The organism is Paenibacillus faecis, assembly GCF_008084145.1.
In the GTDB taxonomy this organism is placed as follows: Bacteria; Bacillota; Bacilli; order Paenibacillales; family Paenibacillaceae; genus Fontibacillus; species Fontibacillus faecis.
Map to the genome: position 1 here is coordinate 1 of NZ_VSDO01000003.1, position 461,373 is coordinate 461,373.

At 53.3% G+C, this 461,373-nt stretch carries 381 protein-coding genes, 1 rRNA gene, 1 pseudogene and 1 riboswitch (1 of these 384 only partly in view); of the genes and pseudogenes, 77 read left to right on the forward strand and 306 right to left on the reverse strand.

Annotation, left to right across the window (positions count from 1 at the left end; genetic code table 11):
* The 7 genes from FRY98_RS13625 to pcrB all read right to left on the reverse strand — a co-directional run.
* Window positions 1–93 (reverse strand): 16S ribosomal RNA (locus FRY98_RS13625); the annotation flags it as partial.
* Window positions 94–491: 398 nt separating this feature from the next.
* Complete coding sequence (locus FRY98_RS13630) at window positions 492–1,913, reverse strand: ABC transporter substrate-binding protein (protein ID WP_225039272.1); 1,422 nt, start codon at window positions 1,911–1,913, stop codon at window positions 492–494.
* A gap of 25 nt (window positions 1,914–1,938) precedes the next feature.
* Window positions 1,939–3,330, reverse strand: a complete 1,392-nt coding sequence (locus tag FRY98_RS13635) for an ABC transporter substrate-binding protein (protein WP_170287091.1) — start codon at window positions 3,328–3,330, stop codon at window positions 1,939–1,941.
* A gap of 297 nt (window positions 3,331–3,627) precedes the next feature.
* Complete coding sequence (locus FRY98_RS13640) at window positions 3,628–4,980, reverse strand: radical SAM/SPASM domain-containing protein (RefSeq protein WP_148454445.1); 1,353 nt, start codon at window positions 4,978–4,980, stop codon at window positions 3,628–3,630.
* Window positions 4,981–5,185: 205 nt separating this feature from the next.
* Complete coding sequence (gene ligA / locus FRY98_RS13645; protein WP_148452759.1) at window positions 5,186–7,204, reverse strand: NAD-dependent DNA ligase LigA; 2,019 nt, start codon at window positions 7,202–7,204, stop codon at window positions 5,186–5,188.
* Between the two features lie 86 nt (window positions 7,205–7,290).
* Window positions 7,291–9,633: a DNA helicase PcrA gene (pcrA, locus tag FRY98_RS13650; protein ID WP_148452761.1), complete on the reverse strand. Its 2,343-nt coding sequence runs from the start codon at window positions 9,631–9,633 to the stop codon at window positions 7,291–7,293.
* A gap of 474 nt (window positions 9,634–10,107) precedes the next feature.
* Window positions 10,108–10,824, reverse strand: a complete 717-nt coding sequence (pcrB, locus tag FRY98_RS13655; RefSeq protein WP_148452764.1) for a heptaprenylglyceryl phosphate synthase — start codon at window positions 10,822–10,824, stop codon at window positions 10,108–10,110.
* Window positions 10,825–11,109: 285 nt separating this feature from the next.
* On the opposite strand from pcrB, the gene FRY98_RS13660 reads away from it, so the two are divergent.
* Window positions 11,110–12,234 carry an acyltransferase gene (locus FRY98_RS13660; protein ID WP_148452765.1) on the forward strand — a complete coding sequence of 375 codons (1,125 nt, stop codon included), beginning with the start codon at window positions 11,110–11,112 and terminating at the stop codon, window positions 12,232–12,234.
* 70 nt (window positions 12,235–12,304) lie between these two features.
* Here FRY98_RS13660 and FRY98_RS13665 read toward each other — a convergent pair whose 3' ends face one another.
* From FRY98_RS13665 to FRY98_RS13685, 5 genes are all read right to left on the reverse strand, one after another.
* Complete coding sequence (locus FRY98_RS13665) at window positions 12,305–13,189, reverse strand: phosphatidylinositol-specific phospholipase C/glycerophosphodiester phosphodiesterase family protein (protein ID WP_148452768.1); 885 nt, start codon at window positions 13,187–13,189, stop codon at window positions 12,305–12,307.
* A gap of 130 nt (window positions 13,190–13,319) precedes the next feature.
* Complete coding sequence (locus tag FRY98_RS13670) at window positions 13,320–14,831, reverse strand: sugar transferase (protein ID WP_148452769.1); 1,512 nt, start codon at window positions 14,829–14,831, stop codon at window positions 13,320–13,322.
* 24 nt (window positions 14,832–14,855) lie between these two features.
* On the reverse strand, window positions 14,856–15,788 hold the full coding sequence (locus FRY98_RS13675) for a glycosyltransferase family 2 protein (RefSeq protein ID WP_148452771.1): 933 nt from the start codon (window positions 15,786–15,788) through the stop codon (window positions 14,856–14,858).
* A gap of 155 nt (window positions 15,789–15,943) precedes the next feature.
* Window positions 15,944–16,897 (reverse strand): glycosyltransferase family 2 protein, encoded by a 954-nt coding sequence (locus FRY98_RS13680; protein WP_148452773.1) that lies wholly within the window; start codon window positions 16,895–16,897, stop codon window positions 15,944–15,946.
* Window positions 16,898–17,315: 418 nt separating this feature from the next.
* The gene (locus FRY98_RS13685; protein ID WP_148452775.1) at window positions 17,316–17,642 is read right to left on the reverse strand and encodes a hypothetical protein; all 327 of its coding nucleotides are present in this window, start codon (window positions 17,640–17,642) and stop codon (window positions 17,316–17,318) included.
* Between the two features lie 500 nt (window positions 17,643–18,142).
* On the opposite strand from FRY98_RS13685, the gene FRY98_RS29440 reads away from it, so the two are divergent.
* Complete coding sequence (locus FRY98_RS29440; RefSeq protein ID WP_420819702.1) at window positions 18,143–19,165, forward strand: acyltransferase family protein; 1,023 nt, start codon at window positions 18,143–18,145, stop codon at window positions 19,163–19,165.
* Window positions 19,166–19,196: 31 nt separating this feature from the next.
* On the opposite strand, the gene rfbD is transcribed toward FRY98_RS29440, so the two are convergent.
* The 14 genes from rfbD to FRY98_RS13760 all read right to left on the reverse strand — a co-directional run bounded on the left by rfbD (window position 19,197) and on the right by FRY98_RS13760 (window position 38,065).
* Window positions 19,197–20,081 carry a dTDP-4-dehydrorhamnose reductase gene (gene rfbD, locus FRY98_RS13695; protein ID WP_148452779.1) on the reverse strand — a complete coding sequence of 295 codons (885 nt, stop codon included), beginning with the start codon at window positions 20,079–20,081 and terminating at the stop codon, window positions 19,197–19,199.
* Window positions 20,078–21,100: a dTDP-glucose 4,6-dehydratase gene (gene rfbB, locus FRY98_RS13700; protein ID WP_148452781.1), complete on the reverse strand. Its 1,023-nt coding sequence runs from the start codon at window positions 21,098–21,100 to the stop codon at window positions 20,078–20,080. The genes rfbD and rfbB overlap by 4 nt, the downstream gene beginning before the upstream one ends.
* 13 nt (window positions 21,101–21,113) lie before the next feature.
* A complete protein-coding gene (gene rfbC / locus FRY98_RS13705; protein ID WP_148452783.1) occupies window positions 21,114–21,662 on the reverse strand; it encodes a dTDP-4-dehydrorhamnose 3,5-epimerase in 549 nt (182 codons plus the stop codon).
* Between the two features lie 23 nt (window positions 21,663–21,685).
* The gene (locus FRY98_RS13710) at window positions 21,686–22,429 is read right to left on the reverse strand and encodes a sugar phosphate nucleotidyltransferase (protein WP_148452785.1); all 744 of its coding nucleotides are present in this window, start codon (window positions 22,427–22,429) and stop codon (window positions 21,686–21,688) included.
* Window positions 22,426–23,256, reverse strand: coding sequence for a glycosyltransferase family 2 protein (locus FRY98_RS13715; RefSeq protein ID WP_148452788.1), 831 nt, complete (start codon window positions 23,254–23,256; stop codon window positions 22,426–22,428). Before FRY98_RS13715 ends, FRY98_RS13710 begins: the two co-directional genes overlap by 4 nt.
* 16 nt (window positions 23,257–23,272) lie before the next feature.
* Window positions 23,273–24,088, reverse strand: coding sequence for a sugar phosphate isomerase/epimerase family protein (locus FRY98_RS13720; protein ID WP_148452790.1), 816 nt, complete (start codon window positions 24,086–24,088; stop codon window positions 23,273–23,275).
* A complete protein-coding gene (locus FRY98_RS13725) occupies window positions 24,085–24,864 on the reverse strand; it encodes an NAD-dependent epimerase/dehydratase family protein (protein ID WP_249043414.1) in 780 nt (259 codons plus the stop codon). The genes FRY98_RS13720 and FRY98_RS13725 overlap by 4 nt, the downstream gene beginning before the upstream one ends.
* 13 nt (window positions 24,865–24,877) lie before the next feature.
* Complete coding sequence (locus tag FRY98_RS13730) at window positions 24,878–25,852, reverse strand: glycosyltransferase (protein WP_148452794.1); 975 nt, start codon at window positions 25,850–25,852, stop codon at window positions 24,878–24,880.
* On the reverse strand, window positions 25,849–26,961 hold the full coding sequence (locus tag FRY98_RS13735) for an FAD-dependent oxidoreductase (RefSeq protein WP_148452796.1): 1,113 nt from the start codon (window positions 26,959–26,961) through the stop codon (window positions 25,849–25,851). Before FRY98_RS13735 ends, FRY98_RS13730 begins: the two co-directional genes overlap by 4 nt.
* A gap of 36 nt (window positions 26,962–26,997) precedes the next feature.
* Window positions 26,998–27,348: an EamA family transporter gene (locus tag FRY98_RS13740; protein WP_148452798.1), complete on the reverse strand. Its 351-nt coding sequence runs from the start codon at window positions 27,346–27,348 to the stop codon at window positions 26,998–27,000.
* A gap of 40 nt (window positions 27,349–27,388) precedes the next feature.
* Window positions 27,389–30,763: a hypothetical protein gene (locus FRY98_RS13745; RefSeq protein ID WP_148452800.1), complete on the reverse strand. Its 3,375-nt coding sequence runs from the start codon at window positions 30,761–30,763 to the stop codon at window positions 27,389–27,391.
* Between the two features lie 108 nt (window positions 30,764–30,871).
* On the reverse strand, window positions 30,872–35,881 hold the full coding sequence (locus tag FRY98_RS13750; RefSeq protein WP_148452802.1) for a glycosyltransferase: 5,010 nt from the start codon (window positions 35,879–35,881) through the stop codon (window positions 30,872–30,874).
* 15 nt (window positions 35,882–35,896) lie between these two features.
* A complete protein-coding gene (locus FRY98_RS13755; RefSeq protein ID WP_148452804.1) occupies window positions 35,897–36,613 on the reverse strand; it encodes an ABC transporter ATP-binding protein in 717 nt (238 codons plus the stop codon).
* 9 nt (window positions 36,614–36,622) lie between these two features.
* Window positions 36,623–38,065 (reverse strand): ABC transporter permease, encoded by a 1,443-nt coding sequence (locus FRY98_RS13760; RefSeq protein ID WP_249043415.1) that lies wholly within the window; start codon window positions 38,063–38,065, stop codon window positions 36,623–36,625.
* Window positions 38,066–38,176: 111 nt separating this feature from the next.
* Between FRY98_RS13760 and FRY98_RS13765 the strand changes: the two genes are divergently transcribed.
* Entirely contained in the window at window positions 38,177–40,633 is a 2,457-nt protein-coding gene (locus tag FRY98_RS13765; protein ID WP_148452806.1) for an O-antigen ligase family protein, read from the forward strand.
* 21 nt (window positions 40,634–40,654) lie between these two features.
* Here FRY98_RS13765 and galU read toward each other — a convergent pair whose 3' ends face one another.
* The 6 genes from galU to uvrB all read right to left on the reverse strand — a co-directional run bounded on the left by galU (window position 40,655) and on the right by uvrB (window position 50,584).
* A complete protein-coding gene (galU, locus tag FRY98_RS13770) occupies window positions 40,655–41,539 on the reverse strand; it encodes a UTP--glucose-1-phosphate uridylyltransferase GalU (protein WP_148452808.1) in 885 nt (294 codons plus the stop codon).
* Window positions 41,540–41,716: 177 nt separating this feature from the next.
* Window positions 41,717–41,914, reverse strand: coding sequence for a hypothetical protein (locus FRY98_RS13775; RefSeq protein ID WP_249043416.1), 198 nt, complete (start codon window positions 41,912–41,914; stop codon window positions 41,717–41,719).
* A gap of 412 nt (window positions 41,915–42,326) precedes the next feature.
* The gene (locus tag FRY98_RS13780) at window positions 42,327–44,843 is read right to left on the reverse strand and encodes a U32 family peptidase (protein ID WP_148452812.1); all 2,517 of its coding nucleotides are present in this window, start codon (window positions 44,841–44,843) and stop codon (window positions 42,327–42,329) included.
* Between the two features lie 262 nt (window positions 44,844–45,105).
* Window positions 45,106–45,315 (reverse strand): hypothetical protein, encoded by a 210-nt coding sequence (locus FRY98_RS13785; RefSeq protein ID WP_148452814.1) that lies wholly within the window; start codon window positions 45,313–45,315, stop codon window positions 45,106–45,108.
* A gap of 397 nt (window positions 45,316–45,712) precedes the next feature.
* The gene (gene uvrA, locus FRY98_RS13790) at window positions 45,713–48,571 is read right to left on the reverse strand and encodes an excinuclease ABC subunit UvrA (RefSeq protein ID WP_148452816.1); all 2,859 of its coding nucleotides are present in this window, start codon (window positions 48,569–48,571) and stop codon (window positions 45,713–45,715) included.
* An 18-nt stretch (window positions 48,572–48,589) separates the two neighbouring features.
* Window positions 48,590–50,584, reverse strand: a complete 1,995-nt coding sequence (uvrB, locus tag FRY98_RS13795; RefSeq protein WP_148452818.1) for an excinuclease ABC subunit UvrB — start codon at window positions 50,582–50,584, stop codon at window positions 48,590–48,592.
* A 237-nt stretch (window positions 50,585–50,821) separates the two neighbouring features.
* On the opposite strand from uvrB, the gene FRY98_RS13800 reads away from it, so the two are divergent.
* Both FRY98_RS13800 and FRY98_RS13805 read left to right on the forward strand, forming a co-directional pair.
* Window positions 50,822–51,607 (forward strand): flagellar motor protein, encoded by a 786-nt coding sequence (locus tag FRY98_RS13800; protein WP_148452820.1) that lies wholly within the window; start codon window positions 50,822–50,824, stop codon window positions 51,605–51,607.
* Window positions 51,604–52,482: a flagellar motor protein MotB gene (locus FRY98_RS13805; protein WP_148452822.1), complete on the forward strand. Its 879-nt coding sequence runs from the start codon at window positions 51,604–51,606 to the stop codon at window positions 52,480–52,482. Before FRY98_RS13800 ends, FRY98_RS13805 begins: the two co-directional genes overlap by 4 nt.
* A gap of 751 nt (window positions 52,483–53,233) precedes the next feature.
* Here FRY98_RS13805 and FRY98_RS13810 read toward each other — a convergent pair.
* From FRY98_RS13810 to ftsE, 5 genes are all read right to left on the reverse strand, one after another.
* Complete coding sequence (locus FRY98_RS13810; protein WP_148452824.1) at window positions 53,234–54,553, reverse strand: PDZ domain-containing protein; 1,320 nt, start codon at window positions 54,551–54,553, stop codon at window positions 53,234–53,236.
* Window positions 54,554–54,649: 96 nt separating this feature from the next.
* Window positions 54,650–56,116 (reverse strand): S41 family peptidase, encoded by a 1,467-nt coding sequence (locus FRY98_RS13815; RefSeq protein ID WP_148452826.1) that lies wholly within the window; start codon window positions 56,114–56,116, stop codon window positions 54,650–54,652.
* A gap of 171 nt (window positions 56,117–56,287) precedes the next feature.
* The gene (locus FRY98_RS13820) at window positions 56,288–57,532 is read right to left on the reverse strand and encodes a murein hydrolase activator EnvC family protein (RefSeq protein WP_148452828.1); all 1,245 of its coding nucleotides are present in this window, start codon (window positions 57,530–57,532) and stop codon (window positions 56,288–56,290) included.
* 101 nt (window positions 57,533–57,633) lie between these two features.
* Window positions 57,634–58,548, reverse strand: coding sequence for a permease-like cell division protein FtsX (gene ftsX, locus FRY98_RS13825; RefSeq protein ID WP_148452830.1), 915 nt, complete (start codon window positions 58,546–58,548; stop codon window positions 57,634–57,636).
* Complete coding sequence (gene ftsE / locus FRY98_RS13830; RefSeq protein ID WP_148452832.1) at window positions 58,538–59,224, reverse strand: cell division ATP-binding protein FtsE; 687 nt, start codon at window positions 59,222–59,224, stop codon at window positions 58,538–58,540. The genes ftsX and ftsE overlap by 11 nt, the downstream gene beginning before the upstream one ends.
* A 257-nt stretch (window positions 59,225–59,481) precedes the next feature.
* On the opposite strand from ftsE, the gene FRY98_RS13835 reads away from it, so the two are divergent.
* Window positions 59,482–61,179: a VanW family protein gene (locus FRY98_RS13835; protein WP_148452835.1), complete on the forward strand. Its 1,698-nt coding sequence runs from the start codon at window positions 59,482–59,484 to the stop codon at window positions 61,177–61,179.
* Here the strand turns inward: FRY98_RS13835 and FRY98_RS13840 are convergent.
* Both FRY98_RS13840 and FRY98_RS13845 read right to left on the reverse strand, forming a co-directional pair.
* Complete coding sequence (locus tag FRY98_RS13840) at window positions 61,176–61,649, reverse strand: hypothetical protein (protein ID WP_148452837.1); 474 nt, start codon at window positions 61,647–61,649, stop codon at window positions 61,176–61,178. The two genes, FRY98_RS13835 and FRY98_RS13840, sit on opposite strands and share 4 nt — an antisense overlap.
* Window positions 61,650–61,760: 111 nt before the next feature.
* Entirely contained in the window at window positions 61,761–62,426 is a 666-nt protein-coding gene (locus FRY98_RS13845; RefSeq protein ID WP_148452839.1) for a PDDEXK family nuclease, read from the reverse strand.
* A gap of 679 nt (window positions 62,427–63,105) precedes the next feature.
* On the opposite strand from FRY98_RS13845, the gene FRY98_RS13850 reads away from it, so the two are divergent.
* Window positions 63,106–64,272: a CynX/NimT family MFS transporter gene (locus tag FRY98_RS13850; RefSeq protein ID WP_420819703.1), complete on the forward strand. Its 1,167-nt coding sequence runs from the start codon at window positions 63,106–63,108 to the stop codon at window positions 64,270–64,272.
* 95 nt (window positions 64,273–64,367) lie between these two features.
* Here FRY98_RS13850 and FRY98_RS13855 read toward each other — a convergent pair whose 3' ends face one another.
* The 11 genes from FRY98_RS13855 to argC form a co-directional block, all read right to left on the reverse strand.
* On the reverse strand, window positions 64,368–65,060 hold the full coding sequence (locus tag FRY98_RS13855; protein ID WP_148452843.1) for a DUF342 domain-containing protein: 693 nt from the start codon (window positions 65,058–65,060) through the stop codon (window positions 64,368–64,370).
* Window positions 65,061–65,093: 33 nt separating this feature from the next.
* Window positions 65,094–65,819: a hypothetical protein gene (locus FRY98_RS13860; RefSeq protein ID WP_148452845.1), complete on the reverse strand. Its 726-nt coding sequence runs from the start codon at window positions 65,817–65,819 to the stop codon at window positions 65,094–65,096.
* Window positions 65,816–66,460: a YhbD family protein gene (locus tag FRY98_RS13865; protein WP_148452847.1), complete on the reverse strand. Its 645-nt coding sequence runs from the start codon at window positions 66,458–66,460 to the stop codon at window positions 65,816–65,818. The genes FRY98_RS13860 and FRY98_RS13865 overlap by 4 nt, the downstream gene beginning before the upstream one ends.
* 589 nt (window positions 66,461–67,049) lie before the next feature.
* A complete protein-coding gene (locus FRY98_RS13870; RefSeq protein WP_148452849.1) occupies window positions 67,050–69,050 on the reverse strand; it encodes a methyl-accepting chemotaxis protein in 2,001 nt (666 codons plus the stop codon).
* 306 nt (window positions 69,051–69,356) lie between these two features.
* Window positions 69,357–70,772, reverse strand: a complete 1,416-nt coding sequence (gene argH / locus FRY98_RS13875; RefSeq protein WP_148452851.1) for an argininosuccinate lyase — start codon at window positions 70,770–70,772, stop codon at window positions 69,357–69,359.
* Between the two features lie 355 nt (window positions 70,773–71,127).
* The gene (locus FRY98_RS13880; protein ID WP_148452853.1) at window positions 71,128–72,363 is read right to left on the reverse strand and encodes an argininosuccinate synthase; all 1,236 of its coding nucleotides are present in this window, start codon (window positions 72,361–72,363) and stop codon (window positions 71,128–71,130) included.
* Window positions 72,364–72,381: 18 nt separating this feature from the next.
* Entirely contained in the window at window positions 72,382–73,335 is a 954-nt protein-coding gene (gene argF / locus FRY98_RS13885) for an ornithine carbamoyltransferase (protein ID WP_148452855.1), read from the reverse strand.
* The gene (locus FRY98_RS13890; protein WP_148452857.1) at window positions 73,332–74,534 is read right to left on the reverse strand and encodes an acetylornithine transaminase; all 1,203 of its coding nucleotides are present in this window, start codon (window positions 74,532–74,534) and stop codon (window positions 73,332–73,334) included. Before FRY98_RS13890 ends, argF begins: the two co-directional genes overlap by 4 nt.
* A 32-nt stretch (window positions 74,535–74,566) precedes the next feature.
* Window positions 74,567–75,340: an acetylglutamate kinase gene (gene argB, locus FRY98_RS13895; RefSeq protein ID WP_225039365.1), complete on the reverse strand. Its 774-nt coding sequence runs from the start codon at window positions 75,338–75,340 to the stop codon at window positions 74,567–74,569.
* Between the two features lie 399 nt (window positions 75,341–75,739).
* Window positions 75,740–76,975, reverse strand: coding sequence for a bifunctional glutamate N-acetyltransferase/amino-acid acetyltransferase ArgJ (gene argJ / locus FRY98_RS13900; protein ID WP_148452859.1), 1,236 nt, complete (start codon window positions 76,973–76,975; stop codon window positions 75,740–75,742).
* Between the two features lie 61 nt (window positions 76,976–77,036).
* On the reverse strand, window positions 77,037–78,083 hold the full coding sequence (argC, locus tag FRY98_RS13905) for an N-acetyl-gamma-glutamyl-phosphate reductase (RefSeq protein WP_148452861.1): 1,047 nt from the start codon (window positions 78,081–78,083) through the stop codon (window positions 77,037–77,039).
* A 285-nt stretch (window positions 78,084–78,368) separates the two neighbouring features.
* Between argC and FRY98_RS13910 the strand changes: the two genes are divergently transcribed.
* On the forward strand, window positions 78,369–79,319 hold the full coding sequence (locus FRY98_RS13910) for a hypothetical protein (protein WP_148452863.1): 951 nt from the start codon (window positions 78,369–78,371) through the stop codon (window positions 79,317–79,319).
* A gap of 24 nt (window positions 79,320–79,343) precedes the next feature.
* Window positions 79,344–80,834: a zinc ribbon domain-containing protein gene (locus FRY98_RS13915; protein WP_148452865.1), complete on the forward strand. Its 1,491-nt coding sequence runs from the start codon at window positions 79,344–79,346 to the stop codon at window positions 80,832–80,834.
* 217 nt (window positions 80,835–81,051) lie between these two features.
* On the opposite strand, the gene FRY98_RS13920 is transcribed toward FRY98_RS13915, so the two are convergent.
* From FRY98_RS13920 to rfbH, 13 genes are all read right to left on the reverse strand, one after another.
* Complete coding sequence (locus tag FRY98_RS13920) at window positions 81,052–81,456, reverse strand: hypothetical protein (RefSeq protein WP_148452867.1); 405 nt, start codon at window positions 81,454–81,456, stop codon at window positions 81,052–81,054.
* 157 nt (window positions 81,457–81,613) lie between these two features.
* On the reverse strand, window positions 81,614–82,507 hold the full coding sequence (locus FRY98_RS13925) for a YitT family protein (protein WP_211373303.1): 894 nt from the start codon (window positions 82,505–82,507) through the stop codon (window positions 81,614–81,616).
* Window positions 82,508–82,654: 147 nt separating this feature from the next.
* A protein-coding gene (gene prfB, locus FRY98_RS13930) for a peptide chain release factor 2 (protein WP_148452869.1) occupies window positions 82,655–83,768 on the reverse strand; the annotation gives its coding sequence in 2 pieces (ribosomal slippage) (window positions 82,655–83,695 and window positions 83,697–83,768; 1,113 coding nt in all).
* A 109-nt stretch (window positions 83,769–83,877) separates the two neighbouring features.
* Window positions 83,878–86,385: a preprotein translocase subunit SecA gene (gene secA, locus FRY98_RS13935; RefSeq protein ID WP_148452871.1), complete on the reverse strand. Its 2,508-nt coding sequence runs from the start codon at window positions 86,383–86,385 to the stop codon at window positions 83,878–83,880.
* 281 nt (window positions 86,386–86,666) lie between these two features.
* Window positions 86,667–87,218 carry a ribosome hibernation-promoting factor, HPF/YfiA family gene (gene hpf, locus FRY98_RS13940; protein WP_148452872.1) on the reverse strand — a complete coding sequence of 184 codons (552 nt, stop codon included), beginning with the start codon at window positions 87,216–87,218 and terminating at the stop codon, window positions 86,667–86,669.
* A 131-nt stretch (window positions 87,219–87,349) separates the two neighbouring features.
* Window positions 87,350–87,913 carry a VanZ family protein gene (locus tag FRY98_RS13945; protein ID WP_148452874.1) on the reverse strand — a complete coding sequence of 188 codons (564 nt, stop codon included), beginning with the start codon at window positions 87,911–87,913 and terminating at the stop codon, window positions 87,350–87,352.
* Between the two features lie 136 nt (window positions 87,914–88,049).
* The gene (locus FRY98_RS13950; protein ID WP_148452876.1) at window positions 88,050–89,144 is read right to left on the reverse strand and encodes a glycosyltransferase family 4 protein; all 1,095 of its coding nucleotides are present in this window, start codon (window positions 89,142–89,144) and stop codon (window positions 88,050–88,052) included.
* Between the two features lie 438 nt (window positions 89,145–89,582).
* Window positions 89,583–89,780 (reverse strand): cold-shock protein, encoded by a 198-nt coding sequence (locus FRY98_RS13955; RefSeq protein ID WP_007132290.1) that lies wholly within the window; start codon window positions 89,778–89,780, stop codon window positions 89,583–89,585.
* 518 nt (window positions 89,781–90,298) lie between these two features.
* Entirely contained in the window at window positions 90,299–91,405 is a 1,107-nt protein-coding gene (locus FRY98_RS13960) for a hypothetical protein (protein WP_148452878.1), read from the reverse strand.
* Between the two features lie 356 nt (window positions 91,406–91,761).
* The gene (locus tag FRY98_RS13965) at window positions 91,762–92,649 is read right to left on the reverse strand and encodes an NAD-dependent epimerase/dehydratase family protein (protein WP_148452880.1); all 888 of its coding nucleotides are present in this window, start codon (window positions 92,647–92,649) and stop codon (window positions 91,762–91,764) included.
* A gap of 17 nt (window positions 92,650–92,666) precedes the next feature.
* On the reverse strand, window positions 92,667–93,746 hold the full coding sequence (gene rfbG / locus FRY98_RS13970) for a CDP-glucose 4,6-dehydratase (protein WP_148452882.1): 1,080 nt from the start codon (window positions 93,744–93,746) through the stop codon (window positions 92,667–92,669).
* Entirely contained in the window at window positions 93,736–94,539 is an 804-nt protein-coding gene (gene rfbF, locus FRY98_RS13975; RefSeq protein WP_148452884.1) for a glucose-1-phosphate cytidylyltransferase, read from the reverse strand. The genes rfbG and rfbF overlap by 11 nt, the downstream gene beginning before the upstream one ends.
* Before the next feature lie 12 nt (window positions 94,540–94,551).
* A complete protein-coding gene (gene rfbH, locus FRY98_RS13980) occupies window positions 94,552–96,108 on the reverse strand; it encodes a lipopolysaccharide biosynthesis protein RfbH (protein WP_225039313.1) in 1,557 nt (518 codons plus the stop codon).
* Window positions 96,109–96,395: 287 nt separating this feature from the next.
* Between rfbH and FRY98_RS13985 the strand changes: the two genes are divergently transcribed.
* Complete coding sequence (locus tag FRY98_RS13985; protein WP_148452886.1) at window positions 96,396–98,264, forward strand: glycosyltransferase; 1,869 nt, start codon at window positions 96,396–96,398, stop codon at window positions 98,262–98,264.
* 200 nt (window positions 98,265–98,464) lie between these two features.
* Here FRY98_RS13985 and pseC read toward each other — a convergent pair whose 3' ends face one another.
* The 79 genes from pseC to FRY98_RS14380 form a co-directional block, all read right to left on the reverse strand.
* Entirely contained in the window at window positions 98,465–99,634 is a 1,170-nt protein-coding gene (gene pseC / locus FRY98_RS13990) for a UDP-4-amino-4,6-dideoxy-N-acetyl-beta-L-altrosamine transaminase (protein ID WP_148452888.1), read from the reverse strand.
* A 31-nt stretch (window positions 99,635–99,665) separates the two neighbouring features.
* Complete coding sequence (locus FRY98_RS13995) at window positions 99,666–100,619, reverse strand: dTDP-glucose 4,6-dehydratase (RefSeq protein ID WP_225039315.1); 954 nt, start codon at window positions 100,617–100,619, stop codon at window positions 99,666–99,668.
* A 1-nt stretch (window position 100,620) separates the two neighbouring features.
* Entirely contained in the window at window positions 100,621–101,667 is a 1,047-nt protein-coding gene (pseI, locus tag FRY98_RS14000; protein WP_211373304.1) for a pseudaminic acid synthase, read from the reverse strand.
* On the reverse strand, window positions 101,667–102,728 hold the full coding sequence (gene pseG / locus FRY98_RS14005) for a UDP-2,4-diacetamido-2,4,6-trideoxy-beta-L-altropyranose hydrolase (RefSeq protein WP_148452890.1): 1,062 nt from the start codon (window positions 102,726–102,728) through the stop codon (window positions 101,667–101,669). Before pseG ends, pseI begins: the two co-directional genes overlap by 1 nt.
* Entirely contained in the window at window positions 102,725–103,408 is a 684-nt protein-coding gene (locus tag FRY98_RS14010; RefSeq protein WP_148452892.1) for an HAD family hydrolase, read from the reverse strand. Before FRY98_RS14010 ends, pseG begins: the two co-directional genes overlap by 4 nt.
* On the reverse strand, window positions 103,405–104,343 hold the full coding sequence (locus FRY98_RS14015; RefSeq protein ID WP_148452894.1) for an ATP-grasp domain-containing protein: 939 nt from the start codon (window positions 104,341–104,343) through the stop codon (window positions 103,405–103,407). Before FRY98_RS14015 ends, FRY98_RS14010 begins: the two co-directional genes overlap by 4 nt.
* Before the next feature lie 29 nt (window positions 104,344–104,372).
* Complete coding sequence (locus FRY98_RS14020) at window positions 104,373–105,101, reverse strand: cytidylyltransferase domain-containing protein (RefSeq protein WP_148452896.1); 729 nt, start codon at window positions 105,099–105,101, stop codon at window positions 104,373–104,375.
* 12 nt (window positions 105,102–105,113) lie between these two features.
* Window positions 105,114–105,854 carry a crotonobetainyl-CoA--carnitine CoA-transferase gene (locus FRY98_RS14025; RefSeq protein WP_148452898.1) on the reverse strand — a complete coding sequence of 247 codons (741 nt, stop codon included), beginning with the start codon at window positions 105,852–105,854 and terminating at the stop codon, window positions 105,114–105,116.
* Between the two features lies 1 nt (window position 105,855).
* Window positions 105,856–106,752, reverse strand: a complete 897-nt coding sequence (locus FRY98_RS14030) for a class I SAM-dependent methyltransferase (protein WP_148452900.1) — start codon at window positions 106,750–106,752, stop codon at window positions 105,856–105,858.
* 32 nt (window positions 106,753–106,784) lie between these two features.
* On the reverse strand, window positions 106,785–107,798 hold the full coding sequence (locus tag FRY98_RS14035) for a UDP-N-acetylglucosamine 4,6-dehydratase family protein (RefSeq protein WP_148452902.1): 1,014 nt from the start codon (window positions 107,796–107,798) through the stop codon (window positions 106,785–106,787).
* Complete coding sequence (locus FRY98_RS14040; RefSeq protein WP_148452905.1) at window positions 107,782–109,662, reverse strand: motility associated factor glycosyltransferase family protein; 1,881 nt, start codon at window positions 109,660–109,662, stop codon at window positions 107,782–107,784. The genes FRY98_RS14035 and FRY98_RS14040 overlap by 17 nt, the downstream gene beginning before the upstream one ends.
* Complete coding sequence (locus FRY98_RS14045; protein ID WP_148452907.1) at window positions 109,659–110,249, reverse strand: hypothetical protein; 591 nt, start codon at window positions 110,247–110,249, stop codon at window positions 109,659–109,661. The genes FRY98_RS14040 and FRY98_RS14045 overlap by 4 nt, the downstream gene beginning before the upstream one ends.
* A gap of 115 nt (window positions 110,250–110,364) precedes the next feature.
* Window positions 110,365–111,183 carry a flagellin N-terminal helical domain-containing protein gene (locus FRY98_RS14050; protein WP_148452909.1) on the reverse strand — a complete coding sequence of 273 codons (819 nt, stop codon included), beginning with the start codon at window positions 111,181–111,183 and terminating at the stop codon, window positions 110,365–110,367.
* Window positions 111,184–111,285: 102 nt separating this feature from the next.
* On the reverse strand, window positions 111,286–111,705 hold the full coding sequence (locus tag FRY98_RS14055; RefSeq protein WP_148452911.1) for a hypothetical protein: 420 nt from the start codon (window positions 111,703–111,705) through the stop codon (window positions 111,286–111,288).
* Entirely contained in the window at window positions 111,692–112,084 is a 393-nt protein-coding gene (gene fliS / locus FRY98_RS14060) for a flagellar export chaperone FliS (protein ID WP_148452913.1), read from the reverse strand. The genes FRY98_RS14055 and fliS overlap by 14 nt, the downstream gene beginning before the upstream one ends.
* A 15-nt stretch (window positions 112,085–112,099) precedes the next feature.
* Complete coding sequence (gene fliD, locus FRY98_RS14065; protein ID WP_170287092.1) at window positions 112,100–113,605, reverse strand: flagellar filament capping protein FliD; 1,506 nt, start codon at window positions 113,603–113,605, stop codon at window positions 112,100–112,102.
* Between the two features lie 21 nt (window positions 113,606–113,626).
* Entirely contained in the window at window positions 113,627–113,995 is a 369-nt protein-coding gene (locus FRY98_RS14070) for a flagellar protein FlaG (protein WP_148452917.1), read from the reverse strand.
* A gap of 27 nt (window positions 113,996–114,022) precedes the next feature.
* Window positions 114,023–114,262: a carbon storage regulator CsrA gene (gene csrA / locus FRY98_RS14075; protein WP_148452919.1), complete on the reverse strand. Its 240-nt coding sequence runs from the start codon at window positions 114,260–114,262 to the stop codon at window positions 114,023–114,025.
* A complete protein-coding gene (fliW, locus tag FRY98_RS14080) occupies window positions 114,263–114,658 on the reverse strand; it encodes a flagellar assembly protein FliW (protein ID WP_225039316.1) in 396 nt (131 codons plus the stop codon).
* 26 nt (window positions 114,659–114,684) lie between these two features.
* Complete coding sequence (locus FRY98_RS14085; protein ID WP_148452923.1) at window positions 114,685–115,083, reverse strand: DUF6470 family protein; 399 nt, start codon at window positions 115,081–115,083, stop codon at window positions 114,685–114,687.
* Window positions 115,084–115,113: 30 nt separating this feature from the next.
* Window positions 115,114–116,001 (reverse strand): flagellar hook-associated protein FlgL, encoded by an 888-nt coding sequence (gene flgL, locus FRY98_RS14090; protein WP_148452925.1) that lies wholly within the window; start codon window positions 115,999–116,001, stop codon window positions 115,114–115,116.
* 41 nt (window positions 116,002–116,042) lie between these two features.
* Window positions 116,043–117,614: a flagellar hook-associated protein FlgK gene (gene flgK / locus FRY98_RS14095; RefSeq protein WP_148452927.1), complete on the reverse strand. Its 1,572-nt coding sequence runs from the start codon at window positions 117,612–117,614 to the stop codon at window positions 116,043–116,045.
* A 30-nt stretch (window positions 117,615–117,644) separates the two neighbouring features.
* On the reverse strand, window positions 117,645–118,145 hold the full coding sequence (locus FRY98_RS14100) for a flagellar protein FlgN (RefSeq protein WP_148452929.1): 501 nt from the start codon (window positions 118,143–118,145) through the stop codon (window positions 117,645–117,647).
* A gap of 12 nt (window positions 118,146–118,157) precedes the next feature.
* Entirely contained in the window at window positions 118,158–118,442 is a 285-nt protein-coding gene (gene flgM / locus FRY98_RS14105) for a flagellar biosynthesis anti-sigma factor FlgM (RefSeq protein ID WP_148452931.1), read from the reverse strand.
* Window positions 118,443–118,570: 128 nt separating this feature from the next.
* Window positions 118,571–118,993: a TIGR03826 family flagellar region protein gene (locus FRY98_RS14110; RefSeq protein WP_148452933.1), complete on the reverse strand. Its 423-nt coding sequence runs from the start codon at window positions 118,991–118,993 to the stop codon at window positions 118,571–118,573.
* Between the two features lie 406 nt (window positions 118,994–119,399).
* A complete protein-coding gene (locus FRY98_RS14115) occupies window positions 119,400–120,458 on the reverse strand; it encodes a ComF family protein (protein ID WP_225039317.1) in 1,059 nt (352 codons plus the stop codon).
* Window positions 120,459–120,460: 2 nt separating this feature from the next.
* Window positions 120,461–122,536, reverse strand: coding sequence for a helicase-related protein (locus tag FRY98_RS14120; RefSeq protein ID WP_148452935.1), 2,076 nt, complete (start codon window positions 122,534–122,536; stop codon window positions 120,461–120,463).
* A gap of 195 nt (window positions 122,537–122,731) precedes the next feature.
* Window positions 122,732–123,154 (reverse strand): hypothetical protein, encoded by a 423-nt coding sequence (locus tag FRY98_RS14125; RefSeq protein ID WP_148452937.1) that lies wholly within the window; start codon window positions 123,152–123,154, stop codon window positions 122,732–122,734.
* 288 nt (window positions 123,155–123,442) lie between these two features.
* Window positions 123,443–124,171, reverse strand: a complete 729-nt coding sequence (locus FRY98_RS14130) for a response regulator (protein ID WP_148452939.1) — start codon at window positions 124,169–124,171, stop codon at window positions 123,443–123,445.
* Window positions 124,164–125,339 (reverse strand): sensor histidine kinase, encoded by a 1,176-nt coding sequence (locus FRY98_RS14135; protein WP_225039318.1) that lies wholly within the window; start codon window positions 125,337–125,339, stop codon window positions 124,164–124,166. The genes FRY98_RS14130 and FRY98_RS14135 overlap by 8 nt, the downstream gene beginning before the upstream one ends.
* 47 nt (window positions 125,340–125,386) lie before the next feature.
* Window positions 125,387–128,122 (reverse strand): stalk domain-containing protein, encoded by a 2,736-nt coding sequence (locus FRY98_RS14140; protein ID WP_148452944.1) that lies wholly within the window; start codon window positions 128,120–128,122, stop codon window positions 125,387–125,389.
* Window positions 128,123–128,335: 213 nt separating this feature from the next.
* On the reverse strand, window positions 128,336–131,638 hold the full coding sequence (locus FRY98_RS14145) for a SwmB domain-containing protein (RefSeq protein ID WP_148452946.1): 3,303 nt from the start codon (window positions 131,636–131,638) through the stop codon (window positions 128,336–128,338).
* A gap of 192 nt (window positions 131,639–131,830) precedes the next feature.
* A complete protein-coding gene (gene metK / locus FRY98_RS14150) occupies window positions 131,831–133,033 on the reverse strand; it encodes a methionine adenosyltransferase (RefSeq protein WP_148452948.1) in 1,203 nt (400 codons plus the stop codon).
* A gap of 221 nt (window positions 133,034–133,254) precedes the next feature.
* Window positions 133,255–133,527 carry an alpha/beta-type small acid-soluble spore protein gene (locus tag FRY98_RS14155; RefSeq protein ID WP_148452950.1) on the reverse strand — a complete coding sequence of 91 codons (273 nt, stop codon included), beginning with the start codon at window positions 133,525–133,527 and terminating at the stop codon, window positions 133,255–133,257.
* A 128-nt stretch (window positions 133,528–133,655) separates the two neighbouring features.
* Complete coding sequence (locus FRY98_RS14160; protein WP_148452952.1) at window positions 133,656–134,192, reverse strand: hypothetical protein; 537 nt, start codon at window positions 134,190–134,192, stop codon at window positions 133,656–133,658.
* A 106-nt stretch (window positions 134,193–134,298) separates the two neighbouring features.
* On the reverse strand, window positions 134,299–136,821 hold the full coding sequence (locus FRY98_RS14165; protein ID WP_148452954.1) for a hypothetical protein: 2,523 nt from the start codon (window positions 136,819–136,821) through the stop codon (window positions 134,299–134,301).
* Between the two features lie 160 nt (window positions 136,822–136,981).
* On the reverse strand, window positions 136,982–139,993 hold the full coding sequence (locus FRY98_RS14170) for an S-layer homology domain-containing protein (RefSeq protein ID WP_148452956.1): 3,012 nt from the start codon (window positions 139,991–139,993) through the stop codon (window positions 136,982–136,984).
* 511 nt (window positions 139,994–140,504) lie between these two features.
* A complete protein-coding gene (locus FRY98_RS14175) occupies window positions 140,505–140,846 on the reverse strand; it encodes a hypothetical protein (protein WP_148452958.1) in 342 nt (113 codons plus the stop codon).
* Between the two features lie 142 nt (window positions 140,847–140,988).
* On the reverse strand, window positions 140,989–144,951 hold the full coding sequence (locus FRY98_RS14180) for an S-layer homology domain-containing protein (RefSeq protein ID WP_148452961.1): 3,963 nt from the start codon (window positions 144,949–144,951) through the stop codon (window positions 140,989–140,991).
* A 205-nt stretch (window positions 144,952–145,156) separates the two neighbouring features.
* Window positions 145,157–145,513 (reverse strand): hypothetical protein, encoded by a 357-nt coding sequence (locus tag FRY98_RS14185; RefSeq protein WP_249043417.1) that lies wholly within the window; start codon window positions 145,511–145,513, stop codon window positions 145,157–145,159.
* A gap of 197 nt (window positions 145,514–145,710) precedes the next feature.
* A complete protein-coding gene (locus FRY98_RS14190) occupies window positions 145,711–146,832 on the reverse strand; it encodes a glycosyltransferase family 4 protein (protein WP_148452963.1) in 1,122 nt (373 codons plus the stop codon).
* A gap of 111 nt (window positions 146,833–146,943) precedes the next feature.
* A complete protein-coding gene (locus FRY98_RS14195) occupies window positions 146,944–147,714 on the reverse strand; it encodes a WecB/TagA/CpsF family glycosyltransferase (protein WP_249043418.1) in 771 nt (256 codons plus the stop codon).
* 6 nt (window positions 147,715–147,720) lie between these two features.
* On the reverse strand, window positions 147,721–148,896 hold the full coding sequence (gene csaB / locus FRY98_RS14200) for a polysaccharide pyruvyl transferase CsaB (RefSeq protein WP_148452965.1): 1,176 nt from the start codon (window positions 148,894–148,896) through the stop codon (window positions 147,721–147,723).
* On the reverse strand, window positions 148,869–150,794 hold the full coding sequence (locus tag FRY98_RS14205; RefSeq protein ID WP_420819704.1) for a DUF5693 family protein: 1,926 nt from the start codon (window positions 150,792–150,794) through the stop codon (window positions 148,869–148,871). The genes csaB and FRY98_RS14205 overlap by 28 nt, the downstream gene beginning before the upstream one ends.
* 203 nt (window positions 150,795–150,997) lie before the next feature.
* Complete coding sequence (locus tag FRY98_RS14210; RefSeq protein WP_148452967.1) at window positions 150,998–152,716, reverse strand: phospho-sugar mutase; 1,719 nt, start codon at window positions 152,714–152,716, stop codon at window positions 150,998–151,000.
* A gap of 54 nt (window positions 152,717–152,770) precedes the next feature.
* Complete coding sequence (fabZ, locus tag FRY98_RS14215; protein ID WP_148452968.1) at window positions 152,771–153,193, reverse strand: 3-hydroxyacyl-ACP dehydratase FabZ; 423 nt, start codon at window positions 153,191–153,193, stop codon at window positions 152,771–152,773.
* Window positions 153,194–153,541: 348 nt separating this feature from the next.
* Window positions 153,542–153,745, reverse strand: a complete 204-nt coding sequence (locus tag FRY98_RS14220) for a DNA-directed RNA polymerase subunit beta (RefSeq protein WP_148452969.1) — start codon at window positions 153,743–153,745, stop codon at window positions 153,542–153,544.
* A gap of 10 nt (window positions 153,746–153,755) precedes the next feature.
* On the reverse strand, window positions 153,756–154,559 hold the full coding sequence (locus FRY98_RS14225) for a flagellar hook-basal body protein (protein ID WP_148452970.1): 804 nt from the start codon (window positions 154,557–154,559) through the stop codon (window positions 153,756–153,758).
* Between the two features lie 27 nt (window positions 154,560–154,586).
* Window positions 154,587–155,489, reverse strand: a complete 903-nt coding sequence (locus tag FRY98_RS14230; RefSeq protein ID WP_148452971.1) for a flagellar hook-basal body protein — start codon at window positions 155,487–155,489, stop codon at window positions 154,587–154,589.
* Window positions 155,490–155,599: 110 nt separating this feature from the next.
* The gene (gene mreB, locus FRY98_RS14235; protein WP_148454466.1) at window positions 155,600–156,598 is read right to left on the reverse strand and encodes a rod shape-determining protein; all 999 of its coding nucleotides are present in this window, start codon (window positions 156,596–156,598) and stop codon (window positions 155,600–155,602) included.
* A 218-nt stretch (window positions 156,599–156,816) separates the two neighbouring features.
* On the reverse strand, window positions 156,817–157,101 hold the full coding sequence (spoIIID, locus tag FRY98_RS14240; RefSeq protein WP_114497259.1) for a sporulation transcriptional regulator SpoIIID: 285 nt from the start codon (window positions 157,099–157,101) through the stop codon (window positions 156,817–156,819).
* Between the two features lie 210 nt (window positions 157,102–157,311).
* Window positions 157,312–158,082: a M23 family metallopeptidase gene (locus FRY98_RS14245; protein WP_148452972.1), complete on the reverse strand. Its 771-nt coding sequence runs from the start codon at window positions 158,080–158,082 to the stop codon at window positions 157,312–157,314.
* Window positions 158,083–158,180: 98 nt separating this feature from the next.
* Window positions 158,181–159,518 carry a stage II sporulation protein D gene (gene spoIID / locus FRY98_RS14250; protein WP_148452973.1) on the reverse strand — a complete coding sequence of 446 codons (1,338 nt, stop codon included), beginning with the start codon at window positions 159,516–159,518 and terminating at the stop codon, window positions 158,181–158,183.
* A 664-nt stretch (window positions 159,519–160,182) separates the two neighbouring features.
* The gene (locus FRY98_RS14255) at window positions 160,183–161,373 is read right to left on the reverse strand and encodes an IS4 family transposase (protein ID WP_170287093.1); all 1,191 of its coding nucleotides are present in this window, start codon (window positions 161,371–161,373) and stop codon (window positions 160,183–160,185) included.
* A gap of 522 nt (window positions 161,374–161,895) precedes the next feature.
* On the reverse strand, window positions 161,896–163,236 hold the full coding sequence (gene murA, locus FRY98_RS14260; protein ID WP_148452976.1) for a UDP-N-acetylglucosamine 1-carboxyvinyltransferase: 1,341 nt from the start codon (window positions 163,234–163,236) through the stop codon (window positions 161,896–161,898).
* A 252-nt stretch (window positions 163,237–163,488) separates the two neighbouring features.
* Complete coding sequence (locus FRY98_RS14265) at window positions 163,489–163,740, reverse strand: DUF1146 family protein (RefSeq protein ID WP_148452978.1); 252 nt, start codon at window positions 163,738–163,740, stop codon at window positions 163,489–163,491.
* Window positions 163,741–164,090: 350 nt separating this feature from the next.
* Window positions 164,091–164,501 (reverse strand): F0F1 ATP synthase subunit epsilon, encoded by a 411-nt coding sequence (locus FRY98_RS14270; protein WP_148452980.1) that lies wholly within the window; start codon window positions 164,499–164,501, stop codon window positions 164,091–164,093.
* A gap of 60 nt (window positions 164,502–164,561) precedes the next feature.
* A complete protein-coding gene (atpD, locus tag FRY98_RS14275; protein ID WP_148452982.1) occupies window positions 164,562–165,962 on the reverse strand; it encodes a F0F1 ATP synthase subunit beta in 1,401 nt (466 codons plus the stop codon).
* A gap of 209 nt (window positions 165,963–166,171) precedes the next feature.
* A complete protein-coding gene (gene atpG / locus FRY98_RS14280) occupies window positions 166,172–167,035 on the reverse strand; it encodes an ATP synthase F1 subunit gamma (RefSeq protein WP_148452984.1) in 864 nt (287 codons plus the stop codon).
* A 132-nt stretch (window positions 167,036–167,167) separates the two neighbouring features.
* The gene (gene atpA, locus FRY98_RS14285; protein WP_148452986.1) at window positions 167,168–168,682 is read right to left on the reverse strand and encodes a F0F1 ATP synthase subunit alpha; all 1,515 of its coding nucleotides are present in this window, start codon (window positions 168,680–168,682) and stop codon (window positions 167,168–167,170) included.
* A gap of 15 nt (window positions 168,683–168,697) precedes the next feature.
* Window positions 168,698–169,246: a F0F1 ATP synthase subunit delta gene (locus FRY98_RS14290; protein ID WP_148452988.1), complete on the reverse strand. Its 549-nt coding sequence runs from the start codon at window positions 169,244–169,246 to the stop codon at window positions 168,698–168,700.
* Entirely contained in the window at window positions 169,243–169,731 is a 489-nt protein-coding gene (atpF, locus tag FRY98_RS14295) for a F0F1 ATP synthase subunit B (protein WP_148452990.1), read from the reverse strand. The genes FRY98_RS14290 and atpF overlap by 4 nt, the downstream gene beginning before the upstream one ends.
* A gap of 110 nt (window positions 169,732–169,841) precedes the next feature.
* Window positions 169,842–170,066, reverse strand: a complete 225-nt coding sequence (atpE, locus tag FRY98_RS14300) for a F0F1 ATP synthase subunit C (protein WP_148452992.1) — start codon at window positions 170,064–170,066, stop codon at window positions 169,842–169,844.
* Window positions 170,067–170,145: 79 nt separating this feature from the next.
* The gene (atpB, locus tag FRY98_RS14305; RefSeq protein WP_148452994.1) at window positions 170,146–170,964 is read right to left on the reverse strand and encodes a F0F1 ATP synthase subunit A; all 819 of its coding nucleotides are present in this window, start codon (window positions 170,962–170,964) and stop codon (window positions 170,146–170,148) included.
* Window positions 170,965–170,996: 32 nt separating this feature from the next.
* On the reverse strand, window positions 170,997–171,377 hold the full coding sequence (locus FRY98_RS14310) for an ATP synthase subunit I (RefSeq protein ID WP_225039328.1): 381 nt from the start codon (window positions 171,375–171,377) through the stop codon (window positions 170,997–170,999).
* The gene (locus FRY98_RS14315; RefSeq protein WP_148452996.1) at window positions 171,367–171,609 is read right to left on the reverse strand and encodes an AtpZ/AtpI family protein; all 243 of its coding nucleotides are present in this window, start codon (window positions 171,607–171,609) and stop codon (window positions 171,367–171,369) included. Before FRY98_RS14315 ends, FRY98_RS14310 begins: the two co-directional genes overlap by 11 nt.
* 180 nt (window positions 171,610–171,789) lie before the next feature.
* Window positions 171,790–172,944: a non-hydrolyzing UDP-N-acetylglucosamine 2-epimerase gene (gene wecB / locus FRY98_RS14320; protein WP_148452998.1), complete on the reverse strand. Its 1,155-nt coding sequence runs from the start codon at window positions 172,942–172,944 to the stop codon at window positions 171,790–171,792.
* A 29-nt stretch (window positions 172,945–172,973) separates the two neighbouring features.
* Entirely contained in the window at window positions 172,974–173,603 is a 630-nt protein-coding gene (gene upp, locus FRY98_RS14325) for a uracil phosphoribosyltransferase (protein ID WP_148453000.1), read from the reverse strand.
* Between the two features lie 280 nt (window positions 173,604–173,883).
* Complete coding sequence (locus tag FRY98_RS14330) at window positions 173,884–174,765, reverse strand: ROK family protein (protein ID WP_148453002.1); 882 nt, start codon at window positions 174,763–174,765, stop codon at window positions 173,884–173,886.
* A gap of 135 nt (window positions 174,766–174,900) precedes the next feature.
* On the reverse strand, window positions 174,901–176,094 hold the full coding sequence (locus FRY98_RS14335; RefSeq protein WP_170287094.1) for a cysteine desulfurase family protein: 1,194 nt from the start codon (window positions 176,092–176,094) through the stop codon (window positions 174,901–174,903).
* A 15-nt stretch (window positions 176,095–176,109) separates the two neighbouring features.
* Complete coding sequence (locus tag FRY98_RS14340; RefSeq protein WP_148453006.1) at window positions 176,110–177,126, reverse strand: hypothetical protein; 1,017 nt, start codon at window positions 177,124–177,126, stop codon at window positions 176,110–176,112.
* Entirely contained in the window at window positions 177,123–178,916 is a 1,794-nt protein-coding gene (locus FRY98_RS14345) for an ABC transporter ATP-binding protein (protein ID WP_170287095.1), read from the reverse strand. Before FRY98_RS14345 ends, FRY98_RS14340 begins: the two co-directional genes overlap by 4 nt.
* A gap of 427 nt (window positions 178,917–179,343) precedes the next feature.
* The gene (locus tag FRY98_RS14350; RefSeq protein WP_148453010.1) at window positions 179,344–179,883 is read right to left on the reverse strand and encodes a thioredoxin domain-containing protein; all 540 of its coding nucleotides are present in this window, start codon (window positions 179,881–179,883) and stop codon (window positions 179,344–179,346) included.
* Between the two features lie 30 nt (window positions 179,884–179,913).
* On the reverse strand, window positions 179,914–180,426 hold the full coding sequence (locus tag FRY98_RS14355) for a MauE/DoxX family redox-associated membrane protein (RefSeq protein WP_170287096.1): 513 nt from the start codon (window positions 180,424–180,426) through the stop codon (window positions 179,914–179,916).
* Between the two features lie 377 nt (window positions 180,427–180,803).
* Window positions 180,804–181,439, reverse strand: coding sequence for an SGNH/GDSL hydrolase family protein (locus FRY98_RS14360; RefSeq protein WP_148453014.1), 636 nt, complete (start codon window positions 181,437–181,439; stop codon window positions 180,804–180,806).
* A 171-nt stretch (window positions 181,440–181,610) separates the two neighbouring features.
* Window positions 181,611–182,630: an ABC transporter substrate-binding protein gene (locus FRY98_RS14365; protein ID WP_148453017.1), complete on the reverse strand. Its 1,020-nt coding sequence runs from the start codon at window positions 182,628–182,630 to the stop codon at window positions 181,611–181,613.
* 49 nt (window positions 182,631–182,679) lie between these two features.
* Window positions 182,680–183,741, reverse strand: a complete 1,062-nt coding sequence (locus FRY98_RS14370; protein WP_148453019.1) for an ABC transporter ATP-binding protein — start codon at window positions 183,739–183,741, stop codon at window positions 182,680–182,682.
* Between the two features lie 31 nt (window positions 183,742–183,772).
* A complete protein-coding gene (locus FRY98_RS14375) occupies window positions 183,773–185,428 on the reverse strand; it encodes an ABC transporter permease (RefSeq protein ID WP_148453021.1) in 1,656 nt (551 codons plus the stop codon).
* 50 nt (window positions 185,429–185,478) lie between these two features.
* Window positions 185,479–186,555, reverse strand: a complete 1,077-nt coding sequence (locus tag FRY98_RS14380) for an ABC transporter substrate-binding protein (protein ID WP_148453023.1) — start codon at window positions 186,553–186,555, stop codon at window positions 185,479–185,481.
* Window positions 186,556–186,960: 405 nt separating this feature from the next.
* Here FRY98_RS14380 and FRY98_RS14385 point away from each other — a divergent pair, with 405 nt between their 5' ends.
* A complete protein-coding gene (locus FRY98_RS14385) occupies window positions 186,961–187,341 on the forward strand; it encodes a hypothetical protein (protein WP_148453025.1) in 381 nt (126 codons plus the stop codon).
* A gap of 399 nt (window positions 187,342–187,740) precedes the next feature.
* On the opposite strand, the gene FRY98_RS14390 is transcribed toward FRY98_RS14385, so the two are convergent.
* The 19 genes from FRY98_RS14390 to mobA all read right to left on the reverse strand — a co-directional run bounded on the left by FRY98_RS14390 (window position 187,741) and on the right by mobA (window position 208,257).
* A complete protein-coding gene (locus FRY98_RS14390) occupies window positions 187,741–189,009 on the reverse strand; it encodes a PTS ascorbate transporter subunit IIC (RefSeq protein WP_148453027.1) in 1,269 nt (422 codons plus the stop codon).
* Window positions 189,010–189,059: 50 nt separating this feature from the next.
* Window positions 189,060–189,350 (reverse strand): PTS sugar transporter subunit IIB, encoded by a 291-nt coding sequence (locus tag FRY98_RS14395; RefSeq protein WP_148453029.1) that lies wholly within the window; start codon window positions 189,348–189,350, stop codon window positions 189,060–189,062.
* Entirely contained in the window at window positions 189,347–191,431 is a 2,085-nt protein-coding gene (locus tag FRY98_RS14400) for a BglG family transcription antiterminator (RefSeq protein WP_170287097.1), read from the reverse strand. The genes FRY98_RS14395 and FRY98_RS14400 overlap by 4 nt, the downstream gene beginning before the upstream one ends.
* 163 nt (window positions 191,432–191,594) lie before the next feature.
* A complete protein-coding gene (glyA, locus tag FRY98_RS14405) occupies window positions 191,595–192,845 on the reverse strand; it encodes a serine hydroxymethyltransferase (RefSeq protein WP_148453034.1) in 1,251 nt (416 codons plus the stop codon).
* Window positions 192,846–192,880: 35 nt separating this feature from the next.
* Entirely contained in the window at window positions 192,881–193,465 is a 585-nt protein-coding gene (locus tag FRY98_RS14410; protein WP_148453036.1) for a TIGR01440 family protein, read from the reverse strand.
* Between the two features lie 134 nt (window positions 193,466–193,599).
* A riboswitch (ZMP/ZTP riboswitch) is annotated at window positions 193,600–193,682 on the reverse strand.
* 50 nt (window positions 193,683–193,732) lie between these two features.
* On the reverse strand, window positions 193,733–194,338 hold the full coding sequence (locus FRY98_RS14415) for a low molecular weight protein arginine phosphatase (protein WP_148453038.1): 606 nt from the start codon (window positions 194,336–194,338) through the stop codon (window positions 193,733–193,735).
* A 68-nt stretch (window positions 194,339–194,406) separates the two neighbouring features.
* Window positions 194,407–194,967: a manganese efflux pump MntP gene (locus tag FRY98_RS14420; protein WP_148453040.1), complete on the reverse strand. Its 561-nt coding sequence runs from the start codon at window positions 194,965–194,967 to the stop codon at window positions 194,407–194,409.
* Between the two features lie 68 nt (window positions 194,968–195,035).
* Window positions 195,036–195,896, reverse strand: coding sequence for a DUF72 domain-containing protein (locus tag FRY98_RS14425; RefSeq protein ID WP_148453042.1), 861 nt, complete (start codon window positions 195,894–195,896; stop codon window positions 195,036–195,038).
* A gap of 42 nt (window positions 195,897–195,938) precedes the next feature.
* Window positions 195,939–197,096, reverse strand: a complete 1,158-nt coding sequence (locus FRY98_RS14430; RefSeq protein ID WP_148453044.1) for an L-threonylcarbamoyladenylate synthase — start codon at window positions 197,094–197,096, stop codon at window positions 195,939–195,941.
* Window positions 197,097–197,204: 108 nt separating this feature from the next.
* Window positions 197,205–197,861, reverse strand: coding sequence for a stage II sporulation protein R (gene spoIIR / locus FRY98_RS14435; protein WP_148453046.1), 657 nt, complete (start codon window positions 197,859–197,861; stop codon window positions 197,205–197,207).
* Between the two features lie 383 nt (window positions 197,862–198,244).
* Window positions 198,245–199,435, reverse strand: coding sequence for an FtsW/RodA/SpoVE family cell cycle protein (locus tag FRY98_RS14440; protein WP_148453048.1), 1,191 nt, complete (start codon window positions 199,433–199,435; stop codon window positions 198,245–198,247).
* 164 nt (window positions 199,436–199,599) lie between these two features.
* Window positions 199,600–200,484, reverse strand: a complete 885-nt coding sequence (prmC, locus tag FRY98_RS14445; protein WP_148453050.1) for a peptide chain release factor N(5)-glutamine methyltransferase — start codon at window positions 200,482–200,484, stop codon at window positions 199,600–199,602.
* Window positions 200,484–201,551, reverse strand: coding sequence for a peptide chain release factor 1 (gene prfA, locus FRY98_RS14450; protein ID WP_148453052.1), 1,068 nt, complete (start codon window positions 201,549–201,551; stop codon window positions 200,484–200,486). Before prfA ends, prmC begins: the two co-directional genes overlap by 1 nt.
* A gap of 258 nt (window positions 201,552–201,809) precedes the next feature.
* Window positions 201,810–202,910: a redox-regulated ATPase YchF gene (gene ychF / locus FRY98_RS14455; RefSeq protein WP_148453054.1), complete on the reverse strand. Its 1,101-nt coding sequence runs from the start codon at window positions 202,908–202,910 to the stop codon at window positions 201,810–201,812.
* Window positions 202,911–203,457: 547 nt separating this feature from the next.
* Window positions 203,458–204,003, reverse strand: coding sequence for an ECF-type riboflavin transporter substrate-binding protein (locus tag FRY98_RS14460; RefSeq protein WP_225039349.1), 546 nt, complete (start codon window positions 204,001–204,003; stop codon window positions 203,458–203,460).
* Between the two features lie 12 nt (window positions 204,004–204,015).
* Window positions 204,016–205,044, reverse strand: a complete 1,029-nt coding sequence (fni, locus tag FRY98_RS14465; protein WP_148453056.1) for a type 2 isopentenyl-diphosphate Delta-isomerase — start codon at window positions 205,042–205,044, stop codon at window positions 204,016–204,018.
* A gap of 54 nt (window positions 205,045–205,098) precedes the next feature.
* Window positions 205,099–206,607 carry a cardiolipin synthase gene (gene cls, locus FRY98_RS14470; RefSeq protein ID WP_148453058.1) on the reverse strand — a complete coding sequence of 503 codons (1,509 nt, stop codon included), beginning with the start codon at window positions 206,605–206,607 and terminating at the stop codon, window positions 205,099–205,101.
* 130 nt (window positions 206,608–206,737) lie between these two features.
* Entirely contained in the window at window positions 206,738–207,427 is a 690-nt protein-coding gene (locus FRY98_RS14475; RefSeq protein WP_148453060.1) for a TorD/DmsD family molecular chaperone, read from the reverse strand.
* Window positions 207,428–207,630: 203 nt separating this feature from the next.
* A complete protein-coding gene (gene mobA / locus FRY98_RS14480; RefSeq protein ID WP_148453062.1) occupies window positions 207,631–208,257 on the reverse strand; it encodes a molybdenum cofactor guanylyltransferase in 627 nt (208 codons plus the stop codon).
* A 133-nt stretch (window positions 208,258–208,390) separates the two neighbouring features.
* Between mobA and FRY98_RS14485 the strand changes: the two genes are divergently transcribed.
* The gene (locus FRY98_RS14485; RefSeq protein WP_148453064.1) at window positions 208,391–209,611 is read left to right on the forward strand and encodes an MFS transporter; all 1,221 of its coding nucleotides are present in this window, start codon (window positions 208,391–208,393) and stop codon (window positions 209,609–209,611) included.
* A 178-nt stretch (window positions 209,612–209,789) separates the two neighbouring features.
* Window positions 209,790–210,767 (forward strand): LacI family DNA-binding transcriptional regulator, encoded by a 978-nt coding sequence (locus FRY98_RS14490; RefSeq protein WP_148453066.1) that lies wholly within the window; start codon window positions 209,790–209,792, stop codon window positions 210,765–210,767.
* A gap of 39 nt (window positions 210,768–210,806) precedes the next feature.
* Here FRY98_RS14490 and FRY98_RS14495 read toward each other — a convergent pair whose 3' ends face one another.
* The 6 genes from FRY98_RS14495 to FRY98_RS14520 all read right to left on the reverse strand — a co-directional run bounded on the left by FRY98_RS14495 (window position 210,807) and on the right by FRY98_RS14520 (window position 219,909).
* A complete protein-coding gene (locus tag FRY98_RS14495) occupies window positions 210,807–211,958 on the reverse strand; it encodes a cation:proton antiporter (RefSeq protein WP_148453068.1) in 1,152 nt (383 codons plus the stop codon).
* A gap of 128 nt (window positions 211,959–212,086) precedes the next feature.
* Window positions 212,087–213,778 carry a glutamine--tRNA ligase/YqeY domain fusion protein gene (locus FRY98_RS14500; protein WP_148453071.1) on the reverse strand — a complete coding sequence of 564 codons (1,692 nt, stop codon included), beginning with the start codon at window positions 213,776–213,778 and terminating at the stop codon, window positions 212,087–212,089.
* A 69-nt stretch (window positions 213,779–213,847) separates the two neighbouring features.
* Window positions 213,848–214,342, reverse strand: coding sequence for a GNAT family N-acetyltransferase (locus tag FRY98_RS14505; RefSeq protein WP_148453073.1), 495 nt, complete (start codon window positions 214,340–214,342; stop codon window positions 213,848–213,850).
* Between the two features lie 37 nt (window positions 214,343–214,379).
* Complete coding sequence (locus FRY98_RS14510; RefSeq protein WP_148453074.1) at window positions 214,380–215,600, reverse strand: MFS transporter; 1,221 nt, start codon at window positions 215,598–215,600, stop codon at window positions 214,380–214,382.
* A 173-nt stretch (window positions 215,601–215,773) separates the two neighbouring features.
* On the reverse strand, window positions 215,774–217,840 hold the full coding sequence (locus FRY98_RS14515; RefSeq protein ID WP_148453076.1) for a molybdopterin-containing oxidoreductase family protein: 2,067 nt from the start codon (window positions 217,838–217,840) through the stop codon (window positions 215,774–215,776).
* A gap of 1,241 nt (window positions 217,841–219,081) precedes the next feature.
* Window positions 219,082–219,909, reverse strand: coding sequence for a formate/nitrite transporter family protein (locus tag FRY98_RS14520; RefSeq protein WP_148453078.1), 828 nt, complete (start codon window positions 219,907–219,909; stop codon window positions 219,082–219,084).
* Window positions 219,910–220,128: 219 nt separating this feature from the next.
* On the opposite strand from FRY98_RS14520, the gene FRY98_RS14525 reads away from it, so the two are divergent.
* Window positions 220,129–221,280 (forward strand): HD domain-containing phosphohydrolase, encoded by a 1,152-nt coding sequence (locus FRY98_RS14525; RefSeq protein ID WP_148453080.1) that lies wholly within the window; start codon window positions 220,129–220,131, stop codon window positions 221,278–221,280.
* Window positions 221,281–221,348: 68 nt separating this feature from the next.
* On the opposite strand, the gene FRY98_RS14530 is transcribed toward FRY98_RS14525, so the two are convergent.
* The 13 genes from FRY98_RS14530 to FRY98_RS14590 form a co-directional block, all read right to left on the reverse strand.
* Window positions 221,349–222,707 (reverse strand): FAD-dependent oxidoreductase, encoded by a 1,359-nt coding sequence (locus FRY98_RS14530; RefSeq protein ID WP_148453082.1) that lies wholly within the window; start codon window positions 222,705–222,707, stop codon window positions 221,349–221,351.
* Window positions 222,708–223,056: 349 nt separating this feature from the next.
* Window positions 223,057–225,066 carry an iron ABC transporter permease gene (locus FRY98_RS14535; RefSeq protein ID WP_148453084.1) on the reverse strand — a complete coding sequence of 670 codons (2,010 nt, stop codon included), beginning with the start codon at window positions 225,064–225,066 and terminating at the stop codon, window positions 223,057–223,059.
* Between the two features lie 80 nt (window positions 225,067–225,146).
* Window positions 225,147–226,208: an ABC transporter substrate-binding protein gene (locus tag FRY98_RS14540; protein ID WP_249043419.1), complete on the reverse strand. Its 1,062-nt coding sequence runs from the start codon at window positions 226,206–226,208 to the stop codon at window positions 225,147–225,149.
* A gap of 43 nt (window positions 226,209–226,251) precedes the next feature.
* Window positions 226,252–227,052, reverse strand: coding sequence for a (2Fe-2S)-binding protein (locus FRY98_RS14545; protein ID WP_148453086.1), 801 nt, complete (start codon window positions 227,050–227,052; stop codon window positions 226,252–226,254).
* A 34-nt stretch (window positions 227,053–227,086) separates the two neighbouring features.
* Window positions 227,087–227,941: an ABC transporter ATP-binding protein gene (locus tag FRY98_RS14550; RefSeq protein WP_148454475.1), complete on the reverse strand. Its 855-nt coding sequence runs from the start codon at window positions 227,939–227,941 to the stop codon at window positions 227,087–227,089.
* Window positions 227,942–228,208: 267 nt separating this feature from the next.
* Window positions 228,209–228,553 (reverse strand): DUF3243 domain-containing protein, encoded by a 345-nt coding sequence (locus tag FRY98_RS14555; RefSeq protein ID WP_148453089.1) that lies wholly within the window; start codon window positions 228,551–228,553, stop codon window positions 228,209–228,211.
* 99 nt (window positions 228,554–228,652) lie between these two features.
* Window positions 228,653–229,603 carry a M15 family metallopeptidase gene (locus FRY98_RS14560; RefSeq protein WP_249043420.1) on the reverse strand — a complete coding sequence of 317 codons (951 nt, stop codon included), beginning with the start codon at window positions 229,601–229,603 and terminating at the stop codon, window positions 228,653–228,655.
* Window positions 229,604–230,187: 584 nt separating this feature from the next.
* On the reverse strand, window positions 230,188–231,600 hold the full coding sequence (locus FRY98_RS14565) for a DEAD/DEAH box helicase (protein ID WP_148453095.1): 1,413 nt from the start codon (window positions 231,598–231,600) through the stop codon (window positions 230,188–230,190).
* A gap of 243 nt (window positions 231,601–231,843) precedes the next feature.
* A complete protein-coding gene (locus tag FRY98_RS14570) occupies window positions 231,844–233,514 on the reverse strand; it encodes an ABC1 kinase family protein (RefSeq protein ID WP_148453098.1) in 1,671 nt (556 codons plus the stop codon).
* 2 nt (window positions 233,515–233,516) lie between these two features.
* Entirely contained in the window at window positions 233,517–233,825 is a 309-nt protein-coding gene (locus tag FRY98_RS14575) for a phasin family protein (RefSeq protein ID WP_148453101.1), read from the reverse strand.
* Window positions 233,826–233,937: 112 nt separating this feature from the next.
* Window positions 233,938–234,777 carry a uroporphyrinogen-III synthase gene (locus tag FRY98_RS14580; RefSeq protein ID WP_148453103.1) on the reverse strand — a complete coding sequence of 280 codons (840 nt, stop codon included), beginning with the start codon at window positions 234,775–234,777 and terminating at the stop codon, window positions 233,938–233,940.
* A gap of 1,315 nt (window positions 234,778–236,092) precedes the next feature.
* Window positions 236,093–236,911, reverse strand: coding sequence for a winged helix-turn-helix transcriptional regulator (locus FRY98_RS14585; protein ID WP_148453106.1), 819 nt, complete (start codon window positions 236,909–236,911; stop codon window positions 236,093–236,095).
* Entirely contained in the window at window positions 236,893–237,282 is a 390-nt protein-coding gene (locus FRY98_RS14590; RefSeq protein WP_148453109.1) for a Fur family transcriptional regulator, read from the reverse strand. Before FRY98_RS14590 ends, FRY98_RS14585 begins: the two co-directional genes overlap by 19 nt.
* A gap of 198 nt (window positions 237,283–237,480) precedes the next feature.
* On the opposite strand from FRY98_RS14590, the gene FRY98_RS14595 reads away from it, so the two are divergent.
* The 4 genes from FRY98_RS14595 (at window position 237,481) to FRY98_RS14610 (ending at window position 241,105) form a co-directional block, all read left to right on the forward strand.
* Complete coding sequence (locus FRY98_RS14595; RefSeq protein WP_148453111.1) at window positions 237,481–239,031, forward strand: FAD-dependent oxidoreductase; 1,551 nt, start codon at window positions 237,481–237,483, stop codon at window positions 239,029–239,031.
* Between the two features lie 195 nt (window positions 239,032–239,226).
* Window positions 239,227–239,553 carry a PadR family transcriptional regulator gene (locus FRY98_RS14600; RefSeq protein ID WP_148453114.1) on the forward strand — a complete coding sequence of 109 codons (327 nt, stop codon included), beginning with the start codon at window positions 239,227–239,229 and terminating at the stop codon, window positions 239,551–239,553.
* The gene (locus tag FRY98_RS14605) at window positions 239,550–240,158 is read left to right on the forward strand and encodes a DUF1700 domain-containing protein (protein WP_148453117.1); all 609 of its coding nucleotides are present in this window, start codon (window positions 239,550–239,552) and stop codon (window positions 240,156–240,158) included. The genes FRY98_RS14600 and FRY98_RS14605 overlap by 4 nt, the downstream gene beginning before the upstream one ends.
* On the forward strand, window positions 240,155–241,105 hold the full coding sequence (locus FRY98_RS14610; protein WP_148453119.1) for a DUF4097 family beta strand repeat-containing protein: 951 nt from the start codon (window positions 240,155–240,157) through the stop codon (window positions 241,103–241,105). The genes FRY98_RS14605 and FRY98_RS14610 overlap by 4 nt, the downstream gene beginning before the upstream one ends.
* A 56-nt stretch (window positions 241,106–241,161) precedes the next feature.
* Here the strand turns inward: FRY98_RS14610 and FRY98_RS14615 are convergent, their stop codons facing one another.
* Window positions 241,162–241,626 (reverse strand): hypothetical protein, encoded by a 465-nt coding sequence (locus tag FRY98_RS14615; protein ID WP_211373305.1) that lies wholly within the window; start codon window positions 241,624–241,626, stop codon window positions 241,162–241,164.
* A 293-nt stretch (window positions 241,627–241,919) separates the two neighbouring features.
* Between FRY98_RS14615 and FRY98_RS29300 the strand changes: the two genes are divergently transcribed.
* From FRY98_RS29300 to FRY98_RS14640, 6 genes are all read left to right on the forward strand, one after another.
* The gene (locus FRY98_RS29300) at window positions 241,920–242,021 is read left to right on the forward strand and encodes an RAxF-45 family protein (protein ID WP_306433503.1); all 102 of its coding nucleotides are present in this window, start codon (window positions 241,920–241,922) and stop codon (window positions 242,019–242,021) included.
* Window positions 242,022–242,126: 105 nt separating this feature from the next.
* Complete coding sequence (abc-f, locus tag FRY98_RS14620) at window positions 242,127–244,115, forward strand: ribosomal protection-like ABC-F family protein (RefSeq protein WP_148453122.1); 1,989 nt, start codon at window positions 242,127–242,129, stop codon at window positions 244,113–244,115.
* Between the two features lie 188 nt (window positions 244,116–244,303).
* Window positions 244,304–245,596, forward strand: coding sequence for an ArnT family glycosyltransferase (locus FRY98_RS14625; RefSeq protein WP_225039363.1), 1,293 nt, complete (start codon window positions 244,304–244,306; stop codon window positions 245,594–245,596).
* Window positions 245,593–246,303 carry a glycosyltransferase family 2 protein gene (locus FRY98_RS14630; protein ID WP_148453125.1) on the forward strand — a complete coding sequence of 237 codons (711 nt, stop codon included), beginning with the start codon at window positions 245,593–245,595 and terminating at the stop codon, window positions 246,301–246,303. Before FRY98_RS14625 ends, FRY98_RS14630 begins: the two co-directional genes overlap by 4 nt.
* A complete protein-coding gene (locus FRY98_RS14635; protein WP_148453128.1) occupies window positions 246,300–246,647 on the forward strand; it encodes a DUF2304 domain-containing protein in 348 nt (115 codons plus the stop codon). Before FRY98_RS14630 ends, FRY98_RS14635 begins: the two co-directional genes overlap by 4 nt.
* Window positions 246,631–246,978: an EamA family transporter gene (locus tag FRY98_RS14640; protein ID WP_148453132.1), complete on the forward strand. Its 348-nt coding sequence runs from the start codon at window positions 246,631–246,633 to the stop codon at window positions 246,976–246,978. The genes FRY98_RS14635 and FRY98_RS14640 overlap by 17 nt, the downstream gene beginning before the upstream one ends.
* 951 nt (window positions 246,979–247,929) lie before the next feature.
* On the opposite strand, the gene FRY98_RS14645 is transcribed toward FRY98_RS14640, so the two are convergent.
* The 3 genes from FRY98_RS14645 to FRY98_RS14655 form a co-directional block, all read right to left on the reverse strand.
* On the reverse strand, window positions 247,930–248,832 hold the full coding sequence (locus FRY98_RS14645) for an IS3 family transposase (RefSeq protein ID WP_249043421.1): 903 nt from the start codon (window positions 248,830–248,832) through the stop codon (window positions 247,930–247,932).
* Between the two features lie 38 nt (window positions 248,833–248,870).
* Window positions 248,871–249,191 carry a helix-turn-helix domain-containing protein gene (locus FRY98_RS14650; RefSeq protein WP_170287029.1) on the reverse strand — a complete coding sequence of 107 codons (321 nt, stop codon included), beginning with the start codon at window positions 249,189–249,191 and terminating at the stop codon, window positions 248,871–248,873.
* 285 nt (window positions 249,192–249,476) lie between these two features.
* The gene (locus tag FRY98_RS14655) at window positions 249,477–249,926 is read right to left on the reverse strand and encodes a V4R domain-containing protein (protein ID WP_148453138.1); all 450 of its coding nucleotides are present in this window, start codon (window positions 249,924–249,926) and stop codon (window positions 249,477–249,479) included.
* A 319-nt stretch (window positions 249,927–250,245) separates the two neighbouring features.
* Between FRY98_RS14655 and FRY98_RS14660 the strand changes: the two genes are divergently transcribed.
* Window positions 250,246–251,028: a Crp/Fnr family transcriptional regulator gene (locus tag FRY98_RS14660; RefSeq protein WP_225039074.1), complete on the forward strand. Its 783-nt coding sequence runs from the start codon at window positions 250,246–250,248 to the stop codon at window positions 251,026–251,028.
* Window positions 251,029–251,089: 61 nt separating this feature from the next.
* On the opposite strand, the gene abc-f (FRY98_RS14665) is transcribed toward FRY98_RS14660, so the two are convergent.
* From abc-f (FRY98_RS14665) to cidR, 7 genes are all read right to left on the reverse strand, one after another.
* Window positions 251,090–252,976 carry a ribosomal protection-like ABC-F family protein gene (abc-f, locus tag FRY98_RS14665; RefSeq protein WP_148453141.1) on the reverse strand — a complete coding sequence of 629 codons (1,887 nt, stop codon included), beginning with the start codon at window positions 252,974–252,976 and terminating at the stop codon, window positions 251,090–251,092.
* Window positions 252,977–253,383: 407 nt separating this feature from the next.
* Complete coding sequence (locus FRY98_RS14670) at window positions 253,384–255,276, reverse strand: ABC transporter ATP-binding protein (protein WP_148453145.1); 1,893 nt, start codon at window positions 255,274–255,276, stop codon at window positions 253,384–253,386.
* Window positions 255,273–257,000, reverse strand: a complete 1,728-nt coding sequence (locus FRY98_RS14675) for an ABC transporter ATP-binding protein (RefSeq protein WP_148453148.1) — start codon at window positions 256,998–257,000, stop codon at window positions 255,273–255,275. Before FRY98_RS14675 ends, FRY98_RS14670 begins: the two co-directional genes overlap by 4 nt.
* Window positions 257,001–257,024: 24 nt before the next feature.
* Window positions 257,025–257,492 carry a MarR family winged helix-turn-helix transcriptional regulator gene (locus FRY98_RS14680; RefSeq protein WP_225039169.1) on the reverse strand — a complete coding sequence of 156 codons (468 nt, stop codon included), beginning with the start codon at window positions 257,490–257,492 and terminating at the stop codon, window positions 257,025–257,027.
* 177 nt (window positions 257,493–257,669) lie between these two features.
* Window positions 257,670–258,434, reverse strand: a complete 765-nt coding sequence (gene pdaA, locus FRY98_RS14685; RefSeq protein ID WP_148454483.1) for a delta-lactam-biosynthetic de-N-acetylase — start codon at window positions 258,432–258,434, stop codon at window positions 257,670–257,672.
* A gap of 196 nt (window positions 258,435–258,630) precedes the next feature.
* On the reverse strand, window positions 258,631–260,034 hold the full coding sequence (locus tag FRY98_RS14690) for a branched-chain amino acid transporter BcaP (protein ID WP_148453154.1): 1,404 nt from the start codon (window positions 260,032–260,034) through the stop codon (window positions 258,631–258,633).
* Between the two features lie 115 nt (window positions 260,035–260,149).
* Window positions 260,150–261,076: a cidABC operon transcriptional activator CidR gene (cidR, locus tag FRY98_RS14695; RefSeq protein ID WP_211373306.1), complete on the reverse strand. Its 927-nt coding sequence runs from the start codon at window positions 261,074–261,076 to the stop codon at window positions 260,150–260,152.
* 151 nt (window positions 261,077–261,227) lie between these two features.
* On the opposite strand from cidR, the gene FRY98_RS14700 reads away from it, so the two are divergent.
* Both FRY98_RS14700 and FRY98_RS14705 read left to right on the forward strand, forming a co-directional pair.
* Window positions 261,228–261,593: a CidA/LrgA family protein gene (locus FRY98_RS14700; RefSeq protein WP_148454488.1), complete on the forward strand. Its 366-nt coding sequence runs from the start codon at window positions 261,228–261,230 to the stop codon at window positions 261,591–261,593.
* Window positions 261,590–262,273: a CidB/LrgB family autolysis modulator gene (locus FRY98_RS14705; RefSeq protein WP_148453157.1), complete on the forward strand. Its 684-nt coding sequence runs from the start codon at window positions 261,590–261,592 to the stop codon at window positions 262,271–262,273. Before FRY98_RS14700 ends, FRY98_RS14705 begins: the two co-directional genes overlap by 4 nt.
* A gap of 1,064 nt (window positions 262,274–263,337) precedes the next feature.
* Here FRY98_RS14705 and FRY98_RS14710 read toward each other — a convergent pair.
* Window positions 263,338–263,748, reverse strand: coding sequence for an exosporium protein C (locus FRY98_RS14710; protein ID WP_148453160.1), 411 nt, complete (start codon window positions 263,746–263,748; stop codon window positions 263,338–263,340).
* 324 nt (window positions 263,749–264,072) lie between these two features.
* Between FRY98_RS14710 and FRY98_RS14715 the strand changes: the two genes are divergently transcribed.
* Window positions 264,073–265,455, forward strand: coding sequence for an MBOAT family O-acyltransferase (locus tag FRY98_RS14715; protein ID WP_148453163.1), 1,383 nt, complete (start codon window positions 264,073–264,075; stop codon window positions 265,453–265,455).
* Window positions 265,456–265,505: 50 nt separating this feature from the next.
* A complete protein-coding gene (locus FRY98_RS14720) occupies window positions 265,506–266,918 on the forward strand; it encodes a stalk domain-containing protein (RefSeq protein WP_148453166.1) in 1,413 nt (470 codons plus the stop codon).
* A 57-nt stretch (window positions 266,919–266,975) separates the two neighbouring features.
* On the opposite strand, the gene FRY98_RS14725 is transcribed toward FRY98_RS14720, so the two are convergent.
* Window positions 266,976–267,953 carry a Gfo/Idh/MocA family protein gene (locus tag FRY98_RS14725; protein ID WP_148453169.1) on the reverse strand — a complete coding sequence of 326 codons (978 nt, stop codon included), beginning with the start codon at window positions 267,951–267,953 and terminating at the stop codon, window positions 266,976–266,978.
* A gap of 191 nt (window positions 267,954–268,144) precedes the next feature.
* Between FRY98_RS14725 and FRY98_RS14730 the strand changes: the two genes are divergently transcribed.
* Together FRY98_RS14730 and gdhA are read left to right on the forward strand one after the other, a co-directional pair.
* Window positions 268,145–268,789 carry a nitroreductase family protein gene (locus tag FRY98_RS14730; protein WP_148453172.1) on the forward strand — a complete coding sequence of 215 codons (645 nt, stop codon included), beginning with the start codon at window positions 268,145–268,147 and terminating at the stop codon, window positions 268,787–268,789.
* A 356-nt stretch (window positions 268,790–269,145) separates the two neighbouring features.
* A complete protein-coding gene (gene gdhA / locus FRY98_RS14735) occupies window positions 269,146–270,525 on the forward strand; it encodes an NADP-specific glutamate dehydrogenase (protein ID WP_148453175.1) in 1,380 nt (459 codons plus the stop codon).
* Window positions 270,526–270,636: 111 nt separating this feature from the next.
* On the opposite strand, the gene FRY98_RS14740 is transcribed toward gdhA, so the two are convergent.
* From FRY98_RS14740 to gltC, 3 genes are all read right to left on the reverse strand, one after another.
* Entirely contained in the window at window positions 270,637–271,815 is a 1,179-nt protein-coding gene (locus FRY98_RS14740; RefSeq protein ID WP_148453178.1) for an NAD(P)/FAD-dependent oxidoreductase, read from the reverse strand.
* 60 nt (window positions 271,816–271,875) lie between these two features.
* Window positions 271,876–272,325 carry a DUF1641 domain-containing protein gene (locus tag FRY98_RS14745; protein WP_148453181.1) on the reverse strand — a complete coding sequence of 150 codons (450 nt, stop codon included), beginning with the start codon at window positions 272,323–272,325 and terminating at the stop codon, window positions 271,876–271,878.
* Window positions 272,326–272,557: 232 nt separating this feature from the next.
* A complete protein-coding gene (gene gltC / locus FRY98_RS14750) occupies window positions 272,558–273,460 on the reverse strand; it encodes a glutamate biosynthesis transcriptional regulator GltC (RefSeq protein ID WP_148453183.1) in 903 nt (300 codons plus the stop codon).
* A gap of 198 nt (window positions 273,461–273,658) precedes the next feature.
* On the opposite strand from gltC, the gene FRY98_RS14755 reads away from it, so the two are divergent.
* On the forward strand, window positions 273,659–273,880 hold the full coding sequence (locus tag FRY98_RS14755) for a hypothetical protein (RefSeq protein ID WP_148453186.1): 222 nt from the start codon (window positions 273,659–273,661) through the stop codon (window positions 273,878–273,880).
* Between the two features lie 292 nt (window positions 273,881–274,172).
* On the opposite strand, the gene cydC is transcribed toward FRY98_RS14755, so the two are convergent.
* The 8 genes from cydC to FRY98_RS14795 form a co-directional block, all read right to left on the reverse strand.
* A complete protein-coding gene (gene cydC, locus FRY98_RS14760; protein ID WP_148453188.1) occupies window positions 274,173–275,963 on the reverse strand; it encodes a thiol reductant ABC exporter subunit CydC in 1,791 nt (596 codons plus the stop codon).
* Window positions 275,960–277,699 carry a thiol reductant ABC exporter subunit CydD gene (gene cydD, locus FRY98_RS14765; RefSeq protein WP_148453192.1) on the reverse strand — a complete coding sequence of 580 codons (1,740 nt, stop codon included), beginning with the start codon at window positions 277,697–277,699 and terminating at the stop codon, window positions 275,960–275,962. The genes cydC and cydD overlap by 4 nt, the downstream gene beginning before the upstream one ends.
* Complete coding sequence (cydB, locus tag FRY98_RS14770; RefSeq protein ID WP_148453195.1) at window positions 277,699–278,715, reverse strand: cytochrome d ubiquinol oxidase subunit II; 1,017 nt, start codon at window positions 278,713–278,715, stop codon at window positions 277,699–277,701. The genes cydD and cydB overlap by 1 nt, the downstream gene beginning before the upstream one ends.
* Window positions 278,702–280,105: a cytochrome ubiquinol oxidase subunit I gene (locus tag FRY98_RS14775; RefSeq protein WP_148453199.1), complete on the reverse strand. Its 1,404-nt coding sequence runs from the start codon at window positions 280,103–280,105 to the stop codon at window positions 278,702–278,704. The genes cydB and FRY98_RS14775 overlap by 14 nt, the downstream gene beginning before the upstream one ends.
* 223 nt (window positions 280,106–280,328) lie before the next feature.
* Window positions 280,329–280,883, reverse strand: coding sequence for a nitrous oxide-stimulated promoter family protein (locus FRY98_RS14780; RefSeq protein WP_148453202.1), 555 nt, complete (start codon window positions 280,881–280,883; stop codon window positions 280,329–280,331).
* A gap of 458 nt (window positions 280,884–281,341) precedes the next feature.
* Window positions 281,342–283,009, reverse strand: coding sequence for a hypothetical protein (locus FRY98_RS14785; RefSeq protein ID WP_148453205.1), 1,668 nt, complete (start codon window positions 283,007–283,009; stop codon window positions 281,342–281,344).
* A gap of 3 nt (window positions 283,010–283,012) precedes the next feature.
* Window positions 283,013–283,801 (reverse strand): ABC transporter ATP-binding protein, encoded by a 789-nt coding sequence (locus FRY98_RS14790; protein ID WP_148453208.1) that lies wholly within the window; start codon window positions 283,799–283,801, stop codon window positions 283,013–283,015.
* Between the two features lie 176 nt (window positions 283,802–283,977).
* Window positions 283,978–285,444: a catalase gene (locus FRY98_RS14795; RefSeq protein ID WP_276508698.1), complete on the reverse strand. Its 1,467-nt coding sequence runs from the start codon at window positions 285,442–285,444 to the stop codon at window positions 283,978–283,980.
* A gap of 182 nt (window positions 285,445–285,626) precedes the next feature.
* On the opposite strand from FRY98_RS14795, the gene FRY98_RS14800 reads away from it, so the two are divergent.
* Entirely contained in the window at window positions 285,627–286,724 is a 1,098-nt protein-coding gene (locus tag FRY98_RS14800; protein WP_170287098.1) for a serine hydrolase, read from the forward strand.
* Window positions 286,725–286,833: 109 nt separating this feature from the next.
* Here the strand turns inward: FRY98_RS14800 and FRY98_RS14805 are convergent, their stop codons facing one another.
* Genes FRY98_RS14805 through FRY98_RS14820 form a run of 4 tightly spaced genes read right to left on the reverse strand, consistent with a single transcriptional unit; the run spans window position 286,834 to window position 290,530 of the window.
* Window positions 286,834–287,856 (reverse strand): siderophore ABC transporter substrate-binding protein, encoded by a 1,023-nt coding sequence (locus FRY98_RS14805; protein WP_148453214.1) that lies wholly within the window; start codon window positions 287,854–287,856, stop codon window positions 286,834–286,836.
* 31 nt (window positions 287,857–287,887) lie between these two features.
* Complete coding sequence (locus tag FRY98_RS14810; RefSeq protein WP_148453217.1) at window positions 287,888–288,646, reverse strand: iron ABC transporter ATP-binding protein; 759 nt, start codon at window positions 288,644–288,646, stop codon at window positions 287,888–287,890.
* Window positions 288,640–289,590: an iron chelate uptake ABC transporter family permease subunit gene (locus FRY98_RS14815; RefSeq protein WP_148453220.1), complete on the reverse strand. Its 951-nt coding sequence runs from the start codon at window positions 289,588–289,590 to the stop codon at window positions 288,640–288,642. The genes FRY98_RS14810 and FRY98_RS14815 overlap by 7 nt, the downstream gene beginning before the upstream one ends.
* On the reverse strand, window positions 289,580–290,530 hold the full coding sequence (locus FRY98_RS14820) for an ABC transporter permease (protein ID WP_148453223.1): 951 nt from the start codon (window positions 290,528–290,530) through the stop codon (window positions 289,580–289,582). The genes FRY98_RS14815 and FRY98_RS14820 overlap by 11 nt, the downstream gene beginning before the upstream one ends.
* Window positions 290,531–290,918: 388 nt before the next feature.
* Between FRY98_RS14820 and FRY98_RS14825 the strand changes: the two genes are divergently transcribed.
* The 3 genes from FRY98_RS14825 to FRY98_RS14835 all read left to right on the forward strand — a co-directional run bounded on the left by FRY98_RS14825 (window position 290,919) and on the right by FRY98_RS14835 (window position 294,732).
* A complete protein-coding gene (locus FRY98_RS14825) occupies window positions 290,919–292,637 on the forward strand; it encodes an ABC transporter ATP-binding protein (RefSeq protein ID WP_148454492.1) in 1,719 nt (572 codons plus the stop codon).
* Window positions 292,634–294,484, forward strand: coding sequence for an ABC transporter ATP-binding protein (locus FRY98_RS14830; protein ID WP_148453226.1), 1,851 nt, complete (start codon window positions 292,634–292,636; stop codon window positions 294,482–294,484). The genes FRY98_RS14825 and FRY98_RS14830 overlap by 4 nt, the downstream gene beginning before the upstream one ends.
* Before the next feature lie 119 nt (window positions 294,485–294,603).
* Window positions 294,604–294,732, forward strand: coding sequence for a DUF4023 family protein (locus tag FRY98_RS14835; protein WP_148453229.1), 129 nt, complete (start codon window positions 294,604–294,606; stop codon window positions 294,730–294,732).
* A 69-nt stretch (window positions 294,733–294,801) separates the two neighbouring features.
* Here the strand turns inward: FRY98_RS14835 and FRY98_RS14840 are convergent, their stop codons facing one another.
* The 3 genes from FRY98_RS14840 to FRY98_RS14850 form a co-directional block, all read right to left on the reverse strand.
* Window positions 294,802–294,990 (reverse strand): hypothetical protein, encoded by a 189-nt coding sequence (locus FRY98_RS14840; RefSeq protein WP_148453233.1) that lies wholly within the window; start codon window positions 294,988–294,990, stop codon window positions 294,802–294,804.
* Window positions 294,991–295,456: 466 nt separating this feature from the next.
* Window positions 295,457–296,185: a DUF6081 family protein gene (locus tag FRY98_RS14845; protein WP_148453236.1), complete on the reverse strand. Its 729-nt coding sequence runs from the start codon at window positions 296,183–296,185 to the stop codon at window positions 295,457–295,459.
* A 66-nt stretch (window positions 296,186–296,251) separates the two neighbouring features.
* Window positions 296,252–297,178, reverse strand: a complete 927-nt coding sequence (locus FRY98_RS14850) for a prenyltransferase (protein WP_148453239.1) — start codon at window positions 297,176–297,178, stop codon at window positions 296,252–296,254.
* Window positions 297,179–297,377: 199 nt separating this feature from the next.
* Between FRY98_RS14850 and FRY98_RS14855 the strand changes: the two genes are divergently transcribed.
* From FRY98_RS14855 to FRY98_RS14870, 4 genes are all read left to right on the forward strand, one after another.
* The gene (locus FRY98_RS14855; protein WP_148453242.1) at window positions 297,378–297,887 is read left to right on the forward strand and encodes a hypothetical protein; all 510 of its coding nucleotides are present in this window, start codon (window positions 297,378–297,380) and stop codon (window positions 297,885–297,887) included.
* Window positions 297,888–298,397: 510 nt separating this feature from the next.
* Window positions 298,398–298,928, forward strand: a complete 531-nt coding sequence (locus tag FRY98_RS14860) for a PadR family transcriptional regulator (RefSeq protein ID WP_148453245.1) — start codon at window positions 298,398–298,400, stop codon at window positions 298,926–298,928.
* A 98-nt stretch (window positions 298,929–299,026) separates the two neighbouring features.
* The gene (locus tag FRY98_RS14865; RefSeq protein WP_148453247.1) at window positions 299,027–299,725 is read left to right on the forward strand and encodes an ABC transporter ATP-binding protein; all 699 of its coding nucleotides are present in this window, start codon (window positions 299,027–299,029) and stop codon (window positions 299,723–299,725) included.
* A 14-nt stretch (window positions 299,726–299,739) separates the two neighbouring features.
* Window positions 299,740–300,516 (forward strand): ABC transporter permease, encoded by a 777-nt coding sequence (locus FRY98_RS14870; RefSeq protein ID WP_148453250.1) that lies wholly within the window; start codon window positions 299,740–299,742, stop codon window positions 300,514–300,516.
* Here FRY98_RS14870 and FRY98_RS14875 read toward each other — a convergent pair.
* Complete coding sequence (locus FRY98_RS14875) at window positions 300,509–301,678, reverse strand: Gfo/Idh/MocA family protein (RefSeq protein WP_148453253.1); 1,170 nt, start codon at window positions 301,676–301,678, stop codon at window positions 300,509–300,511. The genes FRY98_RS14870 and FRY98_RS14875 overlap by 8 nt on opposite strands.
* A 173-nt stretch (window positions 301,679–301,851) precedes the next feature.
* On the reverse strand, window positions 301,852–302,802 hold the full coding sequence (locus tag FRY98_RS14880) for a 1,4-dihydroxy-2-naphthoate polyprenyltransferase (RefSeq protein WP_148454494.1): 951 nt from the start codon (window positions 302,800–302,802) through the stop codon (window positions 301,852–301,854).
* Between the two features lie 531 nt (window positions 302,803–303,333).
* Here FRY98_RS14880 and FRY98_RS14885 point away from each other — a divergent pair.
* From FRY98_RS14885 to FRY98_RS14895, 3 genes are all read left to right on the forward strand, one after another.
* Window positions 303,334–303,627, forward strand: a complete 294-nt coding sequence (locus FRY98_RS14885; RefSeq protein WP_148453256.1) for a hypothetical protein — start codon at window positions 303,334–303,336, stop codon at window positions 303,625–303,627.
* 19 nt (window positions 303,628–303,646) lie between these two features.
* Window positions 303,647–304,834, forward strand: a complete 1,188-nt coding sequence (locus FRY98_RS14890) for an LCP family protein (RefSeq protein ID WP_148453259.1) — start codon at window positions 303,647–303,649, stop codon at window positions 304,832–304,834.
* A gap of 205 nt (window positions 304,835–305,039) precedes the next feature.
* On the forward strand, window positions 305,040–305,714 hold the full coding sequence (locus FRY98_RS14895; protein WP_148453261.1) for a PDDEXK family nuclease: 675 nt from the start codon (window positions 305,040–305,042) through the stop codon (window positions 305,712–305,714).
* 287 nt (window positions 305,715–306,001) lie between these two features.
* Here the strand turns inward: FRY98_RS14895 and FRY98_RS14900 are convergent, their stop codons facing one another.
* The 13 genes from FRY98_RS14900 to FRY98_RS14960 form a co-directional block, all read right to left on the reverse strand.
* A complete protein-coding gene (locus tag FRY98_RS14900) occupies window positions 306,002–308,827 on the reverse strand; it encodes a glycosyltransferase (RefSeq protein ID WP_148453264.1) in 2,826 nt (941 codons plus the stop codon).
* On the reverse strand, window positions 308,824–309,927 hold the full coding sequence (locus FRY98_RS14905; protein ID WP_148453267.1) for a glycosyltransferase: 1,104 nt from the start codon (window positions 309,925–309,927) through the stop codon (window positions 308,824–308,826). Before FRY98_RS14905 ends, FRY98_RS14900 begins: the two co-directional genes overlap by 4 nt.
* 222 nt (window positions 309,928–310,149) lie before the next feature.
* Entirely contained in the window at window positions 310,150–310,374 is a 225-nt protein-coding gene (locus tag FRY98_RS28440) for a hypothetical protein (protein ID WP_170287099.1), read from the reverse strand.
* 27 nt (window positions 310,375–310,401) lie between these two features.
* A complete protein-coding gene (locus tag FRY98_RS14915; RefSeq protein WP_148453270.1) occupies window positions 310,402–311,877 on the reverse strand; it encodes a polysaccharide deacetylase family protein in 1,476 nt (491 codons plus the stop codon).
* A 2-nt stretch (window positions 311,878–311,879) separates the two neighbouring features.
* Window positions 311,880–313,223 (reverse strand): lipopolysaccharide biosynthesis protein, encoded by a 1,344-nt coding sequence (locus FRY98_RS14920; protein WP_148453272.1) that lies wholly within the window; start codon window positions 313,221–313,223, stop codon window positions 311,880–311,882.
* Between the two features lie 20 nt (window positions 313,224–313,243).
* Window positions 313,244–314,380 carry a DegT/DnrJ/EryC1/StrS family aminotransferase gene (locus tag FRY98_RS14925; RefSeq protein ID WP_225039081.1) on the reverse strand — a complete coding sequence of 379 codons (1,137 nt, stop codon included), beginning with the start codon at window positions 314,378–314,380 and terminating at the stop codon, window positions 313,244–313,246.
* Window positions 314,381–314,387: 7 nt separating this feature from the next.
* Window positions 314,388–314,972 (reverse strand): acyltransferase, encoded by a 585-nt coding sequence (locus tag FRY98_RS14930; RefSeq protein ID WP_148453275.1) that lies wholly within the window; start codon window positions 314,970–314,972, stop codon window positions 314,388–314,390.
* A 58-nt stretch (window positions 314,973–315,030) separates the two neighbouring features.
* Window positions 315,031–316,368: a nucleotide sugar dehydrogenase gene (locus FRY98_RS14935; protein WP_148453278.1), complete on the reverse strand. Its 1,338-nt coding sequence runs from the start codon at window positions 316,366–316,368 to the stop codon at window positions 315,031–315,033.
* 334 nt (window positions 316,369–316,702) lie between these two features.
* Window positions 316,703–316,987: a hypothetical protein gene (locus tag FRY98_RS14940; protein ID WP_148453281.1), complete on the reverse strand. Its 285-nt coding sequence runs from the start codon at window positions 316,985–316,987 to the stop codon at window positions 316,703–316,705.
* Window positions 316,988–317,132: 145 nt separating this feature from the next.
* Complete coding sequence (locus FRY98_RS14945) at window positions 317,133–318,179, reverse strand: Gfo/Idh/MocA family protein (RefSeq protein ID WP_148453284.1); 1,047 nt, start codon at window positions 318,177–318,179, stop codon at window positions 317,133–317,135.
* Entirely contained in the window at window positions 318,176–318,871 is a 696-nt protein-coding gene (locus FRY98_RS14950; RefSeq protein ID WP_148453287.1) for a YveK family protein, read from the reverse strand. Before FRY98_RS14950 ends, FRY98_RS14945 begins: the two co-directional genes overlap by 4 nt.
* A gap of 83 nt (window positions 318,872–318,954) precedes the next feature.
* Window positions 318,955–320,028, reverse strand: coding sequence for a non-hydrolyzing UDP-N-acetylglucosamine 2-epimerase (wecB, locus tag FRY98_RS14955; RefSeq protein WP_148453290.1), 1,074 nt, complete (start codon window positions 320,026–320,028; stop codon window positions 318,955–318,957).
* Window positions 320,025–321,206, reverse strand: a complete 1,182-nt coding sequence (locus FRY98_RS14960; protein WP_148453294.1) for a glycosyltransferase family 4 protein — start codon at window positions 321,204–321,206, stop codon at window positions 320,025–320,027. The genes wecB (FRY98_RS14955) and FRY98_RS14960 overlap by 4 nt, the downstream gene beginning before the upstream one ends.
* 158 nt (window positions 321,207–321,364) lie before the next feature.
* On the opposite strand from FRY98_RS14960, the gene FRY98_RS14965 reads away from it, so the two are divergent.
* Entirely contained in the window at window positions 321,365–322,336 is a 972-nt protein-coding gene (locus FRY98_RS14965) for a GNAT family N-acetyltransferase (RefSeq protein ID WP_148453296.1), read from the forward strand.
* Window positions 322,333–323,253 (forward strand): GNAT family N-acetyltransferase, encoded by a 921-nt coding sequence (locus tag FRY98_RS14970; protein WP_148453299.1) that lies wholly within the window; start codon window positions 322,333–322,335, stop codon window positions 323,251–323,253. Before FRY98_RS14965 ends, FRY98_RS14970 begins: the two co-directional genes overlap by 4 nt.
* Here FRY98_RS14970 and FRY98_RS14975 read toward each other — a convergent pair.
* The 4 genes from FRY98_RS14975 to FRY98_RS14990 form a co-directional block, all read right to left on the reverse strand.
* Window positions 323,243–324,637 carry a sensor domain-containing diguanylate cyclase gene (locus FRY98_RS14975; RefSeq protein WP_148453302.1) on the reverse strand — a complete coding sequence of 465 codons (1,395 nt, stop codon included), beginning with the start codon at window positions 324,635–324,637 and terminating at the stop codon, window positions 323,243–323,245. The two genes, FRY98_RS14970 and FRY98_RS14975, sit on opposite strands and share 11 nt — an antisense overlap.
* A gap of 145 nt (window positions 324,638–324,782) precedes the next feature.
* On the reverse strand, window positions 324,783–325,313 hold the full coding sequence (locus tag FRY98_RS14980; RefSeq protein ID WP_148453305.1) for a hypothetical protein: 531 nt from the start codon (window positions 325,311–325,313) through the stop codon (window positions 324,783–324,785).
* Between the two features lie 169 nt (window positions 325,314–325,482).
* Window positions 325,483–326,772, reverse strand: a complete 1,290-nt coding sequence (locus tag FRY98_RS14985; protein WP_148453308.1) for an NCS2 family permease — start codon at window positions 326,770–326,772, stop codon at window positions 325,483–325,485.
* 204 nt (window positions 326,773–326,976) lie between these two features.
* The gene (locus FRY98_RS14990; RefSeq protein ID WP_148453311.1) at window positions 326,977–328,008 is read right to left on the reverse strand and encodes a hypothetical protein; all 1,032 of its coding nucleotides are present in this window, start codon (window positions 328,006–328,008) and stop codon (window positions 326,977–326,979) included.
* A gap of 242 nt (window positions 328,009–328,250) precedes the next feature.
* Between FRY98_RS14990 and FRY98_RS14995 the strand changes: the two genes are divergently transcribed.
* Together FRY98_RS14995 and FRY98_RS15000 are read left to right on the forward strand one after the other, a co-directional pair.
* On the forward strand, window positions 328,251–328,790 hold the full coding sequence (locus tag FRY98_RS14995; protein ID WP_148453313.1) for an RNA polymerase sigma factor: 540 nt from the start codon (window positions 328,251–328,253) through the stop codon (window positions 328,788–328,790).
* Window positions 328,791–328,842: 52 nt separating this feature from the next.
* Window positions 328,843–329,880: a DUF4179 domain-containing protein gene (locus tag FRY98_RS15000; RefSeq protein WP_170287100.1), complete on the forward strand. Its 1,038-nt coding sequence runs from the start codon at window positions 328,843–328,845 to the stop codon at window positions 329,878–329,880.
* A 58-nt stretch (window positions 329,881–329,938) separates the two neighbouring features.
* Here the strand turns inward: FRY98_RS15000 and FRY98_RS15005 are convergent, their stop codons facing one another.
* The 4 genes from FRY98_RS15005 to ant(6) all read right to left on the reverse strand — a co-directional run bounded on the left by FRY98_RS15005 (window position 329,939) and on the right by ant(6) (window position 334,316).
* Window positions 329,939–331,432, reverse strand: coding sequence for an MDR family MFS transporter (locus FRY98_RS15005; protein ID WP_148453319.1), 1,494 nt, complete (start codon window positions 331,430–331,432; stop codon window positions 329,939–329,941).
* A 164-nt stretch (window positions 331,433–331,596) separates the two neighbouring features.
* Complete coding sequence (locus tag FRY98_RS15010; protein ID WP_148453322.1) at window positions 331,597–332,163, reverse strand: TetR/AcrR family transcriptional regulator; 567 nt, start codon at window positions 332,161–332,163, stop codon at window positions 331,597–331,599.
* Window positions 332,164–332,395: 232 nt separating this feature from the next.
* On the reverse strand, window positions 332,396–333,373 hold the full coding sequence (locus tag FRY98_RS15015; protein ID WP_148453325.1) for an aldo/keto reductase: 978 nt from the start codon (window positions 333,371–333,373) through the stop codon (window positions 332,396–332,398).
* An 85-nt stretch (window positions 333,374–333,458) separates the two neighbouring features.
* On the reverse strand, window positions 333,459–334,316 hold the full coding sequence (gene ant(6), locus FRY98_RS15020) for an aminoglycoside 6-adenylyltransferase (RefSeq protein WP_148453328.1): 858 nt from the start codon (window positions 334,314–334,316) through the stop codon (window positions 333,459–333,461).
* Window positions 334,317–334,994: 678 nt separating this feature from the next.
* Here ant(6) and FRY98_RS15025 point away from each other — a divergent pair.
* On the forward strand, window positions 334,995–335,204 hold the full coding sequence (locus tag FRY98_RS15025; protein ID WP_148453331.1) for a hypothetical protein: 210 nt from the start codon (window positions 334,995–334,997) through the stop codon (window positions 335,202–335,204).
* A 3-nt stretch (window positions 335,205–335,207) separates the two neighbouring features.
* Here FRY98_RS15025 and alr read toward each other — a convergent pair whose 3' ends face one another.
* From alr to FRY98_RS15075, 10 genes are all read right to left on the reverse strand, one after another.
* Entirely contained in the window at window positions 335,208–336,419 is a 1,212-nt protein-coding gene (alr, locus tag FRY98_RS15030) for an alanine racemase (protein ID WP_249043422.1), read from the reverse strand.
* Complete coding sequence (locus tag FRY98_RS15035) at window positions 336,416–337,606, reverse strand: pyridoxal phosphate-dependent aminotransferase (RefSeq protein ID WP_148453334.1); 1,191 nt, start codon at window positions 337,604–337,606, stop codon at window positions 336,416–336,418. The genes alr and FRY98_RS15035 overlap by 4 nt, the downstream gene beginning before the upstream one ends.
* Entirely contained in the window at window positions 337,590–338,519 is a 930-nt protein-coding gene (locus tag FRY98_RS15040) for a D-alanine--D-alanine ligase (RefSeq protein ID WP_148453337.1), read from the reverse strand. Before FRY98_RS15040 ends, FRY98_RS15035 begins: the two co-directional genes overlap by 17 nt.
* Before the next feature lie 49 nt (window positions 338,520–338,568).
* On the reverse strand, window positions 338,569–340,035 hold the full coding sequence (pdxR, locus tag FRY98_RS15045) for a MocR-like pyridoxine biosynthesis transcription factor PdxR (protein ID WP_148453340.1): 1,467 nt from the start codon (window positions 340,033–340,035) through the stop codon (window positions 338,569–338,571).
* A 472-nt stretch (window positions 340,036–340,507) separates the two neighbouring features.
* Window positions 340,508–340,942, reverse strand: coding sequence for an ArsR/SmtB family transcription factor (locus FRY98_RS15050; protein ID WP_148453343.1), 435 nt, complete (start codon window positions 340,940–340,942; stop codon window positions 340,508–340,510).
* A 2-nt stretch (window positions 340,943–340,944) separates the two neighbouring features.
* Window positions 340,945–341,370, reverse strand: coding sequence for an SRPBCC family protein (locus tag FRY98_RS15055; RefSeq protein WP_148454501.1), 426 nt, complete (start codon window positions 341,368–341,370; stop codon window positions 340,945–340,947).
* Window positions 341,371–341,554: 184 nt separating this feature from the next.
* Window positions 341,555–343,681: an alpha-galactosidase gene (locus FRY98_RS15060; protein WP_148453346.1), complete on the reverse strand. Its 2,127-nt coding sequence runs from the start codon at window positions 343,679–343,681 to the stop codon at window positions 341,555–341,557.
* Between the two features lie 131 nt (window positions 343,682–343,812).
* The gene (locus tag FRY98_RS15065; protein ID WP_148453349.1) at window positions 343,813–345,135 is read right to left on the reverse strand and encodes an extracellular solute-binding protein; all 1,323 of its coding nucleotides are present in this window, start codon (window positions 345,133–345,135) and stop codon (window positions 343,813–343,815) included.
* Window positions 345,136–345,271: 136 nt separating this feature from the next.
* Entirely contained in the window at window positions 345,272–346,921 is a 1,650-nt protein-coding gene (locus FRY98_RS15070; RefSeq protein ID WP_148453352.1) for a response regulator, read from the reverse strand.
* Window positions 346,914–348,740 (reverse strand): cache domain-containing sensor histidine kinase, encoded by a 1,827-nt coding sequence (locus FRY98_RS15075; protein WP_148453355.1) that lies wholly within the window; start codon window positions 348,738–348,740, stop codon window positions 346,914–346,916. Before FRY98_RS15075 ends, FRY98_RS15070 begins: the two co-directional genes overlap by 8 nt.
* Before the next feature lie 157 nt (window positions 348,741–348,897).
* Between FRY98_RS15075 and FRY98_RS15080 the strand changes: the two genes are divergently transcribed.
* From FRY98_RS15080 to FRY98_RS15090, 4 genes are all read left to right on the forward strand, one after another.
* Window positions 348,898–349,785, forward strand: a complete 888-nt coding sequence (locus FRY98_RS15080; protein WP_148453358.1) for a carbohydrate ABC transporter permease — start codon at window positions 348,898–348,900, stop codon at window positions 349,783–349,785.
* Window positions 349,785–350,615, forward strand: coding sequence for a carbohydrate ABC transporter permease (locus tag FRY98_RS15085; RefSeq protein WP_148453361.1), 831 nt, complete (start codon window positions 349,785–349,787; stop codon window positions 350,613–350,615). The genes FRY98_RS15080 and FRY98_RS15085 overlap by 1 nt, the downstream gene beginning before the upstream one ends.
* A gap of 284 nt (window positions 350,616–350,899) precedes the next feature.
* Window positions 350,900–351,067, forward strand: a complete 168-nt coding sequence (locus tag FRY98_RS28445) for a hypothetical protein (protein ID WP_170287101.1) — start codon at window positions 350,900–350,902, stop codon at window positions 351,065–351,067.
* Between the two features lie 958 nt (window positions 351,068–352,025).
* A complete protein-coding gene (locus FRY98_RS15090; RefSeq protein WP_148453364.1) occupies window positions 352,026–353,075 on the forward strand; it encodes an LLM class flavin-dependent oxidoreductase in 1,050 nt (349 codons plus the stop codon).
* 211 nt (window positions 353,076–353,286) lie between these two features.
* On the opposite strand, the gene cobA is transcribed toward FRY98_RS15090, so the two are convergent.
* The 4 genes from cobA to nirB are packed head-to-tail and all read right to left on the reverse strand — an operon-like array spanning window position 353,287 to window position 357,801.
* Window positions 353,287–354,096: a uroporphyrinogen-III C-methyltransferase gene (gene cobA / locus FRY98_RS15095; protein ID WP_148454503.1), complete on the reverse strand. Its 810-nt coding sequence runs from the start codon at window positions 354,094–354,096 to the stop codon at window positions 353,287–353,289.
* A complete protein-coding gene (locus FRY98_RS15100) occupies window positions 354,096–354,971 on the reverse strand; it encodes a formate/nitrite transporter family protein (protein ID WP_148453367.1) in 876 nt (291 codons plus the stop codon). The genes cobA and FRY98_RS15100 overlap by 1 nt, the downstream gene beginning before the upstream one ends.
* 23 nt (window positions 354,972–354,994) lie before the next feature.
* Window positions 354,995–355,312, reverse strand: coding sequence for a nitrite reductase small subunit NirD (gene nirD / locus FRY98_RS15105; RefSeq protein ID WP_211373307.1), 318 nt, complete (start codon window positions 355,310–355,312; stop codon window positions 354,995–354,997).
* A gap of 53 nt (window positions 355,313–355,365) precedes the next feature.
* On the reverse strand, window positions 355,366–357,801 hold the full coding sequence (gene nirB / locus FRY98_RS15110; RefSeq protein ID WP_148453370.1) for a nitrite reductase large subunit NirB: 2,436 nt from the start codon (window positions 357,799–357,801) through the stop codon (window positions 355,366–355,368).
* Between the two features lie 492 nt (window positions 357,802–358,293).
* On the opposite strand from nirB, the gene FRY98_RS15115 reads away from it, so the two are divergent.
* Together FRY98_RS15115 and FRY98_RS15120 are read left to right on the forward strand one after the other, a co-directional pair.
* Window positions 358,294–358,899 (forward strand): ANTAR domain-containing response regulator, encoded by a 606-nt coding sequence (locus FRY98_RS15115; protein WP_148453374.1) that lies wholly within the window; start codon window positions 358,294–358,296, stop codon window positions 358,897–358,899.
* A 33-nt stretch (window positions 358,900–358,932) separates the two neighbouring features.
* Window positions 358,933–360,003: an anthranilate phosphoribosyltransferase gene (locus FRY98_RS15120; protein WP_148453376.1), complete on the forward strand. Its 1,071-nt coding sequence runs from the start codon at window positions 358,933–358,935 to the stop codon at window positions 360,001–360,003.
* A 1,817-nt stretch (window positions 360,004–361,820) separates the two neighbouring features.
* On the opposite strand, the gene FRY98_RS15125 is transcribed toward FRY98_RS15120, so the two are convergent.
* On the reverse strand, window positions 361,821–362,963 hold the full coding sequence (locus FRY98_RS15125) for a family 8 glycosyl hydrolase (RefSeq protein ID WP_148453379.1): 1,143 nt from the start codon (window positions 362,961–362,963) through the stop codon (window positions 361,821–361,823).
* Between the two features lie 195 nt (window positions 362,964–363,158).
* On the opposite strand from FRY98_RS15125, the gene FRY98_RS15130 reads away from it, so the two are divergent.
* From FRY98_RS15130 to FRY98_RS15140, 3 genes are read left to right on the forward strand one after another with little or no spacing between them, the layout of a single operon-like run.
* The gene (locus tag FRY98_RS15130) at window positions 363,159–363,848 is read left to right on the forward strand and encodes a GntR family transcriptional regulator (protein WP_249043423.1); all 690 of its coding nucleotides are present in this window, start codon (window positions 363,159–363,161) and stop codon (window positions 363,846–363,848) included.
* Between the two features lie 28 nt (window positions 363,849–363,876).
* Entirely contained in the window at window positions 363,877–364,986 is a 1,110-nt protein-coding gene (gene uxuA / locus FRY98_RS15135) for a mannonate dehydratase (RefSeq protein WP_148453385.1), read from the forward strand.
* Complete coding sequence (locus FRY98_RS15140) at window positions 364,970–365,824, forward strand: SDR family oxidoreductase (protein ID WP_148454507.1); 855 nt, start codon at window positions 364,970–364,972, stop codon at window positions 365,822–365,824. Before uxuA ends, FRY98_RS15140 begins: the two co-directional genes overlap by 17 nt.
* 518 nt (window positions 365,825–366,342) lie before the next feature.
* On the opposite strand, the gene FRY98_RS15145 is transcribed toward FRY98_RS15140, so the two are convergent.
* From FRY98_RS15145 to FRY98_RS15240, 20 genes and pseudogenes are all read right to left on the reverse strand, one after another.
* Window positions 366,343–367,533 (reverse strand): IS256 family transposase, encoded by a 1,191-nt coding sequence (locus tag FRY98_RS15145; protein WP_148453388.1) that lies wholly within the window; start codon window positions 367,531–367,533, stop codon window positions 366,343–366,345.
* Window positions 367,534–368,257: 724 nt separating this feature from the next.
* Window positions 368,258–370,342: an alpha-glucuronidase family glycosyl hydrolase gene (locus FRY98_RS15150; protein ID WP_148453391.1), complete on the reverse strand. Its 2,085-nt coding sequence runs from the start codon at window positions 370,340–370,342 to the stop codon at window positions 368,258–368,260.
* 164 nt (window positions 370,343–370,506) lie between these two features.
* Window positions 370,507–371,511 (reverse strand): endo-1,4-beta-xylanase, encoded by a 1,005-nt coding sequence (locus FRY98_RS15155; RefSeq protein WP_148453397.1) that lies wholly within the window; start codon window positions 371,509–371,511, stop codon window positions 370,507–370,509.
* A gap of 48 nt (window positions 371,512–371,559) precedes the next feature.
* Window positions 371,560–373,111: pseudogene (locus tag FRY98_RS15160) on the reverse strand (glycoside hydrolase family 43 protein).
* The gene (locus FRY98_RS15165) at window positions 373,112–374,071 is read right to left on the reverse strand and encodes a carbohydrate ABC transporter permease (RefSeq protein WP_148453400.1); all 960 of its coding nucleotides are present in this window, start codon (window positions 374,069–374,071) and stop codon (window positions 373,112–373,114) included.
* A gap of 2 nt (window positions 374,072–374,073) precedes the next feature.
* Window positions 374,074–375,039, reverse strand: a complete 966-nt coding sequence (locus FRY98_RS15170; protein ID WP_148453403.1) for an ABC transporter permease — start codon at window positions 375,037–375,039, stop codon at window positions 374,074–374,076.
* 76 nt (window positions 375,040–375,115) lie between these two features.
* The gene (locus tag FRY98_RS15175) at window positions 375,116–376,786 is read right to left on the reverse strand and encodes an ABC transporter substrate-binding protein (RefSeq protein WP_148453406.1); all 1,671 of its coding nucleotides are present in this window, start codon (window positions 376,784–376,786) and stop codon (window positions 375,116–375,118) included.
* 127 nt (window positions 376,787–376,913) lie between these two features.
* Window positions 376,914–378,473, reverse strand: a complete 1,560-nt coding sequence (locus FRY98_RS15180; protein ID WP_148453409.1) for a response regulator transcription factor — start codon at window positions 378,471–378,473, stop codon at window positions 376,914–376,916.
* On the reverse strand, window positions 378,463–380,298 hold the full coding sequence (locus FRY98_RS15185) for a sensor histidine kinase (RefSeq protein ID WP_148453412.1): 1,836 nt from the start codon (window positions 380,296–380,298) through the stop codon (window positions 378,463–378,465). Before FRY98_RS15185 ends, FRY98_RS15180 begins: the two co-directional genes overlap by 11 nt.
* A 20-nt stretch (window positions 380,299–380,318) precedes the next feature.
* The gene (locus tag FRY98_RS15190) at window positions 380,319–381,875 is read right to left on the reverse strand and encodes a helix-turn-helix domain-containing protein (RefSeq protein WP_148453415.1); all 1,557 of its coding nucleotides are present in this window, start codon (window positions 381,873–381,875) and stop codon (window positions 380,319–380,321) included.
* 177 nt (window positions 381,876–382,052) lie between these two features.
* Window positions 382,053–382,529, reverse strand: coding sequence for a small multi-drug export protein (locus tag FRY98_RS15195; protein ID WP_148454509.1), 477 nt, complete (start codon window positions 382,527–382,529; stop codon window positions 382,053–382,055).
* A 157-nt stretch (window positions 382,530–382,686) separates the two neighbouring features.
* The gene (locus FRY98_RS15200) at window positions 382,687–383,298 is read right to left on the reverse strand and encodes a flavin reductase family protein (RefSeq protein ID WP_148454511.1); all 612 of its coding nucleotides are present in this window, start codon (window positions 383,296–383,298) and stop codon (window positions 382,687–382,689) included.
* Between the two features lie 45 nt (window positions 383,299–383,343).
* Window positions 383,344–383,952 carry an alpha/beta hydrolase gene (locus FRY98_RS15205; protein WP_148453416.1) on the reverse strand — a complete coding sequence of 203 codons (609 nt, stop codon included), beginning with the start codon at window positions 383,950–383,952 and terminating at the stop codon, window positions 383,344–383,346.
* Entirely contained in the window at window positions 383,949–384,899 is a 951-nt protein-coding gene (locus tag FRY98_RS15210; protein ID WP_148453419.1) for a ring-cleaving dioxygenase, read from the reverse strand. The genes FRY98_RS15205 and FRY98_RS15210 overlap by 4 nt, the downstream gene beginning before the upstream one ends.
* 14 nt (window positions 384,900–384,913) lie before the next feature.
* A complete protein-coding gene (locus tag FRY98_RS15215; protein ID WP_148453422.1) occupies window positions 384,914–385,534 on the reverse strand; it encodes a nitroreductase family protein in 621 nt (206 codons plus the stop codon).
* 63 nt (window positions 385,535–385,597) lie between these two features.
* Window positions 385,598–385,999, reverse strand: a complete 402-nt coding sequence (locus tag FRY98_RS15220) for a DoxX family protein (protein ID WP_148454513.1) — start codon at window positions 385,997–385,999, stop codon at window positions 385,598–385,600.
* Between the two features lie 141 nt (window positions 386,000–386,140).
* On the reverse strand, window positions 386,141–386,584 hold the full coding sequence (locus tag FRY98_RS15225) for a MarR family winged helix-turn-helix transcriptional regulator (protein ID WP_148453425.1): 444 nt from the start codon (window positions 386,582–386,584) through the stop codon (window positions 386,141–386,143).
* Between the two features lie 144 nt (window positions 386,585–386,728).
* Complete coding sequence (locus tag FRY98_RS15230) at window positions 386,729–387,493, reverse strand: GNAT family N-acetyltransferase (protein WP_148453428.1); 765 nt, start codon at window positions 387,491–387,493, stop codon at window positions 386,729–386,731.
* A gap of 18 nt (window positions 387,494–387,511) precedes the next feature.
* On the reverse strand, window positions 387,512–388,021 hold the full coding sequence (locus FRY98_RS15235; RefSeq protein ID WP_148453431.1) for a GyrI-like domain-containing protein: 510 nt from the start codon (window positions 388,019–388,021) through the stop codon (window positions 387,512–387,514).
* 82 nt (window positions 388,022–388,103) lie between these two features.
* Entirely contained in the window at window positions 388,104–389,057 is a 954-nt protein-coding gene (locus FRY98_RS15240; protein WP_148453433.1) for a helix-turn-helix transcriptional regulator, read from the reverse strand.
* Between the two features lie 128 nt (window positions 389,058–389,185).
* On the opposite strand from FRY98_RS15240, the gene FRY98_RS15245 reads away from it, so the two are divergent.
* Window positions 389,186–389,905, forward strand: a complete 720-nt coding sequence (locus FRY98_RS15245; protein ID WP_148453436.1) for a 3-ketoacyl-ACP reductase — start codon at window positions 389,186–389,188, stop codon at window positions 389,903–389,905.
* An 81-nt stretch (window positions 389,906–389,986) separates the two neighbouring features.
* Here the strand turns inward: FRY98_RS15245 and FRY98_RS15250 are convergent, their stop codons facing one another.
* The 4 genes from FRY98_RS15250 to FRY98_RS15265 form a co-directional block, all read right to left on the reverse strand.
* Complete coding sequence (locus FRY98_RS15250) at window positions 389,987–390,226, reverse strand: hypothetical protein (protein WP_148453441.1); 240 nt, start codon at window positions 390,224–390,226, stop codon at window positions 389,987–389,989.
* Between the two features lie 114 nt (window positions 390,227–390,340).
* Complete coding sequence (locus FRY98_RS15255) at window positions 390,341–390,733, reverse strand: heme-copper oxidase family protein (RefSeq protein WP_148453443.1); 393 nt, start codon at window positions 390,731–390,733, stop codon at window positions 390,341–390,343.
* Window positions 390,734–390,809: 76 nt separating this feature from the next.
* On the reverse strand, window positions 390,810–393,128 hold the full coding sequence (locus tag FRY98_RS15260) for an ATP-dependent DNA helicase (RefSeq protein WP_148453445.1): 2,319 nt from the start codon (window positions 393,126–393,128) through the stop codon (window positions 390,810–390,812).
* Between the two features lie 324 nt (window positions 393,129–393,452).
* On the reverse strand, window positions 393,453–394,001 hold the full coding sequence (locus FRY98_RS15265) for a GNAT family N-acetyltransferase (protein ID WP_148453448.1): 549 nt from the start codon (window positions 393,999–394,001) through the stop codon (window positions 393,453–393,455).
* 102 nt (window positions 394,002–394,103) lie between these two features.
* On the opposite strand from FRY98_RS15265, the gene pdxR (FRY98_RS15270) reads away from it, so the two are divergent.
* Window positions 394,104–395,609, forward strand: coding sequence for a MocR-like pyridoxine biosynthesis transcription factor PdxR (pdxR, locus tag FRY98_RS15270; protein WP_148453451.1), 1,506 nt, complete (start codon window positions 394,104–394,106; stop codon window positions 395,607–395,609).
* Here pdxR (FRY98_RS15270) and FRY98_RS15275 read toward each other — a convergent pair.
* Window positions 395,588–397,057 (reverse strand): FAD-dependent oxidoreductase, encoded by a 1,470-nt coding sequence (locus FRY98_RS15275; protein WP_148453455.1) that lies wholly within the window; start codon window positions 397,055–397,057, stop codon window positions 395,588–395,590. The two genes, pdxR (FRY98_RS15270) and FRY98_RS15275, sit on opposite strands and share 22 nt — an antisense overlap.
* A 264-nt stretch (window positions 397,058–397,321) precedes the next feature.
* Between FRY98_RS15275 and FRY98_RS15280 the strand changes: the two genes are divergently transcribed.
* Together FRY98_RS15280 and FRY98_RS15285 are read left to right on the forward strand one after the other, a co-directional pair.
* Complete coding sequence (locus FRY98_RS15280) at window positions 397,322–398,674, forward strand: GH1 family beta-glucosidase (protein WP_148453458.1); 1,353 nt, start codon at window positions 397,322–397,324, stop codon at window positions 398,672–398,674.
* 1,081 nt (window positions 398,675–399,755) lie between these two features.
* Window positions 399,756–400,973 carry an MFS transporter gene (locus FRY98_RS15285; RefSeq protein ID WP_148453460.1) on the forward strand — a complete coding sequence of 406 codons (1,218 nt, stop codon included), beginning with the start codon at window positions 399,756–399,758 and terminating at the stop codon, window positions 400,971–400,973.
* A 175-nt stretch (window positions 400,974–401,148) separates the two neighbouring features.
* Here FRY98_RS15285 and FRY98_RS15290 read toward each other — a convergent pair whose 3' ends face one another.
* From FRY98_RS15290 to FRY98_RS15340, 11 genes are all read right to left on the reverse strand, one after another.
* Window positions 401,149–401,679, reverse strand: a complete 531-nt coding sequence (locus tag FRY98_RS15290) for a phosphatase PAP2 family protein (RefSeq protein ID WP_148453463.1) — start codon at window positions 401,677–401,679, stop codon at window positions 401,149–401,151.
* A 45-nt stretch (window positions 401,680–401,724) separates the two neighbouring features.
* The gene (locus FRY98_RS15295; RefSeq protein ID WP_148453466.1) at window positions 401,725–402,936 is read right to left on the reverse strand and encodes an MFS transporter; all 1,212 of its coding nucleotides are present in this window, start codon (window positions 402,934–402,936) and stop codon (window positions 401,725–401,727) included.
* A 17-nt stretch (window positions 402,937–402,953) separates the two neighbouring features.
* The gene (locus FRY98_RS15300; RefSeq protein WP_148453469.1) at window positions 402,954–404,150 is read right to left on the reverse strand and encodes an MGDG synthase family glycosyltransferase; all 1,197 of its coding nucleotides are present in this window, start codon (window positions 404,148–404,150) and stop codon (window positions 402,954–402,956) included.
* 143 nt (window positions 404,151–404,293) lie between these two features.
* Window positions 404,294–405,169: an MBL fold metallo-hydrolase gene (locus tag FRY98_RS15305; RefSeq protein ID WP_148453472.1), complete on the reverse strand. Its 876-nt coding sequence runs from the start codon at window positions 405,167–405,169 to the stop codon at window positions 404,294–404,296.
* Between the two features lie 69 nt (window positions 405,170–405,238).
* Window positions 405,239–407,764 carry an ABC transporter permease gene (locus FRY98_RS15310; RefSeq protein WP_148453475.1) on the reverse strand — a complete coding sequence of 842 codons (2,526 nt, stop codon included), beginning with the start codon at window positions 407,762–407,764 and terminating at the stop codon, window positions 405,239–405,241.
* 3 nt (window positions 407,765–407,767) lie between these two features.
* Complete coding sequence (locus FRY98_RS15315; protein ID WP_148453478.1) at window positions 407,768–408,463, reverse strand: ABC transporter ATP-binding protein; 696 nt, start codon at window positions 408,461–408,463, stop codon at window positions 407,768–407,770.
* A gap of 102 nt (window positions 408,464–408,565) precedes the next feature.
* A complete protein-coding gene (locus FRY98_RS15320) occupies window positions 408,566–409,546 on the reverse strand; it encodes a sensor histidine kinase (RefSeq protein ID WP_225039128.1) in 981 nt (326 codons plus the stop codon).
* Window positions 409,547–409,611: 65 nt separating this feature from the next.
* Complete coding sequence (locus FRY98_RS15325) at window positions 409,612–410,298, reverse strand: response regulator transcription factor (protein WP_148453484.1); 687 nt, start codon at window positions 410,296–410,298, stop codon at window positions 409,612–409,614.
* A 142-nt stretch (window positions 410,299–410,440) separates the two neighbouring features.
* Window positions 410,441–414,913: a tail fiber protein gene (locus FRY98_RS15330; RefSeq protein WP_148453486.1), complete on the reverse strand. Its 4,473-nt coding sequence runs from the start codon at window positions 414,911–414,913 to the stop codon at window positions 410,441–410,443.
* A 193-nt stretch (window positions 414,914–415,106) separates the two neighbouring features.
* A complete protein-coding gene (locus FRY98_RS15335; RefSeq protein ID WP_148453488.1) occupies window positions 415,107–416,276 on the reverse strand; it encodes a hypothetical protein in 1,170 nt (389 codons plus the stop codon).
* Window positions 416,269–418,884 (reverse strand): DUF2339 domain-containing protein, encoded by a 2,616-nt coding sequence (locus tag FRY98_RS15340; protein ID WP_148453490.1) that lies wholly within the window; start codon window positions 418,882–418,884, stop codon window positions 416,269–416,271. The genes FRY98_RS15335 and FRY98_RS15340 overlap by 8 nt, the downstream gene beginning before the upstream one ends.
* Window positions 418,885–419,166: 282 nt before the next feature.
* On the opposite strand from FRY98_RS15340, the gene FRY98_RS15345 reads away from it, so the two are divergent.
* On the forward strand, window positions 419,167–419,766 hold the full coding sequence (locus tag FRY98_RS15345) for a YkoP family protein (RefSeq protein WP_148453492.1): 600 nt from the start codon (window positions 419,167–419,169) through the stop codon (window positions 419,764–419,766).
* A 45-nt stretch (window positions 419,767–419,811) separates the two neighbouring features.
* On the opposite strand, the gene FRY98_RS15350 is transcribed toward FRY98_RS15345, so the two are convergent.
* The 6 genes from FRY98_RS15350 to FRY98_RS15375 all read right to left on the reverse strand — a co-directional run bounded on the left by FRY98_RS15350 (window position 419,812) and on the right by FRY98_RS15375 (window position 426,106).
* Window positions 419,812–421,020: a sn-glycerol-1-phosphate dehydrogenase gene (locus tag FRY98_RS15350; protein WP_148453494.1), complete on the reverse strand. Its 1,209-nt coding sequence runs from the start codon at window positions 421,018–421,020 to the stop codon at window positions 419,812–419,814.
* 53 nt (window positions 421,021–421,073) lie between these two features.
* Window positions 421,074–421,859 (reverse strand): glycerophosphodiester phosphodiesterase family protein, encoded by a 786-nt coding sequence (locus FRY98_RS15355; protein WP_225039129.1) that lies wholly within the window; start codon window positions 421,857–421,859, stop codon window positions 421,074–421,076.
* A gap of 36 nt (window positions 421,860–421,895) precedes the next feature.
* Window positions 421,896–423,233, reverse strand: a complete 1,338-nt coding sequence (locus tag FRY98_RS15360; RefSeq protein WP_148453496.1) for an ABC transporter substrate-binding protein — start codon at window positions 423,231–423,233, stop codon at window positions 421,896–421,898.
* A 54-nt stretch (window positions 423,234–423,287) separates the two neighbouring features.
* Window positions 423,288–424,028 carry a carbohydrate ABC transporter permease gene (locus FRY98_RS15365; RefSeq protein WP_148454517.1) on the reverse strand — a complete coding sequence of 247 codons (741 nt, stop codon included), beginning with the start codon at window positions 424,026–424,028 and terminating at the stop codon, window positions 423,288–423,290.
* Window positions 424,029–424,175: 147 nt separating this feature from the next.
* Window positions 424,176–425,054 (reverse strand): carbohydrate ABC transporter permease, encoded by an 879-nt coding sequence (locus FRY98_RS15370; RefSeq protein ID WP_148453498.1) that lies wholly within the window; start codon window positions 425,052–425,054, stop codon window positions 424,176–424,178.
* Window positions 425,051–426,106, reverse strand: a complete 1,056-nt coding sequence (locus FRY98_RS15375; protein WP_148453500.1) for an ABC transporter ATP-binding protein — start codon at window positions 426,104–426,106, stop codon at window positions 425,051–425,053. The genes FRY98_RS15370 and FRY98_RS15375 overlap by 4 nt, the downstream gene beginning before the upstream one ends.
* A 352-nt stretch (window positions 426,107–426,458) precedes the next feature.
* Between FRY98_RS15375 and FRY98_RS15380 the strand changes: the two genes are divergently transcribed.
* Entirely contained in the window at window positions 426,459–427,220 is a 762-nt protein-coding gene (locus tag FRY98_RS15380) for a DeoR/GlpR family DNA-binding transcription regulator (RefSeq protein ID WP_148453502.1), read from the forward strand.
* Window positions 427,221–427,626: 406 nt separating this feature from the next.
* Here FRY98_RS15380 and FRY98_RS15385 read toward each other — a convergent pair whose 3' ends face one another.
* Together FRY98_RS15385 and FRY98_RS15390 are read right to left on the reverse strand one after the other, a co-directional pair.
* Window positions 427,627–428,190 (reverse strand): class I SAM-dependent methyltransferase, encoded by a 564-nt coding sequence (locus FRY98_RS15385; RefSeq protein ID WP_225039130.1) that lies wholly within the window; start codon window positions 428,188–428,190, stop codon window positions 427,627–427,629.
* A 1,033-nt stretch (window positions 428,191–429,223) separates the two neighbouring features.
* Window positions 429,224–430,834, reverse strand: coding sequence for a bifunctional metallophosphatase/5'-nucleotidase (locus FRY98_RS15390; protein WP_249043424.1), 1,611 nt, complete (start codon window positions 430,832–430,834; stop codon window positions 429,224–429,226).
* 192 nt (window positions 430,835–431,026) lie between these two features.
* Between FRY98_RS15390 and FRY98_RS15395 the strand changes: the two genes are divergently transcribed.
* The 4 genes from FRY98_RS15395 to phnE (FRY98_RS15410) all read left to right on the forward strand — a co-directional run bounded on the left by FRY98_RS15395 (window position 431,027) and on the right by phnE (FRY98_RS15410) (window position 434,578).
* Window positions 431,027–432,028, forward strand: coding sequence for a phosphate/phosphite/phosphonate ABC transporter substrate-binding protein (locus FRY98_RS15395; protein WP_148453504.1), 1,002 nt, complete (start codon window positions 431,027–431,029; stop codon window positions 432,026–432,028).
* A gap of 131 nt (window positions 432,029–432,159) precedes the next feature.
* A complete protein-coding gene (gene phnC, locus FRY98_RS15400) occupies window positions 432,160–432,963 on the forward strand; it encodes a phosphonate ABC transporter ATP-binding protein (RefSeq protein WP_148453506.1) in 804 nt (267 codons plus the stop codon).
* Window positions 432,960–433,772, forward strand: coding sequence for a phosphonate ABC transporter, permease protein PhnE (gene phnE / locus FRY98_RS15405; RefSeq protein ID WP_148453508.1), 813 nt, complete (start codon window positions 432,960–432,962; stop codon window positions 433,770–433,772). Before phnC ends, phnE (FRY98_RS15405) begins: the two co-directional genes overlap by 4 nt.
* A 2-nt stretch (window positions 433,773–433,774) precedes the next feature.
* Window positions 433,775–434,578 (forward strand): phosphonate ABC transporter, permease protein PhnE, encoded by an 804-nt coding sequence (phnE, locus tag FRY98_RS15410; RefSeq protein WP_148454523.1) that lies wholly within the window; start codon window positions 433,775–433,777, stop codon window positions 434,576–434,578.
* A gap of 127 nt (window positions 434,579–434,705) precedes the next feature.
* Here phnE (FRY98_RS15410) and FRY98_RS15415 read toward each other — a convergent pair whose 3' ends face one another.
* Complete coding sequence (locus tag FRY98_RS15415; RefSeq protein WP_148453510.1) at window positions 434,706–435,182, reverse strand: glutathione peroxidase; 477 nt, start codon at window positions 435,180–435,182, stop codon at window positions 434,706–434,708.
* A gap of 183 nt (window positions 435,183–435,365) precedes the next feature.
* Between FRY98_RS15415 and FRY98_RS15420 the strand changes: the two genes are divergently transcribed.
* The 8 genes from FRY98_RS15420 (at window position 435,366) to FRY98_RS15455 (ending at window position 444,821) form a co-directional block, all read left to right on the forward strand.
* On the forward strand, window positions 435,366–435,800 hold the full coding sequence (locus FRY98_RS15420) for a MarR family winged helix-turn-helix transcriptional regulator (protein WP_148453512.1): 435 nt from the start codon (window positions 435,366–435,368) through the stop codon (window positions 435,798–435,800).
* A gap of 63 nt (window positions 435,801–435,863) precedes the next feature.
* On the forward strand, window positions 435,864–436,046 hold the full coding sequence (locus FRY98_RS15425) for a DUF2524 domain-containing protein (protein ID WP_148453514.1): 183 nt from the start codon (window positions 435,864–435,866) through the stop codon (window positions 436,044–436,046).
* Between the two features lie 128 nt (window positions 436,047–436,174).
* A complete protein-coding gene (locus FRY98_RS15430) occupies window positions 436,175–436,645 on the forward strand; it encodes a hypothetical protein (RefSeq protein ID WP_148453515.1) in 471 nt (156 codons plus the stop codon).
* A complete protein-coding gene (locus tag FRY98_RS29205; RefSeq protein WP_148453517.1) occupies window positions 436,623–437,024 on the forward strand; it encodes a helix-turn-helix domain-containing protein in 402 nt (133 codons plus the stop codon). The genes FRY98_RS15430 and FRY98_RS29205 overlap by 23 nt, the downstream gene beginning before the upstream one ends.
* Before the next feature lie 89 nt (window positions 437,025–437,113).
* Window positions 437,114–438,121, forward strand: coding sequence for an ABC transporter substrate-binding protein (locus tag FRY98_RS15440; protein WP_225039134.1), 1,008 nt, complete (start codon window positions 437,114–437,116; stop codon window positions 438,119–438,121).
* A gap of 211 nt (window positions 438,122–438,332) precedes the next feature.
* The gene (locus FRY98_RS15445; RefSeq protein WP_211373323.1) at window positions 438,333–439,532 is read left to right on the forward strand and encodes an MFS transporter; all 1,200 of its coding nucleotides are present in this window, start codon (window positions 438,333–438,335) and stop codon (window positions 439,530–439,532) included.
* A 671-nt stretch (window positions 439,533–440,203) separates the two neighbouring features.
* Entirely contained in the window at window positions 440,204–444,325 is a 4,122-nt protein-coding gene (locus FRY98_RS15450; protein WP_148453521.1) for an AAA family ATPase, read from the forward strand.
* 118 nt (window positions 444,326–444,443) lie between these two features.
* Window positions 444,444–444,821, forward strand: coding sequence for a DUF5684 domain-containing protein (locus FRY98_RS15455; protein WP_148453523.1), 378 nt, complete (start codon window positions 444,444–444,446; stop codon window positions 444,819–444,821).
* Between the two features lie 67 nt (window positions 444,822–444,888).
* Here the strand turns inward: FRY98_RS15455 and FRY98_RS15460 are convergent, their stop codons facing one another.
* The 11 genes from FRY98_RS15460 to FRY98_RS15510 all read right to left on the reverse strand — a co-directional run bounded on the left by FRY98_RS15460 (window position 444,889) and on the right by FRY98_RS15510 (window position 459,169).
* Window positions 444,889–445,365, reverse strand: a complete 477-nt coding sequence (locus FRY98_RS15460) for a DUF2798 domain-containing protein (protein WP_148453525.1) — start codon at window positions 445,363–445,365, stop codon at window positions 444,889–444,891.
* Window positions 445,366–445,523: 158 nt separating this feature from the next.
* Window positions 445,524–447,848, reverse strand: a complete 2,325-nt coding sequence (gene yicI / locus FRY98_RS15465) for an alpha-xylosidase (protein ID WP_148453527.1) — start codon at window positions 447,846–447,848, stop codon at window positions 445,524–445,526.
* Between the two features lie 52 nt (window positions 447,849–447,900).
* Window positions 447,901–448,890, reverse strand: a complete 990-nt coding sequence (locus tag FRY98_RS15470; RefSeq protein ID WP_148453530.1) for a 2-hydroxyacid dehydrogenase — start codon at window positions 448,888–448,890, stop codon at window positions 447,901–447,903.
* 46 nt (window positions 448,891–448,936) lie between these two features.
* Window positions 448,937–449,770 (reverse strand): carbohydrate ABC transporter permease, encoded by an 834-nt coding sequence (locus FRY98_RS15475; protein ID WP_148453532.1) that lies wholly within the window; start codon window positions 449,768–449,770, stop codon window positions 448,937–448,939.
* Complete coding sequence (locus FRY98_RS15480) at window positions 449,770–450,699, reverse strand: carbohydrate ABC transporter permease (protein ID WP_148453534.1); 930 nt, start codon at window positions 450,697–450,699, stop codon at window positions 449,770–449,772. Before FRY98_RS15480 ends, FRY98_RS15475 begins: the two co-directional genes overlap by 1 nt.
* A gap of 82 nt (window positions 450,700–450,781) precedes the next feature.
* Window positions 450,782–452,038, reverse strand: coding sequence for a sugar ABC transporter substrate-binding protein (locus FRY98_RS15485; RefSeq protein WP_170287102.1), 1,257 nt, complete (start codon window positions 452,036–452,038; stop codon window positions 450,782–450,784).
* Between the two features lie 215 nt (window positions 452,039–452,253).
* The gene (locus FRY98_RS15490; protein ID WP_148453538.1) at window positions 452,254–453,288 is read right to left on the reverse strand and encodes a LacI family DNA-binding transcriptional regulator; all 1,035 of its coding nucleotides are present in this window, start codon (window positions 453,286–453,288) and stop codon (window positions 452,254–452,256) included.
* A 522-nt stretch (window positions 453,289–453,810) separates the two neighbouring features.
* Window positions 453,811–455,001 carry an IS4 family transposase gene (locus FRY98_RS15495; RefSeq protein WP_170286984.1) on the reverse strand — a complete coding sequence of 397 codons (1,191 nt, stop codon included), beginning with the start codon at window positions 454,999–455,001 and terminating at the stop codon, window positions 453,811–453,813.
* Between the two features lie 782 nt (window positions 455,002–455,783).
* A complete protein-coding gene (gene rlmN / locus FRY98_RS15500; RefSeq protein ID WP_148453540.1) occupies window positions 455,784–456,851 on the reverse strand; it encodes a dual-specificity RNA methyltransferase RlmN in 1,068 nt (355 codons plus the stop codon).
* 156 nt (window positions 456,852–457,007) lie between these two features.
* Complete coding sequence (locus tag FRY98_RS15505) at window positions 457,008–458,489, reverse strand: sensor histidine kinase (protein WP_148453542.1); 1,482 nt, start codon at window positions 458,487–458,489, stop codon at window positions 457,008–457,010.
* Window positions 458,480–459,169 carry a response regulator transcription factor gene (locus FRY98_RS15510; RefSeq protein WP_148453545.1) on the reverse strand — a complete coding sequence of 230 codons (690 nt, stop codon included), beginning with the start codon at window positions 459,167–459,169 and terminating at the stop codon, window positions 458,480–458,482. Before FRY98_RS15510 ends, FRY98_RS15505 begins: the two co-directional genes overlap by 10 nt.
* A gap of 150 nt (window positions 459,170–459,319) precedes the next feature.
* On the opposite strand from FRY98_RS15510, the gene FRY98_RS15515 reads away from it, so the two are divergent.
* Window positions 459,320–459,670 (forward strand): heme oxygenase, encoded by a 351-nt coding sequence (locus tag FRY98_RS15515; RefSeq protein WP_148453547.1) that lies wholly within the window; start codon window positions 459,320–459,322, stop codon window positions 459,668–459,670.
* A gap of 71 nt (window positions 459,671–459,741) precedes the next feature.
* Here the strand turns inward: FRY98_RS15515 and FRY98_RS15520 are convergent, their stop codons facing one another.
* Entirely contained in the window at window positions 459,742–460,488 is a 747-nt protein-coding gene (locus FRY98_RS15520) for a Bax inhibitor-1/YccA family protein (protein ID WP_148453549.1), read from the reverse strand.
* Between the two features lie 540 nt (window positions 460,489–461,028).
* On the opposite strand from FRY98_RS15520, the gene FRY98_RS15525 reads away from it, so the two are divergent.
* Window positions 461,029–461,373, forward strand: partial view of a DUF559 domain-containing protein gene (locus FRY98_RS15525; RefSeq protein ID WP_148453551.1) — the 5' portion only. The gene runs 327 nt beyond the window's last position; 345 of the gene's 672 nt are visible here — the first part of the coding sequence; its start codon is at window positions 461,029–461,031; its stop codon lies beyond the right edge, outside the window.

Here is a 461,373-nt window from a genome sequence, read left to right on the forward strand (position 1 = left end):
CCAGGAGCAAGCTCCCGATTAACTCCGCTCGACTTGCATGTATTAGGCACGCCGCCAGCGTTCGTCCTGAGCCAGGATCAAACTCTCCAATAAGGGATGGAAGGATCTACTCACCCAAAAGGGAGTGGCTTTCCATCCGAGTTAAAGCTTATTGAATAAGCTGATAGCTCATTTTGAATCTGACGATTTATAAAAATCATCTAAATTGACGTGTTTCATTTGTTCAGTTTTCAAAGAACTTGATTTGTTCGCTAAAAGCAATCTAACAATCAACTTTTGTCGAACAGTATCTTATTATAGCGAAAATCAATTTCGCTGTCAACTTCTTTTTTTAAAAACGCTAGCTGCTAAACAAGCATTCGTTCGAAGCGACAAATAATAATTTATCACGCCCTTGCTTGGTTGGCAACAGGTATATTTTCCCATCACAAAAAAAGAAGGTCGATCCCGTTTCTACGGAACCAACCTTCTCATGTTGCTTTTCGGATTATTTATTTTGCCGCATCGCTTCCGGCAGCCGAACCTTCTTTGGCTTTCTTCGCCTCTTGGTCCTTGACCGCCTTGTCGAGGGTAACCTGAGCCTCTTGTTCTATGACTTTAAGCGCGTCCTCGATGGACTTCTTCTTATTCTCAACCAGGCCAAGTTCCCGATCCATGATCGTTTGATATTGTTGGTAGAACTCCATCGGAATTTTATCGGAGCTGGAATACTGATCCTCCGAAACATTCGGTTTCAACTTATAAAACACATCGAGACTATGACCGTCGTACTCCTTGCTGTAGCCCATGCGGGAGAGCAGACCGTTATTCATGGATCTCGATTTGACTTTGGCGTAATCTTCCCCATTGATGAATTTGATGAAATCCCATGCCGCATCCGCGTTAGGAGAACCGGCACGGATCCCGAAGATTTCGCTAAAGTAGATGTTTCGGCTCGTTTCGGGGTTGGTCGGATCAACCGGTCCAGAGACCATCCCAAGTTCAAACGGCTTGTAATCCTTCATGGCGCTTCTGACTTCCTTCAAGCTCTGAAGCATATAAGGATCGCCTGTAGTAAGCGCAATCCGTCCCATCAAGAACATCTGGCTCTTATAATACTCTTCCATGGATCCGCCTTGGAATCCGCCGTCTTTCGGGTTGTAAACCGCTCCCGCACTGATGGCGTCCAAAGCCATTTGATAGGCTTTTTTCCAAGAATCCGTGTTCAATGTCACCTTTAAGGTGTCCGGATTAATGGCGTTCAAACCTTCCGCAGAGGCGATCTGCTGGGCCAATTGACTAAACGTCGTGGAGTAATTCGTTCCATATCCGTATATCCGGCTTTTCTCATCCCCCTCCGTAGGGAAACGCCGGGCAAGATCGAGAATCTCCTGCCAGGTCATTCCGTCGTGGGGTGGCTCGACACCGTATTTATTGAATAGATCGGCATTATAGAAAATGGCGTTTGCGTTAAAAGTCGGGCTCAGACCGTACAGCTTGCCGTTGCCCTTTTGCTTCAACATCTCGATCAATGCGGGATAAATCGTTTCGGTATTGTATTTGTCCCGGTCGATCAGCGTGTCCAGTTCCATTAATTTGCCGTCATTGGCCATCTTGCTGTAAGTTTCGGGATTCAGCATGACAACGTCCGGCTGCTCTTTATCGATAAAGTCCATCATCGCCTTGTTATAATCCTCGACCTGCCCGCCGCTATAGATAGATTGCGTATTGACCACTTCAATCTCAACATTAGGATACTGCATCGCAAACATGTCACCATACTGTTGAAAGAAGTAGCTCTCATCAAAAAACATCACTTTCATCATGCGCTGCGTCTCCGCCTGCTTGCCCTGTCCCGGGTTACAGCCCGCAATCAGCACCATTATAGCGCTGAGCGCCAGCAATAGGAGCTTGTTCAACTTGTTACCTTTCAAGGTATACCCTCCTCATATTCTTCGATTAATTAGTTTCCGCGTCCTTCTTGTCCTTCTTATCCTTCAGCGCCTTATCCAACTGAGCCTGTGCTTCCTGCTCAATGGTTTTCAAGGCTTCATCCACGGATTTGCTCTTCTTCTCAAGCAGTCCGGTCTCCCGCGAGAGAATAGAATAGTATTGCTCGTAGAACGCCGAAGGGATCTCGTCTTCCGACGATAAAAGGTTGCTCTCTGAACTCGGCTTCAGCTTATAAAAAGCATCCAGGTTGACACCCTCGAATTCTTTCACACTGCCCATCCGGGTGAGCATCCCTTCATTCAACGTTCTGGACTTAATTTTGGCGTATTCCTCGCCGTGTACAAATTTCATGAAGTCCCATGCCGCTTCAACATTCGGCGTATTCGCCCGGATCGATAAAACGCGGCCAAAATAGATTTCCCGCGATTCATCCGGTTTGGCCGGATCCACCGGGCCCGCAACGATGCCCAGTTGGAACGGTTTGTAATCCTTTAACCGGGTTTTGACGTCCCTCAGGTTCTGAAGAAAATAAGACCCGTCCGTAGTCATCGCCATGCGTCCCATCAGAAAAGGTTGGCTATTATAATACTCTTCCATCGATCCACCTTGAAAGCCCCCGTCCTGCGGGTTGTATATCGCTTTGGATTCGATGGCATCCAGTGCGAGTTGATAAGCTTGTTTCCAACCTTCCGTATTTATAGTAACTTTCCGGGTTTTCGGGTCCACTTCTTTAATTCCATGGGTACTTGCGATCATGGACGCCAGGTCCTGAAGCTGATAACCGAAATTCGAGCCGAAACCATAGACCCGGCTTTTCTCGTCCCCATCGGTCGGGAAACGGCGGGCGGTATCGATAATCTCCTGCCAGGTCATCCCGTCATGCGGCGGCTCGACCCCGTATTTCGCAAACAGATCCGCATTATAGTAAATCACGTTCGCATAAAAGTAAGGGGACAGTCCATAGAGCTTGCCGCCGCCTCGTTCCTTTAACATCTCCAGCATCCCTGGAAGGAACGAGGACGTGTCAAATTTGTCACGGTCGATCAACGTCTGCAAATCCATCAAAAGCCCCTCGGAAGCCAGGATACTGTAGCTGTCTTTATCCAGCATCAAAACATCGGGCTGCTCCTTGTCCAGAAGCTCCTTCAGCGCTTTTTTCGTATCCTTCTCTTCCGCGTCATAGACGCTTTGCATGCTTACGACTTCAATGTTCACATTCGGATATCTCATGGCAAACAAATCGCCGTAGGTTTGATAGAAATACCCCTCATCTCCAAACAAAACCTTGAGCGTACGCTGCTCATTTTCCGCTTTGGTTCCCGTCTTCGCGCAGCCTGCAGCGAGCAAGCAAACGATGAACAGGATCAGCGGCTTATGTAGCTTTCGAAAAATCATCATTACCCCCTGTATAATAGATTCGAAATAATAACATTCCATCCTTATAACGTTTGAAAGGAAATGAAAGTTACACTTTTCGTATAATTTTTCCATTAGTATTAAAATGGCATTAAAAAATCCCCCGCCACGGAAGCAGGGGACAAGGAACATCCGAAATGGAATATTAGCTTAAATTGCCGGGCACCGACTTCGAAACCCGGCCCGTTTTGACCAACGCAGGCGCGGCTGCAGGGCGGATAATTTTCACGGCTCTCACCTCCTTTACAAGCTTCCCGGTATATCCGCTTCGCATCGCGGTTACTTCATGAAGCTGGCCTGCTTGCTTTCGTTCTGCAGCCAGACGGTGCGCAGCGTCTGTTTGATCTGCCTCTTCTCATAAGAGCAGGGCCGCTGACCGGTCCGCATCCGATAGAGCGGACAGTGATTGCCCTGGCAAGCCGGGCGAAAGAAGCAGGCGCGGCAGTTTTCGTCGTGTTCCTCCCCCGAGGTCGTCCACAGCGCCAGCTTATCGTTATCCAGCTCCAGCGTGCCGTCCCGATATATCCGCCCGAGCCGGTTGTTATCCTGCTCCAGCGCGACGGAGCATTTATACAGCACACCGTCGGAACCGACGACGAATGAATTCGGCTTGGCCGCGTAGCATATGGCCCCGGTCGGCAGCAAAATATCGGAGATGAACGAACTGATGTGCAGCCCTTCGGCGATGGCCATTTCGTTGAACTCCCATATTTTATGGTCCTTGGTGTGCTCGTCGCACACCGGAAGATTCAGATCGTTCTCTCCCCCCATACAGCCGACGGGACGAAAGTAAACTTTAAACCGCGGATCGTCCGCAAACAAATCGCGCAGCACCGGAATAAAGCCGGCAACGGCCTCAAGATTGCTGTTGTCAAAATTAACGCGAAGATTGATCTCAAAGGGGCGGTCGACGTCTTTCAACGAAAGCAGGTTGTTCACGATCGTACGATACGTTCCGCCTCCGCCATGCAGCCCTCTGCGCTTGTTATGAACCTCTTCCTCCCCGTCCAGCGTGACCATAAATCGCCCGACATGCAAATCCAGCAGTTGATTTAACCGTTCGCGCGTCAAAAAATACCCGTTGGTGGACATCTCGGCCTCATAAACCACATCATTCGCTTCGCAAGACGCGATAAAGGAACGCGACAGCCTTTCGATGAGATGCGGCACCAACAGCGGCTCACCGCCATGCCAGCTGATCGTAAGCCGGTTCAGCGTTTTGCTCCGGGATGCGATATAAGCCTCCAGGCCCTCCATCACTTCCTGGCGCATCGCCCCTCTCGGAAAAGACTCATAACAATAGGTACAGCGGAAGTTACAGGCTTCGGTTGCCAAAAGAACCAGGTGCATCGTATCGGCCGCATGCAGGGATTGATGCAGAAACAAGGCTCTGCGCAGCTCATCCGTGTCCTCCCTGACCAGAAATCCCTGCTCTACGAGCAGCGGATGCAGATCCGCAGCAGCGCCGGATGGGGGTTCGCCCGGCCGGAGGCATAGCATCAACGCCGCTCTCTCCTCCGCGGAAAAGGAGGCTACCGCCCCGGTATAACTGTTGTAAAGCACCACTCCTCCGTCATCGCTTTCACTTTGCGCATTAAACCGCGAAGGCTTCCATCCGAGTCCGTTTCCCATCAAGAACATCCCCATCCTTTTCATCTTCATTTCAAAGGAAGACTCGCCGGCTCCCCTGATCTACTCATCATGAAAGGAAATAGGCCGATGGTTCAATGACCCGCATCACTTCGCGGCAATAAACTTTGACGGCGCAAAAAAATCCCGGGCCATCGGCGCACTTGAATGCACCGTTTCCCGGGATTACCTCACTCTTTAACAAGAGTTACTCGTTTTGTCCGTTCAAAAGCTTGATCAATTCATCCTCGTCTTCGATTACCGGAATGCCGAGTTCCTGAGCCTTGGCCAGCTTGCTGCCGGCCTTCTCTCCGGCGATGACCAGATCCGTCTTCTTCGAAACGCTGCCGGTCACCTTGGCGCCGAGCGCTTCAAGCCGCGCCGTAGCCTCGTCCCGGCCGAGCTGATGCAGCGTACCGGTCAGCACGACGGTTTTGCCGGAGAAGAAGGAGTCCGTCACCGGAGCCGCCTGCTGCGGTGGCTTTGCCTCCACGCCCAGGGACAGCATCTTATGGATACCGGCCTGCATGAACGGGTCGGCAAAAAAGGACACGATGCTCTCGGCCACAATCCCGCCGATATCCGGAAGCTCCGTCAGTTCCTCTACCGTGGCGTTCATGATTTTGTCCAAATCCCGGAAATGGTCGGCCAATACTTTGGTCGTCGATTTTCCGGTGTTCGGGATGCCCAGCGCATACAAGAACGAAGCCAGGTCCCGTCCCTTGCTCTCCTCAATCGCCTTCAGCAGGTTGTTCGCTTTCTTCTCACCGAACCGCTCCAGCTTGATCAATTGCTCAAACGTGAGCGTATACAGTTCGGCCGGCTCGCGAACGTTCAGTTCATCGTGCAACTGTTCGGCGGTCTTCTCGCTGAACGTTTCGATGTCCATCGCGTCCCGGGACGCGAAGTGCGTGATCCGGCTGACGATCTGCGGCTTGCAGTCCAGCCGGTTGTTGCAGAAGAGATGAGCGCCGCGCTGTTCCAGCGGGAAGCCGCAGGCCGGGCAGTTTACCGGGTAGACGATCTCTCCGCCGTCCTGTTCCTCGGTCACTTTGCCGAGAATTTCGGGGATGACATCGTTCGAGCGGCGGATGAACACCCGGGTGCCCAGGGCGAACTTCAGGTTTTTGCGCTCGATATCGCCGACGTTGTTGAGCGTGCAGTTTTGCACGGTGACCCCGGCGAGCTCGACCGGTTCGACTCTGGCGAGCGGCGTGATTTTGCCGGTGCGGCCCACGTTCCAGGTCACGGACTCCAGCACCGTGGTCGTCTCCTCCGCTTCAAACTTAAAGGCGACCGCCCAGCGCGGGAACTTGTCCGTATAGCCCAGCACCTCGCGGGTGCGCATGTCGGTGATTTTGATGACGGCCCCGTCGATCAGGTAATCCAGCGAGGAACGTTTGTCCACGATGGTATGGAGGACATCGATCACTTCCTGGAAACTGTCGTGATACGTTACATGCGGATTGACTTTGAAGCGGTTCTCTTTGAGAAAAGCCACCATTTCCTGATGACTGGAAAACCGGATTCCGTCGGAATAACCGACATTATAGAAGTAAGCGTTCAACTTCCGTTCCGCCGTCGTCCGCGGATTCAAATTGCGCAGTGCGCCGGCGGCGGCGTTCCGCGCGTTCTTCAAGGGCTCGGCGGCCGTCTCGTTGTATTTGGCGAGCACGGACAAATTCATAATGCCTTCGCCCTGAACTTCGATCGTCCCCGCGGTGAATGGAATAGTCAACGGCACCGATTTGATCGTTTTGACCTGAGCCAGAATGCCTTCCCCGATCACCCCGTTGCCCCGGGTCGAGGCTTGAACCAGCTTGCCGTCCGTGTACGTCAAATTCAACGTCAGGCCGTCGAATTTGAGCTCCACCACATAGGTAGGGTCCGGCAGCGGCGTATCGGGATTTTTGCTGTTGTAGTCGGCAATCAATCGCAGCACCCGATTGTTCCAGTTGATCAGTTGCTCCTCGTTCTGCGCTTTATCCAGACTCCACAGCGGAGCCAGATGGCGATGGGGCTTAAAGCCCTGAAGCAACTCGCCGCCGACCCGTCCCGTAGGCGAATCGGGGAGCGTTATCCCGGTCTCCGCCTCCAGCGCGGTCAATTCGTCGTACAACAGATCGTACTCCTTGTCGCTGACGAGCGGCTGGTCCAGGGTGTAGTAGTGGTAGTTATACTGGTTTAACTGCTCTACAAGCTGTTCCATTCTTTGCATTTTATCCATGCGGGGACAACCCTCCTTATTATGTAGGACGGAGGGACCGCCTGACCCGTTCGTTCAGGGGCCCTCCGCGTATTGATGACGGCTCCTTAGCCCTCGGTCACCTTCGTGATCGGGGCAAAGCTGGCGAGCAGGCGCTTCAAACCGATCGGTGCCGGAAAAGCGATCGTCAGCTCCGTATTATTGCCGGAGCCGGTGATCGACACGATGGTGCCGACGCCCCATTTGCCGTGCGACACTTTGTCGCCGGCCTGGAATTCGCCGGGGTCGGTCGACCCCGGCGGCTTGGCCATGGCGGACGACCCGGAGGCGCCCACCGTCATGGTCACGCCGCTGCGGCCGCCCGCAGCCGGCCGCGAGCCGGGGACTTCGGCCGCGCCGCGGTGGCCGAAGTTGCTTCCGCCGCCGCCGAAGCCGCGGCCGCTGTACGCGCCGCCGATTCCCGCCCCCCGGCGGTACCGATCGCGCGCGATGCCCGTATCTTCCTTGAGTTCCTCCGGAATCTCATCCAGAAACCGCGAAGGCGGGTTGGCGGTGGTCCGGCCGAACAAGGTGCGCATCTGGGCGCAGGACAGGAACAGCTTCTCTTCGGCACGGGTAATGCCGACATAAGCCAGCCTGCGCTCCTCCTCCAGCTCCTCGTTGTCGAGGAAAGCCCGGCTGTGCGGGAACACGCCTTCTTCCATCCCGACGATGAACACGACCGGAAACTCCAGGCCTTTGGCGCTGTGCATCGTCATCAGCACGACCGCGTCGTCGTTCTGTTTCTCGGCGTCACTGTTATCGTTCATGCTGTCGATATCGGCGATCAGCGCGAGGTCGGTCAGGAAAGAAACGAGCGACTTGTCTTCATTATTATTCTCAAATTCCATCGTTACCGACAGGAATTCATCAATATTTTCGAGGCGGGACCGCGATTCGATCGTATTCTCGTTCTGCAGCTCCAGCCGATACTGCGTCATTTCCAGCAATTTCTCGGTCAGCTCGGTGACGGAGAGATACTCGACCATTTGATGCAGCGCCGCAATCATATCGTAAAACTCGACCAGCGCGTTGCGGGTCCGCCCCGCGATGCCGAGATCGTCGACCGTCTCCAGCACGCGGAAGATGGATACTCCCCGCTGTGCCGCCGCGTCGGCCAGTTTGCCGACCGTCGTATCGCCGATGCCTCTTTTGGGCACATTAATGATCCGGGTTAAGCTGATATCATCGTCAGGGTTGGACAGCAGCCGCAGGTAAGCGAGCAGGTCCTTGATTTCTTTGCGGTCGTAGAACTTGATGCCCCCGACAATCTGGTAAGGGATATCCGATTTGATGAGAATTTCCTCGATGACCCGGGATTGCGCGTTGGTCCGGTAGAGGATGGCGTGGTCGCGGTATTTTTTGCCGGCCTTGATGTTGTTGGATATCTCCGACGTGACAAAATACCCTTCATCATGCTCCGAATCCGCCCGGTAGACCTTGATCTTGTCGCCCTCGCCCTTGTCGGTCCACAGCTTCTTCGGCTTCCGTCCCGTGTTCCGCCCGATCACCCCGTTGGCCGCGTTCAGAATCGTCGCGGTGGAACGGTAGTTCTGTTCGAGCATGATCGTCGTCGCTTCCGGATAATCCTGCTCGAAATTGAGGATATTGGTGATATCCGCCCCGCGCCAGCGGTAAATCGACTGGTCGCTGTCCCCGACGACGCAGATGCGGTGATGTTTGTCGGCCAGCATCCGGCACAGCATATATTGCGCCCGGTTGGTATCCTGGTATTCGTCGACGTGGATGTACTGAAATTTTTTCTGATAAAAATCCAGCACCTCCGGCGTTTCCTTAAACAGCTCGATCGTCTTCATGATCAAATCGTCGAAGTCGAGGGAGTTGTTGCTGCGGAGCCGCTTTTGATACATCGTGTAGACTTTGGCGACGATTCCTTCGAAAAAGTCCCCGATCTTCTGTTCATACTGCTGCGGTGTGATAAGTTCGTTCTTCGCGGTGCTGATCATCGATTGAACGGCCTTCGGCTCGAACTTCTTCGTGTCGATGTTCAGTTCTTTCATAATGTTGCGGATAACGGAGAGCTGGTCGGTCGAGTCCAGAATGGAAAAATTCGACGTAAACCCGATGCGCTCGATATCGCGCCGCAAGATGCGCACGCACATGGAGTGGAAGGTGGACACCCAGATGTCCCGGCCCTCCGCGCCGCCGACGAGGCGGGATACGCGGTCCTGCATCTCGCGCGCGGCCTTGTTGGTAAAGGTGATCGCCAGAATGGCCCAAGGCGGCGCCTTGCGGGTGGCGATCAGGTAGGCGATGCGGTGCGTCAGCACGCGCGTCTTGCCGCTGCCCGCGCCGGCCATGATCAGCAGCGGCCCTTCCGTCGTGACGACGGCTTCCCGCTGCTGCGGGTTCAGACGGGCGACCGCCTCTTGTATGTTAACAGGTTGCATAGAAATCATGCTCCTTTCTTAATATCGCTTCAACTGTCCAACCCAAGGTAAGGTCAGGGATCGGAGAAGGGATCCGATCTCAGGCGCTTGAGCCTTTTGCAGACATTTAACGGCCTTTTGGGCCGTTATTGCGGCCGAACCTGGGATGATACCCCCACCGCGGAATAACAGTCTTTTAGGCCGTTATTTGGGCCAGATTCGGCTCCAAGGGCAAAATAGAGGTCAAAAAGGGCCTTATTTACTTTGGGCGGACCCCAAATCAGGGTTTGGAGCGCTTTTTTCCAAAAATAAGAGCCTAAACAGCCGCTATTCGGTTCCGATGAGCCAAATTCGACAAAATAGCGCCTTAAAAGTCCCTTATTCACCTACCCTATCTCAAACGGAGTTGGCCGCTATCCAATTTGCTCGTGTAATGCAACGCTAGCGCCCTAATTTCTCCTATTTTCCCACCTCGGGCCCCAGAACAAGGTTCTGTCAAACTTCTTCGTTTATCATTCGCCGCTCTTGCACCGCCTTCACCGTTTCAAGCGCCCGGTCGAGATCGGTGTACACCGCGTTGCCGACGACGATGGTGTCGCTGACCGCGGCCGCCCGCCGGGCCGACTCCGCGTCCGCGATGCCGCCGCCGTAAAACAGGCGGGCTTCCCCGAGCGAGCGGCGGACGTCCGCCACCAGCTCGAGATCCCCGAACGTGCCGCTGTACTCCACGTACACGATCGGCAGGCGGAGCAGTTTATCCGCGACCTCCGCGTAGGCGGCGGCCTGAGCGGCCTCCAGCCGCGTATCCGCGGACGTGATCCGGGCTACGGTCGAATCGGGGTTCAGCACGATGTAGCCTTCGGGCACAAGCATGTCCCACGGGATCATGTAGCCGAACCGCTCCACCGCCCGGGCATGCTGCCCGATCAGCCAGTCGCTCTGCCCCGTGTTCAGCACCATCGGAATCAGGTACAGGTCGAACCCCGGCACGACGGCCTCCAGGGCGGAAACCTCGAGCACGCAGGGGAGCTCATATTGACGAATCCGGGACAGAAGGTCCACGGTATTGTCATAGGTCACTCCGCTGGACCCCCCTACCATGATCGCGTCGCTCCCGGACAAGCAGACCGCCTCCAACGCTTCGTCCGTCAATATCCGATCCGGGTCCAATTTAAAAACATGCCGCCAGTTTTGCCAATTTTGCCGCTGCATGAACACCCCATCCACCAAGCCTTTCCAACCGATTCAGCTCCCTATATGGTCGCGAAAAACGGGGCCTCTTTCCCGCCCCGCATCCAGTTTATGCCGCTTTTTTCACAGTACTGTATATCATAACATTTCTAGTCTAAGTTACCCCGGGGGGACTGTCAATGTTCGCATCGGAGGCGAACAAAAAAAGTTGGCCTCTTCCGGGTGATTCGATTCTATGGTCGGTTGACGGGCCAATTCCCCTTTTAATAAACTGGTCATAGTTCACAAAGATAAGAGGGGGATTATTTGAGAAAAGCCAAATTAGAAGAGATTGAAATATTGCGCGGACTGGCCTTTTTAGCCGTTGTTTTGCAACACGTCATCGCCGGTCTCTTTTACCAGCCTGGGTTGAGTCCCGGGGTACTTACGGTCGGAACGACCGCACTCGGACTGAGCCGGTATGCGGTGCCTATGTTCGTCTTCATTACCGGGGTGGTTCTTTTCTATAATTACGACGGAGAATTGAAGTTCGGAGCCTTTCTGCGAAAAAGATTTCAGCAAGTCGTTGTTCCCTATCTGGCCTGGACCCTTTTCTACTATGTTTGGGTCGGCTTCCTGAGCGGAGTTTCCGCCAAAAGCACCTGGCTGCAGCTTTACGACATCCTTGAGTTGTCTTTGACCGGCAAAGCTTCTTATCATCTATGGTTTATGGTCATGATTATTCCTTTTTACCTGCTTTACCCTCTATTTCGGCTTCTGTTGTCCAGGCAAAGATCATGGCAGGTGAATCTTGCCGTTGCGGGCGCCATCTTGATGATCAACCTGCTGCTCGTTTACGCCCTTTCCCAAGGGAAAATTTACAGCGACAATCCTAACCTGGGCTTTATTTTTCAATATCTGGACCGAAATTTCGTCTTCTGGATCTTTTACTTTATGCTGGGCGGGTTGGTAGGCATATATTATGAACAGTGGAAAACCTTTGTGCGGAAAACCTGGCTGATCAGCGCCTCGCTTCTGGTCCTCTGCATGGTTCGGATCTACTTTAAAGTCGCTGAGATCAATGAAGGCGTGACGGACAATCCGTATCTGTTCAGCTCGAATGTCACTGCCCCGTTAAATCCTTTTATGATGGCGACGATTATCTTCCAGATTCTACTGATCTTCCTTCTGGCCGAAAAAATAGCCGCTTCCTCCGGACGGGGCGCCAAAATGCTAAGAACGTTCGGAAAATACTCTTTCGGAGCTTACCTGGCCCACGCCTTCGTTCTGAATGTCGTCAGCAATTCGGTTATCGCCTATCTGGGTGTCCTGGGCGTCTACGCTCAAACGCTCGTGTCCTTTATCCTTTGTGCGGTTCTTAGTCTGGGGCTCTGTGTAGGTCTCAGCCGAATGAAGACTTCGGTTGGCGAAACGTTGGTAGGTAGAGTTTAAGGGTTTGGTGGGGAGGCTCCCGCCCCCCATCATCTCCCCCCACGGCATGGAAACGAAGCAACGGAGAGCGTTAAAATCCGAGATAAGCGGTCCAGCCTGCCCGGGCGGCATCCTGCTCGCTCAAAAAATCGGTGTAGAATCCGTAAACTCCCATCCGCTTGAACTTCGCGATGCTTCTGGGCTCATTCACGGTATGAACATAGGACGGGACCCCGATGCTATTCAGGGCGGTCACGAGTTTTTCCGTGGCCCGGGTTTCCGACATGGTGACGGCGGCGAGCCGCTTTTCCTTGGCAAATTCGATGACCTGCTCATCCGAATCCTCGGATTGATAGAGCGTATAAATCACCTGCTCGAAAGAATGCAGCCTCTCCACGTCTCCCCACATCTCCCGATTGTAAATCTGCGGCACAACGCGATCCAACAGGGCAGCGTCCCGCTTTTTGGCGCTTTGCACGATCTTGGTGTAAATGCGATTAAACTCTTCCGTCTTAATCTGCTTGGTATCGGTAACCACATAGATGTCGGGATAGCGTTCCATCAAGTCCAGAATATCCTCCCAGCCCAAAGGTTCATACCGGCCGAGGATTTTGGCCTCCTTGAATTCCCGGTAGCTCCACACCGTCCCGCGCTCGTCAGGCTTCACCATCGCCTCCTGACCCAGCATCTCGGTGAACTTCTCGCCCCATTCATGCCGGGCGATCAGCCGGTCATCTTTGCTTAAAAGGAGGTCCGCCTCGAAAACGCGGGTCCCTTTTTCATAGTTGGCAATGAAAGCTTCATAGCTGTTCGTATACGTCAGCCCCTCGATCCCGCCCATGGCATGGGCCACCACCCGGTGCGCCTGGAACCCCGGAGCCGATGGCACCGATGCCTGCGGTTTGGAAAGGGTGAAGAACATAAGAACGGTAACGCCCGCAAACAACAGCAAGTAATGCAGGGGTTTTGGATTCATGCTGTGCCGCCCCCTTTTTAGGATGATTTCGCCCGGAATCGGGCTCGCGATTTCTTATTAACTAATAAACGTAAAAAAGCCTGCAGACTCAGGGGAGTCTTGCAGGCTTTCACGATGCTATTTTATGAAATTAATAGGCCCCCGTACCTTTTATGACGATCGGCAGGGTCTTAAAGAGGATTTTCATCTCCAGGCCGAAGCTCCAATGCTCGATATAATATAAGTCCAACTTTACCCATTCTTCAAAAGGCAGGTCGCTTCTGCCGTTAATTTGCCAAAGCCCCGTAATGCCCGGACGAATATCCAGCCGCCGCCATTCGTAGTCCGTATATTGCTCCACTTCCTTCGGAAGCGGAGGGCGCGGACCGACCAGACTCATATGGCCGAGTACGACATTCAAGAGCTGCGGCAGCTCATCAATGGAATATTTGCGGATAAACCGCCCCACTCTTGTCACGCGAGGATCGTTCTTTATTTTAAATACCGGGCCGTCCGCCTCGTTTTGCGTAGTCAATTCCACTTGCAGCTGCTCCGCGTTCTCCACCATGGATCTGAACTTATACATGTTGAACGGAGCCCCGTTTTTGCCGATCCGCCGCTGTTTGATCATCACGGGTCCTTTGCTGTCCAGCTTGATGCTTACGGCTACGATGAGCAGTAAGGGAGAGATTAGGATCAGGCCCACTATGGAGAGCACCAGATCCGAGGCTCTTTTCAAGATTAGGTTAAGCCCGCGCAACGGCGTCTTGACGATCTCGATACAAGGATATTCATAGGCCTGGTCAAACACGACGCCCGACGTCACCATTTCGAACATCTCCGGAATGATCTTAATACGGACATCATATTTGCGGATACGAGTGATCATGTTATTAATTACGTTCCGTTCCGAGGGAATCGTAATGTAAATCTCATGGATTTCGTACTGCTGTAGCAGCCTTTCCACCTGATCAATCGAACCGATCACCTGCTCCGTATCCTTTTTATAATCATCCAAAAAGCCTACGAACCGGTATCCGTTTGTTTTCCCGCTAAACAGGTTATCCCGGATTTCCTCGCCTACCCGCCCGGCGCCGATTATAAGGACATTCTTGCTGTATATGTTTTTGCGGGTTAAAAGAACCATGACCCCCTGGCGCAGCAGACGGGAGATAAAGGCGCTAACCACGATCAAGACCGCAAAAGAGAAAATGACCAAGCGGGAATAGACTACCCCGGTTTTCAAGAAAAAGATAAGGCCGAGAGCGATGAGGAAAGAAAAGAACACGGCTTTTCCCGCTTTTAGGGTGTCATCGATAACTCTAATATCCCGGTCCCATTTGTAAAGTCCGTGATGGGTCGTATAAATCGCGTAGATGGTAAAAATCACACCCAATAAGAGCAGATAATCTCTTCCCACCGGCAGCGTTTCCCAGTGATTGAACAGGTCGGTGACGCTGTCGATTTTATAGTCGGGGAGTACCCGGATAAAAAACAGCAGCATAAAACTGCAGATGTAAAAGACATATTCCAGCGCGATCAAAACAATGTTAAGAAACCTCTCCAAACGAAGCGTCCGTTTCTTGTACATGGAGATATTCTCCGCGATTAATAGATTGGTTGCATTCAATGATTTATTGTTCATGGATACCGACGAGCTCATTTCCACACTCCCCAAAAAGCATTGCTAGTTCATGCCTATACCGGAACCCGTATCCGAACTTTTCGGGAGCGATTCCGGTTTCCTGTTTCCTTTAAGCGGGAATGAGAGAGCGGATTTGGCCACCGCCATCATAAATTGAACACCGATTCCCGCGTAAATCACGGCACTTACCAAAAGATTATATTTCTTCCTATAGTGTTTATTATAGAACAACACCATGGAACGATGAAATTCGTAAATGATTTTTAAAGGCCTGCGAGGCGCACTGCCTCCTTTATAATGGACAATCGTGGTACGCGGATAATAATAATTGACCCATCCGGCCTCTTTGATCCGGTAACACCAATCCGTATCTTCCGCATACATGAAGAAATCCTCGTCCAACATGCCTACCTGCTCGATCGTCTCCCGGCGGACCATCATAAAGGCCCCGACCAGGCAGTCGATGGGGTATTCTTGGTCCGGGTCCAAATAACCCAATTGATACTGGTTGAATTTGGGGTTATCCGGGAACCAATTCGAAAACCCAAAGGCATAATAGAACGAAGCGGATGGCGTAGGAAAACCACGCTTACACGCCTTATCCAGCGAACCGTCGGGCAAAATCACCTTGCAGCCCGAGGCCCCCACTTCCGGGTGGCCGTCCATAAACTCCAGCATGATTTGCAGCGTGTCTTTTTGAATAATCGTATCGGAGTTGAGCAGCAAAATATAACGTCCACCGGAGACTTTCATCGCTTGATTGTTTGCATACGAAAAACCCGTATTCTTCTCATTAACGATAAGAGTGACTTGAGGAAATTGTTCGCGGATTCGCTCCACCGAATCGTCGTGCGAGTGGTTATCCACCACAATGACCTCAAACCGATATCCCGTCTCCGAGGCATATACGGACTGCAAACAGTCCAACGTCAGTCGGCACGTGTTGTAATTGACAATAACTATGGATAAATCCACCGGCAACGCTCCTGACAAAAATAGTAATCTATCGACATTATAGCATAATGTGATAGGTGGAGGGGAAATATGGGGTGGGAAATGGTGGAGAGAGCCGGATAAATGACAAAAGGAACCGGTAAGAACCGGTCCCTTACTTCGAAGCTTCATAAGCCTTATTTTTGATTCTTGTTGAGGACCTTCTCCTTAAGTTCCCTCCGCTTTGCCCTCAGATTTGGCCGTTGCCGCCAAAAGTCTACCCAGGCACCAAGCACTTTTGGCTCTCGCAACAGCATGTAACCGTGTACTGCAATTTCATAAGCAAGTAATTGGGGGAGGTTTCTAACCCAACCGGCACCGGACAGGTTTTTATAGATCATCTTATACCGGTTGATGAACGAACGCTGGCGAATAAACAAGGGTCTTGCGCCTCTCTGGCCTTTCTTCCATCCCCGCTTATGAATGCCGAGCGCCTCGGCGCAATAATACGCCTTCCAACCCAATAGTCCGGCTCGCCAGGCCACGTCTACATCTTCTTTATAGGCAAAAAAGTCTTCATCAAAAAATTGTCCCTGTATCGAAATGTCATCGATCATGATTCGCGAATAGATCGCCGCTGCCCCGGAGACGCCGAACACTTCTCCCGACGCGCTCCATTGCTGTCTCGGTTCCCCCGCCCCTCGATCAAACGCCCTCCAAATCCGGTTCATCACAAGGCCGGTACTATCCACTATCTCGGGAGCATCTTGGAAAAGAAGCAGCCCCGTTGAGCTTCCAATTCCCGGTTGCCGCTCCATCTCCCCGACAAGCCTTTCCACGTAACTAGCCTCAAGCTCTACATCCGGATTGAGAACAAGCACGTAATCGCTCTCCGTCATGCGAATGGCTTGGTTGTGCGCAGAAGCGAAGCCGATATTTGAGGGATTGGGGACGAGTTGAATGATCTGGCTCTCCGTTCGTTCAATATATTTAAGCACACGGCCCACTGTACCGTCTACCGAGGCATTATCGATAACGATAATTTTCTGAAGTTCATAAGTCTGCCGCAAAACCGCATTCAGACAAGCTTCGATGTCTTCAGCGCTGTTATAAGTTACGATATGGATGGTTACCGTAGGGGTTGATGGCATTATATTGCATCCTTTTCTTATAGAGGTAGTGAAAAAAGCGGTCTTGTAAACATTAAATTAGTTTAATCAAGTTACGCGTATTCATTATACCGAATCCTGGACGACGCGCACACTTCGGGTGACGGAGTAGCACATTTTCATCATAGAAATTTTATTACAAAACAACTTTTTTAGGAATTTCCTTTGGGTAAGGCGAAATTTGGAAGATACGAAATCTTGTGAGAGATTGTATTTTTGGCGTTTTCTATGAAACAAGTTATTGCAGTGGTTTTCAACCGGTAGTAAGTACATCATCGATGGGAGGCAGGAAGATGTTCCTGATTATTATCCGATTTGCGATTCCGATGTCCATTATATCACCGACGTGAATGTTATAATTATAACGATTAATCAAAATTTCGGCCAAAATCATTCTTCCTTACTTGACCTGTCTTTTTACTTTGTATGGATTCGAACGGCGGGCCAGATAATTAAATATTAAGCCAAGCTGTGGCTTGTCGAGGAGGCCTTGGACAGTGGAAGACCAGAATAGAATTGAACCAAAGAACTCGGCCACGACGATCAGATTGACCAATACCTTTCTTTTGAACATCAGCAAAGGAAAAACATAGGACAAAGAGTAACCGGAATGACCATTGCCATAAAAACTAGATAATACGAGGATTTCCCCATCAGGGAGACTTCCACCAGAAGCCCACTCTAAGCCGTAGTTTTGGCAAAAAATATGCAGCGATGAAGAAGCCATTGCGGTTTTGCCTTTACTTCATTGTTGACGATATCATCTAGATCAACAGCAGTTCAACGGACGATCCTTACCTTTACACGTCACTTCGCCGCTTAAACCGCGATCACCATCACTATATAATTGTGTTCAATCTTCACCGCCGTAATGAAACAGGCCAGCAAACCGAGAAGTTTTTGGTTATGATCGGCTTATTAGGTAAAATAAAACTTTATCTCATTCATTCATTCGTTTTGCACTTTACTGGCCAATTTCCGTCGTTTGAAGAGAAATTTTGTATAGTATGGGATCCAATAGTTTATTCTTCACCGTTTGGAGGAGACTGGTAAATATTTCAAAATTTCTTTGCTTTTTTTAACAATCATCTTGTGTGGGATTTTATATAACCAGCAGGCTTATTGACAAATAGAGTTTTGCTAAATGTATCATCAATCGATAGTATTGACATACTTTTAACTTTCATTCTATACTTTCTAAAGTTGCATCGCATTTTTTCAAAAGGGATGATTAATATTACTCAGAAAGAAAGGATCTTCTATTTAGACTTTATCCGAGCAATATCAATAATTTTGGTTATAATTTATCATTTTAATGGCTTCATTAACGAACGAAATTTGCTAGGCGATAACAAACTTCCAATTAATTTAGGTAATACTATTGGACTTGGAGAGATTGGGGTAGCTCTATTTTTTTTGATTTCTGGCGCAGCGTTAATGCATAGGTACAGTGGCAACTTCTCTACAAAGAATTTCTTTTTTAAGAGATTCCTGGGTATATATCCACTATTTTGGATAACATATGTATTAACATTCCTATATTTATTTTATAGAAATAAAACTATTAATCATTCATCCCCCAACTGGACTATTTTATTTTCTATCTTAGGCATTGACGTTTATATGGGGAATGTTCTTACTATATCTAACTTTGCTCTTATTGGAGAATGGTTTTTAGGATGTATTATATTAATTTATTTATTTTTCCCTTTATTGAGATACATTATGATAAAAAAACCACATACATTGTTGATTTTAACCATAGTCTACTACGTTATCATTATTCAATTTTATGATTTTAAAACACCAATTCATATGAATTTTATTACAAGAATTCCCGAGTTTATCTTCGGAATGTATTTAATGACATACTGTCAAAAAGTAAAAACATATCATTTCTCCATAGCCCTTATTATAAGTATAGTAATACTATCTCTCCCGATAGATATGAACAGAATGTATAGAGTTACAATTATTGGTATATCATTTTTTTGTGTATTAAGATATATAGCAGATCTGATAAAGAATAACAAACTAAAAAGTTTTGTTGCGTTTATAAGTAAATATAGTTATGCGATATTCTTAGTGCATCATCTAATCCTTATGTTGATTATAGATCATTTTTACGGTAAAGTATTAACCTATAGTGAAGTATTTTGTGTGTTTTTAATAACTTGCACAGTTATCTCAGTCATCTCAGTATATTTAAGTAAATTTTCAAACAAAGTAGTTGACATGTTCTTAAGCTAATGCAATATACAAATCGCTGATGCATGAAGCATCAGCGATTTTCTTTTTTACTTTTTAGCTTTATCTCTCTCAAACAATCCCGTAGCCCTTCACGCCATGGCCGCAAATCCTGAAATCCATTCGTCCGGATCGACAGGTGATCCATAACCGAATTACGCGGGCGTGGAGCTGGCCGCGGAAATTCATCCGTCGTGCAGGGTACTACACGAACCGGATAAGCGTGACCCCAAACATTTTCAACTTCCGCAAAAATTGCTTGGGCAAACTCAAACCATGTGCATTCCCCTTCATTCGAAGCGTGGTAAATTCCGTACTTTTCCGTTTGAACCAGTTCCAAAAGGAACGCTGCTAAATCCACCGTATAGGTAGGAGATCCTTTTTGGTCATTCACCACTTTAAGTACCGACTTCTCTTGACCTAGCTTCAACATCGTTTTCACAAAATTATGTCCGTGCAGGCCATATACCCAGGAAGTTCTCACGATAAAAAATGCGGAAGACAAGCTTTGTACGAGTATCTCTCCCGCCCGCTTGGATTTTCCATAAATACTCTGAGGGTTCGTATTGTCGTACTCCCGATAAGCAGCCGTTGCAGTGCCATCGAATACGTAGTCCGTACTAATGTAGCAAAACTTAGCCTTAACCTGTTCGGCTACCACGACCATATTTCTCGTTCCTACTACGTTAACTGCATAGGCCATATCAATATCGGCTTCTGCTTGATCGACAGCGGTGTAAGCTGCGCAGTGAATGATGGCATCCGGTTTGAATTCCTGAACACGCTCCAAACACATCCCAAAATCGGTAATGTTTAGCGACGCCCGATCACATGGCAAAACTTTATGTCCGGCCTCCCCAAAAAACTGCACTACATCTTTTCCTAGTTGTCCTCCAGCCCCAGTTACGAGAACTTTCATGAATGATCACCCAGGCGGTCACCGTACTGTTTTTCATAATAATCTTGATAAGCTCCCGACTGAATCCGAGTCCACCATTCTTTATGGTCCAGGTACCAAGCAATAGTTTCTTTAATTCCCGTCTCAAAAGAATGCTTCGGCTTCCAGCCAAGCTCGTTCATCGTCTTGGTCGGATCGATGCCGTAGCGGCGGTCATGGCCGGGGCGGTCCTTAACATGAGTAATCAAGGATTCAGGCTTGCCGAGTTCCTGCAAAATCGTCCTCACAATCTGCAAATTAGTTCGCTCGTTATTCCCGCCGATATTGTAAACCTCGCCGTTACGCCCTTGATGGATCACCAGATCTATTGCGCTGCAATGATCCTCAACGTATAGCCAGTCGCGAATATTCAGCCCATCTCCATAAACCGGAAGAGCCTCGTCGCTCAAAGCTTTGGAGATCATTAACGGAATTAATTTTTCCGGGAACTGATAAGGGCCGTAATTGTTTGAGCAGCGCGTAATATTGACAGGCAGATTGAATGTTTCATGATAGGCGCGAACTAACAAGTCTCCCCCCGCCTTACTTGCCGAGTAGGGACTATTTGGAGCAAGGGGTGTCTCTTCTGTGAACAGGCCGGTTTCCCCAAGTGTGCCGTATACCTCATCAGTAGAAACATGAACAAACTTAGTGATGTTGTGCTTTCTTGCAGCGTCCAGCAGTACTTGCGTTCCCAGGACATTCGTCTTCACGAAAATATCCGGCTCCAGAATACTCCGATCCACATGCGACTCCGCCGCAAAATTGACAACGACATCGACGCCTTGCCCAATCAACTCGCTCATTTTCTCTGAATCCGTAATATCCGCCTTAACGAATACGTGATTGGGGTTATTCTCTACGGATTTCAAGTTCTCCAAGTTTCCAGCGTAAGTAAGCGCATCAACGTTGATGATTTGGTATTCCGGATATTTTTCAAGCATATATAACACAAAGTTGCTGCCGATAAATCCGGCACCCCCGGTAACGAGCAGTTTCATGAAGTAAATCCTCCTAATCGAAATTCATCTCGGCATCCGCAAATAACGGATGACGTCGGTCCTTGTCCGATAGCTGCGGCTCACTTACGGGCCAGTCAATCTGCAGCGCCGGATCATTCCATAGTATGCCGCGATCATGCTCAGGGGAATAATATTCATCCACTTTATACAAAACTTGGGTGTCAGGCACAAGCGTACAAAAACCATGGGCAAATCCCCTGGGGACCAACAACTGACGTTTGTTGTACTCACTCAAGATGACTCCAACCCACTGTCCGAATGTGGGAGAGCTGCGGCGGATATCCAGAATTACATCATAAATAGCACCTGACAAAACCCGAACCAGTTTGGTTTGCGCTTTAGGATTTAATTGATAATGCAGCCCTCTTAGTACCCCTGGCTCCGCCGAAAGGGAGTGATTATCTTGAATAAATTTATAATTTACGCCTAGACCATGCATTACAGCTTCATTATAGCTTTCCATAAAAAAACCCCGGTGATCGCCGTGTACCACCGGTTCAAGCAATGCAGCGCCTTCCAATTTAAGTGAGGTAAGCTTCATTACTAACCACCCTCCCCATGTAACTAAAGCTTAAGTTTTCCAAACTCTTCTCCAAACACGAGATCTTTCGCAAGTTCATTGGCTCGTGCAAGCGACGAATGCGTACCTGCATCCGTCCACCAGCCTTGCAGAACATCAAAGGTAAGTTCCCCACGTTCAATATATGCATTGTTGACATCCGTGATTTCTAATTCTCCTCGGGCGGACGGTTTTAGAATCTTTACAATCTCAAAGACTTTTTGATCAAACATATAAATACCCGTCACTGCAAAATTGGACTTAGGATTCTGTGGCTTCTCTTCAATTGATACAATCCGATCACCTTGCAGTTCAGGAACCCCAAATCGTTTAGGATCGTGAACCTCTTGAATAAGTATTTTGGCCCCTATTTGCTGCTTCTTAAAGTTAGCCACATACGGTGAAATATCGTCTGCAAATACATTATCCCCAAGAATCACGACCATTTGGTCATTGCCTACAAACTGTTCAGCCAAACCTAATGCCTGTGCGATGCCTCCAGCTTCGTCCTGAACCTTATAGGTGAAAGAAACCCCCATATCGCTACCACTACCAAGGAGATTTACGACATCCCCCATGTGATCTTTACCGGTAACTACAAGAATATCCCTAATATCTGCTTGCTTTAGTTTACTAACAGCATGAAAAATCATTGGATATTTACCAACCGGTAGTAAGTGCTTATTGGTTACTTTAGTTAGTGGGTAGAGACGCGAGCCTGTGCCGCCTGCTAATATTATTCCCTTCATTGCTCCTCCTTAGTTAAGCCCCTATCACTATAATCTTTATTTACATCATACTTTATATCATATCTTTTGAAAAATAAGTTTATTAAAATTCTGATAAGTAACCAATTACCACGTAAAGGACTTATTTTAGTTGGTATTTTACCCTTAGGATAAGAGCGGGTAACCGGAATTTCAATTACTTTGTATCCTAACCTCGGGGCTTTAACAGACAAATAAGCTAATAGTTCATAGGTATCAAATACATCCCGAAACGGCTGCAATCGATGATCCTGCAAAAAAACACTTGAGTGTGCTCTAAACCCGTTGGTAGTATCCGTATAGCGAAAACCCGCCATCAATGAGATAAACGGAGCATGTATTAACTTGATTGCTAACTTTCGGGACAAAGGTGTATTAATTTCCCCCCCCCCAGGCACATAACGCGACCCTTGTACAAAATCATAGCCTTCTTCCAGTCTTTCTATAAAGTCAGGGATCGACTCAACACTGTCTTTATTGTTGCCGTCGACAGTTATTATTCCCTTATACCCCTGTTCAATGGCATAGGAAAATCCCATTCTTAATTGAGCACTTAATTTTCCTTTATCTTGTTTTGTTAGCAAAGTCCGCACATGATTTCCCAACAAAATATGTTCATCTATAGACCCGTCTGTGCTGCCTCCATCCAAAATTATGATATCAATTTGATTTGATAATTCTTTTAACTTAGCTAATTGGTTTTGAATTTTTGTTCCCTCATTTATGACTGGGATACAAACACAATAATCATGTGCTTTCGCCCTAAATTCCTTTAAATGGTATTTGGGAACTTGCCAATTGAATTTCATGGTAGTAGGTCGCTCCTCACTGTATATAGGTTCCCAAAGCATATGTCAGAGCTGTCTCAATACATTCAACATTGTTACCTAATAAATTATTTTTCATTTCAATGGAAACCCATTTATCATATCCCCAAGTCCTCAGCGCCTGCGCCATATGTTTGTGCTTAGTTTCCCCCGCCCCAACCAAACTAAGATAAGGTTCACTAATATGAAAGTGCTGCAAATAAGGCATACTGCGTTCAATAACCGGATAGATATCTTCATCATTTAAGGCCATAGCCCCCGCATCCAAATGAAGCTGGAATCCTGGATTGTTAACCTCTTGAACGAGCCTTATAGCTTCATCCGTATTCGTTATAAAGTCACAACCATACTGAACAGGATTTGCTTCAATGCATAGAATAACCCCGGCCTTTTCTGCCAGAGTTCCCAATTTATCAAAGAAAGGAATGGCGATCTCCATTTGCTCTTTATAGGAGAGAGAGCCGGCTTTTCTATTTTTGGGAGATCCAAAAACAAGCGATTTAACCCCTAGTTTTCCCGCTAAGGATATAATTCCGGATAGATAACAAATCATCTCTTGACGAGAATCATCCGGCGTAAATATATTAAAATGGTTTTTCCCAAACAATAATGATTGCATTGCAACAAAGCTAATACCTTTATCGAGCCATTCTCTCTTCAAATTATCTATCTCAGAATCGGTTATTTGTAATGGTTGCCCCCAAAATTTTGTGGGTGCAATTTCAATTTCTGTGATTCCCATTTCTTGCAGTAAGGGGATAACCAAATCATCTTCTCCCGAATCCCATGCAATATTAGAAATCGACAGTTTCATAATTGTTTCCTCTCTTCCAAGATGAAAGATCGAATCTCACCTAATACCTCTACTTTGGAAGACATATACCCTTCAGGCGCCTTTGGATTAAATAAATGTGCAAATTTACTCTTCATGTTATACTGAACCGGCAACTTTTCCGTTTCATTTGTAAAAATCATTCCGACCGATTCGTAAGCAATTTCTTTAGCGCTGACCGGTTCAGTTGCGAAATTAACGAGTGATAATTTATGATTAAGAGCAATTTGAATATCTCCCCAAAGTCGAGTCATGTTGTAGAATTGGAATTCGCTTTGACAATGTGTCAAGTCTAAAGCATTATTATGAATGATGTCATAAATAAAATTTTTCTTAAGCCCCTTACCAAATAAACCGGGTAAACGAATGATTAGATTATCTCTGAAATTCTCACAAATAAATTGTTCCAGATAAAATCTATGCTTTCCGTAAGGTTCTGTACGTTCAAGATCAATGACCGTGCTTTCATCTACGTTAGCCGGATTTCGGTATACGTCCACAGTTGAGATTAAAACAAACTTATTCGCTTTTACTTCTTTTAATGAGTTGATCAATTTGCTAATATTATCTAAGTCTTCAATCGGAGCCTGGTTAGCTTTCCATTTAACAGCAGGAGCTGCAGCACATATAATAAGATCGTACTCTTTCCCACGAATTTTCTCTATGTTTTTCGAGTTATAAAGATCATCAAATTTAGTCTGAGCTAGCAATGTCGTTCCTACATAACCTGTATAGCCGAGTAAACAACGTTTATCCAATCCGATCTCTCCTCTATTGATTAGAAACATTATTTTGATCCCTAATAAGTTCAAGACGTGGTTTTTTCTCTTTATACATTTCAACGGATTTTGTGCTGTAAAACGGTCTATTTTGGATTTCTATTAAAATTCGCGAAGTATATTCTCCAATAATCCCCCCTATGAAGAACAAGCCTGCAAAACCAAGGGAGATCAATATCATTAACGTAGTCCAACCTTGCACTACCGACTGATTAAAAAAGTAATTATACATGGCATATCCGCCCATAAACAGAGAAAATATAAAGAAAATCACCGTTAAAAGATGTGCTGTCCTTAACCCAAAGTGTGAGAATGAAACTAACGCATCTAAAGCCAAAGATATATTTTCACGATTGACCTTTCTGTTTGGAACCCTACTTAACGCCTTGTATTCGTATAAGTTTTTGGAGTATCCTGTTAATTCATATAAAGCTTTACGATATCTGACTCTTTCCTTCAAGTTCAACATCGCATTTAAAGCCCTACGGGTTACCAAGCGCACTGACTCGGTAGATAAGGATAGATTTAAATAGGAAACTCTATTTAAAACTTTATAAAAAAGTTTTGACTTCCAGTTGGCCTGTCCCGATGAAGCAGCGACAATATCGTACCCTTTTGTTGTTGAGACTTTAAACATCTCATATAACATCTCCATATCAAAATCAATTGATAAAGATTCGACTTCAAAAACAAAGTCCCCCATCGATCTATTTAATCCAGCCATCATGGCGTGTTCAACACCATGTTTTCTTGACAGATTGATGATTGTAGTATCGCCGTAAATACTTTGGATCGCATTGTGAGCTTCTTCTAAGGTATTATCCTGACTGAAATCATTTACTAAAATAATTTCGTAATTTTTAAAATGTTTTCTAATCGTACTATCCACATCAATTAGTACTTTAGAAACTTCATGCTCATTGTTTTGCGCATAAAGAACAACCGAAACAAACACTTGTTCTTTCATAGCACTTCCTCCAAATCATATATTGTATTGAATTTGCCGGAAAATACTGATAAAAAACGTGGAGTTTCTGAAAACTCTTTGATTACAGTGGGACGCGAATCATCAAGCTCAGATGCGCTAATTAAGGCTTTTACAGCAAATAGTGACTTTTTATAAGTGACTTCAATTTCTGGGACCAAATATTTTTTAGAAAGTTGGTGCATTCTTGTCCAAGCCGTATTGGGTCTAGCAGTACAGACATTGCAATTAAATAACTGATTTGAGGAACATCTGTCTGTATACTGTTGGCAAGAGAATTCCGGTAAAGAACCGAATGATGATTCATGTGGCGTATGTCCCACCGATGTCAATGAATGATATCCGCTTTCTCCAAATGGCATAAGTGAGAAGAAAGGGCCATCCATAACGGTAATACCAACATTTTTAAGATTATCTGTAACTTCGGTCATAATCACTTCGCAAATTTCATATTTTGTCGTAAACATTTCATAATCGAATCTTTTTAAAATTTGATTGATGCTGGCGTAAGTGGCATTCAAAATATTTCGAGTAATACATGTTGATCCGTCGGAGAAGCCAAGGATAAACTCCGATTCATTTTGTTGAGTAGTTAGTAACTCTTTTTTATAATTTATAGATACATTTCTATACTTGCCCAATTCGCTAATGAACCAATTCCGAATCAGGTTGGCATCATAACTGTATTCCAAGGTTTCAAAAGTTGCTTCTACCGTACCCTCATTGAAGTAAGTCCGACTATTTATTTCAACAGCTGGAATATCTACGTATTGGCAAAAATTCAAAAATTGTTCTGCATTAGTTAAAGAATCATTTGCAGAAATGGCATATATTTTTTTGAATCGGTCGTTGATCGCAAAAGAAAAATCCCGTACAAATCTTTCGTAATAATGAGCCGATTTTACAGCAGTCGACACGCTACGCGGATAGTGATATCCATTGTGAACCCTTGCCTGATTAATATAACTGGCTCTTTGTAAGGGTTTGTCATCAAATTCAAAGATTGCAATACTTAAATCCCTTTTCGCTAGTAAATGAGCTGCATAGAGGCCGTATATACCCGCTCCAAAAATCACATAATCATAGTTCAAAAAAGGTCATTTCCTTTCGTTAATTTCCGTAATGTCTTAGTAGAAGATTATTATCGTTCCTGCTATCAATAACAACAGCCCTACAATTTTGAATACCGTTAAAGGTTCATGAAATACCAACACTGACACCGTCACAATACCCATAGTAGTCAAAGCTTGGGAAACGGGGGAAACCCTCCCCAATTCCCCCTTGGATAAGGCAAAAATATAAAAAACAAAACTAATACCATACATAAAAGCCCCGGACCATAGGTAAGGTGAGGAAACCATTTTAGTAATTGTTTGAAGGTTAATTCCATCAAGGTTAATAAGATTAATTCCATGTTTTAAAGCTATTTGCGCGGAGATGTTGAAAATCATGGCTAGTAGTAACAATAAAATCAACATTGATTTCTCCCATTTAACATATTATAATTTCCTCCTTTGGTTAATTGTCAATTAAAGCCTCTTTATAATCCTGTGTTTCTTCCAAATAAAAATTCACTTTCTCTATTTTAATATTTTCAACTGTATTTATAATAAGGCTATCCACTTCCCCATTCCACCATTTATAATCAGTGCTTAGTCGAACAACGTAATTATGCTTTCCCTTCGTTAAATTAAAAATAAATTCGCCTGACTTATGCCCACCTTTTGATAAAACAATCGATATCTTTTGGTCACTTTCACTTTCTATTTGTAACAAAAAATATACGGGCTGATCCTTCTTAATTTCAGTGACATTGAATTGAAATGAATTTTTATTAGGCAAAGGATCAATTAAAGAAGGGGCGTATTTAAAGAGATCTTCCCTATCTTTCTCAGCCCACAATTGTGGTATTTTCCCAATATCTCTTGTCCATACTTCCGGTTGCTCATTAATAATATTTAATCCCTGACTAATATTAATAGCAGATAAGGTAAGTTCTGAAACATCAACATCAAGCCTAATCTCACTTGGTACGGCTGGTAGGTCAACTTCAATGCTTCCTCTGCCATGACCGTTAATTTCGAAAGTTTTTGATTGGTTTTCTGAAAAACTCTCATTCTGGGTAAATGTATAATAAAATTGCAATTTCCCTGGCACTCTAGCTTCATATTCTAAGACAAATCTGGTTGGTTTGTCTAAGTTTTTTATTGGGTATTTGTCCATTAATTGCGATAAAATTCCTATGGTATAAGGATCCTCTCCCTGACCTCTAATAGCTAAATTACCTTCATTATCCATATCCATAGTTAAGTTATTTTTATATAGATCACTTGATCTAATAAAAGAAAAATTTCCGGAATATATATTTTTCTGCAAAAGTCCTTTCTTATTTAACTTCTCAAGGAGGTTCATTTTGTTTTCTTTTAAGCAATACACGTCAAAGTTATTTAAACGTATCAATGGTGTATAGTGCTCGTAAATATACTCTGAAATCATATAATATTTAAAGTCAACTGCGATACCATCAATATAACTCCAAGGTTTCCCTGAGATAGGCATTAATACAAAAATAGGTTTCGTTGATTTAATCTCATTAAGCGCCATTTTCTGTGTTCTATTACCACTTAACATTAATGGTGATTGATTCACATAAACAGGATTCTTTCGACCGACTATTGAATGAAGATAATTTGACGAAGAAAAATCAAAATAGGTTTCACCTTGACTTAAAAAAACATCGAAAATATTTTTTAGTTCCTCTATATCATTAGGTATATCCCCGTTAACCCGTGTTTTTTCGAAAGAATAAACATCCATATACTGACTTTGGTAATTAGGCGAAGCCACTGCTTGTGCTGCTATTGAAAAGTTCCCACTGAAAGAAGCTATATTAATATTAGTAAGTATTACTAGAATTAATGAAAAAACAAAAAAATTAATAGTTTTCCGTTTTTCACTGCTCACTATTACCAAAAATGATAACACTGAAAGTGTAAATGTACCTAATGCAATGTTCATCGTCCCTTCTGCCAAAGAATGCCGCACAATTCCTCTTGATATATTAAACAAATAAAATAATGAAAAGAAAGAAAACATAATAAAGTTTTTTTGATTAGATTTTATCAGATCTCTTTTTACAAAGATGAATTTAATAAATATAAAACCAAGAAGCAGTACAACTAAAAAAGGAAAAACATAGTAAGTAAGAGAATACGCCAGTAAATTATTATCCCCAGCATTCGTATAGGCCCAATTTTGATTAGATAAACAAACTGTTATTAATTCTATTAATCTGCTTATAGGGTTAATTCCTTTTAGTATACATAAGATGATAAAAAGGATCACGAAAAAAGAACCAACAACAGCACCTGAAACCAAAAATTTTAAAACTTCAGATCTTCTTTTTTCTATATAGGTTAGGACAATAAATGTTAATATTCCTGCAAATAAAGCCGCTACCCCTAAGTCAAGTCTATAAATACAGAGTAATACTGCAACTATCCAAAGCAGTATGCTATTCTTTGTGGTATTCCTTTTTGTAGAAAAATACTTATATAAGATAAAAACTAAAAAAGCTGAGAACAAAAAGTAAATATTAAATAGTCTTTCCAGCAAAGTGAAGGATATTATGAAGAAAAAGGAATGTATTTCTCCAATTTGATGTCTAAGTACAAAATATAAAACTAATATATAGAGAACCATTATATATTTGTCATATAGAAATGCAGCCCATGGTTCATAACCATTTAATACTGAATATAAGTATGCAAAAAATTGATTGGATAAAAAATGCGCGTCAAAAGTCTCTATTATTGGTAAGCTCCCATACCTAAATAGATGGTCAACTGATAAGCCATGATTCGCCATTTCAAAGTATTCATTACCAACTAAGGACATTTTTGCTGGCTGAGCAATAATGAAAGTAAATGTAATAAGGGCCAGAGGAATATAAAAATTGTAAACAAGAGGCTTAATGCCAATTTGAAATAATTTATTCTTTTTCTTTAAAATAAAATAAATCACGATAGCAGCAAAAACAGCTGTTATTATTATTATTCCATATAATAAAGTAGGTCTTTTATAAACTATGTCAAGACGCTTGTTAATAATATTAATAATTTCCAATGAAATTGATTGAAATATAGCGCTACTCATCAATGGAATACTCGCTGTCGCTATAATAACTTCACAACGTTCTTCCGACACATTGAACTTTTTAGTACAAAATCGAACTATTAATTCTAATCCAATATGAAAGAAAAGTGATAAAACAAACCAAGTTAATACAAAAAACAGAAATTCAGCAGGAATTTCCAATTTTTTCACAAAAAAATTATTTTCCATTGAATCGATAACGTAATATTTTCTAGCAATTACCAAAACAAAAAAACTAATCGGTATCGCCAGAAGAATTCTCCACATTAATATTGCTATTCCCGAATTGTCGTTAGAAAACTTTAAAAATAAAAAACTTAATATTACTGCTCCTCCAACCATATAAAAAGAAAAGTCATAATTTCCTGAAAGAATGCTAGACAAGGCTCCTACAATTCCAACGAATGACAGATTTTTTATATAGTCTAAACTCACAGCATTTTCCTTAAGTCTTGTATTTATAAAAAATCTATTTAAAAAAAGAGAAGTAACTATGAATAGGCAAATTGCCCCTAAAACTATTAGATAATATACTTTAATTCGTGAATCAATATCTATATCAGCTGATGTTGCTGAAGACATTACATGGTCAGAAAAATCTGAAATACTAGGGGAAAAAGACAAAGATTTTCTTACCACAGGGAAAATGATCATAATGGTTATCAATATACTAGAACTTAATAAAGATATTAAATAATTGGAGTTATTATTGTATAACTCTTTTAAATTCTTACTCAAAACAATCTCCCCTAGTATATAAAATTTGAGAGAATGGCATTATCCGCTTTCAGAGCCATAGTCTTAAACGCCATTCTCCACTTAAGTTTTAAATTGAATATCAAAATATCAATGCATTGAATCTAATGATATATTTTCCTGGAGTACTATTTTTTTTGCTTTCTCTCCTGTATTTATGGTCACATGATCTTTAAGAACTTTGGCATTTGCAGCTTGACCAATTTTTTGACGAAGGTTTTTACTTTCTACTAATTCAGTCAGAGCCTTTTCCCAATCCGCTTGGTCTTTACACAAATAACCAGTAACACCATTCTCAATAATTAACTCAAGCTCGCTGTTTAAACTAGCAACCGTAGGTACATTCACTAAAGCAGCTTCCATCCACTTATTTTCCGATTTACAAGCATGAAAAAAACTGTCTTCTAATGGCATTAGATTAATATCAACTGAAGCAATTAGTTCAGGTAATTTTCTCCAATCGACAAAATCGAAATAGACTATTCTGCTATTATACTTTTTAAATTCATCACTTAATTGTAAACAACCGCCAATTTTCAAATCTACATTATCATAATTATCCATAATTTTAAGTAAAACATCATTAATTATTGCAAAATCTCCATCGTGTGTTTTCGATCCACTAAAATATCCTAGAGTCACACTTTTTCCGCTATTAATTGGATTTGATTTTGCCTTATTGGATAAGGAGACCATTTCCATACTAGCAACATTGCGATTTACACAAACCGGCTTATTGGGGAATAACTTTTTAATTGCTCGTTCCATATTGTTAGTTGATGTAAAGAAGCCATCGCATAAAGCCATACATTTAAATATTTTACTTGAGTAGTTTTCAAAGTCTAAATAATCTTCTCCACTAAGAAACGGAAGGTTTTTTATATCCTCATAATTAAAGATATAATCATCAATATCATAGAAAACTACTTTCCCAAACTTATGAGCTTTCTCTATAAATTCCCCCAATTTCCCAGTATAGGTGCAACGATAGATTACTATAGAATGGAACTTTTGAAAATCGCACTTATCAAGATCTTTAACTTCGATAAAATCCGAGCTAACTCCCTGTATCAACAACTGTTCGATAAAGTGTTCTACACGGTATCGAGATGAGAACGAAATATACTCTGCGATAAATAAAACTTTTTGTTTATGGGAAGAAAAGGAGGTTGTATCAGTAAATAACCCCTTAGAAAAGGCAGTAATTTCCTTCAATGCTACCTCTGCATTTATTTCACTAATTACCAACCCTTTTTCATATTCCTTTACCCTTTCAGCTGGTGCACCTAGATTGAAAACAGCAACAGGCAATCCCATTTTCATCGCTTCTTCTGTAGTATAGGAAAAAGTTTCAGGCCAAATCGATGAGATAAAAAATAGGTCAATGTCATTTTCCAATACAAGACGTGGTAAAGACTCCGGGGTATATTTACCAGTCTCGAAGAAATTAGGATCTTGAATTGCCCCTTCAGATGACCCAAGTAACGTAATTCGTACATTGAGTTCTCTGTCTTTGATTAAAGTCAACATTTCCCGTATTACGTCTAACCCTTTATGGAAATTTAAAATACCTAAAAGCCCAATATTTAGCACCTCAGATGATTTGCTTCTTTGTCTAGGTAATTCAGGAATATAATTTACTTGATGCGGAACTACTTTTAAATTGTCTAGTTCCCCATATACTTCTTGCAGGATCTCGGCAGAACTACCTGAAAAGGCTATAATCTCATCGCAAGTGTTGATAACGGTTTTCCATTCACTTCTCCACTTTTTAATACTTTCATAATGCCAATAGTTATTTAAGGGATTGTTTTTTGCACAGTTTTCACATTGATTTATATCAGGAAGATTACAGTAAACTTGCTTATCATTTATTAAATTTGTCATAGGGCATATGGAGAAATAATCGTGCAGTAACAATATTAATTTCGCACTGGTTATCTTTCTTAAATTAATGATGTCCTCAAAAGTTTCGTACAGTTTTGGATAAGTAACTAATTCATTAATATAAATTTCCTGACATCCTACTAGCCCTATAATTTTTTCTATATCTGCAAAATCCATAAAACGGTATGAAATTTCGTATTCCCCATAGTAATAATAAAAAAGATAAAATTGTTTGTGCACCTCATACCGGATAACCATCATTTTTTCTCCATTTCCCACTTTTTCCTTCCTTAGGTTATCCAAATAAGCATTTGCTCCTCCACCTATGTTATGATCAATCGCCAGAATCGGACTTTTTTCGTTAAGGTTAGATGTTAGTTTCATTATTATGAAATCACGTATATTTTTCAATGGATCACGTTCAAAGAAATTAGCAACGTCAGCATTATAGTCTGGATACTTTGCGGATAGCAACTTTCCATTTCTTTCAATCAGACGTTTCTTCTCTTCGCTTAGAAAACTTCCCCCATGCTTATGATAAACAAATAGATTTTCTACGCTAACGTTTTTATATCCACTCTTTATCGCTCTTTGACACCAATCATTTTCTTCCCCGTAACCTTTTGAGAAAGTTTCTGCATCGAAAAGCCCAATCTCTTTTATCACGTTTTTATTCATTCCCATGCAAAATCCAACGCCTGTTGGCAATTCCGTATAAGAAGGCTTTATCAGTTGAAAAGCTTTATCCACTTCGTTACAAGACATATTTCCAAATATCGGATTATCAACACCAATATTAGGAAAACTACACAAAGTCCCCGCGTTAGTAAATGGCGTAGAGGATGCAATGCGTTTTCCCAACAAAATTGGCAACATTAAACGCTCTAACCAAAACTCAGGTAATTCTATGTCTGTGTTAAGCAAAGCTACGTGATTACTTGCTTGTCTTAGCCCATTATTGACAGATTGTACGAATCCAACGTTCGTTTCATTTTGAAGCAATACGACTCGTGAATCATTTGCCGCCAACTCTTGAAGATAGGGAAGCACTCTCGAATCTAGACTTTTATCATTAATAATGATTAATCTATATTTCATTCTAGTTAGGGGAATACTATAAAAGAGTTTATCAAAATACTCATATCCATTATAAACAGGAACAACTATGTCGACTGTGTAGTTATATATTTCTTCAGGGTAACTTAATTTCTCAGTGAGATTATCTTTTAACCATCCCGGCAAATTAAGCGACGGAACTAAAGCCGATGTTACTGCACTTACTCTGGGCCTCTTTATAGCTGACTTAATTAAGTCTACTCTTTTATGACGTAAATAACTTATAAGTTTACGTACATTTTGTTTGGTTATCCTTTGGCTAATATATTTTATTCTAGATAAAAATGGAGAGCGGAATTCTCCTACATATAAGTCCATCTTCTCTCCGTTTAGAATAAATTCTAAATAGACCTTGAATTTATTACAGTTCTCGATCAAAGTCGTTGACTGAAAACCAGAATAACGTGCATTTTCCGTAAAATAAATCTCCTCAACATCTTTCCTTTGTAAACCTAAAACAAGATCAATTCGATATTCGTTTTTTTCAATTATAATTTTCAAACGTAAGCCATCAACATCCCCTTGTTCAGAAAATAACCAACCATTCACTGTTAATACATTCTCTTTGAAATTAAAAGTATCAATATTATGGAACACTGCTTCGCTAGTTTTTTTTAATTGATTTTTTTTTTTCATAAGCCCTAACAAGGAACGAATAGGCTTTGATAATTTCCAGAAAGTTGAGTTTATAATAGAATCAAATAGTGCACGTAAATGATGTAGCTCACTCTCTAGTTCTGTTATCTGAGTGTGTGCTTTTACTATTCCAAAGTCTTTTTCCTCAATTTGCAAAACTAATTCGTCTATTTCTTTATTTTGCTCTTCAATAGTTTTTTCTTGTTCTTTTTTTTGCTGAATTAGCTGTTCCATTTGCGAAATCAGCTTTTCTATTTCTTTATTTTGTTCTTCAATAGTTGATTTCAGAGTTAAACTTTTTTGATTATACTCCTCATTATTTTGGACTAGTAAAGATTGTAGTTCTCTTAGTTCGTTTTCTTTATAGCGAATATGTTCCTGTAATTCCTCTTTATTTTTTTCCAAGCGTTCCCTCAATTGTTGGATCTCTCTAAACCGCGACAACATTGAAACAGAATTAATATCACTAAAAGCAAATATTTCCACCTTTATTTCGATCCAGTTTATTTTCTCCTTTGAAAGATCAATAAAAACCCAAGGATCAAAATTGTCAAAAATGATAAATTCTTCAAGAAGAATACCGTTTAGCGAATCTATACCCAAAGTGCCATTGTTGGAAATTATCTGTAAATCGCGCAAAACACACGCTTTATTTTCTACTGGATCAAAACGGACAGCTAGGGTGTTTTCAGGGAGAGTAATGCGTTGATTGAATTCTTTGAAATTTACCATATCAGGTAAATTTATACAACTTTCCTCACTAAAACCATATCCTTGATCGTAATATAACTTTCCTAGGAGCGTATCTTTTTCACTATCCCTTTGCTCTTGGTTGATTCGCATATTAAGTTCATAATTAAAAACTATATTAGAAATGTCCTGCTCTTCTTTTTTTACAAAGAGCATAGCCCAGGGACATATAAAGTTCAAAGGTTGAACTAAATCATGGTAGAAAGAGTTTTCTGCAAATAATCGGGCCCAATATTCTCCAAGCTGAACATTAACGTGTGTACGATCATCAATGTCATCTGGGGTTGAAGAAAAAATCACCTTATCTGTATATTTGCATAAGTTATCCAGCGCTTGTTTCCCTTCTTCGGGAAATAGATGCTCTAATACCTCTAAGGTAATTATTAAGTCGTATTTTTGAGGGAAATTGGCTGGTAATGGATCAAGTATTGAATGTACCGCACAATATGGTTTAATGTCTTCTTTTACATTACCAATAGCATATTCAGAAATATCGATTCCATAGGCCTCTACACCCCTAGAACGGAAAGCCTCTACTAAATAGCCCATAGCACATCCAGCATCCAAAACGGTTTTTGGATTAAATCTGTCTATAATTTCTTCTGCAATTTTAGTGAAGAACGGTTCCCACTGTTCACGGTTTGTGTAGTTCCCTCCACCATTCTTTGCATAGAATTCATTAAAAAAATAACTGTTATATGTTATCGCCACTGTTTTCTCTCCTAACTACAGTTTATATGCATCGCAAACTTCTTGTGTGTTTCCAATCATTTTGACACCACCATGATCCAACCACACGACACGATCACACATTTCCCGTATTTGCTCCAAACTGTGGGAAACAAACAAAACAGTTGTCCCTCCACTCATCATTTCCAACATTCTTGATTTACTCTTTTCCTGAAAGCTCTCATCACCAACGGCCAATATTTCATCTACAATTAAAATTTCCGGATTCACCATCGCAGCAATAGAAAAAGCCAATCTCATAAGCATCCCTGAAGAATAATTTCTAATCGGTACATCAATAAATTTTCCCAACTCAGAAAAGTCAACAATCTCTTCATATTTAGACTTCAAAAAATCTTCTGAGTATCCTAAAATAGATCCGTTCAAAAATATATTTTCTCGACCTGTCAGATCAGGATCAAAACCTGATCCTAGTTCGAGCATAGGGACGATGTTTCCTTGAACATGAACTTCACCTTTTGTAGGTTTCAATATCCCTGATATCACTTTCAATAGGGTACTTTTCCCCGCTCCATTTCTCCCGATTATCCCTACAACCTCACCTTTTCTCACTTCGAAACAGACACTATTAAGGGCAACAAACTCCTCGTACTTAATATTTCTTTTAAACATTGCTATAACATACTCTTTTATGCTCTTAATTTGATCGTGGGTGATTTTAAAGGTTACAGATACATTGTTTACTTTTATCATAAAGGCTCCTCAAATATTAAGAACAAATTTATCTTGCGTTTTTTTGAAAATAATTACCCCAATAATTAATGGAACAACTGCAGCAATAGCACATAGCAAATACGCTTTAGGTTCTGGTGAGACACCTTCCATAATCGCAGTCCTGCTAAATCTAATAAAATGATACATTGGATTCATTTTTAAAATCACCAATAGTTTTTCAGGAATAATGCTTTCCGGATAAAAAATTGGAGTACAGTACATCCAAAGCATACTAACGACATTCCATAAAAACTGAGTATCCCTAAAAAAGACCATTGCCGAAGACAAAATTAAACTAATACCTATACAAAAAACCACAGTGCAAACAATACTGAATGGTAATAACAGAAGCGCCCATGTAATATGCGTATGTGTTATTAAAACGACAATTAAAACAGGTATCAAAGATATCATCAAATTAATAGTAGAAGACAACACTCTAGAAACTGGAAATATATACTTTGGAATATAAACTTTCGTAATCAATGAGGAATTATCAACAATTGACATAAGCCCCATATTTATAGATTCCAAGAAAAAATTAAACAGAACAATACCAATTAAAAGATATACCATGAAGTTCTCTATATTCGACTTAAATATCGTAGAAAAAACAATGTATTGAACGATCATTGTCAAAATTGGATTTAAAAAACTCCATAGAACACCTAAAAAAGAACGCTTATATTTAGTTTTAAAGTCTCTTAAAACTAATTGTCTTAAGAGGAACTTATATTTTATTAGAGCATTAGAAAGGTTTAAGCCGAATGAGTGTTTTCCCGTTCTCTGTTTTATGAATAAGTTTATTCCATATAAAATAATTAGTAATCCTATAATACCTGTTCCAAGAAAATAATTTGTTGAAAAAGAAACCACCCTTTTTTCAGAAACAGAAAATGATAGAACACCATCAACCAATTTATTATTTATATATAGTGATTGATTTTTGCGTTTTTCTTGATTATTGTACCATAAAGTAACCGCATTCCCCTCTGTGCCTGTCTCTGAAAAAATGTATAAACTTAATACCTTCTCTGATACATCTTCTACTGGTTTATCTAAATGCAGAGCTACTTCCGAGTTATCTTTTAAGTAAGACACGTCTAATTTTTTTTCAAATAAAATATTCCTCTTGGCTTCGTCTATAAGTTGTACGGTAACTGTTCCCGTATTATGACGATTATATGTTGCAAATTTTAATGAGAAACCATCAATTGCATTTTCTTCTACTAAAAAAGACTGTTTTATACTGCTGCCCTTCAGAATCTCGCCCACTGGGGTAGTAGATGCAACCATTTGAATGCTTGAATCGATGCCTCTGTATTTTAATTGATTTCCAAATAAGAAATAGAACAACGCAACTAATAAAACGTAGATTACTACCCCAAAAATAACAGTTTTGAACAACCTGGTTTCTTTTGCTTTACTCATTGAAAATTCTCCTAGTTCAGTCATTATATTTACAACCTAGTAAACTCTAGCCCCAGCCCTTTTTATTATGCTAAAATAATACCCGTATCTATTAGCAAAGGAGATAAATACGTGTCGAATCCAGTATACGGGAAAAAGACCGCGACGTCGAGAAATGGGGAAAAATTGCCTGCGGCGTTGTGGGTGTTGTTGATTGGACTGATTGTATTCTTGGTTTGGGCGCCGTTCCAGGCCGGATTGTTTAACGGACTTGTACTTAATTTTGAAAAGCCGATGTTTGGGGCGGTGTTGATCGGCAGCTTGCTGATGCTAGTTTGGGTAGTAGCTTTTTTCAAGCGGATCAAGCTGGACGAGGAGCGGGACTGGACTGCGGTCTGGGTTTTGCTGATTCCGATCACCTATGTTCTGGCGCTGATTTCGGCGGCCAGCCATTATTTTGCGATGAATATGGTGCTGATTCAGTGCCTTTATGCGATCCTCTTCATTATCGGTCTCTATCTGTTGCAGGATAGAAAAGCTAATTCCGTGATAGAGACTACTATAATCACTGTAGCATACCTTATCGTTATGTTCGGTTTGCTGAACTGGCTGGGGCAAGGGAAAACCGCATCCGCCTTGATCGGCTGGTTCTCGAGCACGGTGATTAACGGACAATATAACCAACCGATCTGGATCGACGCCAACGGACCTCGTTTGGCCTCGGTGTTCCAGTATCCGAATACGTATGCCGCCTTCTTGATGGCCTTCTTCTTTGTGGCGGTATTTGCGATTACGCGTTCGAAAAAGTGGTACAGCCAAGCCATTCACGCCTTCATGCTGATACCGATGGTGCTGTCCATTCTGCTGACGCTGTCGCGCGGTGGTTTGATTTTCCTGCCGGTTGTTTTCGTCATCCTTTTGCTGTTCCTGAAGCCGGCCAAGCAGATTTTGTGGATCCTTTACTCCCTGATCGCCGGGGTTGCAACGATTGCTATCGCCAAACCGGTCACGGACCTTGGGCAGCAGTTCCACCTTGGGCAGATTGGAGCCCCTGCCAAGGGCTGGGGATATATCCTCGGCGTCTCGGCTTTGGTGGCCGTCGTCGCCTGGCTGATCCAACGCTTCGTAGCGCCAAAGCTGGAACAGATCACGGAGCGCTGGTCGGCGAAAAAGCTCGCTAATCTTTGGCTGCCCCTCGTATCCGTCGTGGCTGTCGTGATTTTGGCCGTTCTGCTGCTTGGAACCAACCTTAAACATGTATTGCCGGGGAATATCGGGCAACGCCTCGAAAACATTAACATGCAGCAGCACAGTTTGCTGGAACGTCTCACGTTCTACAAAGACGCCGTAAAGGTACTTAAAGACTACCCTGTGGTCGGAGCCGGCGGCGGTGCATGGGCGAATATTTATGAAAAATATCAGAACAACCCGTATCAGAGCCGTCAGGCGCACAGCTTTATCATGCAGTATCTCGTTGAAGTCGGTATTCTTGGAATTATTGTTCTGGTCGCGTTCCTCGCCTATGTTTTTTACAAGTACATCCGCGGATACGTGCACGCCGATGAATCGAAGCGAAATGATTACTTCGTCTACTTTATTGTCGTTCTCTCGATTTTGATTCACAGCTTAATGGACTTCAATATGAGCTACGTCTTTATCGGAATGCTTGTCTTCCTCGGGCTTGGCGGTATGGCCGCAACGATGGAAAGCAAACCGGTCAAGCGGTTGGCCGTTAAATCTTCAGGAATCCGCCCGATATACAGTGCGGTGATGGTGATCGGCTCATTGATTCTCCTGTTTGTCTCCACCCGGTATATTCAGGCCAGCGGGGCCGTGGAGAAAGGCAAAACGCTGATGACGACCAGCTCCAACTTCCAGGAGATTCAGTCCCAGTTCGTGGAGGCTTTGAAGAAGCGCGCTGATCAACCGGATGCGGTCCTGAACTACAACGTTCTTCTGCGTGCGGGATATGAGCAAACGAAGGATGAGTCCTTCTATGAGCAAGACCTCAAGCTGTTGACGGACGCCATCCAAAAAGATCCGTTCAACAAAAACATGTACAACCAGTTAATCGCGCTCTATGAGCTAAAAGGGGAGCCTGAAAAGGCTTATGAGGTTCTTAAGGACAATGCCCATCGTTATGTATATGACCAGAACTGGTACGAAAAGCTGATCGTACAATCCTTCGAGCTCGGATACCAAGCCTTGGGCAAAGGGGCCACAGACCAAAAGGATAAATACTTCAGAAGCGGCTTGGACGCCTATCAACATGTCGTGAATGGCGTGGAGCATCTGAAGACCCTGCCGAAGGGGCAGATGCAGGGCGGTGCCTTCGCTGTGACGCCGACCATGGCCCTGAACGCCGGGAAAATGCAATATATGATGAATCAACCGGCAGAAGCTGCGGCCATCTTGAAGCAAGGGCTCGGTCCTGACCTGAACGATTCGGCGAACAGAGAAATCGCCCGCTGGTATCTGGCCGCGCTGCAAAAGTCCGGCGGCAGCGATCAAGCGCTGTACGACCAGCTTATTCAACTGGACCCTAGCGAAAAAGAATCGATCGACAACCTGACGATGTTGAATTTCTAAGACAAAAAATCGGCTTCTCTGTTAAGAGAGGCCGATTTTTTTGTCCGTAAGCAGGTCCGCCATGTAAGACAGCAGATCCTCCCGCAGTTCCTGATTTTGCAACGCGTAATGAAGCGTCGTTTTAATAAAGCCGAGCTTCTCTCCAACATCATGGCGTACCCCGTCAAAATGATAGGCGACAATCCGTTCGGTCTCCTTCAGCCGGGAAATCGCATCGGTCAGCTGAATTTCTCCGCCGACGCCTTCATGCTGCCCTTCGAGAATGTCAAAAATCGCCGGAGTTAAGATGTATCGTCCCATGATCGCCAAATTGGATGGAGCTTCGTCGGCCGACGGTTTCTCTACCAGCTGTTTCGCCTGATAAACCCGGTCGCCGATTTCTGTCCCGTCCACGATCCCGTATCTGGAGACTTCTTCCGGAGGCACAGGTTGAACCCCCACGACCGAGGCTTTTTGAAAATTGTAAACATCAATCATTTGTTTCAAGCAAGGCACATCCGACTCTACGATGTCATCGCCGAGCAGCACCGCAAACGGTTCGTTGCCGATAAACTTGCGGGCGCACCAGATCGCATGGCCAAGACCTCTTGGCTCCTTCTGGCGGATATAATGGATATCGGCCATCTCCGAAGACTTGCGGACCTCGTTCAGCAGGTCCCACTTCCCTTTCTCGGACAGATTCTGCTCAAGCTCAAACGAATTGTCGAAGTGATCCTCGATCGCGCGCTTGCCCTTCCCCGTAACGATGATAATATCCTCAATTCCCGAAGCCACGGCTTCCTCCACGATATATTGAATCGTCGGCTTATCCACGATCGGCAGCATTTCCTTCGGCATCGCCTTGGTCGCGGGCAGGAAGCGGGTTCCCAGCCCCGCCGCAGGGATGATCGCTTTGCGAATTTTCATCACGGCTGTTCTTCCTTTCCAAGTACTCTATTGATAAGATGGTGCCATTATATCATAATTACGTCAAAAAAAAGACAGGCAGTTATGCACCATGACGGCCCATTATCTGCCTGCGAATAGAATAACTTTGAAGCTATTCGCTCAATTCATTTCAACTGATCTCAATTCACAATCAAATTAATGGATCCAGAATTTAAAGCGTGATGCGAGCGACTGAGGGGTGTCCTCGTACCGTTTCCAGGCATCCGGGTCCGGTGTATGAAGATGGCGCTCGGCGCCATACTCGATCTTCCGGTACTCCTGATCACCGTCGATTTCCAGCCGACTATGAACCTTGGAAACTACCGACTGCATTTCGAGGAATCCTTCAAACATCACTTTCACCCTCCTGAAAAATAATGAATTAAAATAGAAATATGTTGGGATCGCGTTTGTTTTGGTTGCGCTTTCATTATACCATATCACGGAATTTTTGCGTGGTGATAAAGCTCGTTTATCACGAATTTTCCGCCGGATTTCACAACCTCGTCACAAGCAAAAAAGCCTACAGCGGCGCGGGTTAACCGGTTGTATTCGCCTCGAAAACAGCTGTCCTCTATCAGCGCACTGTTCTCTCAGCGAACGGTTCATTCTTGCGAACGGCCCCTTCAGCTAACGGGATTTTCTCCCGTTATTATGATACATTCACCTTGATTAATAGGGGGTACTAAGAAAAAAAGACCCTCCACCGCATAACACACAAATGTGCCGCAATAGAGGGCCTTTCCAACCACCCAACTCAATTCGCTTATTTCACCAACTGTCCCCGGGTTACGCCGAGCTGGTTAGTGGCTTTCAGCGTTTTCCAAACCTGGGTGCCGCTGATTTCGCCGCGTAGTGCGCGGTTGTACAGGTCAATCACCTGATGAACCTGCTCCGGCGTTTCCTCCAGGAATTCCACCCGGTAGTTCGGTACCCCGAGCTCCAGGAAGTGGCTCAAATATTCCGCGCCGGACTGTTCGATCGCGTTATAGACCGTGTTGCGGCAGCCTTCGTCGACCCGCACCGGATGGCTCATGCCGATCCGGTCCTGCAGCGAAGCGCGGTGCTCTTCGCACGGGCGGCCGCAGTTGGTGTAATCCGTGCCTTCGCTCAGGAAGGTGCAGTACACGCAGTGCTCTGTATGGAACATCGGCAGATGCTGATGGATGACGATTTCCATTTGGGCCGTCCGGCTGTGCCGCAGCAGATCGACCATCTGCTGGACGTTCAGATCGTAGGACGGCGTGACAAGGTCACAGCCCGCCTCGAGGAACAGCTCCACCGTCTTGTGGTTGGCGATGTTCAGCGAAAAATCGCCGATCAGCCGCGGATGCGAAGCGGACGGGTTTTCCATCCGGTGGCGCAGGTAAAAATACAGCGCGCCGGTATTGCGCACCAGCACCGCGTCCGGCTGGAGGCGCAGGATGTTGTTGTGGTAGCCGTTCTCGCCCGGCATATGGATGCGCGGCGTCGCCAGCGCGATTTGCTTGCCGGCGGCCCGAACGGCCTCCACCGCTGCCGGGAACTGCTTGATAAACTCGAAGTCGGCGTAAATCATGCCGACGCCCGCCTCCAGCGCAGCCTCCACCTGCGGGAGGCTGCGGCACAGCGCGGTGAGCTGCGCTTCACCGCGCCCCACCGGCGCGCCGCCCCGCTTCGCCGGGGCGGACGGCGCCGCAGCCGCCGCCCGCGTGTACACGGGCGGCTTCGGCCGCTCGCCGGCGAGCAGCTCGACCGCGCGCCGGCGCAACCCGTTCAGCTCTCGCATGGGCAGAATTACGTCGCCTTCCAGCGACGTTTCCAGCCGCTCGAGCTGAAACACCGTGCCGCCGAGACGCCCGAACTGCTCTTCGAGCAGCGCGGCGTCCATCGGCCGTTTTTGCGCGACCTCGAGCGTCAGCTCCGAGTCGACGCGCACGGTCGTGCCCTTCTGGACATCGGTCCAGAAGGTCGTGAGCCGCTCGCCCGCGCGGCCGACCGCCCGCACATGTACCGGGAATACCCGGTACGGCTTGTCGGTCTCGAACGTCTGGCGCAGCCGCTTGTCCAGCGCCGGATCGCTCGTTTTCCAGATCCGGTCGCCCACGTGCACACGGCGCAAATCCACGTCGTTGCGCCCCGGAACAATGTCGACGATCCAGGACTCGCCGGCTTCGCCTTCCAGCTTCACGCCCTTGCGCCGCAAATCATAGACGCGGCCGCCTTCTTCCTTCTTCGTCGGATCGCCCGCGTCGAACACGATGCCGTCGCCCCGCTTCAGCGGGGCTTCCAACTTGCAGACGACTCCGTCTCGAAGCACCTGCTCCACCCGGCCGAGATAAACGCCGCGGCTTTTCGGGAACGTCCCTTCCACCAGTTTCTTGTTGTTTGTTCCCTCCAGGAAGCCGTGCGTAAAGCCGCGCGAAAAGCTCTGCTGCAGCTCGCGGATTTCCTCTTTGGAAGGACGGGTGTCATCCCCGTCAAAATAACGGTCGATCGCCTTCCGATACTTGCTCACCACATTCGCCACATATTCCGGGCTCTTCAACCGCCCTTCGATTTTAAACGAAGTGACGCCGGCTTCGATCAGCTCCGGCATGATATCGATCGCCGCCAAATCCTTGGGCGACAGCAAATAGGCGATATCCCCCATCGGTTTGGGCTCTCCGTCCACGATCAGATCATAAGGCAGCCGGCAGGCCTGCGCGCACTCGCCGCGATTGGCCGAGCGGCCGCCCCACATTTCCGATGTCAGGCACTGGCCCGAATAGGAGACGCACAGAGCACCGTGCACAAATACTTCCATCGGCAGCTTCGCCTGCTCCCCGATCTTTTGGATCTGTTTCAAGTTATTTTCCCGTCCGAGCACCACACGTTCCATGTTCCAAGGCTTCGTAAACTCCACCGCTTCAGGCGACGTAATCGTCATTTGCGTCGAACCGTGAATCGGAAAGTCCGGCGACAGTTCCCGGATCAGTTTCACTAGGCCGAGATCTTGTACGATCACCGCGTCGACGCCGGCTTCAATGCAGCGCTCGATCAAGTCCTGCGCATCGGCCAGTTCATTTTCAAACACGAGAATATTGAACGTCAAAAATCCTTTAACCCCATAGCTATGCAAAAAAGCCATAATTTCAGGCAGCTCGTCCATTCGGAAATTGTTGGCGCGCGCCCGGGCATTAAACTTTTCCACGCCAAAAAACACCGCGTCCGCCCCGTTCGCCACCGCCGCTCGCATACAATCCCAATCCCCCGCCGGAGCGAGCAGTTCCACATCTTGTCTAGTCAACGCCTTCTGGCTCATGTTTTCCTCCCGGATGACAGAGAATCCGCGTAACCCCGGATCGTCTTCATCTTTATAATTAATAACAGGTACATGACATACCCAAGATCATAAACGCCATAACTAAATCATTTTAACAGACATCGGCCTTTCTCTCTAGCCACCCGACAGCGGAAACCGTTGGTCCACTTCCCAAATTGCGCAACCGCACATAAAAAGACACCTCATCCCGCCCTCGGAATAAAGTGCCTTCCCTCTGTCCCCCGCTTGTCTGTAAAACCGATTAACTAAACCACGATTTAATCATGATGGCGTCGGATGCCAAAAAGATCAGCAAGCTGAAAATCCCGAATCCGATCGCAAACAAATTCTTCTTCGGGCGCTCTCTCAGCAAACGAACTACCCCGATAAAAATCACGATTGTAAACAGAATCATAAAAATATCAAAGCCGTTAAAGGTGGTCGTTACTTCCCCCGCTGCAGCGAGTAACATGGCTAGCCCTCCTTGAGAATGTTCACGGAATTTCCATCTTCTTATATGTTATCTTCTCATGAATGCGGATGCAAGAGAAAAGACAAAAAAAATCTACATTTACTTCGCTCTACGTACAGATATCTCCTTGACTTTCCTCTTATACTATTATAGCCATTTTCAAAAAATTCATAACGTCCACCCCACAAGGACAAACCCTAAATATGTCTTTCTAAATGTGGACAAACCGAGTTACTTCCTCTTCGACAAAATTTAAACATGCGTAAAATAATAAGACCGTTCCGCCGGGTTTAACCCGACTGGGAACGGTCCTCGTTTCTTCGTTTTCATTTGCCCGGTTTGGTTCCGATTCGGTTCCGGTTTGGCTCCGATCCGATTCCGGCCTGATTCGGCTCGCTTAAGAGTGAACCTTGAGTTCTTCCGTCCGTTTTCTGTCGCGCTCCAGGACCGGAGCCAAGTACCGCCCGGTGTAAGATTGCTCAACTTTGACGATATCCTCCGGGGTTCCCGTGGCAACAATCGTGCCGCCGCCGCTGCCGCCTTCCGGACCGAGGTCGATCAGATAATCGGCGGTTTTGATGACATCGAGGTTGTGCTCGATGACCAGCACCGTTTCCCCGGAATCCACCAGACGGTGCAGTACGGTAAGCAGGCGGTCGATATCGTCGACGTGAAGACCGGTAGTCGGCTCGTCCAAAATGTAAATCGTCTTGCCCGTACTCCGCCGGTAAAGTTCCGAAGCCAGTTTCACGCGCTGCGCTTCGCCCCCGGACAAGGTCGTGGCGGGCTGCCCCAGATTCACGTAGCCGAGGCCGACATCCATCAGCGTTTGCAATTTGCGGTGGATCTTCGGAATGTTCTCGAAAAATTTCGTGGCATCCTCGATCGTCATATCCAGCACATCGGCAATGCTCTTGTTCTTGTATTTGACCTCCAGCGTCTCCCGGTTATACCGTTTGCCTTTACATACCTCACAAGGTACGTAAACATCCGGAAGGAAGTGCATCTCGATCTTGATAATTCCGTCCCCCCGGCAGGCTTCACAACGGCCGCCCTTAATGTTGAAGCTGAACCGCCCTTTCTTGTATCCGCGAACCTTCGCTTCGTTCGTCTGCGAGTACAGATCGCGGATATCGTCGAAAACGCCGGTATATGTCGCCGGATTGGAGCGCGGCGTACGGCCGATGGGCGACTGGTCGATATCGATGACCTTGTCGATATGCTCCAGGCCTTTGATTTCACGATACTGGCCCGGTCGAACCCGGGCTTTGTTCAGATCGCGCGCCAAGGTTTTGTACAAAATCTCATTCACCAGCGTCGATTTCCCGGATCCCGATACCCCGGTTACCGCCGTGAATACGCCGATCGGAAATTTGACGTTGATGTTCTTCAAATTGTTTTCCTTCGCGCCCTTCACTTCCAGCCAGCGTCCGTCCGGCTTGCGACGCTCCGCGGGAACCTGAATGAACTTCTTGCCGCTCAAATACTGACCGGTCAATGAGTTCGGATCGGCCATAACTTCCTGCGGCGTCCCCTGCGCGATCACCTGGCCGCCGTGCTTGCCCGCGCCGGGACCGATGTCGATGATATAATCGGCCGCCATCATCGTGTCTTCGTCATGCTCCACGACGATCAGCGTGTTGCCTAAATCCCGCATATGGGCCAGCGTGGAAATCAAACGATCGTTATCCCGCTGATGCAGCCCGATGCTGGGCTCGTCCAAAATATACAAAACGCCCATCAGGCTGGAACCGATCTGCGTCGCCAGGCGGATCCGCTGCGCTTCTCCGCCGGAGAGCGTGCCCGCCGCTCGGCTCAGCGTCAGGTAATCCAACCCCACATTGACAAGGAAGCCCAATCGGCTGTTGATTTCCTTTAGGATCATGTGGGCGATCGCTTTTTCTTTTTCGCTAAGCTCCAGCCCTTGGAAGAACTCCATCGCCTCACCGATGGACAGCGAGGTAACGTAGGCCATATTCTGGTCATTTACCGTGACGGCAAGCACTTCCTTCTTGAGGCGATGGCCTTTACATGTTCCGCAAGGCTTCGTTCCCATGAACTCCTCGATGAATTCGCGGATGCCTTCCGATGCGGTATCCCGGTAACGGCGCTCCAGGTTATGCACGATCCCTTCGAAGGTTACGTAAGCATCCTTGCTCATCCCGAAATCGTTCTGATAGCGGAACCGTACCTTGGTGTCCCCGGTGCCGTACAACAATTTATCCATTTGTTCCTTGCTGAGCTCGGAGACGGGCACATCCTGCGGAATGCCGAAGTGCTCGCAGACCGACCGCAAAAATTGCGGATAATAGTTCGACGTGCTGCCCGCCCACGCTTCAAAGGCGCCTTCTTCGATCGATTTCGATTTGTCGGGTACGAGCAGGTCGGGGTCGATAATCATTTTGACGCCGAGGCCGTCGCATTCCGGACAAGCGCCGAAGGGACTGTTGAAGGAGAACATCCGCGGGGATAATTCCTCCATGCTGAATCCGCAGATTGGGCAGGCGTAGTTGGAACTGAAGCGCAGCTCCTCCTGTCCGATAATATCGACCAGCAGCTGTCCGCCGGACATTTTCAGCGCCGTTTCGATCGAATCGGCCAACCGGCTGCGGACATCCTCCTTAATGACGATCCGGTCCACGATGACTTCGATGGAGTGCTTCTTATTCTTCTCCAGCTCGATGTCTTCCGAGAGGTCGCGCTGTTCCCCGTCCACCCGGACGCGGACAAAGCCCTGCTTGGCAATCTCGCTGAACAGGCTCTTATGCTCGCCCTTCTTGCCGGAGACGACCGGCGCAAGGATTTGCAGCCGGGTTTTCTCGGGATACTGCATAATCCGGTCCACCATCTGTTCCACCGACTGGGACGTGATCTCAATCCCGTGCTCGGGGCAGTGCGGGTGGCCTATCCGCGCAAACAGAAGGCGAAGATAGTCGTAAATCTCGGTGACCGTGCCGACGGTGGAGCGAGGGTTGCGGCTCGTCGTCTTCTGGTCGATCGATATCGCCGGGGACAAGCCTTCGATGGAATCGACATCCGGCTTCTCCATCTGACCGAGAAACTGGCGGGCATACGCGGACAGGGATTCCACATATCTGCGCTGTCCTTCCGCGTAAATCGTATCGAACGCCAGCGACGATTTGCCGGAACCGCTCAATCCCGTCAAAACGACGAAACGGTCGCGCGGGATGGTGATGTTGATATTTTTTAAATTGTGCGCTCTCGCGCCTTTGATGACGATATTCTCACTAGCCAAGGTTTCATCTCCCCACTCTTATTCCGCCTTCAGTTCCATTATGGCGTCACGCAGCTCCGCAGCCCGTTCGAACTGCAGGTTCTTGGCGGCTTCTTTCATTTCTTTCTCCATGCGGCCAATCAATGCCTCGCGATCGCGCTTCGACATCTTGCCCTTCGTCGCGTCGGCCAGATAATCGCTCTTGCTTTCGGCCACCCGCGTCGCCTCAATAACGTCGCGCACTTTCTTGCGAATCGTCTGCGGCGTGATTCCGTGTTTTTCGTTGTAGGCTATCTGGATCGAACGGCGCCGTTCGGTTTCCTTGATCGCTTTATCCATCGACTCCGTAATCTGGTCGCCATACATCAGCACGCGCCCTTCCGAGTTCCGGGCCGCGCGTCCGATCGTCTGAATCAGCGACCGTTCCGAACGCAGGAAACCTTCCTTGTCGGCATCCAAGATCGCCACGAGCGAAACCTCGGGCAAATCCAGCCCTTCCCGCAGCAGGTTGATCCCGATCAGAACATGGAACGTCCCCAGGCGCAAATCGCGCAAAATGCTCATCCGTTCCAGTGTTTTGATATCCGAGTGCAAATAACGGACCTTAATGCCGATTTCTTTCAGATAATCCGTAAGGTCTTCCGACATCTTCTTCGTCAGCGTCGTCACCAGCACCCGTTCGTCCCGGTCGATCCGGTCCCGGATTTCGCCGATCAGATCATCGATCTGACCCTTCGTCGGACGCACTTCGATAATCGGATCCAGCAATCCCGTCGGCCGGATAATCTGTTCCACCATCGTATCGCAATGTTCGATTTCGTAAGGTCCCGGCGTAGCCGATACATAAATCAGCTGCCCGGCCTTCTCCTCAAATTCCTCGAATTTGAGCGGTCGGTTATCGAGCGCCGAAGGAAGGCGGAAGCCGTGGTCGACGAGCACGTTTTTCCGAGCCTGGTCACCGTTGTACATCGCGCGGATTTGCGGCAGTGTGACGTGGGATTCGTCGATCACGATCAGAAAGTCGTCCGGAAAATAATCCAGCAGCGTATACGGCGTCGCCCCGCGCTCCCGGAACGTGAGCGGTCCGGAATAGTTCTCGATGCCCGAACAGAATCCGACTTCCTTCATCATTTCGATGTCGTACCGGGTCCGCTGCTCCAGCCGCTGCGCTTCCAGCAGCTTGCCCTGGGAGCGGAACAGCTCGAGCCGCTCTTCCAGCTCGCGCTCGATATTTTGCAAAGCGATCCGCATCGTCTCTTCCTGGGTCACAAAGTGCGAAGCCGGGAAGATCGCGATATGATCGCGTTCCGCGACCAGCTCTCCGGTCAATACGTCGATTTCGGTAATCCGTTCGATTTCGTCGCCGAAAAATTCGACCCTTACCGCCTGCTCGCCTTTCGATGCCGGAAAGATTTCCAGGACATCGCCGCGAACGCGAAAAGTCCCCCGCACGAAGTTAATATCGTTCCGTTGATATTGAATATCCACCAAACGGCTCAAAATCTGGTTCCGCGGTTTCTCCATCCCCACGCGCAGCGAAAGAACGAGGTTTCGGTACTCCATCGGCGAACCGAGGCCGTATATACAGGACACGCTGGCCACAATAATGACGTCCCGCCGTTCGAACAACGAACTGGTCGCGGAGTGTCTTAACTTATCGATCTCTTCGTTAATGCTGGAATCTTTCTCGATGTAGGTATCGGAGGATGGAATATAGGCTTCCGGCTGGTAGTAGTCATAGTAACTTACGAAGTAGTCAACGGAGTTGTTCGGAAAAAACTCTTTGAATTCGCTGGCCAATTGGGCCGCCAGCGTTTTGTTGTGGGCGATGACCAGAGTGGGCCTTCCGAGCTTGGCGATCGTTTGGGCGATCGTGAAGGTTTTTCCTGTACCGGTGGCTCCCAACAGCGTCTGGTGCTTTTTACCCATTTTTACACCCTCGACCAATTCCTCGATGGCCTTCGGTTGGTCGCCCTGTGGCGAAAATTCGGAAATTAGCTCGAATTTATTGTTGCTTAAGACAATTTCACTCATTGTCCACATCACCCTTATCGTCTAAAATGAAAAATGTACTTCTTGTTATATGCAGTAGATTTGAACCAGGCACTTTATATTAACCTGTATTCTCATCTCTTAATTAAAGATATACAGGGAAGTCTCATTTTTATCGGCTCATCCCCAAAAATAAGAATGAGTGTTCCCATAGATTATACCTTGTTTAGAAATGGGATGCAATCGATAAGTCATGGAATAGGAGTTGTTTAACAGTCGATGGATATCGCAACGATTCTGGGCATCATTATTGGACTGGCCGCGCTGATCGGCGGATTTTTATGGGAGGGCGGAGAGCTTGGCGGGCTTATGCAGATCGCTTCGGCCGTCATCGTGCTTGGCGGTACGCTGGCCGCCGTTATGGTTAGCTACCCGCTGGCCAAACTGAAGACCGTCCCGCGCGCGCTCGCCCTGGCCTTTACCTCCCGCAAAGAGGATACGACCGAACTGATCGAAGAGCTTGTCGGCATGTCGACGATCGCCCGGCGCGAAGGCGTGCTGGCTTTGGAGCAAAAGGCGGCGGAACACCAGAACCCTTTTTTAAAGGAAAGCATCCAACTCGTCGTGGACGGTACGGAGCAGAGCATGGTCAAACAAATTATGGATTTGGAAATCGACGCCATTCAGCATAAATACGAAGGGTATGCGAAAATTTTTGAATCCGCCGGCGGCTATGCCCCTACGATGGGGATCATCGGTACGGTCATGGGCCTCATCCATGTCCTGGGCAGTCTGAGCGAGCCGACGGCGCTCGGTCCATCCATCGCGCTCGCGTTTACGGCTACGCTGTACGGGGTTGCCAGCGCGAATCTGATCTTCCTTCCGATCGCTTCCAAGCTGAAGGACCGGGGCGAGGAGGAAGTGGCGCGAATGGAAATGATGCTTGAAGGCGTCCTATCCCTGCAAAACGGAGACCATCCGATTCTCGTGCGGCGCAAGCTGGAATCTTATACCGCCGGGGCTCGCCATGGCCTGCCGCAATCCGGGGAGACGGAAAGCGTATGAGCCGGAATCCAAGACCGCAGCGGCGGGGCCGGCGGGAGGGCAAGGAAAACCATGACCGCTGGCTGATCACCTATGCCGATCTGATCACGCTGCTGCTCATTTTTTTCGTCGTCATGTACGCGATGAGCCGCCTGGACGTGGAGAAGTACGACATCGTCACGCAATCCCTGCAGCTCACCTTCAGCAACGGGGACTCGTTGATTGAAAAAGGCACCGGGGTTCTCGGAAGCGAGGATCGCCACGCATTCAAAAATCCGCCGACGGACTCCGCCGGACAAGGAGAACAAGGCCCGGGGCAAGGCGGTCCGAACGGGCAAAACGCCAAAAGCCCCTCGGGTCAGCCGGAGCGGGACGGCGGCGACTCGTCGCAAAAGCCGCTGACCGACCGGGAGCTCGCCTTCCGCAAGCAGGAGGAGGAGCTGCAAAACCTGATGGGTCTTATCGAAGCTTACGTGAAGGAAAACCAGTTGGAGGACCAGATCCGGGTGGCGGATTTGCCTAAGGGAATCTCGATCACCCTGAGCGACCGCTTCCTGTTTGATCAGGGCAAAGCCGCGCTGAAGCCCGACTCCGCCAAAACGCTAACCAAACTGGCCAGCTTATTCCGCCGGTTGGATACGATGATCAGCATCGAAGGCCACACGGATAACGTCCCGATCGGCAGAGGCTTCGATTTCAAGGACAACTGGGAGCTTTCGGGGGAGCGGGCCTTGTCGGTGCTGCGGTTTTTCCTCGACCGGGAGAAGCTCGATCCGGAGGACTTCCAATACGCCGGCTACGCGGATACCCGCCCGGCCGCCGACAACGCCACCGCGGCGGGACGGCAAAAAAACCGCCGCGTGGAAATCACCGTGCTGCGGCAGCTACAGCAGTAAGAAAAAGCGCAACCCCCGTCCGGGCTGGACGGGGGTTTTGGTTTCGGGCGGAATCTACAGGAGTTGTTCCATTCCGCTCCGGCCGCCTGCGGGCACAGGAATAACCGGATAAGTACCGGTTACTTGGGTCCGTTTGGCAAAATCCCAGGCAACAGCCTCAATTCACCAAGCGTTGCGTTAAAACTTCACATGGGTGCCGACCTTGCCAGCCTTTATGAGACTTTTTTGCCGATTTTAGCGACGGCGTGGCGAATTGGGTCAGGTACCCGCAGCTTCGTTAGCCGCCCGCCGAATAACGGCCTTTTGGGCCGTTATTTCGCCCCGATTCGGCTCCACGGGCATAATAGAGGTCAAAAAGGGCCTTATTTACCTTGTGCGGACCCCGAATCAGGGTTTGGAGCGCCTTTTTCCAAAAATAAGAGCCTAAAAGGCCGCTATTCCGTTCCGATGAGCTAAATTCGACAAAATAGCGCCTTAAATGCCCCTTATTCATATCCCCCCTACCTAAAAACGGAGTCGGCCCGCTGACAAATTGGCCCGAGTTTAATTTTTTTATGCAACGCTAGTGCTGTTGCGGGTGCGTCGCCGTTGCTGTTGCTGTTGCGGGCCCCGAAATCGGGGGTTGGCCCGTTATTGGGCTGTGGCGCAAAAAACGCCGAAATCGCTGAAGAGATCCCAGCGATTTCGGCGTTTATCGGCCCCGGCGGCGGGAAGCCGCCGCCGAGCCGAGGCGACCCGCCCGCGATGCGCGCTAGCGGGCGGCGTCGCTCACGCCCGCCTCGCCCTCGGCGGCGGGCGCTGCCCCGCGCCGCGCGGCGTGCGCGCCGCGGCGCGGCTTCAGCAGCTGCAGCAGCGAAAGCGGCTGCAGCCGCACCGTCGCCGGCGCTTGCTCGTCCGGCGCCAGGATCGCGCCGAGCTGGTGATGCTCGCCGGCGTAGATCGCGCGCTGGAGGAACTTGCTCTCGCCCGCGAGGTTGCGGACCTCCAGCTTGCAAAACGCCGACTGGATGCGCAGCGCCGCATGCAGCTCCTCCTTCGTGGGAACCGGCACGCCGTTCACACGGACGATCGTTTCCCCGGGCTGGATGCCGAGCTCCTCCGCCGGACTGCCCGGCAGCACGGCCAGCACTTTCAGCCCGCCCTGCGGATGCACGAACAGCGGACTGCGCTGCTGTTCCTCCAGGCGGCTGAACCACACCAGCGCCTCGTGCAGCCCGAAAGCCGCCAGCGCGGCCACCAGCGTCAGCGGTGCCCACCAGTTCGCCAGCAGGGCCAGCGCGATGACGATCAGGCCGTAGATCAGCAAACGGCCTGACGTCACCCGCGCCTTCTGCTGCGGCAAGAGGCCGGTCGTCACCTCCGCGAAGCCGATGACGACCGGCAGGGCCATCATCCCGAAGCCGCCCTGCCAGGCTTCGCCCCCGAACAGCGGGGTCCACGGCAGGACCCCGCCCGCCGTCTGCGCCGGGATCAGCAGCAGCAGCGGCACCGGCCACAGGCTCTGCATCGTGTACCCCCCGACCGGCTTGCCGCGCTTGCCCTCAAAAAACAGCGGGCCGGCAAATGAAGCCCCCTGCCACCGGACCAGCATGCCTTCGGCCAAGTGCAGCAGGCCGACCAGACAGAGCAGTGCCGGGATATTCAATTCCCGAACCGCGCTGACGCAAGCCTCCACCGGGCCGCTTCCCGTAAACCCCGGGAATAAATTGAGCCCGAACTGAACCGCACCGAGCAATCCGACCGAGTAAGCCAGGCAAAGATAGCGTACACGCAGCAGGAGCAGCAAAATCGCGGCAACCCAGATGCACAGCAGCCCTTCTACGGTCAGCGTCATCCCGATAAACGCCGAAACCAGCGAAACCCCCAATCCGGCGAGCAGGCCGCCGAGCACGGTCCGCCAGGTCTGACGCAGCCAGCCGTGCAGCCGGACATGAAACAGCTTGCGCTCCAACATCACCTGCCTGCGGTACAACAGCATAATCAGTATGATCGAAATATAGTAAAACGGCTGCAAGAGCAGCTGTACTCCCGCCTCCGTCAAATTCCACAATCCTTCCAGCCATAGCTCCACAAGAGTCCACTCCCCTTATCCCCGATGATGAGCTTCCGCGATGCCGTTTCCTCCGCTTCAAACCACAGAAAAAAAGAAGGCCGGAAAGCAGCCTTCTTACTTCTTCGACACCGGGCTTTCGATTTCCTTCCGAATCTCGGCGATCGCCCGGTTCATTTGGTTGTCATTTTTTGGATCACGGATTTCTTTCACCAGAGCCGCTTCAAGCGCTTCCGCCGTTTTGGCGTCAAGTACTCCTGTGGCTTCGAGTTTCTGCGCCTCCTGGAACTTCTTGAGCGCATTCTCCGTCGCTTTGCTGAAATACCCGTCGGTCCGCCCCGGTTCATAGCCCAGGCCCTCCAGCATCGTCTGCGCGCTCTTAATGTCTTCGCCGAGCATATCGTATTTGAACGTTTTCTCTTTATTGATCGGCGCTACGGAAAAATAACCCGGCTGGGACACCGCGACGTCCGGTTGAATTCCCTTTTTGTGAATCCATTCGCCCTTCGGGGTCAGCCATTTGGCGATCGTCACCTTCAGCAGGCTGCCGTCGCCGAACTCCTTGTTGAAGCTCGTCTGTACCGTGCCTTTGCCATATGTCGCCTCGCCGATCAGCTTGGCTCCCGCCGATTCCTGCAGCGCGCCCGCCAATATTTCGGACGCGCTCGCGCTGCCCTTGTTGGTAATGACAGCGACCGGATAGGCTTTTCCGCTTCCGCCGGAATCGGTCTTGCCCCGCCGCTTGTTCTTGTCCTCGACCTGCACGATCGTCTTGCCCTTCGGCACGAACTGTTCCGCCATATCAATGACGATATCCAGCACCCCGCCCGGGTTGTTTCTGACGTCGATCACAAGCCCCTTCATCCCCTGCTTCTCCAGGTTCTCCAGCTCTTTGCGGAAACGTTCCGCGGTATTCATCGAGAACTCGGTAACCTCGATAACGCCGACGCCGCCCTTTTCCATGCGGGCATAGACGGTTTCCAGGGCGATATCGTCCCGGACGATCGTGTATTCCAGCGTATTGGCCGAACCGGCCCGCTTCAGTTTGATCTTCGCTTCCGACCCTTTCGGGCCGCGGATTTTGGAGACCGCTTCATTCAGGCTTAAGCCTTCAAAAGACTCCCCGTTCACCGACAGCAAAATATCCTTCGGTTTGATCCCCGCCTTCTCGGCCGGCGAGCCTTTGATCGGCGAGACGACGACCACATTGCCGTTCTCCATCGACACCTCGGCCCCGATCCCGGTAAAGGAACCTTCAATCTGTTCCGAGAACTGCTGTGCCGTCTCCGGTCCCATATAGGAGGAGAAGGGGTCGCCAAGGGCGTTCATCATCCCGTCGATTGCGCCATCCACCAGCTTTTGCTGGTCCACGCCTTCCACGTAATTGGCTTTGACCAATTCCAGCGCCGTCTCAATCTTCTTAATCCCGTCTTTGGAGGCCGTCTTCCCCGTATCGGCAAAAATCCCGCTCCGCGCCGGTCCCGTGTCCGCAAAGCTCAACTGACCCGTTAAGGACAGCGTAAACAAGCAACTGATCAACATCGATGCGACAATGAGAAATACGACTGTTCGTTTCTTATACATGATTAACTTCACCGCCTGTGTTTGTTCGGTTTCCCAATTTCCTGCCAAAAAATAGAACGTCCCATAGTATATGCCCGGCTTGTACGGATTATTTACAAAACTACATGAACGAAAAACGGATGCGCCGCCCTTGCGGACGACGATCCGTTTGTAATCGGCATTTCTATTTTATTATAAATAAGGCATCGGGTCCACCGGATTGCCGTTAATCCGGACTTCAAAGTGGCAATGCGGCCCCGTGGAGTTCCCCGTGCTGCCGACCTCGGCGATTTTTTCGCCCCGTTTCACCTGCTGCCCTTTCTCCACCTTGATGCCGCCGTTGCGGATATGACCGTACAGCGTCCACACGTTATCGCCATGGTCAATAATCACCGTGTTTCCGTAGCCGCTCCACCACTCGGCGACGATCACGACGCCGCCCTCGGCGGCATGGATATCCGTGCCTTGAGGAGCCGCGAGGTCAACCCCCGTATGCGTCTTCCGCTTGCCCGTAATCGGATGGATCCGGCTTCCGTAACCGGAAGACAACCGGGCTCCGTTAACCGGCAGCCCCATCGAGCCGCCGTTTCCATGAAATCCGCCGGACGACGAGCCCGACGAAGCCGAGGAGGATGAGGATTTTTTGCGTTTGTAAGTATAGATCTGAGCCGCTTTCAGCTTGTTCTTCTCTTTCTCCAGCGAAGCCCGTTTGGTCGCCAACTCCACCAGAAGCTTCTCCTGCTCTTCGCTGATATCGTCGGATTCTTCGATCTCCGCGTAATATTTGGCAATGAGCTGCTGTTTCTCTTCTTCTTTCTTCTCGAGCGTGCTTCTCCGTGATTCCGCGTCGGCGTAGAGCTTCTTCACCTTATCGTACTCGTTGTTCAGCTTCTCCTGCTGCTCCACGAGCAAGTCCTTGTCCTGCTTGTGTTCCTCCAGCAGCACATGGTCCTGGTTGGCGATCGCCTGCAGCGAATCGGCGCGCTCCAGAAAATCCGTGAAGCTCGTCGAAGACAGCAGCACGTCGAGATACGAAACCGCGCCATCCGTGTACATGAGCCGGATCCGCGAATCCAGCAGATCGGAACGCTCGGCGATCCGCGCCTTGGTCTCCTCCAGCTTGACGGCGGTATCCCGCAGTTGCTGTTCGGTATTCTCGATGTCCATCGAGATATGGGCCAACTCGTTGCTGACGGTGGTGATTTGCTGCATCACGATATTCAGATACTCTTTGTTCTTATTTACATAGTGCTGGGCGGACTGTTTTTGCGCCTCCGCCTGTTCCTGCTGTTTCTTGGCCTGCCTGGCCTGCTCCTGGAGCTGCTTCAGCTCCTTGTCGATCTGATTGATCGTCTTCGATTTGGCAAAACCCTCAGTAGGTTGAAAAATGACAGCGGCTAAAGCGATCACGGCAACAATGGATATCCATCTTTTCAAAATCGTTTCCCCATCCTTTGTTAAAGGTAGTCCAAAAGTTAAAAGCTTCCTTCCACTCCCTAAAATTCACAACCGACTATTAGCCATAACTTCGATAAAAACTAAACTTTCAGGAATTTGCGAATGGACATCGTACTGCCCCAAATCCCGATCAACAATCCGAGGCCAAGCAGCAAGCCGCCCACCTGCAAGCCGATTTCACCGACAGGAATGAGTCGGAACGCCAGCGTGATGTCCGCTTTAACGGAATCGACCAACTGATTGTATCCCACAAACAACAGCGCTACGGTAATGGCGGAGCCTACGAATCCGATCAAGGCCCCCTCCACGAAAAACGGCCACCGGATGAACATATTCGTCGCGCCGACCAGCTTCATAATTCCGATCTCCCGGCGCCGGGCCAGGATCGTGACGCGGATCGTATTGGAAATCAAAAACATCGCCATCAGCGCCAGCCCGCCCACAAAAGCGAATCCGATGTTGCGGATGGCCTTCGTGATTTTGAACAATTTCTCGATCGTGCCTTGTCCATACCGCACTTTGTAGATGGGGTCGTTCGGATACTGGTCGCTCAGGGCGCTGATTTTGCTCGCCACGTAAGGCACCGTCGTCGGTTCGACCACTTCGATTTTGAGCGTATCGGGGATCGGATTGGTCTTCTCGTCATACCCTTCGAGCAGATCCTTCATTTCGTCGCCCATTTTTTTCTTGAAATCCTTGAGGCCTTCCGCCTTCGGGATCAAAGTGACCCGGCTGACCTCGGCCATCGAGCCGATGTCGTTCTGCAGCTTTTCCCGGGTCGCCTGATCCACGTCCGAATTCAGGTAGGCGCTGATCTCCACCTGGCTGTCCGCCGCATCGGCAAAAGAGTTGACGTTCAGCACGAGCAGCATGAATACGCCCAATATAAACAGCGAGACGATAATCGACGTAATGGACGCTACCGACATCCACCCGTTGCGGAACACATTTTTGGCGCCTTCCCGCAAATGTCTGAGGAGGGTGTTAAAAGTCATAACCGTAATCCCCTCTCAGCTGGTCTCGGACAATGTTGCCGTGCTCGATCGCAATTACGCGCTTGCGCATCGTGTTGACGATATCTTTGTTATGGGTGGCCATCACGATGGTCGTTCCCCGGAAGTTGATCTCATCGAGCAGTTGCATAATGCCCCAGGAGGTTTCGGGATCGAGGTTCCCCGTGGGCTCGTCCGCGATAATGACGGACGGATTGTTGACGATGGCACGGGCGATCGCCACGCGCTGCTGCTCTCCCCCAGACAACTGGGACGGGTCGCGGTTGGCTTTATTTTTGAGCCCGACGAGCTCGAGCACTTCCATCGTGCGTTTCTTGATCACTTTCTTGGGCGCTTCGATAACCTCCAGCGCAAAAGCGACATTCTCATAGGCCGTCAGCTTGGGCAGCAGGCGAAAATCTTGGAAAATCACGCCGATATTCCGGCGAACATAAGGAATTTTGCGGGGTTTCAGCTTGCCGATGTTAAAACCGTTGACGGAAATCTGCCCTTTGGTGGGGACTTCCTCCCGATATATGAGCTTCATAAAAGTCGATTTTCCCGCACCCGACGGGCCGACCAGGTAAACGAATTCATTGCGGTCGATCTTGACCGAGACACCCTTCAGCGCATGCGTGCCGTTCGGGTACGTCTTCCAAATATCCTGCATTTCTATCACTAGATCACGTCCTAAACTTGATTCCAGACCCTAAGTTGTCCATTCGACGAGGTTGCCTCTTTTTACCACATTGCACATTGTTGTACATTCGACATCTTCTCGCCAATTCCTTTAAAAGGCGAGCTATTTCATCAGTCCGTTACTTATTGTAACAAATATGTTACCACTTGAGTACCCGAAAGTTTCCTGAAACAGCAACATATATATGGTTGTACAATCGGGTTCCAAGAAAATTCGGAGCCTGACAAGGAGGCACCATGCAAAAATACATGCGAGTAGGTGCGGTGACACTCGTCGGCTTGGCGCTTGCCGCCGCTATGCTCTATGGCGGTCTTTGGCTCTATGTATCACGGGATCTCGTACCTGCGGGAACGACGGTCGGCTCTCTCCGGCTCGGCGGCCTTTCCGCCGATGAGGCGCTTCGATTGCTGGACGCCCGAATCGCCGATTTGGAGAGTCGTCGGGTGGAGTTTGCCGACACGGACGTCGCGCTTTCCTGGCGAGAGGCGGGGATCACCTGGAGCGCCCCGGGTTTCCGGGCCGGTCTGCGTTCCCTGACGGAAGGAGAAGTATGGCGGCGGACCCGGGCGCGGTTCCATTTCAAAAAGGAATGGGACCTTGAGGCCTCGTTCCATGCCTCCGCGTTAAAGCGGACCTTCAGTCCGGATTGGGAAAAACGGCGGTTTGGCAGTCCGGTAAACGCCGTACGCACCCTCAACCCGGACGACTCCATCAGCTATTCGCCGGGTGCATCGGTTCGGCGCATCGACTGGCCTGTCCTGCAGCGGCGCTTGCTGGACGCCGCCGAGGAGGCCGAAGGCGGCGGCCAAGCGGGCAAGCCCGGCGGCTCCGCGGCAGGGGTCGTCGCCACGGTGCGGCTGCCGCTGATCGAGGTGCCGCCCGCCGTCACGGTCGAGTCCTTGAAGCGGCAGGGAATCCGGCGCAAGATCGCCGAATTCTCGACCGAGCTGGGGGCCAGCGGCGCCGGGCGGGCGCACAACGTGGACGCGGCGGCCCGCGCTCTCGACGGCCTGCTGCTGCCGCCGGACGGCGTGTTCGACTACGCGGCGGTCGTCCGCGCCGCCGAGGAGCAGTACGGCTTCCGCGAAGCCCCTGTCATCTTCGGCGGCCGCCTGGTGCCCGGCGTCGGCGGCGGGATCTGCCAGGTGTCCAGCACGCTGTACAACGCCGCCGTCCGCGCGGGCCTGGACATCGTCGAGCGGCGCAACCACTCCGTGCCGGTCCGCTACGTGCCGCTCGGTCAGGACGCCACCTTCGCCGAGGGCCACATCAATTTCCGGTTCCGGAACACGACCAGAAACCACCTTTTGATCGCGGCCCGGGCGGAACAGGGGCGGATGACCGTCAAGCTGTTCGGCGATATCCCCGGGAACGTGCTTTACGACATGGAATCCAAGACGGCGAAAATCCTCCCCGCCGCAAATAAATATGTCGTAAATTCCGCTCTGCCCGCCGGCGGCCGCAAGGTCATCGTCAGAGGCAAACCCGGGTTCGTCGTCGACACGTACCGGGTCAAGTACGTCGACGGCCGAATCGCCGAGCGTATCCGCCTGTCGCGCGACACGTACCCGGCGCAGCCGAACGTGATCGCCGTCCCGCCCGGCGAGGGCGGTGGCGCGGGAGCGGCGCCGGACGACACGGGCGGGGCGAGCGGCGTGGGCGATGCGGCGGATGGCGCGGGCGGGGCGAGCGGCGTGGGCGATGCGGCGGATGGCGCGGGCGGGGCGAGCGACGCAGGCGATGCGGCGGATGGCGCGGGCGGGGCGGGCTGCGTGGGCGATACCGGCGACGTGCCCGCCGAGCGCGGCGCAGGCGATGCGCCAGCCGGGCGAGATCCGCAGCGCGGCGAAGACGCCCGCGAGCGAGGCCAGTCGCCCGAGGCACGCCCCCCGGCCCTGCTCGAGGACGGCGTCGGCGCTCCGCGCTTTCCTTAGCCGCCGCGCACACCCGCGTTACCTTCGCCGCCCCCTAACCGCCGCTCGCCCGCGCTTCCCTCGCGCCCGCCCGCATTAGCGGCATTTTGAGGCGCTATTCCGGCCCGATTCGGCTTTTCGGGCAAAATAGCGGTCAAAAGGGCGCTTATTTTACTGGTACGGGCCCCGAAACCGGCTTTCGGCCCGTTTTTTCCAAAAATAAGGCCTCTTACGACCGCTATTTCCCTCCATTGAGCCGATTTCGACAAAATAGCGCCCCAAAAGGCGCTTATTCCTCCGACCGCCTCCTTCGGAGGGGGAGGCCATCGCCCGGAGGGGGAGGCCATCGCCCGGAGGGCGATACCCGCGACGCTCCCGCCGAGCGCAGCGAGACGATGCTCCCGCCGGGTACGGCGCAGGCGATGCGCCCACCAAGCGCGGTCCGCAGCGCTGTGAAGACGCCCGCAGGCGAGGCCAGTCGCCCGAGGCAAGCCTCCCCGGCCCTGCCCGAGGACGGCGTTGGCGCTCCGCGCTTCCCTTAGCCGCCACTCGCCCGCCCGCGTTCCCCCTTGCCGCTCCCCGCCCCCCTCTCCTGCCCCGTCTCAAAGAGTGAGATCCCGCCCAGCCGAGCTCAGCCGGTATGAGCGAATTCGCTCATTGCCGCTGTGGGGCAGGATCCATTTTTTGCGGGCCAGGTCGTACAGTATCGCCCTTGTCTTCTTTTCGCCAATCCCCATGCGCTGCCTGACCTCCCCGGGCGTTAAAGGGCCCCCGCTCCTCAAGAACAGCCGGATGACCTCCTTTTCCAGCCAGTCCGCCTCCGCCGCCGCGTTTTCTTCACCGAGCCAACGCCCGAGAAGCTGATGGATTTTCTGCTGGCAGTAGCGGGGACTCTCTTTGACGTCGTCAAAGGAGAACCGCAACACCTTCCAGCCATCGATCATCAAATCGTTCTGTCTCCGACAATGGTCGGAAAACTGGATACGGCTGACATTCCTCCAATGAGGGCCGTAACCGTCAATTTCGATGGCCAGTTTCAATGGACCGCGAATGTACGCAAAATCGAGAAACCTGTATCCATCCTTAAAATCACTCACCTCGTATTCCGGATGGAGGTGCTGAAAATGTCCGAAAGCGGGCCACCATACCGCCTCCAAAAACCATTTTTCCGCATAGCCATGCCCTTCCAGCAATCTTCTCGCACGTTCCCCCTCCCTCACTGCCAAGTGTTCTTTTATATAATTTTCGTGCGCCTCAGTGAAAGCCATGCTTGTTCCCTCCTTTTCTACTTACTTAGAAAAAATGTTTATCGCTGGACTATCAAAGCAAAGCAGATCAATCACGGTTAGCGGCGGTTTTTCGTGCAATGGATTCATTAGACTCATGAAAACGCAAAAAACGCCCTCTGCCCGGAGTTTATCTCCAAGGCAAAAGGCGTGTGCTTCACGACTCTGCTCTGACTCTGCTCTAATATGAATTGGCCATCTCAGATATAGACTGACTATCTCAGCTTCAACCTGATTTTACCATTAATTGTACCACAATCGTCCCTCGGAATTCCATAAGTTCTGCCGTTTCCAGTCGGCCAGGGAACCCGGAAAGGAACGGGACTCCTATTGATTAATTTTCTTCTCGTATGGTAAGGTAAACCCACCTGATTTCCGACGGCTTCGGCTCGGGATCCAGCAGAATTACACAGAAAGGATTCATTGCATAATGAAGTCTAATTCAACGATTTCCGATCTCCTGCAAAAAGAGGAGTCCAATTCGACAAATATCGCGGCTGCCTCAGCTTCTCCTACGACGATCGATTCGATTGCCGAGTCGACACCGGATACAGCGGCTGGGTCAGCAATCGGGTCAGCGGCCGGGGCAGCGGCCCAGTCGGCGCCCGCCCCGGCGCCCAAACCCGCGGCGGGCGGCCGCTCGCGCGGCACCGGAACGGCGCTGGCGGTCGCGGCCATCCTGCTTACGGCGGCGACGCTGCGCTCGCCGATCACGGGCGTGGGGCCGCTGATCGGCGAGATCCAGAGCAGCACCGGCCTGTCGCACACCCTGTCGGGTATGCTGACCACGCTGCCGCTGCTCGCCTTCGCCGTATTCGCCCTGGCCGCGCCGCGACTGGCGGCGCGCTGGGGAAGCGAGCCGACGCTGCTCTTTTGCATGATCATCATGACGGGAGGGATCCTGCTTCGTTCCCTGCCGTCGGTTCCCGCCCTGTTCGGCGGTACCGCGCTGGTCGGCAGCGCGATTGCCGTCGCCAACGTGCTGATCCCCGGCGTGATCAAGCGGGATTTCCCGCTGCGGATCGGTCTGATGACGTCGCTGTACACGTCTTTCATGAACATGTGGTCCGCCATTTCCTCGGGCGTCAGCATGCCGCTGGCCCGGACCTTTTTGGGATGGCGCGGGGCGCTCGGCTTCTGGATTTTGCTCTCGGCGGCAACCGCCCTCGTCTGGATCCCGCTCGTACGCCGCTACGCCGCCAACCGGAAGAGTGCAGGCGCAGGGGCCGGGGCTGGCTACAGGAAATCCGGAGCGGTCTGGCGCTCCCCGGTCGCTTGGCAGGTGACCTTGTTCATGGGCCTGCAATCGGTCATGTTCTATATCGGCATCTCCTGGCTGCCGGAAATTTTGCATGAACGGGGGATGAGCATGGACCAAGCCGGGTGGATGCTGTCCATCATGCAGTTGCTCAGCATGGTCGGCTCTTTTACCATGCCGTTGATCGCGGCGCGGACCCAAAGCCAAAAATGGCTGGCCGCCGCTTCCTCCGCCCTGTTCCTCGCCGGTTTCGCCGGCGTATGGCTCGGTCCCGCGTCATGGGCCATGCTGTTCATCATGCTGATCGGCCTCGGCTGCGGCACGACCTTCAGCCTGGTCATCATGTTCTTCGGGCTCCGTGCCCGCTCCGCCGATCAGGCCGCCGAACTGTCCGGGATGGCCCAGTCGATCGGCTATCTGCTTGCCGCGGTCGGGCCGACGCTGTTCGGCTTTCTCCACGACCAAAGCGGCGGGTGGACGGTCCCGCTCGCGACGATTACCTCGCTATCCCTGCTTACCATCGTGATGGGTTATGCGGCCGGACGAAAGGGTCATGTCGATCCCGCCTAATTTGTAACGCAAGGGCATCATCACAGCCAAAAAAACGCCGCAATCCTCGCGTCTTTCGCAATAAGACGGGGATTCCGGCGTTTTTTTCAAGAAAATTAGGTTTCGCTGTGCCACACACTCCGCACCACTTCGGAACGGGAATCCTGATGGAACCCGGTGCGGTATTCCACGAGTTCAATCCTGCAGTTCGGACCGATCGTGACCTGCCCGCCCCGGACCGTTTGGGCTATCGTGTTTTCCAAGTAGACGTGATCTCCCTCAATGACGTTCGCCACGAGCTCCGGGGATTCCCTGTAAGGCAGCCAGAGCACCCATTTATGCGTAGCATGAAGCTTGACCTCTACCCTGCCTCCGACGATCTCGCCGATGGCGCTTCTGCCCAGCAAACGGATATCGACATGCTCGGCATTCAACATCCCCTCGCTTTGGAGCGATCCCTTCAAATGAAACTGTTCTCCCTGGATCCCGGCCTTTACCGTGCATCCCCCAAAAATATGGATCTCTTCTCCGGTAAGTGCGCCTTTTATATCCAAGTCCCCGGTTACGCGGATACGGGCGGACTCCAACGAGCCTTTTACCGCGAGGTTGCCCGTCGTCTTCAGTTCCCCGCTTTGCAAGCTTCCGTCCACATCGGCGTTCCCGGTACATTTAAAGGAACGGCAATCCACATCCCCGCCAATCTCCACGTCCCCGGTGATGCTTACGTTTCGGAATGCGCCTCCGTTCGCCGTGCTGTTGCCGACCAGCTTCATATCCGCCTGCTGCGGTTCACGGGTGGATTCATACATCTTCCCATCCTCCTTTGATGAATAAACCGATGATTAAAGCTGCACCGCTTTTCCTACCGAAGCCTTGGGATCCGCCTCATAAGCGTGCCTGTATTCGACGACGCCGATTTCGCAGCCCGGACCGATCCGCACCCGGTTGCCGCGCACCACATCCGCCTTCGTATCTTCAAGCACGATATCGTCGCCTTCGATCACGTCCGCCGTCAGACGTATGGCCAGGGAAGACGTGAACAGCCCGAGCAGTTTGCGGGACCCCTTCTTCGCCGCTACCCGTATCCGTTCCCCGCCGATCTCCCGGGCCTGGCAAGCTGCCGCCATTTTAAGTTCCAGCGTTCCCGCGTTCAGCATCCCGCCGACTTGAAAGCCGCCGTACACCTGCACGGTCTCAAATTCAACATTCCCGGACGACTTCAGACTGCCGTCGATCTCGAGAGTGTCCCCGGCAGCGCCGCCTCCGATCCGCAGCATTCCGTTAATATCCATCCGCTCCGAGCGAACGTCTCCATCCACCTTAAGCATACCGTCCACCCGCAAACGCCCGCTTCCCACCTTGCCGCCGACCGAGCTGTTGCCGTTGATCCGGATCTCGCCGCCCTGAATCGAATGCTTCGTCTTTAAGCTGCCGTTCACCGTCAGCAAGTCGCAAACCGTATCCCCGTTTAAAGTTCCGATGCCGTCGATGCTGACTTTTCCGTAGGTTCCGCCGGCGGCCTGCCCCAGGCCATTGATCTTCAAATCCCTAACGAGTTGTTCGCTCACGAACCTTCACTCCCGCTCATTCTTAATTTCAATTCTTCAGTGCACGCCGGCATGGACAGTCTTGCTACCGTTTTAACCTCGCTGTCCAGATAAACTTCGCCATCGCCCGGCACCAGCAGAAAAGCCGCCACCCCCATCTTCCGGGTCAGCCGGATCCCGCATTCCCTGCCGGTTTTTTCGGGAAAATAGGCCTCCAGCGTTCGGATCAGGAGCCGGCCTTCATCCAAAGAAATGTCCCCGCTGCGCAATAGCTTATCGAGCACATAAATTATTAGTATTTTTTCAAAGCCGAGAATAGGCTGTTGTACCGAATCCATGGTCTCCAGATATAAATTTATCGAGACGGATGACACAATGTTTCGTTCCAATATTTCTCCAACACTCATGCTGCTTTCCCCGGGACTGGGTGAAAACATATCCGCCAACGCATCCAACGACAGATCGTCCTTCATATTCAGAATCCGGTCGATGCGCTGCAGGATCTTTTCCCGTGGAAAAAACGTCTCTTGTCCCGTAAAGGAAGATTTACGGATAAACCACTGTTCGGGGATGAGGTTTTTCCGCTTCCAGCGGTACAGCTGACCGTAAGAGATTCCAGTGACGTCAAGCAGTTCCTTTTTTGAGATCAGTTCCTCCGTCATCACCAAACTCCTTTCTCGTTTTTAATGTAACATAACATTGTTACGTTGTAAATGAGCAGACCTCGTCATTTTCTGACGGAGTGCGATTACTACTAGGTGCCCCTTCAGACAACCTTGATAACATAGAATTCCTGCATATCTGCATGCTTTTTTCCTGTTTGGACTCAAAATTTCAAAATCCCTGCAAATCTGCAGGAATTTTCGACGAAACCGGCTCGTTTCTCTAAAATCGCTGGAAATTCCTGCAGATTTGCATCTTTTTCTACAATCACCTCCGGGATCGGCCTAAATACCTGCAGATTTGCATCTTTTTGGAGTTGGGAGTTTGGAAGCACTCAAAGCGCCTCTTTGTATGTCACATATCACTTCGATTAGCCATTAAGCCACCTTTTCCTTTCGTTATACATAGCAGCTTGAACACTCCTATGATAACGAGCCCATCAGTGTTTTTGCTATAAGCATCACTACAACCCGCAGGTGGTTTCTTGTTTTGTACGCTTCGCGAGCTGAACTAGCTAAAGCCACTAAAAAAAGCGCGCCGGCCGGATCCCACGCGGGGTTCCGGGTAGCACGCTTTTCATCCTAATATCTATTCCAGCTTAAAATGATCGATTTTGGAGTGCATGTCCGCCGCCATCCGGGCCAAGCCGTCCGATGCCGAGGAGATCTCCTCCATCGATGCCAACTGCTCCTGCGTCGCCGCCGTTACGCTCTGGAAGGATTCCAGACTTCTCGAAGAGGTGTCGGCCATTTGGGTCACCGACGCGGCGATTTCATCGGCGCTGGCCGACATTTGCTCCGTGATCGCGGAGACCTCGTGGATCTGTTCGGCGATTTGCTTCGTCGAAGCTTCGATTTGCAGGAACGCGGTCCGCGCCTCCTCCGTGACGGAAATACCGCGCTCGACGCTTTCGTTCACCTCACGGTTCATCACTTCGTAGGCTTTGGCCGTCAAGCCCGTCATCTGCCCGATGCTGTCTTGAATCTGCTCGGCCGTTACCCGGGACTGTTCCGCCAGTTTGCGCACTTCGCCCGCCACGACCGCAAAACCACGGCCGTCCTCGCCCGCCCGGGCCGCTTCAATCGCGGCGTTCAGGGCCAGCAGGTTCGTCTGGTTGGCGATCTCGGAAATGGCGCTGCTCATGCCGGCCACTTGAGCGCTCAACTCATTCATCTGATGCATTAACTCCGACGACACCCGCGTGGAGCGCCGGATTTCTTCCATCTGCTCGCTTACATGGCTCACTTTCTCGCTGCCGAATCTTACGTCCTCCTCGGTGTGGCGCGAGGATTCCACGATGTTGCCCGACGCCTCCGCGATTTTGCGGATGCCCATCGACATCTCCTCCATCGTCTTCGCGCTTTCCACGGACATGGCCGCCTGTCTCTCGGCGTCCTCGGACGTCTCCTGCACCAGGTTGACCACATGCTCGACCGCTTTGGAGTTCTGTTCTGTCCCGGCCGTCAACTCCTCGCTTGAAGCGGCTACCTGGCTGGACAGCTCCGAAATTCCCAGGACCATGGTGCGGATCGAGCCGACCATCTCGTTGTAGTTCCCCGCCAACTGCCCGATTTCGTCGCGGCGTTTGGTGATGACCTTTTCATTCAGATAACCTTCGCCCACCCGTTTCGCCGAAAGATTCAGCGCTTCGATCGGACGGGTGATGCTGCGGATCACGAAGAACAGAACCACGCCGGCCACCAGCAGGGATACGGCCAAGACGATCAGCGAAGTCCAGAAAATCGGCATCGACGCTTCGGTAAACTCGTTGGTCTCCAGCACCCCGACGATCTTGAATCGGGTCAACTCGTTCGTCGTATAGTAACTGCTTTGCGGTTCTCCCGTCACCGGACTGGTATACCGCATAAAGCCGGACTTCCCGGCCAGAATTTTGGCCACCTGGTCCCCGGTGGCAGGTTCTCCGCTCTTTACGGTCGGATCGGCCACGATTTTGCCCGCCGCGTCCATGATGTAGACATAACCTTTGTTGCCTAACCGCAAGCTGGCCACCTTTTTGTTCAGCTCCGCCATGTTCAGGGACAACGTGATCGCCCCCTGACCATCCGGCAGAGCCCGGCTGATGAACAGATTGTAGTTGCCGGTCGTCGCCGACGTGAACGGATCGAGAATCACCGTCTCATTCGGCGCGGCGAGCGCCTTCTTGAACCAGTCCCGCTCCCGCGGATCATATTCCTGCGCGCCGGGATCCGGCGCTTTCATCCAGGCTCCCGTCTGCGTCCCTACGGTTAGCAGCTCAAGCTCGGGATGCTTCTCCATAAAAAGCTCGATATGCTTGCGCAGCTCCGGGGATTTATCGTTGATCTGCTGCGAGGTTATTTCCATCACAAGCTGCTCGACGTTCCGAACCTCCGCCTCCACGATTTGGCCTAGCAGATCGTTCATCAAGTTAACGCTCGATTGGGTGCTTTGGTCCATCTTGGAACGCAATTGTCCGCTAGCGCTGGTCAAGCTGGAAACAGCGATCACCAGGTTCGGGATGATCAGCGTTATCGCAAACAACAGCAGCATTCGGTTTCGCAGCGTGCGCACTTCAAGAAGGCTCCTCATACGCTTAAATAGGGTCTTCATATTTTTCCTCCCTCAATAAAGTAGCTTTGTTTTTATGTATCTTCCGGATGAATTGCAGGCCGTTAAGTCGGTGTAAGTCTACGGATGTAAAAAAATCCATCATGATACCGCGGCGGTCGGCCTTAGCTTACTCACCTGACATTGACAGTGAGCGATATAACATTTATTTCGACAAAAAGTGACTATCTTTTTATATATTTTTGAAAATAAAAATGAAAATTTTATTTTTACTTTCATCATGAAACTAAAAAAACAGCCTCCGTCAGCAGCAAGGCTGCAAAACGAAGGCTGTCTCCCGCCTCACGGTTATTTGCTTTTCTCCATATAGGACCGGACCCATTCGCCCGTATCCGCCAGCTTCGTTTCGGCCCGGGCAATCGCGGCCGCCACTTGGCCGGAGGCCGTTCCGCCGTATACGTTGCGCGCGTTGACGACCGTTTCGGGCTTAAGCACTTCGTAAATCGTTTCGTCGAACAACGGCGAAAACTGTTTAAACTCTTCCAGCGACAGATCCAGCAAAAACTTTTCGTTCTGTATGCAATACAGCACCGTTTTGCCGATCACCTCATGCGCCTGCCGGAACGGCAGACCTTTGCCCGCCAGAAAATCGGCGATGTCCGTCGCATTGGAGAAGTCCTTGTTCACCGCTTCGCGCATCCGGTCTCCGTTCACCTTCATGGTAGCGATCATCGGGGCGAACAGCCGCAGCGCTCCCTGCAAGGTAGCCACCGTATCGAACATGCCTTCCTTGTCTTCCTGCATATCCTTGTTGTAGGCCAGCGGCAGCGACTTCAACACGGTGAGCAGACCCATCAGGTTGCCGTAAACCCTGCCCGCTTTGCCGCGCACGAGTTCCGGTACGTCCGGATTCTTCTTCTGCGGCATAATGGAACTGCCCGTGCAGAAGGCGTCATCGAGTTCGACGAACCGGAATTCGGTGCTGCTCCACAGGACCAGCTCCTCGCTGAGCCGCGACAGATGCATCATCAAGATGGAGGCGTCGGCCAAAAACTCGAGGATAAAGTCCCGGTCGCTGACCGCGTCCAAACTGTTTTCGTAGACCGCGTCAAAATTCAGCTGCTCCGCCACGAAATGACGGTCGATCGGAAACGTCGTTCCCGCCAGCGCTCCGGCCCCCAAAGGCAGCACGTTTATGCGCTTGTAGCTGTCCTGCAGCCGCTCGATATCCCGCTGGAACATGGACACGTAAGCCATCAAATGATGGGCGAACAAGATCGGCTGCGCCCGCTGCAGGTGCGTATACCCAGGGACGATCGTATCCTGGTTCGCCTTGGCCTGTCCGATTAACGCCTCCTGAAGATCATGGAGCAGTCCCACGAATTCGACGACCCGTTTGCGCAAGTACAGGTGCATATCCGTGGCCACCTGGTCGTTACGGCTTCGGCCGGTATGCAGCTTGCCTCCGACCGAGCCGACCTCGTCGATCAACTGCTTCTCGATGTTCATATGAATGTCTTCGTCCGAAACGGAATACTCCAGCTCGCCTCGACGGATTTTGTTCAGGACGGCATGGAGGCCATCCTTGATTTTGTCCACATCGTCCGCCGGAAGGATGCCGCATTTGCCCAGCATCGTCACGTGCGCGAGACTTCCTTGCACGTCCTCCTCCGCCAGCGCCTTGTCAAATCCGATCGAAGCGGTATATTCCTCCACCAGACGGTTCGTTTGCTTCGTAAAACGTCCACCCCACAGCTTGCTCACCTGATCCACTCCTTAGTTCTAAACGCTCTGAAAAACGTCCCTATGAAAAAACTTGGTTTATCGCATTGATAAACGTTCACGTTCCATAAATGCTCTATAAACGCTCCATCGCTGTTTGAGCACATAAGCACATATAGGTTGAACTCCAATTAAAGGGAATTCTTCCCGTTAATTCGGTGCCTATGCGGCTGCAAAAGCAAATTAACGGGAAAACCTCCCGCTAATTCGCCTGGAATTATATATATCGGCCATTGGACCGCAAAATAGATGGATCTTTTCCCGCTAAATCCGATCGACGGGCCAAGACCCGTACATTAACGGGAGGTTTTCCCGTTACTTACCATAGACCATCCATCTATTGCTTGTTCTGCTCGACGCCCGACCCCACTTTTAAACGCAGCGCGTTCAGCCGGATAAATCCGGTCGCGTCGCCCTGATCGTAAGCTTGCGTCGGATCGGCTTCCATCGTCGCGATGTCCGGATTGTACAAGCTGACCGGACTCTTCACGCCGGCCGCGATGATATTGCCCTTGTACAGCTTGACGCGTACGGTGCCCGTCACGTTCTTCTGGCTTTCGGTAACCAGTGCCTGGAGGGCAAGCCGTTCCGGGGCGAACCAGAACCCGTTGTATACGAGCGTACTGTAACGGGTAATCAAACTGTCGCGCAGGTTCATCACCTCGCGGTCCATCGTCAGCGACTCCATTTTGCGGTGGGCCGTGAACAGAATCGTGCCGCCCGGCGTCTCGTATACGCCCCGGCTCTTCATGCCGACGAAGCGGTTCTCCACCATATCGACGCGTCCGATCCCGTGCTTGCCGCCCAGTTCATTCAACTTCTCCATGACGCGGAGCGGATCCAGCCGCTCGCCGTTCAGCGCGACGCAGTTGCCCTGCTCGAATTCCAGCTCCAGGTATTCCGGCTGGTCCGGCGCATCCTCCGGGGAGGCGCTGAGCAGGAACATTTCCTTGTTCTCCGGCGCCGACGGGTCAAACCAAGGATCCTCCAATACGCCGCTTTCGTAACTGATATGCAGCAGGTTGCGGTCCATCGAGTACGGCTTGGCGGCCGAGGCGGTCACCGGGATGCCGTTCGCTTCGGCGTAGGCGATCATTTCCGCGCGGCCCGGGAAACGGTCGCGGAACTCGCTGAGCCGCCAGGGAGCGATTACGGCGATTTCCGGCGCCAGCGCCGCCGCCGCGAGCTCGAAGCGCACCTGATCGTTACCCTTGCCCGTAGCGCCGTGAGCGATCGCCGCCGCGCCTTCGGCCCGCGCGATCTCCACCATCCGCTTCGCGATCAGCGGACGGGCGATGCTCGTGCCGAGCAGATACTGCCCCTCGTAGAGCGCCCCGGCCTGGAACATCGGGTAGATGAAGTCCTTGGCGAACTCCTCGCGAAGGTCATCGATGTACACTTTGGAAGCTCCGGTGGCCAGCGCTTTTTCCTCCAACCCGTCCAGCTCTTCCTTCTGTCCGATATCCGCCGTAAAGGCGATGATTTCCGCGTCGTATGTCTCTTTTAACCATTTCAAAATAACCGACGTATCCAGGCCGCCCGAATACGCCAATACGATTTTTTCTTTTGCCATGATCGTTAGTATCCTCCCTTATCCCATTAAAGCCGCCATCAGCGCTTTTTGCGCATGCAGCCTGTTCTCCGCTTGGTCAAAAATAATCGAATGCTCGCCGTCGATGACGCCCTCGCTGACTTCCTCGCCGCGATGCGCCGGCAGACAGTGCATAAACAAATAATCCGGCTTCGCGTACGCGGCGAGTTCCTCATCCACCTGGTAGGACGCGAACGCCGCTTCCCGGGCTTTCTGCTCCTCTTCAAATCCCATGCTGGCCCAGACATCGGTGTAAATCACATCGGCGTCCTTCACCGCCTCCCGGGGATCGCGCAGCACCTCGATAACCGCGCCCGTCGCTTGGGCGATATCCCGCGCGGACGCCACCACTTGCGGATCCGGCTCATACCCTTCCGGGCCCGCCACCGATACGTGCACGCCGAGCTTGGCTCCGCCGATCATGAGCGAGTGCGCCATATTGTTGCCGTCGCCGATATAAGCCAGCTTAAGCCCCTTCAGCGTGCCCTTATGCTCATAGATCGTCTGGTAGTCCGCCAGCACCTGGCACGGATGAGCCAGATCGCTCAGCCCGTTAATCACGGGAACCGTGGAATAACGCGCCAAATCCACCACTTTATCATGGCCGAAGGTACGGATCATAATCCCGTCCAGGTAGCGGGACATGACGCCCGCCGTATCGGCGATCGTCTCGCCGCGGCCCAACTGGATATCGTTCTTGCTCAAAAAGAGCGCATGGCCGCCAAGCTGGTACATTCCGACTTCGAAAGACACGCGGGTACGGGTCGACGATTTTTCAAAGATCAGCCCGATCGTTTTCCCCTTGAGCGGCTGGTAAGCCTCACCGCGCTTCTGCTTGGCTTTGATTTCGATCGCCAGATCGATCAAGTATTGAATCTCCTCGGTGGAGTAATCATCCAGCTCCAAAAAGTCGCGTCCGGTAAGATTGAATTTTTTCTGTTCCGTCAGGCTCATAACTTCATTTCCTCCTTTACGGCATCCTTGGCGGCATGGTCGGCGATGAGGCCCGTCAGCGTTTCGACCGCCTGGTCGATCTCCTCGCGGGTCACGAGCAAATTCGGCAAAAGCCGGATAACGTTCGGACCGGCGGTCACGAACAGCAGCTTGTTTTGCTGCCCCGCGGTCACAATCTCTCCGACCGGTCCGGCACACTCGATGCCGATGATCAGGCCGAGGCCGCGAATGTCCCGCACGAACGGTTGGTCCGCCAAGGCCACGCGCAGTTGCTCCATCAAATAGGCGCTCGCCTCCGCCGCCCGTTCCGGCACGCGCTCCTCACGCATCGTCTCGATCGTGGCGATCACCGCCGCCGCGGAAACCGGGTTGCCGCCGAAGGTCGAGGCATGCGTCCCCGGCGTGAACGCTTCGCGCAGGAAGTCCTTCGCCAGCATCGCGCCGGCCGGCAGTCCGCTGGCAATCCCCTTGGCCGTGGTGAAAATATCCGGCTCGACGTCGTACTGCTGATGCGCAAACCAGGTGCCGGTCCGGCCCATACCGGTCTGCACCTCGTCAAGGATCAGCAGCAGCCCCTCCTGTTTGCAGAGCGCCGCAAGCTCCTGAACAAACCCGCGCTCCACCGGGTACACGCCGCCCTCGGCCTGCACCAGTTCCAGCATGACGGCCGCCGTCTTCGGCCCGATCGCCGAACGGAGCGCGTCCAAATCATGCAGAGGCACCGTTTTGAAGCCTTCCGGCAGCGGAAGGAACCCGTCCTTCACTTTCTGCTGGCCGGTGGCGGTCAGCGTGGCCAGGGTCCGGCCGTGGAAGGACTGCTCGAACGTAATGATTTCATAGCGGTCCGCGCCCTTCACCTTCTGATGGTAGCGGCGGGCCAGCTTGATGGCCGCTTCGTTCGCTTCCGCGCCGCTGTTGCAGAAAAAGACCGCATCCGCGCAGCTGACTTCCGTCAGCAGCCGCGCCGCTTTTTCCTGCTGGGGAATGTGAAACAGGTTCGAAATATGCCACAGCTCGTCGAGCTGGGCTTTCACCTTCTCTTTGACTTTCTCCGGGGCGTGCCCCAGATTGGTGACGGCCAGGCCGCTCATGAAGTCCAGGTACCGGTTGCCTTGATCGTCCCAGACCCAGCTTCCGTGCCCTTTGACCAGATTCAGCGGATAGCGGGCATAGGTCGTAAACAGCACGCTTTGCGTCATTTTCCCATCTCCTCTACATTAAACGATTTCTTTTACTGCATGCGCAATATCTTCGTGCCGATCGCCTCTCCGGCCAACACCTTGCCCAGCACGCCGGGGACGCTGCCGTCGACAATGACCACCTCGTTCACTTTGCCGCTGATGCAGGCCACGGCCGCCCGAACTTTCGGAATCATGCCGCCGTAAATTTCTCCGGTAAGAATCATATCTTCAATCTGCTGCACGGTCACTGTCGGCAGGACTCTTTTTTCCCCGTTCACCGTCTTCATAATACCCGGCACATCCGTCACCACGATCATCCGCTGCACGCCGAGCACCGATGCGACGGCGCCCGCCGCCGTATCCGCGTTGATGTTGTAGCGCTGTCCTTCGCGGTCCATGCCCACCGGAGCGATAACCGGAATATAACCCAGCTTCTGCACCCCTTCAATCAGCTCGGCATTGACGCCGGTAACGTCGCCGACCCGTCCGACTTCCGCGGCGTTCACGACCGGCTTCGCCTGAATCAGGCCGCCGTCCACGCCGGACAACCCGACCGCCTTTCCGCCCGCCTGCCCGATCCGGCGGACGATCTTTTTGTTGATGCTGCCCGCAAGCACCATCTCCACCACATCGAGCACCTCTTCGGAGGTATAGCGAAGTCCGTTCACAAAGCGCGATTCAATCCCCAGTTTGCCCAGGTTCTCGGAGATCGCCGGCCCGCCGCCATGGACGATCACGGGCTGAATCCCGTCCTCCTGAAGTCCGGCCAAGTCCTTGTAAAACGAATCCGGCAACTCCTCCAGCGTGCTGCCCCCGCATTTCATGACAAACGTCCGCTTCACGGCAATCCCCGGCGCTCCGGCGGATAATTGGCCGCCTTCCAGTACGATTCTCACTCCCGTTCTCCCCTCTCTGCGTTCACTGAACCGCTCACTGAACCGCTCAGCAACATCGAATTCCTGCATATCTGCAGGTTTTTCCCTGTAAGAAGCCATAAATCTCAAAATTCCTGCAATGGTGCAGGAGCTTACATCGAAATCGGCGCGATTATCAAAAAGCGTCCGAAATACCTGCGGATTTGCAGCTTTTTTCGCATACCCCTCATGGATCGGCCAGAATTCCTGCAGATTAGCATCTTTTCATGCTACGACCTCTCTGATGGGCACCCGTTGGGCACCAGATGGCACCAAACCAACCTGCCATTTCATTTATCTTTCGTCGGCTTATGTCCGATAAGCCGCATTGATTCGCACATAGTCGTAAGTCAAATCGCAGCCCCAAGCCGTCGCGCGGCCGCCGCCCCCGTGCAGGTCGACATGGATCGCAACCGTGTCGCCCTGGAGGTAAGCCAGCGCCTCTTCCTCGTCGAAAGGAATCGGGCGCGAGCCGGCCAAAACGACGATGTCGCCCAGCCGGATATCCACGGTATCCGGATTCACCGGCTCCCCGGCGCGGCCGACCGCCGCGATGATGCGGCCCCAGTTGGCGTCGGCCCCGAAAACGGCCGACTTCACCAGGCTGGAGCCGACGATCGTCTTGGCGATGGCGCGCGCGGAAGCATCGGTGACGGCGCCTTCCACCGTCACTTCGACCAGGCGCGTGGCGCCTTCGCCGTCGCGGGCGATCGCCTGTGCCAGCGTCTGGCACACGTGGCGGAACCCGGCCGCAAAGGCCTCCCAGTCGGGATGGCCCGGCGCCAGCTCCCGGTTGCCCGCGAGCCCGCTGGCCATCGCGACCAGCATGTCGTTCGTGCTCGTATCCCCGTCGACCGTGATCATGTTGAACGTCACGTCGGTGGTGGTGCCGAGCAGGCTTTGCAGCGCCTGCGGCTCGACGGCGGCATCGGTCGTCACGAAGGCGAGCATCGTCGCCATGTTCGGATGAATCATGCCCGAGCCCTTCGCCGCCCCGGCGATCCGCACCTCGCGGCCGTCCACCGCCAGGCTCACGCACACCTCCTTCTTCACGAGGTCGGTGGTGAGAATCGCCTGGCAGAACTGCTCGGCGCCGTCGTCGCCGCCGGACAGCACGCCCGGCAAGCCGGCGATGCCGCCTTCGACGCGGTCCATCGGCAGCAGTTCGCCGATGACGCCCGTGGAGGCGACGGCGACTTCGTGCTCGGCGAGCCCGAAGGCCGCGGCCGCCGCGGCGCGCATGGCGTAGGCATCGGCCTCGCCCTGCTGCCCGGTGCAGGCGTTGGCGTTGCCGCTGTTGACGACGACGGCTTTCAGCCGCCGCCCGCCGGACGCGAGACTCTCGCGCGTCACTTTCAGCGGGGCGGCCTGGAACACGTTCGTCGTATAGACGGCCGCCGCCACCGCGGGCACCTCGCACACAATCGCGCCGAGATCGTTGCGCGTCGTTTTCTTAAGACCGCAATGCAGGCCGCCGGCCCGAAACCCTTTCGGCGAAGTAACGGAACCCTCCGGCGCCACGCTAAACAAACTAACTACTCCCATGACGTTCTCCTTTCGTATTGCCACCTCAATCTTTTTTATATGAAACGTTTTATAGAGCGATTTACGGATACACCGGACTGAGCTGAAGGCCCAATGTCTCGTCCCAGCCCATCATCAGGTTCAGATTTTGGATCGCCTGCCCGGCGGCTCCTTTGACGACATTATCGATGACCGAGATGATCGTCAAACGCCCGGTGCGCGGGTCGGCGGCGAAGCCGATATCGCAATAGTTGGAACCGAACACCTCTTTGGTCGCCGGCCACTTCCCGGATTCCCTGATGCGGACGAACGGCTTTCCTTCGTAATATTGACGATATAGTTCGACGAGATTTTCCTCGGTATAAGTTCCTTTTAAACCGGCGTATATCGTACTCATGATGCCCCGGGTCATCGGTGTCAGATGGGTGGTGAACGTCACGGTCACCGCTTCTCCCGCCACCTCCGACAGGCATTGTTCAATCTCCGGAATATGCTGATGCTTGTTGACTTTATACACTTTCAGATTCTCGTTGATTTCCGCGTAATGCGTTATCAGGCTGGTGCCCCGCCCCGCGCCGGAAACGCCCGACTTGGCGTCGATAATGATCGAGCCGGGATCGATCCAGCCCTCGCGCAGAACCGGTATCAAGCCCAACAGCGTGGCTGTGGGATAACAGCCGGGATTGGAGATCAACTCCGCCCCTTTGACCTGGGCCCCATTGACTTCGGACAGGCCGTAGACCGCTTTTTCCAGCAGCCCCGCTTCGGGGGCCTCATGTTTATACCATGTCTCGTATACCGCACCATCCTTGATCCGGAAGTCGCCCGACAGATCGATTACCCTAAGCCCGGCGGCCAACAGCTGCGGAACCAGTTTCCCGCTTACGCCGGAAGGAGTGGCGGTGAACACCACGTCGGCTTTTTCGGCGATTTCGCGCGGATCGACACCGTCCAAAGGCCGGGTAACGAGGTTGGACAGATGCGGAAACCCTTCCGTGATCGGCGCTCCCGCGCTTGATGCGGAGATGACCGAAGCGATTTCCACCCGCGGATGTCCCAATAAAAAACGAATCAGTTCCACACCGCCATACCCCGTGGAACCGACAATGGCAACTTTAATTTTCTCCATGCTCACCTTCCGCCTCTCTTTCTCCTCCCAAGGACGCTTGGAATATCGGAATCGGAATGTATCCCTTTATTCGTAAGTACGTATTATTATACATTCATATTTATATATATACAACGATAAATTTTCATGACATGTCAGCCTTTTTCATGACACTTCCATTTTTTGGTTTGTATTCTTTGCGCCTTGCCACTATCCTGAATTAAGTGCCTGTTATACCTTGAGGAGGTAGAAATACATATGATTTGTATGCAATGTGGTCAAATTTATGAAAAGGGAAAATTTTGCGTGAAATGCGGAAGTCCCCTGGCGAAGGAACCGGGGCCGTCCGCGGAACCTCAGTCGGCGGCCGCCTCGGAGACCGGGGGTGCCGTCACCTTTACGTTCCCGTCCGCTTCTTCTGCCGCATCCGGCTTGGACAACCCTGACCGGGAACCGGAGACAGCCGCTCCAAACGCTCCAAAGGAATCGGCTACTCAACCTTCCCCCGCTTTCGGCGCGAATCCGGCACCGAACGTGAACCCGACAACTCACGGGGAGCCGGCTCCCGGAGGACATCGGGCCGCCCCGTCCGATTCTTCGGACATTCCCGCGCTGCCGTCGATGGCCAAGGGCTGGGAACAGGTGAAAAAGAGCCAGGTCGTCCAACAGGGAACGGTGATCAGCAAACAGTATTTCGCCTATTATTTGAAGGCGTTGAAGAATCCGTTCGACACGGCCGTTAAACTGGACAAGTCCCATTTTACCAACGGGATGCTGACGATCGTCCTTACCTCGCTGCTGCTTCCGCTCGTGTTCTATTTTACGAGCCTGCAGAACGCTTATTTTCATCTCCCGTTTTTCCGCGGCGTGATCAAACCGTTTCTGCTAATTCTGATCGCCCTGCTTCTGACCAGCGGGATCGTGTTTGGACTCATCCGACTGGCGCGTGTCGCCAGCGACTATATGTCCGTCACCACCAAGCTCGGGACCCTGCTCGTTCCGGCGACCGCTTCCCTGGTGCTGTGTATTGTCAGCGTGATTCTGGAACTCAATCCAAACGTGCCGCTGTTCTTTTTTCTGGTCGCCCTGACGTTCATCTTCACGGCGATTACGGCGGCCCTTCTGGGCAGCCGCAAAGCATCGGCCGGCGGTTTGGATCCGCTGTACGGCGCCGTCGTCGCCTGCATCGCGTTCGGCTATATCCTCTTCAAGTTTGCCGACTTCGGGAGTAACGCGTTTATGGGCGGCATCCTATAACGGAATTTCGGAGGGAATTCGTTTATGGTGAACTACTGTAGTGAATGCGGCGTAAAGCTTGAAGCGGAGTCGCGATTTTGTCATGAATGCGGTACTTTGGTGGAAGACCCTGACCTGGCGGAGGCGGTTCCCGCCGCCGAACCCGCCGGAACGGAAGCTGTGAACCTCCAGAACCAAGCGGCGCCCTCGGGCATCTCTTGGTTGAGGCAGCACAAGTGGGCAGCTTATGGCTTCCTGGCACTCCTGCTTGTGCTCGGCGGTTTGTATTCCGCGGGCGCCTATTTTACCGATGGCAACCGGATCGTGTCCCGGTTCGAACAAGTCGTCAAAAAGGGCGACGCCGCTGCGCTCGCCTCCCTGCTTCAGCCGGGGGACAAAGCGTTGATCGTCAACAAAGATACCGCCCTGCCGCTTCTGAATTACCTCAATAAAGACGAGTTTGCCCGCGCCTTCCTGGTGGAAGAACTGCGGGATCAAGTGGCGAGGGCCAAAAAGGCTAACAAGGCTGACAAGTCTGACAAGGGCAAGGAGGAGTTTACCGCCTCTGAGGGACTTGGCAACAGCATCATTCAAGTGAAGAAGTCGGGGAAAGCGCTGTGGCTGTTCGATCATTATTCCCTAGTCGTGACGCCTATTTATCCCTATGTCGACACGACCTACGAGGGAACCGAAATTTCGGTCGACGGCAAGGCAATCGCAACTTCCGACGACGAGTATTTCGGCGAGGAACTCGGCCCCCTTATGCCGGGCACCCATGACATGACGGCCAAATACGTTGGCAAGTATGCGACGCTCGAAACGAAGGAGACCGTTACCTTCGGCGATGCGCTCAAATATTATGAGGTCGACCTGGACCTGGAAGGCAGCTATATTAACGTGGCGTCCGATGAACGGGATGTCGCTATTTTCATCGATGGCAAGGATACCGGATTGACCACCGGCAGTTTCGAAGATATCGGCCCGCTCCTGCTGGACGGAAGCAGCGAGGTGTATGGACAGAAAGAGTATCCTTGGGGCGTCGTACAAAGTGAAAAGCTCCCCATCAAGAACACTTACATCCGGGTAGAGCTCGAACCGGAAAACGAGGCGTTCCGGACCACCGTTCAGACCGCCGCAAAGACGTTTTTTCAAGAGATGATCACGGCCCTAAATACACAGGACACCTCCAAGGCGGCTCATATGTCGGAACCGGTCAAACAGTCTATTGACACGTTGATCCAGGAACTGAAAGCACAAAAAGCCGTTTACAACGGAAAAGTGAATAAGATCGCGTTTGATATGGACAGCATCAAGCTGTCGGACTGGGGCGGGGAGTATAAAGCTACGGTTAACATGATGGTCGATTTAACCGAATCCGTCCACCTTTCGGTCGACCCTTCGTCCAAAACGACCGAAGATACCAGCATCAAACAGACGCTGGAGCTGACCTATTTGGAGCAGAGACAGTGGATCGTAACGGACTTCTATGACGCCTATTCCTTTAACGGGGCGAATACGGAGGAAATCTTGCTGTAATTAGAAAAAAGGTGCGGGTTTGAAAGGAAAATTCCTTTTAACCCGCACTAGGTTGCATCAAACCCGGCGCCGCATCCCCACGCCACTCCGCCTTTTTGAGGCGGTTGCGGCATTTGATTCGGGGACGCTGTTTCGGCCCAAACCGAAAGCGCGCGTCCATATCGCAAACCAAAATTCCTGCAAATCTGCAGGAATTTTTCGTCGTTTGGAGCCCGAATTATAAAATTCCTGCAAAAGTGCAGGGATTTTCGTCAGAAAAGTGCCCATATCGCGAATCTTCCAAAAATTCCTGCACTATCGCATCTTTTTGCTTGAAGACCGGCAAAAGCCCCGTGAAATTCCTGCACTTCTGCATCTTTTTGTTAGTTTCGACGCTCTGGCAGTTGCGCATCCACCGGTTGCAGCGGCAGTCAGTCCGAGCAGCGCCTGCCACAGTCCGGCTTGCGGCCGCTACGCCTTCTGCCGGTATCTGCAGCAGTTCTAGCAGCTTCTCTGGCGGCCGGCATCCACCAATTGCAACGGCAGTCAGTCTGAGCAGCGCCTGCCACAGTCCGGCCCTGGCAGCTGCGCCTTCTGCCAGTATCTGCGGCTGTCCGAGCGGCATCTCTGACAGCTGCAGCATCTGCTGGCCACGGCTTCTGCCCCCCAGCTTCTGCCGGCTTCTGCGGCAGTCTGGTGGCTGCGCCTTCTACGGCACTCCGCCGCTGCGGCTGCCCTGCAGCCTTGGCTCGCAGCTTTAGCCGCCAAGCCGCCGGCCAAGGCCCCTGCCTCACAGCTCTCTACCCCTGCTCCGTGCGCTTGAATCCCTCGCCCAACACTTCGTGGGCGTTGGTAATAATAACAAACGCCGTTGGCTCCAGCTTTTGGACGAGCGTTTTGAGCCGCGTCACCTCGCTCTGGCCGACGACGACCATCAGCACGGTCCGGTCATCCCCCGTGTAACCGCCGCGGGCGCTCAGCTTCGTCAGCCCCCGGTCCAGCTCCGACAGGACCGCCTCGGAGATGGCTTCGGTATTTTCCGCGATAATATAAGCCACTTTGGTGTAATTGAAGCCCAATTCGATGGAATCGATAATCTTGCCGGTGATGTAAAGACCGATCAAGGCGTACAGCGCCTTTTCCGGAGAAAGGATAAAACCGGCCAGCGCAATCACCGTTCCGTCCATCAGGACGACGCAGACCGACAGGCTGAGGCCGCTGTATTTTTGAATGATTTGGGCCAGGGTGGACAGCCCGCCTGTCGAACCGCGGCCGCGGAACACGATGCCGAGTCCCAGACCGACGCCGATTCCGCCGTAGAGGGAAGCCAGCAGCGGGTCGGTGGTCGGAACGGGGAAATCGCGCGTAATAAACACAAACAGCGGCAGGACCACCGTTCCGAGCAGGGAGCGGATCGCATAGTCGCGCCCCAGCAGCAGGAAACCCGCGATAAACAGCGGGATGTTCAAAGCCCACTGCGTATAAGCCGGCTCGATGCCGAACAGCGACTGGGCGATGACCGACAAACCGGACACTCCGCCCGAAGCGATATGGTTCGGTACGAGAAACAGGTTAAAGGCCAGTGCGGTAATGAACGAACCGATAATAATCATCAATGTATCGATCGTATGCCTTACCGGACCGGTGACGGGAATATATTCATTGAATCTGCGTTTGCGGGTTTTTGGCGGCACCCCTGCCCCTCCTCACTTATCCAAAAAAATTCCTACACCCCCGGCAATCCGCCCTGCCGCCGCGAGCAGCGGGCTCCCGCTTCTCTTCCGGCACATAGGCTTTGCCTTGGTGTAGGAAATCGATTTATCTCTCGGTAAACCTCCGGCTTAGTTCGCCTCGGTTTTGATCTGGCTCCGCAGGTATCCGTCGATGAACGCATCCAAATCGCCGTCCATCACGGCCCCGACATTCCCGGTCTCCACGGAAGTACGATGGTCCTTGACCATGCTGTACGGGTGGAATACATAAGAGCGGATCTGGCTGCCCCACGCGATATCGGATTGCTCGCCGCGGATTTCGTCCAGCTCCTTCTGTTGTTCTTCCAGTTTCCGTTCGTACAGCTTGGAGCGGAGCATCGTCATCGCGCGCTCCCTGTTCTTGATCTGCGAGCGTTCATTCTGGCACGTCACAACCACCCCGGTTGGCAAGTGCGTGATCCGCACGGCCGAGTCGGTCGTATTGATGTGCTGACCGCCGGCGCCGCTGGCCCGGTACGTATCGATTTTCAGATCCTCCGTGCGGATCTCGATTTCGATGTCGTCCGTAATTTCCGGCACGACGTCGCAGGAGACGAACGAGGTATGTCTGCGGCCGGAGGAGTCGAACGGCGAGATGCGGACGAGCCGATGGACGCCTTTTTCCGCCTTCAGGTAGCCGTAAGCGTTATACCCCTTGATCAGCAGGGTTACGCTCTTGATTCCGGCTTCGTCGCCGGGCAGGTAATCCAGCGTCTCCACTTTGAAGCCGCGTTTTTCCGCCCACCGCGTATACATCCGCAGCAGCATTTGGCCCCAATCCTGGGATTCGGTACCTCCGGCGCCCGGGTGAAGCTCCAAGATGGCGTTCATTTTGTCGTACGGCTGGCTGAGCAGCAACTGAAGCTCGAAATCCTCCAGCTTCTTCAATAGCGACGCCACCGAGGCGGCGATTTCTTCCGCCAGCGACTCGTCGCCTTCCTCCTCGGCCAACTCCGCCATCATTTCGGCATCGTCATACTCCTGCTGAAGAGCGGTATACTGGTCGACGGAAGACTTGACGGCGTTCAGTTCCGCAATGACGCTCTGCGCCTTGTCGTTGTCGTCCCAGAAATCGGGGGCGGCCATCTTTTCCTCAAAGTTCGCGATCATTTCCTGTTTGAGGTCTAAGTCAAAGAGACCCCCTAAGATTGGATAATTTCTTGGTTATTTCACGCATGTCCTGTTTCACGTTAGGATCGATCATGCTGGAACTCCACCTTTCGTCATCACATAATATGCAAGCAGAAACGGGGATGCCATCCGACGGACGGCCCCCCGCTTTATCCTTAAACTACCCGAGCCCGTTCTGCTCCTTAAGCGTTCTGTCCGTGGCAGTGTTTGTACTTCTTGCCGCTGCCGCATGGGCAAAGATCGTTGCGTCCGATTTGATCTCCGCGCTGTACCGGACGTTTCTCGGCCGGCTCGCCGCTGGTAGAGATTTTGTCTTCGTCCACGACCGCCTGACGCTCCTGATTGCTCTCCACTTGCGCCTTCATAATGTACGTGGCCACTTCCTCCTGGATGCTGGCAACCATCTGGTTGAACATCTCGTAGCCTTCGAACTGGTATTCGCGAAGCGGATCCGTACCGCCGTAGGCGCGAAGATGAATCCCTTGACGCAGCTGATCCATGGCGTCGATATGGTCCATCCATTTGCTGTCGACGGAACGAAGGGCGATAACCTTCTCGAACTCACGGACCATTTCCGATCCCAGCGCTTCTTCGCGGGCATCGTATTTCTGCATGACGCGTTCAAAAATGAACTCGATCATCTCGTCCGGCTCTTTACCCCACAAATCGTCTTTCGTCAGTGCGCCTTCTTCCAGCAGCTTGCTGTTCACATAATCCGCAACCTCTTGCAGTTCCCAGTTTTCCGGAATTTCATCCGCCGTGTGCGCTTGAACGACGCGTTCAATGACCGGCTTGATCATATCGATGATCAGCGGCTTGATGTTCTCGGATTCCAGCAGCTCGCGGCGCTGTTTGTAAATGATCTCCCGCTGTTGGTTCATGACGTCGTCGTACTGCAATACGACTTTACGTACATCGAAGTTGTTGCCTTCCACCCGTTTTTGGGCGGATTCGATCGCGCGCGTAATCATTTTGCTCTCGATCGGCTGATCTTCTTCGAAGCCTAGGCGGTCCATCATGTTCAGCACGTTGTCCGCCCCGAACCGCTTCATCAGCTCGTCGCCCAGGGACAGGTAGAACTGGGTCGACCCCGGGTCACCCTGACGTCCCGCCCGGCCGCGCAGCTGGTTATCGATCCGGCGGGATTCATGCCGCTCGGTCCCGATGATGTGCAGTCCGCCCAGCTCGGCCACGCCTTCGCCCAGCAGGATGTCCGTACCGCGGCCCGCCATGTTGGTGGCGATGGTCACGGCTCCCGCCTCACCGGCGCGGGAAATGATTTCGGCTTCCTCGGCATGGTACTTCGCGTTCAGGACTTTATGCTTGACGCCTTTGCGCTTCAGCATTTCCGCAATCCGCTCGGAGTTCTCGATCGAAACCGTACCGACGAGCACCGGCTGGTTGTTCTTATGCCGGTTGACGATTTCGTCGACCACCGCTTTGAACTTGCCGTCCACGCTCTTGTATACCACGTCCGGCATATCCTGACGACGGTTCGGCCGGTTTGTCGGCACCTGCAGAACTTCCAGGCCGTAGATTTTCTTGAACTCTTCTTCCTCCGTTTTCGCCGTACCGGTCATCCCGGCCAGCTTGCGGTACATCCGGAAGTAGTTCTGGAACGTGATCGTGGCCAGTGTCATGCTCTCGTTCTGAACCTCGATGCCTTCCTTCGCTTCGATCGCCTGATGCAGACCGTCGCTGTAACGGCGGCCCTGCATGATGCGCCCCGTAAATTCGTCGACGATCAGGACTTCGTCTTCGGTGACCACGTAGTCCACGTCGCGGCGCATGATCACGTTCGCTTTAAGCGCCTGCACCACGTGATGGTTCAGCGTGATATGGTTAGGATCGTACAGGTTGTCGATGCCGAACGCCTTCTCGGCTTTGGCCACCCCTTTTTCGGTCAGGGCTACGGCCTTCACCTTGATATCCACGGTATAGTCTTCTTCCGGCTCCAGCCGTTTCACAAAACGGTCCGCCGCATAGTAGAGCTCGGTCGATTTCTGAGCTTGTCCCGAAATGATCAGCGGCGTCCGGGCTTCATCGATAAGAATGGAATCGACTTCGTCAATGATACAGAAATAGAGCGGGCGTTGTACCATCTGTTCCTTGTACAGCACCATATTGTCGCGAAGGTAGTCAAACCCGAATTCGTTATTCGTGCCGTAAGTGATATCGCAAGCGTAAGCTTCCTGTTTCTCGTGATGTTCCATCCCGTTCAGGTTAACCCCGACGGTCATGCCGAGGAAGTTATAAATTTGCCCCATTTGCTGGCTGTCCCGCTGCGCCAAATAATCGTTGACGGTTACGACATGAACGCCTTGACCCAAGAGCGCATTCAAATAAACCGGCAGGGTCCCGACCAGGGTTTTACCTTCACCGGTTTTCATTTCGGCGATTCTTCCTTCGTGCAAGGCCATCCCGCCGACCATTTGCACATCAAAGTGGCGCATGCCCAGCGTTCTCTTCGAAGCTTCTCTCACTGTGGCAAAAGCTTCCGGCAGGAGCTCATCCAGCGTTTCGCCCTTCTCGATCCGTTCCCGGAACTCGGTCGTCTTCGCTTTCAGTTGCTCATCCGAAAGAGCTTCAAATTGCGGTTCCAATGTATTGATATAATCTACCGTTTTCATAAGACGTTTGACATCACGTTCGTTCGTGTCGCCAAATATCTTTTTCATAATTCCCAGCATGGTTTACCCCTTTCACGCAAAAACAGATGATTTGCCTAAATTGTAACAGTTTGTAGAGCGTGCCGCAACAAGCGGCGTCATGGCATAAATGCCGCCAAACCCTCTTCTATACGAATAAAGAGCCCTATCCGCAGGCGGATAAAGGCTCGTTCCTTGGACTTCAATTGAAACAATTACCACGAACATTCAAACAATCGTCATGTTTGGATACGTTATAATGGCTGTTCAACCCTTATTATTCGGAGGTTGCAGGCTTGAGCCGGCACTTTGGCAATAACGCGCTATGCCTTCTCGATCAGCCCGTATTTGCCGTCGTTTCGTTTGTATACGACGTTGATTTCCTGCGTATCGATATTGGTGAAAACAAAGAAGTTATGACCCACCATGTTCATCTGCAAAATCGCCTCTTCCACATCCATCGGTTTCAGATTAAACCGCTTGGTGCGGACCAGTTCCAGCTCTTCGTCCGTCTCTTCCATCGTGGCTACGGTGTCGCTGCCGTTCTCGACGAACAGGGTCTTCAAGCTGCCTTCCTGGCGGAATTTGCGGTTGATCTTGGTTTTGTGCTTGCGGATTTGCCGCTCCAGCTTGTCCGCGACGGCATCGATCGATGCGTACATGTCATCGCTGCGGTCCTCGGCGCGAAGCACAGCTCCGGTGAGAGGGATCGTGACCTCTACCACGTGCAAGCCTCGTACGACACTCAAGGTGACGTTTCCATCGGAGATAGGGGGTGCATCAAAGTACTTGTCAAGCCGGCTGAGTTTCTTGTCCACGTATTCTCTCAAGGCCTCAGTCACTTCAATCTGCTGTCCACGAATACTATAATTCATTGGGCACTCCTCCTTTGCTTTGCACCTTCATTATAGCATAGATGTCAGCCCAAAGTAAAAAATGTTAACGGGACGTAAAACGCTCTCTTGGTCACTTCCCCCGTTCGATCTTGTGATCCATACGATCACGCTTAACGCGATTCGGAGGCCCGGGACGGGCCTCCTTCTTTCCTTCCGTTGTCCAACGGCCCCTTCCCTCGCTTATGCGCCAGCTTCCGCCCCGTTCTCCATCGCCAAAACAGAATCAGGACCAGCGCGCCGCAGACGGCCCCTGCAGTATCCAGCAGGACATCCTGAACCATTGGGGTGCGATCTGGGGTAAACGCCTGGTGCAGCTCGTCGGAGCACGCATAAAGGAAGGAGATGAACACAGCCAGAGTAAAGTCTCGCCCCCTCCGCCCGGAATTCAGCGCATAGAGGACGAACATTCCCAATAGTCCGTAGATGGAGAAATGGGCGGCCTTACGGATAAAAAATTCGATAAATCCCCCGATCCCCAAACTTTGTATACTCACTTCATGCCCCGCATAGGTAAACGAGAAGCCGCTTAGACGTTCCTTTACGGAGTGTTGTGTAATGCTTTTTTCAATGTCGGTTTTAAGGCTCTGCTGCTGATAGGGCTGCGATGAAAACACGAAAAGCAGCATCATGATCATCACGGCCGGAATCCATTTGTAAAGTTTGCGGAATTGCATGTCGGTCACCTCGTAAATACGGCCATAACTCGGCCGGTGTCTATACTTTTAATAGCAGCCGATTGTAATTTGTTTTAATTCTGCTATCTCCATTATAGACGAGCCAAGAAAGACAACGCCAGGCGGGCTTACCGATTCAAAATAATGACCCTATTTCCTCTAAATAAGTATTGATTATGACGCTCCGGTCGTATTCCTTGACCATTTTGGCCCGCCCCGCGAGTCCCATATACTCCTTCTCCGCATAGGGCAATTCAATGAACCGGTGGATTGCATCCATTAAACTGTTCGCGTTTTTGGCTTCAAAACCGAGCCCGCTGATCCCCTCGTCGAACGTTTCCCGGCATCCCGTCACCCGGGAGGCCAATACGGGCCGGCAGGTGGCCGCCGCTTCAAGCAGGACATTGGAGGCGCCTTCGTGATAAGACGGCAGGATCACCGCGTGCGCATTTTTGATGTACGAACGGACATCCCTCTGTTCGCCGTGGTACTTGATAATCCCGTAATTTTCGTATTCCGCCAGCTTTCTGCCCAAATGCTTCTCCTCCATGCCGCCCACGAGATGAAACCGAACGTCAGGATGCTGGCGCTTGATCCGTTTGGCCGCTTCCAGCAACTCGCCGACCCCCTTCGCTTTCATGATCCTGCCGACGAACAGAAAGTGGATAAGTCCGTCGGGAGGATACGCCTCGCCCCCATGCTCCTCCAGGTTGACCCCTGAACCGGGCAACAGTCGGGTCTTCGAGCGGACAATCCCTTTGTTTAAGAAGTACTGCCGGTTCGATTCATTTTGAAAGAATATGCAGGAAGCATTTTTCAAGCCCACCTTATAAAGCTTTAGCAGGGTCACTTGCAGCACCCCCTTGTTTTCCAAGACAGCGCCCGGATCCGTGATATTGGCCAAATACGGTGTGTTCGTGACCCGGCAGGCGACCCCGCCGTAAATGTTCGGCTTCACGGAATAAGTCAACACGGCGTCCGGCCTCAAGCCACGGATCGTGCGGATATAAAAGCGCAGCAGCCCCCCATCCCTTAAAAGATGGATTCCCCTGCGGTCGATGCGCGTACGGATGAACTTGCAGCCCAACTCTACCAAACGGGCCGTGTATTCGTCTTCAGGAAGCGAAATGTACACTTCATCGTTCTCGGCTATGAGCTTTTGCAACAGTTCTTTCCTGAATTGATACAAGCCCATCCCGGACTCTGCCAATACCAAAATTTTTCTGGCCATCCCTTTGCTCTCCTTGCCGGGACTCCCTTATAGTTCCCGCTCTTCGTGATATCTTAGTTCCTTCCTGGAAAAAATCATACTTCTTTTACGGAGGCGGGTTCTGTAGTCTGGGCTACAATTCGGGTAAATAAAACTTACACTCGTGGAGAAACGGAGTTATGTCTGTGATCACCAACGATCATCGGGAAGAGCAGTGCGTTTCTGGTCATTCTGCAACTTGGATAACGAGCTTTGAAAGGAATTCAAAATGGTGGGAATTCTTTTGGAACTGATGAATAGGGGTTGGGGAGGCGGATGCGTACTACCGGGTTGATGAGTTTTAGTATGGCCGCTGTGGAGTATACAAATAAAGACCCTAGGTTCCCCTAGGGTCGATAGCTAGCGAATCTTCAATTGTTAACCATCGTACCGTATATGTAGGTCGGCTGTGCCGGATGATTATAATTTGATTACGTTAGCGGCTTGCGGTCCACGAGCGCCTTCAACAATTTCAAACTCGACGGATTGGCCTTCTTCCAAAGTCTTGAAGCCTTCGGATTGAATTGCGGAGAAGTGTACGAATACGTCGCCGCCTTCTTCAGTCTCGATGAAACCATAACCCTTCTCTGCGTTGAACCATTTAACTTTACCTTGCATGCACTAACATTCCCTTCATTATCAAATAAGAGTGTGACCCTGTGACCAAGTCCACATTTCTGACTATACCACCCAAACTTATCCAGTGTCAATTCCCAAGGAAAAGGTTTTATTGTTAATAAATGTAACCCTGTGTCGAATTGACGCTTTAGGGAGTTAGTAAGCAGGTGTGGGTGGCGGGTCTAAGTTAGAAATACCCATTTCATCAAAACTTGAAACAGTTTTTCTCAATAAATAAAACTTCAAAGGCAACTTAGGGAATATTTTTTACGAGTTGGAACATTATTCACCTGACCCGTCCCCCTTTCACCTAAAAAGAAGTATAAGCTTGGCCTCCAAGTGAATATCATAAAAATCAAGTATTATGGAGTCGATTGTAGATACTCCTTAATACTATGATTTTAAAGGTTGATATAAAGCATAGGGGATTGCGAGAGAATACAACGCGGATAGAAGAAGCACCTATTTTTATTCCCTGGATATGGAACTAAAGTCTTGGAAACCACTAAAGATCTATGTTAATTATTCAACGATAAAGTCCTGATACTTTCGCTAGTACTTTTTAAAGTAGTCCATGTTAACCCATCCAGGGAATAAAGTAAGTTGTTAGCATATGATCCAACACATAAATTCGAACTTGAATCATACACAACATTATCAGCCTTTATGTTAGTAGATTGTTGACTACTCCATGTTTCACCGTCTATAGATTTCATAATGAATCCACCGCTACCGTACCATTTGTTCCCGTATAAGACGAATTCGTCATTGACGAGCACAAGAGAAGTAAAACTATCATAAATTGTCGAAACAGGAATTTTAATAGATTTCCAATTGACCGCGTCACTCGATGTTGCAACCCATTCCCATGAATGTCCATCTCGGCCATCTGTAAGAGCTATTACATATTTTCCATTACTATATTCCATCCCAACAGGAATTACATTATGCCCACTAATAAATCCATATTTCGGAGTGCCTACTTGCTGCCAATTAACCCCGTCCTCGGACTTTAACATATATAAATTAGTCCCCGCATTTCCAATTGTAAAAAAGGTATTGTTTAAATAATATACTTTAGTAATTGATCCACCGAATATTGTGGGTTTCTGATTTATATCGGTTACATCAAGATTCGATGAATGAGTTGTGGTGAAAGTCTCCCCGTTATCTTTAGATGTCATAATTACTGAGTAGTATCTATCCGTTCCTGGATATACCATCCCTCCAGCCGCTACTATAGTCCCGTTATAATCGGAGGCTATTGCTACTAATGGATCAGCGTTCCCCGCAACTTCTCTATAGTTGACTCCATCCGTGGATTTAAGAACTTTACCAGCATAATTCACCGAGGACTTTGATTCATCGTGTATGTAAGCTGTCATATAAGTGTCAGCCCCCGAAAAAGTTGATCCAGAATATACATAATTATAACTATACATTCTGGATGGAAAGACCAACTTTTCAAAGTTCCCTTTGATATTTCCACTTTTATTTATCCCGTTATTACTGTTACTTCCACCAAACATAATAGCGGGATAGGGAGTATCGGCACTAGCCTGACTTATAAAATTAGTATTGATAACTAGAAATAATGAAAATAAAATCAAACTGAATTTTTTCATAAGTTCTCCTCCTAAGTAATATGAATTGAAACCGCTATTATTTCTTTATCGTCATTAAAATACAATAAAAACCGATGCCCCCTCTCGACATAAAATCGGAGAAAAACAATGTTACACCCATATTTGTATTTTCCTGTATATATTATATCATAGTATGTAACATTGTGATACAAGGGTGATTGAAATTTGATATCATGCCTTTTTATAAATTACAGGAAATTAATTATAAAAGTGAAGGAAGGGAGGAATAAAAAAAGGAGCGCCTTGCATGATAGGATTTGAGGCACTAAAACACAAAAACCTAACATGAAGACGCCAACTTGGTGGAAGTCTCGTCGGAATTTAGCTATTATCATTCAAGTATTTAGGTGATTAATTATTTTTCTAATTCCGTCATCAATCCCATCGTTCCAACTCCAACCCAACTCATTTAATTTTAATGTATTTGCATATGAATCCATGATTTCCGATTCTCGATACGGTAAAGCACCAAATTTCAGCTTGGTTTTAGAGTTTGTTAAAAGATGGGCTGATTCAATAAAATGCCTTATTGATACACTCATTCCTCTTCCGATTTCTATCTCGTTGTAACAATCTGAAAATATATGTAAATTTTTTATCACAAGTCGATATGCAGAGGTAACATCATCTATAAATATAAAGTCTCTTTTTTGTTCCCCTAGAGTCAGATCCAGAGATGGTATATTATTCAACATTTGCGTAATCACATGAGTAGTGAATTTATTGGGGCCATCATTCGGTCCATAGACATGCTCTAAACGTGCATTTATGAATTTTGTCTCCTCTTTATTCTGAAAAAAGGGAACCAACTCTAAAAAATATCGTTTTGTTTTCGAATATGAACCGAGATACTTATAGTTTCGATGAGCTGGTTTATTGAAAAAGGTATCGGTATTTATAAATGCATTGATTTTATGTTCAAGAGCACTTTCCAATAACTTCATAGGGAAAACTACATTACTTTCTATTTGTTCGCTTAAAGACTCTCTACTGCCATAAGATGTTGCCGCGTGGATTACAACATCGATACTTTCATTTTCAAACACACTTTTAATTGTAGTTTTATCGATATCATACGACACTATTCTGTCTAAATAGTTAGAAATACGATCGGTGTTGGAGAAACTCCTTTTTATAATAATTACGTGATGATCATCCTCCAACAACCCTTTGACAAGGTGACTTCCTACGAAACCTGTTCCGCCAGTTACAAGAATTCTCATTGTCCCAATCCTCTAATTTATCGGCTGATATATTCAAGAATTTGATTCTCACAAACTTCTCTCATATCTCTTTCATTCATGTACGCATAATTCCACTCAATGATCTTTTCAATGGATTGTTCCAGTGACCATTTAGGAGCCCATCCCAATTTATACTTTGCTTTTGACCAGTCAAGTTTCAAATAATGCGCTTCATGAAACTGATTGTCACGCCTTATCTGGAAACTTGCCTTCCCATTGCCCCATTTGGAGCAAAATCTTTCAACAATCCACTGAACCGTTCTAGCATCATCGTCTTTCGGCCCAAAGTTCCAAGGTTCTGCATATTCGCAGCCGTAGAGATAAAGCTTTTCTGCCAGCACTAAGTATCCACCCAACGGTTCAAGTACATGCTGCCAGGGTCTAATAGAGTCGGGATTTCTGATAATAATGGGGCTATTGTTTAATAGAGACTTCACAATATCTGGTACAAGTCTGTTATTAGACCAGTCCCCTCCTCCAATGACATTACCAGCCCTTGCAGTGGCTATCGCTACCCCATGCTTTTCATAATTTTCTGAATTAAAGTAGGAGTTTCGATAAGAGGAGGTGACTAGCTCCGAACAAGCTTTACTGCTTGAATAGGGATCATACCCCCCCATCGGTTCATTCTCGCGATATCCCCAGTGCCACTCTTTATTTTCATAGCACTTATCTGTTGTCACGTTTATAACAGCCTTTATATTATTATCCGTTCTCCTAATCGCTTCCAGCAAGTTAACAGTACCCATAACATTTACCATATAGGTCTCAACCGGGTTAATATAAGACTCTGTAACAAGGGGTTGAGCCGCCATATGAATAACGATTTGAGGCCTAGCTTCCTTTAATGATTGTTCTAACAACTCTAAGTTCCTAATGTCACCAATTATACTTTTTTCTATAACCGATTCAATTTTACACGTTTCGAATAAATTTGGTGTCGTGGAAGGAGGTAATGAATAGCCCGTTACCTTAGCACCTAACCGCGTTAGCCACAATGATAACCAAGACCCTTTGAAACCGGTGTGCCCGGTCAAAAATACCTTCTTATCTTTCCAAAAGTTTTTATTTCTCATTGTTTGTCACCACATCCAAACCCCATGTTTTCCACGGAGCTCTCCCCATTTTCCATAACTCTTCAAGGAGGTTCTTGTCTCTGATAGTATCCATGGGTTGCCAAAACCCTTCGTGTTTATAACTCATTAATTCACCGTTTTTTGCCAATCCTTCTAATGGATCTTTCTCGAAGACAGTAGTATCATCAGAAATATAGTTGAAGACCTCCGGTTGCAAAACAAAGAAGCCAGCGTTAATCCAGGCTCCGTCTCCTTTGGGTTTTTCCTGAAAGCCTTTAACTTCATTGCTAGCAGTAATTGTAAGTGCGCCAAATCTTCCGCTTGGTTGTACCGTAGTTACCGTTGCAAGTCTTCCATAAAGCTTATGCTTCTCAACCAATTCCGTTAAATTAACGTCCGAAACCCCATCACCATAAGTAAGCATAAATGGCTCATTTCCTACATATTTTTGAATTCTTTTCACCCTGCCGCCGGTCATGGTATCTAAACCGGTATTCACTAAAGTTACCTTCCAAGGTTCCGCTGTATGGTTGTGAGTAATAAGTTCATTATCATTTCGAAAGTCAAATGTTACATCCGACTCATGTAAAAAATAATGAGCAAAATACTCTTTAATATAGTAACCTTTGTATCCTAAGCATATGATAAAATCATTAAATCCATAGAATGAATAATGCTTCATAATATGCCACAATATCGGACGTTCGCCTATTTCAATCATAGGTTTCGGCTTGAGATGTGACTCTTCACTTATCCTAGTTCCGTATCCACCCGCAAGAATAACTACTTTCACTACGAAGGCCTCCTAGTTAGCAGTTTTTGATAGAACAAATTCTCTTATCTTTTCGATTACATAATCAATCATGGCATTAGTTAGACCAGGATAAACCCCCACTAAGAATGTATCATGTAATATCTTATCCGTATTCGTTAAGTCCCCATACACTCTATAGTTAACACCTTGATATGCAGGTTGACGAATTAAATTTCCAGCAAAGAGCATACGTGTCTGAATTCGGTTTTCCTCAAGAAAATTAACGATTTCGTTCTTTGTAAACTTCGCCCCATCACGAACCGTCAATATGAATCCAAACCAACTCGGATCCGCATTGGCAGTTGCCCTAGGTAAAATGAAGTAATCCTCTAGATCTTTTAATCCCTGGTATAACCGATTGAAATTGTTTTTTCTTGCTTGGACAAAGTCAGGGACCTTCTTCAACTGTGCCACTCCAATAGCAGCCTGCATATCTGTAACTCTCAAATTGTATCCTATATGAGAATAGGTGTACTTGTGGTCATAACCGTATGGCAGAGACCCTAATTCCCAACCAAACCGTTTACCACACGTATTGTCACAACCCGAAGGGCACCAACAGTCCCGTCCCCAATCTCGGAAAGATTCAATTATAGTTTTCAACAGAGCATTATTGGTATATACAGCTCCCCCTTCCCCCATAGTCATATGATGAGGAGGATAAAAACTTGATGTTCCAATATGTCCGTGGGTGCCAGTTAATTTTCCATTGTAAGTAGATCCTAAGGCGTCACAATTATCTTCAACGACCCAGAGCTCGTATTTGTTGGCAATTTCAAGGACTTTATCCAGTTCAAATGGGTTACCCATGGTATGGGCAATCATAATCGCTTTTGTCTTTGGTGTAATAGCTCCTTCGATACGCTCCGCAATGATGTTATATGTTCCTAGCTCGACATCAATAAAAACTGGAATAGCTTTGTTTTGAACAATTGGACCAACTGTGGTGGGAAAGCCAGCCGCCACAGTAATAACCTCATCCCCCGGCATGATGCGCTTCTCTTTTAATTTAGGGGAAGTTAAGGCTGAAATAGCCAATAAATTAGCTGAGGATCCGGAATTTGTTAACAAAGCATATCTTACTCCCAAATACTCGGCAAATTCTTTTTCAAACTGCTTATGGTATCTTCCTGCTGTAAGCCAAAAATCTAATGAGGAATCGACAAGACTTCTCATTTCTTCTGCATTGTAGACTCTGCCTCCATAGACGATAGTAGTAGACTCATTATTATTTTTATTTGAGTGGAATAAGTTATGGTAATTTTCAACACTGTACAAAATCTCTAATCTTAAAATCTTCTCAAGCTCTTTCTTGTCTAGTTCTGAATAGAATTGAATGTCTTCTGAGTTCAAACTAACTTTTTCACGTATATCCAGATATAGCGGAGTAGCAAAATCAGAATGATTAATTTCTAGGTGATAATTGATGGAGAAATCTTCAGGTTGTTTCTTGTGTAACAAATAGCCATAAGCCATCTGTCCATTAGTAATTACTACATGACTATTAATACTTTTAACTAAGACCATATTCCCCTGTTGTTTTAACACTTTTGCGGCACTCCTTCTGACCCTATGCAATTTTAGAAATCCGTTCCGATAATTGGTCATAAAAAAACAGCTGACTGGCAGTTCAATTTACCCTATCTCATTATATACAGTATATCTAAATCAGGACTTAAGGGACATTATAAAGTTACCGAAGGATGCATATTCCATATAATTCAAAATCAGATAATAAATTTAATTTTAACGAATTGTCAAATTACAAAATTATACATCTCTCAATTGGATAAAGTTAATGCTATAATTTACTTAAAAAAGGTGCTGAATTGAAGATGACAGAAAAAGAATTATCAATACAAATCGATCAGGATCTACAAAAAATAGACAGTCTGTTAGACAGTCAATTGATTGATGAAGCATACACGGAGTATGTTAATCTTTTAGAAAAGATAGAAGGTAAGGAATATAAAGATATTAATCGTCAATATAAAGCTAAAGTTTATATCTCTTTTGCTTATTTTCTGTTCAGTGGGTCTCAATTCAACTCTTTTTTTGAAATGCTATTGAAAGCCCAGGAATACGGACACCCAAAAGATGAAATAGAAGAAGTAATTTTAGAAGCTTTTGTTAGGCCTAACCTTAATGAATTTAGAAATCTTTATGAGGCCAATATTAATTTCTTACATAAAAATAATTATATAGATATTGAAAAAATCATACATTTCGATGATCTACCATTCTGGCTCCTTCCCAATGGTATCCCTAATGAATACTATTTATATAATAAGAGTCAGAAGCTTCTACAAGATAAAGTGACTTTATTTACCTACAAGCAAGTACAATCTCTTCCGACTTTGGATGCCTTTTCAGACTATTTATTACTAGGGGATTGGAATTGGAATACTGTATTGGCATATAACAATTCCGCTAGAAAAAGAAGTAAAAAAACTTATGTCGTACTAAAAGATATTGAAAAATCCCTCTCATGCTTACAAGGTGCATTATTAAATAGTGCAATAATCTCTAATGTTGTGATATTTGATTCCCTTGATCGCTTCAGACAATATATGTCCAGTTCTGATTTATTTCTCCCAAGAAATATAATCAACTTATCTGACAGTAGTTCAATGCCTCAATATATTTTGGATGAAATTCATGATAACCGGATTCATAAGGATAATCGAAAGGGCAACCGCGTTTTGCTTAGCGTTTGTATTCCTAGTTACAACAGAGGAAAAAGAGCGTATGAAAATGTAGTTCATCTACTGCAATCCCAATACGATGAGGAAATAGAAATTATTTTATCTAATAACGGGACACAAAATGAAACAAAAGCATACTATGATAAAATAAGTGAAATTGAAGACGCAAGATTAAAATACTTTGCCTTTAACGAGAATCAAGGATTCGCCAGTAACTGCTGCAAAGTCTGCGAATTGGCAAGTGGAAAGTTTATATTATTGTTAAGTGACGAGGATCTTATCAATCTGAATAATTTGCATTTCATTATGAACAAATTATGTATCTCAAATGATACGATATCTGTAATGAGGACCTCCTCCACCACACAATACAACTTATCAAATTTGGTAGCGAATCCCGGAAGGGATGCCTTGATAAATTTTATGTTATCTTCTAATTATATGTCAGGTATTATTCTAAATAATAAACTTCTCAAAAATTATAGAGGAATCGAGTACATTAAAGAAAATCTAAATAACAGTGTTTGTTACTGGTATCCTCATATGTATTGGGAGTTATTGTTGTGCCAATATGGATTTGTTGAGAGTACAGATCTTGTTCTTGTAAACGAAGGAAAAGCTGAAAAGAGTGAATTCGATAAGTTAAAGATAGATGACGAAGTTGTAATACCCTATTATGCATCAATTAAAGGTCGATTGGAGCAGCACGAAGGGTTTACCCATATTTTTCGGGATCTAGAAATTTGCGCTAAGGACCCCGGCCTTTATAGGGAAATGTACCTTCAACTTTGTGCAAAAACTTTGTTTCTAACAACGGTTTCAATAAATGGATACTACAAAAGAACAAGTACGGACTATAAACAATTATATGAACAAGTGTACGAGTTTTGCTCAAGTGAAAGTTTCTATAAAACTAAGATTAGTAATACTAACGACAATTATCGAAGTGATCTAGAAATACTGGCTCAAATTTACGGCCACTTTAAAAAGTCGATATAAAGCATCTAGCGCTTCAAGCAGACGTAGGCACCGTATATATAATTAATCGCCTGAGTTCTTCCTATCTTTGTAAAAAGTTTAAGCGGCCCTAATCCTTTAGATTTAGGCCGCTTATTGGGCTTTTAGTTATCCCCTGCAAGAGAGAATTCTACTGATCACTCTGTCTTCCCATGTAATCAATTCGCTTGATTATATTCTCGCTACTTCTTACCTTTATATCTTCGGTAAACACTCTTCACAGCTGCAATTACACTACTAACATCATCATCAGTCATCTTGGGAAACAAAGGAATTGTAATAGCTGTTCGGTAGTAATTTTCAGCGTGAGTGCAAGGCTCGAAGGAATAGGGTAATTGTTTATAATACGGTTGATTGTAAACGGGAATGTAATGCACATTGACACCTATATTTTCATTACGTAATGCTTGGAACACTTCGCTTCGATCAAAATAATTAGCTTCCCACCTCGTCACATATAAATGCCAAGAGGATTGCGTGCCCTCAAGCTGATATGGGAGAATCAGGCCCTCCATATTGGATAATTCTTCGTTATAAATGTCTGCTATTTCTCTTCTTCTAGCCACAAAATAATCAAGCTTATCCATTTGTGAGATGCCAAGGGCTGCCTGCATATCAGTCATTCGATAATTATATCCTAGGGCCTGCATTTCATAATACCATGGGCCGTCATTTTGGGTTAGTTCATCAGGTTCTCTTGTCATCCCATGATTGCGGAATTGAAGAAGCTTCCGGTAAAACTCTATATTATTGGTTACAATCATCCCTCCCTCCCCAGTAGTTACATGTTTCACAGGATGAAAACTAAACATGGTCATGTCTGCCAATCCCCCAACCTTGTGACCGTTATAACTGGCACCAAGAGAGTGGGCTGCATCCTGTATAAAGATTAAATTATGATCACGTGCGATCATGGAGATGCGATCAGCCTCTACAGGTTGACCTGTTAAATCAACAGCAATAATTGCTTTGGTTTTATCCGTTATTTTAGTTTCTATCTGCTCAGGTGAAATGTTATAAGTACGCATATCTATATCTGCAAAAACCGGCGTTCCCCCTTGATATAGAACACTGTTACTGCTAGCTAAAAAGGTAATGGGACTTGTAATGACTTCATCACCGGGACCTATGCCTGCTGCATAGCACGCGCCGTGAAGGGCCGCTGTCCCATTGGTAAAAGCTACGGCATACATAGCCCCTACATACTTTGCCACCTTTGATTCAAATGCCTTAATAGCAGGCCCCTGTGTAATGAAATCTCCACGAAGCACCTCAACTACGGCGTTAATATCATCTTCATCCAGCCACTGTTGGCCATAAGGTAATAGGCTCGATCTTTTCCCCGTTTCCATTTCAGTCCCTCCTTTAAAGAGAAAGGCTGGCTCAAGCAAGCCCGCCTTCACTGATCCATTCTCTTGTTCTTTTTATCCCCTCTTCCAACGAAACCTGAGGTTCCCAACCAAGTAAATCTTTTGCCTTCCCTGAATTACAGAGGAGTTTCTGAATTTCGCTCTGGGGATGGATATGTGGTACATGTCTGATCCTTGAGGAGTCGCCTGCGATTAATAGAGCCAAGTCGTTCACGGAGATATCCCGGCCTAGACCGGCGTTCACAATTTCTCCATTTACCCGGTCATTAAAACCGGCAGCGACGACAAAGCGGGCACAATCTTCGACATACAACAGGTCTCTTGTTTGAGTGCCTTCACCATAAATGTTTAAAGTTTTACCTTCAAGGTCATTCTTTATAAAGATGGCCACTACTCCACCTTCACCACCCGTTTTCTGGAATGGCCCGTAGGTGTTAAATGGACGAATAACAACTGTAGGAAGACCATATGCGTAATAATAGGAAAGGACCATGTTCTCCGCCCCAATTTTCGCCCCTGCGTAAGGAGAGGCTGGCTTGGTAGGGTGATTCTCATCAATCCCCCTTTCATCATTACAACGATCATAAACCATACAGGTACTCATAAATACAACCTTGGTATTATGCTTACGGCATTGCTCTAATACATAGAAAGTTCCGATCGTATCATTATTGAAAGTTGTCCGCGGATCATCAATGGAGTCTTGAACGTTAATAGATGCTCCGAGGTGATAACAGATTGAGAATTTATTTTCCGTGAACAAATCATCAAGCAGTTTTTCGTCTAAAATACTTCCACGGACAAACGCTTTGAAGTTGGGGTATTCCATCAGTTTAGAAATATTAGATTCGCGCCCATTTGAGAGATCATCTAAGATCCAGAGATTATGTCCCTCGTCTAATAGACTTTTAGCAACCCAGCGGCCAATGAAGCCTGCGCCACCTGTAAGCAAGATATTTTTTGTCAATCTAAATAACCTCCCATGTAAGCGGTGTCCCCTTGCTAACATCGCAAGATACTGCTCTTCCAAGTATTTGATCCAAGTATTTTGTAGGCAAACCAAGGCCGGGACGAATGGCTTTCACGTTATCTCGTGTAAGAATGTCCCCTTTCTTAAGAGTTTGCGAGATATAAAGTGATCGACGGTGCTTTAATGATTCTTTCTCTCTCTCTGTTGCCCCATAAGAAACATTTCCGAGCGATAACCAAGCACGCTCAGTTTCAACAACAAGCGAAGCCATTTCCTCAGGCTCAAGGGAGAATGCAGAGTCTACCCCACCATCAGCACGACGTAGTGTAAAATGCTTTTCCACAACCGTTGCCCCCAGAGCAACTGCTGCTACTGAAACCCCAACTCCCATTGTATGATCGGATATCCCTACTGAACATTTAAAAAGATCTCCCATGTGCGGAAGTGTAAGAATATTGGTATTGTCGGGGGCAGCCGGATAAGTGCTTGTACATTTCAACAGAACTAAATTCCTACATCCAGAAGAACGCGCTTCACGAACAGTTTCATCTAATTCCGCTATGGAGGCCATACCAGTAGAAATAATAAGCGGTTTTCCTGTGGCCGCTACCTTACGAATTAACTGAATATCCGTATTTTCGAAGGAGGCTATTTTATACGCTGGTACGTCAAGACTCTCGAGGAAGTCCACTGCCGTTTCATCAAATGGTGTACTAAATGCCAACATCCCATGTTGAGCAGCACGCTCAAAAATTGGCTTGTGCCATTCCCATGGGGTATACGCTTCTTGATAAAGATGATACAAGGAGTTTCCTTTCCATAAACTATTAGGATCTTCGATATAAAAGTCCCCATCATGAATATCAAGAGTCATTGTATCGGCCGTATACGTTTGCAGTTTCAAAGCATCCACACCTGCGGCGGCAGCCGCATCAACGATTTGCAGTGCACGTTCCAGGGACTGATTGTGATTACCTGACATCTCTGCTATTATAAATGGTTTGTGATTTTTACCAACCCATCGGCTTCCAATTTGAAATTCCATTAGAATTCCTCCTTTAATAATGAGAGTAGAGGATGCTCCCCTTTTTTGATTAGAGGGTCCATAAATTCCAGACATGTCCGACTTCTCTCAGCAATGATCTCTGGATTTCTTATTTTATCTATAAGAAATTCTTCAATGTCATTCGATGTTACGTCAGCCGACTTCCCCAAGTTCCAAATTAACCCTAGACGTTCAGCTTCCTTCACTGCGGCAATTTGATTATCGGCAATGGCGATAACACCTGAAGGTACTCCCATACAGCATCTTTCCCAAAGCGTAATCCCACCAGCCCCTATTGCCAGATCAACTTGTTGAAGCAACTGGTCCATCTCTACTTTTTCAAAATATTCGACGTTAGGGAGGCCATTACAAACAGACTTGATATTTTCCTTATATTTGTTAGCTGGCCCGGCAATAATGTAAAACTTAAGTTTGTCTCCCCTTGACCCTAAACTTTCAATTGCCGATAAGACTTTTTCAATTTCGCGGGTCGGATCACTTCCTCCGAAATTGACCATCACTTTACGCACCCTAGTTCTTGGTTGCTTTATTTGTGCATAGTATTCAGGCTTAAGCAACAAAAAGGCGGGACCCAATAACTTTTGACAATGCAGGGGAACTAGAGCATCATACCTCGAATTAAAATTTGGATACAAATTCTGGTCTAAAAGGATGTCACAATCATGGAATCTATTCGCCAAGTCATCAATAACAATAATTTTTTCAAGAAGCGGTCGAACCCTCTGTTCCCATTTCACGTCAATTTGATAATGATCAACGATTATCCATTGTACTCCCTCTTGGTTTAAGATTTCAATCGTCTGCTCCACATCATTGTTCAAATCGATCCCTGTGTGATTGTCTTTGAAAATAGCTCTCCACTCAAACTTATAATTTAATAATAGATTCGTAAGATCTGTTGGCAAATTCTCATTACATATAAATAACATCCTTACTGGAAAACCTCCAGCTTCCAGCATACGTGCAAGATTGATACAACGCATAAAATGACCAACACCTATTTCCGAAGAGGCGTCCGTACGCATAGCTATTGTCTTCAATTTTTATTCTCCCAATTCTCCATGACTTCAAAGATCTGTAGTAAATTATCCACTTGAAAATCTGCTTGGAATTCTTCCGGTAAAATGGAGCGAAAGAAAGCACCTTGGTTTATCTGAATAGTTTTAATGCCAAGAGGCTTAATACCAACGAAGTCTTTGTTTGGGTTATCACCTACATAGACTATCTCTTCATATGCCGCTTTCTCTGCAAAGGCAATTTTTTGAAAACAATAAGGAGAAGGTTTCGAGTGAATTCGACCGTAGCGATAAGTGATAAAGCACTTCTTCACTCTTTGATCCAGTTTAAGAGCTCTGATTTTGTTATACTGGACGATCTTGTTTCCATCAGTTACGATATAAACCGGTTTCCCTTTTAATCTGTCCAATACCATTTCCGCCTCATTAGACAACTTGATATCTGGTGTATGCCCTCTATATACTGATATACATTTTTTCAAGTTTTTTGAGGTCAACAAATTATGCTCCTTCAACACTCCATTAAATACCGCGCCGCGTCCTTCTTTTTCGAGCAGTTGAAGCATTTTTTTATAAGACCTTTCTGGGTCTATAGCAAAAGAACTATAAAGAAATTCGGCAACTGCTCGAAACCCGCTCTGCACAAACTGAATCTCTTCATACAATGTATCATCCAGATCAAAAACGTAAACTCTGACACTCATATTATATAATCCTCCGGGTAACGGATGAGCATTTTGGGGTGGTTTGATTTTTGAAAAGAAATATGATCTATTGGCTTATTCTGCATCTCTAAGAAAAACCAATAGAAACTATCAAGCCCCATTTCAATACTAAGTGTAGACGCACCGCCAAATCTACAATTGCATTCCAGGACATGAACCTGCTCTTGAGCGTCTACAATAAATTGCAAAAGCACATGCCCTCGAAGTTGCAGCTTTTCCGCGATTGCCCTACTCATATTTTCTAGTTGGGGATTTTCACATGCAATAGTAATTTGCGATTCCCCTCCCTTGACTTGAACCCTTTTTCGGACAACGACTCCCTTGGTCTTTCCTCTTGCATCCATATACATGTCAACGCTATACTCAGTACCTTCAATATATGGCTGATATATCGGTTGCTCCATTTTTTTTGCATGCAGGTTAGCCGAGTGCTGATTGAGATTGATCCCCATGCTTCTTGCTCCAGAGCCAAAACGTTCTTTGACAACATACTTCCTGATCCATGGTTCTGGTTGAAGCACTGTCGGGATAGAGGGAAAGCCCATTTCTGACAGCGTGAGGTGAAATAGATATTTATCCAGACAACGCTCAATCGCCGCACTATCGGAAATCATGACATGTATTCCAAACTTTTGGAAGTACTTCTGATGCTTAGCGAAATAAGTGAGCTCACCATCCCTGCTTGGTAACACGAAAGAGATTTGATGCTTTTTGCAAAAATCAACGAAAGATTCCGGAGTTATTTCTTTGAGTGAAGGACAATTCCAGAATCGATCAACAAAGTACTTTCCAATGCACTCTTCATCTGTATCCATGCCGAATAATATGCTATCTTTCCCCATCTTGTTAAGTGCTTTTCTTACGGCTTTAATCATCGGAATTTTCTTGGAAATACTCGTTATCAAAACATTCATAGGACCTTCACTTCCTTCAGACAATCTTGTTACTCACCAAGTTTTTTTTGAACAACTTCAGAATTAATAAGAACTAGATCAGGTCTAGCTTCCAGCAACGCTCTTATATCCGGCCAGAAAAAAAGGGCTCCTTTATATAATTCCTCGTATATAATACGAATTAATTCCCAGTCCTCTTGAGTATCTAGAGTTATTCGGTAGCGGGACTCATCCGTCAGATTGCTATATGAGTGGTAGTTGAAGATTTCCGGATGCTGGTAGATGTACGGCGTTACGTGCTCAAATTCATATTCTTTGTGGGCATTTAGATACGCCTTCTCCAAAGCAGCAAAAGTAAACACCTCTGTGTCCAGTCCTCTTGGAAAGGTGCCACTTAAACCACTACTCGAGTAATCATAACTATGTTGCAAGAAATGGCGAATTACCTGATCAGAGATGTTGGGATCTAATAATGGACAATCCGAGGTAACACGAACTACCACATCCGCACCCGCCAGTTTGGCAGCTTCATAATAGCGGCTCAACACGTGATCTTTGCTACCACGATAGACAGAGGCCCCATATCTTTCAGCTTCCCGGCAAATTTCATCATCCTCGTCTAAAACGGTTGTAGCCACAACAACCTGATTCACTGAAGGTACAACTTGACATCGAGTGATCACATGTCCTAAAACCGACTTATCAATTAACCTTTTCATTACCTTGCCAGGTAATCTAGTTGAGCCCATTCGGGCCTGAATAATGGCTGTGATGTTCATTAAATTCATCCTTTAAGTTATTACTATATATGAACATAATGGATTAAGAGGACTGCGTTGAATAGCAAATGTATTTAATCCAATAACCTCTTTTAGAGCCTGGGTTTCCCCCGGGAATTTTGAGTAATTAAGTTCATCAAATGCTAGGATCGTTCCCTTAGTAGTGTGCTCCATAATAGCCTCGAGACAATCACGTGTTGGTTTATACAAATCAAAATCAAAATAAGCAAGTGAAATAATTGTTTCGGGATGCTCCTTCAAATATTTACTCACTGTCTCGGAAGCATCACCTTTTATTAATTCATATTTCTTGATATGCGACAAAGGACTTTCCATCTCATGAAAATTCAAGATTTCCTCTAATTGTAGTTCATAGTTATCAGAAACGGAATAATCCCCCGCTTTTACATACCCTCCATCTTCTGGCCCAACATCGATAAAGCCGCTAAAGGTATCGAAACCGACAATTTTTCTATTATAATTATAAGGTTCATAAATACCTCTGAATGATTCATACAAAGCCAAGTTCTGACCCCAACGCACTCCAAATTCCATAATAACTCCATGGACATTGATAATCTTCTTATATAGGTCATGAATATATAATATTCTTGATAAGCTTGGTCTTCTTAAGTATAAACCTAAATTATCAAGCAACTCGGAGTCTGGTATATCTGAATTTCTTAGCCTTTTCGCAACCTCGATTCTACGTTCAATTTCATCATTTTTTGCGTTTCCTATTGTTTTACTCATTTTATACCGCCTTCTCGCTTCTTTTGAAAAAGCCCGTAATCTGCCTACCAATTCCCATTTCTGCATACAATCTATAGAGTTTGTTGGTTTTTTCAATGGAGATATTATGAAGCAAATTCTCTACCTTTAATCTAGCATTATGCGATTCCTTACCAACTTCTGGTTTTATTTTGTAATTTGAATAAGAATTAAATAAATCAAAGTCTATAGCATAGTCAGAGATCATATCAACGCAAGTTAGACCTGCAGTTTTGCATAACTCAATTAATCCATCATTATTAAAGTAAGATATGTGGTCAGGACTTACAATCCAAAATGGTTCTTTTACGTTTCCATTCGAGAGCAGTTCTTTTTGAACCACTGAAAAATCATTTGGCACTTCTATAACCAAGAGTCCCTCATTGGATAATAATGCAAGACAATATTCTAACATGCCCAAGGGATCAATCAGATGCTCCAATACATTATCCAGCCACAAAACGTCATATCTTTGCCCTTCACTCCCTAATCTCTTCAATGATTGAATAGGATCTCCCTCATCAAGGAATTTGAGCATTTCAGGATTATGAGTTTTACATCCATGGACTGAATGATCTAATCCCTTTACGTTCCAGCCGCGCTTCTGAAAGAAGCTAAGCCCCCAACCTTCTCCACACCCAATATCTAAAAAACGCTTGTTGGTAGCGTCCAATATCCCCTGCTCAATTAAAATATGATATTTTTGTTCGAGTTTGTTATTGAAATATATAATTTCCTCATTACTGTACGACCTCGAATAAGTGCTTTTCGATTCTTGATAGTATTTATTTTTGTAATAATCTTGTAGTTCCGTTTCTGATGGTTTATCACTTAATTCAAAAAAACCATATATATTTTTAAGTACTTTATCGTTTAACATAAGTAACCCCTTTTGTGCCGCTCAGTTTGATATCAGTCTAGTAGATTATGATCTCTCAGGAGCTCATTTAATTCATTAGCGCTAATAGGTTGTAAACCATGGGAACTGTAACTTTTTTTCGTACTTGGACTTGCTCCTGAATAATTTTGAGGTGTGAGAAAAGAATTTCTTATAATAAACATATCACTGGTTTCAAGAGCCCCAGTAGATTCCTCCTCAGTCATTAATTCTTCATACATTTTCTCGCCAGGCCGAAAACCTATTTCCTCAATTTTAATGCTATCCGGATCAATTCCTAACGTTGTGGAATAATTCCGAATAATAACTTCTGCCAAGTCTATAAGTTTTACGACCGGCATCTTTAACACAAACGTTTCTCCACCTTGTGCAATTTGCATTGCTTTCATGGTAAGTTCCGTAGCTTGCCTCAGTGTCATCATAAACCGGGTCATATCTCTACAGGTTACCGTAATCTTACGAGACGTTTTGATCTGCTGCTTGAATAAGGGAATTACTGAGCCTCTCGAACCCATTACATTACCGAATCGGACAGCTGCAAAAACGGTTTTCTTGGACCCTGCGTGATATTGAGCGGCAGTAATTAACCTTTCCGCCATCAACTTCGAAGCACCGTAAGTGTTAGTAGGGGAAATTGCTTTATCGGTACTAGTAAAGACAACTCTCTCAACTTCGCAGGCCAGGGCGGCCTGAATTACATTCTGAGTGCCAATGATATTTGTCTGGACTGCTTCAAACGGGTTATATTCACAAGCAGGCACATGCTTCATGGCTGCAGTATGAAATACAAAGTCTATGTCCTGCATGGCTCTTTCCAGTCGGTTATAATCCCGAACATCACCGATAAGATATCGAATGTTGGTAAACTCTTTATACTCTTGCTGGAGTAAAAACTGCTTATATTCATCTCTACTAAAAACTCGAACAACCTGAGGGTGATCAGCCAAAATACTATTTAGTAAGCTTTGGCCAATTGTTCCTGTGCCGCCAACGATTATTATTTTTTTACCACTAAAAAATCCTGTCATCTCGTTCCCCCAAGTTGTTTAAGCGTTTTTTTTCCAAACGAGCTATAGCATTTTCCAAAATTACAATCAAGTGTGGAGTAAATTCGATAATCTTGGTTAAAAGGCTCCCTAAATGCTTAACAATCAACGCCGACTTTTTATAAGGATCCTGTGTTTCTACAATTGTCGGAACGTATCTTAGATAAATATTAATGTATTGTTCTAGGGAAAAAGAATAAAATGTCTTAAATACCTCTTTATTAGTGATCCATTTCCAACTATCGTTTACTTTCAGTAGAGCCCGATTTAAATCCTTGGAATTCCCCCTTTTGCTGCTTAATTTATCTATTGCTTCTTTCAATTCAATTATTTTTTTACTAATCTTATTGGTTTCTTTAAGACTCTGATTGAGCTTGTTTATAATCTTAGTAGTTTCAACTAGATAATTTGGGTTAGACTGATTCGCTTCAAAAATATTGTCGTAATTTTTTGACGGAAGCTCAAGTAGTTCCTTATAAAGTTTATCCATCGACTCCCACAAAGTTCCTTCGATCTTTGCACCATGCTTAGAAGTGTTGATGATGTTAACTTCATCCAAGTTAACTACTTTAATCAACATTTCTATATCTTTTAAGGTGGAGAGCATACTTTCTGTTGTGGGATTTTGATCTCCGTCAACATTGTCCACCCATAATTGGGCTGACTGTAAAACTATATCTTTGGTTTCTTGTGAAATATGATTAACCCCAGGACTGTAAAATTCTTTTTTAGGATATGATAAATCTTGCCCCATTAATATTATTTCTTTGGCACCAACGTACTTGGCAACCTGTATAGCAGTTCCCGTTACTGACATCGTGGATACGAAAACAGGGACATCTTTATCCTCATATAAATAAGAGCTTAATTTATTATTGAACATACCATACATCATGTTAGTCCTATAAATATCTAAAATTCCATAATGAATCTGAGATATAAAAAGTAGTGGAACTTGAGTAGTATCCACATTTTCAAATACTTTGTAATTCGGTAGCCCACCGTCTATTGATATGACTAAATGAGGCTTAATTCCGTAATGCTGTAATGCTTGTATACTTGATCCTGCGGCTATAATAAAACACTTATCTCTTAGTTCAGACAAATAGTGGATATCTTCTTTTAGCGAAGGTCCGGACCCAACAATTATTACTTTGCAATCTTCGAATGCGTTTTTTAAAAAGGAAGCAGTTGGATAAGCTAAAGTATATGGTAAACTAAATAACACGTTCTCCAACCATGCGGTTTGAAAGCTTTGTAACGTATGAAAGTTTGTAATTTGATTAGCAAAGGCTTCTTTGATATGCCCGGTTAGTTCCTCCAAAAAGGTTGCATATAACTTTTGATACACGGGAGGGGCTAATACTAAGAATGACTCACTCACATTTTCTGAAATATGGTAAGCAAGCTGTAGCCTGATAAACTCATCAGCCCCCACAGCAATAGCCTTTATTTTTTTGTTTGAAAACAACTTGGTAATGTCTCTGGATTCTATTAATTTACGAAAAATTTGTCTGTCGGGTTCATAAATAACAATATTATTAATATGGGACAATGCCAAAACAGCCTCTAAGAAATAACCCATCCCCATACCAAATAGAAGAATAAAATTAGCCTCTTTTAATTCTCTTTTCGAAGCTAGCCATTTCCTTGCTTCTTCTGTTGCATTGTATTTACTATGGAGGTGTATATCTTTCCCTTCCTGTTTTACGATCAGATTCACTTCATCATTTAAAGTCTTCGTGTACTTATAACCAATTCTTTGTTCTTCTTCCTCATTTAATAACGGTAGCAAATCAGGGTAGCTTTGCTTAAAGAACTTAATGTTGTTTTCGAATACATTCATGTTTGTTCCCTCTTTGCTGTTCTCAATTGAAACCTTTGGAGATTTTGGGCTAGCTCGTACTGTAATATATCTCCTACCGAGACATAATCTTGATTATTCATACTTTGCTCAAGTTCACCCAAAGCTTTTTCGAGTATTTCTACTACCGAAAGATAATCAGGCACGCTGCTTCCCAATCTTAAATATAGCGTACGTTCAAACTGCAATGCCTGCATGATCCATTCCAAGCCTTGAATAACTTCTGAAAACTTTTGCCACACTTCTTCGTTTACATCCCCATAAAAAGAATCCGAGATCTCATTTACTGCCGGAATAAAATTAACTAAATAATTATTGAGGGAGATTTCCGTATCATCTATACTTTCCAAAAGGGATATTGTATTAATATCAATCTTCTCTATTATATTAATATTGTTAACAATGAACTGTTCATAGCTGCTATAAAGTTTTTGTCCGTCCACCTCCACATAATGAATCAATCTATCTCCACTGTAAATCTCAGCGGTTTCTTGCCTCCACCATTTGTCCAGTTCTTCTATTGAAGGGTTTAAAGTCGCCTTTTTATTACCATCAACATAAAAAATCAATGTAATCACCTTCTTCTAAGTATACTAATTATATCGGCGTAGTTTAAACTTTTCTGTATAGAAAAAATAAAAGGACCCCCGTTGAAGGGGATCCTTTATTTTACAAATCACTTTATTATCCGAGCAATTTAAGCACTGCTTGTGGTGCAGAGTTAGCTTGAGCCAACATTGCTGTACCAGCTTGAACCAAGATTTGGTTCTTCGTGAATGCTGTCATTTCTGTAGCCATATCAGCATCCTTAATACGAGAGTTAGCAGCAGAAAGGTTCTCGGAAGTTACACCCAAGCTGTTGATGGTGTGTTCCAAACGGTTTTGGTAAGCACCAAGAGCGGCACGGTTAGTCGAAACTGTGGAAATGGCAGACTTGATAAGCGCCAATGCAGATTTCGCACCAGTTTGTGTATCAAGCTTAATGTCCTTAATTCCCAGAGCGCTTGCACCGTTCGCAGACAAAGTTACATCCAGTGTTTCAGCTTTAGTTACGCCGATTTGGAAAGAAACTTTAGCGCTACCGCTTTTCAGCAAGCTGACACCGTTGAAATTGGAGTTGTCCGTAATTCTGTTGATTTCATTAAGCAATTCTTTAACTTCCGCGTCAAGATTCTTCCGGTCTTCTGATTGATAAGTACCGTTCGCAGATTGGTTAGCCAGCGTGTTCAAACGTTGCAGCATGGAGTGAACTTCAGTCAAGTCACCTTCAGCCGTTTGCAAAAGGGAGATACCGTCTTGAGCATTACGCTGAGCTTGGTTCAAACCATTGATTTGATAAATCATTTTTTCGGAAATTGCAAGACCGGCAGCATCGTCAGCAGCGCGGTTGATGCGGTAGCCGGAAGCCAGCTTTTCCATCGTTTTACTCATTTGAGTGTTGTTGAAGTTCAGGTTGCGGTTAGCGTTAATTGCGCCAACGTTAGTGTTGATAAACATTCCCATCGTAATCATCCTCCATGATTGGTTTGTATTGGCTACATCCTTGTGGCCTATTATTTATATCGGCAGAAGAAACTAATTATTTAGGTCTTTAGAAGAGTTTTTTTAATTTTTTTCATCAAAATAAAATGAAACAGGTGTTTTGCGGGCTCCACCATAATAAGCGTTCATCAGGGTTCGCTGATCCCTGATATTTTGAAAGTCGCCCCCTAAACTCTCCTTGTAGGCTGTCAACTTTTGTTGTAGCAGACTCATATTTTCGATGCACTCTTGCATAATCTCTACCAGTTCCGAGTCTTGAATACCCATTTCCGGTGCCATTTCATCCAGTTTCTTCTGTATCTCATTAATATCTGACGAAGTACTCTCCCACTGGTCCTGTAATTCCAGGAACTCGGCAGGGAGTTCCTCTTCACTTCTTAACCGGTCAAACAGGCCAAGCTGTGCTCTGGAGCATTGCAGCAGCTTGCCATACAGACTTTTTCGTTCCACCAACAGTGAAGTCACCGACTCAAGATTGTCCAAGTGTGCCTCCTTTTCCAATCTGGTCCCAAGCCTCTCTTAGCTCGTTCAGCAGACCTATAATTTCCTCAATAAAATCAACACGTTTTTTTATATTCGCGTCAATTAGCTTGTTTATCATATAAAAGTATAATTGACGCAAATTTCGTGCAATTTCCCCTCCCTCTTTCATGTTAAGAGAAGAGATCAGCTCATAGATGATATCCTGGGTCTTCTGGATATAAGTATTTGTATCCACGATATTATTTTGCTGAATAGCTGCCTTGGCCTGACCAGCAAATTGGATGGCCCCATTGTAAAGCATTAATGTTAACCTATGAGGGGAAGCCGTCTGGTATTTATTCTTCTGATACGCTTGGTAACCTGCTGTGTTAAAAGCCACTAGCTCCAACTCCCATTAATTGGATGATGAAGATTTAGTCAGAGATGCTACCTGACCCTTAATCCACGTCAATTGATTATTTAAACCTGACATCACTTTTTCCAAGTTCACAAATTTACTTTCCAGTGTCGCTTGTCTCTTTTTTAATCTCAGATCCATATTGTCCAATTGTTCTGTCATAAATTTTATATCGGATTCGTACGCGGTAATTCGTGACGCCATATAGCCGTCGGTACTCCGGGTCCAGGGGGTGAGATTATTTTCGAAAATGGCACCTATCCCATCAACTGCATCCCCTTTAGTTGTACTAGCCGTGAACATCTTTTGAACGGCTTCCGGATTCTCGGCCAGCTTACTCTTAAACAATTCGGTATCAAACTTAATTTCACCAGTCATTAACGCAGCAGTTTTAACGCCCTTATCCACTTCCAGCCCAATATCGCTTAGCAGTTTAAAACCTTGGACATCCCCTACAATGCTGTCCATCCAAGAACCAAGCTCATTACGGAGTGTTCTTAAAGTTGAATCGCCTTGTAAGGTTAGTGTTAAGGACCCGTCACTATTCTTACTGGATTTAGGTGTGTTTGCTTTTATTGTCTTAATAATATCATTATAGGCATCCACAAATGCTTGCACTTTGCTTACGATCTTATCCGTGTCTTGGCTGACCTTGACCGTTGACTCTCCCGTAGCGGTCAATTGCATCGTTACACCCGGGATTGCATCCTTAACCGAATTGGATGCACTGCTTACGGAAACCCCGTTAATTTTCAATTGCGCATCGCTGGCTGCTTGGATATGTGCATCAGCCGCATCGAATCCTAGCGCCGATTTCACGGAGCTAGACATAAAAATAACAGGATGATCCCCCGTCGGCTGCAAAACCTGTTTTCTATCTTCAGGAGTCAATGTACTCCAATTCGTGATAGGCTCCATAAAGTTGATTTCATGAGCAACACCGGTTTCTTTAGAGGTAAGGACCAACCGTTTTTCAGTAGAGGAAGTTTGCACAATCGAAGCAGAAACTCCGGATTTGGTGTTATTATTGATGCTTTTAGCCAAATTATTAAGTACTTCGTCAATATTAGCACCTGTCAATTCAATTTCCGCAATTTCCGAATCCGACACTTTCAATTGAATTTTCTGACCAACTAAGCCGCTAATATCAGCATTCTGTTGCATTACTTTACTTTGATAGACCCCTTGTTTAGCTAGATCAGTCACATTAATGGCATAGCTGCCTGCCAAAGCTGACTCACCCGCAGTTACCGTCATTTTTGTAGCATCCGATACCGTGGCATTGTTTACCGAAAAACTGCCGACTAGTTTCAAATCCGCCGCAGCATCCTTAAACTTAGTTAACTTAGTTCTCAGATTGTCAAAAACGCCCTTATAAGCTGTCGTGATTTCCTTCTTTTCTTCGAGCCTGTTATAAGGAATTCTCTCCGCTTTCATAACCGCATCAATGTATTCTTTCGAGTTAAATCCCGAGGCCAAGCCGGGAAACGTAACTGTTGGCATAAGTACCATCCTTTCTGTGATTTAAATTTTCTTATCGAAAAACATTCCTATCATTTCCTTCATTTTCACAGACAGTTCAATTAAAAACTCCGGAGGGAGACTGGTCAGGACCTCCTTCGTCCTCGAATCGATGATTTCCACATACAATTCTTCGGCTTCATCGCTGTATTTAAACTTTAGCTCTTTACCGGTCGACGCAATCGATTCGTTTAATTTTTTGGCTTGCTTTTCAAGTTCTTCTTGCTGCTCTTTTAAAAACTTTTGCGCTTTCAGCTCATTGATGTTAGCACTGTTGTCTGACAGGGACGGAGCGTTTTTTTTGATTCCGAGTTCCACTGATCTTACGGTGTCCGAAATATTACCATCCACGCGATTCATGTTGATATTCATCCAAACCCACCTGCCTTAAAAATGAATTTACATTTTAAAATTTTTCAGCAGGTTCAGGATTTGCTCTTGTTGTAATTGATTTGTGTGCTCCTTAGCTGCCAAATTCTCGGCAACGATACCTTCGTATAATTCTTGCCTTAAAATCTGTACATCCTTGGGAGCCAAAAACCCCAGCTTAATCTGATCCCCTTCGATCCCCAAAATTTGCACTTGAATATCACTGCCGATCATCACCGTCTCGCCGACTTTTCGTCTCAGCACCAACATTTAGGCTTCCCCCTTCGGTACCAACGGATGACGGACCGGAAGCTCCTGATCCTTGATAATATATTGACATCCTTTCTGGGAATGCGGAGAGAGGAGTATCGGAGCCATCAGGTTAACATAGAGCTCGTCCTGATTGATGTTCACAATTAACATAACCCCGACATCTTCCGGTGATATCAGTTCAAGGAACCCGATGGTCTCATCGGTGATGCGGAAGCTATAATCCTCCACAGCTTCGTGCGATGGCAGCAAAATAAAGCTGACTTCTTCTTCAAGCGCGTGCAGAACGAAAAAAGGAGTGCCTTCCATCGGAAGCAGGGCATACTGCCGGATATCGGGAATTCCCAGAATTCCCGATTCAAACAGATAGATCTGGCTGTCTTCAACTTCAAGCATTCCATATGCCTCACTATGCAATTTTTTCATTTTGGAAGGGCCCCTCTCGGATCAATCGAAATTTCGGGTGGATAGATACGAAAATCTATCACAACGCCCTGGTGAGGAATGGCCTCAACCGTCACTTCCTTTTGGCCGTTGCGCATGTAACGGTCATGAGCGATTCGTCCGAAGACATTTTTCTCCCCGGCGGCTATATTCATCATCCGGTCACCTTCTTGCGCCTTAATAGCTACATTTTGAATCGCCTGGGTACGGGCTTGTTGTTCCAGTTCTTTGCCTAATGTCATCGGTCGCTTTAATTCCAGATCGTTAAATACGCTTGTCCAATCCGTCTCCATTTCGGCCGATTTCATCCGAATATTTAATTCAGCTGGGCGATAAGCTCCCCAATCACTTGACAGCATAGGTTGAATCCCTGGCATATTTCCTCCTTCGCTTTGCAGCCTCACCAATTATCTCAGGAAGTCAACAAGCGAGGTCTGCATAATTCTTGCTCCCGTTGAAAGAGCGGCCTGCAGTACCGTCTCCTTGGACTTTAGATCAATAATCGCGGTAGGAACATCTACATCGGCCACATGCGCACGCTGCTCTTTCAAACTGACTTGATCATCGGAAATCCGATTCTCCATCAGCTCAAACCGATTCATCCGGGCCCCGATTTCCGCCCAGCTTACCGATAAACGGTCCGCCGATGCGTCAATCTTCTCTAATGCAGCACTTATACCAGTACGGTTATCCGTATCAAGAGCAGTAGCAAGATCATCCAACACTTTAAATACGTTGTCCGTCCCGGCAGCTCCGAATACAACTTCACCCGTTATACTAACCGGCACCTTTACGGAAGGACTCACATTCAGGTAAAACAATCCCGGATCCGTGTTTTCGCCGGCTGCTCCAGCAGCTGTGTATGGCGCCTGATCCGTTTTCTGTCCATTAAACAGGTATCTTCCGTTATAGGTACTGTTACCGATCGTCACCATCTGTTCTTTCAATTGCTTAATTTCAGCGGCAATGGTTTGTCTCTGTTCAAGAGCATAAGTTCCGTTAGCCGCTTGCATGGTCAACGTACGCGCACGTTTCAAAACATCCGAAGCCTGCTGCAGCAAGGAATCCATCGTTTTCAGGATTTCCGAACCCGTCTTGGCATTCGTCAGAAACTCCTCGCTCCGCGCAAGGTCCGTGTCATAACGCATTTGATATCCCGTGCCGATCGGATCGTCACTCGGTTTGCTGATTTTTTGACCGGTAGCCAACTGCTGCTGCCCCGTGGTCATGGACGTATTAATGTTGCGTAAGTTTTTCAAAAGCTGAATATTTTGCATCATGCCTGTTACGCGCATGGATGAACCTCCTTCATAAAGCTAGTCAGCTAACTTTGATTTTATAACCCTACCCGTCCCATCTGATTGATTACCCGATCCAGCATTTCGTCGACGGTGGTCATATTCCGGGCGGCCGCATTATACGCTTGCTGAAAACGAATCATATCCGCCAGTTCCTCATCCATGGAAACCCCGCTCACGGATTGACGCTGCATTTGCAAATTGTCGGTCATCGTTTGTTCGTTCTGATGGTTCCGTTCCGTATTGCTGGCCCGAATCCCGAGATCGGCCGTCAACGCGCGGAAATAATCATCCGTCGATCCCTGGGACATGGAGGTAAGCGCATCTGGGAAAGTAAAGATCGCGTCTCGCATACTCGCCAATGCGTTGGCCACGTCGCTGTTCCCGCGAATAACTTTGTTTACGCCGTTCACGGTCTCATACTGCGAGGATGCGGCAATTTTATTCGTGTCCGCCAGAATTTCCGGATTCACTTGAATGCTGTCGATTGTAAAATTGCCGCTAGCGGACGTAAAGAAAGGAATGCCGGAGGTCGTCGGTTCCGTTAAGGTATATCCCAATTGATGCAGTCCATTAAAACCTTTAACCATGACATCCATGGAAGACGTAATCTTTGACCCGGCCGGAATAGATTGGCCCGCAGGGATGACGCCCAATCCATCCACCGTCACATCGTTTAAGGCCACCATATTATTCGTAGTAATATAACCGTTACTCAAGGTCACCTTAACTTCGCCCGTTACCATAGTGCCCACCAAACCGTTCAACTGGTTGCGGATCAGATCGGTTTCTTGAAGGGACCGTGTGTATCCGTGAAGTTGCCCAGCGGTAGCCGTGGCGGCGTTCGCCGCAGTCAGAGGCGTAACGTTCTCGCCTTCCAATACATTCGCACCGGCGGAGATGATACTAACCATACCATTCTCGTCCTCGACATACTGGACATCTACAATCGTCGACAGCTTATCCAGCAGCAAATCGCGCTGGTCCCGATAGTCGTTGGCGTTATCGCCGAAGCTCTCGTTGTCGCGGATCAGCACATTCAATCTTGCGATATTTTCAACGATATTGTTGGCTTCCATTACCTTCTTATCGATGTTGTTGTTCAAGTCATTCGTCAGGTTGGTTAAAGCCTCGCTGATATGTTTCAACGTGTCCACCATGTTGCTGGCCGCACCGGCTACAGCCACACGCGCGCTGAGCAAGGAAGGATCCCGGTTCAATGTTTCCCACGAATTCCAAAAATCGTCCATCACCGCGCTAAGCCCGCTGCCCGATGGTTCGTTCAAGATATTCTGGATGGCGGTCATACTGGCGTTCTGGATTTCCCAGGAACCCAGCAACTGATTCTCGCGCCGAAATTGGGTATCCAGGAAGCTGTCCCGAATCCGCGTAATGCTCGTATACTCGACACCGGTTCCCAATTGTCCGGGCTGCTGGCTCTTCGTCATCCCCATCGCCCAGATCGGGTTGGCCTCTCTCAGGTTCACCCGCTGCCGCGTGTATCCCTCAGTGTTGGCATTGGCGATATTATGCCCCAGCGTTTGCATTGATACGGTATTTACAAACAGAGCGCGCTTGCTCGTTTCGATGCCATGAAAAGTGGAGGTCATCTGCAGTTCTCCTTTAACGTTTCGTAATAATTATGCTCTCGTGTCAAACATACTTCTCGTTGCAGGCTTTCTGTCCTGGCCCTGAGGAGGGGAGTAAGTCGCTCCATCGTCCTCTCCCCCGATCATCAGGTTCAAAGAAAAATCGATGAAGGACAGCGATTGTGTGATCAAATCCTGATTCAAAGCGTTCGCGTGCTTCAATTCCACCAAGCGCTTCCCTAATCTCACTCTTGCCTCATCCAGTGCCCGCTTCTCTTCGGGGTCGAACACCAGTCGGAGAATTTCCGAAATCGTCAGTTCAAGCCGCGATTTAATGCCCTTGGATTGCAAAAATTCCTGCGCCGCGGCCAAAAGCTCCTTCTCGCTCTCTTCAATAACTTTGACCAACTTCGACTCCCTCGACAGGGTCCCCACCAGTTCTTCGTAGTTCCGGTTCAGGATGGATTGTTTCTTCTGCTCCATAATTTCCAGCAACTTGACATGGAGCTCATCCATTTGGGTGAGACCATCGATTAATTTTTGAACTTCCATAGCCGCCCCCTATTATTTATCGGTAAAAGACTTGAAGTACGGAACGAGCTTCTCCGCCAGCTTACCGGCGTCCACATGATAGGTTCCCGAGGAAACCTGGGATTTCAGTTCGGCGATCCGCTCCGCGCGAGCGGAGTCCTGAACGTTGCCCTGAGCTTTGAGCATCTCCATTCCTTCCGTGGAGATCGATACCTCGTCCTTGCGGCGGGTCTTATTGTCAGCGTCTTTTCGATACGTATCCACTTGCCGTTGATAATTATTTATGGCACCAAGCCGTCCGGTCTCATTGATTTTCATAAGGGCTCCACCTTTCTTTCCAAATAAAAAAGCCGATAATCTTTACTAAGTTTATCGGCGTGGATTGAATCATATTTAATAGCGAACCGTTGGATTATAAAGAATATTATGCCAAACTTTCGGGGTTTTTATCTCGAAGGACCACGGAATTTGTCGATAACGCCGTAAGCTCCGCCGGTTTTATTCCCCTCTTCACCGGCTTTCCTTTCTTCCCGGGCAGCGGCCGTCAAATCCCGGGTAAGCCGTCCCCGGCACCCATCGCACATATTGCCTTCACGAATAAGCACACCGCAAACTTCACAGGGATACATCATATTCGGATTATTGGCGATGGAAATCCGACCTTCTTTAATAAATTTCGTAATCTGCCGAACCGAAACTTCCGTAGCGTCGGAAACCTCCTGAATCGTCGCGGTCTTCTCCTGGCGCAGGTATTCAAGACACTTCTCGTATTCCTTCTCGATGTCCTTAATGCAAACCGGACAGATATCTTTAAAATTCTTGGCAAACAGCCTTCCGCAGCGCGGACAATTTTCTACATTTAGAGCCATTCGACCGTTCGTCCTTTCAATATTACGTTATGCTGTTAGATTACCTTATTTAGGGAAGTTCGTCCATGGGTTTTAAAAATATTCCCATTTTCTCGGGTCTCGTGCTCCATTAGTCAGCCTTGGTAACCTGAATTCCTGCATATGTGCATGTTTTTTTTCTGTTTGGAACAATATTTTCAAAATTCCTGCAATTCTGCAGGAATTTTCGACGAAATCGGTTCGTTTCTCTAAAATCGCCAGAAATGCCTGCAGATTTGCATCTTTTTTCCGAATCCCCCCGGGACCAGCCTAAAATACCTGCAGATTTACATCTTTTTGGATTTGGAAAAATCAGAAAGTGCGCCAGGCCTCTTGTTCTCAGTGGGTTAAATACGATTTATCTCCTACTACGATATCTGAAGGGACACTAGGATCTCGCCCAAGTAAGACAATACACTTCCGCCGTACGCCCCCAGTATTCACATAATTCGCGGAGCAGCCCCGCACAGGTATCCACCGTACTCCCGGTAGTATAGACATCGTCTACCAACAGCAGCCGGACCGGCCTTGCTTCGGAGGTTTCAGCGATCATAGCGTCATGCCATGAAAAAACGGACCGTGGAAAAGTTTTGGCGACAGAGCGGTAAAGCGCCGGTTGGAGCAAATCCCATGCGTTGTCCGCGGGGCAAAAGATGCCCTGCAGGTCGCGCAGACGCTGCCAGCGGCTTTTGAAGCTCTGCTTCTCGGTGTGACGGATGCGCTCAAGCAGAGGGAGCAGCGGAGAACCGAGGATGGCGGACGCCTCTAACGCCAGCGTTCTCGCCTGATTAAACCCGCGCTCCATCAGCCGGTCCTCGCTGACCGGCACAAAGGTAACGGCGTCGAAGCGGAAGCGGCTTGTCCCGCCGTTTTTTTCGCTTAACTCCCGAAGCATCCGCTGCGCGGCAAATCCGGCCATGCGCGCGAGAACAGGGCCCAGCGCCTCGTTGCCTCTGAACTTATACTGGGCAAGCCATTCCCGCATCGTGGCATTGTAAGCGACCGCGCTGCGGTTCAGCACAAAATTCCGCGCCGGGACCCCTTCACGGGTACAATCCGGACAGCCTACCGGGCGGCCGCAGGCCGCGCATTTCAAGTTCCTGATCCAAGGGATGGAGGCGTAGCAGGAGGAGCAAATCTCCGGATAGCCTTTTTCGCTGCCCGAGATCATTTTGCCGCAGGTCAGACAGGGAAGGCCGGGAGGAGCGAGCAAATTATGCAATGGAGACAGCACCGCCTCCTTGGCCATGCTCCAGTTGATGCCGGCATAGGATACGGAAGACGCTTCATTTACCAGCCCCGGCCGTCCCTCACCACGTCCCCAATTGTTCAACTGCTCGGACAACACCCCCGCGTTTTTTCCGCATTCCTTAACGGGCCATACCCGATGATTTCTAAGCCGGGTAAGACGTTGCATCTCCTTACAGGCACAAGACGTATCTTTCATTTTTAAACAACCTCCTCATCTTCTTTTAAAAAACCATGCTTATACGCCATTTCATTCATCTCGCGAATTTGACGGACGGCTCCCTTTTGCGAACGGGTCCATTCTGGAGAGGCGAACACGACTCGCCCTTTGGGATCGTCTTTGGACCTTCCCGCCCGCCCCGCCATTTGCACCAACGAGGCCTCGTCGAACAGTTCACTGTCTGCATCCAATATGTATACATCGCTCTTTGGTATGGTTACGCCACGTTCCAAAATGGTGGTCGTTACCAGAATTCGGGTTTGGGCGGCGCGGAATTCGAGCACATGGTCACCTCGCTGCTTGTCCTGCGATGACGTCCCTTCAACGGCCACCGCTGAGAAATGCTTCCGCAAAAGAGCTACGACAGGTTCAATATGGCGAATCCGCGCCACAAAAACAAAAATCTGCGCGCCTCTTTGCATCGACGTCTCCAAAGCAGCAAGCAAGGCCTTGGGCAGCTCCCCCCTACGCAGGCAAACATCGACCGGCTTCATGCCGATCCGCACGGGCAGCGGTAGCGGGTGACCGTGGAACCTCGCCGGAACCTTGGCATGGGGCAGGCTGCCGCTCCGAACCTCACGCTCCAAGCGAGCCGGCGGCGTAGCCGAGAGAAAAACAAACCGGCCGCACGGCTTGCAGGACTGCGCTGCGGCATACGCGAGCATCGGGTCGTTGTGGTACGGGAAGGCGTCGATCTCATCGATAATGACCAGATCAAAAGCCTGGTAAAACCGCATCAGCTGGTGGGTCGTCGACAGAACCAGCTTGGCCTCCGCCCAGCGCTGCGGGCTCCCCCCGTAAAGCACGGCGGTGGGCACTTCCGGGAAAGCCTTGGCGATTCGCGGACCGAGTTCCAGGACGACGTCGCGCCTCGGCGTCGCGACGAGTACTTTGCCGCCGCGGTCCAGGCTGTAGCGGAGCAGCGGAAAGATCATCTCCGTCTTGCCCGCACCGGTCACCGCCCAGAGCAGAAATCGCGGCGGTCCCGGCGTCGGCCCGGACGGAGCCGCGCGGCGCGGCAGCAGTCGGCCAAGAATCGGGATACCGATTCGCGACCAAGCGACGCGCAGCGGGCCGCCGGCCTCGGGGGAGGCGGCCGTGGGGGCTGGCGCAGCCGGTTCCGGCGGCTGCGCCAAAAAACGCAGCGCGGCGGCGGCCGCTTCGCGCTGCGCCGGGCTCAGGCCCCACCGGTCCAGCAGGGACCCGGTGGGGCACCCCGTGCCACCGCCTGCGGCGGGCGGCACCTCGGCGCTGCTGCCGCGCAGCAGCAGCGCACAAGAGCGGCTGCGCCCCAGCGCGAAGCAGGCCTCGCAGTAGGCGCAGCCGCCGCAGCCGCACGACCCGCAGGGCGTGCGACGGTGCACCCCGCTGCCGCAGCGCCGGCAGCGGAGCTCCGGGGCCCGCCGCACCAGCGGGCGGGCCGGCCCGCCTCGGGCGTCCGCTCGCGCGACGCCCGACGTGAGCTGCACGCGCCCCTGCAGGTGCGCGTGCTGCAGCGCGGAGCGCCAGGCCGGGCCCAGCTCCGGCAGGCGTTCCGCCAACAGTTGCTGGAGCTCCGCTTCCAGCAGCGACCGCCCAGCCAGCGCGTCGGCGAGTCGCGACGCTTCAAGCGGCCCCGCTGCGGGGAAGTCCCGCCCGCGCAGCAGGGCCGCCCCCGAGGCCGTAAATCCCCGCCCTCGGACCCACAACCACTTCAAGTTCGCCGCTTCGCCCAGCGAACGGATCCCCATCGGCACGCCTTGTCCTCCGCCAATCACGACCTTCGTTCGTTCCGCCAGCAGTTCCGCGCCTAGAACTCCCTCCATGTACCGGAGCCAATCACGGTCCGACCAACGATCCAACTCCGCCCCCGGACGATGACCGAAATCGTCCCTAAGCGTCACAGCCCATCCCAAAGGCATTGCGGATGAGATCTGAAATACTCCCTCGGCCGCACTAAACCGGCCTCCCGCCTCCTCCAATCTTTTGGACCACCAATCAAGGTCGGTACATAAATCCAAAGTGACCCATAAAGTCCAAGCTTGCTTCCCCCTTACGGCATACAATCCTGCTTTCATTTGGTTCCCCTCTCTTTTAGATAACATTTCATTCTGAATGTAGTCGCTTTCAAACTTCACTCTCAAGTTACTCCGGATTGTAAAAGTCAAAAATACGGATAAATGGGCATAAACGCAAAAAAGCACACTCCCCGGCCTTTCGCCTGAAAGAGTGTGCTTCACACCTTTAACTCATATCCTCTGTAAATTATTGAATTATACCTGGACATAGGGAATTTTCGCCGCCTCCTGCGGCTTGCGAAGATCCACATGAATCAGAGTCTCTTCCCCTGTCAGAGTGCCCGACCCGATTTTTCCCGAATCGCCCGACGCTCGCCATGACCGCAGCGTCAAGTCGATCCCCGGCTGATCCCGCAGCTTGTGCACGATCTTACGGGTATCATCCTGGGAATAATCGTCCAGCACCGTCACCTTAACGGACTCGCCACGAATCCGCGCATACCATGATAAAGCCCTTAAATACCACTCCATTTGGTCCCCGTGATTCCGCGTAACCAAAATATAGTGCGTTCCCCCGGAGTCCTCCGGCGCTTGCCGCCGAAGCCTGCCGTAAGAAAGGTGAACGAGCAGCGCCGCCACCACATAGCCGAACAGAATCCAACCCATGTGAACAACCATGGCCATTCCTCCTTGTAGAGCCCTTCGGCGGCGGGCCTTTCCCACCGCTGCCGAACACCCCTATATAGCGACAATATATGCCGCACCAAGGAAGACGGTTCCAAACGCGTTTTGCTCGTTAAGCTATATTAACAATTTTAATCTTATGTATGCGCCCCGGCAAACCCTCTTACTCTAAAATTTTTTAGAACAAGAGGGCGTCCTCTTATTTCATGTTCCAACAAAATTTGGAACACTAGACCGCAAAAGATCCCTAATTCGTGCTGTACGGCCTGCTTGTCAGTTCCTTTACAGGGTTACCCAGCCGAATTTAATGGCGTTGATAACGGCTTGCGTCCGGTCGTCGACATCCATTTTTTGCAGAATGCTGCTGACATGGTTTTTGACCGTTTTCTCACTGATAAACAAGTGTTCTCCGATCATCTTGTTGCTGCGTCCTTCCGCCATTAACCGAAGCACTTCCGCTTCGCGGCGCGTTAACGGATTATCTTCACCGGCCACGAATTTGACCCCGGCTTCGCGAATCGCATGATCTTCCGCAATGGCGCCGGTTTCGCTCAAATATTCCATACGGCGAAGCTGTTGAATCAATTTGCCCGTTACCTTCGGATGAATGAAGGCGTTGCCCTCCGCCACCGTGCGGATCGCGTTGATCAGCGACTCGGCCTCCATATCCTTCAGCAAATAACCGGTCGCCCCTTTGCGCAGGGTTTCAAATACATAACTTTCATCATCATGAATCGATAAAATAATGACCTTTACCTCCGGAAGCGCATCGCGAAGCTCGGCCGTCGCATCCACTCCGTTCAAGAGCGGCATGTTGATGTCCATGAGTACGATCTCCGGTTCGAGCTGGTGGCAGCACTCCAGAACCTGTGAGCCGTCACCGCATTCCCCCACGACCTCGATATCTTCCTCCATATTCAAAATCCGTTTCAATCCCTCGCGAAACAGCTGGTGATCGTCAGCCAAGAGAACTTTAATTGTTTGTCTACTGTTAGTAACAAGGTTATCCATCCTGGTACTCCTTTCTCTTCTCTGCATTTGTCGGAATGTGGATAATGATTTTGGTGCCTATATTCGCTGTCGACTCTATTTCCATTCTTCCTTCCAGCAATTCTACCCGTTCCCGCATCCCGATCAGACCAAAATGGGTGTGCTCCTTTGTCTTCTGCTCCAACTGGTCAACCTTGAATCCCAGTCCATTGTCCTGAACCACGATTTTGACCATTTGAGCCTGATAGGTGATATCGACGCCAACATAGGTAGGAAAGGCATGCTTGGCTGCATTGGTGAGAGCTTCCTGAACCAGTCTGAATACCGCCGCTTCCATGGGTGAAGACATGCGATGTTCTTTCCCTCTTGTTTCGAAGGTCGTTCTAATTTTGGTCTTCTCTTCGAAATCATGTACATACTTGCGCAAAGTCGGAATCAAACCTAGGTCATCTAAAGCCATGGGACGCAAATTAAAAATGACTTTCCGCATTTCTTCCAGACTGGAACGGACTTGACTCTTCAAGTCTACTATTTCGTCCTGTACCATCTTAAATTCCTGCTTGGCAAGCATTCTTTCCACAATTTCCGTCCTAAGAACTAGATTCGCCAAAAGCTGAGCCGGCCCGTCATGAATCTCCCGCGAGATCCGCTTTCTTTCTTCTTCTTGCGCCAAAATAATCTTTAAACCGATCATCTGACGGTTTTTGGCGGATTCCAAAATCCGGGTCACTTGACCTAGTTCGCCTGACAGGTATTCCAAGACAACGCCCATTTGCGAACTGACGGTTTCCGCCCGTTCCACGGATTTTTCGACATTTCTCGCCCGCTTCTGAAGTTCGTCCCTGCGCGCCTTCAGATACATTTCTTTTTCCCGGTAAATCAAAAGATCCAACTGTAGCTGGGTGGCCTTCTCATACGCCTGCTTGATGTCTTCTTCCTTGTACCGCACAAAATCCCGGCTGACTTCCGTCAGCCGGATGCGGGAACGTCGGTAATTGATTTCCAGTTGGTCGACCTTTTCCACGGTCTCTGCGGTTTCTTTAACGACCTGCTGCAACTCATTGTTGAGCGTCTTCAGCTCATTCCGCGCTGCGTCCAAAATTTCAAGGATCTGCAGCTTGCTATTTTCCATAACGCCTACGGCGTTTTTAATAACGCGGTCAATTGCATCAGCTTGATAGTCTGCCACTTCACCCTTCTCCATTTCCTGTGTCCGTATACTCCGAACTTATCATATCATGATTCAAGGGTAATGGATTTGGTTTTCTTTTCCCAATTTACGGATATCCCTAGCTGCTCCGATACCAACCGTAGCGGGACTAAAGTCCTATTATTGTCAATAATCGGAGAAACCTCGGCCTTTTTCGTCGCTCCGTTAAGGATGAATTCCTTCTTGCCCACGGTTAACTCCAGCACGCTGGTCCCGCGCGTCACGGTGATTTTCCCCGCCGTTTTGTTCCACGCCGCTTCCCCGCCAAAAGCATCCACCACATACTTGATCGGGATATACGTCGTTCCGTCCTTTATAAGCGGAGCCACGTCCATATTTTGTTTTTGTCCGTTTACGGTCATCGATTTCTGTCCTGCCGTCATGATCACCTTAGCGCTCGGCAGGCCGGTATCCAAAGCCGCATTCCCGCCCGTCGCCGGCGCGGTAAACCGGATATTGTCAAAAGATACGCTGCCCGTCAAAGCGCGCTCATCCTGACCGTCCTCCAGATTGACCACATAAAGCCGTTTCAGCTTGGCCGGGTGTTTCAGTCCGCTCGCGGTCAGATCGATCGTCAACGTCTTCCAACCGGTGAAGTCGAGCGGCCGCGCAAGATCCACATAAACGCTCTTTCCGTCCGCTCCGGCAAACTCGGCCCGCAGCCAGTTCAGACTCGAATCCCCGAGAACGTCGATCGCCATCGAAGTGGCCCCTTCAGGAATGGCTTTGCCTGCGGTTCCATTGATCTGGGCGTAACCGAATTTATTGCCGGTTCCTCCGGTGAGGTCATAATCCAGTTGAAGCACCTTGGAGTTGGAGCGCTCTCCAGTGCCCTGCACGATTGCTGCCGTTCCTTTGGCCTCCGCCGGCAACCCTGTGAAGGATACCGGATAGCTCGCGTTTTCAAAGCTTTCCCATACCTGCTCTTCGGAAGAGGACAGCACGATCGGCGTGCCGCTGAATCCGTCATATTTCGGCGTGGCGTAAGCTACCTTCGCTCCGTTGTTAATGGATTGCACCGTCAGAACTCCATTTTGCACGCTTGCCTTCATGCCGGAGAATACCCACTTCACCGCCTCATTCGGCACTTCAACGGTGCGCCCGTTTTTCAATTTGGCGGTCACCGGTACAGATACGGTTGCCCCGGCTTCCAATGGCGCAAACGTCGTTACCGGCGTCAAGCCGTCCAGATCGCTGCCGCCGAGCACGGTCACGTCCATGCTGCTCTTGGCCTCACCGCTTACCGCCGTAATTTTCGCGGTGCCCGCTTTCACGCCCTTGAAGCCCGATCCGGTCCACGCCACATTCCCGTTGCTCGACTTCCAGGTGGCTTGAACGCCCGACGTATCGATCGGGTTGTAATAGTTGTCATAGCCCTTCAAGGTAAAAGACACCGTCTGCCCGATCAGCAATGTCGATGCTCCGCTAACCCGCAGTCCTTTGAGCGTTCCCTGGGGAGCTATCGTGAACACGCCGAGTCCATTGGCCACGGCCCGTTGACCCGCCGACCCGTTGGAGGTCGTAAAGGTCAGTTCGGCTTCCGTCTCCGCGAGCGGACGCGTAACCATCGTCGTCGACCCCCCGCCGTCGAGGTTTAGCCCTTTCCAGACCCCGATCGAAGTCATAAAGCTTTGCAGTTCCTTTAAGGTCATCCCGGGACTGTCGCTGTTCTTCTCGGCCGTGATAATGTAGGCCTTCTTCCCGTCTTGCGAGTAACCTACCGCCGTCCGGGCCACGGAACTGCCTCCGCTGATCGAGGTCGTCGAGCGGGTGAACGAGGAAGCCTTCCCCTGATCAACCAGAAGCGTATGACCCCCGATCATCATTTTGAAATCGGAAGGGTTGATCTCCTGCCCGCTCGTTTGGGAAACCAACTGGTACGTCGTTTCCACCCGCTGCCCAACCGCAAGATGAGCGGATATGTAATCTGCCGCTAGACCATGCGCACGCAAAATATACCCGTCCGCCGGAACCGGACCGGGAATTGCCGACTGAGAAGAAATTTGCTGGACAACTCCGCCCTGAACCAGCACCTCTGTCGGTGTCGTTCCGCTCCCTTTCGGACGGTCTTCGGATTTCCAGGCGCTGGTGTAGATAAACATCTTGTTCACATGGCTGTAAGCCTTCTCCGGCTCCGTTGTATAGGACTCCTGGTTTATCCCCGCCAGCGGGAACGTCGAGCCGTCTTCGGCCAGGATGGTGCCGCTGAAGCCGTAACGATCGATGACCGGCGTATTGTCGCTTTTTACTCCAAAAGCAAACATCCCCGTAAGCTGTGCCGGACTGGTCACCAGCGTGCCTTTGGAAACGGCGGCGCCCATCGGTACCCCTTGTCCCCCGGTGGCAAAGAAGTCCCCGTTCACACCGGCAACGGCGCCGGTTTCCTTGGCCATGCCTTCCACGGCTTGCCGGGTCGTCAATTGGCCTCCCTTGCCCGTCATCACATCCAATTGGACGTACGGGTTACTTAAATCTACTTCGACTACGTCGGCCAGCACATTGACCTGCTTCCCCGAACGTGTAGTCGTGTAACGATATTTTACGAGCTTCGCTCCGGACGTAACGATTTCCTCTCCCAAACGGGTGGCCTGGCTGGCCGCCGCATGAATCGTCGATGCCGAACCCCCGAACAACTCGGGCAACACGACCGGCTGAATCCAGATCAGCCCCGCCAACGAAACTAGAATCCACTTTTTCCCCCGATTTGCAGCCAATTGAACCCGTTTCGTCTTCTTTCCGGTTTCTTCTCTACGAACTACCATTTTATTTTGCTACTCTCCCATCTTTTGTGTGCTATCTATGATCCGGAGACCTCCCCGGGAATCTTCCACCTATTTAATAGACTACAATCGGGCGGAAAAGTTACGAAAAAAAGCAAATTTCATGAGATTTGGCGAAAATTTCTATTTCCAAAAAGAAACAGCCCACTCTCCGAGAAAGAGAGCAGGCCGCATAGCATGGGTCTGCACATATTTTTACAGGTAGTTCAAATTGTTCAAAACCCGCTTAACCATTACTGCAGCTTGGGCACGGGTTGCATTCCCCTTAGGCTGGAACGTATAGGCGTTAACGCCCTGGATAATGCCCGCCTTGACCGCTTTGGCCACCGTTTCCTTGGACTGGATCTTCGAGTTATCTTTAAAGCGGCCGAGCACCTGCGCGGCAGAAGTACCCAGGCTCGTATCCTGTCCGGCATACTCCATCGCCCGTACCATCATCAAAGCCATCTGCTCCCGGGTGATCGGGCTTCCCGGTTTAAACGTCCCATCGGGTGTTCCGTTGATAATTCCCGCTTTCGCCGCCGCGCCAATGTACCCTGCTACCGCGCTTCCCGACGCGACGTCGGAGAACCGGCGTGCATTTGAGGCGTCCGGGGTCAGCCCGAGCCCTTTAGCGATGAACACGGCAAACTCGGCGCGGGTGATGTTTTTGTCGGGTTCAAATTTGGTTCCCGAACGGGTATCGATGATCAGCTTGCTCGCAAGCTCCGTAATATCTTTACTCGCCCAATGCTTCAGGGTATCCGTAAAGTAACTGTAGCCCGCCGCGGGCCCAACCGCTTTGCTTCCGTTGATCTTTCCGCTGAATATAAACGCGTTTCCGGCCCCCTTGACACTCGAAGGTACGAAAGAGGCTGTTCTGCTTAACAGCTCGTATTGAGCCAGGAACGTTTGATTGCTGGCCGTTGTGTTGGGTGCTTTCATGTAAATGGTTCCGGTCGTATTCAACTCGACTGCGTTTTGCGCTGCCGTGTCGCTAAACACCGTCACACCGATTTGAATCGGGTCGATCAAAGGCGTTGTCGTAACCCCATTACTATAGTTCAACGTCGGCATCTGAACCTTCGTTACCGGCTCCAACTGTATGGTGATAAATGCGGAGGTTAGCGCCGATACATTCAAGGATCTCGAGATCTCCATATAAGGGATTTTCTCGATGGGCAGATCATACATTACCGAATTGTATTTCACCGCAAAGTTACCGGTTTTACCGCTGCTGTACATGTCCATCAGGGCGGTTACAGGAACAATCACCTCAGCCGCCTTTTCGGTGGAAGGCACCTCGAACACGATCCGTTTTGTCGCCGCGTTGCTCGCCGTTAGGTATTTGTATGCATTCTGCAGCTTCACCGTATCGATCGTATATTTTTTGATCCCCTGGCCGAATTTGGAACGGCTGTCCGCCGCTTGAGCCGCGCTGATATTCAACAAGTACCCGCCCACGCCAAAATCGACATTCGACATGTTCGTGAGATACTCCGGTTGGGAGGTTGGCGTCGTCGGGGTCTGTCCATTTGGATTCGTTTGGCCCCCCGCCGTATTTTGTACCGCTATGTTGTTAAAGCTTTTCAGTTGATTGCCAAGCGTATCGTAAAGCGGAGCCGCCCCCGTCAAATAAGACAGCGTAACTACCTGCCCGGCCGTTACAGGCGATGCCAGTTTCAGTACGACGGTGTTCCCGCTAATCGTAGCGGATTTGATACCTACGCTAACCTTGTCCACGAATACATTAAATTGATTCACCGGGAGGTAAGACATCCCCCGCAGCGTGTTGTTATAGGTGATCGTCAATGTGTCACCCGTCACTGTGGCGGAACGTACCCCCTCGGCTACCGACGTATAGGTGACAGGCTGCAGATTAATGTAACCCGCCAGATTTCCGTTCAGATCGGCAATCCCGTCACTGCCGTCAGCTACGTAGGAGACGGTTACCGCTTGTGACTGTGTAAAAGAGGAAGCTAAAGTGAGAATAACCTGATTATTCTTAATTTCCACAGCATTTACATATACTGGCGCATTATTAACCAGCACCGAGAACTGGCTTTTTAAAGGTAATTGGGTTGTTCTTAAAGCCTCATTATAGTTTAAAATAATGGTTCTATCGGAGCCTTGCGCACTCTGAAATACGGGTGCCACGGAATCATAAGTATTGCGTACAAAGTAATCATTGAATCCGGCAATTTCCATGCCTCTGTAATCCTGCAACGGATACGAGCCGGGTTTATAAGAGACTTTTACGACTTCACCGTTGGAAATGGAATCGGATAGGTAAAGCGTAATGGTCGATCCACTGTGTGCTAACCTGCTAATGCTCTTTGCCTTGCCGTCTGCCATTATCGTGAATTGCTGATACGCACTGCTCGATGGACTTTTTAATGTTTCGGTAAAGTACAAAGTTACTGTATTTCCGCTAGCTCTACCGTCGCTTGGCTTTGGACTCACCGAATCAATCCCATTGGTAACCACACGGCTGGAGAAAGTCGCAGCGGCATTCCCCGAACGGTCCCTAATCGACTGTCCGGTATAACTAATTTTAACGTCCTGCCCTACCGCTACCCCGGTTCTTAACTCCACGTACACATACTCTCCCGAAACAGAGACGTCATCAACCTTACGGCTTTCCCCATTTACGGTTACCGTAAAACTATCGTCTGAAATATATATGGAGGAATCGAGCCTTTCATTGTACTGCAAACGGATTCGTGTATTGTTATACATCGAAGCATTCTGGAGAACCGGTGCCGTTTTATCGTTATCAGATGCCGTAGTAAAGTACCAACGGCTGCTGCCTGAGAAACCTTCAAAGTATTTGGAACTATCACTAGCGTCCATAATGCCATTGCGGTCAGCTTCCACATAATAAGTCGTTCCCGACTCCAGTGCGGATTTCGGCTTGATCGTGATCGTATTGTAACCGTTGGATGTCACATTAATCGGAACGGAGTAGGAGTTGCTGGATTTGCGAAGCGTAAGCCCCCCCTGCGAAGTATTCAGCTTTACATTTTTATTGAACTGTATGCTCGGCTGGACATTCACACTGACATTCGTGCTCCCGGCAGATGGATAAAAAGAAGACACCGTAATCGAACTTGTGCTTCCGGCGACCGTTCTAAAGGTCCAGTTCTTCACCTCATTCATCGTACCGTCTTCTCCGACAAAGGTACCTCTAGGCACTTCTACCGTATACTGCGTGTTGTAATCAAGCTGTCGTGAGGGAGAAAACTGCACCTCATACGTTGCCGAAGTAACGGTAGCGTTGATTCTTTCCGAACTGGTGGTGCCGCTTTTCGTTAACCAGATCGCCCCATTCGAGGTGACCTTCTGGTTAAACCGCATCGTGATTTTGGTACTGACAGGTACGTTGCTCTCCCCGTTAGCCGGGCTTGAACTGACCAAATCCGTCGGAGAGATGGCCGCCGAAACCGACAAGCTTCCCCAAGCGTTTAACAGATTGATGACCATAAAGATGGCCAAAAATGCCGATACTTTTCGTTTCATTCGTCAAAATTCCCCTTTCACCTGCATCGCTTATGTATCATTTCACGCCATAGGCCATAAAGCGCATACCTATATTTATTAACGGCAGATGAGGGGGCGAAGTTTAGGGAATCCGTGGAAAGGGTTATTTTCAAAATAAAAAACAGGATATCTTACCTCCAAACGGAGCAAGATACCCTGTATGTGTTTTTCTTAGATACCAGCTTGAGCTTTCAAAGCCTCAGCCTTGTCGACGCGTTCCCAAGGAAGGTCGATATCCGTACGGCCGAAGTGACCGTATGCCGCGGTTTGACGGTAAATCGGACGACGGAGATCCAGCATCCGAATAATGCCCGCCGGACGAAGATCAAAGTTTTCGCGAACCAGCTCAACCAGCTTCTCTTCCGCAATCTTCCCTGTTCCATACGTGTCTACGTTAATGGAGACCGGGTTGGCTACGCCAATCGCGTAGGCGAGTTGAATTTCCACTTTATCGGCCAAGCCGGCGGCAACGAGGTTTTTGGCCACGTACCGGGCTGCATAAGCCGCCGAACGGTCAACCTTGGTCGGATCCTTCCCGGAGAAGGCACCGCCGCCATGGCGCGCATAACCACCGTAGGTGTCGACAATAATTTTACGGCCTGTCAGACCGGCGTCGCCTTGCGGACCGCCGATAACAAAACGGCCTGTCGGGTTAATGAAATATTTCGTTTCCCCATCCAGCAATTCCGCCGGAACGACAGGGAGAATGACTTTTTCTTTAATATCTTTCTGGATTTGCTCCAGGGTGATTTCTTCGGCATGCTGCGTGGATACGACAATCGTGTCCACACGTTTCGGTTTGCCATCGATGTACTCGATGGTCACCTGGGTTTTACCGTCCGGACGGAGGTAATCCAGCGTACCATCCTTCCGTACCTCGGAAAGGCGGCGGGCGATACGATGGGACAAGGCGATCGGCAACGGCATTAATTCCGGCGTCTCATTCGTAGCAAATCCGAACATCAAGCCTTGGTCGCCGGCACCGATATTCTCGGTTTCTTTGTCCATTTGAGCCGGATCGCGGCTTTCCAGTGCTGCATTAACGCCTTGCGCAATATCCGCAGATTGCTCGTTAAGCGATGTCAAAACAGCGCAAGTGTTGGAGTCGAACCCGTACTTGGCCCGGGTATACCCGATCTCTTTCACCGTTTTACGCACGATGGCCGGAATATCCACATATTCCGATTTGGTGCTGATTTCGCCGATTACGAGGACAAGCCCGGTAGCGACAGAAACTTCGCACGCCACACGAGCGTAAGGATCGTTCTCAAGGAATGCGTCAAGAACCGCATCGGAGATTTGGTCGCAAATTTTATCCGGGTGCCCTTCGGTTACGGACTCGGAAGTAAATAAGTGTCGCCCTTGGATGGACATGAAAATCAACCTCCCCTTTGGATAGTATGGCAAAAGCCCAAGTATCCAATACTGAATATAATACCGATGAATCCGTGAGGATCAACGATCGGGTGAAATCGACCCTAATCAAAAAATGAACCTTTCCCTTAGCGGAAAAGGTTGAATTGACAATCCTCAAAAGTCATATTAACGTATTTGCCAGGTCATGTCAAAAGAAATAAGGGACAAGTCCGCAGTTTTTATAAAAGAAGCTGTTTTTGCGCCTCAGCGACAAGACGTTTCGTAATTTCCCCGCCGACCGAGCCGTTTTCCCGGGAAGTCATGTATTTCCATTCCGCCCCTGAACCGCCCGAGCCGTAAGCGCCGAGCTCACCGGCAAATTCAGTATCCGCTGAACCTGCCAAGCCAGTACCCGTGGCAACGGGAAGTCCGAATTCCGCGGCAATTTCATATTTCATCTGATTGATCATTTGGCGGCTTTCCGGTACGATTTTACGATTGCTTCTTGCCATTTGGGGTGCACCTCCTGCAGAATTTTTTTCACAGGAATAGTATGTGCACCAACCCTTCGCTTAGCCCTTTTAATGTTTGTTACATCTGGCAAAATCATGCGTATCAGGTTTATGACTTTCTATACTGCTTACTTAACCGAGTAACCCCCACGTACCATGACCGTCAAGTTGTACTTGTTGCCCTCAGCAACCTGAATACCACGTCCCGCACGCGGAAAAGACAGCAAGTGGTTGTTCGCCACAGCCCCCCCGTTGCCGATATCCTTGCCATCGGTCAGATCCGCAACACCACTGGTATCTTCACTGTATACCACCGCTTTACCCGAGCGCACAATAAATTCTGCCCCTGCCGAGGCGATGAGGATCTTCCCTGGCTTCACCTCGACGATCTCGATGGCGTCGGCACTAGCACCGTTGTCTTCATTCTTGGCCGGTGTTGTCGGATTGGTCGTAGACGGCGTAGTCGGTGCCGTAGTTGTCCCTCCGCCTTTTATGGCTTGTTGGATCGCCTGATCCACATAACTCTTCGTCACGACCGGATCATCAGCTGTTCCCGGTTGAGTAGACACGCCGGCCCCTTCTGCCGTTAAATTCATCAATGAACCTGCCCATATTCCTCCGCCAACCACCACAGCGGCCGCGGCTACTTTCCAAGCTATCTTCATGGCTGCTCCTCCTCTATTTCTCCTTTGATGATTCTATCATATTCATTTAATGAGAAAGGAACAAGGCCAAAGTCGTTTATGACTTTGGCCTTGTTTCTGAGTTAGATTAAAGATCAGTATCGGAATAGCCGACTGCTTGAGTAGCAATTTTAGTTTTAACTCCCTGATAGAGATCATAAACAGAAAATTGGAATGAGCCACTTCTGAAATTCGTAAAAATAGGGTCATTGACAACAAAGGTATATTCCCTGTTAGATGCTAATTCAAAATCCTTTTCAAGTTCGATTTCCTTTTCAAACTTGGCTCCGCTCGAGTCCATAACTTCCAACAAGAACTTATGTTGGAACTCGCCCATCTCAAAGGTCAGGTCACGTTTCAGTTCATACTTAAAGCGTACTTCCAGACCTGAGCCACCCGTTTTCCCTTGGATATTTACAATATTCAAAGTGTACGGGAATAGATCGATATCCCGCAACGAAGTTTTAAGATCCCGGCTACCGACATTCAGCTCCATAGCCGACGCGTTCACATAGCCTGTAACCGCCTCTTCTGCAGTACTTGTAAATTTATTTTCCGAAATACTTTCTCCGATTACCAGGTCCCAATTGGAGGCATCCGCATTTTTAGGTATTTGAGCAGAGAAAGTTACAATGCTAGCAGACTTAGGTCCAACCGTACGAGTAACTTGATTAGCAGTTGCTTTATAGTATTGTCCATCTTTTGTACGGAAGTAACCCGTTAGGCGCGAAAGGTTGCTTTGCTTGTCTTCCAGGTTACGCATAATGAGCTCAGTATAAATCACATCATTTGTCGTTCCTTTATACAAGAACGTTTTCCGTGTTTGCAAGTCAGCCTTCTTACCAACTGTGTTCAAATTAAAGAATGCCCCATCAGCTACCAGGTCTAGATCGTTAGTCTTTCCATAATTGGAGAACATGACCCAACTGGATGTTTTATCCGTACCGATTTTTTTCAACAACTGAACTTGAAGTTGCGAGAATTTCAAGCTTGCAGGAACATTGGCTGTTACATAAACATCTACCTTTTCGCCAGCACCCAGTACTTGTGACTTATTGGTACTCACGACATTCACAGTGCTATTCAAGTCCGTTAAATCGAGCTTATAGGCACCGGCAAAATCAGGCAACTTGGCAGCCTGAGTTCCTTTGTTCTCAATTGTAAATTTAGAAGTCAGCAGATTACCGTCATTCCACGGAAGGGTTTGAACACTTTTCAAAGTTACCCCAAATGTACCGTCATTATTTTTTACAGTACGTTCTTGACCCAAAGCATGCTGCATTTCCTCGTAATTAGGCAGTTTATACATTGCGATTGGATAAGTAGCAGCACTGGTTGTTGGTGTTGCCGTGCCTTCTCCCCCACCGCTCGAAGCAGCTGTGGTTGGTGTCTTTAAAACCAACTGAAGCTTCTCGGAATTAGCAATAACTGGAATCGAGCCATCCACAGAAACTATTTCTTCTTCATCCGGCTCCAAAGTAATTTCCGCGAGGTTGCTTGAAGTCAGAGAGTAGGATTTGCCTTCGGCTTGAATTTCGAATAGGTATCCCGGCAAGGTAACTGTGCGATCACCTTTATTTTTTATTGAAAACTGAATAGAAAGAGAACTTTCACCAAAACTTTGATTCCGGGTAACGCTCAGCAATTTAGTAGCTATATTAGTATTCTCTACATCCAACACTTTTTCCTGATTTGCTGCAGTTACCGAGGACTGGCCTTGCTTCGTGCCTAAATTCATGGAAGCTACAGGAAGCTCACTCTTTGCAGTTTCATCCGTCATGGATATCACCAACTGCAAATTATTTAAATTGACTGTACTCGGCAGTTTGGCAATTAGATTTAGTGTCTTGTTCTCTTGTGACAGGATTTGCACATTGGAGCTGGAAGCGTCAGGAGTCAGTGCAAACGGCGTACCGCTTTGGGTTTGTACAAAATACTTAAGCGCCGGATTAACCAGAGATTGCGGACTTGTATTCTTGAGATTTAAAGCGACGTGCACGTAATTATAATTACCTTGATTCAGTACACTAACCGATTTAACGGAGGCCGAAGCTGTCAAGTTGCCCAAAGTTAGTTTCTCTGTGCCTTTTAGCGGTGTTGTGGCGAGGTAATTAGACGGAATACTAATAGTCCCAAGAATCTGCTCATAATTGGCAACATTGAAATTCCACTTTATGACCTGAAAGTTTAAATCACTATATTTCAGCCCTTTAGCGATTTTCGTCGTATATGTAACACTTAATGAGGAACCGGGAACCACCTTTTTTTTGTCTTTATCTGAGCTCAAGACTGTTGCACTATAGACTGTGCCTGTTTTGGTTTTAACCTTTGTCCAATAATCAACTAACGATAAACTTTTGCTCCCATTGTTGTAATAAGTCAGGGTGTAAGTTAACACACTTTGATTATCCTGAGCTAGGATATTCACATTGCTTAATTTGACGGAACTATTTGCCCCCAAATTTACGCCTTTTAGGTCTTTAAGCGTCTTCACAGCCGCTTGCTTTTGTGCATTAGTCGCTTTAGATGCCGCATAAATTGGACTTATCGATGCTGTTCCAACTAAAGTAGCGACAGCCAAAGATGCAGCGATCCATTTGGTTTTATTCAAGTTCAAACCTCCTAAATGCAGTTGTATTTTTCTATCTATAGTATATACGCACAACCTTAAAAAAAGTTTAATAAAGTTTGAGAAAATGACTAAATTCTTTATTTTTATTTACAACAAAAAAAGCGAGCCCCAAAAGGGGCCGCTTTTATGTTGAAACAAATTACTTCTTGTTGTAGTACAAGGATGTGCTAAATTCCAAATCGTTTTCAAACTTATCTTGAATAGCGCCTTTACCACCGTCAAACTCAAGTTTCAATCTATTAAAGCTGAAGTCAGCAGATGGCAATGCAACTTGAATGCGAACAACATTGTTGGTATTGCCATAAGTTACGTTGGTAACAGTAAGTTCTTTATCATCTGCTTTAACTGTGAAGAGGTCATTTACAAATTCCGGTGTGAACTTACCGTCCTTCTTAATTACCAGTTCTTCTGTTGTTGCAACGTCAAGCAAGAGATAAGTTGCATCTGTTGCCGTTTGTACGGAGAAAGTATTGCTAGCTTCTTTTGGCTTCACTTTATCTTTCACAGTATAAGGTTTATCAGCATCAACTTTGTTTCCGTAAACATCGACAGCAGCGTTGCTGTTCGTAACTTCGAAAGTATACGGGCCAGCAGCCTTGAGTTCGTTCTTACCAGTGAATTTCAGGGTAAGAGTCTTTTTATCACTGCTGATACTGATATCATTAGCAGTCTTACCGTCTACACGGAAGTAGTTCTTATTATAGCTGTTAACCTTCGTGTTAAATTTAATTTTAACTTCTTCGGTCGAAACTACTTCGGAATCCTCGGTAACAATTCTGAGCAGATCTTTGGATTCCTTGATTGCGGTGGAAAGTACATAGCCGCCATTGGCGTTCTTGATGTAGTCTCCATCCTTATCGGCAATGTAAGCAACTTCGATTTCAAAGTTACTAGTCAAGTCGGCTGCTTTGCCCTTGAAGTCCTTGAATTTGTCAGCATACAAACGAACACTATCCGCATTGTAGATGTTGACTGTGCCATTGTAAACATATCTCTTCTTAGTTACAGTGTCATACAGCGTGTACTTGTTCTTATCACGTGCATCACCGTTACCGCTTGTAGCCAAGTCTTTGGAGAATTGCAGGTACAGATTATCCCCATCAACCCAAGCTTGCTCCAGCGCGGAATCGCTAGCTTTGGAAGTATTGAGTTCAATCGTTTGCGGCAACATTGTGTTCTTCACATAAGCAGTGTCACCGATACCGCGAACTTCCAGTTGATACTTGGTATCTTTCTCAAGATCTGGACCCAAGTTAACAACTACTTTGTTGTCTTCTGGCAAATCCGTAACGTCAACAGGCAAAGTTGGGTTTCCGTCTTTGTCAATAGTATCAATATCTTTAACTACCTTACCGTCGGCATCTTTCAGTACATAGTTATCCAAATCTTTAGCGTCGTCTTCGCGAACTTCTTCACTGAATGTCAGTGTAACTTTGTAGTCCCCGTCGATCTTCTCAAGTTCGGATTTGATTACTGTAGGACGGATAGTGTCAAGTGTTGGAGTTACTTTCGCATCGCGATCAGCTTTATTTTCGCTGTAGTCTCTTACGCCCTTCACATATACCGTGTTCTCGCCGTAGTTCATCGGGTCGTCAAGAGTAACTTTAATTTCGTTATCCTTGTATTCGATATTGGAAGCGTCGTTAGAAGAAGTATTAACATAAACAGAATCTACACTCTTAACTGTTTCGTTAAATTTGATTGTCAGTTCCTTCAAGTCGTTTGTTTCAACGGAAACAATTTCAGGAGCTTTCGTATCTTCTACAACTTCGAAGCTGTGCTCAACCGGTGCAACCTTCAGACCCGAGAAATCAGCCACATCGCTGATAGCTACTTTATGAGTGCCCACGGAAAGGTTGGCATTCATGATTACGGTATCCGGATAAATGTAGTCCACAGATCCGCCTACAGTTCCTCCATCGATATCGTAGTTGCTGGAAATAGTAGCTTGGTCTTGTTTGATTGGCTCGCTAAATTTAACTTTGAACGCTTTAGTACCCAAGCCAACAACTTCTTTAACCGTCGGAGCTGCTACGTCAGCAGGAGTGAATTTGATTTTGGTATTAAATGTAACAGTACCATCCTCATTTTTCACATTGTTGATTTCGAGCTCGGTTTCTTGTTTGTTATCCAGGTCGCCGCCATTTTCTGTCAACAACAGTGTAACTGATGTTTTATCTTCGGACAATTTAGCGGAATCGATGGTTACGTCGTCGATCTTGTAGTTAGTTTTTGTTTCTGCAGAAGCTTTATCTACAGTACCATCGAATTTAACAACAACTTGTTTCAGGTTGTCGGAAGTAACGCTGCTTACCTTTTGAGCAACAGTTGTTTTGTAAGTCACCTTGTGAGTGTACTCATGGCCATTGTGAGTGAATTTCACTTCAGTCTCTTTGTTCGGCTCAAGAGCTTTCTCCAAAGTTACTTTTACAGTTTCGTCGTTGGAAAGTTTGAATTCTACAACTTTACCAGCTTCGGATACTGTGTAAGAAGAAACTGTTGGGATTTGTCTAGCTTGGTAGATTGCATAAGCTGCAACTACAGCTTGGGAACGAGTAGCGTTAGCTTGGTAGTTGATACCTGCAGGCAGGTAGCCTTTTTCTACAGCAGCTGCTACATAACCTTTAGCCCACGAGTCAGCAGTGTTGTTAGCGTCGGAAGGAACTTCCAGTTTCAGGGCAGTTACCAGAACTTTTGCAAGTTCTTGTACAGTTACGTTACCAGTAGGATCGAACAATTTCGCAGTTGCGTCCTTACCGTTCATGATGCCGGCTTGTGTAGCGGCTTCGATGAAAGGAGCAGCCCAGTGGTTAGCTGTGTAGTTCTTATCTTTGTAAGAAGCAACGCCAGTTACTGGTTGCAAGTCGATTGCTTTAACGATGATTTTAGCCAATTCCGCTCTGGTCAAAGCTTTCCCCAGGCTGGAGCTGCCATCAGGCAAACCAGTCATAACACCGGCTTCTTTCAATGCACTAAACTTTTGCTCGTCAGACAGATTAGCATCTGCACCGAATGCTACGGTAGCAAACATAGAGAATGCCATTGCTGTAGACAAAGCTACGGATAAAATTTTCTTCATAACCTTTTTTTCTCCTCCTTGATTAACTATCGCATGAGAATTTTCTTTAAATGAATAGCTCGTGTTACTCATTAGCCATTGCACCCCCTTTCCAGAGCCTGAGCAGATTTCCTATAAATTAGGTCTGCGATCAACTCGCAGAAACTTGTAAACATAACCATACAAAATAGAATGTAGAAATAGACTAGTTTCCTAATCCTACCTAAACATTATACAATGAGTCCCTAGTGCCGTAAAGCTAAATTTTCTAATAGATAGACAAGTTTCCCCAAAAGGAACAGGTTGGAATGTCTAAATAGGTCATCATTGTCAATGCTCTACATCTTAAACGCACGGGGTTTCAAAAAGTTGCGGTGTTTCGAAAAAAAATTGCAGGATTGTTACCTTTGCTAAGGTTCCCCTCTGTTTCATCTTTTTTCTTGTCCTTCCGCCTTACGGAAATTAGTATAACATCCTTGAATATCCCAGTCATCAAGCAACATTTACCATAACCAATACCCATAATTTATGAGACAAAAACGCAAATAAGACGTCCAAAATGGACGTCTTATTGAATTCTAACAAGGAGACCCTTTCAAGCGCATTATCTTACACGCATAGCCAACTGGATAATACGTGTACGCATAGCCGGATCCGTATTCAGTTTTGCATACATATCGTCGATTGCCTGCTTGTTGTCTTTATACGTCTTCTCATGCTTCATGGTCATGTGCGACCATTCGATGAGTTCATCTTCCGCTGCCCGCAAATCATTAAAGGCATCGTGGAAACCGGTCTCAATGACAAGCTGCTCCATAACCTCTTGGGTTACCTCCTGCAGCTTAGCCGTCTCCTCAATTTTCTTCTCCAATACCTTGGATCTATCCTCAAACTTTCTCTTCGCTTTCGAGTAGCCCAGCTGCGGTTTCGATAAAATCGGTTTCATCTGAATTAGTTCACCCTTTTGCAAAAATATCGATTACTCTGACTATTGTATCTTAATCTCCAACAAATTACAAAATGATGTAATTGGAAAAAAGAAACCTGTCTATGTGATATTCCCATAGACAGGTTCTCAGCTTCGTGGTTTAGCTTAAGTTTTTAGGGAAAATCTTCGTGCTCTTCTTGAGCAGCTCTACCGCAATTTTGCCGGCTTCCGCCCGCGTCATGCTATTCTTCGGATTGAAGTTAATAGAAGCTTTCTTGCTGCCCGGAGTCGTTACGCTCTGTCCATCCATAATTTTGGCTTTATATACAGCTTGGACAGCCGGACGCGCATAGCGGTCAATTTTGCCCGCATCCATGAACTGTTTAGACAGCGCGGCATTCAGCTTATCATCATTTGTGGCCAGCTTCAGCTTGAGCGCACGGGCCACCATCAGAGCAGCCTGTTCTCTCGAGACCGGCTCCTCCACGCCGAAGTAACCTTCGGAGATCCCTGTAATGATCCCCGCTCTGGAAGCCGTCTCAATATACTTGAACTCCCAAGTATCGGTTTTTGCACCCGGCACCACGTCAAAATAAGTTTGTACCTTATTATCATAGTTCAAAGGAATATTCAAACCTTTAACCAGCAGCGTCGCAAATTCCCCGCGTGTAGTCAAGTCATCGGCGCCGAAGGCATTCGCTTGTACGTTCGACATAATTCCTTTGGAATACAAGGCATTCAGAATATTACGTCCCCATGGATGGCTCGTGATATCGCTGAAACCGCGGCTTTGCTTCATGACCATATAATATCCGAAGTCATCGAAAGGAACGGTAACTGTATTGTTCTTGGTATCTACCGCACCGCCAAGGTTTTCCCACTCCGAGTTTTCGTTAAAGCGGAAAACCGTAACGGTTGTTCCCGCTTCATCCACCACGTTTTTGTCAAACTGCAATTTCAATGTTCCCCGTTGCGAAGGAACCAGCTTTCTTTCCGGCTCGCGAATCATAACATCCCGGAAGTTTTGGTTAGTCGAGTATTGCGGCAAGATGGAATATGGCGGCAAGCCGTTGGTTGCCGGTTTATACGTATCCCCACTGCCGGTTTCTCCGATCCCGCCATGAATCCAGTAAACGTTCGAGACACGGGTGAAGTTGCTTGTTTTTGCCGTCGAGTTGAAGAATTCCACCAAGTCTTCCGGCAAAGTAAGCGTTGCTTGTCCGCTTGGCGTTCTTGCGTCTTTATCGATGTTAAAAATATTGCCATAGTCGTTACGGCGTTCCACGATGCCTGTCTTAGGATCGGCAATCCCGAACAGCAGCTTGTTGTCCGGATAAAACTTCGTAACGGAACCCTCAGGCACATTTGCGGTTTTCAAAACCGTACCTTTAGGGAACGACAGCTCAAGCGCCTTATTAAACGCACTATACTTGGTTGCCGGCTTGTCAGTCATATACTGCGTATCCACGGCAATGGCGCTGGTGTAGTATACTTCGATCGTCTCATTGAGCGTTTCTTGACCGCGGACAATTTGAATCTTGATCTTCGTCGATTTGTCCGGTTTCAATCCAACATAATCGTAGATAAACCGTGCCGGTGCGTTATCCGGCAAATCCGTCCGTTTGATGGCTTCGCCTTTATCGATAATAACCTTAGTCGCACCTTCGGCTTCAATATCGAAGCGGACAAAGTTTTTGTTTACGATGATCTGGTCCCCAACCGTAGGAACGGGAGACAAAATACGATACGGCGCCAACACTCGGGTGACTTCCAGTCGCTGCGAAGTACGCGCCCCTGTGGTGTTAATCAACTCGAGGTTGTAAACCTGGCTTCCCAGAGTATCCAGTGAAATATCTTTGATGCGCAATACAAACTTACCGTTATATACGGCCAGGTCATATTGCAAGGTCGGCTGTCCACTGCGGACAATAGAGCCGGTGACAAGTTGTGTGCTAGTCATAGTTGTATTAGTCAGAATGGTATCCAGCCCGGTTCCGTCCGTCTGGGAGGAGAACACACTTTCAGTACCGCGCAGCAAATTGATAATTTTGGCACCCGACCCTTGAATGATCAGATCATATTTTTGCGCGCTCGTCTCATATTTATCGCCCGTTAATTTAAATTCGGGAGAACCAGCCAAAATACTATTTAACTGAGTGTTCGCACCACTGGTGTCCGTTAAATCCAAACCAACAAAGTTTACGGACGGATCAAAAACTTTCGGACGGAACACCGTAATATTCGACACGTTTGTATCTTGAATGTAAATTCTCAGCTCTTTAACAATCTTTCTGGAGTTCCCTTTTCCATCCATCGAAACGCCTACAAACTTAATGCGGTTTTCCCCATAATAAAGAGGTCCGCTGATATCAATGGGAAGTGAAAAATTGAATGTAGGGCTATTTACCGTTGGGTTAAACGTAATCGGTGTGGCCAACTTGTCATTTGAAATCCCGTTCACAAAAAACTGAGGACTAGACAAGTTTTCAAAGTCACGATATTCCCCGGAAATTTCCAAACTAAGGTTTAAATTACTCGAGTCTTTCGTAATTACTTGGCCATCGTAAAGGCCCTCAACATAAATGTAGTTCTTCGTAGCGTAAGAAATCGTTGCTGTCTTCGACGCGTTTGAGTTGCCGATCGAAAATTTCACTTGCTGTTTACCGCTAGAGAAACCAGACACCTTGAAAACTTGCTGATTTCCTGAACCCCCAGCAGGTGTCAAGGTTGGACCTGTATCTCCCTTCGGCATGTATACGGCCTTCAAGTCCGATGCGTTGAAGCTTTGATCAGCCGCAACCAAAATATAAAAATTATCTTTGTCCGCTTCCGTCCCGTCCAAGTCCGGCAAAGTGGTGATATCCGCCGGCGGGGTGGAATTATCCTTCATATACTTCAAATGGGTGATGGAAGCCTCACCAGGCAAGTACTTAAAGTTAATATTTGCAAATGTCGTGTACACATTGTCATATTGCAGATTTAAGCTAAATTTTTGATCCCCGTTAGAGAACGTAATCGGAACTTCAATATCCACGATTCTATAAGCTCTCGTCGTACCGTCCGGAGCCGGAACTTCCGTTTCATTGGTAACGGTAAACGTCGTTACTGGAGTAGCGGTAGGATTGTTCCCATCCGTCAACGTAACGGCACCTTTTCCAGTCCCTTGCGGACCGAAAGGGTTGCCCGTGTCGTTCAGGAGTACCGAGAATTTAATAGTCCCTGTGGACGTAGCCGGCGGGGTCTTGCTGTCCGTAACTACAGCCACTTTATTATTTACGTCGTAGCTTTGCCCGTTATAATCCAATACGATTCTATCGAACGGTTTGTTTTTATCAAAATAATAAATCGAACGATCAATAGTAACGGAATCCGCACCGCTTTTAATCGTAATTTCAATTTTGTTCCGGCCCGGGCTCAGGTTCAGCGACGGCGAGAAAAACTTGCCGGTTTGGGTTAAAGTCGTAACAAGTCCGGTTCCACCGTTAACTTTAACCGTTACTTCGGTGGCGTTCTTTACTTCCCCGGAAATCGAGACGTTGTCCCGGTCGGAGACGACTTCTGCCCCTTCGTTCAAATAAATCGTGCCATAGCTGGATCCAAGCAGCTTCAGGTCTTGAACATATGGCACTTGGTCAAACAAAATATAGAAGGTGTCTTCACGCGTGATGCCGTTCTGGGAACCGGAGAGCGTGATCTTGTTATAGCCTGCAAACAAGGAAAGTTTAGAGACTTTAAACTTTTGCGAATAATCCGTGGAAGTCGTGTCTCGGGAAATACTTCCGTTTTTAAATTGCGAACTGTCGGTTTCCCATTTCTTGGTTTGGGAATTCAACGTCAATCGCTCTACTTTTACTCTCAGTGACTCTTCTGTAACGTGGGAATAGGTCCCCGTAAAGTCTACTGTAGGGCTCGTAGTGATATACATCTTAGAACGGTCTTTTCCGATCTGGTCAGGCGTATCTTCCAAAGTCAAAAACGCAGTGTTTCTAAGCGTGACATCGTCCGGAAGAAAATAGTTCGCAGCCGCAGCGGCGCTCGCCTTTTGAACTATGCCCGGCGGGAATAGGGTGACGATCAAAGCTGCCAGAACGAACCATACGAAAGGCTTTTTGATGCGTTGCATGATTTTATCTCTCCTTTGTGAATATGTCGTGATTTCCGCTGGATACTTACCGGAAACCGTCCAAAAAGTCGTATAGGTTTGTTATCGGACAGCGGGTGCCATTATTTTAGGAAAATAGGTAAATTATACTTAAATTGATTGTTAAAAAATAAAAAGACCCACCCAGCGTTAGCCGGAGGGCCTACTATAGAATGCCTATGAGGAGTTACTTCGCGAGCTTAATCTCCCGGATATCCGCCTCATGCTCAAGCGAACGGATCGATAGCTTCTCTAAAATCTTCTCGTGACGCTCCTGTCCTTCTTTAAGGGACGACAGTCCTCCATGGAGCTTGTGAACGTCCATGCTGAGCGCGTCAAGCTTCGCGTCGGTCTCATCCTGTCTGTCGCGAATTGCTCTGACGATGGCGTTGGTTTCACCAAGCTGCGTCTGCATAAGCTCCTGGGTTTCTTTTAATGACACGACATCCTTCTTCATTGTCTGCATGTCTGAATTCATCGTCTGCACGTTTGTTTCAATCTGATCCAGCTTCTGCAAAATCTGATGGAGTAGTTGCTCGCTCATCCGAATTACTCCCTTCAAAAAATAAACTCGTCCCATGTATTATACCCTTTTCACGGGCATAGCCGCTAGTCCGTTCGATACTTTCCCGAGAAGCATCCGCGAAAGCTAAAACCCCGCCGCTCAACCGAGCTGACGGGGCTTGTCCCTAGCCAAACGTATAATGCATATTATAGCAATTTCCACAAACGGCAAGGCAACTACTTCGAACCGCGCTCGGCGCCGGCCTTCATCCGGAGTCGGGCAAAAAAGTTCAGCAGCGGCCGCTTGGTCTTGCCGATCAGACCGATCACCTCGGCGCCGATTTGCAGGAAGAACACCATCACGCAAATGACGACGAAAGTAACCCAGTTGGCGTTATACATCGCCGCCGACGATTGAATCACCGCTAACACGCCGAAAAACGCCGCGATCCCGTAAATGATCAGCACCGTCTGGCGGTGGCTGAATCCGATTTCGCGCAAACAATGGTGCAAATGCCCTTTGTCCGGCGAGAAGATCGGCTTCTTCTGCATCCAGCGGCGCACGATGGCGAACAGCGTGTCCGACAACGGCACACCGATCAGAATCAGCGGTGTCAGGAAGGACACAATCGCGACCTGCTTGAAGCCAAGCAGCGACAAGAGCGCCAAACTGAAGCCGAGGAAAAGCGCCCCGGAATCGCCCATGAATATTTTAGCCGGGTGAAAGTTGAAATACAGGAAACCGATAATGCTGCCGAGTAACAGAAGGCACAGCAAGGCCACAACGAAATTGCCCATCAAAAAGGCCATTACCGTAATCGTCCCGATCGCGATCGCGGATACCCCTGCGGCCAATCCGTCCAAACCGTCGATCAGATTGATCGCGTTGGTCACGCCGACAATCCACAGGATCGTGAACGGGATCGCAATCCAGCTTTCCACCGAAGCATACGTATGAAATGGAATATTGGCAAATTCAATTCGAATGTCAAAACCGAAAACAACGACGCAAGCCGTGGCGATTTGAACGAGAAACTTCAGCTTGGCCGGCAAATCAAACCGGTCGTCGAACGCCCCAAGCAAAATCGTCATCGTCCCGCCCACGAGGAACGCCTTGATAAAGTTCACTTCGCGTACCGAAATACTATCCGGAAGAAACGGAAGAACCAGGAAGAACGTAAGCACAAAAGATAAGAAAATCGCTAATCCACCGAGTCTCGGCATAATTGTTGTGTGCACTTTGCGGGCATTCGGCACATCCACGGCGCCTACCTTAATCGCAAACTTCTTGACGAGCGGCGTCAGTCCCAATGCCAGCACCAGCGAGACGATAAACCCGATGGTATAAATCATCCACATGTGTATTTCAACCCCCATTTGTTCTGCCGGAATGAATTATACTCCGTTTCGGGAGAAACACAAACCCCGTTTTTGCGCAATTATACGCTGTTTTGGGTGAAATTCAGTCATTTAGCCCATTTTCGTCAGGTTTTCTCCCGCACGCAGCACGCGAACCACGAATTTCGGCAGCGCAAGCATTCTCCGGAAGCGGGTCGGCTCCGACAGCAGGCGGTACAGCCACTCCAGCCGCATTTTCTGGAACGCGACCGGGGCCCGCTTCGTCTTGCCTGAAATAATATCCAGGCTTCCACCGACCCCCATCATAACCGGTACACCCAAGGTTTGTTTGTATTTTCCGATCCAGGGCTCCTGGGTATCGGCCCCGCGGGCGACAAACAGCAGATCGGGCGAGGCCGCCTTAATCGCTGCGACGACCTCAAGATCTTGATCCGGCTTGAAATACCCGTCGCGATATCCGACAATTTCCGTGCCCGGATATTGCAATGTTAACCGCCGGGCCGCTTCCTGAATCACTTCCGGGGTTGAACCGAGCAGGTAGACTTTCCAATGACGGCTCTGTCCTTCCCGCATCAATTCATGCAGCAGGTCAAACCCCGCAACCCGCTCCGTTACCGGCTCGCCGCCCTTCTGGGCGGCCCAAACGAGCCCGGTTCCGTCCGGTACGACCAGTTCGGCCTCCTGCATGATTTTTTTGTATGCGGGATCTTCCATCGCCGCCATCAGCATGATCGGGTTGGCCGTAATCACCTGATGCGGCTTGCGCGAACGGACCGCTTCAATCAGGTAACGGACCGTATCCTGCATGCCCCATTTGCACACGGATACGCCAAAGACGGATACCGTGGGAATAGCCTGATCCTGTTTTTGTTGCGTCTCCACACTAGCTCACCCTTTGCTTCCTAAAAATTCTACGATGCGCCGCGCTGGGGTGCGGGCCTCGCGCTTCAGCTCCGAAATTTTCGGAGCGTGCGCCGTGCGCCAGACATCGCCTTCCAACAGCAGGCGCTCGGCTTGCGAGGCGACGATCCGGGGATCGAGCTCCTCCGTGGTGCCGACCGGCACACTGCCGAGACGGCCCAGGAAGTGGTCGATCTTCGGATCGTACGAAACGCCGAGCAGCGGCACTTCCTGCGAAGCCGCATAAATGAGGCTGTGCAGCCTCATTCCGATCAGCAGGCGGCAGCGGCTCACCTCGCGGAGCATCTCGTACGGATGCTCCGTCTCCGCCGCAATACTGACGGTGCTCCCGTGTTCCGCCACATTTCCCAGGCGCTCCATGACGAAGCGCGAAGCTTCGTCATCGCCGGGGACATGAAACGGCAGGAACCGGATATGCACCGGCTTGCGGCGGCAAAGCGAGGCGAGGCCTTCGGCCAGCTTCGCCAACTCGGTCCGCTCGGAGTTCCAGAAGCGGACCGACACCCCGACCACCGGCAGCTCCTCCCCGCCGGACTCGCCGCCGTTCGGCGACTCGGCGTCGGCAGCCGCACCGCCGATGATAGCGCGCGCGGCCCCCGCCTCCGGCAGGGCCATGCCCATGACCGGGTCCGGAACGACCTGGACGGCCTCCTTCCGGATTCCCATGCTGCGAAGCAGCTCGGCCGATTCGATATCCCGGACCGAAATATATTCACAGCGGCGGAATACCGAAGCGATCGCCGGCCGGAACAGCTTGCGGCGCACCGGACCGATGCCCTGGGCATAAACGAAGGTCGGTTTGCCCAGCCACTGGGCGATCTTGAGTATTCCCAGATAATAAGGGATCGAGCCAAGCCCGGTCGCGTCCTGCAGCAGGCTCCCTCCGCCGCTGATCAGCCCGTCGCTGTTCTTAATAGCGTTCCTTACCTCTGCCAGTTTCATCCGGTGAACAGCCCGGACCCCGTAAGTCCGGGACGTCCATTCGGGATCGATCGACAACACCACCGGCGTAACGGATATTCCCGCGGTAAGGCTCTCTTCCTCCAGCGCGGACAGAATCGACTGAAGCACGGCCTCGTCCCCGCTGTTGCGGTATCCGTAATAACCGGAAAGGACTATGGTTTGAGAAGACGCGGCGACCATTTATCCCAGCACCTTTCGATAATATGCCAGATCAGAATGGCAATCAGACCGACAAGAAGTCCGAGTCCAAGTCCGAGCAGCCCGCGGATCAACGACAGAACCGCCGGAGTATGAATATGCGCGAACGTATCCACCATGGATAACTGTCCCATAACCGCGACAATCATCGCGTAAATCGCCCAACGGTAACGGAAGGCGGCGAAGACCCCGGCAAGGAATAGCGGATGCGCGAGCAAGAACTCCTTGTTGCGCGGACGAACGCCAAACGTGTTTTCCAGGAAGGAGCGGAACTGCGCTTCTCCCGGCAGCAGCGTTCCGGCGTTTCCGGTACGCGACATATAATAGTACGCAACGACGGCAAGCACACCCGCCGCAACCACCCACACCAACGTAATCGGCATACGCATCCAATTGCGAAGTTCCTGCCAAACCGAGCTTCCCTGGTAAAGGAAAACATACACGGCCACCAACAAAATCGGAGCCAGATGCAGCAAACTTACGCCGCGGAATTGGTCAAGCACCAGACTATATGTGATATTGTTCAGCAGTGCAATCACGAACGGGACCGCCGCCAGCGAAATAACCGCCGTTTTGACGTAAAGAACAACCGCGTGGGTCAACCGGCGTCCGGCCGTGAGGCTCGGATGGGCTTCCCGGATGTCCTTCACCTTTCGAATCGCAAGAATGGTCGCGATCGTTGGCGCGCTGATGGCCACGAACAAAGCGAGCACTTTTTCCAGCAAAGAAGGCTGCAATACGTAAAGCCCCGCCGAGCCGATGAGCCCGAGCACGAACGTCAAAAGCGTCAGCGGTGCGATAAAGTAAGAAATCAACAGAGCGATAAAGGCCACTCCGCCCAAAACGACGATGGCTTTCAAATATTTTTGCCAGGAGGCGTCATGAATTTTGAAAGCCTCCGCCTGCCCTATCTCGAAGCCGTTTTGCTGCATGCGTGCAATGGCCCCCTCCGGCCCCTTAAGCGAGTCCACCAAGTTATTGATCGGATTGGTTATGGCCGCTTTGGTGGCGTCCTTGGACGGCGATGCGTTCAAATAAATCATCCGGATATTCCGGTCTTTGGTAGCCAGGGCGAACCGATCGGCCAGCACGGCCTTGTCCTGGCTAGCCTCCGTATCCGCCAGGGAATGCAGGCGGACAACGTTGTAGTCCGTCAAATAGGCCAACTGATTCAACCCTTTTTGCGGGGCTTTCAAGTTTTCGATGGCCGCAAGGCCAATCCCGTGCTTCTTGAGCAGCTCCGCAAAAGATTTAAGGCTGTTCTTCTCGGCGTTTTCCTGAAATCCTTTAACCGCTTCCCCGTCGAACAGAATCCGCTTGACCCCGGTCTCGGCATAGAACGCCAATTGCTGGTCCACCAATTCCTGATCGTAAGGAACATTGTCGGAAAGCCGAGGCAGAATATTGAAACCTTTCTCCCGCAGCATCTCATAGGCGAACGGATCGAGCGGCAATTGTTTCAATACCGCTTCTTCCACACCCATGTGAAGAACAAGCCCCTCATGATCCTCATATTTCCATGGAGCCACGGAAACACCCTGCTTCTCGAAAGTTTCAAGGATCATCGGCCGAAGAATTTCCTCGTTCTCTGGGCTGGTGAAAACGACATACGTATAATTGCTGTCCGGAGAAACGACCGTCCGCGTCAGCCTTGCCGCCTCCGCCGCGCCAAACACCATGATCCGGCGCGTCTTCGACAATTCGTCGAGCGTGCTTTCGAACATCGCCATCGTATTGACGCCGGCCTCTTTCAGCTTGTCCAGCTGTTCATCCAGGTAAGCTGCCGGATTGGCCTGATACGAGGCAATATCCAACAACCCTCTGTAATTAAATACGATTTCCACTTTATTCGCCGACGACTCCGTTTGCACACGCTGCATAATTACGGGCAAAGACGCCACGATGCCGACAATGACCAAGATCCATAACCATTTGCGGGAAGCGTCATTCCACCGCTGCCAACTTCGAATCACAAGGGTACCTCCTCAAAAGTAAAAAAATCACGGCACGGCCGCCCCGCTGAACAAGCAAATTTTGCGGGGCGGCACCGGTTCGCCGTTAAATCTGTATCTGCTTCCGCCTTTTAAGCGTCTACGCGGGCGAGCACATGCTCCTCCAAATGTGAAAGGCGGGCCTTGGCATCTTCATTCGACGTGCCGCGGACGGCAAAGTAGAATTTGATTTTCGGCTCCGTTCCCGACGGACGGAGGCAGAACCACGAACCGTCCTCCAGCAGGAACTTCAGGACGTTCTCTTTCGGGAGTCCCTCGATTCCCTTCAGGTAATCCCGCATTTCCGCAACCCGGATTCCCGCTACATCTTGCGGCGGGTTGGCGCGGAAGTCCTCCATCAATGCCGTGATTTTGGCTAACCCGTCTTTGCCTTTCAATGTGCGGGAAGCGAGGGATTCACGGTAGTAGCCGAATTGCCGGTACAATTCCTCCAGAACGTCGATCAGCGTCTTGCCCTGCCGCTTGTAATAGGCCGCAGCCTCGCAAATCAAGGTAGAGGCAACAATCGCGTCCTTATCGCGGGCATAATTGCCGGCCAGATAACCATAGCTTTCCTCATAACCGAACAAATACGTATGCTGACCGGTTTGATCGAATTCGTTCATTTTTTCCCCGATATATTTGAAACCGGTAAGCGTATTGAAGACGGAGGCCCCGTAATGACGCGCGATCTCCGCTCCGAATTCACTGGTAACAATCGTTTTAACGACCGCCCCGTTCGACGGTAACGCGCCTCTCTCCTTCATCTGGCTGAGCACGTAATGAACGAGCAGCGAGCCCGACTGGTTGCCGGTCAGAATTTCATATTCGCCGTCCTTCGTCCGGACCACCGCGCCCATCCGGTCCGCGTCGGGATCCGTACCGATCAGGATGTCCGCGCCGATTTTTTTGCCCAGCTCGATGGCCATCGTAAACGCTTCGCGCTCCTCCGGATTCGGGGATTTCACGGTCGAAAAGTCACCATCCGGCTGCTCTTGCTCGTTAACGACGTGCACCTGCGTGAAGCCGATTTTCTCCAGCGCGCGGCGTACCGGCATATTCCCCGTGCCGTGCAATGGGGTGAACACGACGACGAGATCCTTGGCCGCACCCGCCGCCATCAATTCCCGGTTTACGCTCGTATTCGCCACCGTCTCCACAAAAGCTTCGTCTTCCGCTTCCCCAAGCCAGATCAGAAGCTCTTTGGCTTCCGCTTCCTCGCGGCTCAAACGCTTGACTTCTTTCAACGAACTCAAGGCTTGAATGTTTCCGATCACCCGCTCGGCCTCATGAGGGACCAATTGTCCGCCGGAAGCGTTATAGACCTTATAGCCGTTATATTCCGGAGGGTTATGGCTCGCCGTAATGACGATCCCGCCCGTAGCTTTCAAACTGCGCACGGAAAAAGACAGCTGCGGCGTCGGCCGAAGCGATGGGAACAGCTTGGCGACAATGCCGTTGCCGGCCAAAACCAGCGCGGCCTCCAACGCGAATTCGGGTGAGAAGTGGCGGCAATCATGGGCAATGACCACGGAAGGCCGCCCTTCTTTGCCGGCATGCTCCTCCAGGATATATTGAGCGAAGCCTTGAGTAGCCCGGGCCACGGTGTAGCGGTTCATCCGGTTGCTTCCGGCTCCGATCACACCGCGCAAACCGCCGGTTCCGAATTCCAGATCGCGGTAGAAGCGGTCTTCCAACTCCGCGGGGTTGCTCTCCAAGGAACGGAGCTCTTGTTTGGTCGTCTCATCAATGGATGGATCGTTTAGCCAGCTATCCAATTTCTCTTTAATCGTCACACTCAACTCAGTCATGGTTTCAAAAAGGCCTCCTTACTGGTATCTCAAATCATGGACTCCAAATCCCATTTAGGATAACGCAAACATAATTTCGCCCTCTGCGACAATTTTATCATCGACCTTGGCGACCGCATGCCCCTTGCCGATGGAGCCCTTCATTCGGGTAATCTCCACTTCGAGCCGGAGCGTGTCGCCCGGATAAACCTGTCCGCGGAAGCGGAAACCATCCAGACCGGCCAAAAAACCGATTTTCCCCTTATTGCTCTCCACGTTCAAGATCGCCGCCGCCCCCACCTGGGCCAGGGCCTCCGTAATCAGTACGCCGGGCATCACGGGAAAACCGGGAAAATGCCCGGCAAAGAACGGTTCATTGACCGTCACGTTCTTGATCCCTACCGCTCTTTTGCCTTCCTCCATCTCAATAATCCGGTCCACCAAAAGAAACGGCGGTCGATGAGGGATGATTTCCTGAATTTGATTAGTATCGAGCATTATGTAATACCTACCCCTTTCCATATCCTTCGTTGGTTTGTTTTCGTTTCCGGCCGGTTGGCCTCGCTCATTTTCCGTATAAAAGACACGATGCGCGGCTACACTGATAGTATCCTCCGCATCTGCAGAAGCGGAGGTTAAGATAAGGGGCTTATCCGCAGACGGTTTACCCGCGTGCGGATCAAGCCCTTTTGATGTTCGAGCCTCGCACATTCCTCCATCATTATACATTTTATGACCCAAAAAAGAAAACTCCCGCCCCCGGGAGTTTCATCCAATCCATGCATTCAGTTTCTTCTATTATAAAAAGCCGAAATTCATTAATACCCTTGTTCATGGGAAGGCCAATCAGGGTGCGAAGACCAGGTCGAATACATGCCTCCATGTATTCCACTGCAAAATCCCCGAAATGTCTTGCTTTCCCAATACGACATAACCGACCGCGGCGCCTCCGATCAGAGCGACGATCAAAAACAAAAGAATCAGAAAGATCCGCAAGACGGTGATCCACCCGCTGCGTTTTACCGCTGACGGGGTATTCTCCTGGGTCATGATGCTCCACCTACCCGCGCAAGTTATTCGCCAAGCCCATCATCGTTTCGCTGGAAGTCAGTGCCCGGGCGGCGAGCTGATAAGCGCGCTGCACTTGCATCATCTCGGCCATTTCATCTGCCATATTTACGTTGGAGCTTTCCAATGCACCCTGGCGAAGCGATGCCTGGTTCGTCGTGTCTTCAAGCACATTGTCCTCAATGGCACCCGCAGCTAAGGCGTATAAGTTGCCGTCGACCGATTCTAGGGCATCCGGCCGAAGCGGCGTCTTTAATTGAAAGCGCCCGAGCGCGGTCGCTCCCGCCTCGGTCACCGCGCTGATGTTGCCCCGAGGATCCACCTGCAGTTTGGCACCGGAAGGCACCGCGATGCGGTCCCCGCCCGCATTTAATACATAGTGGCCCTGCTTGGTTACCAGATAACTGGACTCCGGATCATTCGGGTCCGGCTGGATGCTGAAATCTCCCCCGCGGGTATAGGCCTTGCCTTCAGGCGTCAGTACCGCAAACAAAGCGTTACCTTCAATGGCGAAATCCGTCGGATTGTCGGTCTCTTTGATCGACCCTTGGGCAAAATTGCTGGTGATCGAGGTCACTCGAGATCCGAAGCCCATATCAAATCCAAGAGGCGTGGCTCTCCCGGGTAAGTCCATCTTGGAAATCTGTTGCTTCACCCGGGTCAGCGTATCTTCAAAAGATGCTTCCTGACGTTTGTAACCGGTGTTGTCCAGGTTGGCGATATTGTTCGAAATCACGTCCAGACGCTTCTGGATTCCGTTCATTGAAACCATCGCGCTGATCATGGAGTTGTTCATGAGGCACCTCCTTGGTTAAAGCCAGATTTAGACGCGTCCGATTTCATTAACGGCCTTCTCCAAGCTTTTATCGTAAAATTGAATAACTTTTTGGTTCGATTCGTAAGCGCGCTGCGCCGCAAGCAGATCCACCATCGCCTGAGCCGTATCGATATTGGAGCCCTCCAGGTATCCTTGCCGAACTTGCACACCTTCCAGCCCTTGCTGCGGAAGCGGCTGAATGTCCGCGGCTTCCGGATCCTTGGCACGGAATACACCGTTGCCGTCGCGCACCAGTTCCTGCGGCCGATTGACTACAGAAACTCCGAGCGTTGCGACATCGACTCTAGTCCCTGTATCGTCATAAGTGAACAGGTTCCCCTGCGCATCGGACTGCATATATTCCAATGACTGACCTTGAGCGAGCACGATCGGGTTGCCCTGGTTGTTAAGCACGCGCTGACCTGTCGAGGTCCGCAGTTCACCGTTGGCGGTTACGGTAAAATTCCCGTCCCGGGTGTAGCGAACTTCATCATTATTGTCCATGACCGCAAAGAAGGCTTCAGGACGATAGATGACTTCGCCGTCTTCACTGACGTATTTCCCCGAAGCATCGAAAGGAATCGGCTGCCCCGTCGCCGGGTCGTTCAGGCTGAGGCTGGTCATCAGCGCGAAGTTCGAGGCTTTGCCCGTTTCGCGCAAGTCCCCCTGCACAAAAGAGGACATGCTCTCCTCCGCAAAAACGCCCGTCGTCAATTTACCGATACGCTTGGCGTATCCGGACTGCTTGTCGCCCATCAGCGAGACCAGCATATCCGGAAAAGAGCGGTTTATCGAATTCACTTGCTTGTAACCCGGGGTGTTGATATTTGCGATATTCTGCGTCACCGTATCATGCCGCCGCTGCTCCGTAATCATCCCGGATGCCGCGGTGTAAAGCCCTCTTAACATGGACAAACCTCCAAACTAAGTTGCCGGTGAATGTTCCGGACCGGATTGATTCATACTATTTATGTCAATCGCGACTCGCGATTGTATTCCTATATCTTTATATCGGCGGATTAGAACTTTTTCTTAACGACCCGGTCCAAATTATCCAGCATGATGCCGGTTCCTTTAACAACACAGTGCATCGGATCTTCAGCAATCAAAACCGGAACGTGAAGCTCCTCGGCCAGCAGCTCGTCCAACCCGTTCAGCAGAGCGCCCCCGCCCGTCAAAATGACCCCGCGGTCGATGATGTCGGCCGACAGTTCCGGCGGAGTGCGCTCCAGCACCGATTTCGCAGCGGTGACGATCGAGGATACCGGATCGGCCAAAGCTTCTTGAATTTCGGCGGACGTTACGGTAATCGTAAGCGGAAGCCCGGATACCATATCCCTTCCGCGGATATCCATTTCCGCCACACGTCCGGTAGGATGGACGGTTCCGATCGCGATTTTGATATCTTCCGCGGTGCGCTCCCCGATCAACAGCTTGTACTTCGTTTTAATATATTTAATGATGGCGCCATCAAACTTGTCCCCGGCGATTTTGATGGACGAAGCCGTGACGATGTCTCCCATCGAAAGCACCGCCACATCCGTCGTCCCTCCGCCGATGTCGACAACCATGTTGCCGCTCGGTTCGAAAATGTCCATTCCCGCGCCAATCGCCGCGGCTTTCGGTTCTTCTTCCATAAAAACCTCTTTGGCCCCGCTGTGTTCCGCCGCTTCGCGAATCGACTTCTGCTCGACGGACGTAATGTTCGTCGGCGCACAAATCAGAATGCGCGGATGGCTGTACCAGCTCCGGCCTCCAACACGGTCAATGAAATGCTTGAGCATCGTTTCCGTAATTTCAAAATCGGCAATGACGCCGTCCCGCAAAGGACGGATCGCGATGATATTTCCCGGTGTACGGCCGACCATCTTTCGTGCTTCTTCACCGACAGCCAACACGCGTTTTGCGTCACTATCGATCGCCACCACGGACGGCTCGTCGAGAACGACTCCCTTTCCCTTGACATGAATCAGCACATTGGCTGTGCCCAAATCAATACCAATATCCTTGCTCATCATCACGATGCTCCCCCAAAACGTATTTTCATGACTTAGTATATGGTAAAAGCTTCCCCGAATCACGGAGCCGATATTCGACAAATACGTCGCGAAAAACTGCAAAACTCGGGATTATTGGATAAAAATCCTCATTCTCATACCATATTTAAAAATACCATACTTTGGGGGAGGTGTTCAATCACAATCCTTGCTTGCCGGGTAAATAATCTATTTACCCTCTAACGGGCCGAGCTAATCACTTCCCGCTTCGATTGGCCTTTTTTCTTATACTTGATTTTCGTCGCCTCGCCTCCCCGAAGATGTCTGATCGACTTATGATATTCGAGAATGTGCTTGACCTGGTCCGCCAAATCCGGATTGATCTCCGGCAAACGCTCGGTTAAGTCTTTATGCACCGTGCTTTTCGATACGCCGAATTCCTTGGCAATGGTCCGAACCGTGTGCCGAGTTTCCACAATGCAGCGACCGATTTTTATCGTCCGTTCCTTGATGTAATCGTGCACGCTCCCGCCTCCCTACTCGAGATAGTTTGGTACATTATATGAGGGGCGTGCCTATATATTCTTTGTTTCCAAGCCTGACAAGCCCGGGCGCGGCCAATTATTTTAACCGAGGTTTGTCCGGAGCCGCCGATCACGGGGAGAAAACGGCCGTGGGCATCACAAAAAAACGGGAAGCCCGAAGGGCTTCCCGTTTTGCGGTTGAATAGCGTATTATTGATTTTTCGGAAGCACTTGGACCGGGTTAACCAGTTCCCCGTTTTCATAAACGGCAAAGTGAACATGGATGCCAAGATCTTTTTCCATCTCGTTCCGGCCGGCCATGGCGATGACATCGCCTTGTTTTACTTCGGCGTTCAGCTTCACTTTCACGTCGGCCAAGCTCTCATACACGGTTTTGAGATTGTTGGCGTGTGTGATTTCGACAACGAAGCCGAGCAGCGGAACCTCTTCCACCCGGGTCACTTTTCCGCCCATCGCGGCGGTAACCTCAAAGGATTGTTTGTCCTCACGAGCCAAATCGATTCCGGTGTTGGCGATAAACGTGTCGTTGTACTGAACCAGCGCAGCTTCGTGATCCTTGGCACTCGCCTCATTGTCGTAAAACGGTCTGACGACGGCCACTTCCGACGCTTTCGCCACCGGCCAAACCAAATCTTCGGCGACCGCTGTCGTTTCGGCCGCTTTCTCATTTCCGGCCTTCGTCTCTTGCGCGGTTTTATCCCCACTCGGCAGGTCCTGGCCGTCCGGCGACTCCACGGAATCCGTCACGCTGGCAGGTGTGGAATCCATCGGCTTCTGGCTGGCATCTTGGTAGACCCACACTAAGGTTAGTATAATTGCCGCTGCTGCCATGTACACCGCCGGGTAAACCCATCTCTTGGACAATAGTTTCTTCCATGCGGATACCGGTACGACCGGCTCTCCCATTGCAATTTTAGGAGATTCCTCATGGGGTTTGTTTTTGTTGTTCTGTTCATTCATTTGCTCATCACCTCAGTAACCAGTGTTACCGCGGCCCGAGCTTTTATACTTCGCTTTATATCAATTTTTAAAAATTTTCAAGAGTCGTGAACTCCCAACTATTTCAACAGATCGACGGTCTCCTCGAAAGAAATTCCGGTATAGTAGTGTTTGAGAATCTCAGCCGCGGTATATCCGTGTTGGGCCATCGCGTTCGCCCCCCATTGGCTCATGCCGACGCCATGTCCATACCCGTAGGTTGTAATCTTCACGTTGTTGCCGTCCACGTCCAGCCTGAACTGGCTTGAGCGCAGCCCCAGCTTCTCCCGCACCTCTCTCCCGGTATATGTTTTGCTCCCTATCTGTATTTCCTTAACGCGCCGGCCCGAAGTATAAGAAAGGATCCGAAAGAGTCGTTCGGGGTACGCCGTTTTCTTCGTTAAACCCCCGGAGACGGGGGTAGCCGGAACGCTTTGGCCCAACTTGACCAGTACCTCGCTGACGGGTAGCGTAACGGTTACTTCATGTTTGGGGTTTACCCCGGCCTCCCAGGGACTGGCGACACTGCGCAGGTAAGGCACTTTAAGCGACCAGTACTCCTCCGAATTTTCCGTGTAACCCCCGCTCGCCGAAAAAAAAGCGGCCGTGATCGGTCGTCCCTGATACGTCATTACGATTCCGCGGGTTTCCTGAACCGCCCGTTCCAGCTTGGACAACTGCTCCGTTTTCCCGTCCCGCTTCCAATTCTCCAGCGTCTTCCGGGACAGGTACGCCTGATGGTCCACCGTGTCCTTGACGTCCGCCTTGCCGCCGGGAATGCCGCTTGTATCCCGGGCGGCCAGCCGGCGGACGATAAAGGTGCGGGCCGCGACCGCCTGCGCTTTGAGCGCTTCCAGCTCAAAGTCCGACGGCATCTCGGCCGCCAGCACGCCGGTCACGTACTGTTCGAGCGGCAGGGTTTCCACGGACTGGTCGCGCGTGAGGTAGACGCGCACCAAGGTCCGATCCTCGGCGGGCGTGCCCTCCGCCGGGGCAAGCCGCTCCGCGCCCGCGCCGCCTGCGGCCGCGGGCGTCCGGGCCTGCGGCGGCTGCGCGGCCGCAGGCGGGTGCGGCGCCGGCGGCGGGCCCGTGCGGCCGGCCAGCAGCGCCGGCAGCAGCACCGCGAGCGCGGCCAGCGCCACCAGCGCCGCAAGCCCGGCGGCGAGCGTCCCGCCCTTCCTTCCGCTCCTGCGGAAGGAAGGGCGCAGCGGCGCGCCGGGCGCAAGGCGCACCCGCAGCGGAGGTTTCCCCGCTGCGGGGCCTGTGCTTGTCGGCCCGTGTGTTCCTTCACGGGCCTCCCCCCTTTCCTGCTCCGCCTCCTTCTTCAAGGCGCTCGGTTCATCCAGCTTCACCTTAATTTTATTTTTTTCATAGATCCATTGTTCTCGAGGTTGGCTCGGGTTCCCTTGCTCCTTCATCTCGTTCTCATCCCCTCCGGATTCCTGCTGCAGCCTCGCTGCGGGCCCAACCGCACCGCTTCCATCGAAGCTTGCCTTTGCTGCAACCTAGCTTTTTGGTTGGTACTATTGAATCCCCGATATACTTATAGATATGAGTTTTAACGGATTGCTAGAACTTATTCCGAGAGGGATATAGAAGAAGACATAAGGAGGGAATCCGTGCTTCAATGCTTACTTGTGCCGCCTATTTACGACTTCCCGCCTCAGCGTAGCGGAGCTCAATCCGACGGTGACCGGAATTTTTCCAGCCGCTCGCTGCCATAACGGCCTTTTGGGCCGTTATTTAGACCCGATTCGGCTCCACGGGCATAATAGCGGTCAAAAAGCACTGACGTTGCATTAAAACTAACATGGTGCTGTTTATCCGCAATCTTCCTTATCGCCTGATATATTAGCGGCCTTTTGGGCCGTTATTTCGCCCCGATTTGCGTTTTCGGGAAAAATAGCGGCCAAAAAGCACTAGCGTTGCATTAAGTAATTTGATTATGAATAATTCCCCTAAATTTACTTTGAATCAATATTTTTACATTATGTTTTTCTTGGTTAAACAAAAAAAGCTAAGGGGGAAATAGGCCTACGCATTATCCTTTTTTTGAAAATTACTATTCCTGTTCATTTGTCATTAGCGTATGATCAGTCTCGGCTCCACTGACTTCTTTGCTTTTTCTGGTGGCCTGCCATTTCGCTTGGTTCGCCCCTTCGAGGTTCGTGTTGGCTTGCGGTAGAGGGCTTTCATCAGATCTTCCCACGGCTTTTCCGCATAGATACGAATCAGTTGAAGAAGATCCCACATCGATTTTTTACAGTCCAGGGTCAACTTGACGAGCAAGCATAAAGCATAGGCGATTAAAGCGATATACATTTGGTTCCAGATGACTTCTGGCGTATATCCATGTGGTTTAACTAATCGAATATGCTGTTTGACCCACTTAAAAAACAACTCGATGTGCCAACGATTTCGGTAAATCTCAGCGATTTGGTGTGCAGACAAGTCAAAACGGTTCGTTACAAGGCGATAAGTACGCTTCTGGTCATCATAAAACTCAATTAGGCGAAAAACCCCAGGCAAGCCCGGAAGCTTCACATCGGCATCACGGATGAAACCCTTCTGTCTTTTGGGCAGTTCCCTTTCCCGGATGATCGTTAGCCGGCTATTTTCCTTGACGCGACATACAAATTTGATCTTGTCCTCTAGCCATTGTTGAAAATGCTCGTACACTTGGTAACCACGATCCATCACATAAGTCGCGTCTTTGTCGACCGTGAATTCAAGAGCCACTTCATGGTCCGCGATATCCTTGGTGGAGGCGATGATTTTACCCGGATACATGGTTTTGGAGTCCACCACGACCAAGGAGGTGTGCATCTTCGCGCCGTGATTGGTTTCTGAACAGTAGCACCATTTTGCGAGAATAGGTGGCAGAGTAACTCCCGTCGAATCTAAGAGATTTAGTTTACCAATACCCGGAGTAATTCCCTTCAAGTTCTTCGTTTGCTGCTTGATTCGTTCCATGATCGAGAAAAAGAGCGTTTGAAGATTTGCCATAGGCAGTTGCTTCATTTTTCGTGATAACTGGGCAGCACTGATACTTTCGAGTTGAAGGAATTTCTGAAAATCGCGATTGGCGGCTAAATGCTCTGCTATCACTTTATAGGAACCGCGCTGGTGCAACTGAGCCTCAATAAACAGAAGAGTCGCAGAACCGACAAACAATTTCCGGGCACGATAATCCAAAGATGTATTACGAGAAGGGTCCACATTTAATAACTTTAGACATTGACAAATGACAGTTTGATTAGGTACGTTATCCATAGTCATCTCCTTATTGTTGAGGCGTTTTTATGGATAACGCGAGGGTAACTCAACAATAGGAGATGTCTTCTTTTTTGTCTGCGAAATTTAATGCAACGCTAGTGGCCAAAAAGGTCCTTATTTCACTGATGCTGGTCCAAAAATCAAGTTTCGGTCCGCTTTTCCCCAAAATAAGGCCCCAAAAGACCGCTATTTCTCACCGAGGGGACAAATTCGACAAAATAGGGCCCCAAATGGCCCTTATCCTCCCGTCAGGCTTCAAAAAGGGAGACAATTACGGTCATTAATCCCTTCGGGTTAATGCAACGCTAGCGGTCAACAAGGGTCTTATTTCCCTTGTGCTAACCCCGAAACAGGGTTTGGACCGCTTTTTCCCAAAAATAAGCACCCAAAAAGCCGCTATTCGGTTCCGATGAGCCAAAGGAGGGTTTCCTCTTGTTGTGCCCCATAGCAACATGACAAAAAACCACGCCTTCCGGCGTGGTCCGTGTTGTCTTACCTATAGAATTACGCTTGCCGATATCAAGCCCAGGTCGGCTGGACTTTGAACAGCGGCAGTTCCTCTTGTGCTGGAACCGTCGTTTTCTCGGCTACAGCCTCCTTGCCTTCCGTGATCCGCCAAATATCGGCGCCCAGTCCGGACAATTTCTCGGCCAGATGAACGTAGCCGCGGTCGATATGATGAGTCCCGGTCACTTCCGTCGTTCCGTCGGCCACCAGGCCCGCGATAATCAATGCGGCTCCGGCACGCAGATCGGTTGCGCAGACCTTGGCTCCGCTAAGCTTGGCTCCGCCGGTTACGATCGCGCTGCGTCCTTCCACCTTAATCTCCGCGTTCATGAGGCGGAACTGATCCACATGCATAAAGCGGTTCTCAAAAACCGTTTCGGTCACTACGCTGGTTCCTTCGGAAACCAGCAGCAGCGCCATCATCTGCGATTGCATATCCGTCGGAAAACCCGGATACGGCAATGTTTTGACGTCCACCGCCTTTAGAGGCTTATCCGCCATAACGCGCACGCCATTCTCCTGAATCTCCACGCGCACGCCCATTTCTTCGAGCTTCGAGATGATCGGACCCAAGTGATCGGCGATCGCTCCTTCCACGAACACATTACCGCCGGTTGCCGCTGCTGCGATCATGAAAGTTCCCGCTTCAATGCGGTCCGGGATCACGGTGTGCTCCACTCCATGAAGCTTCTCGACGCCTTCGATTCGAATCACGCCGGTGCCGGCTCCCCGGACGATAGCGCCCATGCCGTTCAAATAATTGGCCAGATCCACGATTTCCGGTTCTTTGGCCGCATTCTCAATCACTGTGGTGCCTTCGGCCAGCGTGGCCGCCATCATGATGTTCTCCGTCGCCCCGACGCTCGCCACGTCCAAATAAATTTTCGCCCCGCGGAGTCTGCCTTGGGATCTGGCTTCGATAAAGCCCTGCCCCAGGTTAATTTCCGCTCCCATCGCTTCAAAGCCTTTGAGGTGCTGGTCGATCGGTCTTGTACCGATGGCGCAGCCTCCCGGCAATGAGATTCGTGTGTATCCCGTTCTGGTCAGCAAAGGGCCCATGACGAGAAAAGACGCCCGCATTTTCCGTACCCATTCGTACGGCGCTTCACATGAAGCGATAGTTTGAGCATCGACCGTAATTACTTCACGGTCGTATGTAACGGTCGCTCCAAGCGATTCCAATACTTTATTTATGGTCATTACATCATCCAAAGGAGGGGCATCACGTATAATGCTTACGCCTTCCTCGCCCAGCAAGGATGCTGCAATGATTGGCAGCACTGAATTTTTAGCTCCGCTAACTTTAACGTTCCCGGCCAAAACATTGCCACCGCGGACGATAAATTTGCTCATCTTGGTTCCCTCCGCGCGTTCATTTTCACCATTTCCCCTAAATTTCATCATATCATCGGTCATTTGAGGCGCACAAGGCTCTAAACCTGTCGAAAAGACGAGAAATACCGAGGAAACGGCGCTGTCTTCAAGCCAGGATCGTCTAAACGTACTGTAGTCCTTATTCACCATTGTTGACACAATGTTTTGATGTTATTCGACAATCTTCCTCGTCCTTAATGTCTAACAGACATATAACCAAAGACTTAGGAATCAAAACATATAGCGCAGCATTTGAGTGTAACCCCAATACTCCAGCACGAAGGAAGCGACGAACCTTCCCAATACGACGGCAAGCAGCAACTGAAGCAGTTTGCCTTGCGGTCCCTTCGGATGCCGGATGAATAAATCGAGCTTGAGGTTTTGCAACGCCCACCAAGACAGGGCCACGCATGCCAGAGACACGAGTATGGCCGTCAAGCCATTCACCCCGACCGATACAGGGACGGACTCGACCGGATTCATAATGAACTCCCTCCTGTCACGTTATATTTATGCCGCAGAGATCTGATCGGTTAATATAACTCCCCTAATATATCGGATAAAGACAAATAAATTTATAGACCTATATATCATACTTGGCTGCGTGATAATAATCCAGCATTTCTTTCGTTTGCAAAGGCTTCCAAGTTCATCTATTCTTCCGAAAATTTAATTTTTGGAAACCTTGAGCTTCCTTATTCATAATATGGACATTCCATGGGGAGGTAATTCCTGAAAAGGCGCCATTTCTCCTGGTTTTATCCAAGTCCGGTTTCCAACGTAAAGATCCCACAAAAAAAGCCGGACACCCTCAGGTGCCCGACTCCCATTTGCTACTCTTTCGAGCGGCTCGAAACATTGATCCGCGTCGTCGCACGCTGCAGGGCCAACTCCGCCCGACGGCGGTCGATCACATCCTGCTTGGTGGCGGACAACCGGCGTTCCGCACGTTCCCTCGCCGCAATGGCACGTTCCACGTCGATCTCTTCCGGCAACTCCGCGCTCTCCGCCAAAACAATCGCTTTATCGCCCTGGACCTCAACAAAGCCTCCGTGCACCGCGATGTTCTTCGTTTTCCCTCCGGCTTTCACGACAATGGGAGCTACCTGCAAAGGGGTAACAAAAGGAATATGCCCCGGCAAAATACCGAGTTCCCCCTCCAATCCGCGGACCGTCAGACTCTCGACCTGTTCGGAGAAGACCACATGCTCCGGTGTGACGATTTCCAATAAAAAGGTGCTCACTTTTCATCCCTCCTGTTCGCGGGATGTTCATTTCTGAAGCATCCGCCCTAACGGTGCGACTTACAGCGTCTTCGCCTTCTCAACGGCTTCTTCAATCGTACCCACGAAGAGGAAGGCCGCTTCCGGAAGGTCGTCGTGCTTGCCGTCCAAAATCTCCTTGAAGCTGCGTACGGTTTCGGCGATCGGCACGTACTTCCCTTTTAGGCCAGTGAACTGTTCAGCAACGTTAAACGGCTGCGAGAGGAAGCGTTCGACCTTCCGGGCACGGGCTACAAGCAGCTTGTCGTCCTCGGACAATTCGTCCATACCCAGGATGGCGATAATATCTTGCAGCTCTTTATAACGAGCCAAAAGTTGCTTGACGCCTTGCGCTACATTGTAATGTTCTTCGCCGACGATTTCCGGTGTCAGAATCCGGGAGCTGGACGCCAGCGGATCCACGGCAGGGAAAATCCCTTTCTCGGAAATTTTACGCTCCAGGTTGGTCGTTGCATCCAAGTGCGCAAATGTCGTAGCAGGAGCCGGGTCCGTATAGTCATCCGCAGGCACGTAAATGGCCTGGATGGAGGTAACCGAACCTTTTTTCGTGGAAGTGATCCGCTCTTGAAGCTGACCCATTTCCGTTGCCAGCGTAGGCTGATAACCTACGGCCGAAGGCATCCGTCCGAGCAAAGCGGAAACTTCGGAACCCGCTTGCGTGAAACGGAAGATGTTATCGATAAAGAGCAGCACGTCGCGGCCCTCTTGATCCCGGAAGTACTCGGCCATCGTCAAGCCCGTCAAGGCTACACGCAGACGCGCGCCCGGCGGTTCGTTCATCTGCCCGAAGACCATCGCTGTCTTGGCGATAACGCCCGATTCCGTCATTTCCATATAAAGGTCATTACCTTCGCGGGTACGTTCCCCTACGCCGGCAAATACCGAAATACCGCCATGTTCATGAGCGATGTTACGGATCAATTCCTGAATCGTTACGGTTTTGCCTACACCCGCACCGCCGAACAAACCGATTTTACCGCCCTTGGCATAGGGAGCCAGCAGGTCGATAACCTTAATCCCGGTTTCCAGGATTTCGGCTTGCGTCGACAGATCCTCGAATTTCGGCGGCTCGCGGTGGATCGGATTACGCAGAGCCCCGTCGATCTGACCTTTGTTGTCGATGGTTTCCCCAAGCACGTTGAAAACCCGGCTTAAGGTTACTTCCCCAACGGGAACGGAGATCGGCGAACCCAAATCTTCGGCTTCCGTACCGCGCACCAAACCGTCCGTCGACGACATCGCGATACAACGGACCAGGTTGTCGCCCAGATGGTTGGACGCTTCCAGCATCAGATCGCCCTTCCCATCCTCCGCGTTTTGCTTCACAATTCTGATGGCGTTAAAGATTTCCGGCAGTTGACCGCGGTCAAACTCGATATCAACAACCGGACCCATTACGCTAACAACGCGTCCTTTGTTCATTTTTTTCGTTCCCTCCTAAAAGTTTTGCGGGGCACATGAAAAAGTTCACAACAAAACTACTCGGAAGATTATCCTGAGCTTTGCCCATCCGCAAACTGTATTCAAACCGTATTAGGCCGTGAAAGATTCCTGAAGCAGGGCTTTCTCCCAACGAAAAAAGCTTGCCTTCAAGGAATCCCCCGGCTTATTGCTGCCCGAACCTGGCTTAATTAGCCTTGCGCGTTCGCGCCTGCCACAATTTCCGTGATCTCCTGGGTAATGGCCGCTTGACGCGCACGGTTATAAGTCAGAGTAAGTTCATTGATCATCTTCGTGGCGTTCTTCGTCGCACTGCCCATCGCTGTCATTTTCGCACCGAGCTCACTCGCTTTACCTTCCAGAAGGGCGCTGAAAATTAGCGTTTCCGCATATTTCGGCAGCAGCACTTCCAGAACCGCTTCCGGTGACGGTTCATATTCCACCTCGGCCTTCACGTCGTGGTTCTGCTCCACCTTGTCGAACGGAAGCAGACGATCCACCGTCGGCCGTTGGGTAATCGCGTTGATGAAGCGGCTGTAACAGAGGTACACCTCGTCATACTGCTCAAGTTCAAAACCCTGCACCGCCGCGAAAGCCAGCGATTTAATGTCGGCGAACTTAGGCGTGTCGGACAGGTCCGTAACCGATTCAACCACAGGAAGTCCCCGGCGGATAAAATAGTCGCGGCCTTTCCGTCCCATCACAAACAAACCGTACTCTTCGGTAGAGGCATGTTTGCGCTTGATTTCATCCATTACCATACGGAGCAGGTTCGCGTTGTAACCGCCAACCAATCCGCCGTCGGACGTAATCACGATGTATGCCGTACGCTTAATTTCCCGCGAAACGAGCATCGGGTGAGAGACGCCGTCCGAGCCGGACGCGATGCTGGTCACCACTTCCTTCAGCTTCTCGACGTAAGGGCGTGAAGCCTGTGCCTTTTCCTGCGCCTTTCTCAGCTTGGCCGAAGCCACCATCTCCATCGCCTTCGTGATTTGACGGGTATTCTGAATGCTCTTGATCTGGCGTTTTATTTCGCGAATCCCTTTTGCCATGATTTCACCACCTTAAAACTTTGGCGGAGCCAAAGTTACTTCGTAAGCATCATCTCAAGTTTTGGCAGAGCCAAAACATAGTCACAAACCGGCGTTCCGGCAAAAAGCCAGGGCCGGTTTATGCGCTATTTATTATACGGAAGCCGCAAAGCCCCTTTTGAACTTCTCGATAACTTCCTTCAATTTCGCTTCATTATCGGCCGTCAGATCTTTCGTATCGCGGATCGACTGCAGCACTTCGTCATGCTGGTTCTTCACGAACGACAGGAATTCCGCTTCGAAGCGGCGCACATCGCCGAGCGCGATGTCATCCAGATAACCTTTGACTGCCGTATAAAGGCTGATAACCTGCTCCTCTACCGGCAGCGGTTGGTTGACGCCTTGCTTCAGAATTTCCATCATCCGGGAACCGCGGGTCAGACGCGCTTGCGTCGATTTGTCGAGGTCGGAACCGAATTGGGAGAACGCCTGAAGCTCACGGTATTGGGCAAGGTCGAGACGGAGCGTACCCGCTACCTTCTTCATCGCCTTGATTTGGGCGGAGCCCCCTACCCGGGATACGGAAATACCGACGTTGACCGCCGGACGCTGACCGGAATAGAACAGGTCGGACTCCAGGAAGATTTGACCGTCCGTAATGGAGATTACGTTGGTCGGAATATAGGCGGATACGTCGGACGCTTGCGTTTCGATAAACGGAAGCGCGGTGATCGAACCGCCGCCGAGTTCATCGCTCAGCTTTGCCGCACGCTCCAAGAGACGGGAGTGCAGATAGAACACGTCACCCGGGTAAGCTTCGCGACCCGGAGGACGACGGAGCAGCAAGGACAACTCGCGGTAAGCCGCGGCTTGCTTGGACAAGTCATCATAAATAATCAGAACGTGCTCGCCTTTGTACATAAAGTACTCGGCCATGGCTACCCCGGCATAAGGCGCGATATACAGGAGCGGGGACGGTTCCGAAGCGGAAGCCGTAACGACGATCGTGTAATCGAGCGCACCATGGCGGCGGAGCGTTTCCACCACGTTGACAACGGTGGACTGCTTTTGCCCGATGGCGACATAAATACATTTTACGCCGTTGCCCTTTTGGTTGATGATCGTATCAAGGGCAATTGCCGTTTTACCGGTTTGACGGTCCCCGATGATAAGTTCCCGTTGGCCGCGGCCGATCGGAACCATCGAGTCGATCGCCTTGATCCCGGTTTGCATCGGCTCATGTACCGATTTCCGTTCAATAACGCCAGGGGCGTTATTTTCAACGGGACGGAATTCTGTGGTCGCAATCGGACCTTTACCGTCGACCGGTTGACCGAGCGGGTTAACAACGCGGCCCAGCAGAGCTTCGCCCACCGGAACCTGCATAATTTGCCCCGTACGTTTCACTTGATTGCCTTCACGAATTTCGCTATACGGTCCCAGGATAACGACACCGACATTGCTTTCTTCCAGGTTCAACGCAAGGCCAAACACGCCATTCTCAAACTCAAGCAGTTCGTTAGCCATGGCGTTCTCAAGTCCGTGGACACGGGCGATACCGTCGCCTACTTGAATAACGGTGCCAACCTCGGCCACTTCAATTTCCGATTTATATTGTTCAATCTGACTCTTAATCAGTGAACTGATCTCTTCAGGTCTGATACTCAAGTGTTTCACCCCTATCTACAGTGCTTGTCTTCGAAAAGACTTCTCAAGCCGTTCCAGCTTGCCGGCCAAACTTCCATCGTACAGCGTGTCGCCGATTCTGACCTTCATGCCGCCCAACAGATCTTTATCAATCACGTTATCGATGCGGATCTTTTTGTTCACAAGCTGGCCGAATTCGGCCTCTACCTGCCGCTTCTCTTCTTCGTTCAAAGGATACGTGGTATAAACCGTAGCGTTAGCCATACCCAAAGCCTCGCCGGAAATTTGAATGTACCCTTCCAACAGCTCGGGAAGCAGTTCGGTTCTTCCGCGCTCCACCAATAGCTTCATTAAAGATACCACCGGTTTGGACAATTTGCCTTCGATCGCCCGGGAAATCAGTTCCCACTTGGTCTCCGACGAAATATTGGGAGAAGCGATAAATCTCTCAACTTCATCGCCGGCTTTAAAAGAGGACGCCAGCGCTTTCAGCTCGTTCTCTACTTCCAGCGTGCGGCCTTCCTGCGCGGCGATCTCATACAGCGCCTTGGCGTAACGTTTGGCGGCTACGATCCCGCGGCTCATGAGCGGCCACCGACCTCTTTAAGATACTGGTCAACCAGCTCGCCCTGCACCTTCTCCTCGCTGACTTCCTTCTCGATCAGCTTGGATGCGATCTTGACGGACACGGCGCCCACTTCGCTGCGAAGCTGCTCGACCGCTCTGTTCTTCTCGCTTTGGATATCGCGTACCGCTTCGTCCTTCAAGCGTTCCGCTTCTTCCTTCGCCTGCTGCAGCAGTTGTGCGGCCTGCTTGCTGCTCGTTTGCTTCGACTGTTCGATAATCTCATAAGCTTCTTTACGCGCTTCCTGAAGAGCCGATTTCTGCTCTTCCACGTAGGCTGCCGCCTGTTCACGGGTTTGTGCGGCTTCGTTAAGCTGCTGCTGCACCAATTCCCGGCGTTTCTCCATCACGGAGAAGAGCGGACCGAAAGCGTATTTATTCAGCAAAAAGTATAAAATCCCGATCGCGATCAGCGCGATGACGGTGTTTTCCCATACGAAACTCAATCAAAGTCACTCCTTTCCGAAGCCCATCCGTTATGTCTTCCCGCCCATGCGGGCTAAAAAGAAGGCGCGGACGGCTGTGGCCTTCCCCGCCAGTTCTTTTTTAGATTCAATTAAGCCTTACCAAAGAACATGAATGCCAAGACCACACCGATGATCGGAAGTACCTCGATCAAACCTACGCCGATAAACATAGTCGTTTGCAGAGTGGATTTCGCTTCTGGCTGACGAGCCATGCCTTCCACCGTTTTGCTGATAACCATACCGTTACCCAATGCAGCGCCGAACGCGCCCAAACCTGCTACGATAGCTGCTGCCAATAATGCCATTGCTCCCATTTTGTATATCCTCCTTAGAATTAAAAATCAAATTTTATGTTCAATCAGGGTGAAGATGGCTTCACACCTTAAGTTGAAACTAATGCTCGTCATGAGTTTCAAGATTCTGCGAGATGTATACCATCATCAAGATTACGAAGACGAAGGCCTGAATCGCGCCGACGAAAATACTGAAACCATCCCATACCATCAGCAGCGGCACCGAGAAGATAGCTCCCATAGCGCTCGCTTTCGCCAAGGTCATAATGGTGGAGATCAACACCTCTCCGGCGAAAATATTCGCGAAGAGACGGACACCGTGCGTGACCAGCTTGGATAGTTGTTCAATCAGGTTTATCGGTAGGAATAACGGGTAAGGCTGGACGTAGTGCTTCAAATAATTCTTCGTGTTCTTAAACAGACCCAAACCGTGGGAAAGCAAAAACACGAGCAAAGCCAATCCCATCGTCACGCTGACATCGGCAGTCGGCGATTTCCACCAGGCCACCTCGGCGTGAGCTTCCTCGCCCGGATGTTTCTCATGCTGCTCATGCAAAACTTCCGTAACGGAGATAATCTCTTTCCCGAAAATTTTGGCTTTATCAGCGTCAGTATACTCGGTGACAACCCCAAACAGAAGGCCGAGCATGTTCGCGACGAAGATGAACATAATCATCGTCATGGCGAGGGAAAGAAACGGCTTGCCTTTCTTCCAGTCCATGGTGCTTGAGATCATGTTCCGGACAAATTCCGCCGCCCATTCCAGGAAATTTTGGAGTTTGCCTGGATTCTCCACCGACAGATTCCGGGTAGCCAGCTTGGCGACGATAAAAACGATCGCGCAGGTAACCACCAGCATAATGACGATGGACAGATCGAGGCGAAAACCGCCCAGATCAATAATCGGAGCTTCATGCATGTTTTCTCACCCCCATTCTAAGGTTGAATGTCCTACTCTGGCTTACGGGAAAAACGGATACCTATTAACAATAGATAGAATTGTGCAAAGACCAGGCCTCCGGCAACCGCATACATATTTAAAAATTGAGGGTTTTTGATCGCGGCAAAAACCGCTAGAACCGCCAGAGCCACCCGAGTCAGAAAACCTAAATTCAGTCGTTTGGAGCCGCCGTTTAAGGCCGCTTCCGACACCTGCCGTACTTTTCGGCCCAGGTAAACCGCGTTGATCGAGCTCACGGCCGAGCCAAGCGCGATTCCGAGAAAAATGCTTTGATATTTCGGCAGCAGAGCGCCTCCGAGAAAACAGAGCATCAGGAAAACCAGGGTTCCGACTGTCAAAGCACGTTGGTATTTCGACAGTTCATCCATCATTTCCCCCCATGACCGACTTGATCAGAGCGATAATCCCCATGATTCCCGCAGCCAGACCGACAAGAACGCCCAGACCGATGCCGAGACCGTTTTCAAACCATTGTCGATCCATCCAGGAACCGAGGTAATATCCTCCCACAGCGCATACCGCAAGGTTTGCCCCCAGCGCCGTCACCAAGGCGACAGCCTTCCAGGGGCCGCCGTTATTGTCAGGTTTTGTCGGATCATCCATTCCATCACCCTAATAATCCCAATTTATTTTACTAATTGTGAAGACTTCTTGTCAATTGAGGTTTTTTAGTGATTTAAAGTTGCGAAATGTTAAATTCGACCTTGCATTCCTGATGCAGCAGCATACACCGTACAGTAATACTGTATACTTTTTTGTGCCTGGGAGCAAAACCTATTTTGCTTACTTTGTGAATTTTCTGTGAAATTGCTCCGGACGATCGCTTAAAATTCCAAAATGGTGACGAATCGCATTGACAATTCGTTCCGATGCTTTTCCATCACCGTACGGGTTCGCAGCCCGACTCATAGATTCATATAGCTCGCGATCGGTGAGCAACGCCTTTGTCCGCTCATATACCATCTCCTCATCCGTGCCGACCAGTTCCAGTGTACCCGCTTCGATCCCTTCGGGACGTTCCGTCGTATCGCGGAGCACAAGGACAGGAACGCCAAAAGACGGCGCTTCTTCCTGCAAACCGCCGGAGTCCGTCAAAATAAGGTGGGTTTTTGGATAAAAATTATGCAAATCCACCACATCCAGCGGCTCGATGAGTTTAATACGAGGATGGTTGCCCAAAGTTTCATATGCCGGCTCTTTCACCGCAGGGCTGGGATGTACAGGGTAAACGATGGCGATATCTTCAAATTCGTCCGCGATTCTTTTTACGGCCCGGAAAATATTCCGATGCGGTTCGCCCTGCGACTCCCGCCGATGAGCGGTCATCAGAATAAGCCGCTTCCCTGCGGCCCACTCCAGCACGGAGTTGTTATAGCTTGGCTGTACAGTATATTGAAACACATCCGTTACTGTATTGCCTGTGATATATATGCTTGACTCCGGTTTATTTTCCTTCCTTAAATTCCCAGCCGACCAGTCCGTTGGCGCAAAATGCAGGTCCGCCAAAACTCCGGTCAATTGCCGGTTCATCTCTTCCGGATAAGGAGAGAGCTTGTTCCAGGTACGCAGTCCGGCCTCCACATGCCCGATTTTGATCTGCTGGAGGAAGGCCGCGTAGCTGGCCAAAAAGGTCGTCAGCGTATCCCCGTGCACGAGCACGATATCCGGTTTCGCTTCACGCAGAACCTTCTCGAGCCCCTCCAGTACGCGCAGCGTAATTTCGTTCAGACTTTGGTTCGGCTTCATCACGTCAAGATCATAATCCGGAACGATGCGAAACACGTCCAGCACCTGATCAAGCATCTCCCGGTGCTGCGCCGTGACGCAAACCACCGATTCGATATCCTCGGGGTGTTTTTGCAGCTCCAGGATAAGCGGAGCCATCTTGATCGCCTCCGGCCTTACGCCGAAGACCGTCATCACTTTGATTTTAGACATAGCGGTTCCCTTCCTTAAAAGAGCTTCTCTTATTTCGTTCCGTACAACCGGTCGCCGGCATCGCCCAGACCCGGAATGATGTAACCATGCTCATCCAACCGCTCGTCCAGCGCGGCCACATAGATGTCCACATCCGGGTGAGCGTCCTGTACCGCTTTGACGCCTTCCGGCGCGGCGATCAGGTTCATCATTTTAATTTGCGTACAACCGCGCTTCTTCAGCGCCTCAATCGCCGCAATGGCCGAACCGCCCGTAGCCAGCATAGGATCGATGACGATCAGCTCGCGTTCCTGCACGTCGGTAGGAAGCTTCACGTAATATTCGACAGGCTGCAGCGTTTGCGGATCGCGGAACAGCCCGACATGGCCCACTTTAGCGGCGGGAAGCAGCTTCAAAACGCCGTCAAGCATCCCCAGTCCCGCACGTAAAATAGGAATGAGTCCCAGCATCCGGCCCGAAATGACACGCGATTCGGCTTCGGCCACCGGCGTCTGCACTTTGATCGATTCGAGCGGAATTTCTCTCGTAATTTCATAGGCCATCAGTGTGGCCACTTCATCCACCAATTCACGAAAATCCTTTGTGTTCGTCCGCATATCGCGGATAAATGTCAGCTTGTGTTGAATCAAGGGGTGATCGCATATCACCAGTTTTGCCATGGTTTGTCCCTCCGGTTTTATTGCTAAGTCTTCACTTGCGGTCACGTTCTCATTCTCGAATGTTCCACAAATCTCGTTTATTATATCACTGTCTTTTTACGAATGCCATGAACCGGATTTACCTAACGCTTACGCTTTCCCGTCCCGGTTCCATCACATCGTTACTATACTGCATCACGCCAAAAAAAGAGGAACAAAAAAGGCCCCGCCAGACCGTAATCCCGTCCAACGAAGCCTTCCGCTAAGGCATGCGGCGGCCGTCCGGCCTACACCACCGGGGTCAGCCCCGCAAAGCCGCCTCCGCCAAAGCCAAGGCGCCCGCGAGCCCGGCGTTATCGCCCAGCCCCGGAGGCACGATATATCCGCCGATATGTTCCCGCAAGCTCGGGTGCTGAATGTACCCGTTCAGCTGGGTCTGGAGCTTATCGGCAATCAGCGGGAAGAGCTGACTCTGCTTCATCACTCCGCCGCCCATTATAATTTTCTGCGGGGAAAGAATCAAAATGTAGTTCATCAAGGCTTGCGCCAGGTAATAGGCTTCCATTTCCCAAGCCGGATGTTCCGGCGGCAGATCGGCCCCGTTACTCACGCCCCACCGCTTCACGATCGCCGGCCCGGAAGCCAGGCCCTCCAGGCAGTCCCCATGATAGGGACAAATGCCTTCGTAGGTGTCATCCGGGTGGCGCCGCAATAGGATATGTCCCATCTCCGGGTGGGACAGGCCGTGAATCAGCCCCCCGCCCAGGGCGGCTCCGGCCCCGATGCCGGTTCCGACTGTGATGTACAGGCAGTTGTCCAGCCCCCGGGCCGCCCCCCAGCGCAATTCTCCTAACGCCGCCCCGTTGACGTCCGTGTCGAAGCCGACCTTGCAGCCTTTTGCCGCCTGCATGGTTCCCACGATATTATAGTGGCTCCAGTGCGGCTTTGGAGTCGTCGTAATGTGACCATAGGTCGGGCTTCCCGGAATCGGATCGATCGGGCCGAATGAGCCGATGCCGATCGCTTCTACCGGCTTGTCCCGAAAATAATCGAGCACCTGTCCCATCGTCTCTTCCGGCGTCGTGGTCGGAAAACTGACGCGCTCCAGAATGGTACCGTCCTCATGACCGATCCCGCATACGAATTTGGTTCCTCCGGCTTCAACAGCCCCAAGTAGTTTCAATGTTATGCCAACCTCCCGTAATTTACCCGAAAGTCAGATATGACTAACGTTTAACACATCGGTATTTGCTTGAGATTATACCATGATATCGAGGGGATTGGCAGCATCTTGATTCGTACGGCAATTAGGTATTCATCACTTGTGTGCAAGCTGCTTCTTCAGCAGATCGAATTTATTTTTCACCTTTAACTCACCAACGGTTTGTTCAATGGAAGCAACCAAATATTCGACATCCGCGAGTTTCACGTCCTCATGAAAACTGAGTCTGATGCTGCTGGAAGAAATCGCTTCATCCTGCGTCATGGCCATCAGTACGCGGCTTTGCTTGGCTTTTGACGAGCAGGCGGACTGCGAGGAGACCATGATGCCGCGCTTGCCCAGCATACTGATCATCATCGCTGAAGTCACACCTTTTTTCGGATACGAAAAATTGATGATATGCGGCGAGGAATCCGGAGGCTCCGGGCTGTTTATCACCAGCTCAGGTATCGCCGCCAGCCCGGAATACGCCGATTTATGCAGCAAAGTTAAGTACGCCGCCTTTTCCTCGCGTTCCTCCAAGGCCGTCGCGATGGCTTCGGTGAGTCCCAACACCGCAGGAACGTTAGTCGTTCCCGGTCTCACGCCCTGTTCCTGCTCCCCGCCGTACATGAGCGGCTCGAGCTCGATATATTCTTTGGCCACAAGCAGCCCGATGCCTTTCGGCCCCCCGATTTTATGGCCCGACAGGGTATAGAGGTCGATAGGTTCAAGTTCCACCGGTATTTTGCCAAACCCCTGTACACCATCTACGTGAAATAAAACGTCCGGCATCGATCGGAGTACCTCCGCGATTTCCCCGATGGGCTGTACGGCCCCTGTTTCATTGTTCACATGCATCACGCTCACAAGAACGGTGTTGGCTTGGAGCGCGTCCTTCACGGAAGTCGGATCAACAGTCCCGTTGCGATTGACGGGAAGAAACGACACCTCCGCCCCTTGTTCAACCAGCTGCTTACCGCATTGATAAACGGATGAATGCTCAATCTCCGACATAATAAGATGGGGAGTTCTCCCCGTCTTCTTCATCCAGGCGCGAATAACGCCCAAAATCGCGAGGTTATTGCTCTCCGTGGCCCCGGACGTAAAAATAATTTCCGCAGGTTGGACTTGAAGCAGCCGGGCTATCTTCTCTCTAGACTCCTCCACCCGAAGACGAGCCTTAAATCCCATATCATGCACGGATGACGGGTTGGCGTAACAATGCCGGGCGGAATCCAGCATGGTCTGAAACACTCGGGGGTGCAGAGGCGTGGAAGCGCAATAGTCCAAATATAAAGGATTCATCATCATATCCCTCCTGCATCATTTCTTAAGATACCCTGAAGCTGCCCCTCCGCGTGTTCCAGCCAGTTCAACCAATTCACGCGAGGTATAGACCGTTCTTTTATGGCATATCCGCTGATGTTCATCGGCAACCAGGACGAAAGGAAAGGTTCGGATGAGAAAGTCGCTCTCCATTTGCTCCGGAGAAAGAGCTAGGATGGGCCACTTCCGCTGGAGAAATTCGTCCAGCTCCTGATGGTCTTCATCGTTCCCCGTAGAAAACAGAAGAAAGCGGACGGAGGGCTGTTGTATTTCCTGAAGCTCAGCCACCAGTTCCAAGCATCGGACACAGTGCATCGAAATAAACAGCAGCACTTTCATACCCTGGATGGAGTGCATACTCAATACTCTGCCGCTCCGGTCCACGTATTCTCTATTGGGAATGAAACTGCCGAGCGCCGGACCTTGGTCACGAATCACGCTCCTTGCTCCCTCCAGAGCTTTCCCCTCATGCGATAGAGAGTCCGGAAACATACTCACAGGCAGTCCCTGATCACGTCCGGGCCAACCCGGAGAGGACGCCTCCAAGTGATCCCCCAACTGCCCGGGATCGGCCAACTCGTCGACTCTCTCAATGCGTCCCTCTGCGCCTACTGTTACAATAGTGGGGACACGCTGAATTCCAAACACCGATACGACCCTGGATGACCTGAAAATAGGAAATTCATACGATATATCCTCCAAATCGGCGTTTGAGTAAGGCTCGGGATCCCCCTTTATAACCAGACAGTGGTTAGTTCGGGGGGAATGCTCCAGGAGCTTTAACACTTCAATACACGAGGCGCAGCTATCGCTTAAAAAAATGAGCTTCGTGACCCGGCCGGGAAACGTCTCCGACCTCACTTTCCTTCCCATCTGGTCCCTTCCTTTAAATAAAGGAAGATAATCGCCGACATTCCCGCCCCGGGGGATCCCACCCTCCGTGAGCGCCGTATTCTGCGCCTTGCCTCTAGAGGAAACAAACAGCGTTTTTAATGAATCCAGCGTTTTTCTCATGCGATCACTCCGTTCATGTCATACCATTGGGACTGGGCCTCATACATGCGCGCATACTCCCCTTGGCGCTGAAGCAGTTGCACATGCGTTCCCTGTTCTACCAGGCGTCCGTCTTTCAGCACCAGAATCAGATCCGCATGGCGGCAGCTTCCGAGCCGATGGGAGATCATGATACTCGTTTTCCCTTCCACCAATTCCGAAAATCGTTCAAACAAAGCGGCCTCGGCAATAGGGTCTAATGCGGAAGTGGGCTCGTCGTATATAACCAGCTCGGCATCCGTATTAAAAAAGGAACGGCTTAGCGCCACCTTTTGCCATTGTCCTTGGGACAACTCTTTGCCTCCTTCATATTCGTAGCCCAGAAGCGTGTCATATCCATACGGAAGCGAGCGGGAAATCGAATCCACTCCCGTCTTGACCGCCGCCATCTCCAACCGGCCCTGGTCCTCCAGCGCTGAAATCCGGCCGAATCCGATATTTTCTTTCAATGTTAATTGGTACTGCATAAAGTCTTGAAAAACGGCACTGAGCGGCTTGTATTCCTCATCCATGGAAATCTCCTTGCCGTTCCAAAGCACTCTTCCATATTGAGGGTTATATAGGCCAAGCAGGCATTTGGCCAACGTACTCTTTCCGGCTCCATTGTGTCCGACAATAGCCACACGCTGTCCGGGCTTGACGTGAAACCCGACATCCGCCAAAGCCGGCGTCCGCTGATTGGGATAGGTGAAGCTCAACCCCTCTACCACAAGGCCCTTTTGTACCGCTTCACGAGGTTCGGTCGATAGCTCCGGTAAATCCGTGCGATCCTTCGGTTTCTTCTCCGACAGATGCATAAATTGGATCAGTTCGCTGGTAAACAAAGCGTTTTCGTAAATGCCCGATAGATTGGCGGCGATCAGCATCACACTGTCCTTGGCTGTCGTCACGGTCTGGATCATGGCCACAAAAACCCCGATCGTTAGACCGCCCGTATCGCTCATTAGAAGGACGATCACGGTGGAAAGCGCCGTAAACGCATAGGAGAAAAACTCGGAGAAACCGCCGAGCCATTGCCCCGACTTTTCTAAAGCAGCCTTTTCCCTGGCATTTTTCCAATACAACTTTCCCCATTGGTCGATGATGTAAGGATACAACTTGAACAGCTTCATTTCTTTGGCGGACTCCCTGCCGGTCATCAAGCCCATGAAATAATGGACTTTGCGGCTCGAAGGCGTTTGGGCGATCATCTGTTTGTATCTTTTTTGACCCAGCTTCATATTGATTAAGAAGGAAGGGATAATCAGACACAGTACGCCTGCGGACAGCATCCCATGAAACCCGGCCAGAACCACAAGCAGTGAAGTTAACGTAATGAGGCTTTGCAGGACCAGAAAAAAATGATCCAACACGGATAGCCCGCGATAAGCCAGTCCTTGAGTGACTCTCTGCAGGCGGTCGTAATATTCGGACTGCTCGAAGTAAATATAATCCAGCCTGGAGCATTTTTCCGCGATCTCCCGGTCCAATCGAAACTGCGCTTTTTGCTTGATGACCAGAAGAAGCATATGGGAAAGCGACCTTAAGCCCAGAGCGGTCAGAAAAAACAAGGCCTGCCAACCGATCGTCGTCAGCGCGGGCAGCAGCATTTCCTTATTCCCTTGAAACAAAAGAGAAGCTTGCTCCACCAGCCGCTTGGTCAGGTAAATTTGAACCGCCGGCTGCAAAGCCTCCACAATACGAATGACCATCATCACGGCCAATCGGACAGGGGCCGACCTCCATATAAACGGAACGATCTCAATCAGCAATCCTCGAAGGACTCCCTTATGGTTCACTTCGGCTACACTCTTTCTTCTTAGGTTTGCATCTGGGCGTTGGCCCGAATCATATTGATGAATTATCACTTTAACCAATACACTACCTGCATTTGGTCCATCACTCCATAATAAATGAAAGGTCTGCTGTCTATATCGGACAGCAGACATCTTCATTTTGTTGCTTAGTTAACACCCGCACTTACAAACGGAGCAGCCGCTAGAATAGTATTGACACGATTGTTGCTTAGTAGTTCCATTGCAAGGATATTCAAGCTGTTGACAATACGTATACAAATAAGATCCGGAGCACATAATTTTTCACCTCCTTTCAAAGAGGTTTTTTATAGGTAAGGCTGGAATCGCCTTAGCTAACTCAGTTCAAGGAACCGACATTTCATCGATCCACCGGCCCTTCCCCTTACGCCGAAACTCGCTCTTCCCCATGCGAGACCAGCGCTTGCAGATGGCCTTCGTTATTTATAATTCCTTTCGCTCGGATCAAGCCATCCGGGGACACATAGTATCCAAACGGAACGAAGGGAGTTTGCAGATCCTTGAAATTTTCCACATGAATAATCGGAACCTGGAGTTCATACTCCTTAATGACGGCGTTTACCTCGTCCTCCGGACCGGACATCATGAACAGATACTGATACACCGGCATTTTCTTCTGTACATCGTTAATGACCGAGTACAGCTTTTTGCAGGCCAAGCATTGGGAAGAAGTCAAAAATATAAGTGTGCCGAGCTTGCCATGGTCCTTAAGGGGCACGGCTCTTCCGTCCATGGGGATGCGGCCCCCAATCGGAAACTCTGCCCCTTCCGGCAAACCCTCTTGTTGTTCATAGAGCATACTTCTGGCTGTGATGGCGCTCTTTAAAATGACAATCACGACGTAAGAAATCAGAATCACAATGACCCACAAGAGCAAATACGAGATTTCATACATGTTCGGCATAACATGTCACTCCTTTAGTCGGTTGTTGTGCTATTCCTGGTAGAGCTGATGGTACTGTCGCAGCGTTAAACCCAGCGCATAAATCACCAAGATCCCTACGGAGGAGAGCACCGCCAGCGCTATTTCCCCAAAAGAAGCCGAGGCCCATGCGGACGAGAGCGGCGCAACAAGAAGATAAACGCTCAAGAGGAAGAGGACAAAATGTCTGGTATATAGCGCCATGCTGAACTTTTCCGAAATAAGCCCCCCAAACCACTGGTAGATCACCATTCTGCCTTTGGCTCTCCATGCCCCCCAAGCAAAGGAACAGAGCAGAAGCAGAGCAAGCGCCGCACCAAATCGCAATGTCATAGGAAACCACAACAACACGCAAACGGCCAACTCGGCCAAGGGAATGGCGGCTCCAGCTCTTTTCGCCCATAAAGGAAAGATTCTCAGTTGCCTTAGCGTGTCTCTGAAGGATGACAATTTACTTAGTTTGGACGCTGATGACACACCAAATAAAACGCTTACAAATACCTGGACCAAGGAAATCGACTCCATCTTTAATCTCATCTCCTGTTTTCGTATTAACCCATGCATTCATACAAAACGAGAAATCGCGCAATCGTTTGCATTTTTGAGAATAAAAAACGTGTCATCATGAAAACCCTGAGTATGTCCATTTAACGGTGAGGTGCAGAAAAGTAGGAAGAAGCATAGCTGCCAAATAAAAGCATTAATGCAAGCGTTTGCTCAATTGGCTGAAGTAGACCCTTTGGAGAAAAACATTAAGTGGAGTATTACTGGGATGTTATTTGTTACCATTTGACTTAATTATATCCTTCTCCTTCTCGCTGTCAACTACTTATCCGCAAAAAAAACCAACCAGTTCAACTGGTCGGCCTTCCTTCCATTTTATTCGACACATTTCTCCACACTTACCGCAAAGGCATGTAGCCAAGCCGGTCCAGTTCCCGGGCAATGACGCGGTAGCCCCTCGCGTTCGGGTGAACCCCATCCAAAAAGAGCAAGTTCCTTTCGTTGCCTTCGAACGCCGAGTAAATGTCGGCCACACGATAATTCGGCCCGCCCAGGGAATAGAGAAACGAGTTGTACTGACGCGCATACCTTCCCGCTTCCCTGTTCGGAAAGGGGTTGTACACGCCTACCATCCGAATGATGAACGGCCTGGGCTGCCCGTATTTTATCCGGTACAGGTCGTGGACAATTTGCCTCACATTCTCCTTCGTCCGGCCCAGCGCTTGCGGGATGCGGGAAGCGTCTAGCCGGGATCCGCCGCGGACGGCTCCGGCATAAGGCCGCAGATCGTTCGCGCCGATCGATACGGTGATGATATCGGCCCGCCGGATCGCCGCCCGGAAGCGCGGGTCCCCCTGAATCTTGGCAAGCAGCCTCTGTGAGGTCAATCCGTTAATCCCTAAATTCTCATAGTTTACCGAGGTACGGAGACGTCTTTCGGCCATGCGCCGATAGACGGGGGCAAATCCGCCGCTAAGCCAAGCTCCCGCCCCCGTCGTCAATGAATCCCCGATCGCCGTATAATGGTAGCCCACCTGCAAAACCTCCTCCGTCCTGCCTCTCCCGAATGCGGGTTAACCGGACCATCCACGGTGGACGATTCCGGTTCCCGCCGCATGATATCTTATGCAATAAGGGAAGGACAGGACAGGGGGATTCGCATATTCCGTACCAAAAAAACGATAAAGCCTAATGTTCAACGCTTACTATTCATCTCCCAAACCCAACACTCGAGTGGTCCACTTTTGGATCAGGCGTTCGCGGTTCCTGCCGGCCCATTCAAGGTCGTATGGAATGGCGTTCAGCTTCTCCAAAGGGATGGCTTCTTCGGGAGGAACAGCGTCCGGATTGGTCAACTGCTGATAGTTCCCGACCTGCTTGCCCAGATCCTGAGCCTGCTTGCTCAACGCCCAGTCGACGAACTCCCGGGCCTCTTTCTGGTTCGGCCCGCCTTTGATGACGCCGACCGCTCCGATTTCATATCCGGTTCCTTCATTAGGGAAGCTAATGATGAGATCCTGGAACCCTTCCTTGTAGTATTTGAGTGCATCATGTGCGAACATGACAGCCGTTCCCGAATCCCCCATGCCCACCGTTCGACCGGGAACGCTACCGGATGTAGTGTAAACGATGCTTTGCCGATGAAGCCGCCGCAAGTAATCGAACGCCTCATCCTCGCCAAACAACTGCACTAATGTAGCCATCGTCGTGTAGGCCGTTCCCGATGAACGGGGATCCGCCATCGAAATCATCCCCCGGTACTCCGGCTTCAGCAAGTCGCTCCACGAGTGAGGAGCTTGCAGCCCCACCTCCTGCAGCCAGGTTTTGTTGGACACAAAGGCGATGGAACCGATGTAAATGCCTGTCCAATACCCGTCAGGGTCCCGATACTCCGGAGGGATCGACTCGGCCTGTTTAGAGTTGTACGGCTCCAGCAAGCCCTCTGTCTTCGCCTGAATAAAGGTATCCGCCGGCCCGCCATACCATATACTGGCTTTCGGCGCATTCCGCTCCGCGCGGATTCGCGCCAGAATTTCCCCGCTCGACATACGCACATAATTCACTTTAATGCCTGTCTGTTTTTGGAAGGTTTCGATCGCCTTTATAGCATGATCCTCATACAAACCGGCGTATACCGTTAACGTTCCTTGTCTTTCCTTGCCGCAGGCCGACAATAATGTGAACAGAAGGGACAGCAGAAGTATGCCTAACGTTATTCGTTTCATGCCGCCCGTCCCCCTTTTCTTGATGTCGTCCCGAGTTCACTGTGTTGGGTTAAATCACATGAAGCGCATCTTCGGCAAACTGCACGGAAACGGAGGCTCCGACCGCATGGACCTTTTCCTGAATCGGATTGTGCTCGGTTATTTGGAACAGCTGGCCTCCAAACTGTACTTCGTATTCCTGCGTTTGTCCCATAAACACGCTTTTTTGCACGATACCCTTACGCTCCGACCCGTTTCCCAACGATACGGCTTCCGGTCGGATCACGACGGTCACACGGTCCCCCGTCTTAAAACCGTCCCGGTGAACCCGCAATAATCCAGCGGCCGTATCCACCAGCAGCCTGCCTTCCTCCGTCCCTTTGACCGTACCCTCCATAAAATTGGCGGTCCCGATAAAGTCCGCCACGAACTGTGTTTTGGGGCGCTGATAAATCTCCATCGGCGTACCCATTTGCTCGATTCTCCCTTTATTCATAACGATAACCTTATCGCTCATGCTCATCGCTTCGCTTTGATCATGCGTGACATAAACCGCCGTAATGCCGATCTGCTGTTGAATCCGCCGAATTTCATCCCGCATGACCAGGCGCAGCTTGGCATCCAGGTTAGACAGCGGTTCGTCGAACAACAGTACGCCGGGCTCCATCACGAGCGCTCGGGCCAAGGCCACCCGCTGCTGCTGCCCGCCCGACAATTGATTGGGCATCCGATCCCGATAATCCCGCAGATTCATTATATCCAATACGGATTCAACTTTCGAGATGATATCGGGTTTGGACATTTTTTTAATCTTAAGCCCGTACGAGATGTTGTCGAAGACGTTCAAATGAGGAAACAGGGCATAGGATTGAAACACCATCGTACAGTCTCTTCGGTTCGGGGGAATCTGGTCCACCGCTTCATTTCCGAAGTAAATATGCCCCTCGGTGATGTCCTCAAATCCGGCGATCATGCGAAGTGTCGTCGTTTTTCCGCAGCCCGACGGGCCGAGAAGGGTAACGAACTCCCCCTCCCCGATGTTGAGATCCACCCCTTTTACCGCGTACGATCGTTCCCCTTTATCGTTCAAGAAAGCCTTCGATATATTTTGGAGCGTTACAGATTTAGCCATGAACAATACCTCCTTCAAGAATGGACGCCCTTTAAGCGGAGCGTTCTTTACCGCCCATCCATTTCACCAGCAAGTTGATTAACGCCAACGCCACGATCATGATGAGAATCAGGATGGTACAGTAAGCGCTGGCCACACCGATCCGCCCCGCCTCGACCTGTGCCAGAATCGATGCGGTAATCAGGTTATATTTGGCCGAAATGAGGAAAATGACGGCGCTCATCGCGGTCATGCTTTTAACAAAGCTGTTGACGAGACCGCTGAAAAAGGCGGACTTGATCAACGGGAGTACTACGCTGGTGAACACTTTGCTCCCCCCGGCCCCCAGGTTCGTCGCGGCCTCTTCGATGCTCGGGTCGATCTGCTGCAAGGCGGCGACACCCGAGCGAATGCCCACCGGCATCGAGCGTACGACAAACGCAGCCACGATAATCAGTCCCGTTCCGGTTAAAGCGAGCGGCGCTTTATTGAAGGCCAGAATGTAGCCGATCCCGATCACCGTTCCCGGTACGGCAATCGACAGCATGCTGATGACTTCGAGCGCTCTTTTGCCCATGAATCTTTTACGGACGATCAGGAACGCAATAATCATTCCCAAAAGTCCCGCGATCGGCGTGGCGACGATGGCCAGCGTCAGCGTATCTTTTACCGCCTTCTGCCCGATGGAGAAAACGTATTTGTAATGATCCAGGGTAAGGCTGTTATTGATCCCCCACAGTTTGATAAACGAACCGACGGGGACGAGTGTGTAAAAGGCGATAACGGCGAGTGACATAATCATACAAAAAACGAATAACCCGTGTTTGATCGCCCCGGACTCGATCATCCTGCGCTGTCCGGTCGGCTTGCCCGTTACCGTGACATAGCTCTTCTTGCCGACCCAGAAGTTTTGCAGGATATACACGATGATCGTCACGGTCAGCAAAATCATGGCCAGCGCCGCGCCCGCCTGCAAATTATAGCTCCCTACCGCCTGCAAATAGATTTCTCTGGCCACCGTAGAGTAATTTCCTCCGATCGTCATGGGGTTGCCGAAATCCGCAAGAGACTGAACAAATACAAGCAAGAATGCATTGGCGATCCCCGGAACGGATAGCGGCAACGTCACGCTGAGAAACGTTTTTAAGCGGCTGGCCCCCATATTTTGACTCGCCTCTTCCAAGGAAGGACTAATCGAGCGAAGCAAGCCCGACAGCGTCAGAAACGCGATGGGAAAAAACGATAGCGTCTGCACGAGGACCAACCCATGCAGCCCGTAAATGTTGGCGTTTTCGAGGCCAAGCAAATTTTTGGTCACCAATCCTTGTTTTCCGAACAACAGCATCGCGGACAACGCGATGACAAACGGCGGTGAAATCACCGGCAAGATAGCGATGCCGTTAAACAACTTTTTAAAGGGTACCTTTACATAAGCAAACGTATAGGCGAACACATAGGCAATGGCCGTGGACAGCGTGGCCGTTAGGACGGCCAGCACCAGCGAATTAACCAGGGCCTGGAACAATCCTCCTCCGGAGAGGACACGCAGGTAACCCTCCAGACCAACCTCGCCGGACGAACCGACGAAGCTGGATTTAAAGATTTGGAATAATGGATATACGATAAAAACGAGTAAGCAGAGCATGACCAACACGATAAGAATCGGCAGGAGCGGCTCGCGCTTGAATCTCTTGAACATGGCGCTCATTCAAGCTCTCTCCTCTCTAGATAACAACTTTGGAGGTAGTCCCCAGTTATTTATTTTTTGACCTCGGCGCTCCATTTGTCGATCAGGCGTTGACGTTCTTTACCGGCTTCAACTACGTCGTAATCAACCATACGAATATCGGACAAATTCAAAGCCTGTTCCGGTCCTACGGCATCCGGATTCGTCAAGTTTTGGAAGCTTCCCACCGTCTTGCCAAGTTCCTGAGCGGCCGGTGACAAGGCCCAATCGACAAATTTCTGGGCGAGCTCTTCGTTTTTGGTGTTTTTGATGATGCCGATCGATCCCGTCTCGTATCCCGTACCGTCCTCAGGAACCGTCAGCACAAGGCTGTCGAAGCCTTCTTCCTGGTATTTAATGATGTCGTGCGCGAACAAAATGCCTACGCCGGCTTCTCCCATGCCGACCATTCGGCCCGGTGCGGAGCCGCTAGTCGTATACTGCTGGACTTGGGGGTGCAGTTTTTTAAGGTAACCGAAGCCGCCCTCCTCGCTCCCCATCACCTTCAGGACGGAATACATCGCCGTATAAGCCGTACCGGAGGACGCCGGGTCCGCCATGACGATTTCGCCTTTAAAGGCCGGATTCAGAAGGTCCTCCCACCGCCGCGGAGCCTCCACGCCTTTCTTCGCCAGAAACTCCTTATTGGACGCAAAGCCGACCGCTCCGACATATACGCCCGTCCAATAGCCGTCCGGGTCTTTGTACTTGGCGTCTATCTTTTCGGCGACAGGCGACTGGTAAGGCTGCAGCAATCCCTCGTTTGCCGCTTGGACGAACGTGTCGGCCGGCCCCCCATACCAGACATCCGCCTGCGGGTTGTCTTTCTCGGCCCGAATCTTAGCGAGAATTTCCCCGGCCGACATCCGAATCATACTCGCCTCGATCCCGGTGTCTTCCGTAAATTTTTTGATGGCGGCTACCGCGTGATCTTCCTGAAAGCCGACATAAACCGTCAATTTGCCTTGCGGCTTGTCCGCAGCCCCGGCATTTTGCCCCGCCTTATCCCCCGCGGTGCCGGAGTTTCCCCCGGATGACCCGCAACCTGTAAAGAGCAGCGCCGCCACCGCTAATACGGCTACCGAACTCATCCATCTCTTTTTACTCATCTTGAAATCCCCCTTTATCATTTATGACTTAATTATATTGGTTGCGCTTACAAAACTGTGAGTCCAAGTCTCTGCCACTTCTTGCGGCAAAAAAACGGGCAGACCAAAAAGCCCGGCCCCGCCTTCTTGTGGAAACCCCAATGTATCGGCCCAGCAGGAAGGGATAGAACCAGTTCGTGTGAAAATTCATATAAAACTAATGAATTAGGACGAACGAAGGGACTAGACACCGGCTGCGCCAGCTCTCTATGCCTCCAATTTCCTCCATTAACCGAAAAGGGAAATAAGCCGATTCGTCTGAACCCATCAAGACCGTCCGTTTCCGATGAAGACGAATACCTGATTTACAAAGATACACAAAAAGCGCTTCAATTTCGTTATCCCAAGGATTGGACGGTCGAGGAATTGAAAGAGGAAAACGTACTGCTGATTATGGCTCCCGATGTGGAAGCCAATTGGCAGACGAATGTTTTGATTGAAATCCGGGAACAAACAGAAGCAGCACTTCCGCTGGAAGAGGAGCTGGATGCGCTGCTGATCGACTTTCCCGATTATAAAGAGGGTTTTACATTCAAGAGCAGGGATGTCATTACTACAACAACGGGTTTAACAGCAGGGGTGCTTACGTACGAGCATGATCCCGAAATCGGGTTGTTTGAGAAGGAATATGTGATCCATGGAATAGACAATAAAATGCTGTATGCTACCGATTCGACCGTCATCGCATTGCGGGAGAAGTACGCATCCCCGGTCAACCGGATTCTGGACTCGATAGACAAGCTTTAGGATGGATTTTCTTTCGTAAAGAAAGAACGGGCTGGTCCCACCGTCGAAGTCTACACTATTAACGGGAAAACTTCCCGTTAATATACCGCTCTTGGCTCTTCGCTCCGATTTAGCTGGAAAAGCTCCATCTATTTTGCGGCCCAATTGCTGATATACGCTATTTCAGGCGAATTAGCGGGAGGTTTTCCAGGTAATTCGCCTCTACAGCCGCCCACGCACCAAATTAACGGGAGGAATTCCCTTTAATTGAAACCAAACCATTAGTTGCAGTCCAAGCGTGTGCGTAAGAATCCTTTACACCGCTCGGGTGGCTTTCCCTTGCCCACAACCTGCTGAAAAAGCGCACAGCGGACCAAAACCGCAAAGCGGCCGTCCAAGGGTAAGCCCCTTGAACGGCCGCTATCCCAGCAACCAACCGAATAACTTATGGACCATCACACCGATGACCGAAAAGTCGCTATCGGCGAAGGTCGCTCGTAAATAACCGAGATTGGACAGCAGGGGAATCAGTAATGTCGGAAGCATGGTAATCGCAAACCCATGGCATAGCGAAGCGACGACCAAGCCTTTGCGGCCTCCCATCTTATAGGCGATAACGCCGGCCGTCCCCCCCGAGAAAAAGTGCGGAATTACCCCGGGGATGATCACCGTGTACTGAACCTGGAATAGCACGGCCATCGCCACAAGCCCCCCCGCGAAACTCAGAAGAAAGCCGACCATGGCCGAAAAAGGCGAAAACTTGAACATCACCGGGCAATCCAGAGCAGGGATAGCCCCCGGAACAACGCGGTCGGCAATCCCTTTGAAAGCGGGGACGATTTCGGACAGGAGCATGCGTACGCCCGCCAGGATAACGTAGCACCCTCCCGCGAACCAGGTTGCCTGAATCAGGGAAACGACCAGAAGATGGCGGCCGGAGAACATCTCGGCAATCCCTCCGGAAGAGGCGAACAGTCCCGAAAAAAGGAAGAGGACGAACGTGAACCCTGTGATCACGACCATATGATCCTGAAAAAAAGACCGAAGCCTTTGCAGTCCAGGCGACTCCGGCGGCTCGGGCCCCTTCTTGAACCACGAGGCGATAAACCCGCTTAGAACATATCCGACGCTATTGAAGTGCCCCAGCGCAAAGTCATCGTTTCCCGTCACCCGTCGAACATAAGGCTGGGCGATCAGCGGGGCAAACGACATGCACAAAGCCAAGACCAAACCGCCGCCCGCCATCACCTGCCATAACGGCATGGACATCGAAACCAGAACGCCCGCCAGCAGCGAGGCCATGAACAGCATATGATGCCCCGTCAGAAAGATGTATTTGACCGGAGTCAGACGGGCAATCAAGAGATGGACGATCATCCCGGCCAGCATAATTAGCGCGATCTCTTCACCGTAATTAATCTGGGCCAAAGCGGTAATCGTCTCGTTATGCGGGATGATCCCGATAATTTGAAATCCTTTCTGGATAACCGCCGATAAATTGGATAAGGATGAGCCGGCGGCGTTGGCGCCGATTTGCAGCAAAGTGTACCCGAGCATGGTCTTGATCGTGCCGTGAATGAGCCGTTGAAACGACTGCTTCTGCAGCAGCAGTCCGATAAACGCGATTAACCCGAGCAGCAGGGCAGGTTCCCCGAGTAGTCCCTTGCTGATGACTTGCGTCGCATTCATGGGGTAACCTCCCGTCTAGGTATTCATATCCTTCATTTTTATTTCATTTGTCAGGCGAACCAGTCCCGGAGCGTGCCGGACTCCATGAGCCGGACTTTCAGATGCTGCCGGTCCGTAATGTCCTCCAGTCCGATCAGTTCAGCCGTCCCGGCCAAGTGCAGGGATTCTATAACATAGCTGGAACCTATAATCAGATCCGCATCATAAGCATCCAACGAGGTGATATCCGTATGCTCGATTTGAGCCTGTACGCTCAACTCCTTCATAAGAGCCTCCACATTTAACCGGATCATCAGGCTGGTCCCCAGACCGCTGTTGCAAGCGATGACGATCTTCTTCATTTGCCCTCCTTCTCCCGCAGCCTTCGCCACAGGCCGTCCGCATCCGCGGTTTGCCTCAAATCGGCCATGAACGATTCGTCGTTCATAACCTCCAGCAATGTCCCGAGCGCAGCCACATGCCGCTCCTTATCGATGGCCGCCAGCGTAATAACGAGCCAAACCGGTTGAGCGGAGGGTCCGAACGCCAGCGCCTCGCGAAAGGTCATTAAGCTGAAGCCCGTTGCCGCCACACACTCCGGCATATATACATGGGGAAAGGCCACTCCGGACCGGATGATAAAAGAATGCTTATTGGATTGGATGATTTCGACCAGGGCATCTCCGTATTTTGCGTCCGCAACCCCTTTTTCCATCAGAATCCGATTCCCCTCCCGAACGGCTTCCTCCCACGGAACGGAGGCTAATCCAAGGCGGATGGAATCCGGCGGTAATAACGAAGTAAGGGTATACTCCCCGGCCGGCCGCTTGTCCCGACCGCTTCCGCCCTGGAACAAGTGCAGCAGTTCCTCCAGCAAGCCGTTGCGGTTATGGATATGGGCATTTCGCTCAACCGCCTCGAGAATGTCATTAACCGCTTGGACGGAAGCAGCAGCAGCCGCGGATTCCCCCGAAGGTGCGACACCCAAGAAGCTCGCGATTCGCTTCTGGTCCGATTCGTCGAGAAGCGGGGACACTTTGACCCAGGGCACCTGCAAAGCGTGGCTGATTTCCATCGTGCTGACGATGGCATCCACTTCGCCGATCTTGATGCCTGCCGACTCTTTATACGAGTATGTCCCCACAGCATCAACCTGGGGAAAAACCACGGCCATCCGCCGCTTCAACATGGCCGAAGTGCCGAGGCCCGAACCGCATACGATCGCCACGCGCTTGCGCAGAGGAGCCTGCGGAGGGATCAGCCCGCTCCCGATATGGAGCATAATATAGCCGACCTCGTCCCGATCAAAAAGAACGGACCAGGGTTTCATCACGTCATTTACAACCCGCTCCACCAAATCGAGCAATGTTCCGTACTGGGCTTCCAATTGCCGCATCAAAGGATTTTTCGATTGCAGCCCGAACTTGGCCCGGTAAATGGCCGGCTTCAAATGAATGGCCAATCCCTGGACAATTTGGTCGGATAACTGCAGCTTTCGCCCCAAATCCCGCTCGATACGAACCACCATTTGCTCGGCCAGCTCGACGATCATTTGTTCCTCGGCCGGCAGACTTTGTTTTTGAGCCCCGAGAATATGCTGGGTGATATAACCGATTTCCGCCGCGGGAAGCTTCACCCCAAAATGCTCCTCAATCCGCGGGCCCGCCTCTGTCCTCACCAATTCATACGCATCATGGCCTTTTAGCTCGGACAGGGATTCGGGATCCATTTCGATCGAATGCGTCCCCCGCAATCGTTCCATCGCCATGAGGATGTGAAGAATTAGGGTGGAGTACCCGGCATCCGTAAATTGAACGCCCATTTTCTCCTCCAGGCGTTGCATCGTATCGAACAGCATAGCGGTATCTTCGGTGTTGAACCAATCTTTCCAGGGCGTGATCGGTAACCGCGGTTCCCCATATTCCCGTTGATCCAGAATATATCGGAACAACCGGTCGTCGGTCATCTCGGCGCGCAGCAAACTTAAATAAGCGCTTCGCTTGAGTTTCTCCGCACCCGTGACGCAAAGCACCCCCCGGTCCCGGACCAGGGTTAACTCCCAGCGCTCCAACCGCCGCTTAATTTCGCTTAAATCCTGCAAAAGCGTATTTTTGCTGATCCCGAACTCCTTCATGACCTCTTTGACGGGCAGCTTCGCCTCTTGCAGGAGCTGCTTGAGCAGCAGTCCGATCCGTTGCTTCGCATCCATATAGTCGGGACGCTGCTGCGTCTGCGCGGCAAGCCGTATCGACTGGTCGCTGCCGAGCCGAAGCCGGACACCGGCGGTACGATCGCGCTCCAGGCGCACCCCCCGCTCCATGAGCCAATCCTCCAGCCCCAACAAGTCGTTTCGTACCGTACGCAAAGAGATCCCATACTCCTCCGCCAAATTTTGCAAAGATATATAAGTGGCCCCGTCGTTCTCCATCAATTGTTTGAGCATTCGCTGTTGTCTGCTTGATACCATGTTCTCACCCGGCGGTCATCGTTTTGTATGCGCTATCATAGATTAATTATTGCATATTTAGCTAGCAAGATATAGGGTGTTCTCCGAAAAAAAAAGGCCGACCCGCATCGACGGGTCAACCTTCCGCTAAATCAGGCGCTTATTCGTAGCTGAGTTCCGGATAAATCGGAAATTTATCGGTTAGTTCGACAACTTGCTGACGGGCTTTCTCCAGAGACGCCTCGTCTTTAGGGTTCTTCAGGACCAATGCGATCGTCCGACCGATGACTTTCATCGCTTCCTCGTCCATTCCCCGGGAGGTTACGGCCGGCGTTCCGATGCGGATGCCGCTGGTCACGAACGGGCTGGTCGGATCGAACGGAATCGCGTTTTTGTTGACCGTAATGCCGATCGAATCAAGCACATGCTCGGCGTCCTTGCCCGTGATGTTCAGGTTGCGCGTGTCCACCAGCATCAAGTGGTTGTCCGTGCCGCCTGAAACGATGTTCAGACCTTCCGCCATCAGCGTTTCCGCGAGGACTTTGGCATTCTTGACCACATTCTCCGCATAGGTCTTGAAGGAAGGCTGCAGCGCTTCGCCCAGCGCCACCGCTTTGGAGGCGATCACATGCATCAGAGGTCCGCCCTGCGTACCCGGGAATACCGCCTTGTCGATCGCAGCAGCCCATGGCTGGCGGCACAAAATCAGGCCGCCGCGCGGTCCGCGCAGCGTTTTGTGCGTCGTCGTCGTCACGAAGTGAGCATGCGGCACCGGATTCGGATGCAGCCCGGCAGCGACGAGACCGGCGATATGCGCCATGTCGACCATGAACAAAGCGCCGACATCATTGGCGATGGAAGCGAGCTTTTCAAAGTCGATGACGCGCGGGTACGCGCTCGCCCCCGCCACGATCAGGCGCGGACGGTGTTTGAACGCGGCTTTGCGCACTTCGTCGTAATCGATCAGGAAAGAATCTTCCTGTACGCCGTACGCCACGAAATTATAAAGAAGGCCGGATGCGTTGACCGGGCTGCCGTGCGTCAAGTGTCCGCCATGGGCCAGGTTCATCCCGAGTACGGTATCTCCCGGCTTCAGCGCGGCCAGATAGACCGCCATATTGGCCTGTGCGCCGGAATGCGGCTGAACGTTGGCATGCTCGGCGCCAAACAGCTCCTTGGCCCGGTCGCGGGCGATATTTTCCACGATATCGACGCGTTCGCAGCCGCCATAGTAGCGTTTCCCCGGATAACCTTCCGCGTATTTGTTGGTCAATACGGAGCCCATCGCTTCCATGACCGCTTCACTGACGATGTTCTCCGAGGCGATCAGCTCAATGTTGTTCCGCTGACGCTTCAGTTCCAGATTCATCGCTTCCAATACCGCCGGGTCTTGCTTTTTCAATTGATCCATGTCCATAGTCCCCCTATGTTAAATAATAAACAACTTCAATCACACAACCGCGAATCCCCGTTTTTGGGCAACGCGTATACCGCACGCTCTCCTCCGATCAGCTTCGGACGCGTCCAGGCCGCGTTGACCCGGGCCTTCCCGACATACCGCAGGGTGGGGCGGAAAGGGACCGCGACGCGACGCAGATGCATGCCGACCAAGGTCTCTCCGATATCCAAACCGGCGTGGGCTTCAATGCTTTCGGCCAAACACGGTTCGAACAAGCTGCGGTATGCGACCGCCGCCATCGAGCCGCCGGCCTTCGCTACGGGAACCGCGGCTACCTCCGTAAGCCCGAGGCGCTCCAGCACGGCCCGTTCCACCACAAGCGAACGGTTCAGGTGCTCGCAGCATTGGAAGGCGACGTCAAATCCGTACTTGCGGCGAACCTCGTCGATACCGGCGAACAGCTCGGCCGCAATTTGCTCCGCGCCGCCCGTGCCGATTCGGGCTCCCGCCACCTCGCTCGTGCTCACGCCAAATACGACGACCCGCCCCGGCCGGAGTCCGGCGGCCTGCACCAGCTCCTCCAGGATTTCAGCAACCTGCTCCCGGATCTCTCCGGCGTTTGCCGTTTCCATCGTGATACCCCTTCTTTCCGAAAAATGTCGGTTCTCGTCATACAACTATCCTTATTATACCTAAAACGGCAAGGATATTGACGATAAAGAAGTCCCGCTTACGAAAAAAGAGCATGACGCTACCAACGCGTCTTGCTCTTTGCCCAGGCGACCGGCCGTATATTCCGATGCTCCACCGTGGTTTCATCCACTTTCGTCGCCAGTCACATCGGATCTTCATTTCTAGCTTAAGAATAAAGCATAACCCTCACAAATGCAACCGGCAATTCATCCCCATCCGGTATCGCCGGAATGATCCCGGTCGCTCGCCAGCCTGTCGGCCAACTTCTCCAAAGCCGCCCGGATTTCGGCCGCGGCCCGATTGTAATCTTCCCGCGAACCGCCGAAAGGATCGGAAATATCATATACCGGCAAGCGGTGAAGCAATTCGTTCAATCTGCGCCTAGCCGCGTCGTCCGGCTTTTTCCCAAGCGCCCGGTCCAGTTCCAGCTCGGCCGCCAAGCGCTGCAGCTCTTCCTTTTCAGCCAGTACGTCAGCATTATCCTCGACATATTCCTTCAGCGTATATGTTTTGTCCACCGCCGCCGGAAATGTATACACGATCTGCCGCTTATGCCCTTCCGTCAAGGCTAGAATCAAATCGGCCCATTCGACCAACTCCCCGTGGAGCGAGGTCGATACGATCCGGTCCATGATTCCCTGTTCCTTGAGAACCGATTCCGCATGACGAGACATCGATGATCCATCGCTTGCGGCTACCCCCGCCGAGCGCACCTCGACATCAAGCCCGCGCTCTTTGGCGATTTGGCGCATCATCCCTTCAGCCATCGGGCTCCGGCATGTATTTCCCGTACATACAAACAAAATCCGCATTCGCTAGTCACCTCCGTCAAAACGCCATAGCCCTTCATCTCACTTCGGTTCGGATCAGTGTTATTGTATCAAAAGATAAACAGGAGTCCAAACGTGAATAGTATCGAGCCGCCGGCCGCCTCGCCATATTCTCCGAACTTCGGGCCGACGCTACGTCCGAGAGCCAGGCCCATCAGGGACATCAATCCGCCGCAGATCCCGAAGGCCAGCACCGTCAACAGCAAGTCGGAACGAAACATCCCCAAGGAGACCCCGACGGAGAAGGAATCGATGCTCACGCTCAGCGAGAAAAGTACGACTCCCCACAAAGTTCGGTGGTCGATGGATTGAAACCCGCTGCCCTTCACGGAACTGAAGATCATGTGAGCGCCCAAAAGCAGCAGCAATCCCCCCGAAGCATACCGCGCCAGATGACCGAGCAGGTCGCCGACATACTGGCCGGCGGAAATGCCGATTAAGGGCATGAGGATATGAAAAAGAGCCACCGTCGCGCCAATGCGGACCGCATCCTTTCTCCCTACCCCTTTCATTCCGATGCCGACGCCGAGCGAAAAAGCATCCATGCCCAAGGCTACGGCCATCAGCAGAACCGTCATCCATTCCCCCAATCGGGCAAAAGCCTCCGTCATACCTGCACTCCCCCATGTCCAAAAACTACTTGTACAACCATATGCGGACAATGGGCAAGTCATGATCGTTATTCGGTTTCGCCAAACAAATCAAGCTGCTGAGGCGGCAAGCCCGCCGTTTCCAACCCTAAGAGATCCATCATTTCGAGCGCGTTCGGAGCGGCGTCCCCGCCGGAATTATTGTTAAAAATCATACAGATCTCCCGGGTGCCCTTCTCTTCCAGCATCGCCAATTTATCGCGCCAGTCCGACAGCTCATCGCGATTGTACCGGTACAAATTGCGAACCTCCCGCCAATTGGGCGCGCCGCCCTGCAGCCAGCCGCCTTCGTTTCGGCCGTGAAGCCGGACGATCGTCAAGTTCGGGTCGGTCGGTTCCAAGACGGCGGGAACCGAACCCTGTCCTACCTGGGGTTCATCGCAAATAATGTGAATCCAGCCCTCGTCCCGCATGAAGGAGATCGTGTTGTCGCGCACCCCGGCGGCATACCAGCTCTGATGGCGGAATTCCAGGGCCAAAGGAAGGTGCCCCATCCATTTTCGGACCGCGCGCAGGCGCCGGATATGGTCGGCGGTACAATCAAACCAGGGCGGAAATTGAAACATGACGGCTTTCAATCTGCCCGATTCCACCATCGGGCGAATCGAATCCAGGTAAGCCTGAAACATCTCACCCGGCCCGCCGTAGGGGCTTTTGCCGCGGTTGTGCCCGGTCATGCCCCGGTAAGCCTTCAAGATAAAGGTGAAATCGGCCGGCGTTTCGTCCAGCCATTTTTGGTAAGTGTGCTCGCCCAGAACGGCATAGAACGAACTGTCCACCTCGACGATCGGAAAATGCCTCGCATACAGCGACAATTTCATTCTGGCCGGAGTCCCCGGCGGATACAGCGCTTCGTGGTCTCCCCAGCCGGTCAGCCCGATCGATATCATTTCCCCTTCGACCTCCCTCCGTTAAGGATATCCGATATCTCCCTACACCTTTATTACCTTTCCGCCCGCCGCTTTAAGCAGGCGGTTCATCACGGCGGCGCCGAGTCCTTCCCGCGGGCAGGACTCGGCCAGAATGAAGGTGACGCCGTCGTCGTCGAAGCGGCGGAGCGCCGCGTAAAGACGATGCGCCGCCGTCTCCAGCGCCGTCAGGCTGCCGAGCGAAAGCACGCAGTCGGCGCGGTAGAGCGGAAGGTGCTCGTCAAAGGCGAGCACGCCCGTGACCTCCCCGCGCGCCTTGGCCGCGTCGAGCTCGGCCTGGATGGCGGCCGCCACCCGCTCCGGGGCGGCGCCGGTCACCACACGCAGCGCCCCGCGGGGGGCGTAGTGCGTGTACTTCATGCCCGGCGAGCGCGGCGCCGGCATGTCCTCGTCGCGTCCGCCCGCCTCCGCGGCGCTTTGCAGGGCGGCGTCCAGTCGCACGTCCGCCGCATGGCGGGCGAGCTGCTCCGCCGTGATCCCGCCGGGGCGGAGCACGGTCACGATGCCGTCGTCGCCGGCCACCACCACCGTCGACTCGAGGCCCACCCCCGTGGGCCCGCCGTCGACGATACCGTCGATACGGCCGGCGAGATCGTCCCCGACGTGGCTGGCCAGCGTCGGGCTCGGACGCCCGGACCGGTTGGCGCTAGGGGCCGCCACCGGGCACCCCGCTGCGGCGATCAGCCGCAGCGCGATGTCGTGGGCCGGCATCCGCACGGCCACGGTGTCCAGCCCCGCCGTCACGCGGGGCGAGACGGCGCCGGGGGCCGCGGGCAGCACCAGCGTCAGCGGCCCCGGCCAAAACGCATCCATCAGCCGCCGCGCCGTCCCGTTCACCTCCGTGACGAGGCCTTCCAGCTGGCTGAGGTCCGCGATATGCACGATCAGCGGATTGTCGGACGGCCGCCCTTTAGCGGCAAACACCGCCTCCACCGCCGCCGTGTTCCGCGCATCTGCGCCGAGCCCGTAAACCGTCTCGGTCGGAAAGGCCACCGTTCCGCCCGCCGCCAGCACCCCGCCCGCTTCCGCCAAGCCCTGCTCCGCTTCCAGGCGCGCCTGTACCTCCGGGGTTGTCCCATCTATTAAAACGGACACATCCCACCAGCGCGTGCGCCGGGATTGCCCCGCTTCCTCATTCGGTAAAAACTGATGATGTTCCATAAGCAAACCGTCCCAACTTTTTTTAATATACGAACCCTTCTATTATAACCGAAACAAAAACCGCGCAGAGCCTCCATCTGCACGGTTTGCTTTGATACCCGTATATTTTTATCGAAACAGCCCGGCGATCCAATCCCACAAGCGCACCAGCATATCCCACAAAAAGAAACGCACCTTCGTCTCCCCAGGCTCGGCCTGAACGGGCTGATCCGCTCCTCCCTTGGCAGAGACCGCCTGGCTTCCCTGACCGTTCTGCAGCGCATCCCCGCTTCCCGCATCGACAAAACACAACGGCGGAAACAAAACGCACCACCAGTTCTTGCCGTTCCCCTCTCCCAAAGTAACGCGAAGCGCCTCATAGTCCCCCGCGGGATAAACCGCGCCCCCGTACATTTTCGTCGGAAAAGGAACCATCCCCAGTTCCACCTTATAGCCGTACTTTTTTCCGCTTTCCGCCAACGTTTCCCCGACCCGCTCCCCGATTTCGTCCAGATGCTCCCGGATCACGCCGCGGGCGGCTTCCAGGCTTTGCGGGTCCTCAAGCTCGCCGACCCAGGCGTTCATCTGCTCGACCACCGCATCGCGTACCCGGCGTTTGACGATTTGATCGCCCACGCCATCCGAATGGGCCAAAATCCGCAGCCGGATCGATTGCTGGGGAATCGCCCCTTCGGCCGCCGCCGAATCTATTTTTTGCCCCTCCCAGGACATCAATAAAATCATTAAACTGAAGATAATAAGTCCATATTTTTTTCCCCGCCGCATAGCCCTTCCACTCCCTGTACTCTATGATGTCTATCAGTATGTCCGTTCAAGAGAGAAGTAAACCTATGAATCTATGAAATCGCAAGGCGATGCGAGGCCGTGGAAAAAACGTCCACCAGTCAAAGACAAAACCTAAATCTGTCTTTTCAAAAGTGGACAAAGATACATCCCCCATCCCGTACCCGTAAAAAGAATTTTTGCGACGAGGACGAGTTAAAAGGTTCCATAGTTACCCTGCATCTCGGGGCGTGACGCTGTCACTATACGAAAAGAGGGCATCCCTCGTCATTCAAGATGACTTACGGGACACCCTCCGGACAAACCTTCGTTCTCGGACTTCCGAACAGCACGGGTCTCTGAGCATTTACCGGTTTCCGAGCATTTTACGGGTTTTGCGATTTGACCCGCGTGTAACGCGTTGTCGTAAGCGGCTGATCTTCTTCCGCCTCATGTCCATGGATCCGAATACTCATCGCTACGCCAATGCAGGCCATGTTGATCAGCAGCGAGGTTCCTCCGTAACTGACGAACGGAAGCGTGATCCCGGTCAAAGGCATCAGGCCGATAAACATGCCGATATTTTCAAACACCTGGTACAGAAACATCGCGACGATCCCTACGATGACATAAGGTCCGCTTCGGTCCCGACAATCCAGGGATATTAAAATGAGCCGATGAATCAGTACAAAATAGAGCAGCAGGAGCACCGAACTCCCGATAAATCCAAATTCCTCGGCAATCACCACGAAGATGGAGTCGGAATACGTCAGCGGAACCCGTTCCGACTGGACGGTCTCCCCTTGCAGGTATCCCTCGCCGGTCATTCCCCCGGAGGCGATCGCCAACTTGGCGTTTTGCGTATGGTAGATCGCGTCCCTTGAAGCCTTCTCCGGCATCAGCCAGGGATCGATCCGCGCCATCCAGTGAGCCCGCCCGATCTCTTCGAAAAATTTGTAAACTTGTTCGTGATAAACCTTATAAGCGGTGATCCCCCCGAATACCGAGCCGGCAAAGAGCACCAGGGCGATCAAGGCGTGGGTATATTTGATGTTGCCGATCCACAGCATCCCGGCCAAAATGACGAGGTAGCTGAGCGCATTCCCCAGATCGTTTTGAGCCATGACGAGCACAAACGGAATAAAGGTCACCAGCAGGATCGGCACCACATCGCGCCAAAACATCAGCTTTGGTTTTCTTTTTCGGAGGAGCATGAAGCCCAGAAACAGGACGAGCAGCAGTTTGAAAAATTCCGCCGGCTGGAAACTGAGCCCCCCGGGCAGCGTAAGCCAACCGGTCGCATTGTGGTACGTATTACCGGCAAACATCACGACGATGAGCAGGCCGATACCGAACGAGTAAATATAAACCGCATATTTGATAAGCAGTCTGAAATCTATCAGGGACACGGAAAAGAACACCGCAAACCCCAGTAAATAATAGACGAACATCCGGATATGATAGCCGTCGTATTTTGTTCCCGAAGTGGCGCTGTAGAGCACCGCAATACTGATTCCCATCAGAAGCAGCAGGATGAACACGATTGTAAAGTCGATTTTTTTAAATTTGGTCAGCATTTCCTCTGTCCTCCGCCATCCTGATTTTATCCTCTTCCCATTGTATAGGAATTCTCCGGTTAAAGTCTATTGGGCGTTCTGCCCAATCCTTCCGCGGAAAATTTGGATACGGGAGTATGGTGAGGCCGCTTTTTACGGTCCGGTGAACGAAAAAGCACCGCCCTTTAGGCGATGCCCAATACGTGCCGGTCGATACCGGCCAGATCCGGGATCGTCACGATCTCGCTCCAGCAGCCGGCTTGGCGCAGCAGCTCGGCGATCTCGCCGGCCTGCCCCATCCCGAGCTCGAAGCCGATCAGCCGGGGCGGACGGGGCAGCAGCGGCAGCTGCGCCATCATGGTCCGGTAGGGCGCCAGCCCGTCCGGACCGCCGTCGAGCGCGCCGCGCGGCTCGTGGTCGCGCACTTCCGGCTGCAGGTGCGCGATCGTATCCGCCGGAATATAAGGCGGATTGCTGACCACGATGTCCAGCGGCTCGCCCGCAAACGGTTCAAGCAGGTTGCCCTGCTTGAACGCGACGTCCAGGCCGAGCCGCCGGACATTCTCCTGCGCCACCGCGAGCGCTTCCGGCGAGATATCGCTCGCCGAAATGCGCCAGGACGGGCGCAGGTGGGCCAGGGCGGCAGCGATCGCGCCGCTGCCGGTGCCGATGTCGGCGGCCTGCGGAGCGCCGCCGGGCCACAGGCGATCGGCCGCCTGGACGATCGCCTCCACGAGCAGCTCCGTTTCCGGACGGGGAATCAGGACGGCCGGCGTGACCTTGAAGGTCAGGCCGTAAAAATCCTGTTCCCCGATAATATACTGCGCCGGCTCGCCCGCCGCTTTGCGGCGGATGACCTCCTCCCACTCGGCTTTGCGCTCAAGCGGGAACGGATCGCGCAGGGCGGCCAAATACGCCGCGCCCTCCAAACCGAGCACATGCCGCAGCAGCAGCTCGGCATTCGACTCCGGCTCGGCCACGCCGCGCGCCGCTAAAAAAGAGGAAGCCTCTCTGCGGGCTTCCGAAATATTCAGGTCTCCAGATAACACATATCCGTTACCGTTCAACATTATTCTCCTTTATCCATCAGTTCGGCCTGTTCCGCCAGCGTCAACGCCGAGACGATTTCCTCGATCTCTCCGTTCATGACTTGATCCAGCTTGTGCAGAGTCAGTCCGATCCGGTGATCCGTCACCCGGCTCTGCGGGAAGTTATATGTCCGGATCCGCTCGCTGCGGTCCCCGGTTCCCACTTTACTCTTGCGTTCGCCGGCATATTTCGCTTCCTCTTCCTGACGCTTCATATCGGAAATCCGCGCCCGCAGCACTTGAAGCGCCTTTTCCTTATTCGAGTTCTGCGATTTGCCGTCCTGACAAGTCGCTACAATGCCAGTAGGAATGTGCGTAACCCGGACCGCCGATTTCGTCGTGTTGACGGATTGGCCGCCCGCGCCGCTCGAGCAGAACGTGTCGACGCGAATATCCTTGTCGAGAATTTCCACGTCGACTTCCTCGGCTTCCGGCATCACCGCCACCGTCGAAGTCGAAGTGTGAATCCGCCCGCCGGACTCCGTGGACGGAATCCGCTGCACGCGGTGAGCGCCGCTCTCATACTTCATCTTGCTGTACGCGCCGCGGCCGTTGATCATGAAAATAACCTCTTTAAAGCCGCCGAGGTCGCTTTCATTGACGTCCATGACTTCCACTTTCCACCCCTGCGTATCCGCATAACGGGTGTACATGCGATAAAGATCGGCCGCAAACAGCGCCGCCTCATCGCCTCCGGCCGCCCCGCGGATTTCGACGATGACATTCTTGTCGTCGTTCGGATCTTTCGGCAGCAGCAGAACGCGGATTTTTTCCTCCAACTCCTGTTGGCGCCCCGTAAGGTCTTCGATTTCCATCTTGACCATTTCGCGCATTTCGTCATCCAGTTTCTCGGCCTGCATCGCTTTTGCGGCTTCCAGTTCTTCGATGACCTGCTTATATTCGGTATACGCCTCATAGGCCGGCTGTAAATCGGATTGTTCTTTGGATAAATCCCGAAGCTTCTTGGTATCATTGGCCACATCCGGGTCGCAGAGCAGCTCGCTCAGCTTCTCGTACCTGTCAGCCAGGGATTGCAGTCGGTCCAACAAAGGAAGTCACCTCTCTCTATGACAATTTTCGCGAAGAAAATAATCGATGATTTGTAAAAATGATTTTTAGGTAAACAACATAACATTATACCATATAGCCATACGATTGAACAGAGGGGATGCGCCCCGTGAAATCATGGCCAGGAGGTCTCCGGGTCCGTATAAAAAAAGCCTGCCGCAACAGCGGCAGACTTGTGATCGGCGGCGCCCGCTTGCTTGAAAACGGAGTTGCAAGGGGCCCGCTTGCCCATCTTTGCCCTACACGTTAAACCGGAAATGCATGACATCGCCGTCCTGCACGACGTACTCCTTGCCTTCCAGGCGAAGTTGTCCGCGTTCCTTGGCGGCATTCATCGAACCGGCGGCAACGAGATCGTCATAGGATACGACCTCCGCGCGGATAAAGCCGCGCTCAAAGTCGGAGTGAATGACGCCCGCCGCGGCCGGCGCTTTCGTCCCCTTGCGGATCGTCCAAGCGCGGACCTCCTGAACCCCGGCGGTAAAATACGTATAAAGACCAAGCAAACGGTATGCCGCTTGAATCAACCGGTCCAGGCCGGACGCCTGCAATCCCAGCTCTTCCAGGAACATCGCCTTGTCCTCGCCTTCCAGCTCGGCGATTTCCGCCTCCACCTTGGCGCTGATCGGCACGACCTCGGCATTTTCCGCGGCCGCGAAATCCCGGACCTGCTGTACGTAAGGGTTGCTGTCCGCATCGGCCACGCCGTCCTCGCTGACGTTAGCCGCGTAGAGTACCGGCTTCAGCGTCAACAGATGCAAGTCGCGGATGATCAGCTTCTCATCGTCGGTCAGTTCCACGCTGCGCGCCGGTTGATCGTTGTAGAGCGCTTCTTTGATGCGTTCCAGCAATTCCACTTCCTGCGCGTATTGCTTGTTGCCGCCCTTCATATTTTTGCGGGAGCGCTCGATCCGCTTCTCTACGCTGTCGAGGTCCGCCAGGATCAGCTCCAGATTGATCGTCTGAATATCGCTGATCGGGTTGATCTTGCCGTCCACATGCGTGATGTTCTCGTCTTCAAAGCAGCGGACCACGTGAACGATGGCATCGACCTCCCGGATATGGGCCAAAAACTTGTTGCCCAGCCCTTCGCCCTTGCTCGCGCCGCGCACCAGTCCGGCGATGTCCACGAACTCAAACGCCGTAGGCACGGTGCGGTTCGGCACGACCAATTCGGTCAATTTGTCCAGGCGCGGGTCAGGGACTTCCACAACCCCAACGTTCGGATCGATCGTACAGAAGGGATAGTTCGCGGATTCCGCCCCCGCCTGCGTAATTGCGTTAAACAACGTGGATTTTCCGACGTTCGGAAGGCCCACGATTCCAGCCTTTAAAGCCATATCTATGACAACTCCTCATTCTTGTAATTGCTCATCTTCTTCAACCATAGTACCTATCCCCCGGGCAGATTTCAAGAACACCCCGAAAATTACGGTAAAATCCGGCCAACTCCGCATTCGGCAACACATCATTCAGCCACAGCATTCAGTCACACAGCATTCAGTCACACAGCATTCAGTCACACAGCATTCAGTCACACAGCATTGGGCAACCCACAATTCGCCCCCCCCCCAATTTGACGCCCCCAATTCGGCTGCGCCTGCCATTCGGGAAAAGGGAGGCCCCTACCTAAACCTGCAACTAAGGGGTTGGTTCGAAATAAAGGGAATTCTTCCCGTTAATTTGGTACGTATGCGGCTGCAGAGGCGAATTAGCTGGAAAATCTCCCGTTAATTCGCCTGAAATTGTGTATTTTGGCAATAGGGCCGCAAAATAGATGGAGCTTTTCCAGCTAAATCCGATCGAGAGGCCAAGAGCGGGACATTAACGGGAGATTTTCCCGTTAATTTAAGCGCAGCCCGGAAGGAGCCGCCAGCCGCCCCACGTTCAAAACGCCGCGGACTTGTGCCGGTTGCCGTACGCCCAGACCGCCGGGAGACCCAGGACGATAAAGACGAAGACGTTGGCGATTCCGGCCGAAATCACCTGAGTAATAGCGATTTCATCGGGAAATTTCATCACATAGATATCGAACCAGCCCGTAAAGGCGAGCGCCCCGAAAATGCCAATCACCCCGAAGATAAGCAATATTAACATATGGCCTTTACGGATCCTCCCGGCTTCCGGATCGAAATCCCTCGCGAAATAGACAAGGCCCATGCAGGCGCCCGTGATGCCCGAGGCCAGGGCCCAGCCCCAGGACACCTCGCTGGCGAAGATCAAATCGTTGATGACGTGTCCGGTAAACCCGGCAATCAGACCGGAAAACGGCCCGAAAATCGCGCCGAATATCGCCAACAAAGCGATGGCCGGCCTGAGATCGGTATCCGGCACGATCGGGATGCCGATCCAGCTCGTTAATCCGTACATCACCGCTCCGATCGCCGTACCCGCGGCCATACGCCGGTTCCATTTCCAAACGGATGCTTTCACTGGCTTGTCCCCCTACTCGCGCCGGACCAGGCGCGGCGTATTCCGCAGCGCCGCCACCGTCCCGGCGCCGACCCCGAACATGGCGGTGCGAAGCTCCAGCTCAACGCGCTCCAAGAGCGCGTCGAGCCGCTCCTCCGAATGCACCGCCGGTTCCAGCAGCGCCCGGCCGAACCCGGCCAGGTCCGCGCCAAGCGCCAGCGCTTTGGCGGCGTCCACGCCGGTGTTCAGGCCCCCGCTGCCGATCAGGGCGGCGTCCGGCACCGCCGCCCTTACCTCGCGGATGCATTCGGCGGTGGGGATGCCCCAATCCGCGAACGCTTCCGCGGCCGCGCGGCGCACCGGATCGGCGCTGCGGAACTTCTCGACCTGGCTCCAGGAGGTGCCTCCGGCGCCAGCTACATCGACGAAGGCCACGCCGGCTTCCCGAAGCCGTTTGGCCGTCCCCCCGTCGATGCCCCAGCCGACCTCCTTGACGCCGACCGGGACAGGCAGCGTCCGGCAGACCGCCTCGATCCGGGCGAGCAGCCCGCCGAAAGCGGTGTTCCCCTCCGGCTGGAACACTTCCTGCAAGCTGTTCAAATGCAGGACCAACATGTCCGCTTCGGCGATCTCCACGGCGCGCCGGCATTCGTCCGCGCCGAAGCCGTAGGCCAGCTGGACCGCGCCCAGATTGGCGATGATCGGGATGCTCGGCGCCTTGCGCCGGACCGCGAACGTGGGAGCGAGCTCCCCGCGTTCCACCGCCGCGCGCACCGAGCCGACGCCCATCGCCCAGCCCCGCCGCTCCGCCGCTTCCGCCAGGCGGTCGTTGATTTGCCCGGCGAGCTCGCTCCCGCCGGTCATGGAGCTGATGAGCAGCGGCGTCCGTACCGGAGCGCCGAGGAACGTCGTTTTCAGGCTGACCTCCTCGAAATTCAGCTCGGGCAGCGCATTATGCCGAAACCGGTATTTTTCGAAACCGGTCCGGATTCCTTCGCCCTCGACCCGCTCCTCCAGGCAAATACGGATATGTTCGGACTTGCGCCCGGATGTGTCCGCCATCTTTTTTCCTCCTTAAAATTACGCTCTTCCGCCGAAAACGGCCGCTTGCCCCTCTTACAACAAGGGGGACATCAGCCTTGCGGCCGATTCCATCAACCGGACGACGATTTTCTTCTTCATAAAGGCCTTCCTTTTAATTCGGGTCGTCGACAGCAAATCGCGCTCGAAATCTTGGACGATTTTGGAAATACTGTCGGCCTGGACGAGCAGGACGTTGACCTCGAAATTCAAGTGAAAGCTGCGCATGTCCATATTGGCCGTTCCCACCGTCGCCACCTCGCCGTCCACAATCAGCAATTTGGAGTGCAGAAAACCCTTCTCATACTCAAAAATCTTCACCCCGGCCTCCAAAAGCGACGGAAAATAGGAGTGGGAAGCGAGAAACGGCAGCCACTTGTCCGGCTTGGCCGGAAACAGGATCCGCACGTCGATGCCGGATAATGCGGCTACCCGTAATGCCGTCTGAATATCCTCATCCGGGATAAAATACGGCGTTGCCAGCCAGACCGACTTTTTGGCCGAAGTAATCATGGCGAAGAAAATGTTCTTCAGCGCCTTGCTCTCGTTGTCCGGGCCGCTCGGTATAACCTGTACCGCACCGCTGCAGCCCTGCTCCATCTCCGGGGACAAATATTCGACGTCCATGATCCTTTCGCCGGTCACATACTGCCAGTCCTGCAGAAAGATGACCTGCATCGACCGCACGGCCTCCCCTTTGACGAGCATATGGGTATCGCGCCAAAAGCCGTAGGTTTTGCTGCGGCTCAAATATTCGTCCCCCACATTCAGCCCGCCGATGAAGCCCGTATTTCCGTCGATCACGACGATCTTCCTATGGTTGCGGTAATTCACCCGGCTGGACAAGGCCAGAAAGCGCACCTCGCCGAAAATGCCCACCTTGACCCCGGCCTCCCGCAATTCGTTCACAAACGATTTCGGCAGCCCCAGGCTTCCGACCGCATCGAACATAAAGCGGACTTCCACCCCGGCTTTCGCCTTTTCGATCAGCGTCTTCTGGATTTCCCGGCCGATGTCGTCCGCTCGATAAATATAGTATTCCATATGAATGTGATGCTGCGCTTTTTTCAATTCCTTTAGCAGCGTCGAGAACGTTTCTTCCCCGTTGGTCAGAACCCGCGTACGGGTAGCCATGGAAAACGGAGTCCTGGCGATCCGCTGCGACATTTGCAGCAGCCGCTGCTGTCCCGGCGTAAATTGCGACAAATCCCGGGGCAGCATGCTTCCGTTATGATCGATACGTTCGTAGCTTTTCCGGTCCTCCTCCGCTTTCTTATCGAACTTCCGCCGTTTGAAATAGTTTTGCCCCAGTAAAAAATACAGGATCAGACCGACGACCGGCAGCAAGGCCAGCACCAAAATCCAGGCCATCGTGCTGGAAGGATTGCGATTTTCCATAAATATGGCGAGACCGATGGTGACAACGGTCAAGGTTTGAAATATACTGACGAGCATCCCCCCGAACTTTCCGAACACCCCGAAGCCGAAAAAATAGAAAGCAAAGAGGATTGCCGCGATTAAAATAATTTGTAGTCCCCGCCTCATCGTTGTACTCCTTTTCTATTCTGCACGTTTCTCCCTTCCATTTTACATGAAGCTTGAGTTTCTTCCTACTGTAAGACAAAAAAAGGCCGGGCGAGTTCAGTCCCGCCCTGCCTTTCTCTTCCCCGTCTTCCTATTCCAGTCTGCTCCGCCACAGGTGAAGCTGTTCCAAATCCATTTCCAGAAACTCCACGAGCAACTCGGCCAGCCCCGTATATAGCGGGCTCTCCGTCGCATCGGCCAATTCGGCGGCAAAGCGGGGAGCCCAGCGCATGAGATGCGACTCCAAAAAGGAAATCTGCACCCGAATCAAGTCCCGGTCATGTCCGGGCAGGCTTGATCTGTCCAGCATTTCCTCGCTAAGCACAGCCATAAACTCCAGCTCCAAAGCGATATGATCGTCGCTCTCCCCCGAGAGCTTGTTAAATACCACACTGTTCTCCAAATAGAATTCCCGAATCTCGGCCAAGCAGGAAAAGGCGCTGACGCCTTCTACTTTGGCGCGAAACAGACTCTCGCGGGCGGTTATCACCGCCTGATGTCCCACGAACAACCGCCTGTATTCTTCCGCTTCATCGGCAAACACCGAACGCAGCTCTTCCTCGCGGATTTGCCCCAGATACTCCTTCAGCCTCTTCCCGCCCCGGCTCATAGGAATCACCGGGCTCTTCCGCTCCACCCGATTCCGCCATTGAGCGATCAAGGACATGCGCGGGGGACGGCTCAAAAAATCCATCAGCAACTGATATACCCAACCTCGGAGTTCCAACCAGCGCGCCTGTTCTTCCGGAATGTCCATCGGCTTCTTGTACAGTGTGGTCATATCGTCATCTCCCTGCTTATATAGCTTGACACAACAAATGTATTCGACTGTTAAAAAAAGATGACTTCCTGTCAACGGAAATCATCTCTCATTAATCAAACCGACACATGATTAAGGGGGATCATGCATCTTCCAACCTTATTATACCTCAAAATGTAAGCGCTTCATGCGTTATTTTTGACAATCTCTCAACATCTTCCTTACTAAACTTCTTCGCCAGGCGGGGATTCCGCCCATGCCAAAGCTTGCCGATAGTCTTCGGGCCGGTTCATGTTGAAAGGAATCCGCTCCGCGGGAATGCCCGCCGCTCGGGCCATGGCCGCCCCGTCCGGATAGTCGGCCTTCAGGCCTTCGGTCCAGCGGGTTAGCTTGAGCTGCCCCTCCTTCAGCGTCCGTTCCAATCCCGGGAGTACGCTTCGGCGATAAGCCGCAAGCAGCGGCTGTTCCCTTCCTTCCACGACCGGAATCACAGCCTCTTTGCCTTCCTTCTCCGCCTGCAAGGTCCGTTCGGCCAGCCAGCGGACGGCTTCCCGGCCGGCAAACGGCATATCGCACGCCACGACTACGGACCAGGTCGTCGCTGCCGCCTTTAACCCCGCGTGCAGTCCGGCCAACGGACCCGCGCCGGGGAACGTGTCGGAAATCATCTCCGCCTCCAAATAGGAGTATGTCTCTTTGGGCCCTCCTGCGATCAAGACCGTTTCCGTTACTTGGCTTAATTCCTTAACGAGCTTTTCGATGACCGGGATACCCCCGATCGGCAGCAACGCCTTGTTTCGGCCCATTCGACTTGATCGCCCTCCGGCAAGAATAACCGCTGTTATCGCCATTTTACAGCCTCCCCAAAATCTAAAAACTGGCAAAACAAAAAGAAGTTGGTTTGTATCCCCTTTCAGGTGTATGTTACATTGAGGACATAGTCATTTTTGCGCTTCACACCAAACTGGAGTCGGACAGAAAGGAATGGCACTCTTGCGGGACAAAACCCAACCCTATTCCACAATAAAACTGCCACTCGGGCTGCTTAACTTTTTCACTTACGGCACCATGGTCATCTTTGCCGCGTTCTTTCAATTATATTTGCTGGACATCGGCATGGACAAGCTCGAAATCGGCAGTCTGATGGCGGCCGGGCCGCTCGTTTCCCTGCTGGCTCACCCCTTTTGGAGATCTTTGAGCGATCGCGGGCGAAATATCCGCGTGATGCTCTTAATGATGATGGTTGGCCTGCTGATCGTCGGCCATCTTGTTTTTAAAGTGAACACCTACCCGATGCTGTATTTGTCGATGATGCTGCTGTTCTTTTTCCAGACCCCTCTGCTGGCTCATACGAACAGTCTCACCTTGGGGTATATCGAGGACATGGGGCAGAAATTCGGAGCCTACCGGTTATGGGGCTCTCTGGGATGGACCTTCGTCGCCCTTACGGCCGGACCGATCATCGACAGCGTCGGGCAAAACGGGATCTCCCTCCTGTTCAGCGTAACTTTGATGCTGGCGATCGGGTCCGCGCTTCTGCTGCCGACGATCCGCAAGACGACGAACACGCCGATCGTGACGCCCGTCCAAATTCGCCGGACGCTGCAAAACAAATACTTTGTCGCATTCGTTCTGTTCGGAGCGCTTGTCGCTTTGCCGAACGCCGTCAACAGCATTTTTTTGCCGCTGTTTATCAGCGATCTCGGAGGAAGCCGGTTTCAAATCGGCGTTGCGTTCTTTCTCTCCACCTTATTCGAGGTGGGCGCTTTCGTCCTGCTGAATCTATTTTTGAAGAAAAAGCTGACTTACCTCATGGGCTGCCTTACCGTGGTAAGCCTGCTGTTTGCGCTGCGCTGGGATCTGATGGCCGGGGCGACAAGCCCGGTGCAGGTCATCCTGATCCAGGTGCTGCACGCCGTTACCTTCGGCGGCTTCTTTCACGTCGGCACCCGCCTGACCGCCTTGCTGCTCCCGAGGCCGCTTCGCTCCGCCGGACAGGCGGTCTACACGGTGGCTCTCAGCGGCATCACGGGTATCGTCGCGGGGCTGCTCGGCGGCTGGATTTTTCAAAACTTCGGGCCTGTGGTGATGTATAAAATGGGGGTCATTCTTACGGTCATCGGAGCCATCGGCTTTGGCCTGATGTGGAACCGTCTCGGTAAAAACGGATACCCCCCGGCCTTCCCGCAGACCGAAGAAGATTAACCTGAACTTGCCCGGTACCACCGCCATAAAAAAACAGGCCGGATCGCGTTACGCCCGCCCTAAGTGGACGGTTACGCCGCTGATTCCGAGCCTTTAATTTAAGTCTATATTATGAAATGCTTTTCAGATCAAGCGTTTCTTCCATTTTGTCATGTTTTGTTGAAGGAGGCGTCCCGCATTGGCCAATATCAAACAAATCGCCAAAGCCGCCGGTGTGTCCGTCACCACCGTGTCCCGGGTGCTGAACGCGCATCCTTATGTCAGCGAAAGCAAGCGGAAAGCGGTCGAAGAAGCCATCGAACGGCTGCATTACGCCCGAAATATGAATGCCGTGCATCTCGTCAAAGGCATGACGCAGACGATCGGCGTCATTCTTCCCCAGATCCAGACCGCCTATTTTTCCAAACTGATCGAAGGAATCGCCGCGGAGGCGCTTAAACATAACTATCAGTTAATGCTGTGCCAGACCGGTTACCGGCCCGAGGAAGAAATCAAAGTGCTCGATCTGCTGCGCAATAAACGGATCGACGGCGTCATCATCTGCTCGCGGTCTCTGTCGCTCGACCAAGTGGAGGACTATGCCGGATACGGCCCGATCGTCCTCTGCGAAGACGTTCGGCAGCGCAAGCTTTCCTCGGTCTACTACGATCACTATGCCAGCTTCCGAAACGCTATCCGCTACCTCTGGGACCGGGGACACCGCCGGATCGGTTTCACCCTGAACCGCCGGAACAGCCAAAACAGCCTGCGGCGCCGCCAGGCCTACGCCGATATTCTGCGGGAGCTTGGCGGCGAAGCGCGCGACGAATGGCTGCTGGACGGCTGCAGCGAAATCCGCGACGGCCGTCTCGTGGCCGATTGGCTGCTGCGCATGAAGGAACGGCCCACCGCCCTGCTGCTCACCGGAGATGAAATCGCAGCCGGATTCCTCGTCGCCATCAAGGAACACGGATTCGGCATACCGGAGGATGTCGCCATCGTCGGGTTCGATAACCAGCCGATCTCCGAAGTGTTCGGAATCACCACGATCGACAACCGCCTCCTGGATATCGGCACACAGGCTTTTAACATCGCTTATAGCCGAATCCAGGACCCGGCCCTGCCCCCGGTAACCGAGGAGCTTCAGTTCCGCCTGATCGAGCGCAGCAGCGTCTGACCCCGGGCCATCCCGATTTTCCGGGTAAGGATCGGCGGGCTAGCGGTCTTTTTGTTGGGCGGCATGCCGTCCCAGGGTTTGTTTTAGCAGAAACGGCGTGACTAATGTGGTTAAAATGACCACGATGACGAGGACGGTAAAGTACTTTTGCTGCAATAGTCCGCTCTCCAGCCCGATGGTGGCAATAATCAGCGCCACCTCCCCGCGCGACACCATCCCTGAGCCGATCCCGGCCGAAGATGACCACGAAAACCCGGTCAACTTGGCCCCGAGTCCGGAGCCGACCAGCTTGGTCAGCAGGGCCACCATGAAAAGAACGATCATCAAGCCCCATTGCGATCCCAATCCTTCAAACGAAACGGAGAAGCCCACGCTTACGAAGAAGATCGGTACGAATATCGTATAAGCGATCGGCTCGAGTTTATGCTCCACTTCCTTTTTATAATCGGTTTGCGAGATGGCCAAACCCGCCGCAAACGCCCCGATAATGCCCGCCACGCCAAGCTCTTCCGCGATGAAAGCCAGAAAAAAGCAAAGGATCAGCCCGCCGCTGATGATCGACTCGGAGACCCGCAGCGGAGCCAGCCACTTCATGACCCATTTGCCTCCCTTCCAAATGAAGAATCCGGCGATGAGAAAAAAGATCAATTTCTTGCCGATGACGAGCGTCAAATTGACTTCCTCTCCCCCGAACAGGCTCATTACGAAGGCCAGCAGCACGACTACCAGAATATCGTCGATGATGGCCGCTCCGAGAAGCGTCGTACTCTCCCTGGTGTTCAATAAATTCAGATCTTTCAACGACTGGACGGAGATACTGACCGATGTGGCCGACAGCAACAGCCCCATAAATATCGCCTGGGAAACCGTCAGCCCAATCACAGCCCCCGTAATATAACCGCCGACAAAAGGTACGATGATTCCGCCAACAGCCACCGCCGTCGCCGACTTATAAGCTCGCTTTAAATCGTCCAGATCGGTCTCCAACCCGGCCATAAACATCAGCAAAAGCACGCCGATTTCACTCAATTCCTCGATAATATGCGAGTTTTCCACCCATCCGAGCAAAGCCGGACCAATCACAATCCCGACCAGCAGCTTCCCCACGACCGCGGGCTGGCCCAACCGGGCGCTCAGGTCCCCCGCCAGTTTCGTCGCCAATAAAATTATGAGAATCGTAAAAAAGAACATCCGCATCCCTCCACTATTTTTGTTTATCATGCCTAAAAAAGACAAAAAGGAGCCTGGTTTGACCAGGCTCCTCCATAAAAAACGAAATATTTGATTATTTAAATTCAAGCTAGCTATATTATACCATCTTACTTCGGAAGTTGAAACGAGCTTTTCAGCGAAACGATCAAATTGAACACCGGATGCCCGGGTTTCGAGTATTTCGGGTCGACATTGAAATAACCGTGCCGGAAAAATTGGAACTTGTCATGCGGCTTCGCGTCCTTCATTCCCGGCTCTACGAAGCCATGCTTGATCGTCAGGGAGTTCGGATTGATCCGTTCCAGGAACGGCTTCTCCTCCGCCCCTTCATCCTCGGGCTCCTCATCCAGAATCAGCGGCTCATACAAGCGGAATTCCGCAGGCACGGCGGCGCTGGCGTCCACCCAATGGATCGTCCCCTTCACCTTTCGATCGGTAAACCCGCTGCCGCTCTTGGTTTCCGGATCATAGGTGCAGTGAATTTCCGTAACCTCGCCGTTCTCGTCCTTGATCACGTCATGGCATTTGATAAAGTAAGCGTGCTTCAAACGCACTTCGTTTCCGGGGAACAACCGGAAGTATTTACTTGGCGGATCCTCCATGAAATCGTCGCGTTCAATATAGATCTCGCGGGAGAACGGAATTTGCCGGTGACCCATCTCTTCGTTCTCGCTGTTGTTCTCGGCGTCGAGCAGCTCCGTTTGCCCTTCGGGATAATTCGTGATAACCACCTTCAGCGGATCGACGACCGCCATCGTACGCGGCGCCTTCAGCTTCAGATCCTCGCGGACAAAATGCTCCAGCATTTTAACATCAATCGCACCGTAGGCTTTGGAGATACCCGCTTCGTAAACGAATGCCTTGATCGCCTCCGGCGTATAGCCCCGGCGGCGAAGCCCCGAAATCGTCGGCATGCGCGGATCGTCCCAGCCGTCGACGATCCCTTCGTCGACCAGCATTCTGAGCTTCCGCTTGCTCGTGACGGTTTGCTCCAGGTTCAACCGGCCGAACTCATATTGACGCGGAACGTTCGGCATTTCCGTTTCGGCGATCACCCAGTCATAAAACGGACGTTGATCCTCGAACTCCGTGGTGCACAGGGAATGGGTCACGCCTTCGATCGCGTCCTCCAGCGGATGGGCATAGGAATACATCGGGTAAATGCACCATTGATCCCCCGTATTGTGATGGGTCGCATGCACAATCCGGTAAATGACGGGATCCCGGAGGTTGATGTTCGGCGACGCCATATCGATCTTGGCCCGCAGCACTTTCTCTCCGTCCTTGAATTCCCCGGCGCGCATCCGGGCGAACAGGTCGAGGTTCTCCTCGACCGACCGGTCCCGGTAAGGGCTGTTTTGCCCCGGCTCGGTCAGGGTTCCGCGGGTTTCGCGGATTTGGTCGGCGCTGAGGTCGTCCACATAAGCCTTGCCTTTTTTGATCAGCAGCACGGCCCGGTTGTACATCTCCTCAAAATAATTCGAGGCGAAATGGAGTTCTTCCCACTCGAAGCCGAGCCACTTCACGTCCTCTTTAATGGAGTTGACGTATTCGATATCTTCCTTGACCGGGTTCGTATCGTCAAACCGCAGATGGGTGCGGCCTCCGAATTCATCGGCCAGCGTGAAATTGATCCAGATGGCTTTCGCATGCCCGATATGCAAATAACCGTTCGGTTCGGGCGGAAAGCGGGTCACGATCTTGTCCACTTTGCCGTTCTTTAAATCTTCGGTAATGATATTTTTAATAAAATTGGGAGGGGTTAAATTGTTGTTCTCCACGGTGATCAACCTTTCCATTCATGGAATCTCTGCCAAAAGTTTCTCCGATTTTTCTTCTTCTAAATATACCGATATCTCGCCAAATGATCAATGGCCGGCCACGGGGCACCACATCAGGATATCATCCACGTAACGGCCGCCGATCCAAAACTCCTCGACCAGCCGCCCCTGTTCCACAAATCCGCACTTTTTATAAAAAGCCAGCCCTCCGGGATTGGACGCCAGCACGCGCAGGCACAACTTCCGGACGCCTCTTTCCGCGGCCATTTCCTTGATGGCCTCCATTAACGTCCGCCCTATCCCGCGTCCCTGGTAATCGGGGTGAACCGCGATATTGAGTTCGTACACGTGGCGGTTGCTCTCCAAAGGCGTGGGATAATCAAATCCCACATACCCGCATATCCGGTCTCCGACGCCGGCAATCAACTGGGTTCCTGGCGGGCATTTCTGGAGGTAGTGTTCCCGCGACTTCCAAACGATGGGGGTAGGGGAAGTGTTCTCCTCCCATACGAGCTTGTCCAGCTCCATCAAAGCCTCGGCATCCCGCATTTGCGACAGGCGGGTCCATATTATATCAGACATATATAGTAACTCCTTCCTAAGTTTATATATGCGTATTTTAAATGCTGTCAGCCAATTTGCCCCGGGCGTTTTTGTTCAGGGAGGAATGAATCACAAACGCGCTTACGGATAAGACGGAGATAATAACGGCCAGCCAGGCCACCGGCACAAAACCGTTCCAGTCAAACAGCACGCCCATGGCGTAAGGACCGACCACTTTTCCGGCCGCTCCCATCCCGCCGACGACGCCCAGATAGAAGGGCGCGGCCTTCCCCGTCCGGTCGGAAATAAACGAAGGAATGGCCGGTGAGATCAACATCTCGCCAAAGGTGGTCAGAATCATCGCCGCCACCATGCTGGGGTAAGTGGGGAAACACAGCATCGTGACATAGCCGAGAAAATAAAAGATGGCGCTGGCCGTAAGCTGCGCTTCCGACGAGCCTGCGAACGTCCGTTTAATCCATAAAATAAACGGTTGGCCGACAAAGATCAAGATCCCGTTCAGCGTCCAGAGTATACTGTAATTCCATTCCGGCATCCCCCGTGACATCGTAAAGGGCGAAACCCCGTTATTCCAGATACAATTGCCGAGCCACAGGAAAAAGGAGCCGATCCCCATAAACAGATAGACATTGTAGCGACCCAGCAGCCTCCAGGTGTCTTGTCCCTCCGGGGTGGTCTTGCGTTTCGCGAGTTGGACCTCTCCCTCGCTTTTTTGAACTTTGTTCAAATAAAACCAGAAAAACAGCGCAAAACCGGCGGAGACCAGCCCGTTCAAAGTAAAGCTCATATTGTAAGAAATCTGCGCCAAAAAGCCGCTAAGCGCGGTCCCCAGCGCAACGCCGATATTGTTCGCCACATAGATGACATTGAACAATTCCCCCCGCCGCTCCGCAAACCGGAAGCCGATAAAGGCCTGGATCGCAGGCATGGACATCGCGTTGAAGAAACCGACGAGCCCCATCAACACGATAAACAGGGACCAGTTGCCGCTCCCGTACGGCAGCAGCAGGAGGAACATCGCGTACAGCCCCACTCCGCCGACGATCAGCTTTTTCACGCCCAGTTTATGATACAAGGAGCCGCCGAGAACTTGTCCGGCAATCCCGCCGAGGGACATAACCAAGATAACCAGACCGGCGTCCGTCACCGTGCGTCCCAGTACCTTGAATACGAACATCGTGATCAGTGGCCACATTAAAGAGCCCCCGGCCGAGCTGATCAGACTCGCCACCAGAAAAATTTTGACCTCCCGCGGATACGACTGCAACCATTTCATAGGCTTCTCTCCTCCTTTGCCCGCGCCACGCTTAACCCATAAAGTCATCCTTAAAAACACAAAAAGAAGCCCCTAAGGGCTTCTTCATACCATATACCATCACAGTGAATGTAACTATAATTACGCCCAGATTATCATAGTATCGCCGAAAAGGAGAAAGTCGGCAAGTACATCTATTGCCGCTTTACATCGACAGCGGTCGAGAAGAAGACGGCCCCTCCGCCCATATCGGCCAGCCGATCCGGCGTTAACGCATTGGCCCGGCTCCGTTTGCCGTCCCGATCCCACCATAGCCCCTGGCTGATGACGACGCCCGGCAGCATTTTGTCGGTCACGGCCGCGAGGGCTTCATAACTTCCCCGCTCATTCCATACGACGACCCGTTCCCCGTCCGCAATGCTCCGGGCCGCCGCGTCCTCCGGATGGATCTGCAGCGTAGGCTGCTTTTCCAGCGCGGTGAGCTTCTCCACATTGCCGAACGTGGAATTCAGGAAGCTGTGGTTCGGCGGCGAAATGAACATCAGCGGATACGCCTCCTGCGTTCCCGGCCGGTTCTCCCCGTCGTACCCTTCGCGCAGCGGCGTATAAGTCGGCAGCGGCGGCAGGCCCTCCTCCGCCATTTGGGCCGAATACAATTCGATCTTGCCCGAAGGTGTCGCCAAGTTGTCCAGATACCGCTCCTTGTGCGTCATGTCCAGCTTGATCATGCGCCGCTCTTTCAGACCTTCCAGCGTAACGGTCCGCAAATACGGGTTGGCCGGATAATCGAGCGCCTGGCGGATCAGATCCTCTTCCGTATCGCGGAACGCCGCCTCTTCAAAACCCATAGCGGCCGCCAGAAGACGAAATACTTCCACATTGCTTTTGCTCTCGCCCTGCGCAGGGATGACCGGCTCTTGAATTTGTACGTAGTGATGCCAATAAGAGGCGTAAAGGTCCGTATTTTCAAAGGTGGATGTGGCCGGCAGGACAATATCCGCATACTTGGCCGTATCCGTCAGGAACAGATCGTGCACAACGGTAAACAAGTCCTCGCGGCTTAAGCCGCGTTCCACCTTCCCGGTGTCCGGAGCGACGACCGCCGGGTTCGCACAGTACACGAACAGCCCATATATCGGCGGTTCCAGCGTCAGCAGCGCCTCGCCGATACGGTTCATGCTTATCGTCCGGGCCGCCGGATTCGGCCGCAGATCCGGGCGTTCCAACGCCTCCGCGTTCATTTTGTTATAACCCCCGTTAGACTTGTACGCTCCGCCGCCGGGAACGAGCCACTGCCCGGTCAGCGCCGGCAAGCAACTGATGGTCCGTACCGTCATTCCGCCGTTGTCATGGTGCTGGAGGCCGTTGCCGATATGGATGTACGCCGGAGAGGTTTCGCCGTACATGACGGCCAGTTGGACGATGTCATCCGCCGGCACGCCGGTGATCGCCGAAACGCGCTCCGGCGTGTACTGCTTCACATGCTCGCGCAGTTCGGCATAGCCGGTTGTGTAGCGCTCCATGAACGGTTCGTTGACGAGACCGCGTTCGAACAGAACATGCATCATACCGAGCGCAAGCGCGCTGTCCGTCCCCGGGTACAGCGGGATAAACCAGTCCGCCCGCTGCCCCGTGCGATTGCGGTGCACGTCGATGACCACAAGCTTCGCTCCCTGCTTGCGGGCCTTTTCGATCAAGGCGATCTGGTGCATGTTCGTACTGACCAAATTGCCGCCCCAAATGATAATTAGCTTCGCCTTAACCGTATCCTCCGGACTGGTGCCCCCGCCGAAGCCCATCGTATACTTCCAGCCGGCGCTTCCCGCGGAATTGCAAATCCCCTGCTGCAATTGGGACGACCCCAGCCGGTTGAAAAAGCGCCGGTCCATGCCGTCCACACTAAGAATCCCCATGTTGCCGTAGAAGCTGTACGGAAGAATGCTCTCCGGACCATGCTCTTTAATCAGCTTGCGATATCTATCGGCGATTTCGGCCAACGCCTCATCCCAACTGATCCGCTCGAACTTCCCCTCGCCTTTGCGCCCCACCCGTCTCAGCGGATAGAGCACGCGCTCCGGATGGTAGACCCGCTCGGTCATGTTCCGCACCTTGTTGCAGATGGCCCCCTGGGTAATCGGGTGGTCGGGGTTTCCCGTCACCTTGACGATTTTTCCGTTCTCTTTATGCAGCAACAAACCGCAGGTGTCCGGGCAATCCAGTGGACACACCGCGGGAAAAATTCCGTTCTCCTCGCGAATCATAACTTCATCCCCCATCTCAAACTAGCAGATTCTATAATCTTAGAAAAAAGACGGAACGATGTCTACTGGTTCCCCGTCAGACAATATAGAAAGAGAGCATGAGAATACGCGCTCTCGCTCGAAAAGTACACATTCTCAAGCCCGCGGACCTCCAAATCGTATTGGGCCTATGGCGGTCAAGGTGTCGGTGCACTCCAATATCTCCAGCAACTCCAACCTATCCCGCTCCTTCAACTCCAAAAAGATGCAAATCTGCAGGTATTTTAGGCCGATTCCCGAGGGGATACGGAAAAAGATGCAAATCTGCAGGTTTTTCCAGCGATTTTAGAGAAACGAGCCGGTTTCGGCGAAAATTCCTGCAGATTTGCAGGAATTTTATGTTTAACCAAGGTTGCCTGCAGAGGGCACTGATAGTAAGGAGGATTTCGGCGCTTTGTCCCTCGCATGCCTATCTCGAACAGAGACAGGAGGAGTAAGCGGGACTGGGTCTATAAAGGCATTACGCGCCGCTAATTTGTCGAATTCGCTTCATAAAGGTGAAATAGCGGTCTCTTTAGCGTCTTATTTTTGGGAAAAACGGGCCAAAACCCGATTTTGGGGTCCGGTGCCGGGAAATAAGCCACTAGCGTTGCATTAATCCGCGAAGTCTAATAGCTGTAACCGCCTCTCTTTGAAGCCAAGCTGGTGGATAAGGGCCGTTTGCGGCGTTATTTTGTCGAATTCGTCCCTTCGGTGAGAAATAGCGGTCTTTTGAGCACTCGCGTTGCATTAATTTCGAAGGGTCTAATGGCCGTAACCGTCTCCCTTAGAAGCCGGGCGGGTGGATAAGGGCTTTTTGAGGCGTTATTTTGTCGAATTTGGCCCTTCGAGGTGAAATAGAGGTCATTTGGGGCCTTGTTTTAGAGAAAGTCGGGCAAAAACCGGATTTTTGAGCTCGCACCAGAGAAATAGGGCCCCTTTTGACCGCTATTCTTCCCGAAAAAGCGAATCTGGGCGAAATAGCGGCCCAAAAGGCCGTTATTATAACAGGCGGCAATAAAGATTGCGGATAGGCAGCATCCATATCAGTTATAATGCAACGCTAGTGGAAATAAGCCCCTTTTGGATCGCTATTCTAGCCGAATCAGCTCGAAATAGCTCAAAATAGCGCCTCTAAAGGCCGCTAATCCGAAAACTACATCAAAAAGACGGCCTCCCGCAGGAGACCGTCTCTCAATCGAGCCACAGCGGCACCCGGCTTCTTACGCGTGCTTGCTCGCCGGCGCGGCCACGGCATCGCCGGCCGCCTCCGCTTTCTTTCCTCCGTCTTTCAGGTAAGCCGTCCAATAGGCTCCGGCGACGAACAACGCGCCCCCCGTCAAGTTGCCGAGCCAAACCGGCACAAAGTTCTTGAGATATTCCCCCCAGGAGAAATATCCCTCGAAGATCGCTGCGGGAATCAGGAACATATTGGCCACGACGTGCTGAAATCCGATCGCGACAAAGGCCATCGTCGGGAACCAGATGCCGAGGATTTTACCGCTCATATTATCCGCTCCGTATGAAAGCCAAACGGCCAGCGCCACCAACCAGTTGCAGCCGATTCCGGACACAAAAGCCTGCAGGAAGCCGGCCTCCAGCTTATGCCCGGCCATCTCCACAAGCTTCTCCAAGTACACGCCATCCGAAGTCAAGCCGACGATATGACCGAAGAAGTAAGCGACAAACAGGGCGCCCACAAAATTGCTCAAGGTAATGAGTACCAGATTTTTGCACATCTCCCCGGTCGAAATCCTCCGGGCCATCCGCGACAACGGCACGGCCATCATATTTCCGGTCAACAGCTCTCCTCCGGCCAGCAGCACAAGGATCAGGCCGATCGGAAACACCGAGGCCCCGATAAAATTGGCGAAACTGCCCCATTCTTTCGGCGCGCCGGCGATGACGCGAATATCCAGCAGGAACCCGAGCGCGATAAAGGCTCCGCCCAAAAAGCCGAGCACCAGCACCGTCAGCAGAGGATTATGGGCTTTTTTCACCCCCATGTCAACCGTCACTTTCGCAATTTGATCCGGTTTGTTGTATGCCATTCTCTCCATTCTCCTTTAGAAGCAGTCCATGAACTGCGGTCTTTACGTTCATTGTATCTTGGCCCCTGGTACGGATAAGTAACATTAGTCACGTTACCGCTTTCAATAGTGAAACATTTCACGTAATATCCCTGCAAAAAAATGCTTTGTGCGACGTAATGCAATGAAGTATCTTGGACTTAGGAAAAAAACGGTAATACGGAAGGAAGGTGCAGGCATATGGATTCTCAACAAAACAGGTTGATGGAGCAACCCGACACGGAAACGCTGCTGCGAATGATTTTCCAATATGCGGCCAGGATCGCCAACGAGCGCCACCTTGACCGGATTCTGATGCATATGGCCGACCTGGGGCGGGGGATGATCGGGGCCGACCGCTGTACTGTCTGGCTGCTCGACCGTCAGAGAAATGAACTGTGGACCACGGCCGCTCACGGGGTTCGGGAGCTTCGGATCCCTGCCGATGCCGGGCTCGTCGGGCTCGCGGTCGCCACGGGCCAACCGTTGTTCATCGATGACGCCTACACGAATGAGCCCTACGGCCACCTTCTGAAACACGGTGCGCTCCGAACCGACAAAGAGACCGGGTACCGTACAAAAGCGCTGCTGGTCATTCCGTTCGGCAACAGCGAAGGCGAGATCATCGGCTGCTTCCAGGCGGTCAACAAATTGACCCCGCCGGGCGTTTTCACCGAAAAAGATTTGGAGTACCTTACGCTCGCCGCATCCTATTCCGGCAAATCCCTGGAATCGGCCATGCTTTTAAACGAAATCGAAGAGACGCAAAAAGAAATTATCCTCTCCATGGGCGAGATCGGTGAAATGCGCAGCCGGGAAACCGGGCACCATGTCAGAAGAGTCGCGGAATATTCCCATATCCTTGCGCTCGGCTACGGACTCCCGCCCGATCAGGCGGAGATGCTGCGCATCGCCTCTCCGATGCATGATATCGGAAAGGTCGCCATTCCCGACGCCATCCTCAACAAACCCGGCAAATTGACGCCGGAAGAGTTCTCCGTCATGCAGACCCATACCGAGATCGGTTATCGGATGCTGAAAAAATCCCCCCGCCCCCTGATGCAGACCGCGGCCATTGTCGCCCACCAGCACCACGAGAAATGGGACGGCAGCGGATATCCGCAAGGCTTGTCCGGCGAAAGCATCCACATCTTCGGTCGCATTACGGCGATCGCCGACGTTTTTGATGCGCTGGGCAGCGAACGTACTTACAAAAAAGCATGGCCTTTGGACAAAATTATTGCCCTGCTGCGCGAAGAACGCGGACATCATTTCGACCCGGCCCTCGTGGATGTCTTCCTCGATCGGTTGCCCGAATTGCTGGAGATTCGGCGGGCTTATACCGAAGACTAAAACAGCCGCCCCTGAATGCACCCGGGACGGCTGTTCGAAAACCATTGGAGGTAAAGTTAAAGTTAAAGTTAAACGGTAACGGCCTCGCGTGCCGGCACTTCCGGCAGCGCGGCCAAGCCGGCGCTGTTAAGGAAGTTCCACGGTTTGTTGTAATGCGGCTGGAAGAAGAAGTCGACGAAGGCCAGCTCCTCCATTTTCATGCCGTTTTGGATACAGACCGAAATGGTATTGATCGATTGGGTCAGATCGACTTTCGACATGATTTGAGCTCCGAGAATCCGGCGCGTGTCTTTTTCGTAAACAACCTTCAGCATGACCGGTTCATGCGTCGGCATAAACTCCGGACGGTAGTTGTCGGTAATCATGACCGCCTCCGCGTCGATGCCCGCTTCCTTCGCCGAGGCTTCCGTCATCCCGGTACCGGCAATATTGTCCTCATAAATTTTGATCCCCGATGTGCCTTGCGTTCCCATATATTTGACGGTCGGGGCAACCAGGTTGCGGGCAACCAGCGTTCCCATCCGAACCGCGTTGGTGGCCAGCGGAATGTAGGCGTGCTCCCGGGTCGGATTGTAAAAGACCGCGCAGCTGTCGCCCGCCGCATAAACATCCGGTTTGCTGGTCCGCATGTACTCGTCGACGATAATCGCGCCGTTGCCGAGCATATCCACTTGACCCTTCAACAGCTCGGTATTCGGGCGGAAGCCGATGCAGAGAATCACCAGGTCGGCTTTATATTCCCCGCGGTCCGTGACCACCGTGCTTACTTTTCCTTCACCGACAAACTTGGTCACCTTTTGGTTCAAAGCCAGCGTAATCCCGTGATCGCTCAACGATTGCTCGATTTTGTCCGTATATTCGGCGTCGAGGTATTTGCTCAGGATGCGCTCTTCCGCATCGATCAGCGTCACTTGTTTACCGTTCAATTGGAAAGCTTCCACCAGCTCGACGCCGATGTAACCCGCGCCAACCACAACGATATTATTGGCTTGTTTCGACTTTTCTATGATGGTGTTCGAGTGATTGAAATTTTTCGAGAGCAGGATGTTTTCGAGCTCAATGCCTTCAAATTTAGGAACGACCGGCCACGATCCCGTCGTCACGATCAACTTGTCGAACGTATCTTCAAACTCGGTTCCGTTCTCCAGATTGCGGGCGCGCAGCGTCTTGCTCTCCGTATCGACCGCGATGACTTCATGCCGCATGTTCGTTTTGACGCCCAATTCCGCGAGTTGGGCCGGCGACGAATAAAACAGACCCTGCGGGTCCTTAACCATTCCCCCTACATAGAGGGCAATCCCGCACGAAAGGAAAGAAATATTATCATTGCGTTCGTAAACGGTGATCTCGGCTTCGGGATAAAGCTTGGCGGTATTTACAATAGCTGCGGTTCCTGCGTGGGTACATCCAATCACGGCGACTTTCATGGTTTCTTCCTCCTCAATTTCCCATCGTCCTTGAAATCGTAACGATCAGGGTTATCTCTTGTGAAATATGTCACTTATAAAATAACGACTTTGTGATTTTGTTCACCTTATGACTCTATTATAGTGTGACATTTTTCACATTGCAAGTAGCAAACGGGATATTCTTGAAATATTCACAATTTAAAATAAAATTTTAAGCACTAAGAGTCGGCGGCTTTGTAGCTTCATCTTCCGGGGTCTGTCTTCTCGGGGCAAAATACCGCTATCTCTATTGTTCCAGCTCCCGCACAAAATTACCCGCCGAATAACAGAAAAACCGGCCGGTGATTTCCGGTCGGTTTTCCTTTTCTTATTTGGCGCCGGCGCGGCTCCCTGCCGAGCGCATCAACCATAGGAAGTACGGCGCGCCGAGCAGGGCCACAACCAGGCCGGACGGTATTTCCTTGGGCGCGAGCAGCACCCGCCCCACTAGATCCGCAAGCACCAGGAATACGGCCCCCAGCAGGGCCGAGAGCAGAATCAGCTTGCGGTTCGCGTTCGGCACGAGCAAGCGGGCCGCGTGCGGCGCCAGCAGGCCGACGAAGCCGACGGTGCCGACCGTCGCGACGGCCGACGCCGCCAGCGCCGCTCCCAGCAGGCCGCCAAGCAGACGCGTCCGCTCCGCGGAGACGCCGAGGTTGATCGCGGGGGCGTCCCCGAGCGCGAGCAGGTCCAGCCGGCGGGCCAGCACCCAGGCGAGCGGCAGCAGCGCCAGCGGCCAGGCGAACAGCCAGGCCAGCTCCTCCCAACCGCGGGCATAGGTACTGCCCGAAAGCCAGGTGAGCGCCGAGGCCACCCGCAGCTGGGCCTTGACCACCAGCGCCTGAATGCCGGCAGAAGCGAAGGCGGACACCGCCATGCCGATCAGCGCCACTTTGGCCGGCTGCAGCCCGCCTTTGCGGCTGATCGCGAAGATCACCAGCGCCGCGCCAACCGCGCCGGTGAAAGCCGCCGCCGGCACGAGCGCGCCCGGCAGCTGGGGCAGCGCAATCAGGAAGACGAGCGCGCCCAGGCCGGCGCCGGACGTCACGCCGATCACCGAAGGATCGGCGAGCGGATTGCGCACGACGCCCTGCAGCAGCGTCCCGCTCGCGGCCAGCGAGGCCCCGGCGAGGGCCGCGATCAGCAGGCGAGGCAGCCTCGTTTCGATCACCATGTAATGGGTGATCTTGCTCGCCTCGCCGCGAAACGCGGCCCACACTTCCGGCAGCGGCACGGTCTTGCCGCCGAAGACGAGGCCGGCGCCCAGCGCGAGCAGCAGCAGAAGCCCCGCCCCCGCCAGCAGGGCGGGGTAAGGCAGGGAGCGGCGGAAGCCCGCTCCCATGCCGGAGGAGGCGCCCTGCACGTCGCCGCGCGTCGGCTTCATGCGGTACACGAGCCAAACCAGCCACGGCGCGCCGAGCGCCGCCGTCGCGGAGCCGGCCGGCAGCAGGCCGAAGGCCGGCTCCAGCATTAGCACGGCCAGATCGGCCGCCACCAGCACGATCGCCCCCCAGATCGCTGCGCCCGGGATCAGCAGCCTATGGCGGTGCAGTCCCATCAGGCGCAGCAAATGCGGTGCGATCAGGCCGACGAAGCCGATCGGCCCCACTGCGCTGACCGTGACCGCAGCCAACAGTACGGCGGTCAACACGCTGATGGTACGCGTCGCGGCGATACGCTGGCCCAGCGATTTGCCGACCTCCTCGTCCATCAGAAGGACGTCGAGGTTGCGGCTGAACAGCGTGGCAAGCAGCAGCCCGCCCGCAACCCACGGCCAGATCGCCGTAACGTTCTGCCAGTCGTTCTGAATGAGCGAGCCGGATCCCCACAGGAACAGGCCCGCCGTTTCATTCTCAAACAGCAATTGCAGCGTTCCGGTCAACGACGAAAGCACAAGCGTCAGGGACATGCCCCCCAAGGCCAAGCGAACGGGTCCGCTCTGCCGCCGTCCGGCAAGCAGGAACACGATCGCCCCGGCAAGCAGCCCGCCGGCCATAGCGGTCAACAGCGGAAATCCGCCCATCAGCGAAGGAAAGAATATCGTCGCCACCACGACCGCCAAATAGGCGCCCGCATTAATGCCCAGCGTTCCGGCGGAGGCGAGCGGATTGCGCGTTAATGTCTGAAGCAGGACGCCGGCTACGGAAAGCGCGGCTCCCGCCAGAGCCCCCATCACGGCCCGGGGAAGGCGGACCCCCCGGACGATTTGATGAAGCGGATCCTCCGCGGCCGGGTGAAACAGCGCATCCCGGATCAGGGCGAGGGAAATGCCCGCGGTGCCCTGCGTAATTTGCAAACATAGCAGCAGCGCCAGAATCAGCGGGCCCGCCGCAAACACAAGAAAAAGCGAACCCCGGGGGGTCCGCTTCTGAGGGGCTGCCGGTACCGATTTTTGCGAAGTTACCCCGGTCACCGTCCTCATGGCGCGATCACAGAGACGGCTTTATCGACGAGCGTTTTTGCCGACAACGGTCCGCCGAACACCCATGAGTCTCCCCCCAGCGGATAGGTGCGGTTCTCCTTGACAAAGTTCAGGTTTTTCCAAACCTGGTTCTCCTTCATATACGTTTCAAACACATTATCGTCCTGCTGCACGATATACAAAAAGTCGGAGTCCTGCACGGCGGGAAACGCTTCGACCGATTTCTCGGCATAACCGTACACTTCAAACGCCGGATCCTTAAACGCGTTTTGCAGGCCGATTTTATTCAGGATCTGGATCGCCATCGAGTTGTCGGTAAAAATGCGGAACACCGGAGAATTCTGATTACTGAAGGCTTGAACGAGAGTAACCTCGGCATTCTCTTTGCCCGCCGCCTTGATTTTCTCAGCGGCTTCTTGATAGGTTTTGTCCAAATCCGCCAGCACCTGTTTGGCTTCCTCCTGCTTGCCCACCACATTGGCGATCGTATTGAACGTATCGATCATTTCCTGATACTGATCCACGCCGTTCTTCTCATCTTGATAAGGGCTAAATGCCAACGTTGGCGCAATTCCCTCCAGCTTGTCGTAAATATCCTTCGACCGGAAATCCGTGGTGATAATCAAATCGGGCTCCAGGGCCATGATCGCTTCCAGGTTTGGCTCCTGACGCGTCCCTACATCCTGAACGCTGTCATCCAGTCCCGGGGTCGTATTGACCCAGGTTTGATATCCCTTCACGTCCGCCACCCCAACGGGCTGAATGCCCAAGGCGAGCAAATCCTCGGCATACGTATATTCCAGCGCGACGATCCTTGTCGGAGTCCCTTCGATATGGGCCGTTCCCAAGGCATGCTTGATCTCCAGGCCTCTCCCGATATCCACTTTGGCATCCGCGCCTTTGGGTTCGGCGGAATTCACCGGGGATGTCCCCTTCCCGGCCGAATTCGCGGCCCCCGCGTCCTGGTTGGCGTTTCCGCAGCCCGCCATCATGAATACCAGCATCAGCACGGCCATCCACCCTATGATTCCATTTCGTTTCCCTATTTGTAACGGCATATTAACGACATCCCTTCCGATTTCCATTATGTAAAAAGAGCCGCTACCCCTTAGAGGCCGCAGCCGCCAAAATTTCTTGACGCTTGGCTTCCCGTTCTTCCTTCGAAAGTTTGGGGCAGCCGTAACAATAGCCATGGCCGGAGTCCGTCCGGTACGCCAGGCAGCAGGTCGGTTTCATCCGGGTCTGTTCCCCGGGCCGGTAAGGATCGTCAAGCCAGACGGCCTTCACGTCGAACGGATTCCGTTTCAGACCGAACCATTCCGCCCCCAACCGCTTACTGAAAAGAACATACTGCTCGCCGAGCCGTTCCTTCAGCGGTAAATCGCCCGATTGGTCCGCCAAGTAGTTCAAATAAAACTCGACCCCGAGCGGCATCTGCCCCCAGACTTGACCGAGCGGCAGACCGGAGAGCGATGCGGCCGTCTCCAAAACCGGACGGAGGGTATCCTTCACGAATTCGCCCAATAAGTGCTCGCGCCAGGTCTCCTTCGGTCCGGCCGGCCAAGGAAGCGTGTCGCTTCGCTTCAGCACGAAAAAAAACCGCGGATAATCATTTACTATGTCAATCTGAATAGTAAGGTTAGATAGCGAAAAATCCACTCTGCCGTCGCATGCCTCGAGCATGTACAGCAGAGCGGCGGGAACCACGCGCCAACAGGCGGCGTAATAGGTCGAAGCGACCCGGATATCCCGTCCTTTAATCTGTTCCTGGTAAACGGTGAGCAGTCGCAGAGCTTGCTCGGGCTCGGACAGCCGTTCCGCCGAAACCGTGACAAGCGCGTTCTCCCTCTCTTCCGTCACGATGGAGAGCGCGCGGTCCAGCAGCTCAAAATTGATCGTCATCTTGAATACCCTCCCGATCTTTAAACCGCCATCCCTAAAGGATGGATGCTACTTTACCGTCCAGAATCCCCTTCTTCCCGGCCCGTACCCGGCCCTCCGTCGCCGCGCGGTAGAGCTCATAAGGCAGACACAGCGGCACCCCGCTGCGAGGGTCGGTGACAATATCCGCTTCGATACCGAACACTTCACGCAGCACCTCGGAGGTCACCACTTCTTCGGGGGCTCCCACCGCGATCGCCTGGCCTTTCTTAATGGCGATCATGTGATGCGCGTATCTCGCGGCATGGTTCAAGTCGTGCACCACCATCACGATGGTTCGCCCCGATTCCGCGTTCAATTCCTCCAGCAGCTGCAGCACTTCCAGTTGATGCGCCATATCGAGGAACGTGGTCGGCTCATCCAGGAACAAAATATCCGTCTCTTGAGCCAGGGCCATGGCAATCCAGGCCCGTTGACGCTGTCCGCCGGACAGATGCTCCAATGCCCGGTCGCTGAATTCATTCATGCCCGTTGCCTCGATTGCCCAGTTGATGACGTCCCGGTCCTCCGACTTCAAACCCCCGAAGCCTTTTTGATGCGGAAACCGCCCATAGGATACCAGTTCATAAACCGTCAACCCTTCGGGCGCCGTTGGGTTTTGCGGCAGTATCGCCAATTGTTTGGCGACTTCACGGGTGGATTGCTTGTGAATCGACTTTCCGTCCAGCAGTACACTGCCGCCTTTAGGATGCAAAATGCGGGCCATCGTCTTCAAAATCGTCGATTTCCCCGAGCCGTTGGCTCCGACCAAAGCCGTTATTTTCCCTTGCGGGATGGATATATTCAGGTCCTGAACGATCAACCGGTCCTCATAAGCGATATCCAAATGCGAGGTGTTCAACGTCGCCATCATTCATCTTCCTTTCGTGTCTATGACCTGAAATCGGGATAACGCACCGAACCCGACCTTTATCTTTAATGTCTTTATCTTCTTCATCGGATCTTCATCATCTCTTCTTTTTAAAGATACTGATAATCATTATCATTTGTCAATAAGAACTTCTTCCGCAAACGCAAAAAGGACGCCCAAAAGGCGCCCGGATCGTACTTTGCCTATATTCCGCACATTTACTTGCCTAAGCGGGCTTAAAAGTCACTTAATAGCCGCTTATGCTGGTTAATGTGCTTTTTGTGCCAGTCTGACCAGCATATGGGCCAGCGCATGGCGATGCTCCTGATCGCCGGCATTCCATAACTCCTGCAGCAGCTTCTCCTCGCGGTTGCGCGGATCTTCCTTGGCGGCCAGGTAGTTGCCGACTTTCTCGGCGGCTTGCGTCATCGTTTCTTCGCTCATCCCCATGCTTTGGGCGAGTTTGACCCGCTCTCCCAGGTATTTTTTAAACGATTCGAAGCTCTGCAAAATCTCTTCCTTCCGCTCATCATCAATCCGGTTGAGGGCATCATCCACTTTTCCCAGCGTCACTTCGCCGTCTTTGTTCACTACATGGTTGTGTTCGGACATGCTGATCGCCTCCTTGAATGAGTTATGCGGTTCGTTACTACATAACCCGTTCACGGAACGATGAACCAGAATGGCGCGTTGGAATTGCCGCCCGTCAGGTTAAGGGTTCGCGGAAACCGGCACGGCGTCGTAATACTCTTCCAGCGTGATCTCGCGCTCAACGATATCCGCGGCGATCTCCTTGCCTACATAACGCAGATGCCAAGGTTCGTATTTATATCCGGTGATATTTTCTTTTCCTTCCGGATAGCGAATGATAAACCCGTATTTATGCGCGTACTTTGCCAGCCAATCGGCTTCCTTGGTACCGCCGAAACAATCTTCGGCCGCACATTTTCCGTCGCTGCCGCTCACATCGATCGCCAATCCGGTCTCATGTTCGCTGTGCCCGGGAACGGCGCTGTAGGTTTTGGCTTTCTCCAGCCCGTCCTTTTTCACATATCGGTTAAAAAGCGATGTCTGCGTGCTGTGCGACCGATAGGCCGAAACGCCGGCCAGGTAAATGTTGTCTTTCTCGGCTCCCGCAAACAGCTCCTCCAGCGCGGAGGCCGCTTCTTTGCGCATTTTTCGCTTCTCGATCTTCTCCTTAAACGTAAAACGGACATCCGGATAGACCAAGTCCTCCGGCTTGTAATCCTCCGGCAGCGCATACTCCTTGTTAACCAGCACCGCAACACTTTCCGGGTCCGCTGCGGCGGCTTTGCTTCCGCCCTTCGCATCGTCCGCCGAGCCCTGCAGCTCAGAATGGCTTTGGTTCTTCGTCCCGCTACCCGCTTTACTTCCGGCCTTTACGGTGTCCGCGTCAGTAGAATTGGCGGCGGAATTCCCTGCGGCTTCATCGCCGGTGCCGTTGCCCGTATTTCCGGCGTTTCCGGCGTTTCCGGCGTTTCCGGCGTTTCCAGCGTTTCCAGCATTTCCGGCATCTTCCGTAACACCTGAGTTCGACGTTTTAGCCGTGTCCGGGATGTCGCTGGCGCAAGCGCCAAGAAGCATAGTCATTAGAACAAAGACAAGAGCGTATCCCACTCCCTTGCCCGTCCGGTTTCTCATCTCGATTCCTCCCATATAAGTTTGCGGTTTCTCCCTATACAGACGTGCCGATGTTTTAATAAGTTACCGCTGCCCGTTTTTTTCCACAATACCTCGTGCTTCATCAGACAAACTTGATTACATATAAACCCTGCTTGTCCGCCATTTTTCTGTTCGGAGCAAAAATGGTTATGACTCCTGCAATTCCAGGATAACAGCCATCTATTACGCCGCGAATTTGCCGAATTTGGCTCATTGAAGCACTGACGTTGCATTAAACCTGACATAGTGCTGCCGGTCCGCAACTTTTTCTGGCCGTCCGTTATAATAGCGGCGGTTTGGGCCGCTATTTCGCCCAGATTCGCTTTTTCGGGAAGAATAGCGGCCAAAAGGGGCCCTATTTCTCTAGTACGAGCCCAAAAATCCGGTTTTTGCCCGACTTTCTCTAAAATAAGGCCCCAAATGACCTCTATTTCACCTCGAAGAGCCAAATTCGACAAAATAGCGCCGCAAACGGCCCTTATCCACCCGCCCGGCTTCAAAGGGAGGCGGTTACGGCCATTGGCCCCCACGCCCCACGAGCTCAGGCGAACTTCGCAAAATCTCTAGCGTCCCCGGCGGCCGCCGTCATTCCGGCCGCGCCGCCCGCCCTGCTGCTCCCGGCCGCCACCGCGCCGGCCGCGTCCGGATGCCGCGCTGCCATCGCTCCCGCGCTTGGCGCTGCCTCCGCCGCGGCTGCCGCCTTGGCCGCGCGAGCCGCCCTTGGCGGGCGCCGTGCCCGGCTTCCGCCGGCCGGCGGAAGCCCCTTCCCCGCGGCGCTCGCCTTGCGCGCGGCCGCGCTCCGCCGCTTCGCCGGGGCCGCGGCGGTTCTGGGCGGCGTTGCCGACGGCCTCCACGCCGCCCTTCTCATACCGCCGCCGCTCCAGGCGGCGGGAAATGCCGCGCTCGATGTTGCGGAGCGCTTCCACATCCTTCGGGGCCGCGAAGGTCACCGCGATCCCTTTCTCCCCGGCCCGGCCCGTCCGGCCGATCCGGTGAATGTAACTTTCGACGTCCTGCGGGATGTCGTAGTTGAACACATGCGTCACGCCCTCGACATCGATGCCCCGGGCGGCGACGTCCGTCGCCACCAGCAGCTCGAGCTTGGCCTCGCGGAAGGCGCGCATCACTTGCTCGCGCTTGGACTGCGACAAGTCCCCGTGCAGCTCGTCCGAAGCGAATCCGGCTGCTTGGAGCGCCTCATTCAGCGTGCTTGCCCGCCGCTTCGTCCGGCAAAAGATCACCGCCAGATACGGCCGGTGCTGGCGGATCATCGCGATCAGCGCCTCCTGCTTGGTGCGGTCGGTGCATTCGACGAGAATCTGCTGGATGCTGTCCAGCGTCACCCGCGAGGTTTCCGCGATGCGGATATCCCGAGGCTGCTGCATATACGTTCTAGCCAGGTGCCTTACGTTATCGGGCATCGTCGCCGAGAACAGCATCGTCTGGCGGCTGCGCGGTACTTGGCGGATAATCTCCTCCACTTCCGCCAAAAAGCCCATGTGCAGCATCTGATCCGCTTCGTCCAGCACCAGCATGCGCACGGCGCCCAGGGTGAGCGAGCCGCGGCGCAAGTGGTCGAGCAGCCGTCCCGGGGTGCCGATCACGAGCTGCGCGCCGTTCTGGAGCTTACGGAGCTGCCGCTCCACATCCTGGCCGCCGTAGGCGGCAAGCACAGACATCCCTTCGCGGGCGTCGGCCAGCTTGCGAGCTTCCACGGTAATCTGCAGAGCGAGCTCACGCGTCGGAGTAATGATGAGCGCCTGCGCTTCCGGACGGTCGGCCCGGATCTTTTCCATGATCGGCAGCAGAAAAGCCAGTGTTTTTCCCGTACCCGTCTGGGCCTGGACAATCACGTCCTCACCGGCAAGGAGCTCGGGAATCGCCTTTTCCTGCACCGGAGTCGGATTCACAATCCCTTGTCCCCGCAATATTTGCAAAATGGCCTTCGAGAGACCCATACTTTGAAAAGTCGCCAAAAAATTCACCTCATTAGTTATTCGCCGCTTTATCGGACATTCTGCGGGCCTTCCTATTGTACCAGAGATTTCCCCAAAATTCCGTCCGGCATGCAAGTTTTCGCCCAGAACCCCCTGAATCATGAAAAGAACCCCGTCTTCGTCCCCAAGGACCGCTTAACGGAGTTCACCCGGCGTAATTTCTGAAGCATAGCGGCATAGCCGGATTTCCTTGACAATCGATCTACTCCCGCATTTTTTCGGCTAAAACCGCCCCGACCTGAATATCGAGTAAAGCAGCCAGATGACCATCAAAGCCGCGACGATAAAACCGATCTCGATCGCGGGAATATTCCATAGAACGGTCGGCCTGCGCGTCAATGAAGAGCCGATGATCAACCCGACCATAATGATACTGAACGCGAGAAGCACAATGCTGAAGGAGAGCCGATTCCCGATCTGATCCAGCTTCCTCAGAAATTGTTCCGTTTCGGGAACACTCATCTCCAGCTTCACTTTCCCTTTGCCGATTAAGGTGAAGAGGCGGTCAATCTGTCCGGGCAACCCCGTCAGGGCGTCCGCCAGATCGATCGCTCCCCCGATGAACCGTTTGCCGAGGCGGCGGGTGTCGAATTTCTCGCGCAGCAGCTTCTTGCCGAACGGCTCGGCCAAATCGAGGATGCTCAAGTGCGGATCCAGGCTGATGGCCACACCCTCCAGGGTAAGCAGCGCCTTCCCCAAGAGCAGAAAATCCGGGGGAAGAATGATGCGATGCCGCTGGGCGGTCGCAAACAAATCGTTCAGCGCCTCCCCGATGCTGATTTCCGAAAACGGAATATCATAGTATCGGTCATGCAGCCGGTTCAAGTCGTTCCGCAAGCCGTTCAGGTCGGCGGCTTCTTCCAGCAATCCCATCCTCAGGATGGCCCGGAGCATGCCCTCGTTGCTCCGACGCATCAAGGCGATAACCAAGGAGGATAAATGATCGCGCATCTCCGGACTAAGCCGTCCGATCATTCCGAAATCAATAAAAGCCAGCTTCCCGTCCGGCGTCATCAGCAGGTTGCCCGGATGAGGATCGGCATGGAAAAATCCGCCCGCAAATATTTGATGCAGCATGGCGTTCACCAGCGTCTCGGCGATCCTTCTTGTATCGAAACCGCCCCGTTTCAAATCGGCCAGCCGATTCAGATGAATCCCCTCAACGAAATCCATCGTCAGTACTTTGGACGTCGAACAGTGCCAATGGACGCGAGGAATGCAGATCGCTTCACTGTCCGTAAACTGTCGGCGGATTTTCTCCATATTGCGGCCCTCGATGCTGTAGTCCAGCTCCGCCGAGATGGAGCGGGCAAATTCGTCGACCATCTGAGGGATTTGATACCGTTCCACCCAGGGCCACCTTTTGTGCGCGAGAGAAGTTAAGTTCTTCAAAATATCCAAATCCCGCTCTACCTGTGGGACGACGCCGGGGCGTTGAATTTTGATGGCCACTTCTTCCCCCGTAACCAGCCTGCCCTTATGAACCTGCCCGATGGACGCGGCGGCGATGGGAACTTCCTCGAAATGGTCCAGCAGTTCAGAGGCGGGCATACCGAATTCTTCTTCTATAATGCTTAAAGATTCTTTTGCCGAAAACGGCGGGACCTGATCCTGCAATTTCACGAGTTCGGCGATAACCGGTTCCGGAAGCAGGTCGGAGCGGGTACTGGCCAATTGACCCAGCTTAATGAACGTCGGACCGAGTTCCTCCATCACCAGGCGGATGCGTTCCGCCAACGTCAAACTCTCCGGCTCCGTTTTAAAGATCCAACGATGCGGGGCGGCAAACAGGCGGGTGAGCCCGATTTCCTCGGCCAAATAGCCGAAGCCATGGCGCCCCAGCGCCATGGCAATCTCCCGGTACCTGCCGGAATGACGGATACGGATCCCCATCGTTACGGTTGCTGCAGCTCGGCCAGTTTAATTTCCAGCTCGGCCACCCGCCGCGTCAGTTCCTCTACTTCCTTCGCCGAAGCAAGCCCCATGGTTTGAAGCACCGACTTTACTTGCTCATTCACCAATTCCTTGAAGCGGTTTTGCTCCTCCGCTCCTCTATCGATGAGACGTTCCACAAGCTGCTTGGATTCCGAAGGGGCGAGTTCGCCGCGCTTGACCAAATCGTCGACAAGGCTCTCGACCTTCTCCTTGCTGACAATCGTAAGTCCCCATCCGAGCGAGATGGCCTTCTTTAACAGATCGCTCATGTTCAACATCCTTTCACCATGGAATTGAATTGCATGACAAGACAATGCACTCGTTACTTAGTAATACCCTATGACATGCCCGGATGTACTCGCAAATCCATAATTTTTTCGTTTACCGGCGATCCCGGTTCGTCCGGGCCTCGACTTCTCCGGCATAATAACGGGCCAGTTCCACCATCATGCTGCCCATCCGCTCTTCGCGGGGAGCCACGACGCGGGGAACCCCGGCCTCAAACAGCCCCTGGGCCGTTACCTTGCCGACCGCCACGGCGATCACCGGCCCTTCCAGCGCTTCCATAAGCGCTGCCAGCTTTCCTTCCCTGGAGGCGTGCTCCATCAAAAATCGGACCTGCGGCCCGCTCGTAAATGTCACGGCATCCACCTCGCCGCCGATGAGATCGGACAACAGCCGCTCCAGATCCTCGGCAGGCGGGGCCGTGTGGCGGTAGGGCAGGATCTGCCGGCATTCGGCCCCTTGCTGTTCAAGCCAGCTCGTCAACCGTGGCGCGGGATCTCCGTGCAGCTGCAGGAACACTTTTTTTCCCGCAAAAGAATGCTCCGCCAGCCCGCGGATCAATCCCTCGGTGCTGCCATCGTCATCCCGCACAAGCGGCGTAAGCTGCCGCTTTTTTAAAGCGTTCGCTGTTTTGTACCCCCTGGCGGCGATGTGCCCGCTGCGGAGAATATCCCAAAAGGCCTCGGCGATTCCCATGTCCTCGGCCATATCAAACAGCGCGTCGAGACCTGCTCCCGTGGTGAAAATCGACCATTCCGGCGGCCGGTTCACCCAAGATACGAGACCGTTCCGCAAATCCAGGTCATCGAGCAGCACCGTCCCTTGCGCCGGCCTAAAGAGAGGAGTGCCCCCCATATTCTCGACAAGCTTTCCAAGTTCCTCGGCTCTTCGCGGACCGGTGATGGCCACCCTTTTGCCCTCTAACCTGCGTGCCATAAATCTCCCCCTCCGTCTCGGCCGACCCGCGGCCGTATTCTTTATTTCAGATTAAACGACATCATGCAAGAAGTCATGCTTATTTTAAAGCCGAGTCATGATAATCGCGACGCTAGTTTCCCCCCCATCTATGAGACAACGTGGATAACATAGAATTCCTGCATATGTGCATGTTTTTTTCTTATTTGGGGTCAAAATTTCAAAATTCCTGCGATTCTGCAGGAATTTTCGACGAAACCGGCTCGTTCCTCTAAAATTGCTAGAAATTCCTGCAGATTCGCATCTTTTTTCGCATCCCCACGGGAATCGGCCTAAATGCCTGCAGATTTGCATCTTTTTGAATCTTTTTGGAGTTAGAAGTTAGAAGGTTGGAGGTGGGAAGTGTCGGGAGTACGCTAAGCACCTTGATCGCCATGGGCCTAATACGATTTGGATGTCTATGGGTGTGAAGACTGCGTACTTACCGAGTCCTCCACCCCAAATCATCGATCCATGTTAATTTGGCGCTTATACGGCTGTTCAAATTAACGGGAATTCTTCCCGTTATTTTGGTACGTAGGCGGCTGTAGAGTTGAATTAGCGGGAAAATCTCCCGTTAAATCGCCTGAAATTGTGTATTTCGGCAATAGGGCCGCGAAATAGATGGAGTTTTTCCAGCTAAATCGGATCGAAAAGCCAAGAGCGGTATATTAACGGGATATTCTCCCGTTAAATGGTGTAGACTCCGACGGTGGGAGTTTATATCTACAATTGAGGATGTTGCTTGAATGGCTGTCGACCATAAGACTTATTCGCCGATTTTAGCGGCGGCGTGGGAAACGGGGTCTAGTCTGGTACCCGCGGCTTCTCTTGCCTCCCATCGAATAACGGCCTTTTGGGCCGTTATTTCGGTCCAACTAGGCTCCACGGGCATAATAGAGGTCAAAAAGGGCCTTATTTACCTTGTACTGGCCCCAAATCAGGGTTGGACCGCTTCTTTCCAAAAATAAGCGCCTTAAAAGCCGCTATTCGGTTCCGATGAGCCAATTTCGACAAAATCGCGCCGCTAAAGACCCTTATTCACTTCCCTTACCTCAAAACGGAGTTGGCCACCGACAAATTTGCTCAAGTTTAATTTGTTTAATGAAACGCTAGTGCCTATCATCCCCGCGAAACCGAATCGGGCTGAGATCACACCAAAAGACCGCTATGATCGAGCGGCCAGGAAAAATAACAGGCGCCGGATCCAGTTCAGCACGCCGCCGCTTCTTAACTCGGCGAGTCGGCTTCAAAATGGTCGACGCCACGTCAGGTTTAATGCAACATCGGCGGGCAATTAATCCGCCAACCGATAACCCACGCCTCTTACCGTGGAAATATAAGTGGAGTTTACGGCGCGGTCGCCGAGTTTCTTGCGAAGACTTTTGATATGCACGTCCACGATGTTGCTTCCGCCCAGGAAGGAGGTGCCCCAGACCTCGGCTAGCAATTCCTCCCGCGATAGGACCCGTCCCTCCTGCTCCAGCAGCTTGACCAGCAGTTCGTACTCCGTCTTGGTCAGGGCGATTTTGGAGCCGCTGCGATAGACCGCCATCTTCTTGCGGTCGATCCACAGGTCCTTGAAGATCGCCGGAGAGGTTCCCGTTAGCAGCCGGGAAGCCTGCGCTCGCTTGCCTCCGTTTCGGATGATCCGCTGGGCGTGGTAGACAATTTCGCCGGGGCGCGCCGGCCAAAGCAACAGCTCCTGATTCATCAGCCCCTGGTCCAGACCGGAGAGCAGCCGATCATTCACCAACAGTAAGGACGGTACGTTTCCGGCCTCTTGGGCGATCGCTCTGATCGGCAGAATCTCTTCGGCATCGCGGTATGGCGTCAGATCGAAGATCAGCAGGTCCGCGGCCTGCGCATTGCGGATTCCCTGCTCCCAGTGATGGAATACCAGGACGTCGAAGCAGCCCTCCGATAAATCGCGGACAAGTTCGTGAATGCCGCCCGGAAAAGGGCTGACGAGAATAACGCGCTGCGTGACCGGACACATTTGCGGGCCGTCATAGCTCTCGTCGGTCAACGTCGTCCCGAATGCTTCGGGCCGCCTGATCGGCGTCTTATGTCCTGCAGTCATACGATCACGCTCCTTCACTTCTTCTGCCGGCATGATGGGCACACTCCTCCGAATACGACGTGGGCATGATGGACATCATAACCGGTTTCTTTGGCGACGGCTTCGCTCCATTCCTCGGGAACTTGGGTCATCACCTCGTCGACGCGACCGCATACTTCACATAAAATATGCTGGTGATCGTCCATTTTGGCATCATAACGGCTGGCGGCCTCGCCGAGCTTCAACTCGCGAATCAACTCTTTATCCGTCAAATAACGAAGGGAATTATATACCGTCCCGTAAGCAAAGTTGTAGCCTTGTTCCACCAGGCGGTTCATCACCTCGGCCGCGGTGGGATGGTCGTTCGCATTCCGGACGACATCGTAGACGGCCTGGCGCTGGGTCGTCAGATTAAGGGATTTCATATCTATGATCATTCCTTTGAAATCATTGTTTTAGAATTAGTATAAGTCTTATTTCACTATTCGTCAATTTCCCCTTTCCTGTGCCCAGTATTTGCTTTTCATTCCGTTTTCATGCGAAATCTCCGGCCTTCCTCCCGCTCGTTTCTAAAGACCTCAAGGTGGTAATAATGAGAAAAAAACGTAAGGAGGAGCAAATTCATGAACAGCACGCCGCAAGATGCAACTGGGCTGCCTCAATACCCGAAATCGCTCTGGAAGGACACGACCTCGTTTCCTTCCTTCCCCGCTCTCCAGGAGGATATCCAGACCGATGTTCTGATCGCCGGCGCGGGGATTACCGGAATCACGGCCGCTTACCTTCTGGTCAAGGCCGGACTGAGCGTTGCCGTAGTCGATGCCGGAAACATTCTGGACGGAACCACAGGCTACACCACCGCGAAAATCACCTCCCAGCACGGCATGATCTACGACAGCCTGATTTCCCATTTCGGCGAAGAGGCGGCCAGATTGTATTTCGAGGCCAATGAGGAAGCGCTGCGCTTTATGGATGAAACCGTTCGCGAGCACCGGATCGACTGTCAATTCAAACGAGAGGACGCCTACTTGTACGCCGACTCCGAAGAGCAGCTAACACAGCTCAAAAATGAATGGGCGGCTTACGAAAAGTTAAACCTTCCGGGCAAGTGGGAGGACGCTCTTCCTTTGCCGGTCGAGGCCCTCGGGGCGATCCGGATGCCGGACCAGGCCCGGTTCCATCCGCTTCAATATTTGCGCACCCTGGTGGATTTCGTGTCCGAGCATGGCGGGAAATTTTACGAGAACAGCACCGTGGCGGATTCCGCGGAAGAAATGGGCGACGGAAAACTGCTGCTCAAGACGGAGTCCGGCGTCATCATTACCTGCCGCCACGCAATTTCCGCCTCGCATTATCCATTTTTCGACGGCGGCGGGCTTTACTTTACCCGGCTTCATGCCGACCGCTCCTACGCGGTGGCCATCGAGCCGGAAACGCCGTTTGAAGGCGGCATGTACATCAACTGCGGAAATCCGAAGCGATCGCTCCGCGCCGCCGAGTTCGACGGCAAGCAGTTGATTCTGGTCGGAGGCGAATCGCATAAAACCGGACAAAGCGACTGTACGATCAAGCATTACGAAGAGCTGGAAAAGTTCGGCGGCTTGACTTTCGGCATCAAGTCGATCCCTTACCGTTGGTCCGCGCAGGATCTGGTCACCATCGACCAAGTACCGTACATCGGGCCGGTGACTTCAGACCATCCCCGGATTTATGTAGCAACCGGCTTCGCCAAATGGGGCATGACCAGCGGCACCTTGTCCGCCCTGCTTCTGTCCGATTTGATTCAGGGAAAAGAGAACCGCTATGCGGATTTATTCACCCCTTCCAGATTCAAAGCCAACCCGAGCATCAAAAACATCGCGGTGCAGAATGTCGACGTCGCCAAACAGTTGATTGCCGGGAAGGTGGAAATCATCCACCGCAGGCCGGAGGAACTCGGTCCGGACGAAGGGGGTACCGTACGGCACCTCGGCAAAAGGGCGGGCGCTTACAGAGACCCCGACGGCCATCTTCACCTCGTGGACACAACCTGTACGCATATGGGGTGCGAATGTAATTGGAATCAGGCCGAACGCACCTGGGATTGCCCTTGCCACGGCTCCCGGTTCGATCACACGGGAGCCGTCATCGAGGGTCCGGCAACGGAAAACCTTAAGCCGCTCAGTGCCCAGTAAACAAACGCAAACTCTTCTTCATCAAAACGAGGCGACCGGAGAACGCGATTTATCCGGCTCGCCTCTTTTTTGGCTTCGGTCTAATCTGTGTTCACTATGTTGCATTATTCAGTACTGTGTGGTAGTATGTTCCCGATGATACTAATCAATATTCAGTACTGATGTTCAATAAACAGCGGAAATGAGGCGATGTCGTTGGATATAAGCGTCCAATTCAAGAAAGGCGCCTTGGAATTATGCGTTCTGGTGCTGATCCACGAACATGACCGTTACGGTTATGAACTGGCCCAATCCGTCTCCCAGCATATCGAGGTCGCGGAAGGCGCCCTGTATCCCCTGCTCCGCAGGCTGGTGGGTGAAGGGTATTGCACGACCTATCTGCAGGAATCTTCGGAAGGACCACCGCGCAAATATTACAAGCTGACACCCGAAGGTGAAAGTTACATGCGGAAGCTCGTCGTGGAGTGGAAGCAATTCGTCAAAAGTGTATCAAATCTAATCGAGAGAGGAAGCCGCTTATGAATAAGAGCGAATTTTTAGCCCAACTTCATGATCATTTGTCGGTTTTGCCGCCGGAAGAACGCCAAGAGTTGATGGAAGACTACGAAGCTCACTTCACCTTTGCCCTGCAAAACGGCAAGACGGAAGAAGAGATTGCCATGGAACTCGGCAATCCGGCCGAACTGGCCAAAGAAGCCATCGACGGGCGCTTTTCCGCCAAAGAACCCGTATACTGGTTCAATCCGAACGCCGTACCCGAACCGACGGGTCCCCCGATCGCTTCGGCGGCAAGACCGGGCCGCAGTGGATTCGCCTCGGCGATGGTGTATACCGGGCTTTTCTTTTTGAATATGGTTGCCGTTCCGCTGCTGATCTCGCTCTGGATGCTCGGAGTCAGCCTGGCCACGGCCGCGGCTGGCATGCTGCTCAGCCCGGTGTCGCTCGGCCTCGAATATCTCGTCGGCAACAGCGTTTTACCGGCCAAGAACTATGCCGTTCTCGTTCTTATGGGATTAGGCATCCTTCTGGCGCTCGCGTCGAAGCCGGTTTTTAAATGGTTGATCCGTATTAGCAAATCGTATTGGACATGGAATGTTCAAACGGCACATGGAGGGAATAAAGCATGAGAAGGAACACGAAAAAATGGTCCGTCGTGGCCATCGCTTTGATTATTGCGGGTTTTGCCGGCATGGCTTACCAAGGCTTCAAATTCGGGGAGGAAAAGCCGCATTTTGAACAAAAATGGGTGGTTTCCGATCTCCAATCCTTGAAAGTGGACAGCAACTACGATATGGACGTTGAGTTTATCGAAAGCCCGGACGGAACCGACTATATCGAGCTCAGCGGCAACATGGATCAGGGGCTGATCGACAAATTAAAGAACAGTTCTTTTACGGGGCCCGACGTAACGATGAGCTTAAAGGAAGACTTCAAACTGACCTTCCTCTCCATTAACTTTCAAAGTTCGAGGCAGCATATGACCGTCGCCCTGGCTGACCCCGGCATGATCGATCGGATCAAGTTCAATCTGCTGTCCAACAGCGGCCGGTTTACAGGGCTTCGCGCCAAGGATATTGAACTGACGACCACTTCGGGGAATCTGACCGCCACCGATGTAACAACCGAACATTTGCGGCTTAAGGCTACGTCGGGTAATCTCGAAGCCTCCGACGTCCAGGGGGAAACCGAGATTAAAAACGGATCCGGCAATATTAAGGTGGGGAATCTGGAGGGAAAACTGGCCGCGCACGGCACCTCCGGCAATCTTTCGTTCGATGGCGTGAACGGATCGATTGAAGTCGGCTTGACCTCCGGCGATATTGATATTAATAATTTTACCGGAGACGGATCCATCAAAAATCAATCCGGCAGCGTCACGCTGACCGGCCAGCGCTCCGATTCCCTGGATATTTCCGTCACTTCGGGCGACGTTAGGCTATCCAACGACCCCGGCTTCCAAGGCATCTACGATTTGAAGGCAACCTCCGGGGATGTGCATGCCCCCGACTCCCCGATGGTTACGAAGGATGTCATCAAGGTGAGAACCACGTCGGGAAATATCTCGATCAAATAAAAAAAGGGTTGAGCCCCCGGCCATCCGGGGGTCCAACCCTTCTATTTATGCGGGATTTAGGCAATTTCCTGGGCCGATTCCAGCGCGATCGCTTCGCGGTAAGCCTCCAGGGAATAAAATATCACCGTCTCCATCATCTGACGATCTTGAACAGGCACCAGATTACGCGCGTAATCCCAAGCGTTCTCCTCGATCCGCAGGGCAATCCGCTTTCGTTCCAACCCGGTTTGACACATATCCATCTCTTCGCTTAATTCGCTTAACATAGGATCTTCGGCATGCCCGAGCTCATGGGCGAACACGATGCGCAGCATCGCCTCATACCCGTCGAGCGAACCGAACAGCGTCATGCATTGCTTCTTGATTTCGCCAAGGTACATCGTAACCGAGTGGTCCCCGATGCTGTATTTCCCGCCGACGTTGCGCCCTCCAGGAAACCTGGATTTTATATTAACGGAAACCCCGCTGCCTGACATGTCCAGCAATTCGTCAAAAATTCGCTTCGCTGTTGTTCTTTCCAATTAGGCTCCCCTTATCCTTTATAAAATTGACGTAATCGCAGCCGCAAAACAAACGGCCGCTTTTTTTGTCTATCGAAGATTATATAGGAAAAAAAGGAGGAAATAAACAACAAACCAACTATTACCCGATAAAAAGCGCTCTGAAACATTAAAATTTTGTGAAGCTAAATGGCTGTCTATGCTTGATTTTTCCAACTTCTTCTCGTATACTCTTTACATCTTGTTCAGAAAAGGAGGTGGGTAGAGTGGATCGCAAGTTTGCGTGGAGTCGAGTGGGCCAACTGCCATTGGTAATGTTTGGCATTACCTATGCTGTATCTGTCAACGGGATAGGTCTGTCCATTTTTAAGAACTCGATATCCAACAACTATTGCGAAATGCCGCTCCTACCCTGACCTCACGGATTAAGTTTAATACGTGTGTTCGGAAGGCTGCAGGATTTCCTGCAGCCTTCTTTTGTTATTCTTCGGAGCGGCGAATTCCGAAGGAGAGAAAATACGATGATAATTCAATGTAACCATATCCAGAAATATTACGGTGCCGAGCTGGTGCTCAGCGATGTATCGTTCGAAATCAAGGAAGGCGAAACCGTGGGCCTGATCGGCAGAAACGGAACGGGCAAAACTACGCTCATGCGGCTTCTCACTGGCAGCGAAGCCCCCGACCAAGGCCAACTTAGCATCCGCAAGGGGGCCGTCATCGCCTCCCTGGCCCAAATCCCCGACTACGGCAACGAAGAAACCGTTTATGGCGTGCTGCAGTCAGCCTTTCAACCTCTGCTGGAGGCCCGGGCCGAGATGACCAGGCTCGAGGAAGAGATGTCCGCCATGGCCGCGGCCGGACGGGAATCCCATATGGAGCCGCTGCTGAAGCAGTACGGCCGCCTTCAGGAAAGCTTCGAGCGCGGCGGCGGATACGAGATGGAGGCCAACATCGAGCGGATCGCGGCGGGCATCGGCATTCCGGAGCAGCAATACGCGCGTCCTTTCGCCTCCTTGTCGGGCGGAGAGAAGACCAAGGTTGGCCTGGCCGTCATCCTGCTGCAAAACCCGGATCTCCTGCTCCTCGATGAGCCGACCAATCATCTCGATATGTCCGCTATCGAGTGGCTGGAGGGCTTTATTCGCTCCTTTGGCGGCACCGTCGTGGTTATCTCCCATGACCGGTATTTCCTGGACGCGGTGGCGGAAAAAATCATCGAAATCGAAGATGGCGAAGCCTTCACCTACCACTGCAACTACAGCAAGTATAAGGAAGAGAAGGAAGCTCGGCTGCTACAGCAGTTTGCGGATTACCAAGAGCAGCAAAAGAAAATCAAAAAGATGCAGGAAACCATCAAGCAGCTGATCGAGTGGGGAAATCGCTCGAATCCGCCGAACCCTGGATTTCATCGGCGCGCCGCTTCCATGCAAAAGGCGCTCGACCGGATGGTCAAGCTGAAAAAGCCAATCCTGGAGCGTAAGCGCATCGACCTCCAGTTGGAACAGTCGGACCGGTCGGGTAAGGACGCGATTATCCTGTCCGAGGTCGGCCAATCCGCTGGAGGGCGCGTGCTGTATCGGGGGATTACCCGGACGCTGCGGTACGGGGAATCCGCCGCGCTGATCGGTGCTAACGGCACCGGCAAGAGTACGCTGCTGAAAAGCATCCTTGGTCGACAAACCCCGGATGAAGGGGAAATTCGGCTCGGGGCGCGGGTGGATACCGGCTACCTGGCCCAGGAATCCGCCCCTGCCGACGAGGACGGCACCGTGCTGCAGTACTTCCGCGACGAACTCGGCATGGAGACCGGGGAGGCCCGGAATCAGCTGGCGCGCTTCCTCTTTTACGGCAGCGACGTGTTCAAAAAGGTGAGCAGCCTGTCCGGCGGGGAATGGACCCGGCTGAGATTGGCGATCCTCATGTACCGCAAGCCGAACCTGCTGCTGCTCGACGAGCCGACCAACCATCTGGATATCGACTCGCGCGAAGCGCTGGAAGAAGCGCTGGAAGAATATGCCGGCACCCTGCTCGCCGTTTCGCATGACCGGTATTTCATCAACAAAATCGCCGGGCAGGTGTGGCATCTGGAGCACGGGCAGCTCCGCGTCACGATCGGCAACTTCGACGACTTCCGCGCGGAGCGGCTGAAGCAGGAGACGGCCGCGGCCGGAGCGGCGGCGACTAGGGCGGGTACCGGGCCGCAGGCGGCGGAAACGCCGGCGAGCCCCGCGAAGCCCGAGCCGCGGGCGGGCGGCGACGCGGACAGGGCCAGCAGCGGGCCGAAGGCTGGCGAAGGCGGCAGGCCGAAGGCCAATCCGGCGGCGGTAAGCAAGCTGGAGCGCGACATCGCCGCCGCGGAAGCGGAGCTGGCCGCGGTCGACGCGGCCATGCTGGCGCCGGAGGCCGCCTGCGACGCGGGGCGGCTGAGCGAGCTGCAGGCGGCCCGCGATGAAATCCAGCATCGAATCGATGAAATGCTGGAACAATATTTGGGCATGGTCGAATGATTTCGGTCCCATGCCTCTATGGTTAAAACTTTTGGCCGGCAGTCATGCCGGCCGCTTTCTTTTTCCAAGCTGCAACTTTACGGGCCTCATCAGCGTCGTACCATTGTGTCCGTTCTTTAATGGCTATAAACTGATATAATGGGTTTGAAAGTAAATGAAAAAGAATCAGAACAAAAGGAGTGGGTCATTTGTTCTCACTATCGGGAATGAACTGGAAGGACCGGCGGCTGTTATTCGGTCTGATTGCATTTGTAGCCATTCTTTCCAGTATTATCGTCCTCGTATATAACGATTACTTTCTGCTGGGGGATCCGATTAAGCCCAACAATGACGATGTCAAATACATTAAAAGCTCACGGTTGCTGCTGAATGAAGGGGTTCTGGCCTACAACACGAAGGATCAGCCTTCCGCCTTCATCATGCCCGGCATGCCGTTTCTGTTGGCCGGATTTATGGCCATCTTCGGCCAGGACCAGGGCGGCGTAATCGCCTTCCGGTTGTTTCAATGCCTGGAACAGGCCTTCTCCGTCTACCTGATCTTCTGGATCGGCCGGCGTATATTTAATACGCGGGTGGGTCTGATCGCCGCGGGGATCAGCGCGCTGTATTTGCCCGACTATTTTTCGTCCGGCGTCATATTGTCGGAAACGACCTTCCGCATGCTGCTGTTGCTGATGGTGTGTGTCACGATTCTGGCGGTGGAAAAAGACCGGACGAGCCTCTATATTTGGCTCGCCGTTTTGACCGCGGCCGCGGCCTATTTTAAACCGCACGCTTCCCTCTATCCCGCCGTTCTACTCGTGCTGTGGTGGAGGGACAAGCTGCCTTGGCGGCTGATGCTGAAGTATATGTCGCTGATGATCCTCGTCTATGCGGCTTTGCTGACGCCATGGTGGATTCGGAACTGGATCACGTTTCATGAATTCATTCTGTTCACCAATTCTGGCGGTAGCCCATTTTTGCTCGGAACGCGGATTCGGGGACAACTGCCCCCGCCCGGCTTCTTTGAGGCTTATCCGCAGTATGATCCGGAAACGATATTCCAAGGGGCCGACAGTTCCGCCGTGCAAAAAGGCAAGGATATTATCGCCTACGGCTTCAAGCACGAGCCGCTGAAATATCTATACTGGTTCACGATCGGCAGATGGGTCGAGCTGTACTTCCATCCGTTCTATTCCCGTCCGTTCTGGCCGGTGAGCCGGCCGGTGATGAACGTGATTCAGATCGGGCTGATGGTCGTCAACATGATCGGCATCGTTTGGGCACTGCTCAAATGCCGCCTTTCCCGGCTGCTTCCGCTGCTGCTGGCGTTGGGCTATTTTACGGTGATTTATCTTCCGTTCGTCGCTTTTAACCGTTACGGGTACCCGAACATGGCGCTTCTGATCTTGTTCGGCTCGTTCCTGATCGAACGACTGCTGTCGCGGTTTCTGCCCCGGCGGCCTGACATAAACGACTTAAGGGGGCCCTATTTGTCATGAAGACGCTGATCATTATTCCCGCATACAATGAAGAGGGCAGCATCGCCGGCGTGATTCAGGACATACATCGGCACGCTCCGAAAGCCGACGTTATCGTGGTCAACGACGGGTCAACCGACCGGACCGCGGAGCTCGCCGCCGCAGCCGGAGCCAAGGTGCTGACGCTGCCCTACAATGTGGGGATCGGCGGCGGCATGCAGACGGGCTATCTGTACGCCCAGCGAATGGGCTATGACATTGCGGTGCAAATGGACGCCGACGGCCAGCATCCGGCCGAGGAACTGCCCAAGCTGATTGCGAAGGCTCGCGAGGCCGATCTGGTCATCGGCTCCCGGTACGTGGAGACGACGTCCTACCGTTCCTCGCGGATGCGCCGCGCGGGGATGGTGTTCTTCTCCGGGCTGGTTTCGCTGGTGACCGGACAGCGGTTTACCGATACGACCAGCGGCTTCCGGGCCGCCGGGCGCAAAGTGATTGAACTGTACGCGGCCTACTATCCGATCGACTATCCCGAGGTGGAATCGATTGTCTATCTGAAGCGAAAAGGATGCCGCATAACCGAGGTGGCGACGGAAATGCATCACCGGAAAGCGGGCAAATCCTCGATTACCCCTTGGAAATCGGTATATTATATGGTTAAAGTAACGTTAGCCGTTCTGATGAGCGCGATCCGATATGACCGCGGACCGGCGGTGTCCAAGCTATGAGCATATATGCGCTGTCGGTCGGACTTGCCTTTCTGTTTCTGCTGCTGGTGCTCGAGCTGGTACGGCGGCAAAAGCTGAAGGAGCAGTACTCCCTGCTGTGGATTTTGTTCAGCGTCGTCCTGTTGATCATTTCGTTTAACGTTACATTGATCGAATGGATCGCCGATCGTCTCGGCGTAAAATACGCGCCGGCGCTTCTGTTTCTGTTCGGCCTTTTATTCTGCTTCGCCTTTATACTTCATTTGACGATCGTCATTACGCGGCTGTCCGCTCAAGTGCTGCGTCTCACTCAGGAGTTGACGATTCTTAAGGAACGGGAGGCTCTCCATGGACAAAACGATTAGTTATCTGCTTCTGCTAGGGAATATTGTGCTTCTGGTCACGGGCCAGATGCTGTTTAAAATCGGGCTTGGCCGTTCGGGCGGACTGCACTGGGTCAAGCTGGCGACATCGCCCGCCGTCATCGGCGGGGTCGCGCTGTACGGCATCGCCACCCTGCTCTGGTTCGCGGTGCTGACACGGATGCCGCTGAGCGTGGCGTACCCGATGCAGGCGTTCGCTTACGTACTGGCTATGATCCCCGCCTATTTCATGTTCAACGAAACGATTACGCCGACCAAGTTGGCCGGGGTAGCCGTCATCCTGATCGGGGTTTACCTGCTCGCCCGATCTTAATCGGCGAACGCCGTCTTCGCCCCCCCCTCTGTACAAAGTGAGGAGGGGGATCTCGCCGGGCGGGTGGAACAAAAAGTGCCGGAACCCCCTGCATGGGGGCGGGTACTTTTTTTGTATGTGCCGCTCACTTACGTCCACTTTTTAACGGGAAAACCTCCTGTTATTTCTCTGCTCAAGCTCCCTCGACATGAATTACCTGGAAAAATGCCTTCTATTTTGCGGCCCAATCGCAATATTCGTTAATTTCAAGCGTATTAGCGGGAAGTTTTCCAGCTAATTGGCCTCTGCGCCGAAAATGGCTCCGATTAACGGGAGGATTTCCCGTTAATTGCGTCTCCTCCCTCCCCGGGAAACGGTGAGATGCCCGGGAGTGGGAATGCCCGGATGTGGACGGGGGAGTAAAGCGTGCTTGGTGGGCTTGGTGGGATTTGGTGTACTAGGTTACTCTGCGTGCTCGTATACTCTGAGCGCTCAGAGTACTGGGGTGCTCAGTGTGCTCAGTGTGCTCGGAGTGCTCGGGGCACTCGGTTACTCTGCGCGCTCGTAAACTCTGTGCACTCAGAGTATTCGGGTGCTCGGAGGTGCTCGATATGCTCAGTTTACCGGTCTACTTGGTGCAATCAGGGCACTCGGTGCTCGGTGGATTCGGTGGTTCGGTGGATTCGGTGGTTCGGTGGGTTCGGTGCACTCGGTACTCAACATCGGTGCTCATTATACTCAGTGAGTTCGGTGCATCGATGAGCTCAATGTACTCAGTGGGTTCGTGTGGAGGCCGGGGCTCCGTTGATCAGAACGGGAAAGGGGCCTTCAAGTTGAGTACTTAAAAGCCCCCCATCCAGGGTGTACCGGCGCCCCATAGTAAAAAGATGCAAATCCGGCGAGGCCCCCTTATTTCGGAGTCCTACCCTACAATGTTTATGAATTCACAGGATTGCTCCTTATTCTGCCGTATTACACCGCTCTATGAAAGGCAGAGGTGTCTTTCAGTGTCCTCACCCATATTGAGAACTTCGCTGGAGACATTTTTCTTAAGTTACCGTGAATTTTTCGGTTGTTGTAAAAGTCCATGTATTGGTCTAGTGCCTCATAAGCTTCATCCAGGGTCATAAAGTCCCTCCGGCTAAACAGATGGCGCTCCAGGACGCTGTGAAACGACTCAATGTAGGCGTTCATATTGGGGGACCGTGGCGGAATACGCTCATGAATAAGATCCAAGCTTTCACAGGTATCCCCAAATAGCTTGCTAACGAACTGTGGACCATTGTCTGTACGAACCACCGGCATGGGCTCGCCGGGCTCTATACGGTCTTGCAAGGCATACCAGAAGGTTTGGACGACTTGTTTAGCTTCGCATACCGGGCCTCTATACTGCCCTACTACCATTCGGTCAAACACATCTATAATGCTGAGTATAAAAAAGAACCGGTCCTGCCCGATCGCGTATCCGTATTTAATGTCCATTTGCCAAAGTTGGTTTGACCCCGTTATAACTCGATTTCTCGGTAATCTGCGGGGGTGAGAGCGTAGGCGCTTTCTAGGTTTCTGCAATATGTCTAACTCTTGGCAAAGTCGATAAGACTTCTTTTTGTTGAAGATGAGATCATACTTATCTCGAAGGGATTGGGCTAGAAACTTATAACCATAGACAAACTCTTCTCCTTCAAGGAGTTCGAGCAGCCATTCTTTAATTTGTGCGTCGCTAACTTTCTCACCTGTAGTCGTGTATGAGTATCCCGGCACAGGGCGCCCTGCACGGCTTTCGGTTGGACGTTCTTCGCCTTTTTCTGCCGACTGGGCGAGTCGCTTTTTACGGTCGTAATACGTTGATTCTGACAACCCAAGAATGCGCAGCACAACAGCTGCCGGTTCCCCCCGCTTAATGAATGGGTCGGCTATTTCAAATTTTTCAGATAAGCGGGGTTTTGCTTTTTTAGCAGCTCTCGCAAAATTTCGATTTCGAGTTCTTTTTCACCAAGGACCTTAACGGCCTTTTGGTAGCGTTGCTCTACCTCCTGCAGGCGTTGCAACTCTTGAACATGTTCGTCTGCCGCAGGAATTTCTTCAGGCGAAATAGAGTCCCGATGATCTCGAATCCAACTACGGACAGTCTCAGGGTGGACGTCGTACATTCGAGCCAATACCCCCACCTTAACACCTGCCATCGCTTCTTTCACAACTTTTAAACGTTTTTCTTCATTCAACCTTTTTCCCATACCGATCATCTCCCTTTGTCCTAAGTTTAAATTATTGGGCAGGGAGACTCCAGTTTAATTAGGGGGCCTTAGAGAATCTGCAGGTATTTCTACCGTTTTCCGAGGGAATAGGACGAATTGATGCAAAAGTGCAGGAATTTTGCCCTTTTTCCAGAGCATCGCATCTTTCACTCGGTAATTCCTGCAGATTTGCAGGAATTCCGCAATTCACGTCCCTTTCCCGAAAAAAACCTGCAGATTTGCAGGAATTTTGATCAGAAGTGTTCGGCAAACTCGCAAGTTACCTCAATAGATCCGCACCTCATATTCGCAGTGTTCGTCACCGCTTACGTTGCATTTGGTTTCCCTGACACTCACTTTTCGTTCCATAATGCGGCCCAGTGCTCCTTCGAGAATCGCTCCTTCCAGGTCACACACCTTTTTTCCCTCCATCAACGGTAATCCCTTGCAAAAACAGTCCTCCACCACGATCCGAATCAACTTGTCATCCCGATACACGATGCGCGGGAGTCCGATTTGCAGCGCGGCAAAATGGTCAAGCAGATCCTCCAGTGTACTTACCGGCAGACTCTCGCCGATTTTACGGCCGATGGATGCCGTCGTGCCCCTGCCTTCCAGCGGCAGCCCCTCACGCATCCCGATGAGTCGGATAGCCCGGAACAACTCAAGCGGTACCTCTTTCCCCAAGGTTTTTCTGTCGATTTTCCGCATATCCTCAAATGTAAAACGCTCCATGTTCATCCATCCTTTCATCTGCTAGGGAATGATCCGGGACTCGGAGTTCCGGGCGGTACTTCCCGTGACGGCACTTCTGGGTCTGTACTTTCCGGTCTGTACTTTCCGGTCGGCACTTCCGGGTCTGTACTTTCCGGTCGGTACTTTCCCGCCCGCCTCCTTCTCGCCCCCTTCTTCTCGCTGCCTCTATTTAACTTCACTCCATCAAAGAAATCCTTGATATGGGTCAATGAATATCCCTTAACTTTGTGATGATAGTCACAAGTCAAACACGGATCGGCTGATAGATTTAAGGAAAAGAAGACAATGGAGGCGATGAATGATGAATATGGTCTTTACTCACACGCCACCTGCCATAGCCGGCCCCTGCACCTCGGAGACCTCCTCGGCTTCCGCAATCTGCGCGCTCTCCCGTTCCTCCGGCCGTCCCGTACCTTCCTGCCTCTCCCGCGTCCCGGTCTTCAGCCAGCTACGGCCGGAGGAAGTCCATCTGCTTCACTCCGTCATGCGGCCCCGGCATTCGTCCAAAGGCGAGGTTATATTCCGGGAAGGAGACCGGTCGGATACCCTATACGTCCTGAGCCGGGGAGTCGTCAAGCTGACCAAGTTGGCGGACAACGGCAAGGAGCATATTTTGCGCCTGCTCTTCCCGGGCGACTTCTTCGGGCAGTTCTCGCTGCTGCAGGAAAAGCCTCACTATGCCAACGCAAGCACGGCCGACGAAGCCGATATCTGTCGGATTCATCGGGCGGATTTCCTGGAGGTGCTGCGTCGCAGCCCCGACACGGCAGCGCGGTTTATGAGCGCCTTGAGCTCGCAGTTGGAAGAGGCCGACAGTTGGGCCTCCGTGCTGACGCTGCTGGAAGCCGAGCGGCGGCTGGCCAAAATGCTGCTATATTTCCGGCAGAAAACTGATCCAAGTGCGAATGAATTCAAGCTGCCGGTCAGCAAAAAAGAGCTTGCGGGAGTGATCGGCGCCACGCCGGAAACCCTCAGCCGCAAGCTGGGACAACTGGCTGACGCGGGAATCGTGTCCGTCAGCCGAAGAGTGATCCGCATTCGGAAGGAGGCCGAATTGCGCCGCCTTGCGGGGGAGGACTAGCCCGCACCTCGCGGCCGGCTATGCCTGTCCCTCCTCCGCCAACCCGGGGAGGGCTAGCCCGCTATTCCTTCGCCAGCTCGGCGATCCGGTGCCGGAGGTCGCGGACTTCGGCCATCAGCCGTTCGCGCTCCTCGGCTTCCTCCGGCTCCGGGCTGCTCATCAGCGCGGTCAGCCGGAATCCGAGCTGTTCGCGCCGGTTCGCCCGGAGCTGTTCCTCCCCGCTCAAAGGCCGCTCCCGGCGGTCCGCTTCATATTCTTCGTAGGTCCCTTCGTAAAGACGAGGACCCGACGTTCCGCCGAGAAGAAGCAGCCGGTTCGCGGTCTTGCGGGCCAGATACCGGTCATGCGTGACCAGGATCATGGCCCCCGGGTAGCCTTCCAGCGCCTGCTCCACGCGTTCGCGGGTGTCTACGTCCAGATAGTTGGTCGGCTCATCCAGTACAAGCAGGTTGGCCTGGCCGAAAAACAGCTTAAGGAAAGCTACGCGGCATTTTTCGCCCATGCTGAGATCCCGGATCGTCTTAAATACATCCTCCCGCGAGAACAAAAAACAGCCCAGAATGGTGCGCGCATAGGACTGGGTCATCCCCGGCAGGACGAGCAGGCTGTCCAGAATCGTCATATCCTCGTCCAGGTCGTCGAGCTCCTGGGCGAAGTAGCCGATCCGGGTCTGCGGATGCGGGACGACGCGGCCCTCGGTCGGGACCAGCTGGCCCGTCATCAGCTTCAGCAGCGTCGATTTGCCGGACCCGTTCGGCCCCAGGACCGCGATGCGGTCGCCGCGGCGTACCGCAAGGTCCAGCCCGCTCACCAGCGGCTGCAGCGACTGCGTCGGCCGGACTGCACCGCCTTCATCGGCTTCCCCTTCTCGGGATGCGATCGCATAAGCGAAGCCGACGTTTTCGCAGCGAAGCAAGGTGGAAGCCTCAAACGCCGCTTCCTCGAGCCGCATCTTCAGCCCGGCCTTCTCGCGCGGCTTCTCCACGCCGTCCTTCTCCAGCCGCTGCAACGCGGTTTCTTTGGCGTGGAGGCGGGAGACGTTCTTTTTCGACTTCGCCCGTAAAAAGTCGTTCTGTCCCGCCGCATGGTGCGCCTGCTGAAACCACTCGGAGTAGCGCCGGATGCTCTCCAGCAGCTCCTCCCGCTCGCGTTCCTGTTTCTTGTACAGCGCCTCCTGGCTGCGAAGCTCCAGCTCCTTTTGATTTCGGAACTCCGTATATCCCCCCGGGTATATCCGGCACCCGTCCGGTTCCAGTTCCAGCACAGCCGTAGCCGTCCTGTCGATGAACGTCCGGTCATGGGAAACGTACAGAATCGTACCGGTATAATCCCGAGCCCATTCCTCCAGCCACAGCAAGGAGTCCGTATCCAGGTGATTGGTCGGCTCGTCGAGCAGCACGAACCGCGGCTCCCGGACCAAAATGGACGCCAGCTGAGCCCGGGTTTTCTGGCCCCCGCTAAGCGCGCTGAACGGGAGCGGCCATAGTTCGGGAGGAAGGTTCAGGCGGCCGAGCGTTTTTTCCACTTGGACCTCCCACGCGTAGCCGTCCAAAACCAAATAGCGTTCATACGCTTCGCTGTAGGATTCCAGCGAACCCGCCGTCCCCCCGTTCGCTCGCAATTCGGCTTGCAGTCGCTCCATTTCCCGCTTGACGGCATAGACTTCGCCGCATCCGACTTGAACAAATTCCAGAAGCGGACGGTCTTGCGACCCGTCCAGAACATGCTGGTCCAGCCAGCCCCATTCCCGGACGGGCAACAGCCGCTGAACTTCCCCTCCCTCAAAAGGGAGCCTTCCCAGCAATCCCTGGAGCAGCGAGGTTTTGCCGACGCCGTTGCGGCCGAACAACGCCAGCCGGTCTCCTTCCCGCACGTCAAAAGACACGTTCGAGAACAGCGTGGTGCCGTTCCACTCTTTTTGCAAATTTTTAGCTTTGAGTATAAACATAGGTCATTCCCCCATATCGTGATCTGTCGAAACACAAAAAAACCGCAGCCAGCGGCATACGGTTTTTGGATACGCGGAAATAGGGGGAAGCAGCGGCAGGCGGTCAGACCGCCCCCGTCATCTCCTGTTGTGACACAAAAAGATAGACCCCTATATGGACGCACGTATCCCTGACCGGCGCTGAGGATGCTGAAAATCTTCGCTTAAGCAGCCTCGAGCGCACCGCTAGCCTCGCCTGCTGAACAGGCGGTGATGGTTAACTAGTCAGGAATTCCGTGCTTAGTTCATCGTCCAGGGGTCCTCCGTTAATTCTCTAAGTTTAATATGCGTTTATTATAAAGTGCCACTGCACTCATTTCAAGTTTCTTCCACCAGCTCTGCAAAAAAGAGCGGGAAGAGAGTCCGGTTTACCCGGCCTCCTGATCCATGCCGCCTTTCGAGAACTGACTGTTGTACAGATCGGCGTAAAATCCGCCCTGTTCAAGCAACTGCTCGTGCGTCCCCTGCTCGATCACCGTACCGTGATTCATCACGAGAATGAGATCGGCATCCCGGATCGTCGACAGCCGGTGGGCGATAACAAAGCTCGTTCTGCCTTTCATCAGCTCATTCATCGCTCTCTGGATGTAAACCTCCGTCCGCGTATCGACGCTGCTGGTCGCTTCGTCGAGAATCAGAATCGCCGGGTCGGCCAGGATCGCCCGTGCGATCGTTAGCAACTGCTTCTGGCCTTGCGAAATGTTCGACGCTTCTTCATTCAGCACCGTGTCATAGCCCCCGGGCAGCGTGCGGATGAAGTGGTCGGCATGGGCCGCCTTGGCGGCTTGCACCACCTCTTCTTCCGTAGCACCCTCCCGGCCGTAGGCGATATTTTCACGGATCGTACCGTTGAACAGCCAGGTGTCCTGAAGCACCATACCGAACAGGCTGCGCAAATCGCCGCGCTTCATTTCGGTAATGTTCACGCCATCGATGGTGATCGCGCCGCCTTTCACTTCGTAGAAACGCATCAGCAGGTTAATCAGCGTCGTTTTGCCCGCCCCTGTCGGTCCGACAATGGCGATGGTTTGTCCAGGGGATACGCGGATGTTCATATCCTCGATCAAGCTCTGATTCGGCTCATAGCCGAATTTCACATGATCGAACACGACATTCCCCTTCGGCTCCTCGATCCGGGCCGGCTTCGCGGCTTCCGGCGTCTCCTCGGCCTCGTCCAATATTTCAAACACGCGTTCCGCCGAAGCCACGGTGGATTGAATAATATTGGCGATGTTCGCGGTCTGGGTGATCGGCATCGTAAACTGCCGGGCATATTGGATAAACGCCTGCACATCGCCGATCTTGATCGTCTGTTTGGTGACGAGAATGCCGCCGACTACCGAGATGAGCACATATCCGATGTTGCCGATAAAGCTCATGATCGGCATGATGACGCCGGAAATAAACTGCGCCTTCCAGCCGGCCTCGTACAGCCGGCCGTTGATTTCATCGAATTGCTGCTGCGATTTGCGCTCGCGGCCGAACACTTTAATGATCTTGTGCCCGGTGTACATTTCCTCGACGTGACCGTTCAGTTGGCCCAGCTCTTTTTGCTGCCGGACGAACTGTTTCTGCGACCGCTTGGCGATCGAGGTGATCGCGAGCACGCTGACCGGCAAAGTCAGGATTGCGATCAAGGTCAGAAGCGGGCTGATCGTCAGCATCATCACGATAACGCCGATGATCGTCAGGATCGAAGTGATCAACTGGGTCAAACTCTGCTGCAAGGTGTTGCTGATATTGTCCACATCATTCGTAACCCGGCTCAGAATTTCCCCGTGCGTCCGGGCATCGAAGTATTTCAGAGGCAGCTTGTTCAGTTTCCCGTTGACGTCCTGGCGCAAATCGTAGACGGTCTTCTGGGCCACGCCGGCCATTAAGTACTGCTGGACATAGCTGAACAAGGAACTGAGTAAATACAGACCAATCAGATACAGAACGATTTCCCAAATATATTGAAAATCGATGCTTGCCCCGGGAATTCCCTGTAGCTTGCCGTATATCCCTTCAAACAGCTTCGTTGTCGCCTCCCCCATCACTTTGGGGCTGACGATACTAAAGATCGTGCTTAGTACGGCCATCGCCAAAACGGCGATGAGCTGCAATTTATGGGGACGCAAATAACGGATCAGCCGCTTTAACGTCCCCTTGAAGTCCTTGGCCTTCTCCACCGGCATCGCCATGCCCGGTCCGCCAGGCCCATGGCCCCCGCGTCTTCCTCCGCTGCGCTGCGGCATCTTTTCCGATTGTTCCCGGCTCATGCGATCTCCTCCTCCGAAAGCTGCGAATACACGATTTCCCGGTAAACATCGCAGGTTTCCATCAGTTCGCGATGCGTGCCGATCCCGGCGATCCGGCTCTCGTTCATGACGATGATCCGGTCCGCATCCATGACGGTGCTGACGCGCTGCGCCACGATAATGACCGTCGATTCGCGGGTTTCCTCCTTCAAAGCGGCGCGCAGCTTGGCATCGGTTTTAAAATCGAGCGCCGAGAAACTGTCGTCGAAAATGTAAATTTCCGCGCCCCGCACCAGCGCGCGTGCGATGGACAACCGCTGCTTCTGTCCGCCCGACACATTCGTGCCGCCTTGGGCGATGACGGAGTCATATCCGTTCTCCATTCCGCCGATAAAATCGGCGGCTTGGGCGATTTCGGCCGCGTGCCGCACTTCCTCGTCCGTGGCGTCCTCTTTGCCGTAACGGATATTTTCCCGAATCGTTCCCGAAAACAGGACGGCCTTCTGCGGCACGAATCCGATCTTGGAGCGGAGATCCGCCTGCGTCATCTCCCTGACGTCCACCCCGTCGACCAGCACCTGGCCGCTCTCGACGTCGTAGAACCGCGGGATCAGGCTGATGAGCGTCGATTTGCCCGAGCCCGTTCCTCCGATGATCGCCGTGACTTCTCCGGGGCTGGCGCTAAAGGAAATATGCTGCACCGCCGGTTCCTCAGCCCCCGGATAACTGAAGGTCACATCGCGGAATTCCACATAGCCTTTGCGGGACTCCGGCGTTTTCGTTACCCCCGTGTCCTTGATGATCGGCGCCATTTCCAGCACTTCATTGATCCGTACCGCCGAAGCTGAAGCCCGGGGCACCATGACGAACATCATGGACACCATAATCAAAGAGAACATGATTTGCATCGCATACTGCAAAAAGGCCATAAGATCGCCGACCTGCATGTGGCCCGCATCGATTCTCAACCCGCCGAACCAGATGATCGCGACGGAGGACACGTTCATGACCAGCATCATCACCGGCATCATGAACGCCATGATTTTGTTGACCTTGATCGACGTCTCCGTCAAGTCGGCGTTCGCCGCTTCAAAGCGTTTCTCCTCATGCTGGATCCGGTTGAAAGACCGGATAACCCGAATCCCGGTCAACGCTTCGCGCATGACCAGATTGAGGCGGTCAATCTTCTTCTGGATCGCCTTGAACAGCGGGATACCTTTGCCGGCAATCAGGAAAATCGCTCCCGCAAGCACGGGCATGATGACAACGAAGATCAGCGACAGTTTCGCATCCTTGGATACCGCCATAATGATCCCGCCGATACACATCATCGGCGCCATGACCATCATCCGCAGCATCATGATCAGCACCTGCTGGACCTGGGTAATATCGTTCGTGGTCCGGGTAATCAGCGAGGCTGTCCCAAGTTTATCGAACTCCTCCAGGGAAAAGTTGGTCACGTGACCGAATACCTTGGCCCGCAGGCTCATCCCGAATCCGGAAGCCGCTTTGGATGAATAATAGCTGGCCGCGATCGAACAGGCCATGCCTCCAAGCGCTACCAACAGCATAAATAGACCCACTCGCCAGATGTACGGCGTGTCGCCCTTGACGACCCCGGTGTCCACGATATCGGACATCAGCGTCGGGAGGTACAGTTCGGAGAGCGTTTGAAAAAATACGAACACCAATACGGCCGCCACCAGCCACCGGTATGGTTTCAAATGTCGGAAAAGCTTGATCATTCCCCATCATCTCCACTTTTATCTTTAAATTTCGGATTGCTCCGTCTCCCGCTTATGCTTCTCCTCCAAAAAGCGGTATACGAGTTCCAGCAAATCGGCCAGTTGATCGCTCCGGGCTTCGCCTAAATAATCGTACAATTCCTTGAAGTGACGAATGTACACCTCCCGGCTTTCCCGGCGGATTCGCACCCCCTTCTCCGTAAGCCTAACCCGGACGACCCGCCGGTCTTCCTCGTCATGCGAACGGACGATCAGGCCATTGGACTCCAGACTGCGGACGAGCGGAGTCACGGTGGGGGGGCTGACCCGCATCAACTCGCTGATTGCCGAGATGGTGACGCCCCGCGCGTCGTCGAGGCACCCTTTTTCAATCATGGAAAGAACGCGGAGCTCGCTGGGTTTGTAACCCTCGAGGACCTTCTTGTGCCAGTCCGCCCTCCTGAAACGGGCAATCGACTCCATCAGTCGCTGGGCTCCCGGTTCACCGCCCATATTCACTTGATCCCTCCTAATATTTATACAGTTTAATATTTAGCTTTAATATTTATTAGCAAACCTAATTATAGGAGCCGCCAAGTGTAAAGTCAAGAAGCCTGATTTTTCCGTTCAATATAAAAAAACCGCTTGGAGCGCGGAGTTGAAGGGTCTCCGGCTCAAGCGGTCGATGATTTAGCGGGTAGGTTGTCCGGGCGATGCGGGAGATGGTTTCTCCTTCCGGCTGCGCATCAGATCGTCCAGGCTTCGGAACTCATAACCCTGGCGTCTGGCTTCATCGATGATCGCCCCCAACGCGGCGGCGTTATCCTTGGACACCGAGTGCAGCAGGATCACCGCCCCGGGATGCAGCTGATCGATGACTTTGCGGTAAGCGTAAGGCGCTCCTTTCTGGTCGTTCACATCCCAGTCTTTGTAAGCGATCGACCAAAAGACGTTCGTATACCCAAGTTCCCTGGTGACCCTGAGCACACGTTCGCTGAAAATCCCCCGCGGCGGCCGGAGATAGGCCATGCGATCCGTTCCCGTCAACTTGGCGGAAGCCTGCTTTACGCGATCCAGTTCGTCCTTGATTTGACTGTCGGAAATCGTCGTCATGTCCGGATGACTCCACGAATGATTTCCCACCAGATGGCCTTCCGCGGCCATACGTTTCACAAGCTCCGGCTGATCCTTTACATAATGGCCTGTAATAAAGAAGACGGCCGGCACCTTTTTCGCCTTCAAGGTATCCAGAATCGGCGCCGTATATCCGTTCTCGTACCCGTTGTCGAAGGTCAGGAACAGATCTTTGCGGGTCGTGTCGCCGAGAAAGATCGCCCCGTGTTTATCCACGATCGCTTTAAACCCCTCTTGGTCAATAGAAGGAAGTTGTCCGCCGACGCTCTTTTTGAAGCCAAAATGAAAAGGCGTATCGGCAGAGGCCGCAAGAACCGCCATGCTATCCGATTTGGCGGACGTGGCCGGGACTTCAGCGCCATGCGCATCCGCAACCCCTCCGCTCAACGGGCTTAGAAGAAAAGCGGCGAGCAGCCCCAAAATCAAGGAATCCTTCATAAGGAAAGTTCTCTCCTTCATCTTCTTGGAATGTTCGTACCTCCGCTTTAATTTCAACCGTTTTCTACCGGAATATGCATTAATCCGCCGGCTTGTCCGCCAAACGGCTGTGTCTGCGTCCATAGGCAAAATAAACGATCAACCCCAGCGCCATCCAGATGAGAAAAGCGATCCAGGTGATTTGCGGCAGATTGATCAGCAAATACGCGCAGGATACCACCGCGAGAAGCGGAATCCAAGGCACGAGCGGCACCTTGAACGCACGCGTCAGATCCGGACGGGTCTTACGCAAAATCATCACCCCGGCCGAAACGGAGATGAACGCAAACAACGTTCCGATGCTGACCAGATCCGCCAGCTTGTTCAGCGGAATCAGCCCCGCGAATACGGCGACGGCAATGCCGGTCGTCCAGGTGCTCACCGAGGGTGCCCCGGTTTTCGGGTGCAGCCGGGACAGCTTCTCCGGAAGCAGGCCGTCGCGGCCGATCGCGAAGAAGAGCCGTGCCTGCCCGAACAGAAGAACGAACAGCACCGTGGTAATCCCGACGATGGCCCCCAGCGAGATAAAGCCCGCCACCCAGTTCTGATGAATAAACTGCAGGGCGAAAGCGACCGGATTTTTGACATCGAGCATGGTATAAGGGACCATTCCCGTCAGTACGGCTGTTACCGCAATATACAGAATGGAGCACACGACAAGCGACCCGATGATCCCCCTCGGCAGATCTTTTTGCGGGTTTCTCACCTCTTCGGCGGCCGTCGCCACAACGTCAAAGCCGAGATAAGCCAGAAATGCGGTGGCCGCCCCGGTCACGACGCCCCCGAAGCCGAACGGCATGAACGGCGTCCAGTTGGAAGGTTTGATATAAAAGGCGCCGATGACGACGAACAGGATAATGACGGCCACCTTTACGAGCACCATCAGCGAATTGAGCCGCGATGACTCCTTGGCTCCCCGCGATACGATATACGTCAGCAGAAGCACGATGACCACGGCGGGCAAATCCAAATAGGTGCCGGCTCCGGGATTCAAGGCGCTGCTGAGCGCCTTCGGAATTTCTATGCCGAATCCGGCGAGAAGCCCCTGGACGTAGCCGGACCAGCCGCTGGCGACCATCGAGGCCGCAAAGCCGTATTCCAGAATCATATCCCAGCCCAGGACCCAGGCGATAATCTCGCCGAAAGTCGCGTAGCTGTAGGTGTAGGCACTCCCCGACACGGGAACCATCGAGGCGAATTCCGCATAGCACAACGCGCAAAAGGCGCAGAGGATTCCCGCCAGCAAAAAGGACAGGATCAGTCCGGGCCCGGCGTGCTTGGCGGCGGCCACCCCGGTAAGCACGAAAATCCCCGTCCCCACCACGCAGCCGACGCCGAGCATCGTAAGATCGAACGCACCGAGTTCTTTCCGCATTCCCCGGGAACCTTCCGCCGCCTTTTCTTGTAGCATGAATGCAATTGATTTTTTTCTGAACACGCTCATTCAGGTTCTATCCCCTATAAAACGAATTTAAAAATCACATTCAGCTATTATATAAAAACTAGACTGGTATGGATAGTTCGGATTGCATGGGTAGTTTATCCAATAGATGAACATTCTATGGTTTTTTGCTCCGGCGCATTTCCCCCGAACCGCTTGAAGGGGAAGAGAGAACCTCTTGCGCAAAGCGGATCCACTCCCGGGTCGCGAACGACAAATAGCGGTCTTCCCGCCAAACTAGACCCAGCTTCCAGGGAATGACCGGATGAATCAAGGATAAGATCCGCACGCGTTCTTCATCGATTTCCCGGCAGATCGTTTCCGGCAATAGCGTGATTCCCAGCCCGACCGCCACCATTTCGCTAATTAAATCCCATTGCGAGCTTTCGTATATGACTCGGGGCTGAAAACCCGCCTTCTTGCATTCGCCGATAATCCGGTCATGCAGCGTAAAGTCCTCGCGGAACAGGACGAATCCTTCCTCGGCCAGTTCGTGCAATTCAACGCGCTTCCTGTCGGCCAGAGGATGATCCGTCGGCACGACGAGCTTCAGTTTCTCTTCCACAAAAGGGAAGCTGCTCAGCCCCTCTTGTACCGTGGGGAGCACAACCACGCCGACCTCCAACAGCCCGTCCGCCACATCGGACTCGACCTTTTTCGCCCCGTCCTCAAACAATTGGATCGTAATCTCCGGGTAGCGCTGATGAAACTGGCCGATGACCCGCGGAAAAAAACTCGAGCCAACCATCGGCGGAAGGCCGATCCGGATATGGCCTCTTTTCAGATTGCGCAGATCGTCCAGTTCGGCCGTCAAGTTTTGAAAAGAAGCGACGATTTGCTGGGCCTGGGCCACGATCAGCTGCCCCGCATCGGTCAGTTCGACCCTTTTTCCGACCCGGTCAAACAGGACCACCCCGAGCTCCTCCTCCATTCCTTTGATCGTTTTGCTGATCGAAGGCTGCGTAATATAAAGGGCGTCGGCCGCTTTTGTGAAGCTCTTGAGCCGGGCCACCTCAATCAGGCACTGCATTTGCCGTACATCCACCGTTAACCAGCTCCTTTTCCCCGCTTTTTCCATAACCATATGGAATCTCATCCATTCAGTATATTCATTTTACTCATGAAAGCAATTGATGTAATATTTCATTACCAACTTTACAACAAGAAAGGAGCCACACAGCGTGGGAAATCTAAAAATGATCGGCCGCATTGTGCTGCAAATCGCCGTTCTCATTCTGTTCTCTCTGGGCATGAACTTCCTTGCGCAGGCGCTTCATTTGCCGATTCCGGGCTCCATACTGGGCATCGTTATTTTGTTTGCTTTATTGAAGACGGGCGTCATCAAACTGGCCTGGATCGAGCAAGGGGCCAATTGGCTGCTTGCTGAATTGCTGCTGTTCTTCATTCCGGCCGCGGTCGGCGTGATGAAATACATTCCGCTGCTGGAACACGACGGGGTCCGGATTCTGACCGTCGTCATTCTCAGCACGTTGACCGTTATGGTCAGCTCGGGGCTGATCGCCTCGCGCATCGCCAAAAGAAAGGAGCATAAACCGTCATGATTCAAGGCTGGATTTGCCTGTTCGTCACCCTCGCCGTCTATGTCGTATCCAAGCAAATTTACCGCATACGGCCGCGGGTTTATTTGTCCCCCTTGTTGATTACGCCGCTCGTGCTGGTGATCGGTCTGCTCTGGATCGACGTTCCTTACGAAACCTATCACTCCGGGGGGAAATGGCTCAGCGCCATGCTGCAGCCGGCGACGATCGCATTCGCCGTTCCCCTTTACAAATACTATAATGTCCTGAAAAAACACGCCGTCGAGATTCTCGTCAGCGTGCTGACCGGCTCCGTCGTCGCCATGTGCACCTCGGTGATCCTGGCGGAGTGGATGCATCTCGACAACCGGTTGATCAGCAGCCTCGTTCCCCGCTCGGTCACAACCCCGATCGCCATGAACGTGTCCCAGGTCATCGGAGGCGTCCCGAACATTACGGCCGTCTTCGTGATTATCACCGGCCTGCTGGGGGCTATGCTGGGACCGCTGGTCGTCAAAATGTTCCGCATCGAAGGCGAGGTTGCCCGCGGCGTCCTCTTCGGCACCAGCGCCCACGGAACCGGTACATCCAAGGCGTTTGAGCTCAGTTCGCTCACGGGCACGATCTCCAGCATCTCGATGATTTTGGCCGCCCTGTTCACGCTGGGCGTAGCCCCGATCCTGATTTCCGTACTGATTCGTTAAGTACGGTCAACCCTAACCCCGGTTTCCTCCTAATGTTCACATATAGATTTCTCTTATGGACCCTGCCTTTCGGCGGGGTCGATTTTTATTTTGGGCTTTAGCCAGTTGAGCTCGCGAAGCGTGCGAAACAAAAACCACCTGTCTGTGCGGGTGGTGTAGTGATGCTTGTAGCAAAAAAGCCTAGTGTGCTTTCAGCTTCCAACTCCAAAAAGATGCAAATCTGCAGGTATTTAGGCCGATCCCCGCGGGGGAAGACGAAAAAGATGCAAATCTGCAGGAATTTCCAGCGAATTTAGTGAAACGATCCGGTTTCGTCGAAAATTCCTGCAGATTTGCAGGGATTTTGAAATTTTGAGTCCAAACAGGAAAAAAACATGCAGATATGCAGGAATTTTATGTTATCAAGGTTGTTTGACGAGGTATTAGGGGTTTAGTAATAATCGCACCCTTCCGGGGTAGTCAAAAGCCGCAACGGCATAGTAGCTTGAACGCAGCGAAAGCAAGCGCCTTTAGACGCGAGCCGCTAATAAAGGCTTATAGCCTTAGACAAACCACCCGTTTGACGGGTGGTTATGATCCGTCCGCTATAATAGCGGCGATTCGGGCTGCTATTATAACGGGCGGCAAGTGAGATTGCGGAGTCGGCAGCACCATGTCAGGTTTAATGCAACGCCAGTGCGCTTTTCCCTAAAATAAAGCCCCAAAGGACCTCTATTTCTCAGCGAAGGGACGAATTCGACAAAATCACGCCTCAAAAAGCCCTTATCCACCCACCCGGCTTCTAAGAGAGGCGGTTACGGCTTTAGACCCTTCGGGTTAATGCAACGCCAGTGCTTTTTTTACCGCTATTATCCCTTGAGAGCTGGAATCCGCCACAATAGCGCCTATAAATGCCGCTATTACAGTGCGGCTAGCCATTTCGGCGAAGGGCACCGGCAGAACTGCATCTTTCCCGTTCGAGATAAGCTTGCGATATGTACCCGTCAAGGAATACAAAAAAACGCAGGGACCGCGCTTAAAAGCGCGGCCCTGCGATAGCGGTCCTTCGCGATCCGGTTGTTCGATTAAGCTGTAGCCAAAGCGGTAAAGACGATCGGGCCGATGACTCTGGCTTGAGTTCCCGCCGCCAGGTTTTCCACGGACAGCACATAGTCATGAACCCCCGGGGCTACATTCACGTCAGCGGCAATCAGGGAGGTGAGGTTCACATTTTCAAAGTCGGTTTCAACCGCTTGAACCGCATAATAAATCTCGTGGCCATCCCGGAAAATGCGGAAAAGCACTCTCGGAATTCCCGTGATTCCCTGCAACCCTACTGTAGCGTCCAACTGTACCTTGTTCGCCGGGCGGTTTGCGGGGATGGTGACTCTCACTAGGGCAATCCCTTGCCCCGCCGGCGTCTGCGGCACGTTGATGGCGGCACCGTTCGTAATCGGGGTGGGCACGTTAACGACATGATCCAAAAGCTCTGCCATTCTTTCTTCAACTCCTTCCTGGAATTACTACATTCTATGAAGGGCTGCTAGATTAGGAATGGACGAGTTGACTGATATATTTGCATATTTTCATGATTTAATAGACTCCTGCGTTTATGGGACTATCATGCAATCTTAATGTTCGCTTTCCTTCACAAAGTTCGCACTTTTTTTAAAGAAAAAGGGAACTTTTTGCGGACTTTTTTTGTCTAATTATATGTATCGCTCCCGTGGAAGCCCCGTACATTGTCGAATCGGGCCAACTAGGGTATGATCATATTATTTGGGTGTGACTTTTATTCCAGTAAAGAGGTGTGCTAAGGTTTGCTTTTTAACTCTTACGAATTTTTATTCGCCTTTTGGCCCATTACCTTTGTCGTCTACTTCTTAATGAACCGTTTTTGTCCGCCTATTGCGGGGAAAGTCTGGCTCGCGGCTGCTTCTCTCTTCTTCTATTCCTGGTGGAGTATCAAGTCGCTGCCTTTGATTCTCGCTTCGATCGCTTTTAACTACATCATGGGGCGGAGCATCAGCCACGCCCGGCAATTACGAACGCGCAAGCTGCTGCTTACGTTGGCGATCGTCGGGGACGTTCTTTTCCTGGGCTACTATAAGTATGCCGACTTCCTGATCAGTAACGTAAACTCGCTGTTTTCCGCGCAGATCGATTTGCTCCGGCTCGCACTGCCGCTTGGCATCAGCTTCTTTACCTTTACGCAAATCGCCTACTTGGTCGATGCTTATCGGGGAACGGCCAAAGAATACAGCATCGTTAACTATGTTCTGTTCGTCACCTTTTATCCGCATCTGATCGCCGGACCTATTCTGCATCATAAAGAGATGATGCCTCAGTTCGACCGCGCCCGCAGCAAAGTGATTATTCCCGGCAATGTCGCCCGGGGGTTGTTCATCTTCTGTATCGGTCTGTTCAAAAAAGTGGTGATTGCCGACACGCTGGCGCCGATCGCCACGCAGGGCTTTGACGTATCGACGAACCTGAGTCTGGTGGAAGGCTGGACGACTTCGCTGGCCTACACGATGCAGCTCTACTTCGACTTCAGCGGTTATTCCGACATGGCGATCGGGATAGCGCTGCTCTTTAATATCAAGCTGCCGATCAACTTTAATTCGCCGTACAAGGCCGTCAGCATCCAGGACTTCTGGCGCCGCTGGCATATGACCCTGAGCCGTTTTCTTAGAGACTATATTTACATCCCCCTGGGCGGTAACCGCAAAGGGCATTTCCGTACCTATTTCAATCTGGTGGCCACCTTCGTCATCGGCGGGATTTGGCATGGAGCCGGCTGGACCTTCATCGCATGGGGGCTTTTGCACGGGATCGCTCAGGTGATTCAGCGGCTGTGGAAAAAAACCGGCATCGTCCTCCCGCACTGGGTCGCCTGGTTTATTACCTTCATGTTTATCAACTTCAGCTGGGTGTTCTTCCGCGCCAAGGATTGGGACGATGCGCTCAAAGTGCTGCGGGGAATGTTCAATTTCGGCCACATCGGCGTGTCCACGACGCTGCTGGGACAAGTCGCCCTGGTCGGCGCCGCCATACTGGTTGCCGTGTTCGCCCGTAATTCGATGGAGATGAAGATGAAATTCCGGCCCAACGTCCGATATGCCGCGTTCATCGCGTTTCTGTTCGTTTTTTCGGTGCTCTACTTTAACCAGGTCAGCGAATTCTTGTACTTCACTTTTTAATGCCGTCGGGACGTATAAATTCTCTGTGATTCAGAAAGGGAGATCACCTCTTGAAGAACTTGCGTTTTATTGGTACGTTTCTGGCCTTTGTGCTGCTGTTTGGGGCCATTGTCGGAACGTTTGTCTTTGCCGTGGATCCTCTGCAATTCTATCGGAAGGCTTCTTACCCGCCTCTCTTTTCGCGGGAGCAGCGCTATCAGAACCCGGGCCTGGCCAAAAATTACGATTATAATATGATTATCATCGGCAGTTCCATGACCGAAAATTTTCTCCCCACCGAGGTTGGCAAAAAACTGGGCGGGGACGTGCTCAAGCTCTCCACGGAAGGATCGACCGCCAAAGAGCAGCGGATGATGGCCGACTTGGCCGTAGGGACGGGACAGGTCAAAAAAATCCTCTGGGGGCTGGACTACTTCTCCCTCCGCGAAAATTCCGTAAGGGACGAAGCGTCCTTTCCGTTCTATCTGTATGATGACAATGTGCTGAACGATTATAAATACATTTTTAACATTTCGAACGTAAGACATGCCTTCGGCGCCTTGTTCCTGCCCAAAGACCAGAAGCCGCAGTACCGTAATTTGGAGACGCTCAACAACTGGAGCTACATGTCTTCCTACGGAGCCAAAAAGGTTATGGCCAAATGGAAGGAAGCTTGGCTTGCCGAACAGACCTCCGGCACTAGCGAGCCTTCGCTCGACCTCGTCAAGGAGAGATTTCATGAGAACATTCTCAGTTTGGTAAAGGCGCATCCCGAAATCGAATTTATTTTCTATTATCCGCCGTACTCCGTCATCCGCCAGCAGGTTTGGTACAGTCTGAACCCGCAGCGTTTCGCGAATCAGCAGGAAATGAAAGTCTATATGTACGAGCAGTTAAGCGCATTTGACAATGTCAGCATCCATGATTTCCAAAGCGACAGCTCCATAACTTACGACCTTACGAAGTACAAGGACCTGTCTCACCACTCGGGATCGATCAATCAGCGGATCGTCGATGAAATTGTCGGGGGGACGCATAAAGTGACCGCCTCCAATCTGGAGCGGTTTAATCAGGACTTGGAGCGGCAGGTAAGCACTTTGGTCATCAATGAGAACGGACCGATTTTCTCGCTGACGATCACGGTGAACGGGCAGCCGGCCACCTTCGGCCAAGTCCCGACGACTTCCAAAGACCAGGTGCGGGTTCCGTTGAAAGATTTTGCCGAGGGGATCGGAGCGGAGTTCGATTACGACACCGGTACCAAAGAAGCGACCCTTATCAAGGGAGGGAACAAGCTTGTGTTCAGCGTGGGAGATCCCATCGCCAGTCTGAATGGACAAGCTGTTGAGCTGAAGTCACCGGCGGTTATCGTTAAGGAGCGGTTGGTCGGACCGGTGAAGCAAATCACCGAACTGCTGGGCGGCCATGTGACCGAAACGGAAACGGACGGTCCGTACTTCCTTAATTACGATTTGTCTTTCTAAAAAGATAGGGGCGATACCGCGAGCACCTGAGTGCAACGGTATCGCCCCTTCTATTTATTAATTTTCAATCTTGACCGGTTTACCGGTCGAAGCCGATTCCAGAGCCGCGCATGTGACGCGCTGGGTCTTCAAGGCGTCGGCGTAGTCGGATAGAATCCCCGAGGTATCCCCGGTGCGTAAGGCGTGAATAAAGGCCTCATTCTCTTTAAGATACGGATTGTCTCCGAGCTTGTAAGAGGTGCTTTCTTCCGTTCCGACGATGTCCAGGCGATCGGGATTCCAGTGCAGCATCCCCGACCCGGTGTACAGTTTCAGGCCGACTTCGCCCACGCCGCCCGGCAGCGCACAGGTGTTGGAAATGTTCGCGATAGCCCCGCTGCGCAGTTTCAAAGTAACGGTGCCTACATCGGGAACGCCCACCTGCTCGAACTGAGTATGCACGATGCGGTTCGCATAGGAGGCGTACACTTCTTCGACTTCACCGGCCAGATAACGCAGCAGATCGACGATATGGGTCGTTTGCTCGATAAACTGTCCGCCGGAGCCCTCTTGTCTTCTCCACCAGGAAACTTGCGGCATATCTCCCATCCAGGTTCCCAAGGCCATCGCGAGCGTCTGGCCGGCCATGCGTTCCTTCATCATCTGAATCGTCGCTTTATAACGAAAATGATAGCCTACCGCATGGACCAGCGGTTTGCTTTGCAGCTTGCCGGAAATTTCCGTGGGAATATCCATATTCGTACCGATCGGCTTCTCCACCAAAAAGGGGATCCCCCGCTCGATCAGTACAGATTCAATTTCCCCATGCGCCATGGGCGGGACACAGATATAGACCGCGTCAAGTTTTTCCCGGTCCAGCATTTCCGTCAAGCCGGCATACCCGCGCGCCCCCGGGTAACGGACTGCCATCGCTTCCGCCTTCGCCTCGCTGGTCCCCAATACGGCGGCGACCCGGACCCGGTCCATCCCGGCCAAGATGTCTCCATGCACTTTGCTGAACCAGCCTGTCCCAATGATTCCGATATTTAAATCCACTTGCTGCAGCCTCCTTTGCCCTCGGCATATGGTTTCTTTAAGCGTAGCGCTTCCATGAAAGAAGCACAAGCGAAACCATTCCAAAACTTTATTCGCTTTCCTCAAAACTGTACTTGAAAAGTTAACAGTTAACCCGTATACTAAATTTACCTAAAAATTAAGATGTAAATATAAGGAGGATTCGGAGAGAGATGAGTATAACAGAGAACGTGAATTTGAATGATTTTTATACGGTATTAAAAGAACGGCATTCGGTTCGAGCTTATGATCCCAGCGTAGAGATCTCCAGAGAAGAAATGACGGAAATGCTGGAGCTCGCTTCTTCCGCCCCTTCTTCTTCCAACCTGCAGCCATGGCGTTTCCTCGTCATCGACGACCCGAGCTTGAAGGAAAAGCTGCTGCCCATCGCCAACAACCAGCAGCAAGTGGTCGATGCCGCGGCCGTCGTTGCCGTGCTTGGCGATTTAAAGTCCTATGAACAGGCGGATGCGATTTATTCCAAAGCGGTCGAAGCCGGATACATGGACGAAACGACGAAAAATTCCTTTGTGGAACGGCTCCAAAGCATGTACGGCGGACTGAAGCCCGAACTGCTGCACCAGGTGAACGTGCTTGACGCGGGTCTCATTTCGATGCAATTCATGCTTATTGCGAAGGCAAAGGGTTATGATACCGTTCCTATGGGCGGTTATGATGCCGTTAAATTTGCGGAAGCCTTCAACCTGCCAGAAACGCTGAAGCCCATTTTGCTGATCGCCGTGGGGAAAGCCGCCAAACCGGCACATAGCACCGTTCGCTTGCCGATCGGGCAAATCACCCACTGGAACAACATATAAGTCGCGTTTCCCCGTTAATAGAAAGATCATCCACACCGGCCCGCATGGGCCGGTTTTCTATTTCCATTTTTACCATGTCAAAGCTGGTTTTGATTGGGGCTTATGGTGACAATGTGCAGTATTATGGAGGGACGGACGCGAGAAAATAACGGGTGGAGGGAAAGCGCCTAAGTCCGTAGGTCCGGTTCCAATTTCCAGGAAAATCTAACATAGGCTGTAAAGTTCATCTCAAATGGTCATCAACTTCATCTAAATAAAGTTTTGTTTATATCTTACATGGATATTACAATAGGAGTTAGAAAAATCGTGAAAATTGGAACAAATGATAGGTGACAAAACGAAAGGTGGAGAAAAGATTGGCTATTACAACACAATCGAGCCCTGAACTTCAAGCGGCCCAGTCCTATGTGAATGAAGTGTATGAAACCGTCAAGAAGCGCAACCCGGGAGAAAGCGAATTTCACCAGGCCGTTAAGGAAATTCTTGACTCCCTTGTGCCGGTTTTTGCGAAGAACCCCAAGTACAAGAACCATGCGATCCTGGAAAGAATCGTCGAGCCCGAAAGACTTATTACCTTCCGCGTACCTTGGGTTGACGATCAAGGGAACGTGCAAGTCAACCGCGGTTTCCGGGTACAGTTCAACAGCGCCATCGGCCCGTACAAAGGCGGACTTCGCTTCCACCCTTCCGTAAATGCGAGCATCATCAAATTCCTCGGCTTCGAGCAAATTTTCAAGAACTCCTTGACCGGTCAGCCGATCGGCGGCGGTAAAGGCGGTTCGGACTTCGATCCGAAGGGTAAATCGGACAACGAGGTTATGAAATTCACGCAAAGCTTTATGACGGAACTGTCCAAATACATCGGTCCTGACGTTGACGTACCGGCGGGCGATATCGGTGTAGGCGCCCGTGAAATCGGCTTTATGTTCGGGCAGTACAAACGCCTCCGCGGCGGTAACGAAGCGGGTGTCCTCACGGGCAAAGGCCTGACTTACGGCGGAAGCTTGACGCGTACCGAAGCGACCGGTTACGGCCTCGTTTACTTCACGGACGAGATGCTGAAAACCAAAGGCGAAAGCTTCGCCGGCAAAACGGTCGTCGTTTCCGGTTCCGGCAATGTGTCGATTTATGCGATTGAGAAAGCGCAGCAGCTCGGCGCCAAAGTCGTGGCCTGCAGCGATTCGAACGGATACGTATACGACAAGAACGGCATCAACCTTGATACCGTGAAGCGGCTGAAAGAAGTGGAAAGAAAACGGATCAAGGAATACGTGAACGAACATCCGTCGGCCGAATATCATGAAGGCTGCGAAAATATTTGGAACATTCCTTGCGACATCGCGCTGCCTTGCGCAACGCAAAACGAAATAAACGAAGAGGCGGCCAAAACATTGGTGGCCAACGGCGTAAAATTTGTTGCTGAAGGAGCCAATATGCCTTCCACCCTGGAAGCGATCGAAGTTTACCTCAGCAATGACGTGTACTTCGGACCGGCCAAAGCGGCCAATGCCGGCGGGGTTGCCGTTTCCGCTCTGGAAATGGCACAGAACAGCGCCAGACTTGCCTGGTCCTTTGAGGAAGTGGACGCCAAACTGAAGGACATCATGAAGAACATTTACAGAAACAGCGTGAATGCGGCTGAAGAATACGGCCATCCGGGCAACCTGGTGGTTGGCTCCAACATCGCCGGCTTCCTGAAGGTCGCCGACACGATGGTAGCCCACGGCGTTATCTAATCGCATTATCTAATACAGATGTCTGTCGGCCAATGAGGCCGGCGGGCATTTTTTTATAAAAAAGAACCTTCCCTCGATCAATGAGGGGAGGTTCTTTCGATTCAAGTGAGATCAGTATGCCAAAGCGTCCAGCGCTTTGATGTGGGACAGGTAGCGGATGTTGCTCGCTTCCTTCATCAGCGTGGCCGGCAATCCGCGCAGTTGCGTGTTGCTTGCGCCGATCGTCGCCACCGCATCCTTGCGGCCCAAGCTTGCCAGCGTACCCGAGTTCACCGGGCTGAACGTTTCCATATGTCCGCCAGTCAGGTTAGCGTACAGGTTGTAGCCGATCAGCTCGCCCATTTGCCAAGCGATTTGCGCCGTTGGCGGGTACGGACGACCGTCCGCGCCGAAGTATACGGCACTGTCGCCGGCGACGAATACGTCTTTATGCGATGTGGATTGCAGGAATTCGTTGACCGTCGCGCGGCCGCGGTTGACCTCGAGGCCCGATTCGCCGACCAGCGGATTTCCTTGCACACCGCCTGTCCATACGAACGTGTTCGCCACGATTTTTTGCCCGTCCTGCAGATCGATCGTGTTGCCTTCCACTTTCGTTACAGGCAGCCCGGTCAGGAATTTGACGCCGCGCTTCTCCAGGCTTGTCGTTGCGCGTTCGATCAAGTTGTCCGGCAGTACCGGCAAAATTTTAGGGCCGGCTTCGACCAGCATCAATTGAACTTCTTCTTGTTTGATGCCGTATTTCTTGCTCAGCTCAGGCAGCTTGTCGGCGATCTCGCCCACCAGTTCGACCCCGGTCAAACCGCCGCCGCCGATCAAGATCGTAGCGTCCGCCGGATTTTTCGATTTCGCGTATTCCGCCAGTTTCTCTTCGATATGACGGTGGATGCGGTTGGCGTCATCGGCCGATTTCAGCACCATGCTGTACTGCTCCAGCCCCGGAATCCCGAAGTAAGCCGTGATGCTGCCAAGCCCTACAACCAATGCATCATAAGTCAAAACCGTGCCGTCGTGCAATTTAACTTGCTTGTTGTCGACCGAGAAGCTGTCGACTTTGGCGATACGAAGGTCGATGTCTTTGCCCTTGAACAGTTTCTCGAGAGGCAGCGCCACCGCGCGTTCCGCAATACTCCCCGCGGCCAGGCGATGCAGCTCGGTAATAATCTGATGTGTCGGATATTGGTTAACAACCGTAACCCGTGCTTGTTCTTTGGTCATGTATTTCCGGATATTCAAAGCGCTCAGTACGCCGCCGTAGCCGGCGCCCAGGATGACAATATGTTTAGACATAGTAATTCTCCGTCCTCCGTTCTGACAAATTGAGATGGTAACACCTTAAAGATAGCGCGTCTATTTTTGTTGTTGTCTGCTCTTTTCGCCCGCGACTTGAAGATAAGCGTTCACGAAACGGAACAGCTTTTGCGCTTCCGGGTCCTTGAGCATTTTGAGCAGCCCGAACAGACCGATAACTTCTTGACTTGCGTCAGCACGGTCTTTGGCTTCAATCACGGTAGCTGCGATATTTTTAACCGTCCCTACAACAGGACCGGCGATTTCGGAAATAGCGCCCACCGTGTCGCTCTTTAAAGTTTCATCCGTCGCAACGGTTTTGGCAAAATCATAAGACTTCGTCAGAATATTCACCAGCTCGGTCAATTTCGGCAGCTGTTGAACCAGGACTGTCAAGGATTCCTGAACCTCAGGCTTGAGCAGTTGATCAACGATATCGCGTTGCGCATTGTCGCTGGACGTGATCGTCGTTTCTTGTGCAGATTTTGTTTCCGTGTTCGCTTCCGACATACCAATTCTCCTTTACATTAAGCCACAGTGCTTGAATTTTGGGTTAGAAGGGTCCCAATTCCCTCACCGAACTCGCTAGAGTTAGTGAAAAATTGAACATTTAATCAGTAAACAACCCGTAATAGATTGTAACATACTTTCAACAAAAATAGTCATTAAGTTTTAACTTAATGACTATAATCTGAGATTTTTATCATAGTTTGTCCGATTCTAGGAATCGTATTCGGCACGGTTAATATTTAAAATCGAATCGGGGCGCGATCTCTTGTAAATAATCATAAAAAAGCTTCTCCGTCGGCGGCAGCTCCCGGGTAGCCGGTACGATCACCCCTACGTCCCGGGTGACCTCCGGCTCCGTGATCGGTAAAATCACAATGCTGGAGGCGATATGCTCGCTGAGCGCGATCTCCGGTAGAACGGTGAGACCCAGTCCCGCCGACACAAGGCCTTTGATCGCGTCCAGATCATCCCCCTCAAACGCCACCTTGGGCTGAAAGCCGAGATTGCCGCAGGCTTTCACGACGATGTCGCGCAGCACGAAGCCTTCGGGAAACAGCACGAACAAGTCCTCTTTCAGTTCGTTCAAATTGAGCGATTCTTTCTTCGCCAGCGGATGGTCCGCCGGAAGCAGGGCGACGAATTTCTCCTGAAACAGCACCGTTCCTTTAATTTGCGCTTCCTGCTGCGGGACGGGGCCCATGATCGCCAGATTCAGGTCGCCTTTGGCCACCCAATCGACCAACTCCCGGTAAGAGCCGTGCTGCAGTTGAAAATGCACCGCCGGATACCGCTCCCGGAAGCCTGAAACCGCCTTCGGAATCATCTGCGCCGCCATACTGCTCGGAAAGCCGATCCGCACCGTCCCCCGCTCGGGGTCCAAATATTCGCTGATTTCCTGCTGGGCGTTTTCAATCACCTTCATCAGGTGCTCCATATGCCCGAGAAATAACCGCCCGATCGGGGTCAGCTTCACCTTGCGTCCTTCATGAATGAACAGGTCCACCCCCAGCTCGGCCTCCAGCTTGAAAATTTGCCTGCTCACCGCCGACTGCGAAACATGCAGCGCATACGACGCTTCGGTAACATGCTCCAGCTTCGCGACCTCGATGAAATATTGGATTTGCCTCAGTTCCACGTCCGCACCTCCCCTAACAAAGAACGTCAGGTCTTTCAGGTTTTAATCCCCATTATATAGGTTAACCGCCGGGAACGGAAGCCCGCGGGATTCGCACCAGGAAAAGCCCGGCGCAGAGCCAGATGGGACCGCACGCTCAGGGGCAAGCGACAGGGCGGGTAGAGCCTCCGGCGACCAAAGACTGGGTGGAGTAGCCATATGGGGGGGGGGAATAGCTGCGCGGAGGGCGGAGTTACTTCGCGGGAAGCGAGAGTTGCTGCGCCGGAAGCGGGGTTACCGCGCGGGAAGCAAGAGTTGCTGCGCCGGAAGCAAGAGTTGCTGCGCCGGGAGCAAGAGTTACTGCGCGGGAAGCAAGAGTTGCTGCGCCGGGAGCAAGAGTTGCTGCGCCGGAAGCGGAGTTACCGCTTTTCCGGACATTAACGGGATTTTCTCCCGCTAATTTCCGGCAAAACCGCTGTTTCCGTGATTTAACTGGAATTTCTCCAGTTAAATTGGGCAGAAAGAGTTCAATTCTCCCCCGGGGGTACAATTAGCGGGAGAAATTCCAGCTAATTTGTTCAACTGAAGCTGATTCGGCATAATTACCGGGAGTTTTTCCCGTTAATCATCATCATCATTAAGCGGCATCAGATTGGCAGCATAGCACAGCCCCCATCAGCAGCAGCATACCATCGAAAAAGCCCAAAGGACGATATCCTTTGGGCTTCCGAATTCACCATTGAGGGCGATCCAGCTCATACAGGTTCCGGTACCGCGGCTCTCGCTCCATCAGTTCGGCGTGAGTCCCCCGCATGAGCACGCGGCCTTCCTCCATAAAAAGGATCTCATCCATCTCTTCCGCAAAAGCGAGATGGTGCGTGACCCAGATGAGCGTTTTGCCCGCCGTCGACCGGAAAATGGTCGACATCAGCTCACGTTCGGTTCGCGGGTCGAGCCCCACCGTCGGCTCGTCCAGGATCAGCACCGGCGTGTCCTGCAGCAGCACGCGCGCCAAGGCGACGCGCTGCCGCTCCCCGCCGGAGAAGCGCTGCCCGGTCTCCCGCATCGGCGTTTCCAGCCCCTGCGGGAGACCGGCGAGCAGTCCGCCGAGCTGCGCCCGCTCCGCGGCTCGGCGAATAGCCTCCATCTCCGCGTCCGGACGACCCAGCCGGATATTGTTCGCCACCGTCGTGTCGAACAAATGCGGGCTCTGGTTCAGCACGGAGATGATGCGGGGGATGCCGTCCCCGTAGGCGGCGGACGGCACCCCGTTGATCGTGACGGCCCCGGCCGCCGGGACCAGGGCCCCCTGAATCAGCTTCAGCAGCGTCGACTTGCCCGCTCCGCTGCGGCCGATAACGGCGACCCGCTTGCCCTGCGGGAGATCCAGCGTCACGCCGTCCACGGAGCGCGGCCCCTCCCTGCCGTAGGCGAAGGAGGCCCGCTCCAGCTTGACGTGCGCCCGCCGGGCCGCCGTCTCAAGCTCGGCGGCAGAGGGAACCGCCGCCGCAGCGCCCCCCGTTCCGCCTGTCGGCGGGGCATCCGCCGCGTTGGCCTCTTCGCTAGCGCCGCCGCCCGAAATCCGCTCCAGCCGGTTCAGCGATTCCCGGTACTCCGGCAGGCGCTGGACGGCCTCGGATACCGGCAGGAACGCATCCGCCAGCGGGAACACGACCAGCACAAAAGCGGCGATCAGCGTCGGGTTCAACTGCCCGGCCGCCACTTGGCCGCCGGACCAGTAAATCATCGATACGACCGTCAGCCCGACGACAAGCTGGCCGATAAAGGCCCGCCAACGCGCCCAGGCTCGCAGCTTCCGCTCCTTGCGAAGCACGGCTTCCTCGTCGCGTTCGTAGTCGTTCAGAAAGTCGGCCGCTCTTCCGCTGATCACCCAATCGCCGATCCCCATCACCGCATCGGTCAGCTTTTGATACAGCCCGTTTCGCTCCCGCTTGAGTGCGGCGTCGGCTCTCCGGGTCAGCATCAGCGAGATATAAGGCAGAACGGCGACGAGGATTAAAATGTAGAGGGCGACCAGAAGCGCAAACCACGGATCGAACACGCCGAGCGCAATCACCGCGGCCGCGTACAGCACCAATGCGATCAGGCTGGGGAAAACGGTGCGGATGTATACGTTTTGCAGCTGTTCGATATCGTCGGCCAACGCGCCGAGAATGTCCCCGGTCCGGTACCGGGAGCGGATGAACAGCGCCTGCGGTTCCAGAATCCGGTACAGGCGCACCCGCATTTTGGACAGGATCCGCAGGACCGCGTCATGCCCGACCAGCCGCTCCACATAGTGAAGAACGGCGCGGCCGATCCCGAAGGCGCGAACGCCGACGATCGGCACGTAAACGAGCAGGATATTGTAAGGCATCGTCGCCGATTTGGAGATCAAAAAACCGGAGGTAAACATCAGCATGGACGCCGCCAAAAGCGTCAACACGCCGAGAAGAAGATACAGGGCGAACCGGCCGCTGTACATTTTAAAATAAGGAATGATCCAGTCTTCCCGCCGCTTCATGCGTTCATCCCCTCCTGCTGCAGCGTCGCCAGCTTATAGTAGGCTCCCCGGCGGGCCATCAGCTCTTGATGGGTGCCGCTTTCGGCCACCTGTCCCCGCTCCATGACGATGATCCGGTCCATCTCCCGCATCCAGTGCAGGCGATGAGTGGCCAGAATGACAAGCTTGCCGGAGAACAGCGGAAGCATCGTTTCCTTCAGCTCATACTCCGTCTCGATATCGAGATGGGCGGTCGGCTCATCGAGCAAAATCACCGGCCGCTCGCTGAGCAGCGCCCGAGCCAGCGCCACGCGCTGCTCCTGCCCGCCGCTAAGCGGACGCCCGCCGCCGCCGATCGGCTCGTCCAGCCCGCGCGGCAGGCTGGCCACCAGGGCGCCGAGGCCGGCGGCTTCCGCGGCCCGCAGGACATCGTCCGGCCGGGCCTCCGGCTTGTTAAAGCGGATATTGTCAGCCAGCGTACCGCTGAAAATGTAAGGCTTTTGCGGGATATAGGTGATTTGCTCCCGCCACCGTTCCGGGCTCAAATCGCCCAGCCCACAGCCGTTCAGCTCGAAGCTGCCCGAGGTCGGCCGCAGGAAGCCGCCGAGCACGTCGATCAGCGTCGACTTGCCCGCCCCGCTCTCGCCGATAATGCCGATTCGGCCCATACCGCTGAACGTCAAGTTCACCCCGTCGAGGGAGGGATCTCCCTCTTCCTCGTGGCGCACCCCGATCCCCCGCAGCGCCAACGTGCTCCGCGGGGTCCACGTCAAATCGGCGCCGGCCGGCACCGGCGAGGCCTTCGCCGCCTCTTCCCCGGCGGCTCCGATAATCGCCTCCATCGCTTCGCCCGCCTCTTTGCCGTCCAGCGTCGCATGGTAGTCGGCGCCGACCATCCGCACCGGCAGGAAATACTCCGGCGCCAGGATCAGCACGGTCAGCGCAGGCAGCAATTCGATGCGCCCCTCGATTAGCGGCAGGCCCAGGCTGACGGCCACCGAGGCCACGGACAGCATCGTGATGAAATCGAGCGCGAACGAAGACAGGAACGCGACGCGCAGCGTCCGCATCGTCGCGGAGCGGTAGGAATCGCTGACGCGCTCGATGGAATCGATATGCGTTTTGCTCCGCCCCAGAAACTTCAGCGTCTCCAGGCCGCGCAGCGAATCGACGAAATGATTGGACAGGGTCCGGTAGGTCTGCCACTGGCGCTCCGTCTGCTTCCGTGCCGCCAGCCCGATCAAAATCATGAACACGATCAGAATCGGCATCGTCACCATCAGGATAATCGCCGAAGTCGCATTGAGCGTAAAGACGTACGCCAGCACCAATACCGGCGTTATTCCCGTCGCGAGCATCCGCGGCAGGAACAGCTCCAGGTAGTTCCGGAATTTCGTCACGCCCTCCAGCACCAGTGTAACCAGATTCCCCGTTCCTTCCTGTCCGGCAAACCGCGGACCCAGCTCAAACAGCTTGGCCAGCACCTGCCTGCGCAGCGACCGGCCGGTCTGCTCGGCAAAGCGGTAAGCTGTTTTTTGCATGAGCAAACCACATCCCTGCCGGACCAAAAACGCAAGCAGGAACAAACCGACCCCGCCGGCTTGTTCCTGCAGCTTGGCGCCGGCAAACAGGGCGGAGACGACCTCCGCCAGCCAGGTTGCCTGCAATATGATAGCGATGCTTTGAATCAGGGTCAGTCCGGCCATGATCGCCATGACCGGCTTGATTCCCCCGTACTTCATTAGTCCGCGACCCATTAGTACTCCAGATGCTCCTTTTCATGAACCCGTTTATGGAAAACAAAGTAGCTCCAAATCTGATATCCCAATACGAACGGCAGCAGCGTCAGCGCTACGATGGTCATCACCTTCAAGGAATATGGACCAGATGCCGCATTATTAATTGTAAGCGAAAACGTCTCATTAATCGAGCTAATCATAACGCGCGGGAACATTCCGACAAACACGCCGGAGATGGACAGCGCGATCAGCGCCCCCGTCATCCCGAAAGCCCAGCCGTCCCGCTGCTTCGACATGAACATGCCCGCCAGCAGGAAGCAGACGACGCCGACGACGGCCATGGCAGTCAAAATCCCCCCGCGGACTTTAAAGACGTCCGTTTGGAAGTAGGTCATGACGGCGAAGATGACGAACAAGGCGGCCAGCGGAATCAGCAGTTTTTGCGCCAGCTTGCGCGCACGCTCTCTCAAACTTCCCGTCGTACGGAGCGAAGCGAACATCAAACCATGAACCAGGCACAGAACGACAACGGTCACGCCGCCGACCAATGTATATAGATTGACCATATCGAACAATCCGGCTTTCATCTCCATATCCGCGTCGATCGGCAGGCCTTTAAGCAAGCCTGAAAATACGACGCCAAGGAGGAACGGCGGCAGGAGGCTGCCCGCAAAGATCGCGACATCCCAGGTACCCTTCCATTTTCCGTTGGCCACTTTGCCCCGGAATTCAAAAGCCACCCCGCGCGCGATCAGGGCAAGCAGCAGAACGACAAGCGGAGTGTAGTATCCGCTGAACAGCGTGGCGTACCAGTTCGGGAAAGCCGCGAACATCGCGCCGCCCGCGGTCAGCAGCCACACTTCGTTGGCATCCCAGAACGGACCGATCGAGTTGATCAATACGCGGCGTTCCATATCATTTTTGGCGAGGAAACGCGTACTCATACCGATCCCGAAATCGAATCCTTCGAGAAAGAAGAAACCGATGAACAGGACGGCTACTAGCACAAACCAAAGTTCATTAAGAGACAGCATGGTAACCCTCCTTCGCATAAGGATCGGACGAATGATCGTCGCTCGTGTTTTCGGCATTCGGACCCTTCTTGATCGTCTTCACGAACAGATAAACCATAACGATCGCCAAGGCGGTATAAATCGCGCAGTACGCGATCAGGGAGAACAGCAGTTGCCCGGAAGTGACGCTAGGCGAGACGCTGTCTTTTGTCTGCATCAACCCGAACACCGTCCAAGGCTGACGCCCGATTTCCGTCATAATCCAGCCCGCGGTGTTGGCGATGAACGGAAGCGAGATGCCCCACAGCATAAAGCGATAAAACCAAGTGTTCGGTTGATCCAGCTTTTTGCGCCAGGCCAGATATGCGCCGTACATACCCAACAGGATCATCAGGCAGCCTGCGGCGATCATGATCCGGAAACTCCAGAACGTCGTTCTTACCGGAGGGATATAGTCGCCGGGTCCATAGGTTTGCTCGTACTCCGCTTGAAGCTCGTGCATCCCTTTCACTTCACCGGAAAATTTGCTGTAAGACAAGAAGCTGAGCAGATACGGAATTTTGATTTCAAACGTGTTGCTCCCGCTGCCGGGATCAATATGGGCATACACGGTCCAAGGCGCGGGATCTCCGCTCTTGCCCCAAAGCCCTTCGGACGCCGCCATTTTCATCGGCTGGGTTTTCACCAGGTATTGCGCCTGCTGATGGCCGAACAGCGCCGTCGAGAAAGAGGCGATCAGGCCGACGATCACGGCGATGGTGAACGATTTTTTGAAAAATTGTACATCCTGCTTGCGCAGCAGCTTATAGGCGCTGATCCCCGTGATCATAAACGCGCCGGTTGCAAAAGCTCCCAATACGGTGTGCGGGAACTCCACCCACAGCTGACCGTTCGAGATCAACGCGAAGAAATCGTTCATCTCGGCCCGGCCGTTGTTGATTTCAAAGCCAACCGGTCTTTGCATAAAGGAGTTGGCCGCCAAAATCCAGAACGCGGAAACCGTCGTTCCGAGCGCCACCAGCCAAATGCTGAGCAAATGAACCTTCTTGGACAATCGGTCCCAGCCGAAGATCCATAGCCCGATAAAGGTGGACTCCATGAAGAAGGCGAACAAGGCTTCGACCGCCAGCGGGGCGCCGAAGACATCGCCGACGAACCTGGAGTAATCCGACCAGTTCATCCCGAACTGGAATTCCTGAATAATCCCCGTAACCACCCCGACGGCAAAGTTGATCAGGAACAGTTTTCCCCAAAACTTCGCCATCTTCTTGTACTCCTCTTTGCCTTTGACGACGTACATCGTCTCCATGATGGCCACGAGCAGCACAAGCCCGATGGACAAAGGCACGAAGAAGAAGTGAAAGATGGTTGTCGCTGCGAATTGAAGTCGTGCAAGCATTAACGGATCCATATTTTTCTTCCCTCTTTCTAATAATTCTTAACTAATGTGAATTCTATCACGGAATTATGAAGATACACGGGGTAAAAGTAATAATTTTGTGACAAGAATCACATGATAGATGTCACAATGGTGAACAAATTTGAAAAACCTTGATCTGACGCGGCTTTGCGACATGTACCTTATCTGTGAAAAATATGTGTCAGGGTGAATAAGCGGACAAAAAAGACCCGCGCTAATGGCGGGTCCTTCCATCGATCAAATGCCTTACGGTCAGCACGGGGTGGGTCCACAGCATCCGGGGTCCGGCATAACGCATCACCTTCCTGATGGCCTCCCTGGGCTCCGGCGCGTAGCAGTGCACCGGACAGGCGACACATGTCGTTTTGTTCTCGCCGAAACGGCAGTACGTCAACCGCTTAAGCGCGTAAGTCAGTAAGTCCTCGCATTCCCGGCATAACCGTTTCCCCTCGAGGCCGGGTGCGGAATCCGCCGCCTCTAAGGGCGCGGGTCGGGTCGCGGACCCAGGACCTGGTTTGGGTGCGTGTGCAGGTCCGGGTGCAGGTTCGGGTGTGGGTCCGGGTGCGGGTGCTGGTCCGGATGCTGGTCCAGGGGCGGACGTCGGCACGCCTTCCTCCGCTTGCGGTGCATGCGCTATTTGCGCCTGAGAGCGGTGCATCCTACCGCAGTAAAGGGCGATCATATGCTGCACCGTTTTTTTCTCGCGGCGGATTCGCGGTCCTTCCAGTTCCCGGCTCAAGGCTTGCTGCGTATCGTTTGCGTGACTCATAGGTCTCTCTCATCCTCCAGTGGGGTGATAGTGGGTCGATAGTTCCGGCCCGGAAAGCCGGGCGGGTGGATAAGGGCCTTTTTGGGCATTATTTTGTCGAATTTGTCCCTTCGGTGAGAAATAGCGGTCTTTTGGGGCCTTATTTTAGGAAAAAACAGGCCGAAACCTGATTTTGGGACCCGTATCAGTGAAATAAGGCCCTTTTTCGCCGCTATTTTTCCCAAAAAGGCGAATCGGGGCGAAATAACGGCCCAAAACGCCGTTATTATAACGGGCGGCAAGAGAGATTGCGGATCGGCAGCGCCATGGTCAGGTTTAAGGCAGCGTCAGTGCATAAAGAGCCCTTATTTACCTGCCCCGCTGCAAAGGGAGGGGCTGGGCTTGTCCGCCGCCGAACTTGTTTGTTGTTAAATCTCTTAGTGCTATGCCCCGAGCCAGCTCCGGCCATCCCCCCGCGCCTAACCGCGCGTCTTGACCGCGAACCCCCGCTGCCACAGCACCCAATTAGCCGCCAGCAGCAAGGCGGCGTAAATATAGACGCCAAAGCTCAGCAGAGTTGCCGCGTAATGGACGAGCGCCATTCCCCCGAGCAGCAGCATAAGCGGAATCGTCCGAAGTCCGTCGCTCTGCTGCGCCGTTTCGAATCGTTCCGAGAACGGCAGCGCCTTACTCAAGTATCCGAAACAGAGTACCGAATACACCAGAATCGCCAAGCCGGCGACGATCAGATCGGGGAGGATTCTCCAACCGAACAACACCGTGAACAAGGCCGCCTCCAGCACATAAACGGGCAACACCAATCGTACTATGGCCGCGATCAGCGTCCCGCGATAGATCGGAACCACGTCCTCTCCCAAAGGAAGCACCCGATAAACCCAGGCCGCCTTATAACTTCCCGAGTAGCGAAGCATGATCAGAACCGAAGGGACCAGCAAAGCGCAAAAGTAAATAAACAAGTATTTCGAGGTTCCCGGCAGACCGGCAAACCCTCGGCCTTCGCCCATAGCGAACAGGAAAATCAACGGAAAAATAAGCGAAAAACCAAGGGAAGGGTACACCTTCAGCTTAAACTCCCGCTCGTTTCCCATCATTGTCCAAGCGAAGCGGAAAAATACTTGTTCCTTCGCACTTGCGCACAGCAGCCGGGAGATGGTTTTCACCGCTTTTCCCGCGCCCTCTTTTTTCCGGGTGCCCGGATCGGCCAGCTTCTGTAAATATTTTTCCAGGGAAGGCATCACCCGAATGTAAACCAGAATCGCCGCCACAGGCACGAACAGGGCCAGCAGGGAAAGTACCAGAAGCACCCGGTTGCTGTCTCCATGGATCAGCACTTCATAAGGGGCTCCGAACCAGACGGGGGGGACCAAAAACTGCCACCATCTAGGCTGGATAGCCGCCTGCAGGTCGACAAACTCAAACAAGCGGAATAACAGTTGGTAGCCCAGCGCCAGGCCGATGGTCAGACCGATCTGCACATAATTGATCAGATCCTTGAGCCGCTCCCCGTCAAAAAATTTCAACACGGCCAGGTACATCAGCGCCGTAAACACCACGATCAGCAAGTCCATCCATATCAGTTCAGCCACAAACAGCAGCGCGAAGACAACCCCATGGCGATACAGGCCCACGGCAAACGGAACGACGCCTAAAGCTCCGGTTAGGCAGAACATGTAGATGAAGATATGCAGCGTTTTTGCCATCCCGATCGTCCTGGGCGTCACCGGCTTACTGAACAGAATGTGCCGGTCCCTGATGTCCAGAAGCACGGAGGAGAAATCCGAAATCAGCGAAGTCATGACCATAAACATAAGAATGCCGAACACCAGACTCATCTGAAAAATAAAGTTGTCTCCCAACGCCACAAACATCGAGCTTAGCGCCCCAAAGATGAGGTAGAGCCAAAGTGAGCTGAAGAATTGATTTTTCTCCGCTTCCTGTCCGTCATAGAGTTTATGGCCGGCCCGGTCCGCCTTCTTGCGGGCTTTCCCGATAATGGTAGGCACCCTGCGTCCGTCCATAGTCAGCTTGATTTGAAGGATGCGGCGCATCACCGGATAGTCCACGCCAAACCTCTCGAACAGTCCGCGGAACCCATCGAGAAATTTTAGTAGTCTCATCTCGTTCATCGGCTACACCTCTTGCACGATCGCCACGAATTGATCCGCGATTTCCTGATGCCGGTCAAATCCGGTGAGCTGATTAAAGACCTGTTCCAGCGATCCTTCCCGGCCTTGACCCTTCAACTCCTCAAAACTGCCGTCGGCCACGATCCGCCCGCCGTCCAGCAGAATGATCCGGTGGCTGATTTTTTCCACGACGTCCATAATGTGCGAGGAATAGAAAATCGTCTTCCCCTGCGCCGCCAATCGCGCCAGGATTTCCTTCACGACCATCACGCTGTTCGCGTCCAGCCCGCTGAGAGGCTCGTCCAGAAACAAAATATCCGGGTTATGCAAAAGGCTGGAGATCAGCAAAACCTTCTGCTTCATCCCCTTGGAAAATGTGGCAATGCGAACGTTGAACACGTCCTTTAAACCGAACTGCTCCATCAGAAGGCGGGCTTTCCGCTCGGCCGAATCTTCCGAAAGACCGTAAAGCTCGCCGATAAACGTTAAATACTCCTTGGCCGTCAACGTATCGTACATCTCCGCCGTCTCCGGCACGTAACCGATCCGTTTTTTGTATTCCACGCCGCCGTCCTGCGGGCGGGCTCCCAATATCCGCACCTCGCCGGTGTACCCTTCTACCAGTCCCAGCATAATTTTGACCGTCGTGCTTTTCCCCGCGCCATTCGGCCCGATATATCCGATGATTTGTCCGGGATGCACCTCCAGATCGATCCCGTTCAGCACAAATTTCTCGCCGAATCGCATTCTTAAATCCCGCATGGTGATGATAGGTTCGTTAGCGACAACCATTCTCTCAACCCTTTCTACGTGATTTTGTGCCTTATTTTTTCTCCTTCCCCTACTCCTCTAGGGCACCTCAATTAAAACCAATTATCCCGAATCAAAATAAGGAAATCAATTACATAAGGCATAAAAAAACGGAACCCATCGGCTCCGTCTATCATAGTTATGGTGTTTTCCGTCGATTACTCCCGCGCTCCCGCACCCGGCATAACCCCGCTGATGTCGACGCCCAGGCCTTGAGCTACGCGCATCCCATACTGAATGTCAGCCCGGAAAAAGTTGCAGATCGCCCGCAATTGCGTTTGTTCCGGCGTTTGACGCAGGTCATTGACGAGATTGCTGATCAAATGGGCCTGCTCTTCCGGCGTAAAGCTGCGATACAGTTCACCCGCCTGCGTAAAGTCGTCGGTTTTGGCGATCCGCTCACGGCCGATCTGTCCGCTAACCGGAACAACGCTGTCGCGGTAGCGCGGATCCTCCTTCGGGCTCTCCTCCGAGCTGTTCGGCTCGTAATTGACCGGCGACGGATCCTGCATGACATTCATCAAGCCGTCCCGCTGATGATTGCGAACCGGGGCGTACGGGCAGTTCACCGGAATTTGCAGGTAATTCGCCCCCAGGCGGTATCGCTGCGTATCCGGATAGGAGAACAGCCGCCCTTGCAGCAGTTTATCCTCCGACGGCTCAATCCCCGGCACCAGAGCGCTCGGCGAGAAGGCCGACTGCTCCACTTCGGCGAAAAAGTTGCCGGGATTGCGGTTCAGCGTCATCGTCCCTACCGGAAAAAGCGGGTAATGGGATTCCGGCCACACCTTGGTCGGATCGAGCGGATCAAATCCCCATTGATCCAGATCTTCCACCGGCATCAATTGGACGTTCAGCTCCCACTGCGGAAAATTCCCTTCTTCGATCCGATCGTACAGATCGCGGGTCGCGTGGTTGAAATCGCCGCCCTGGACTTCGCGCACTTCGTCCGCCGACAGGTTCACTACGCCCTGCTTCGATTTCCAGGTATATTTGACGTAACAGATATCCCCTTCGGCGTTGATCCATTTGAAGGCGTGAACGCCGAACCCGTCCATTTGCCGATAGTTCGCCGGGGTCCCGTTGTCGGAGAAGACCCAAGTCATCATATGGGTCGATTCCGGCGACAGGGTCATGAAATCCCAGTAGCGGGCCGGATTCTGGATATTGGTATCCGGCGCAGGCTTCAAGGAATGCACCATATCCGGAAACTTGATGGCATCGCGGATAAAGAATACGGGGAGATGATTCCCGACCAGATCGTAGTTCCCTTCCTCCGTGTAAAATTTCACCGCAAATCCCCGCGGATCCCGCGCCGTTTCCGGCGAGCCTTGGCCGTGGATCACCGTGGAAAACCGGACGAATACCGGTGTCTCCCGCCCGGCTTCCTGCAAAAAATGCGCCTTAGTGAACCGCGACATGCTGTGCTCCGTCACAAATACCCCATGGGCTCCCGCGCCGCGCGCATGGACGACCCGCTCGGGAATCCGCTCCCGGTCGAAATGCGCCAGCTTCTCCAGCAGATGGTAATCTTCCAGCAAGGCCGGCCCGCGCTGTCCCGCCGTTCGTGAATTTTGGTTATCGCCGACCGGGGCCCCCTGATTTGTCGTTAACCTGTTGTTCATATATATCATCCTTTCATGCTCGTTATTATATTTAGACTTGATCTAAGTTCTAAAATAGATTCTAACATGTTCATTGAACTATTGCATGAAGGTTAGATGAGGGATGGATGAAGTTAAATTTTGAATCTTTTCGTTGGGACGAGGCGTATATTAATAAAATTAATCATTCGGGAGGTCTCCGATTGTTCATTCTAGTTCTCGTAGTTGCCATCGTTATACTGGCCTTGCTCCTTTTCGCGGGATTAGCCAAATATTTAAAGAAGAAAGATGCCCAAAAAACGGAGCAGGACGTTCTGAAGTTTATCGCCAATCATCCGGAGCGTGTCTCCATGCACGTTATTGAAAATGGGGAAGAAACCGTGTCCTATGGGGCCGATCGCAAGCGTCCGCTGGCCAGTGTGGTCAAGCTCGTCATTGCGGCCGAATTTGCCGAGCAAGCGGCGGAAGGAAGAATTTTAGCGGAGGAAAGGGTCCACTTAAGAAATCTGGAGCGGTTTTATATCCCAGGGACGGACGGAAACGCCCATCCCGAATGGCTGGAAAGCCTTGGGGACATCTCGGCCGCCGAAGCCACGGTTCCGCTGCTTGAAGTGGCCCGGGGCATGATCCGCTTCAGTTCCAACGCCAATACCGAGTACTTGCTGGAAAAATTGGGACTGGATCGGGTCAATCGGCGGATCGGTCTGCTCGGTTTTAAAGAACATGATCCGGTCTACCCGATTTCTTCATCCATGCTGAGCTACAGCTATCTCATGGAGACCCGGGAGCTGACGCACCGTCAGGTCTTGGACGTAATGAAGCGGTTTTCGTATGAGGACATGGCGGATCTGGCAAAAGACATTTTCGTCCGGATCTCACAGGATTCCGCCTGGTTGCAGAGATTAAGCCGGACACGGTCCCCGCTGGCCGCCCAACGGATTTGGTCCGCCAAACTCCCCGGAGCGACGGCCCGGGAGTATGCGCATCTGCTGCGGAGCATCCAGCGCGGCGACCTGCTGTCTCCCCGAGCGGCCGAAATCATGCTTGACCTGCTCGGGCGTCCTCAATCCCCCGACTCTCCGTTTCAAGCATTGGGCGGCAAAGGCGGTTCGACCCTGACGATCCTCAACCAGGCGCTGTACTGTGAGGACGCCTCGGGGAATCAAACACAGCTTGCGGTGTTTATCCATGATCCCGACGGGATGGAACTGCTCTGGCTGAACCACAAGCTGGATCTGTTCCTGCGGGAATACCTGACCAATCGGAGCTTCAAAGAAGAGGTGAACCGGACGTTAAAATAACCGCTATTATTTCCACCGGGCTGCCCGCTACGACCACAAACGCTGCCAAAAACAAGCGAAAAACCCGGACCGCCAATAGGTCCGGGTTACGCTTATTGCCCCAATTAAATTACTTGATTCCCTCTTGCACTTCCTTCAGCATTTCCGGAACGGACAGCAGGCCGCCGCCGGACAAGTACCAGTAGTTGGCGTCGAGATAAACGATGTGGCCGTCTTTATACGCGTTCGTCTTCTTCACGAGGTCGTTCTCCACCAGCTTGGCCGCGGGTTCGGCCTGCTTGCCTTCCTCGGTCACGACCGCGTCGCGGTCCACGACGAACAAGTAGTCCGGGTTCTTCTCGGCGACGTATTCAAAAGAGATCGAATCCCCGTGCGTATCCGCTTTGATATGCTCGTCGACCGCCGGAACGCCGAAGACGTCATGAATGATGCCGAAGCGTGAGCCGGGGCCATAGGCGCTGACTTTGCCGCCCGTCGTCAGAATGATCAGGCCCTTCTTGTCGCTGCCCGATGCCGAATCATGCAGCGCTTTGATCGAATCGTCCAGCGCCTTAAGCTCCTGCTCCGCCTCGGTTTCTTTGCCGAAGATCTCGCCGAGCGTTTTGACGTTCTCCGTGAAGGAGCCCATATAGTTGGCCGTATCGACGCCCATAAAAATCGTTGGCGCGATCTTGTTTAACTCTTCATAAGCCTCGGAGGAGCGACCGGAGATAAAGATCACGTCCGGTTCGAGCGCGTTCAGCTTCTCGAAATCCGGCTCGAACAGGGTTCCCGCGTTCGTATATTTGCTGTCTTCGTATTTCTTCAGATGCGCCGGCAAGCTGGCCTGCGGCACGGCGGCAACTTCCACGCCCAACTTGTCGAGCGTTTCCAGCACACCGTAGTCAAAAACCACGACCTTGCCGGGATTCTTCTTCACCTTGGCTTCGCCCAGTTTGTGTTTGATCGTCAGTTCACCGGCTTCGGACGTGGTGGCGGCTTCCGCCGGCCCCGCCGTATTGGCCGTACCGCCATTGGCTCCCGAAGAGCCTTCGCCTGCATTGCCGCCGTTCTTGCCGGACCCGCAAGCCGCCAAAACCGCAATCATCAGAACCGTAGTGAGCAGCAAAGCTATTTTCTTTCCTTTATACATCTGAATTACCCCCATATTTCCAAAGTTATTTTTAAGCAAAATACACGCAAATTTTGTTGCCCCCAATGTCCTGCACCGGAATCTCCATGTCATAAACCTCGCGCAGGACCGCGGTGTCCATAATTTCCTCCGTGGTGCCTTCCTTGACGACAGCGCCGTCCTTCAACGCCACGATGTAGTCCGAATAGCAGGAGGCGAAATTGATGTCGTGAATGACCAGCACGACCGTTTTGCCAAGCTCATCGACCAATCTGCGCAGCACCTTCATGATCTGGACCGAATGTTTCATATCCAGATTGTTCAGCGGCTCATCGAGCAGAACGTACTCCGTGTCCTGGGCGATGACCATGGCGATGAAAGCCCGTTGCTTTTGCCCGCCGCTGAGCTCGTCGAGGAATTTATGCTGCATCGGCTCGAGATCCATATAGCGGATCGCTTCCCGGACATGGGCTTCATCCTCCTTCGTCAGCCTGCCCTGCGAATAGGGGAAGCGCCCGAAGTTGACCAGATCCTTGACCGTCAGCCGGATGTTGATATGGTTGGACTGCTTGAGAATCGAGATTTTCTTCGCCAGGTCGTTGCTCTTCCATTTCCCGATTTCCCGGTCCTCGATCAGAATGTCGCCCTCATCCTTGGCGATCAGCCGGCTGATCATCGACATCAGCGTGCTTTTGCCGGCTCCGTTCGGCCCGATAAAAGAGGTGATTTTGCCCTTGGCGATATCGAGCGAAACGTTATCGATCACTTTTTTGCCGCCGTACTGTTTGGAAACTCCTCTGACCTTTACCACGATTTATTCTCCTTTAGCAGCAGATAGATGAAGTACACCCCGCCGATAAAGTTGATGATTACGCTGAGCGAAGTGGAAAAAGTAAACACTCGTTCAACCAGCAGCTGACCGCCGGCGAGGGCGATGTAGCTGATCAGGGACGCGCCGAGGATCAACGTTTTATGGCGGAAGGTGTTCAGAAACTGATATGCGACATTCGCGACCAGAAGACCGAGAAACGTAATCGGCCCGACCAATGCGGTGGAGATCGAGATGAGCACCGTAACCACAATCAGCATGCGTTTAACGACATATTCGTAACTGATGCCCAGGTTCACCGCATGATCCCGGCCGAGGGCGAGCACATCCAGATACTTGGTGAAGCCCGCAAAGTAAATCCCCGTAAGGACCACTCCCACCGCCGACAGCAGCAGGAGATCGGAGTTCACATTATTGAAGCTCGCGAACATTTTGTCCTGAACGACCATGAACTCGTTGGGATCCAGCAGTTTTTGCATAAACGACGTAACGCTGTTGAAAAAAGTGCCGAAGATCAGGCCGATCAAAAGCAGATGATAAATGTTGCGGCCCTCTTTCTTAAAAAGCAACCTGTACAGCAGCAGGGAGAACACCACCATCAGCGCGACGGTCCCCACAAACCGGAGGTTCTGGTTCATCAGGGTCAGGGTCGCTCCGCCGAGCAGAAAGACGATCAAGGTTTGCAGCAGCATGTACAGCCAATCCAAACCGATGATGCTGGGCGTCAGAATACGATTGTTCGTAATCGTCTGAAACACCACGGTGGAAAAGGCGATCGCCGTTCCGGTGAGAAGGATGGCAATCAGCTTCTTTCCCCTCCTCGGGAGAATGTAATCCCAGTGCCCTCCCGCATCGATCGTCATGAACACGACCGTCAGCAGCACGGCGATGCCGGCAAGGAGCCAAAGTTTTGTTCTATTGCTCATAGGTCCGTCTCCTCATCAGCAAATACAGGAAAATGCCGCTGCCGATCACGCCAACCGTCAAGCCGATCGGGACTTCATACGGATAGATGATCACCCGGCCCAAAATATCGCAGGCCAGCACGAACACCGCGCCCAACAAAGCCGTATGCGGCAGATTCTCTTTCAGGTTGTCTCCCCGGTACATCGTAACCAGGTTCGGGATGATCAGCCCGAGAAAAGGGATCGAGCCCACCGTCAGAACGATGACCGAGGTGACGAGCGCCGCCAAGACCAGGCCCACATTGACGACCTGTCTGTAATTCAGGCCCAGGTTGACGGAAAACTCCTCACCCATGCCGGCTACCGTAAACTTGTTGGCGAAGACGTACGCCACGATCACCATCGGCACACTGATGTAGAGCATTTCGTAACGACCCTGCATAATCATGGAAAAGTCCCCGTTCAACCAGGCGGACATGCTTTGAATCAAATTGTATTTATACGCGAAAAACGTAGTCGCCGACTCGACGATGCCGCCGAACATCAACCCGACGAGCGGGATAAAAATCGTATCCTTGTATCGGACCCGGTCCAGGATCTTCATGAATATGAACGTTCCCGCCAAGGAAAAGACAAAGGCTACCGCGATCTTGACAAGCGGCCCCGCCGATGTGAACACCAGCAGCGATACCATAATGCCGAAGCTGGCGGAATCCAGCGTACCGGCTGTCGTAGGCGACACAAACTTATTCCGGGTCAGCTGCTGCATGATCAAACCGACGATGCTCATGCTGGCACCGGCGATCAGAATGCTGACAAGCCGCGGAATCCGGCTGATCCAGATTAACTCCCAGGCCTCGCCGCCGAATTGCAGCAGCTCGGCGAATGAAATGCGCTGAGCTCCGATAAACAGAGAAGCGATAGATAATAGAATTAGTAATGATGCCAGGATTCTTTTCATGGTTGGATTCGTCCTTACTTGACTTCCTCTGGCCTGGAGGAAGATAAAGTGATAACCTGCCGGCAAGACAGACGATCTCGTTATTAATAATGATATTCATTATCAATTAGCTAGATTGAATTATACCGTCCTGTTTTTCCGACTGTCAATCGTTTTCAAATTAAAAAATTTATCCGGTTCCGGGGACGCAGGTCATAGAATCTATTGTGCGAACATATGTTTTGAATTACAATAAATTGGAGATATCGGGAAATGTTATAAAGTGCCTTTCAGTATAACCATACATAGGAACCAACACTGGGAAGGAGTGGACGATTTGTCGGAACAGATCGAGAAACTTGACGGAACCCGCAAGCGAAGGAGGCGTTCCCTCGCCCATTACCGGGAAATGCTCGAAAAGTATGTTTTTCCCCAGCGGAAGCTGCTTGGGGCCCTTGCCGTACTTCTTACGGCGTCCATCGTCCTGCAGCTGGTAAATCCGCAAATCATCCGCTATTTTATCGATACGGCCCAAGGCGAAGGCAGTCTGAAAGCGCTGTATTACGCGGCGGCGGTCTTTATCGGCTTCTCGCTGGTGCAGCAGCTCGTCTCCGTCTGGGCCGCCTATTACAGCGAGAACCTCGGCTGGACAACGACCAATCTGCTGCGGGCCGATCTGGTGCGGCATTGCCTCTCGCTCGACATGTCCTTTCACAAGAAACATACGTCGGGGACGCTGATCGAACGGGTGGACGGGGACGTAAACTCGCTCGCCAACTTTTTTTCCAGCTTTATCATTCATCTTCTCGGCAACTTGATTCTCATGCTCGGCATTCTTCTCCTGCTCTTCCGGGAAAATATCTGGATCGGCGTCGTTATGACCTTGTTCGTGATCGGAGCGGGCTTCGTCCTGCAATGGATCCGCAAGATCAACGTCCCCGTCTGGAAAAAATGGCGGGCTCAGAACGCGGAGCTGTACGGCTTCATCGGCGAGCATCTGGAAGGCACCGAGGATACCCGGGCCAACGGCGCCGCCGGCTACGTCCTGAACCGTTTCTACGAGCTGTCGCGGCGCATGCTTCCCGTCCGGATCCGGGCGTTCCTCGGCTTCGGCATGATGTGGAGCACCACGATCGTGGTGTTCGCGCTCGGGAACGCGGCGGCTTTCGTCGTCTGCGCCTGGCTATGGAAACGCGGCGAGCTGACGCTCGGTTCCATTTATCTGGTGTTCTACTATACGGAGCTGCTGGCCAAACCGATCGAGAAAATCCGCAGCCAATTGGAGGATTTGCAAAAAGCCGACGCCAGCCTGATCCGCGTCCGCGAGCTGCTCGCCACGAAGCCGCGGATTTCCGACGGCCCGGGGGCTCCGCTGCCGGCCGGCCCGCTGTCCGTGCGTTTCGACCGTTTGACCTTCGCCTACGAGGAAGACGGGGAGCCTACCCTGCACGGACTGGATTTCACGCTCAAGCCGGGGCGGACCCTCGGCTTGCTCGGGCGCACCGGCAGCGGCAAGTCGACGCTCGCCCGGCTGCTTCTGCGCTTTTACGATCCGCAGGAGGGAGCCATCGAGCTGTCGGGCGTCGATATCCGCCGCTGCAAGCTGCATGAGCTGCGCGGCGGGGTCGCGATGGTGACGCAGAACATCGAGATTATGGAGGGGACCGTCCGCGACAACCTTTCCCTGTTCGACGAACGGATTCAAGATGAGGACATTCTCGCCGTGCTGAAGGAGATCGGTCTTGAGGAGTGGTTCCGCTCGCTGCCGGACGGCCTGGACACGGTCCTCTCCTCCGGCGGAGGGAGCCTGTCGGCGGGCGAGGCCCAACTGCTCGCTTTCGCCAGGGTCTTCCTCAGCGATCCGGGGCTTGTCATTCTGGACGAGGCTTCGTCCCGTCTCGACCCGCTGACCGAACACCGGATCGAGGCGGCGATCAGCCGTCTGCTCGAAGAGCGGACGTGCATCATGATCGCCCACCGGCTGGCGACAGTGCAGCGCGCCGACGAGATCGTGATCCTGGAACGCGGGCGGATTATCGAACACGGCCCGCGCGAACGATTGGCCGCCGACCCCGATTCCCGGTTCAGCCGGATGCTGGCCGTCGGACTTGAGGAGGTGCTGGCATGAATACGCGGCATTTTTTTTGGAGGCTGCTCGCCTATCGCCCGGTTTACTATCTGGCCAATCTGCTGGCCTGGACCGTCATTCATATGGCTCCCTTGCTTCCCGGCCTGATCACGAAGGCTTTCTTCGATGATCTTGAAGGGAGTTACAATTTCCCTTACGGCGTTTGGGGAATCGCCGCCCTGCTCGTGGGAGCCGCGCTGGCGCGCGTGGCGCTGATCGCCGCGGGCATGTGGACCGACGCCAGCTTCCGCTTCCGCATCAGCGCCCTGCTGCGCCGGAATATGCTGGCTCACGTGCTGCAACAGCCCGGCGCCAAAGCGATCCCGTTCTCACCCGGAGAAGGGATCAGCAATTTCCGGGATGACGTCGACCAGACCGAAGAAGCGGTGAGCTGGTCCGTCGATACGCTCGGCCTGGTCGGCTTCGTCATCGTCTCCAGCTATATTTTGATCTCCATCGACGCGCAGATGACGTTCTTCGTGTTCGTCCCGTTGATTCTGGTCGTCACGGCGGCGCAGGTGGCGACGGCGCGCATCCAGAAATACCGGGCGGCCAGCCGCGCGGCCACGGCCAAGGTGACGAGCTCGATCAGCGAGATGTTCTCGAACGTCCAGGCGATCCAGGTCGCCGGGGCCGAGGCGCGAATCGTGCGCCGGTTCGAAACGCTGAGCGACGAACGGCGGCGGACGATGGTCAAAGACAAGCTGATGACCGAGGCGCTGTCTTCCGTCTTTACGAATTCCGTGAACCTGGGCACCGGCCTGATTTTGGTGCTCGCCGGCTACAAGATGCGCAGCGGTACGTTCTCGGTGGGGGATCTGTCCCTGTTCGTGTATTATCTGACTTTCGTTACCCAATTAATTTCCAACGTCGGCAATTTTATGACGTTCTACAAGCAGATGGCCATCAGCTTCGGCCGCATGAAAACGATGCTTCAGGGGGCTTCCGCCCGGGTCTTGACCCTGCCGGCGTATATCGGGATCGGGAAGCGGCGGCTTGTCGAGGATGAGGCCCACGAGGGCAGCGGCGGCCAGTTCGCCGGAGACGGCAATGCGGCGACACCGGCACAGGCGGAGCCTTTACGGGTGCTGGAAGTCCGCGGGCTCACCTACCGCTATCCGGAGACGGGCCGGGGGATCGAAGCCATCGATCTGCGGCTTGAGCGCGGATCGTTCACCGTGATCACCGGCATGATCGGCTCCGGCAAAACGACGCTGCTGCGGGCGCTGCTCGGCCTCCTGCCGGCGGAGTCCGGCGAGATCCGCTGGAACGGCCGTCCGGTGGAGGCACCGGCCGATTTCTTCGTGCCGCCGCAGAGCGCCTACACGGCGCAGATTCCGCGCCTGTACAGCGATAAGCTGCGCGCCAACATCCTGCTCGGGCTGCCCGAAACCGGGGACAGCCTGGCGCAGGCGCTTCACGCCGCCGTCATGGAAGACGACGTGGCGCAGCTGGCGGACGGCCTCGACACGATGGTCGGGCCGCGCGGCGTCAAGCTCTCCGGCGGCCAGGTCCAGCGGACCGCGGCCGCGCGGATGCTCGTGCGCGACGCACAGCTGTACGTGTTCGACGACTTGTCGAGCGCGCTCGACGTCGAAACCGAACGGCAGCTGTGGGAGCGGCTCTTCCGCGACCGAGGCGAGGCGACCTGCCTCGTCGTGTCGCACCGCAAGGCCGCGCTCTCGCACGCGGACCATATCATCGTGCTGAAGGACGGCACGATTGAAGCCGAGGGCACGGCCTCGCAGCTGCTCGCCGTGAGCGACAGTTTCCGCCGCCTTTGGCACGGCGAAGACTCGGCCGCGGCCGCGGAGCCGAGCGCTGCGCCCGGCGGTGCCGGCCGCTGATGCGCCGGGGCACGCCAAACGCCGGACCCTGACCGAGGCTAACGGATGAAACCCGCTGGTTTGTGGCATTATAACGCAGGGAGCACTTATTTTGATCCTTGCGAAGGGGGAGCACCAACGTGGAGAACTTGCATGAATTCGTGGAGAAGGTCCACGACAAGCAGGAGAAAGACGCCCGTAACCGCAAGCGCGGCAAAGGCAATCCGGCGGGCCAACTGCCGACCAAACAGCACGGCACGCAAAAATAACGCTTTTGCCCAAAAACAGGAAAGCCGTCTTCCCCGCGTGGTGCGGAGGAGGCGGCTTCTTGTCAATCCTTAGGTATGATCATAGCTGTCCCGTCCCGAAATAAATTCGTCCGGCGTACTTCCCCCGGTCGAGGAATGATTTTTGATCTGGCTGAGCCGTCCGGACCTTCCTTCTCCGCCATTGCCGGTCGTGGCGTTCTGGGCGTTGCTGCTGCCGTTGCCCACCCGCCGATTGTACTTCTCGCCTTTGTTTGCCATGTGCATGCCCTCCCGAAGTCAGTCGTAGCTGAAGCAGGCCAGTCGCTTAGCCTGATCCTAGCATTTGAAAGGGGGAGCTTTTTTATTCCGTCAGTCGACGGGAAGGCGGTGGTCGGCGGTTGTAATGTCCTTGAATTAACCAATCAACGGGAGAACCTTCCGCTAATGTCCCAACAGACAACCTTGATAACATAAAATTCCTGCATATCTGCATGTTTTTTTCTGCTTTGGAACAAAAATTTAAAAATCCCTGCAATTCTGCAGGAATTTTCGACGAAACCGGCTCGTTTCTCTAAAAGCGCTAGAAATTCCTGCAGATTTGCATCTTTTTTCGCATCCGCTCGTGAATTGGTCAAAATTCCTGCAGATTTGCATCTTTTTGAGTTGGAAGGGATGGAAAGTTTGGAAAGTGTGCTAAGCACCTTGATTGCCGTGGGCTAAATGCGATTTGGATGCCTGCCGCTCCCTATTCCTTGATCGTTACCGTGACCGGCGACCATTCGGCGATGACCGTTTGGCCGTGCACGGAAACGCTGCCTTCGGGCGTGAGATCCTTCTCGGTCATGATGCCGAGCGCGATGGTGAAGCGGTTGAACTTGATCGGAATCCCGCTCTCACGGCGGATCTCCGTCCCGTTCAGGCAGAATACGGCTTCATCCGTGCCGCGGTTATAGGTGATTTTGTAGGTATTGAATTCCCGGGCTTTAAAGTCCGTATCCTCTTTGAACACGCAGAAATATTTGGTTTTGTCGCTGGCCGGCACCTGTACGCCGGGAAAAGGAAGCACCGCATACACGCTGGCATATTTATCGTTGCCCGCGAAGAAGTCGAGCGCGGCGCCCGTCGTAAAATCGAGCAGGTTCAGCGAGACATAGCCGTCGTACAGATCGCCGGGGACTGTATTTTGGGTCCGGGCACGAATTTGCAGCTCGAAGCTGACCTCCCCCGCCTCCGGCACAACGACCTCCTCCACGGAATAGTACATATGCTTCGCATTGTCCAAAATCTGCACCTGATGATGCTGCCGGCTCAGCGGCGCCCGTACATACAGTATTCCGTTACGCACAATGACCACAGCCTCCGGTTCCCGGTATTCCCAGAAGGATCCGTCAGGCAGCGGAAAACCGCCTATCTTCCAAACCTGTCCTTCATTCAGAATTGTATGAAAATCGCCGAACACTTTTTGCTGTTCCATTCTGCTTCGCCTCGCTTTTTAAAATGACTTTTTACGATGATGAAGATGACGATAAAGCTCTAACCCCTATCCCAGTTGAATCAGCCCCTGCACCAGCAGCGCCGCCATTATGATCAGACCGCAGCGGATCGAGGCCTTCAGGGATGCGCCCATGAGCGGGAGGTAAGCCGCGGAAGGGTTATGTTCCTTAAGCCGCCCGTAAACCCGGTACAACGGAATGGCGGTAAAGAGCGCCAGCAAGGCATAAACCGGCACCACTCCGCCGATGACGCAGAGGATCAAAAACCCGTAGGCCAAAAACAGCAGCGCCTTGGAAAAATGAAGCGCCCGCTGTTCGCCCCAAACGACGACGAGCGTATTTTTGCCGGCCTGCCGGTCCGCCTGCCAATGCAGGAAATGATGGTTGAACAGCACCAGCGTCGTCAACAACCCTACCGGCATCGAGAGCAGCGCCGCGGATAGCGACAACTCCCCCGTCTGCACATAATAGGCCCCCATGACCGGAAGGACGCCGAAGGACAGCAGAATCGCGACTTCGCTGAGCCCCTTTCCACGGTATCCGAACCGGATCGGCGGAGCCACATAGAAATAGGCGATCAGGCCGCCGAGCCCCCCAAACAACAGAACGGGCCAGCCGCTGTAAACACTGAGAACAACGCCGCACAGCACCGCGATTCCGAGCAAAAGCCAGGTAATCCCCGCAAAGGTTCTTTCCGACATGAGCCCGCCGGACAGAAAGCCCGAGTTGGTCGTAATGACTTCCGGCGTTTCTTTCGCTGTCACATCCGCTCCGTTGCGGTAATCCCATAAATCGTTAATCATGTTCGAGAACAAATGGGCCGCCCCCGCACCGATCAACGTCAATATAAACAGCATCGGGTGAAACACGCCTTTCCGCATAAAGGCCCCCAACGCGCCCAAAAACACGGGTACCAGCATCACCGGGATGACCTGAAACCGGGATGCTTTTCTAAAGGTTGTCCATAGGTCCACCGGTTCTTACACGCTCCTCTTTTTTAAGTGTGTTAAAAATATCACTATTTCATTATACATCATATCAAAGGGCGCGTCGGACCCGGGATGAACTGGACTTAGGTCCAGGATTTTACTTCCCCAGAGACCGAAGATGGCTTACCATTTTTGTAGTATGCTGTGACAAGATGAATCAAGTATAAAGGAGCGATTGACTTTGATGAGTAAAAAGACCACCTGGCTCGGCCCCGTGCTGATCCTGCTCGGTTTCTATCTGTTCTTCTTCCGCAAGGAGGCGATCAGCACGGGCACATTGTTCGGAACATTTTGGGCCACCCTCTTCATTATCCCGTTAGGGCTGTTCTTCCACTGGTTGTATTTCTCCATGACGAACCGGAGAGCGACCGGATTATTGATCCCCGGAGGCATTCTGTTTACGGTGGGCCTGGTCTGCCAAGTCGCCACCCTGTTCGACAGCTGGCAATATCTATGGCCCGGGTTTATCCTCGCTCCCGCCGTCGGCCTGTTTGAGTTCTATTGGTTCGGCAACCGGAACAAATACCTGCTGATCCCGATTAATATTCTGGCCGTCCTGTCCCTGCTGTTTTTCGCCGTATTTTCGTTCGGCACGCTGTACAACCGGATGATTTTCGGACAACCCGTACTGGCGATCGCTCTGATCGTTATCGGCGCAGGCGTGATGGTCGCTCCCAAGAAAAAACGGTACTAACGCACAGCCAGGCGGTTTCTCCAAAGCAAAGAGTATCGCGGAAATTGACCGGAATAACGGTCTTTTGGGCCGTTATTTCGCCCCGATTTGCGTTTTCGGGAAGAATAGCGGCGAAAAAGGGCGTTATTTCACTGATACGGGTCCCAAAATCAGGTTTCGGCCCGCCTTTTCCTAAAATAAGGCCTCAAAAGACCGCTATTTCTCACCTAAGGGACGAATTCGACAAAATAGTGCCTCAAAAAGCCCTTATCCACCCGCCCGGCTTCAAAGGGAGGCGGTTACGGGCACTAGACCCTTCGGTTAATGCAACGCTAGTGTCGAAAAAGGCCCTAAACTTTCCGGTCTCCCGCTTTTTTGGCGGGAGGCCCTTTTATGCTGCGGCGAGATCAAGGTCCAACAGGAGCAAGATCTCCCATTGACATCCTCCCATGCCATTTTTATAATAAAGCTAAAATAACCAATGTTGGATATGTGCCAGAAATTACTCTACATCCGCAAAAGGAGATCCCCGTGACCAATCTGATTATACTGGCCCTGCTTCGCGAACGTCCGATGCACGGGTACGAGATTCAACAAATGATCCAGACGAGCCGGGTGGACACTTGGGCTAACCTGCTGTCCGGTTCGATCTATTACGCATTGAACAAAATGGAGCAGGAGGGCCTGATCCGGACGGAGGCCGAGGAACGCACCGGAGCGCGGCTGCGGAAGATCTACGCCATCACCGAAACGGGCGAAGCGATGTTCCAGCGGATGGTCCGCGAGTCGCTGACGATCACCCCGCACTCTGTAAAGAGCGATTTTTCTTTGGCGCTCAGTTGGGTGACCACCGTCCCCAAGGAAGAATCGATTCCTCTTTTGCGGCAAAATTTGCAGCAGTTGGAGGAAACGCTGGAAATGTGGCGGGTCGGGCGGGAAGTCAAGGGGGCGTACGGCGTGCTGAACGGCTTCACCGAAGCGGCCTTCGACAACGCAATGGCTCTGCTTGAGCTCGATATCGATTATCTTAAGCGGATCATTGCGCTCGTGGAGGAGTCATAGGAAAAAGAAAAGCAGCGCCTGGACAGGTGTTGCCTCTTTTTTACCCTTATAACCAACATTGGATATAACACATTGGTCAAAGAGGAGGAACTTCAAGCATGTCTCTGTTTATCGAAGCAAACCAATTAAAAAAGCGCTATGGGCAAAAGCAAGCCGTCAACGGGCTCAGCCTGGAAATTCGCCGGGGGGAAGTACTGGCCATGATCGGGCCGAACGGCGCGGGCAAGTCCACCACCCTGGATTTACTGCTGGGGCTTCGCCGCCCGGACGAAGGCTCGGTGCGCTACTGGTGCGCGGAGCCCCGCCAACATATCGGCGTGCAGCTTCAATCCACGCCGTTCTTCTCCGGCTTCACCGCCCGGGAGAACATGGCGATGTTCGCCGCCTTCTACGGCGTCCGGCTTTCGCGGCGGCAGATCAACGATTTGCTGACGCGCTGCGGGCTCCAGGACGCCGGCAAAACCCCGGCGGAGCGGCTCTCGGGCGGGCAGCAGAAGCGCCTGGCCATCGCGATCGCGATGGCGCATGAGCCCCAGCTTCTGTTCCTCGACGAACCGACCGCCGCCCTTGATCCGCGGGCGCGCCGCGAAGTCCGCGAGCTGGTCACTTCGCTGGCCAAGGCAGGCACCTCCGTCGTGTTCACTTCGCACGACATGGAAGAGGTGCACAAGCTGGCGACGCGGGTCATCATGATCTGCGGCGGGGCCATCATCGCCGAGGGCATGCCGGATCGCCTGCTTAAACAATATCAGGCGGGCGATTTGGAGGAATTATATATCCGGTTATCCGGCGAATAAAAGGAGGACACCCCATGTTTACCATTTTTAAAACGATGCTGCTTGGAATCGTGCGCGATGCTCATACTTTGTTCTGGACGATTCTGTTTCCCGTCGCCATGCTGTGCGGGCTGGGGCTGTATTTTGACGATCCCGGCTACGCGGAGCGGCTGCTCGCCGGGGTGCTCGCCATGAACGTGCTGTTCGGCGCGACGATGGTCACCGCCTTTAACGTGATGGCCCAGCGCAACCGCGGCGTCTACAAGCTGCTCCGGGCGACGCCGTTCTCCACCGCGGCCTTCATCGCGGCGATGACGGGAGCACGGACGGTGCTCGCCCTGACCGTCAGCGTCTGCATCCTCGTGACCGCCGTCCTTCTGTTCGGCGTCAGCCTTAGTCTGGCGGGGCTGGCCGGGATCCTGCTGGCGCTGTTTCTGGGAAGCATCTGCTTTACGGCGATCGGTTTCTTCGCCGCCAATTTGTCGCGGGACGAAAGCAATGTCAACATGATCTCCAATCTGATCAGCTTTCCGATGCTGTTTGCCAGCGAAGCTTTCTACAGCCTGCATAACGCTCCGGTTTGGGTCAAAACCGCGGCGCAGGCGCAGCCTTTTCACTATTTCGTCAAGGCCCTGAACCTTGCCGTAACGGACGGGCGCTTCTCCGGCGAGCTGTGGACCGCCTTGGCGATGCTCACCGGCTTCGCCGCCCTGTTCCTGGCCGCGGCGGCGTTCACCTTCCGCTGGGATACCGAAAGGGCGTCCAGAGGCAGAGCCTTGTACCGGACTTCCCAGCGTCACAGCCCTATGTAGCCGCCCATGGCTGCCGCACGGAGACGACGGTGCGTCCCGTTTGGATCGCCTCGGCCATCAGCAGGCTCAGATACTGATCCTGCGAAGCCTCAGCCAGACTGTAGAAGGATGGCCCCCCGTGCGCGTAATCGGCCATGTTCCGGAGACAAACGGCCATCGCGATCTCTTCGTCGCTGAGGCGCGCCCCGGGGAACGGATTCCGGTACACCCAGTCCGAACCGCAAAGGACGCCTTCATGGTAATAACCCTCCAACGTCCCGTCCTGCCCGGCGTCAACCCGGCGCAGTTCCAGGGCCACCGGGGTCCGGTAATCGCGGAGAAACCGGACCTCCCGCCCATCGATTTCACCGCGATGGCCCCGGATGAGGACCCGATGGCCCCGAATCCGAGAAAAATACTGGTCGTAGGTGAAATCGTACAGGGCGGTCCGGCCGCCAAAACGCAGCAGCGCCAGGTCCTGACGGGAATCCGTCAGGACCTCTTGCGGCGGCAGGCCATGGCGGTTCGGCCCTTGGATCAGCGGGCTCACGATCTGCTCTCCGCGGATTTCGGCGTCTTCGAAGCCGATCCCGAGCAGATGCCGGATGAGGCTGATCCCGTGGTATCCATGTCCGGCGGACACCTGGACATGGGACACGCCGCCGAGCAGCCCGGAGCGGGCTACCGCCAGCCGCGCGGCATGCATCGGCTGGCGGATGAACTGCTCGGCCACCTGCACCCGGCCCGACGGCCCGACCCGGTCATAAAGCCGAAGCAGGCCCTCCAGGCTTTCGGCGGGCGGCGTCTCCGTCAGCACGGGGATGCCCAGCTTCACCAGCCGCTCGATGTAAGCGGCCGCCACATTGCGGGTGAGCGACAGCACCGCGAAAGAAAAGGCCCGGCGGCCCAGAAAACCCTCGAGATCTGCCGTCGCCTTTACGCCCCAGCGGGCTTCCAAGTCCCGGGCCTTCGCCTCATCCCTCACCCAAATTTCGCCGACTTCGAACTCATCGGGAAGCGCTTTCGCAATACGTAAATAAAACTCGGCTCGCCAGCCTCCGCCCAGAATTCCGAAGGTGGTCTTTTTACGACTTCCTTGTTCGTTTGCGTTTGCGTTTCCGTTTGCGTTTCCGCTCCAGCTTTCACCGCTTTTTCCCGCTGTACTATCGTCATTCCACTTCATCTCAGCCATCTCCTTTAATGCTGTAACGCCTCGTCACTGTTCATTCTTCAAGCTCCATTGTACTACAAAAGCCGATTAGCCGCCGAATTTCGCCAGTCTGTCGCTATACACGGGCAGGTCCTGCCCGCCGGAATTTCTCCGGCTAAGACCGGGACCCGTGAGGCGGGCCCCGCTTACCGGATCGTAAACACCACAGCCAACCCCAAAACGGCGATGCGGGCCGCGTTCGTCAGAATGAAATTCCGGACCGAAAGCGCGAACGTGAATTGCTTGGTCGGTTCCGCGATGAACTTGCGGGTATTTTGACGTACCGGAATTAAAGTGAGTGCGGCAAGGACAAGGAGCAGCAAGGGCACCCGCAGGAACCACAGTACGATCAAATCGGCGTAAGCCGCGTAATAAAGAACCCGGAACAACCGCAGGGCGTGGGTCCGTCCGATGTAAACCGGCAGCGTGTACCGTTTGTTCTCCAAATCTTCCTCCAGATCGCAGATGTTGTTCGCCAGCATAATGTTGGCGATGCCCAAAACCGCCGGAATGGACACCAGAAAAATCCACAGCACCTCCGCGAGATGAACCTGAAGCAGAACCGTGCCCCCTTGAAGCGTCAGGGAAGCCAGCTTCTCCCCCGCATGGATATAAGCCGAAATGAAGATGATGACAAAGCCCATAAACAGCCCGGAAAAAATTTCACCGAGCGGCATCCGGGAAATCGGGATGGGCCCGAACGAATACAAAATGCCGACGGCAAAGGACAGCCCGCCGAGCAGCAAAACGAGCAGTCCCGTTTTGAAAAACAGGGCGATCCCGGCCAAGACCGCGATGAGCAGCAGGGTGACGATGACCGCAACCACGGCGCCGGGGTTCATATGATACCTGACGATGGCATTATGGATCTCATAGCCGTATCCGTCTTTTTTGGCGGCTTTTTTGTAATCGTAATAATTATTAATGGCCGTTGTCGCCATATCAAAACTCAGCAGCGAGACCAGCATGAGCACGAAATGCCAAGCCTGAAACTCGTGAAACCGAAACAGCGCATATACCGTCCCCAACAAAAGCGGGATCATGCTGGCCGCCTTCGTCTGAATCTCCACCAATTTGAAAAACTTTTGCACGACCATTCCCATCATTCCTTTGTCAGCCTTTTCTTAAAATGATGGTATCTAATTTTTAAAGTATCTTCTGTCCGAAATGTCCTTGACAAAGTCGATTCGTATCCCGTCAGAAAACCTTGATAGCTTGATAACATCGAATGCAAATCTGCATGTATTTTTCTTGTTCGGAACGAAAATTTCGAAATTCCTGCGATTCTGCAGGAATTTTCGGCGAGATCGGCTCGTTTCTCTAAAATCGCTAGAAATGCCTGCAGATTTGCATCTTTTTTCGCATCCCCCCCGTTAATCGGCCTGAATGCCTGCAGATTTGCATTTTTTTGGAGGTGGATGGATCAAAAAATACGCTCGGCGCTTTTATAGGCATTTTTTAAAAAATAACTGCATACCTATGGATTACTTGTGTTCTTAAGGAAACCGACCTTAATCTGCCGCGATACTCCGGCGCTGTCCAAGCTCCGGTTTGCGGGCCCATACGCCATAAGCTACAATGCATACATACATGCACAACTCACTCCACTTAAAGCGAGGATGACTAGAATGGGCCCCTTTACAAAAGAAGACCTGATCGGCTCGTTGATTTTCTTGGTCATATTGGTAGTCGTGGCCTGGATCAATTTACGAAAAATGAAAACGGGCTCCTACGATTTCAAGGCGCTTCGCAAGCGGGGACTCATGTGGACCGAAATCGCGGCCGCCCTGTTTCTTCTCCAACTCCTGTTAAGGAAGGGAGATCCGCGATTTTTGCTGGTTCTCGGGATGGTCCTGCTGTTTGCGGCGAGCCAGTGGCTCGGCGCCATCTACTTCGACCGCCGAAATAAACGCGATTCATAGAGGGGGATCTTGCGCCGGGATGAGTATCCGAACAAAAGCGATGGTTTGGGGGGCGGCGCTCCTGCTCCTTATGCTGGGGGCCGGCCTTTATGCGTACGGGAAGCTTGAGCCTTCCCGGCACTTCCGCCAGACGGAGATCCCCGTGCTGGCGACGCCGGACACGGCTGGGGCCGATGCAGCCGGGAATGGATCGGCGGCGGGACCTTTGACGGCGAAGGCAGGTGCCGGTGTCGCTGCAAAGGTCGATAGCGGCGGATCTACCGGTGGCAGCGGATCTGCCGGGAGCATCGGGTCCACCGGGAGCATCGCACCAGGTAGCATCGGACCCGCCGGGAGCGTCGGATCTGCCGGTAACGCCGGTTCTGCCGGTAACCTCGGTTCTGCCGGTTTCCACGGCCCCGGAACATCGGCAAAAGGATCGTCCCAACGGCCGCAGCCTGCCGGCTTCAATATTTTGATTCTCGGCACGGATGCCCGTGACCGGGAAGCTTCCCGTACCGATGTCATCATGCTGGCGCATGTCGATCCCGAACAACCGCTCGTCAACCTGGTCTCGATCCCGCGCGATACCCGCGTTCCCCTTTCCGGTATCGGCTACACCAAGATCAACCACGCCCACGCGCTGGGCGAACTTCACGGCGACACCCGCTCCGGCACAAAATCCGCCGTTCAAGCCGTCAGCAACCTCTGCTCCTGCACGATCAACTACTACATCAAAACCGATTTTGAAGGCTTCGAGCATTTTATCGACACCTTGGGCGGACTGGATGTTCACCTGGATGCCCCCGTCAAACTAACCTATGCCTATATGACCTTGCCCGCCGGGAAGAATCATTTAAGCGGTGCCGAAGCTTTGGACCTGGTCCGTGAGCGCAAGTCGCTTCCCGGCGGCGATTCCGGCAGACAAGCCAATCAGGCCATGGTATTGAAGGAAATCATCCGCAGCGTCATTCAACCGAAAAATCTGAAGAATCTTCCCTCCTTGATCGAACAAGTCCGCGAGGACGTACTCGACACCAATTTGCGCGACGCCGACCTGATCAGCTTGGCCTGGCTAGCCAAAGATCTGAAAGAGGACCAATTCCGGTATGCCCAACTTCCCGGCCAAAGCGGCAAAGCATGGGACCCGCTCGTTAAGAACGAGCTCTATTACTGGGTGCCCGATGCCCCGGCCTGGGAAAAGCTCGCGAAGGAGCTGCTCCAATGAAGGTAAGAACTCTCCAATGAGAGAAGGAGCTGCTCCAATGAAAGTTTCCAGCCTCTGATTGACAAAACGGGAACCCCCGCAAATTCCAAGCTAGCTCTCCGCGCCAACGGACGGTATAATAACCTTAGAGACGAAGCACGTCCCGGTTCATTCCCAAACGAATGGACCGGGGCGTTTTTTTATTTTAAAGGAGGAGGATGAACGGATGGATCATTTTGAGGAAGCGCATGACGCATTTATCAAAGCACACCTGCGGAAAAGAAAGGGGGAACGCAAAGGCCGCCTGGCACGCGGCCACCGGGAGGCCGAGAAGCTGTTTTGCCGTAATGTCTGGTGGCCGGTTCAAGGGGACTTTTCCGGGCTGCATCCGGAGTTTGAAGTGCTGGATTGGCGCGGACTTTCCTACTACTGCGACTTTGCTTATATGACGCCGGCGCTTAAACTGATCTTTGAAATCAAGGGTTTTGGACCGCACGTGCGCGATATGGACCGTCAAAAATACTGCAACGAGCTGAACCGGGAAACCTTCCTTACCGCGATGGGGTATCAAGTCGTTTCGTTTGCATATGACGACGTCGCCCAGCGCCCGGAGCTCTTCATAACCCTGCTCCGGTTATTGTTGGGGCGGTTTCTTGCCGATTCGGCAGCGCCGGACCGGCTTGAACATGTGGCGGAGCGGGAAATTCTCCGGCTGACCTGCCTCCTTGCGAGGCCCGTACGCCCCTGCGACGTTACGGCCCGCTTGAGCTTAAACCACCGCACCGCCATCCGGCATCTCGAGTCGCTCTGCCGCAAAGGACGGCTCACTCCGATAACGGGCCGGGGCGGCAAACATGTCGTGAAATACGCCATGATCCCGGGCGCCATGCTGCATTTGTGAGTGAACGGGAACGAGGAGATGCAAAAACCTGCAAATCTGCATCTTTTTTCGGGCAGTGGCTGCCTCCATCCGCAAATTCCTGCAAATCTGCATCTTTTTTCGGGCAGTGGCTGCCTCCATCCGCAAATTCCTGCAAATCTGCATCTTTTTTTTGGCGCAGCGGCGCGTTTCGGGACCTGGAGGCGGAAATTGATGTATTTTTGCAGGAATTTCCGATTTCGGGCCGCTGAATGAAAAAAATTCCTGCAGATTTGCAGGAATTTTAAATGCAACACCCCAGCCCCCTATCAGGCCTCCTCCGCGGCGGCCGCCGGGGGCGATTCAAGCCGGCCGCGGCCGTGGCCACGTCCTGGCTGCTCGTAGATGTCCGCCCATTGGTCGAGGACCACCTCCAGCTCGAAGTGCTCCTCCACGTAGCGGCGGCCGCGCTCGCCCATCTCCCTGCGGGCGAGGGGCGTCAGCGCCGTCAGCGCCAGCATGCGTTCGCACAGCTGGCGGGGATCGTCCGGGGCGGCGAGCCAGCCGCTCTCGCCGTCCCGGACCACCTCCCGATTGCCGCCGACATCCGTGGCGACGATCGGGAGGGCGCTTGCGGCGGCTTCCAGCAGGACGATCGGCATGCCCTCCCACAGGGAGGACATAACGTAGCCGTCAGCCGCCGCCATCAGCTCGGGAATGTCGCGCCGCATCCCGAGAAAATGCACCTGCCGCTCGATGCCGAGCGAGCGGCACAGCTCCTCCAGCTCCGCCCGCTCGGTTCCGATGCCTGCGATGAGCAGCGCCGGGGAAGCGGGCGCGCACTGCGCCGCATTTGCGGCGGGCGCTTCTGCGGCGATTGCACCACCGGCATTCGCATCTCCGGCTGTCGCTTCCGCAGCAGTCGCATCTACAGCAATTGCACCACCGGCATTCGCTTCCGCAGCAGTCGCACCTCCGGCAGTCACATCATCGGCAGTCGTACCTCCGACAGTCACATCTCCGGCGCTCGTACCTCCGGCAGTCGCATTTGCGGCCGTCGCAGACGGGGCGGCAATGGCCAGAGCGAAAGCGTTCAGCATCGTGCGGTAATCCTTTTCCGGAGCGAGGCGCCCGGCGGCCAGCCAAAGGAACGCTTCTTCGCTCACGCCAAGCTCGCGGGCAAGACGGCTGCGGAGCTCGGCACGTTGCCGCTCCGTCCGCCGCCGGAACTGCGCCGTGTCGATCCCGTTCGGCACGTAGCGGATTTTTCGCGCCGGGACAACGCGGCGCTCGATGTAGCGGTCGACCGCGTCCCGGCTGACATTCGTGGTCAGATCGCACAGCGGATCGGTCAGCCGGTACAGAAGTTCGCGCAGCCGCCCGCCCTCATTCCGGTTGTGCGCTGTGCAGATCAGCCGGGGCATCCGTACAAACAGACGGGTGACTCTGGCCAGGAGGTTCGCGTGTACCAAGTGGCTGTGGACGATATCCGGCCGGAGCTTGGCGACAAGCCGGCGCAGGCGAAAGATGGCGCGAGGATCCGGAACTCCTTTTTTCATCCCAAGGGAATGAACCGGGATTCCCATCGCCCCCAGCTCCTCCAAATAAGCCACCGGCTCAAGCATACTGACGACCTCGATTTGACAGCCCCGCTCCCGGAAGCCCCTGCACAGCTGAACGACTTGCGTTTCGGCGCCGGCATAATTGAGACCGGTCAAAAGAAACATCATTTTTCGCATTTTCCTCGAGCATCTCCTTGATTCTGGAATAAAAGGCGAAGCTTCGTACTCCGCCCGGAATGAAACGGGTCGAGGCGGGTCCAGGACATCCGGGAGCGGTTCGGAAGCCCTCGCCACAGCCACCTCCGACGAATACGCCCAAGCCTCCGTCTCCTTAACGCATCCAAGACCCGAATCCGACACGGGTACCGGCCTTCCGGCCGGAGCCAGCGCCAAGGCGAGAAACGCAAACATGACATACTCGAAATTAAAGCCGAAGTCGCCGCTCATCATGGCGGTTCCGAGGGTCTGCAGGAGAAGGACGAGCAGCACGGATTGACGGCGTGCCATCCAAAGCGCATACAGAAACGCGAAGGACCAGACCAAAAGTCCGGCCACCCCCTGCTCCCCGGCGATTTCCAGCACCACATTATGCGGGTGATCGCGAACGGCCGGCGGCGAGAGGCTGCCCACTCCGCCTCCTATAAAGGGCTGCTCGGTCCACTGTTCCAGCGCCTGCCGCTGCAGCTCCATCCTTCCAAGAAAATTGGCGTCTCCCACCAATTCGCCGAGATTCATAAAGATGGACAGGCGGCTCCCGTGGGCCCACTCTTCCAACTCAGCGGAGTAATTGGCGGCGGCTAACCCCGTCCCTATAAGCAGTACCGGCACGATCGCCGCGTAGCGGGCCAAGTGCCGGAACTCGCCGCGCCGCCATTTCCTGTAGAGCACCATCGCCAATATCAACGCATTGGCGATGGCGAACGCGGCGACCGGTCCGCGGGACTCCGTGGCTAAAGCCGAGGCCGCCGCCGCGACGATGCCCGCCAACCGAATGATCCGGGGGATTCCCGGCGCCCACAGGCAAACGGTAATCGTGATGAGGGACATCCGGGCGTTGAAGATCGGATTGCTGCCCGGAAGAGACAAACGGCCGGGATACTCCGGCGAATACTCGCCGAACGCCAAGTGCGCCGCCGCAAAAGCCAGGCCGAAAAGAGCGAATATCGTCCAGGAGAATTTCGCGTATTTCCTATAAAGGATGTAGGCATAGATTCCCGGAATTGCCGCGTGAATGAAGAGAACCGCTATTTTCGTCAGGCCTCCCGAATCGGGCGGGGCCCAGGTCAGGCTTACCGTCGACAGCAGAAAGACCGCCCCCCACAACCCGATTCCGGGATCCCGAAGCAGCGCGCGGGGCGCGCGGCTTTTGCCGAACCAGGCGAGGAGCGCCGGAATGAGCGGAACCGCAATCAGCAGAAACAGCGCGTTCCCCGGCAGCATTTTTTTATAGAAAAAACCGAACATGTCGAAATAGGTGCAAAATCCGATCACGTAGGCCGCGTCGATGTTCATCCCCGCTTGGGTGATGCATTGGACCAAAAACACCCCCGCGCTAAGCAGCAGGAGCGCGATCAGAATCAGCTGCAGATTCAAGGCTTGTCGCCGCCTTTCCTCGCGATCCGCTCCATAAAGCGAACCCGGGCAGCCTCCTTCACGGCCGTATCCAAATGCATCACTTCACCGGCGGGAACGCGGCGGCCCTTCCAGGTGCGCACAAAGTTTTCGATGTCCTGCAGCCCCTTCGCGGTACTCCCCGCCTCATTCGCCAGCTCCAGAATAAAGGAAGCTCCCTTTGGGAAATCCGTATCCCTGTATCCGATAATAACCGGCAGTCCATAGGCCAGATACTCCCGGACTTTCAAAGGCGAGGCCTCGTTCATGCGATTCCGGTACAGGGCCAGAGAGCCGACGGCTACATCGGCCTGGCGCAGCAGCGGCTCATAGTCCAGCCGGGACAGCCTGCCGTGGAACTCCATATTGCGCGGTGCCGAGCCGCCCACCATATCCTCCGGCTGTAGCCCGACCATATCGAAGTGCCAATCCGGCCGAAGCCGGGCCAAGGCAGCGATCTCGTCCACGCCGTGCCAAGGCTGGCCCGGTGTGCCGATAAAGATCAGCCGGACCCGGACCGAAGGCGGCGGAGGCGATGGGGTCGCATTGCTCAGCGCAAACCCGTTGCCGATCACCTCCCTGGGTTGTCCGTATTTTTTAAAATGAGGCTCCTCTCCGATCTCCGCGCTGACAAAGACAAAGCCCCCCGCGCTGCGCAGTACGAGACCGCGGGTCAGCCGGTGGTAGAGGTAGCGGAGCCTGCTTCCGAGGCGCATCTCCGCCAGGTCGTTCGTGTTGATTTCCAATATGGAAGGAATGCGCCGAAGCAAACGGGGAAGCCCGGCGTAATAAAGGTCGAACCGATGGTATATGGCGTCCGGGGCCCATTGTTCCAGACGGGTAAGGAGCATCCGGAAAGCGGCGAATCGGTTGAGCCCTTTCCCGTAAGGTTGGATGACGAGCGGGATGTCCGCCGGAACCGCCTCGCCTCCCCCATGCCCCTCGCCCTTCCAGCGGCGGGTAAACAAAAACAGCCGAACTTCATGGCCAAGCGCGATCCATTCGGCCATTTGGGCGGTGACCTTTTTAAACACCCCGCTCTCCGGCCCTTCATTCCAATGCATCAGATAGGCGATTTTCATCGGTTCGCCCTCCCCCTTCTCTTTTGATATCGCTGTCCTGCTATCGCCATCCGCCTATTAACGGGAAAAGTTCCCGGTAATTTATCGCTTTGGACGCTTAGACCGGATTTAGCTGGAAAAACTCCATCTAATATGCGCCCCAGCCGCCAATTTCCCCTGGTTCGGATGAAATAGCGGGAGGTTTTCCAGCTAATCCCCCATTGCTTCCCGGCAAACAGTCAATTAACGGGAGGAAATCCCGGTAACTTGCGCCAGCACTAGCACTAGCACTAGCATTAGCATTAGCACCAGCTCCAGCTCCAGCTCCAGCTCCAGCTCCAGCTCCAGCACCAGCTTCAACTCCAGCTTCAACTCCAGCTTCAGCACTAGCTCCGGCTCCGGCTCCAGTTCCAGTCCCACTTCCACTTCGAATTCCAATTGAATCCAGCCCAGCCCAAGCCTCCACACCTTTCCCCCCCGGCCCGGATTCGTTCGTCAGCTCAATTCCTCCAGGCACTTTCGGTACAGCCGGCGGTCGGCTTGATGCACCAGCTCGCTGTTGTGCCACAGGAGGGTGAAGTCCCCTCCATAGCGGGCACATTGCCGGTAAAGGCGGCGGATTCGCTCGAAAGCTCGAGCTTCACACCGGTCTCCCCCATGTTCGGGATGCCATACGGTCTGCTCCATGACGATCAGCGGACGCTCCCGCAGCTTCAGCATCCGCCGGGTTGCCAGGTTGAAAACCGGGTATTCCTGGCAGATGCCGCAGCGGAATCCCGGCGAGTCGGGGTAACCGAGCGAGCTGTCGTAGTCCAGGCCGGCTTCCTCCCAGGCCTGCCATGTATCGGGGGCCCGCCAGCGCAGAAAATGCTGGCGTCCCCCCCAGGCGTCCTGCCGCACGCCGGCAACCTCCGCTCCCTGCCGCAGCAGGGCAAACTGGCGGCGGATGTCCTGCGGGGACAAATAGGCCCCGTACCCCGGGTGCAGGCCGATCTCATGTCCCCGCGCATGTATGGTTCGCAGCAGTCCGGCGATTTCCGGATCCTCCAGCGTATACGCCTCGTCATAACGCGGATCGGTCTGTTCCGGAATGAAATAAAAGCTGCTGCGCACCCCGGCCCGCTCGCTCTGCTCCATCAGCCAGCGGAACGTGTTGTACGGGTCCGTCTCCCGGACCCGGTCGCCGCCGCCCGCGGCCCAGGGCAGCAGCCTGCCCTTCTTCCAGGCGGCCTCGAAGTCCCGGCGCTTTAGCGCGTCGGCGGCCGCCTCCTTAATCAGGCTGAACCGGCCGCGGCGCCGGTGGGCAAAGAAAGGGTGGTCCACATCGTGGCTGACCACCTTCCGCACCTGCCGGCGCCGGCGCAGCCCGTCCAGCCGCGGCCATAACCGCAGCAGCAGGCTCCACAGCAGTTCGGCGTAAGCGTTGACGACCGGGAAGTCGAGGAAGTCTTCCCGGTAAGCCAGCGAAGCCCGGACCGGGAACCGGCCATGGCTGTCCCGGTCGGGAATGACCATCTCTTCATAGCGCGTCAGCATAAAGAAACTGCTGCCGAACAAATCCAGCCCGCAGCGGAGTACGGTGCCCTCCCCCTCCTCCCGGATGAGCCGTCCTTCCGCGTCCGGTCCGACCGCGGCTCTCTTTTCTTCATGGCTCGATCCTCTTTCCCCTTCGGTTTCGAGTAGTTCTCCGTAAATCACGGGCAAGCTGCCAACTTCCTCCATATCCAGCCGGGCGAGCGGTTCCCGGGGGAGCGAGTCCGGGCTCAGCCATTTTCGCTCCGGCATCCCGAGCAGCACGTCGGAGAGCAGCAGGACCGCCCCTTGACCCGAATCTCCGGCTACGCGAAGCTCCCAGTCTTCCCGGTCTTCCCATTCCAGGATGAAGGGCAGACCCAGCACTTCCTCCAGCAGCACCCGGGCCGCATAAGCGCGCTCCGGCTGCCGGGAGCGCGGGCAGCGCAGCATCAGCATCGTCATTCCTCCTGTCCCTGTCCGGCTCCCGCCCCGGCTTCATTCCCGGGCTCCGGTTCCGCCGGCAGATTCCGGTATTTTTTTACGGCGGTCCAAGACATCCAAAGATGCAGCATGTACCCCAGCGTGGACGCCAGACTGAACCACAGCACCGCCGTCATGGAGCCTTGCCCGGTATACTTGGCCAGGAGCAGCGCGCCCAGCACGATAATCACCCGCACGATTTCCCGGTATAAATGGAGGTCCTGCCGCTCCATGACATCGATTGTGGTCCCGACCGCGTTCGCCACGAACTGGCTTAAATACATGACGCCCAGCAAACGTACGATCTGCCCGGAATTCCCCCACTCCGGCCCGAACAGGAAAGCAAAGGCGGACGGGGCGATAAAAACCATGACCAGGACGATCGCCAGACCGAACAGGAAAATGTTGCGCACCGTCCGTTTAAACAACGGATACAGCTTATGGGGGGCATGCAGCCTGTACTGCGAGGATTCGGACAGGTAGACGTTCATGACGGAAGACGTGATCAACGTCATCGGAGATCCGAGAATCCGCTGCCCCAAGGCAAACCATCCGGCGACGTGCGGCCCGTAAAAGGCGGCCAGCAGGATCGTCGGGAGATAGATGCCCAGGCTGTTCAGCATATTGGAGGCCAGGGACAGCATCGGAAACCGCCGGTACCGGTAAGCCGACTCTTTGATATCACTCCAGGTCGTGTGCAGGGCGTCTTGCTTTACGTCTTTTCGCCAGATCCGCCACTGCGGAATCAGGCCGCCGAGCCGGCCGGCCACATCGCCGAGAATCAGGCCGAGCGGCCCCTTGAACAAGCCGCTGAACAGCAGCTGAGCAGACACCAGGGAGAAGCTCTGTGTATATTTGGTCCGCGAGAGCTGACGGAAGTATTTTTTGCGGATCGACCAGCCATTTAGAATTTGATAGAACCCTCCGAAGAAGAGGCTGAGAATAAAAAAGATGAAAAACTCCCGAATATCGGGTTCATGCGCCCACGTCGCCAGCGGACCGGCCAGAAAATAGACCCCCACCCCGCCCAGCAGGCTCATGGCTACACAAATGCGCAGGGACAGGCTCAGCAGACTGCTGGCGACCCGGTCCTCCTCCGGGAGGGTAATGGCCTGCTCGTAGGAAAAGGAAACAAGCATGAGCATGATGGAGATGATCGAGGTGTACATGGAATAAACGCCGTATTCCGCGGGATTGTATAAGCGCGTAATAATAGGCAGGGTGGCGAGAATCAGGAGTTGGCTGATGATCGTCCCGCTGGCCAGGACAACGACGTTCCGGAAAAAATGATCCCTCGTCAGGTTTTTTAAGCGGTTCAGCATCAGCGATCGGCCCCGGGAAATCAGCGTAGCGACTGCTTTATTTTTTCGCTGATCCAAAGCTGGGTTTCGGCCTCGATCTGCGGCCAAATCGGGATGGACAGCACTTCGCCGGCCAACGCTTCCGCCGTGGGCAAATCCCAAAGAGATGGAGCGTACACCGGGAGCCTATGCACAGGGAGGGGATAGTACACGATCGAGCTGATTCCTTCCGCCTCCAGCCCGGCCTGAAGTTCATCCCGTTTCCCGTCCGCGATCCTTAATGTGTACTGGTGATAGACGTGCTTGGCATATGATTTTTCCTCGGGCAGGGTAACCCCCTCCAGACCGCTCAGACAGGCGCGATACCGCTCCGCGGCCAGCCTCCGCCCCGCATTCCATTCCTCGATCCGCGGCAGTTTCACCCGCAATATCGCCGCTTGGATCTCGTCCAGGCGGGAATTGAAGCCGATGAGCTCGTTGTAATACTTTTTGCGGGATCCATGAGTCCGCAGCATGGCCGCCCGTTCGGCAAGATCGGGATCATTCGTCACCAGCAGGCCGCCGTCTCCGTAAGCGCCGAGGTTTTTGGACGGAAAAAAGGAATAGCATCCCGCGGTCCCCAGCGTCCCGAGCTTCCGGTTCTTGTATTCGCCGCCAAATCCCTGAGCCACGTCCTCGATCACTTTCAGATCGTACCGGGCGGCCATTTCGAGCAGCGGGTCCATATCGACGGCATGGCCGAACAGATGCACCGGTATCACCGCTTTTGTCTTGGCGGTCAACACCGTTTCCAGGCGGCCGGGGTCCAGGTTAAAGGTGTCCGGTTCCACATCGACGAACACCGGAACCGCTCCGACACGGCTGATCGCCTCCGCCGTGGCAAAAAAAGTGAACGGCGTGGTCACCACTTCGTCGCCCTCGCCGATTCCCGCCGCCAGCAAGGCGATGACGAGCGCATCGGTTCCCGAATTCAACGCGATCGCATGGGCCGCACCAAGATACTCGGCTGCCTCCCGTTCAAAGGCTTTGACGTTGTCCCCCATAATAAAGGCGCCGCTATCCAGCACTTTTTCAATCGCATCCATCATCTGCGGCTTCAGTTCACGAACCTCGCAGCCTATATCAAGGACGGGGATTTTCCCCATCGCTTTTTCCGCTTTGTTTTCTCGTTCCCTCATCGTCCCTCTACCCTTCCTCCGTTTTACTGACCGTCTCTTGATTTCGTTCATACTTCCTTCCGCACTCCGCACATACCGCCTTGCGGTCGCGGAAAGCCAAGGTTAGCCCGCACTCGCACACCCAACCCAGGCGCCTGGCGGGTACACCGGCTACCATGGCGTAAGCGGGAACGTCCCGATTGACCACGGCCCCGGCCGCCACAAAAGCGGATTCCCCGATCGTCACGCCGCACACTACCGTCGCGTTCGCTCCGATCGACGCCCCGCGCTTGACCACGGTAGGCCGGTAATCCGCGCTCGTGTTGCGCGGAAATGCCGAACGGGGCGTCCGCACGTTGGTGAAAACCATGCTCGGTCCGCAGAAGACGTAATCCTCCAATACGACTCCCTCATATACGGACACGTTATTCTGGATTTTGACGCCCCGACCGATAGATACATTCGGCGCAACATACACGTTCTGGCCCAGGCTGCAGCGTTCCCCGATTTCCGCTCCCGCCGAGACATGGCTGAAATGCCACACCCGCGTCCCCTCGCCGACCCGGGCGCCTTCATCCACAATGGCGGTGGGATGCGCATAATAGGTTTCCAAGATCTATCGCCCCCGTATAATGAACATTTTTGGCGTTCTTGCGTTTTTTGCGCGTTAGCTAGAGCAAATAGTAGGCTTCCGGCTTGGCATACCGGTTCATGGCATTGCGTGTGTCAAGCAGACAGCGGCTTCGCCGACCGATCCGTTCGTAATCGAAAGCGGTATGGTCCGTCGCGATCACGGTGATATCCGCTTCAGCCAGCCCCTCTCCGGTGACCTGGATGCATTCGTACGTTCGATCCTGGAACCGGAACGACGGAATATGCGGATCGCTGATCCATACTTCGGCTCCCCGTTCCTCCAACAGCCGGATCATCTGCAGCACCGGCGATTCCCGGTAATCGTCGATGTCCCGTTTGTACGCCACGCCAAGCAGATAGACAGTGGAGCCATGCAGGGGCTTGCGGGCTAAATTGAGTATTTCCGCGATCTTGTGGACGACGAACTCCGGCATCGCGTTGTTGATCTCGCCCGCCAGCTCGATCAGCCGGGTGTGATAGTTGTACTGCCGGGCTTTCCAAGTCAAATAGAAGGGATCGATCGGGATGCAATGTCCGCCCAGGCCCGGTCCCGGATAAAACGCCATGAACCCGTAGGGCTTCGTCTTCGCGGCATCGATCACTTCCCAGACGTTAAGACCCATGCGGTCGCAAAGAATCGCCATCTCGTTGGCGAGGGCAATATTGATATGCCGGAACGTATTCTCGTAAATTTTCTCCATCTCGGCCACGGCCGGGCTGGAGACGAGGTGCACCTCTCCATCCAGCACCTGCCGATACAGTTCCGCCGCGACTTCCGTGCAGGCCGAAGTGACCCCGCCGACCACCTTGGGGGTGTTCTTGGTGTTGAACGAAGTGTTGCCGGGGTCGATGCGCTCCGGGGAATACGCGAGGAAAAAGTCCTCCCCGCACACCAGTCCGGTCGATTCCAGAATCGGCTTGATCAATTCCTCGGTCGTCCCGGGGTATGTGGTGCTTTCCAGCACGACCAGCATCCCGGGATGCAAGTGGCGGGCGACTTCCCGCGCCGAGTTCTCGACATAGCTGGTGTCCGGCTGCTGATAGACGTCCAGCGGCGTCGGCACGCAGATGGCCACCGTATCCGCCTCCCCGAGGAAGGCGTAGTCGGCCGTCGCCCGGAGCCGGCCGCTCCGCGCCATCTCCCGGAGGTCGTCATCCACGACATCCCCGATATAGTTGTAGCCGCGGTTCACCATCTCCACCTTCTGCGCCTGGACGTCAAAGCCGATGACCCGGTACCCGGCTTTGGCCTTTTCCACCGCCAGCGGCAGGCCGACGTAGCCGAGTCCGATCACCCCGATGACGGCGCTCCGGGTTTGCAGCTTTTCCAATAAAGTTGTGCTGTGTTTCGATTTCCTTCCTTTTTGCCCGCTCATCGCCTACTGCGTCCTCCGTTTCCCTTTTCCTTAAAGTTTCCATATAAGCTGAACTAAAGAATTAGCGGTCTGCAGGCTGACCGGTTATTAACGGGAAAATCTCCTGTTTATTCTCCGCTCTTGTCCCTTGGATCACTAGCGTTGCAAAAAACTCAAGCAAATGTGTCAGCGCCAACTCCGTTCTGAGGTAGGGTCGTAAATAAGGGTCTTTTACGGCGCTATTTTGTCGAATTTGGCTCTTTGGCATGAAATAGCGGTCTTTTGGGGCCTTATTTTAGAGAAAGTCGGGCAAAAACCGGATTTTTGGGCTCGCACCAGAGAAATAAGGCCCTTTTTAGCCGCTATTTTCCCCGAAAAAGCAAATCGGGTTGAAATAACGGCCCAAAAGGCCGTTATTCGGCGGGCGGCAAGAAAGATTGCGGGTAGGCAGCACCCATATCAGTTCTAATGCAACGCTAGTGGAAAAAAACGGACCAAAACTCGATTTTTGTACCCGCTCCAGGGTAATAAGGCCCTTTTTAGCCGCTATTTTCCCCGAAAAATCGTATCTGTGCGAAATAGCAGCCCATAACGCCGTTATTATAGCGGGTGGCAAGTGAAATTGCGGGTCGGCAAGCATCCACCCTAGCCCTCGAAATCCCTATTTTCAGAACAATTAACGGGAGGTTTTCCGGCTAATTTCCCTTTGCAACCGCGTAGGCACCAAATTAACGGGAGGAAGTCCCGTTCATTTGACTCCAGCCCTTTCAACAGACGGCCATCGTCTATCTTCCGTTCCGGACAATATCCCAGGCCAGCCGAACCGCCCGGGCCCCTTCTTCCAAGGTAACGGCCGGTTCCCTTCCCGTCCGGATCGCCTCCACCATATCGGCGATAATCCGTTCATGCCCCGGCACGCCATAGGGATCGGCCTCTACCTCGGCCATGATTCTGCCGATCTCCTCATCCGGCATCTTGACGCAGTTCCACGCCTTGATCCAGTTGGCGGTCCGCCCGCCGATCAGGACGTATCCGTTCTCGCCGAACACCGCCAGGCTTTCTTCCAGGTTATGCTCGTAAACGGTCGTACATGCCTCTACGACGCCTAACGTGCCGTTTGCGAATTTCAACGCCGCGATCGCGGTATCTTCGGCCTCCATGTTGCGGATTCGGGTGTCCACCCAAGATCTCACTTCGGCCACGGGACCGAACAGCCAGAGGAGCAAATCCAGGCTGTGGATGCCCTGATTCATAAGGACGCCGCCGTCCATCGCCACCGTGCCCCGCCAAGCCGCCTGATCATAGTAAGCCTGGCTGCGGTTCCAGCGGACGGTCGCGTTGACATGGCTCAGCTTGCCGAACATCTTGCGGTCCAGCGCCTCTTTCAAATGGCGGATTGCCGGCCGGTAACGGTTCGGATGTACGACCGTAGCTTTGACGCCAGCGGCCGCCGCGGCCTCCCCGATGCTCTCGGCCTCCTCCGCGCAGAGGGCGAGCGGCTTCTCGATGACCAGATGCTTGCCGGCCCGGGCCGCGGCGATCGCCAGCTCGGCGTGCAGCCCGCTGGGCGTGCAGATGCAGACGGCGTCGATATCCGGCTCCCGGTCCAGCATTTCCGCCATCCCCGCGTACGCCGGCACATTCCAGCTCTCTGCCAGCGCGGACACCCTCGTCAAGTTCGGGTCGCAGAGCGCCGCCAGGGCGGCTCCTTCCGCCTGTTGAATCGCTTCGAGATGCTTGCCGGCGATATGCCCGCAGCCGACAATGGCGAAGCGGATCTCCCCGGCTTGCACCCGCTCCCTTTCCGATTCGAATTCGGGTCGTTTTCTCATACGGCTTCCTCGTTTCTATTCGGCGTTCCTTTTTCCTGATCCGTTGCAAGGGACGGGTCCGGGCCCGGATCGCTTGCTTCCGGGTTTCCCCGGCGCCTTCTCTTCCTCCGCGAGGCGTCCCGTTTCTCCAGCAGCATCGCCACGCTTAGCGAGGCGAAAACCCCGATGAAGACGCCGATTGCCAGATTGAACACCTTTTTGGGGCTTACCGGGATGGAGGCGTCCTCCAGATTGGCGTAATCCAATACCGTCACATTGGCGCTCTGTACGATTTCCGTGGATTTGCTGATAAACGATTCGGCAAACGCGTTGGCGATGGCGACGGCGTCCTCCGGGTTATCATGCCTCGCATACAGCACCAGCACGAGCGTTCCCGGGTCGGTTCTCACCTTAATCCGCTTCAACAGGCCGTAGGCGGATTCCGATGTTTGCAGCTTGGCTTTCGCCTCATTGGCGACAAAGCGGCTTTGAATCGCATCCTCATACGTTTTGGTCAGCATCTGGCTGGCCAAAAACTCGTTGTAGGTTCCCGATTCCGAGGAGGAAATCGTGGCGACGAGGCTTGCTGCGGCCTCATATTGGGGACGGACAAGCTCATTCGCCAAAAAAACGCCGCCCACGCATAGCGCCAGCGTAATCAGCACGGCAATCCCGTGTTTTTTGGCGGTTCTCAACAAAACGTTCAGCTCCACTTCCCACTCACCTCAAGCTATCTATATTCCGTAGTACGGCAAATAGAAGAGGTTTCCTCTCATTCTTTTTCAAAATAAAAGAGTCATTGCAGATATTGGTGAATCAACTCCGCAATTTGAAGGGAGGCGGTGCCGTCGCCATATAAGTTCTCGATATAGGCCCCCGGCCGGTAATCCCCTATAATTCGTCCCAAATCCATGGTGAGCGGGTCCACCAGCGTATTCCAGCCGCAGGCCACCGTCTCGACCCACTCCGTCTCCGAACGCAGGGTAAAGCAAGGAACTTTGGCGAAATAAGCCTCCTTCTGCACCCCGCCGGAGTCGGTGATAATCGCCTTGGCCTGGCGTTCCAGCGCCAGCATCTCGAGATAAGACAACGGTTCGGTGAACAAAAGGTTGTCCCCGGGCGTCCGCTCGGCGGAATCCCCCATCGCTTTCAGCATTTTGCCGGTCCGGGGATGAAGCGGAAACAAAACCGGCTGGTCCAGGCTGCGCAGCGCCCGCAATATCGCCCTTAACCGCACGGGATCGTCGGTGTTGGAGGGGCGGTGGATCGTGGCCAGATAGTAACCGCCAGCCGGGACGCGGAAATCCTCGGGCCGGTGTTTCGCCACGGCCAGGCGTTCGTTGAAAAGTACGGCGTCATACATGACATCGCCCACCTCATAGACGCCTTCCGTCGCCCGCTCGGCCCGCAGGTTGCTCACCGCCTCCGCCGTCGGCGCAAACAGCAAGGCGGAGACATGATCCGTCATGACCCGGTTGATCTCCTCGGGCATATCGCGGTTATAGCTTCGCAGGCCCGCTTCCACATGAAACAGCGGAATCCGCAGCTTGCTTGCCGCAAGCGCCCCCGCCAGCGTGGAATTCGTGTCGCCGTATACCAGCACGGCATCCGGAACGTTCTCCAGCAACAGCGCCTCCAGCGAAATCAGCATTTCGCCGGTCTGCCGCCCATGCGAAGAAGAACCGATGCCAAGGTCATAATCCGGCTTCGGAATCCGCAGTTCCTCGAAGAACACCCCCGCCATGCTGTAATCGTAGTGCTGTCCCGTATGAACGAGCACCTCGCGGCATGTCTTTCGGAGTTCGCGCGACACCGGCGCCGCCTTCACGAATTGCGGCCTGGCGCCCACGATGGTCATTACGGTTTTCATCCTTTCAACTCCTTTCGTCTTCCATAAACGGCGAGGTCTCCCGCCTCATCCTCCCCCTCGCTGACTCCGGCCGCGCGGTAAACCGACGTCATCTCCTCCAGCACCCGGGCCACGGTATACTTGCCGAGCAATCGATCCCTGCCGTTCAATTTCTTGCGCAGCTTCGCACTCGCGTAAAGTTCCCAGACTCTCTGTTCAAACGCCTCCGTATCCCCCGGTCTTACCAGATATCCGTTGATTCCGTCCTCGACCAAATCCCGGTTGCCCCGAACCTCGGTCGCGATCATGGGCAGTCCCGAGGCCAGCGCCTCCATCACATTCACGGGCAGTCCTTCCTGCCTGCTTGTGGTTACGGCCACATCCGCCAGAGCGTAGAGCGCGGGCATGTCTTTGCGCTGCCCCAGAAACACCACATTTCCGGTCAATCCCAATCGCTGCGCCAATCTTTTGTAAGGGGTCTCCAAATCCCCCTGACCCGCCAGGAGCACCAGAAGCTCCGGAATCCGCCGTTTCAAATTCGCCGCAGCCTGCAGCAGAAAACCCTGGTTCTTCCGCTTGCTCAGTTCGGCCGCGTAGATCAGAACGAAGCGGTCCTGGCCGATGTGGTGCTCCCGGCGCAGCTGTTGCTTTTCACGTGGGTCCACCGGCTTAAACCGCCCGAAGTCAACGCCGACCCCATGCACATGCACGATGGATTGGGCTTTAAACCCCCGCCGGATGGCCCGGAGATAATCCTCCTCGTTGATCGTGATCAGGCAGTCCGTCCATCGGGAAAGTAGCTTCTCCGCCGGGTAATAAAGCAGCCAGTTAACGATGGGGGCCCCGTCAAAAAAATGAAAGCCATGCGCGGTATAAAGCACTTTCGTTCCGCTTCGCCTCGCTTGCCTTGCCGCCAATCTCGTCAGAACGCCCCCCATCGGCGTGTGGCAGTGGACCACATGATAACCGTGTCGTTTGATTAAATCCGCCAGCTCCTTGTAGGCCTTCAGATTATTCCACCGGAACGGGGACCGTTCGATCGACAGTGAAAACTGACAATCCGCATCGGGAATCGGCGTCTCCCCGAATGCCGCCGCGTGGACTTCCCAGCCCTGCTGTTTAAACCAGCGCATATAGGGAGTGTGGAACTGGTTCAAATGAGATACCACCGTAGCGCAAAACAACACTTTCTTCAGCACAACCATCCTCCACTTCAGAAAAAAATCAAGGGTTTCTCCGGAACTACTCATACATTGAAAAAGGGAAAATATAATATAACAGCCAGTTCGAAACGCTCTATAACACTAGTAGATGATGTTTCCGGCATCTTAGAACTTGAATTTTTGGGAGGGTAACTATGGAACAGCTGCAGCCTGTTTCGCGCGGCCTGGAGCCTTGGGCCGAATTCAACCGGATTAAGTGGGGCTGTGAAGCGAAAATCTTAAGATTTCAGCGCGAGGATTCCGAGGCCTATATCGAAAGTCTCTTTTTTCTTAACAAACGCGGAAAAATCTATCTTCCTCCGCTTAACCCGTTTCACCCGACCGTGTTTCAGCCTACGCCGACGGACAAACCTTACCGTTTGAACCGGCAGTGGCATCAAACCGCCGAAGTGATGATCGGCGAATTGCTCCGGCACGGAGGAAGCGCGGCTTACTGCTTCCCGCCGGACATCCGGGATATTCGCCCATTTTTATGGAAGGGGTTTAAGGCCGACGTAAAGTACACTTATCAGATCCGGCTTCCCCATTCGCTGGAGCAAGCCAGTCCAGGCATCCGCAACCGGATTAAAAAAGCGGTTCAGGAAGGATACCGCTGCGGCTTGACTCATAATATGGCGGAAGTGCATGCCTGCCTGCTCGAAACGGAAACGCGAAAAGGCTTCAGCCATCGGCTGAGCCTGGAAGATTTGCAATTGGCGCAGACGCTTCTCGGCGACGACGGTCTGCGCTGTTACGTCTGTTACAGCCCGAGCGGCGAACCGGTGACCGCCAGCGTCATCCTGATTTTGGACGGGCGTCGGGCCTTGTTTTGGATGGCGGGGAGCAAAACCGAACACTTATCGCACGGCGTGGTCCAGCTCTCCCAGCATGCGGTGTTCGACGACTTGGCCGCGGCCGGTCTGCAAGACATCGATTTGGTAGGAGCCAATCTGCAATCGGTCGCGCGTTCGAAATCCGGTTGGGGAGGGGATCTAGTGTCCTACTATCAGATACGGCTCCCCATATTTAAAGATTTGGCTCGTACAAGCCTGGACTTGCTGCGGTTCCACCGGAAAAAACGGCTTGCTATTTTTCAGGAAGAAGGGAGTTTCGGAGCGAGAGGATGATCGATCATACTGCTTTAAGTCAGTGGGGGGAATTCAATCGCCGTAAATGGGGCTGCAGGGTGGAGCATGTGCGGCTGCAGGCGGAGCGGTCCGAGGCGCGGGGAGAGTTTCTGTTCTTTTACAATGCCGTGGAGCGATTCATGCTTCCGCCGCAAAACCCGTATCACCCGTCGCTGTTCCTGGCTACCCCCAGTCAAAAGCCATTCCGCATCAACAAACAGTGGCACGAAATCGCCGGTTTGCTAATGGATCGCCTACAGCAGATTCGGGGACCGGCCGTCGTTCACCTCCCGCCTGAGCTGGACGATGTCCGCCCGTTTCTGTGGCGGGGGCTGAAGGCGGAAGTGAAGTACACGTACTGCGTGAATGTTCCTTATTCCTTGGATCTCGCCAGCAAAGCGATCCGCAACAAGATCCGCAAGGCGGAAGCCGCCGGATACCGAACCGAAAAATCGGTAAATATGTCGCATGCCTACGAGTGCTTGGTAGAAACGGAAAAAAGGCAGGGTTTTAGCCATCAGCTTAGCGCAGCGGATTTGGAGCTCGCGCGCGACTTAATGGGGGACCATGCCTTCCGATGCTATATTTGCTACTCTAAAGACGGGGAGCCGGTTAGCGTCAACATTTCTCTGCTGCTGCAGCCGGCTTCGGCGATCGGTTGGATTGCCGGGACCAAGACCGCCCATCTCTCCAACGGCGTCGTTCAACAGGTTCAGTTCCATGAATTCGAGGATCTTGCCGCCGCCGGTGTACGGCGTTTTGATTTTGCGGGAGCCAATCTCGCTTCCGTTTCGGAAGCCAAGGCGGAATGGGGCGGGGAATTGCTCCCCTACTACGTCATCCGCAAACCGGGTTTAAAGGATGTGCTGCGGGCCGGCCGGGACTGGCTGCAATTCTCTAGTCGGGTCAAACCGTAGCCTCGAGAGATGACGGATGAACGTAGTACTGATTACGTCCCTCCCGCTTGGCTTCGTACATCGCTTCGTCCGCCTCGCGAATCAGCCGGTCCAGATCCCCCGGACCCCCATCGTAAACGCAAATACCGATGCTCGGCGTCGTTACCAGAGGATATCCTTGGTAGTAGTAAGGCTCGGACAAGCTGCCGATAATCCGCTCGGCAACCTTGGAAGCGTGCCTCTGATCACTCGCCGAGAGCAGGACCAAAAACTCGTCCCCCCCGAGCCGGCAGACCGTGTCGCTATCCCGAATATGGCTGCACAGTCTTCCGGCGGTTTCTTTAAGCAGCAAATCGCCCGCGGTATGGCCGAAGGCGTCGTTAACCTCCTTGAAGTTATCCAGGTCGATAAACATGATCGTCAGCGGAGTCATCCCGTCATGGACATATTGATCGAACTTCATTTGGAACAGCGCCCGGTTGGGGAGCCCCGTCAACTCATCATGATAGGCTAGGTATTCCACCTGCTCCTCCAGTCTCTTGCGTTCGGTGATATCAATGATGACTCCCTCCAGCCTCTCCAGATGCCCCAATTCATTGAAGAGCGGGGTTCCCCGGATTTGCGTCCAGCGGTACTCCCCGTCTTTGTCGTAGATTCTGCACTCCAGATTCACGCTTCGTTTATCCAAAACCATTTCCTTCTGGGCCTGCATAATCCTCGGCTTGTCCGCCGGCAGGACCAGGCCGGTCAGCAGATGGTAATCTCCTTTAAACGCCTCCGGCGGCCAACCGGTAATGTGAACGATTCCATCCGACAGCGTCATGACGCCTACGCTTAAGTCGAAGGACCATGTGGCGATCTTGACATTCTCCAAAATATTGCTCAGTTGAATCCCGTTCTTCTCGGCCTTCAACCATAGCGATTTCGTATATCGGGTGAACAAGAAAGAAAACACGGTGGTAAACGCCCCGAAGATCACGATATAAATGACATCGTTTGCGGCCGTTTCGGGAAACATATTGTCCCGAAACCGGATGAACAAATAAGCCGCGCTGGCCAAATACAAGCCCCCGGACAGCAATACCGCCCTGAAATCCAGGTACAAAAGAGCGAATAAAGGCACAAGTCCGAGAAAAATATAGTTGATCGAATAAGGATATATGATGGCATGACTCACAAAAAACACGTACAGGGAAACGATCATCAGTAACATGACGATTTCCGGAACACGTCGGCTGTTCACGAGCAGCAGCATAATCAGGCCCACAAGCAGACCTACCGGAGGATAGATCACATCGATGCTTTTGTCCATGATGAGATTTACCGCGAGTGCTATGCCATAGAAGCTCCACAACAGCTTTAACATCAGTACGTTCCGCCGGTGAATTTCTTGCAACCTGTTCATTTAATCCACGCTCTCCAAGAAATAGTTATAAAGAACTAGATTTACTTTCTTTCATATTACACCTTTGGGAATTATAAGGGTACTATTTCCTAAAAAAAATTAATAAAGTCCAAAAAAAGACCGGATATACATCCGGTCCTTACGGTTAAGGCACATACTGCTGGACGATTTGGGTGACGACGCCATTCTCGATACTCAAATGATAAGGAAACACTCGAGGATCCAGCACCTGAGCGCCCCGGAACAAACTCTTGAATTTGTCCAAGCTTACCGGTTCATTCCATACAATATCCGCATCCGCGGGATTTCCCGTACGGTCGTAAATCTGCATGAGAACCTTGGCATCCTTGGCTACCGGAATATGTTCCAGCGTCTCGTTCTCATTCACGATGTAGTACCCGTCGGGAGGTCCGTCGATTCCGGCGTCCGGTTCGTGCTTGGCGAAAACCTCCTCGGCTTCCTTCCCGGTGTACCACTCGATCGGGTCGACCGCCAATTCGACCCCGTCCGCGCGAGTATCTATAGCCTCGATATAAACCGTCAACTGTCTCGTTTCCGGAGCTGCGACAGGCCGCTCGCTTTGCTCCCGGCTTGCTCCCGAACTGGACGTGGCGTTTAACGAAGACAGCATTACGATAAGTAACAGGGGGATCAACAATTTCATCCATTTTTTCATTTCAGCGTCCCGCCTTTCGAAATCCGGTATCACCGTCTATTAAGTATAAATAACCATTCTCGAACGGATTAAACACCGTCGGTAAATTTATACTTTCATTATATGGTTTTCCGGAAGGGAAAGGGTCACAAACCGGTTAAAACGGGTGACAAATTCTTATCTTTTCGGCTCAGTGTGCCGGGAAGAAGGTAAGCTGAATCAGGAAAATCAGCCCGAACACATAAAGCAGCGGATGCACTTCACGACCCTTGCCGCTGACCAGCTTCATAACGGGGTAAGTAATGAAGCCGACTGCGATCCCTGTGGCGATGCTTGCGGTCAGCGGCATCATCAGCAGGATGGCGAAGGCCGGAAAGGCTTCGTCGAACGTCTTCCATTGGATGCGGGCAAGCCCCTCCATCATGAAGCAGCCGACGATAATGAGCGCCGGGGCGGTGATGGCGGGCAGCGATGAAATCGCGCCGACGAGCGGCGAGAAGAAAACGGATAGCAGAAACAACACCGCAACCACGAGCGAGGTGAGTCCGGTCCGTCCCCCGGCCGCGACTCCGGTGGTCGACTCGATAAACGCGGTCGTCGGGCTGGTGCCGAACATGGAACCGACCGTTGTCGCGGTCGCATCGGCAAGCAGCGCGGACTTGGCCCGCGGGAACTCCCCGTTCTTCATCGTGCCCGTCTGCTCCGCCACCCCGATCAGCGTGCCGGTCGTGTCGAACAGCGTGACAAGCAAGAACGCGAACACGGTCGTATACAGCCCCTGACTGAACACGCCCGGAATGTCCATGTCGAAGAAGACCGGAACCGGCGGAGCGGAGATCATCCCTTGGAACTTCAACTGGCCGGTCAGGTAGCCGATCAGCGCCGTTACGGCCATACCGATAAACAGCGCGCCCGGTATTTTGCGAGCCATAAGAATCAGCGTGACGAACACGCCGACAATCGTCAGCAGCGTCACCGAGCGGTGCAGGTCGCCAAAGGTAACTATGTTATCGGGATTGGCAACGACGATACCGGACATTTTTAGCCCGAGAAAAGCGATAAACAGACCGATGCCGGCGGTAATGCCGAATTTCAGCGAATCGGGAATCGCCCGAATCAACGCCTCCCGCAGCTTTGTCAGACTGAGCAGCAGGAACAACACCCCGGCGAGAAACACCGTGCCGAGCACGGTTTGATAAGTGAGTCCGGTGGAGGCGACGACGCTGGTAAAATACGCGTTCAGCCCCATGCCCGGAGCGATGGCGATCGGATGGTTGGCGAACAGCGCCATAAACAGCGTGCCGATCACGGCGGCGATCACCGTGGCCATAAACACTTGGTCAAACGGAATCCCGGCCGCGCTCAGCACCGCCGGATTGACGACCAGGATGTAGGCCATGGCCAGAAAGGTGGTGACCCCCGCCAGCAGCTCGGTTCTGACGCTGGTTCCATGCTGTTGGAGTTTAAAAAACTGATTCATGTAGGTGTTCTCTCCTCTTTTTTTACGGCTTTACATTTTAATCCTCTAGTATTGTCCGCTTATCCCCTAGCCTCGTCAAGGCCTGGGCGATTCATTCCACGAATCGTTCGGAAATTGCGCTTAGCTATAACAATATAAAAAAACGACCCGTTTAACGAGTCGTTTAACTTAACCGATCTTCAAGGAGCGGTCCGTCGGTCCATATTAGTTCACCCAGTACACTTCTCCCTTGGAGTTATACGTAATCTCGACCGATGCTGCGCCGCTCTTGGTAAAGATCGCGTTACCCGGTTCATTCGCAACTTTGGTCAGCTTATAACCGGATAGATCCATCCCCAACCATTTTTTGATTTGCGGAACGGCGGTCTTTTTAAGCTTCTCCATATCCGCATTTTTCATAGTTTGCATAACTTTATTGATTTGCGCATCGCTCTTGTTGGCAAGGTTGTCTTGAAGGAATCCCAAATATAACCCGGTTGCTTTATTTGTCTTTTTATCGATATCGACACTTACGGGGTACTTTGAGGTTGGCGCCCCGAAACGGAGTTCATATTTGACGGCGTCCGGTTCGGTAATCAGGAATGCCTGGGTCAAAGCCTCCGCTTTTTTAACATGTTCCACCTTCGCAATAACGGCTTTGGCGGATTTGATCGCTGTCTCAGGGACATCTTGTATCTTCAGGATTTCCAGAGCCATACTCAATTTTCCGTCCAGCACATTTATCGTGGTGTTCTGAACCTCCGCTAACATCTGAAGTTTGTTTTTCACCTTTGGATTGGTATTGGTGTAGTCCATGATCAACGTCACGTGTTCCGCCTGTGCCGATCCTCCGGGTAATACGGTATCCAGAGCCTTTTGCATAGCTTCCTGATGGGAAGCACTCAGGTCGCTCCATTTCATTTTTACACTAATACTATCGATCTCCCCCTTCTTATTGAAAAGCACTTCGCCCCCGGACGCTCCCTGAACCGCCAGGATGGAACCTGAAGGGAAATTCGTGGCCTTGCCCAATGTAAGTGATTTCCCGGTCAACTCCTCCAGCTTCTTTTCAGCCTTTTGAATCGAAGACGCGCTCAATGAGGTGGCTGCTGCGAAAGCCTGGGTACTTGAAGCCCCCGTCCGTTCGCTCGCATGGGCCTGCACTTGCATGACGCCGGCTACAAGGGTCCCTGTCAATACTGTAATTCCCAAAGCCTTCAGAAGAGTGCTATACTTGGTTGCTCCCGTTCTTTTCATAAAATAAATCCTCCTAATCGTAAAGTTAGTGTCATTGGATGCTACATAGAGTTAGATAACCATTTTTCGGGAAACGTTACATCCGTATTCGATTTATTTTAAAAGTCCGTCAATATCTCGGCCCTCTGAATCTATTGCTTCCTTATATCCCCCTATAATCAGGCATTTTAAAAATTTTAGTATGTAACCTTTATGCTCCGCAGGGTCATCTAACTAGTATAAACCGAAAGGAGGTTGCCGTTTTGAACTTCGAATCCGAAGTCATCCAGGCCCAGGCCGGAGACCGACATGCTTTCGTACTTCTCATGCGAAGAATCGAGTCGGATATGTACGGAATGGCTTACAACATTCTTCAAAATGACGACGATTGCGCCGACGCCTTGCAGGAGACGATGATTCAAGCCTACCAATCCTTATCCGGATTGCGTGAGCCCGCCTACTTTAAAACCTGGGTCTTCCGGATCCTGATTAACAAATGCAATCAGATACACCGCAAAAGAAAAGCAACCGTGGATATGGATTCCTTACATTACGAGCCTTCCACATCAGGGGATGAATATGGGCAGGTTGAATTGCGGCAAGTCGTGGACCAACTCGATGAGTCGATGAGGGTGGTAGTGGCGTTGCGTTACTTCCAGGACATGCAGATCAAAGAAATCTCGGACTGTCTCGACATCTCCGAAAGTGCGGTCAAAACCCGGCTGCACCGTGCACGTAAGGCACTGATAAATATGCTCCAATATTCCGGAGAAGGGAAGGCGAAGTTAAATGAAAGCTATTGATTTGGAAAAGCAGTTGGATATGGAAATGTCAAAAATGGGAGGAAAACGTGCCATGCCCGATCAAGTGAGACAACGTTTGGAGGAAACCTACGCCCATATCGAGGCCGGATTACCGGGAATGAGCCAAACCGCTGAATTGAAACGCCGGAAAAAAACGGTTCGGCCTTGGGGCAGATTTACCGTCGCGGCCGCCTCGGCAACTGTTTTAAGCGCCTGCATCCTGGGCACAGCCTTTGTCTCTCCCACCATGGCCCAATCGCTGAAACAAGTGCCGGGAATGGGGCACGTGTTTAACCTGATCGGTGATTTAGGGCTCCAAACGGCCGATGAAAAAGGGATCCTGCAGGCTACCCTGGCCGAAGCAAGCCAGGAAAACACAAAATTGAAAATCTCCGGAATTGTGTTTGACGGTGCGCGCTTGTCCATGGCCTTGGAGCGGGAGGGGGATGCCGAGGCCAGCGAACCGCTGGCTGTCCAACTCGCTAAAACCGAGCTGCTTGTCGACGGGAAACCGCTGGAAGCCAAACCGGGGAGTCTTGGAGGACCGATCGGCTCAGCGAACGCTACTGTCATGAATTTTACCGATATAAAGGGTATGCCGGATCAATTTGATCTGACCGTCAAACTGTATTTGCAGGGGAATGAAAAACCGTTTGAACTGGTTACGCCAGTTACCAAAACAGCCGTCCAGAACGTCGTCTTGAAGCCGGGGGCTCAAGCCGAAAATGAGGTCCTTCGCCTCCGCGTCGATAAAGTGGAGATCACCCCGTCCACGGTTGCCGTTGAGACGACCTATACTCAGCTGGTTGACAAGCTGCCGGCTAACTACGTGGACCCCGTTACATCCGTTCAAGCCTTTGACTATGACGTAACGGATGGTCAAGGACGTGCGCTGGAGTTCATCAGCGGTCAAGGAGAGACCTTGGCAGCCAACCAACCGCGGGAACTGCGCACTTTGTTTACTCCTTTTGCGGAAGTTCCGGAGAAAGTGGTCATCAAGCCTTACGTATACAAGCACAGTTCGGACGGAGGAGTTCAAAAAGAATACCTGTCCGAGCTTGAATTAAGCATCCCGGTGACCAAGAAGTAACCGGCGCCAGCAAGGAAAAAAGGACTGTCCCGTTTTTTACAGGGACAGTCCTTCTTTTTTACTGCTGAGGCTGCGGGTTAGGCTGCGGCTCGGCAGGGTGGTATTCGACCGGCGCGTGCGTGCGGCGCAGGAAAAGCCCCAGCAGCAGCGCGAGGACGCCGACGAACATCGAGATGGTAAATGCGTTATGAATACCGGAGACGATCGCGTGCGGTACTTGAGCCGGATCGGTTGGATTTGAAACCGTGCTCAGGTAATTCTTTTGACCCGCGGAATAAATGCTGATGAACAGCGCCGTACCGACCGCACCGGAAACTTGCTGCAACGTGTTCATAATCGCGGTTCCGTGCGGATATAACCGGCGCGGAAGCTGGTTGAGACCCGTCGTTTGGCCGGGCATCATCACCAGCGAGATCCCGATCAGCAGGGAGATGTGCATGGCAATCACCGTCCCGACGGGCGTCGTGGTGGTGAGGCCGCGCATAAACCAGATGGTGACGATCACGATGACCAGCCCGGGAACGACCAGAGCCCGCGGCCCGAACTTATCGAACAGACGGCCGGCAACCGGCGACATCAATCCGTTGATGACACCGCCCGGCAAAAGCGCCAATCCCGCCGCAAACGGAGCCAGCACAAGCGCTCCCTGCAGGTACATCGGCAGCAGAATCAAGGTCGAGAACAGGGTCATCATCATAACCATCAGCAGCGCGGCCGCCAGAGCAAACATCGGATATTTGAAGACCCGGACATCCAGAGTCGGTTCCTTCACGACCAACTGGCGCCATACGAACAGGGCCAAGGAAACAAAACCCGCCACCAGACAAACGTAAACGGTCGGATCGGACCAACCGCCGCCTTCACCGGCATGGCTGAAGCCGTATACGATTCCGCCGAAACCGACGGTGGACAACAGGATTGAAATCAAATCCACTTTAGGACGGGTCAATTCGGAGACGTTCCGCAGGTATATGGCCGCAAACAGAATGGAGAAAGCGGCAAGCGGCATAATCAGGAAGAACAGCCAACGCCAGTTCAAGGCGTCAAGAATCAAACCGGACAACGTAGGGCCAATCGCCGGGCCGAACATGATAACGAGACCGATGGTCCCCATGGCGGCGCCTCTTTTTTCCGGCGGGTAGATCGTCAGAATGGTATTCATCATGACCGGGAGCAGGAGCCCCGTCCCGACCGCTTGAATAACCCGGCCGATCAGCAGTACGCCAAACGAAGGCGCTATCCCGCAAATGACCGTTCCTATCAAAAACAGAATCATGGCCGACAAAAACATCTGTCTCGTCGTAAACCATTGAATCAGCAGCGCCGTAATCGGGACGAGTATACCGATGACCAGCATATAAACGGTGGATAACCACTGTATCGTCGAAGGACCGACGCTTAATTCTTTCATCAAATCCGTAAAGGCTACATTCAGCAGGGTTTCGTTCAGAATCGACACGAACGCCCCGATAATCAGCGCAATCGTAATCGGAAGCCTTCGGATTCCTTCCGTAGGGGCGGTTGAAGCCGCGCCTGTCGCATCCATATTCATTATAATTTTCCTCCAATACTATCCAAGGTTCATTGTGTATGTCTCTATATCAACAAGTCGGGAGGCTTGCCGCCTTCCTCCTTGACATATTCGGGCACATGGTCAGTAGACCGTTCTATATATAAATTTTTAAGTATTAGGTTAAAAAAAGTCCCCGTTCCCCTTTAACGGTCAAATAACCGGGGAACCAGCTTGGAAGCAATCCGCAGCGGTTCGCTGCTCTTCTGGGTCATGCTCATAATCGCGGCGCCTTCCACCATGGAATTGATCATTATCGCCAGTTCCTGCGCCTCTTCCTCGGCAAGTCCGGACGATACGAACTTCTTCTTAAGTTCGACGCCCCAGCATTCATAGGCATTGCTGCATGCCTGGCGGATCGTTTCGTTACTCTTGGCCGTTTCATGCGCGATGATGCCGATCGGTACTCCAATCACCTCATCCTTGTCGAATTGCTCGATCATCAAATCCAGCATGCGTTGAATAGCCTCCACGGGATCCGCGGTGGCTTGCAAAACCTTCATCATTTCGGAACGCGCCTTGTCCTGCGTATAACGGATAGCCTCACAGGCGAGCTGCTCCTTCCCCTCGGGAAAATGATAATATAACGAACCCTTTGGAGCGCCGCTGAGCTGGGTGATCTGATTTAAGCCAGTCGCATTGTAGCCTTGATTCATCAGGAGTCTGGCGGTTGTTTCAATCAGAGTTTTGCGGGTGGGATTCTGGTTTGCCATTGAAATAACCTCGCCTCTCATAGGATTATACCAATCGGTCTATATAATTTAGTTCATAATACCCCCCCTGTCAAGAACCCAAATCCGTCCTAACGAAAATTTTACATTCCATTTTCAATTCTCTTCATTCAAGTTTTCACAAATCCCGAGGAGGATCGCGCACGCCCCGGGTTTCACGATCTTACGCACCCGAGGCGTCACGCGAAAAAAATTCTAGCGGCTCCCTAGCCTTTTACCAGGCGTAAGCGCGTGGCGCCTCTCCACCCGGACCCGGGAAAATATCGTTCAGCGCCTTCAATGTGTCCTCGCTCAGCTCAAGCTCCACGACACGGAGCGTATCTTCGAACTGCCGCAGCGTGCGCGGGCCGATAATCGGCGCTGTAACCGCCGGATTCGCCAGCGTCCAGGCCAAGGCGACGTTCGCCTCCGACTCGCCGAGCTCTTTGCACAGCGCGGTGAAGCGTTCCAACTGCGGGCGCAGCTTCTCCATGCGCTCGCTCTGTTTGGCCGTCCGCGACCCCGGCTGCGGATTCCAGTTGCCGCCGAGGATGCCTCCGTCCAGCGGACTCCAAGGGATGACGCCGATGCCGAGCTCCTCGGCAGCCGGAAGCACTTCCAGCTCCGGCAGGCGGCAAAGGAGGCTGTATTTATGCTGTTCGGACACGAGGCCAAACATGCCATGATGTTTTGCTTCGTACTGGGCTTTGACCAAGTCCCGGCCGGCAAAGTTGCTGGCGCCGACGTAACCGATCTTGCCCTGTTTTAACGGAATATCGAACGCGTTCCACAGTTCGTCCCAGGAAACGCTGCGGTCCACATGATGCATCTGGTACAGCTCGATATGGTCGGTTTGAAGCCGACGGAGCGAATCCTCCAGATGACGGCGGATTTTGTAGGCGGATAGCCCGGCTCCCCCGTTCGGGTCGACATGGGGATCTCCCATTCCCCCGTAAACTTTGGTGGCCAGAACGACCTTCTCCCGCCGGCCGCCGCCTTGGGCAAACCAACGGCCGATGATTTCCTCCGTCCAGCCGCGCTTCGGCGTCCCGCCGTACACATTGGCGGTGTCGAAAAAATTCACGCCGGCATCGATCGCCGCATCCATGATCTTGAACGCTTCTTTCTCCTCCGTGCTCGGCCCGAAATTCATCGTTCCCAGACACAGTCGGCTCACCTTCAAGCCGCTTCTTCCCAAATTCGCATACTTCAATGTTCCAACCTCCTCGTCAAATAGATAGATGGCTGATATCACAAAAGCAGTATTGCGGACTACGCTTTCATTATAACATTGATAGTTAGAGTGGGCGGAGGCTTCGGGCAAAATCCGTGTATTTGGCAACCGCTTGATCGTAACCCGGCATCTTGAATCCCGCGTACCCGGCCACTTTGGCAGAATGTATTCTAAACAACGCTTGGCATGTAAACAGGGCATCCCACACTTTCGGGTAATCGCTCATCTCGTAGGTCGACATAAGCGCATCCCAATCTTCCTTGGGAAGATAGCGGTCTAATAATTTATAGTTCTTGCCGAGGCTAAAAGTATACCCCTGTTCCGCTCCGATCCGCCAAGCCATCATTCTCAGCAGATTGGGCCGGACGATCTCCTGCAGATGGTCGATGGCGAACAAAGTCTCCCGCCGCACCAGCCCCTTCACGACATAAGTGGAAGTCATCCAGAACTCGTTGCAGCAATCGTCGAATTTCCGGGCGGTCGGCGGCTCGATCCAATGCTGGCGGTCGTGGGCCGGCTCCTTATGATCGACCCGGTCATCCTTATCCAGCAAAACCTCGATCAGCCCGTCACCGCCGGCAAAATACTCGTCGGCTTCGCCCACGGGAATCAAAGTAAGGTCCATTTTGTTCCCGTCTTCAAATAGAATAATATACGAGAACCAATTCCCCAATTCCGGCGGGAACAGCTCCATATCCTCGGGCTTCTGCATCATGGTCCGGCTGCCGAACGTATCGAGCCAACTCTCGTCGCCTTTATAGTAATCCATGTCGGTTACAAAATAGGAAATATCATAGTCTTGCAGCGCATCCCGGGGAATGTTCACGTTCGTTCGCGACCCTTCCAGCGTGACCAGGCGAATTCGTTCCTCCCGGGCCGCGAAATCCAAAATAAGGCTCATCATTTCCTGTTCCGTTCTCATAGGAACTCCTCCCGATTTATGGTTATATAGGTTGAACTAAAGAATTGGCGTTGTGAAAAGGTATGAAATGGTTTCGGAGATACGTTACCGAAATTCACAATTGTAGATATACTCGAAGTTTACATCATTAACGGGAAAATCTCCCTTTAATTTACCGCTCTTGGTCCTTTTATAGGATTTAGCTGGAAAAACTCCATCTATTTCGCGGCCCTATTGCCAATATGCACAATTTCAAGCGAATTAACGGGAGGTTCTCCAGCTAATTCGCCTCTCCAGCCGCATACGCACCAAATTAACGGGAACAATTCCTTTTATTTCAATGAGCTGCAGAAGAAGAACGTGAAAAGAACCTCTCCACCGCTGCCTTTAGCCCCATGAACATCCAAATCGTATTAAGCCCACTGTGACCGAGGTGCCTAGTGCACTTCCAACTCCAAAAGATGCAAATCTGCAGGTATTTCTTGCGGTTTTAGAGAAACGAGCCGGTTTCGACGAAAATCCCTGCAGATTTGCAGGAATTTTGTTAGTCAAGGTTATCTGACGGGGCACCTAGTATGCAAATCAATAGTTCAAACTATATAGTTCCTATTATAGACAAAATTCCTGACAGCGTACTGTCAGGAATCGGATATGCTACTTTAAAATTTTTGTAGATTCTAGTGAAAGAGGAGAGTTTCTATGAAAAAGTTAAAAAAGTGGGTTATAAACATTCTGGTTTTTTATGCCGTGATCCAATTGCTCTTTCTGTTTTTGCGGCATGTCGTGTTTGGGTTAATCGATGTACCGGAACCGTATGAATTGATCGTTCAACTGGCCGCCTCCGGAATCACCGTTTTGCTGGCGCTGCTGATCACCGTCTATCTGACGAATGGAAATGGAGACGCTTGATCATTAGCCGACATCGTACAAATCTTCCGAGACCGGAGTTGCGGCCGCCTCTCGGTAGACCCGCGGAACCCGCTGACCGATGAGGCAAACCGTCTCATAATTCACCGTGTTCATCAGGGCCGCCACTTCATCGACCGGAATGCTCTCTTTGCCTTGTTCCCCGCCAATCAAAATGACGGTATCGCCAACCGATACATCGGGCAGCGCCGTGACGTCGAGCATCGTCTGGTCCATGCACACCCGCCCGGCGATCGTTACCCGGCGGTTCCGTACGATCGCCGATCCCCGATTGGAAAGCGAACGCGATAACCCGTCCGCATAACCGATCGGAACGGTGGCGATGACCCTGTCCCCGTCCGCACGGAAGGTCCGTCCGTAGCTGACCGTGTCACCCTCCCCGATTTGACGGAGAGCCGCGATCTTCGTTTTCAGCTGCATCGCTTCCCGCAGCGGGTAGTTCGGAAGCCGGGTATGATCCGAGGGATAAAGGCCGTACATGGCGATTCCCACCCGAATCATATCCAGATGCATGTAGGGAAAGCGCATGGCGGCGGCGCTGTTGCAGCAATGCTTCAAGGGAATGGACACTCCCCGGGACTCCAGAGCTTGGATACAGGAGATAAACTGTCTATATTGCCGCTCTGTGAATCCGGGGTCAGGCCCATCCGCATCCGCAAAATGCGTAAACAGCCCTTCCACAACAACATAAGGGGAATAGACGGCCGCTTGCCGCACGATCTTTATAACATCCTCGGTGGAGGTCAGGCCGATTCGGGACATTCCCGTATCCATTTTGAGGTGGATCCGGGCCGGCTTCCGCCGCAGCTCCGCCCGGGCGGCAAGTTCCCGCAGCACCTCTTCGGAAAAAACCGTGAGGGTGATGTCATGACGAACCGCCAAATCAACCGCGGAGGGCGGAGTATAGCCCAGCACGAGAATCGGCAGCTTGATTCCCGCTTCTCTGAGGCGAAGGGCTTCATCAAGCAAAGCCACGCCCAGATAATCCGCGCCGCCCGCTTTCGCCGCAATTGCCGCTTGCACGGCGCCGTGGCCGTATCCGTCGGCTTTGACCACCGCCATAATTCGACACGCCGCTGCCGCCTGACGCCGGAACAACGAAACATTATGAGTTATCGCATCGAGCGAGACTTCCGCCCAAGTGTCGCGGCAACTCATCTTGGTATGTGTAGAAATCATGATGTCCGCCACTTTCATATCGCCTCCACGCCGACGCGCATCCGTTCCAAAAACCGCCCGATTCGCTCCAGAGCCCGTTCCAGGTTTTCCGTGGACGCCGCATAGGAAAACCGGATATGCCCTTCACCGCCTTTTCCGAACACCCGGCCCGGTACGGCCGCCACCCCCGCTTCGCGAAGCAGTCTTTCGGCGAAGGCTTCACAATCCTGACCGGTAGAAGCAACGGAGGGAAAAGCGTAGAACGCCCCTTCCGGTTCATGACAGGAAAGCCCGACTTCCCGCAATCCGCTTACGAACATACGTCGTCTTTGGTCGAATATTTCCTTCATGGCCTCTTTGGCCTCCAAGCCATGTTGAAGGGAAGCCAGCGCGGCGATCTGCCCCGGGGTCGGAGCGCTCATCGCGGTGTACTGGTGAATTTTCAACATGGCCGACAGCAGGTCATGATTGCCGCAGGCGGCGTACCCGACCCGCCAACCCGTCATGGCAAACGCCTTGGAAAAACCGCCGATGACCAGCGTCCGCTCCCGCATTCCCGGCAGCGAGGCAATGCTGACGTGCCGCTTCCCGTATGTCAGCTCCGCATAGACCTCATCCGAAATAACGATCAAGTTATGCTTCACGGCAAGCGCGGCCACCGGAAGCCAATCCTCTTTCGTCATGACGGCTCCTGTCGGATTTCCCGGGTAATTGACGATCAGCACTTTGGAGCGGTCTGTGATCCGCCGGGCCAGCGCTTCCGCGGTAAGCTTAAATTTGTGCGCCGCGTTCGTCTCAACCTCCACGACTTTTCCGCCGCACAAATGGGCGATGGGCGCGTAAGCGACATAACCCGGTGCCGGTATCAGGACTTCGTCCCCCGGGACGATGCAGGTGCGAAGCGCCAAATCAACGGCCTCGCTGGTCCCGACAGTCACGAGGACTTCCCTGGCCGGATCGTACGTCAGCTGAAAGCTGCCCTGCATATATTCGGAAATGGCCTCCCTGAGCTCCGGCAATCCCGCATTAGGCGTATACCCCGTCGGCCCGTCCTGAAGAGCGCGGATACAAGCCGCCCGAACCGGTTCGGGTACGGAAAAGTCCGGTTCCCCCACCCCAAGCCGAATTACATCGGCGCACCCTTGGGTTTGGTCAAAAAACTTCCGGATTCCCGAAGGCTGAATTTCCCTTACTCTTGGAGCAATCCAATTACCCGTTGTTGTCATCGCGTATTCCTCCCTTTCCCCGCTCCCGCAAGGAGCCTTCGATAATCCGGTCCAGCAGTTCCGCATAAGTCCATCCCGCCGCCTCGGCGCTTCTGGGGAGCAAGCTGGTTTTTGTCATGCCGGGCAGCGTATTTACCTCCAGTACAAAAGGAGTATCGTTGTGCAAAATCATGTCGATTCTCGCATAAACGCCGCATTTGAAAAGCCGGCAGCAGGCTAACGCCGTCTCCCGGACCCGGGAATACACTTCATGCGGAAGCGAGATCGGAGCCTCCTCGGCTCCCCCGTCGGTATACTTGGCGTCGTAGTCAAACCAGTCCGCGCGGGCCGCGCGGATGCCCAGCACCGGAAGGAATTCCCCGTCAACGATGGAACAGGTGATTTCCTGCCCCTCGATCATCGATTCGACGATAACCGTCCGATCCCAGCGAAAAGCTTCCGTTACCGCCCCGTACAGGTCCTCTTCATGGTCCGCCCGCCGAACCCCGATGCTGGAGCCGCCGTTATTCGGCTTTACGAATACCGGAAATCCCGCTCCGGCCGCTTGTTCTTGCCAATTCTCCAGGCTAAGGCGACGCCAGTCCGGGGTCGGTATTCCTTCGGCGCGCATCAGCATTTTGGACAAGTCCTTATCCATGCACAGGCTACTGGATAGTACGCCGCTTCCCGAATAGGGGACGCCCAGCGTTTCGAGCGCGCCCTGAACCGTGCCATCCTCGCCAAACGCTCCGTGAAGCGCAAGCAGCGCGAAATCGATGTCCCTCACCCGGTCGATGAGCTCCTCCCGCTTCGTTACTATAATGGGCAGAACGTCATATTTTTTCCGGTCCAAATGCGCAACCATCTCCCGCCCCGTCATCAGCGAGACCTCATATTCGGAGGACACTCCGCCCATGATGATGCCGACTCTCATGCCTGATCGATCTCCCTTCCCCTTAAGTCCCCCGGTCCGTTGTTTCCCGTCAGTTCCCCATCATCTTTGCCGCCGTCTCGCCAATCAAGCGGATGCCGGTCCCGATATCCTCGTCGGACACTCTGGAGAAACCGATCCGCATCGTATTCCGCCCCCGGCCATCCGTATAAAACATATCTCCCGGCGTAAAGATCACCCCTTGTTCCGAGCAGGCCTCCAGCAGTTTCCAGGTGTCGAAATCTTCGGGGAATTCGATGAAAAGATGCAGCCCCCCGCTCCCCGATAGCCGGCTAAACGGGATATACCGCTCGCAGCAGGCCTTGGTCCATTCATATTTCCGTTTATATTCCATCCGGGCCTTCTTCAAATACTTCTCCAAATTCCCGTTCTGCAAATATTGAAAAAGCAGCGATTGATCCAGCGTCGAGGTGTGGATGCTGCGCGCCCGCTTTACGCTTTCCAGGCTGTCGATCAACGCGCGGTCCGCCAGCACCCAGCCGACGCGAATCCCCGGGAACAGCACCTTCGAGAAGCTTCCCAGGTAGACTACGCTGTTGCCCGTTCCCGCCATCGCGATCAGCGGAGCCACATGCGAACCCGAGTAGCGCAGTTCTTCATTGAATCCATCCTCGATGACCGGGATGCGGTAGCGGCTGAACAGCTGAAGCAGGGCCAGTCTTTTTTCCGCGGAAGTTACAATCCCTGTCGGATTGTGGTAGGAAGGGACCAGGTAGGCGCAATCGTAAGCGCGTTCCGCCAAAGCCTCCTCCAGCCTCTCCAAATCGATCCCGTCCGGGTCCATAGGGATGCCCGTGATCTCAAAACCGTGCAGTTTGAGATTTTTGATCGCTGTATAATGCGTCGGATTTTCGCAAATGACCGCACCTCCGGATTCGCGATGCAGGGCGGACAACACGATGTCGAGCCCTTCCGTGAACCCGTTGGTGATAAGGATGTCTTTCCCCTGCAAATCGACGCCCTTGCTCTCCATATAGTTCAGCAAATAGTCCATTAACGGCTTATAGCCTTTGGCATATCCGTAATTCAAAAGCACCCGGCCTTCCATGGCCATGCGGTCCAAAAAAGCCCGTTTGACGTTTTCGAGATCAAACAGCTGTTCATCGGGGGCGATGCTGGTGAATGAAATCGTCCCCTTCTCCGCACGGAGGCCGCGTTTCATATGATCCAGCTCTACCGCCTGCCGCGCCTGTCGGCTCATCCGTTCCTTCCAGTCCATACGCCATGGTTCGGCGTCCGCCGCCGGCCCGGGAAGGCTCGCATCCGAAGCGACATAGCTGCCCCGGCCCGCTTGGGCGTAGATGAATCCCTCTTCTTCCAGCAGGGTATAGGCGGAAATCACGCTGTTGCGGCTGACGCCCAGCAGCTCTCCCAATTCCCGCGTCGACGGCAGCTTTTGCTCACTCTGCAAAGCGCCTTTCAGGATCAGCCCTTTGAGGTAATCCCTCACCTGGATATAAACCGGACGGCCCGCGGCAAGCCGAAAATCATTGAACATGCGTCATCTCTCCTTATCCTCATGATGGCACAAACCGACACCGAAATAAAAGAACCGCCGATCCGGTTTTTTGACCCGGAGGCGGTTCTCATAAAACGGGAGGGGCTTACCGTTCGTTATGATAGCGGCATTTTGGGCCGCTATTTCGCCCAGATTTGCTTTTCGGGAAAAATAGCGGCTAAAAAGGGCCCTATTTCTCTGGTGCGAGCCCAAAAATCCGTTTTTGGCCCGACTTTCTCTAAAATAAGGCCCCAAATGACCGCTATTTCACAGCAAAGAGCCAAATTCGACAAAATCGCGCCGCAAAAGGCCGTTATCCACCCGCCCGGTTTCAAAGGGAGGCGATTACAGCCATTAGACCCCTCGAGTTAATGCAACGCTAGTGGTAAAATCGGTGGTTGGGCCGATTTGGCTTGAATGAACTGGAGTTTTTCCAGTTCATTCACTAAGAATGACCGCTCCAGTTTCACCGTCAATCCTCCGGGACCTGAACCGAGGATGCCTGGTGCGGCAAGGTCGGTTGCTGTGCCGGGCTTGCCAGCCGGAGGCGTTCTTCCGCAGCTGCGGGCGTACCGGTGTCCGGGCTGGATTCGACATAATGCTTCAGCAGGGAGAGCTTATTCTCCCAGAAGCGGTCGAAGTAAGCGAGCCAGCGCTTCAGCTCGAGCAGCGGATCGGCGTTAAGCCGGTAGCGCGTTTCCCGGCCTACCTTCCGTTCCCGGACCAGTCCCGCATCGGAGAGGACACGAAGATGCTTGGAAACGGCGGTCCGGCTCATCGGAAAATGGCCGGTCAGGTCTTTCAGCGGCAGCTCCCGGTCGCCGAGCAAACCCAGAAGCTCGCGCCGGGTCGGATCCGCGACCGCTTGAAAGACATCTTGTTTCGGCGCGGCGGCCGTGTTCGTCATCGTTAACCTCCGACGTAGGCGGACAGCTTGTTAACCAGTCCGGCCCAGCCTTGGTCCATCCGGTCGCGCACAATGTCATGGGGCTCGCCGAATTCCGTCACTTGAGCCGCGGTCCAGCCGCCGTGGATGAGCGTAAGCTCGATCTGCCCCTCTTTTTCCACCAGCTCAAAGGTCAGCGTCCAATCTTTACCCCAATTAAAAGACAACTTGTTCGGCGGATCCACAAGCGTTACTTTGCACGGGGATTGCCCGAAAGGCCCCGCCTGCAAATGAAATTCATGTCCCACCACCGGCTTCAGATCATTCGGCATAAACCAGGCCGACAATCCCTCCGCCGTGGCGACGGCCTCCCAAACCTTCTCTGCCGTTGCATGCAATAAAATAGTATGCCGGATATCCGGCAGCGTTTCATTCATCTTATCTTCCATCATCCATTATCCCTCCATTAGGAAACCGTTTGGTTTCACTTTTGAGCATGGTGCCATTATATGAAACCAAACGGTTTCCTGTCAACTGAAATTAAGGACCGTACTCCACCATAGGTTGTGAATACGGCCCTTTCTTCATTCCAAGGGATACGGCTTTGCTAAACTGACATTTCTTACCGTTTCGCTACTCCCCCACGGTAATCTCGTACAATCTTGCGGTTTTCTCGGCCGGCAAGACGACCTTCAGCTCCCCGTCTTCGGCGCTCCAGGCGCAATCGCCCGCAAAACCCTGCGGGTAAGCGAGACGCACTTGAAGCGGCTTGCCCTTTAACCAGTCCAGCGGGATGGTTGTCTCCGCCGGCTCGTGCGGATGGCCCGTCTCGACAGCCCGCACCCGCCACACGGCCAGGTACACCCGGTCCTCCCGCCGAAGTCCGAGACTCACCCATTCGTCCTGCTGGGTCGGCAGGCCGAGCGGCCAGAACGGCAGCGCTTCGGGAATATCCGCGCGGATCGTTTTGTAGTAATCCAAAGCCTCTTTCACCAGTTCCCGCCGGCGCGGGCTGAGTTCAGCCAAGTGGCCGCTTTGATGCACGCGCAGCAACAGCGCGTTGACCATGTTGAACACGACTTCCTCGTCGTCGCCTTCCCGCAGCGGGTAAGACCAGATGGCCGACTGCTCCGGCGTCAGCGCGGACGGGGAAGCCGCCGCGATCGCCGCGTAATTGACGTAGTCCTCCTGGTCGCTGGTGGACTGGATGCTGTGACGGCTGAGCATCGCGTAGTCCATACGCATCCCGCCGCTGGAGCAGTTCTCGATGACGAGGTCGGGATAACGGGCAAAAATGCCGTCCAGCCACTCCAGATAAGCGCGGTTATGCTGGAGCAGCCCGTCGCCTACGCTGTCCGCCCCGGCTTCGGTCCCGATCCCCGCATTGATGTTGTAGTCCATCTTGATGTATCCGACGCCGTAGTCCTCCACCAGCCGGCGGATCACCTCGGTCGCGTGCGCCCGGACCGCCGGATTCCGGTAGTCCAGCTGATACCGGCTCCGGTCTTTGACCCGTTTGCCGTGCCGCATAAAGAACCAGCTGTCATCCGTATCTTTCAGCTTGGGACTGTGGATGCCCATGACTTCCAGCTCCAGCCACAGACCCGGAATCATGCCCTTGCCCCGAATATAGTCGAGGACATATTTGATGCCTTCCGGGAAACGTTCCTCCGAGGGCAGCCACTCGCCCACGCCGTCCCACCATTCCCCTGCGGCATACCAACCGGCATCGATGCAAAAGTATTCGCTTCCCGCCTCAGCGGCGGCATCGATCAGCGGCAGCAGCTTCGCCGTCGTCGGGCTGCCCCACAGACAGTTCATATAATCGTTAAAAATTACCCGCAGCAGCCGGTTATCCTCGTTCGGTCTGCGGATTTTGCGCCGGTATCGGGTCAGCGCCCCGATGGCCTCGTCGAATCCGCCGGACACCGAGCCGACGGCGACCGGGATGCTGACGAACCGCTCTCCCGGTGCCAGCTTGTCCCACCAATGGTTGTCGTGTTCGGTCGGTCCGCTGATCAACGCGGTCAAATAATCGTTCTGGTCGATGATTTCCCAGTGCCAGGAGCCGTTATGCTCGATCTGCCAGAAGAGGGTCGTACCCGCCTCCTCGTTCTCCAGCACCGCCATCGGAATATGTTCCGCGGCGGACCAAGACCCGGTATTGCTGCAAGAAATTCGTTTTGAGGACCGGTCGGTCAAATGGGACAGCCCGAGCTCGGGCAGCCGGTACGCTCTCCACTGCAATTCGCTCTGCCACCCCGTATGCGGAATGAACAGCTTCATTTTCTCGTCGCGGGACCGTACCCCCTCCTTGTCGATTCCGGTCAATGTGAAGGAAGAGACGTATTCCACGCCCAGTTCTTCCGTTCCTTCATTGCTTAAAACCACCCAGGCGCGGGCGGTGGGAACGCCATCGTAAAACTGAATGTGCTGCACGGCCGAAAGCGAGGTTACCGGGTCCTTGAGCGTGATTTCCAGCTTGCGCCCCGTCTCGTTCCGGACATCCGCATGACCGGCATAGCGCATTCGCAGTCCGGGGTAAGTGGCGCGGTGCGTCCGGCCGTGGTATTCCTCCCGGTCTTCGCCGGTAAGCTGCAATTCCATCAGGCGAAAGCCTTGTTTTTGATCTTCGCGAATTTCCCGCTCGTCGTACGGCACCGCCCCGAAATGCAGCAGCCGGACATCCTGTTCCTCCGTGATCTCCAAGACCAGGTGCAATCCGTTTTCTATCATCTCGATGTTCCGAGTCTTCGTCATCGTTCTCCTCCTCATATCTCGTTTATCATAGGTCTATGCAAGTTGAGACTCCCACAACTTCCAATTCCTGAAAAAAACTTAACGCAGCACCAGGCGGTGCTGCGTTAAGGCGAGTGACTCGCGGCCCGGTATTATTGAGCGGAACCGAGTTGTACCCAAGCTTGTTCGATTTCGGCTACAGCAGCGTCTTTATCTTTGCTGCCGCCAATGTAAGCCTGCATAATTTCACCGAATTTTTGGTGGAACGTATCCAGCGAGTAGTTGATGGAGAGGTCGCCGGAAGGCTCTTTTTTCAAAATTTCGTCCATTTGCTTCGGCATATCCAGATCAGGAAGCGGAGCGTCCTTGATTGGAGGGATTACTTTCGCAACGCTGGAGAACCAGTTCTTACCGTATTCCGAAGTGTACAGCCAGTTGAAGAATTCAATCGTTTCCTTCGCTACAGCGGAATCTTTGTTGATCCGCAGCGCCTGGTCGGCCCCCGTAATGATTTGGGATTGCTCCGGCTTGTCGCTGACAGGGTATCCCGCGATGCCGATTTGGATGTCCGGCGTAATTTTCTTGATCGCTTCTTCGTCCCATGCGCCCTTACCGTTCAGAATCGCGGCCTTGCCGGATGCGAAGTCGCTGACTTGAGCATTGCTGTCGCGCTCCAAAGGCTTGTCCGTACCATGTTTTACAGTAGTGTCAACATAAGCGAAGAAGTTATTGTACAGCAAAGGATAATCCTTGATTTTGGCTTCCCCGGCGATAAATTTGTCGACCAGTTCTTTCGGAGTTACACCGGCATCCTGTGCGGCGGCATCCACAAAGTGTTGGAAGAGGTGCTTCCATACCCACCATTCTTTGTAGGCATTGGCGAATGGCGTGATGCCTTTGGCTTCCAGCTTGGCGATGGCTTCTTCCATTTCGGCTGTCGTTCTAGGGAATGTCGTGATCCCGGCTTCCTCAAACAATTTCTTGTTATATACGATCGAGAAAAGGTTGCCTTTCACCGGCAGACCGAGCACCTTGCCGTCGCTGGAACTCATGTTGGCGCGAACGGCGTCCGTCATGGCTGCCGCCAACGGTTCGTTGGTCAAGTCGGCGCTGTATTCGGCGTAAGTATCGATGTCCCCGCCCGCGGTCGTTTGGAATACGTCCGGCGTGCTGCCTGCCGCAATTCTGGATTTCAGTACGGTGTTGTAGTCGGATTGCATAATTTCCAGATTGATCGTTACGTTCGGCTTCACTTTTTTATATTCTTCGATGTAAGCATTAAACGCATCCGTGTATTCCGGCGAAGCCGTAAACATGTTGATGGTGACCTTCTTGTTGTCGTTCGCAGCACCGCCGTTTCCAGCGCCCGTACCTCCCGCCGCCCCGTTGTTGGCCGCGTTATTGCCGCCGCAAGCGGATAAAAGTCCCATGATCAGCGTCAGGCTAAAAAGACCCGCCCAAATCTTCTTTTTCATTTATACCCCCACTTTCTTGGTTGTGTTTATTCTAGAGGTTTGACCTTCTATGCTCCCTATTCTAATTAAAAGGGTGTCCAATAAAAATGTAGATATGTGGTGTCTTGAGGGTAAAAAAGTGGTGTCCTGGCGCAGTTCACTTTTTAGCCCCCTCCGCCCGCTGACTCCGGTATTCGGACGGGGAGATGGCATAGTAGTTCCGAAAGGCTTTGCTGAAATAATTCTTGTCCTTATAACCCAGCATTTCGGAAATTTCCTGAATTTTCAGGGTGGAGTCGTCGAGCAGTTCCTGCGCCTTGTCCATGCGCACCTTTTGAACATACTCGTGAATCCCGTAACCGTACTGCTGTTTAAACAGTTTCATTAAATATTCCCGGCTCAAAAAGTACTTCTCCGTAAACATGGATATTTTAATATCTTCATAGTAGTGGTTATCGATATACTCCTTGATGTCCTCTACATTGAACGGACGTCTCCCGGCCATGGCCTGGCGAATTTGCTCACTATAGTATTCCAGGACCCGCATCAGCAAGCCCTCGAATTCGTCAAAGGTCGCAAAATCGGTCATCACCCGAACCGAGCGCAGCCCGCGTTCTCCGCTGAAAGACGGCAGCCGGTCCGACGAAACGCCAAGCTCCAGAGCCATATCATTAAAAAGAACGACAATCTCGCGAACCATCCGATCCGCATCTCCCAGGCCGAAAAAGGCGGACGCGCGAACTTTGCGGACAAATTCGCCGAGGACTGTTTTGGCATGGTTCAAGTTACCGGCTTCCAGGGCGCTGCGCAGAATCGGCATCCGGCCGGTCAGGGAATGCACGTCGCGGGCCTTCCGTTGGTCCCCGGAACCGATCACCGCCTTCCCCGTCAGCTTTAACAGGTCGATCGCCTTGAGCGAGGAGCTCGCCGCTTCATAAGAGTCGGCGAGCTCCAGCGGATCGCCGCAAGACTGGCCGACCCCGCCGGCCGCAATGATGCCGAACAAAGAACTCAGCGTGGAGACAACGCGCTTCAACAATTGTTCCGAGCGGAACAGCAGCTCCTGCGGGTACCCCCCGTTAGCGGTATACACCGCGATGATTTCCCGTTCCTGCTTGGGATTCGCGAAGCTGAAGCATTGCAATCCGTCGTCCGACATTTCATTGATTACATTCGCCACGGCAAAATAGAGCAGCTCCGTATCCGAATTGAACCGGCTGTCCCGAATCGACTCCATATTCAAAATCCGCAGGACGAGCGTCCCGTATCGCAGGTTCTCCTCTTCGGCGCCGATCAGCGCCAGAAAAGCCTTGTTGCTCTGCTTCTTGAAGCTTCGCTCGATAATGGAGAAGTAAATCTTCTCCTTCAGCTTCGGCAGCGACATATTAAAAGCGATATTCCGCCGGATCGATTCGCTGCGAATCTCGCGTTTCGCCTCCAACAGGCCGATCGCCTTGCCGAGCGCCTGGTTAAGGTCCTGGCGGTTAATCGGTTTGAGCAAGTAATCCAGCACTTTGGAATGGATCGCCTGCCGGGTAAATTCGAAATCGTTGTACCCGCTGATGACGATCGTCAACAGCTCGGGAAATTCCGCTTCCACCGCCCGCAGAAACTCCACCCCGTTCATTTCGGGCATCTTCATGTCGACCATAACGAGGTCGGGTTCGTGCTCGCGCAGCATGTCGAGACCGGACTTGCCGTCCGTCGCCTCCAGCACCGTGTCTACCTGGAACCTTTCCCAATCGCCCAGGATGCGAATCGCTTCGCGCAGCGGTTCTTCGTCGTCAATGATCAGCACTTTATACATGACTTTGGCCTCCCCGCGGTATCAGCATGATCATTTTCGTGCCTTCTTCCCCGCTCTCGATCTTCAAACCGGCTTCCTCTCCGTAAAGTAGAACCAGCCGGGTGTTCAAGTTCTTCAAGCCGATGTTCTCCCCTTCCTGTTCCTCCCATTCCTTGCGGAATGACGCCAGCACTTCCTCCATCCGGGCCGGCGGAATTCCCGGTCCGTTGTCCTCCACCGTAATGACCGCATGGGTATCCGCAAGCTCCGCACGGATCGTGATCAGGACAGCCACGGAGACTTTCTCCACCGCATGCTTGATGGAATTTTCAACGAGCGTTTGAATGGACAGCTTGGGGATTTGCAGCTCCATCAGCGAATCGTCCCATTCGACGGATACGTCCAGCCGGCTGCCGAATCTGGCTTTTTGCAGCGCCATGTACCGATCGATATGTTTAAGCTCCTCTCTAGCGTAAACGATGTCTTTGCCGCTTATGCAGTATCTCAGCGTTAACGCCAGCGCATCCACCATGTCGGCGACGTCAAAATCGCCGCTCTTCAGCGCTTTGGTGGAGATCGCCTGCAGCGCGTTGTACAGGAAATGCGGATTGATTTCCGCCTCCAGCGCTTTTAAAATCGCATTTTTCTCCACCAGCTTCATCTTGTACCGCTCATTGATCAGATCGTTGGTCCGGGTAACCATCCGGTTAAAATGCCGCGTCAGGTAGGCAATTTCATCCCTCCCCCGCACAGGGGCCTCGGCATCGAAGGTTCCTTCGCTGAACCGCTTCATCTGATGGGACAGCTTTTTGAGCGGCTGCGTGATCGCATTGGAGATCAGCGTGACCAGCACGATCGAAATCGCCAGAAAAATAAATCCGATCAAATAGTTCAGATCCCGCGTTCTCCGGGCCGGCTCGTAGATGTTGCTGTAAGGGATCGGCTTGACCAGCTTCCAGCCGTCCTGCTCCCCGACATTGTACACGATCAGATATTTTTGGCCCTCCGCGGTCCAGGTCATCGGTCCGGCCGCCGCCTTTTCCCCCGACGGCGGAAGTCCGCCCGCTTCTTTCATTTGTTTGTAAAACTCAAGATCGTCCGCATGAAACGGCACATTATTCGGGTCCAGATAAAGCAGGTGCTCCCCGTCCTCAAACGGGATGTCCTGCATAATTTCATTCTTCATATCGGGCTTTAAATAAAAAGATATCACCGCCTGCGGCTCCCTCGAAGCGATCGACCGCAGTACCCGGTGATAGGCCATAAACCCCGGATCCACGTTCGCGGTATAGCCGGTCTTCGTCCCGGGATCCAAAAAAGACTGGTAAGACCGGTTATGCGGGCTTTCCATCGCCTCCTTGAACCAGGGCTGTTCCGGAATCCGCCCTTCGTAACTGATCCGCAGCTTGATATCGTAAGCTTCCTGGGTGATCGAATAATACTTGCCCTGCCCGACAAGGTACAAGTAAATGCTGCTCAAGTCGTCGCGCGAGTAAAACAGACTGCGGAGATAGTCCTCCAGGTACATTTTGGCGGCGTAATCCTGATCTTCATGGATAATGGCGCGGATCAGATCATCGTATCGGATTTGCGGGAGGGACAACTGCTCGATCCCTGCCAGATAATCCTCCAGATTCTGATTGACCAGCTTCAGGTTGCTCGCCGTGCTCTCGATGCTGTGGTCCACGGACTCCCGCTGCAGCATGTTGTAGGAAATGATCGTTAACGAACCGACAACCAGGATAATAATCGTGGAAAAAAACAAAATAAGCTTATTGACCAGCCTGCGGGAAATCGGTTCGATCAGGCTTCGAAAGGCTTTATCTATGCGGTGTCTCATCTGCTCCATCCTATCTGCGCGCTTTTTCACAGTTCACCTTTTTACCCTTAACTGTTTATTTAAATCCATTTAGGCCGGATACCCCCTGTCCTATAATTGCATTATAACTGAAATACAACAGCGATTTTAAACCATCGCCACGAAAAAGAGGTGCATTATGTTGAAACTAGGGAGAAAACGTGCCGAAAAGCTCGAATTCGGAGCCTTTACGCTTCCCGTTCTAATTTGCGTCATCGCCGTGTTCTATTATCCGTTTATTATGACGATCCGCTATTCCCTGACGAAATGGAACGGGATCTCGAAGCATCCGAAATTTATCGGATTGGATAACTTCAAGCAAATCTTTATGGGGGACGCCAACTTTACAAACGCGGCCTTGTTCACCATTAAATATGCGATTCTGTACATTATCCTGGTCAACGTTCTGGCCATCCTGCTGGCGTTGGTCCTCGATATGAAGCTGAAAACGACCAACTGGCTGAGAGCCGCGTTCTTTATTCCTTATATCCTCAGCCTTGTTATCGTCGGTTTTATCTGGAAGTTCATCTTCATGCAAGGATTCGAATCCTTGGGAGAGAGCACCGGATGGGGAATCTTCCAGCTCAGTTGGCTGGGTGAACCCGGGCTCGCCTTTATCTCGATTCTGCTCGTTTCGCTCTGGCAATCCATCGGCTTCTATCTCGTGATCTATATCGCCGGCCTTCAATCCGTGCCGGACGACCTGAAGGAAGCCGCAACCGTGGACGGCGCGGGTCCGATCCGCCGCTTCTTCAACATCACGCTGCCGCTGCTCGCTCCGTCGATCACGATCTCCGTGTTCATGGCTCTGACCAACTCGATCAAAGTGTTCGACGTCATCCTGTCCCTTACGGGCGGCGGTCCGGGCGGAACGACCTACTCGGTCGCTTACGATATTTACCGCGACACGTTCCAAAACAACTTGTACGGTTACGGTACGGCGAAAGCGCTCATTCTGTTCGTTGCGGTACTCGTCATCACCGTAATCCAGTTAACGATCTTTAAACGCAGGGAGGTTGAGGCTTAATGAAATCCAGCAAAACAGGACGTATTCTGCTTGAAGTCGTGATGGTCATTCTGTCCTTGATATTCCTGTATCCGCTGTTTCTGACCATCATCAACTCGCTTAAGAACTTTTCCGAGGTCATGACCGACGTCATCGCGCTTCCGAAGGTGCTGGCGTTCGAAAACTATACGTACGTTTGGAAATTCATTAATTATCCGCGGCTGTTCCTGAACAATGCCGTAATAACCCTTCTCGGCCTGGCCGGTATCGTCCTGATATCCTCCATCGCCGCTTACAAACTGGCGCGCACGAAATCCAAGGCCAGCGGGATCATCTACTTCCTTTGCATCATGCCGATGCTGATCCCGTTCCAGTCGATCATGCTGACCGTGCTGCAAATGGCCAAAAACCTGCATCTTGCCGAAAGCACCTGGGGACTCGGCATTATGTACTGGGGTTTCGGCGCCCCGCTCGCCCTGTTCATCTATCACGGCTTCGTCAAAGGCATTCCGAAGGAAATCGACGAAAGCGCCACGATCGATGGCGCCTCCGGGTTCCGGCTTTTCTTCAGCGTGATCTTCCCGCTGCTGAAATCCGTCACGACGACCATCATCATCATCGACGTGATGTGGATCTGGAACGACTTCCTGCTCCCGCTCCTGATGGTCAACGGCTCGCCGGACACCAAGACGCTCACCCTGGCCGCCTACACCTTCGTCGGACAATACACCTCCGACTGGCAGTACGCGATGACCGCCATGGTAATGGCCGTGCTCCCTTCGATCATCGTATTTATCTTCCTGCAAAAATACATCGTCAAAGGCGTTGTCGCCGGCGCGGTGAAAGGCTAAGCTTCAACAGCCCGTCCAGCATATTGTGCTGGACGGGCTGTTTTGGCGTTGGGGCGTTGGAGCAACGGGGCGTTCGAGCAACGAGACGTTCGAGCAACGAGACGTTGGAGCAACGAGACGTTCGAGCAATGGGGCGTTTAGAGCTAAAGCAGGGGCTGATGCAGGGGAGCGGATGAGTGGATGCACGAGCGGATACACGATAAACGGATGACGACGGGATGATGCGGGAGGGAGATGATCCGTGGGAGATGATCCGTGGGAGATGATGCTGGCCGGAGGGGCTGATGCACGGTGGGCTGAGGCGGGAAGCTGATGCGCTGGTGCCGATGTGGAGGGCCAGATACATTTGGGAAAACACGGTGCGAGAGGCCGGACGCCAGAGACGGCGCTTGAGACTGCAATGGGAGTACGGGCAAATTGGCGTGAAGCCGGAGTGCTCGGGGCGGATCTAGCCAAGGGATAACCCAGGCTGGGCACACGCAATACTCACATATTGCCGGCGGTAAGCTCAGGCGGGGCCAGGCATGCGCGTCTTTCGCGTCGTGCCGAATCCTCGGGGCCGGCACCCTCGGGACCGAGGCTAGACAGGGTCTTCCGTTCGATCGACAGGGCGTCATTTCGGTAAAAGCCAGCTTCAAAATTACTCTAACGGACATAATAGCCGCTATTTCGCCTAAATGGGCTCTCCAGGAATTCTAACGGAAATAATAGCGCCTATTTGGGCCAAACACCGCTTAAATGACCCCGTTTTGCCGAAATAGCCGCTACTACGTCCGTTAGAATTTCAATATCCCCTGAAAGTTCGAAATAGCAGCTATGGCTTCCGTTAGAAGCTTGGCCTCGGTTGGCTACTCGGGGGGCCAACTCCCCATGGTTACTCTAAGTTACGCTAACGGACATAATAGCCGCTATTTCGCCTAAATGGGCTCTCCGGGAATTCTAACGGAAATAATAGCCCCTATTTGGGCCAAACACCGCTTAAATGACCCCGTTTTGCCGAAATAGCCGCTACTACGTCCGTTAGAATTCCATTTTCCCCTGAAAGTTCGAAATAGCGGCTATGGCTTCCGTTAGAAGCTTGGCCTCGGTTGGCTGTCTCGGGCGCTATGTTGCCTCAAGCACTATGGGGTAAACGATGCTGTGCTGTCTCGGGCGCGCGCTATAATGCCTACTTGCAAATAGCGTCCCAAACGGCCTTATTTGAGACGTTTCCCAATCCCATCAACAATTTGCCGCCCCCGCGATCCAAAGATGTTGCATGATGCCGGCGAAATTTCGGTCAGATCAAGAGAAGTCGGGCATATTAAATGAAAAGATGCGTCATATCCCGCCCCTACTTTCATCTTTGCAGTTACTTTTGGTATGATAGTGATCTAAAGTATGTATAAAAAATTGGGAGGTATCGATTTCATGTCTGAACTTAGTTACGGTCTTCATTTCCCTAACGTTTCCGATAACAGACCGTTGTCCGCGATTCCTCTGTCCATATTGGATCTCGCCCCGATCACCGCTGGCGGCACGGCCGCCCAGTCGCTAAACAACTCGCTGGATCTGGCCCGGCATGCCGAAGCATGGGGCTATAAGCGCTTCTGGCTCGCCGAGCATCACAGCATGCCGGGAATCGCCAGCTCGGCCACCTCGGTAGCCATCGGCTACGTGGCCGGCGGAACGAGCACGATCCGCGTCGGTTCGGGCGGCATCATGCTGCCGAACCATTCGCCGCTCGTGATCGCCGAGCAGTTTGGTACGCTCGAGACGCTGTATCCCGGGCGGATCGATCTGGGCCTCGGTCGGGCGCCCGGCTCCGACCAGCTTACGGCGCAGGCGCTGCGCCGCGGCCCGGGCAGCGACGGCCAGGACTTCCCGGAGCGGCTGCGCGAGCTCCGGGAGTACTTCCACCCCGTATCGAGTTCCTCGATGCGGGTAAGGGCGATTCCCGGCGAAGGGCTGAACATCCCGATCTGGCTGCTGGGCTCGAGCGGTTTCAGCGCTCAACTCTCCGCCGCTCTGGGCCTGCCGTTCTCCTTCGCCAGCCATTTCGCGCCGGATTACCTGTTGCCGGCGCTGGATTTGTACCGCGGCCATTTTCAGCCGTCGGTTCACCTGGAGAAGCCGTACGCCATGGTCGGCGTGAACGTGATCGTCGCCGACACGGATGCCGAGGCCCGCAGGCTGGCGACTTCGCAGGCGATGCAATTCCTGAACCTGATCCGCCGCCGCCCCGGCCAGTTGAGCGCACCGGTCGACAGCCTGGAGGAGATCTGGACGCCGCAGGAAAAAGCGCTCGTTCAGCGCCAACTCGGCTTTTCGGCCATCGGTTCCCCGGACACGGTCCGGACCCGGTTGGAGGAAATCCTGCAGGAGACCGGCGCGGACGAACTGATCGTCGCCGGACAAATCTATGACCATAAGGCCCGTTTGCATTCTTACGAGTTGCTGGCCGAGCTCAAAAACAATTAACTAAAGCTCGATTATAGGAACGGGGAGAACAACTACCGCTCAGCCATTCAGTTCGATCCTTGCGCCTTCCGGGTGAATGAGGCCGAGACGTACACTGCCAATCGTATTGAGGCTATTAGCGGGAGTTTTTCCCGATAATCACTTCCACCCACTCGCCCGCAAACTCAAAAAAAGGTGTCCCGAAATAATCGAGGACACCTTTTTTTGAGTCTTATCCGATCATCGACGCCGCCTGGCGCTCCAGCTGGGCCAGCTGATCGCGGACCAGCACGGCCGCGCCGATCACGATTAGCGCCGGGTTGCTGATCTGCACGGCCGCGGCCAGCTTGTGCACCTCGCCGAGCGTGCTGGTGAACGTGCGCTGCCGCCGTGTCGTCCCGCTCTCGATGAGCGCCACGGGCGTCGAGGCGGCCTTGCCGTGCCGCAGGAGCTCGCTGCGGATCTCCTTCAGCTGGCTGACGCCCATGTAGATCACCAGCGTGTCGACGGCATGGGCCAGCAGCTCCCACTGGACGGCCGGGCTTCCGCCGTCCTCGCCGTCCTCGCCGGTCTCGGCGCCCGGGCAGCGGCTGCCCGTCACGCAGGCGAAGGAAGCCGCGACGCCGCGGTGCGTCAGCGGGATGCCGGACGCGGCCGCCGCGCCGATCGCCGAGGTGATGCCCGGGATCACCTCGTACGGGATGCCCCGGGCGGCCAGCGCCAGCGCCTCTTCGCCGCCGCGCCCGAACACGAACGGGTCCCCGCCCTTAAGGCGGACCACCCGTTTGCCCTCCAGCGCGCTGTCGATCATCCGGCGCTGGATCATGTCCTGCGTCATGGCGTGCCGCCCCGGCGCCTTGCCGCAGTAGATCCGCTCGGCGAGCGAATCGCCGTAGGTGAGCAGCTCGACGTTCACCAGCCGGTCGTACAGGATCACGTCCGCCGCACGGATCGCCTTGAGCGCCTTCACCGTGATCAGCTCCGGATCGCCGGGGCCCGCTCCCACGATGCTTACGAAGCCTTCCCCCAGCCCATGGCGCATCATACGCTTTCCCCCGCCCGGGAAGCGGGCGCCGGAATGAACCGGCCCTCGCCCGTCTCAACCGGAGAGCCTGTGGAAGCTGCAGGGGAGGCTTTCTTTTTCAGCGAAAAGTAGAGTCCCAAGCCCGTTAAAGTCACGCCCCCGAGCAAATTTCCGGCCAACACCGGAAGCTGGTTCCACATCCACCAGTCCGTCAGGCTCACCTTCGCCCCGAGCAGCATCCCGGCGGGAATGACGAACATGTTGACGACCGCATGTTCAAACCCCTGGGCAAAAAAGATCAGAATCGGCAGCCACATGGCGATGATTTTTCCCGCAGTCGAACGCGAAGTAAAGGCCATCACCGCGCCGAGCGTCACCATCCAGTTGCACAGCACCGCCTTGATCAGCACAAGCCCCAGACCCGAAAGGCCCATCGCCTTGTACCCGAGGGTTTTGGCTTCGCTCGTCGTGATCAGCGTATGGACCAAGGGGTGGCTCAAATCGGTCCCCATTTTCGTAATCGTCAGCCCATAAAGAACGGCATACAGGGCACAGCCGAGCAGGTGCCCGAGAATGACCCAGCCGAAGTTCGCCAGCATCCGCCGGAAAGAGGCCTTCCGTTCCAGAACGGCGAGCGGGATCAGTGCAAAACTGCCCGTCACGAGCTCCAAACCCAGCAGAATAATGATGACGAAACCGACGGGAAAAATGAGCGCCCCCACCACTCCAAGTGAGGTTTGCTGCGTCGCGGTGAAGGCCAGCGTCGTTGCACAAGCCAGAATCGCGCCGGCCAAAAAGCCTTTCACCAGCATTTGCCGGATGCCCAAGGCGGCCTTATCGGCCCCCGCTCCAATGATCGCTTCAAGGACTTCCGCAGGTTTTACATGATCCATCGGCCCCAGCCTCCCTGTTCCAGTTAATCTATAGTGATGTAGACGGAGCCCGTTGCGGCGTCCACTTCCGTTTCATACACGATCACCGAACCGTGGTCGGGCTCCTGGACGTTGCCGCTCCGCAGATCGATCTTCCAATCGTGCAGCGGACAGTGGACGTTGGACCCGCACACCATCCCTTCCGACAACCGCCCGCCTTTGTGCGGGCAGCGGTTCTCCACGGCATGAACGCTGCCGTCGCTTAGCCGGAACAGGGCGATCTCTTTATCTCCCACCGTAAAAGTCCGTGAGCCCAGCACATCGATATCCTGCACATGGGCGATTTTTATTTTCGTCAGCATGGCTGTTCCCTCCCAAATCATCATTCATGGCATCCATCCGCAAAATAGTCCGATTACCCCACGACCTGCTCCGCGCTCGGCAGCGGTTCGAAGTTTTTCCGCAGCTCTTCGCTGTTGATGATCTCCTTCCACGGATCCGTCGTCCGGCTCAGCGTTTCTTCGATCCGGGCGGCCAAAGCCTGGCGTTCCTCGGCGTTTTCCAGCACCGCCTTGATCGTCTCCAGCCCGACGCGCTCCACCCATTGCGCCGTGCGTTCGTTCCAGTTGGCCTGCTCCCGGTAAAATTGCAGGTACGCAGCCGTCCACTCCATGACTTCCTCCTCCGTCTTCACCGTGCACAGCAAGTCGGCCGCCCTAACCTTGACGCCTCCGTTGCCGCCGACATAAAGTTCCCAGCCTCCGTCGATCGCGACCACGCCAAGATCCTTGATCGTCGCCTCGGCGCAGTTCCGCGGGCACCCGGAGACGGCCAGCTTCACTTTCCCCGGCGTGTTGAGCCGTTCAAAGGCCTTCTCCAGCGCGATCCCCATGCCGATCGAATCCTGGGTGCCGAACCGGCAGAACGTGGAGCCGACGCAGGTTTTTACGGTCCGCAAAGCCTTGCCGTAAGCATGGCCCGACGGCATATCGAGCTCGGCCCAAATTTTCGGAAGGTCCTCTTTCTTTACGCCGAGCAGGTCGATCCGCTGTCCGCCGGTAAACTTGACCATCGGCACGTCGTATTTCTCCGCCACCGCCGCGATCCGCTTGAGATCGGCCGGGGAAGTTACCCCGCCGTAGATGCGCGGCACGACGGAATAAGTTCCGTCTTTCTGGATGTTGGCGTGGTACCGCTCATTGGCGAAGCGGGACTCCTTCTCGTCCATATATTCCGCCGGCCAGAGCATGCCCAGGTAATAGTTGAGCGCGGGTCGGCATTTCGAGCAGCCTTCCGGCTCCCGCCATTCCAGCACGTTCATGACTTCTTTTACGGATTTGAGCGACATCGCCCGAATGCTCTCCACAATTTCATCGCGTCCCAGCGAAGTGCACCCGCAGATGCCCTCCTTGACAGGCTCGCCCGCGGTCCCGTCTCCATACAGCTCGAGCAGCCCTTCGACCAGTGGCTTACATCCGCCGCAGGAACCGGACGCCTTCGTGCAGGCCTTGATTTCGCCGACCGTGCCGCAGCCGTCCTTGACCGCGTTTACGATCGTGCCTTTGGATACACCGTTACAGCCGCAAATAATCTCGTCATCCGCCATGGCGGCGAGTCTTGCCGCCGGCGAAGCGGCCGCTCCGCCTCCGGCCGGGAAACCAAGCAGCAGCTCCTTCTCCTTGCCGGCCACGCTCTCCCCGCTCTTGATCTTCGCGAACAGGGAGGCTCCATCCGACGTATCCCCGAACAGCACGGCACCGACCAGCTTATCGTCTTGCAGCACGATTTTTTTATAGGTACCCTCCAGGTCGTCCTGAATCCGCATCGACCGCGTTCCGGGGGCATCCATGAAATACCCGGCCGAGAAAACGTCCACCCCGGACACCTTCAGCTTCGTCGAGGTCACCGAACCCGTGTAGCCGCCGGTTTCCACGCCAGCCAGGCGCTTCGCCAGCACACTTCCCTGCTCGTACAGCGGAGCCACGAGGCCATAGGCGATCCCGCGGTGCTCGGCACACTCGCCTACCGCATAGACGCCCGGAACGCTGGTTTCGAGGAAGTCGTTCACGACGATGCCCCGGTTGACCTGCAGTCCCGCCGAATTGGCCAGCTCCACATTCGGCTTGATCCCCACGGCCATAACGATGAGGTCCGCATCCAAGGAGCTGCCGTCCGCGAATTCAAGCCCGTCGGCCCGGCGCCCTCCCCGGATCGCCGCGGTCTGTTTGGCCATCAGGAATTTCATCCCCTGGGCCTCCAGTTCCCGCTGCAGCATTTTGGCCGCCGGCTCATCCAACTGGCGCTCCATTAAATAAGAATGGATATGGATCACCGAGACATCCATCCCCAGATGCAGCAGGCCTCTCGCCGCCTCCAGCCCCAGCAGCCCCCCGCCGATAACGGCGGCTTTTTTGTATTTTTTCGAAGCCTCCATCATTAAATGGCAGTCCTTAATGTCGCGGAACCCGATGACGCCTTCCTTGTTCGCGCCGGGCAGCGGAAGCATAAAAGGGTTAGACCCCGTGGCGACGATCAGGGCGTCGTACCCTGCCTCTACGCCGGACTCCGAAACCACCTTTTTCTTCATCGTATCGATTTTGACTACCGCATCCCCGGTGTAAAGGCGGATTCCGTTGTCCGCGTACCAATCCAAGTCGTTGATTACGATTTCTTTCATATCGGACCCGCCCGCCAGTACGGAGGACAGCATGATCCGGTTATAATTCGGATGAGGCTCCGCTCCGAAAACGGTAATTTCATAAGCGTCCGGGGCCAGCTTCAGGACATGCTCGACCGTCCTCATTCCCGCCATCCCATTGCCGACCAGCACCAGTTTTTTCTTTTCACCCATGTCCGGTTCTCCCCTTCCGTTTCTTTTGTCCTCGGTACAAGCACTGCACAACAGAAAAAGCCTGCTCCGCCACAGGCCGGTCATAAGCATGCGAATGGCATGTTTATTTCCGATCCTTGATTCTGGCGAAGACAGGCTCCGTTGCCGCTTCAGCATCGACACCTCATTGTGCCCGATGGTTTGTTATGTGAACTGGTTGTTATCGTTGAGGCTACTATAAACAATAAATCTCCGCATGTCAATATACATGACATAAAATTTTTAAATAACTGAATTTTGCGAAAATAGTTTACATGTTAAGTTAGCTTATATTATTTTGCGACTTGAATGCTACATATGTCACTTAATCCATGCTTTCTTACGAAAATTATATTGATTTTTCAGAAATATCACGCGAAAATACAGATAAAACTTTCAAACAGGATGATTTTATGTAAGGTTTTATGACGGGTTGGTTATTGAAGTAGGAATGAATAGGAGGGTTATATTCCGATGCGTTTCCTGTTGGTCATTCGCGAATCCGCCTCCCTTAAGAAGTACGAGGGGCCATCCGATGCGTCCGAAGGTGATGCCGAGCCAGAGCATCTGCTGAAACGCCATGGATACCGGGTATCTGCCTCCTGCCAAAGCCAGGATATCCGCAAAAAAATGCAGGAGGCCGATGCCGTCGTCCTCCAATTGCCGATCACGGGAATTCGCGATTGGGAGCAGCGGTTGTCCCGGTGGAAGCCGGTTCCGCTTCTTTGGTGGTGCAGCGCCGAAACGGCCGCCTCCTCCCTGGAAGCTTGCGAGGAAGACATCCCGGTCGACGGCATCCTGACACCAACCATGTCAGCTCACGAACTCCATTGGGCCCTCCACCTGGGCGGCAGGCATTTTTTTGAGCGGCGTCAGTGGCTTGAAGAGCGGGCCCAACTGGTCTCCCGGCTGGAGGAGCGCAAGTGGATCGATTTAGCCAAAAGCATTTTGTGCGAAATCAACCGGATTCCGGAGGCGGAAGCCTACGACGTTTTGCGCCGGCGGGCGATGAATGAACGCAAACGAATCGTCGATATCGCCACTTCGATCGTCAAGGCTCACCAACAATTAAAAACCTAGCAAGGCTAGGCGGGTTCACAAGGAGGATTCCGTATGAACATGACGGATATATTGAAGGAAGTCGGACGGGGAAAACGCGGCGCCCGCGACCTGAACTACGAGGAAGCTCTCGCCGCCGCGGAGCTGATCCTGGACCGGAAAGCGACGCCGGCGCAAATCGGCGCCTTTCTCCTGGCGGAGCGGATCAAGATGGAGAGCGTGGAAGAATTGCTCGCCTTCGTCGAGGCGATCCGCGATCGGTCAATGCGCATTCCGCGCAGCGCGGACGGGCTGGGGCTGGGGCTGGGGCTGGATTGCGCCGGGCCATACGACGGAAGAAAAACTTCCTTCATGGCCGGATTCGCCTCCGCCTTTCTGCTGGCCGCAGCCGGCGTTCCGGTAACGATCCACGGCACCCCTTCACTGCCGCCCAAGTGGGGCGTTACCCTGATGGATGTGCTCCAGGCCATGGGGCTTGACGAAGGAGCGCTTTCCCGCGAGCGGACGACGGCCGCGGCCGAGGGAAGCGGCGTCCTGGCCGTGCCGGCCGAGGCTTGGTGTCCCCCGCTGCGGAACCTGCGGGAGCTTCGGGAGGAGCTTGGCCTCCGCACGATCCTCAACACTGTGGAGAAGCTGGTCGATTACAGCCACTCACCGTATCTCGTGTACGGTGTTTTTCACAACACCGTGTTTGAACGGACCGCCCAGCTCCTGCAGAGGCTGAATTACCAAAAGGCCCTGATCGTCCAGGGCCCGGAAGGCTCCGAGGACGTCCATATCGACCGCCCTACGCGCGTTTACACGGTCGATTCGAGCGAAGCCAGGCTCCGGGTGATTGACCCGGAAGCCTATGGGCTTGAAGCGGTGCCGCCCGAAACGCGATGGACCGCCGCCGAGCAGCTGCGCGTGACCGAAGCCGTCCTGACCGGTGAAGCCCACCAGGCCTTCATCAACCAGGCGGTTTTGAACAGCGCCTTGCGCCTGCATCTCACGGAACGCGCCGATTCCGTCGAAGAGGGGATCTATATCGGCAAATCCCTGTTGGACGGCGGCGGCCCCTGGCAAGCGTTCAACAGGTGGCGGGAGGCCCTTCTGAACGGTAATGGGAAGTTGGCCCGGCGCTAAATCGGTACGGGTCGGTTGTTGGTGATCAGTTGTAGCAAACTAGGCGCTTCTAGTGCCGCACCCTTAAACCTACGGGGATCAAGGGCCTAGCGCTCTACTCTCCGACCCTTCCCAACTCCAAAAAGATGCAAATCTGCAGGTATTTTAAGCCGGTTCCCGAGAGGATTCGAAAAAAGATGCAAAACTGCAGGCATTTTTAGCGATATTAGACAATCGAGCCGGTTTCGTCGAAAATTCCTGCAGAATCGCAGGAATTTTCATTTTTTTGTTCCGAACAGGGAAAAAAACATGCAGATTTGCAGGAATTCTATGTTATCGAGGTTGCTGCTCTAGCCAATCGCGCGTCGTTTAACGGGAGGTTTTCCCGTTAATCCGCCGCCTGGCCTCAGCAGGGACCACCTCTGGACAATCACGGCAACTATGGACGACAATGCTAACTTCGGTCCAACGTGGCAACCAGGGCCATCCAAGGCCGTGCCCGCCCCTAAAGGCTAGGCCTGCCCTCGCCCAGCCTAACATGTCCAAGCTCTAACTTGTCTTTACCTTCTACCGTAACTAAACACTGCAGGCAAATCATATTACTCAACTAACTAATTCTTCACCAGAGTGCCTCGATCTTCTGAGTGCGCTACCCATACTGCCCAGTCCCGTCGTCCTTTTGCATTAACGGGATTTTCTCCCGTTAATTCCCCTCATTTGGCGGGATCTCACCTAATTAGCTGGATTTCCTCCCGCTAATTCAGCTCGTTTGGGCCAATCCGGCCCGATCATGGCAGATTAGCGGGACTTTTTCCAGGTAATCCTCACTCCCGGCCACTTGCGCCTCATTTAACGGGAGGTTTTCCCGTTAATTCGCCGCCCAGGTCCCAACCAGGGCACATCCATGCCCAACAAGGGCCTATCCATGGCCTACCTTGGCCAATCACGGCAACCATGGCCGTGCCCGCCCCCAAGGCTGGGCCTGCCCTCGCCCAGGCAAACATGTCAAAGCTCAAACTTGCCTTTACCTTCTACCGTAACTAAACACCGCAGGCAAATCATATTACTCAACTAACTAATTCTTCACCAGAGTGCCTCGATCTTCTGAGTGCGCTGCCCATACTGCCCAGTCCCGTCGTCCTTTTGTATTAACGGGATTTTCTCCCGTTAATTTCCCTCATTTGGCGGGATCTCACCTAATTAGCTGGATTTCCTCCCGCTAATTCAGCTCGTTTGGGCCAATCCGGCCCGATCATGGCAGATTAGCGGGACGTTTTCCAGGTAATCCTCACTCCCGGCCACTTGCGCCTCATTTAACGGGAGGTTTTCCCGTTAATTCGCCGCCCAGGTCCCAACCAGGGCACATCCATGCCCAACAAGGGCCTATCCATGGCCTACCATGGCAACGTGGCAACCATGGATCAACCAGGGCCGTCCCAGCCCCCAAGGCTGGGACGGCCCGCGCCCAGCCTAAATGTCCAAGCTCAAACTTGCCTTCATCTCCTACCGTAACTGCACACCGCAGACAAATCATATTACTCAACTAACTAATTCTTCACCAGAGTGCCTCGATCTTCTGAGTGCGCTGCCCATACTGCCCAGTCCCGTCGTCCTTTTGCATTAACGGGATTTTTTCCCGTTAATTTCCCTCATTTGGCGGGATCTCACCTAATTAGCTGGATTTCCTCCCGCTAATTCAGCTCATTTGGGCCAATTCGGCCCGATCACGGCAAATTAGCGGGACTTTTTCCAGGTAATCCTCGCTCCTGGCCAACCGCGCGTCATTTAACGGGAGATTTTCCCGTTAATTCGCCGCGCAGCCAGGCACCCCCCTTCCATCACGCTTTAGGCTTCCAAATGCGGTATCTGCCGCTCAAGGCAAGCAAGGTGAAGAAATAGAGACAGTTATCGTAATAGCGGCGATCTCCGGTCCGCAGCGGTGTGTTCCAAAACAGTTCCACGCTGGCGCGGGCATTCGCTCCCTCTGTGGCGAGCGAGGCCATCGCGTTGGTGGCAAGCAGGCCGACCGGGTGGAGCGCTTTTTCCTCGAAAGGCTCCCCCTCAATGGTATACCTGCGGTAATCGTCGGGCGTTTTATTCGCAAAAAAAGCCTGAATCCGGTCGGCGGTTTCCCGCTCCCACGTTGCTCCGCCGAACCATTCCGCATCCAGCCCCAAATTGGCGGCCACCCGGTAAGAGTCGCTGAAAAAGTGCCCGAACCCCCGGACATGGTTCGGCGTGCCGTCATAATGGGCGTACTCCGGGGCAAGCCCTGTCACGGGATGACAGGCGGCCTGCACGTAGCGCCGGCTGGCCTCGGCCGCCTCCTTCCAGAACGCCCGGTCCTCCGGATCCGCCCATAAAGCGAACAACTCGTAAAAATGCGGCAGATGATAGGACGGGTCCGTAAACTCGCAGTTCGGGATGAACTTGATCAGCTTGTTGTCCCTGTTCCACATCGGATCCCCTTTGCCGTCCTCCCCTTTATGCAGGCAGGTGCGCAGCAGTTCCCTCGCTTGTTCGCCATAATTGAAAGGCGCTTCCCGATCCCCCCAGCGGTGGGAGGCAAAAAACAGCGCCATCGCAAAATACTCTTCCCCGTCCGGGGCCGGCCCGTCCGACAGTCTGGTTCCGTCCGGCGCGCAGGACCAGGCGAAATAACCGGCATTCTCCCCCTCTGTCATGTACATGTATTCCACGGCCCATTTCCATAAGCGGTCGAACACGTCCCGGCGGTCCATCTGCACGGCCATCATCATCCCGTAAGACATTCCTTCGGTGCGCGCATCGTGGTTGCCCGTATCCAGCATATACCCCATATCGCTCCCCGATTCATGATAAATCCGGGTTTTCTCGTCACCCTCGAACATCTCACGCCAGGCGGCCTCTACCCGCCGGGTAATCTCCTCTTCCTCATAACCGTAGTCGGCCAGCAAATTCCGATATCGATCCGTATAAAAAGCTCCTTTTAACGCGTTCATCGGCACGGACATCCTCCTGCTTCTTTTTTAATGTTAGCGCTTACCAAAAAGGTACCAAAGGATGGAACCCGTTGCTATGCGCAGACCGCGCCTTTTTTTACCCAAATCAAGCCCGACTTTCCCAAACTTCTTTAATTTGTGCAGTTACACTGCCATACTTGTATGGTAGTATCTAACCTAACAGGAGGTGATCGTTTGAAACCATTGACAGACTCCGCGGCCGGATCTGCCGGAAACCATGTTTATGCCCAACTGAAACAGCAAATTGTTACTCTGGAGCTCCCTCCGGGGACGGCACTTTCGGAAAAAGAGATGTCCGTCGCTTTTCAAGTCAGCCGAACGCCCGTCCGGGAAAGCTTCGTCCGGCTCGCGCAGGAGGGATTGCTCGTCGTGCTGCCGCAGCGGGGTACCCGCGTCTCGCTGATCGACCCCGATCTGGTCGAAGAAGCGCGATTTATGAGGGAGCAGCTGGAACGGGCCGTGATTCGCTTGGCCTGCCGGGATTTTCCCGAAGCATCGCTCCGCTCGCTGAATGACAACCTGGAGCTCCAACGGGATGCCTTGGCCCGGCATGACGGCAGCGCCATGTTCGAATTGGACGAGGCGTATCATCGGATTCTTTTTGAAGGGTGTAGGAAGCTGGGCACCTGGTCCGTCATTCAGCAGATGAATGCCCACCTGAACCGGACCCGGGTGTTATGGCTGAAAACGGACCCGCATTGGGATCATTTATATGATCAGCACCGGGCCATGGGCGATGCGGTGGTACGGCGGGATAAAGAACTCGCCGATCGGACGATGAAGGAGCATTTAAGACTGAGCATTTCGAACTTAAGCGTGCTGCAGGAGAAATTCCCGGATTATTTCAGCAAAACGGAGCAATAACCCTCATCACATAGAAGGCGGTGGACTTATGCGTATGGTATTCCGCTGGTTCGGCGAAGGAAACGATACGGTTTCGCTGGAACAGATCAAGCAAATTCCCGGGGTCGAGGGGATCGTATGGGCGCTTCACGATCTTCCGGCCGGAGAAGAATGGCCGATGGAGCGGATCGAAGAGATGCGCCGGCTCGCGGACCGGCACGGCCTTCATATCGAGGTCGTGGAGAGCGTCAATGTTCATGAGGACATCAAGCTCGGCCTCCCTACCCGCGACCGCTATATCGGCAATTACATCCGCACGGTCGAAAAGCTGGCCAAAGCCGGAGTCAAAGTGATCTGCTATAATTTTATGCCGGTCTTCGATTGGGTGCGGACCGAGCTGCATAAGCCGATGGAGGACGGGTCGACGGCACTCTTTTTTGAACAGTCCAAAATCCGCGGGGTGGATCCCTTTGAGCTGGTGCGCCTCATTAACGAAAACAGCACCTTAACGATGCCGGGCTGGGAGCCGGAGCGTCTCGAACACCTGACCGCGCTGTTTGAAGCCTATCGCAACGTGACGGCCGAAGATTTGTGGGCCAACCTGAAATATTTCCTCGACGCCGTCATTCCTGTCGCGGAGGAACACGGGGTCCTGATGGCCGTGCATCCGGATGATCCGCCATGGCCGATCTTCGGACTGCCGCGGATATTGACCGATCAGGAAAATTTCCGCCGGTTTCTGGCCCTTCACGACAGCCCGTCCAACGGGATTACCCTGTGCAGCGGCTCGCTCGGAGCGAATCCGGACAACGACATCATCGGCATGATTCATGAATTCAGCGGGCGGATCCCTTTTGCCCACATCCGGAACGTCAAGGTGTACGAAAACGGCGACTTTATCGAAACCTCCCACCGGACATCGGACGGATCGGTCGACATCCGGGGGATCGTCAAGGCTTATTATGACACCGGATTCAAGGGCTACTGCCGCCCGGACCACGGCCGTCATCTTTGGGGAGAAATCTGCCGCCCGGGATATGGGCTGTACGACCGCGCCCTCGGCATTATGTACCTGTGGGGGTTGTGGGACGCCTTTGCGGGCCGGCGGCCCGCGGAACAAGCACGGAAGGAGGCGGACGGCCATGTCACGACTGCCTAAGCATCCCGCGTTAGAGGGAAAAAACGCGGTTATCACGGGCGGGGCCGGCGTTCTGTGCCGCGCGATGGCTTTGGAGCTCGCCCGCCAAGGCATGCGGGTGGCGGTGCTGAACCGCACGGCGGAGCGGGGCGAGCAGGTGGCGGAGGACATCCGCCGCCTCGGCGGCACGGCGATCGCCGTGGGCTGCGACGTCACGGACGCGGACAGCGTGCGGGCGGCGGAGCAGGCGGTGCGCGCGGCGTTCGGGCCGTGCGATGTGTTGATCAACGGCGCCGGAGGCAACCAGCCCAGCGCCAACACGACGGGCGAAACGTTCCGGGCCGAGGATTTGGCCAATCCGGACGTGACGACGTTTTTTGACTTGAGCCTTACGGGCGTGCGCACCGTTGTGGATCTCAATTTCGTCGGAACGATGATTCCAACGCAGGTGTTCGCCAAGGAGATGGTCGGTCGCCCGGGGGCGACAGTGCTGAACATCTCCTCGATGAGCGCGCCTTGTCCGATGACCAAGGTGCCGGCCTACAGCGCGGCCAAAGCGGCGGTCAACAACTTCACGCAGTGGTTGGCGGTGCACTTGGCCGAGGCGGGAATCCGGGTGAACGCGGTGGCCCCCGGATTTTTCTTAACCGAGCAGAACCGCGCTCTGCTCATGCAGGAGGACGGGACGCCGACCGAGCGCTCCCGGAAAATCATCGCCCACACGCCGATGCGCCGCTTCGGTGTCCCCGAGGATCTGCTCGGCACGCTGCTGTGGCTGGCCGACGCCGACACCTCCGGCTTCGTCACCGGCACGGTCGTCCCGGTCGACGGCGGGTTCATGGCCTACTCCGGCGTGTAGGCTCGCCTTAAGCACACCCGGAGCAGCGCAGGGGGACAAGAGTGCAAGCGGCTAAGCAAGCAAGACCCGGAAAGCAGGGCAGAGGGGGGGCAGGGGAGTCGGGCAGCTAGGCAGTTGGGCTCACCCCTGCCCGCTCCCCATGCGCCAGCCGCGCTCCGGCCACGACGCTGCCTCCCATTGATTAGCTGGAGTTTTTCCAGCTAATTTCTCACTTCAAGACCGTTTCACCACTAGCGTTGCATTAACCCGAAGGGTCTAATGGCCGTAACCGCCTCCCTTTGAAGCCGGGCGAAGGATAACGGTCATTTGCGGCGTGATTTTGTCGAATTTGTCCCTTCGGTGAGAAATAGCGGTCATTTGGGGCCCTATTTTCAGGAAAAGGGGGCCGAAAACCGATTTTTGGACTCGCTTCAGGGTAGCGTCAAGAAGTTTGTGTAAGCAGTAGAATATTCATCAAGGGTAGATGAATGGGGGATTTGGTGGGGAGGGGAACCCTCCCCACCAAACTCCAGATCACGCTAGTTATCAGTATTGTTGTCAGAGTCCGGATAGCGTTTTGCAAACTTTTCAGACAGATCCTGTTTGACCTTAGGGTCAGCGAATCCGCGAATAACACGGCTCTCAAAACGTTCGTTATAAGCAATCACATCTAGATATACGATTTTCTCTGCAGCGTCCATGTTGGTTAAACTATTCATCGGCTTAAGACGCTTGCGTATTTCTTTGTTCATCCGCTCTATCGGGTTGGAAGTGTAGATCGCATCCTTTATTTCCTCAGGGTATTGGTAGAATGTTAACAACGTCGACAGTTGGTCTTCCCAAGACTTTACTTCTTTCGGATACCGTTTTACCCATTTGTCTTTGAACGTGTCAAAAGCAGCCAGGGCACATACATCATCCAAGGCGTTATATATCGTTTTGAGATCATTAATAAAGTCTGTCTTGTCCTGTACACGAATCTTAGGGAAGGTAGAACGAACTTTATGCACGATACAGTGCTGAACGTCTGCCTGAGGATATGCTTCTTTAAAAGCTTCGTCCAGTCCTGGTAGTCCGTCAAAGACGCCCAAAAGGACTTCGTGTACACCACGGTTGTACAGGTCTTTGAGAACGTCTCTCCAACCATTGGAGCTCTCTTGACCGCCTATATAGAAGCCTAGAATTTGGCGGCGTCCTTCTTCGTCAATGCCCATGGCAAAGTAGATGACCTCACCGCTTACAGTGCTGCGCTTGAGTTTTACGTACAGACCATCCAAGTAAATAACGCTGTACCTTTTTTGTAAGGGGCGTTCCTGCCAGTTTTGGATGTCTTCCAAGACAGTTGCGGTAATATTGCTGACGGTCGTCGGGGAATAGTGACTGCCGAACATACTTTCGATGAATCGTGCAACATCACGGGTCCCCATTCCGCTTTTGTACATTTGGATAACGGCCTCTTCCAGCCAGCCATCTCGGCGCTGGTACGGCTCAAATACATGGGTTTGGAAGGAGCCCTGGCGATCGCGTGGTACCTCAAGATCCGAGATGTAGCCGTATTTGGTATGCAAAGTGCGCTTGTAGTAGCCGTTGCGACTGTTGTGCTCGTTTTCTGGGTCTTCCATAAAGTGCTTAATCTCGGCCCTCATAATGGACTCCAGGTTTTCTTTAACAAACTGAGTGACAAGATTTTCAAATAGGTTTGTGAGTTGATTTTCTGGTATCATAGTCATTGAGTAGAGTCCCTTCTTAGTGGCGTCGTAACCCTGAGAATACTCTACTTTTTTATGTTTTGGATAGACTCCAAAACTTGGTACACAAACTATTTTACGTCATCCGCTTCAGAGAAATAAGGCCTTTTTTAGCCGCTATTTTCCCCGAAAAAGCGAATTTGGGCGAAATAGCAGCCCAAAACGCCGCTATTAAAACGGGCGGCAAGTGAGATTGCGGGGTCGGCAGCACCATGTCAGGTTTAATGCAACGCCAGTGCCGTTTCATCCAAATTAGCGGGATTTCTTCAAGGTATTCCCCAAAAAATCGTCCCCTTTGGCCCGATTGCGGTAATTTAGCTGGAATTTTTCCACGTAACCTTGCCCAAAGTGCACACACCCTGATTTAACATGAGGTTGTCCCGTTAACCCATCAACAATTACAGAAGAGCGTAACGGTCCAGGAAGTGGACGGACCGGACACCCGCTTTAATCCCGGTAAACTCGAAACTCCCTCCACTCTCAACGGTACCTAAACACCACACGCGAATCTGATTACTCAACTAACTAACCCTGCTCCAGAGTACCTCACAATCACTAACAATCCTTTCATCCCCTTTCTTTTAGGCCGCACCTTATCAGGTTTGAAGCAATGTCGGCGCCCCTGACGACCTGTCCGCCCCCGCCGGGCTCTCAACCCACGAAAATAAAGCGCCCGGAGCGTTAACCCACTCCGGGCGCTTCGTTTCTAGTAGATTCGTCTCCCCCGCTCATCCGGTACGCCGGATTTGCGGTAGAAGTAGGTATTGATTACGTCGCGCCAATGCCGGGCGTGCTCGGCCTGCTCCGCGAGTCTTTCGGCGACCAGCGCGTAGCGTTCGGAATCGACCTTGCCCTCCAGGGAAGTCCACTTGCCCCGCAAGTCTTCCGCCGCCTCCGCCCCTTCGAAGTGCGTATCGTAAATGTGCTGAATGACGGTTTTTCCGGATCGCAGCCGGTGGCCGTAGGGCACATGATGGAAGAACAACAGAAGCTCATCCGGGCAGGTGCCCGGCGACTCGTAGATGTCCCGGTTCGGACTGAAATATTGCGCGGTGTAGCCCGTACCCGTGGCGACGGTCCGATCCACGCCGATGCCGTCCCGGTCGGCAAAATGATAGGTCCCCCAGCGGGAGTATTCGTACCCGTCCACATCCGGCCCGTAATGAGTGTGGGGAACGACCATCCAGCCGACGCCGAGCGGAGCCGTGTAGCTCTCGTAAATCGGCCAGGAGGACATGAGCATCCGCGTCACTGTCTCGGCAACCTCTCTGTCGTTTCCGAAGGTTTGCCCCACCCATTCCTGGGCAATCTCCTCGGCGGAAAGGTCCGGGTCCCAGGTCAGCCGGCCGTAACCGTACAGATTGGCCTGTGCCAGCGGATGCCCGGTCCAGCAGGCGTCGTCCCCGGTGTTGGACACGGCCGCCACACCGCTGTATTTCATGCCGAACCCGGAGCCTTCCACAATCCGCTTGACCTCCCCGCCATCGGGTACCGCGTGCGTCTCGAAGTCCAGCACCTGCTTCCACTGCGGAATCAGGTAGCACAAATGGCGCTGCTGGCCGGTGTATTCCTGGGTAATCTGGAATTCGATCACCTGATTCGTCTGCCGCATCGCTCCGAACAGCGGAGACACCGGCTCGCGAACCTGGAAATCCATCGGCCCGTTTTTGATCTGCATCAGCACATTATCCCGGAAGCGCCCGTCCAGCGGCTTAAAATGGTCGTAGGCCGCCCGCGCCCGGTCCGTGGAGCGGTCGCGCCAATCCTGCATGCAGTTGTATACGAAGCAGCGCCAAATCACCAGCCCCCCGTAAGGTTCGAGAGCCTCGGCCAGCATGTTCGCTCCGTCGGCATGATCCCGCCCGTAAGCGAACGGTCCCGGCCGATGCTCGGAGTCGGCTTTGACGACAAAGCCGCCGAAGTCCGGGATATGCCGGTAAATCCGGCGCGCCGTCTCCGTCCACCAATTCCGGACGCCGGCATCCAGCGGGTCGGCGGTATTCAGCCCGCCGATGGCCAGCGGGGAGGCAAAATTGATGCTCAAAAACAGCGCAATCCCGTACTCCCGAAACACCGCCGCCACGCGCGCGACATCCGGAAGCCCTTCCTCGGCAATGAAGCGGGTTTCTTGTTCATGGACGTTTACATTGTTGATTGATATCGCGTTAATGCCCACCGATGCCAACAGACGGGCGTAATCCCGAATTCGCGCGACGTCCCGCACGATGTTCCCGTCCCGGTAAAAAATCGATTTTCCCGCGTATCCCCGCTCGATCGAACCGTCCGCATTATCCCACTGATTGATCATCCGCAGCCGGTTTACCGGGGACGCCTCCGTCTCCAAGGCTTCGGGAGTCCGCTCCATGGCGATCCCGCGAAGCAGATGAAAAACCCCGTAAAGCACGCCCCGATCGGAATCGGCGGACAACTCCAGGCGCCTCCCCGAGCCGGACGGGCGAAGACTCACCGAAAACGCACCTTCTCCCTTTTCCCACGGCCGACTCGCTGTTTCTCCGGTTCCTGTTCCCCGCCGCCGCCGGATTACCAGGCAAGGCCCCTCGTCAGGTTCACCGATTAGGACGACGGGATCCACGCCCAGCATCTTTCCCGCGCCATGTCTTAGCTCCCTCACGGCCGTTTCGAGCACTGCCGACCGTTGCCCGGGCCCCGTCCCGGGGTCGGCCTCAAGGTAGACACGACCAAACCATTCGGCGTAAACCCGCCGAAGATCGCCGTCCCTCAGTTCGCTGTACTGCAGCCATGCTTTGTATAATGCGCTTTCGGATTCCATTCGCTGTTCCTCCCGTGCATCATGATTTGCTGTAACTAAACAAGACCGAGGTCGGCGAGAACAACCCGGCACGGTCTGGCCGCCAGGGCCGCTATGCCCTATCGGGAAGCAAAGCGGCCGGCGGCGGAAAGGAATGTTGAGCCCATTTGGCCATTCACCGTTAGCTAAAGAGCGGCGATCCGGTCATAGGCCGGTTTCGGACGGTGCTCGGCGTCGAACAGGAACGGCCAGTTTTTCCGGCCTCGTACCGGGAAATCGTCCAGCCACGTATAATCGTCCGCGGCTCCCCAAAATGTGACGGCTGTAATTTCGTTCCGATACTCCTTAAGCAAACGGAAGACCGCCTCATACCGCTCCGCCTGGGTCTCCAGCATGTCCGGCGTCGGCTCTTTCAAGTCGGTCCGCTTGTCGTCGAAGCGGAAGACCGATATGTCCAGCTCCGTGAGTTGGAGCTGCAAGCCGAGGGAAGCGTACTTTTCGATCGCGGCGCGGATATCCTCCAGGGCGGGGTCATAGAGGTTCCAATGCGCCTGCAGGCCGATGCCGTGGATCGGGATGTCCCGATCCAGCAAAGACTTGACCAACGCGTAAATTTTATCGCGCTTTTGCGGATGCGATTCGTTGTAATCATTATAGAACAGAAGCGCATCCGGGTCGGCCTCATGGGCAAATTCAAAGGCTTTGGCGATGAAATCCGGCCCCGCAATATCCAGCCAACGGGAAGAGCGCAAGAGTTCGGCGCCTTCGTCGGCGATCGCCTCATTCACAACGTCCCAGGCATAAATATCTCCTTTATAACGGCCGACCACCGTATGAATATGAGCGCGCACCCGCTCCAGCAGAACCTCCCTGTTTACCGAATCCCCCTTCCGATCTCGAAAGATCCAGTCCGTCGTCTGGTTGTGCCACACCAAGGTGTGTCCGCGCAAGGCCATGCCGTGCTTCCGGGCAAAGGCCGCCAAAAGGTCGGCCTCCTCGAAGGTGTACACCTCCTCCTCCGGATGAACGCTGGCAAACTTCATTTCGTTCTCTGCCGTGATGCTGTTAAAATGCCGGGCCAGCAACGCCTCCTGCGAAACGATCGTCCGCGGGTTTACCGCGGCTCCGATTTTAAAATCTTCCTGGAACAGCTGCTTCAATGGCGTTTCCGTCCGCTTCAGGTGATCCATAAGCCCCTCCTCAAGAATATATGATGTGAACCTTCGAGTTTACTCCCTTTATTCCGTTCGCTGCTCAAACCAGTCAAACCGGGCCGGGGCTGCGCTGCCTTTCCCGTTACCGGTCGCGTACAGACCGACCACTACGCCGGTAAAACACATTTTATTCACGAAGTCCTCGGGCGAGAGCCCCCGGGCGGAACCCGCCGCCAGCCGAACCCAAACCCCGTCCTCCAGCGAATATAGCAGGGCGTATTCCTCCGAGTCCGCGGTGATTTTCAGCCGGACGCGTCCCGCCTCCGTCTCGACCGCCGCCTCTTTGACCGTTTGTCCCCGAGCCGTCAAACGCGCGGCGATCTTTCTTTTACCGTCCTGCATGCTGAGGAAGATTTCATAATGCGCGTCCTCATCTCTCCGCGCGCATATTCCCGCTTCCTCCCCATCTTCGAGCGGATCGAATTCCAGGCAGGCGCTCCAAGCGGCCCGGACTTGCCGCTGTCTGCGGCCGACGAACGCCACCTGGCCGACATCGTTCAAGCCCGCGGCCTGCCCCCGCAGCGTAAGCCAACCCGGGCGTTCCGCGAGCGACCAGCTTCCTTCCGCGGGATTCCGCAGGAAGGTCCAGGCCGGATCCAAGCGGCCGCCGTCGAAGTCGTCCCTGCCCTAGGCTTTCGCTGCAAGCGGGGAAGGGGCGCCCGGGATTCGCGGCACGTTCATTTCCAGGTTGACGAGGCCCTCGTTGTTGTCGATCATCGGCCACCCGTCTTCACTCCAGTGCACCGGCGCCAAAAAAGTCTCCCGGCCCAGGACGCTGTAGCCGTCGCCGACCAGTCGAACGCCGAGGAACACGGCCCACCAGCCGCCGCTCGGGTCTTCAATCAAGTCCGCGTGCCCCAAGTACTGGATGGGGTGGTCGATCCCCCGATGCGTCAAAATCGGCTGCGGGCACATTTCAAACGGTCCGTAGGGATGGGAGCTCCGCCCGATAATTTCCCGATGCTCTTTGGCCGTTCCGCCCGACGCGGTCATGATATAGTAGAAGCCGCCGATTTTATACAGATGCGGCCCTTCCGTCCACGGGCCTCCGTCTCCCCGCCAGATTACGGCCGGTTCGGTCAGGGCGCGGCCCGTTTCAATGTCGATCTCGTACTGGATGACATGGGAGTCGTAATCCGCTCCCTGTTGGGCGGTGACGTAAACCCCGGCCGTCATCGTCAAACATCAGGGACGGGTCGATCCCGCCATAGGGAACGGGAATCGGATCGGACCATGGGCCTGCCGGATCGGTCGCCGTCACGTAAAAGTTCCCGATCCCCCGAACATCGGTCGTAATCATGTAAAAGACACCGTCATGGTAGCGCAGCGTTGGGGCGTAAATGCCGTCGGAACTCCGGCGGCCCCGCAAATCCAACTGCCCGATCCGGTCCAGTACGTGCCCGATCTGTTCCCAATGGATCAAATCCCGGCTGCGGAAAATCGGGACGCCCGGGAAATACTCGAAGGAGCTGCAGATCAGATAAAAGTCATCCCCGGCCCGCGTGATGCTCGGGTCGGGGTAGAAGCCGGGAAGAATCGGATTGGTATACGATATCGCATTGAAATGCTTGTTCATCTATTCTTTTACACTCCCCACGTTAAGTCCGACGACAAAGTACTTTTGCATGAACGGATACACCAGAAGAATCGGCACGGAAGCGACCACCGTAACGGCGGCGCGAATGGACAGCGGGGTTACCATGGAAGCCGCCGCATCCTGCGTCATCCCCGCCCCGGCCGCCACAGCCGGATTGCTGTTGGCGTTCATGCTGGACGAGAGCAGCTTCATCAACTCGTACTGCATCGTACTCAGCTCCTGCCTGGAGGAGGTGAACAGGAAAGCGTCGAACCAGGAATTCCAGGCGCCTACGGCGACGAACAAGGCAATTGTAGCGAGCACGGGCTTACACAGCGGGAAGATGATCCGCCAGAAAATTTTGAAGTCTCCCGCCCCGTCGATTCTTGCCGATTCGACCAGACTTTCGGGGATCGTTCCGATATAAGTCCGGATGACGATCAGGTTGAAGGCGCTGATCATGGAGGGCAGAACATAAACCCAGAAGCTGTTGATCAAGTTCAAGTCCTTCATCAGGAAGTAGCCGGGGATCAAACCGGCGTTGAAATACATCGTCAGTACGAAGATAAATGTAATCGGCTTGCGGAACACGTACTCCCGGCGGCTTAGCGTATAGGCCAGCATCGACGTCAAAAAGATGTTGAGCAGCGTGGACAGCACCGTTCTTGCCACCGAGATGAGAAAAGCGTTGTAAATCGTCCCCGATACGAACACGGCTTTGTAATTTTGCAGCGTAAATTCTCTGGGCCACAGATAGAGCCCGCCCCGGATCGTATCGTTCCCGGCGTTGAAGGAAACGACGATCGTGTTCAAAAAGGGATATAGTGTAACGATGACAAGCAGGGTCATAAATATGGCGTTAAAGGTGTTAAAAAGAATCGGCTCCAACCGGCCTCTCCCCATCCGGCGGTTTACGGCGGCGGCAGACATCTGCCGCGGGCTGATCGTTTGATTATCCATGCTTATAACAGCCTCTCTTCCCCTAGTCGCTTGGCGGTCCAGTTTGCGATAAGCAGCATGGTTACGCTAACGACCGTTTTGAATATACCGCCGGCGGTAGCCAGGGAGTAGTTGCCCTGGGCAATACCGTATTTCAGGACGAAGATGTCGATCGTTTCCGACCAGTCCACCACAAGGCCGTTGCCTAACAGGTATTGGACTTCAAAGCCGGCCTCCAGGATATGGCCCACGGACATGATTAGCAGGATCACGATCGTGGCCTTGATTCCGGGGATCGTTACATGCATCATTTTCCGGTAGCGGCTGGCCCCGTCGATTTCGGCGGCTTCATATAAGGCCGGGTCAATGGAAGCGATGGCGGCCAGATAAATAATCGTGTTCCAACCGACTTCCTTCCAGACATGCGAGGCGCCGACAACGCCCCAGAAATATTTCCCCTCGCTCAGCCATAGGATCGGTTCCTTAATGATGTGCAGCTTCATCAGAATATCGTTGACGATCCCGTCCGAAGCCAGCGAAGTCGCCACGATCCCCGTGACGATAATCCAGGACAAAAAGTGCGGAAGGTACGAGATCGTCTGAACGGTCCGTTTCAGGAACACCTTTTTGATTTCATTCAACAGCAGCGCCAAAATAATCGCGGTCACAAAACCGAGAACCAGATTGATCATGCTCATTCCCAGCGTGTTGCGCAGCACCCGCCAAAAGCTGTCGTCCGAGAACAGAAACTTGAAATGCTTGAAGCCCACCCATTCCTGCTGGGCGAAATCCCGGGCCGGTTTGTAATTTTGAAAAGCCATCGTCCATCCCCAGACAGGGACGTAAGCAAACAATATGATATAAGCGAGCAGCGGTACCGACATATAAATCAGCTGTCTTTGGCTTTTGATGACGGACCACGTCAACGGCTGTTTTTTTCCCTTTTTCACGTTCCGGACGGCGCTTCTTTTCGTTAAAGTCTCATCCATAATTGTTCTCCCCACAGAACCTGTATTTGGGAAAGTGGAAGGCTCCTTGGCCTCCCACTTCCGGTGGATCAAAGCGTTATTTCACGGTCCAGGTATCGATTCTCCACTGCAGCACTTCATTGATTCGTTCCTCGTAGGCCTTCACGTTCAACTTGCCGATTTCTCCCGTATATTCGTTCCACACCTTATCGAACTCACCCGGTTTGGCCAAAATCGCCTGCGGCAGGTATTTGGTCGACAAGTCGTTCAGCTTCGTGTTCACGATCTTCGCTTCCGAGCCTTCCACCAGATCGACGGACCAGGCCGGGTAATAAATCGGATTCTCCGGCGGATCGCTGAAGAAGTCCACATAGCTTTCAAAGCCGTAAGCCGCAAGGAACTCTTTGTCATAAGGCTTCAATCCGGCCTGGTATTCTTCGGGCTGCGCGGCGGCGTCCGTGGCGTTGCCGTCACTGAAGTAGCCCTCCAACTTTGGACTGGACGCATACAACGTTTTGGCTTTGTTCGCCAGCTCCCAAGTCGCATCCGTTGTTTTCTTGCGCTGCTCCTCGGTTCTCAGAAAACGCCCCTTCTCGTTGACAATGTAGTCTTCGCCTTCGATGCCCCAGGTCAAAATTTTCTGCCAATCTTCCTGAATCAGACGATCCCACATTTTAAGAATGCGCACCGGATCCTTGGCGTTGACGCTGATGCCGAATCCGTTATTCAGGTTTAGTGCCGCGCGATCCCGGTAATGATCCCGGATACTCGGATCGTAGACAAGCGGAAGTCCCACGTAAGTCCGCTCCAGCTTTTCCTGCGTAATCAGCGCGTTCTCGGCGCTTTGGAAGTTCCAGTGTTGGTCGAACATCCCAAGGACCGTGCCGCTGGAAATTTTCGCCATATACTGGTCGAAGTTCTGGGTAAACGTCTCTTTGTCGATCAGACCGAGCTGATTCATATCGTTCAGCTTCTGGTAGTACTTTTTGGCATAGTCCTTGTTTGCAAAAATCTCCGCTTTCCCGTCCTTGACGACCACGCCGCCATCGTTCGGATGACCGATTAAATGCTGCGGCGCATTGAACAAGCCCCAGTTTTTCCAGTCATAGTTCAGGATTTCGAAGCCGATGGTCGGGCTCCCGTCGATGGTCGGATACTTCTCCTTGTACTTGGCGATCAAGTCGAAATACTCGTCCAGTGTCTTTACCTTCGGATAACCGAATTCCTTCAGCACCGCCTTTTGAATCCAGAATGCTGGCCCGGAGTACCAGGTCGAGGCGACCTCCCCGTTGTAAGCTCCGTAATTGGGCAGGGTGTAAATATGCCCGTCGTTCGGGTCTTTCATCATGTTCCAATATTTCTCATAGTGCTTTTTCAAATTCGGTGCATGTTCTTCGATGAGGTCTTCCAGAGGTATAAAAGCGCCGGCCGCCGTCAGCTTCGTGTTGGCGGTCATAATATCGGGGTAATCGGAGCCCGCGATCATGACGCCCAGCTTTTGATTGATATCGCCGGCCAGGAATTCGAATTTAAACGTAACGCCCAGCTCATCCTTAATCTTTTTGTAAATCTTGTTGTCCGGCGTGGGCTGCTGACCGGCTTCTCCGATAAAGGCGGTAATTTCAAACGGTCCGTCCGCCTCCTGTTCTCCGGTGTTGCTCTTTCCGGCCTTGGAAGCGTTGTTACCGCCGCATCCCGATAGGATAACGCCTAACGATAACAGCATGATCATGCTGAGCCGGAGTACTGATTTAGACTTGCCCCCCATATAAAGCACCTCCGAATTGATTTGAATACCGTTAGGGATTGTAAGCCCTTACAAGTATCTGTTCTCATTGTAAGAGCGTTTTCAAGGCCGAACTATATCACAATTAAAGCTCTTACCCCTAAAAACTTTAGATCCTGTTTTTGTACTCATTGGGAGACATGCCGTGTCTTCTTTCAAATTGTTTCAGGAACTGGCCATAGTTGGCGTAACCGACCTGTTCCGCAATGTCACAGTTTTTCATCCTTCCCTCGTTTAGCAGCGCCAGTGCTTCTTCAATCCTCAAATCATGAACCATATCGTGAAAAGAGACCCCGTTCTTCTTCATCAGCAGCTGCCCCAAATATACCGGGTGAAGGTAGAATACCTGCGCCAGTTTTTTAATGGTCAGAGCTTCCCGGTAGTGTTCCCGAATATATTGATTGATTTCTTCCACGATGCCTTTGGATTTCCGCGCTTGCTCCCGGGTGAGCGCCTCGATGCACGCTTCCCCGAAGGATTTCAAATATCCCATCATTCCCGTTAACGTAGTAGGGGCCGACATTCCGGGAACGTGATACAAAGCGAGGACCTCTTCCGCCGGGTCCCCCAGCATTTCGCGAATATACTCCGAGGTTTTGTACAGCAGGTGAATGACCGCCTTCTCCACGATCTCGGGAGCCGTGCGTTTTTCCCGGAAGCTGCGGGCCGTCGAGGTTACCGACTTCTCAAAATCGTCCGGTTTCATGAGCTGAATGGATTCGATGATCCGGTCCATCAGAGGCATTTGATCATAATGTTGACTGAAGCCTAGCGACCGTGTGGCCTCATAGGTGAAGATTTGCGGAAGATCGCCCTCCTCATAAAACCGGTGGGACATAGCCCTGGCCGCCGTGGTATAACTATGGCCGATTTCGTAGAGCGATTTGCGGCTTTCCCCCAAAGCCAGGCAAACCGGCCGTCCTGAAGCCCCGCGGATCAATTCGGTCACGACGTCTCCGGATTTCAAAGATTTCGTTTTTCCCGGCGCCTTCTCCGCGCCTTCACCGTATACCAACACGAACTGGCCGTAATCCAGATCGATCAAGTATAGGGCCTCCTTCTCCTCCAACAGAGAGGACGCCCATTCCCTGGCCTCCGGAAACCGATCCGCATCGGCTTGAACGAGGCAGCAGTTCCACGCCGCACGGCTTGCCGAAACCCTGTCAAGAAGCGGGCATGGACGGATGTTCTTTGTCTCCTGAGGGTCCGACGCCAGCAGAGATCGGATCAGGGCCGTCGTTTCCTCGTAGGCCGCAACCCGGCTGATCCGGCTCCGCTCGGCTTCCCGCAGCAGCTCGCCGCGGATTTGCTCCAGCTCCGCCGCCGCTTCCTCCGCTTCCACCGGTTTGAGCAAATAATGGGTAATCCCGAATCGCATCGCCCTTTGAGCATACTCAAACTCGCTGTACCCGCTGATCAGGGCAAAGCTCACCGCTCGGCGGGCCGGGTGGCGCTGCCAGGCTTCGATCATTTCCAGCCCGTTCATGACCGGCATATTTACGTCCGTGACGACCAGATCCGGCTCCAACTCCTCGATTAACCGCAGCCCTTCCCTGCCGTTCGAACCGGTCCCGCAAATTTCAAAGCCGAGTTTTCTCCAGTCGATCCACATCTGCATGCCTTCCAAGGCTCCCGGCTCATCGTCGACCAACAGCACTTTAAACGCCATCGATGTCCCTCCTGTCTTCATTCTGATGTTCAAGGAGCTTGATGGGGATATCGAACGATACCGTCGTCCCCTCTTCCGGGCTACTGGAGATATCAAAGCGGACTTGATCGTCATAATACAGTTCCAGCCTGCGGTACACGTTGCGGATGCCGATACTGCTCCCCGACGCGTTCTCGTTGCGTACCGACAGAATCAATTCGCGAAGACGTCCCGCTTCGATTCCGATGCCGTTGTCGGAAATGACGACGCGAAGCCGGCCGTCGGCCACAAAGGCACGGATCCGGATCAACCCCCGCCCCTCCACCGCCTGGATGCCATGCTTGCAGGCATTCTCCACCAGCGGCTGAATGCTCATTTTGGGGATTTTATAACGCAGAGCCTCCTCGTCAATTTCGCACTGAAATTCGAATTTGTCCCGAAAGCGGAACTTTTCGATTTTGAGATACATTTCAATGAACCTCATCTCTTCTTCCACGGGCACCAGATCCTCTTGCCAACTGAGCAATCTCCGCAGGAGCTTCGATAAGCTTTTGATGATATCGGTAACGTCCTCATATTGGTTTTTGGTGCACACGACCAGAATCGCGTTCAGCGTATTGAATAGGAAATGAGGGTTCATCTGGCTCTGCAGAAAGTTTAATTCCGCCCGGACCCGTTCCATCTCCAGGCTCTTCTTCTGAATCTCCAGTTTGTACACATTGTTGATCAGGGAATTGATTCTGGAGGTCATGATATTAAAGTTACGGATCAGCCCGCCGATTTCATCGCGTCCTTCATCCATCCGGATCAGATCAAATTTCTCGTTCGTCACCTTCTGCATGTGCCGCGACAGCCGCTTCACCCGATAATTGTAGGATCTCAGCATGACATAAATAAAAACCGACGTAATCAACGTAATCGCGGCCGCCAAAAAGCCGACATACAGCCGCATGTCCAGCATAGCCTTGGTGACCCGATTCCCCTGCGGAACGCCGATCAGCCGCCATCCTTTGACATATTTGGCCGTTCCAATGGCCACCTCGTAATGCCCTATACTTTGCCGATCTCCCAAATCCGCCGCAAGCTTCGGATAACCCGCGCTTTCTGCGGCGTCCCGCGGGTATCCGTCCTCCGTGGACATAATGACTTCGTTGTTCTCATTGACCAGGAATAAATTCAGATAATCCCTTTCGCGCGCGAGCACATCATAAATCAGGTTTAAATCGATATCGATTCGTAACAGCTTGTCAAAAGTGCGGTAATAGTTGTAATAGTCCATGTTTTCAATCACGCTCAAGTAGGGGGACGTCAGTGTCCGGTTGTCCGCCTGCTTCTCGCGGTAGGCCGCCACCATCACGGACGCATCCGATTTTTCCCACATCCGGTACCATTCGCTCTCCCGGACCTCCTGATTCATGATGTGATAATTGCTGCCCGGAACGATGGTGGGGTTCTCCGTAAATATATCGATTCGCGAAATCTGGTTATTGACCGGAATATAACTGCTGACCCGGTGCCTGAGCTGCTCGTCGAACGCCGCGTAGAAATCGGGCGAACCCTTGTAAATCCGGTCCAGCATCTCATACAAGGTCTTATCGGTATTCAAGGCGTGGCTGACGGCCACCCCGCCTTCGATGAAATCATGAATGTCCTTTCTGGCCCGTTCCAGTGAAATTTCTAGGTTCTGTTCCTCCCGTTCCCGGATCAAACCGGACATCCGGTCCATAAAGAGCAAATTCATGACGACGATCGGCAGCAGCACGCCGACAATATAGATCACAATAAACTTGTAGTTCAAAGGGATGTCGTTGACGATTTTGGTGAAACCGATCTTTCCTTTCCGCATATGAACACCGTCCCGGGAAGTCATTCCGCCCGCTTCCGCTCCGACTCTTGCTTATAGGCCGACGGAAGCACGCCCGTTTTGCTTTTGAATTTGCTTATAAAATAATCCGCGTTCGGGTAGCCGACCTGCAGCGCGATCTCCGTAATTTTCATCTGCGTGCGCTTCAGCAGCCTTTTCGCCTCATCGATGCGTTTATCGTGCAAATACTCGTTAAAGGTTTTGCCCGTCTGTTTTTTGAACAGTTGGCCGAGGTAAGTGGCGTTCAGGTGGTATTGCTTGGCTAAGTCCTGAAGCTGCAGTTTGCTCCGGTATTCCCGGTCCACATGCCGAATCACGTGAAACATCGTATTGTTTTCGTTTTTGAGCCGCAGCTCGGAAAGAAGCGAATCCGCTTCGCGGCAGAGGCCGTGGATATACCGCTTTAACGCCGGGTAATCCCGGACCTCGCTTAACCGCCCGCAGTTTCCCTGTACGCGCTGCATGTACGCGTCCGGTGCTCCTTCCATTTCCAGAACCACCCGGCAAAGGCGAAATTCCAGATCGGCCACATGAGCCTTTGCGGCCGCAAGCCCGATCCGGCGTCCGAGCAGTGCATCGAAAACCTCATCCAAAGCCGAGTCAAGCTTGGCCGTGTCCCCGTCGACCGTGCAGTCCAGGAGGCAGCCGAGCTTTTCATTGAGCAGTGCGTCCTGCCGGGGCGAAGCCGTGTTCCGGTCGCGGAAATAAAAAAGCCCCGCTTTCCCCTCGCAGCGTTTCGCCTTGCAGAGCTCCTTCGCCTGCAAATAGAGTTCGCGGATCGAGCGGATCCCTTGCGATCTCCCGCTGACGGCGACGATCGCCGACGAAGGGGCACCCGTCCCCGGTCTCCCGCACGGCCGGCTCGGCGGTAAGCCAATCTCCTGCAGCCGGTGTTCCGAATGGACGGACGCCGGAAGAATAAACCCGATGCGGGCCGCGCCATCTTGAAAAGAGCGCAGCGGCTCCTCGGGAAATAGAACGCGGAATTGACGTTCTACCTCGGCGTAATCCTCCACGCCGTCCACCAGCACGCAGACCAGTTCTGCGTCGGGCGGAAGGTTCAAGCCCCGGATCGCTTGCTGTTCCAGGTCTTCGTTGTACTCGCCCTGCGTCAACCGCCCCAGGATATGGCTCGCGAACAGCCGCTGCCGCTGTCTGTGGGCTTCTTCCGCCGCAAGTTCCCCCTGGATTTGAGAGCCGAGCCGCCGTAAAATCGCCTCGATCTCTTCTTCATCGACCGGCTTCAGCAAATATTCCGCAACCCTTTGGCGCATCGCCGTCCGGGCGTAACCGAAATCGTCGTAGCCGCTCAGCACCACGAATTTGGGGGGCCGCTTCAGCGCCCGGTTCGAACGTTCGATGAGCTCCAGACCGCCGATCACCGGCATTCGTATGTCCGTCAGCACCAGTTCGGGCATGAGCCGCTGGATCAAGCCGAACGCCTCCGAGCCGTTGGAGGCCTCGCCGCATACTTGAAAACCGTAATGCTCCCACCTGATCATGGTCCGGAGCCCCTCCAGAACCAACGGCTCATCATCAACCAAAAGAACATTCATCATCCGTTCATCCGCTCCTTTGGGCGATATCTTTCCTTATACTTGACAGATATCCGGAATGTAAGCGTAACCACAACTATATGCTACCATACTTGTATGGTAGTTGGAATACAAAAATAAGGGGCTCCCGCTCCAATATACAGACGAAAAAAAACTCCTCATAAAAGGAGTTTTTCTCGCCTAGATCCAGTTAATATAGCTAAAGCCATATACGGAGCTCACCGTCATGACGACGGTCCATACGGCCAGGCTGACGCCCATCCAGCCGATGACGCGGGTCCGCGAAGAACCGAACGTCAACGCCATCAAAGCCGCGAGGTCCGTGCCGACCAGCACCGGCGCCAACAGCGCCAGCCCGGGCAGGCCGTAGCGCTCCCACAGGTTTCTGGCGCGGGTCTCCCTTTTGTTCTCGGCCGCGACGCCTTTCGCCGCTCTCCGTTTGTCGCGCCAGTTCCGGTACGTATTGAACAGGAGCCCCAACAGTACGATCATAAGAAAATTGCCGGCAAATCCTACGACGGCGACGGCGATCGGCTGTAACCCCCAGACGATTCCGGCCGGAACCACGATAAACACATCAAGCCAAGGCGCGGCCGCCAGCAGAAATAGAGCGGCATATTGCCAGATCCCCTCGGCCTGTTCTGCCCATTCCAACATGTAAGTCTCTTCCCCCAGTCCGATGCTTTGTGAAGCGATGCCTTGCGATGCAACTCCCGCTCCCTTTAAGAGCGTAATCAAAAAAGCGCTCCCCCGCAACCTTTGGCTGCGGAAGAGCGCTTCGATTCCATTTCGGCCGATGCTACACCGTTCGCTGCTATTCCGGCCGCTCCAAGGCGAACACGCCGCCGATCCGGGCGTAATTCTGCCCGGCCAGCCGGCTTACGGCCCCCAGTCCGTCGGCGTCGATGCGTCCGTCTTCATAGATCGCCTCCGCGATATGAAACCGGACCACCCGGCCGATCAGCAGGTCGGCCGCCGGAGCGTCGGCCGTGCCGCCGAGCGGAAGGCTCCGCTCCAGCAGGCACTCCATCCGCACCTTGGCCTCGGCCACGCCGGGCACCGGGATGCACTCGCTCGCGACCGGCGTCAATCCCGCCAAGGCAGCCTCGCTCTCCTCCGGCGGCAGGGCCGCCGCCGTCGCGTTGACCTGCGCGATGTAAGCTTCATCCGCGATATGGACCACAAAAGCCCCGCGCTCCAGCGCATTGCGGGCCGTATCCTTGGACCGTCCCTGCTTGCGCTGGACGGAGACCGAAATCATCGGCGGATCGGCCGTCACGATGTTGAAATAACTGAACGGGGCCGCATTCAGGGTCCCGCCGGCGGACAGCGTGGTCACCAACGCGATCGGCCGCGGAATAATCGTCCCCGTCAGCAGCTTGTAATTGTCCCGTTCGCTCTGGCGATCGGGGTCGATCGAACGCATAACCGGCGGCATATGCTTGCCCTCCCCCTCTCTCATCAGGCCATTTTAGGCGAATGTCCGTTGATACCATGCCGAGGCGGCGTCAATCTCGGAAGCGGACAGCTGGTGTCCGGACACTTCCCAATGAACCGTCACCTGGGCCCCCGCTTCCGTCAACAGGCGTTCCAACTCCTCCGTCTCCTCCGGCGGACAAAGCGGGTCGTTTCTGCCGGCTCCGATGAAGACGGGAACTCCGTCCAAGGCCGGCAGGTCAATCCCGCGCCGCGGCACCATCGGATGATGCAGAATAGCCCCGCGTAAGGCGTCTTTGTGATGAAAGAGCAGACTGCCGGCGATATTTGCGCCGTTGGAGTAGCCGACCGCGACCAGGTTCCCCCGGTTGAAGCCATAGGTCTGCGCCGCTTCATTCAGGAAGTCGTTCAATTCCGCGGTTCGCAGCACCAGGTCCTCCTCGTCGAAGACGCCCTCCGACAGGCGTCTGAAAAACCGCGGCATCCCGTTCTCCAGGACATTTCCCCGGACGCTCAGCACCGATGACTGCGGGGAGATGATGCCGGCCAGCGGCAGGAGATCCCGCTCGGTTCCTCCGGTGCCGTGAAAAAGCACCAGCACCGGCGCGTCCGAATTGGTTCCCTGCTGAAAAATATGCTTCATACCTGATCCTCCTTCAATATCCGAACCTCAATCGGTTCCAGGTTTGCTTCGATCAGCTTCCGCTGCTCCTCGTACCAGTCGGGCAGCATTAACTTCTCGCCCAGCTTGTCCACAGGCTCGTCCCGGGCAAATCCAGGCGGATCGGTGGCGATTTCGAACAGAATGCCCCCTTCTTCCCGGAAATAGACCGCGTTGAAATACTGCCGGTCCACAATTGGGGTGACCTGGTAACCCAGCCCCGCCAATTTGTTTCTCCAGGCCGCATGTTCTTCGTCGTCTTTTGCCCGCCAGGCGATATGGTGTACGGTACCGGCCCCGCCGTTACCCGGCTCCACCGGCTTCACGTTGATATCGATAATATTACCTAAGTCTCCGGCCGTTTTGTATCGGACGTAGGACCCGTCCTCTCCTATTTTTTCCATCCCGAATACCTGCTCCAACAACCGGGCCGTTTTCTCGGGGGACAAACTGTACAGAACCGCTCCTCCGAACCCTTTGATCGCATGGTCGGCCGGGATGCCGCCGAACGACCACGCGCTGTTCTTCCCTTCCTCCCGTTCCACCAGCTCCAGCACCAGGCCGGAAGGATCGTGGAAGCGAAGCACGGTCTCGCCAAATCTCTCCCTCTTCTCCACGGAGACCTTAAACCGGCGCAAGCGTTCCTCCCAAAAATCCAGCGTTTCCGGAGGGATCGCATACGTCGTTACGCCGACTTGGCCTCCGCCGATCCGGCCGCGCCGGGAGCCCGGCCACGGGAAGAAGGTGATGATCGTTCCCGGATGACCCATTTCATCCCCAAAGTACAGATGATACACTTCAGGCGCGTCAAAGTTGATCGTTTTCTTAACCAAGCGCAGGCCCAGAATGCCCGAGTAAAAATCGACGGTTTCCTGCGGTCCCGGTACAAATGCGGTAATGTGATGAATTCCTGCGGTACGTTGTGTCATATTTTTCATCCCCCTTATAGATATTTGACGAATTCGGCCACCGGCTTGCGGTAGCCGCGCGGGCGCTGACTTGAGGCGTCCTCTTTGCCGATCGCGATGAGCATGACCGGAACATAGGACTGCGGTGTGCCCAGTACCTCGGATAACGCCGCCGGATCAAAACCGATCATCGGGCAGGTATCCCACCCAAGGTCCTTGGCGATCAGCATCAATTGCATGGCGGACAAGCTGGCGTTGCGGATCGCTTCTTCCCGCTGGAAGACCTCGCCCCGCTCCTCGTAGAACGCGAGGGTCGACGCAACCGTGAGGTCGTATTCCTGCTTGCTCATGGCGCCTAGCGTAAGCAGGCCCTCGTTGAGCATGGCCACATCTTTGTAAGCGTCGGGATTTCCCATCACCGCGATCACGGCGGAGGCGGTACGAATCTTGTACTGCTTGTTGGCCGCCTCGTATACTTTTTCCTTGAGTGCCGGATCTTTTACTACGACATAATGGGCATGCTGCAAATTAAATGCCGAAGGGGCGTATTTGACCAGATTGAACATCTCATTCAAATCCTGCTCCGGAATGTCTATGCCCTGGATAAACTTGCTTGCCGAACGGCGGCTTTTCACCAAATCCGTAAATTCGCTCATGGTATAGTCTCCTCTTTTTCAATCATTTTTATAGAATCATTCGTCCAAGTGAGTTAATCCCTCTTAAAAGATCAGAGCGTCCAAAGAGTACGCACCCGCGCCCGTTAATCCCACTGCGACGGCAACGGCGATGATAAGCAGAGGATATTCGGAACCGTTCGCCGTGGACCAATAGCCGTTCTTGCCGTGAACCGTAACGATCGCCATGACCATGGTTGCCACGATCAACGCGGCCCCGAGCGGTGTCAACAGCCCGGCGGCAAACAACAGACCGCCGACAAACTCGCCCAACCCGGCCAACACCGCCATCAACACACCCGGCTTTAAGCCGAGGGACTCCATCCAGCCGCCGGTTCCTTTTGGACCGTAACCGCCGAACCAGCCGAACAATTTCTGCGCCCCATGCGCCATAAACGATAATCCGACCACCAAACGCAAAATGAACAACCCGATAGCTATACTCATCATTGATTCCATCTCCTTTGAATTTGTACTGTTACAATATTGAGAATCTCATTATTAAGATATTAGTTTTAAAAAAGGGCCCTAAGCTTTCTCCGCTTAGGCACCGGCCTTTCGCTTCTTCCGTCAAGGCATCACTCCCGGCTACTTAAACCCCTCCTGGGCGTATTTCCCCAACTTCTTCAACAGGGCGCTGGCCACCCGTTTCTCCTCGTCCGTCAACCCGGCGGTTGCCCGGGCGATGACTTCCGCATGCTTGGGAAAGACTTCTTCGATAAACCGGGAGCCTTTCTCCGTAATCTCCGCGTAAGTCAATCTCCGGTCTTCCGTGGAGGCTTTGCGGCAGGCGAGGCCTTTCTGCTCCAGCTTGTCGACGACATACGTAATATTACCGCTGCTCATTAAGACTTTGCCGCCGATCTGTTGAATCGGCTGCGGCCCTTTGTGGTACAGCAGTTCCAGCACCCCGAACTCCGTTCGCGTCAGTCCGTATTGGCGGATATCCCGGTCCGTGTGGGCCCCGACCCATTGACTGGCCCGCGACAGCGCGATGTGCAGATCAAGGGCGTCCTGTTGTCCATAATCCATAAAAATCTCCTCCCTTCCTTTTCGCCGTCCTATTGTGCTTCCTCATTTATCTTAATATGATTTATCTCGATGTCGTTTATCTTGATATTAAGATAATTCTTTTTTCGACCATTGTCAACCCCCGTTATAAAAAAAGAGCCCGCCTTAGGTTTCCCCGGCGACCCCTTCGAGAATCTGTTCCAGTTTTTTTCGGCTCATCATTTCATGGCCGACGTACCGGCCGTTGTAGAAAAAGGCGAACGTCGTCCAAGGCGCGGGCGCCTTCTGCGCCTCTTCCCGCGACATGATGCGGTGCGCCCGAAACGGGATGCCCCGTTCCTCCGCAACGGCCTGCCAATCCTGCAGCACCCCGGCGGCAAACGGGCATTGCGGCGTGTAATACACCACCAGGCCGTCCTCGTTCACGGTCAGCGCTCGGGCGGTCTCCTTAAAGGACGGCAGCGGAGCCGCGTCGTTCCATCTCAACACCGCCAGCTCATAGTAAGGCTCCGCCTCGTCCACGACTTCAAAGCCGTGATGGAGAAAAAACTTCCGCTCGCTCAAGTACGGCATCTTTTTGTCCGAAAACATATGGACCACGCCGTCCATCCCCCGCTCCCGGGCATCCGCCATACAGCGCTCCAGCAATTTTCGCGCGTAGCCCTGGCCTTTATATCTCCCGCTGACCCACAAGCAATTGATCATCATATAATTGGGGGCGTGCACGGGAACCCAGGCCGCCTCGGCAGGCAGGTATTCGATGAACACTTTGGCCCGCTCGTTCAGCCTGACAAACGTGAGACCCTCCGCCATCCGGTCCTTCAACCAGTTTTTTTTGCTGTTTACCGCCTCCTCGTAGGCTTTCGCTCCCAGAGCGCAGCAAATGTGCTCCCGATCCAGCCGTTCGGGCGTCATCTCGATTAATTCCATGCTCGAACCCCTCACCTTTTAGGATTTTAAGGCAATGTAGATGGATACGACCGCATTCTCCGGATCGAAGTTCCGCAAATCGTACAGCTCGTAATCCGCCGTGTAAGCCCTCTGCTCGGCCGAGTTTTGGAAATAGTTCCAAATCCGCCCCCAAGCCTCGCCCACTACCTGATAGACCGGGCCCCGGCGCGTTTCAAACACTTTATATCTGGCGGCCGCAAGGCGAGCTTCCCCGTACCCGTTTGCTTCCTGAGGACCGTCATTCGGCTGCCCCTGCCATTCATGGCCGAGAATCACCGTATACGCCCCGGAGGCATCGCTTTCGTAATCGGTATAGACCGCATAGAGCAGATGCGGATTTTGATGCTTGTCCGGATGTGGAGCACCTTCGCGGAAATAGCGGTCCCACAGTCCCGGCAGCCGCCCCTCCGGGCCGCCTTCCTCCGCATTGGTCGTCCGCACGGAGATCCCGGCCACCCGAATTTCCCGTTCCAGCTTGAACTCTTGCAACTCTTGCTCGTGATTCATCGTTGTATCGCTCCCTTCAAAGATATTTTTATTCTACAGGAGCGACCTGGACATCAGTCTGTCCAGTTTAAATTCGATTCCGCTAAGATTCGGAAAAATTTCCGCTTTCATAGACGCGGACGATACGCTCAGCCCGGGATTTGATCTCCTCCGCCAAAGCGGGCGGGTGCTCCACCCTGACCAGATCGCCGTAGCTGAGCAGCACTCCGCAAAACCACTCATCCACCGTAAAGCTGCCTTCCACTTGAAAACCGCCGTCCGGGTGAGCCGTGATTTGCTCCGGAAAAAACGTGTCCCCGAACCGGTATCGCGCTTCCGCCCGAAACACCAGCCGAACCGCGGTCTCTTCCCCGCCCGACCAGGACTTGTTCCATTCGTAGCTGTCCAGCCTCGGGGCTTCCCGAAGCTCGAAAGTTTCCGCCAGCAGGTTCAACTCCTGCATCCGGGACAACCGGAAAGTCCGGAAATCGTTGCGCTCCCGGCAAAACGCCTGAAGGTACCAAACGCCGCCCTTCATGACCAGAGCCGTCGGCTCCACGGTCCGGCTCTCGTCGCTCCCATCCTGGCGGACATAGATCAAGCCGGCGAGCCTGCGTTCGCGGATAGCCTGACGGAGCAGGGCCAGTTTTTGCCTGGCCGTACTTCCCTGGCCCCAAGGTTGGAAATCAAAGATCACGGTTTCCCCCTTGGTTTCGGTATGGCCCTCCTCCGATTGGAGCAGCGCTTTGAACTTCTGCACCAGGTCATCGTAGGTGCGGTCCTGGATCGCCCGGCTCGCCCCCTTTACGGCGGACAGCAGCGAGCCGATTTCCTCCGGCGTCATCATATGCCTGTCCAAAGTATAGCGGTCCATAATCTCAAACCCGCCGGACGCGCCTTGCAGCGCCATGACCGGGATGCCCGCGCGGCCCAGCGTTTCCATGTCCCGGTATATCGTTTTGACGGAGACCTCAAACCGCTCCGCCAGCTCCTTGGCGCTCATCCGGCCGCGATTGAGCAGCAGTACGGTCATCGCCAACAGACGTTCCGTTTTCATCGGGCCCCCGCACACCCTTCCCGTTTCCGTTCCCTATCACTATGCAAAATAGTACTTCACCTTCGTATCCTTTATAATATAGGGGAGCTTTACGTCTCACCATCATTATAAACCGGAGGTAGAGAAGGATGGAATTAAAAAACAAAGCCGCCATTATTACCGGCGCGGGTAAAGGGATCGGCAAAGCGGTCGCCACCGCCCTCGCTAAAGAAGGCGTCAACTTGGGCCTGATCGCCCGCACGACGAGTGACCTGGAGGCGCTGCAGAAGCAGCTGTCCGGCGAATTCGGCATCCAGGTACATATCGCTTCCGCCGACATATCCAAACGCGAAGAGGCCGAGGCCGCCGTGTCCCAGTTGATCGGCGCGCTCGGCACCGTCGACATTCTGATCAACAACGCGGGCGTGGCCAAGTTCGCCACCCTGAACGACATGGATCCGGCCGACTGGGAGCGGATCATCAACGTAAACCTTATGGGCACGTACTATGTGACGCGCGCCGCGCTGCCGCATCTGCTGGAGAAGCAAAGCGGGGACATCATCAACGTGGCGTCCACGGCGGGCGAACGCGGTTTTGCGACCGGGTCGGCGTACTGCGCCTCGAAGTTCGCGCTGCTCGGGCTGACCGAATCGCTGATGCAGGAGGTCCGCAAGTCCAACATCCGCGTCGTGGCCCTCACGCCAAGCACGGTGAACACCGAGCTGGCCGTGAACACGGGGCTGAAGATCGGCGACGAAGACCGGATGATGCAGCCGGAAGACGTGGCCGAGCTGGCTCTGGCTACGCTGAAGCTGCCGAGCCGTGTTTTCGTCAAAACGGCGGGCATCTGGACGACCAACCCGCAGTAACAGGGGCGGGTTATTGCGAAAAAAAGAAGAAGCCGCGGTTTCCGCGGCTTCTTCTTTTTGTATGCTGAATCTGCTTGCTCTTTATTTGCTTCTGCGCCGCCGGGCGAGTTCCAATTTTAAATAACGGCCTTTTGGGCCGTTATTTCGGTCCGATTCGACTCCACGGGCATAATAGCGGTCAAAAAGGGCCTTATTTACCTTGTGCGGACCCCAAATCAGGGTTTGGGCGGCTTTTTTCCAAAAATAAGAGCCTAAAAGGCCGCTATTCGGTTCAGATGAGTCTAATTCGACAAAATAGCGCCCCAAAAGACCCTTATTCACCTACCCTACCAACCTCATCAAAACGGACTTGGCCGCTGACAAATTTGCTCGAGGTTGCCGCAACGCTAATGCTGTAGTCTGTAGCGAGCACCGAAATCAGGGCTTGGCCTCCCCCTACTTCCGCGCCCCATGCTCCGGTCGAACGTTGAGGAACACATTCACCGCAAACAGAAGCACGCTTACCGTCACCAGGATCGCTCCCAGCGCGGTAATCCGCTCAAAGGCGGCGTTTCCCTTCACCACCATGGCCAGCGCGACCATCATGACCGGAAAGCCGATCATGTGCGTCCAGAATTGGAGAACGCCCAGGAAACTGGCCGCTCCCTTGGGGAACAACCAGTAGATCACGCCCGCCAGCGCGAAGGAAGCCCATCCCAGCAAATTGACGTGCGCGTGGACGCTCCCCAGGTCATAGTCGTGGTTCATGGACATGTACATGCCGAGCAGTATGCCGATAACGAAATAGACGACCGACACTTTCAAGTAGGTGATCCCGGTGATCTTCATGCGGTTTGACCTCCTTTTTGTCACAAAAAGTTCAAACGCTTGTTTTCCTCACCATTGTATTCCTGCTTGGCCCGCTTCATGACCATTCCTCCGGGAGCAGCCTCGCATAGTGGGGCTGCCGGTACCGGTCATCCACCAGCAGCAGTACGCCCTGGTCCTTCTCCGACCGAATCAGCCGGCCTCCGGCCTGCAGCACCTTGTTCATCCCGGGATAAACGTACGCGTAATCAAACCCGTCCTTGCCCTGCGCCTGAAAGTACTCCTTGATGATGTCGCGCTCCAGCCCGATTTGCGGCAGTCCGACGCCCACTACGGCTACGCCCGTCAACCGGTCGCCGACCAGGTCGATCCCTTCCGAAAAAATCCCGCCCATCACGGCGAAACCGACCAGCGTATCCTCCCGCCCCGCCTCGAAAGCCGCCAGGAACGCCTCCCGCTCCGCTTCGGACATTTCCCCCCGTTGTACGAGCAGCCGGACGCCTTCCGGGACATCCGCCGCAAACGCCTCATAAATCAGGTTCATATAGGCGTACGAAGGGAAAAAGAACAGGTAATTCCCCGGGGGCCTTTCCGCCACGACCCGGCGCAGCAGCCCCGCCAACGCATCCTTTGTCTGCTCCCGGTCGCGGTAACGCGTCGACAGGGGATGAATTTGGACGTCCAGCTGTTCCCGGGAGAACGGGGATGGAATCGTGACGGTATAATCCTCCGGCCCGGCTCCCAGCATATCCCGGTAATAGGGCAGCGGAGATAACGTCGCCGAGAAAAAGACCGAGGAACGATATCCCTTCCTCGCTTCCCGCAGCAGGTAGGAGGGATCGAGGCAGAACATCTTGACGCGTACGTCTTTGGGGGAGTCCTCCGCATAGGTGACATACCGCTCGTCGTACAGCTTGCCGATCCGCATAAAAGCTTGGGCGTTGAAATAAGCCTGTAGCAGCAGCTCGCGATCTTCAGGGTTTGCGGCCGCCGGGCCGGGTGAAGCGAGCTCCGGCTCCGCCTGGAGGATAAATTCCTCCAGCAAAGCGAGCAGGTCCTCGGGTTTATCCCGGTCCACCCGATGCGGTCCCTCCATTGTTTTGCGCAGCGCGATAAAATATCCGTTGACCGCCTTGGCTGCCCGGTGCACCCCCGCGTTCACGCCTTTATAAGCCCGCTGCAGGGCGAGGAAACCGGCCTTTTCCAAAACCGCCGAGTACATTTCCCTGCCCCGGTCGACCAGATTGTGGGCCTCGTCCACCAGCAGCGCGGTCCGGTTCTTTTGCTCGGCGAACAATCTTTTTAAGGACACGCGAGGGTCGAATACGTAGTTATAGTCGCAGATGACCGCGTCGGCGGCGTAGGCCAATTCCAGCGAAAATTCGAACGGGCATACCGTGTGCTTCCGGGCATACCGCTCGATCACCTGGCGGGTGATCCGGGTTTCCCGGGACAGGATATCCAGCACGGCCGCATTGATCCGGTCATAGAAGCCGTCGGCAAACGGGCAGTCCTCCTTCCGGCAGCTCATTTCCTCCTGAAGGCAGACCTTTTCCTCCTGAAGGCAGACCTTTTCCTTCGCGGTAATGGTCACCGCGTGCAGGCGAAGCCCGCGCGATTCCATGAGCGCAAAAGCTTCCTCCGCGGCGGTCCGCGTAATCGTACGGGCGGTCAGATAGAACAGATGCTGCAAATGCCCTTCCCCCATCGCTTTGACGGCGGGAAAGGTGGTGGAGATCGTTTTCCCGATGCCGGTCGGCGCCTTGGCGAACAGGTTTACTTTTTCCGCAATCGTCTTGTAGACCGCTCCCGCCAGCATGCGCTGCCCCGCCCGGTAGGCCGGGAAAGGGAACGCCAGCTCCGCGACGCTGCGATCCCGCGCCTGCCGGTGATCGCGGAGCATCTTCGCGAATGGCGCATAGCTCCGCACCACCTCATGTACGAAGGCCTCCAACTCGGCGAATGAAGCCGTCTGCCGGAATCGTTTTTGCTCACCGGACGGAAGCTGGACATAGGTCAGCTGAACGTTCATTTGCGCGAGCCCGCGATCCTTCGCCACGATATAGGCGTAGCATTTGGCCTGGGCCCAGTGTACAGGGTACGTATCCTCCGCAATCAACGTCAGATCCCCGGACGTCGACTTGATTTCGTCCACGGTCAGCTTTCCGTCCGCTTCCCGCAGCAGGCCGTCGCACCGCCCGTCCACGGCAAAAAGGAGATCCCCCCAAGGGATCTCCGCCGATACGTACACTTCTTTCTCATCGCCCTCGCCGTATTCGCGCTGCACCTGCTGGTGCGCCCTTGTCCCCTCGACGAGAGCCTGGGCCGTCCGGAAACCGCCCAGGTCCAGATCGCCGCCGCGAAACACATACTCTACCAGCGGCCTTACCGCTATACTAACAACCGGATTGCTCATCGTTTCCTCCGCCGTCACAGAACATTTGTTCTAAGTATAGCATACGCGCGGGGAGAAGGGGTACCATAGCCGATAGGCGAGCATGGGGAAATCCCTTGGCAACTGAAAAAGATGCAAATCTGCAACAATTTTTAGCCGTCTATCGAGCTCTGAGCAAAATCCCTGCAAATCTGCAGGAATTTTCGGACACATTCGCAAAATTTCCTTGTTCCGCCATAAAAGCTTGCAGATTCGCAGGAATTTTTAGTTTTCCCCCCGATGAGAAAAAAAAGCCTGCAGATTTGCAGGAATTCACACGAGATATGCGACGTTTCCCGTTTCCGCCTAACCCTTCGCCGCCCGGAACTCATGCTCCAACAAGCTCATTGTAATGGAATCGTGATACTTGTGATTGTAAAAGAGCGCTTCGCGCTGAACCCCTTCCTTCTTAAATCCCAGCTTCTCATAAACATGGAGCGCGCGGGGATTGTAATCGAAGACGTTCAATTCGATGCGGTGCATATTCAGAATGCCGAAGCCGTAATCCAGCATCAATCTTAGCGCCTCGCTGCCGTATCCTTTCCCCGTCTGTGCCTGAGAACTGATCGCGATGCGGATGTTGCAGTTCCGGTTGTACGGATCGATATCCTGTAACGCGATATCCCCGATCAACTCGTCGTTCTCCCGCAGGGCGATCAGCAGCAGCACGCTGGAATCGTCCTGATTTTTGCGTTCGATATAGGCGGCGGTCCCCTCCTTCGTGAAATGCCGCTGGGTTCCCGTCAGCCTCCGCGTTTCCGGATCGTATAAATTGTAAAAATACCACTCCGCATCGTCCACGCCGATCGGACGCAAATAAACCTGCTTTCCTTCCAAAAATCTGGCGTATTTCATCGTACTCCATCATCCCTTCGGTTCTCTTGTCCATCCACTATAGCAAGTTATTGTATACTTAAAAATATACAAATTGGTCAAAAAGAAAAGGACAGATGAACAATGGACTTTTTTGCGAACCTTCTTCCGCCGGGAACCGCCGATCCCCGCCCAAGCTACCGATACCAGGAAATCTACGAGATGATCAAACAGAACATCATCAACGGGATGCTCACGGAGGATAACCGCTTGCCCTCCATCCGCAAGCTCGCCGAATTTCTGTCGCTCAGCGCGACGCCGGTCGAGCTGGCGTACCAGCAGTTGATCGCCGAGGGTTTTATCGAGAGCCGACCAAGGCGGGGTTACTACGTAACCAAGCTGCCGGAAGCTTACGGAAAGCTCGGCAGATCCGCCGTCCTCCCGGGAGAGAAAACCGTTCCTCCCGCTTCCGCCGCCCAAGCCGAACCCAAGAAAATCCCGGAGAAGATCCGCTATGATTTTCATCTCTCCAAGAACGACTTCACCCTGTTCCCTTTTTCCATTTGGAAAAGGCTCCATCATCAGCTGTTCGGACCCGAACACCGGGATCTGATGTTTTATGGAGATGCCCAAGGGGAGCTCGGACTGCGCCGGGAAATCGCCGGGTATCTGCGCCAATTCCGCGGCGTGATCTGCGATCCCGGCCGGATTGTCGTTGCGGCGGAGCAGCAGATGCTGGTCCAATACCTTGCGCTTCTGTTCAAGAATCATACCGACGGCCTGGCCGCCGAAGATCCCGGCTATCGACTGATCCCGGCGACGTTTCACGCGCTCGGTTACCGGATTGATCCGATCGCTCTCGATGATGCCGGTCTTCGCCCGGACCTACTGCGGCAAAGCTCGGCCAGGCTGGTCAGCGTCTCGCCTTCCCATCAGTTTCCGCTCGGGATAACGATGCCCGTCGGGCGCAGGCTGGAATTGCTGGAATGGGCCAAAGCGGTGGACGGTTATATTTTGGAGGACGATTACGGCGGCGAATTCCGCTACCAAGGCAGGCCGATTCCCTCGCTGCAAGGACTCGTGGCGAACAACCATGTGATCTATCTGGGCGGCTTTTCGCAAGTATTGGCGCCCGATTTCTGCATTCACTACATGGTGCTTCCGGAACATTTAGTCGCCCGGTATCATGACCTGCGGCGGAATCTCATGTTCGAAGCTTCCGCCTCGCGAATCCATCAGCGGGTTCTGGAGCAGTTCATCCAAGGGGGATACTTCGAAAGACATGTGCGCAGAATGCGTAATTTATATCGCAAGAAAAACGTGCTGTTGACCGCCTCCATTCAAAAGCACTTCGGCGGCCGGGCCGCCATTTTGGGCGACGGGGCGGGGCTGCACCTTGTGCTGGAAATCCGCTCCCGCCTGAGCGAAGCGGAGCTGCTCCGATTGGCCGGGGAGGCGGGGGTCAGGGTCGCATCGGCGGCGTTCTTCTGGCACAAAAAAACCGAAACCGACCAAAAACGCTTTATGGTCGGCTTCGGAGGCATCCCCGCGGAGCTCATTGACGAAGGCATCCAACGCTTGCATGAGGCTTGGTCCGCGTACCTGATTGAACCCGGAGGATCGGAGATTCAGCGGGCCAACCGGATATGATACTCCTTCTCCAGATAGCGGTGAATCCGTTTAAAATCGGCCGGGGTCAGCTCATGCAGCCGCTTGCCGTCCTTGAGCTCACGGCCAAGGATAATGCCGATGGTTTCTCCGGCCAGCGCCGTGGTAGGGATAATACGCGCACTGCCGTAGGCTTTGATCGCGGCACCGACATTTTTGCCCGCCACCAGCACATTGTCATAGTTCTTCAACTCGAAAGAGCGCAGCGGGATGCCGTACCGGTCGGGCTTTCCGTAACCGATCCCTTTTTTGACGATCCGCGTGGCCTGCAAATCGACGGGATAGCCGCCGATCGTCACATTGTCCCAAAACATCCGGCCGGACATGAGATCCGGATAATCCAGCACGTATTCCGTCTCATACCGGTTGTAGTCTCGAATGTACAAATATTCCGGGTATCCGTTCAGCTTTGCTTTGGCAAAGCCGGGAATATGTTTGCGCAAATACTCCAAAATATAAGGGGCCTCCGCCTTTCCTTTCGCCACAGCGGCCGCAACGGACTTCGGGTTGGCCGGATCCACATCGTAGATCAGCAAACTGTTGATGATAACCTCGCCGTCCTGCTGATAGGTCGCATTGAGACCGCGCAGCATCAGTTGGCTGTCCCGGGGCTTATAGTTATAAGTCAAATTGCTGAATCCGGTGGCAAAATCCCAGTCGACATAGGTGTTGGAGCCGTATTTTTCACGGACATGGGTCAGCGGGTAATCGTCTAGAACGGCCTGGTGCAGCGCCTTCCAATCGATATTTTTAAACTTCAGCATATACGTCGCCGCCATGTAATCGGGTTTCTTGCCTTTATACAGGCTTTCCATGCCCGGAATCCGCCTGCCGTTCAGTTTTCCGGTCAATGCATTGAAATCCGTGTTCTCGACAAAATACTCCGCTTGCACCGTGTACTTCGACCCCTCTGTTGTCCGGTATGTCAGCGACTTCAGCGACTTCAACGACCTCCCCGGCTTTCCTTCCTCCCGCGGCGAGGTTTCCACCGCTTCGATCGCAATCCCGCTCTTAAGGGGAATCCCCCGGAGCAGCCGGTTGAAGTAGCGTTCAAAGGCGGCCGGCTTGCGGACCAATCCCGCTTTATAGCCGTCGTACAAGGTCTTCAATTCGCCTTGCACCAAGCTCCGCTTCTTGTTGTCGTTAGGCTCGTCCAGAACGAGCATCTGGCCTTGGATCAACTCTCCGCCCGGCTTGCTGCGCGGGTCTAAAATCAGCACGTTTAATCCGAGATCATGGGCGGATTTGGCCAGCAGCACCCCTTCGATCTCACTGCCGACCACTACGACGTCGTAACGGGTGCAGCCGACCCCGCAAGAGTCGGCCCGTTTCGGGGCCGCGGCTCCCGACGGACTGTAAACATGTAACATCAAAGCGGCGGTTAGGAGGGCAAGACAATAACGAAAAAACTTACTGCGGCGGTTTATCATAGACGACACGTTCTCCTCGCATAGGTAATATGAGGCTATTGTACCTCCGGTCAGACCGGAGCATCCAGTATCTAACGGCTTTTTTTAGGAAACCCTATCCCCGCAAAGGCAGTAGATCCCACGAATTTCGCAGATCCTTACCCCTGTGTTCTAACCTATCGCCACCCTTTCCCCGGGTTCGACATCATTCCCGGATGGATGTTCATTTGTTATTATCTAATCTATAATTTAGGAATAACAAGTAAATAAGAAGGGGGTTTGAGCATGAGCTTCCAACGCGATTTTGTCTGGGGGGCGGCCACGGCGGCCTACCAAATCGAAGGAGCGGCCCGGGAGGACGGAAAAGGATTATCCGTATGGGATATGTGCTCCGCGATTCCCGGTTTTGTCAAAAGCGGGCATACCGGGGAGATAGCCTGCGATCACTACCATCGTTATAAAGAAGACGTTCGGATCATGAAGGAACTCGGGTTAAAAGCTTATCGCATGTCCATCTCGTGGCCGCGGGTATTGCCGGAAGGGACGGGCCGCATCAACGACAAAGGGCTGGAATTCTATGATCGTTTGGTTGACGAGCTATTGGAGAACGGCATCGCTCCCTATGTGACTCTATTTCATTGGGACTATCCTCATGAGCTGTTTAAAAAAGGCGGATGGCTTCACCCGGACAGCTCCGACTGGTTTGCCGAGTATACGCGGACGGTCGCCGAGCGCTTGTCCGACCGGGTCAAGCACTGGTTCACGCAAAACGAACCGCAGTGCTACCTGGGACTCGGCCATTTTACAGGCACCCATGCCCCGGGCCTGAAGCTCGGGCCCGCCGAATGGCTGCAGGCGGTGCACAACTCGCTTCTTGCGCACGGCAAGGCGGTTCAGGCGCTGCGGCAGACCTCCAAGCAGCCTTGCGAAATCGCTTATGCCCCGGTCGGTATCACCTCGTACCCCGTCACGCCGACGCCGGAGAATATCGAGGCGGCCCGGGAGCGGACGTTCGGTATTACGGAACCTACGTTTTGGATGAATACGTGGTATATGGATCCCGTTTTTTTCGGGAAGTATCCCGAGGACGGGTTACGTATGTTCGAGCCTTGGCTGCCGAAGTTCCAATCCGGCGATATGGACATCATCCGCCAGCCGCTTGATTTTCTGGGTCTCAACATTTACCACGGCACCCCGGTGCAAAAAGGAGCGGACGGACAGCCCGAGGTCATCGGCAACGCGGCGGGCCATCCCGAAACCATGACCCGCTGGACGGTGACCCCGGAATCCTTGTATTGGGGACCCAAGCTGTTCCACGAACGATACGGGCTTCCGATCATGATTACGGAGAACGGCCTGTCCAGCATGGATTGGGTCAGCCTGGACGGGAAGGTCCATGATACGCAGCGCATCGACTTCCTCCACCGTTACCTGCGGGAATACCGCAGGGCCGCCGCTGACGGCGTGCCGCTGAAGGGCTACTTCTGCTGGTCGCTCCTGGATAACTTCGAGTGGGCCGAGGGTTACCACGAGCGTTTCGGTCTCGTGCATGTCGATTATAGCGACGGCAAACGAACCATCAAAGATTCCGGTTATTGGTATCGATCGGTGATCGAGAGCAATGGCGACGCGCTGTAAGTTTGAAAGAGCCTCCGACTCACCTTGGGGTGGGCTGAGGCTCTTTTTTGCAGGGCAAGCGGTTACATTTGAATTTTGAGGACAACGGGCGAAATTAACCCTTGATCTTATGCGATTTAAACCTAATAATTAGTAGCTGTATAAGTTGAATGTTAGTTGAGTCATCGGCGCTGCATTAAAACTGACACGGGTGCTGCATTAAAACTGAAATAGGTGCTGCTATCCGCAGTCTCAGCTGCCGCCCGTTATAATAGCGGCGTTTTGGGCCGTTATTTTGGGCCAATTTGCGTTTTCGGGAAAAATAACGGCCCAAAAGGGCTTTATCGGGCCTTATTGCTCTGGTGCGAGTCCAAAAATCAGGTTTTGGCCCGCTTTTCCCTAAAATAAGGCCTCAAAAGACCGCTATTTCTCACCGAAGGGACGAATTCGACAAAATCACGCCTCAAATGGCCCCTATCCACCCGCCCGGCTTCAAAGGGAGGCGATTACGGCCATTAGACCCTTCGGGTTAATGCAACGCTAGTGGTCAAAGAGGCCCTTATTGGCCTTGTACCGACCCAAAATCAGGGTTTCGACCGCTTTTTCCCAAAAATAAGAGCCTAAAAAGCCGCTATTCGGTTCCGATAAGCCAAATTCGACAAAATCACACCGGAAAAGACCCTTATTTATTTCCCACCGCTGTCAAAGGGTATCGGCTACGTCGGAGTCTACATCATTAACTGGAAAATATCCTGTTAATTTACCGCTCTTGGCTTTTCCATCAGAATTAGCTGGAAAAGTTCCAGCTAATTCGCGGACCTATTGCCGAAATACACAATTTCGGGCGAATTAACGGGAGGTTCTCCAGCTAATTCGCCTCTACAGCCGCATATGTACCAAATTAACGGGAGGTTTTCCCTTTAATTCAAACCAAACATCTAGTTGTAGATCAAGAGCGTGAAAAGAACGCTTCACGCCGCTGTCTAATATGCAAATCCATAGTTCAACCTATATAATTCGACAAAATCACGCTGCATCGGGGCCTTGATCCTGAACGGCCTACAATATTGGGAAGACCCGCTCTTCAGAAAGGTTGTACAACATGAATTCTACATCCACACCCGCTCTTAGCGAAACTAAGGCTGCGGCCTCCACAAAAAAAGAACCGTTTCCCGTCGCGCTTCTGTCGCTGACGGTCGGTTCGTTCGCCATCGGCATGACCGAATTCGTCATCATGGGCTTGCTTCCGAATGTGGCGGCTGATCTGCATGTCAGCATCTCCACCGCCGGGCAGCTGATCACGGCTTACGCCATGGGCGTAGCGATCGGCGCCCCCATTCTGACGCTGCTCACCCAACGTATCCCGCAAAAAGGATTGCTCTGCCTGCTGATGATATTGTTCATCTTGGGCAACGGCATCTCCGTATTTGCTCCGAATTATACGGTTCTCATGGCGGCGCGCATTCTGACCGCGCTGACCCACGGCACGTTCTTCGGCGTCGGGGCCGTCATCGCCGCCGGCCTCGTCCGGCCAGAGAAGCGCGCCGGCGCCGTCTCGATCATGATGGCCGGCCTGACCATAGCCAACATCGTCGGCGTCCCGCTCGGCACCTTCGTCGGCCAGCAGATGGGCTGGCGTGCCTCCTTCGGCGCCATCGCGATCATGGGCGTCATCGCCTTGGCCGGCATACTGCTGTTCGTGCCGCGGCTGCGCCAGGAAGCGCCCAGCGGGATGGCCCAGCAGATTCGCTCGCTCCTGCGCCCGAAACTGCTGCTGTTCCTGCTGATCGCGGCGCTCGGCAACACGAGTCTGTTCGCCGTCTTTACTTACATCGCCCCGCTGCTTCAGGATATTACCGGCTTCGCCGAGCACAGCGTGACCTGGATTCTCGTGATCTTCGGCTTCGGCGTGACGATCGGCAATATCCTCGGTGGACGCCTGGCGGACTGGAAGCTGATGCCGTCACTGCTCGGGCTTTATCTGATGGTAGCCGTTCTTCTCGGCGTCTTCACCTTCACGATTCAAAGCCCGGTTCTGGCGGTCATCACGATCTTCTTCTGGGGCGTCGCTTCGTTCGGCGTCATGCCCGGCCTTCAGGTGCGCATCATGAGCCTGGCCCAGGCGGCGCCCGCCCTCGCCTCCACCTCCAGCCACTCGGCCGGCAACCTGGGGAACGCCGCCGGCGCCTTTATCGGCGGGCTGGCCATTACCCACCTGGGCCTGACGTCGCTGCCGTGGATCGGCTCGCTGCTCGTCAGCCTCGCGTTGATTCTTGGCGCGATCAGCTATGGCGCCGAGCGTAAACAGGGCGCGGCGTAGGCCGGTCGGTCCGGTTTCGCCCCTAGGTAATAGGAAAAAGCCTGCAAATTTGCAGGCTTTTTTCTATTGGCGCCTCGTAGGCGTCTCGGCATCGACATCGATGCGCAACCTCCCGGCGGCCGCCGGATTATCGGCCCCACTGTGGAGACAGCGCCAACAACGGGTGTCCATCAACTCATGCCGCCCCCAGCACGACCAGCAGGGCCGTCCCCGAGCCGAGGAAGCAACCGGCCAGGCAGTCGGAGGGGTAGTGCACGCCCAGGTATATCCGCGACAGGCCGACGATCGACGCGAGCGGCAGCAGGATTTGCGCCAGACCCGGAGCCACGAACAGAAAAGGAATCGCGACGGAGAACGCCGCCGTCGTGTGCCCCGACGGGAAGGAATAGTCCTTCAGCGGAAGAATGGCGATTTGGGCCTGCGCCAGGGCATTGTAGGGCCGGACGCGCTGAAACGTATTCTTGATCAGCACGGCGAGCAGATGGCTCACCGTCAAAGCGATCAAGCTTAGCCAGCCGGTTCGCCGCCATGGGCCTTCCGCAAACAGAATCACGGACAGGACGCAGCCAATGGTGAAGGCGGCGCTGCCCATGTGGGTGAATTTTTTGAGGAACCCATCCAGCCAGCGGTTTCGCAATCTGTGGTTGCACCACAGAAACAGCCGGTTGTCATATTCACGCATCCTAAGATAATAACGGTTTTTCATGTCCCAACACTCCAAGCGGAAGCAAACTTTATAACAGGCGGGCGGCTAGTGCGGCTGTCCTGCCTTTTGTCCGGCGGTTTTGTATGAACTGACCGGCCGAATCCAGTAAAATATCATAATCGCAAACAGCAGGATGGCGCTGATGCCCACCGTCACCGTAGCGTCGAAGCTTTCCGCCATCCATCCCCCGAGCATCGGCCCGATGATAACGCCGATTCCTTCAATTCCGGAGAGAACGCCCCAGCCCGTCGCTTTTTGCTCGGCCGGGACGAAGTAGGACAGTATCGCGTTCCAGGCCGGCAGCACGGCGGCATAAGCGGCACCGAGGCAGACCGCGAGGAGCATCGTGCTGAACATCTGCCGGGAGTAAATGAGCAAGCCCAGGCAGGCGGCCAAAGCCCCGAAGCCGACGATCAGCAGCCATTTGTGGCCCCACTTGTCGGCGAGACGGCCCATCGGAATCAGCAGGAGCACGGTCATCGCTCCGCCGGCCATCAGCACGATGGAATATCCCGAATAATCCAGCGCAAGATATTCCGAAGCGAAGCTCGGCAGCACCGGCACCAGCAGTCCCGCGGCCATCGTCTGTACGATCATGCCGGGAACGAGCGGCTTCATTTGCGTAAGCTTGTTCTTCATCTCCCGCATCTGCTGCCTGAACGGAATCGCGGCAATTTGACTGGCGGACGGGAATTCGACCTTAATCACGGCCGCCAGCAGCCAGCCGGCACACCATAATCCGGCGAGCAGCCAGAACGACAGCTCATAACTCCGGTCGATCAAAAAGTTGACCGCGACCGGACCGAGCCCGAGAGATACCAGCCAGATCGTATAGACCGAACCCATTTGCGAGCCCCGGCTGTCCTCCTGAATTTGCGAAAGGCACAGCAGCCATACGGGAGATACCCCGATGCCGATCAACCCGGCCCCGAGGATGATGGCCCAAGGGGCGCTCACGCCATAGGAGACGAGCAAACCGAGCAGGCCTAACAGCAGGAACAAATTCAAGATCAGCCGGGCCGGAAACCGGTCAAGCACGTATCCCGCCACGACCTTGATCAAGGTGTCGGCCAAATAATGCACCGAGATGGCGATTCCCACGGCGGCCAACGTAATATGCCGCTCTTTCGCAAAGGCGGGAAGAAAAGAAATCAGAAAAGCGCTGCGGGCCATTTCGGTCAAAAACAAAATGGCTGAACGATGCAGAAAAGAAGGAGAAAATTGACTCCGCCATGCGGATTTTACTGAACGCTTCATAAATTCATTAGACTCTCCTATACTCCATATTTATCTGGTTCATCATCCTCGGCCAGCGGTCCGCCGATGCAAACAACCTGACGGCGGTACTCCTCTCCGGCTCTGACCGGCTGCTCCGCCACCGTACGCAGTACATCCTCTACAATCGTATCGGAGGCATGCCCTACGGCGAGAGCTTCGTATTGCCTGATCATCTCGTTTCTTTTTTCTTCGGAATCCAGAATTTCGCGGGCCCGCTCCACCAGTTCACCCACGCTCGAGGCGACCGACGCCGCTCCCTTGCGCTCAAGATACCGGGCGTTCTCCAATTCCTGTCCGGAAAAAGGCCGGTAGACGACTATCGGCGTGCGAATTTGGATCGCCTCCGACAGCGTGATTCCTCCCGCTTTCGTAATCACACAGGAAGCCCGCCGCATCCGCTCGTGAATCTCCTCGACATACCCGAACAGGCGCAGCCGATCATTCCCGGCGAACCGGCGCTCCAGCCTCCGCTTCATCTTGTCGTTTCCGCCGCAGACGATGTCGACCCGTACGTTCTCCAGCGCCAGCAGCTTCGCGATCACCAACTGAATATTCGGGAGAGGGATGTAGGCTCCCATTAAAATGAGAATGGTACGGGGCCGGGGCTGTTCCGATTTTGGCGAAGCCGGCGTGCAAAACGGTTCGCGAACCGGAATGCCGGTCACCGTAATCGCATCGCGATCGGCTCCGCGCCGCACCATCTCCGTTTTCAAATCCTCCGTCGCTACGTAAAAACGGTCGGAGCGGGTAAGCAGCCAGCGGTTATGCAAACTGAAATCGGTGACAACCGTAAACCAGGGAACGTGGATGCCGTTCTTTTTCAAAGTCTCGGAAATCCCCCCGAAGGGAAACGTGCAGATGATGGCATCCGGCCGCAGCTCCTTCAGAATGGCGACGAATTTCTTTACGCCGAGCCACCCGCTCCATTTCGCAAACGCGCTGTTCGTCTTCGCATTCCGGGTGGCGTAATAACTCCAGCCGTAATAGTCCAGACCATACGACGAAAAATACGGGCTGCATAGGTACAAATAGCGGGAGATGGAGTTCATCCCGGGGTGCGCTTCCTGGTAAAGGTCCACGATGCTGATATTGCCGATCCCGCGCCGGTAAAAAGACTGCTGCAGTGTTCGGGACACCTGAATATGGCCGTTCCCATATCCGGCGGTCAGGATGACGATCTTCAAATCTCTCAAGACGAGCTACCTGCCTTTCCACCGATTTGACGTAACCTCCCGCTTCTTCCGTTCACTATCCGATAATTAGTATATAAAAGTTCAAGGTGAACGAAACCGGGCAGGCGTCGGGGAGTTTCCCCGACTATAGTCCAGAAAATGACTTATTTTACAATGCCGTCGGGCTTGCGGCGCAACTCCGCCATAAAATAATCCATCGCGCTTTGAAACTCGTCCGGCAGACTTTCCGTTTGCAGGTAGTCGCACATCCCGCGGGAAACCGCATCCGGGTCCTCCCCAAAACGCTCCACGATCCGTGCAAACTGTTCCCACCTTCCGATATCGTCGTGGAAGGCCTGCCTTTTCGTCGGTACGCCGTGGGACTCCACGTAAATTTCCGCACCGTAGCTGTAAGCTTTGGAGATGAGTCTCAAAAAGTGGGCCGGCGTATAGGAAAAGGGACCGCCATACACGGATGGACCCAACGCGTCGCCGAGAAACAGCGTCTTGTCTTCTTTTACGTAAAGAAAGCAGCTATCCTCCGCATGGTCACCGCCCACATGCTCTACCGAACAGGTGACGCCGCCCAGGTCGATATCCAGACCGTCCGCAAAGAGCAGGTCCGGCACGATCACCCGCATATCGGCGATATCCCCGTACTCGCCCTTCATGTCGGAAATGGTGCGGTCGCTGATCACACCCTCGTCCGACAAGCGCCGCAGCACCGCATCGGACCATTCGAGATCCGCCAGGGAACGCAGCGTCTGCGCTGTGATCCGTTGAGCCATCACCGGCACGTCCCAGGCCGGAAGCCCAAAGGTATGGTCCCAATGCCAGTGGGTCAGCACCAAATAGTCCGGCTTCGGCAGCCCCTGCTCTTGCAGATATTCCTGAAATTGCGCCGCATGTTGGGGGGAATTCCCGGCGTCCATGAGGAGACTCTTCCGGCTGCCCCGGATGTGGGCCAGAATCGGCCGATCCGTCTCATGTTCGGCGTGCATGATATGAATATGTTCGCTAATTTGTTCAAAACGACTCAAGATAAGCTCATCTCCTCCTGAAAGTAGTATACAGAAGCCATGGACAACATGACTACCAAATTTTTACGCTCACTCCGCTTCCCGCAGCCTTTCCACGACGGTGGCTTTCGTCAACAAGCGGTAGGCCGCCAGGGTCACGGCCGCCGACAGGACGAGCAGGACCGGAATCGCGGATAAAATCGGCCAGACGGACATCCGGAATACCATAAATGCCATATTGTCGGAAATCCCCTTGCCGATCTTGTAGATCAGATATAGCCCCGCCGTTCCAAGAATGGCGCCTACGAGCAGCGTGCCGTACGCCCCCTCATAGAGGAGCGTTCTTTGAAGCTGTCTGCGGGTCATGCCGACGCTCTCCAGCACGGCAAATTCATGCCGCCTTGAAAGAATCCCCGTAATCACCGTGTTGATGTAATTCAGCACGCCGATCAGCGCAATGGTGAAACTGAGCCCATAACCAACGGTCTTAAAGACCGTAATAAAGCCCTGCATTTCTTCGACGTAATCCTCCCTCGATTTCATCGTCAGCTCCGGATGGGCATCCACCAGCGACCGAACGGCATTTCCCGCTTGCTCCAATCCGGCCTGCTCGGCATGCAAAGTCAGTGAGAGAAGCTTCGGCTCTTTCACCGACCGGGTAAATTCATCCGCCGGAAGATACCAACTGAACCCTCCGACCGGGTAAACCTGGGTTCCCGCCGCGTAGAGCGCCTGCTCGTTCAAGAGGGCCATGACCTCATATTCCCGCTCCGAACCCGGCAGCCGGATAAAATCACCGGGATGGTAATAGGTAACGTACTTCCCCTCGACATTCAACGACGCTTCCGAAATCAGCACATATTTTCCGGTCATGAACTTGTCACGATCCAACGATCCTTCGAGGATGTCTCCCTTTTGGATCTGGTTCATCCAGCCCCGGTCCACCCCGTAAAGCTGCGTACCAATCCACCCTCGTTCGAGGATATGGGAGTATGCGGGAAACTCGGGAGCCTCTTGTTCCGCCAACGGGGCCAGCATCGTTTTCATCCCCGGGGTAAGTGCCATCTCCTCGTAGGAAAAATAAACCCTGTCCACCCCGGTAATCCCCTCCGTACCGGCCAACAATCGGGTTAACTCATCCGTCAGCGCCGTCCCCGACACCACCCCGCTGGTATCCGGCAATTCCTTCACGACAAAATCCCCCGCGATGAAGGTGCTCAGGTATTTGTTTACATTCAGCGAGGAGATTAGCGCGTAAACGGTGCCGAACAGAATCAGACTGAGCGATAGGGAAGCCAGCATGAGCCATAATTTCTTCTTATGGCGGAACAGATTGGCCAGCGCCATCCGGCTCAGTTTGGCTCCCCCCGCGGAACGTTTGAACTTTTTCCGCCCTTGGCCGCCCAGGCCCGTAAATTTCACCGCTTCGACAGGGGCAATGCGAGAGGCGGCCCGGCCGGGTTTACTAGCGGCGATGCGCACCGTCAAGTAGGAAAAGAGCGCCGCACCGGCAAAAATTAACGGGCTTGCGGAGTAAGCCATCTCCAGTTTGTTTCCCGTAAAACGGGTGAGCATCGGCGTAATCCAGCAGCCTACCCCATAGCCCAGCAGCAATCCGACAGGCAAAGCGATAAGATAGAGGCGATTGGCCTGGATCGTAATGATCCTCCTCAATTGCCGGGGTGTCGTCCCGATGGTTTTTAGAAGCCCGTAAAATTTAATGTCCCGGACGACGGAGATGTGGAAGATATTATAAATAAGCAAATACCCGCTCAGCATGATGATGAGCAAGAGCACGGCGTACGGCAGCAAATCCAGCGGGTTTTCCAGCAGCTCCACGCTGGTATACGCCCAGTTCACCCCGTAATCCGCCTTGATTCCCGTATCGGCCAGCACCTTATGGATTTTGCCTTCAATTCCGAAGGCGTTGTTAAACATGACGTCCAGTCTTGTCGTATTCGTATAAGTGCCGCTGCGACGGGTCATTTCCGGATCGATGCCGGAGAGTTGGTCCCTGGCAAAAGCCTCCGAAACGAAGGCGAGTCCGGACATCGCGACGTACCGGTCCGCCTTGTAGTAGCCGGACAAGGTGAACTTCCGCGTCACCCGCTTTTTGTCGATCTCCAGCTCCAGCTCAATCTCGGAGCCCAATCGATGGGGTACGCCCAACAGGTCCAGAGCCCAGGTGTTCATCGCGATCTCATCTTTTCCCGTCGGCAAACCGCCATCCTCAAAACGAATAAAACTGTGGTCGGCGACTTGCCGATCTATCGCGTCGATCTCCACGCGCGTGCCGCGAAACGCCTCGTTTACCGCATCACCGACAAGCAGCGCCTTCCCGAATTCTTTAATGGAAGGATGCCGGGCGAGCCGCTCCGCTTCATCCGGCGTTAAATATTTGAAACTGCCGTGAAAATCGCCGCCGGACGTCTTCATCCGGGTCAATTCCATCGACCGGTTGATGTTGAACGCCATCGTGAACACGGACGTCAGCAGCAGGGTCGTCAGCACGATAGCGCTGATCACAAAAAAATTGCGCGTCCGGTTGCCCCGCAGACTCCGGCCCGCCAGCCGGGAAACCGCCGCTCCTCCGGCCGGATGATTTTTTCCCGTCATCCCCTACACCCCCCGCTTGCCGGAGGTCTCGGGACGCATCGCAATCTTTCCGTCCTCAATCCGGATGATCCGGTCCGCCGTCTGGGCGATATCCTCGTTATGGGTGATCATCACGATCGTCTGGCCGAACTGCTCGCTCACCTGCTTCAGCAGGATCATCACTTCCTGGCTCGTTTTGCTGTCCAAGTTCCCCGTCGGCTCGTCCGCCAGCACGAGGGACGGCTTCGTCGCCAGCGCCCGAGCGATCGCCACCCGCTGCTGCTGTCCGCCCGACAAACGGGACGGCAGTTGGTGTACCTTGTCCTTCAAGCCGAGCGCCCTGATGATCCGTTCCACATAGTCCTTGTCGACCCGCGTGCCGTCCAGCTCGATCGGGAGCACGATATTCTCATAAACGTTAAGGATGGGAATAAGGTTGTAATGTTGAAACACAAATCCGATCGAACGCCGCCGGAAAATGGTCAGCGCTTCGTCGTTCATGGCAAAAATATCGTTTCCGCCGACGAACACTTTGCCCGATGTGGCCCGGTCCAACCCTCCCATCATGTGCAGCAGCGTGCTTTTTCCGCTTCCGCTTGTGCCGACGATCGCCACGAACTCGCCTCGTTCCACCGTCAGCGAAATCCCGTCGAGCGCTTTGACGACGGGTTCGGTTTGGCCATAGTATTTTTTCAAATGATCAATTTGCAGAATCGGCATACTCTTTCTCTCCTTCAGTTACCGGCAGTTTTGTTGGATCAAATTCAATCTAGCAAACCAAACTGACATCCGGGTGACTGAAAAATAACGGAATGGACATATTCATCTCCCGCATTCCACCGGCAAAAAAACAGAGAATACCGATCCCTCTCCAGGGACGGAGGATACTTTGATATAGCCGCCCTGGGCCGTCAAAATTTGGCGGGTCACGTATAACCCAAGGCCGACGCCCTCATACCGGGCCGTACGGGGACTGCGATAAAACCGCCGGAAGACGGCGGCCCATTCGCTCTCCTCAATCCCGATCCCCGTATCCGCGATATCGATCCGGACGAACATTTCGCCCGTCCGGGCCGTCATCGTAATGCTGCCGCCGGGGTCACTGTATTTGACCGCATTCTCCAGCAAATTGAACAGGGCCTCCGCCGTCCATTTCGGATCATGGCAGGCTGTCACGCCCGGTAAGCACTCCACCTCAATGCCGATCCCCTTTTCTTCCGCCTTCCCGTAAATTTGCGAGACGGAACGGGTTAAGGTGGGCATAAGAGGAGCCGACACGGCCTGAATGGCGATCATGCCGGTCTCCAGACGCGACAGGTTTACGAGGGAACGGATCAACCAATCGAGTTTGGCCGACTGCTCCTTGATACTGGCGACGTACTGACGCGCCTCATCCCTAAGCTCCGGAACCTCCTCCAGCAGCCCGCTGTACAAAATAATGTTGGAGAGCGGTGTTTTGGTCTGATGCGAAATATCCGAGATGAGCGCCTTCATGCTGTTTTGTTCCGCAGCCAGCTTCTGTTCCTGATTGCTCGACAACTCGATGTAGCGGAGAATCTTCTGCTCGAAGGAAGACAGGGGAGTATCGGTATATTCCATCCGGCGCGTTCCCCCGCTCAAGGCCCCGTCCATGATGGAATGAAGGGTGTCCATCTCGTCGGCCGCCTCCCGCTTAAGGGTTCGTACCAGCGCTCCCCCCAACATCAGCAGCAGAAGGGCAAACAAGACCGAAGCCCAACCCGCCCGCGGTTCAAACCCGGCAAAGTAAGCGACCGCTCCAATATACCCGACGATGAGAAGCACGAATGCCCCTGCATAAATCGAATAAATCCTACTCCGGCGGGGCGGTTTTGGGGGAAGGTGACGATTCATTCCCGCTCTCCCGCGTTCCAGGTGTAGCCGAGGCCGTAAACCGTTTTGATATGGACGGGGGCGGAGGGCTCGTCCTCGATTTTGGAACGCAGCCGTTTTACCGTCACCGTCAGCGCGTTCTCATCCACAAATTCGGCCTCCCGGTCCCAAACCCGTTCCATCAGCTGCTCCCGGGTCAGGACCTGGCCGGGATGCGAGACCAGAACCTTCAGCAGCTTCTGTTCCGTCTTGCTAAGGGACAGGCTGACGCCTTTCTTGCGGAATTCCATTCTGCCGAAATCGAGCATTAGGTCGCCGGCCGTCAACCGCTCTTCGTAGAACGGCCGGCTCCGGCGCAGTACCGCCATGACTCGGGAGCGCAGCACCATCAGGCTGAAAGGCTTGGTGATGTAATCGTCCCCGCCGAGCTCGAACCCCAGCACGATATCGCTCTCCATATCGTTGGCGGTTAAAAAGATGATCGGTACCTGCGAGGTCCGCCTGATTTTTTCGCAGAGATCAAGTCCGCTTCCGTCCGGCAAATTCACGTCCAGCAGGATCAAGTCGATCCCGCCCCGCGCCAACCGCTCCTCCGCCCCGGCCAGATCATAGGCCTGCTCCAGGACAAGCCCCTCCTGGGCGAGCGTCAGCGCGATGCCTTTATTCAAACTGATATCGTCTTCTACAATGAGCAATGTGGTCATGCGGCAACGCTACCTTTCTTCCGTACAATCTTCTCCACTAGTAAAACGTTTCCGCGGCCCGTGAAGTTTCATAACATAAAAAATCCCCCGGACCGAGCCGGCCAGCTTAATAGCTGTACCGCGCCAATCCGGGGGATTTCATTTATTTTGCGCCTTCGCCGCGCCCGATCAGACCGGCCTGGACCAGGAATCGCTCGATCAAGACCGCGGTCTCGGCCCGGGTCATGCTGTCTTGCGGCCGAAGCTTGCCGTCGCTGCCGCCCGCGAGCCCCCGCCGGACAGCGGCGGCTACCGCAGGCTTCGCCCAATCGCTGACGTCAGCCCGATCCGCAAAAGCAGCGAGCGGCGCATCGGCCGAACCTTCCGCGTTGCCGGTTCCGTCCGCTGCCTGAGCCGCCATTCCTGTGAGCTCCGCAGCCCGGCCGATCATGACCATCGCCTCTTCACGCGAAATCGTCCGCGACGGCCCGAATACGCCTCCTTCATAGCCCTTGATCAGGCCGTATTCGGTTGCCCGGCCTACGGCCCCGGCGAACCAGTCGGCGGCGGCGACGTCCTTGAACCCGGCGGCCTCGCCGCCCCGATCGTTCAAGCCCAGCGCCCGGATCAGCATCGCCGCGAACTCCGCGCGGGAAACGGTCCTGTCCGGCTGGAAATGCGCCGGGTCGGCACCGCGGACGATCAGTCTGGAAGCGAGGCCGTTCACCGCGGCACCGGCCCAATGATGCTCCATATCCGCGAAGGCGGCCGTTTTTCCGACCAGCGCGTAAGTGCTGTTCGTGAGACTATGGATGACGGCGAACTTGACGCCGTCGTGTTCTTCGATATAGAAAGGTACCGGATACACCGTACCGTTCGGCTCCACGACTACCGCACCAGTCACGCTGTCCGCTTTGACGCCTTCCGGCAGAGGAAGCTCCCTCCGCATGTAGAAGCCGAACCGCTCGACGGAGACGGTAGTCCCCGCCAAAGATGCCGTGACCGTAAAATTCACCGGGCTTCCCACCGGAGTGAACCCTTCCCGGTTAGCGGCGCTTTGCATGGCGACCTGCTCGATCGGACCGCCTTTCGCAATGAAGATTTTTACGTTCGATTCCCGTGCTCCCGCCTCCAAATCCGCCACGGCGGCGGGGAACCGGTAATGGCCTATAGGCGTGCGAACCCACAAAATCGCTTTGTTATCCGCCAAAGCAAGCAGGGTCCGGCCCTCCAACAGCACCTCTGCGGCCTCCGCCTCTTCAGGGGCGCTGATCTCGATGACCGCCTCCGGACCCGAACGGGCCAGAAGCTTCGCCAAGCTCTCGGAGTTCAGTTCGGCCGACCAAAGGGCTGTCCCTTCTTGTTGCAGCATAGTCGCTTTGCCGATCGGTTCTTGCCAAGCCAGCCCGTTGACCCGTACCTCCAGCTGTGCTTGCCGGGACGGTGCAGGAGCCGGAGTTCCCGGGTTTGCTCCGCCAGAGCCGCTCCCCGAGGATGAGCCGGAGCCGTTTGAACCGGAACCCGGATTCGGGTTAGGCTGCTGCGGGGCCTCTTTTTCCCGGGTGACGGTAATGTCGTAAGTCTTCGTTCCGCCGTCCTGCGCCTCAACGCGGATTTCTATAAAATTCACACCTATGTTTAAGCCCAAAGGCGGCGAGCTTTCTCCGGACGGTACAGACGCCCCCGCCACCGTGATCCGTGCAAGCGGGTCCGCCGCGACAGGCGTTATCGCCATATGCGTCAGACTGGACGGAACACGGACCGCGTAATGTGTAACGGCCGGATCGAAGCCGGGGGTCAGAATTCCGTCCGAAATCAAGAGACCGCTTAAATCCGCGCTGCCCTGCGGCTCCGGAGCCGTAGGCGTCGCTGCCGCCTCATTGGAGTAAGCGCTTGTTCCTCCCGCATTCCCCGCTTTTACCGCGAAATAATAGGTCGTTCCGCTGCTCAACCCCGTCGCAGTGTATACGGCGTCCGTTACAGTATGGACCGGGAGGGCCCCGTAATCCCCGGGTGCCGTTCCTTGATAAATCTCGTAATACGTGGCCCCCGTCACCGTACTCCAGTTCAGAGAAACCGTTCCGTTACCTGGAATCGCCGCCAAGTCCGTTGGAGCGGCCGGTGCCGCCACAGGTTCGCGTTCGGTGACAAAGTTCCAGCCTTGCGGCCCGGGCCCTCCCGCATATCCGTTATTCTCCGCGTCAACAAAAGCCCCCGGTTCGATCTCCACATCATAGGCCGTGTCATATTCGAGTGAGACGCTCCGGTCGATTCGGTATCGGTTCCCGCCGAGGTTTACCGCATCCTCCGTTGGAATCCGGTCCGCCAACGCGCCGTCGCTTTGCCGGGTCAGCCGAATGAATTTCCCAGCCACCGGGGTTACCGGTTCGTCAAAGCCGAACTCCAGCGCGGCGGTAACCGGAACATCCCGCGCGCCGCTTGCCGGTGACGACGAAACGAGCACCGGTCCGGCAACGTCGATCCATTTGGCGTAGAGCGTGATGCTCTGCGTCAGCAGGGTCGAGAAGTCGAACGGCGTCACGTACAGTCGATCCTCAAACCAGCCCGCAAAACGGAAGCCATCCCGGACCGGAGCGGCCGGAACGGCGGCGGCTTCCCGATAGTTAACCGTTTGGCTGGCTACAGGCGATCCGCCGCTGCTGTCGAAGGTAACGATCCGCGGATAATACAGGGTGAAATTCACCGTGGTCTTGTTTCCCGCCGCATCGGTCACCTCCAGCTTATGGACGCCCTCCGTTGCTACGGTTCCGCCGCTTGCGAACGGCTCCCCGTCCAAACGGCCATACCCTTCGTTGAACGTTATCGTAACGGCAGCGTTATACCTTTCGCCTTCGGCAGCACCGTTTACCTCAGGCGGAGTCTTGTCGATCGTGAATTGCAGTTTTGTGACATTGCCTGCGGCATCGGTTACGACAAGGGTGTGCACCCCTTCCCCGCTTACCACACCGCCGCTTGTAAAGGGACTCCCGTCCAATACCGCGAATCCCTCGTTAAACGTGATCGTTCGATCGGAATTGTAAATCCCCTGATCAACGGCACCGAACACGATCGGAGGAACCGAGTCGATCATGAAATTCACCGTAGACTTGTTCCCCGCCGCATCGGTTACCTCCAGCCGGTGCTGACCCTCACCGCTCACCGTCCCGCCATTCGGAAACGGAGCGCCATTCAACAGGGCCGTGCCTTCGTCAAAATGAATGGTGACGTTTGAATTATATGTCGCTCCTTCGGTAACCCCCGAAATCACCGGCGGCGTTTTGTCGATCGTAAACTGGACCGTTTTGACAAACATACCGGATATAGTGGACGTCACAACCAGCCGGTACGCTCCTTCCTCGCTTACCACGCTTCCGCTGGTGATAGCCCGGCCGTTCAACTGGCCGGTCCCGTTCTCAAACCGAATGATCACATCGCTTCGGTAATTCCCGCCGTCCGTGACCCCGCTGATGGTCGGCTCCAATTCCCCGACCGTCAGGGTGACGGTCGTTTTCGCGCTGCTTCCGTTATCGTTGCTGGCGATGTAGGTAAACGCATCCGTACCTGTATAGCTTACGGTCGGCCTGTAAGTAAAGGAGCCGTCCTTCTTGAACTGGATCGTTCCATGCGAAGGCGAATCCATGATTTTGGCCGTAACCGCATCCGCATCGTTGCTTAGGACTCCGTTTTGGCGATTAACGCCGAGCGTACTGTCCGGAGCGACGGCATACCCGTCCGGCTGAGGCACGGGGAGCTTAAACGCGCGAACCGGAGGGACACCCGTTCCGACCACATAATAGGTCAAAGCTTGCGGATTATTGCGCAGGTCCGGCAGCTTAAAATAATCCGCCCCCTCCCCGTATAACCCGTTCATTAAGCCCCGCAGGTCCTCATTTCCCGCATTCGGCACCGTACGGCCATCCGCTTCCGCCCACGGAGCTCCCGCCCAGCCCATCGGGAACGCCACAAGCTCCCCGGTAAAATAGTCGGTATCTTCGGCGGATGACGAAGTGGTTGAGGTAGCTATGTAATACGACAACGCTTGACGGCCCTGGTCGTCAACCAAGGGCGGAGCCTCTATGGCCGGAAGCTGGAAGAACCGCGGATCCACCCGTGGCCCGAACCGATTCCCAAGCATATCCGCCAGTTGGGGATACTCCGATACAATATGCGTTCCGCCATCGGCGGGCAGCCATCCGTGAAGATAGCGTCCCGGATAGAAGGGGAATATTCGGACTTCCCCCAGCTCCCGCTGCTCTCCGTGATCGGCATCCTCATAGTTCGGGTAAGCCCCTTGCACGGCCATATAGTAGCCCGTACCTTGAAGCGGTTCATACCCCCTCAGATCCGGCACGGCAAATGTGCGTGCGCCATCACCGCCAAATTTGTTCCCCAGTATGGAAAACAAGGCCGGATTCCCCGCAATCGGCAGCTCCTGGCCCGCGCAATAGATCCACCCGTTAACTCCCGTGTTATACGGGAACAGGCGAATTTCGCCTATAAACGGATAGGAAGCCGCAGCCTGCGCCCTCTGCTCAACAGGCCAAAAGCCTCCCAGTACAAACTGCACCGTTAAGAGGAAGGCAAGTAGGGACTTCCAGACGACCCCGCCCGGCCCCCGACTCTTGATTCGATTCATTGAAAAATCCCCCGATCCGACTAGTCGTTTATCCTAAAAATTTTAAAATCGAATAGTTCAAAACTATTATATTATTAAATGGGTCTATTGTAATTGAATATTTTACCTTTATTTACATCATGCAAAAAAGCCTGACCCAGAGGCTTTAACGTCCTCTGCATCAGGCTGCTTTGGCTTCAGCGAGACTTCGCTATCAGTCAAACAAATCGCTGCTTACTCTGCCGGTGGAGCGGTTCACCTCGAGCCAGTCGCTGGTAGCGGTATGCTCATCCTCTTCGCTGTTGCGGACGGCTTCATAGAAATGGACGGTTACCACGTTCTTATCCGCACTGTCCACCTCGATGATGAAGATCGATCCGATATCGTTCTGATCCCGCATGTTCTTGGTGTAACGGGTCGTCCCCTCCATACCGGTTGCGATATAGAACGCTTCTTTTTCGCTCAACTTGTAGTTCTCGTCGTCCCGGAATCCCGGTTCTCCAGCATCAAACTTCTTCATCTCCAGTTCAAGCAGCCGGTCGAAATACGTTTTGCGGAGCACCTGATAGATCAGGTCCTCATCCGCTCCCAAGGACTTCAGTCGTTCGCGGTTATCCGCCACCTGATAAGGGGCTGCTTCCCCCAGGTTCTTCAATTCGTCCGATGCCGTATCCAGTAGCGCCAAGTGCTCCTCACTGACCACTTCCTTATCTTCGGTCCCGTAAGAACGTATCAGAAGCAATTTCCGCGTATCGTCCAGCTCATAGAAAAACACCTCGCTATTCCCTCCCCGGTACGCGGCCTTCAGATCCACCAGATCGTACAGCCGGGTCAGGAACGGCGCGTCCGCACCGCTCGCACTCGACAAATAGTAAGTCCCCTTGGGTTCGGCATTCAAGCCGCCGTACTCTTTGCCCGGATAATCCAAGGTTAACGAGTTCTCCGTAAACTTCAAAGTAATATCCTTATACTCCGATTCAACCGGCTTATATAGCGACATCTCGGGATCCCAGACAAAATCGAATTCCAGCGATCCGCTATGGTGGCTGTAGCCTCTGACTACGGATACGCTCAAGTGATATCCGTCCCGTCTCTCCGGCAAAGCCTCGACTTTGGCCTCACCCATATTAGCCGGGCTGTAGCCGGCAATCAAATACCGGCCGGGCACAACGGGAGACGGCTCCGCCTTCACCCCGGCGTCGGTTCCCTCCACCTTCTGAACCGTACCGGACACAGGGACCGCGGCCCGGTTCGCAGCGGCCTCCCCCTTCGTTTCCTGAACTTGCGAGCATCCGGCCGCCAAAAGCACGGCCCCCGGAAGCAGCAACAAAACGAGCAAAGAGCGAATGCAACGCCCGTAGTTTGACTTGAAGCTCCTAACCACGATGAGTCTCCTCCCGTTCCTCCCACGGCTTCGCTTGTTCGGCTTCCTCCGCCGCCATTTTGTTCGATACCTTCTGGTAAATAAAGGATATTCCCAGCAAGGCCATGCCGAAGCTGAAATAAGCAGCGATTTTGCTGGCTGTCGTCATCAATTCCAGATCGAAGAGCAGCATTTTTCCGGTCGCCAGCAAAGTTAGTCCCAAACCGACACGCCGGATGTGCAAATACTTATAGCGGAACCCGTAGGCGATATAACCGATCGCCAGCAGCAAGTACACCAGACTGAACAGCCAGCCGATATCGCCCAAATGGAACTGGACGGCCAGGAAGGCTGTAATGATTCCAAGCAGATATACCCCCAGAATGATCGGATACCATTCCCGCTGCTTCGGATGGGGCTCCAGCAAGCCGGAGATCAGGTCGCGGCCGCTGAAGAACACCATGAGATTGAACACAATCAAAATCACAATGGAGATATAGTTTTGGGCCGAATTGTAATGAGACACCTCTTGCAGAGCCGGGACCGTCATCGTCAACGCGACGCATACCAGATATCCCATGCCGTAAAGGAACCGGACATAGGTTTTGACGAACCGATCCTGCAGGAAGGAAGCCTTGGAGAAACCATAGGCCAAGACGAGCGTCACCGCAGTGATCAGAAGCAATCTGTAAAACTCGTAGAGATCCGACCATACCGGCATAACATGATTGTAAATCCGGCCCGTCTCGTAAACCAGGTAAAGCCAGATATTCACTAACGCGGCGTATTTTATCGTACGGAGCATCGACCGATCCGCCGGGTTGTACCGCCGGGCATCCCCTTCATCCTGCAGACGGAAGGCATAAAATAACGTGTGCGCCAGAAGCCCCAGGGAAATAAATGTATATTTCCAGGCGAAATCCAGCGAATCGAAGCCGAACAGACTGATCATCGAGTCGATGAGGATAAAGGCGCCCGCACAAAGGCCGATAATTCCCCAGCCGATCCGTTCCAGCCCCTTGTAACGGTAAAGATGGCCGATGACCGACAGCAGCAGCCCCTCAACCAGCCAAGCCAGCGACATATAGCGAATGCCGAACTGGAACGGAACAACCAGCAGGGAAAACGTAAGTGAAGTCACATAGAACAACAGGCGCGTTTCCTTTTCCTGCGGCAGATATTTGCGCGACAACCGGGCAAGCCCCAGATTGGCGAGGCAAAAGAGCAGCGCCAGCCCGCCGCGCCAAGCGTCCCAGCCGGCAATCTCCAGCAGTTCGTACAAGATGCTGCAACTGATGACCATATTGAGGGCCAACAGGCTGAAATCCCACCAGGACAGCTTCGTTCCATACTTGAACGGCACGTAAAGCGTAATGCCGAGATACATGAGGAAAGCGATGATCGAATAGACCATGCACGCCGCCGTGTTGTCCGCTATGGCGATAAGAATCACCATGGTCGCCATGTGCAGGGCGAAGCTTATGTACTGAATCACGAGCCACCGCTTGCGGAAGGAAACCGCCAGAATCGAAGCGTTAAGCAAGAGCAAATAGCCCATCGCCGCATATACGGTGCTTTCTTGCAGACCAAACGCAATCATATAAGAATACAAAGGCAGGTACCCGCCCGCGAGCCCGAAGGCGCAAATCGTCCGGGAATCGTACCTCAGGGCCAAGAACACGGCCGCCGCGGTAACCAGCACGGAAAGGACCAGTCCCGTCGTCAAACCGATGATATCCAGCAAAAAATAACTGTAAAACACCGAGCCGTGCAGCACGGAAATCCCGCCCCCCAGCAAGCCGAGGGCAAACGTTTTTTGCTTGCGGCGGAACAGCCATTCCCCGCCGCCCAGCATCAAGAGACCGAGCAGGAAGAAGGACGCTCCCTTCGCGTACCCGTTGAACCAGTTTGAAAAAGAATATTGGAATGCAGCGCCCACACCGAACAGAATCAGCAGAATCCCCAGCTTGTTGATCCAGTTGAGGCCGATCTTCATCTCCAGCCGATCCCGCTTCTTCTCGGCCTGAGGCCCGGGCATCGGCGGAGCCGCCATGGCCGGGTTGTTAACGGCCGGTCCGGCTGCGAGCGACGGCTGCGAGGCATAAGCCTGCGCGGCTTGACCGAGGATCCGGCGCTCTGCCTCCAGCGCATGCTGCCGATGAGCCGCCATTCGGTGGCTGAGCTCCTCCTCAAACTGCGCCAGCTTCGCCGCGATGACCTGTTGATCCGCCTCCAGGTATTTTTCCGCCTGCTCATAGAACTGGCGGAGCCGCTCCTTTGCCCCCCGCTCGATCGCATCCAACCGGCTCTGATGCCCTTGATGCGCCGCGGAAAAATGCGCCTCGAGCCTCTGGTGCGACAATTTGCCGGGCGACGGCGGCGGAATTTCCCCCGGCTGCTGTCCGGACATCGCTGCCCGGAGCCCGCCGTTTTCCCGTTCAAGTTCATTCAGCCGGGTTTCCAATTCCTCTACCCGCCGCCGAAAATCGCCGTACTGCTGCCGCAGCGTTTCGTTTTCCCTGGCAATTTCGCCCAGGCTTTCGTACTCGGCCAGCAGCGTTTCATACTCCTGCGCCAGCCGGTGCTGCGCGTTCTTGATATCATTTAGCCGATCTCTAAAATCCTTCATTCCTTTCCTCCATGTACAGTGACTTCCAGAAGTTTCCGCTTGATAAAGCGGCAATCTCTCCTATTTTACAATAAGTTGATTCCCATCGGTCTTTCGCCCCCAAAAATGCTTCCAAAGTCCCTGGGTCCGGCCCGGACAATGCCGGGGTCCAGTTTCGAAACTGGACCTCGGTCTGGATGCGTTCACGACGTCCGCCGGGTTTCACGGGTTCGGCCAATCGTTATACTGAAAAGCGATCGTTCACTAAATTATGGAACTCTGGAAAGCGAGGTTGTCCTTCCGATGCAAGCGGCGGCTACTCCTTTTTTCAAAAGGTGGATTCAATATGTATGGATGGGCTGGGAGCGGGGGTTTGAACGGTGGAGCCGGGCGAGATCCCTGTATTCCGGAAATTACGGGATATGCAAAATGTTCGTGACCAAATACCGCGGTCCGGTGATCGACTGTCAGGACGGAACGCAAATCGTTTCGGGCGACTGGGTCGGCGAGCTTCATCTCGACAACCGGATCATTCTGAATATGCTGCGGAGCCAGAACGCCAATCAGGTCGCCCTGCGCGTGGCCCGGCTTCTCCGCTGCTCGATGCGGGAAATCTGCTCCGAAATAAAGACCCACCCCAAATTGGGGCAGGTCAAAGCGCTTCAAGGCATCACGCTGCTGCATAGAGGTATTACCCACGGCCTGGGTTTTGAAACCCATCCGCTGAAACAGGGGACGTTCCGCGCGCTCACCACCTCCTATCTCCGCCTGCTGCTCTCGGTCTTCCATCCGCGAAACCGGGGGCGGATCGCCCCGCATGCCGAGAAGCTGGTCCCCCTGCGGCTGGTCATGTCCCGCGAGGCCCTGCTGCGGCGGTTCTCCCCGGTGAGGCAAACGGGATAAGGCGGCGTCAATAAAGGTCGGGTACCTCCGCCAAGCGATCCCCTTTTAACGGGCCGTCGCCCGTTCATTATAAGCTTTGAGCAGCGTAAAGCGCCCGGGCCGGACCCGGTGCGCCTCCCGCAGGCTGCGCGCCAGCAATTCGGAGGAGACGCCGAGCTCCGCTATCGAAACCGGCCCGCCGGCCGCGGCCAGGAGCTCCGTCAATTGCTCCGGCTCGGGAATCCGCCCGAGTTCCCGGCAGATCTCCTCCCAGCGCGCGGCGATGGTTTGCCCGGCATCCTTTTCGGGATTCATGAAACCATCCCGAAGCATCCAGGGAGCCGGCCCCTCATGGGCGATGCGGCGGTACAGCTGCGAAATCTCCATGCAGGCCACGCCGACTTTGGCCCCATGAAGGAGCTGGCGCTTGCCGAGCCGCAGGTACTCCATCTCCCAATAATGGGAGAGATGGTGTTCCGCCCCCGAGGCCGGATGCGACTGCCCGAAGAGCAGCATCGCCAGGCCGGACTCGACCAGCGCGCTCATCAGCGTACGGATGCCGTCTTCTTGGCGCGCGGCGATCGATTCCGCCGCCCGCACGCAGCTTTCGAGCGCAGCCCGCGTCATTTCGGCCGATTTCTCCAAGTAGAGCCCGCCCGTTACGACCGCTTCAAATTTCCAGTCGAACAAAGAGGTGTATTTGCCCAACATATCGCCGAAACCGGCCGCAACCAGGCGCGAAGGCGCCTGCACCAAAATGTCCAGATCCGCGAAAATCGCCAGCGGGCCGATCGCCAGAATCGTCTTTTTTTCGCCGCGTACAATAATGGGGGCCCCTTTGGAGTTAAACCCGTCCACGGAGGGGGCCGTAGGTATTGAAATAAAGGGGATTCCCGCCGTGTAGGCCGAATATCGGCAAATATCATGAAGCGTGCCGCCCCCGACCGCCAGTACCACCTCCGCGCCATGATTCTGAATATCCAGAATCAGTTGGATGATCGACGCCTCGTCCGCAATGACATCCCCTTCCGCATCCGGCAGGATGATCGTCGTATGCACCCGAATCCCTGTCCGGGATACCGCTGCCTCCAATCCCCGCCCCGCCGCTTCATAGGTTGTGCGGTCCACCACCAGCGAGGCGCGCTCGAAGCCTTTCTCCTCCAGGTAGAGGGGCAGCTTCGCGATCGCCCCCGTTTCGGTGCAAATCCGGTCGATTTCGGCGGCCGGCTGTGAGCCCGCCTGTTCTACCGGCCCTTGATATCCATTCTTCATCATCTAGTCCCTTCTTCTGTCGTAAGCTCATGGTTTCCGGTATTCCCCGTTTCGGATTAAGCCTTCACCGGGTTTACCGGCATCCCATGGTTCGTGCGCAGAGCCAATGCGGGCAGCGGCTCATTGCAGGTCATCCCCGTCACCCCGCACTCCAGGCTGTAGCGGACCTGCTGCTCGTCATCCGGGCAGTAACTCCAGACCAGAATCCCCCGGTCTTGGAACTCGCGAACCCGCTCGGGCGTCAGCAGCTTCATTTCCAGGCCGACGGCCCACATCTTCGAATAGGTCCCGTCCTCCCCGGGGACGAAGCCGCTCATCAGCTCACCGGGGAAGCCCTGCGTCTTAAACCCGTACTCGTCGCGGATATAGGTCAATACCGCTGCGTCAAAGCAGGTGAATACGCAGCGCTCCAGATAGCCGTAGCGATCGAGCAACCGGATGGCCAGGTCGGCCGTTCTTGCCGCGTTTTGTGCCGGTTTGATCTCCACGTTCAGCAGCATCTCCGGGTAAGCTTGCAGCAGGTCGCACAATTCCTCGAGCGTAGGAATCCGCAGCCCGGCAAACTCCGGACCCATCCACCCGCCGGCATCCAGCCGCTTCAATTCATCGCGGGTGAGCTCGGCTACCGGACCGGTGCCGTCGGTCGTCCGGTCGACCGTCGCATCATGGATCACCATCACCGTCCCGTCCTTGGACAGCCGCAGATCGAATTCGATCATGTCAACGCCCCGATCCATCGCTTCCTTGAACGCCAGCAGCGTATTTTCCGGGTAAGCCGCCTTATACCCCCGGTGTCCCGCGATCATAAACGCGCCTTCGGTTCGCCATTGTTCCATGTTCATCCTTACGACTCCTCTCATGTGGCGCCGAATTCCCGCTTACTCGGCGAGAATCCGTTCGGCTTCTTTTTTAAACGTGTCCAGTGTCGCGGCGATGTCCTTACTGTCATACATGATCGCTTCAATCGCGGAAAAGAATTCGTGCATCACTTCCGGCCAGGCCACGTCCATATTCGTATCCACGGCGTATTGCAGCTGGTCGTAGGCTACCTTGCGGTTGGGTTCCTTGGCCCATAGCTCCTTCATTTCGGCGGATTCCACCATTTGCTTGGTGAACGGAAGGTACCCGGATTGCAAAATGAATTGCAGCCCTCCCTGCGGATCCGTCTCCATCCAGCGGATGAATTCCCAAGCGGCTTCCTTGTTCTTCGAACCGGCCAGCATCGCCACATTGGCCCCGCCGGTCGGATTGGCGAATTGATCGTTTTTCGGCAGGAAGGCCGTAACGTAGTCAAAATCCACCGAGCTGCTCAAGCCGCCGATCGATCCCGTCGATTGGAACATCATGCCCACTTTTCCTTCCACGAACATCGAGTTTACGATATTGCCGGAATCCTGTGCGGGCGGATAATAAAGCGCCCCGGTACCTTGCAGCTCCTTCAAATAACCGAACACTTCCTGCCCTACGCCGTTATCGACAAACCCGACGGAGGTACTCTCTTCATTAAAAAAACGGCCGCCGGATTGCGAGATCATGGCGATCGGATACCAGGTGTCGTAAGGCATCGTTAAGCCATAGCGTTTGTACTCGTTACCTTCCTTGACAACCAGGGCGTTCGCCGCGTTTTTCAACTCTTCCCAGGTTGTCGGAACCTTCAGTCCTTGCTCGTCCAGCAGTGTTTTGTTCACATGCAGGATCGGAGTGGAGCGGTTTAAAGGAAGCGAGACCAACTGATCGTTGAAATAGGAATGTCCCATCAGACCGGCGGTAAAGTCGTCCGCGCTTATCCCGGATCCCTTCAGATAGGGCGCCAGGTCCTCCAGCACTTCCGAGTCCGCGAACATCTGCACATAAGCCCGCTCCAGCATCGTCACATCCGGAGCCGTGTCGGAAGCCACGGCCTGCTGCAGCTTCGTTACGGTTTCGTCATAACCGCCCTGGTAGGTGCCGACGACTTCAATGTCGTTATGGGACTCGTTGAACCGCTGGATCAGCGCGTCCATATACTCGCCGTTCTTGCCGCCGAGCGAATGCCAAAACTGCACGGTCGTCTTCCCTCCGGACGCCGCCGCATCCGCCGTACCCGCCGAGTTCGCGGAAGCCGGATCGCCTTTGGCGCCGCTTCCGGCGTTTCCGCCGCCGCTGCCTCCTCCGCAGCCCGCCAGCAGCCCCAGCACCAGCGTTAACGTAAGCAGCAGTACTCCCTTGTTTTTCATTCCGATTTCCCTCCAGTGTATAGTTTTGGTTTGTATTTTGAGGGGATTAATAAACTACTTAATCCCCGAGTACACAAAAGCCTTGACGATCTGCTTGGAACAGAACAGATAGACGATCAGAATCGGAATGACCAGTACGACATTGCCGGCCATAATGATGTGCCAGTTGCTGATGCCTTCCGTTTCGCGCAGCATGGAAATGCCCAGGGTCAACGGACGAATCGAGGCCGAGTTGGTCATCACGAGCGGCCAAAAATATTCGTTCCAATGGCTGACGAAGCTGAACAGGGCGATCGTCGCCAGCGCCGGCTTGGCCATCGGGATCATAATTTTCCGCACGAGCTTCCACTCCCCGGCGTTATCCAGGCGGGCCGCCTCGATAATCTCCTCGGGGATCTGCATGAAATACTGGCGCAGCAGGAAGATTCCGAAGGCGTTCGACATAAACGGGATGATTTGCGGCCACAGCGTATGAATCAGGTCCATATCCGCCATCATCAGGTAGACCGGGATGAACGTAATCTGTCCAGGGATCATGAAGGCGAGCAGCACCAGGCCGAACAGAACGTTTTTCAGCGCAAACCGGTATTTGGCAAAGGCGTACGCCGCCGGGATCATCACGGCAAACTGGATCACGATAATCGATACGGTAATGATCAGGGAATTTTTGGCATAGGTGAGAAACGGGCCGGCCCGCATCGCTTCGGCAAAATTGCCCCATTGCGGTACGGCGGGAATCCAGGTCGGCGGGAATGCCAGCGTCTCCCGGAACGTCTGCAGCGACGTTGAAATCATCCACAAAAACGGAAAGATAAATACCGCAAGGATGACGATTTTAAAGGCTATGCCGACCGCTGATTTTAACCAGTTGAAATAGGAAGAATCCAATGTGTTCACGGTTGATCTCCTTCTCTTCTCAGCATTAAAATTGGGCAGTCCGGATTATTGGTAATGCACCTTACGGGCCAGCAGCCGGAAGTAAACGAACGTCAGGAGGCCGATGATCAGCATGAGCACGACGCTCGTGGCCGCCGAATAGCCGATATTGGTCGTCCGGAACCCGTAGATGTAATAGACCAAAGTATCCGTGGCTCCGTTAGGCCCCCCGCCGGTCATGATTTTCACGGTATCGAACACCTTAAAAGACCCGATCGTCATGATAATCAGAATGAAGAACAACTGCGGCGAAATCAGCGGCAGGGTGATCTTCGTGAACACTTTAAACCTGCTGGCATTGTCCAAAGCCGCCGCTTCGTAGATGCTCGGCGAGATGCTTTGCAGCGCGGCGACGATGATGAGCGCGTAATAGCCGATGCTCTGCCAAACCGAAACAATGATGACGGAGATCATCGCCGTTTTGGAGCTCTGCAGCCAGTCGGAGGCCGGGATGCCGAGCGATCTCAGCACAAAATTAAGCACGCCCTGGTCCGGCTCCATCAGCCACATCCAAACGAATGCCACGGACACGATCGATACGATATGGGGCGTAAAAATCCCGGCTTGAACCACCGCGTTAAACCGGGTTTTCTTGTTCAGCCAGACCGCGATCAACAGCGACAGAAGCATCGTCAGCACCACTACGCCCAAGGTGTAAACGGCCGTATTGCCCAGCGCTTTATAGAAATCCCCGCGGGTCAAAAGCTGGGTGAAGTTGTCCCAACCGATGAATTTGCTCTTGGCCTTGTTCATCAGGTTGTATTTATGAAAGCTCAGGTAAACGAGATAGATGACCGGGTAGACGACAAACATGCCGATGCCCGCCATGGCCGGCGCAATCAGGACGTAAGGACGAAGGGCTTCCCAGATCGGCTTTCTGTTCATGGCCGCCTCCGCAGCAATTCCAGGTAACCGGCCGCTCGGGGATCACTAGACTCAAGCCGACGCTCATCTCCCCCGAAAAAATGCAGTTTGGACGCGTCCACCCCCAGGAAGACTTCCTCATCGACGCGGTACAGATCCTCGGCGGACTTCACCATAAACGAATCCGAACCGGAACGGATCTGATAAATGGTTTCCGATCCAAGCATCTCCCGGGTAATAATCGTGCCGCGCGTCTGGTAGTGGAGGGCGGATTCGGGCGGGAGTTGCCGCGACAACACCGCATGTTCCGGCCGAAAGCCGAACCGGGCCCCCTCCGTGCCGAGTTCCCCGATGTTCATGGGCGGGACGCCGATAAACTGGGCGGTGAACAGGTTGTTCGGTTGATGATAGATCGCCTCGGGCGCGGCCTCCTGCTGAATCTCCCCTTTGTTCATCAGCACGATCGTATCCGCCATCGACATCGCCTCGACCTGATCGTGGGTAACGTAGACGAAGGTCGTTCCCAGCTTCTTGTGCAGTTCGATCAGTTCGATGCGCATCTGCACCCGCAGCTTCGCATCCAGGTTGGACAGCGGCTCGTCCATCAGAAAGACGGACGGCTTCTTGACCATGGCGCGGGCCAAGGCGACGCGCTGACGCTGGCCGCCGGACAAATCCGACGGTTTGCGGTCCAGATATTCGGCCAGCCCGACGGTTTCGCAAATACTTTCGATGAGGCGTTTCCGCTCGGCTTTGGGCACCTTGTTGTTCTTCAGGCCGAATTCGATATTTTCCCGGACCGACATCGTCGGGTAGATCGCATAGTTCTGAAACACCATCGCCACTCCGCGCTGGCCGGGAGGAATCCGCGAAACATCTTTTCCATCGATCAGGACCCGGCCCGACGTGTGGGGGCCGATCCCCGCGATCATGCGGAGCAGCGTCGTTTTGCCGCAGCCGGACGGCCCCACGAGCACCGTAAACTTGCCGTCCTCAATCGTCAGGTTCAGGTCGCGGATCACGGCCTGTTTATCAAACGTCTTCGATACGTCCACAAATTGTATGGATGCCAAGTTCCATCCCCCTCATTGATAACTTCATTCCAAATGCGCACAAAATGAACAATTATTGATCATTTTTGCTCATTTGCATTTAATTCGATTGTAATTCCGGTTCATTTGCGTAGTATTAGCCGGATATCAAGCGGATGTAATGATTTCCCGGGAAAACTTTGCCTGGAGAGCGGTCCATTTAACACCCGCTTGATGTTCTTCCTTTACTATAATGAAGGAGAATGTAAACGACTCGCCCTGGGACCGACTGGCGCAGAATGGACTTAACTCAAGCCCCCCATGAGCAGAATTGCGCAGGGATACGCATCTTGAATTTCTAATGCGCCATTCCTGCCCGAAAGGATGAACCAGCGTGCTGGCAGCGGAAAGAAAAAAACGAATTGTGGAGTATGTCCGGCAATACCGAACGGCGACCGTGGCCGATCTGGCCAAGGAATTTCAGGTTCATGGAGCCACTATCCGCCGGGACCTGGCGGAGATCGAACAGGAAGGACTGCTCAAGCGGACGCATGGCGGGGTCATCATGGAGCAGTGGACGCGCGATGAGCCTTCTTTTCACGAACGGACCCACCAGCATCTGGAGGAAAAAATGCGCATCGGCAAAATGGCCGCTTCCCTCATCGAGGACGGGGAAAATATCATCATCGATTCGGGGACGACCACCCTGCATATTGCGACTCATCTGGTGAACCGGACCGATATTACCGTCATCACCAACGATATGAACGTAGCGGTCCAGCTTCGGGACGCCTCGGGCGTTAAGGTCATCCTCTCCGGAGGCGAGCTGTACCCTTCCAGCTACATGCTGAACGGGATGTTCACCGATCATGTGCTTAAGTCCCTGCATGTGGAAAAGGCCTTTATCGGCACGCCGGCCCTGCATCCCCAATATGGCCTGATGCATCCCGAGGCGCTGCTGGTCCCGGCTAAGCAAGGGATGATCGCCGCGGCGGGGGAAATCATCGTCGTCACCGATCACAGCAAAATCGGCAAATTGTCGCTGCATACCGTCGCGCCGAACAGCGCGATTCATACGCTCATTACCGGAACCGAAGCTTCCGAATACGACGTCAAGCCGTTTAAGGATCGGGGGATCACGGTGTATCAGGTATGAGGGAGCTAGGCGAGCGAGAGCGGGGGAAGCGAGAGGGAGTAAGGATGAGGAAAGGGGTAGCACGAAGACTGATCAAGCTTTGAGATTTGAGAATTCTTGCAAATCCGCAGGCTTCTGCGGCGGGAATCGCGATTTGCCCGCAATGCGGGATAAATACCTGCACGTATGCATCCTTTTGCCGGGATGGGCCCTGCACGGCCTAAAATACCTGCACTTTTGCATGTATTTTGGCTAGGTAGCCTCCTCTTGCGGTTAAATGGCAAATAAGGGCCTTCCCGCCGCGGCATCAAATGCCGTATTGGAAAAGCCCTATCCTGGACCCGCTTCTTTACTTTTTTTAATTCACCGGATATGTCTCGGATCACGGATCAGCCCTAACATTAATCTCGGCGACTTCCCGGTCATTTCAATAATTTTTGGAACGGTACACGTATATTTTCGTCCGGTACAGATCCCCGCAGGTGACCACCCGTTCCGGCGTCCAGCCGGGAAGAGCAAAACAAATACTGATAATCCGAGCTCCCGGTTTCACCCCTTGGCGAAAAATTTCGTCCAGCCGGGTCATGGCACCGGGATACAGATAACAGACCACAACATCGGCTTCCCCGTACGGATGCGTATAAAGATCCTTTTTATGAAACATTACATTCCGAAAAGAACCCCAACGCGCCAAGCAACGAGACACCGCCCAAGGCAGGGGAGAATTCTCGATCCCGATGACCTGCAGGTCAGGCCGGCTCCTGGCCGCCTCCAAAGCCAGCGTTCCCCAACCCGACCCGGCCTCGATCATCACCTTGGCCGCCGGGATCCGCTGCAGCTCGGCGACTACCTGCCGCCGCACCGCCGGAGATGTCGGCATCGGCGAAATTCCGTTCCGCCAGCTGGAATAAACAATGGAGCCGGCGGCCAGCAGGAACAGCACGATAAAAGCAGCGGATAAAATGGAGTTCATGGTTGCCGTGGTTGTCATCCTCTTTTAGTCTCCTTTGCTCCATTTTACAAGGAATGCAAAGGAAGCGGAAGGAGAGAAAACATGCCCGCTCCCTGCCGACGACGGCAGCTTTCCGGCACACGTCGGCCGCCGTCGTGATAGTGGCCTTTTTGGAAGCTATTGTGGCCCGATTCGGCTTCGCAGGAGAAATAGATGCCGGAATGAGCCTTATTTCGCCAGGGGAGAGGTCAGATAGCTCGTTCACCAGGAGACGCCCTTGGTCTAATATAACCGCATCTGGCCCCGATTTTGACTTGGCCGAGCCCGTCCAAGCACAAGCTTGCTTCAACTTCCTACCGTATCTAAATACCGCAGGCCAATCATCATATTACTCAACTAACTTATCCTTCAACTGAGTTGCTTCGAACTTCCGGAGCGGAGCGTGCTGTTCTGTCCGGTGGTTCCCTCAAATTAACGGGATTTCCTCCCGTTAATTTCGCTCACCCGGCGGTGCCTCGCCCAATTACCTGGAATTTCTCCCGCTAATTAAGCTCATTTCGGCCAATCCGGCCCGATTTTGACAAATTAGCGGTACTTTTTCCAGGTATTTCTCGCCCATGGCCACTCGCGAGTGAATTAACGGGAAGTTTTCCCGTTAATTCACCGCCCAGGAGAAGTGTGTGTGGTTCGGTCCGGTCGTTCATCCTTCACCTGAGTGCTTCGAACTCTGGAGCATGCTGTACGGTCCGGTCATTCCCTCAAATTAACGGGATTTCCTCCCGTTAATTTCGCTCGCCCGGCGGGCCTTCGCCCAATTACCTGGAATTCCTCCCGCTAATTCTGCTCATTTCGGCCAATCCGGCCCGAATTTGGAAAATTAGCGGTACTTTTTCCGGGTATTTCTCGCCTCTGGCCACGCGAGGGTCGATTAACGGGAGATTTTCCCGTTAATTCACCGCCCAGGAGACGCCCTTCGCTCAACTATGGCCGTGCGCCCGCACATTTTGGGCTTAATGGCGCCTCTTTTCGCCGCTACCGCTATTCATCCCCTCGGCAGGTGCGCGGTTTTACTTCACCCCTCCACAATCACCTTCCAATTATGATTGCAGACCGTCGAAATCGTCCCCCGCTCCGTAATATACGCCTCGATTAAATCCGCCGTGTCGATTTGGATTTCGCGGACGACCTCTTTGCCCTTGAACATGTCGTAGTCTCCGCCGCCCCCGGCCCGGTAGTTGTTCATCACCACATCGAGCACCAGATCGTCCGGCAGATCCTCCCCCCTGTATCGTAAAAACCTGACCCGACTGCCAGCCGACTTGGCGATATTCAGGACGTATTCGATCCCTTCCCACATGTCATAGTTGTAATGCTGCGCCTTCGGCTCAAGATAGGCCGGGTTAACGGCCGGCTGTCCGTCCGGACCGACGATAAAATAATGCGCCGTCTGCTCCAGCGCGGCCCGGATATCCGCCCCCGTCAGCCGGAGTACGGCCAGCGTGTTCGGGTACATGAAGTTGGTGAGCACGTCCCGTCGCGTGATCACCTCGCCGAATCCGGCGGAGGCTTCGTTCAACAATGCCGTGCAGGACACGGAAGCGCCGGCGGCTTCCATCTGGACGCGGTTGACGAACTCGATGAACGGATGCTCCGCCAGCCGGCAGGCCAGCGGGCTGCTCAGCCGCAGGCCGCCGTCCGTGCGGCCGATCGGCTCATCGAGCCACCGCTGCGTCCGCTCCTCCAGCGTCCGGCATAGCGCCAGCACCGCGGCATCCGGCGCTGTTTCCGCCTCCGGCTTCAGCAGCTCGGCGCGCTTGCCGCGGATCGCCCAACGGCGGCCGGCCTCATCACGCTCCAGCTCCAGCGTGATCTTCCCCATGGCCTGCCCGTTGCAGCCCGGCTGGACGATCGCCACGCCGTTCACCTCGCTTGCCTCCAGCCGGTGCTGATGCCCCGTGATCAGCACGTCGATGCCCTCCACCTCCGCGCACATGGCGTAGGCCTGATTCTCTCCGGTCAGTCGCTCGGCCGGTTCGCCGGTCGCCAGGTCCCGCTCGAATCCCCCATGGTAGGCGACGATCAGCACATCCGGCCGCACATCCGCCCGGATGCGCAACACCCACCGCTTCACGGTCTCCAGCGCATCGCCGAACACCCAGTCCCGAATATGCGCGGGGTTTTCCCAATGGGGAATATAATGCGTGGTCACGCCCAGGACCGCCACCTTAACCTCCCCTATCTTTTTTACGATATAAGGAACTCCGAACGCCGGCCCCCCCGCTTTGTCCGTAATTCCGGCCGACAGCCAGGGAAACGCGGATTCATTCATCACCCGGCGCAGCAGGTCCGGTCCATAGTTAAACTCATGGTTGCCCGGCACGGCCGCGTCGTAGCCCAGTTCATTCAGCGTCGCCACGGCGGGGTGCGCCCCCTCCCCCCGCTTGACCGCGTATGCCGCGAGCGGTGAACCCTGGATCAGATCCCCATTATCCAGCAGCAGCAAATCGGGATCGCCCAGACGTTCCTTGCGGATCAGCGTCGCCAGCTTGGCCAGACCGAGCGGACGCTCGTCTTTGCTCCGGTAATCGGTAGGGTAAATATACCCGTGGATATCGCTTGTCGCCAGGATCGTCACCGTTTGGCGCCGCTTTTTCTCTAGCCCCATATCCATATTCATTTCCATTTCGTCGTAATCCCCTTTGATGGCATGCTTAATCTATTGTTCCTCCATCGATTCTAGCAGACAATCTTCAGAGCCATATTAAATTTCCACCCGTTTACAAAAAATTATCATTTCTCTAACCGCCCGTTAATAGTCCCTCCTTATAGTGGAACAAGTAACGATAAACTATTAAATATTTGGAGGTCATCCCGTTTGAAAAAGCTTACGAAATTGTTTATGCCCTTGTTCCTGTCCATCGCCGTGATCAGCGGCTGCGGATCCAATGAGGCCGCCACGAATACCGGAAGCAAGGCCGCGGCCAATTCCGGCCAGCAAAACGCGTCGCAGGGCGATGCCGCCAAGACCGATCCGGCGCCGGAGAATACCGGCTATGTGCCCGAGAAGCTGACCGTCCAATTCGTTCCTTCGCAAAACGCGGATACGCTGGAAGCTAAAGCTAAACCACTCGAAAAACTGCTGTCCGACAAGATCGGCATCCCGGTTGAAGTCAGTGTATCCACCGACTATAACGTCATCGTCGAAGCGATGGCATCCAAGCAAGTGGATGTAGGCTTCCTGCCTCCAACCGCTTACGTCCTGGCCAAAGAAAAAGGAGCCGCCGAGGTGATCCTTCAGGCTCAACGCTATGGCGTAAAAGACGAAACCGGCGAACCGACAGAGGAGCTGGTCGACTTCTACAAAGCGATGATTATCGTAAAAAAAGACTCCCCGATTCAATCGGTGGCCGACTTGAAAGGGAAGAAAATCGCTTATCAAAACGTGACTTCCTCGGCAGGATACGTATGGCCGGCGGCCTCCCTCATGGATGCCGGACTCGATCCGCTGAAGGATGTGCAGCCGATCACCCTGAAAGGCCATGACCAGGCGGTTCTGGCTGTCCTGAACGGCGACGTTGACGCCGCGGCGATTTTCCAGGATGCCCGCAACATTGTGAAGGGCGACTACCCGACGGTGTTCCAGGATACGCGCGTGCTGACCTACACGGAGAAAATCCCGAACGACACGATCAGCGTACGCTCCGATATGAGCAAGGAATGGATCGAGAAACTGCAGAACGCGTTTATTGAAATCGGGAAGGACGAAGAAGGCCACAAGATCATTTCCGAGATCTACACGCACGAAGGCTACGTTAAATCCCAGGACAGCAATTTCGACGTTGTCCGCGAATACGGCGAAAAGGTAAAAACCGAGTAGTCCGACATTTCGCAGCTCGGCCCCTCTTTCCAGCCAGATCGGCAAGACACGATGCAAGCCAGTCGGAGTGCCCCGCACCCGGCTGGCTATGCGTTTTTTTACGATAAACTTTCAAAAAGGATGATCTCTACGTGATAGAACTGCGCAATGTATCCAAAACCTATCCCAACGGCACCAAAGGGCTGGACGGAATAAACCTGAAGATTGAAAAAGGCGAATTCGTGGCTATCGTCGGCCTGTCGGGCGCCGGGAAGTCGACCCTGCTCCGCTCGATGAACCGCCTCCACGATATTACCGAGGGCGACATCCTCATCGACGGTAATTCCATTACCCAGGCTGCGGGCAAAGAGCTCCGCACGATCCGCAGGGACATCGGCATGATCTTTCAAAGCTTCAACCTCGTCAAGCGGTCCTCCGTGCTGCGCAACGTCTTGGCCGGCCGCGTAGGGTATCATTCCACGCTGCGTACGCTGTTCGGGGCGTTTCCGAATGAGGATGTCGAGCTGGCGTTCCAGGCGCTGGACCGGGTCAATATCGTTGAAAAAGCCTACGCCCGGGCCGACGAGCTGTCCGGCGGCCAGCAGCAGCGGGTCGCCATTGCCCGGGTGCTGGCGCAGGAAGCCAAAATCGTGCTGGCCGATGAGCCGGTCGCCTCGCTCGATCCATTGACGACCAAGCAGGTCATGGACGATCTCAAGCGGATTAACCAGGAGCTCGACATTACGACCATCGTCAACCTGCACTTCATCGATCTGGCCCGGGAATACGCCACACGGATTATCGGGCTGCGGGCCGGCCAAGTGGTGTTTGACGGCCCCGTGTCGGAAGCGACGGACGAACGGTTCGCCGAAATTTACGGACGGCCGATCGATCAGGACGAGCTGCTGGAGGCCCGGCTGGCCGACATCGCGGCCGCAAAGGAGCCGGTCCGATGAATGTGAACGCCAAACCCGAACCACAGCCCCAGCCGTTGAACCGTCCCAAACCTCCGGGCAAGCTGAAACACTACCTTACGGCGGCGTTCATCCTGATCCTGGTCTGGGGCAGCGCCGTCCAATCGAAGGCCGATTGGGGAAAACTGATCAAGGGAGCCCCCAATATGCTCGAACTTCTCAAAGAGATGTTTCCGCCGAACTGGGGCTACTTCGACAACATCGTCGCTGCGATGCTGGAAACGATCCGCATGGCGTTGATCGGCACGACCTTCGGCGCCATCCTGGCCGTTCCCGTGGCGCTGCTCTGCGCCAGCAACCTCAGCCGGACCGCCTGGATCTACCAGCCGTTCCGCTTCGTGCTGAACCTGGTGCGCACGATTCCGGACCTGCTGCTGGCGGCCATCTTCGTCGCCGTCTTCGGGCTGGGGCCGCTGCCCGGCATGCTGGCGCTGTCGATTTTCTCCTTCGGGCTGATCGGCAAACTGACGTATGAGGCCCTGGAGACGATCGATCATGGCCCGCTGGAGGCGATGACGTCGGTCGGGGCGAGCTCCGGCCAGCGTATTATTTTCGGCGTGATTCCGCAAATCCAGGCGCATTTTATGTCCTATGTGCTGTATACCTTCGAGATCAATGTGCGGGCGGCCGCGGTGCTCGGTCTGGTCGGTGCCGGCGGGATCGGCCACTATTACGAAGTGACGCTCGGATTTTTCGAATATGACAAGACCTGCATGATTATTCTGTTTACCCTGGCGGTGGTCCTGATCATCGACTACTTGAGCACAAAGCTGCGGGAGAGACTACTATGAGCATGACCCATTCATGGCAAGACAAGGTAAAAAAACCGAAGAGAAACCGTTATCGCCCCCTGATTTATGTCCTGCTCGCGCTGATATACGTTTGGGCCTTTGCCGGCATCCCGTTCGAGGGCATCAAAGAAACGGCCGGACAAGTGACGAAGGCGATTTTCAGCGGCATTTTCTCCCCCGATTGGGACTACGTCTATCTGCCCGACGGCGAGGATTTGCTGCGGGGACTATTGGATACCCTGGCTATTTCGATCCTGGGCACTGTGGTTTCGACCGTGCTCTGCGTCCCGTTCGCCTTCTGGGCGGCGGTGAACATGAGCCGGTCGCGGTGGATTTCCGGGTCGGGCAAAATGCTGCTGAGCTTCATCCGCACCTTCCCGGAAATCGTTATGGCCCTCCTGTTCATCAAGGCCGTCGGCCCGGGTTCTTTTGCGGGCGTGCTGGCGCTCGGCCTGCACTCCATCGGCATGCTCGGCAAACTGTTTGCCGACGAAGTGGAGAACATGGACACCGGCCCGACGGAAGCGCTCATCGCAGCGGGAGCCACCCGGCTGCAGATTCTGTGGTTCGCCGTGCTGCCGCAAGTGCTGCCGGGCTTCCTTTCCTACACCCTGTACCGGTTCGAGATCAATCTGCGCTCCGCCAGCATCCTGGGGATCATCGGCGCCGGCGGGATCGGGACACCGCTTATTTTTGCGCTCAGCTCGCGAAACTGGGACCGGGTCGGCATCATTCTGCTCGGCATCATCGTCATGATCACCCTCATCGATCTGATTTCCGGCGCGATTCGCAAGAAATTGGTGTAATGATGGGAGACTACGCTGGTTTGGTCCGCTATTTCATATCAATGGGCCAAATTCAACAAAAACGCGCCTAAAAAAGGCCCCTATTCTCCTTCCTGCCAAGGGAGGGAATAGGGGCTTTTAATTGCTCTCAGAGCAGCTTCCGAACATGCTCCTCGATTTTCGCCGGCTCTTCGGTCGGCGCGAAGCGTTTGACCACGCGTCCATCACGGTCCACAAGGAACTTTGTGAAGTTCCATTTTATTTGCTTGGAGCCCAGTATGCCGGGCGCTTCCTTGGCGAGCAGTTGAAACAGCGGATGAGCTTTTTTGCCGTTAACGTCGATCTTCGCAAAGAGCGGGAAATTGACTCCGAAGTTCAACTCGCAGGCCTGAGCGACCTCTTCATCCGTCCCCGGCTCCTGATTGGCAAATTGCCCGCAGGGGAAGCCGAGCACCGCGAATCCCTGCTCCTTGTAAGTATCATGAAGCTGCTGCAGACCTTTGAACTGCGGGGCGAAGCCGCACTTGGTCGCCGTATTCACAATCAGCATCACCTGCCCGCGGTAAGGCTCCAACGTCTGCATTTCGCCCTTAATCGTTTTGACTTCCATATCATAGATGGACATATGTAACGCCTCCATATTTCGCATTAATAGTATATAATTAAATTGTATACAATTTAATTCGACGTGTCAAACTTGGTATGCGAAACGGCCGCTCTTCGTCTTTTGACGCGCAAATCCAGCCAGTGCTATAATTACCGAACAAGTCTAAACAAATTGTATACAATTTCATGGCAGGTGACCGATATGCAGCCTCAAGAATATATGAAACTGGATAACCAGCTTTGCTTTGCTTTTTATACCTGCTCACGGGAAATGATGAAGCTGTACCGCCCGCTGCTGTCTCCGCTCGGGCTGACTTATACGCAGTACATCACGCTGCTCTCCCTCTGGGAGCAGGACGGCGTAACCGTCAAAGAGCTCGGCTCCAAGCTGTTTCTGGATTCGGGCACGCTGACCCCGCTGCTGAAGAAGCTGGAGAATATGAACCTTATTACCCGAACGCGGGATAAGGCGGACGAACGCAGCGTCTTGATTACCCTGACCGACCGGGGCCGGGAACTGCAGGAACAAGCCGCCGAGGTGCCGCTCAAGCTGTACGGCGAGACCCGGGTTACCAAGGAAGATATCGCGGCTTTGCACAAGCATATCCAGGCTTTTTTAAGTAAAATCGCGGAATAAATCCAGCCAAAATCTCCATAATAGGGAAGGTACATCCCAGACCTATGGAGGCGATTTTCGAATATGCTGGACCATCTGGAAAGCAATTACGACTGTGCCCGGGCCGGCGACGATCTGCATCAGCTCAAGCAGGAGCTTGCCGCTTTACGGGGACAAGGAAAGGAAGACCCCCAAACCCAAGAGCACATCCATCGTTTGGAAAACCAGATCTCTTTTATTATGAACAAATGCGACATTAACAACTAGTTGACGCGAAAAATCAAAACACCCGATCCGTTCCATATATAAGGTCCGGCGGGTGTTTTGCGTTGTCCGCCGTTCGGGCTCCGGTTACAATGGTACTGTTCCTGTTTCCATCACCATGAAGAGAGCGGGTGATTCCCATCCTAGACCTTAATGAATTAGCCAGACAAATGTCCGTCGGGGCCGTCGACATCCATGGCGTCTATCTCACCAGCCTGTGCCCCGGCCGCTATTTTGGCCACACGCCTTCCCAGCCGACACCGTATGCCGGGTTTGTGTTCGCCCTACGGGGACAAGCCGTGTTCACCTTTAACGGTACGCCTTACGAGCTGACCCCCGGCCTCGTCGCTCACGGAGCCAAGGGGATGACGCTGCGGGTCGATGTCGGGTCGTCCGGTTTCGATTACGCGTTGGTCCATTACACGTTGAGCGCTCCACCAGAAGAACCGGAAGGCTACACAGGGGCGCATTTCGTGCTGGAGACCGGAATAAATCCGAGCATCACCGAACTGCTTCATATGCTGGAGAGCTCGGTCACGACACCCGGGCACCTGCAGGCGGGCTGTCCGCACCAAGGAATTGTTTTACAGCACGATCTATGAAACGTTCAGCTGCGCCCGCAACCGGATGAACCGCGAAAGCCGAAACGCGGTGGAGCATGTGCTTGATTATATACATACTCACTACACGGAGCCGCTGAACCTGGAGAAACTGGCCGGCCTGGCGGGAATGGACATCAAAAAGTTTGCTTACGCGTTTCATAAATACGCGGGCGTCTACCCGATCGATTACCTGATCCAACACCGGATGAGCCGTGCCCGTGTATTGCTGGCCACCAGCAGCGCCGCCGTAAAGAATATCGCGGAGAGCATCGGCTATGGAGACGCTCATTATTTCAGCAGGCTTTTTAAAAAATACACCGGGTGCAACCCCAGCGAATTTCGCACACGAAACGGAAATAATCCACCTCTCATTGAATAATTGTCTATTCTCAATCCCAGCCCTCCATCGCTATAATTTAACTTGAAAATGAAAATCATTATCAACTAATCGAAGCGAGGGATAGACAAGTGCAAACAACGTTCAAAACATGGGGGATCCTTCCCTTCATCGTTATTTTGCTGTTGATCACGGCGGCCTGCGGAAATGCGACGGCGGGCAACCCGTCCGGGAATGGGAGCAACAAACCGACAGCCGAATCCCAAACGGCGCCGAATTCATCCGGAAACTCCGCCGGAGACGCCGATAACGCGGCCAAATTCCCGATCACCATCCAGCACGCCAAAGGGGAAACCGTCATTCAAGAGAAGCCGAAAAAGGTCGCGGTCACCTACTTCCCATATGCGGATCACCTTTTTGCCATCGGGGAACAGGACGTTGTAGCGGGTGTGGTGGGCCTGAAGTCTTTACAAAACTTCCCGGTCTACGACACGTTCACGAAGCAGGGCCGGATCGCCGATCTGGGCGACACCCTAAATTTGGAGAGCATTCTGGCGCTGGAGCCCGACGTGATTATCGCTTGGGAGGATGATGTGAAGAATTACGACCAGTTGGCCAAAATCGCCGATACGATCGTCATTCCGCAGTCAGAAAACTGGCAGGACACGATTACCAAGGTAGCCTCGGTTCTCGGCGAGGAAGCCAAGGCGGAGCAATATATCGCCGATTACAACGCGAAGCTGGACAAGCTGGCCGGGAAAATGGACCAAACCGGGGCCAAGGGCAAAACCGCCATTTTCATGATGACCTGGGGTAAAGGCTTCAACTACTATGGAGGCGTCCGGATGGAGCCTTACTATGACCGCCTGGGCTTCGCCAAATTCCCCGACATGAAGGATTGGAGCGAGATCAGCCTGGAAGGCGTGGCCGACATCGACCCGGACTATATTTTCCTGGGAGAGGATTTCACCAATTCGGCGGAGTTGACCTTGGAGGAGCTTGGCAAAAGACCCGTCTGGAACAATCTGAAGGCCGTCAAGGGCGGCAACCTCCACGTGATCGATACCGAAATCGTCGGGCCTCTGGCCATGGGCCAGTCGAAAGGGCTGGATGTCATCGAGGAAATTCTGCAAAAGTAAATCTGGCGGAAGGCTCATAAAACCGGTTTAAACAAGGGATGGCTGCACCTGGAAAAGTATGTTACGATCGTTTTGTTCGTTGTATCTTTACGCATCACTCAAGATCATTCCACCAGGAGGGCATCCCTTGAAAGCTCAGTCGCAAACCGCAGCGGAACAGACGGGATCTTCCGTCGGCCGTCCGGCTTCCGCCAAACGATACTTACTGCCTATGGCTACCGTTTTTATCGGTTTTTTGATATTTGGCTTTTCCGAAAATGTGAAGGGGCCGGCCATTCCCCGCATCCAGACCGACTTCCTTCTGAACGAGATGCAGATCGGAACCCTGCTGTCCCTGAATTCGCTAGGCTACTTGCTGGCCTGCTCCTTTACGGCGTTTCTCGTCCGCAAATGGGGGGTCAAATGGGTCAGCCTTCTTTCTTTTGGACTGATGGCCCTTACGGGCGTCTTGATCTTCTATTCCCGGACGTACCCTGCGCTGTCGGGGTCCTATTTCCTGATGAACATCGGCAACGGGATGCTGGAAATCGCCCTGGCGGTGCTGGGGGCGCAGATTTTCACGCGGAATACCGGCACGATGATGAATCTGGCCCATTTTTTCTACGGGCTCAGTTCCACGGTCGCCCCTATGCTCGCCGCGGGCCTGATGACGGTGTCCGTCGGGGGTCATGTACTGGACTGGCGCGGCATGTACATGGTCGTACTGCTGCTGTCGGTGATCCCGATGATCCCCGCCTTCCTCGGCAAGTTCCCGGAGAAGGCGCTGGCGGACGAAGAACGTATCCCGGTCAAAACGCTGATGCGCGACCCGGTCATCTGGCTGGTCGTGATCGTTCTGGCCTTCGGCGTGATTTCGGAGATGGCGGTCGGGGGCTGGCTCGTAAATTTCCTGGAAAAAGCCTACGGCTGGACCAACAGCTCTGCGTCCGGCATGCTGTCCGCCTTCTTCCTGTGCTTCACGTTCGCCCGGCTCGTCGCCGGCCCGATTACGGATAAGATTGGCTACACGCTTTCCTTGATCCTGTTTGCCGGCTTTACCGGGGTCTGCACGTTCGCGGCGATTCTGGCCGGCGAGCCGGGAGCGGCCCTCTTCGCCGTCGCGGGAATCGGCATCGCGCCCGTTTACCCGACCGTCATGGCGCTGATCGCCGACCGGTACCGCCAAAACAGCGACACCGCCATCAGCTTCATCGTCACGCTGATCGGCGTTGGCACCGTGGCCGGCAATTATCTGATCGGCGTCATCACCGACGGGATCAAGCGGGTTTTCCTCGCCAGCCAAGGGCCGGAAACCGGCCTGCTGCGCGGGCTGCAAGCGGGCTACGGCTTCATCGGCTTCTGCGCGGTCATCTGCTCCCTCGCCAGTCTGGCGCTGTACGTTTATTTGAAGAAACGCAAGGAACTGCTTTAAGTTATTAATGCGAACCGCTGAGGAATATCCCTCGGCGGTTCGCATCCTGCACCTAGCCCTGCCACCTTACTAACAGCGCCCCAAAAGGCCCTAATCCGGCCCATTGGAGAAATGGCAGGACACCGCCCCCGTCCGGCCCATCATCAATGAGGGTATTCTCTGCGGCATTTCCCGAGGGCCCCCCTATCCCCGCCGCCCTCCTTTTTCCGAATCTCGTCCATGGTCAATCCGACCTAGCCGAACGGCTCTATCTTGCCGGCGAAAACCGCAAAAAACGATTCCCGACACCACTCATATGTTCCCTCAAATTCCACGGCCATCAAGGTGCCTTGCACACTTCCCCCCCCCCTTCCAACTCAAAAAGATGCAAATCTGCAGGTATTTCGGCCGAATCCCGAGTGGATGCGAAAAAAGATGCAAATCTGCAGGTATTTCTAGCGATTTTAGAGAAGCGAGCCGGTTTCGTCGGAAATTCCTGCAGAATCGCAGGAATTTTCAAATTTTGCCCTCCGCACAAGAAAAAACATGCAGATTTGCAGGAATTCTTATGCTAACAAGGTTGTCTGATAGGGCCCAAAATTCATATTGTCATTTCTAACCAGCGGCCCTATATTTGAGATATCTATTCTATCTCGGGATACAAGAACCCCCGGAGTAAGCGAGGTTTGGTCATGATTCAAACGATCGAGGTAACCAGTTATGTACCGGAGCTGCTGCTGCGGAAGTGGAACGCGCCCGAATGGGACCGCCTTTCCCCCGTAGAAGACGTTCATTCCGGCGCGGTGCTGTTTGTCGACATATCCGGCTTTACACTGCTGAGCCAAAAGCTTGCCCACCAAGGGACGATCGGCCTTGAACAGGTTACGGGCATCCTCAATGCCTGTTTTGACACCATGATCGACCGGATCTCCCGGGCCGGCGGCAAGGTCGTCAGCTTCGCCGGCGACGCCCTGCTGGCGACATGGAGCGAAGGAAGCTGGCAAGCCACCGAGGAAGGCCGCCAGCGCCTGATCCGCCAGGCTGCCGCCTGCGGCCTGGACCTCCAGCGGGAATTGCATCAACGGGAGATCATGGACGGCGTAAACCTGTCGCTGCGGGTCTTTGTAGGCGGAGGCGGCTACACCGTCAGCTATGTCGGCGGTACGGGCGGGCGCTGGGAGCTTGTTTTGCGAGGAGACGCGATCCTGCAGTTAAAGGAATTCGCGGACTCCGCCGAAGTCGGCAAGGTTCTGCTGTCTCCGCAGGCTTTTGCGCAAATCGAAGCGTATGCGGCCGGCCTGGAAACTCCGCTGGAGAACGGGGCGGTGTTTATCTCTTCCTTGCTGCCCGAGGCTTATCCGTCTTCCCCCGGAATCACTCCGGGCGAAGGCGATTCGCCAACCGGACTGGACCCCTCGATGCTCCCGTATCTTCCCCCCGCCCTGCTTGCTTCCGCAGCGGCCGGGGATCATGACTGGTCCGCCGAGCTCCGGCGGATTACCGTAATGTTCATTCATCTTCCGGAGGTGCTGGGGAAGAGCAGCCTGGAGCAGCTCCACCGGATCACGGAACGGATTCAGGCGAGTGTGCAAGCCTACCAAACGGCCATCAACAAGGTGAATCTTGACGAAAAAGGCATCTCCGTCATCGCGGCCGCCGGCCTGCCTTCCCTGACCTACGAGAATGACGCGGCGCGCGCCTTAAAGACGGCGCTGCGCATTCAGGCGGAGCTGCGGGAAGCCGGCATTCCGCACGCGATCGGCGTCGCTACGGGCACGGTGTACTGCGGGTCCGTCGGCAGTGCCTTGCGCCGGGAATACACGATGATCGGCGACACGATGAACCTGGCGGCCCGGCTCATGCAAGCGGCCGAAGACGGCGCGATCTTGTGCGACGAAGCCACCTATGCGGCGGCTTCGGGGGCCATCCGGTTCCAGGCCGGGGAACCGAGGCAGTTCCGCGGCTTCGCCGGCGCCCGCGCGGTCTACGAGGCGCTGGGCATCGGCGCCGCCGAGCGCTCCCCTGCGGGCCGGCGCCGGGGCCGGGCGCAGCAGCCGCAAGCGCTGTTCGGCCGTGACGCTGAACACGGCGCGCTGCGCAGCCACGTCCTGCGCCTGCTCGAGGGCGGCAGCGGCTGCGTCTTCCTCCGGGGCGAAGCCGGTATGGGAAAGACCAGCTTGCTGGGCGAGCTGCAGCAAGAAATTCTCGGCTACGGCCTCCCCTTGTACAACGGTGCCGGGGAAGCCATCGAGCAGCAAACGCCGTATTACCCCTGGCGTAGCATTTTTTGGAACCTGCTGGGGTTGGACCATGTCCCCGCTGCCGAAGCGGACCGGCGTGCGCATGTCCAGCGGATTATTCAGGAGCAGCTGCCGTCCTGGCAGCATCTGTTCCCGCTGCTGCAGCCAGTCGTGCCTTTGGAGATCGCTGACAACGAGTGGACGGCCTCCATGTCGGGCCGGATTCGGGCGGAGAACACCCAGGCGATCTGCCTGGAGCTGCTGCAAAGCCTGATCGGAGGGCAGCGGACCGCCCTGTTTATCGACGACGCCCACTGGATCGACCCCTCCTCCTGGGCGCTGCTGCTCAGCCTTACCGAGCGGCTGCCTTCCGTGCTTATTGTCGCGGCTTTGCGTCCGGATGAAATTTCGCAGCCGACGGAGTCCCGCCAGCTGCAGGATCGCCCCGGCACGGAAACGGTCGACTTGTCGATGCTGGACGGCGGAGAAACGCTTCAACTGATTCAGGATCGGCTCGGGGTGACCTCGCTCCCCAAATCGGTGGTCAACCTGATTTTGGACAAATCGGAAGGCCATCCCTTCTATTGTGAAGAACTGGCCTATACCCTCCGCGATTACGGGTATATCGGCATCGAAAACGGGGAATGCCGTCTTTTGAAGCCGGAGCATGAATTCATGAAGCTTGATTTCCCTCACTCGATCCACGGCATTATCGCCAGCCGCATCGACCGGCTGCCTGCGGAGGAACAGCTCGTTCTAAAAGTGGCCAGCGTGATCGGCAGACATTTCACCTATTCCGCGCTCCAGGGGATTTTGCCGGTGCCGACCGCGGACAACGCGCTATACGGCCGGCTTGATACGCTGGAACAGGTCAACCTGACTCTGCTGGAAAGCAGGGAGCCCGAATTAATGTATATTTTCAAGCATATTATCACGCAGGAAGTTACTTACAATCTGCTCCTGCACGCCCAGCGCCGCCAGCTTCACCGTGAACTGGCCCTGTGGTACGAACAGCAGTATCCGGACGCCCCGGCTTATTACAGCGTGCTGGCTTATCACTGGTCAAGAGCCGAGGACACGGCAAGAAGCATGCACTACCTGGAAAAGGTCGGACGCCTGGCCCTGCAGAGCGGTGCTTACCAAGAAGCGGTTCACGTCCTGTCCGAGCTTGTGGCCAAGGCCGAAGCCGCCGATACGCCGAAAGCGGACCGGGCCAAATACCGGCGCCTGCTCGGCGACGCTTATATGGGGGTCGGAGACATGGAGCAGGCGGTCCCTTGTCTGGAGGAAACGCTCGATTTGCTCGACATGCACTCCGCCAAGTACACCGAACGCATCAAAAAGCAAATGTCCCGCCAAATGGTGGTTCAAGTATGGCACCGCCTAAAGCGGTCGGTGGGATTCACCCCCACCTCGAAGCCTACGCCCGCCGTGGCCGAAGCGGTTCATTGCTATCACTGTCTGGCGGAGATCGCGTTTTTTAACAATCAGAACGTGCGGAACCTGTACTATTCGCTCCATGGACTGAATCTGGCCGAGACGTTCGGCGCTTCCAAGGAACTGGCTATCATTACGGGGAATATGTGCGTCACCGCGGGAATCATGGGTTGGCGAAGACTGGCCCGCTCTTATGCCAAGCAGGCGCTGGACGCGGCCGAAGCGCTCGACGATCTCTCCACCAAAGCCTGGGTCTACATGGACATCTCGCTGAACAACATCGGCAGTGGAGTATGGGAGACAGCCGGCGACTTGGCGCAACGGGCCATGGCGATTTACGAGAAACTCGGGGACCGCCGTTACTGGGAGGCCTCTTCCTACCTCTATGTAAAAACACTCGCTTATCATTTTTCCGATTACGACGCCAGTATGGCCCTGGCCTCCGATATCTATGAGTCCGGGGTGCAAAGCGGGAATGCCCAAGCGAAATCATGGGGACTCATGGCTCTTTCCGAAGGGCTGCTGTATTGCGGCCGCATTCCGGAGGCTGTCGAAAGGCTGGAAGAAGCCGTGTCCCTCATTCCGGTCAACATCGGCATGACCGAGGAGCTTCGCGTCTACGGTCTGATGGCGTTAGCCCGACTCAAGGAGGGGCGGCCGGAGGAGGCGCTAACTTATGCGGAAAAAGCGCTCGCCCTCATCCGGCAGTCCTCGCCCGCTGCATACTACTCCTTCGACAGTTATGCGGCTGTGACGGAAGCATTGCTGACGCTGTGGGAGAAGAAACTGGGGGGAGGCATCGATCTCGGCCGGGAAGCCTGGAAACTGCAAAGTCTGGCGGAAGAAGCCTTGAAAGGACTTCAGGCTTTCGCCGGCGTCTTCCCGGTCGCCAAACCGCGCGCCGAATTGCTTACGGGGGTCTACCAGCGGCTGAAGGGCTTCCCGCAAGTCGCCTTCCGCTGCTGGAGTCGCGGCATCAAGGAGGCCAAGCGGCTCAAGATGCCTTACGAAGAGGCGCTGGTCCAGTTGGCGATGGCCCGGGCTCTCGCGCCCGATTCGCAGCAAGGTGCGGATTGCGCCGCCGCGGCCCGGCAATTATACAGCAAAATGGGAATTCCTTATCCGGAGGAGCAGTGACGGCGGGATTCCACGCTCCGGGATGCTTGCAATAAAGCAAGCGAGCAAGCAGGAATAACCGGTCCATCTGTCGAACAACAGAGGAGATTATTTTACTTCATAAGGGGGATGCAACAACATGCTTTTTGTTCTTCTATTCTGCGCGGCCATGTATGTTCTGTTTGCGGGGGCCTACTTCTCGCTGGCCAAAAAGGCGGGGCTGGACGATATCGCCTGGTTTGCCTTTGTGCCGATTCTGAACACCATTCTGCAGCTGAAAATGATCAAGGAAAGCGGCTGGTGGGTCTTGATGTACCTCGTGCCGTTCGCCAATCTGGTATTTGCCATCATTTGGCAGGTCCGACTGCTTAACGCTTTCGGAAAAAGCGGCGCCTACGTCCTTTTCTGCATTTTCCTGTCGCCGGTGTACGCCATTTTGTGGCTCGTCTGGGGATATTCCAGCAAAACGATGTATGTGCTCGATTATCGGGTTCCACCGCAAGGTTATATGGCTTAAAATAGGCCGCAGCATATCAAAAGACCGGGGCTATTCTGGCATCCCCGGTCTTTTTGTTGTTGTTGATTTAAGATACCGCTTGAGCTTTCACAAACTTGGTGAACAACCCCCGCACCAACGGTCCCATCACCAGCAGTTGCAAAGGATAGGCCATCACGAAATTCTGGCAGAACGTTCTGAGGTAACTCATGACCAGAGAACCTTCTCCCGGACTGCCAACGAGATTGGACATCACCAGCCCGAACAGAGACATGAAAAACACCATGCCGATCACCATGCAGGACGAAACGGCAAGGATGACCTGTACCTTCTTGGTCTTATTGATCGGCAGCTTGAACGCCGCCTTTCTGGCAAAGGGACCTACGATGAACATTTCCAAAGCCATCGCGACCACAAACCCGGCTAGATACTGAATGATCATGTCGGCAAAGCTTAAGGTTCCGATCATGTCATGAATCAGCAAATTATAAGTTGTCATGCATACAACCATCCCGAAACACATCATCAAACCAAAGTACAGCGCTTCTCTCTTTGTAGTTGGCACTCCGCTCCACCTCTCTTTTTATTCGGCTTGATCAGTATATCGATTTCAAACTTTGTCTCGTAAGTGAACAAATTGCGAACTTTCTTTGACACACACTAAAATAGGGGGTCTCCGATCGAATCGGAAATCCCCTTTTGGAGTTCAGTGCAGTTCAGTGCTTACAGCTCAATCGTCATCTGCCGAATGGACGGGTGCGCAGCCACCCGCACGCCCTGCGGGCCTTCCTGCGGGTCCCCGCCTTCGACGGAGGCGATTCTGCTGATGCCGCGAAGCACCAGCTCCCAGGGTTTACCCACCGTCCCCTCGACGATGACGGCAAGCCGCTTGCCCGTCCGCTCCACCCGTACCTGCAGCTCGGTTCGGCCTTTGTCATTGCATACCGATACGGTAGCCGTACGTCCCTCGTCCAGTTCAAACAGATGCAGGGCCACGCCGTCCGCGTAATCGTAGTCCGGCCGCAGGTCGTTGGCTCCCACCGCGATCAGGCTGCCCGGGCGCGCCATCAGCGGCAGGCTGAAGTAATCGTGCCGCTCCTGCACCCATCTTCCCCCTTCGATTACATCGCCGCTCAGGAAGTTCGTCCAGCGCCCTTCCGGCAAGTAATATTTGGCCGCTCCTTCGCCGTTGAAAATCGGAGCGACCAGGAAGGCGTCGCCGAGCATATATTGACGGTCCAGCGTTTCGCAGGCCGGATCTTCCGGGAATTCCAGAACCATCGCGCGCATCACCGGCACGCCCGTATGGGTCGCCTCTACGGAAGTGCTGTACAAATACGGCATCAGCGTCGATTTCAGCTTGGTGAAAAACCGCAGCACATCGCTCGCTTCCTCGTCAAACAGCCAAGGCACCCGGTAGGACTGGCTGCCGTGCAGGCGGCTGTGCGACGACAATAGTCCGAAAGCGGCCCAACGTTTGTAAAGGTCCGGGGTCGCCGTATTTTCAAACCCGCCGATATCATGACTCCAGAAGCTGAACCCCGACAGCCCCAGCGATAATCCGCCGCGAAGCGTCTCCGCCATCGAAACGTAGGTCGCCGAGCAATCGCCGCCCCAATGCACCGGATACTGCTGGCCGCCGGCCGTGGCCGAACGGGCGAAGACCATCGCTTCGTTTTTCCCCTTCGCCTCCTCCAGCACCTCAAACACCGCCTTGTTGTACAGATGCGTGTAGTAGTTGTGCATTTTTACCGGGTCCGATCCGTCATAATAGACGACATCCGTCGGAATACGCTCGCCGAAATCGGTTTTGAAGCAATCGACGCCCATGTCGATCAACGCCCTAAGCTTATCCTGATACCATTTCACCGCGGCGGGGTTGGTAAAGTCCACGAGCCCCATGCCCCCTTGCCAGCGGTCCCACTGCCAGACGTCGCCGTCCTTCGTTTTGACCAGATACCCGTTGGCCTTCCCCTCATCAAAGAGATACGATTGCTGGGCGATATAGGAGTTGATCCAGACCGAGATGTTCAAGCCCTTGCTTTTCAGCCGGTTCAGCATGCCCTGCGGATCGGGAAACACCTCCGCGTCCCATTGAAAATCGCACCAGTGGAATTCCTTCATCCAAAAGCAGTCGAAATGGAACACATGCAAAGGAATGTCGCGTTCGAGCATCCCGTCAATGAAGCTGTTGACCGTCTCTTCATCGTAGCTGGTCGTAAACGAGGTGGTGAGCCACAGCCCGTAGGACCAAGCCGGAGGCAGCGCCGGTTTCCCCGTCAGCTTCGTGTAATTGTTCAGCACTTCCTTCAGGCTGGACCCGCCGATAATGTAGTATTTCAACGATTCGCCGGGGACGCTGAATTGGACCTTGGATACGACTTCGGAAGCCACCTCGTACGAAACGCGTTCCGGGTGGTCCACAAACACGCCGTAGCCGTAGCTCGACAAATAGAACGGCACGTTTTTGTAAGCCTGCTCGCTGCAGGTTCCGCCGTCTTCGTTCCATAGGTCCACGACCTGGCCGTTTTTGACAAACGGCGTAAATCTTTCGCCGAGCCCGTAAATGTATTCCCCGACGCCGAGATCCAGCTGTTCCCGCATGTACGTGGACTGGTCGGGCATTTTAAGGTGTCCCGGACTCTTGTAGCCGCTGCCGGTCAATCTTTTGCCGTTGTACATAAAATGCGTGCTCCAGCCCTCGTTCTTGTGCACTTCCACGCTGAGCCTTCCGCTGGTCAAGCTGGCAATCTCCTCGCCGTTCTCGATTTGAACCTCCACCGCTTCGTCGACATGCTTGGCGAATTCCGGCCCCTTCGGCAGCCTGCCGCCGTGATGGACCAGTTCCACCGCGATTACGTCGGGCATCGGCGAAGTGTAGTTGACTGTCAAAACCGCGGTGTTGAGCGTGTCGCCGCGGGTGATGATTTTTTTGCAAGAGGCCAGTATGGTCAGCTTCTCCGGCGCGGTTCGCACGCCGCGTACCTCCACCGGATAGTTCAAGGTTACTCCAGGTCTTACGTGCCAATATCCATCCGTAAATTTCATCCCTGTTCCTCCACCTGTCTATATTTATATTTTTTATCTTGTATCGCTCTTTCTACTGTCCAGCGTCCAGCCTACCGCCCAGCTCCGGCACGACATCTGTCGGCCCCCGGCCCGTCAAGGCGTTCACCAGATTGGTGACGGCGGACATCGCCATCCGGTTGCGGGTTTCGGCGGTGGCCGAGCCGATATGCGGCAGCGTGACCACGTTGTTCATGCCCAAAAACGGGTGCCCCGCTCCGATCGGTTCCTGCTCATACACATCCAGCCCCGCGCCGGCGATCAACCTGCCTTCCAACGCGCGAATCAAGGCCTCCTCCTGAACGGTTTCGCCACGGGAGACATTGACGAAAACCGCGCTCCGCTTCATAAGCTTAAACCGCTCTTCATTCATCAAATGCCGGGTTTCGGGGGTGAGCGGGGTCAGGAGCACCACGTAATCGGACGTTCGAAGCAGTTCCTCCAGCGAGGAGTAGCCTACACCGAGCTGCTGCTCGACCTCCGGCTTGCGGCTGCGGCTGTAATAGACGACGTCCATTTCAAAGCCGAGGCGGGCCCGCCGGGCCACCGCTTCGCCGATCCGGCCCATGCCGATGATGCCGAGCCGCTTATGGTGCACATCCAAACCGAACAACTGCTCATCCATTCCCGATACCCAGCGGCCTTCCTTGACCAGCCGATCCAGCTCGGCCACCCGGCGGGCCGACGAAAGAATCAGCGCCATGGCGAGGTCGGCCACCGTGTTGTCCAACACGTAAGGGGTGTGGGTGGCTAAAATGCCCCGTTCTCGAAAAGCCCGCAGGTCCAGATTGTTGTAGCCTGCCGACAAGTTGCTGACGACCCGCAAGGCCGGGCCTGCCTTGAGTACGCTCCCGTCGATCGGCGTCCCTGTCACGAGGAGACCCTCCGCGTCTCCGATTCGCTCCGCCAGCGTATCGGCGTCGATCTCACCCGGGCCCCGCCAATAGGAACATCGGCAATGCCGTTCCAGAAAAGCGGCCGCCGGTTCGGGCAAGCTTCTTGCAATGTATACCTTCGGTTTCATCAGGCGTTTCCCGCCTCCTTTACTTGCCGAAGAATCGGCTATACGATTAGTCCTTCATCGCACCCGCGGTCACGCCGCCTACGACGTACTTCTGCATCGAAACGAAAATCACGATGATCGGCAGCGCCGCCAGCGTAGCGACGGCCATCAGATTGTTCCACTCGGTGCCGTATTGCCCGATAAAGCGGTAGAGTCCGAGCGTCAGCGGGCGGACTTCATTGCTCGACGTCAAGGTCAAGGCAAAGATGAAATCTCCCCAGCCGAACAGGAAGCAGAACGCGCCGACCGTCATAAGCCCCGGCTTTACCAGCGGCAGAATAATTTTCGTGAACGAAGTGAATTTGTTGCAGCCGTCGATTTTGGCCGCCTCCTCCAACCCGCCGGGCAAGGCGAGGAAAAAGGGACGGAGCGTAATGATGGCAAAAGGCAGCGAGTGGATCAGATCGGCGAAGATGAGTCCCGCAAAGTTGTCGATCAGCTGCACCTTCGAGAACATCATGTAGAGCGGCATCGCCATCATAATCCCCGGCAGCATCTGAATGGACAGCACCGAGATCATGATCAGCGCCTTCCCTTTGATCGACAGCCGGGCCAGCGCATAAGCCGCCGGGATCGAGAGGAGCAGCGAGAGCACCATCGTGCCGGTCGCGATAATAAAGCTGTTGCCGATATAACCGATCATGTCCTGATTGCGGACAAAATTGTTGATGTAGGACTCCAACGTTGCGCCCACCGGCAAAATATGCGGCGGATTATGATACAGCTCGGTCACCGGGGTCAAGGACGTTTTGACCATCCAATACACCGGAAAAAGAAACACGATCATGATGACGACGCTGATGAGAGTCGCACCGGCCAAACGCCATTTTTGGCTGCGCATTAGTGCACCTCCTCCTTACTGGACATTCTCAGGTACACGATCGAAATGACGACCAGGATCAGGAACATGATCATCGATACCGATGCGCCCTGGCTGAACTCCAAAGTCGTAAACGACAGCTGGTACGCATAGATCGGCAATACGGTCGAAGAAGTCACCGGTCCGCCCTGCGTCATAATAAAGATCAAATCGAAGACCTTGAAGGTGTTGATAATGCCCAAAATCAGCAGCACGAGAATGGTCGGACGCATCAGCGGCAGCGTAATATGCCGGAATTGGACAAGCCGGTTGGCGCCATCCAGTTTGGCCGCTTCGTACAGATGATCGGGCAGCCCCTGCAGCCCCGACAAAAGAATGATCATATTGAACGGAATCCCGATCCAGATGTTGGCGACTACCGTGCCGAGCAAGGCCGTGCTTCCCTCGCTAAGCCAGTTGATCGGCCGATCGATGATTCCCAGCGTTTGCAAGAAGTAATTGATGACCCCGAAGTCCCCCGACATCATCCACTGAAACACGGTACCGCTGATGACCACGGGCATCATCCAGGCCAGCAGCATTAGAGAACGGAACAGATTGCGTCCCGGGAATTTCAAATTGAAAAATAAAGCCAAAGCAAAGCCGATCGTAAATTGGAAAAAGATACTCACCACGGTAAACACCGCGGAATTCTGCAAGGCCGTATAGAAAACCGGGTCCTTCAACGATTTGATATAGTTGGAAAAACCGACGAAATCATGCTCACCGCTCAAGTTATAGACGTTCACGTTTTGAAAGCTCAGCAGCAGATTGTAAATCAGCGGAAATCCGATAAAAATGACCATAAACACGAGCGCCGGCAAAACGAACAAATAGTTGTTCCATGACGAGAACCATTTTGCCCGGCGGGATAAGGCGTAGCTCCCGTTCGCTCCGGATTTGTGGGACATGACTTCTCCCCCTGTTTCTTTGGAATGGGGGATGCCGACTCGGCATCCCCGGTGACAAACTAAACTTTGGTGGTTTTTATTCTTATTTCTTCACCAGCGGATCGATTTTGCCGGCCGCTTCCTGGACGGCTCGCTCAGGCGCTTTGCTGCCCGTGATGACTTGCTGCAGCATGATTTGAACAGCCTCGGACATTTTCGGATATTCCGGACCGTAGGCTCTCGCTTTGGCCACTTCCATCGCATCCGCAAACACTTTCAAGTCCTTGTCGTCCTGCCAGAATGGATCCTGCAGCAGGTCGGAGCGGCTCGGGAGCCGTCCCGCCGCCTGTACAAACGCTTTCAAACGATCGGGCTCGTTGGCGAATTTGATAATGTCGAAGGCGATGTCTTTGTTTTTGGAGGCGTTGGTAATCGCCCAGTTTTCGCCGCCGAGAATCGTTCCGCCCTGCTTGTTGACCGGCAGCTCGACGACGCCCCAATTGACTTTTCCTTCTTTTTTGAGCAAAGGAATCTGCCAGGTGCCGTTCATCATCATCGCTACCTTGCCGGTGGAGAACTGAACGACGGTGTCGGACTGCTTCTGGTTGATGACTTCCTTGGACATATAACCGTTCTTGACCATATCGGAGACCAGGGTCGCCGCTTCGATCGTGCCCGGGCTATTGAAGTTCGTCAGGTCGGACCCGGCCTGGTACATCAGGGGAAGGAACTGGAATGTGCCTTCTTCCGTTTTGACCGCGGTCATCGCAAAACCGTAAACATCCTTGGTGGTAAGCTGTTTGGCCGCTTCCTTCAGCTCTTCCCAATTGGCGGGAGGGGTCAGGCCTTTCGCTTCAAACATATCCTTGTTGTAATAGAGCGCCAGATTGTTGCTGCCGATCGGCACGCCGTAGTTCTTGCCTTCATAAACGGTAGAAGACCAAGGACCTTCGAAGTACTTATCCGCCTGGCCCCACTCCTTGATCGGCTCGGTCAGGTCCGCGAGAATGCCGGCCGCGGCAAAAGCCTGGTGGTCCGGGTTATCGATCCAGACGATATCCGGCATGTCGTTACCGACGGAACCGAGGAGCAGCTTGTTCTTGATATCCGCAAAAGAGATATAGGTGCGTTCGATTTTGACGTTCGGATGGGCCGCCTCATATTCGGAAATGATCGTTTTGATGGCGCCTTGGGTGGCGTCGCTGGTCATGGAATCCCACCACTTAATGACGACCTTGTCGCCCTCTTGGCCGGAGCCGCCGGACCCGCCCGAACCCGACTCCGTTTTTGGAGCGCACGCGGACAATACGACGAGAGCAGCCACCATTAACATCATGAGAGCCCTTACATTTTTGAACATTGCCTTTCCCCCTAGTCTTCTTGGTTTGTAAGTTTGTATTTGCATGCACTGCCGTTTTCGTTTTGGAGTTGCTCTAGTTTAAAAACGGAGGCAGTAATACCGATTGTGGGTGAGTCGAAGTGAAGGCATCAAATTAAAGCTACTTATTTCATCATAAAATGATGTACGTACATCATTTTTACGGTAAAAAACTGCGTTATTACGCAGGGCGTGGTTTAGATGTAATAACGCGCGTTTTCCTTGGTCACCAATTCCAGCTTGGTGATGTTTTCTTTCAACCCGACTTTGTGGCCGGAAACCAGGTGGTCGAACATCGCCTTGACCGTCAGGTAGCCCTGATTGACCGGATCCTGGCAAATCGTCGCGGTGACGATCCCCCGCTTCATGTATTGGTAGGTTTCCTCCGTCATATCATGGCCGATGAGAACCGGGCGGTGTTCCAGTTCAAGCTCCTCCAAATGCTTGGCGACTACATCCAGGCGGGCGCTGGACACGTAAATTCCGTCCACTTCCCGGAAGTAATCGGCAAACGCGTCGGGCGAGTCGTAATCTTCCTGCCGGAGCTTGAGCGGACCGACCATTTCAATGTGATCGTACTCGCTCACCACTTCGCGGAACCCGGTAATCTTCTGCTGCATTTGAAAGTTGGTGTATGACATCACCAGCCCTACCCTCGTCTTCCCGCCGAGGAACTTGCACAGCGCGTCCGCCGCCAGACGGCCGGCAATCCGGTAGTCGCAGCCGACGTAGAACAGCCGCTTGCTCAGCGGCGAATCGCTGTTAAACGTACAGACCGCCACCCCCTGATCCATGCCATGGTCGATCAAATCGGCCATTTCCTGAGGATCGTTCGGCGACAGCGCGATGGCGTCGTAATTCCCCGAATCGATCAGTTCCTGTACAATCTTCTTCTGCGGCTCCAGTTCGTATTTCTCGGAACGGATGATGCTGACGTGAAGCCCGTAATCGCGAAACTCATCGATGGCGATCTGCACGCCTTTCTCCACCTGTGTCCAAAAATACTCTGGAAGCTCCGGGAATACCATCGCCATATGATAATCATTCTTCCGCGACAGAAAGCTCGCCGATTTGTTCGGCATGTAGTTCAATTCCTTGATCTTCTCCATCACTTTGTCATAAGTCTGGCGCTTCACATTTCCCCGGTTGTTCAACACCCGGTCCAGCGTAGCCGCGGATACCCCGATCTGCTTCGCCAGTTCTTTCAGCGTCAATCGTCTCTCTTGTCCCATACTCTATCCTCTGCCATTTCTTTTTTTCTTGGCTTTTATGGTCCCATCATATCAACCGAACATTTTTATGTCAACGCTTTCATGATATTTGTTTGACTTTTTTTGATTTACGTACATCATTTATTTATTTGGCGAGACGCCGGGCAAGTTCCAACGGGCGTAGGCCCCGTAGCGCCTAGAGCCAGTTTAACAACTGGTACTGGTATGGGGTGCCGTTGGCGGTGCTGTACTCGTCAGCACCACATTGGGCTTTTGCGGCGTGCTGCAAACTTATCGGCAGTCCGGGGCGCTCAGGAAAGATAAGGGCCAAATGAGGCGCTATTTTGTCGAATTTGCCTCTTCGGCGTGAAATAGCGCACTAGCGTTGCATTAAGTAATTTGATTATGAATAATTCCCCTAAATTTACTTTTAATCAATATTTTTACATTATGTTTTTCTTGGTTAAACAAAAAAAGCTAAGGGGGAAAAGGCCCTACGCATTATCCTTTTTTTTGAAAATTACTATTCCTGTTCATTTGTCATTAGCGTATGATCAGTCTCGGCTCCATTGACTTCTTTGCTTTTTTTGGTGGCCTGCCATTTCGCTTGGTTCGCCCCTTCGAGGTTCGTGTTGGCTTGCGGTAGAGGGCTTTCATCAGATCTTCCCACGGCTTTTCCGCATAGATACGAATCAGTTGAAGAAGATCCCACATCGATTTTTTACAGTCCAGGGTCAACTTGACGAGCAAGCATAAAGCATAGGCGATTAAAGCGATATACATTTGGTTCCAGATGACTTCTGGCGTATATCCATGTGGTTTAACTAATCGAATATGCTGTTTGACCCACTTAAAAAACAACTCGATGTGCCAACGATTTCGGTAAATCTCAGCGATTTGGTGTGCAGACAAGTCAAAACGGTTCGTTACAAGGCGATAAGTACGCTTCTGGTCATCATAAAACTCAATTAGGCGAAAAACCCCAGGCAAGCCCGGAAGCTTCACATCAGCATCACGGATGAAACCCTTCTGTCTTTTGGGCAGTTCCCTTTCCCGGATGATCGTTAGCCGGCTATTTTCCTTGACGCGACATACAAATTTGATCTTGTCCTCTAGCCATTGTTGAAAATGCTCGTACACTTGGTAACCACGATCCATCACATAAGTCGCGTCTTTGTCGACCGTGAATTCAAGAGCCACTTCATGGTCCGCGATATCCTTGGTGGAGGCGATGATTTTACCCGGATACATGGTTTTGGAGTCCACCACGACCAAGGAGGTGTGCATCTTCGCGCCGTGATTGGTTTCTGAACAGTAGCACCATTTTGCGAGAATAGGTGGCAGAGTAACTCCCGTCGAATCTAAGAGATTTAGTTTACCAATACCCGGAGTAATTCCCTTCAAGTTCTTCGTTTGCTGCTTGATTCGTTCCATGATCGAGAAAAAGAGCGTTTGAAGATTTGCCATAGGCAGTTGCTTCATTTTTCGTGATAACTGGGCAGCACTGATACTTTCGAGTTGAAGGAATTTCTGAAAATCGCGATTGGCGGCTAAATGCTCTGCTATCACTTTATAGGAACCGCGCTGGTGCAACTGAGCCTCAATAAACAGAAGAGTCGCAGAACCGACAAAAAATTTCCGGGCACGATAATCCAAAGATGTATTACGAGAAGGGTCCACATTTAATAACTTTAGACATTGACAAATGACAGTTTGATTAGGTACGTTATCCATAGTCATCTCCTTATTGTTGAGGCGTTTTTATGGATAACGCGAGGGTAACTCAACAATAGGAGATGTCTTCTTTTTTGTCTGCGAAATTTAATGCAACGCTAGTGGAAATAGCGGTCATTTGAGGCCTTATTTTAGAGGAATAGGGCAAAAAAAACGATTTTCGAGCCCGTACCGGGAAAATAAGCCCCCTTTTGACCGCTATTTTCCCCGAAAAAGCGAATCTGGCCGAAATAACGGCCCGAAACGCCGCTATTATAACGGGCGGCAAGAGGGATAGCGGATAGGCCGCACCCTGTCGGGGGTTTAGTGCAACGACAGTCCGGGCCGCAAGGCCGCTAACTTCAGGCCGTGGGCCGGATTTGGCCGGCTCCTTCCTGCTGTAGCTCCGGATTTAAATGCTTCTTCCTGCTATAGCTCCGGATTTAAATGCTTCTTCCTGCTATAGCTCCGGATTTGAATGCTCTTTCCTGCTAATTCTGATTTAGCCAGCCCCAGCCTGCTATAGCCGGATTTTAGCCTTCCTCATCCTGCTATCTCCGTTCCACCCAAGCGCCGCTTTCCCGATTTCGGCTGAACTAGCGTAAAGTTTTCCGCCGATTTCCGAAGTTTTCCGCCGATTTCCGAAGTTTTCCGCAGTTTTCCGGTTTCCCGCGATCCCCCCTTTGCTTCCGGGCAGCTTCCTCACGAACAGGACGGGGGGTGGGGTAAATCCCCGCTAACTCGCGCCAAAAAAACCGCCCAAAAAGCGCGCGATAAAGCTCGCGCTTCCGGGCGGTTCACGATCAAGCGTGCTCCAGCCGCTTAATCTGCTTGCTGCGCAGCTGGCCGCAGGCGGCATCGATGTCGGTGCCGTGCTCGAGGCGGATGCTGCAGCTGACGTTTTGCTTCTTCAGCGCATCGTAGAAGGCCAGCACGGCTTCCTGATCGCTGCGCTGATATTGGCTGTGCTCATCGACGGGGTTGTACGGAATGAGGTTCACATTCACGTACGGCCTCCGGTCCCCGATGAGCTCCGCGAGCTCCAGCGCCTGCTCCCGCTGGTCGTTCACTTCGCGCAGCAAAATATACTCCAGCGTAATCCGCTGATTCGTTTTCTCCAGGTAGTAATCGATAGCCTGCATCAGCGTTTCGATCGGAATCGCGCGGTTGATCTTCATGATCCGCGTGCGCAGCTCATTGTTCGGCGCATGCAGCGATACCGCCAGGTTGACGCGCAGGTTCAGATCCGCGAACTCCCGGATCTTGTCCGCCAGGCCGCTCGTCGAAACGGTGATATGTCTCGGTCCGATCGCCAGCCCTTTCGGATCCATCACCGTCCGCAGGAAATTCACCAGATGCGTGAAGTTATCGAACGGCTCGCCGATGCCCATCACCACGATGTGGCTGACGAGCTCCCCTTGTCCCGATTCGTCCAGGAACAGCTGGACCTTCATGATCTGCTCCGCGATCTCGCCGGAGGTCAGATCCCGGCTTTTCTTAAGCAATCCGCTGGCGCAGAAGCTGCAGCCGATATTGCAGCCGACCTGCGTGGTCACGCAGACGGACAAGCCGAACTTGTGCCGCATCAGCACCGTCTCGATCAGGTTGCCGTCGGCCAGCCGCAGCAGGAACTTAACGGTCCCGTCCGCGGACTGCTGCTTCGTATGCACTTCCAGCGTTTGCAACGAAAAATGCGCCTCCAGCAGCTCGAGCGTCTCCGGCCTAACCTCGCTCATTTCCCCGAAATTTCTGGCCCGCTGCCGATAAAGCCCTTCCCATACCTGCAAGGCGCGCGATTTCTTCTGCCCATGCTCCTCCAGCCAGGTACCGAGCTGCTCTAAAGTCAATCCATAAATGGATGGTTTATTCATAGTTCTGCCTCTTTCTATGCGCAAACTCTGCAATGGTTCAATCTGTTCTATTGTCCCAAATTTTCAATATGAACACAAGCAAGTTTCACGTGGCAGATTCTATAAGTTAAACTATTGATTTACTCGTAAGCCAGCCGTGTGAAATGTTCTTTCCGATCACTGCCTGCCCGCGCCTGCGGCCGTTTCGTCTTTCCGGCCCTCTCCCATCGGAAGCGTCACCGTGACGACCGCGCCGCCGTCCTCACCCCGGCTGGCCGCGATCTCCCCGCCATGTTTGTCGACGATGGTTTTGGCAATATAGAGGCCAAGGCCCGCATGTCCCTTGCGCCGGCTCACGCCCGTTCCGCCCTGGTAAAAGGCCTGGAACACCTCCGCCTCCTTACCCGGCTCAAATCCGGGGCCATTGTCGGCCAGTACCAGCTCCAACCGCTCCCCGCCGATCCGCGCGGTCAGCCGGATCTCTCCCCGCTCCGCAAACCGGAGGCTGTTGGAGACCAGATTGTCCAGCACCTGCGAGAGGCGGTCCGGATCGGCAAGCAGTTTGGGGCTTTCCGGAGTTTCCCTGGCATCGGTCATCCGGCATACGAACCGGACGCCTTCTTTTTCGCACCAGGATTCATATTCACCGGCCTTCTCCTCCAAGTACTCCGCGGGATCGAACGCCACCTTGCCGAGTTGAAAAGAGTCCTGCTCCAGCACCGCCGTCTGGTTCAAATCCCGCACCAGCTTGACCGCCCGATCGACATTCGCCTTGATGACATGCAGGTATCGGTCGAACCGGTCGATATTCCGCCGCCTCGCTTCCTCCAACCCTTCCACGTGCCCCTGAATCACAGTCAGCGGTGTGCGGATATCATGGGCCAGGGCCGCGATCATCTCTTTGCGATCCTTCTGCAGCTTCCACTCCCGGTGAAGTGAATCCGCCAGCTCCTTCCGCATTCGCTCGAACGCTCCGGTCAAGTCGCGGATCTCCGTAATCGTCCCGCCCTGCGTCAACGTAAATTGCAAATCCTGCTGCCGGATGTGGCCCGTTGCGGTGATCAGCTGATCGAGCGGCCCCTTGATTTCCCGGTCAAAACGGCGCACGAACAGAATCGTAAACAGAACGATATAAACGAAAGGAATGCAAAGGAAGAGGGGAACTCCCGCTTTGACCAACAGGGAATCCGAAGCGCGGATCGGCGTGACTTTCAGCTTGTAGGACAACAGGAGGGCCCCGCCCATTTGATCATGCCCGTCAAGCAGCGGGACATATTGGATATAGTCGTGTTCCGATCCCCGCGCGACCTTGTTTAAACGTTCCATAAGCTTCGCCGGCGGCACATCCGACCGATCCGGGTAAGTACCGTAGAGAAACTCCCCCGATTTGTCGACCACTTTATATTTGAACCCCTCCGGCGGAATCACGGCATCCAGCTCGGAAGCCGCCGCGGGATCGAGCACACGTCCCCCCTCCTCCCATAAGCGTTCCTGGATGCCGGGAATCATCCGCTCGTAATAATTCTCGCTATTGACTCTCGATTGCCCGATCAAGAGCATGACGCACCAGGTCAGCAGCGTGCAGACGAGGCTTAACGTCAAAATCCAGACGATCATCCGGTGCAGCCGGGTACGAATCGATACGGGCTTCATTTCCATTTGTAACCGACTCCCCACACGGTCTGAATGTAATTATCATCCGGCGAAACGGCCTGAAGCCGCGCCCGGATTTTTTTGATATGCTCCGTTACCGTCGAGTCGTCCCCGTCGGCTTCCAGGCCCCATACCCGTTCATAAATATGCTCCCTGGAAAAAACATGCCCCCGATTCAACGCCAGCAGCCAGACGATCTCGAACATCTTCGCGGTCAACTCGACTTCCTCGCCCCGAATCCGCACCGTACGCCGGTTATAGTCGATCGTAAGATCGCCGAACCGGAGAATTTCCTCCTCGCGGGATTCCGATTGGCGGCGCTCCCGGCGCAGATGGGCGTGAACGCGGGCTTTCAGCTCGGACAGGCTGAAGGGCTTAACGAGGTAGTCGTCCCCTCCGACCACCAGACCCTTAATGCGGTCCGCTTCCTCCTGGCAGGCGCTCAGAAAAATAATCGGCCCATGCACCGCAGACCTGATCCGCTCGCACACCTCAAAGCCGTTCATGCCGTCCATCATGACGTCGAGCAGCACGAGCTGCGGTCCTTTTTCGGCCTGGCGAACCGCCTCTTCTCCGTTCCGTGCCGTCAACACCTCATAACCTTCATCCTCCAGCGCATCGCGTAAAAAGGACACGATGTCCGCTTCGTCATCTACAATCAACACCGTTGTGTCCGGCATGTCCATCACCTTTTTCTTCTAATCGTATCGTTTAATTCTAACAAAATCATAACCCGTCGGTTACGAACTTTTCTTCGCGCCGCAAAAATTTTATACTGGTCCTAAAGCATCGCCTGTCCCACAAAGTAGAATCCCAAGCAAAGGAGCTGTTCAAACATGGTCGTAGTAACCAACCGCATCCGCGTCAAAAAAGGCATGGCCGCCGCCATGGCTCCCCGGTTTACCGCCCCCGGTCCCCTGGATACGTCCAAAGGGATCGTCAAGGTGGAGGTGCTGCTGACGCAGAACCTGAGCGATTACGATGAGTTGAACGTCAATACGTATTGGGAAACGCTCGGAGATTTTGAAGCCTGGAAGAATAGCGACGCCTTTAAGGCCGCGCACCAGCGGCCCGCGTCCGGGGCATCCGGCGCATCTGGCTCAGGAGAGGACGCGAAAAAAGAATCGCCGATTCTGGGCAGCGAACTGATCATCTATGAAGTGGCTTCGGTCAAGGAAATCGGCTAGACGCACGTGAAAAAGGCTGACGGGAAAAGTTCCCGTCAGCCTTTTGTTGTTGTTTAAGCAGGCGTTCCGTATTAATCCCGGCTGGCCGCCAGCTTGGCAAGCAAGCGGATAATCTCCAGATACAGCCATACCAGCGTGACCATCAGGCCGAACGCGCCGTACCACTCCATATATTTTGGAGCGCCTTGCGCTGCGCCGTTCTCGATAAAGTCGAAGTCCAGCACGAGGTTCAGCGCGGCGATGATCACGATCACGACCGAGATACCGATGCCGATCCAGCTGCTTTCATGCAGGAACGGAACCTGCATCCCGAAGAATCCCAGGATGAAGTTGATCAGATACACCAGCGCGATGCCGCCGGTAGCCGCAACGACACCCAGCTTGAAGTTCTCCGTCGCCTTGATCAATCTCGTCTTGTAGGCGATCAGCAGGGCGAAGAACACCCCCATCGTCAGAAGGATGGCGTTCAGCGTAATACCCGGTTCGATCCTTTGTTCAAACTGAGCCGAGATGGCCCCCAGGAACATCCCTTCCGCAACCGCGTAAACCGGCACCAGGAACGGCGCGGCCTTTGGCGCGAAGCTAACGATCAAGGCCAGAATCAGCCCGACCAGGGCACCGCCGATCGCCATTGGGACCACATTGTAGCCGTCAAAATACAGCATCCATGTGCTAAATGCGCTGCCGAGAAGGATGATCAGCGTAATAAACGCCTTGTTGACGGTTCCTTCAATCGTCATCGCGTTCATTCCGGAGAACGTCCCCGCTCTCTCGAATGTACTTTCTTTCAAAGTAGGATTACCACTGCGTCCGATCAAGCAAAAATCACCTCATTTATGTATTTGTAATCATAATACCACAATTTAGGAAGATAATTAGAACTGATTTTGGGACAACGCAAATATCGGCCGGGAGGGGAGAACGCCTTAGGTAGCTGAGTTCCGGCATGGCCGTTTTGTAACAGGCGGAACCCCGGGAGGCGCTGCAAAGGTGGCCAAGTTCCCTCTCGGTTCGCTCATTAGCGGGAAAAACTCCTGTTAATTTGGCGATTTCGGCTGGATTCCAGCATTTAGCTGGAAAAAAAGGAGCTAATTTTGCGCGCAAGGCCAGTTTGACGGGAGGGCGACTAAAATAACGGGAGATTTTCCAGCTAATTTTCCGCTCTAGCCATTCTATTCAAAATTAGCGGGAGGTTTTCCTGTTATTTTTAGGGGAAGGAAGGCCGAACCGAAAATGGATGTGGTCAGCACCGCCAAATTCGCATATACTTGTTTCATAAGAGACGAAGAACGTCCCGTTTTACTCCACAGGAGTGAGGCGGGGCGTTTTTATTTTTTTGCGAAAGGATGTATGAAAATATGGATTTCGAGGAGAGTCACGCGTCATGGCTGGGGCACCACTTATCGGCTAGAAGCGGCGAGCGCAGGGGGCGGCTGGAAAGAGGCCATCTTCATGCGGAAAAACGCTTCCTGCAGCAGGTATGGTGGCCGCTTCGGGGGAATCTTGATCAGCTTCATCCCGAGTATGAGGTGCCCGATTGGCGGGGGAGGTCGTATTTTGCCGATTTCGCCTGGCTGCCGGGCTATGTCAAGTTGATTATCGAGGTTAAAGGTTACGGCCCGCACGTCAGGGAGATGGACCGGCTAAAATACTGCCACGAGCTGAACCGGGAAACCTTCCTCTACGCAATGGGCTATCATGTG

What these genes read in the sequence shown, in the direction of transcription:
- FRY98_RS13635 (WP_170287091.1), bottom strand. Translation starts at nt 3,330, where the DNA reads ATGATGATTTTTCGAAAGCTACATAAGCCGCTGATCCTGTTCATCGTT.
- FRY98_RS13640 (WP_148454445.1), bottom strand. Translation starts at nt 4,980, where the DNA reads ATGGGAAACGGACTCGGATGGAAGCCTTCGCGGTTTAATGCGCAAAGT.
- ligA (WP_148452759.1), bottom strand. Translation starts at nt 7,204, where the DNA reads ATGGATAAAATGCAAAGAATGGAACAGCTTGTAGAGCAGTTAAACCAG.
- pcrA (WP_148452761.1), bottom strand. Translation starts at nt 9,633, where the DNA reads ATGCAACCTGTTAACATACAAGAGGCGGTCGCCCGTCTGAACCCGCAG.
- pcrB (WP_148452764.1), bottom strand. Translation starts at nt 10,824, where the DNA reads ATGCAGCGGCAAAATTGGCAAAACTGGCGGCATGTTTTTAAATTGGAC.
- FRY98_RS13665 (WP_148452768.1), bottom strand. Translation starts at nt 13,189, where the DNA reads ATGAATCCAAAACCCCTGCATTACTTGCTGTTGTTTGCGGGCGTTACC.
- FRY98_RS13670 (WP_148452769.1), bottom strand. Translation starts at nt 14,831, where the DNA reads ATGAGCTCGTCGGTATCCATGAACAATAAATCATTGAATGCAACCAAT.
- FRY98_RS13680 (WP_148452773.1), bottom strand. Translation starts at nt 16,897, where the DNA reads ATGCCATCAACCCCTACGGTAACCATCCATATCGTAACTTATAACAGC.
- FRY98_RS13685 (WP_148452775.1), bottom strand. Translation starts at nt 17,642, where the DNA reads ATGGCTTCTTCATCGCTGCATATTTTTTGCCAAAACTACGGCTTAGAG.
- FRY98_RS29440 (WP_420819702.1), top strand. Translation starts at nt 18,143, where the DNA reads ATGATTAATATTACTCAGAAAGAAAGGATCTTCTATTTAGACTTTATC.
- rfbD (WP_148452779.1), bottom strand. Translation starts at nt 20,081, where the DNA reads ATGAAAGTTCTCGTAACTGGGGCTGGAGGACAACTAGGAAAAGATGTA.
- rfbB (WP_148452781.1), bottom strand. Translation starts at nt 21,100, where the DNA reads ATGAAACTGCTCGTTACCGGGGGTGCCGGATTTATCGGCAGCAACTTT.
- rfbC (WP_148452783.1), bottom strand. Translation starts at nt 21,662, where the DNA reads ATGAAGCTTACCTCACTTAAATTGGAAGGCGCTGCATTGCTTGAACCG.
- FRY98_RS13710 (WP_148452785.1), bottom strand. Translation starts at nt 22,429, where the DNA reads ATGAAGGGAATAATATTAGCAGGCGGCACAGGCTCGCGTCTCTACCCA.
- FRY98_RS13715 (WP_148452788.1), bottom strand. Translation starts at nt 23,256, where the DNA reads ATGAAATTCAATTGGCAAGTTCCCAAATACCATTTAAAGGAATTTAGG.
- FRY98_RS13720 (WP_148452790.1), bottom strand. Translation starts at nt 24,088, where the DNA reads ATGAAACTGTCGATTTCTAATATTGCATGGGATTCGGGAGAAGATGAT.
- FRY98_RS13730 (WP_148452794.1), bottom strand. Translation starts at nt 25,852, where the DNA reads ATGAAAGAACAAGTGTTTGTTTCGGTTGTTCTTTATGCGCAAAACAAT.
- FRY98_RS13740 (WP_148452798.1), bottom strand. Translation starts at nt 27,348, where the DNA reads ATGTTGATTTTATTGTTACTACTAGCCATGATTTTCAACATCTCCGCG.
- FRY98_RS13755 (WP_148452804.1), bottom strand. Translation starts at nt 36,613, where the DNA reads ATGATAAAAGTAAACAATGTATCTGTAACCTTTAAAATCACCCACGAT.
- FRY98_RS13760 (WP_249043415.1), bottom strand. Translation starts at nt 38,065, where the DNA reads ATGAGTAAAGCAAAAGAAACCAGGTTGTTCAAAACTGTTATTTTTGGG.
- galU (WP_148452808.1), bottom strand. Translation starts at nt 41,539, where the DNA reads ATGAAAATTCGCAAAGCGATCATCCCTGCGGCGGGGCTGGGAACCCGC.
- FRY98_RS13775 (WP_249043416.1), bottom strand. Translation starts at nt 41,914, where the DNA reads ATGTTTGAAGGATTCCTCGAAATGCAGTCGGTAGTTTCCAAGGTTCAT.
- FRY98_RS13780 (WP_148452812.1), bottom strand. Translation starts at nt 44,843, where the DNA reads ATGAGCCAGAAGGCGTTGACTAGACAAGATGTGGAACTGCTCGCTCCG.
- FRY98_RS13785 (WP_148452814.1), bottom strand. Translation starts at nt 45,315, where the DNA reads ATGTTACTCGCTGCAGCGGGGGAAGTAACGACCACCTTTAACGGCTTT.
- uvrB (WP_148452818.1), bottom strand. Translation starts at nt 50,584, where the DNA reads ATGAGTGAAATTGTCTTAAGCAACAATAAATTCGAGCTAATTTCCGAA.
- FRY98_RS13800 (WP_148452820.1), top strand. Translation starts at nt 50,822, where the DNA reads ATGGATATCGCAACGATTCTGGGCATCATTATTGGACTGGCCGCGCTG.
- FRY98_RS13805 (WP_148452822.1), top strand. Translation starts at nt 51,604, where the DNA reads ATGAGCCGGAATCCAAGACCGCAGCGGCGGGGCCGGCGGGAGGGCAAG.
- FRY98_RS13815 (WP_148452826.1), bottom strand. Translation starts at nt 56,116, where the DNA reads ATGTATAAGAAACGAACAGTCGTATTTCTCATTGTCGCATCGATGTTG.
- ftsX (WP_148452830.1), bottom strand. Translation starts at nt 58,548, where the DNA reads ATGACTTTTAACACCCTCCTCAGACATTTGCGGGAAGGCGCCAAAAAT.
- FRY98_RS13835 (WP_148452835.1), top strand. Translation starts at nt 59,482, where the DNA reads ATGCAAAAATACATGCGAGTAGGTGCGGTGACACTCGTCGGCTTGGCG.
- FRY98_RS13845 (WP_148452839.1), bottom strand. Translation starts at nt 62,426, where the DNA reads ATGGCTTTCACTGAGGCGCACGAAAATTATATAAAAGAACACTTGGCA.
- FRY98_RS13855 (WP_148452843.1), bottom strand. Translation starts at nt 65,060, where the DNA reads ATGTATGAATCCACCCGTGAACCGCAGCAGGCGGATATGAAGCTGGTC.
- FRY98_RS13865 (WP_148452847.1), bottom strand. Translation starts at nt 66,460, where the DNA reads ATGACGGAGGAACTGATCTCAAAAAAGGAACTGCTTGACGTCACTGGA.
- FRY98_RS13870 (WP_148452849.1), bottom strand. Translation starts at nt 69,050, where the DNA reads ATGAAGACCCTATTTAAGCGTATGAGGAGCCTTCTTGAAGTGCGCACG.
- FRY98_RS13880 (WP_148452853.1), bottom strand. Translation starts at nt 72,363, where the DNA reads ATGGCAAAAGAAAAAATCGTATTGGCGTATTCGGGCGGCCTGGATACG.
- argF (WP_148452855.1), bottom strand. Translation starts at nt 73,335, where the DNA reads ATGAGCCTGACGGAACAGAAAAAATTCAATCTTACCGGACGCGACTTT.
- FRY98_RS13890 (WP_148452857.1), bottom strand. Translation starts at nt 74,534, where the DNA reads ATGACGCAAAGCGTGCTGTTTACGACCTATGCCCGCTATCCGCTGAAT.
- argB (WP_225039365.1), bottom strand. Translation starts at nt 75,340, where the DNA reads ATGAAATGCGGGGGCAGCACGCTGGAGGAGTTGCCGGATTCGTTTTAC.
- argJ (WP_148452859.1), bottom strand. Translation starts at nt 76,975, where the DNA reads ATGGGAGTAGTTAGTTTGTTTAGCGTGGCGCCGGAGGGTTCCGTTACT.
- argC (WP_148452861.1), bottom strand. Translation starts at nt 78,083, where the DNA reads ATGGAGAAAATTAAAGTTGCCATTGTCGGTTCCACGGGGTATGGCGGT.
- FRY98_RS13915 (WP_148452865.1), top strand. Translation starts at nt 79,344, where the DNA reads ATGGTGAACTACTGTAGTGAATGCGGCGTAAAGCTTGAAGCGGAGTCG.
- FRY98_RS13920 (WP_148452867.1), bottom strand. Translation starts at nt 81,456, where the DNA reads ATGCTGCAGCTGTCAGAGATGCCGCTCGGACAGCCGCAGATACTGGCA.
- secA (WP_148452871.1), bottom strand. Translation starts at nt 86,385, where the DNA reads ATGCTGGGAATTATGAAAAAGATATTTGGCGACACGAACGAACGTGAT.
- hpf (WP_148452872.1), bottom strand. Translation starts at nt 87,218, where the DNA reads ATGAATTATAGTATTCGTGGACAGCAGATTGAAGTGACTGAGGCCTTG.
- FRY98_RS13945 (WP_148452874.1), bottom strand. Translation starts at nt 87,913, where the DNA reads ATGCAATTCCGCAAACTTTACAAATGGATTCCGGCCGTGATGATCATG.
- FRY98_RS13950 (WP_148452876.1), bottom strand. Translation starts at nt 89,144, where the DNA reads ATGGCCAGAAAAATTTTGGTATTGGCAGAGTCCGGGATGGGCTTGTAT.
- FRY98_RS13955 (WP_007132290.1), bottom strand. Translation starts at nt 89,780, where the DNA reads ATGCAAGGTAAAGTTAAATGGTTCAACGCAGAGAAGGGTTATGGTTTC.
- FRY98_RS13960 (WP_148452878.1), bottom strand. Translation starts at nt 91,405, where the DNA reads ATGAAAAAATTCAGTTTGATTTTATTTTCATTATTTCTAGTTATCAAT.
- FRY98_RS13965 (WP_148452880.1), bottom strand. Translation starts at nt 92,649, where the DNA reads ATGAGAATTCTTGTAACTGGCGGAACAGGTTTCGTAGGAAGTCACCTT.
- rfbG (WP_148452882.1), bottom strand. Translation starts at nt 93,746, where the DNA reads ATGAGAAATAAAAACTTTTGGAAAGATAAGAAGGTATTTTTGACCGGG.
- FRY98_RS13985 (WP_148452886.1), top strand. Translation starts at nt 96,396, where the DNA reads ATGACAGAAAAAGAATTATCAATACAAATCGATCAGGATCTACAAAAA.
- pseC (WP_148452888.1), bottom strand. Translation starts at nt 99,634, where the DNA reads ATGGAAACGGGGAAAAGATCGAGCCTATTACCTTATGGCCAACAGTGG.
- pseI (WP_211373304.1), bottom strand. Translation starts at nt 101,667, where the DNA reads ATGGAATTTCAAATTGGAAGCCGATGGGTTGGTAAAAATCACAAACCA.
- FRY98_RS14010 (WP_148452892.1), bottom strand. Translation starts at nt 103,408, where the DNA reads ATGAGTGTCAGAGTTTACGTTTTTGATCTGGATGATACATTGTATGAA.
- FRY98_RS14015 (WP_148452894.1), bottom strand. Translation starts at nt 104,343, where the DNA reads ATGAATGTTTTGATAACGAGTATTTCCAAGAAAATTCCGATGATTAAA.
- FRY98_RS14020 (WP_148452896.1), bottom strand. Translation starts at nt 105,101, where the DNA reads ATGAACATCACAGCCATTATTCAGGCCCGAATGGGCTCAACTAGATTA.
- FRY98_RS14025 (WP_148452898.1), bottom strand. Translation starts at nt 105,854, where the DNA reads ATGAGTAAAACAATAGGAAACGCAAAAAATGATGAAATTGAACGTAGA.
- FRY98_RS14030 (WP_148452900.1), bottom strand. Translation starts at nt 106,752, where the DNA reads ATGTTAAACGATAAAGTACTTAAAAATATATATGGTTTTTTTGAATTA.
- FRY98_RS14035 (WP_148452902.1), bottom strand. Translation starts at nt 107,798, where the DNA reads ATGACAGGATTTTTTAGTGGTAAAAAAATAATAATCGTTGGCGGCACA.
- FRY98_RS14040 (WP_148452905.1), bottom strand. Translation starts at nt 109,662, where the DNA reads ATGAATGTATTCGAAAACAACATTAAGTTCTTTAAGCAAAGCTACCCT.
- FRY98_RS14050 (WP_148452909.1), bottom strand. Translation starts at nt 111,183, where the DNA reads ATGGGAATGTTTATCAACACTAACGTTGGCGCAATTAACGCTAACCGC.
- fliD (WP_170287092.1), bottom strand. Translation starts at nt 113,605, where the DNA reads ATGCCAACAGTTACGTTTCCCGGCTTGGCCTCGGGATTTAACTCGAAA.
- FRY98_RS14070 (WP_148452917.1), bottom strand. Translation starts at nt 113,995, where the DNA reads ATGAATATCAACATGAATCGCGTGGATGGTAATATTTCGGACACCGTA.
- csrA (WP_148452919.1), bottom strand. Translation starts at nt 114,262, where the DNA reads ATGTTGGTGCTGAGACGAAAAGTCGGCGAGACGGTGATGATCGGCAGT.
- fliW (WP_225039316.1), bottom strand. Translation starts at nt 114,658, where the DNA reads ATGCTTGAAGTTGAAGACAGCCAGATCTATCTGTTTGAATCGGGAATT.
- FRY98_RS14085 (WP_148452923.1), bottom strand. Translation starts at nt 115,083, where the DNA reads ATGCCAGGGATTCAACCTATGCTGTCAAGTGATTGGGGAGCTTATCGC.
- flgL (WP_148452925.1), bottom strand. Translation starts at nt 116,001, where the DNA reads ATGCGCGTAACAGGCATGATGCAAAATATTCAGCTTTTGAAAAACTTA.
- flgK (WP_148452927.1), bottom strand. Translation starts at nt 117,614, where the DNA reads ATGACCTCCACTTTTCATGGCATCGAAACGAGCAAGCGCGCTCTGTTT.
- FRY98_RS14100 (WP_148452929.1), bottom strand. Translation starts at nt 118,145, where the DNA reads ATGGAAGTTCAAAAATTAATCGATGGTCTCACCCAAATGGATGAGCTC.
- flgM (WP_148452931.1), bottom strand. Translation starts at nt 118,442, where the DNA reads ATGAAAATCAATGAGACCGGACGGCTTGGTGCCATAAATAATTATCAA.
- FRY98_RS14110 (WP_148452933.1), bottom strand. Translation starts at nt 118,993, where the DNA reads ATGGCTCTAAATGTAGAAAATTGTCCGCGCTGCGGAAGGCTGTTTGCC.
- FRY98_RS14115 (WP_225039317.1), bottom strand. Translation starts at nt 120,458, where the DNA reads ATGAAAGATACGTCTTGTGCCTGTAAGGAGATGCAACGTCTTACCCGG.
- FRY98_RS14120 (WP_148452935.1), bottom strand. Translation starts at nt 122,536, where the DNA reads ATGAAAGCAGGATTGTATGCCGTAAGGGGGAAGCAAGCTTGGACTTTA.
- FRY98_RS14125 (WP_148452937.1), bottom strand. Translation starts at nt 123,154, where the DNA reads ATGGTTGTTCACATGGGTTGGATTCTGTTCGGCTATGTGGTGGCGGCG.
- FRY98_RS14130 (WP_148452939.1), bottom strand. Translation starts at nt 124,171, where the DNA reads ATGGATAACCTTGTTACTAACAGTAGACAAACAATTAAAGTTCTCTTG.
- FRY98_RS14140 (WP_148452944.1), bottom strand. Translation starts at nt 128,122, where the DNA reads ATGGTAGTTCGTAGAGAAGAAACCGGAAAGAAGACGAAACGGGTTCAA.
- FRY98_RS14145 (WP_148452946.1), bottom strand. Translation starts at nt 131,638, where the DNA reads ATGAAACGAAAAGTATCGGCATTTTTGGCCATCTTTATGGTCATCAAT.
- metK (WP_148452948.1), bottom strand. Translation starts at nt 133,033, where the DNA reads ATGTCCATCCAAGGGCGACACTTATTTACTTCCGAGTCCGTAACCGAA.
- FRY98_RS14155 (WP_148452950.1), bottom strand. Translation starts at nt 133,527, where the DNA reads ATGGCAAGAAGCAATCGTAAAATCGTACCGGAAAGCCGCCAAATGATC.
- FRY98_RS14160 (WP_148452952.1), bottom strand. Translation starts at nt 134,192, where the DNA reads ATGAAGATAGCTTGGAAAGTAGCCGCGGCCGCTGTGGTGGTTGGCGGA.
- FRY98_RS14170 (WP_148452956.1), bottom strand. Translation starts at nt 139,993, where the DNA reads ATGAGTAACACGAGCTATTCATTTAAAGAAAATTCTCATGCGATAGTT.
- FRY98_RS14175 (WP_148452958.1), bottom strand. Translation starts at nt 140,846, where the DNA reads ATGAAACCGATTTTATCGAAACCGCAGCTGGGCTACTCGAAAGCGAAG.
- FRY98_RS14180 (WP_148452961.1), bottom strand. Translation starts at nt 144,951, where the DNA reads ATGCAACGCATCAAAAAGCCTTTCGTATGGTTCGTTCTGGCAGCTTTG.
- FRY98_RS14185 (WP_249043417.1), bottom strand. Translation starts at nt 145,513, where the DNA reads ATGAGCGAGCAACTACTCCATCAGATTTTGCAGAAGCTGGATCAGATT.
- FRY98_RS14190 (WP_148452963.1), bottom strand. Translation starts at nt 146,832, where the DNA reads ATGTGGATGATTTATACCATCGGGTTTATCGTCTCGCTGGTGCTGGCA.
- csaB (WP_148452965.1), bottom strand. Translation starts at nt 148,896, where the DNA reads ATGGTCGCCGCGTCTTCTCAAACCATAGTCCTTTCCGGTTATTACGGA.
- FRY98_RS14205 (WP_420819704.1), bottom strand. Translation starts at nt 150,794, where the DNA reads ATGCAGCGTGTGCAAACGGAGTCGTCGGCGAATAAAGTGGAAATCGTA.
- FRY98_RS14210 (WP_148452967.1), bottom strand. Translation starts at nt 152,716, where the DNA reads ATGACTGAGTTGAGTGTGACGATTAAAGAGAAATTGGATAGCTGGCTA.
- fabZ (WP_148452968.1), bottom strand. Translation starts at nt 153,193, where the DNA reads ATGCTCGATACTAATCAAATTCAGGAAATCATCCCTCATCGACCGCCG.
- FRY98_RS14220 (WP_148452969.1), bottom strand. Translation starts at nt 153,745, where the DNA reads ATGACCCAGGAGAATACCCCGTCAGCGGTAAAACGCAGCGGGTGGATC.
- FRY98_RS14225 (WP_148452970.1), bottom strand. Translation starts at nt 154,559, where the DNA reads ATGAACAACTCCATGATCAGCGCGATGGTTTCAATGAACGGAATCCAG.
- FRY98_RS14230 (WP_148452971.1), bottom strand. Translation starts at nt 155,489, where the DNA reads ATGTTAAGAGGGCTTTACACCGCGGCATCCGGGATGATTACGGAGCAG.
- mreB (WP_148454466.1), bottom strand. Translation starts at nt 156,598, where the DNA reads ATGATGAGCAAGGATATTGGTATTGATTTGGGCACAGCCAATGTGCTG.
- FRY98_RS14245 (WP_148452972.1), bottom strand. Translation starts at nt 158,082, where the DNA reads ATGAATGAACAGAACAACAAAAACAAACCCCATGAGGAATCTCCTAAA.
- spoIID (WP_148452973.1), bottom strand. Translation starts at nt 159,518, where the DNA reads ATGAAGGAGCAAGGGAACCCGAGCCAACCTCGAGAACAATGGATCTAT.
- FRY98_RS14255 (WP_170287093.1), bottom strand. Translation starts at nt 161,373, where the DNA reads ATGGATAACGTACCTAATCAAACTGTCATTTGTCAATGTCTAAAGTTA.
- murA (WP_148452976.1), bottom strand. Translation starts at nt 163,236, where the DNA reads ATGAGCAAATTTATCGTCCGCGGTGGCAATGTTTTGGCCGGGAACGTT.
- FRY98_RS14265 (WP_148452978.1), bottom strand. Translation starts at nt 163,740, where the DNA reads ATGAATCCGGTCGAGTCCGTCCCTGTATCGGTCGGGGTGAATGGCTTG.
- atpD (WP_148452982.1), bottom strand. Translation starts at nt 165,962, where the DNA reads ATGAACAAAGGACGCGTTGTTAGCGTAATGGGTCCGGTTGTTGATATC.
- atpG (WP_148452984.1), bottom strand. Translation starts at nt 167,035, where the DNA reads ATGGCAAAAGGGATTCGCGAAATAAAACGCCAGATCAAGAGCATTCAG.
- FRY98_RS14290 (WP_148452988.1), bottom strand. Translation starts at nt 169,246, where the DNA reads ATGAGCCGCGGGATCGTAGCCGCCAAACGTTACGCCAAGGCGCTGTAT.
- atpE (WP_148452992.1), bottom strand. Translation starts at nt 170,066, where the DNA reads ATGGGAGCAATGGCATTATTGGCAGCAGCTATCGTAGCAGGTTTGGGC.
- atpB (WP_148452994.1), bottom strand. Translation starts at nt 170,964, where the DNA reads ATGCATGAAGCTCCGATTATTGATCTGGGCGGTTTTCGCCTCGATCTG.
- FRY98_RS14310 (WP_225039328.1), bottom strand. Translation starts at nt 171,377, where the DNA reads ATGATGGATGAACTGTCGAAATACCAACGTGCTTTGACAGTCGGAACC.
- FRY98_RS14315 (WP_148452996.1), bottom strand. Translation starts at nt 171,609, where the DNA reads ATGGATGATCCGACAAAACCTGACAATAACGGCGGCCCCTGGAAGGCT.
- wecB (WP_148452998.1), bottom strand. Translation starts at nt 172,944, where the DNA reads ATGTCTAAAATCAAAGTGATGACGGTCTTCGGCGTAAGGCCGGAGGCG.
- upp (WP_148453000.1), bottom strand. Translation starts at nt 173,603, where the DNA reads ATGGCAAAACTGGTGATATGCGATCACCCCTTGATTCAACACAAGCTG.
- FRY98_RS14335 (WP_170287094.1), bottom strand. Translation starts at nt 176,094, where the DNA reads ATGATGAATCCTTTATATTTGGACTATTGCGCTTCCACGCCTCTGCAC.
- FRY98_RS14340 (WP_148453006.1), bottom strand. Translation starts at nt 177,126, where the DNA reads ATGAGAAAAACGCTGGATTCATTAAAAACGCTGTTTGTTTCCTCTAGA.
- FRY98_RS14350 (WP_148453010.1), bottom strand. Translation starts at nt 179,883, where the DNA reads ATGCCGAACATGTATGAAATCTCGTATTTGCTCTTGTGGGTCATTGTG.
- FRY98_RS14355 (WP_170287096.1), bottom strand. Translation starts at nt 180,426, where the DNA reads ATGGAGTCGATTTCCTTGGTCCAGGTATTTGTAAGCGTTTTATTTGGT.
- FRY98_RS14365 (WP_148453017.1), bottom strand. Translation starts at nt 182,630, where the DNA reads ATGAAACGAATAACGTTAGGCATACTTCTGCTGTCCCTTCTGTTCACA.
- FRY98_RS14370 (WP_148453019.1), bottom strand. Translation starts at nt 183,741, where the DNA reads ATGGCTAAATCTGTAACGCTCCAAAATATATCGAAGGCTTTCTTGAAC.
- FRY98_RS14375 (WP_148453021.1), bottom strand. Translation starts at nt 185,428, where the DNA reads ATGAGCGCCATGTTCAAGAGATTCAAGCGCGAGCCGCTCCTGCCGATT.
- FRY98_RS14380 (WP_148453023.1), bottom strand. Translation starts at nt 186,555, where the DNA reads ATGAGTAAAAAGAGATGGATGAGTTCGGTAGCCGTATTAGCGGTGGCG.
- FRY98_RS14390 (WP_148453027.1), bottom strand. Translation starts at nt 189,009, where the DNA reads ATGAATGCGACGCAAGTCATCAGCAAGGGACTACTCGGGGAACCTGCC.
- FRY98_RS14395 (WP_148453029.1), bottom strand. Translation starts at nt 189,350, where the DNA reads ATGAAGAAGATCGTCATCGCTTGCAACAGCGGTCTGGGGACCAGCCTG.
- FRY98_RS14400 (WP_170287097.1), bottom strand. Translation starts at nt 191,431, where the DNA reads ATGCTCAAACAATTGATGGAGAACGACGGGGCCACTTATATATCTTTG.
- glyA (WP_148453034.1), bottom strand. Translation starts at nt 192,845, where the DNA reads ATGGATCAATTGAAAAAGCAAGACCCGGCGGTATTGGAAGCGATGAAT.
- FRY98_RS14410 (WP_148453036.1), bottom strand. Translation starts at nt 193,465, where the DNA reads ATGGAAACGGCAAACGCCGGAGAGATCCGGGAGCAGGTTGCTGAAATC.
- FRY98_RS14415 (WP_148453038.1), bottom strand. Translation starts at nt 194,338, where the DNA reads ATGCGGATTTTGTTTGTATGTACGGGAAATACATGCCGGAGCCCGATG.
- FRY98_RS14420 (WP_148453040.1), bottom strand. Translation starts at nt 194,967, where the DNA reads ATGACGGAGGCTTTTGCCCGATTGGGGGAATGGATGACGGTTCTGCTG.
- FRY98_RS14425 (WP_148453042.1), bottom strand. Translation starts at nt 195,896, where the DNA reads ATGATATCGATCGGGCTGACCGGCTGGGGAGACCACGAAGCGCTGTAT.
- FRY98_RS14430 (WP_148453044.1), bottom strand. Translation starts at nt 197,096, where the DNA reads ATGGAACATCATCAGTTTTTACCGAATGAGGAAGCGGGGCAATCCCGG.
- spoIIR (WP_148453046.1), bottom strand. Translation starts at nt 197,861, where the DNA reads ATGCGGCGGGGAAAAAAATATGGACTTATTATCTTCAGTTTAATGATT.
- FRY98_RS14440 (WP_148453048.1), bottom strand. Translation starts at nt 199,435, where the DNA reads ATGCTGACCAAATTTAAAAAAATCGACTTTACAATCGTGTTCATCCTG.
- prmC (WP_148453050.1), bottom strand. Translation starts at nt 200,484, where the DNA reads ATGTTGAACGGTAACGGATATGTGTTATCTGGAGACCTGAATATTTCG.
- ychF (WP_148453054.1), bottom strand. Translation starts at nt 202,910, where the DNA reads ATGGCTTTAAAGGCTGGAATCGTGGGCCTTCCGAACGTCGGAAAATCC.
- fni (WP_148453056.1), bottom strand. Translation starts at nt 205,044, where the DNA reads ATGGCGGACACATCCGGGCGCAAGTCCGAACATATCCGTATTTGCCTG.
- cls (WP_148453058.1), bottom strand. Translation starts at nt 206,607, where the DNA reads ATGAGGCGGGGACTACAAATTATTTTAATCGCGGCAATCCTCTTTGCT.
- FRY98_RS14475 (WP_148453060.1), bottom strand. Translation starts at nt 207,427, where the DNA reads ATGACCACACTGTACAAGAAGCCGATGGACATTCCGGAAGAACAGGCG.
- mobA (WP_148453062.1), bottom strand. Translation starts at nt 208,257, where the DNA reads ATGGCGATAACAGCGGTTATTCTTGCCGGAGGGCGATCAAGTCGAATG.
- FRY98_RS14485 (WP_148453064.1), top strand. Translation starts at nt 208,391, where the DNA reads ATGGCACTCTTGCGGGACAAAACCCAACCCTATTCCACAATAAAACTG.
- FRY98_RS14495 (WP_148453068.1), bottom strand. Translation starts at nt 211,958, where the DNA reads ATGTTCTTTTTTACGATTCTCATAATTTTATTGGCGACGAAACTGGCG.
- FRY98_RS14500 (WP_148453071.1), bottom strand. Translation starts at nt 213,778, where the DNA reads ATGGAAAGGTTGATCACCGTGGAGAACAACAATTTAACCCCTCCCAAT.
- FRY98_RS14505 (WP_148453073.1), bottom strand. Translation starts at nt 214,342, where the DNA reads ATGTCTGATATAATATGGACCCGCCTGTCGCAAATGCGGGATGCCGAG.
- FRY98_RS14510 (WP_148453074.1), bottom strand. Translation starts at nt 215,600, where the DNA reads ATGAAATGGTTGCAGTCGTATCCGCGGGAGGTCAAAATTTTTCTGGTG.
- FRY98_RS14515 (WP_148453076.1), bottom strand. Translation starts at nt 217,840, where the DNA reads ATGATTCGCGAGGAGAACGGAATTTTTCCCGCGGTGTGTCCACTGGAT.
- FRY98_RS14520 (WP_148453078.1), bottom strand. Translation starts at nt 219,909, where the DNA reads ATGGCATACAACAAACCGGATCAAATTGCGAAAGTGACGGTTGACATG.
- FRY98_RS14525 (WP_148453080.1), top strand. Translation starts at nt 220,129, where the DNA reads ATGGATTCTCAACAAAACAGGTTGATGGAGCAACCCGACACGGAAACG.
- FRY98_RS14530 (WP_148453082.1), bottom strand. Translation starts at nt 222,707, where the DNA reads ATGAAAGTCGCCGTGATTGGATGTACCCACGCAGGAACCGCAGCTATT.
- FRY98_RS14540 (WP_249043419.1), bottom strand. Translation starts at nt 226,208, where the DNA reads ATGCCGTTACAAATAGGGAAACGAAATGGAATCATAGGGTGGATGGCC.
- FRY98_RS14545 (WP_148453086.1), bottom strand. Translation starts at nt 227,052, where the DNA reads ATGACGATCAATTTTGAGCTGCTGGACCGCGCGCTCTCCATCGTGACG.
- FRY98_RS14550 (WP_148454475.1), bottom strand. Translation starts at nt 227,941, where the DNA reads ATGGCGACGTTGAACACCTCGCATTTGGATATCGCTTATGAGGACCGG.
- FRY98_RS14555 (WP_148453089.1), bottom strand. Translation starts at nt 228,553, where the DNA reads ATGTCCGAACACAACCATGTAGTGAACAAAGACGGCGAAGTGACGCTG.
- FRY98_RS14560 (WP_249043420.1), bottom strand. Translation starts at nt 229,603, where the DNA reads ATGAGAAACCGGACGGGCAAGGGAGTGGGATACGCTCTTGTCTTTGTT.
- FRY98_RS14570 (WP_148453098.1), bottom strand. Translation starts at nt 233,514, where the DNA reads ATGGGGATCCGTATCCGTCATTCCGGCAGGTACCGGGAGATTGCCATG.
- FRY98_RS14575 (WP_148453101.1), bottom strand. Translation starts at nt 233,825, where the DNA reads ATGAGCGATCTGTTAAAGAAGGCCATCTCGCTCGGATGGGGACTTACG.
- FRY98_RS14580 (WP_148453103.1), bottom strand. Translation starts at nt 234,777, where the DNA reads ATGGCACGCAGGTTAGAGGGCAAAAGGGTGGCCATCACCGGTCCGCGA.
- FRY98_RS14585 (WP_148453106.1), bottom strand. Translation starts at nt 236,911, where the DNA reads ATGCCGGCAGAAGAAGTGAAGGAGCGTGATCGTATGACTGCAGGACAT.
- FRY98_RS14590 (WP_148453109.1), bottom strand. Translation starts at nt 237,282, where the DNA reads ATGAAATCCCTTAATCTGACGACCCAGCGCCAGGCCGTCTACGATGTC.
- FRY98_RS14595 (WP_148453111.1), top strand. Translation starts at nt 237,481, where the DNA reads ATGAACAGCACGCCGCAAGATGCAACTGGGCTGCCTCAATACCCGAAA.
- FRY98_RS14605 (WP_148453117.1), top strand. Translation starts at nt 239,550, where the DNA reads ATGAATAAGAGCGAATTTTTAGCCCAACTTCATGATCATTTGTCGGTT.
- FRY98_RS14610 (WP_148453119.1), top strand. Translation starts at nt 240,155, where the DNA reads ATGAGAAGGAACACGAAAAAATGGTCCGTCGTGGCCATCGCTTTGATT.
- FRY98_RS29300 (WP_306433503.1), top strand. Translation starts at nt 241,920, where the DNA reads ATGTTTGGCATTACCTATGCTGTATCTGTCAACGGGATAGGTCTGTCC.
- abc-f (WP_148453122.1), top strand. Translation starts at nt 242,127, where the DNA reads ATGATAATTCAATGTAACCATATCCAGAAATATTACGGTGCCGAGCTG.
- FRY98_RS14630 (WP_148453125.1), top strand. Translation starts at nt 245,593, where the DNA reads ATGAAGACGCTGATCATTATTCCCGCATACAATGAAGAGGGCAGCATC.
- FRY98_RS14635 (WP_148453128.1), top strand. Translation starts at nt 246,300, where the DNA reads ATGAGCATATATGCGCTGTCGGTCGGACTTGCCTTTCTGTTTCTGCTG.
- FRY98_RS14640 (WP_148453132.1), top strand. Translation starts at nt 246,631, where the DNA reads ATGGACAAAACGATTAGTTATCTGCTTCTGCTAGGGAATATTGTGCTT.
- FRY98_RS14650 (WP_170287029.1), bottom strand. Translation starts at nt 249,191, where the DNA reads ATGGGAAAAAGGTTGAATGAAGAAAAACGTTTAAAAGTTGTGAAAGAA.
- FRY98_RS14655 (WP_148453138.1), bottom strand. Translation starts at nt 249,926, where the DNA reads ATGGAGCGTTTTACATTTGAGGATATGCGGAAAATCGACAGAAAAACC.
- FRY98_RS14660 (WP_225039074.1), top strand. Translation starts at nt 250,246, where the DNA reads ATGATGAATATGGTCTTTACTCACACGCCACCTGCCATAGCCGGCCCC.
- abc-f (WP_148453141.1), bottom strand. Translation starts at nt 252,976, where the DNA reads ATGTTTATACTCAAAGCTAAAAATTTGCAAAAAGAGTGGAACGGCACC.
- FRY98_RS14670 (WP_148453145.1), bottom strand. Translation starts at nt 255,276, where the DNA reads ATGAGCCGGGAACAATCGGAAAAGATGCCGCAGCGCAGCGGAGGAAGA.
- FRY98_RS14675 (WP_148453148.1), bottom strand. Translation starts at nt 257,000, where the DNA reads ATGATCAAGCTTTTCCGACATTTGAAACCATACCGGTGGCTGGTGGCG.
- FRY98_RS14680 (WP_225039169.1), bottom strand. Translation starts at nt 257,492, where the DNA reads ATGGGCGGTGAACCGGGAGCCCAGCGACTGATGGAGTCGATTGCCCGT.
- pdaA (WP_148454483.1), bottom strand. Translation starts at nt 258,434, where the DNA reads ATGGCGGTTCTTGCGGCCTCTGCCGATACGCCTTTTCATTTTGGCTTC.
- FRY98_RS14690 (WP_148453154.1), bottom strand. Translation starts at nt 260,034, where the DNA reads ATGAGCGTGTTCAGAAAAAAATCAATTGCATTCATGCTACAAGAAAAG.
- FRY98_RS14700 (WP_148454488.1), top strand. Translation starts at nt 261,228, where the DNA reads ATGATCGGCCGCATTGTGCTGCAAATCGCCGTTCTCATTCTGTTCTCT.
- FRY98_RS14705 (WP_148453157.1), top strand. Translation starts at nt 261,590, where the DNA reads ATGATTCAAGGCTGGATTTGCCTGTTCGTCACCCTCGCCGTCTATGTC.
- FRY98_RS14710 (WP_148453160.1), bottom strand. Translation starts at nt 263,748, where the DNA reads ATGGCAGAGCTTTTGGATCATGTCGTTAACGTGCCCACCCCGATTACG.
- FRY98_RS14730 (WP_148453172.1), top strand. Translation starts at nt 268,145, where the DNA reads ATGAGTATAACAGAGAACGTGAATTTGAATGATTTTTATACGGTATTA.
- FRY98_RS14740 (WP_148453178.1), bottom strand. Translation starts at nt 271,815, where the DNA reads ATGTCTAAACATATTGTCATCCTGGGCGCCGGCTACGGCGGCGTACTG.
- FRY98_RS14745 (WP_148453181.1), bottom strand. Translation starts at nt 272,325, where the DNA reads ATGTCGGAAGCGAACACGGAAACAAAATCTGCACAAGAAACGACGATC.
- FRY98_RS14755 (WP_148453186.1), top strand. Translation starts at nt 273,659, where the DNA reads ATGGGGGGGGGGAATAGCTGCGCGGAGGGCGGAGTTACTTCGCGGGAA.
- cydC (WP_148453188.1), bottom strand. Translation starts at nt 275,963, where the DNA reads ATGAAGCGGCGGGAAGACTGGATCATTCCTTATTTTAAAATGTACAGC.
- cydD (WP_148453192.1), bottom strand. Translation starts at nt 277,699, where the DNA reads ATGGGTCGCGGACTAATGAAGTACGGGGGAATCAAGCCGGTCATGGCG.
- cydB (WP_148453195.1), bottom strand. Translation starts at nt 278,715, where the DNA reads ATGCTGTCTCTTAATGAACTTTGGTTTGTGCTAGTAGCCGTCCTGTTC.
- FRY98_RS14775 (WP_148453199.1), bottom strand. Translation starts at nt 280,105, where the DNA reads ATGGATCCGTTAATGCTTGCACGACTTCAATTCGCAGCGACAACCATC.
- FRY98_RS14780 (WP_148453202.1), bottom strand. Translation starts at nt 280,883, where the DNA reads ATGAGTCACGCAAACGATACGCAGCAAGCCTTGAGCCGGGAACTGGAA.
- FRY98_RS14785 (WP_148453205.1), bottom strand. Translation starts at nt 283,009, where the DNA reads ATGAACGAGATGAGACTACTAAAATTTCTCGATGGGTTCCGCGGACTG.
- FRY98_RS14790 (WP_148453208.1), bottom strand. Translation starts at nt 283,801, where the DNA reads ATGGTTGTCGCTAACGAACCTATCATCACCATGCGGGATTTAAGAATG.
- FRY98_RS14795 (WP_276508698.1), bottom strand. Translation starts at nt 285,444, where the DNA reads ATGAACAACAGGTTAACGACAAATCAGGGGGCCCCGGTCGGCGATAAC.
- FRY98_RS14805 (WP_148453214.1), bottom strand. Translation starts at nt 287,856, where the DNA reads ATGTATAAAGGAAAGAAAATAGCTTTGCTGCTCACTACGGTTCTGATG.
- FRY98_RS14815 (WP_148453220.1), bottom strand. Translation starts at nt 289,590, where the DNA reads ATGAGCAATAGAACAAAACTTTGGCTCCTTGCCGGCATCGCCGTGCTG.
- FRY98_RS14820 (WP_148453223.1), bottom strand. Translation starts at nt 290,530, where the DNA reads ATGAAAAGAATCCTGGCATCATTACTAATTCTATTATCTATCGCTTCT.
- FRY98_RS14825 (WP_148454492.1), top strand. Translation starts at nt 290,919, where the DNA reads ATGCTCGAAAAGTATGTTTTTCCCCAGCGGAAGCTGCTTGGGGCCCTT.
- FRY98_RS14830 (WP_148453226.1), top strand. Translation starts at nt 292,634, where the DNA reads ATGAATACGCGGCATTTTTTTTGGAGGCTGCTCGCCTATCGCCCGGTT.
- FRY98_RS14840 (WP_148453233.1), bottom strand. Translation starts at nt 294,990, where the DNA reads ATGGCAAACAAAGGCGAGAAGTACAATCGGCGGGTGGGCAACGGCAGC.
- FRY98_RS14845 (WP_148453236.1), bottom strand. Translation starts at nt 296,185, where the DNA reads ATGGAACAGCAAAAAGTGTTCGGCGATTTTCATACAATTCTGAATGAA.
- FRY98_RS14855 (WP_148453242.1), top strand. Translation starts at nt 297,378, where the DNA reads ATGAGTAAAAAGACCACCTGGCTCGGCCCCGTGCTGATCCTGCTCGGT.
- FRY98_RS14865 (WP_148453247.1), top strand. Translation starts at nt 299,027, where the DNA reads ATGTCTCTGTTTATCGAAGCAAACCAATTAAAAAAGCGCTATGGGCAA.
- FRY98_RS14870 (WP_148453250.1), top strand. Translation starts at nt 299,740, where the DNA reads ATGTTTACCATTTTTAAAACGATGCTGCTTGGAATCGTGCGCGATGCT.
- FRY98_RS14875 (WP_148453253.1), bottom strand. Translation starts at nt 301,678, where the DNA reads ATGAAGTGGAATGACGATAGTACAGCGGGAAAAAGCGGTGAAAGCTGG.
- FRY98_RS14880 (WP_148454494.1), bottom strand. Translation starts at nt 302,802, where the DNA reads ATGGTCGTGCAAAAGTTTTTCAAATTGGTGGAGATTCAGACGAAGGCG.
- FRY98_RS14885 (WP_148453256.1), top strand. Translation starts at nt 303,334, where the DNA reads ATGGGCCCCTTTACAAAAGAAGACCTGATCGGCTCGTTGATTTTCTTG.
- FRY98_RS14890 (WP_148453259.1), top strand. Translation starts at nt 303,647, where the DNA reads ATGAGTATCCGAACAAAAGCGATGGTTTGGGGGGCGGCGCTCCTGCTC.
- FRY98_RS14895 (WP_148453261.1), top strand. Translation starts at nt 305,040, where the DNA reads ATGGATCATTTTGAGGAAGCGCATGACGCATTTATCAAAGCACACCTG.
- FRY98_RS14905 (WP_148453267.1), bottom strand. Translation starts at nt 309,927, where the DNA reads ATGAAAATCGCCTATCTGATGCATTGGAATGAAGGGCCGGAGAGCGGG.
- FRY98_RS14915 (WP_148453270.1), bottom strand. Translation starts at nt 311,877, where the DNA reads ATGCTGATGCTGCGCTGCCCGCGCTCCCGGCAGCCGGAGCGCGCTTAT.
- FRY98_RS14920 (WP_148453272.1), bottom strand. Translation starts at nt 313,223, where the DNA reads ATGCTGAACCGCTTAAAAAACCTGACGAGGGATCATTTTTTCCGGAAC.
- FRY98_RS14925 (WP_225039081.1), bottom strand. Translation starts at nt 314,380, where the DNA reads ATGAGGGAACGAGAAAACAAAGCGGAAAAAGCGATGGGGAAAATCCCC.
- FRY98_RS14935 (WP_148453278.1), bottom strand. Translation starts at nt 316,368, where the DNA reads ATGAGCGGGCAAAAAGGAAGGAAATCGAAACACAGCACAACTTTATTG.
- FRY98_RS14940 (WP_148453281.1), bottom strand. Translation starts at nt 316,987, where the DNA reads ATGCTTGCCGACCCGCAATTTCACTTGCCACCCGCTATAATAACGGCG.
- FRY98_RS14945 (WP_148453284.1), bottom strand. Translation starts at nt 318,179, where the DNA reads ATGAGAAAACGACCCGAATTCGAATCGGAAAGGGAGCGGGTGCAAGCC.
- wecB (WP_148453290.1), bottom strand. Translation starts at nt 320,028, where the DNA reads ATGAAAACCGTAATGACCATCGTGGGCGCCAGGCCGCAATTCGTGAAG.
- FRY98_RS14965 (WP_148453296.1), top strand. Translation starts at nt 321,365, where the DNA reads ATGGAACAGCTGCAGCCTGTTTCGCGCGGCCTGGAGCCTTGGGCCGAA.
- FRY98_RS14970 (WP_148453299.1), top strand. Translation starts at nt 322,333, where the DNA reads ATGATCGATCATACTGCTTTAAGTCAGTGGGGGGAATTCAATCGCCGT.
- FRY98_RS14975 (WP_148453302.1), bottom strand. Translation starts at nt 324,637, where the DNA reads ATGAACAGGTTGCAAGAAATTCACCGGCGGAACGTACTGATGTTAAAG.
- FRY98_RS14980 (WP_148453305.1), bottom strand. Translation starts at nt 325,313, where the DNA reads ATGAAAAAATGGATGAAATTGTTGATCCCCCTGTTACTTATCGTAATG.
- FRY98_RS14985 (WP_148453308.1), bottom strand. Translation starts at nt 326,772, where the DNA reads ATGAATCAGTTTTTTAAACTCCAACAGCATGGAACCAGCGTCAGAACC.
- FRY98_RS14990 (WP_148453311.1), bottom strand. Translation starts at nt 328,008, where the DNA reads ATGAAAAGAACGGGAGCAACCAAGTATAGCACTCTTCTGAAGGCTTTG.
- FRY98_RS15000 (WP_170287100.1), top strand. Translation starts at nt 328,843, where the DNA reads ATGCCCGATCAAGTGAGACAACGTTTGGAGGAAACCTACGCCCATATC.
- FRY98_RS15005 (WP_148453319.1), bottom strand. Translation starts at nt 331,432, where the DNA reads ATGAATATGGATGCGACAGGCGCGGCTTCAACCGCCCCTACGGAAGGA.
- FRY98_RS15010 (WP_148453322.1), bottom strand. Translation starts at nt 332,163, where the DNA reads ATGGCAAACCAGAATCCCACCCGCAAAACTCTGATTGAAACAACCGCC.
- FRY98_RS15025 (WP_148453331.1), top strand. Translation starts at nt 334,995, where the DNA reads ATGAAAAAGTTAAAAAAGTGGGTTATAAACATTCTGGTTTTTTATGCC.
- alr (WP_249043422.1), bottom strand. Translation starts at nt 336,419, where the DNA reads ATGAAAGTGGCGGACATCATGATTTCTACACATACCAAGATGAGTTGC.
- FRY98_RS15035 (WP_148453334.1), bottom strand. Translation starts at nt 337,606, where the DNA reads ATGACAACAACGGGTAATTGGATTGCTCCAAGAGTAAGGGAAATTCAG.
- FRY98_RS15040 (WP_148453337.1), bottom strand. Translation starts at nt 338,519, where the DNA reads ATGAGAGTCGGCATCATCATGGGCGGAGTGTCCTCCGAATATGAGGTC.
- pdxR (WP_148453340.1), bottom strand. Translation starts at nt 340,035, where the DNA reads ATGTTCAATGATTTTCGGCTTGCCGCGGGCCGTCCGGTTTATATCCAG.
- FRY98_RS15050 (WP_148453343.1), bottom strand. Translation starts at nt 340,942, where the DNA reads ATGACGAACACGGCCGCCGCGCCGAAACAAGATGTCTTTCAAGCGGTC.
- FRY98_RS15055 (WP_148454501.1), bottom strand. Translation starts at nt 341,370, where the DNA reads ATGGAAGATAAGATGAATGAAACGCTGCCGGATATCCGGCATACTATT.
- FRY98_RS15060 (WP_148453346.1), bottom strand. Translation starts at nt 343,681, where the DNA reads ATGACGAAGACTCGGAACATCGAGATGATAGAAAACGGATTGCACCTG.
- FRY98_RS15065 (WP_148453349.1), bottom strand. Translation starts at nt 345,135, where the DNA reads ATGAAAAAGAAGATTTGGGCGGGTCTTTTTAGCCTGACGCTGATCATG.
- FRY98_RS15070 (WP_148453352.1), bottom strand. Translation starts at nt 346,921, where the DNA reads ATGTATAAAGTGCTGATCATTGACGACGAAGAACCGCTGCGCGAAGCG.
- FRY98_RS15075 (WP_148453355.1), bottom strand. Translation starts at nt 348,740, where the DNA reads ATGAGACACCGCATAGATAAAGCCTTTCGAAGCCTGATCGAACCGATT.
- FRY98_RS15080 (WP_148453358.1), top strand. Translation starts at nt 348,898, where the DNA reads ATGTTGAAACTAGGGAGAAAACGTGCCGAAAAGCTCGAATTCGGAGCC.
- FRY98_RS15085 (WP_148453361.1), top strand. Translation starts at nt 349,785, where the DNA reads ATGAAATCCAGCAAAACAGGACGTATTCTGCTTGAAGTCGTGATGGTC.
- FRY98_RS28445 (WP_170287101.1), top strand. Translation starts at nt 350,900, where the DNA reads ATGCACGGTGGGCTGAGGCGGGAAGCTGATGCGCTGGTGCCGATGTGG.
- FRY98_RS15090 (WP_148453364.1), top strand. Translation starts at nt 352,026, where the DNA reads ATGTCTGAACTTAGTTACGGTCTTCATTTCCCTAACGTTTCCGATAAC.
- cobA (WP_148454503.1), bottom strand. Translation starts at nt 354,096, where the DNA reads ATGCGCCATGGGCTGGGGGAAGGCTTCGTAAGCATCGTGGGAGCGGGC.
- FRY98_RS15100 (WP_148453367.1), bottom strand. Translation starts at nt 354,971, where the DNA reads ATGGATCATGTAAAACCTGCGGAAGTCCTTGAAGCGATCATTGGAGCG.
- nirD (WP_211373307.1), bottom strand. Translation starts at nt 355,312, where the DNA reads ATGCTGACGAAAATAAAAATCGCCCATGTGCAGGATATCGATGTGCTG.
- nirB (WP_148453370.1), bottom strand. Translation starts at nt 357,801, where the DNA reads ATGGGTGAAAAGAAAAAACTGGTGCTGGTCGGCAATGGGATGGCGGGA.
- FRY98_RS15115 (WP_148453374.1), top strand. Translation starts at nt 358,294, where the DNA reads ATGCGTTTCCTGTTGGTCATTCGCGAATCCGCCTCCCTTAAGAAGTAC.
- FRY98_RS15120 (WP_148453376.1), top strand. Translation starts at nt 358,933, where the DNA reads ATGAACATGACGGATATATTGAAGGAAGTCGGACGGGGAAAACGCGGC.
- FRY98_RS15125 (WP_148453379.1), bottom strand. Translation starts at nt 362,963, where the DNA reads ATGAACGCGTTAAAAGGAGCTTTTTATACGGATCGATATCGGAATTTG.
- uxuA (WP_148453385.1), top strand. Translation starts at nt 363,877, where the DNA reads ATGCGTATGGTATTCCGCTGGTTCGGCGAAGGAAACGATACGGTTTCG.
- FRY98_RS15140 (WP_148454507.1), top strand. Translation starts at nt 364,970, where the DNA reads ATGTCACGACTGCCTAAGCATCCCGCGTTAGAGGGAAAAAACGCGGTT.
- FRY98_RS15145 (WP_148453388.1), bottom strand. Translation starts at nt 367,533, where the DNA reads ATGACTATGATACCAGAAAATCAACTCACAAACCTATTTGAAAATCTT.
- FRY98_RS15150 (WP_148453391.1), bottom strand. Translation starts at nt 370,342, where the DNA reads ATGGAATCCGAAAGCGCATTATACAAAGCATGGCTGCAGTACAGCGAA.
- FRY98_RS15155 (WP_148453397.1), bottom strand. Translation starts at nt 371,511, where the DNA reads ATGGATCACCTGAAGCGGACGGAAACGCCATTGAAGCAGCTGTTCCAG.
- FRY98_RS15165 (WP_148453400.1), bottom strand. Translation starts at nt 374,071, where the DNA reads ATGGATAATCAAACGATCAGCCCGCGGCAGATGTCTGCCGCCGCCGTA.
- FRY98_RS15170 (WP_148453403.1), bottom strand. Translation starts at nt 375,039, where the DNA reads ATGGATGAGACTTTAACGAAAAGAAGCGCCGTCCGGAACGTGAAAAAG.
- FRY98_RS15175 (WP_148453406.1), bottom strand. Translation starts at nt 376,786, where the DNA reads ATGGGGGGCAAGTCTAAATCAGTACTCCGGCTCAGCATGATCATGCTG.
- FRY98_RS15180 (WP_148453409.1), bottom strand. Translation starts at nt 378,473, where the DNA reads ATGGCGTTTAAAGTGCTGTTGGTCGACGATGAGCCGGGAGCCTTGGAA.
- FRY98_RS15185 (WP_148453412.1), bottom strand. Translation starts at nt 380,298, where the DNA reads ATGCGGAAAGGAAAGATCGGTTTCACCAAAATCGTCAACGACATCCCT.
- FRY98_RS15190 (WP_148453415.1), bottom strand. Translation starts at nt 381,875, where the DNA reads ATGATGAATGTTCTTTTGGTTGATGATGAGCCGTTGGTTCTGGAGGGG.
- FRY98_RS15195 (WP_148454509.1), bottom strand. Translation starts at nt 382,529, where the DNA reads ATGTTGGAATGGGCAGAACAGGCCGAGGGGATCTGGCAATATGCCGCT.
- FRY98_RS15200 (WP_148454511.1), bottom strand. Translation starts at nt 383,298, where the DNA reads ATGCGTTCGATCGACCCCGATCGCCAGAGCGAACGGGACAATTACAAG.
- FRY98_RS15205 (WP_148453416.1), bottom strand. Translation starts at nt 383,952, where the DNA reads ATGAAGCATATTTTTCAGCAGGGAACCAATTCGGACGCGCCGGTGCTG.
- FRY98_RS15210 (WP_148453419.1), bottom strand. Translation starts at nt 384,899, where the DNA reads ATGACACAACGTACCGCAGGAATTCATCACATTACCGCATTTGTACCG.
- FRY98_RS15215 (WP_148453422.1), bottom strand. Translation starts at nt 385,534, where the DNA reads ATGAGCGAATTTACGGATTTGGTGAAAAGCCGCCGTTCGGCAAGCAAG.
- FRY98_RS15220 (WP_148454513.1), bottom strand. Translation starts at nt 385,999, where the DNA reads ATGAGTATAGCTATCGGGTTGTTCATTTTGCGTTTGGTGGTCGGATTA.
- FRY98_RS15225 (WP_148453425.1), bottom strand. Translation starts at nt 386,584, where the DNA reads ATGGATTATGGACAACAGGACGCCCTTGATCTGCACATCGCGCTGTCG.
- FRY98_RS15230 (WP_148453428.1), bottom strand. Translation starts at nt 387,493, where the DNA reads ATGGAATTAATCGAGATGACGCCCGAACGGCTGGATCGGGAGCACATT.
- FRY98_RS15235 (WP_148453431.1), bottom strand. Translation starts at nt 388,021, where the DNA reads ATGAATCACGAGCAAGAGTTGCAAGAGTTCAAGCTGGAACGGGAAATT.
- FRY98_RS15240 (WP_148453433.1), bottom strand. Translation starts at nt 389,057, where the DNA reads ATGAAAACGGAACGTCTGTTGGCGATGACCGTACTGCTGCTCAATCGC.
- FRY98_RS15245 (WP_148453436.1), top strand. Translation starts at nt 389,186, where the DNA reads ATGGAATTAAAAAACAAAGCCGCCATTATTACCGGCGCGGGTAAAGGG.
- FRY98_RS15255 (WP_148453443.1), bottom strand. Translation starts at nt 390,733, where the DNA reads ATGAAGATCACCGGGATCACCTACTTGAAAGTGTCGGTCGTCTATTTC.
- FRY98_RS15260 (WP_148453445.1), bottom strand. Translation starts at nt 393,128, where the DNA reads ATGAGCAATCCGGTTGTTAGTATAGCGGTAAGGCCGCTGGTAGAGTAT.
- FRY98_RS15265 (WP_148453448.1), bottom strand. Translation starts at nt 394,001, where the DNA reads ATGAAATACGCCAGATTTTTGGAAGGAAAGCAGGTTTATTTGCGTCCG.
- pdxR (WP_148453451.1), top strand. Translation starts at nt 394,104, where the DNA reads ATGGACTTTTTTGCGAACCTTCTTCCGCCGGGAACCGCCGATCCCCGC.
- FRY98_RS15275 (WP_148453455.1), bottom strand. Translation starts at nt 397,057, where the DNA reads ATGATAAACCGCCGCAGTAAGTTTTTTCGTTATTGTCTTGCCCTCCTA.
- FRY98_RS15280 (WP_148453458.1), top strand. Translation starts at nt 397,322, where the DNA reads ATGAGCTTCCAACGCGATTTTGTCTGGGGGGCGGCCACGGCGGCCTAC.
- FRY98_RS15285 (WP_148453460.1), top strand. Translation starts at nt 399,756, where the DNA reads ATGAATTCTACATCCACACCCGCTCTTAGCGAAACTAAGGCTGCGGCC.
- FRY98_RS15290 (WP_148453463.1), bottom strand. Translation starts at nt 401,679, where the DNA reads ATGAAAAACCGTTATTATCTTAGGATGCGTGAATATGACAACCGGCTG.
- FRY98_RS15295 (WP_148453466.1), bottom strand. Translation starts at nt 402,936, where the DNA reads ATGAAGCGTTCAGTAAAATCCGCATGGCGGAGTCAATTTTCTCCTTCT.
- FRY98_RS15310 (WP_148453475.1), bottom strand. Translation starts at nt 407,764, where the DNA reads ATGACGGGAAAAAATCATCCGGCCGGAGGAGCGGCGGTTTCCCGGCTG.
- FRY98_RS15315 (WP_148453478.1), bottom strand. Translation starts at nt 408,463, where the DNA reads ATGCCGATTCTGCAAATTGATCATTTGAAAAAATACTATGGCCAAACC.
- FRY98_RS15325 (WP_148453484.1), bottom strand. Translation starts at nt 410,298, where the DNA reads ATGACCACATTGCTCATTGTAGAAGACGATATCAGTTTGAATAAAGGC.
- FRY98_RS15330 (WP_148453486.1), bottom strand. Translation starts at nt 414,913, where the DNA reads ATGAATCGAATCAAGAGTCGGGGGCCGGGCGGGGTCGTCTGGAAGTCC.
- FRY98_RS15340 (WP_148453490.1), bottom strand. Translation starts at nt 418,884, where the DNA reads ATGAAGGATTTTAGAGATCGGCTAAATGATATCAAGAACGCGCAGCAC.
- FRY98_RS15345 (WP_148453492.1), top strand. Translation starts at nt 419,167, where the DNA reads ATGCAAGCGGCGGCTACTCCTTTTTTCAAAAGGTGGATTCAATATGTA.
- FRY98_RS15350 (WP_148453494.1), bottom strand. Translation starts at nt 421,020, where the DNA reads ATGATGAAGAATGGATATCAAGGGCCGGTAGAACAGGCGGGCTCACAG.
- FRY98_RS15355 (WP_225039129.1), bottom strand. Translation starts at nt 421,859, where the DNA reads ATGAACATGGAACAATGGCGAACCGAAGGCGCGTTTATGATCGCGGGA.
- FRY98_RS15360 (WP_148453496.1), bottom strand. Translation starts at nt 423,233, where the DNA reads ATGAAAAACAAGGGAGTACTGCTGCTTACGTTAACGCTGGTGCTGGGG.
- FRY98_RS15365 (WP_148454517.1), bottom strand. Translation starts at nt 424,028, where the DNA reads ATGATTTCAACGTCGCTGCAGACGTTCCGGGAGACGCTGGCATTCCCG.
- FRY98_RS15370 (WP_148453498.1), bottom strand. Translation starts at nt 425,054, where the DNA reads ATGAACAGAAAGCCGATCTGGGAAGCCCTTCGTCCTTACGTCCTGATT.
- FRY98_RS15385 (WP_225039130.1), bottom strand. Translation starts at nt 428,190, where the DNA reads ATGACAACCACGGCAACCATGAACTCCATTTTATCCGCTGCTTTTATC.
- FRY98_RS15390 (WP_249043424.1), bottom strand. Translation starts at nt 430,834, where the DNA reads ATGGAAATGAATATGGATATGGGGCTAGAGAAAAAGCGGCGCCAAACG.
- phnE (WP_148453508.1), top strand. Translation starts at nt 432,960, where the DNA reads ATGAATGTGAACGCCAAACCCGAACCACAGCCCCAGCCGTTGAACCGT.
- phnE (WP_148454523.1), top strand. Translation starts at nt 433,775, where the DNA reads ATGACCCATTCATGGCAAGACAAGGTAAAAAAACCGAAGAGAAACCGT.
- FRY98_RS15415 (WP_148453510.1), bottom strand. Translation starts at nt 435,182, where the DNA reads ATGTCCATCTATGATATGGAAGTCAAAACGATTAAGGGCGAAATGCAG.
- FRY98_RS15420 (WP_148453512.1), top strand. Translation starts at nt 435,366, where the DNA reads ATGCAGCCTCAAGAATATATGAAACTGGATAACCAGCTTTGCTTTGCT.
- FRY98_RS15425 (WP_148453514.1), top strand. Translation starts at nt 435,864, where the DNA reads ATGCTGGACCATCTGGAAAGCAATTACGACTGTGCCCGGGCCGGCGAC.
- FRY98_RS15445 (WP_211373323.1), top strand. Translation starts at nt 438,333, where the DNA reads ATGGCTACCGTTTTTATCGGTTTTTTGATATTTGGCTTTTCCGAAAAT.
- FRY98_RS15450 (WP_148453521.1), top strand. Translation starts at nt 440,204, where the DNA reads ATGATTCAAACGATCGAGGTAACCAGTTATGTACCGGAGCTGCTGCTG.
- FRY98_RS15455 (WP_148453523.1), top strand. Translation starts at nt 444,444, where the DNA reads ATGCTTTTTGTTCTTCTATTCTGCGCGGCCATGTATGTTCTGTTTGCG.
- yicI (WP_148453527.1), bottom strand. Translation starts at nt 447,848, where the DNA reads ATGAAATTTACGGATGGATATTGGCACGTAAGACCTGGAGTAACCTTG.
- FRY98_RS15470 (WP_148453530.1), bottom strand. Translation starts at nt 448,890, where the DNA reads ATGAAACCGAAGGTATACATTGCAAGAAGCTTGCCCGAACCGGCGGCC.
- FRY98_RS15475 (WP_148453532.1), bottom strand. Translation starts at nt 449,770, where the DNA reads ATGCGCAGCCAAAAATGGCGTTTGGCCGGTGCGACTCTCATCAGCGTC.
- FRY98_RS15480 (WP_148453534.1), bottom strand. Translation starts at nt 450,699, where the DNA reads ATGTCCCACAAATCCGGAGCGAACGGGAGCTACGCCTTATCCCGCCGG.
- FRY98_RS15485 (WP_170287102.1), bottom strand. Translation starts at nt 452,038, where the DNA reads ATGTTCAAAAATGTAAGGGCTCTCATGATGTTAATGGTGGCTGCTCTC.
- FRY98_RS15490 (WP_148453538.1), bottom strand. Translation starts at nt 453,288, where the DNA reads ATGGGACAAGAGAGACGATTGACGCTGAAAGAACTGGCGAAGCAGATC.
- FRY98_RS15495 (WP_170286984.1), bottom strand. Translation starts at nt 455,001, where the DNA reads ATGGATAACGTACCTAATCAAACTGTCATTTGTCAATGTCTAAAGTTA.
- rlmN (WP_148453540.1), bottom strand. Translation starts at nt 456,851, where the DNA reads ATGAATAAACCATCCATTTATGGATTGACTTTAGAGCAGCTCGGTACC.
- FRY98_RS15505 (WP_148453542.1), bottom strand. Translation starts at nt 458,489, where the DNA reads ATGGAAATGAAGCCCGTATCGATTCGTACCCGGCTGCACCGGATGATC.
- FRY98_RS15510 (WP_148453545.1), bottom strand. Translation starts at nt 459,169, where the DNA reads ATGGACATGCCGGACACAACGGTGTTGATTGTAGATGACGAAGCGGAC.
- FRY98_RS15515 (WP_148453547.1), top strand. Translation starts at nt 459,320, where the DNA reads ATGGTCGTAGTAACCAACCGCATCCGCGTCAAAAAAGGCATGGCCGCC.